The sequence below is a fragment of the Variovorax sp. HJSM1_2 genome (assembly GCF_049316285.1).
In the GTDB taxonomy this organism is placed as follows: domain Bacteria; phylum Pseudomonadota; class Gammaproteobacteria; order Burkholderiales; family Burkholderiaceae_C; genus Rhodoferax_B.
Genome location: NZ_JBMOXA010000002.1, coordinates 1 through 369,724, shown reverse-complemented (window position 1 = coordinate 369,724; position 369,724 = coordinate 1). Strand labels below are relative to the sequence as shown.

Annotated in this window: 324 protein-coding genes, 3 tRNA genes, 1 other RNA gene, 2 pseudogenes and 1 riboswitch; of the genes and pseudogenes, 155 read left to right on the top strand and 175 right to left on the bottom strand. The window is 61.9% G+C overall.

All coding sequences use genetic code 11. The features are described 5' to 3' along the window. The 7 genes and pseudogenes from ACFQ95_RS04165 to ACFQ95_RS04135 all read right to left on the bottom strand — a co-directional run. Positions 1-146: pseudogene (locus ACFQ95_RS04165) on the bottom strand (5-dehydro-4-deoxyglucarate dehydratase); the annotation flags it as partial. Between the two features lie 119 nt (positions 147-265). After that, on the bottom strand, positions 266-1,234 hold the full coding sequence (locus tag ACFQ95_RS04160; RefSeq protein WP_422829537.1) for a Bug family tripartite tricarboxylate transporter substrate binding protein: 969 nt from the start codon (positions 1,232-1,234) through the stop codon (positions 266-268). Between the two features lie 21 nt (positions 1,235-1,255). Further along, positions 1,256-2,545, bottom strand: a complete 1,290-nt coding sequence (locus ACFQ95_RS04155; RefSeq protein ID WP_422829536.1) for a TRAP transporter large permease — start codon at positions 2,543-2,545, stop codon at positions 1,256-1,258. A gap of 13 nt (positions 2,546-2,558) precedes the next feature. Next, positions 2,559-3,158 (bottom strand): TRAP transporter small permease, encoded by a 600-nt coding sequence (locus ACFQ95_RS04150; protein ID WP_422829535.1) that lies wholly within the window; start codon positions 3,156-3,158, stop codon positions 2,559-2,561. Positions 3,159-3,226: 68 nt separating this feature from the next. After that, positions 3,227-4,195 carry a TRAP transporter substrate-binding protein gene (locus tag ACFQ95_RS04145; RefSeq protein WP_422829534.1) on the bottom strand — a complete coding sequence of 323 codons (969 nt, stop codon included), beginning with the start codon at positions 4,193-4,195 and terminating at the stop codon, positions 3,227-3,229. A gap of 80 nt (positions 4,196-4,275) precedes the next feature. Beyond that, positions 4,276-5,184 carry an SMP-30/gluconolactonase/LRE family protein gene (locus ACFQ95_RS04140; RefSeq protein WP_422829533.1) on the bottom strand — a complete coding sequence of 303 codons (909 nt, stop codon included), beginning with the start codon at positions 5,182-5,184 and terminating at the stop codon, positions 4,276-4,278. Next, positions 5,181-5,990: an NAD-dependent epimerase/dehydratase family protein gene (locus tag ACFQ95_RS04135; protein WP_422829532.1), complete on the bottom strand. Its 810-nt coding sequence runs from the start codon at positions 5,988-5,990 to the stop codon at positions 5,181-5,183. Before ACFQ95_RS04135 ends, ACFQ95_RS04140 begins: the two co-directional genes overlap by 4 nt. Positions 5,991-6,511: 521 nt before the next feature. Here ACFQ95_RS04135 and ACFQ95_RS04130 point away from each other — a divergent pair. From ACFQ95_RS04130 to ACFQ95_RS04100, 7 genes are all read left to right on the top strand, one after another. Then, positions 6,512-7,498, top strand: coding sequence for a TRAP transporter substrate-binding protein (locus ACFQ95_RS04130; protein WP_422829531.1), 987 nt, complete (start codon positions 6,512-6,514; stop codon positions 7,496-7,498). A gap of 107 nt (positions 7,499-7,605) precedes the next feature. After that, the gene (locus tag ACFQ95_RS04125) at positions 7,606-8,088 is read left to right on the top strand and encodes a TRAP transporter small permease (protein WP_422829530.1); all 483 of its coding nucleotides are present in this window, start codon (positions 7,606-7,608) and stop codon (positions 8,086-8,088) included. A 2-nt stretch (positions 8,089-8,090) separates the two neighbouring features. Next, on the top strand, positions 8,091-9,443 hold the full coding sequence (locus ACFQ95_RS04120) for a TRAP transporter large permease (RefSeq protein WP_422829529.1): 1,353 nt from the start codon (positions 8,091-8,093) through the stop codon (positions 9,441-9,443). A gap of 325 nt (positions 9,444-9,768) precedes the next feature. Then, on the top strand, positions 9,769-10,497 hold the full coding sequence (locus tag ACFQ95_RS04115) for a FadR/GntR family transcriptional regulator (protein WP_422829560.1): 729 nt from the start codon (positions 9,769-9,771) through the stop codon (positions 10,495-10,497). Positions 10,498-10,809: 312 nt separating this feature from the next. After that, positions 10,810-11,574 carry an SDR family NAD(P)-dependent oxidoreductase gene (locus ACFQ95_RS04110; protein ID WP_422829528.1) on the top strand — a complete coding sequence of 255 codons (765 nt, stop codon included), beginning with the start codon at positions 10,810-10,812 and terminating at the stop codon, positions 11,572-11,574. A gap of 177 nt (positions 11,575-11,751) precedes the next feature. Further along, the gene (locus ACFQ95_RS04105) at positions 11,752-12,723 is read left to right on the top strand and encodes a Bug family tripartite tricarboxylate transporter substrate binding protein (protein ID WP_422829527.1); all 972 of its coding nucleotides are present in this window, start codon (positions 11,752-11,754) and stop codon (positions 12,721-12,723) included. A gap of 221 nt (positions 12,724-12,944) precedes the next feature. After that, positions 12,945-13,937: a Bug family tripartite tricarboxylate transporter substrate binding protein gene (locus ACFQ95_RS04100; RefSeq protein WP_422829526.1), complete on the top strand. Its 993-nt coding sequence runs from the start codon at positions 12,945-12,947 to the stop codon at positions 13,935-13,937. A gap of 81 nt (positions 13,938-14,018) precedes the next feature. On the opposite strand, the gene ACFQ95_RS04095 is transcribed toward ACFQ95_RS04100, so the two are convergent. After that, positions 14,019-15,320, bottom strand: coding sequence for a UDP-N-acetylglucosamine 1-carboxyvinyltransferase (locus ACFQ95_RS04095; RefSeq protein WP_422829525.1), 1,302 nt, complete (start codon positions 15,318-15,320; stop codon positions 14,019-14,021). A gap of 327 nt (positions 15,321-15,647) precedes the next feature. Here ACFQ95_RS04095 and ACFQ95_RS04090 point away from each other — a divergent pair, with 327 nt between their 5' ends. After that, complete coding sequence (locus ACFQ95_RS04090) at positions 15,648-16,862, top strand: mandelate racemase/muconate lactonizing enzyme family protein (RefSeq protein WP_422829524.1); 1,215 nt, start codon at positions 15,648-15,650, stop codon at positions 16,860-16,862. A gap of 69 nt (positions 16,863-16,931) precedes the next feature. After that, a complete protein-coding gene (locus ACFQ95_RS04085) occupies positions 16,932-17,630 on the top strand; it encodes an SOS response-associated peptidase (RefSeq protein ID WP_422829523.1) in 699 nt (232 codons plus the stop codon). Here the strand turns inward: ACFQ95_RS04085 and ACFQ95_RS04080 are convergent. After that, positions 17,627-18,517 (bottom strand): amidohydrolase family protein, encoded by an 891-nt coding sequence (locus ACFQ95_RS04080; RefSeq protein ID WP_422829522.1) that lies wholly within the window; start codon positions 18,515-18,517, stop codon positions 17,627-17,629. The two genes, ACFQ95_RS04085 and ACFQ95_RS04080, sit on opposite strands and share 4 nt — an antisense overlap. Positions 18,518-18,666: 149 nt before the next feature. On the opposite strand from ACFQ95_RS04080, the gene ACFQ95_RS04075 reads away from it, so the two are divergent. From ACFQ95_RS04075 to ACFQ95_RS04030, 10 genes are all read left to right on the top strand, one after another. Then, entirely contained in the window at positions 18,667-19,449 is a 783-nt protein-coding gene (locus ACFQ95_RS04075) for a crotonase/enoyl-CoA hydratase family protein (RefSeq protein ID WP_422829521.1), read from the top strand. Continuing rightward, positions 19,446-21,323: a feruloyl-CoA synthase gene (locus tag ACFQ95_RS04070; RefSeq protein WP_422829520.1), complete on the top strand. Its 1,878-nt coding sequence runs from the start codon at positions 19,446-19,448 to the stop codon at positions 21,321-21,323. Before ACFQ95_RS04075 ends, ACFQ95_RS04070 begins: the two co-directional genes overlap by 4 nt. Beyond that, complete coding sequence (locus ACFQ95_RS04065) at positions 21,320-21,724, top strand: nuclear transport factor 2 family protein (RefSeq protein ID WP_422829519.1); 405 nt, start codon at positions 21,320-21,322, stop codon at positions 21,722-21,724. Before ACFQ95_RS04070 ends, ACFQ95_RS04065 begins: the two co-directional genes overlap by 4 nt. A gap of 28 nt (positions 21,725-21,752) precedes the next feature. Then, complete coding sequence (locus tag ACFQ95_RS04060; protein ID WP_422829518.1) at positions 21,753-22,517, top strand: SDR family NAD(P)-dependent oxidoreductase; 765 nt, start codon at positions 21,753-21,755, stop codon at positions 22,515-22,517. Positions 22,518-22,709: 192 nt separating this feature from the next. Then, positions 22,710-23,855: a porin gene (locus ACFQ95_RS04055; RefSeq protein WP_422829517.1), complete on the top strand. Its 1,146-nt coding sequence runs from the start codon at positions 22,710-22,712 to the stop codon at positions 23,853-23,855. 78 nt (positions 23,856-23,933) lie between these two features. After that, complete coding sequence (locus ACFQ95_RS04050) at positions 23,934-24,923, top strand: Bug family tripartite tricarboxylate transporter substrate binding protein (RefSeq protein WP_422829516.1); 990 nt, start codon at positions 23,934-23,936, stop codon at positions 24,921-24,923. Positions 24,924-25,113: 190 nt separating this feature from the next. Further along, entirely contained in the window at positions 25,114-26,841 is a 1,728-nt protein-coding gene (locus tag ACFQ95_RS04045; RefSeq protein WP_422829515.1) for a tannase/feruloyl esterase family alpha/beta hydrolase, read from the top strand. A 34-nt stretch (positions 26,842-26,875) separates the two neighbouring features. After that, positions 26,876-28,600: an acyl-CoA dehydrogenase family protein gene (locus ACFQ95_RS04040; RefSeq protein ID WP_422829514.1), complete on the top strand. Its 1,725-nt coding sequence runs from the start codon at positions 26,876-26,878 to the stop codon at positions 28,598-28,600. A gap of 39 nt (positions 28,601-28,639) precedes the next feature. Then, positions 28,640-29,098 carry a MarR family winged helix-turn-helix transcriptional regulator gene (locus ACFQ95_RS04035; protein WP_422829513.1) on the top strand — a complete coding sequence of 153 codons (459 nt, stop codon included), beginning with the start codon at positions 28,640-28,642 and terminating at the stop codon, positions 29,096-29,098. A gap of 217 nt (positions 29,099-29,315) precedes the next feature. Then, on the top strand, positions 29,316-29,666 hold the full coding sequence (locus ACFQ95_RS04030; protein ID WP_422829512.1) for a winged helix-turn-helix transcriptional regulator: 351 nt from the start codon (positions 29,316-29,318) through the stop codon (positions 29,664-29,666). A gap of 64 nt (positions 29,667-29,730) precedes the next feature. Here ACFQ95_RS04030 and ACFQ95_RS04025 read toward each other — a convergent pair whose 3' ends face one another. Genes ACFQ95_RS04025 through ACFQ95_RS04005 form a run of 5 tightly spaced genes read right to left on the bottom strand, consistent with a single transcriptional unit; the run spans position 29,731 to position 33,786 of the window. Beyond that, the gene (locus ACFQ95_RS04025; RefSeq protein WP_422829511.1) at positions 29,731-30,417 is read right to left on the bottom strand and encodes a hypothetical protein; all 687 of its coding nucleotides are present in this window, start codon (positions 30,415-30,417) and stop codon (positions 29,731-29,733) included. Next, entirely contained in the window at positions 30,414-31,316 is a 903-nt protein-coding gene (locus ACFQ95_RS04020) for a fumarylacetoacetate hydrolase family protein (protein WP_422829510.1), read from the bottom strand. Before ACFQ95_RS04020 ends, ACFQ95_RS04025 begins: the two co-directional genes overlap by 4 nt. Further along, positions 31,313-32,134, bottom strand: a complete 822-nt coding sequence (locus tag ACFQ95_RS04015; protein WP_422829509.1) for a hydratase — start codon at positions 32,132-32,134, stop codon at positions 31,313-31,315. Before ACFQ95_RS04015 ends, ACFQ95_RS04020 begins: the two co-directional genes overlap by 4 nt. Continuing rightward, positions 32,131-32,934, bottom strand: a complete 804-nt coding sequence (locus tag ACFQ95_RS04010; RefSeq protein WP_422829508.1) for an ABC transporter ATP-binding protein — start codon at positions 32,932-32,934, stop codon at positions 32,131-32,133. Before ACFQ95_RS04010 ends, ACFQ95_RS04015 begins: the two co-directional genes overlap by 4 nt. 51 nt (positions 32,935-32,985) lie before the next feature. After that, entirely contained in the window at positions 32,986-33,786 is an 801-nt protein-coding gene (locus tag ACFQ95_RS04005) for an IclR family transcriptional regulator (protein ID WP_422829507.1), read from the bottom strand. 129 nt (positions 33,787-33,915) lie between these two features. Here ACFQ95_RS04005 and ACFQ95_RS04000 point away from each other — a divergent pair, with 129 nt between their 5' ends. The 10 genes from ACFQ95_RS04000 to ACFQ95_RS03955 all read left to right on the top strand — a co-directional run bounded on the left by ACFQ95_RS04000 (position 33,916) and on the right by ACFQ95_RS03955 (position 44,510). Then, the gene (locus tag ACFQ95_RS04000; protein WP_422829506.1) at positions 33,916-34,722 is read left to right on the top strand and encodes an ABC transporter permease; all 807 of its coding nucleotides are present in this window, start codon (positions 33,916-33,918) and stop codon (positions 34,720-34,722) included. Positions 34,723-34,783: 61 nt separating this feature from the next. Further along, positions 34,784-35,758, top strand: coding sequence for an ABC transporter substrate-binding protein (locus ACFQ95_RS03995; protein ID WP_422829505.1), 975 nt, complete (start codon positions 34,784-34,786; stop codon positions 35,756-35,758). A gap of 2 nt (positions 35,759-35,760) precedes the next feature. Beyond that, positions 35,761-36,528 carry an SDR family NAD(P)-dependent oxidoreductase gene (locus tag ACFQ95_RS03990; protein WP_422829504.1) on the top strand — a complete coding sequence of 256 codons (768 nt, stop codon included), beginning with the start codon at positions 35,761-35,763 and terminating at the stop codon, positions 36,526-36,528. Positions 36,529-36,535: 7 nt separating this feature from the next. Further along, on the top strand, positions 36,536-37,513 hold the full coding sequence (locus ACFQ95_RS03985; RefSeq protein WP_422829503.1) for an aldo/keto reductase: 978 nt from the start codon (positions 36,536-36,538) through the stop codon (positions 37,511-37,513). 184 nt (positions 37,514-37,697) lie between these two features. After that, on the top strand, positions 37,698-38,885 hold the full coding sequence (locus ACFQ95_RS03980) for a fumarylacetoacetate hydrolase family protein (protein ID WP_422829502.1): 1,188 nt from the start codon (positions 37,698-37,700) through the stop codon (positions 38,883-38,885). 133 nt (positions 38,886-39,018) lie between these two features. Further along, entirely contained in the window at positions 39,019-39,372 is a 354-nt protein-coding gene (locus ACFQ95_RS03975) for an FKBP-type peptidyl-prolyl cis-trans isomerase (RefSeq protein ID WP_422829501.1), read from the top strand. A gap of 185 nt (positions 39,373-39,557) precedes the next feature. After that, on the top strand, positions 39,558-40,115 hold the full coding sequence (grpE, locus tag ACFQ95_RS03970) for a nucleotide exchange factor GrpE (protein ID WP_422829500.1): 558 nt from the start codon (positions 39,558-39,560) through the stop codon (positions 40,113-40,115). A 131-nt stretch (positions 40,116-40,246) separates the two neighbouring features. After that, positions 40,247-42,202 carry a molecular chaperone DnaK gene (dnaK, locus tag ACFQ95_RS03965; RefSeq protein ID WP_422829499.1) on the top strand — a complete coding sequence of 652 codons (1,956 nt, stop codon included), beginning with the start codon at positions 40,247-40,249 and terminating at the stop codon, positions 42,200-42,202. 110 nt (positions 42,203-42,312) lie between these two features. Further along, a complete protein-coding gene (gene dnaJ / locus ACFQ95_RS03960; RefSeq protein WP_422829497.1) occupies positions 42,313-43,458 on the top strand; it encodes a molecular chaperone DnaJ in 1,146 nt (381 codons plus the stop codon). Between the two features lie 281 nt (positions 43,459-43,739). Then, a complete protein-coding gene (locus ACFQ95_RS03955; protein WP_422829496.1) occupies positions 43,740-44,510 on the top strand; it encodes an aldolase in 771 nt (256 codons plus the stop codon). A gap of 23 nt (positions 44,511-44,533) precedes the next feature. Here ACFQ95_RS03955 and ACFQ95_RS03950 read toward each other — a convergent pair whose 3' ends face one another. From ACFQ95_RS03950 to ACFQ95_RS03920, 7 genes are all read right to left on the bottom strand, one after another. Next, positions 44,534-45,850 carry an amidohydrolase family protein gene (locus ACFQ95_RS03950; RefSeq protein WP_422829495.1) on the bottom strand — a complete coding sequence of 439 codons (1,317 nt, stop codon included), beginning with the start codon at positions 45,848-45,850 and terminating at the stop codon, positions 44,534-44,536. 271 nt (positions 45,851-46,121) lie between these two features. Next, positions 46,122-47,255, bottom strand: coding sequence for a C45 family autoproteolytic acyltransferase/hydolase (locus tag ACFQ95_RS03945; protein WP_422829559.1), 1,134 nt, complete (start codon positions 47,253-47,255; stop codon positions 46,122-46,124). 101 nt (positions 47,256-47,356) lie between these two features. Continuing rightward, the gene (locus ACFQ95_RS03940) at positions 47,357-48,883 is read right to left on the bottom strand and encodes an ABC transporter substrate-binding protein (RefSeq protein ID WP_422829558.1); all 1,527 of its coding nucleotides are present in this window, start codon (positions 48,881-48,883) and stop codon (positions 47,357-47,359) included. Between the two features lie 96 nt (positions 48,884-48,979). Then, on the bottom strand, positions 48,980-50,653 hold the full coding sequence (locus tag ACFQ95_RS03935) for an ABC transporter ATP-binding protein (protein WP_422829494.1): 1,674 nt from the start codon (positions 50,651-50,653) through the stop codon (positions 48,980-48,982). Between the two features lie 29 nt (positions 50,654-50,682). Beyond that, entirely contained in the window at positions 50,683-51,504 is an 822-nt protein-coding gene (locus ACFQ95_RS03930) for an ABC transporter permease (RefSeq protein ID WP_422829493.1), read from the bottom strand. Next, positions 51,501-52,445, bottom strand: a complete 945-nt coding sequence (locus tag ACFQ95_RS03925; RefSeq protein WP_422829492.1) for an ABC transporter permease — start codon at positions 52,443-52,445, stop codon at positions 51,501-51,503. The genes ACFQ95_RS03930 and ACFQ95_RS03925 overlap by 4 nt, the downstream gene beginning before the upstream one ends. A gap of 38 nt (positions 52,446-52,483) precedes the next feature. Further along, positions 52,484-53,392: an alpha/beta hydrolase gene (locus tag ACFQ95_RS03920; RefSeq protein ID WP_422829491.1), complete on the bottom strand. Its 909-nt coding sequence runs from the start codon at positions 53,390-53,392 to the stop codon at positions 52,484-52,486. A 354-nt stretch (positions 53,393-53,746) separates the two neighbouring features. Here ACFQ95_RS03920 and ACFQ95_RS03915 point away from each other — a divergent pair, with 354 nt between their 5' ends. Further along, the gene (locus ACFQ95_RS03915) at positions 53,747-54,634 is read left to right on the top strand and encodes a LysR family transcriptional regulator (RefSeq protein ID WP_422829490.1); all 888 of its coding nucleotides are present in this window, start codon (positions 53,747-53,749) and stop codon (positions 54,632-54,634) included. A gap of 1 nt (position 54,635) precedes the next feature. Here ACFQ95_RS03915 and ACFQ95_RS03910 read toward each other — a convergent pair whose 3' ends face one another. Both ACFQ95_RS03910 and ACFQ95_RS03905 read right to left on the bottom strand, forming a co-directional pair. Further along, a complete protein-coding gene (locus tag ACFQ95_RS03910) occupies positions 54,636-54,845 on the bottom strand; it encodes a YbdD/YjiX family protein (protein ID WP_422829489.1) in 210 nt (69 codons plus the stop codon). Position 54,846: 1 nt separating this feature from the next. Further along, positions 54,847-56,919 (bottom strand): carbon starvation CstA family protein, encoded by a 2,073-nt coding sequence (locus ACFQ95_RS03905; protein ID WP_422829488.1) that lies wholly within the window; start codon positions 56,917-56,919, stop codon positions 54,847-54,849. A 177-nt stretch (positions 56,920-57,096) separates the two neighbouring features. On the opposite strand from ACFQ95_RS03905, the gene ACFQ95_RS03900 reads away from it, so the two are divergent. The 3 genes from ACFQ95_RS03900 to ACFQ95_RS03890 all read left to right on the top strand — a co-directional run bounded on the left by ACFQ95_RS03900 (position 57,097) and on the right by ACFQ95_RS03890 (position 59,930). Next, the gene (locus tag ACFQ95_RS03900; RefSeq protein WP_422829487.1) at positions 57,097-58,467 is read left to right on the top strand and encodes a cache domain-containing protein; all 1,371 of its coding nucleotides are present in this window, start codon (positions 57,097-57,099) and stop codon (positions 58,465-58,467) included. Next, positions 58,464-59,099: a response regulator gene (locus ACFQ95_RS03895; RefSeq protein WP_422829486.1), complete on the top strand. Its 636-nt coding sequence runs from the start codon at positions 58,464-58,466 to the stop codon at positions 59,097-59,099. Before ACFQ95_RS03900 ends, ACFQ95_RS03895 begins: the two co-directional genes overlap by 4 nt. Positions 59,100-59,165: 66 nt before the next feature. Further along, entirely contained in the window at positions 59,166-59,930 is a 765-nt protein-coding gene (locus ACFQ95_RS03890; RefSeq protein WP_422829485.1) for a 3-hydroxyacyl-CoA dehydrogenase, read from the top strand. A 75-nt stretch (positions 59,931-60,005) separates the two neighbouring features. Here the strand turns inward: ACFQ95_RS03890 and ACFQ95_RS03885 are convergent, their stop codons facing one another. Further along, positions 60,006-61,244 (bottom strand): MFS transporter, encoded by a 1,239-nt coding sequence (locus ACFQ95_RS03885; RefSeq protein ID WP_422829484.1) that lies wholly within the window; start codon positions 61,242-61,244, stop codon positions 60,006-60,008. A gap of 86 nt (positions 61,245-61,330) precedes the next feature. Here ACFQ95_RS03885 and ACFQ95_RS03880 point away from each other — a divergent pair, with 86 nt between their 5' ends. Beyond that, positions 61,331-61,915 carry a TetR/AcrR family transcriptional regulator gene (locus tag ACFQ95_RS03880; RefSeq protein ID WP_422829483.1) on the top strand — a complete coding sequence of 195 codons (585 nt, stop codon included), beginning with the start codon at positions 61,331-61,333 and terminating at the stop codon, positions 61,913-61,915. Positions 61,916-61,930: 15 nt separating this feature from the next. Here the strand turns inward: ACFQ95_RS03880 and ACFQ95_RS03875 are convergent, their stop codons facing one another. From ACFQ95_RS03875 to ACFQ95_RS03860, 4 genes are all read right to left on the bottom strand, one after another. Beyond that, complete coding sequence (locus ACFQ95_RS03875) at positions 61,931-62,836, bottom strand: dienelactone hydrolase family protein (protein WP_422829482.1); 906 nt, start codon at positions 62,834-62,836, stop codon at positions 61,931-61,933. Positions 62,837-62,974: 138 nt separating this feature from the next. Then, on the bottom strand, positions 62,975-63,403 hold the full coding sequence (locus ACFQ95_RS03870) for a GNAT family N-acetyltransferase (RefSeq protein WP_422829481.1): 429 nt from the start codon (positions 63,401-63,403) through the stop codon (positions 62,975-62,977). A 10-nt stretch (positions 63,404-63,413) separates the two neighbouring features. Then, positions 63,414-63,827, bottom strand: coding sequence for a hypothetical protein (locus ACFQ95_RS03865; protein WP_422829480.1), 414 nt, complete (start codon positions 63,825-63,827; stop codon positions 63,414-63,416). A 21-nt stretch (positions 63,828-63,848) separates the two neighbouring features. Further along, positions 63,849-64,466 carry a DUF1294 domain-containing protein gene (locus tag ACFQ95_RS03860; RefSeq protein WP_422829479.1) on the bottom strand — a complete coding sequence of 206 codons (618 nt, stop codon included), beginning with the start codon at positions 64,464-64,466 and terminating at the stop codon, positions 63,849-63,851. Between the two features lie 137 nt (positions 64,467-64,603). Between ACFQ95_RS03860 and ACFQ95_RS03855 the strand changes: the two genes are divergently transcribed. Then, positions 64,604-65,722, top strand: coding sequence for a DNA alkylation repair protein (locus ACFQ95_RS03855; RefSeq protein ID WP_422829478.1), 1,119 nt, complete (start codon positions 64,604-64,606; stop codon positions 65,720-65,722). A gap of 63 nt (positions 65,723-65,785) precedes the next feature. Here ACFQ95_RS03855 and ACFQ95_RS03850 read toward each other — a convergent pair whose 3' ends face one another. From ACFQ95_RS03850 to xdhC, 3 genes are all read right to left on the bottom strand, one after another. Next, positions 65,786-67,324 (bottom strand): methyl-accepting chemotaxis protein, encoded by a 1,539-nt coding sequence (locus ACFQ95_RS03850; RefSeq protein WP_422829477.1) that lies wholly within the window; start codon positions 67,322-67,324, stop codon positions 65,786-65,788. A gap of 91 nt (positions 67,325-67,415) precedes the next feature. After that, a complete protein-coding gene (locus ACFQ95_RS03845) occupies positions 67,416-68,624 on the bottom strand; it encodes a urate hydroxylase PuuD (RefSeq protein ID WP_422829476.1) in 1,209 nt (402 codons plus the stop codon). Positions 68,625-68,839: 215 nt separating this feature from the next. After that, entirely contained in the window at positions 68,840-69,661 is an 822-nt protein-coding gene (gene xdhC, locus ACFQ95_RS03840) for a xanthine dehydrogenase accessory protein XdhC (RefSeq protein ID WP_422829475.1), read from the bottom strand. Positions 69,662-69,790: 129 nt separating this feature from the next. On the opposite strand from xdhC, the gene ACFQ95_RS03835 reads away from it, so the two are divergent. Then, positions 69,791-70,342, top strand: a complete 552-nt coding sequence (locus ACFQ95_RS03835) for a hypothetical protein (RefSeq protein ID WP_422829474.1) — start codon at positions 69,791-69,793, stop codon at positions 70,340-70,342. A gap of 332 nt (positions 70,343-70,674) precedes the next feature. On the opposite strand, the gene ACFQ95_RS03830 is transcribed toward ACFQ95_RS03835, so the two are convergent. Continuing rightward, positions 70,675-71,661: a tripartite tricarboxylate transporter substrate binding protein gene (locus tag ACFQ95_RS03830; protein ID WP_422829473.1), complete on the bottom strand. Its 987-nt coding sequence runs from the start codon at positions 71,659-71,661 to the stop codon at positions 70,675-70,677. A 107-nt stretch (positions 71,662-71,768) separates the two neighbouring features. Beyond that, positions 71,769-72,119 (bottom strand): hydroxyisourate hydrolase, encoded by a 351-nt coding sequence (gene uraH, locus ACFQ95_RS03825; RefSeq protein ID WP_422829472.1) that lies wholly within the window; start codon positions 72,117-72,119, stop codon positions 71,769-71,771. 82 nt (positions 72,120-72,201) lie between these two features. On the opposite strand from uraH, the gene ACFQ95_RS03820 reads away from it, so the two are divergent. The 4 genes from ACFQ95_RS03820 (at position 72,202) to ACFQ95_RS03805 (ending at position 76,980) form a co-directional block, all read left to right on the top strand. After that, positions 72,202-72,882, top strand: coding sequence for a GntR family transcriptional regulator (locus ACFQ95_RS03820; protein WP_422829471.1), 681 nt, complete (start codon positions 72,202-72,204; stop codon positions 72,880-72,882). Between the two features lie 108 nt (positions 72,883-72,990). Further along, the gene (gene puuE, locus ACFQ95_RS03815) at positions 72,991-73,938 is read left to right on the top strand and encodes an allantoinase PuuE (RefSeq protein ID WP_422829470.1); all 948 of its coding nucleotides are present in this window, start codon (positions 72,991-72,993) and stop codon (positions 73,936-73,938) included. Positions 73,939-73,957: 19 nt separating this feature from the next. Beyond that, the gene (gene uraD, locus ACFQ95_RS03810) at positions 73,958-75,748 is read left to right on the top strand and encodes a 2-oxo-4-hydroxy-4-carboxy-5-ureidoimidazoline decarboxylase (protein ID WP_422829557.1); all 1,791 of its coding nucleotides are present in this window, start codon (positions 73,958-73,960) and stop codon (positions 75,746-75,748) included. Between the two features lie 8 nt (positions 75,749-75,756). Then, a complete protein-coding gene (locus ACFQ95_RS03805; protein ID WP_422829469.1) occupies positions 75,757-76,980 on the top strand; it encodes a M20 family metallopeptidase in 1,224 nt (407 codons plus the stop codon). Between the two features lie 197 nt (positions 76,981-77,177). Here ACFQ95_RS03805 and ACFQ95_RS03800 read toward each other — a convergent pair whose 3' ends face one another. From ACFQ95_RS03800 to ACFQ95_RS03775, 6 genes are all read right to left on the bottom strand, one after another. Next, positions 77,178-78,464 carry an OmpP1/FadL family transporter gene (locus ACFQ95_RS03800; RefSeq protein ID WP_422829468.1) on the bottom strand — a complete coding sequence of 429 codons (1,287 nt, stop codon included), beginning with the start codon at positions 78,462-78,464 and terminating at the stop codon, positions 77,178-77,180. 247 nt (positions 78,465-78,711) lie between these two features. After that, on the bottom strand, positions 78,712-79,995 hold the full coding sequence (gene guaD, locus ACFQ95_RS03795; protein WP_422829467.1) for a guanine deaminase: 1,284 nt from the start codon (positions 79,993-79,995) through the stop codon (positions 78,712-78,714). Between the two features lie 340 nt (positions 79,996-80,335). Then, on the bottom strand, positions 80,336-81,412 hold the full coding sequence (locus ACFQ95_RS03790) for a BMP family ABC transporter substrate-binding protein (RefSeq protein WP_422829556.1): 1,077 nt from the start codon (positions 81,410-81,412) through the stop codon (positions 80,336-80,338). Positions 81,413-81,694: 282 nt separating this feature from the next. Beyond that, on the bottom strand, positions 81,695-83,938 hold the full coding sequence (locus ACFQ95_RS03785; RefSeq protein WP_422829466.1) for a patatin-like phospholipase family protein: 2,244 nt from the start codon (positions 83,936-83,938) through the stop codon (positions 81,695-81,697). A 542-nt stretch (positions 83,939-84,480) separates the two neighbouring features. Beyond that, the gene (locus ACFQ95_RS03780) at positions 84,481-85,848 is read right to left on the bottom strand and encodes an HD-GYP domain-containing protein (RefSeq protein ID WP_422829465.1); all 1,368 of its coding nucleotides are present in this window, start codon (positions 85,846-85,848) and stop codon (positions 84,481-84,483) included. 182 nt (positions 85,849-86,030) lie between these two features. Then, positions 86,031-86,495, bottom strand: coding sequence for an Lrp/AsnC family transcriptional regulator (locus ACFQ95_RS03775; RefSeq protein WP_422829464.1), 465 nt, complete (start codon positions 86,493-86,495; stop codon positions 86,031-86,033). 130 nt (positions 86,496-86,625) lie between these two features. Between ACFQ95_RS03775 and ACFQ95_RS03770 the strand changes: the two genes are divergently transcribed. Then, complete coding sequence (locus ACFQ95_RS03770) at positions 86,626-87,255, top strand: LysE family translocator (protein WP_422829463.1); 630 nt, start codon at positions 86,626-86,628, stop codon at positions 87,253-87,255. Positions 87,256-87,298: 43 nt separating this feature from the next. On the opposite strand, the gene ACFQ95_RS03765 is transcribed toward ACFQ95_RS03770, so the two are convergent. From ACFQ95_RS03765 to ACFQ95_RS03745, 5 genes are all read right to left on the bottom strand, one after another. Then, positions 87,299-88,093: a hypothetical protein gene (locus tag ACFQ95_RS03765; protein WP_422829462.1), complete on the bottom strand. Its 795-nt coding sequence runs from the start codon at positions 88,091-88,093 to the stop codon at positions 87,299-87,301. 2 nt (positions 88,094-88,095) lie between these two features. After that, on the bottom strand, positions 88,096-97,596 hold the full coding sequence (locus ACFQ95_RS03760) for a hemagglutinin repeat-containing protein (RefSeq protein WP_422829460.1): 9,501 nt from the start codon (positions 97,594-97,596) through the stop codon (positions 88,096-88,098). A 94-nt stretch (positions 97,597-97,690) separates the two neighbouring features. Next, on the bottom strand, positions 97,691-99,481 hold the full coding sequence (locus ACFQ95_RS03755) for a ShlB/FhaC/HecB family hemolysin secretion/activation protein (RefSeq protein WP_422829459.1): 1,791 nt from the start codon (positions 99,479-99,481) through the stop codon (positions 97,691-97,693). 267 nt (positions 99,482-99,748) lie between these two features. Further along, positions 99,749-100,489, bottom strand: a complete 741-nt coding sequence (gene rlmB / locus ACFQ95_RS03750) for a 23S rRNA (guanosine(2251)-2'-O)-methyltransferase RlmB (protein WP_422829458.1) — start codon at positions 100,487-100,489, stop codon at positions 99,749-99,751. Between the two features lie 67 nt (positions 100,490-100,556). Continuing rightward, on the bottom strand, positions 100,557-101,243 hold the full coding sequence (locus ACFQ95_RS03745; protein WP_422829457.1) for an ABC transporter ATP-binding protein: 687 nt from the start codon (positions 101,241-101,243) through the stop codon (positions 100,557-100,559). Positions 101,244-101,258: 15 nt separating this feature from the next. Here ACFQ95_RS03745 and ACFQ95_RS03740 point away from each other — a divergent pair, with 15 nt between their 5' ends. Next, on the top strand, positions 101,259-101,924 hold the full coding sequence (locus tag ACFQ95_RS03740) for an arylesterase (protein WP_422829455.1): 666 nt from the start codon (positions 101,259-101,261) through the stop codon (positions 101,922-101,924). 72 nt (positions 101,925-101,996) lie between these two features. Here the strand turns inward: ACFQ95_RS03740 and ACFQ95_RS03735 are convergent, their stop codons facing one another. The 22 genes from ACFQ95_RS03735 to ACFQ95_RS03630 form a co-directional block, all read right to left on the bottom strand. Next, positions 101,997-102,170, bottom strand: coding sequence for a hypothetical protein (locus tag ACFQ95_RS03735; protein ID WP_422829454.1), 174 nt, complete (start codon positions 102,168-102,170; stop codon positions 101,997-101,999). Between the two features lie 224 nt (positions 102,171-102,394). Further along, positions 102,395-103,627 carry a PLP-dependent transferase gene (locus ACFQ95_RS03730; protein WP_422829453.1) on the bottom strand — a complete coding sequence of 411 codons (1,233 nt, stop codon included), beginning with the start codon at positions 103,625-103,627 and terminating at the stop codon, positions 102,395-102,397. Between the two features lie 127 nt (positions 103,628-103,754). After that, complete coding sequence (locus tag ACFQ95_RS03725) at positions 103,755-104,279, bottom strand: phosphoribosyltransferase (protein ID WP_422829452.1); 525 nt, start codon at positions 104,277-104,279, stop codon at positions 103,755-103,757. Positions 104,280-104,406: 127 nt separating this feature from the next. After that, the gene (locus tag ACFQ95_RS03720) at positions 104,407-105,750 is read right to left on the bottom strand and encodes an adenylosuccinate synthase (protein ID WP_422829451.1); all 1,344 of its coding nucleotides are present in this window, start codon (positions 105,748-105,750) and stop codon (positions 104,407-104,409) included. 14 nt (positions 105,751-105,764) lie between these two features. Next, entirely contained in the window at positions 105,765-106,913 is a 1,149-nt protein-coding gene (locus tag ACFQ95_RS03715) for an ATP phosphoribosyltransferase regulatory subunit (RefSeq protein ID WP_422829450.1), read from the bottom strand. 145 nt (positions 106,914-107,058) lie between these two features. After that, entirely contained in the window at positions 107,059-107,244 is a 186-nt protein-coding gene (locus ACFQ95_RS03710; RefSeq protein ID WP_422829449.1) for a DUF2065 family protein, read from the bottom strand. Positions 107,245-107,259: 15 nt separating this feature from the next. Beyond that, a complete protein-coding gene (gene hflC / locus ACFQ95_RS03705) occupies positions 107,260-108,156 on the bottom strand; it encodes a protease modulator HflC (protein WP_422829448.1) in 897 nt (298 codons plus the stop codon). A gap of 9 nt (positions 108,157-108,165) precedes the next feature. Continuing rightward, the gene (gene hflK, locus ACFQ95_RS03700; RefSeq protein ID WP_422829447.1) at positions 108,166-109,560 is read right to left on the bottom strand and encodes an FtsH protease activity modulator HflK; all 1,395 of its coding nucleotides are present in this window, start codon (positions 109,558-109,560) and stop codon (positions 108,166-108,168) included. A 23-nt stretch (positions 109,561-109,583) separates the two neighbouring features. Beyond that, the gene (gene hflX / locus ACFQ95_RS03695; RefSeq protein WP_422829446.1) at positions 109,584-110,762 is read right to left on the bottom strand and encodes a GTPase HflX; all 1,179 of its coding nucleotides are present in this window, start codon (positions 110,760-110,762) and stop codon (positions 109,584-109,586) included. An 80-nt stretch (positions 110,763-110,842) separates the two neighbouring features. After that, the gene (hfq, locus tag ACFQ95_RS03690; RefSeq protein WP_422829445.1) at positions 110,843-111,094 is read right to left on the bottom strand and encodes an RNA chaperone Hfq; all 252 of its coding nucleotides are present in this window, start codon (positions 111,092-111,094) and stop codon (positions 110,843-110,845) included. Positions 111,095-111,240: 146 nt separating this feature from the next. Further along, entirely contained in the window at positions 111,241-112,581 is a 1,341-nt protein-coding gene (gene der, locus ACFQ95_RS03685) for a ribosome biogenesis GTPase Der (RefSeq protein ID WP_422829444.1), read from the bottom strand. A gap of 18 nt (positions 112,582-112,599) precedes the next feature. Further along, positions 112,600-113,733: an outer membrane protein assembly factor BamB gene (gene bamB, locus ACFQ95_RS03680; RefSeq protein ID WP_422829443.1), complete on the bottom strand. Its 1,134-nt coding sequence runs from the start codon at positions 113,731-113,733 to the stop codon at positions 112,600-112,602. Beyond that, on the bottom strand, positions 113,733-114,407 hold the full coding sequence (locus ACFQ95_RS03675; protein ID WP_422829442.1) for a YfgM family protein: 675 nt from the start codon (positions 114,405-114,407) through the stop codon (positions 113,733-113,735). Before ACFQ95_RS03675 ends, bamB begins: the two co-directional genes overlap by 1 nt. A gap of 12 nt (positions 114,408-114,419) precedes the next feature. Next, positions 114,420-115,709: a histidine--tRNA ligase gene (gene hisS, locus ACFQ95_RS03670; protein ID WP_422829441.1), complete on the bottom strand. Its 1,290-nt coding sequence runs from the start codon at positions 115,707-115,709 to the stop codon at positions 114,420-114,422. A gap of 104 nt (positions 115,710-115,813) precedes the next feature. Then, complete coding sequence (gene ispG, locus ACFQ95_RS03665) at positions 115,814-117,097, bottom strand: flavodoxin-dependent (E)-4-hydroxy-3-methylbut-2-enyl-diphosphate synthase (protein ID WP_422829440.1); 1,284 nt, start codon at positions 117,095-117,097, stop codon at positions 115,814-115,816. Beyond that, positions 117,098-118,054 (bottom strand): helix-turn-helix domain-containing protein, encoded by a 957-nt coding sequence (locus ACFQ95_RS03660; protein ID WP_422829439.1) that lies wholly within the window; start codon positions 118,052-118,054, stop codon positions 117,098-117,100. It lies immediately after the preceding gene. After that, complete coding sequence (pilW, locus tag ACFQ95_RS03655) at positions 118,047-118,904, bottom strand: type IV pilus biogenesis/stability protein PilW (protein ID WP_422829438.1); 858 nt, start codon at positions 118,902-118,904, stop codon at positions 118,047-118,049. The genes ACFQ95_RS03660 and pilW overlap by 8 nt, the downstream gene beginning before the upstream one ends. Before the next feature lie 14 nt (positions 118,905-118,918). Further along, complete coding sequence (gene rlmN, locus ACFQ95_RS03650; RefSeq protein ID WP_422829437.1) at positions 118,919-120,067, bottom strand: 23S rRNA (adenine(2503)-C(2))-methyltransferase RlmN; 1,149 nt, start codon at positions 120,065-120,067, stop codon at positions 118,919-118,921. Positions 120,068-120,094: 27 nt separating this feature from the next. Beyond that, positions 120,095-120,520, bottom strand: a complete 426-nt coding sequence (gene ndk, locus ACFQ95_RS03645) for a nucleoside-diphosphate kinase (protein WP_422829436.1) — start codon at positions 120,518-120,520, stop codon at positions 120,095-120,097. Between the two features lie 180 nt (positions 120,521-120,700). After that, positions 120,701-122,131, bottom strand: coding sequence for a pseudouridine synthase (locus tag ACFQ95_RS03640; RefSeq protein WP_422829435.1), 1,431 nt, complete (start codon positions 122,129-122,131; stop codon positions 120,701-120,703). Further along, entirely contained in the window at positions 122,128-122,868 is a 741-nt protein-coding gene (gene scpB, locus ACFQ95_RS03635) for an SMC-Scp complex subunit ScpB (RefSeq protein ID WP_422829555.1), read from the bottom strand. The genes ACFQ95_RS03640 and scpB overlap by 4 nt, the downstream gene beginning before the upstream one ends. A gap of 140 nt (positions 122,869-123,008) precedes the next feature. Beyond that, a complete protein-coding gene (locus ACFQ95_RS03630; protein ID WP_422829554.1) occupies positions 123,009-124,022 on the bottom strand; it encodes an RluA family pseudouridine synthase in 1,014 nt (337 codons plus the stop codon). Between the two features lie 35 nt (positions 124,023-124,057). On the opposite strand from ACFQ95_RS03630, the gene ACFQ95_RS03625 reads away from it, so the two are divergent. After that, positions 124,058-124,867, top strand: coding sequence for an outer membrane protein assembly factor BamD (locus ACFQ95_RS03625; RefSeq protein ID WP_422829434.1), 810 nt, complete (start codon positions 124,058-124,060; stop codon positions 124,865-124,867). 53 nt (positions 124,868-124,920) lie between these two features. On the opposite strand, the gene ACFQ95_RS03620 is transcribed toward ACFQ95_RS03625, so the two are convergent. Both ACFQ95_RS03620 and ACFQ95_RS03615 read right to left on the bottom strand, forming a co-directional pair. After that, positions 124,921-127,116 carry an ATP-dependent DNA helicase gene (locus tag ACFQ95_RS03620; RefSeq protein WP_422829433.1) on the bottom strand — a complete coding sequence of 732 codons (2,196 nt, stop codon included), beginning with the start codon at positions 127,114-127,116 and terminating at the stop codon, positions 124,921-124,923. Further along, positions 127,116-127,319: a YdcH family protein gene (locus tag ACFQ95_RS03615; protein WP_422829432.1), complete on the bottom strand. Its 204-nt coding sequence runs from the start codon at positions 127,317-127,319 to the stop codon at positions 127,116-127,118. The genes ACFQ95_RS03620 and ACFQ95_RS03615 overlap by 1 nt, the downstream gene beginning before the upstream one ends. A gap of 196 nt (positions 127,320-127,515) precedes the next feature. On the opposite strand from ACFQ95_RS03615, the gene ACFQ95_RS03610 reads away from it, so the two are divergent. After that, the gene (locus ACFQ95_RS03610) at positions 127,516-128,271 is read left to right on the top strand and encodes a PP2C family protein-serine/threonine phosphatase (protein ID WP_422829431.1); all 756 of its coding nucleotides are present in this window, start codon (positions 127,516-127,518) and stop codon (positions 128,269-128,271) included. Positions 128,272-128,323: 52 nt separating this feature from the next. On the opposite strand, the gene ACFQ95_RS03605 is transcribed toward ACFQ95_RS03610, so the two are convergent. From ACFQ95_RS03605 to uvrB, 11 genes are all read right to left on the bottom strand, one after another. After that, complete coding sequence (locus ACFQ95_RS03605) at positions 128,324-128,842, bottom strand: GNAT family N-acetyltransferase (protein WP_422829430.1); 519 nt, start codon at positions 128,840-128,842, stop codon at positions 128,324-128,326. A 151-nt stretch (positions 128,843-128,993) separates the two neighbouring features. Next, positions 128,994-129,068: transfer RNA gene (locus tag ACFQ95_RS03600), tRNA-Val, on the bottom strand. Between the two features lie 26 nt (positions 129,069-129,094). Continuing rightward, positions 129,095-129,811, bottom strand: coding sequence for a DNA polymerase III subunit epsilon (dnaQ, locus tag ACFQ95_RS03595; RefSeq protein ID WP_422829429.1), 717 nt, complete (start codon positions 129,809-129,811; stop codon positions 129,095-129,097). 14 nt (positions 129,812-129,825) lie between these two features. After that, positions 129,826-130,164 (bottom strand): ISC system 2Fe-2S type ferredoxin, encoded by a 339-nt coding sequence (gene fdx, locus ACFQ95_RS03590; RefSeq protein ID WP_422829428.1) that lies wholly within the window; start codon positions 130,162-130,164, stop codon positions 129,826-129,828. 1 nt (position 130,165) lies between these two features. Then, complete coding sequence (gene hscA / locus ACFQ95_RS03585) at positions 130,166-132,022, bottom strand: Fe-S protein assembly chaperone HscA (RefSeq protein ID WP_422829427.1); 1,857 nt, start codon at positions 132,020-132,022, stop codon at positions 130,166-130,168. A gap of 44 nt (positions 132,023-132,066) precedes the next feature. Further along, a complete protein-coding gene (gene hscB, locus ACFQ95_RS03580; protein ID WP_422829426.1) occupies positions 132,067-132,597 on the bottom strand; it encodes a Fe-S protein assembly co-chaperone HscB in 531 nt (176 codons plus the stop codon). A 94-nt stretch (positions 132,598-132,691) separates the two neighbouring features. Beyond that, positions 132,692-133,015: an iron-sulfur cluster assembly protein IscA gene (iscA, locus tag ACFQ95_RS03575; RefSeq protein ID WP_422829425.1), complete on the bottom strand. Its 324-nt coding sequence runs from the start codon at positions 133,013-133,015 to the stop codon at positions 132,692-132,694. A 2-nt stretch (positions 133,016-133,017) separates the two neighbouring features. Further along, positions 133,018-133,443, bottom strand: coding sequence for a Fe-S cluster assembly scaffold IscU (gene iscU / locus ACFQ95_RS03570; RefSeq protein ID WP_422829424.1), 426 nt, complete (start codon positions 133,441-133,443; stop codon positions 133,018-133,020). A 94-nt stretch (positions 133,444-133,537) separates the two neighbouring features. Then, the gene (locus tag ACFQ95_RS03565) at positions 133,538-134,758 is read right to left on the bottom strand and encodes an IscS subfamily cysteine desulfurase (RefSeq protein WP_422829423.1); all 1,221 of its coding nucleotides are present in this window, start codon (positions 134,756-134,758) and stop codon (positions 133,538-133,540) included. Positions 134,759-134,966: 208 nt separating this feature from the next. Next, positions 134,967-135,503, bottom strand: coding sequence for a Fe-S cluster assembly transcriptional regulator IscR (gene iscR / locus ACFQ95_RS03560; protein ID WP_422829422.1), 537 nt, complete (start codon positions 135,501-135,503; stop codon positions 134,967-134,969). Between the two features lie 303 nt (positions 135,504-135,806). Further along, complete coding sequence (gene uvrB, locus ACFQ95_RS03555; protein ID WP_422829421.1) at positions 135,807-137,918, bottom strand: excinuclease ABC subunit UvrB; 2,112 nt, start codon at positions 137,916-137,918, stop codon at positions 135,807-135,809. 263 nt (positions 137,919-138,181) lie between these two features. Between uvrB and ACFQ95_RS03550 the strand changes: the two genes are divergently transcribed. Continuing rightward, positions 138,182-139,387: an amino acid aminotransferase gene (locus tag ACFQ95_RS03550; RefSeq protein WP_422829420.1), complete on the top strand. Its 1,206-nt coding sequence runs from the start codon at positions 138,182-138,184 to the stop codon at positions 139,385-139,387. 41 nt (positions 139,388-139,428) lie between these two features. Here ACFQ95_RS03550 and ACFQ95_RS03545 read toward each other — a convergent pair whose 3' ends face one another. Then, positions 139,429-139,692, bottom strand: coding sequence for a hypothetical protein (locus ACFQ95_RS03545; RefSeq protein ID WP_422829419.1), 264 nt, complete (start codon positions 139,690-139,692; stop codon positions 139,429-139,431). 50 nt (positions 139,693-139,742) lie between these two features. Between ACFQ95_RS03545 and ACFQ95_RS03540 the strand changes: the two genes are divergently transcribed. Both ACFQ95_RS03540 and rsxB read left to right on the top strand, forming a co-directional pair. Next, entirely contained in the window at positions 139,743-141,287 is a 1,545-nt protein-coding gene (locus ACFQ95_RS03540) for a polyhydroxyalkanoate depolymerase (RefSeq protein WP_422829418.1), read from the top strand. Between the two features lie 15 nt (positions 141,288-141,302). After that, complete coding sequence (gene rsxB / locus ACFQ95_RS03535) at positions 141,303-142,028, top strand: electron transport complex subunit RsxB (RefSeq protein WP_422829417.1); 726 nt, start codon at positions 141,303-141,305, stop codon at positions 142,026-142,028. Positions 142,029-142,037: 9 nt separating this feature from the next. Here rsxB and ACFQ95_RS03530 read toward each other — a convergent pair whose 3' ends face one another. After that, positions 142,038-143,555: a methyl-accepting chemotaxis protein gene (locus ACFQ95_RS03530; protein WP_422829416.1), complete on the bottom strand. Its 1,518-nt coding sequence runs from the start codon at positions 143,553-143,555 to the stop codon at positions 142,038-142,040. A gap of 196 nt (positions 143,556-143,751) precedes the next feature. On the opposite strand from ACFQ95_RS03530, the gene ACFQ95_RS03525 reads away from it, so the two are divergent. Continuing rightward, positions 143,752-144,294 (top strand): molybdopterin-dependent oxidoreductase, encoded by a 543-nt coding sequence (locus ACFQ95_RS03525; protein WP_422829415.1) that lies wholly within the window; start codon positions 143,752-143,754, stop codon positions 144,292-144,294. Positions 144,295-144,333: 39 nt separating this feature from the next. Next, positions 144,334-147,462, top strand: a complete 3,129-nt coding sequence (locus tag ACFQ95_RS03520; protein WP_422829414.1) for a response regulator — start codon at positions 144,334-144,336, stop codon at positions 147,460-147,462. On the opposite strand, the gene ACFQ95_RS03515 is transcribed toward ACFQ95_RS03520, so the two are convergent. Continuing rightward, positions 147,459-148,613 carry a citrate/2-methylcitrate synthase gene (locus ACFQ95_RS03515; protein WP_422829413.1) on the bottom strand — a complete coding sequence of 385 codons (1,155 nt, stop codon included), beginning with the start codon at positions 148,611-148,613 and terminating at the stop codon, positions 147,459-147,461. The genes ACFQ95_RS03520 and ACFQ95_RS03515 overlap by 4 nt on opposite strands. A gap of 110 nt (positions 148,614-148,723) precedes the next feature. On the opposite strand from ACFQ95_RS03515, the gene ACFQ95_RS03510 reads away from it, so the two are divergent. From ACFQ95_RS03510 to ACFQ95_RS03490, 5 genes are all read left to right on the top strand, one after another. Next, the gene (locus tag ACFQ95_RS03510; protein WP_422829412.1) at positions 148,724-149,677 is read left to right on the top strand and encodes a 2-hydroxyacid dehydrogenase; all 954 of its coding nucleotides are present in this window, start codon (positions 148,724-148,726) and stop codon (positions 149,675-149,677) included. Positions 149,678-149,747: 70 nt separating this feature from the next. Beyond that, on the top strand, positions 149,748-150,728 hold the full coding sequence (locus ACFQ95_RS03505) for a Bug family tripartite tricarboxylate transporter substrate binding protein (RefSeq protein WP_422829411.1): 981 nt from the start codon (positions 149,748-149,750) through the stop codon (positions 150,726-150,728). A 26-nt stretch (positions 150,729-150,754) separates the two neighbouring features. After that, positions 150,755-151,471: a fumarylacetoacetate hydrolase family protein gene (locus ACFQ95_RS03500; protein ID WP_422829553.1), complete on the top strand. Its 717-nt coding sequence runs from the start codon at positions 150,755-150,757 to the stop codon at positions 151,469-151,471. Then, a complete protein-coding gene (locus tag ACFQ95_RS03495) occupies positions 151,468-152,226 on the top strand; it encodes an SDR family oxidoreductase (RefSeq protein ID WP_422829410.1) in 759 nt (252 codons plus the stop codon). Before ACFQ95_RS03500 ends, ACFQ95_RS03495 begins: the two co-directional genes overlap by 4 nt. Before the next feature lie 85 nt (positions 152,227-152,311). Further along, entirely contained in the window at positions 152,312-153,295 is a 984-nt protein-coding gene (locus ACFQ95_RS03490; protein WP_422829409.1) for a Bug family tripartite tricarboxylate transporter substrate binding protein, read from the top strand. A gap of 2 nt (positions 153,296-153,297) precedes the next feature. Here the strand turns inward: ACFQ95_RS03490 and ACFQ95_RS03485 are convergent, their stop codons facing one another. From ACFQ95_RS03485 to ACFQ95_RS03470, 4 genes are read right to left on the bottom strand one after another with little or no spacing between them, the layout of a single operon-like run. Further along, positions 153,298-154,194 (bottom strand): polysaccharide deacetylase, encoded by an 897-nt coding sequence (locus tag ACFQ95_RS03485; RefSeq protein ID WP_422829408.1) that lies wholly within the window; start codon positions 154,192-154,194, stop codon positions 153,298-153,300. Next, entirely contained in the window at positions 154,191-154,883 is a 693-nt protein-coding gene (locus tag ACFQ95_RS03480) for an amino acid ABC transporter permease (RefSeq protein ID WP_422829407.1), read from the bottom strand. Before ACFQ95_RS03480 ends, ACFQ95_RS03485 begins: the two co-directional genes overlap by 4 nt. Before the next feature lies 1 nt (position 154,884). Then, positions 154,885-155,640, bottom strand: coding sequence for an amino acid ABC transporter ATP-binding protein (locus ACFQ95_RS03475; RefSeq protein WP_422829552.1), 756 nt, complete (start codon positions 155,638-155,640; stop codon positions 154,885-154,887). 53 nt (positions 155,641-155,693) lie between these two features. After that, positions 155,694-156,521 (bottom strand): transporter substrate-binding domain-containing protein, encoded by an 828-nt coding sequence (locus ACFQ95_RS03470; RefSeq protein ID WP_422829406.1) that lies wholly within the window; start codon positions 156,519-156,521, stop codon positions 155,694-155,696. 361 nt (positions 156,522-156,882) lie between these two features. Here ACFQ95_RS03470 and ACFQ95_RS03465 point away from each other — a divergent pair, with 361 nt between their 5' ends. Both ACFQ95_RS03465 and ACFQ95_RS03460 read left to right on the top strand, forming a co-directional pair. Beyond that, the gene (locus ACFQ95_RS03465) at positions 156,883-157,602 is read left to right on the top strand and encodes a GntR family transcriptional regulator (protein ID WP_422829405.1); all 720 of its coding nucleotides are present in this window, start codon (positions 156,883-156,885) and stop codon (positions 157,600-157,602) included. A gap of 25 nt (positions 157,603-157,627) precedes the next feature. After that, positions 157,628-158,377 carry an aspartate/glutamate racemase family protein gene (locus tag ACFQ95_RS03460; RefSeq protein ID WP_422829404.1) on the top strand — a complete coding sequence of 250 codons (750 nt, stop codon included), beginning with the start codon at positions 157,628-157,630 and terminating at the stop codon, positions 158,375-158,377. 6 nt (positions 158,378-158,383) lie between these two features. Here the strand turns inward: ACFQ95_RS03460 and ACFQ95_RS03455 are convergent, their stop codons facing one another. From ACFQ95_RS03455 to scpA, 6 genes are all read right to left on the bottom strand, one after another. After that, complete coding sequence (locus ACFQ95_RS03455) at positions 158,384-158,866, bottom strand: VOC family protein (protein ID WP_422829403.1); 483 nt, start codon at positions 158,864-158,866, stop codon at positions 158,384-158,386. A 72-nt stretch (positions 158,867-158,938) separates the two neighbouring features. Next, complete coding sequence (locus ACFQ95_RS03450) at positions 158,939-161,008, bottom strand: acetyl-CoA carboxylase biotin carboxylase subunit (RefSeq protein WP_422829402.1); 2,070 nt, start codon at positions 161,006-161,008, stop codon at positions 158,939-158,941. Between the two features lie 203 nt (positions 161,009-161,211). Then, positions 161,212-162,744 (bottom strand): acyl-CoA carboxylase subunit beta, encoded by a 1,533-nt coding sequence (locus tag ACFQ95_RS03445; RefSeq protein WP_422829401.1) that lies wholly within the window; start codon positions 162,742-162,744, stop codon positions 161,212-161,214. Between the two features lie 21 nt (positions 162,745-162,765). Next, entirely contained in the window at positions 162,766-163,776 is a 1,011-nt protein-coding gene (gene meaB / locus ACFQ95_RS03440) for a methylmalonyl Co-A mutase-associated GTPase MeaB (protein ID WP_422829551.1), read from the bottom strand. A gap of 20 nt (positions 163,777-163,796) precedes the next feature. After that, positions 163,797-164,204, bottom strand: coding sequence for a GNAT family N-acetyltransferase (locus ACFQ95_RS03435; protein WP_422829550.1), 408 nt, complete (start codon positions 164,202-164,204; stop codon positions 163,797-163,799). Positions 164,205-164,323: 119 nt separating this feature from the next. Next, positions 164,324-166,519: a methylmalonyl-CoA mutase gene (gene scpA / locus ACFQ95_RS03430; protein ID WP_422829400.1), complete on the bottom strand. Its 2,196-nt coding sequence runs from the start codon at positions 166,517-166,519 to the stop codon at positions 164,324-164,326. 85 nt (positions 166,520-166,604) lie between these two features. Between scpA and ACFQ95_RS03425 the strand changes: the two genes are divergently transcribed. Beyond that, positions 166,605-167,240 (top strand): GntR family transcriptional regulator, encoded by a 636-nt coding sequence (locus ACFQ95_RS03425; protein WP_422829399.1) that lies wholly within the window; start codon positions 166,605-166,607, stop codon positions 167,238-167,240. 84 nt (positions 167,241-167,324) lie between these two features. Here the strand turns inward: ACFQ95_RS03425 and dusA are convergent, their stop codons facing one another. Beyond that, positions 167,325-168,338, bottom strand: a complete 1,014-nt coding sequence (dusA, locus tag ACFQ95_RS03420; RefSeq protein ID WP_422829398.1) for a tRNA dihydrouridine(20/20a) synthase DusA — start codon at positions 168,336-168,338, stop codon at positions 167,325-167,327. A gap of 262 nt (positions 168,339-168,600) precedes the next feature. On the opposite strand from dusA, the gene ACFQ95_RS03415 reads away from it, so the two are divergent. Continuing rightward, on the top strand, positions 168,601-170,436 hold the full coding sequence (locus ACFQ95_RS03415; RefSeq protein ID WP_422829397.1) for a M14 family zinc carboxypeptidase: 1,836 nt from the start codon (positions 168,601-168,603) through the stop codon (positions 170,434-170,436). Between the two features lie 136 nt (positions 170,437-170,572). On the opposite strand, the gene ACFQ95_RS03410 is transcribed toward ACFQ95_RS03415, so the two are convergent. The 5 genes from ACFQ95_RS03410 to ACFQ95_RS03390 all read right to left on the bottom strand — a co-directional run bounded on the left by ACFQ95_RS03410 (position 170,573) and on the right by ACFQ95_RS03390 (position 178,241). After that, positions 170,573-171,244, bottom strand: a complete 672-nt coding sequence (locus tag ACFQ95_RS03410; RefSeq protein ID WP_422829396.1) for a hypothetical protein — start codon at positions 171,242-171,244, stop codon at positions 170,573-170,575. Continuing rightward, a complete protein-coding gene (gene zapE, locus ACFQ95_RS03405; protein ID WP_422829395.1) occupies positions 171,241-172,341 on the bottom strand; it encodes a cell division protein ZapE in 1,101 nt (366 codons plus the stop codon). Before zapE ends, ACFQ95_RS03410 begins: the two co-directional genes overlap by 4 nt. Before the next feature lie 77 nt (positions 172,342-172,418). Next, on the bottom strand, positions 172,419-173,837 hold the full coding sequence (lpdA, locus tag ACFQ95_RS03400; RefSeq protein ID WP_422829394.1) for a dihydrolipoyl dehydrogenase: 1,419 nt from the start codon (positions 173,835-173,837) through the stop codon (positions 172,419-172,421). A gap of 153 nt (positions 173,838-173,990) precedes the next feature. Continuing rightward, positions 173,991-175,250: a 2-oxoglutarate dehydrogenase complex dihydrolipoyllysine-residue succinyltransferase gene (gene odhB, locus ACFQ95_RS03395; protein WP_422829393.1), complete on the bottom strand. Its 1,260-nt coding sequence runs from the start codon at positions 175,248-175,250 to the stop codon at positions 173,991-173,993. 114 nt (positions 175,251-175,364) lie between these two features. Then, complete coding sequence (locus ACFQ95_RS03390; RefSeq protein WP_422829392.1) at positions 175,365-178,241, bottom strand: 2-oxoglutarate dehydrogenase E1 component; 2,877 nt, start codon at positions 178,239-178,241, stop codon at positions 175,365-175,367. A gap of 440 nt (positions 178,242-178,681) precedes the next feature. Here ACFQ95_RS03390 and ACFQ95_RS03385 point away from each other — a divergent pair, with 440 nt between their 5' ends. From ACFQ95_RS03385 to ACFQ95_RS03315, 15 genes are all read left to right on the top strand, one after another. After that, entirely contained in the window at positions 178,682-179,839 is a 1,158-nt protein-coding gene (locus tag ACFQ95_RS03385) for an alpha-hydroxy acid oxidase (RefSeq protein WP_422829391.1), read from the top strand. Positions 179,840-180,008: 169 nt separating this feature from the next. Continuing rightward, positions 180,009-180,941: an exopolyphosphatase gene (locus ACFQ95_RS03380; RefSeq protein ID WP_422829390.1), complete on the top strand. Its 933-nt coding sequence runs from the start codon at positions 180,009-180,011 to the stop codon at positions 180,939-180,941. Positions 180,942-181,206: 265 nt separating this feature from the next. Beyond that, entirely contained in the window at positions 181,207-182,406 is a 1,200-nt protein-coding gene (locus ACFQ95_RS03375) for an imelysin family protein (protein WP_422829389.1), read from the top strand. Positions 182,407-182,456: 50 nt separating this feature from the next. After that, entirely contained in the window at positions 182,457-183,920 is a 1,464-nt protein-coding gene (locus ACFQ95_RS03370) for a di-heme oxidoredictase family protein (RefSeq protein ID WP_422829549.1), read from the top strand. 17 nt (positions 183,921-183,937) lie between these two features. Next, the gene (locus ACFQ95_RS03365; protein ID WP_422829388.1) at positions 183,938-184,957 is read left to right on the top strand and encodes an imelysin family protein; all 1,020 of its coding nucleotides are present in this window, start codon (positions 183,938-183,940) and stop codon (positions 184,955-184,957) included. 4 nt (positions 184,958-184,961) lie between these two features. Next, on the top strand, positions 184,962-186,062 hold the full coding sequence (locus ACFQ95_RS03360; protein WP_422829387.1) for a DUF1513 domain-containing protein: 1,101 nt from the start codon (positions 184,962-184,964) through the stop codon (positions 186,060-186,062). Between the two features lie 196 nt (positions 186,063-186,258). Further along, the gene (locus ACFQ95_RS03355; protein ID WP_422829386.1) at positions 186,259-186,576 is read left to right on the top strand and encodes a (2Fe-2S)-binding protein; all 318 of its coding nucleotides are present in this window, start codon (positions 186,259-186,261) and stop codon (positions 186,574-186,576) included. Positions 186,577-186,747: 171 nt separating this feature from the next. After that, the gene (locus ACFQ95_RS03350; protein ID WP_422829385.1) at positions 186,748-187,461 is read left to right on the top strand and encodes an energy transducer TonB; all 714 of its coding nucleotides are present in this window, start codon (positions 186,748-186,750) and stop codon (positions 187,459-187,461) included. Between the two features lie 20 nt (positions 187,462-187,481). Then, positions 187,482-188,198: a MotA/TolQ/ExbB proton channel family protein gene (locus ACFQ95_RS03345; protein ID WP_422829384.1), complete on the top strand. Its 717-nt coding sequence runs from the start codon at positions 187,482-187,484 to the stop codon at positions 188,196-188,198. Position 188,199: 1 nt separating this feature from the next. Next, positions 188,200-188,616, top strand: a complete 417-nt coding sequence (locus tag ACFQ95_RS03340; protein WP_422829383.1) for an ExbD/TolR family protein — start codon at positions 188,200-188,202, stop codon at positions 188,614-188,616. 191 nt (positions 188,617-188,807) lie between these two features. Continuing rightward, complete coding sequence (locus tag ACFQ95_RS03335) at positions 188,808-189,596, top strand: energy-coupling factor ABC transporter ATP-binding protein (protein WP_422829382.1); 789 nt, start codon at positions 188,808-188,810, stop codon at positions 189,594-189,596. Beyond that, positions 189,596-190,189: a CbiQ family ECF transporter T component gene (locus tag ACFQ95_RS03330; protein WP_422829548.1), complete on the top strand. Its 594-nt coding sequence runs from the start codon at positions 189,596-189,598 to the stop codon at positions 190,187-190,189. The genes ACFQ95_RS03335 and ACFQ95_RS03330 overlap by 1 nt, the downstream gene beginning before the upstream one ends. Positions 190,190-190,281: 92 nt before the next feature. Then, a complete protein-coding gene (locus tag ACFQ95_RS03325; RefSeq protein WP_422829381.1) occupies positions 190,282-190,875 on the top strand; it encodes a biotin transporter BioY in 594 nt (197 codons plus the stop codon). Positions 190,876-190,879: 4 nt separating this feature from the next. Further along, complete coding sequence (locus tag ACFQ95_RS03320; RefSeq protein WP_422829380.1) at positions 190,880-192,367, top strand: AMP-binding protein; 1,488 nt, start codon at positions 190,880-190,882, stop codon at positions 192,365-192,367. Further along, positions 192,364-193,530 (top strand): beta-ketoacyl synthase N-terminal-like domain-containing protein, encoded by a 1,167-nt coding sequence (locus tag ACFQ95_RS03315; protein ID WP_422829379.1) that lies wholly within the window; start codon positions 192,364-192,366, stop codon positions 193,528-193,530. The genes ACFQ95_RS03320 and ACFQ95_RS03315 overlap by 4 nt, the downstream gene beginning before the upstream one ends. A gap of 13 nt (positions 193,531-193,543) precedes the next feature. On the opposite strand, the gene ACFQ95_RS03310 is transcribed toward ACFQ95_RS03315, so the two are convergent. Continuing rightward, positions 193,544-194,257: a nitroreductase gene (locus ACFQ95_RS03310; RefSeq protein WP_422829378.1), complete on the bottom strand. Its 714-nt coding sequence runs from the start codon at positions 194,255-194,257 to the stop codon at positions 193,544-193,546. Positions 194,258-194,470: 213 nt separating this feature from the next. On the opposite strand from ACFQ95_RS03310, the gene ACFQ95_RS03305 reads away from it, so the two are divergent. From ACFQ95_RS03305 to ACFQ95_RS03265, 9 genes are read left to right on the top strand one after another with little or no spacing between them, the layout of a single operon-like run. Continuing rightward, complete coding sequence (locus ACFQ95_RS03305) at positions 194,471-195,436, top strand: LysR family transcriptional regulator (RefSeq protein ID WP_422829377.1); 966 nt, start codon at positions 194,471-194,473, stop codon at positions 195,434-195,436. An 8-nt stretch (positions 195,437-195,444) separates the two neighbouring features. Continuing rightward, positions 195,445-196,923 (top strand): SidA/IucD/PvdA family monooxygenase, encoded by a 1,479-nt coding sequence (locus ACFQ95_RS03300; protein WP_422829376.1) that lies wholly within the window; start codon positions 195,445-195,447, stop codon positions 196,921-196,923. Beyond that, a complete protein-coding gene (locus ACFQ95_RS03295; protein ID WP_422829375.1) occupies positions 196,920-197,894 on the top strand; it encodes an ABC transporter permease in 975 nt (324 codons plus the stop codon). The genes ACFQ95_RS03300 and ACFQ95_RS03295 overlap by 4 nt, the downstream gene beginning before the upstream one ends. Further along, positions 197,891-198,808, top strand: coding sequence for an ABC transporter permease (locus tag ACFQ95_RS03290; protein WP_422829374.1), 918 nt, complete (start codon positions 197,891-197,893; stop codon positions 198,806-198,808). The genes ACFQ95_RS03295 and ACFQ95_RS03290 overlap by 4 nt, the downstream gene beginning before the upstream one ends. Beyond that, positions 198,805-199,821, top strand: a complete 1,017-nt coding sequence (locus ACFQ95_RS03285; protein ID WP_422829373.1) for an ABC transporter ATP-binding protein — start codon at positions 198,805-198,807, stop codon at positions 199,819-199,821. Before ACFQ95_RS03290 ends, ACFQ95_RS03285 begins: the two co-directional genes overlap by 4 nt. Beyond that, positions 199,818-200,840 carry an ABC transporter ATP-binding protein gene (locus ACFQ95_RS03280; RefSeq protein ID WP_422829372.1) on the top strand — a complete coding sequence of 341 codons (1,023 nt, stop codon included), beginning with the start codon at positions 199,818-199,820 and terminating at the stop codon, positions 200,838-200,840. The genes ACFQ95_RS03285 and ACFQ95_RS03280 overlap by 4 nt, the downstream gene beginning before the upstream one ends. 42 nt (positions 200,841-200,882) lie before the next feature. Then, positions 200,883-202,457 (top strand): ABC transporter substrate-binding protein, encoded by a 1,575-nt coding sequence (locus ACFQ95_RS03275; protein ID WP_422829371.1) that lies wholly within the window; start codon positions 200,883-200,885, stop codon positions 202,455-202,457. A 4-nt stretch (positions 202,458-202,461) separates the two neighbouring features. Next, on the top strand, positions 202,462-203,781 hold the full coding sequence (locus ACFQ95_RS03270; protein ID WP_422829370.1) for an acyl-CoA thioesterase/BAAT N-terminal domain-containing protein: 1,320 nt from the start codon (positions 202,462-202,464) through the stop codon (positions 203,779-203,781). A gap of 31 nt (positions 203,782-203,812) precedes the next feature. Then, positions 203,813-204,985, top strand: a complete 1,173-nt coding sequence (locus ACFQ95_RS03265) for a CMD domain-containing protein (RefSeq protein WP_422829369.1) — start codon at positions 203,813-203,815, stop codon at positions 204,983-204,985. A gap of 447 nt (positions 204,986-205,432) precedes the next feature. Here ACFQ95_RS03265 and ACFQ95_RS03260 read toward each other — a convergent pair whose 3' ends face one another. The 6 genes from ACFQ95_RS03260 to ompA form a co-directional block, all read right to left on the bottom strand. Next, positions 205,433-206,110, bottom strand: a complete 678-nt coding sequence (locus tag ACFQ95_RS03260; RefSeq protein WP_422829368.1) for an isochorismatase family protein — start codon at positions 206,108-206,110, stop codon at positions 205,433-205,435. Positions 206,111-206,150: 40 nt separating this feature from the next. Then, positions 206,151-207,428, bottom strand: coding sequence for a helix-turn-helix domain-containing protein (locus ACFQ95_RS03255; RefSeq protein WP_422829367.1), 1,278 nt, complete (start codon positions 207,426-207,428; stop codon positions 206,151-206,153). A 334-nt stretch (positions 207,429-207,762) separates the two neighbouring features. Continuing rightward, positions 207,763-208,151: a transfer-messenger RNA gene (ssrA, locus tag ACFQ95_RS03250) on the bottom strand. Positions 208,152-208,183: 32 nt separating this feature from the next. Further along, the gene (gene gph, locus ACFQ95_RS03245) at positions 208,184-208,846 is read right to left on the bottom strand and encodes a phosphoglycolate phosphatase (protein WP_422829366.1); all 663 of its coding nucleotides are present in this window, start codon (positions 208,844-208,846) and stop codon (positions 208,184-208,186) included. Positions 208,847-208,858: 12 nt separating this feature from the next. Next, positions 208,859-209,572, bottom strand: coding sequence for a bifunctional 2-polyprenyl-6-hydroxyphenol methylase/3-demethylubiquinol 3-O-methyltransferase UbiG (gene ubiG / locus ACFQ95_RS03240; RefSeq protein ID WP_422829547.1), 714 nt, complete (start codon positions 209,570-209,572; stop codon positions 208,859-208,861). A gap of 132 nt (positions 209,573-209,704) precedes the next feature. Beyond that, positions 209,705-210,376 carry an outer membrane protein OmpA gene (ompA, locus tag ACFQ95_RS03235; RefSeq protein WP_422829546.1) on the bottom strand — a complete coding sequence of 224 codons (672 nt, stop codon included), beginning with the start codon at positions 210,374-210,376 and terminating at the stop codon, positions 209,705-209,707. A 225-nt stretch (positions 210,377-210,601) separates the two neighbouring features. Between ompA and gyrA the strand changes: the two genes are divergently transcribed. The 11 genes from gyrA to rfaD all read left to right on the top strand — a co-directional run bounded on the left by gyrA (position 210,602) and on the right by rfaD (position 224,624). After that, positions 210,602-213,277, top strand: a complete 2,676-nt coding sequence (gyrA, locus tag ACFQ95_RS03230; RefSeq protein WP_422829365.1) for a DNA gyrase subunit A — start codon at positions 210,602-210,604, stop codon at positions 213,275-213,277. Between the two features lie 96 nt (positions 213,278-213,373). Beyond that, positions 213,374-214,492, top strand: coding sequence for a 3-phosphoserine/phosphohydroxythreonine transaminase (gene serC, locus ACFQ95_RS03225; protein WP_422829364.1), 1,119 nt, complete (start codon positions 213,374-213,376; stop codon positions 214,490-214,492). Positions 214,493-214,495: 3 nt separating this feature from the next. Beyond that, positions 214,496-215,614 (top strand): prephenate dehydratase, encoded by a 1,119-nt coding sequence (pheA, locus tag ACFQ95_RS03220; protein WP_422829363.1) that lies wholly within the window; start codon positions 214,496-214,498, stop codon positions 215,612-215,614. An 11-nt stretch (positions 215,615-215,625) separates the two neighbouring features. Next, entirely contained in the window at positions 215,626-216,504 is an 879-nt protein-coding gene (locus ACFQ95_RS03215) for a prephenate dehydrogenase (RefSeq protein ID WP_422829362.1), read from the top strand. Next, positions 216,504-218,519 (top strand): bifunctional 3-phosphoshikimate 1-carboxyvinyltransferase/cytidylate kinase, encoded by a 2,016-nt coding sequence (locus tag ACFQ95_RS03210; RefSeq protein WP_422829361.1) that lies wholly within the window; start codon positions 216,504-216,506, stop codon positions 218,517-218,519. The genes ACFQ95_RS03215 and ACFQ95_RS03210 overlap by 1 nt, the downstream gene beginning before the upstream one ends. 230 nt (positions 218,520-218,749) lie before the next feature. Continuing rightward, positions 218,750-220,435: a 30S ribosomal protein S1 gene (rpsA, locus tag ACFQ95_RS03205; RefSeq protein ID WP_422829360.1), complete on the top strand. Its 1,686-nt coding sequence runs from the start codon at positions 218,750-218,752 to the stop codon at positions 220,433-220,435. A 186-nt stretch (positions 220,436-220,621) separates the two neighbouring features. Then, on the top strand, positions 220,622-220,942 hold the full coding sequence (locus ACFQ95_RS03200; protein WP_422829359.1) for an integration host factor subunit beta: 321 nt from the start codon (positions 220,622-220,624) through the stop codon (positions 220,940-220,942). A 57-nt stretch (positions 220,943-220,999) separates the two neighbouring features. Then, positions 221,000-221,335 carry a LapA family protein gene (locus ACFQ95_RS03195; protein WP_422829358.1) on the top strand — a complete coding sequence of 112 codons (336 nt, stop codon included), beginning with the start codon at positions 221,000-221,002 and terminating at the stop codon, positions 221,333-221,335. Beyond that, positions 221,325-222,482, top strand: a complete 1,158-nt coding sequence (lapB, locus tag ACFQ95_RS03190) for a lipopolysaccharide assembly protein LapB (RefSeq protein ID WP_422829357.1) — start codon at positions 221,325-221,327, stop codon at positions 222,480-222,482. Before ACFQ95_RS03195 ends, lapB begins: the two co-directional genes overlap by 11 nt. Positions 222,483-222,577: 95 nt before the next feature. After that, positions 222,578-223,522 carry a D-glycero-beta-D-manno-heptose-7-phosphate kinase gene (gene rfaE1, locus ACFQ95_RS03185; RefSeq protein ID WP_422829356.1) on the top strand — a complete coding sequence of 315 codons (945 nt, stop codon included), beginning with the start codon at positions 222,578-222,580 and terminating at the stop codon, positions 223,520-223,522. Positions 223,523-223,607: 85 nt separating this feature from the next. Then, on the top strand, positions 223,608-224,624 hold the full coding sequence (gene rfaD, locus ACFQ95_RS03180) for an ADP-glyceromanno-heptose 6-epimerase (RefSeq protein ID WP_422829355.1): 1,017 nt from the start codon (positions 223,608-223,610) through the stop codon (positions 224,622-224,624). Positions 224,625-224,715: 91 nt separating this feature from the next. Here rfaD and ispH read toward each other — a convergent pair whose 3' ends face one another. Continuing rightward, complete coding sequence (gene ispH / locus ACFQ95_RS03175; RefSeq protein ID WP_422829354.1) at positions 224,716-225,702, bottom strand: 4-hydroxy-3-methylbut-2-enyl diphosphate reductase; 987 nt, start codon at positions 225,700-225,702, stop codon at positions 224,716-224,718. Beyond that, a complete protein-coding gene (locus tag ACFQ95_RS03170) occupies positions 225,699-226,163 on the bottom strand; it encodes an FKBP-type peptidyl-prolyl cis-trans isomerase (protein ID WP_422829353.1) in 465 nt (154 codons plus the stop codon). Before ACFQ95_RS03170 ends, ispH begins: the two co-directional genes overlap by 4 nt. 158 nt (positions 226,164-226,321) lie before the next feature. Here ACFQ95_RS03170 and radC point away from each other — a divergent pair, with 158 nt between their 5' ends. Further along, entirely contained in the window at positions 226,322-227,008 is a 687-nt protein-coding gene (gene radC, locus ACFQ95_RS03165; RefSeq protein ID WP_422829352.1) for a RadC family protein, read from the top strand. Between the two features lie 11 nt (positions 227,009-227,019). Next, positions 227,020-227,199: a hypothetical protein gene (locus tag ACFQ95_RS03160; RefSeq protein ID WP_422829351.1), complete on the top strand. Its 180-nt coding sequence runs from the start codon at positions 227,020-227,022 to the stop codon at positions 227,197-227,199. A gap of 63 nt (positions 227,200-227,262) precedes the next feature. Here ACFQ95_RS03160 and ACFQ95_RS03155 read toward each other — a convergent pair. The 3 genes and pseudogenes from ACFQ95_RS03155 to ACFQ95_RS03145 all read right to left on the bottom strand — a co-directional run. Then, a pseudogene (locus ACFQ95_RS03155) lies at positions 227,263-227,406 on the bottom strand (RbsD/FucU domain-containing protein); the annotation flags it as partial. Continuing rightward, entirely contained in the window at positions 227,403-228,377 is a 975-nt protein-coding gene (rbsK, locus tag ACFQ95_RS03150; protein WP_422829350.1) for a ribokinase, read from the bottom strand. The gene rbsK and the pseudogene ACFQ95_RS03155, both read right to left, overlap by 4 nt. Continuing rightward, positions 228,374-229,492: a LacI family DNA-binding transcriptional regulator gene (locus ACFQ95_RS03145; RefSeq protein WP_422829349.1), complete on the bottom strand. Its 1,119-nt coding sequence runs from the start codon at positions 229,490-229,492 to the stop codon at positions 228,374-228,376. The genes rbsK and ACFQ95_RS03145 overlap by 4 nt, the downstream gene beginning before the upstream one ends. Before the next feature lie 320 nt (positions 229,493-229,812). On the opposite strand from ACFQ95_RS03145, the gene ACFQ95_RS03140 reads away from it, so the two are divergent. After that, the gene (locus tag ACFQ95_RS03140; RefSeq protein WP_422829348.1) at positions 229,813-230,472 is read left to right on the top strand and encodes a Smr/MutS family protein; all 660 of its coding nucleotides are present in this window, start codon (positions 229,813-229,815) and stop codon (positions 230,470-230,472) included. A gap of 274 nt (positions 230,473-230,746) precedes the next feature. Here the strand turns inward: ACFQ95_RS03140 and ACFQ95_RS03135 are convergent, their stop codons facing one another. The 7 genes from ACFQ95_RS03135 to ACFQ95_RS03105 all read right to left on the bottom strand — a co-directional run bounded on the left by ACFQ95_RS03135 (position 230,747) and on the right by ACFQ95_RS03105 (position 239,951). Further along, positions 230,747-231,622 (bottom strand): DMT family transporter, encoded by an 876-nt coding sequence (locus ACFQ95_RS03135; RefSeq protein WP_422829347.1) that lies wholly within the window; start codon positions 231,620-231,622, stop codon positions 230,747-230,749. Further along, on the bottom strand, positions 231,615-232,430 hold the full coding sequence (locus ACFQ95_RS03130; RefSeq protein WP_422829346.1) for a DUF2182 domain-containing protein: 816 nt from the start codon (positions 232,428-232,430) through the stop codon (positions 231,615-231,617). Before ACFQ95_RS03130 ends, ACFQ95_RS03135 begins: the two co-directional genes overlap by 8 nt. A gap of 56 nt (positions 232,431-232,486) precedes the next feature. Next, complete coding sequence (locus ACFQ95_RS03125; RefSeq protein ID WP_422829345.1) at positions 232,487-233,089, bottom strand: DUF1326 domain-containing protein; 603 nt, start codon at positions 233,087-233,089, stop codon at positions 232,487-232,489. A 340-nt stretch (positions 233,090-233,429) separates the two neighbouring features. Beyond that, a complete protein-coding gene (locus ACFQ95_RS03120) occupies positions 233,430-235,415 on the bottom strand; it encodes an alkyl sulfatase dimerization domain-containing protein (RefSeq protein ID WP_422829343.1) in 1,986 nt (661 codons plus the stop codon). 512 nt (positions 235,416-235,927) lie between these two features. Then, positions 235,928-236,338, bottom strand: a complete 411-nt coding sequence (locus tag ACFQ95_RS03115) for a group II truncated hemoglobin (protein ID WP_422829342.1) — start codon at positions 236,336-236,338, stop codon at positions 235,928-235,930. A 92-nt stretch (positions 236,339-236,430) separates the two neighbouring features. Continuing rightward, entirely contained in the window at positions 236,431-238,950 is a 2,520-nt protein-coding gene (locus tag ACFQ95_RS03110; protein ID WP_422829341.1) for an ABC transporter permease, read from the bottom strand. A gap of 71 nt (positions 238,951-239,021) precedes the next feature. Then, positions 239,022-239,951, bottom strand: coding sequence for a DMT family transporter (locus ACFQ95_RS03105; RefSeq protein ID WP_422829340.1), 930 nt, complete (start codon positions 239,949-239,951; stop codon positions 239,022-239,024). 104 nt (positions 239,952-240,055) lie between these two features. Here ACFQ95_RS03105 and ACFQ95_RS03100 point away from each other — a divergent pair, with 104 nt between their 5' ends. The 3 genes from ACFQ95_RS03100 to ACFQ95_RS03090 all read left to right on the top strand — a co-directional run bounded on the left by ACFQ95_RS03100 (position 240,056) and on the right by ACFQ95_RS03090 (position 242,193). Then, positions 240,056-241,009, top strand: a complete 954-nt coding sequence (locus ACFQ95_RS03100; RefSeq protein WP_422829339.1) for a LysR family transcriptional regulator — start codon at positions 240,056-240,058, stop codon at positions 241,007-241,009. A gap of 27 nt (positions 241,010-241,036) precedes the next feature. Then, positions 241,037-241,423, top strand: coding sequence for a YkvA family protein (locus ACFQ95_RS03095; RefSeq protein ID WP_422829338.1), 387 nt, complete (start codon positions 241,037-241,039; stop codon positions 241,421-241,423). Between the two features lie 173 nt (positions 241,424-241,596). Further along, complete coding sequence (locus ACFQ95_RS03090; RefSeq protein ID WP_422829337.1) at positions 241,597-242,193, top strand: hypothetical protein; 597 nt, start codon at positions 241,597-241,599, stop codon at positions 242,191-242,193. A 20-nt stretch (positions 242,194-242,213) separates the two neighbouring features. Here ACFQ95_RS03090 and ACFQ95_RS03085 read toward each other — a convergent pair whose 3' ends face one another. Continuing rightward, on the bottom strand, positions 242,214-243,110 hold the full coding sequence (locus ACFQ95_RS03085) for a LysR substrate-binding domain-containing protein (RefSeq protein WP_422829336.1): 897 nt from the start codon (positions 243,108-243,110) through the stop codon (positions 242,214-242,216). 89 nt (positions 243,111-243,199) lie between these two features. Between ACFQ95_RS03085 and ACFQ95_RS03080 the strand changes: the two genes are divergently transcribed. Continuing rightward, a complete protein-coding gene (locus tag ACFQ95_RS03080; protein ID WP_422829335.1) occupies positions 243,200-244,417 on the top strand; it encodes a M20 aminoacylase family protein in 1,218 nt (405 codons plus the stop codon). Between the two features lie 2 nt (positions 244,418-244,419). Next, a complete protein-coding gene (locus ACFQ95_RS03075; protein WP_422829334.1) occupies positions 244,420-245,433 on the top strand; it encodes a tripartite tricarboxylate transporter substrate binding protein in 1,014 nt (337 codons plus the stop codon). Positions 245,434-245,451: 18 nt separating this feature from the next. Here the strand turns inward: ACFQ95_RS03075 and ACFQ95_RS03070 are convergent, their stop codons facing one another. After that, the gene (locus ACFQ95_RS03070; RefSeq protein WP_422829333.1) at positions 245,452-245,841 is read right to left on the bottom strand and encodes a hypothetical protein; all 390 of its coding nucleotides are present in this window, start codon (positions 245,839-245,841) and stop codon (positions 245,452-245,454) included. Between the two features lie 306 nt (positions 245,842-246,147). Here ACFQ95_RS03070 and ACFQ95_RS03065 point away from each other — a divergent pair, with 306 nt between their 5' ends. Next, on the top strand, positions 246,148-248,241 hold the full coding sequence (locus tag ACFQ95_RS03065; protein WP_422829332.1) for a beta strand repeat-containing protein: 2,094 nt from the start codon (positions 246,148-246,150) through the stop codon (positions 248,239-248,241). Between the two features lie 111 nt (positions 248,242-248,352). Here ACFQ95_RS03065 and ACFQ95_RS03060 read toward each other — a convergent pair whose 3' ends face one another. Next, positions 248,353-248,745, bottom strand: coding sequence for a hypothetical protein (locus ACFQ95_RS03060; RefSeq protein WP_422829331.1), 393 nt, complete (start codon positions 248,743-248,745; stop codon positions 248,353-248,355). Between the two features lie 107 nt (positions 248,746-248,852). On the opposite strand from ACFQ95_RS03060, the gene ACFQ95_RS03055 reads away from it, so the two are divergent. After that, complete coding sequence (locus ACFQ95_RS03055) at positions 248,853-249,062, top strand: hypothetical protein (RefSeq protein WP_422829330.1); 210 nt, start codon at positions 248,853-248,855, stop codon at positions 249,060-249,062. A 117-nt stretch (positions 249,063-249,179) separates the two neighbouring features. Here the strand turns inward: ACFQ95_RS03055 and ACFQ95_RS03050 are convergent, their stop codons facing one another. The 3 genes from ACFQ95_RS03050 to ACFQ95_RS03040 all read right to left on the bottom strand — a co-directional run bounded on the left by ACFQ95_RS03050 (position 249,180) and on the right by ACFQ95_RS03040 (position 251,907). Continuing rightward, a complete protein-coding gene (locus tag ACFQ95_RS03050; protein WP_422829329.1) occupies positions 249,180-249,758 on the bottom strand; it encodes a PEP-CTERM sorting domain-containing protein in 579 nt (192 codons plus the stop codon). A gap of 229 nt (positions 249,759-249,987) precedes the next feature. Beyond that, a complete protein-coding gene (locus ACFQ95_RS03045) occupies positions 249,988-250,839 on the bottom strand; it encodes a PEP-CTERM sorting domain-containing protein (RefSeq protein WP_422829328.1) in 852 nt (283 codons plus the stop codon). A 531-nt stretch (positions 250,840-251,370) separates the two neighbouring features. Beyond that, positions 251,371-251,907 (bottom strand): phospholipase D family protein, encoded by a 537-nt coding sequence (locus ACFQ95_RS03040; protein WP_422829327.1) that lies wholly within the window; start codon positions 251,905-251,907, stop codon positions 251,371-251,373. A gap of 332 nt (positions 251,908-252,239) precedes the next feature. Here ACFQ95_RS03040 and ACFQ95_RS03035 point away from each other — a divergent pair, with 332 nt between their 5' ends. Together ACFQ95_RS03035 and ACFQ95_RS03030 are read left to right on the top strand one after the other, a co-directional pair. After that, positions 252,240-253,184, top strand: a complete 945-nt coding sequence (locus ACFQ95_RS03035; RefSeq protein WP_422829326.1) for a DMT family transporter — start codon at positions 252,240-252,242, stop codon at positions 253,182-253,184. 127 nt (positions 253,185-253,311) lie between these two features. Next, positions 253,312-254,250 (top strand): SMP-30/gluconolactonase/LRE family protein, encoded by a 939-nt coding sequence (locus ACFQ95_RS03030; RefSeq protein WP_422829325.1) that lies wholly within the window; start codon positions 253,312-253,314, stop codon positions 254,248-254,250. Between the two features lie 79 nt (positions 254,251-254,329). Here ACFQ95_RS03030 and fdhD read toward each other — a convergent pair whose 3' ends face one another. The 4 genes from fdhD to ACFQ95_RS03010 form a co-directional block, all read right to left on the bottom strand. Continuing rightward, on the bottom strand, positions 254,330-255,175 hold the full coding sequence (gene fdhD, locus ACFQ95_RS03025) for a formate dehydrogenase accessory sulfurtransferase FdhD (protein WP_422829324.1): 846 nt from the start codon (positions 255,173-255,175) through the stop codon (positions 254,330-254,332). 2 nt (positions 255,176-255,177) lie between these two features. Then, entirely contained in the window at positions 255,178-255,495 is a 318-nt protein-coding gene (locus ACFQ95_RS03020; RefSeq protein ID WP_422829323.1) for a hypothetical protein, read from the bottom strand. Between the two features lie 9 nt (positions 255,496-255,504). Next, on the bottom strand, positions 255,505-257,928 hold the full coding sequence (locus ACFQ95_RS03015; protein WP_422829322.1) for an FdhF/YdeP family oxidoreductase: 2,424 nt from the start codon (positions 257,926-257,928) through the stop codon (positions 255,505-255,507). A gap of 132 nt (positions 257,929-258,060) precedes the next feature. Continuing rightward, complete coding sequence (locus ACFQ95_RS03010; RefSeq protein WP_422829321.1) at positions 258,061-259,710, bottom strand: OFA family MFS transporter; 1,650 nt, start codon at positions 259,708-259,710, stop codon at positions 258,061-258,063. A gap of 385 nt (positions 259,711-260,095) precedes the next feature. On the opposite strand from ACFQ95_RS03010, the gene ACFQ95_RS03005 reads away from it, so the two are divergent. After that, positions 260,096-261,256: a hypothetical protein gene (locus ACFQ95_RS03005; protein WP_422829320.1), complete on the top strand. Its 1,161-nt coding sequence runs from the start codon at positions 260,096-260,098 to the stop codon at positions 261,254-261,256. A 129-nt stretch (positions 261,257-261,385) separates the two neighbouring features. Further along, entirely contained in the window at positions 261,386-261,592 is a 207-nt protein-coding gene (locus tag ACFQ95_RS03000) for a hypothetical protein (RefSeq protein ID WP_422829319.1), read from the top strand. Positions 261,593-261,616: 24 nt separating this feature from the next. Here ACFQ95_RS03000 and ACFQ95_RS02995 read toward each other — a convergent pair whose 3' ends face one another. From ACFQ95_RS02995 to ACFQ95_RS02985, 3 genes are all read right to left on the bottom strand, one after another. Then, on the bottom strand, positions 261,617-262,588 hold the full coding sequence (locus ACFQ95_RS02995; protein WP_422829318.1) for a LysR family transcriptional regulator: 972 nt from the start codon (positions 262,586-262,588) through the stop codon (positions 261,617-261,619). A 20-nt stretch (positions 262,589-262,608) separates the two neighbouring features. After that, complete coding sequence (apbC, locus tag ACFQ95_RS02990; RefSeq protein ID WP_422829317.1) at positions 262,609-263,700, bottom strand: iron-sulfur cluster carrier protein ApbC; 1,092 nt, start codon at positions 263,698-263,700, stop codon at positions 262,609-262,611. Positions 263,701-263,853: 153 nt separating this feature from the next. After that, on the bottom strand, positions 263,854-264,039 hold the full coding sequence (locus ACFQ95_RS02985) for a hypothetical protein (protein WP_422829316.1): 186 nt from the start codon (positions 264,037-264,039) through the stop codon (positions 263,854-263,856). A gap of 369 nt (positions 264,040-264,408) precedes the next feature. Here ACFQ95_RS02985 and ACFQ95_RS02980 point away from each other — a divergent pair, with 369 nt between their 5' ends. Then, a complete protein-coding gene (locus ACFQ95_RS02980; protein ID WP_422829545.1) occupies positions 264,409-265,692 on the top strand; it encodes a patatin-like phospholipase family protein in 1,284 nt (427 codons plus the stop codon). Here ACFQ95_RS02980 and ACFQ95_RS02975 read toward each other — a convergent pair. Both ACFQ95_RS02975 and ACFQ95_RS02970 read right to left on the bottom strand, forming a co-directional pair. Next, positions 265,674-267,338 carry an acyl-CoA dehydrogenase family protein gene (locus ACFQ95_RS02975; RefSeq protein WP_422829315.1) on the bottom strand — a complete coding sequence of 555 codons (1,665 nt, stop codon included), beginning with the start codon at positions 267,336-267,338 and terminating at the stop codon, positions 265,674-265,676. The two genes, ACFQ95_RS02980 and ACFQ95_RS02975, sit on opposite strands and share 19 nt — an antisense overlap. Positions 267,339-267,466: 128 nt before the next feature. After that, a complete protein-coding gene (locus tag ACFQ95_RS02970; protein WP_422829314.1) occupies positions 267,467-267,658 on the bottom strand; it encodes a hypothetical protein in 192 nt (63 codons plus the stop codon). A 206-nt stretch (positions 267,659-267,864) separates the two neighbouring features. On the opposite strand from ACFQ95_RS02970, the gene metG reads away from it, so the two are divergent. Then, on the top strand, positions 267,865-269,931 hold the full coding sequence (metG, locus tag ACFQ95_RS02965; protein WP_422829313.1) for a methionine--tRNA ligase: 2,067 nt from the start codon (positions 267,865-267,867) through the stop codon (positions 269,929-269,931). A gap of 102 nt (positions 269,932-270,033) precedes the next feature. Here the strand turns inward: metG and ACFQ95_RS02960 are convergent, their stop codons facing one another. Next, entirely contained in the window at positions 270,034-270,936 is a 903-nt protein-coding gene (locus tag ACFQ95_RS02960) for a LysR family transcriptional regulator (protein WP_422829312.1), read from the bottom strand. Between the two features lie 118 nt (positions 270,937-271,054). Here ACFQ95_RS02960 and ACFQ95_RS02955 point away from each other — a divergent pair, with 118 nt between their 5' ends. Continuing rightward, complete coding sequence (locus ACFQ95_RS02955; RefSeq protein ID WP_422829311.1) at positions 271,055-272,152, top strand: mandelate racemase/muconate lactonizing enzyme family protein; 1,098 nt, start codon at positions 271,055-271,057, stop codon at positions 272,150-272,152. 48 nt (positions 272,153-272,200) lie between these two features. Then, positions 272,201-273,187: a Bug family tripartite tricarboxylate transporter substrate binding protein gene (locus tag ACFQ95_RS02950; RefSeq protein WP_422829310.1), complete on the top strand. Its 987-nt coding sequence runs from the start codon at positions 272,201-272,203 to the stop codon at positions 273,185-273,187. A 37-nt stretch (positions 273,188-273,224) separates the two neighbouring features. Here ACFQ95_RS02950 and ACFQ95_RS02945 read toward each other — a convergent pair whose 3' ends face one another. Beyond that, positions 273,225-273,710 carry an outer membrane protein assembly factor BamE gene (locus ACFQ95_RS02945; RefSeq protein ID WP_422829309.1) on the bottom strand — a complete coding sequence of 162 codons (486 nt, stop codon included), beginning with the start codon at positions 273,708-273,710 and terminating at the stop codon, positions 273,225-273,227. Between the two features lie 45 nt (positions 273,711-273,755). Here ACFQ95_RS02945 and ACFQ95_RS02940 point away from each other — a divergent pair, with 45 nt between their 5' ends. Both ACFQ95_RS02940 and ACFQ95_RS02935 read left to right on the top strand, forming a co-directional pair. Beyond that, positions 273,756-273,962, top strand: coding sequence for a DUF3460 family protein (locus tag ACFQ95_RS02940; protein ID WP_422829308.1), 207 nt, complete (start codon positions 273,756-273,758; stop codon positions 273,960-273,962). An 83-nt stretch (positions 273,963-274,045) separates the two neighbouring features. Beyond that, positions 274,046-274,912 (top strand): segregation and condensation protein A, encoded by an 867-nt coding sequence (locus ACFQ95_RS02935; protein ID WP_422829307.1) that lies wholly within the window; start codon positions 274,046-274,048, stop codon positions 274,910-274,912. Positions 274,913-274,922: 10 nt separating this feature from the next. Here ACFQ95_RS02935 and ACFQ95_RS02930 read toward each other — a convergent pair whose 3' ends face one another. The 8 genes from ACFQ95_RS02930 to cyoA form a co-directional block, all read right to left on the bottom strand. Next, positions 274,923-275,858, bottom strand: a complete 936-nt coding sequence (locus ACFQ95_RS02930) for a GNAT family N-acetyltransferase (RefSeq protein WP_422829306.1) — start codon at positions 275,856-275,858, stop codon at positions 274,923-274,925. Positions 275,859-276,053: 195 nt separating this feature from the next. Beyond that, a complete protein-coding gene (locus tag ACFQ95_RS02925) occupies positions 276,054-276,614 on the bottom strand; it encodes a response regulator transcription factor (RefSeq protein ID WP_422829305.1) in 561 nt (186 codons plus the stop codon). 10 nt (positions 276,615-276,624) lie between these two features. Continuing rightward, positions 276,625-277,968, bottom strand: coding sequence for an ATP-binding protein (locus ACFQ95_RS02920; protein WP_422829304.1), 1,344 nt, complete (start codon positions 277,966-277,968; stop codon positions 276,625-276,627). 11 nt (positions 277,969-277,979) lie between these two features. Continuing rightward, positions 277,980-278,813 (bottom strand): SURF1 family protein, encoded by an 834-nt coding sequence (locus ACFQ95_RS02915; RefSeq protein WP_422829303.1) that lies wholly within the window; start codon positions 278,811-278,813, stop codon positions 277,980-277,982. Between the two features lie 6 nt (positions 278,814-278,819). Next, positions 278,820-279,230 carry a cytochrome o ubiquinol oxidase subunit IV gene (gene cyoD, locus ACFQ95_RS02910; protein WP_422829302.1) on the bottom strand — a complete coding sequence of 137 codons (411 nt, stop codon included), beginning with the start codon at positions 279,228-279,230 and terminating at the stop codon, positions 278,820-278,822. Then, complete coding sequence (gene cyoC, locus ACFQ95_RS02905; RefSeq protein WP_422829301.1) at positions 279,227-279,883, bottom strand: cytochrome o ubiquinol oxidase subunit III; 657 nt, start codon at positions 279,881-279,883, stop codon at positions 279,227-279,229. The genes cyoD and cyoC overlap by 4 nt, the downstream gene beginning before the upstream one ends. A 1-nt stretch (position 279,884) precedes the next feature. Next, a complete protein-coding gene (gene cyoB / locus ACFQ95_RS02900; protein ID WP_422829300.1) occupies positions 279,885-281,888 on the bottom strand; it encodes a cytochrome o ubiquinol oxidase subunit I in 2,004 nt (667 codons plus the stop codon). A gap of 70 nt (positions 281,889-281,958) precedes the next feature. After that, the gene (gene cyoA, locus ACFQ95_RS02895) at positions 281,959-283,041 is read right to left on the bottom strand and encodes a ubiquinol oxidase subunit II (RefSeq protein ID WP_422829299.1); all 1,083 of its coding nucleotides are present in this window, start codon (positions 283,039-283,041) and stop codon (positions 281,959-281,961) included. A 194-nt stretch (positions 283,042-283,235) separates the two neighbouring features. On the opposite strand from cyoA, the gene ACFQ95_RS02890 reads away from it, so the two are divergent. Then, positions 283,236-284,573, top strand: coding sequence for an MFS transporter (locus ACFQ95_RS02890; protein WP_422829298.1), 1,338 nt, complete (start codon positions 283,236-283,238; stop codon positions 284,571-284,573). Positions 284,574-284,662: 89 nt separating this feature from the next. After that, positions 284,663-285,433, top strand: coding sequence for an exodeoxyribonuclease III (gene xth, locus ACFQ95_RS02885; protein ID WP_422829297.1), 771 nt, complete (start codon positions 284,663-284,665; stop codon positions 285,431-285,433). Positions 285,434-285,678: 245 nt separating this feature from the next. Here the strand turns inward: xth and ntrC are convergent, their stop codons facing one another. From ntrC to ACFQ95_RS02830, 11 genes are all read right to left on the bottom strand, one after another. Next, positions 285,679-287,244, bottom strand: a complete 1,566-nt coding sequence (gene ntrC / locus ACFQ95_RS02880; RefSeq protein WP_422829296.1) for a nitrogen regulation protein NR(I) — start codon at positions 287,242-287,244, stop codon at positions 285,679-285,681. A gap of 47 nt (positions 287,245-287,291) precedes the next feature. Then, positions 287,292-288,317, bottom strand: coding sequence for a nitrogen regulation protein NR(II) (gene glnL, locus ACFQ95_RS02875; RefSeq protein ID WP_422829544.1), 1,026 nt, complete (start codon positions 288,315-288,317; stop codon positions 287,292-287,294). 70 nt (positions 288,318-288,387) lie between these two features. Beyond that, positions 288,388-288,894 (bottom strand): hypothetical protein, encoded by a 507-nt coding sequence (locus ACFQ95_RS02870; protein ID WP_422829295.1) that lies wholly within the window; start codon positions 288,892-288,894, stop codon positions 288,388-288,390. A gap of 138 nt (positions 288,895-289,032) precedes the next feature. After that, complete coding sequence (glnA, locus tag ACFQ95_RS02865; protein ID WP_422829294.1) at positions 289,033-290,448, bottom strand: type I glutamate--ammonia ligase; 1,416 nt, start codon at positions 290,446-290,448, stop codon at positions 289,033-289,035. Between the two features lie 225 nt (positions 290,449-290,673). Next, positions 290,674-291,543, bottom strand: coding sequence for a competence/damage-inducible protein A (locus tag ACFQ95_RS02860; protein WP_422829293.1), 870 nt, complete (start codon positions 291,541-291,543; stop codon positions 290,674-290,676). Beyond that, positions 291,509-292,405 (bottom strand): EI24 domain-containing protein, encoded by an 897-nt coding sequence (locus ACFQ95_RS02855; protein ID WP_422829292.1) that lies wholly within the window; start codon positions 292,403-292,405, stop codon positions 291,509-291,511. The genes ACFQ95_RS02860 and ACFQ95_RS02855 overlap by 35 nt, the downstream gene beginning before the upstream one ends. A gap of 82 nt (positions 292,406-292,487) precedes the next feature. Then, the gene (locus ACFQ95_RS02850) at positions 292,488-293,456 is read right to left on the bottom strand and encodes a sterol desaturase family protein (RefSeq protein WP_422829291.1); all 969 of its coding nucleotides are present in this window, start codon (positions 293,454-293,456) and stop codon (positions 292,488-292,490) included. A gap of 24 nt (positions 293,457-293,480) precedes the next feature. After that, positions 293,481-294,323 carry a polysaccharide deacetylase family protein gene (locus ACFQ95_RS02845; protein WP_422829290.1) on the bottom strand — a complete coding sequence of 281 codons (843 nt, stop codon included), beginning with the start codon at positions 294,321-294,323 and terminating at the stop codon, positions 293,481-293,483. 7 nt (positions 294,324-294,330) lie between these two features. Then, positions 294,331-295,311: a cytochrome D1 domain-containing protein gene (locus tag ACFQ95_RS02840; RefSeq protein ID WP_422829543.1), complete on the bottom strand. Its 981-nt coding sequence runs from the start codon at positions 295,309-295,311 to the stop codon at positions 294,331-294,333. A 381-nt stretch (positions 295,312-295,692) separates the two neighbouring features. Beyond that, positions 295,693-296,508, bottom strand: a complete 816-nt coding sequence (locus tag ACFQ95_RS02835; RefSeq protein ID WP_422829289.1) for a substrate-binding domain-containing protein — start codon at positions 296,506-296,508, stop codon at positions 295,693-295,695. Positions 296,509-296,538: 30 nt separating this feature from the next. After that, a complete protein-coding gene (locus ACFQ95_RS02830; RefSeq protein WP_422829288.1) occupies positions 296,539-297,510 on the bottom strand; it encodes a Bug family tripartite tricarboxylate transporter substrate binding protein in 972 nt (323 codons plus the stop codon). A gap of 80 nt (positions 297,511-297,590) precedes the next feature. On the opposite strand from ACFQ95_RS02830, the gene ACFQ95_RS02825 reads away from it, so the two are divergent. From ACFQ95_RS02825 to ACFQ95_RS02810, 4 genes are all read left to right on the top strand, one after another. Continuing rightward, complete coding sequence (locus ACFQ95_RS02825) at positions 297,591-298,493, top strand: LysR family transcriptional regulator (RefSeq protein WP_422829287.1); 903 nt, start codon at positions 297,591-297,593, stop codon at positions 298,491-298,493. A 265-nt stretch (positions 298,494-298,758) separates the two neighbouring features. Beyond that, entirely contained in the window at positions 298,759-299,448 is a 690-nt protein-coding gene (locus ACFQ95_RS02820; RefSeq protein WP_422829286.1) for an aspartate/glutamate racemase family protein, read from the top strand. 49 nt (positions 299,449-299,497) lie between these two features. Next, on the top strand, positions 299,498-300,295 hold the full coding sequence (locus tag ACFQ95_RS02815) for a transporter substrate-binding domain-containing protein (protein ID WP_422829285.1): 798 nt from the start codon (positions 299,498-299,500) through the stop codon (positions 300,293-300,295). 22 nt (positions 300,296-300,317) lie between these two features. Next, the gene (locus ACFQ95_RS02810) at positions 300,318-300,971 is read left to right on the top strand and encodes an aspartate/glutamate racemase family protein (RefSeq protein ID WP_422829284.1); all 654 of its coding nucleotides are present in this window, start codon (positions 300,318-300,320) and stop codon (positions 300,969-300,971) included. Between the two features lie 15 nt (positions 300,972-300,986). Here ACFQ95_RS02810 and ACFQ95_RS02805 read toward each other — a convergent pair whose 3' ends face one another. Beyond that, entirely contained in the window at positions 300,987-301,847 is an 861-nt protein-coding gene (locus ACFQ95_RS02805; protein ID WP_422829283.1) for a MurR/RpiR family transcriptional regulator, read from the bottom strand. Between ACFQ95_RS02805 and ACFQ95_RS02800 the strand changes: the two genes are divergently transcribed. After that, positions 301,828-301,968 carry a hypothetical protein gene (locus ACFQ95_RS02800; RefSeq protein ID WP_422829282.1) on the top strand — a complete coding sequence of 47 codons (141 nt, stop codon included), beginning with the start codon at positions 301,828-301,830 and terminating at the stop codon, positions 301,966-301,968. The genes ACFQ95_RS02805 and ACFQ95_RS02800 overlap by 20 nt on opposite strands. A gap of 22 nt (positions 301,969-301,990) precedes the next feature. Here the strand turns inward: ACFQ95_RS02800 and ACFQ95_RS02795 are convergent, their stop codons facing one another. Beyond that, positions 301,991-302,734 (bottom strand): 16S rRNA pseudouridine(516) synthase, encoded by a 744-nt coding sequence (locus ACFQ95_RS02795; protein WP_422829281.1) that lies wholly within the window; start codon positions 302,732-302,734, stop codon positions 301,991-301,993. Between the two features lie 104 nt (positions 302,735-302,838). Between ACFQ95_RS02795 and ACFQ95_RS02790 the strand changes: the two genes are divergently transcribed. From ACFQ95_RS02790 to ACFQ95_RS02770, 5 genes are all read left to right on the top strand, one after another. After that, positions 302,839-303,354: a hypothetical protein gene (locus ACFQ95_RS02790; protein WP_422829280.1), complete on the top strand. Its 516-nt coding sequence runs from the start codon at positions 302,839-302,841 to the stop codon at positions 303,352-303,354. Between the two features lie 178 nt (positions 303,355-303,532). Then, entirely contained in the window at positions 303,533-305,065 is a 1,533-nt protein-coding gene (locus ACFQ95_RS02785) for a Do family serine endopeptidase (RefSeq protein WP_422829279.1), read from the top strand. Between the two features lie 400 nt (positions 305,066-305,465). Next, positions 305,466-311,486 (top strand): MG2 domain-containing protein, encoded by a 6,021-nt coding sequence (locus tag ACFQ95_RS02780; protein ID WP_422829278.1) that lies wholly within the window; start codon positions 305,466-305,468, stop codon positions 311,484-311,486. 127 nt (positions 311,487-311,613) lie between these two features. After that, positions 311,614-312,168: a GNAT family N-acetyltransferase gene (locus ACFQ95_RS02775; RefSeq protein ID WP_422829277.1), complete on the top strand. Its 555-nt coding sequence runs from the start codon at positions 311,614-311,616 to the stop codon at positions 312,166-312,168. A 65-nt stretch (positions 312,169-312,233) separates the two neighbouring features. Further along, a complete protein-coding gene (locus ACFQ95_RS02770) occupies positions 312,234-313,310 on the top strand; it encodes a LacI family DNA-binding transcriptional regulator (protein WP_422829276.1) in 1,077 nt (358 codons plus the stop codon). Between the two features lie 28 nt (positions 313,311-313,338). Here the strand turns inward: ACFQ95_RS02770 and ACFQ95_RS02765 are convergent, their stop codons facing one another. The 12 genes from ACFQ95_RS02765 to ACFQ95_RS02710 form a co-directional block, all read right to left on the bottom strand. Further along, positions 313,339-313,713: an energy transducer TonB gene (locus ACFQ95_RS02765; protein WP_422829275.1), complete on the bottom strand. Its 375-nt coding sequence runs from the start codon at positions 313,711-313,713 to the stop codon at positions 313,339-313,341. Positions 313,714-313,836: 123 nt separating this feature from the next. Continuing rightward, complete coding sequence (locus ACFQ95_RS02760; RefSeq protein ID WP_422829274.1) at positions 313,837-314,274, bottom strand: EamA family transporter; 438 nt, start codon at positions 314,272-314,274, stop codon at positions 313,837-313,839. A 58-nt stretch (positions 314,275-314,332) separates the two neighbouring features. Beyond that, a tRNA-His gene (locus ACFQ95_RS02755) sits at positions 314,333-314,408 on the bottom strand. A gap of 29 nt (positions 314,409-314,437) precedes the next feature. Next, complete coding sequence (locus tag ACFQ95_RS02750) at positions 314,438-316,369, bottom strand: SurA N-terminal domain-containing protein (protein WP_422829273.1); 1,932 nt, start codon at positions 316,367-316,369, stop codon at positions 314,438-314,440. Between the two features lie 258 nt (positions 316,370-316,627). Beyond that, positions 316,628-316,703, bottom strand: a tRNA-Val gene (locus ACFQ95_RS02745). 17 nt (positions 316,704-316,720) lie between these two features. Further along, a complete protein-coding gene (locus ACFQ95_RS02740; protein WP_422829542.1) occupies positions 316,721-316,993 on the bottom strand; it encodes an HU family DNA-binding protein in 273 nt (90 codons plus the stop codon). Between the two features lie 255 nt (positions 316,994-317,248). Beyond that, entirely contained in the window at positions 317,249-318,352 is a 1,104-nt protein-coding gene (locus ACFQ95_RS02735; RefSeq protein WP_422829272.1) for a tartrate dehydrogenase, read from the bottom strand. A gap of 54 nt (positions 318,353-318,406) precedes the next feature. After that, on the bottom strand, positions 318,407-318,973 hold the full coding sequence (pgsA, locus tag ACFQ95_RS02730) for a CDP-diacylglycerol--glycerol-3-phosphate 3-phosphatidyltransferase (protein WP_422829271.1): 567 nt from the start codon (positions 318,971-318,973) through the stop codon (positions 318,407-318,409). Positions 318,974-319,066: 93 nt separating this feature from the next. Next, positions 319,067-321,193 (bottom strand): excinuclease ABC subunit UvrC, encoded by a 2,127-nt coding sequence (gene uvrC / locus ACFQ95_RS02725; RefSeq protein WP_422829270.1) that lies wholly within the window; start codon positions 321,191-321,193, stop codon positions 319,067-319,069. A 121-nt stretch (positions 321,194-321,314) separates the two neighbouring features. Continuing rightward, positions 321,315-322,298, bottom strand: a complete 984-nt coding sequence (locus tag ACFQ95_RS02720; RefSeq protein WP_422829269.1) for a Bug family tripartite tricarboxylate transporter substrate binding protein — start codon at positions 322,296-322,298, stop codon at positions 321,315-321,317. Between the two features lie 47 nt (positions 322,299-322,345). Continuing rightward, a complete protein-coding gene (locus ACFQ95_RS02715) occupies positions 322,346-323,359 on the bottom strand; it encodes a hydroxymethylglutaryl-CoA lyase (protein ID WP_422829268.1) in 1,014 nt (337 codons plus the stop codon). Then, entirely contained in the window at positions 323,356-324,603 is a 1,248-nt protein-coding gene (locus ACFQ95_RS02710; protein WP_422829267.1) for a CaiB/BaiF CoA transferase family protein, read from the bottom strand. The genes ACFQ95_RS02715 and ACFQ95_RS02710 overlap by 4 nt, the downstream gene beginning before the upstream one ends. Positions 324,604-324,720: 117 nt before the next feature. Between ACFQ95_RS02710 and ACFQ95_RS02705 the strand changes: the two genes are divergently transcribed. The 5 genes from ACFQ95_RS02705 to efp all read left to right on the top strand — a co-directional run bounded on the left by ACFQ95_RS02705 (position 324,721) and on the right by efp (position 330,917). Then, complete coding sequence (locus ACFQ95_RS02705; protein WP_422829266.1) at positions 324,721-325,620, top strand: LysR family transcriptional regulator; 900 nt, start codon at positions 324,721-324,723, stop codon at positions 325,618-325,620. Between the two features lie 122 nt (positions 325,621-325,742). Beyond that, the gene (locus ACFQ95_RS02700) at positions 325,743-328,412 is read left to right on the top strand and encodes a sensor domain-containing protein (protein WP_422829265.1); all 2,670 of its coding nucleotides are present in this window, start codon (positions 325,743-325,745) and stop codon (positions 328,410-328,412) included. Between the two features lie 118 nt (positions 328,413-328,530). Beyond that, positions 328,531-329,049 (top strand): YgjP-like metallopeptidase domain-containing protein, encoded by a 519-nt coding sequence (locus ACFQ95_RS02695; RefSeq protein ID WP_422829264.1) that lies wholly within the window; start codon positions 328,531-328,533, stop codon positions 329,047-329,049. A 5-nt stretch (positions 329,050-329,054) separates the two neighbouring features. Then, on the top strand, positions 329,055-330,191 hold the full coding sequence (gene earP / locus ACFQ95_RS02690; RefSeq protein WP_422829263.1) for an elongation factor P maturation arginine rhamnosyltransferase EarP: 1,137 nt from the start codon (positions 329,055-329,057) through the stop codon (positions 330,189-330,191). Positions 330,192-330,362: 171 nt separating this feature from the next. After that, a complete protein-coding gene (gene efp / locus ACFQ95_RS02685) occupies positions 330,363-330,917 on the top strand; it encodes an elongation factor P (RefSeq protein ID WP_422829262.1) in 555 nt (184 codons plus the stop codon). Between the two features lie 123 nt (positions 330,918-331,040). On the opposite strand, the gene ACFQ95_RS02680 is transcribed toward efp, so the two are convergent. After that, the gene (locus tag ACFQ95_RS02680) at positions 331,041-331,721 is read right to left on the bottom strand and encodes a PEP-CTERM sorting domain-containing protein (RefSeq protein ID WP_422829261.1); all 681 of its coding nucleotides are present in this window, start codon (positions 331,719-331,721) and stop codon (positions 331,041-331,043) included. Between the two features lie 260 nt (positions 331,722-331,981). Here ACFQ95_RS02680 and ACFQ95_RS02675 point away from each other — a divergent pair, with 260 nt between their 5' ends. Next, positions 331,982-333,997, top strand: coding sequence for a 3'-5' exonuclease (locus tag ACFQ95_RS02675; RefSeq protein WP_422829260.1), 2,016 nt, complete (start codon positions 331,982-331,984; stop codon positions 333,995-333,997). A gap of 152 nt (positions 333,998-334,149) precedes the next feature. On the opposite strand, the gene ACFQ95_RS02670 is transcribed toward ACFQ95_RS02675, so the two are convergent. The 3 genes from ACFQ95_RS02670 to ACFQ95_RS02660 all read right to left on the bottom strand — a co-directional run bounded on the left by ACFQ95_RS02670 (position 334,150) and on the right by ACFQ95_RS02660 (position 341,688). Beyond that, a complete protein-coding gene (locus tag ACFQ95_RS02670) occupies positions 334,150-334,566 on the bottom strand; it encodes a GNAT family acetyltransferase (RefSeq protein WP_422829541.1) in 417 nt (138 codons plus the stop codon). A 38-nt stretch (positions 334,567-334,604) separates the two neighbouring features. Beyond that, complete coding sequence (locus ACFQ95_RS02665; protein WP_422829259.1) at positions 334,605-337,439, bottom strand: DUF349 domain-containing protein; 2,835 nt, start codon at positions 337,437-337,439, stop codon at positions 334,605-334,607. Positions 337,440-337,683: 244 nt separating this feature from the next. Beyond that, positions 337,684-341,688: a DUF748 domain-containing protein gene (locus tag ACFQ95_RS02660; protein WP_422829258.1), complete on the bottom strand. Its 4,005-nt coding sequence runs from the start codon at positions 341,686-341,688 to the stop codon at positions 337,684-337,686. A 948-nt stretch (positions 341,689-342,636) separates the two neighbouring features. Here ACFQ95_RS02660 and ACFQ95_RS02655 point away from each other — a divergent pair. From ACFQ95_RS02655 to ACFQ95_RS02625, 7 genes are all read left to right on the top strand, one after another. Then, positions 342,637-343,455 carry a lytic transglycosylase domain-containing protein gene (locus tag ACFQ95_RS02655; RefSeq protein ID WP_422829257.1) on the top strand — a complete coding sequence of 273 codons (819 nt, stop codon included), beginning with the start codon at positions 342,637-342,639 and terminating at the stop codon, positions 343,453-343,455. Between the two features lie 124 nt (positions 343,456-343,579). Continuing rightward, positions 343,580-343,749: riboswitch (ZMP/ZTP riboswitch) on the top strand. Between the two features lie 46 nt (positions 343,750-343,795). After that, the gene (glyA, locus tag ACFQ95_RS02650) at positions 343,796-345,040 is read left to right on the top strand and encodes a serine hydroxymethyltransferase (RefSeq protein WP_422829256.1); all 1,245 of its coding nucleotides are present in this window, start codon (positions 343,796-343,798) and stop codon (positions 345,038-345,040) included. A gap of 39 nt (positions 345,041-345,079) precedes the next feature. Then, positions 345,080-345,523 carry a transcriptional regulator NrdR gene (gene nrdR, locus ACFQ95_RS02645; protein ID WP_422829255.1) on the top strand — a complete coding sequence of 148 codons (444 nt, stop codon included), beginning with the start codon at positions 345,080-345,082 and terminating at the stop codon, positions 345,521-345,523. 134 nt (positions 345,524-345,657) lie between these two features. Then, on the top strand, positions 345,658-346,287 hold the full coding sequence (locus ACFQ95_RS02640) for a GspH/FimT family pseudopilin (RefSeq protein ID WP_422829254.1): 630 nt from the start codon (positions 345,658-345,660) through the stop codon (positions 346,285-346,287). A gap of 8 nt (positions 346,288-346,295) precedes the next feature. Next, a complete protein-coding gene (pilV, locus tag ACFQ95_RS02635; protein ID WP_422829253.1) occupies positions 346,296-346,946 on the top strand; it encodes a type IV pilus modification protein PilV in 651 nt (216 codons plus the stop codon). Then, on the top strand, positions 346,943-348,010 hold the full coding sequence (locus ACFQ95_RS02630; RefSeq protein ID WP_422829252.1) for a PilW family protein: 1,068 nt from the start codon (positions 346,943-346,945) through the stop codon (positions 348,008-348,010). Before pilV ends, ACFQ95_RS02630 begins: the two co-directional genes overlap by 4 nt. Before the next feature lie 8 nt (positions 348,011-348,018). Then, on the top strand, positions 348,019-348,729 hold the full coding sequence (locus ACFQ95_RS02625) for a pilus assembly PilX family protein (RefSeq protein ID WP_422829251.1): 711 nt from the start codon (positions 348,019-348,021) through the stop codon (positions 348,727-348,729). A gap of 335 nt (positions 348,730-349,064) precedes the next feature. Here the strand turns inward: ACFQ95_RS02625 and ACFQ95_RS02620 are convergent, their stop codons facing one another. Beyond that, positions 349,065-349,289 (bottom strand): hypothetical protein, encoded by a 225-nt coding sequence (locus ACFQ95_RS02620; RefSeq protein ID WP_422829250.1) that lies wholly within the window; start codon positions 349,287-349,289, stop codon positions 349,065-349,067. Between the two features lie 61 nt (positions 349,290-349,350). Between ACFQ95_RS02620 and ACFQ95_RS02615 the strand changes: the two genes are divergently transcribed. The 15 genes from ACFQ95_RS02615 to ACFQ95_RS02545 all read left to right on the top strand — a co-directional run bounded on the left by ACFQ95_RS02615 (position 349,351) and on the right by ACFQ95_RS02545 (position 364,557). Continuing rightward, positions 349,351-353,907 carry a pilus assembly protein gene (locus tag ACFQ95_RS02615; RefSeq protein WP_422829249.1) on the top strand — a complete coding sequence of 1,519 codons (4,557 nt, stop codon included), beginning with the start codon at positions 349,351-349,353 and terminating at the stop codon, positions 353,905-353,907. A 1-nt stretch (position 353,908) separates the two neighbouring features. Further along, complete coding sequence (locus ACFQ95_RS02610; protein WP_422829248.1) at positions 353,909-354,397, top strand: type IV pilin protein; 489 nt, start codon at positions 353,909-353,911, stop codon at positions 354,395-354,397. Between the two features lie 350 nt (positions 354,398-354,747). Continuing rightward, positions 354,748-355,071: a hypothetical protein gene (locus ACFQ95_RS02605; protein WP_422829247.1), complete on the top strand. Its 324-nt coding sequence runs from the start codon at positions 354,748-354,750 to the stop codon at positions 355,069-355,071. A gap of 93 nt (positions 355,072-355,164) precedes the next feature. Continuing rightward, positions 355,165-356,289, top strand: coding sequence for a bifunctional diaminohydroxyphosphoribosylaminopyrimidine deaminase/5-amino-6-(5-phosphoribosylamino)uracil reductase RibD (ribD, locus tag ACFQ95_RS02600; protein WP_422829540.1), 1,125 nt, complete (start codon positions 355,165-355,167; stop codon positions 356,287-356,289). An 82-nt stretch (positions 356,290-356,371) separates the two neighbouring features. Beyond that, entirely contained in the window at positions 356,372-357,025 is a 654-nt protein-coding gene (locus ACFQ95_RS02595) for a riboflavin synthase (protein ID WP_422829246.1), read from the top strand. Positions 357,026-357,050: 25 nt separating this feature from the next. Continuing rightward, positions 357,051-358,199: a bifunctional 3,4-dihydroxy-2-butanone-4-phosphate synthase/GTP cyclohydrolase II gene (gene ribBA / locus ACFQ95_RS02590; protein ID WP_422829245.1), complete on the top strand. Its 1,149-nt coding sequence runs from the start codon at positions 357,051-357,053 to the stop codon at positions 358,197-358,199. A 4-nt stretch (positions 358,200-358,203) separates the two neighbouring features. Further along, complete coding sequence (gene ribH, locus ACFQ95_RS02585; protein ID WP_422829244.1) at positions 358,204-358,680, top strand: 6,7-dimethyl-8-ribityllumazine synthase; 477 nt, start codon at positions 358,204-358,206, stop codon at positions 358,678-358,680. Next, entirely contained in the window at positions 358,677-359,231 is a 555-nt protein-coding gene (nusB, locus tag ACFQ95_RS02580) for a transcription antitermination factor NusB (protein WP_422829243.1), read from the top strand. The genes ribH and nusB overlap by 4 nt, the downstream gene beginning before the upstream one ends. A gap of 79 nt (positions 359,232-359,310) precedes the next feature. After that, positions 359,311-360,495, top strand: coding sequence for a pyridoxal phosphate-dependent aminotransferase (locus tag ACFQ95_RS02575; RefSeq protein ID WP_422829242.1), 1,185 nt, complete (start codon positions 359,311-359,313; stop codon positions 360,493-360,495). Positions 360,496-360,501: 6 nt separating this feature from the next. Continuing rightward, positions 360,502-360,948, top strand: a complete 447-nt coding sequence (gene ybgC / locus ACFQ95_RS02570) for a tol-pal system-associated acyl-CoA thioesterase (protein ID WP_422829241.1) — start codon at positions 360,502-360,504, stop codon at positions 360,946-360,948. Beyond that, complete coding sequence (gene tolQ, locus ACFQ95_RS02565) at positions 360,945-361,655, top strand: protein TolQ (RefSeq protein ID WP_422829240.1); 711 nt, start codon at positions 360,945-360,947, stop codon at positions 361,653-361,655. Before ybgC ends, tolQ begins: the two co-directional genes overlap by 4 nt. A gap of 26 nt (positions 361,656-361,681) precedes the next feature. Next, positions 361,682-362,104 (top strand): protein TolR, encoded by a 423-nt coding sequence (gene tolR / locus ACFQ95_RS02560; RefSeq protein ID WP_422829239.1) that lies wholly within the window; start codon positions 361,682-361,684, stop codon positions 362,102-362,104. 25 nt (positions 362,105-362,129) lie between these two features. Continuing rightward, positions 362,130-363,122 (top strand): cell envelope integrity protein TolA, encoded by a 993-nt coding sequence (tolA, locus tag ACFQ95_RS02555; protein WP_422829238.1) that lies wholly within the window; start codon positions 362,130-362,132, stop codon positions 363,120-363,122. Between the two features lie 117 nt (positions 363,123-363,239). Next, complete coding sequence (locus ACFQ95_RS02550; RefSeq protein WP_422829237.1) at positions 363,240-363,935, top strand: fumarylacetoacetate hydrolase family protein; 696 nt, start codon at positions 363,240-363,242, stop codon at positions 363,933-363,935. Between the two features lie 73 nt (positions 363,936-364,008). Continuing rightward, complete coding sequence (locus ACFQ95_RS02545; protein WP_422829236.1) at positions 364,009-364,557, top strand: NUDIX hydrolase; 549 nt, start codon at positions 364,009-364,011, stop codon at positions 364,555-364,557. A 7-nt stretch (positions 364,558-364,564) separates the two neighbouring features. On the opposite strand, the gene ACFQ95_RS02540 is transcribed toward ACFQ95_RS02545, so the two are convergent. Both ACFQ95_RS02540 and ACFQ95_RS02535 read right to left on the bottom strand, forming a co-directional pair. Next, complete coding sequence (locus tag ACFQ95_RS02540) at positions 364,565-365,146, bottom strand: lytic transglycosylase domain-containing protein (RefSeq protein ID WP_422829538.1); 582 nt, start codon at positions 365,144-365,146, stop codon at positions 364,565-364,567. A gap of 107 nt (positions 365,147-365,253) precedes the next feature. Further along, on the bottom strand, positions 365,254-367,011 hold the full coding sequence (locus ACFQ95_RS02535; RefSeq protein WP_422829235.1) for a proline--tRNA ligase: 1,758 nt from the start codon (positions 367,009-367,011) through the stop codon (positions 365,254-365,256). Positions 367,012-367,126: 115 nt separating this feature from the next. On the opposite strand from ACFQ95_RS02535, the gene ACFQ95_RS02530 reads away from it, so the two are divergent. Both ACFQ95_RS02530 and ACFQ95_RS02525 read left to right on the top strand, forming a co-directional pair. Continuing rightward, positions 367,127-367,789: an RNA pyrophosphohydrolase gene (locus ACFQ95_RS02530; protein WP_422829234.1), complete on the top strand. Its 663-nt coding sequence runs from the start codon at positions 367,127-367,129 to the stop codon at positions 367,787-367,789. Then, the gene (locus ACFQ95_RS02525; protein WP_422829233.1) at positions 367,776-368,345 is read left to right on the top strand and encodes a CNP1-like family protein; all 570 of its coding nucleotides are present in this window, start codon (positions 367,776-367,778) and stop codon (positions 368,343-368,345) included. Before ACFQ95_RS02530 ends, ACFQ95_RS02525 begins: the two co-directional genes overlap by 14 nt. A 78-nt stretch (positions 368,346-368,423) precedes the next feature. On the opposite strand, the gene proB is transcribed toward ACFQ95_RS02525, so the two are convergent. Next, the gene (gene proB / locus ACFQ95_RS02520) at positions 368,424-369,578 is read right to left on the bottom strand and encodes a glutamate 5-kinase (protein ID WP_422829232.1); all 1,155 of its coding nucleotides are present in this window, start codon (positions 369,576-369,578) and stop codon (positions 368,424-368,426) included. Positions 369,579-369,724: the final 146 nt, after the last annotated feature.

Genomic DNA, 369,724 nt, shown 5'->3' with positions numbered 1-369,724 from the left:
AACAGCGCCGAGGCGCCGTAGGGGGCCAGCCATTCCAGGCGGGCGGCGTACGACTTGGCGTTGAAGTTGCCTTGGGCATCGAAGTCGGTGACGGGGAACGACAACAGGCCGGAGCCCATGATTTTCTTGAGGTCTTGTGGGTTCATGCTCATGATGATCTACCTTGAAACAATGTATTGAACTGGAAGTTGAGGAATGCGGCGCCGTGGTCGGCGCCTGCCTTTTTGGTTATTTGCTTTAAGACAGTGTTTGCGGCCAGGCCGCATCAATCAAGCCGGATGTTGCCGTCCTTCACCACTTGGGCCCAACGAGTGCGTTCCTGGTTGAAGAACTGGTCTTGCTCGGTAGGCAACATCGTCACCACTTCAGCGCCCTGCCCGGTCAGGCGCGAGCGAATGTCGGGGCTGCGAATAATCTTGATCAGTTCGTTGTTGAGCCTGGTGATCACGGCCGCAGGCGTGCCATTGGGCGTCAACACCCCTTGCCAAGTGCCGGACTCAAAATTGGTCACACCTTGTTCTGCCAGCGTGGGCACATCGCCCACCAACGGCATGCGGGTTTTCTTCGAGATCGCCAACACCTTGAGCTTGCCGCTTTGCACGTGTGGCAAGGTCGCAAGCATGCCGTTCATCAGCACCTGGGTCTGGCCGCCGATGGTGTCGCCAATGGCTTGTACGCCGCCCTTGTAAGGCACGTAGATCCACTTGGCGCCACTGGCGCGCTCGACCGCCACACCGGCCAGATGCGGGGCGCTGCCCATGGCGGTGACGGCGAAGTTCAGATCCGATTTTTTGGAGTACGCCACCAACTCCTTGAAGTTGGACACGGGCACCGACGGATGCACCACCAGCATGTGCGGCGAGTAGGCCAGCATGGTCACGCCACGCAGGTCTTTGCTCGGGTCAAAAGCCAGCTTGGTGTAGACCGAAGGGCTGATGGCCAGCGCGCCCACGTCGCACAACAAAATGGTATGGCCGTCTGGTGCAGACTTGGCGACAAACTCCGCGCCCAGGTTGCCATTCGCACCGGGACGGTTTTCCACGATCACCGACTGCTTCAGCGCTTCAGACAGCGGTTGGCTGATGGAGCGCGCGATGATGTCCGACGAACCGCCTGGAGGGTACGGCACGATCAGCTTGATCGGCTTGTTGGGAAAGCTTTGGGCCATGGCAGGCAAGCCCACCGTAGCCAATGCGCCGGACGCCAGCAATACCGTTCTGCGATTCAATGTCATGTTTGTCTCCTGGTCTCGTGTTTACTTGAACACACTCGGCAGCCACAGCGAGAACGCTGGTACGTAGGTCACGAGCGCCAGACAAACCGTCAGCGCACCGTAGAAAGGCAGGATGGACTTCATCACCTGCCCCACCGATATCTCCCCAATGGCACAGCCGACGAACTGGGTCACCCCCACTGGCGGTGTGTTGAGTCCCAGGGCGCAGTTGATCAACATGACGATGCCGAACTGCACGGGATCCATGCCAAACTGTGCCGCGATAGGCAAGAAGATGGGCGTACAGATCAGAATCGTGGCGGCCATGTCCAAGAAGGTGCCCAGCACGAACAACAGCACGTTGATCATCAGGAAGATGACCCATGGCGTGGCCGAGACAGACGTCATCAGCGCGCCGGTTTTCTGCGGCACTTCATACAGCGCCATGAAATAACCGAAGGCCGAGGAGATACCGATCAGCAGCAGCACCACACCGGTGGTCTTGCAAGCCTTGGCGCAAGCCTTCAGGAAGTGTTGCCACGACAGCGAACGGTAAACCAGCACCGTCACCAGCAAGGCCCACAACACGGCCGTCGCAGCCGACTCGGTCGCGGTGAAAATGCCCGACAAGATGCCAGCCAGGATGATCACCACGATCAGCAGGCCAGGCAAAGCCGCCAGGAAAGCCTTGATCACGACCTTCCAGCCAGGGAAGGTGCCGTGCGTGGGGTAACCACGCTTCACCGCCACATAGTAGGCCGCCACCAGGTTGCAGATGGTGAGCAGCAGCGCAGGAATGACGCCAGCCAGGATCAGGCTGAACACGCTGACCGAGGCAATGCCGGTGGTGGCCAGTGCAAAGATGATCAGGTTGTGCGAGGTCGGCATCAGCGCCCCCACCAGTGCCGCGTGTGTGGTCACGTTGACCGCGTAATCGGCGTCGTAACCCTCTTTCTTCATCAGCGGGATCATCACTGAGCCCATGGCCGACACGTCGGCCAATGGAGAGCCGGCAACACCGCCGAACAAAGTACAGCCGATCACGTTGCTCATGCCCAGGCCGCCACGCACGTGGCCCACCAGGCTGTTGGCAAAACGCACGATGCGGTCGGCGATACCGCCGTAGAGCATCAGTTCACCGGCGAACACGAAAAACGGAATCGCCAGGAACGAGAACACCTGCATGCCGCCGACCATTTTCTGGAAGACGATGGCGGTGGGAATGCCCGAATAAAGCACGGTACAGACCGAGGCCAGACCGATGGAAAACGCCACCGGCACACCCAGCACCAGCAGAATCGCAAAACTCAACGAGAGAACGGTTAGTTCCATTTAATTCTTTCAGTCAATACCAGGATGGAACCACGTCCTCGTTGCGCAGCAGTGCGATGATGTGCTCGATGGAGAACATCACGATCAACACACCACAAATCACGAGCGACAGGTAATCAAGACCCGCAGGCAGACCCAGCATGGGATCGAGTTCGTCCCACTTCAGACGCGTCCAGAGCCAGCCGTTTTGCACCATGATGATGCCGAACACCACCACCAGCAGGTGGATCAGCACCTCCAGTTTCAAACGCATGTTTTCTGGCAGCAGGGACACCAGGGATTCCAGGCCGATGTGGCCGGCATCGCGCACGCCCACAGCCACGCCGAACGAGGTGACAAACAACACCAACTGCAGGGCCAGCGCTTCAGCCCAGGTCGGGGTGTCGTTGAAGATGTAGCGGCCGACCACCTGGGTCTGCACGCTGAGAATGATGCCGATCAGGCAGATGATCCCGAGGATCAGGCAGCTCTTGCTGAGAAAGCCGCACAGGCGCGCATAAAAATGCCGCGCAGGTGGACGTTCGTGTTCGGAGTCGAGACCGGGGGCGACGGAACTCACGGCCGCCGTGTTGGCCGCAGCCGTCGCCGAGGTCGATGTAGAGGATGCACTCATGGGGGTCCTAAAGAACGCGAGAAGCTCGGGCCAGCAACTGCCGGCCGGAGCTTCTCGCGGTCATGGGTTTACTTCGTGTCTTGAACGGCCTTCACCAGGCGTTGCAGGTCAGGCGTGGTGATGAACTTGGCGTACACCGGAGCCATGGCGTTCTTGAACGAAGCCTTGTCCACGTCGGTCACGATCTGCGCGCCGGCCTTGGTCACGATGGCCAAAGCCTTGGCTTCCTGCTCGTCCCACTTCTGGCGCTGGAAGGTCACGGATTCCTTGGCTGCAGCACGGAACATGGTTTGTTCGGCTGGCGACAGCTTGTCGAACACGGCCTTGGACATCACCAGCATTTCAGGCGCCATGGAGTGCTCGGTACGCGAGTACACCTTGACGGCTTCGTAGTGCTGGAAACCTTCGTACGAAGGGATGTTGTTTTCAGCGGCGTCGATCAGGCCGGTCTTCAGCGCGGTCAAGACTTCACCGGTAGGCATTGGCGTGGCGTTGGCACCCATGGCGCCGACCAGCGAAACCCACAGTTCAGACTGTTGCACACGGATCTTCAGACCCTTTGCATCGGCAATGGTGCGCACCGGCTTCTTGGCATAGATCGAACGCGCGCCGCTGTCGTAGAAAGCCAAGCCGACCAGACCCTGGCTCTCGCAACCCTTGAGGATTTCTTCGCCGATAGGACCGTCCAGGGTCTTGCGCATGTGGGCGATGGAGTCAAACAGGAAAGGCATGGTGGGCACCAGGCTCTTGGGGCAGATCGCGTTCAGCGAGCTGATGTTGACGCGGTTCAGATCGAGTGCGCCGATCTTGACCTGGTCCAGCGTTTCCTTTTCGGAGCCCAGAGCACTCTTGTTGAACACCTTGATCGTGTACTTGCCATTGCTTTGCTTGGACAGCACTTCGCTCATGTGCTTGACAGCTGCAACGGTGGGGTATTCGTCGCTGTTGTGCACATCGGCCGAGCGCAGTTCGACAGCCTGGGCGCTCACGCAAAGGCCAGCGATTGCAGCAGCAATAAGGCGATAAGAAAACTTCATGTTTGTCTCCTGTGAAGGATTGGTTAGAGAAAAGAAAAAACGCGACGCAAAACTACCGGGGAAAACGACTTCAAAAATGCTTACCTGGGGAAGCGAGAAAACAGTGGTTCGGGCAAGCCCCGCACACCTGGGTCCAGCGCAAACACCGCGCCGTTGAGTCCCGGCGTATCGGCGGCCACGGTGCCGGGCAGGATGGACGTGACATACAACACGTCAAGGTTTGGACCACCAAAGGCGCACATCGATGGTTTGGCCACCGGCACTTCGAGTGATTTCACCAGGCGGCCTTGCGGATCAAAGCGGTGTACCTTGCCGGCATCGTTGCCGCAGATCCAGTAATGGCCTTCTGCGTCCACGGCGGCGCCATCGGGGCGGCCAGGCAAGTTGGTCATGTCGACGAACTCACGCGGGTTGGCCAATTTGCCGTGTTCGGCATCAAACTCAAAAGCCCAGATACGCTGCACGCTGGGGTGCGAGTCGGACATGTAAGCGGTTTTGCCATCAGGACTGAAGGCCAGTCCGTTGGGCGTGATGATGTCCTGCACCTGGGCGGCGCTCAGGCCGTTTTCGTCCAGATAGTACAAGGCACCCAAGGCGGAGGCCTTGGACATGTCCATCACCATGGTGCTGATCCAGAAGCGCCCCTGCGCGTCGCAGCGGCCATCGTTAAAACGCATGCCTTCTGCGAGGTGCGTGATGGGTGCCAGCAGGTTCACGCGCACTTCGGGCGCAGCCAACAACTCAACAGCAAAAACGCCGGTCTCCATGGCGGCGACCACCACGCGGTTGCCGCCGTTGTCAGCCGTCAGGGCAATACAACCCACGCGCTCGGGCAGTGCCCAGCTTTGCACGGTGTCAGCAGCGGCATCCCAGCGGCGGATGAAGCGGCCTTCGATGTCAACCCAGAACAGCGCTTGGCCTGCTGGGTCCCACACCGGGCATTCACCCACACGGTCACGCGTATGGCCGATCACGGGCACTGCGCTCATGACTGGTAAGGGCCTTGCACCGTGAAACCACCGCCGTGCGTGGTGTGCGCGGGGTTGTTCAAATCAGGTGCGCTGGTTTGCGCGTAGATTTCTTCACGGAACTGATCCGAGCTGTCCTGCGGCACATAACCCACGTGTTTGGCGCGGCTGTTGTCCCACCAGGTGACGGCGTTGTTCGACATGCCAAAGATGATGCTGTGCTTGAGCACGGGCGTCGTCAGGCAGGCGGTGACCAGGCGATGCAAGTCGCCGTAGCTCAGCCAGGTGGCCAGCATGCGGCGGTCGCGCGGCTTGGGGAAGGACGAGCCGATGCGCACACACGCGGTCTCGATGCCATAACGCTCGAAGTAGAACTTGGACAGGTCTTCACCAAAAGCCTTGCTCAGGCCGTAGAAGCTGTCGGGGCGCGGAGGCGCGTCGGCATTAATGGTTTCGCCCTGGCTGTAGAAACCCACGACGTGGTTGGAGCTGGCAAACACAATACGCTTCACACCAAAGCGGCGCGCGGCCTCATACAGGTTGTACAGCCCCAGGATGTTGGCCTGCATGATGGGCAGGAACGGGCCATCGACCGAGATGCCACCCAGGTGCACGATGGCGTCCACGCCCTGCACCATCGCGTCCACGGCGGCCGCGTCAGCCAGGTCAGCCAGCATCACTTCTTCATTCGCGCCAGCAGGGCCGAAGTCAGCAATATCAGACAGGCGCAGCGTGTTGCAGTTCTGCTTGAGGCTTTCGCGCAGCACTTTGCCCAGACCACCGGCAGCACCGGTGAGCAAGATTTTTTCGTGCACTTTCAGGGTCATTTTTTACTTCTCTAGAGGGAATAAAGGATGGGCTGGACGGGCGCCGCCGGGCAAGAGGGCCTGTACATTTCCGGCCAACACATCAGTCGTACGTTGTCTGATGACTTGAAATTTTCAAGATTTGGCAGGGCTTTGTCAAGCGCTTTTTCTCCTGACATACCCTAGGAATGGATCTCAAATCGATCTTGGATCAAAGCGAAAAGCCAATCAGGACAGCAGGCAACTCAACTCGGTCGCTAGTTTCGCATCCCGTTGGGGACATCCTATTACGGGTAAACCCGTTGTCTTGCTTTGGCTTTAAGTTATAGGATGACTGATAAATGACAGTTTCTCGGTAAATCGCTACATGTTGATCACTCGCCCATTGCCTCAGGGCAACAGCGGCAAGCTTCTGCAACACCCCACCGACCCCTATCCGGCTTTTCCAAAGCCGTTCACCGGCGCAGCTATGGGCAATTAAAAACCGCACATCGCTGGCCATCCCTCGACGCTCAAACCTATATACAACAAGGAGCTCAACCATGCGTAAATTCAACCGCACCTTACTCAGCCTGATCGCGGCTGCAGCCGTCTGCGCCGTCAGCGGCCAGGTGTCTGCACGAACCTTCCGTTCGGCCGATGTCCACTCCAAGGACTTCCCCACCAATATGGCGGTGAAGTACATGGGCGAGGAACTCAACAAAGCCACCGGCGGCAAAGACACCATCAAGGTGTTTGGCGACAGCTCGCTGGGTTCTGAAAAGGACACCGTCGAACAGGTCAAGATCGGCGCCATCGACATGGTGCGCGTGAGCCTGGCCTCGTTCAACGGCATCGTGCCCGAGTCCATGGTGCCGTCGTTCCCGTTCATCTTCCGTGACCTGGCTCACTTCCGCAAAGCCATCTACGGCGCTGAAGGCGACAAGATCCTGGCCGCCTTCGACAAGGCGGGTTTTGTCGGCCTGGCCATGTACGAGAGTGGTTCGCGCTCCATGTACGCCAAGAAGCCGATCAAGACCGTGGCCGACATGAAGGGCCTGAAGATCCGCGTGCAGCCATCCGATCTGTCGGTGGCCATGGTCGCCGCCATGGGCGCCTCCCCCGCCCCCATGCCCATGGCCGAGGTCTACTCCGGCCTCAAGACCGGCCTGGTCGACGCCGCTGAAAACAACATCCCGTCCTACGAAGAAGCCAAGCACTACGAGTCCGCCGGCGTGTTCTCGGAAACCATGCACGTGATGACGCCAGAAGTGGTGGTGTTCTCCAAGAAGGTGTGGGACACGCTGACACCCGCCGAGCAAGCCGGCCTGCGCAAGTCGGCCAAGGCTTCGGTGGCCTACTACGTGACCCTGTGGGATGCCAAGGAAAAAGAAGCCAAGGCGGCCGTGCTCAAGGGCGGCGCGAAGATCGTTCCCGCAACGGAAATCGACAAGACCAGCTTCGTCAACGCCGAAAAGCCGGTCTGGGACAAATTTGCCAGCACGCCTGAACTGAAGTCGCTGGTGCAAGAGATCGTCAACGTCAAGTAAGCCGACGCACCGCAATTCAGCGCCGGACCGCTTGCCGCGATGCAGGGCTTTTGCCCCGCATCCGGCAGGCTGTCCGGCGTCGCGGTGCAACAGCAGAAAGCCATCCCATGGATCTCTTCAATTCAATCAACGAGCACCTGTCCAATTGGGTGCTGCGTGCGGCCAGCGCTTGCCTGGCGGCTTTGGGCATCGTGGTCATCTACGGCGTGATCATGCGTTACGCCTTTAATGACGCCCCACCCTACGTCGAACAAGTGGCATTGCTGCTGGTGATCTCGGTCGCCATGTTTGGTGCTGCTTCTGGCGTGCATGACGCGGGCCACATCGGCCTGGACTCGGTGGTCAAGCTGCTGCCCGAAAAGGCGCAGTTCCTGTGTCTGGTGGTGGTGCAACTGCTCACCATCTCGTTTGCCGTCATCTTGCTGTGGGGCTGTGAACACATGGCCACCTCGACACGCCACGACACCATTCCCACGCTGGGCATTTCCGAGGCCTGGCGCTACGTGCCGCCGATGATTGCGGGCGTTCTCATCATCCTGTTTTCAGTCAAGCACATGCTGGCACTGTTCACGAATAAAACCCAGGCCTGATCATGGAACTCGCTGTACTTTCCCTGAGCTTCGCGCTCTTTCTGGCACTTGGGGTGCCGGTGGCGTTTGCCATCGGCCTGAGTTGCCTGGCCACCTTTGCCGTGGAGGGCCTGCCCCTGGCCACCGCCATGCAGATGATGGTCTCCGGCATGAACGTGTTTTCCTTCCTGGCGATTCCGTTCTTCATCTTCTCGGGCGAACTGATGCTGCACGGCGGCATTGCCGACAAGATTCTCGACTTCGCACGCAGCATGGTCGGTCACATGAAGGGCGGGCTGGGCCTGGCCAACGTCATGGCCAGCACGCTGTTCGGCGGCGTCTCCGGCTCGCCGATTGCCGACACCTCGGCCATGGGCGGCGTGATGATTCCCATCATGAAGCGCGAAGGTTATAGCGCCGACTACGCCGTGAACGTGACCACCCACGCCTCGCTCACCGGCGCGCTGATGCCCACGTCGCACAACATGATCATCTACGCGTTTGCCGCGCAGGCGGCGGCCGGCACCATAGGCGGCGACGTGATCCGCGGCGTGTCCATCGGTGACCTGATGTTCGCCGGCCTGGTGCCGGTGTTCTGGATCATGGTGTGTATGTTGATCGCCGCCTACTGGCAAGCCGTGCGCAACGGTTTCCCCAAGCGCGCCGACGGCTCCTCCATGCTGGAACGTTTCCCCGGCTGGAAGGCCGTGCTGACCACCTTCATCGCCGCGATCCCGGGCCTGATGGTGATCGTGGTGATCCTGGGCTGCGTGATGGGTGGTGTCACCACCGCCACCGAAGCGGCGGCGATTGCGGTGGCGTATTCGCTGTTCCTCACGGCCGTGATCTACCGCACCATGAGCAAGGAAAAACTCGTCAAGTCGCTGAAGAAAGCCTCCAAGACCACAGGCGTGATCCTGCTGCTGATTGGTGTGTCCAACATGCTGCGCTGGCAAATGGCCTACCTGGAAATCCCGGAGGCAATTGAAAGCGCACTGATGCACGCCACACAAACGCCATGGCTGATGCTGCTGTACATCAACATCATCCAGATCTTCCTGGGCATCTTCCTGGACATGGCCGCGCACATCTTGATCACCACCCCGCTGTTCCTGCCGCTGGCCATGCAAATGGACGTGGGCCCGGTGCAGTTCGGCATGATGCTGCTGCTCAACTGCGCTCTGGGCCTGGTGCACCCGCCCGTGGGCACGGTGCAGTTTGTCGGCTGCGCCATCGGCGACATCTCGATTGGTGAGGCCACCAAAACCGCCTGGCCGTATTACCTGGCGATATGGATTGCGATCAACCTGGTGACCTATGTGCCGGCGTTCTCCACCTGGCTGCCGTCGCTGATCACCGGGCATCCGGTGCATTAGCCGCGCGCCCAGCCTGTCGCCTCAAACCCAGCAAGTCCCAGCCCGGCCCCCACACCTGCCGCCTGGGACTTTTTTTCACCGCCAGAGAATTCCAGCGTGAATCTTCGGCACAACAGCCTCTTACAAGATAGCCCCGCACAGGCTGGACTTTTACTTGGCCTTTGCTACAGTGAGCGCGTTACTGAGCACATCAGTCATACGTTGTCCGATAATAAAAACGAGTCCGACTCGCGACACATGCAAATCCCTGATGGAATCTAACACCCACATTTCACCACCCGGCGGCGTCGCTGCGCCCGCCGTGCCCGCTGGCGTTGACACGGGCATGCCACGCACACGCCGCGCACGCGGCCTGGTTTCCGAAGTTGTTGACAACCTGTCGGGCAGCATCCGCCAGGGCCAGTTGCAGCAAGGCGACAAACTGCCCACCGAAGCCGAAATCATGACCCGCTTCGACGTCAGTCGAACCGTGGTGCGCGAAGCCATCTCGCGCCTGCAGGCCTCTGGTCTTGTGGAGACGCGGCACGGCATTGGCACCTTTGTGATTGCGCCACCCGAATCCGGCAACTTCAAGATTGCGCCCGAAGACTTTGCCACCGTGGCCGATGTCATCGCGCTGCTGGAGTTGCGCATCAGCCTGGAAACCGAAGCTGCCGGCCTGGCCGCCCAGCGGCGTACTCCGGCCAATCTGGTGCAACTGGAAAACGCGTTGAAAGGCTTTCACGACGCCATCCAGAACGACCAGGACGCCGTGCCCTCCGACTTCCAGTTCCACATGGAAGTGGCCCGCTCCACCGGCAACCAGCACTTTGCCGACCTGATGACCTACCTGGGCACGATGATCATTCCGCGCACACGCGTGAACACCTTGCAAAACGCACCCGAGGGCCGTTTGCAATACCTGCTGCGTGTGCATGGCGAGCACGAAAACATCTACGCCGCGATCCGCCAGCAAGACTCCGAATCGGCCCGCGCGGCCATGCGCACCCATTTGTCGAACAGCCGCGAGCGCCTGCGCAAAAGCCAGCCGCCCGAGACCATGCTCAAGGGCTGACAACGCCATTCAGCGCGTACAAAAAACACAAGCGGCGCAGCCCTCTCGAAACGCCTGCCATTTCCCCAAAGCAGATCAAGCAGCGGGGGATGGCAGGCGTTTTATTTGTTGCAGCATTCACACGCTGAAGGCCCGGGAACCGGGTTTTCCCGAACCAGCAGCTAATGTCTTTAGTTGTACGATGACTTAACAGAATCGACACCCATATCTGCGCTGCTGCACGCCTTCGGCGTGTGTGGCTGTCATGTGGCCTGCACCCCGTGCAAGGCATTCTTTTGAATCTGCAAACCATCTCACCAGGGAAGAATCTTCATGGAAGACCTCAAAGGCAAAGTTGTACTCGTGACCGGCGCCAGCACTGGCATTGGCGCAGCCGTGGCCAAAGCCTTCGGCGCACGCGGCGCCAAGGTGGTGGTGCACTACAACCAGTCTGAAGCTGCCGCCAGCGCCGTGGCCGCCGATATCCAGGCCGCCGGTGGCGAAGCCGTGACCGTGCAAGCCGATGTGCGCGACAGCCAGGCCATCAAAACCGCCGTCGCCAAAAGCGTCCAAGCCTTCGGCCACATCGACATCCTCATCAACAACGCCGGTGGCCTGGTGCAGCGCGTGCCAATCGCCGAGATGAGCGACGCGTTGTTCGACGACATCCTGCACATCAACGCCCTGTCCGTGCTGGCCTTCTGCCGCGAAGTGGTGCCGCTGATGCGCGCACGCGGCCAGGGTGGCAACATCATCAACGTGACCTCGGTGGCCGCGCGCCACGGCGGCGGCCCCGGTGCTTACCTGTACGCCGGTGCTAAGGGTTTTGTGAGCACGGCCACGCGTGGCCTGGCCAAGGAACTGGTGGGCGACAAGATCCGCGTGAACGCGGTGGCGCCGGGCGTGATCGTCACGCCATTCCACGACCGCTACTCCACGCCGGCGATGCTGGAATCGTTCAAATCCTGTATTCCCATGGGCCGGCTGGGCGATGCCGACGAATGCACGGGCGCGTTCCTGTTCCTGGCGTCCGAAGTTTTGTCCAGCTACGTGACCGGACAGATCATTGAAGTCAACGGCGGCCAATACATGCCGTAACTTGTTGCACTCCCCAGGCTTCGCGCACTTCGTGTCGCTACGCCACCCCCTTGCAGGGGCGACACCGGTGGCCTGGCAAAGCCAGTTCCACGGTGTCCCCCCGCTACTGCAGAGCCCAGCTTAATAAGGGCTCGCTGACGAGAGTTTTTGTTCACCACTAACCGAGAGAGAGACATTTTGAAAGTTACCGCCCCCCGCCTTGCCGCAGTGTTTGCCGCTGCCGCCCTGAGCTTTGGTTTTGCCGCGCCAGCTTCGGCACAAAGCGACTACCCTAACCACCAGATCGAATTGCTCGTGCCCTACCAAGCCGGTGGTGGCACCGACGGTCTGGCACGTGCGTTTGCCGATGCCAGCCGCAAACACATCAACCAGCCCATCGTGGTGCTGAACAAGCCCGGCGCGGGCGGTGCCATTGGCTGGAGCGAGGTCATCAACTCCAAACCAGACGGCTACAAACTGGCCGTGTTGACGGTGGAGTTGCTGACGCTGCCGCACCTGGGCCTGGCCAAGTTCAAGTACGACGACTTCCAGCCAATCGCACAATTGAACTCCGATCCCGCCGCCATCACCGTCAAGGCCGATGCACCGTGGAACACGATTGAAGAGTTCATCGCCGCTGCGAAGAAGTCGCCTGAAACCGTGCGTGTGGGCAACTCGGGCAACGGCTCCATCTGGCATTTGGCTGCCGCTGCCTTGCAGGACAAGACCGGCACCAAGTTCAACCACATTCCCTACCAGGGCGCGGCACCTGCGGTGTTGTCGCTGCTGGGTGGCCATATCGAAGCCGTGGCGGTGAGCCCGGCCGAAGTCTGGACCCATGTGCAAAGCGGCAAGCTGAAGACGCTGGTGGTGATGGCCGACAAACGCCTCAAGGGTTATGAAAACGTGCCCACCGCCAAGGAACGCGGCATTGACCTGAGCATAGGCACCTGGCGCGGCCTGGGCGCACCGAAGAACACACCACCGGAAGTGATGGCCAAGCTGCGCGAGTTCACCGCAAAGACGGCGCAAGAGCCATCACTGCGCGAAGTCATGGACAAGCAAAACCTGGGCTTTGTCTACACCGACGGCGCCGCCTTCAAGGAAACGCTGGCCAAGGACAACGTCTACTTTGGCGACCTGATCAACAAACTCAACATCAAACCCTGATCTGTTGAACACCCCCAGGCTTCGCGCACTTTGTGTCGCTGCGCCAACCCCCTTGTAGGGGGCAACAGCTGCGGCCTGGCAAAGCCAGGGCCAAAGTGTTCCACGCGTGAAGACAGGGGTGATCTACACCGCAGCTAAAACTATTAAAACAGTAGCTGTTCCCGCAGATGCAACAGGCGTCTGCGGGCATTTTTTCTTATAGGCACCAGAGGAGATTTAGCATGCAACGCCGCACACTTATACACACCGCCGTCGCCACCTTGGCGGCCGCCGCCCTGCCGGTCTGGGCACAGGGCAACTGGCCCACGGGCAAGGCCATCACCTATCTGGTGCCGTTTCCCGCGGGTGGCACGACCGACGTGTTGGGCCGCTTGATCGCGCAGCAACTCGGCACCACGCTGGGCACCTCGGTGATCATCGACAACAAAGGTGGCGCGGGCGGCAGCGTGGGCTCGGAGATCGCGGCGCGTGCGGCCCCGGACGGCTACACCATGCTGGGCGGCACCATCAGCTCGCATGCCATCAACGTCAGCCTGTATCCGAAGATCGGCTACGACCCTATCAAATCGTTCTCCCCGGTCACCTTGATCGGCACCAACCCGGTGGTGCTGGTGGTGAACCAGAACAGCCCCTACAAGACCCTCAAGGACGTGGTGAATGCGGCCAAGGCCAAGGCGTCGTCAGGCGGCTTGTCGTCGGCCTCGGCCGGCACCGGCACCTCGCAGCATCTGGCGCTGGAACTGATGGCCTACAAGTCGGGCGTGAAGTTCACACACATTCCCTACAAAGGCAGCGGCCCGGCGATTCAGGACGTGATCGGCGGTCAGGTCGACATGATGTTCGACACCACCGTGGTGGCCGGCCCACACATACAGAGCGGCAAGCTGCGCGCCATTGCCGTGACCTCGGCCAAACGCCTGGCCTCCATGCCCGATGTGCCCACCGTGGCCGAGTCTGGAGTGCCCGGTTTGCAGGACTTTGAAGTGGTGTCGTGGCAGGCCATTTTTGTGCCGGCGAATACACCCGCACCCGTCATCGAGCGTCTGCACAAGGAAATCCGCACCATCCTGGCCAAGCCAGACATGCAGGAGAAGCTGAAGAACTTCGGCATGGAGCCGGCCGACCTGACACCCCCACAGATTGCCAGCTTCCAGAAGGCCGAAGTCGACAAGTGGGCGCAGGTGATCAAGGCGGCCAACATCAAGCCGGACTGAACACCACTGCCCCTAAATGCAAAACGCGCCCGAGGGCGCGTTTTTTACTGGAATTTACTGGGCCCCATCAGCCCGGCAACATCACTCTTCGCTGGTCCACTCCACATTCACACCCAGGCTGCGCAGGTTTTCCACAAAGTGCGGGTGAGCACGGCGAATCGGCGCGGCGTGGCGAATCTCGGAGCGCCCGTCTATGCTGGCGGCCACCATGAACAGCGCAATTGCCACGCGAATGATGTAGGGGCTCTCCACCACGGCGGGCGTCAGCTTGTGCCCGCCAAAGGTGACGATGCGGTGGGGGTCGGAGGCAAACACGTGGGCGCCAAATTTCGACAGCTCACCAGTCCAGCCCAAGGCGCCGTCGTACACCTTGTTCCAGAACATGGCGTTGCCCTCGGCACACACACCCAGGGCAATAAAAATGGGCAGCAGGTCGACCGGGAAATAAGGCCAGGGCGCGGCCTCCACCTTGGTCAGCACATTGCTGGTGAACGGGGTCTCGACCTTCAGCGGCCCGCTACGAATGGCACGCGACCAGCCGTCCTCGTGCACGATCTGCACGCCAAACTTGGCAAACGTGCGGTCGATCAGCGGAAAGTTCTCCGGCGCGCTGTTGCGCACCACCACATCACCGCCGGTGATCGCCCCCAGCGCCAGGAAGGTGGTGATCTCATGAAAGTCTTCGTCGAAACGGAATTCGCCGCCGCCGAGCTGGGCACCACCATGCACCGTGACACGCGAGGTGCCCATGCCATCTATGCGTGCGCCCATCATCACCATGAAGCGGCAGAACTCCTGCACGTGTGGTTCACACGCCGCATTGGTGAGGGTGGAGGTGCCATCGGCTGCGGCAGCACACAACACGAAGTTTTCGGTGGTCGTCACCGAAGCGTAGTCGAGCCAGTGATTGGTCGGGGTCAGACGGCCGGGTGTGCGCACGATCAGTGAACCATCGGCGCGCTCGACCTGGCTGCCAAAGCGGCGAAACACGTCGACGTGTGGGTCGATCTCGCGCACACCCAGGGTGCAGCCCTTCACGTTGTCTTCGAGCCGGGCCACGCCAAATCGCGCCAACAGCGGCGGCACCAGCATGATGGACGAGCGCATCTCCTCGGGCAGGCGGTGCTGCGCCGCATCAAATGTCGTGTTTTGGTGGTGCAACTCCAGCGTGCCGCTGGCGTGGTCCATGTGGACATGGCTACCCAGTGTGCGAAAGATCTCCAGGATCTTGCGTACGTCGGTGATGTCCGGCACGCCCAGCAGGCGCAGGGGCTCACGCGTGAGCAGCGTGGCACACAACACCGGCAACACGGCGTTTTTGTTGGCCGACGGCGTGATGCGACCGCGTAGCGGTGTACCGCCGTGAACGATGAGATTGGACATGTTGAAACCAGGGTGAACGGGGGGCTAGCGTGCGCATTTTTAGGCAACGCCAGGGGAAAAAATAGCCGCCATTGTCCGCCTTCTTGTGCGCTGCGCTGTAAGAGCCTGTTCAGATGAGCTGCCAGTTCGGCGCGGCAAGCTTGCGCGCCGTCTGGGGCGGTGCTGCGAAACCAGATGCGGCGTGAAGACAAACGGATTTTTTGATCAAAAAATTCAATTCAAAGAAAAATCATGTTAATTTATCGATTCATTTGATCAAATCCAAAGACACACCGCCATGCACCGTTCGCCACCAAGGCCGAGATTTGTGATCGGCGGCCAGCCCACATGACCGCCGTCAGCCGCCTTCCCCTGCCCCACCTGCGCTGCGCGACTCTGCACACCGCCCGTATCAGCCCGAAAACCATTTGGTGCTTTGTGCAGCTGTGCACCTACGACGGCCTGACCGGCGAAGCTGAGGCCACCCTCAACGGCCAGGAGGACGCACTGACGGCCACCGCAGCCCGGCTGTTCCCGGCACTGCTGCCAACAGCCAGGCCGCTGGAACCCTGGGCGCTGGCAGAAAAAGCGGCACCGGCCGATTTGCCGCAGGCGGCAATCATCAGTGCCATCGACCAGGCCTTGTGGTCGCTACACGCTCAGCGCCTGCAACAACCGTTGGCAAAAGTATTGGCGCAGCATGCGGCACAAGGGTTGGCGGCGACACCATCGGGCGCATCACCAAGCGCGCTACGCGAGCACATTCCGGTCTACGCCAACATCAACCGGCGCACGGTTTTGCGCAGCCCCCAGGGTTTTGCGCAGAGCGCCGCCACGGCACAGGCCGCCGGGTTCAACGCCTACAAACTGGCGCCGTTTGACGAAGTCAACACCAGCCTATGCGCCCAGGGCAACGGTGTGCAAGCCATGCAAGCCGGGCTGGCGCGCGTGGCCGCGGTGCGCGAGGTGGTGGGGCCGCAGGCGCGCCTCATGGTCGACTGCCATTGGCGCTTTGACGAGGCCACGGCGCGGCACCTCAACGACGCGGCGGCGGCACTTGGCGTGTATTGGGTCGAGTGCCCGCTACCCGAGGTGCCGGAGAACATTCCCGCCTTGACACGTCTGCGCACACAAGCCAACGCGCAAGGTGTGCGCCTTGCTGGCCTGGAAGAAAACATAGGCTGGGACAGCTTTCGCCCTTACTGCGAAGCCGGCGCCTACGACGTGGTGATGCCCGATGTGAAGTATGTCGGCGGCATGGCGGAGATGTTGCGCCTGGCGCAGCACTGCGCGGCGCTCGGCGTGCAGGTGTCGCCCCACAACCCTAGCGGGCCCATCTGCCATGCCGCCAGCTTGCATCTGGCCAGTGTGCTGCCGGCATTCGACATGCTGGAGATGCAATTTGACGAAAGCCCGCTGTTTCAAGCCTTGGTGACGCCGGCCTTCGCGCCGATTGAACACGGCCAGACCGTGCTGCCCAAGGGCCACGGCCTGGGCCTGCAGTTGCACTTGCCGCAACTGCAGATGCTCACAGAACGTGTGCCCTTGCGCTGGGAGGCCTGAGAGCCAGCAAATGGATGTTGACGTGAGCACATCGGCAGCGCGCGGCCCGGCGGCGGCTACCATGCCGGCATGAGCACCCATTACGAAACCATACAACGCGCCGAATCCTTTACCGAAGCCTTTCACGTGGCGCCGCCCGCCGCATTGGGTGCGCGCGACATGTGGCCGCGCAAGCCGGGGCTGTGTATACGCGCACGGCCCGCAGAGGCTGACGCACCCGAGGGCGCGACCATCACCCGCGAACTCATCCCGGCCCAATGGGGCCTGGTGCCGCACTGGGTCAAGTCCGCATCCGATGGCAAGCTGCGCGCCACCAAGCTGGTCAATGCCGTCGCCGAGACCGCCGCCAATTCGAAGAACTTTCGCGATGCCTGGCTGCAGAACCAGCGCTGCATCGTGCCCATGCAGGCCTTCTGGGTGGACGACTTGCGCAGCGGCAAGGCCGTGCCCACACGCATCTCGCGTGTCGACGGCAAACCCATGGCCGTGGCCGGCCTGTGGGCCAGTTGGAGCGGGCCCGAAGGCGAGCCGTTGTTGAGCTACACCCTGCTGACGGTCAACAGCAATAGCCACGCCTTGATGCGCCGCTACAAGCCTGCGGGTAACGACGGCTTCATGCCGGTCATCCTCAACGAAGGCGCGGTTGATGCCTGGCTCACGGTGCGCATAGAGAAGGCCAAGGAATTCATGCGCCAGTACCCGGCCAACTGGCTGACCGCGAATCCACTGGAAACCAAGGCGGACAAGATTCCCAAGGGTTTGTTTTAAACCGCCGCAGCGTTGGCAGCGGCCTTGTCCAGCCCCAGCAAACGCACGGCGTTGTCTTTCAAGATGCCGGGCATCACCTCGGGCTTGAAGCCCGCGTCTTCAAAGTCTTTCATCCAGCGGTCGGGCGTGATCAGCGGGAAGTCGCTGCCAAACAGGATGCGGTCTTTGAGCAGCGTGTTGGCATATTGCACCAGTTGCTTGGGAAAGTACTTCGGACTCCAACCCGACAAATCTATCCACACATTGGGCTTGTGTGTGGCCACGCTCAAGGCCTCGTCCTGCCACGGAAAACTGGGGTGCGCCATCACGATCTGCATGTCGGGGAAATCAATCGCCACATCGTCCAGATGCATGGGGTTGCTGTACTCCAGCCGCAGGCCGCCGCCACAACGCATGCCGCTGCCAATGCCGCTATGCCCGGTGTGGAAGATGGCTGGCAGCTTGTGCGCGTTGATCACCTCGTAAATCGGCCAGGCCATGCGGTCGTAAGGATGGTAGCCCTGCACCGTGGGGTGGAACTTGAAGCCGCGCACGCCGTGTTCGGTGATCAGCCGCTCGGCTTCACGTGCGCCCATCTTGCCCTTGTGCGGGTCTATGCTGCCAAAGGCGATCATCATGTCGCTGTTGTCACGCGCAGCTTCGGCGATTTCTTCGTTTGGAATGCGGCGCCGGCCTATCTGTGACTCGCTGTCCACCGTGAACATCACCAAGCCGATCTTGCGTTCGCGGTAATACGCAATCGTCTCGGGAATGGTGGGCCGGCGGCTCGATTTGAAATACTTGTCGGCGGCCCGGTCGTACTCTTCGGCGTAGTTGTCAAACGGGTTCCAGCAACCCACCTCGGCGTGGGTGTGGATATCAATCGCGACGAGATTCTTGTAGTCCATAAAGTCTCCTCAAACAAAACAGCGCACGGGCCAATCACCCGTGAAACAAGTTGGCGAACAGCACGGGATAACCCCAATAAAAAACTAAATTGCTCGCTTGAATTGATTATGTTCCATAACCATAATCCACACCAGAAAGAAACACACAGATGACCTCAACCGATCTCCATTTCGAACTCCACGGCGAAGAACAGGAAGTTGCCGTCGTGCGTTTGACGCGTGGCAAAAAGCGCAACGCATTAAACGACGGACTGATTCTGGCCCTGCGCGACCAGTTTGACCAATTCCCCGCCAGCGTGCGTGCGGCCGTGATCGACGGCGAAGGTGAACACTTCTGCGCCGGCCTCGATTTAAGCGAACTCAAGGAACGTGACGCCGGCCAGGGCCTGCACCACTCACGCATGTGGCACAGCGCCCTGGAACGCCTGCAGTTCGGCCCCGTGCCCGTGGTTGCGGCCTTGCACGGTGCGGTGGTCGGCGGCGGCCTGGAGCTGGCCAGCGCCTGCCACATTCGGGTGGCCGACGAAACCACGTTCTACGCCCTGCCCGAAGGCTCGCGCGGCATTTTTGTCGGCGGCGGTGGTTCCGTGCGCATCCCCAAACTGATTGGCGTGGCGCGCATGACCGACATGATGATGACCGGCCGCGTCTACAACGCCCAAGACGGCGAGCGCGCCGGTTTTGCGCAATACCTGGTGCCCACCGGCAGTGCGTTCGACAAGGCGCTGGAACTGGCCAAACGCATCGCCACCAATGCACCGCTGACCAACTATGCGCTGATGCACGCCCTGCCGCGCATCGCCGAGCAGCCGTCCGACCAGGGCCTGATGACCGAAGCCCTGATGGCCGCCATTGCCCAAAGCGCCCCCGAAGCCAAGGACCGTGTGCGTGCGTTTCTCGACGGCCGCGCCGCCAAGGTGAGCAAGTCATGAGCAACGCAGCCGGTCAGATCAAATACCGTCCGCTGACCTTCGGCGTGACACGCGGCGTGGTGCGCGAAGGTGCGCCCGGTGTGCGTTACCTACGGGCCGATGCCACGTTGCAGCCGTTTGTGGAACGCATGACCGACCGACTGCATCACTGGGCCGCCACACAACCCGACACCACCTTCATCGCCCGCCGCGAACGCCTGCTTGACGGCACCACCGGCGACTGGGTGCGCGTGAGCTACGCCCAGGCGCTGCAACACGCACGCAGCATCGCCCAGGCGCTGCTCGACCGCGGCCTGAGCGCCGAACGCCCCGTGGCCATCCTCAGCGAAAACAGCATAGAGCACGCGTTGATCGCGCTGGGCTGTCTGGTCGCCGGTGTGCCTTACTGCCCGGTCTCGCCGGCCTACTCCACCGTGAGCCAGGACTACGAGAAACTGCGCCACGTTTTTGGCGCGTTGACACCCGGCCTGGTGTTCGCCGCCGACGCAAAACGTTATGGCCGCGCCATCACACAAGCCGTGCCAGCCGATGCTGAAGTGGTGCTGGGCGAAGGGATGATCGATGGCCGCGCCACCACCACGCTTGATGCCTTGCTAAACACAGCCGCCAGCGCTGCGGTAGACGCCGCGATGGCCGCCACCGGCCCCGACACCATCACCAAGTTTTTGTTCACCTCGGGCTCGACCAAGCTGCCCAAGGCGGTGATCAACACTCACCGCATGTGGTGCGCCAACCAAGAGCAACTGCGCCACTGCATTCCGGCGCTGGGCGACGAGCCACCGGTGTTAATCGACTGGCTGCCGTGGAACCACACCTTTGGTGGCAACCACAACGTAGGCATCGTGCTCGACAACGGCGGCACACTCTACATCGACGACGGCAAACCCACACCCGCTGGCATGGCCGAGACCCTGCGCAACCTGCGCGAGATTGCGCCCACCGTGTACTTCAACGTGCCCACCGGTTTTGAAGCCATCGCCCAGGCGATGGAAACCGACGCCCAGTTGCGGCGCAATCTGCTGTCGCGTGTGAAGATGTTCTTCTACGCCGGTGCCGCCTTGGCCCAGCCGGTATGGGACAGCCTGCACCGCACACAAGAGGCCGAAGTGGGCGAACGCATCGTCATGGGCACCGGCCTGGGCATGACCGAATCCGGCCCGTTTGCGCTCTACATCACCGGCCCCGAAGTGCAGTCTGGCGATCTGGGTTTGCCCGCACCCGGCATAGAACTCAAGCTGGTCGACATCGACGGCAAAACCGAAGTGCGCTACCGCGGCCCCAACATCACGCCCGGTTATTGGCGCAACCCCGAAGCCACGGCAGAGGCGTTTGACGAAGAAGGTTTCTTCAGCACCGGCGACGCCGTGGGTTGGATAGACGAGCACAACATCCACCGTGGCCTGCGTTTTGACGGGCGTATTGCCGAAGACTTCAAACTCGCCACCGGCACCTTTGTCAGCGTGGGCCCGTTGCGCGCCAGGATCACCACCGCGGGCGCACCTTATGTGCAGGACGTGGTGCTCACCGGTCTCAACCTCAAGGAAGTGGGCGCACTGATTTTCCCCACACAAAAAGTGCGCACGCTGGCGGGCTTGGCGAAAGACGCAAGCCTGCGCGAAGTCCTAGACAGCGCACCCGTGCAAGCCTTCTTCCAAGAGTTGCTCAACACCCTTTCGGCCAGCAGCACAGGCAGCGCCAACCGCATTGCCCGCGCGCATCTGGAAAGTGATGCCCCGTCCATAGACAAGGGCGAGGTCACCGACAAAGGCTCGATCAACCAACGCGCCGTGCTGAAGCACCGCGATGCCACGGTGCAGGCGCTGCATGCCGACACCCTGCCCCATACGCTGAAACCGCAGAAAGCCGCCGCATGAGCACCGCCCAACTCGACACCGTGCGCCGCTACCTCAAAGCCTTGCATGCCAGCGACGTGCCTGCGTTGGTGGCCAGCTTCGCGCCCGATGGTGAGGTCATTTCGCCCTTCCTGGGCAGCATGCGCGCGAGTGACTTCTTCCCCAAGCTGGCGTCGGCCTCGTCGCGCAGCGTGATCACGCCCATCGACCTGTTTGCCAGCGTCGAGCCAGCCACCAATGGCACACGTGTGGCAGCCTACTTTCGCTACGACTGGACCTTGAAAGACGGCAAGCTTGTCACCTTCACCTGTGTCGATGTCTTCGACTTCAAGCCTGGCAGCGACCGCATCAGCCTGATGACCATCGTCTACGACACCCACCCGCTGCGCGAAGAAGTGGGCGACAAATACGCCAACGCTTAAAGCGGAAAGCCCCTAGGAGACAAACCCCATGCTGTTGAAAGACCAAGCCGCCATCGTCACCGGAGGCGCCTCCGGCCTAGGTGAAGCCACGGCGCGTGCGCTGGCGGCGGCCGGTGCCAAGGTGGCGCTGTTCGACCGCAACACCGAGCGCGCCCAGCTGGTGGCGCAGGAGATTGGCGGTGTCGCCTGCACCTGCGACATCACCGACACCGCCTCGGTGGAAGCCGCCATAGCGCGTGCCGCCGAGGCCCACGGCCCGGCACGCATCTTGATGAACGTGGCCGGCATAGGCTCGGCCAAACGCATCATCAACCGCGACGGCACCCCCGCAGCGCTGGAAGACTTTGCACGGGTGGTCAACGTCAACCTGATTGGCAGCTACAACATCAGCCGCTTGTTTGCGGCGGCCTGCGCCAAGCTGCCCGCACTGGAAGACGGCGCGCGCGGGGTGATGCTGTTCACCGCATCCGTGGCCGCATTCGACGGTCAGGTGGGCCAACAGGCCTACAGCGCTTCCAAGGGCGGCATTGTGGGCATGACCCTGCCGATGGCGCGTGATCTGGCGCAGCACGGCATCCGCGTCTGCACCATCGCTCCCGGCCTGTTTGCCACACCGCTGATGCAGGAGCTGCCCGAAGCGGTGCAGGAGTCGCTGGCCAAGTCGATTCCGTTTCCGCAGCGCCTGGGCAAGCCCGAAGAGTTTGCCGACCTGGCACTGCACATCGTGCAGAACGGCCACCTCAATGGCGAGGTGATACGCCTGGACGGCGCCCTGCGCATGGCGCCACGATGAACCGCCGCAGGGCCCCAGATGGGGCCATACGTTTTCCAATGCAGGCGGCCACCGCCGGCCTGCATGTCCCTAGTGCCCCCGCACATGTCGCGCCATTCGGCCGTCATCTACGTTAGAGCGAACCTCTGCAGCAACACCCGCCCGCAGCAGATTCGAACGACCACCACGCTAAAAAAAGAAGGATTCCTGGCAATGAGACATACCCGCATCGCAACCGCCGTGGCCGCATTGGCCATCTCCGCCGGCATGGCTGCCACCACTGCCCACGCACAAACCGCTTCTGGCGTCACCATGTACGGCATCGTCGACGTTGGTGTCGAGCACCTGAACCACGTGGCCAGCACCGGCGGCGGCAGCATCACACGCATGCCATCGACCACCAGCCTCCTGCCTTCGCGCTGGGGCCTGCGTGGCAGCGAAGACCTGGGCGGCGGCCTGAAAGCCAACTTCACCTTGGAAGCTGGCATTGCGCCCGACCAAGGTACCTCCAACCAGGGTGGCCGCGCCATGGGGCGCCAAAGCTGGGTGGGCATGAGCGGCAACTGGGGTGCGGTGAGCCTGGGCCGTCAATACTCGATGCTGTTCTGGTCCATGCTCGATGCCGATCTGATCGGCCCCGCCGTGTACGGCCTGGGCTCGCTCGATGCCTATATTCCGAATGCCCGGGTCGACAATTCGGTGGCCTACCGCGCCAACTTCGGCGGCTTGGCCGTGGGTGCGGGCTACAGCTTTGGCCGCGATGCGGTGAACGCCGGCCCCAGCCCCGCAGGAACCAACTGCGCCGGCGAAAGCGGTGCCGACAAACAGGCCTGCCGCCAATGGTCCTTGTACGCCAAGTACGACACCCCTGGCTGGGGTCTGGCCGTTGGTTATGACAGCCAAAATGGCCGCACAACCACATCGGCCACCGACCTGGTGTTTGGCGGCATGAACTCCAGCAGCAAACACGATGACCGCCTGTCCGTGGGTGCTTACGTCAAGCTGGCCAGCGTGAAGATCGGTGGTGGCCTGCTGCGGCGCGACAACGACGGTGATGCAGTGAAGCCACGCAGCGACCTGTGGTACCTGGGCGCCTCTTACCCCTTGACCGAAGCGCTGACCGTTGAAGGCCAATGGCTCAACCTGAGCTACAAAAACGTGTCGAACTACGACTCGAACATGCTGGTCGCCCGCGCCATCTACAACCTGTCGAAACGCACCGCCGTCTACACCCAGTTCGGCTTCATCAACAACGACAGCTTGGCCACGGTGTCGGTCAGCGGCGGCTCACCTGGCAGCAACACCACGCCCGGCGCTACCCAAACCGGTTTCAACGTGGGCATACGCCACGTGTTCTAAAAACCTTTGAAGTCTGCTGCAGCCGGGCCCAGACCCGGCGCAGCACAAACCACTTTCGAACAGCCCACAGGAGACAACATGACCACCCGCCGCCATTTCACCCAAAGCCTTGCCGGCATCGCCGCGCTCACGGCCCTGCACCCACTCTCCGCCCTGGCCCAAGGCCTGGCGCAAGTCAAAATTTTCTACGGCTTCCCACCGGGCAGCGCGGGTGACAGCGTGGCGCGCCGCGTGGGCGAAAAACTGGCCGGCACGGCCTACACCCCCAACCCCGCCGTGGTCGACAACCGGCCCGGCGCCGGTGGCCGGATTGCGCTTGAAGCGTTGAAGAGCGCGCCGGCCGATGGCTCGGTGCTGGCCCTGGCGCCGGTGTCGGCGATGTCGGTCTACCCCTATATCTACAAACAGCTGAGCTACAAGCCGGAAGACTTTGCACTGATTTCGATAGGCGCCGTCATGCACCACGGCCTGGCCGTAGGCCCCATGGTGCCGGCCTCGGTGAAAACGCTGAAGGACTTTCTGGACTGGGCCACCGCCAACCCAACTCTGGCCAATTACGGTTCGCCCGGCGCCGGCAGCATGCCACACCTGCTGGGCGCCTTGCTCGGCATTCGCAGCAAGGTGGAACTGAAACACGTGCCCTACCGCGGCACGGTGCCTGGCATCACCGACCTGGTGGCCGGCCAAATTGCAGCCACCATGAACCCATCGGGCGACTACCTCAGCTACGCCAAGGCCGGCAAGCTGCGGGTACTGGCCACGTCCGGGCCAAAACGCTCGCCCTACTATCCCGATGTGCCGACCTTTGCCGAACAAGGCTTCGCTGACCTGGTGGTCGAAGAATGGTTTGGCTTCTACGCACCGGCCAAGACGCCAGCAGCCGTGCAGGCCAGCGCCAATGCGGTGATCAACCAGGCGCTCAAAGACAAAAGCGTGCTCGACAGCCTGGCCATGGTGGGCTTGATTCCCGCCGGTTCTACCCAAGAAGAAATGGCGCGCTCGCAACACGCCGAGTACGAGCGCTGGGGGCCGCTGGTCAAGCAGATCGGTTTCTCGGCAGATTCTTAAAGCCTGACCTCGTTCGATGTGAGATGAGATGGGCGCGTGAGAGCGCCCAGGGGGAAGCTACGCCTGCAAAAGCCAGCCCCGCCCATCCTGCATCGATGCACCAGCGGCTTTGCGGTATTCCGGTGCATTCCGGGTGTTTTCGTGTTTTGTGCAAGTCAGTAGATCAAAAACCATTCGAGAGGAGTCAAACATGCACGTTCCCCACCACAGCGCTTCCACACGCTGGATCCTGGCCTCAGCCCTCGCCACGCCATTCCTGGCAGCGTGTGGCGGCGGCAGCGACGCGATCAGCTTGGTCGATGTGCCCTTGCCGCAACTCACGGCCGCCAGCGCTGCGGCGCTGCAGTCCTGCACCGACCTGGCGAGCAAATTCAGCTTCGCCAACACCACGGTCACGGCGACTGAAACCGTCGCCGCCGGCGGCCTCACCGTAGCCGGCAAACCGGTGCGTGCGCACTGCCGGGTCACCGGCAGGATGTTTGACCGCGTGGGCCCCGTCGATGGTGTGGCGTATGCGATTGGTTTTGAAATGCGCCTGCCCAACGACTGGAACGGCCGTTTCTTCTACCAGGCCAACGGTGGCACCGATGGCAGCGTGGTCACCGCCACCGGTGGCATCAATGGCGGCGCAGCACTCGACAATGCCTTGAACATGGGCTTTGCGGTGATCAGCTCGGATGCCGGCCACGGCCCCACCATAGGTTCGGCCTTCGGCATAGACCCGCAAGCGCGGCTCGACTACGGTTACCAGGCCGTGGGCAAACTCACGCCCATGGCCAAAGGCCTGATCCAAACCGCCTACGGCAAAGCGCCAGACCGCTCGTACATCGGCGGCTGCTCCAACGGCGGACGCCACGCCATGGTGGCCGCGTCGCGTTATGCAGCGCAGTACGACGGCTTTCTGGTGGGCAATCCGGGCTACCGCTTGCCGCTGGCGGCCATTGCCAACATCGCCGGGGTTCAGCAATACGCCAAGCTGGCGAGCACACCATCAGACCCAGCCACCGGCTTTACCACGGCCGAGCGCAGCCTGGTCAGCAAGGCCGTGCTGAACAAGTGTGATGCACTCGATGGCGCCACCGACGGCCTGGTACAAGACACTGGCGCCTGCCAGGCCGCCTTTAATCTGGAGCGCGATGTGCCCACCTGCTCCGGCGCGCGCGATGGCACTTGCCTGAGCAGCGCCCAGAAGACGGGAATCGCCGGCTTGTTCAGCGGCGCCACCACCTCGGCGGGTGCCAGGATCTACGCCAGCTTCCCGTATGACGCAGGGCTGAACACCGCAGGCTGGGCGAGCTGGAAGTTCAGCGCGCCGCTGACGCGCGACTCCGGCGCCGTGGCGCAGATCTGGAGTGTGCCGCCCACCCCTACGGCCAGCTTCAACGGCACAACGTTCGCGTTGACCGGCAACGTCGACAACATGCTCGCCGCCGTCAACACCACCAACACGCTCTACACCGAAAGCGCCATGGCGTTCATGCTGCCACCGAATCCGTCTGACCTGGGCATACTGCGCAACCGCGGTGCCAAAGTCATGCTGTACCACGGCACGGCCGACCCCATCTTCTCCAGCGACGACTCCACCGCCTGGTACGAAGTCCTGCGTGGCAAATACAGCGAAAACGCGGCCAACTTCGCCCGTTTTTACCGCGTCCCCGGCATGAACCACTGCAGCGGCGGCCCGGCCACCGACCAGTTCGACATGTTGACGCCGCTGGTCAACTGGGTTGAAAAAGGCCAGGCGCCCGATGCCGTTGTCGCCACCGCGCGTGGTGCCGGCAACGCCGCGAGTGTCAATAGCGATCTGCCCGCCGACTGGGCCGCCAACCGCAGCCGCCCACTATGCGCCTACCCCAAGGTGGCGCGCTACAGCGGCAGCGGCGACTTGAACAACGCGGCCAACTTCAGCTGCCAGTAAGCTGCCCTCAACTCTCACCCATTGGCCTATTCGTATGACCGCTTACCGCCCAAACCTTGCCGACATCCAGTTCATCCTGCACGAGGTGCTGCAGGCGCCGCGGCAATTGCAGGCCCTGCCCGCATTTGCCGACACCGACAGCAGCCTGTTGGCGCAGGTCTTGGATGAGGCGGGCAAGTTTGTGGCGGCCGAGGTGGCACCGTTGAGCCGAGTGGGTGACGAGGTGGGGTGCACATTCAAAGACGGGCGCGTGACCACGCCACCCGGGTTTCAAAAAGCCTATAGCGCCTTCTGCCAAGCCGGATGGCCCGCGCTGGCCTGCGACACCACGCATGGCGGCCAGGGCCTGCCCTGGGTGCTCGAAGGGGTGGTGTTTGAAATGCTCAGCGCCGCCAATCACGGCTGGACCATGGCCCCGGGCCTGTTGCACGGCGCCTACGAATGCCTCAAGCACCACGCAAGCGCCGAGCTCCAGGCGCGATATCTGGAAAAGGTCGCCACCGGCGAATGTTTGGCGACCATGTGCCTCACCGAACCCCAAGCCGGCAGCGACCTGGGACTGGTGCGCACCCGCGCCACGGTGCAGGCCGACGGTTCCTACGCCTTGCAAGGCACGAAGATTTTCATCTCGGGCGGTGAACACGATCTGACCGAGAACATCCTGCACCTGGTGCTCGCACGTTTGCCGGACGCCGCGCCCGGGCCCAAGGGCCTGTCGCTTTTCCTGGTGCCCAAACGATTGCCCGGCGGCCAACGCAATGCCGTGGTGTGTGAGCGCATAGAGGAAAAAATGGGCTTGCACGGCAGCCCCACCTGTGTGATGCGTTTTGACGAGGCCACCGGCTGGCTCGTCGGCCATGCTGGCGCTGGCCTCAACGCCATGTTTGTGATGATGAACGCGGCCCGTGTACACGTTGCACTGCAAGGCATAGGCCTGCTGGATGCCGCCTGGCAAAAGGCCCACGACTACGCACACGAACGCCGCCAGATGCGCGCCCCACGCGCCGAAGGCCTGCCCAAGGCCGGCGCCGAGCCCGACCTGATTGCCGAACACCCAGCGGTGCAAAACATCCTGCACACCCAGCGGGCCTGGATAGACGGCGGCCGCGTGCTCGCCTACCGCACTGGCGTGGAACTCGACATCGCCAAACACCACCCGGATGCCAAGCGCCGCGAGCAAGCCCAGAACTGGTGCAGCCTGGTCACGCCGGTGCTGAAGGCCAGTTGCACCGCGCAGGCTTTTGCCGGTGCCAGCGAATGCCTGCAGGTGTTCGGCGGCCACGGCTACGTGCGGGAATGGGGCATTGAGCAAATCGTGCGCGACGCACGGGTGCCGATGATCTACGAGGGCACGAACGAAATCCAGGCCATAGACCTGCTGCTGCGCAAGGTTCTGCCCGATGGCGGCGAGGCACTGGCGGCCCTGTGGCTGTCGCTGCGCAAAGATCTCGATGCCAGCCTGGCACTGGATGCCGAGGTCTTGCGCCGCATGGCCGAACTGCGTTACCTCGCCACACAAATCCACCTCGCCGCCGCGGGTGATGCGCGTTTGCCCTTTGTGGTGGCCGATGACTTTCTGCAAGTGGTGGCCCTGGTGCTGCTGGCCTGGGCCTGGACACAGATTGCCCACACGCCAGGCGCCGACACACCACGCTGGCAAGTGCCAGGCGTGGCGCTGCAGCAACGCATTCTGCCCACGCTGGAGATGCTGCTGCGCCGCATCCGCTTGCAACTTCCAGCGCCCAATCCGCTGGGCTGAGACCCGCCCAGGCTGCGATCGGACTGGCACAATCCACCGATGCACACAGATACCCAAGCAACGCCCCACGTTGAAACCGTAGACACCAGCTTTCTGGAAAGTCTGATGGGCTACAACACCCGCCGCGCGGCGCTCAGCATTGTTGAGTTGTTCATGCAGAAGATGGCGGTTTACGACCTACGTATCGTGGACTTTTCGGTGCTTTCGCTGATTGGCCACAACCCTGGCATCACTTCGCGCCAACTCTGTAGTGCGCTGAATATCCTGCCGCCCAACCTGGTGGGCATCATCGTCGGACTGGACAAGCGGGCCCTCATCACCCGCCTGCCCCATCCGCACGACGGTCGTGCCACCGGCCTGCACCTCGCCCCCGAAGGCAGTGAACTGCTGCGCCGTGCCGAGTCCACCGCTGCCGACCTGGAGCTCGAAGCCACCTCGCGCCTGAGCGTGGCCGAGCGCAAAACGCTGATTCGCCTTTTGCAGAAGATTTACCGCTGAACGGCTGTTGTGCGGCTTTTATGGCACCGTTTGGCGGCTACAACAGGTGATCCGCGCAACACTCGCTATGAAACTAGTAGCAAAACAAAATTTGCGATATAGTTGATCGCTCGTCTTGCCGCCACGCCAAAGGCTGGCCATGTTGAGGGCCCCGTTTCCATACGGCCCCCTCGGCCACAAGCCGCATAACCAATAAATGTCTCGAGGAGAGCCGATCATGAGTTCCAAGGAAAACGTTGCCATTCACCAGCTGCTGGCCTTGCTGGAATGCCGCTATGCGCTGCGCGTTCTGTGGTCGCTGCGTGATGGCCACGCGCAAACCTTCCGCCTGCTGCAAGACAGCGTGGGCGGCATCACCCCCAACACCCTGAACACCCGCATCAAAGAGCTGCGTGAAGCCGAGCTGCTGACCCACGGCTCCGACGGCTACAGCCTCACACCATCTGGCATGGACCTGCTCAAGCGTCTGAACGATTTGCAGGCCTTTGCCGGCAAGTGGGTGGCGGGCCGCGCCAAAAAGGCCGAAGCCGCAGCCGCCGAGCCCAGCAGCCCCAGCACCCCGGCCTGAACGCCCCCGCACCAGTAAAAAAGCGACCTACGGGTCGCTTTTTGCATGGGGCACATCAATACGCTCAGCCCGCCGCCCAAGGTGTTTTGCAGCGGGTGTATTCCAGTTGGTAGACCGACAGCTCGCTGTCGCCAGCGCCCGCCTGTGCCAGCGCGGCTTGCAAACCGGGCGTGATACCAGCCAGCGCGGTTGCATGGCTGCCCTCCACCAGCACCACCCAGGTCGGCACAAGTGTGGCGTTGGCGCGTGCCTTCTTCTCGGCAGTCAACACCTGGCTGCCTTCCACGTCGGCCAGGCACAGGTGTGCGCCCACGATGCCGGGCGCCTCCAGCAGCGCCGGTAATAGCTGCTGGCGCAACTGCCGCGCCACCGCTTCACGCAGCTCCGGCGCCACATCGAAGCGCAGTGTGGCGATGCTGCCGCCCTGGCCCACGCCGCCGGTAAAGTCCACACGACAGATGGAACGAGAGACGTCGCGGAACGCCGTCACCGACGCCTGCGTCCACGGCGTGGGGTGGTTCAGCCGGTTCAGGTAGTCCTGCCCGCCCACCACCTCGGGGCTTTGCGCCTCGTACAGGTTGAAATACTCGGGCGCACCCTGCAGCGCAACGTAGCGGCGGCCACGCAGAAAGCCGGGAATACCGGCGCGCTCGGGCATGTGCTCCCGGTTGTGCCACTCGTAGAAATTGGGCTTGGCCTCGGGCAGCAGGTTGTGCCAGATGGCCACCACGCCCAGGCCGGCCAGGCTCATGCCGCCTCCCCACGTGTATTCAGGACGCGGGCCGCCCAAGCCTGCCCCGCCGCATCGTCATAGGGCACGACTTCCTGGCGCTGCTCACCCAGGCCTTCAATGCCCAGCGTCATGACGTCGCCGTTGTTCAAGAAGATCGGCGGCTTGAAGCCAAAGCCCACGCCCGGCGGCGTGCCGGTGGGGATCACATCACCCGGCATCAGCGCCATGAAGCGGCTCAAATAGCTGACGATCACGTCCACACCAAAAATCATGGTGCGTGTGTTGCCGGTCTGGCGGCGCTGGCCGTTCACGTCCAGCCACATCGCCAGGTTCTGCACATCGGGCACTTCGTCACGCGTCAGCAGCCACGGGCCTATGGGGCAATGTGTGGGGTAGCTCTTGCCCTTGGTCCACTGGCCTTCAAACTCGGTCTGGAAAGCGCGCTCCGACACGTCGTTCACCAGGCAGTAACCGGCCACGTGTTTGAGCGCATCCGCCTGGCCGACATTCCAGGTCGGCTGGCCTATGACGATGCCCAGCTCCACCTCCCAGTCCAGCTTGACCGAACCCGGCGCGCGCAGCACCGCGTCATTCGGGCCGCTGAGCGCGCTGGTGTGTTTGTTGAACACGATGGGCTGGCCGGGAATGGGCGAGTTGGTCTCGGCCGCATGGTCCGAGTAGTTCAGGCCTATACACACCACGTTGTGCACCTGGCCGACACACGCCCCCAGGCGCACACCTTCGGGCACCAGCGGCAGCGACTGTGGATCGAGCGCGCGCAGCCGCGCCAGGCTCTCCGGGCCGAGCACGTTGCCCGCAATGTCGGCCACCTGGCCCGACAGATCGCGGATGCGGCCCTGTGTATCCATCAGCCCCGGCTTCTCGGCGCCTGGCGCCCCATAACGTAGCAATCTCATGTATTTGTCTCCTGTGGAATCGTGAACGAAAAATCAAATGCGTCTTGCGCCTCGTACTGCACCTGGATGCGGGTTTCGGCAGGCCAGGTTGGCACACCCGCCATGGAGCCGGTGATCACCACCTGCCCGGCTTGCAAGCCCAGGCCGTTCTCGCGCAAGAAGTTGGCCAGCCAATACAGGCCGGGTCGCGGCTCGCCATCGGCATTGCGCGCGGCGTGGCTTGTGTGTTGGCCGCCCACTGTGAAGGCCAGGTCGAAGGCGCGCCACGGCCGGTCATTGAACTTGGGCCCTAGCAGCAGGCCGGAGTTGAACAAGCCGTCGGCCAGCAGTTCGGGAAACGCCGCTTCGGCCGCAGCCTCGGCGTTGTAGCGCCCGCCCACCACCTCCAGCGCACAACAGGCGTGGCTGATCGCCGCATCCACCTCGGCAGGCGCATAAGGCTCGGCGCGTGGCGGCAGGTCGTGCGCCAGCACAAAGCCAATCTCCTGCTCGAAGCGGCAGCTTGACGCGCCCGCAGCCACGCCGTTGAGACTGATGGCCGGGCCATCCAGCGCCAAGCTTTGCACATCGCGGCGAAAGATAGGGCCGACCACCAGCTTGCCGGGCGCGGGCAGGCCACATTTCCAGCCGGCGATGGCATCCGGCCAAGCCTGGGTGACCAATTGCTGTACCTGCCAAGCCTGCATCAAGGTGCGCGGACGGCAGGCTTCAGGCAAGCGCCCGCCCAGGCTGCGTGTTTGGCGGCGTGCCAGCAAAAGTTGCGCGGCCTGCTGGGCCATGGCGGCAGACCAGTCATTGTCTTGGGGTTGGTTTGTCATGCTGCACGCGCCTTCACTTCTGCGACCACGTCACGCGACAACACACCCTTGCTGAAGAAGATCTCGTTGATCTCGTCGCAGGCATCGAAGAAGCGCTGGTCGCGCCGCGCCTCCAGGCCGCGTGCACGCGGCAGGTCTATCTTGAGTTCACGGTCTATCTTGCCGGGCCGGGCCGACATCACCAGCACGCGGTCGGCCAGCAGCACGGCCTCGTCCACGCTGTGGGTGATGAAGAGCACGGTCTTCTTGGTTGTCATCCAGAGTTTTTCCAGATCCAGCCGCACCTGCTCGCGCGTGAGCGCATCCAGCGCGCCGAAGGGCTCGTCCATCAGCAAAAGCGGCGGGTTGTGCAGCAAGGCGCGCGCAATCGACGCACGCTGGCGCATGCCGCCCGACAACTCGTGCGGGTAGCGGTCGGCAAAGTCCTGCAGGCCCACCTGCTCCAGCAACTGCATGGCGCGCTCTTTGTATTCGTTCACGTCGAGCCCGCGCATGTCGGCCTGGAACAACACGTTCTGCAAGGTGTTGCGCCACTCCAGCAGCACCGGGCTCTGGAACACGATGCCCACGTCGCTCACCGGGCCGGTGACCGGCTGGCCGTTGACCTCGATGCTGCCGCTGCTGACACCGTGCAGCCCGGCCACCAGCCGCATGAGGGTGGACTTGCCGCAGCCCGAAGGCCCCACAACGGCGATGAATTCACCCGGTTGCACCTGCAGGTCTATGCCCTGCAGCGCGGTGGTTTCAAGCCCCCCGCGCCGATAACGCTTGGTGACCTGTTGAATATTGATTCCCAGCACGTTTTGTCTCCTCTTTTTTCTGTCGATCTGAATATCTGTGTCTTGGGTGCGCTAGCTGGATGGCAAGCCCTCGCTGCGCGGCCAGACCATGCGCAAGGTCTGCACGGCCGCAGCCAGCTGGGCCTGGCACTCGGCGTACCGGTCTTCACTCAAACGCATACAGGGACCGGCAATGCTCATGGTGCCCACCACCTGGTCACTGGCGTTGCGCACCACCATCGCCAGCGCGCTGACACCGGGCTCGGCCTCTTCAACCGCCAGGCCGTAGCCACGCTCACGCGTTTGCTGCAGCGTCTCCAGCAATGCCGCCACGGTGCGCACCACGCGCGGCCCGCCCACAGGCGAGGTTGCCGCGTCCTGCGCAAAGCCCGCGCGCATGGCGTGCTGCAGCGCTTGTTCATCGGTCTGGCTGGCCAGCCAGGCTTTGCCGTTGGCCGTGGCGTGCAAGATGATGTCGCCCGACATCGACGGCTGGTACATCAGCCCAGGTGCGGCGCCTTGTGATGACGCAAACCAGCGCAGGCGGTCGCCGTCGACCACGGTCACACGCACCAGTTCTTTACATTGCCGCGCCACGCCGTCTATCACGGGCTGCACCAGGCCAGGCAAGCCGGTGCCATAAAGGTACTGCTGCCCCAGCAGCGACAGCTTCAGGCTGAGCCGGTAGCGCTCGGTCGTGGGCTGCTGCTCCACCCAACCCTGCTCGACCAGGTTGGCCAGCAGGCGGTGTGCAGGGCCGGCCTGCAGGTCCAGGCGCTGGGCGATATCGGACAGCCGCAGCCACTCGGGATGGGCCGCCAGCAGCTCCAGCGCCTCCAGGCAGCGGTCGAGTAATCCTTTGACAAGTCTCATTTTGTTGGAATTGTTTTTTTATTGGAATGACGTTACATTAACAAAACCGCAAGCTGCTGTCAAACAAACAAGACCACAGCGAACACAAAAACCGGGCGCCAAAGAGCGGCCCATCAAGACGGAGACAACATGAATTTGCGAATGTTTGGGCGCTACCAGCAGGCCGTGCGTCTGGTGTTGACCTTTGGCGGCTTTCTGCTGGTGTGGCAGTTGTTTTGCATGCTCACAGGCATCAAGCCTTACATCCTGCCGGCCCCCAGCCTGATCATCGTCAGCCTGATCCAAAAGTTTCCGCGCCTGGCCGAGGCCAGCTTCTACACCCTGCAGCCCATGGTGCTGGGTTATCTGGCAGCGGTGGTGCTGGGGGTGCTGATTGCACTCGGCATCGCCTTCTCGCGCACCCTGGAGCGCACGCTCTACCCGCTGCTGGTGTTTTTTCAGATCATTCCGAAGATCGCCGTGGCGCCGTTGTTCATCATCTGGTTTGGCTTTGGGCTGATGCCCAAGGTGCTGCTGGTGTTCCTGCTGTCGTTTTTTCCGGTGGTGGTCTCGGCGATCACCGCCTTCCGCTCGGTCGACGCCGACATCATGGACCTGGCGCGCTCCACCGGCGCTTCGCGCCTGCGCACCTTCTTCAAGATCCAGATCCCGCACGCGCTGCCCACACTGTTCACCGGCTTCAAGGTGGCGGCGGCGCTGTCCTCCACCGCCGCCGTGGTGGCCGAGTTCGTGGCCTCGGACAAGGGCCTGGGTTTTCTGCTGCTGGAGTACAACGGCGCGCTAGACACCACCATGACCTTTGCCACCATCATCGTGCTCAGTGTGCTGGGCCTGGCGCTCTACGGCCTGGTCGAGCTGATCGAAATGTTCACCATTCCGTGGCACATCTCGCGCCGCGAGCCGCAGGGCGTGGCGCCCGCCGGTGATGGGCACTGAGCATCTGTTTTCCTTCGTTCCTCGCTTCACTTTCCCAACAAAACCAACCGGAGACAAAAGTATGAAGAAGATCATGAAGACCGCCGCCCTGGCCGTGGCCTTGACACTAGGGGCCGGACACGCCATGGCGCAAGAGAAAGCCTCACTGCGCCTGAACTGGCTGCTCTACGGCTTCCACTCGTTTTTCCAACTGGGTGTGGACAAGGGCTTTTACAAGGAAGAAGGCATAGACCTGACGATTGGCGAAGGCCAGGGCTCGGGGCGCGCCATCCAGATCGTCGGCAGCAAGTCCGACACCTTCGGTCTTTCAGACGGCGGCAGCGTGATCGCCGGCGCCGCCAAGGGTGCGCCGGTACAAGCGGTGATGGGCATCATGAACAAGACGCCGTTCGCCATCATCTCGCGCGCCGACGCCAACATCAAAAGCGTGAAAGACCTGGAGGGCAAAACCGTTGCCGCCACCACCGGCGAGGCTGGGCTGTCCATCTTCCCTTCCATCGTCAGCGCCAACAAGCTGGACGCCAGCAAGATCAATTTTGTACGTGTGGACGGCAACGGCAAGCTTGTGGCCATGCTGGAAAAAAAGGTCGACGCCATGCTCGGCGGGCTGGAAAACCAGTCGCTGATATTGGCGCAGCGCGGCATGGCCGTGACCAACCTGGGTTATGCCGACATTGGCGCCAACACGCTGGGGCTGGTGATCTCGGCGCACACCGATACGCTGAAAGCCAACCCGGCGCTGGTGCAGAAGTTCATACGCGCGACGCAAAAGTCCATCGCCTACACCGAGAAGAATCCTGAGGAAGCGATTGCCGCGATCGCCAAAATCAAGCCCGATCTGGACAAGGACCTGGCGCTCAAGCAACTCAAGGTCGGCCTGACACTGCAACGCGCCGCCGGCGGCGAGAGCCAGCCGATTGGCTGGATGAACCCCGACGACTGGAGCCGCACCCTGAAGATGGCCCAGGACTACCAGGAACTCAAGACCGACCTGCCCGTCACCGCCTTCTATACCAACCAGTTGGTGGGCAAATAAACATGGGCGCAGCGCTGGTGTATGACTTCAAGGGCCGCGTCGCAGTGATCACCGGCGGCAGCGGCGGCCTGGGCCTGGCCATGGCCGAACGCCTGTGGGGCGCGGGTGCCAGCGTCGCGCTGTGGGATGCGCAGACCACCAACGCGGCGGCTCTGGCACAACGCCTGGGCCCGCGTGTGCTGCCGCTGCAGGTGGACGTGACGAGTGAAGAGTCGGTGGTGGCGGCGGCCCAGGCCACACGCGAGCACTTCGGCCACATCGACACACTGGTCAACAACGCCGGCATCCTGGGCCCGGTGGCCAACACCTGGGAGCACAGTCCGGCGCAGTTCCGCAAAGTGCTGGAGGTGAACCTGGTCGGCGCCTTTCTGTGCTGCCACGCCGTCATTCCGCTGATGCTGCAGAACCCGGCCTCGGCCTGGCGCGGGCGCATCGTCAACGTGTCGAGCATCCAGGCCAAGGAAGGCATGCCGCAGGCTGCCGCCTATGCGGCATCCAAGGCCGGACTGATAGCCCTGAGCAAAACATTGGGCAAGGAACTGGCGACCGAAGGCATTCTGGTCAACGCCATCACGCCCGCTGCCGTGATGACCGCCATGGCCGATGCACTGACCGATGAACGCCGCGACGCCATCCTGGCGCGTATTCCGATGCGCCGCTTCCTGACCGCCGAGGAGGTCGCCGACCAAGTGGCCTGGCTGTGCTCGGCCGAGTGCGCGTTTGCCACCGGCGCGGTGTTTGATCTGTCGGGCGGCCGCGCCACCTACTGATCATCTGATGCAAACCGTCGAAATCCAAGGGCTGCAAGGCCCGATCCAGGTGTCACGCCTCGTGCTTGGCACCGACTACTTCGGCTCGGGCGTGCCACGCGACGAGTCCTTCCGCATCTTGGACGCCTACGTCGCCGCCGGCGGCAACATGCTAGACACCGCGCGCTTCTATGCCGACTGGGTTCCCGGCGGCCATGGCGCCAGCGAACGCACGTTGGGCGAGTGGCTGCGCGAGCGCCCCGGCATGCGTGAGCGCGTGTTGATCGCCACCAAGGGCGGCCACCCACCGCTGCAGGACATGCACTGCAGTCGCCTGCATTTGGATGCAGTGCAGCGCGACCTGGATCTGAGCCTGCAAACCCTGGGTGTGGACAGCATCGATCTTTACTGGCTGCACCGCGACGACGAAAGCCAGCCCGTGGAACACATCATGGACATGCTCGCCGCCGTGGCCGCCACCGGCAAAGTGCGCGCGCTGGGTGTTTCCAACTGGCGCGCCCAGCGCATCCTGGCGGCCAACCGTTATGCCGAGCAGCATGGTCTGCCCAGGCTGTGCGCCAGCCAACTGCAGTGGAGTTTGGCGGTCTCCAGCGCCGAGGCACAGGAAGACGACACCCGTGTGGTGATGGACCAGGCCGAGTTGGCGTGTTACCAGCAACAGCAATTCCCGGTGATGGCCTATACCGCCCAGGCCAAGGGCTTTTTCTCGCGCCCGCTGCAAGGCCCGGGCGCCGCCAACGACAAATCACAGCGCTGGTTCACCAACCCGGTCAACCTGGCGCGGCGCGAACGGGTACAGCAACTGGCCCAGCGCAGCGGCCTCAGCCCCACCCAGATTGCGCTGGGCTATGTGCTGAGCCAGCCATTGCCGGCCATGGCCTTGATAGGCCCACGCCAGTTGCACCAGTTGCTCGACTCGCTGACCGCGGCCGAGGTGCTGCTGTCGCCGGCGGATATGCGCGCCCTCGTCGATGGCGATGCCTGAAGCCAAAGCATTGCCGCGCCGCTTCTGCGATTTACGGCCTGGGCGCGCGCGAAAGTCAGCATAATCAAAACACCGCTTAACGTTACCAAGCCTTCATGGCACATGAACCCGGCAACGCCACACTTCGGCATGAAGCGGCCATAGACCAACACAAACCTAACACCCAATAGGAACGAGACATTTCATGCAGCAACATTTGACGCTCTCCGCAGCACTTCCCGCCGACCACGCCCAGGCCTTGCTCATAGGCCGCATCTGGGTCGAGGGCACCGGCCCGGTGCTGGTACAAGTGCAGGCTGACGGCATTTACAGCCTGGAGCACATCGCCGCCACGGCCAGCCAACTGCTGGAACAGGCCAAGCCCGCCGCCCTGGTGCGTGCCCAGCCCGGCAAACGTATTGCCGACACCGCCGCCGTGCTGGCCAACTCGGCCGAAGAAGCACGCAACCCTGCCCTGCCCTGGTTCCTGGCGCCCAATGACCTGCAGGCCATCAAGGCCTCGGGTGTGACCTTTGTCGCCTCCATGCTGGAGCGTGTGATCGAAGAACAAGCGCGTGGCGACGCCGGCAAGGCCGAGTCGGTGCGCAAGGCCGTGGTGGCCGTGATCGGTGACAACCTGCGCAGCCTGGTGCCCGGCTCCAAGGAAGCCATGGCGCTCAAAGAAGTGCTGATCCAGCAAGGTGTGTGGTCGCAATACCTGGAAGTGGGCATTGGACCGGACGCCGAGATCTTCACCAAGTCGCCGGTGCTCAGCGCCGTGGGCATTGGCGCCGAAGTGGGCATCCATCCGGGCAGCGTGTGGAACAACCCCGAGCCCGAAATTGTCTTGGCCGTGAACAGCCGCGGCGAAGTACAAGGTGCGGCCTTGGGCAACGACGTCAATCTGCGCGACTTCGAAGGCCGCAGCGCGCTGCTGCTGGGCAAGGCCAAGGACAACAACGCCTCGTGTGCCATTGGTCCGTTCATCCGTTTGTTTGACGACAAGTTCAGCATCGACGACGTGCGCCGCTGCGACCTGGCCATGCGTGTCGATGGCCCGGCGATCGACGGCAAACCCGGCTTCACCATGCATGGCGCCAGCAGCCTGTCACAGATCAGCCGCGACCCGCTCGATCTGGTCAAACAGGCCAGCGGCGCCAACCACCAATACCCCGACGGTTTTATGCTGTTCCTGGGCACCATGTTTGCCCCCACACAAGACCGCCACGGCCCCGGCCAAGGCTTCACCCACGTGGTCGGCGACGTGGTGACGGTGACCACACCACAACTCGGCCAACTGGCCAACCGCGTCAACACCAGCGACAAGGTGAAGCCATGGACCTATGGCATCAGCGCCTTGATGCACGACTTGGCACGCCGAAAAGTCGTGTAAGTTGCTCTAAGCGTTTGATTTTGCTGAGATCAGCTTTGCTGCTGGCATAATTCAGCGGTTTTTTAGCCTGCTCTGCGCATCCACGGTGCGCAAGCAGCTACTGTTTTAATAGCAATCTCACCAAGGAATTCCGATGAACAGCACCGCATCCGGCCTGCAATACGAAGACAAAGTCGTCGGCGAAGGCGCCGAAGCCCGCAAGGGCCAGAACGTCAAGGTGCACTACACCGGCTGGCTCTACAACGACGGCGCACAAGGTGCCAAGTTCGACTCCAGCAAAGACCGCAACGATCCATTCGTGTTCTCGCTGGGCGCCGGCATGGTCATCAAGGGCTGGGACGAAGGTGTGGCCGGCATGAAGGTCGGCGGTTTCCGCACGCTGATCATCCCTGCGGCCCTGGGCTATGGCGCACGCGGCGCCGGCGGCGTGATCCCGCCAAACGCCACGCTGAAGTTCGACGTTGAATTGCTCGACGTCCAAGGCTAAAGTCCGCCTGCGTGCAGCATGCGGCTGCACACGTAAAACAGCCCCCAAACAGTCGTTTAGGGGCTGTTTTCTTGCCCAAACAGGGTAAATCGGCCAAAAAATCGCTCATCCAGCCCAAAGCCCTCTTGAAAACAAAGGCTTAGCCCAGAGGTATGGGCAGCGTTACAACTTTTCGACTCACAAGCATGTCTGAACCCACATCCAATCCTTATCACCAGCCCAATCCCAACGCCATCCCTGAAGAGGTCGAAAGCGGTTTGGCCTCCAGTGATGTGGAAGCTTTGGCCCAAGCGCAAGCCGAGTTGGCCGAGCTCAAAGCCAAAAGCGCCGATCTGGCCGACCAGTTCTTGCGTGCCAAGGCCGACGCCGAAAACGCGCGTCGCCGTGCCGAAGAAGAAGTTGCCAAAGCGCGCAAATTCAGCCTGGAAAGCTTTGCCGAAAGCCTGCTGCCCGTGGCCGACAGCCTGGAAGCCGGCCTGGCCATCCAGAACGGCACGGTGGAGCAGATCCGCGAAGGCGCCGAAGCCACGCTGCGCCAATTGAAGAGCGCACTCGAGCGCAACAAGGTTGTGCAAATCGACCCGCCCGCCGGCACCAAGTTCGACCCGCACCAGCACCAGGCCATCAGCATGGTGCCGTCCGAGCTGGACGCCAACACGGTGGTCACCGTGCTGCAAAAGGGCTACCTCATCGTCGACCGTGTGCTGCGCCCAGCCCTGGTGACGGTCAGCGCTCCCAAGTAAGAGCCAAAGAACTTAGATTTTTTGTGGAAAAACATTCGAAACGACTTGAAGTCCCAGAAGTTATCCACAAGTTAAGCACATAGGCTGAATTGTTCAGCCCCACAATTTTTCAAAAATTTCAGGAGTTAAAAATGGGAAGAATCATCGGTATTGACCTCGGCACCACCAACAGCTGTGTGTCCGTCATGGAAGGCAACACCTCGCGCGTCATCGAGAACTCCGAAGGCGCCCGCACCACCCCATCCATCGTGGCTTACCAGGAAGACGGTGAAGTGCTGGTCGGCGCCAGCGCCAAGCGCCAAGCCGTGACCAACCCCACGAACACGCTCTACGCCGTGAAGCGTTTGATCGGCCGCAAGTTCACCGAAAAAGAAGTCCAGAAGGACATCGACCTGATGCCTTACAAGATCGTCGCTGCCGACAATGGCGACGCCTGGGTGGAAGTGCGCGGCAACAAGATCTCGGCCCAGCAAGTCTCCGCCGACATTCTGCGCAAGATGAAGAAAACCGCCGAAGACTACCTCGGCGAACCCGTGACCGAAGCCGTGATCACGGTGCCGGCCTACTTCAACGACGCACAACGCCAAGCCACCAAGGACGCTGGCCGTATTGCCGGTCTGGAAGTCAAGCGCATCATCAACGAGCCTACCGCTGCGGCCCTGGCCTTCGGCCTGGACAAACAAGACAAGGCTGACCGCAAGATCGCCGTGTACGACCTGGGCGGCGGCACGTTCGACGTGTCCATCATCGAAATCGCCGACGTTGATGGCGAAAAGCAGTTCGAAGTGTTGTCCACCAACGGCGACACCTTCCTGGGCGGCGAAGACTTCGACCAACGCATCATCGACTACATCATCTCCGAGTTCAAGAAAGAACAAGGCGTTGACCTGAGCAAGGACGTGCTGGCCCTGCAGCGCCTGAAGGAAGCCGCTGAAAAGGCCAAGATCGAACTGTCGAACAGCGCAGCCACCGACATCAACCTGCCCTACGTGACGGCGGATGCCACCGGCCCCAAGCACTTGAACATCAAGCTCAGCCGCGCCAAGCTCGAAGCCCTGGTGGAAGAGCTGATCGAACGCACCATCGCCCCTTGCCGCACCGCCATCAAGGATGCCGGCGTGTCCGTGGCCGACATCCATGACGTGATCCTGGTCGGCGGCATGACCCGCATGCCCAAGGTGCAGGAAAAGGTGAAGGAATTCTTCGGCAAGGAACCACGCAAGGACGTGAACCCCGACGAAGCCGTGGCCGTGGGCGCCGCCATTCAAGGCCAGGTGTTGTCCGGCGACCGCAAGGACGTGTTGCTGCTCGACGTGACCCCGTTGTCGCTGGGCATCGAAACCCTGGGCGGCGTGATGACCAAGATGATCGCCAAGAACACGACCATCCCGACCAAGTTCGCCCAGACGTTCTCGACCGCTGACGACAACCAGCCTGCGGTGACCATCAAGGTGTTCCAGGGTGAGCGCGAAATCGCCACCACCAACAAGCTGTTGGGTGAGTTCAACCTCGAAGGCATTCCACCAGCAGCACGTGGCACGCCACAGATCGAAGTGTCGTTCGACATCGACGCCAACGGCATCTTGCACGTCGGCGCCAAGGACAAGGGCACTGGCAAGGAAAACAAGATCACCATCAAGGCGAACTCCGGTTTGTCGGAAGAAGAAATCCAGAAGATGGTGAAGGACGCGGAACTGAATGCCGCCGACGACAAGAAGAAGCTCGAACTGGTGCAGGCCCGTAACCAAGGCGAAGCCAGCGTGCACAGCGTGAAGAAGAACCTGACCGAATACGGCGACAAGCTCGAAGCCGGCGAGAAGGAAAAGATCGAAGCTGCGGTGAAGGACCTGGAAGAAGCCCTCAAGGGTGAAGACAAGACCGCCATCGAAGAAAAGACCAACGCGCTGATGACCGCCAGCCAAAAGCTGGGCGAAAAGATGTACGCCGACATGCAGGCCAAGCAAGGCGCTGAAGAAGCCGCTGCTGCGGGTGCCGCAGGTGGCTCGGCTGGTACGGAATCTGCATCGGCCAAGCCAGCCGACGACAACGTTGTGGACGCGGAAGTCAAGGAAGTGAAGAAGGGCTAAGGCCTGAGCAAACACTGGCTAAGGACTCGTCCCATGCTACGACGCGCCGCACTGGAATATTGCCCTAGTGCGGCGTTTGTGTTCATCACCTGCCCCTGAACTACAGCACCATGTCCAAGAGAGACTATTACGAGATCCTCGGCGTTCCCAAGAACGCGTCCGAGGAAGAAATGAAAAAGGCTTATCGCAAGCTTGCGATGAAGTACCACCCTGACCGCAACCAGGGTGATGCTGCCAAGGCTGCCGAAGAAAAGTTCAAGGACGCCAAAGAAGCCTACGAAATGTTGTCGGACCCGCAAAAACGCGCGGCCTACGACCAGTACGGCCACGCCGGTGTCGACCCGAATATGCGCGGCCCCGGCGGCGGCGGTGAAGGTTTTGGCGGTTTCGCCGAGGCCTTCGGCGACATCTTCGGCGACATGTTTGGCCAGCAAGGTGGTCGTGGCGGCGCGCGTGGTGGACGTCAGGTGTTCCGTGGCAACGACCTCAGCTACGCCATGGACATCACGCTGGAAGAAGCCGCACGTGGCAAGGAAGCGCAGATCCGCATCCCCAGCTGGGAAGCCTGTGACACCTGCCACGGCAGCGGCGCCAAGCCCGGCACCAGCGCCAAGACCTGCGGCACCTGCTCGGGTGCCGGCACGGTGCAGATGCGCCAGGGCTTCTTCAGTGTGCAGCAAACCTGCCCCACCTGCCGTGGTGCGGGCAAGATCATTCCCGACCCCTGCACGGTGTGCAGCGGCCAGGGCAAGATCAAGAAGCAAAAGACGCTGGAAGTGAAGATTCCTGCGGGCATAGACGACGGCATGCGCATCCGCTCGGTTGGCAACGGCGAGCCTGGCTCGAACGGCGGCCCCTCGGGTGACCTGTACATCGAGATCCGCCTGAAGAAACACGACATCTTCGAGCGCGACGGTGGCGACCTGCACTGCTCGGTGCCGGTGAGCTTCATCACCGCCGCCCTGGGTGGCGAGATCGAAGTGCCGACGCTGCAAGGCAAGGCCGCGATCGACATTCCCGAAGGCACGCAGGCCGGCAAGCAGTTCCGGCTGCGCGGCAAGGGTATCAAGGGTGTGCGCGACAGCTACCCTGGCGATCTGTATTGCCACATCTCGGTGGAAACGCCAGTCAAGCTCACCGAGCACCAGCGCAAGCTGATGCGTGAGCTTGAAGAGTCGCTGAAAAAAGGCGGCGGCAAACATTCACCGTCCGGCGAAAGCTGGACCGACCGCCTGCGCAATTTCTTCAGCGCCTGATGCACCTCTAACGCATCTCGTGCCAGCCGCAAACGCTGCAAGCACCCCAAAAGCCCGGTTCATGCCGGGCTTTTTTTATGCGCGCGATTTTGGAGGGCATGGCACCGGCGGTGCTACGGGCACACCCGGGGATGTGGTCTTGCACAACAGCCTGTACGATTTCAAGGATGGGCTCCCGCCGATTGGCGCACGCTACTTCGCCAAACTGCCGAGGTGGCGCGCCGACGGATGTATGGAGCCGTGTGCGCCCTTCCCACCAATGCCCACCAAGGACTCCTACGATGACGCAACAGCCTCCCCATCTCGACGGCGCCCAAGCCGAATACACCAGCCCCGCCGTGCGCCAACTGCGCGAAGACCTGGCCCTGGCCCTGCGTGCGGCGGCACACCACCAGTTGGAAGAAGGCGTCTGCAACCACTTCAGCGTGATGCTGCCCGGCGCCCAGAACCGCTACCTGATCAACCCGCGCGGCCTGCACTGGAGCGAAGTGGGCCCCGACGACATCGTGCTCATAGACGTACACGGCCAGGTACTGGCCGGCCGCCACCGCGTGGAACCCACGGCGCTGTTCATCCACGGTGCGCTGCACCGGCTGACCGGGCGCGCGGTGGTGCTGCACTGCCACATGCCTTATGCCACGGCGCTCACGCTCACCGTGGAACGCGCACTCGACCCCACGCTGAGCCAGAACGCCATGCGCTACATGGGCCGCATCGCCATTGATGCTGAATACAACGGCCTGGCGCTGGACGATGCCGAGGGTGAACGTATTGCCAGCAGCATGATGGGCGAAAACACCAACAAGGACATCGCCTTTCTGGCCAACCATGGCGTGATCGTCACCGGCCACACCATCGCCCATGCCTACGACGACCTCTACTACCTGGAGCGCGCCTGCCTGCACCAGGTCATTGCCCAGAGCACAGGCCGGCCGCTCAAACCCGTGGATGCCAAGCTGGCCGCCCACGTGGCGGCACAAATCCAGGGTGAGCGTGAGCAGTCCGACCTGTTCTTTGAAGCACTGCGCCGCCTGCTGCCAGCGCCGCTCTAAAGCAGCGCTGGCGCCGTGGCGGATCAGCGTGCGTAGGCCGCGGCCACATCACTCTTCATTTTGTCGAGTGCCGTCTTGGGGAAGTATTTGCCACGCAGCATCACACCCGAGATCTTTTCCAGGTTGGCGGCGCTGGCGATAGGGTTCGCGTCCAGCAGCACAAGGTCGGCATTTTTGCCCGCCTCCACCGTGCCCATGCTGGTTTCACGCTTCAAGAATTGCGCCGGGTTCAGCGTGGTGGTCTGCAGCACCTGCAGCGGCGTAAGGCCCGCTGCGGTCAGCTCGCGAAACTCTTGCAGCAAACTGAAACCGGCGATGAGCCAAACGCCGCCGACATCGGAGCCGGCCATGATCTTCACGCCGTTGTCCTGCATCAGCTTCAGGCTCTTTTTCTGCAGCCCGTAGAACTGCTGCAGCGTGGTCACGGCACTGGCGGGCAAGGTGGCGAACTGGTCGCCCAGCTTGTTCCAGCCGGCAATACGCGTCTTGTCGACGTAGGCCAGGTTCGCGTCGGCGCGGTAGAGCGCATCGTTGCCCCAGTCCTGGGTGCGCAAGCGGATCAGTGTGGGTGTTTGCCAGGTGTTGTTCTTCACAAAGGCCTGGTTCAGCGCCACACATTTGCTCTCGCTATAGGTGTCGAAGATGCGCTGGTAGAACTGGGCGTTCTGCGCGCCGTCATAAGCGCGCGGGTTGGCCACATAGTCGGCCGGAAACGGTGGCTTATAAGCTCCGGCCAAGGCCGCCGGGCGCAACGTGGCCTCTTCGGTCGAGCAATCCATCAGCAGTCCCCAGCCCGCGCCCAGGTGGTCTATCGAGGGCATGCCAGCATTGCTCGCGGCCAAGGCACTCAGCGCCGGGTTCAGGTGGGCTTCACCACCGTTGAAGATGACTTCGGGCGCGTCGAGCAGGCCAGCCGCCACATCGGCGTTGACCTTGGCGCCACGCGCCTTGTTGGCATCGGAGTCCGACTCTTCACGAAAACCGGTCACGCCATTGGCGATCAGCAGCGGAAAGTATGTAGGCATCAGGTCTGCAGTTTCGACCACGTGCGCGTGCATGTCGAGGTAGCCCGGCACGACAAACTTGCCTGTGCCATCGACCGCCTGCGCCGTGCCCGAGGTGTTCACCGGCAGGTTGGTGACCTGCACAATCTTCCCACCGTCGACAATCACCGACATGCCGGTAGAGAGTGCGCCGTCGCGCGTGTTCACCACCGTCACGTTCTTCAACACCGTGCCCTTGGCGACCTGCAAGCTGGCATCACTACCACCACCACAGGCGGCCAACACACTCAACATCAAGACCGACAGGCCGCCACAAAAGGGCTTGGAAATTCTCACGGGTTGTCTCCTCTTCATCGTTTTAGGGGAGATGGCGAACCGCCATCATCCGCATCCAGCCGGCATCACATGGGCTGGTCTGCGCGGCGATGGTAGGTGGCGGGGCTGAACCGGGATAGATGCTATTTTTTGCGATGCGATGTGTAATGGCTATCGCCTGACAACACTTGCACGCCCCAAAAACGAAGCGGGAGGTGCTACCGAATCGATAGCACCTCCCACTTGCACAAAGCCCGTTGCAGGCTTGTTTTTCTTAGACTGTGGAAAAGCTTCAGGCGGCGACCAACACCGGCTCGTCTTTCAGGCTATAACGCGTGAACACCTTGTGGATGGCTGGCAGCGGCGCGACTTCCATCTCGCCCACGGCCGGCTCCATGATGACCATGGCCACCGTGGCCGAGAGGTTGTCGTGGCTGCCCAAACGCGGCGGACGGCACACCGAATACGGCGCGCCAAAGTCGTCGAAGAACGCGGCCTTCAGGTCGGCACGGCCCAGCTTGTCTTTCTGGTTCAGCAGTTTGCGCACACGCCAGTCGCGGTAACGGCTGTCGGGTGACTGGCCCAGGCCCATGTCGACCAGCTTGCCCAGCGCGACCTCGCTGACCCAATGGTTGGCGTGCACGATCAGGCCGTCCTCGCCCGGGTAGATCGCAAACGACTCGTTGGTGGTGCATTCAAAGTCGATGCCAAAACCTTCGGCCATGCCCAGCATGATGTTGTTCGAGCATGACTTGGGTGTGGTGCCCACGGCCTTCATGGCCAGCGAGAAGATCTCCTGCTCCAGCACCTTGCGCCGTATCAGCGACAGCGGCACACCCAGTTGCGTGAAGTCGCGGTCCGACTCCAGGTAGTTGGCGGTGATGGACACACCGGCGCTGTTGAAGCCGCTGCGCGCCAGGCCACCGGCCTCGACAAAGGTCAGAAAGTCTGGCCCGTTGTCATTGCGCACACGCAGCACGATGGAGGTCTCGACACACTCTGCGCGCCAGTCCCAGTTCTGGCCGTGGATCAGGTTGCCGGTGGCCGAGCGCTCGGGCAAGATCAGCGCGCCAGTGCAGCCGTCGCCGGGTTCGCTGTCCACGGCTTCCACCTTCTCGGCACGCGCCTTGGCCAGCACTTCGGTGCGGGCGTTGATCATCACGATGTCTTCAAACGTGACGCCTGCGCCCTGCGCAATGCCGCGCATTTCTTCGACATAGTGCGGCGCAAAGTTCTCGATCTGCTTGGCGAAAAAGTCGATCAGGCGTTTGCGTGCCTGCTCGCTGTAGCCCAGGTGCACCAGCGTTTGACCGTAGAGGCGCACGCTGCCGTGCACACGTTCCTTGGCCTGTTGGCCATACAAAACGCCACGCTCAAACGGCGCGCCGGAAACGGAGATAAAAGGAAACTGTTGGATGTTGTTGATCATGGTGAGCCCCAGTTGGCTTTGAGTGAAGACATGCGGCGGCGCAGACCACACACTGGTGGTCTGCCTGGCCTGCAAATTCAGTGGCTAAGCGACAGCGCTTATTTGCTGCCGAGACGGGTACCCCAGAGAAAAGGCTTGCCTTCCCAGACGGTGAAGCCGCTGACACGCGTGCGCACGCCCCACGAGTCGGTCACGTTGTAGAGCACGATCAGCGGGGTCTTGGTGATCATCTGCGTGTGCAACTGGTCAAACAGGGCCTGGCGCTTTTTCGGGTCGGCTTCGACAAAGCTCTGGTCGATGAGCTTTTGCGCCACCGGGTCATCCCAGACCTTGCGCGGCTGCTTGGCTTTGACGCCGGAGAACTGCTCGTAACTCAGCGCCGGATCAAGGCGCGAGGAATAGGTGAACGAACTCATCTGGTAGTTGCCGCTGTTGTAGCGGTCCAGCTGTGTGGCCCATTCCAGCACTTCGATCTGCGCATTGATGCCCACGGCCTGCATCATGGCCTGGCTCAACACGGCCACCGAGAAGCTGGGCACGTGCGCACGTTTGTTGGCCTGGATGACGATAGCCTGGCCCTTGTAGCCCGCTTCCTGCAACAGCTTCTTGGCCTTGGCCGGGTTGTACTCGTAACCCTTTTTCTGGACAGCGCTGTAGAAGCCCGAGGTCTCCTGTATGGCCGAGTTGTTGACGTGGGCCAGGCCTTCGGACGATGCCGCCACGATCTGCTTCATGTCCAGCGAATAGGCAATCGCCTGGCGAATACGTTCGTCTTTCAGCACCGGGTCGTTGGTTTGCATCAGCAGCGTATTTTTGCCGGCGTCCACGGCACCCATCACCTTCACGGCGCGGTTGGCCTTGAGTTCCTGCACATCGGAAGACGTGATTTGTGTGGCATCGATGGCGCCCGATTGCAGCCCGGCCTTAGACGTGGACATGTCGGGCACGGTCAAGAACTTCACCTGCGCCACTTGTGGTGTCTTCAGGCCCAGGTAACCGTCGGCCTTGTTGCCGGGTGGCGATTGGTAGTCGGCAAAGGCGCTCATGGTGACAAACTCGCCACGTTTCCACTCATCGAACTTGAACGGGCCTGTGCCTATGGGTTTGTCCCAGCTGCCGTCTTCCTTCACGGATTTCTTGCTGATGACGGCGGCCATGGCGCAGTCGGTGCGGGCCAGCGTGTCGAGGAACACAGCCGAGGGTTTGTCGAGCTGCAGCACAAAGGTTTGGGCATCGGGTGCGGTGGCGTTGACCACCTTCACGCCCGAGCGGCCGTCAAACTCGGACAGGCAGCGCCAGTCGGTCTTAGGGTCCATGTAGCGCTTCCAGCTCCACAACACATCGGCCGAGGTCATGGGGTCGCCGTTATGGAACTTCACGCCGGTGCGCAGCTTGAAGGTGTAGGTCAGGCCGTCGGCGCTGGTGGTGTAGGAGCGCGCCAGCAAGGGGCCCACGGTGCCGTTCTCGTGGTAGCCCACCAGGCCTTCGACAATGTTGAGCACCACACCGTCGGTGGTGTTGTCGCGGTTCACGCCAGGATTGGTGGAGCGTATGTCCGCCGGTTGTGCGACCACGATTTGTGTAGGCTGTGGCTGCGCAGAAACGCTGCCACACAAGGCCATCATCGCCAATGCCACAGGCCTAGCGGTAAGGGATTTCAACGGGATAGAACGCATGACGGGTTTCCTTGAAAAAGATGGAAGGGTCGAAGTCGTAGAAATTCAGATCACAAGCGCGGATTCGCGAGGAGCTGTGGCGTCGGCATCGTCAAAGCGCCACTTGAGCTGCATGCCGCCACCGGGAACAGGCACCAGCGCCGGAATGGCCGAAAGCAGCTCGCGGGTATAGGCCTGCTGTGGTGCATCAAACACCGCATCACGCGGCCCCTGCTCGATGATGCGGCCGGCCTGCATCACCAGCACACGGTCGGCCACCTGCTCCACCACACCCAGGTCGTGGCTGATGAACAGGCAGGAGAAACCATGGCGGTCCTGCAGCTCGGCAAACAGTTCCAGCACTTGTGCGCGCACCGTCACATCGAGTGCCGACACCGGTTCATCGGCAATCACAAAAGCCGGATGGCGCACCAGCGCACGCGCAATGGCGACACGCTGGCGTTGGCCGCCAGACAACTCGTGTGCAAAACGTTCGGCAAAATTGCCGCCCAAGCCCACCTCTTGCAGCATCTTGGTCACGCGGGCACGTTTGTCGGCATTCGACATATCGTCCACCTGGCGCAGGCCCTCGCCCACCAGTTGGCCAATGGTCATGCGCGGGTTGAGCGACGAATACGGGTCCTGGAACACCATCTGGCAATTCAGCCGGTAGTCGCGCCAGCCCGGATCACGCTTGTGGATGGCGCCGCCACGGAAACGCACGTCGCCATCGGTGGGTGTGAGCAGTCCCGCAATCACCCGCCCCAGCGTGGTTTTGCCCGAACCCGAGCCGCCTACCACCGCGACGATTTCCCTGGGCTGTATGGCCAGGTCTATGCCGTGCAACACCCGTTTGCCAGGCGTTTTGCCAAACAGGCGGCGGTGGCCCGGGTAGTCGAACACCAGGCCGCGCACTTCCACCACCGGATGCGCCACGGGCAGCTTGCGCGCGGGCTGGCGGCGCGGAATCGCCTCCAGCAGTTTGCGTGTGTAGTCTTGTGTGGGGGCGGCCAGCAGCTCGGCCGTGCCACCGGCTTCGACCACCACACCGTGCTGCATGACGATCACACGCTCGGTGTAACGCGCCACCATGGGCAAGTCGTGGCTGATCAACAGCACCGCCGTGTTCTTTTCGCGCGTGAGTTGCACCAGCAGTTCCAGCACATCGCGCTGCACCACGGCGTCCAGCGCTGTGGTCGGCTCATCGGCGAGCAGCAGCGCGGGCTCGAGCAGCATCACCGACGCAATCATCATGCGCTGGCGCATGCCGCCAGAAAACTCGTGTGGCCAGGCGGCCAAGGCGGCTTTGGGATCGGTGATGCCCACACGTGTCAGCATCTGCAGCACACGTGTCTGGCGCTCTGCAGGACTCAGCTCGGGGCGGTGCAAGGCCAGGCCTTCGTCCAACTGACGGCCTATGGTCATGGAAGGGTTGAGCGAGGTCATGGGCTCCTGGAACACCATGCCTATGCGCGCACCCCGCAGTTCACGCAAACGTGCGGGTGTGACCGTCGAAAGGTCTTCACCCTCAAACAGAATGCGCCCGGCGGTGCGCACCAGCGGTGGCGGTGTCAGGCCCAGTATGGCGCGTGCGGCTTGGGTCTTGCCGCTTCCGGACTCACCCACGATGCCGACAAACTCGCCCGGCATGATGGTGAAGCTGACATCGCGCACAATCTCGCGACCTTGATGGCCTACCGCCAGGCTCAGGCCGGAAACCTCAACCAGGGGCGTTGACACTTGTAATGCTTTTGCAGGGATGGCCATATTCATTCCACACCCTTCATACGCGGGTCGAGCAGGTCGCGCACGGCGTCGCCCAGAAAGTTGATGCCCAGCAGCGTGAGCGCAATACACAAGCCGGGAAAGATAGACAGATACGCGGCCTGGTTCATGTAGGGACGTGCCGAGGCCAGCATATTGCCCCAGGTCGGTGCCGGTGGCGGCACACCCAGGCCGAGGAAGGACAGCGCGCTCTCCGACAAAATCACCCAGCCAAACATGGACGTGGCCAGCACCGTGAGCGGCGCCACGCAGTTGGGCAAGACATGGCGCACCATGGTGTAAAGCTCGGAGTTGCCCAACACCCGCGACGACTCGATGAACTCTTTTTCACGCAGCGACAACACCGTGCCACGCACGATGCGTGTCACCGATGGTGTGTAGGCCAGGCCCAGCGCCAGGATGATGCCGTATTGGTTGGCACCAAACACCGCCAGTAGCGCCAGCGCCAGCAGCAAGCCCGGGAAGGCCAGCAAGGCGTTGATGAAGGCCATGACGATGCGGTCGGTCCAGCCACGCACAAAGCCGGTGACCACACCAATGGCGCTGCCCACCGTCACCGCAAACAACACCGTGAGGCAGCTGATCCACAGGCTGTTGGAGGCGCCCGCCATCAGGCGCGACAACTCGTCGCGGCCAAACTCGTCCGTGCCCAGCCAGTAGGCGCCGCCCGGCGGCTTGAAACGTGCCGAGAAGTTAATCTGCAGCGGGGCATAAGGGGTCCAGAACAGGCCGACGATGGCGGCCAGCACAATGGTGCCCACCACCAACAGGCCAATCAGCGCTTGGGGAGAAAGTTTCTTCTTCATTCGGCCAGCACCCGTGGGTCAAAGAAGGGGTAGCAAAAGTCGATCAGCAAGTTGGTCAACACGTAGATCACCGCCACAAACAACAAACAACCCTGGATCACCGGGTAGTCGCGCGCAAAAATCGCGTCGACCAACAAGCGGCCCAGGCCGGGAATGGTGAACACCGTCTCGACCACCGCCACACCGCCCAGCAGATTGCCCAGCACCAGGCCAATCAACGTCCAGGTCGGGCCAAAGGCGTTGCGGAATGCGTGGCGCGTCATCACCGCAAATTCCGACAAACCTTTGGCGCGCGCGTGGGTGATGTAGTCCAGGCGCAGCACCTCCAGCGTGCTGGCCCGCGCCATGCGGATCAATACACCAATCTCATGCAGGAACAGCGTGAGGATGGGCATCACCAGATACAGCAGGCCGGACTTCCAGTCGTTCATCACCGACACATAACCCACCACCGGCAGCCATTCGAGCTTCAAGCCGAACAGCAGCAGCAACAGCAGGCCAAGCCAGAACGTCGGCAGCGACACCAGCAAGGTGGCAGCCCCCACCAACGCCAGGTCGGGCCAACGGTTTTGCCGCCAGGCGGCGATCATGCCGGCGGGCACGGCCACCAACGCCGCCATGAACACGGCCACCAGCACGATTTGCGCGCTGACCAGGAAGCGGCTCCACACCAGGTGCAGTACCGGCTCGCCCGTGGTGATGGACACCCCCAGGTCACCACGCAAGGCGTGACCTGACCAGATGCCAAACTGCACTGGCCAGCTTTGATCCAGCCCCAGGCGGGCGCGCAGCTCGGCCAGTCGCACCGGGTCGGCCAGATCGCCGAGCAGCAGTTGCGCCGGGTCACCAGGGATCAGGCGGATGAGAACAAAGACAGCGACCGCCACAATCAGCAGGGTCGGCAAAGCCATGATCAAACGGTTCAGGGCGAAACGAAACATGGTGTGGGGATTTGGTTGGGGTAGATGGAGCCGGCGGCTTAACGCGCCATGTGGGCCGCCCCCGCTCGCATGATGCGCAGCGTGGCCGCCAGGAAGTCCTGCACCTTGTCGCAGCAGGCCAGGCCGTTGTGTGGCACGTTGTCGACCAGGTCCATGGTAGCGGCCACACCATTGGCTGCAAACGATTGACGCAGCGTCTCCAGGCGCTCGGGGCGGGTGCGGCCGGCGTCGTTGGCGCCGGGCATGTAGAACTTGCCACCTTCCTGGTGGGTGATTTCCCAGGTTTCGATGTCGGCCTTGCCAACGATCAAATGCACCGGCAACTGGCGCAGCAGATCCAGGTTCAGCGGCTTGCCAAACTTCTGCTCGAAGTTGCGCACGCCCACCCACCAGTCTTGGTTCACATCCAGCAGCGTGACCGAACCCGGCGCACCAATCGACAAGGCCCACAGGCGCTCGGGGTGCAACAGGCCGAAGCGCTGCACAAACTGGCCACCACCCGAGTAGCCAAACAGCGCGAACTTGGAGAAGTCGCAGCCAAACTTCTCACCCACCTCGGCCACCATGTCGAGCAGGATGTCGTCGTAACGGATGTTGCCTTCACGCAGTTGCTTGAAGCCGTCGCGGTTGCCGTCGCCTTGTGGCCCCACGGGGAACAGCGGGCACAACACGATGCAGTCGTTCCACTTGGCGAATTCGGCAAACGCGTCGCGGTATTCGGTAAAGGCGCGGCCCGTGCCGTGCATCACCACCACCAGCTGGCGCGGGTGTTTTTCCAGGCCGGTGCTTGGCGGCGCATAAGTGCAGTAGGCAAAACGCGGGTCGCTGCGCGAGGCAAAAATGGTGCTGTGGCCCACGTCGTAGATGGCGGCCGCACGTTGGGCGCCAAAGGCAGGGTCTGCTTGTTCCGCTGGGTCAGCGATAGGGAGGTCTTGCAAGTGAGCCATTCAATGTCCGTCAGTAGGTGAAAGCCTGGGCAACGCTGAACAAGTCCCTCGTGCGCCGCGTTCCCTCGTTTTGGGCGAGCTGCTGCGTTGCAAATCCGCGCCATAGCTTGGGCTATGGCTGTGGCTGCATTGACGAGTCAGGCCTTGCATCTCATCCCAAACCGAGGGGCGCGCCATCACGAAGACTTATTCAGCGTCGCCCTAAGGTGGACACAAGCCCCTGAAAGGCGAGGCCTAACAGATTCAGATGTCAACCATTTGTCTGATGGAATTGTTCGTCAAAGATTCAAAAAGATATATCCATATTTTCTTTTAAGATACTAAAGGTCTTATTTAGTATTTAGAGGTTTCAGCATGAGCACCATTCGTTTTCTGCGCACCTTTCTGGCCGTGGCGCAAAGCGGCTCATTTGTCGAAGCCTCGGGCAGGGTGGCGCTGACCCAGGCGGCGGTGGGGCTGCAAATGCGGGCACTCGAGAACGAACTGAAAACCGCACTGTTCGCGCGCTCCGGGCGAGGTGTGGTGTTGTCCGAAGCTGGGCGCGCGTTGATTCCACACGCCGAAAAAATCATAGGCTGCTACGACGAGATGCGTGCCGGTTTGAACGACGAGAACGACATCGCCGGCACCGTCACCGTGGGCTGCATCGTCTCGGCCATGGGGCTGCTGTCGCGCACCATGCTGCAGTTGAAGCCCATCTACCCCAAGCTGAACGTGCGCCTGGTGATGCAGGAGTCGAGTGGCCTGGCGCAAAGTGTGAAAAACGGCAATGTCGACGCGGCCATCTTTGTGGAGGACTCGCAGCAAGAGTTACGCGGCCTGTTGTGGACGCCGCTGTACGTGGAGCCGCTGGCCATGATTGCCAGCTCACAGGTGGCCGGGCCGGGCAGCAACATCAAGGCGCTGCTGCGCGACCAGCCGTTTCTGCGTTTTGACCGGCGCACCGTGAGCGGTGTGCGCATAGAACAAACCCTGCGCAAGCTGGGCCAGGTGCCGCAGGACCTGCTGGAGCTCAGCGCCGTCTCAGCGATTGTCGAGTTGGTGCGGCAAAACGTGGGCGTGACGATTGTGCCGCTGCAAAAGGGCGCCGACTGGGAGAACGACAGCAGCCTGTGTGTGCTGCGTCTGCCGGGGCGCCCGGTGACGCGGCAAATCGGCATCCTGGAGCAGGTAGGCCGTGAGCACATCACGGCCATCATCCGCCGCCAGTTGATTGCCGTGTTGGCGGAAAAGCAGAGCTGACTCAGCAGCAGCGCCCTACCCGCCCACCTTTGCCGCCACCACCGTAGCGCGCTTCCTGGCGCTCGCGGAAAAACTCTTCGTAGCTCATCACCGGCGCATCCGGGTGCTGGCTACGCTGGTGGGCAGCGTAACTGTCGTAGTTCGGCATACCGACCATCAGCAGCGCGGTCTGGCCGAGGTAGCGGCCCATGGTGGTGAGTTGCTCCAGCATGTCAGACAGCCGTTGGCAATGGGCCAGAAGACTCCTGCACGGTAGGCGCGCTGCTGCGTCGCGCCACCAGGCAGGCACGGATGCCGAAGGCCACGATGCTGACCACCACAAACATGAAGAACAGACACAGGCCGGCGTCCAGATAGTCGTTGAAGATGATGCGCTGCATCTGGTCCAGCGACTTGGCCGGGGCCAGCAACTGGCCCTGCGCCAACGCCAGCTGGTATCTGTCCGCGTGCGCCAGGAAGCCGACCTTGGGGCTGGCATCAAACACCTTTAACCAACCGGCCGTCATGGTGCAGGCCAGCAGCCACAGCGTGGGCAGCAGCGTGACCCAGGCAAAACGCTCGCGCTTCATCTTGAACAACACCACCGTGCCCAGCACCAGGGCCACGCTGGCCAGCATCTGGTTGGAGATGCCAAACAACGGCCACAGTGTGTTGATGCCGCCCAGCGGATCCACCACACCCTGGTACAGGAAGTAGCCCCAGGCCGCGACACACAGGCCGGTGGCCAGGCCGTTGCTGACCCACGAATCCGTCTTCTTCAGTGATGACACAAAGGTGCCCAGCAAGTCCTGCAGCATGAAGCGGCCGGCGCGTGTGCCCGCGTCCACGGCGGTCAGGATGAACAGCGCTTCAAACAGAATGGCGAAGTGGTACCAGAAGCCCATCATGGCCTTGCCGCCCAGCATGTGCGAGAAGATTTGCGCCATGCCCACGGCCAGCGTAGGAGCACCACCGGCACGCGAGATGATGCTGGTTTCACCCACGTCCTTGGCGGTCTGGATCAACATGTCCGGCGTGACCACAAAGCCCCATTGCGAGATCACTTGCGCGGCGCTTTCGGCCGTGCTGCCCAGCACGGCGGCCGGGCTGTTCATGGCGAAGTAAACACCGGGCTCAATGATGGATGCGGCCACCAGCGCCATGATGGCGACAAACGACTCCACCAGCATGGCGCCATAACCGATGAAACGCGCATGGGTTTCGTTTTCCAGCAGCTTGGGTGTGGTGCCCGAGGAGATCAAGGCATGAAAGCCCGACACCGCGCCACACGCAATGGTGATGAACAGGAACGGGAACAAGCTGCCCGACCACACCGGCCCGCTGCCATCGACAAAACGCGTGATGGCCGGCATCTTCAAATCGGGCGCAATAAACACAATGCCTATGGCCAGCGCCAGGATGGCGCCTATCTTCAGAAAGGTCGACAAATAATCGCGCGGCGCCAGCAGCAGCCACACCGGCAGCACCGAGGCGATGAAGCCGTAGCCAATCAACATCCAGGTGAGTTGTTTGCCGTCAAACGTGAACAGCGGCGCCCAGGTTTCGCTGGCCGCCACCTGGCCGCCCACGACGATGGAAGCGATCAACAGCACCAGACCTATGACCGACACCTCGCCAATCTTGCCGGGCCGGATGTAACGCGTGTAGATGCCCATGAACAGCGCCAGCGGAATGGTGGCGCCCACGGTGAACGTGCCCCAAGGGCTGTCGGCCAAGGCCTTGACGACGATCAGCGCCAGCACCGCCAGGATGATCACCATGATCATGAAGGTGCCAAACAAGGCAATCACGCCGGGGATGGGCCCCAGCTCGGACTTGATCAGGTCGCCCAGCGAACGGCCATCGCGCCGCGTCGAGATGAACAGGATCAAGAAGTCCTGCACCGCACCCGCAAACACCACACCCGCCAGGATCCACAACATGCCCGGCAGATAACCCATCTGCGCCGCCAGCACCGGGCCGACCAGCGGGCCCGCACCGGCAATCGCCGCGAAGTGGTGGCCGAACAGCACGTATTTGTTGGTCGGCACATAGTCCAGGCCATCGTTGTGCCGCGTTGCCGGTGTGGCGCGTGCGGGGTTCAGCGAGACCACCTTGTCGGCAATGAACAGGCTGTAGTAGCGGTAGGCGATCAGGTAGACCGCCAGGGCCGCGACCACGATCCACAAGGCGTTGACGGTTTCGCCGCGGTGCAGAGCGATGGTGGCCAGGGCACCGGCGCCGGTGAGGGCGACCAGCGCCCACACGCCGTGGCGGGTGAGTTTTTGGGTGAGTGTGGTTTGCATGGTCTCTTCGTTTTTGGAGCTGAAGCTGCGGAACTTGCCGCCAGCCAGTGTCGAAGCCGCCGAGTCGGGCCGCATCTGTGTGCATGCAGGGGCCACCCCTGTGTGATTGCGTAATGGTTTTCCCTAGGCCTCTTTTGGAGGTGAGAAAATCGTCCCATGGGTGAACAAGGGTTGAGATTGCGTCTACGGTCTATGGTGTTGCTGCTGGCGGTGATGCCGCTGGTGCTGGCCATCGTGGCGGTGGTGTGGGTGGTGCGCCAGCAGTCGGACCAACTCGCCGAGGCGCAGATGGCGGCCATGCAGCCCATACTGCTGCAGGCGCGCAAGGACGAGCTGCAGCACTTCGTGCAGGTGGGGCGGCGCGCTCTGCTGCACTTGTATGAAAACAGCCGCCCAAGCGAAAAGGCCGGCCCCGACCCGGCGGCGCGGCGCGAGGCGCTGGAGCTGCTGCGGCGCATGGACTTCGGCAACGACAATTACTTCTTCGTCTACGACCTGCAGGGCAATAGCCTGATGCACCCACGCCTGGCCGAGCTCGAAGGCCGCAGCCAGTGGGAGCTGCGCGACAGCACCGGCGCGCCCATGATCCAGCAACTCATCCACCAGGCACAGGCGGGTGGCGGTTTTGTCGACTACATGTGGAACCGCCCATCTACCGGGCGTGAAGAACGCAAGCTCGGCTATGTGGAGCTGGTGCCCGAGTGGGGCTGGGTGATAGGCACCGGCCTGTACCTGGACCATCTGCAGGAAGCCCAGGTACTGATCACCCAGTCCACCGGCGTGGCGGTGCAGAAAACGCGCAACCAGATCCTGTTCATCGCCTCGGCCGCGTTGTTGCTGGTCGCGGCCGGTGGCCTGGCGCTGAACATTTATGAGCAGCGCGCCGCCGACAGCAAGCTGCGCGCCATGGCACAAAAGGTGGTGCATTCACAGGAAGACGAACGTTCACGCGTGGCGCGCGAGTTGCACGATGGCATCAGCCAACTGCTGCTGTCGGTGAAGTTTGTCTGTGAGTCGGCGCTGCTGCAAATCGAGCGCGGCAAACCCGAGGCCGCCCAGACCCTGAAACACGGCATTGGCCTGGTGCAAGGCGCCATGCGCGACGTGCGGCGTATCTCGCACAACCTGCGCCCCACCCTGCTGGACGATCTGGGCCTGGCCAGCGCGCTGGTGCAAACCGCCGATGAGTTCGGTGCACGCACCGGCGCGGCGGTCAAGACCCAGGTAGATGACTTGCCGCCCATGCCCGAAGCCGTGGCCACGGCCATGTTCCGCGTGGCACAGGAAGCCTTGGCCAATGTCGAAAAACACGCCGGCGCACAACATGTGTGGCTGCAGCTGCGGCATGGCGAGACCGGCCTGACCCTGCTGCTGGGCGACGACGGCCGGGGCTTCGACGTCGACGCCACGCTGCGCGAGGTGCGCGCCGGCCTGGGCCTGACCAATATGCGTGAACGCATCGAAATGCTGGGCGGGCGCTTCCAGATCGAGTCCGCCCCCGGCTCCACCCAACTCACCGTCTGGCTACCGCCTTCGGCACTCAAGTGACCACATCTTCACCCCCCATACGCCTGCTGATCGTTGACGACCACCCGGTCATGCGGCACAGCCTGATCAGCCTGCTGGCGGCCTTTGGCCTGCCCATAGAAGTCGTGGCCGAAGCGCGCAACGCCGAAGAAGCGCTGGACCGCGCCGAGCAAACCCAGCCCGACATCGTGCTCACCGACCTGCAGATGAAGCCCACCAGCGGCATAGAGCTGATACGCCAGTTGAGCCAGCGCCAGCCGCAGATCCGCTACGTGGTGTTCACGGCGTCCACACAGGAAGAACACATGCTGCAAGCCTTTGATGTGGGCGCACAGGGCTTTGTGGTGAAAGAGTCTGAAGCCGCAGAGTTGGTGCAGGCGATTGAAGCCGTGATGCGCGGCGCCACCCACTACCCTGCTGGCTTGAAGCGCGCACTTGACCGGCGCCAGTTGCAACCCACACTCACCACGCGTGAAGCCGAGGTGTTGGCGCTGGTGGCCCAAGGCCTGACCAGCAAAGAGATTGGCCGCGTGCTGGGTACAGACCCACGCACCGTGGACGCACACCGCGCCAACATCCGCCAGCGTTTTGGCCTAGACAGCAGCGCCGCCCTGCTGCGTTTTGCGCTGGAACACAACGCCAGCAAAAAATAGAACACACACTCTTGAGACATAATTGACGTTTACGTTAACGTCAACTAGAAAAGCCAAGGAGCAAACATGGACATCGCAGGAAAAGTTTTCATCGTCACCGGCGGCGCATCGGGCCTGGGTGAAGGCACGGCACGTATGCTGGCAGCCAACGGTGCCACCGTGGTGGTGGCCGACATGCAGGCCGACAAGGGCCAGGCCGTGGCCCGCGAACTCGGCGGCGCCAGCAGCTTTGTGCGCTGCGACGTGAGCCAGGAGGCCGACGGCCAGACCGTGGTGGCCAAGGCCCAATCGCTGGGCAAACTCATGGGCCTGGTGAATTGCGCAGGCATTGCCCCGGCTGAAAAAACCGTGGGCAAAAAAGGCGCACACGCCCTGGGTGTGTTCAGCAAAACCATCACCGTCAACCTGGTGGGCAGCTTCAACATGATCCGCCTGGCCGCAGAAGCCATGGAAAAGAACGAACCCGAAGCCACGGGTGAGCGCGGTGTATTGATCTCTACCGCATCTGTGGCGGCTTACGACGGCCAGATCGGCCAGGCCGCCTACAGCGCCTCCAAGGGCGGCATCGTTGGCATGACCCTGCCCATCGCGCGCGATCTGGCGCGCTCCGGCATCCGCAACATGACCATCGCCCCCGGCATCTTCGGCACCCCCATGTTGTTTGGCATGCCACAAGAAGTGCAAGACGCACTGGCTGCGGGTGTGCCCTTCCCTTCGCGCCTGGGCACACCGACCGACTACGCCAAGCTGGTCAAACACATCATCGAGAACGACATGCTCAATGGCGAAGTGATACGGCTGGACGGCGCGATTCGCCTGGCACCCCGCTGATCCAACACGGCGCAAGGTGCTAGCAAGCCGATAACACCTTGCGCAATCACCGCCTGCGCCAGCGGCCCACTTAACTCAAGAGTCTGCAATACCCTGTGCGGCCAGCCGCCGGTCTGCGCGCAGCATCAATACCAAGGCGATCAACGCCAGCGTGATCAGGCTCAGCCCAAAACCCAGGGCCGAAGCATGCAGGCCAAAGTAGCCCACGGCCAGCCCCGCCGCAATCGCGGGCAGGCTGAAGGCCAGATAACTCAAGACAAAAAAGCCGGCCATCAAGCCGCCACGCTCGGCCGCCGTGGCCAGCGTCACCAGGCTGCGCAGCTCGCCGTTGAACCCGGCCCCAAAACCGACACCCGCGACCATGGTGCCGAAGAAGAAAACGGCGCTCGAATGCCAGGCAACACCCGCCAGGGTGAATGCCAAGCCCAGGATCAAGGCCACCGTGCTGCCCACCACCGTGGGGCGCGGCGCGCGACTGCGCACCAACAGAATGGCCACCGCCGCCGGCAGCACCAGCGACGCAATAATGGCGCCGCCCACCACGGGCGCGTGGTGGTTGGTGACGATACGTGCCAGGCTGGGGCCTAACGAAAGGTAAAAACCGCCCAAGGCCCACAGGGCCGTATTCATGGGCAGCAACTGCCACAAGGTCTGCCGCGCCTGCGCCGGAATGGCGATGCGCGGGCGCAACGAGCGCCAGGCACCGGGGCGGCGCAGCACTGTCTCGGGCAAAAAGAAAGCGGCCACGGTCTGCAGCGCAAACAACACCAGCAGCAACTCAAACACCAGCGTGGTGGGCGCAGGCGCAAACTGCACCAGCACACTCGTGCCCAGTGCCCCCAAGGCCATGCCCACCATGGGCGCCACGGTGTTCACCAAGGCGCCACGTTCGCGGTCCAGGTCAATCAGGGCGGCGCTCAACACACTGGTGGCGATGCCGGTGGCCAGGCCCTGCAACAGCCGCGCAGCAAACAGCCAGGCCACGGAGCCGGCGTACAAAAACAAAAACGTCGAGGCGATCTCCAGCACCAGCGCCAACAGCACCACTTCGCGCCGGCCGCGGTAGTCCGACAAGGTGCCCAGCACCAGCAAAGAGGCCAGCAGCGCAAAGGCGTAACAGCCAAACACCAGCGTGAGCATCAGGGCCGAAAAACCCCAGGCCTCGCGGTACACGGCGTACAGCGGTGATGGCGCACTCGACGCGGCGAGAAAGCCGACCATGATGGACGCCAGCAGACACAGCGCCAGGGATGGCGGCAGCCGCCTAGAGTGCGTGGCGGCGGGTGATGGGGCAGCGGGCGTGGTGGTGGTCATCAAAGGGTCCAGTCGACATTAAAAGCAAATTTTTTGCTTTAGTCGATTACACCACTAAAGCATTTTTTTTGCTTTAACATCGCAAAATGAGCCCCAAAACCGTCCCTCGCCCCGGTGGCAGAAGTGCCCGCGTGCAAGCCGCCGTGCACCAAGCCAGCCGCGAACTGACCCAGGAAATAGGCCGTGCGGCGCTGACGGTGCCGCTGATCGCCGCGCGCGCCGGCGTCACCCCTTCCACCATCTACCGGCGCTGGGGCGACCTTGCCGAGTTGCTGGCCGACGTGGCACTCGACCGCATGCGCGCCGACACCGAGCCGGCAGACACCGGCACGGTTCTGGGCGACCTGGTGGCCTGGTCGGAACAGTATCTAGACGAGATGAGTTCCGAAATTGGCAAGGCCATGCTGCGCGATGTGCTGGCCGGCAGCAGCCAGGCCGAGATGCCCGTGCCCTGCCAATGCGCGGCCTACACGGCAAGCCAGATTGCCGTGATTCTGGAACGCGGTGTGGCGCGCGGCCAGGCCGTGCCCGAGGTGGACGCGGTGATGGACGGCGTGGTTGCCCCCATCATCTACCGCACGCTATTTGGCCCCTTTCAAACCAGCCACGCCCATGTACATGCGCTGGTGGACGCATGCATGAAGGGCGCGCAGGAAAAGGCCGTGGTTTAGCCTGCCCGCAGGCTATTAGGCGACGCCGTTTTTCTTGAACCAATCGAGCGCACGTTGCCAGCCGTCATCCGCCACTTCCTTGACGTAGCTTGGCCGGTAATCGGCATGGAAGGCGTGGCCAGCGTCGCGGAACACCACAATCTCCGAGGCTTTGGCATTCGGGTTGGTGGCGCTGGCAGCGGCCAAGGCAGCACGCATTTGCGCCACGGACTCCTGCGTAATGCCGGTGTCCTTGAAACCATACAAACCCAGCACCGGCGCCTTCAGGCTGGCGGCAATGTCCACCGGGTGCTTGGGTGTCAGTTCGCTGGGTGCGCCCACCAGCCGGCCATACCAGGCCACACCGGCTTTGACGTTGGCCTGTGCCGCATACAGCCAGGTGATGCGGCCGCCCCAGCAGAAGCCGGTGATGGCCACTTTGTTGGTATCTCCGCCGTTGGCCGCTGCCCACTTGACGCAGGCGTCCAGGTCGCCAATCACCTGGGCATCGGGCACCTTGGAGACGATCTCGGCCATCAGCTTGGGGATGTCGGTGTATTTGGTGGCGTCGCCCTGGCGCGCAAAAAGGTCGGGCGCAATCGCCAGGTAACCGGCCTTGGCGAAGCGGCGCGCGGTGTCGGCGATGTATTCATGCACACCAAAAATCTCCTGTATCACCAGCACCACGGGCAAGCCGGTTTTGCCAGCGGGAGCTGCCGTGTAGACCGGAACCTTGAAGCCATTGACCTCGATGGTGGTGGCGCCCGCGCGCAGGCCGTCGGCCGAGGTCTTGATCGCCGTTTGCGCTTGAATGGGCATCACCGATGCGGCATAACCCACACCCAGTGCGAGCTTGATGGCGGTGCGGCGGCTGGAGCCGGCCTCGGTGGTGGCGCCGGGGCGCAGAGAATCAAATTCGGCCTTGAGGTCTTCACGAAGCATGGCAATTTCCAGTCAAGTAGCGGTTGAACAGTTAGCGAAACGGATGATGAAACGGCAAACCAAAACATCTTCGCATAGCTCATCCACAGCGCCGCCGTTGGCGCAATTGGCTTAACGGATGTAAGGACAAAAAGCTTTTTACCGCGTTGGTATGTATGCGTTGGGGTTCAACACTTCCATCATGCGTGTGGGGTTGAGCAGCGGCTTGAAGCCAAACTGCTCATACAAGCCATGGGCATCTTTGGTCGCCAGCAAGAAGCGCCGCAAGCCTTGCAGCTCTGCATGCGCTTGGATGCTGGCCACCAAGCGTTTTGCCAAACCCTTGCCACGGTGCGCCTCCAGAATGTAGACATCGGCCAGATAGGCAAACGTCGTTTTATCGGTGATCACACGCGCAAAACCAACTTGCTCTGCGCCCAGATAAACGCCAAAGGTCAACGAGTGGTCGATGGCCTTCTGCACGGTGGCCAAGGGAATGCCCGGCGACCAATAGGTCTGGCTCAAGAACGCATGGATGGCGCCCACATCGAGCCGGGTCTTGTCGGAAGTGATTTCGTATTCGGTCATGGGTGGATCTCTAGGGGCTGACACGCACAAAAGCAGCCGCTGCGCGGAACTGGCCTGCAGCCTCGTCCAGCACCAACAACTTGCGGCCACGTTCGGCTGGCAGGTCGCCCTGCAGTTCGCCGTAAAGGCGTTCGATCTCGCGGACTTCCTCTAGCTGCGTGGCGAGCTCCTGCGCTTTGCTCGCACCGATCAAATCACCAATCGCCGCCTCCAACTGCTGCGCGTGGGCAAACAGTTCGGCGCACTGGCCGCCGGGGTATTCGTCGCGGCGCAATGAGGCGGCGGTCTCGTCGATGATCTGCGCCAGTGAGTCTATGAAATCCGCGACCTCCTTCTTGCGGTCTTTACGCGCCTTGGCCAACTCGGTGCGCAGGCCAAACAGCGCTTTGCCCACGCTCAACAAGGTGTCAACAATGATGCTCATAGAGGCTCCAATGAAGAAAGACTAAAGCTTGGCCAGCAAGACTTTTCCGTAAGGCGAGCAAAGCCAGACAAACGCTGCGGCGTTGAGCATGACCGTCGTCCAAAACGTCGAGCGAAACTCCGCTTTGCTCGACTTGTGGCGCAGCAGCTGCTGAGCCAGCAAGGCCCCGGGCCAGCCGCCGGCCAAAGCCAATAGATGCAGGTTGCTCTCTGGCGTGCGTCGTGCGCCACGCTGGGCAGCAGACTTGTCTAGCGCATACGCCAAAAACGTCATGATGCTGGCCACGCCGTACAGCGCGAACAAGATTGGCGGCACACGCCACCAAAACCCAAGCACCAGCACCAACAACACAAAAGCCGGAATTGCAAATAACGTGGCGGTTCCCCACTGCGCGGGCGATGCAGGGCGCGTGCTCTTTCTAGCCACCACCTGGCGCACCAAGGCCACGTTTTTTGCGCGCTTTTTGCCTTGTGGCCCCAGCTCTACTTCAAACCATACCCGCTGCTGCTCTTGCGGACGTGCCCCACGCAGATCAAACGCCTTGATGTGGACGAAGATTTCCTGTCCGCCCTGAGTCGGTTCGATGAAACCGAAACCTCGATCGTCGTGCCAGGTTTTGAGCGTGCCTTCAAAGCGCATGAAATGGGTGGTTCTAAGGGGGTAAATCTTTAAAAGACATGGGGCGATCAGAATGTTCTTACGGTCCCAAGCTGCACCGTGTGCATGATAGAGGCTTAGAATTTTTTAGCGCGAGAGATCGCCCTCTTTGCAACACCATGGCCACCGCCCTCAAAGACCAATACGGTCACGACGTTCCCAAGGCCATCGCCCGGATGATCGTCGCCGTTCACCCACGTTTTCCGGCAAAGGCTTTCGAGCAAGACGCGCTGACGGGCTACGACACCCTGGGCCTGATGCCACGCGGCCAGCACATTGCCAATGCCTTGCAGCGCCACTTGCCGGCCGATTACGCCACAGCCGTGCAGATCCTGCTGGACTCGGCCGACCAGCCACATGGCCGCGCCCCCGGCCTGTCGCTGGCGTCGTTTTTGTATTTGCCCCACACGCAGTTTGTGGCGACGTTTGGGTTAGGCCATTTTGAAGAGTCGATGGCGGCGCAGCACGCGTTGACACAGCGCTTCACGGCCGAGTTCAGCATACGGCCGTTTCTGCAGCAGCACCCTGAAGCCACGCTCAAGCGCCTGGCGCAATGGACGCAAGACCCGAGTGAACATGTGCGCCGCCTGGTGTCCGAAGGCAGCCGCCCGCGCCTGCCCTGGGCGGGCCGACTGCGCGTATTTCAAAAAGACCCAACACCGGTACTCGCGCTGCTGGACAAGTTAAAGGACGACCCGGCGTTATACGTGCGCCGCTCGGTTGCCAACAACCTGAACGACATTGGCAAAGACCACCCAGCAGTGCTGGAGCACACCGCACGCGCCTGGCTCAAGGGCGCCACGCCCGAGCGCCAATGGATAGTCCAGCATGCGCTGCGCTCGGCGGTAAAACGCGCCGAACCGGGCGCGCTGGCGGTGCTGGGCTTTGGCACGGCCGCCAGCGCACGTGTGGCCCAGGCCAGCATCAGCCCAGCACGGGCGGCGATTGGCGAGACGCTGCAGATCAGCTTCGACGTGACCAATACCGCCGCCACCCCACAACGTGTGCTGGTGGACTTTGCGATCCACTACATCAAGGCCAACGGCCAGGCGCGGCCCAAGGTGTTCAAGCTGAAGACGCTGGAGTTGCAGCCGCATGAAACCGTGCGTCTGGGCAAACGTGTGTCGCTGGCCGAGATGACCACGCGCAAACACTACCCCGGTAGCCACTGCGTGGAGGTGCTGCTGAACGGCCAGGCGCAGGCGCTGGGAAGCTTCGAGCTGCTGCCACAGGTTTAAGAAAAATCAGGCGCTTACGCTTAGCACATCAGCGCAAGCAGCTACAACAAGCGTAGCAAAAGACTAAGGCAGTTTGAACTGCCCCACCACCCGTTCCAACTCCGCCGCCTGCAGGCGCAGGCTCTCGGCGGCGGCGCTGCTCTGCTCTACCAGCGCGGCGTTTTGCTGGGTGACGTGGTCCAGGTTGGCCACCGCCTGGCCTACCTGGTCCAGGCCCGTGGTTTGCTCACCGCTGGCGGTGCTGATTTCATTGATCAACACACTCACACGCTGCACCTGGGCCACCAGATCACGCATGGACTGACCCGCATCACCCACCAGGGTGGTGCCCGATTCGATTTTGCCCACACTGTCGTGGATCAAGGTCTTGATCTCGCGTGCCGCATTGGCGCTGCGTTGCGCCAGCGCGCGCACCTCGCTCGCCACCACGGCAAAACCACGGCCCTGTTCACCCGCACGCGCGGCCTCCACCGCAGCGTTCAGTGCCAGGATGTTGGTCTGGAACGCGATGCCGTCGATCACGCCGATGATGTCAACGATTTTGTGTGAGCTGCTGGTGATGTCCTGCATGGTGGTGATCACACGCTCCATCACCGCCCCGCCCTGTGTCGCAGCGCTCGATGCGCTGACCGCCATGGCGCTGGCCTGGCGCGCCGTTTCAGCGTTCTGCCGCACCGTGGCGGTGAGTTGCTCCATCGAGGCCGCCGTTTCCTCCAGGCTGCTAGCCTGCTCTTCGGTGCGGTGGCTCAGGTCTACGCTGCCGGTGGCGATCTCGGAAGAGCCAGTGGCGATATTGGCGCAACTGTTGCGCACGGTGCTCACCAGTTGCAGCAGGCTGCCGTTCATGGCCTGCAGTGCCGCCAAAAGCCTGGCGGTCTCTCCGGTACCGCTGATGCGAATGTCGGAACGTAGGTCGCCCGACGCCACCGTGCTGGTGATGGCCACCGCGCGGTCCAGCGGGACCACAATGCTGCGGCTGGTGAACATACCGAGCAGCAGCAACAGCACCCCCGCCACGGCCACCGTGAGCAACATGGTGGTGCGCGCCATCGCGGCCACGGCCACGCTCTGCGCCTCAGACTCTTCTGCGTGTTGGGTGATGCGTTCGCCCAGCGCCTCCATCTCGTCTTCCAATGCCCCAAAGGCCTTGGTGAAGCTGGGCAATTGCGCCTCGGCGGCTGGAAGGTCGGTAAAAGCCAAACGCGCCACATCTGCCGCAGACTTGGTATAGGCATCGAGTTTGGGGCGGATCTTGGTGACGGCGGCGCTGACTTCATCGTTGATATGCAAGCCGTTCAGGGCTTCAATCGCCGCACGGAACTGCTTGGTGTGTTCGGCCAGCTCGGCTTCCACCACACTTTGCTGAGCCGTCTCTTTGCGCGTGCCCGCCAACATGGCGCTGAGCGCATCGCCGCGCAAGGCGTCGTGCATCATGTCGGCTTCCATGTGGCTTCTGGCCGCGTCGCCGCTGAGCTTCAAGTGGTGTGTGGACTCGGCCAGCCTGCCCGCGGTGAAGTAGCCTATGCCGCCGACCACCAGCACAAAGGCCAGCCCGGCCAAGCTGAAGGCCAGCATCTTGTGGCGGATGGAGAGGTTCAGCATGGCAAGCTCCTGGTGAGGGCAAGGCAACCATCAAAGATGCCTGCACTCTACACGTAAGCTTGCCCAGGCGGCACTGCGCCAACGACCCGGACTATTCCGTCTTCGCGCCGCCCTGGAACCACTGGCCGATCAAGGCGCGTTCGGCATCGGTGATGCCGGTGGCGTTGTTCAGCGGCATGGTCTTGGTCAACACCGCCTGCTGGTAGATTTGCGTGGCGTGTTGCTTCACCTGATCGGGGGAATCAAAGCGCACGTTTTTCATCTGCAGGTGGGCGCCGTGGCATTGGTAGCAGCGCTGCTCCAGCACTTTTTGCACTTCGGCATACCCTACTGCAGCAGGCGCTGCAGCGCTGGCCACCACTGGCGCTTGCGGCGCGGGTTGCATCCAGACGATGGTGCCGATGATCACCGCCACGCCGACCAAGGCATAAGCAATGGGGTGGCGATTGCGGCCGAGTTTATAGCCATGGCGCATCACGAAGAACTGGCGAATCGCCGCACCGGCCAACATCATCAACACCAGCACCAGCCAGTTTTGCGGGTGGCTGTAGGTGAAGCTGTAGTGGTTGCTCAGCATGGCAAACAACACCGGCAGCGTGAAATAGGTGTTGTGCACGCTGCGTTGTTTGCCACGCTGGCCGTGGATGGGATCAACCGGTTTGCCCTCTTCAATACACTTCACCATGGTGCGCTGGCCTGGGATGATCCAGAAGAACACGTTGGCGCTCATGGTGGTGGCGATCATCGCGCCCACCAGCAGAAAGGCCGCACGACCGGCAAACCAGTGGCAGGCCAGCCAGGACGCAAAACACACCAGCACAGCGACCAGGGCGCCCACGATGGCGTCGCCGTTTTTGCGTTTGCCAAACACCTGGCAGATGGTGTCGTAGAGCATCCAGAACACCACAAAAAACGACAGCGCCACCCCTATGGCCGCGCCCGGCGTCCAGTCCATCAGCGACTTGTCTATCAGGTAGCTACTGGCATTCCACAGGTAGGACACGGTGAACAGGCTGAAGCCCGTGAGCCAGGTGCTATAGCTTTCCCAGTAGAACCAATGCAGGTGTTTGGGCAACTGGGGCGGTGCACCAGCAAACTTGACCGGGTGGTAGAAACCACCGCCATGCAGCGCCCACAACTCGCCGCTGACACCTTGTTTTTTAAGATCTTCGTCGACGGGCGGCGTCAGGCTGCTGTCCAAAAAAACGAAGTAGAACGACGAGCCAACCCAGGCGATGGCTGTGATGACGTGAAGCCAGCGCAGCAGCAGGTTGGCCCAGTCGAGGTAGTAACTTTCCATATCTCAACCTTTAGGGCGCACCACATCTCGTGGGACTTGTGCGCCGGGCAACCTGCTCACCACCGCGGGCACTGTGAGCAGCATTCGGCCGCGACCAAAAGACCCGGTTAAGAGTCTTGCGCCGCTGCGGCCTGACTTTTTTGATGGGCTGATTCTATGCACAGAAACAAGAGCGGCGATCAGTGACAACAAAACCGTGGAACATCAGCCACGAATCATCCACGGTCGAGCAATAACTGTGCCGCCACCGCCACGGCGATCACCTCGGGTTCCTTGCCCGCAATGCCGGGCACCCCTATGGGGCAGGTCACCTGCGCCAGCTCTTCGGCGCTGAAGCCGCGCTGCAGCAGCCGGCTGCGGAAAGTGGCCCATTTGGTCTTGCTGCCGATCAGGCCAATAAACGGCAGGTCGGCGCGCGAGCGTTGGCGCAACAGGCAGGCGGCCACGATGTCCAGGTCTTCAGCGTGGCTGAAGCTCATGATCAGCACCTTGCTGCCGGGCTCCAGCGCGGGCACGGCGGCCTGCACGGGATCGGAATGTTCGCAGCGCGCGTAGCCGGGCGCGGTCTCGGGAAAAATGCCGTCGCGGCTGTCTATCCAGGTCAGCGCAAACGGCAATGGCGCCAGGACATGGGCCAAGGCGTGGCCCACATGGCCGCCGCCAAACAGCGCCACCGGGTGATGGTGCGGCATCAGACGACGGTGCAGCGCAGGCAGGTCGGCGGCCGTCACGGCTTCAAAGTGCAGTTGCACCACACCGCCGCAGCATTGGCCCAGGCTAGGGCCCAGGGCCATGCGTTCACGCTCCACCAGCGGCGGCGGGGTTTCGCCGCGTTGTTTGGCCTGCAGCCAGTCGCGGGCCATGGCCTCGCTTTTGAATTCGAGGTGGCCTCCGCCAATGGTGCCAACCAGGCCATCGGCAAACACCGCCATCCAGGTGCCCGCAGCACGCGGCACCGAGCCCTGGGTGGACTCAATGCTGACAAGCACCGCTGGCGCCGAAGCCAGGCGCGTCAAAAATAAGTCTGTGATGTGCACACGCGATTCCGAAATGCGCTGGTCTGCCCAGCCCTAAGAGCCTGTTCACGATCTAAAGTCGGCAGTATGCCTGCGGCGGGCACAATACACCGACCCCACGACTGCCAAAACGCCATCGCTTTTTCAGACATGCCAAAGACCACATTCCAGTTTCCCGCCTGGGTCCGTACCGCCACCCTGGCTGCCAGCGCCAGCCTTGCCGCCTTTTTGGCGGGCTGCACCGGCGGCCCTGGCCCGAGCCCATCCGCCCCTGTCAGCCCCGTCACACCCGCTGCACCCAGCAGCCCGACGGCACCTAGCGGCACCACGACACCCGGCCAGCCGTTGCCGCCGCCCGCGCCATCGGTGGCCACCACACCACGCGACTACCGCAAGGATGCGGCGCGCCACCTCTACGCACACAACGCCGACCGCATCTTCAAAGGCAAGCTGCCCGCGCACCTGTACGCCATTGGTGTGCTCGACATCAGCGTGGACGCACGCGGCCAGGTGACACGCCTGCAATGGTCGCGCGCGCCCAGCCACGCACCTGAAGTGGTGAAAGAAATTGAACGCACCGCCCGCGCCGCCGCGCCCTACCCCGTGCCCGCGCGCTTGGGCCGGGTGATCTACACCGATGTCTGGTTGTGGGACAAGAGCGGTCAGTTCCAGCTAGACACGCTGACCGAAGGCCAGCTCTGACAAGCTGCTGCAAAACTACTGCGGAGGTCATCTGCGGCCATCATCGATGCAAGGCGGTGCTCGGAATCCTCACGTACAGAAATACGTTCCGGGGCCTAGCCTCCGGGCGCCTTGCATCTGACCTTCCTCGCTACGTTTTTCAACAAGCTGTCTAGGTCATCACAAAAGAGCAGACTTAAATGGCGCCCCTTCTGGGCCATCCACACGGTCTGAGGCATCCCCAATCAAAAGCACCACAGAACTGGCTTCGCCAGGCTGTAGTTGCGCCCCCTGCAAGGGGGTTGGCGCAGCGACACGCAGTGCGCGAAGACTGGGGGTGTGCCTATCTCAGCTCAGTCGGTGATCTGAAGGTTCTGCGTGCGCACCACGTTGCGCCAGGCACGGTAGTCGGCCTCGATGAAGTGGCCCAGCAGCGCGGGGGAGCCTGGTGCGGCTTCCACGGCGTCGATCTTGAAACGCGCCGTCACCTCGGGCAAAACCACGGTTTTGTTGAGCGCGGCGTTTAATTGGTTGACGATGGCCGGTGGCGTGCCGGCAGGCGCCATCAGCGCAAAGTAGTTCACCACGTCCACGCCGGCCAGGCCGACTTCGGCCATGCTGGGCACATCCGGCAAGGCGCTGGAGCGTTTCGCGCTGGTCACGGCCAGCGGGCGCACACGGCCGTCCTTGATGAAGGGCAGCAGCGCCGGAATGGTGCCGGTGATGAGCTGGATGTTGCCGGCCAGCATGTCCATGGTGGCGGGTGCCACACCACGGTAAGGGATGTGTGTGATGAAGGTGCCGGTCTTGGACTTCAGCAATTCCAGCACCAGGTGGTTCACCCCGCCCGCGCCAGCCGAGCCGTAATTCAGCGCGCCGGGCTTTTCCTTGGCCTGGCGCACCAGGCCCTTGATGTCTTTGATGGAAGTCGCGCTACTGGTGGCCCACACCAGCGGGCCGCTGGCGATCATGCCCACAGGGGTGAACTGGCGCAGCGGGTCGTAGTTGGCGCTGGGCAGTGCAGCGGCAACGGTGGTGAACGGCGAGGCCACCAGCAGCAAGGTGTAGCCGTCGGGCGCGGCCTGGGCCACAGCCTGTGTGCCGATGGCGCCAGACGCGCCGGCGCGGTTGTCCACCACAAAGGTGGCACCCATGACTTCACCCAGCTTCTGCGCCATGAAACGCGCCATGGCGTCGGTGCCAGCGCCCGGCGCAAACGGCACGATGATCTTGATGGGGCGCTCGGGAAAGTTTTGCGCAGCCGCCTTGGTTGCTACAAAACCCGAAGCAGTCACCGCTGCCATGGCAAGCGCCAAGCGCCGATTTGGTTGTGAGTTCATGAAACGAAGAAGTAAAGCTGGGAGAACGAGTGGACGGTCTGGCAGGCGCTATCGTGCGACACGGGCGTGACCGTTTTATGACACCGACAGCACGACCAGCTACGCCATCAACTGCCGCGGTAGGTCGAATAGCTCCACGGACTGACCAGCAAGGGCACGTGATAGTGCTGGTCGACAGCGGCCACACCAAAGTCCAGACTCACCTTGTTGAGAAAGTTGGGCTCGGGCAGCGTCACACCACGGCCGCGAAAATAAGCCGCCACATCGAACACTAGGCGGTAGGTGCCCTTCTTCAGGGAGTTGTTGTCGTACAGCGGCGCATCGGTGCGGCCATCTGCATTGAGTACAAAGCGTTTGACCAGATTGGTATTTTCACCATCGGTGGTGTACAGCTCAACGGCCATGCCAACGGCCGGACCGCCGTGCATGGTATCCAAAACATGTGTGCTCAGTCCCATTCAAATCCTTGACGAAAAATAGTAACATTCGGCGAAACAAATTTGTATACAGTGCTAGTAGATTGGATTATCATCCCCTTCCATGGACTCATTCACCCCCACTTCCACTAACACCAACACCATCGTCGACGCCTTGACCAAGGCGATTGTCGAACATCGGCTGCACCCCGGCACCAAACTCGCGGAACAAAAACTGGCCGACCACTTCGGCGTCTCGCGCACGCTGGTACGCCAGGCTCTTTTTCAATTGTCGCAAAACCGTTTGATCCGCCTGGAGCCCGCGCGCGGTGCTTTTGTCGCCGCCCCTACGGTGGCCGAAGCACGCCAGGTGTTCGCCGTGCGCCGCATGCTGGAAGCCGAGATGACACGCGCCTTTGTGCGTGAAGCCACGCCCGGCCGCATCAAGGCCTTGAAAGACCACCTGGTGCAGGAAAAGTCGGCGCTCAAGGACAAAGACGCATTGGGCCGCTCGGAAGTGCAGGCCGACTTCCATGTGCGCATGGCGCAACTGCTGGAGAACGAAGTGCTGGTGCAGATGATGGTGGAGCTGCTCTCGCGCTGCTCACTCATCACCCTGATGTACCAGACCGAAAGCGCGCAGGAAATCGGCGCCGAAGAACATGACGACATCGTCAAGGCCATCGCCGCCAAGGACGAAGCCCGCGCCGTGCAACTGATGGAAGAGCATCTGCGCAAGATCGAGTCCAGCCTGACCTTCGACCGCAAGGTGCCGAGCAACGACATCGCCATGGCCTTGGCCTGATCTGTGCTTGCGGATGACTGACCGCTGATTCGCAAGTTCACTTTTCATTCACTCTCTTCAGGGACCTGGATCGACGGCTCAACCTTCGCTCCCGGTCCCCATTCATTTATGCCTGATGCAACTCCTACTTATGACCGCGACCTCAAGGGTTACGGCCGCGACGTGCCGCACGCCCAATGGCCCAACCAGGCGCGCATTGCGGTGCAGTTTGTCCTCAACTACGAAGAAGGCGGTGAAAACTGCGTGCTGCACGGCGACCCGACTTCCGAGACCTTTCTCTCCGAGCTGATCAACGCCCAGGCCTTCCCCGACCGGCACATGACCATAGAGTCGATGTACGAATACGGCTCGCGTGCCGGCGTGTGGCGCATCCTGCGTGAGTTCGAGCGCCGCAACTTGCCGCTCACGGTGTTTGGTGTGTCGATGGCGCTGCAGCGCTATCCTGAACTGGTCAAGGCATTCACCGAACTTGGCCACGAGATCGCCTGCCATGGCTGGCGCTGGATCCACTACCAGAACCTGCCCGAATCCGTGGAGCGCGAGCACATGGAGATCGGCCACAACATCATCAAAGAGCTGACCGGCGGCCAATGGCCCAAGGGCTGGTACACCGGCCGCGACAGTCCGAACACACGCCGCCTGCTGGTCGACAAAGGTGGCTACAGCTATGACAGCGACAACTACGGCGACGACCTGCCCTTCTGGCAGGAAGTCACCAAGAGCGACGGCAGCAAGGCCCCGCATCTGGTCATCCCGTATTCGCTGGACACCAACGACATGCGTTTTGTGCAGGTGCAGGGCTTCCACAATGGCGACCAGTTCCTCACCTACCTGAAAGACACCTTCGACGTCTTGTACGCCGAAGGCGACACCGCACCAAAGATGATGAGCATAGGCATGCACTGCCGCGTGTTGGGCAAGCCCGGCCGCTTTGGCGCACTGCAGAAGTTTCTGGACTACGTGCAGAGCCACGAGAAAGTCTGGATCTGCCGCCGCATCGACGTGGCCGAGCACTGGCACAAGGTGCACCCGTATCAAGCCAAGCCAGGCGTATAAACAAGCCATGAGCACACGCATACCCTTGACGCTGGAGCAGCTCAACAACGCCCCGCTGGCCCAGGCCTCGCAGTGGTTGAACGGACTGTACGAACACTCGCCGTGGATTGCCGAGCAGGCCTTGGCCGCGCGGCCTTTCCAGTCGCTGGCGCATTTCAAGCACCAGATGGTGCAGGTGCTGGCCCAGGCCGACACCGCCGCCAAGCTGGCGCTGATCCGCGCCCACCCCGAGTTGGCCGGCAAGGCCATGCAGGTCAACAGCCTCACGGCCGAGTCGACCAACGAGCAGACCAAGGCCGGCCTGACCGCCTGCACGCCCGAAGAGTTGGCACACATCCAAAAGCTCAATACCGAATACGCTGCCAAGTTCGGCTTTCCGTTCATCCTGGCCGTGCGCGGCCCGCGTGGACAGGGCCTGGCCAAGCGCGAGATCCTCGACACCTTTGCGCGCCGCCTGCTGAACCATCCCGACTTCGAGCTGAATGAAGCCCTGCGCAACATCCACCGCATCGCCGAAATCCGCCTCAACGATTTGTTCGCTTATGAACCCACGCTGGGCAACCTAGTCTGGGACTGGCAAGAACGTTTAAGCGTGCACAGCGACCCCGGCTTTGCCGAGAAGGGCCAGCTCACCGTCACCTACCTGACCGATGCGCACCGCGCCTGCGCCGCGCAGATCGCGGCCGACATGCGCGCCTGCGGCTTCGACACGGTAGAGATCGACGCCGTGGGCAACGTGGTCGGCCGCTACCTGGGCGCCGCCGAGTCCGCGCCCTATCTGCTGACCGGCAGCCACTATGACACCGTGCGCAACGGCGGCAAATACGACGGCCGCCTGGGCATTTATGTGCCCATGGCCTGTGTGCAGCAACTCGCCGGGGCGGGCCAACGCCTGCCCTACGGCCTGGAAGTGGTGGCTTTTGCGGAAGAAGAAGGCCAGCGCTACAAGGCCACTTTTCTCGGCTCGGGCGCCCTCATTGGCGACTTCAAACCCGAGTGGCTCGACCAGAAAGACGCCGACGGCATCAGCATGCGTGAAGCCATGCAGCACGCCGGCCACCCCGGCACGCTGGAAGGCATAGCCGCACTGCAGCGCGACGTAAAGCGCTACCTGGGTTTTGTTGAAGTGCACATCGAACAAGGCCCGGTGCTGAATGAGCTGAACCTGCCCCTAGGCATCGTCACCTCCATCAACGGCAGCGCACGTTATCTGTGTGAAGTCATGGGCACGGCCAGCCACGCCGGTACCACACCGATGAACCGCCGCCGTGACGCGGCCAATGCAGTCGCCGAGCTGGCGCTGTACATCGAGCAGCGCGCGGCTCTTGATGGCGACTCGGTGGGCACCATCGGCATCCTGAACATCCCCGGCGGCTCCATCAACGTGGTGCCGGGCCGCTGTGTGTTCAGCCTGGACATGCGTGCGCCCAACAACGAACAGCGCGATGCGCTGGTGAGCGATGTGCTGGCGCAACTGGCCGCCATTTGTGAACGCCGTGGCGTGCGCTACAACACCGAGCTGACCGAACTGGCCTCGGCCGCGCCCAGCGCCCCGGCCTGGCAACAACGTTGGGAAGATGCGGTCACGGCACTCGGTGTGCCGCTGTACCGCCTGCCCAGCGGCGCCGGTCATGACGCCATGAAGCTGCACAAGGTCATGCCACAAGCTATGCTGTTTGTGCGTGGCCTGAATTCCGGCATCAGCCACAACCCGCTGGAGAGCAGCACCAACGACGACATACAACTCGCCGTGGATGCCTTCCAACAACTCATGCAATCGCTGGCCACTTCCATGCCAGCAGGCAACTGAACTTTCCCATGACTGATTACGACAAACTCGACGCCTGGATCGACGCCCACTTCGACGAACAGGTCAGCTTCCTGCAGCAACTGGTGCGTGTGCCCACCGACACGCCGCCTGGCAACAATACGCCACACGCCGAACGCACCGCCGAGTTGCTGGCGGGCTTTGGTTTTGAGGCCGAAAAATTCGCCGTTCCTGACGCCGAAGTCAAAGCCGTGGGCATGGAAAGTGTGACCAATCTGATCGTGCGCCGCCACTACGGCCCCGGCCGTGTGGTCGCCTTGAACGCCCACGGCGACGTGGTGCCGCCAGGCGAGGGCTGGACACACCCGCCCTACGGCGCCGACATTGCCGACGGCAAGATGTATGGCCGCGCCACCGCGGTCAGCAAGTCAGACTTTTCCAGCTTCACCTTTGCGGTGCGTGCGCTTGAATCGCTGGGTGCCAAGCTGGGCGGCGGCGTGGAACTGCACTTCACCTATGACGAAGAGTTTGGCGGCGAGGTTGGCCCCGGCTGGCTGCTGAAGAACAAACACACCAAGCCCGACCTGATGATTGCCGCCGGTTTCTCCTACCAGGTGGTGACGGCGCACAACGGCTGCCTGCAAATGGAAGTCACGGTGCACGGCAAGATGGCACACGCTGCCATACCCGACACCGGCGTGGACGCACTGCAAGGCGCGGTGCACATACTCAACGCCCTGTACGCGCAAAACACGCTGTACAAGAAGGTGACGTCGGCGGTGGAAGGCATCAACCACCCCTACCTGAATGTGGGCCTGATCCAGGGCGGCACCAATACCAATGTGGTGCCCGGCACGGTCAGCTTCAAGCTCGACCGGCGCATGATCCCCGAAGAAAACCCGACCGAGGTCGAAGCCAACATCCGCGACGTGATCAGCAAAGCCGCCGCCGAGGTGCCCGGCATCAGCATCGACATCAAGCGCTTGCTGCTGGCCCGTTCAATGAAGCCGCTGCCGGGCAACCAGCCGCTGGTGGAAGCCATCCAAAAACACGGCGAGCAACTGTTCGGCGAGCCGATTCCGGCCATGGGCACACCGCTCTACACCGACGTGCGCCTGTACGCCGAAGCCGGCATTCCCGGCGTGATCTACGGTGCCGGCCCGCGCACCGTGCTCGAATCCCACGCCAAACGCGCCGACGAACGCCTGGAACTGGAAGACCTGCGCCGCGCCACCAAGGTGATCGCGCGCACGCTGCGCGACCTGCTGGCATAACCCGGCCGCACACAGACAAAAGCCCTGAACCGTTCACACGGTTCAGGGCTTTTTTTTATCCAAGCGCGGATGCGTCCGCGCGACGGATCACACGGTTTTGCATTCAGCCGGATAACGAGGCGGGAAGCCGAAGACAGTGCTGTAGCACGGCGAGGCAAACCAACGAAGTGATACGGATGAAGGCAAAGCCGTGCCGGTCAGAAGCTTTGTGAGTACTGCAGACCCATGACCAAACCGCTGTCCTTGTAGGTGCCGTTCACAGCGCCACGGCCAGCAGCGGCCTGGTTGTTGCGGATCTCGGCGTCCTTCAGGTACAGGTAGGCGATGCCGAAGTCCAGCGTGGAGGTTTGGCTCAGCTTCCACTGCGCGCCGGTGGACAACCAGATGCGGTTGTTGTCCGGCAGCGAGGTCAGGCGGGTGGTCGCGCCCTTGACCGGGGTCTGGTCATAGGCGATGCCGTACTTGAACTTCCAGGTGTCGTTGTACTGGTAGTTGGCACCCAGGGCTACGCGCCAGGTGTCGCGGAATTCCGTGTCCAGCGTTTGGGCCACGGTGCCGGCAGCGGCGCCCGAGGTGCGCACGATGTCGATCTTGGGAATGCTGCTCCAGCCAGTCCAGGACACGTCGCCCAGCAATTCCCAGCTTGGGTTGAGCTTGTGCGCCACGCTGGCGATGAAGGTGTCGGGCAGCGTCACATCGGCCTTGACATTGGCCGCAACGGCGGCGTTCACCGCGGCCGAGGCGCTACCACCGGCCAAGGTGCCGGTTGCGTCGTATTTGATCTTGGAGCGGTAGGACAGACCCAGCTTGGTCGCGGGTGCGAGCTTGAACAGCGCACCAACGTTCCAGCCCCAGGCGTTGTCGTCCAGGCCCAAGGCCAGCGGTGTGGCGCCCGGCAGGCCAGGCGGCACGGTAGGCACAACGGCCAGTTGGCGCGTGTAATCGGCCGTGAGACGTTGCCAGTTCAGGCCAAAGCCCAGCGACACCATGTCGTTGGCCTTCCAGGCAATCGACGGGTTGATGTTGTAGGTCTTGACGTCGAACTTGTTCGACTGGGCGCTGCCGGTCCAGGGCGCGTCATATTCGGTCTTGGAGCCGAACGGTGCACCAAAGCCGATGCCAGCGTACAGCCCGTCCTGCAGTTTCCACGACAGATAGCCGTTGGGCGCTACGCCCCAGTGGCCAGCATCACCACCCGAGCCTGCGGTAGCCAGCGTGCCAACCGAAGAACCCTGGTTCTGGAACTTGAAGCTGGGCTTGATGGCGGTGGCGCCAATCGAGAACTCACGGTCTTTGAGCTCGGTCATGCCGGCCGGGTTGAAGTAAATGGTGCTGGCGTTCTCGGCCACGGCGGCAGAACCGGCATAGGCGTTGCCGATGCCGCTGGCGTTCTGCTCCAGCAATTGGAAGCCGGCAGCGCCTGCGCTGCCCGCAAAAAGTGCGGCAATCAGCGCCGATAGATGCTTGATGTTGTAGGTATTCATCGTGTCTCCAGAGTCAGTAGATAGATCTGTTGATGTTGCAACAGCCCTTTGACACTGTATCAACGAAGTGAAGACACAAAGCGCCAACAGCCGCGCCGAGCGTCACCTAGGTAACAGGGCTGAGGGCCGCCTGCCCCGAAAACACTGCCTGAACGAGTGTTTTTGCGGGTGCACTGGTATGGCCCCAGCCAGGACACGGATTTTGAACTGGCGCCCAGGCGGCCCAGCGGCGCCAGGCCCGCGGCGCTTAGCCAGCCTGCGAAATCACCGTGCGTTCGACCAGGCGGTCGTCGCCCAGCACAATCATCGCAAACAGCAACTCATCGAGCGAATTCGCCAGGCTGGTCTTGCGTGCCAACAGCGGCGTAGCCTGTGGATTGAGCACCACAAAGTCGGCCTCGCAGCCCTTTTGCAAGTTGCCCACCACGCCGTCCAAACCCAGCGCGGCGGCGGCACCGGCCGTGTGTTGCCACCACAGCTGTTGCGGCGACAGCGACAGGCCGGTTTTGGTCTGGCCTTCACGGCCCACGTAGTAGGCGGCCAGCATGGTGTGGAACGGGCTGAAGCTGGTGCCGCCGCCGACGTCACTGGCCAGGCCGTAGCCAAAACCAACGCGGTCGGCACCGGCGTAGTCGAAGAAGCCGCTGCCCAGGAACAAATTGCTGGTGGGGCTGATGGCGGCCACGGTGCCGGTGTCGCGCATCAGCGCACGGTCGTCGTCGTCGAAGTGGATGCAATGTGCGTAGACGGCGCGCGGGCGCATCAGGCCGAAGTCGTTGTAGGTGGCGAGGTAGCTGCGCGAATCAGGAAACAGCTCACGCGCCCAGGCGATTTCACCCAGGTTTTCGGCCACGTGTGACTGTATCCAGACATCTGAATATTTGGCCGCCAATTCACCGGCACCACGCAGCTGCGCGGCTGTGCTGGTGGGCGCAAAACGCGGCGTGATGGCGTAGCCCAGGCGGTCCACGCCATGCCAGCGCTTGATTAGCGCCTCGGTGTCGACCAGGCTTTGCTCGGTCTGGTCGCGCACACCGTCGGGCGAGTGGCGGTCTTGCAGCACCTTGCCGGTGATCAGGCGCATCTGCTGGCGCTGCGCCTCGGTGAACAAGGCATCAACCGAAGTCGGGTGGCTGGTGGCGAAGGTGAGCGAGGTGGTGACACCGTTGCGCAACAGCTCCGCTACAAAAAACTGAGCTACTTCCGCAGCGTAGTCGGGCGCGGAGAACCTGCTTTCATGTGGAAAAGTGTAGTTCTCCAGCCACGGCAACAAACCATCGGCCGGGGCGCCGATCACATCGGTCTGCGGGTAGTGGATGTGCATGTCGACAAAGCCCGGCGCAAGTATGCGGCCGGGCAAATGCTCGATGTTCAGGCCCGCATAGTCGGGCGCGAGTTGGGCATAGGCGCCGACGGCGCGCACCACCTGGCGGCCTTGCGCGTCGGGACCGACGACCAGCAGGCCGTCTTCATCGTACTGGGCACGGTGTTGCTCGTCGAAGCGGAGGATAGAGGCGCGGTAGGCTTTCATGGGTAGGGCCTGTTCACACTATGGATGCAAGTGCGAACGTAGTTAGAAAAGCGCCAATCAAGGCGCGGGGTGACGGCCAGGCGTCCGCCTGGCCTAGACCTGCAATGCGGAGTGGCGGTTTTCTAACCACGTTCCCTCCGGGTTGCAGCCCAAAAGACCAGCCGCAGCGTTGCAAAGCCTTGCCGGGGTTCACCCCGGCCGCGTTTTGCGCCTCGCCTCTGGCCCTTTGGACAGCAACGCATCTTGTATCCATAGTGTGAACAGGCCCTAGCTTAAGCAATAGATGGGCCGAGCGGGATACCGATCGGCCCATAAAGGTTATGGCGTGACCGCCAAGAAATCAGGGTGATAACTTGCCCACCACGCCCTCAACCAGCCAGTTCATCTGCAGGATGTCGGCATCTGCCAGCGTCGAACCGGGCGCCACCACCTGCTTGCCACTGTTGTCGTGTATGCCGTTGGCACCGGCCTTGAACGGGTGCAGTTTGCCGCTGGCAATGTCCTGTTGGCGCGCCAGCACTTCCTTCTGCACGGCGGGCGGCACTTTGCTGCCGAAATCGCCCACGCGGATCATGCCCTGCTTGACGCCGCCCCAGACGTTGCCACTCTTCCAGCTGCCGTCCAGCACGGCGCGCGCGCGCTGGGTGTAGTAGCCGCCCCACTCGTGCGTCACGGCGACCAACTGCGCATCGGGCGCCACGTTGCGCATGTCGGAGTGGTAGGCCACGGCAAACTTGCCACGCTCTTGCGCGGCCACCATCACGGCGTTGGTGGCGGTGTGCAGCGTGACCACGTCGGCATCCTGGTTGAACAGTGTCATCGCGGCTTCACGCTCGCGTGCCGGGTCGAACCAGGCGTTGAGCCAGATCACCTTGACCTGCGCCTTGGGGTCCACCGAACGCATGCCCAGGGTGAACGCGTTCAAGCCCTGCAGCACTTCGGGGATGGGGAAGCCGGCCACATAACCCGCCACATGGCTTTTGCTCATGCGCCCTGCCGCCACACCCGCGAGGTAACGACCTTCGTAATAACGCGCGTTGGCGGTGGCCACGTTGGGCGCGGTTTTATAACCGGTGATGGACTCGAACTTCACGTCCGGAAATTCCTTGGCCACCTTCAGCGTGGGTTCCATGTAGCCAAAGCTGGGCGTGAAGATTAGCTTGTTGCCCTGCTGCGCCAGATCACGGATCACACGCTCGGCGTCCGGCCCTTCGGCCACGTTTTCCACGTAGGTGGTCTTGACCTTGTCGCCCAGCGCACGTTGCAACTCCTGGCGGCCCAGGTCGTGCTGGTGCACCCAGCCGGCATTGCCCAGCGGCGCCACGTAGACGAAGGCCACCTTTAAAGGCTCAGCCGTTTTGGATGCTGTGGGTGTTTGTGCAAACGCTGGAGCGAAGCAAAGGGTTGCCGCCAGCATGGCGACAAGCTTGCGGCGCGGGGTTGCGAGGGAGTGGACGCTGGCACACACATCTTGCGGACGTGCGGGTGCTCCACTGCGTATTTTTGAAGTGACGCTCTTCATGCTTAACCTTTGAAAAAAACACGTCCGGCATGTTTGAACGGGACGTTCAACTCAGCCGGACGGAGGGGTGCTGCCTAAGAGCCGGCTCCCAATCGATTCGGAAGCGGCTCAAAAAGCCAGGGCACATATTGTCCCACGATGTGTTTTTCAGTGCGTCGCCAAGGACTTAACAAGGACTTACCAAGGTTGCCCCAAGTAGAAATACAGGGCCTGGCGCTTGCCATCCGCCCGGCCATAGGCGAGGTACATGGGCCCCAGGGGCGTGTCAAACGCCACGTAAACCGACGAACCGAAGCGGTTCTGCGTACGGCCAGAGCCGCTGAGGTTTTCACCAATGCGCCCGGTCTCCAGGGAAACACCGGCATAGGCACCGTCCAGAAAGCCGGCTTTGGCCAAACGGTAGTTGTAGACCACGCGGCCCAGCACGTATTCGTCGCCCGCCAACTCACCCGTTTTGTAGCCCGACAGGCGTTGAAACCCGCCCAGGTACGAAGCCTCGTGCGGCGGCAGGGGATCCGCTCCCGAAGCCCCTACTCCCGCCACTGCGAACTGGAACACGTGTGGGCCAACGCTGTAGGCCGTGCGCAGCGAAGCCGAGAGCTTGTTATAGCTGTAGGTGGCGCCAAACGTAGGCCGCGAGTTGAACAGATCCAGGTTCAGCAGGTAACCATCCTGCGGAAAGGGCAAGTTGTCCAGCGTGTCTATCTTCAAGCGCAGGCGCACACCACCCGTGGCCGCATTGGCGTTGCTCAGTTCACCCACCGGCACCGAGCTGGTGTCGTTGTGGAACGACGCATGCCCCTTTTCCGCACCCAGTCGCACCTCGCCCGCATTGCCCAGTTGCAAGCCCAGATCGGCGCCAAACTTGCTCTGGCCGAGGCGGAAGCTCGCCACTCGCAAGCTGGCGTCGTTGTACAAATCGATAGGCTGACGCCCGGTCTGTGCGTAGGCCGCCACAAAGTAACGCTGGCTGGCACTCAGCGGCTGGTACCACTCGGTACGCAGGTAATCCTCGTGGCCAATCTGCAAGTCGTTGCGCCATTCACCACCCAGACTGTTCAGCCAGGTCGAGCGCTGCGTGGCCAACAGGTTGAAAAAGGAGTTGCCCTGAAAATCGGACGACAGGCCCAGGCCAAAACGCAGGTAGTTCGGCCCCCAGGATTTTTCGGTCACACTCGCCGTCAGCACATAACCCTCGCCGGGTTCATTGGCAAACGTGTAGCTCACCGCCTCGAAGTCGCCACGCCCATAGAGGCGGCGCATATCTTCATCCGCGGCGGCGGCGTCAAACTTCTGGCCGGGTCGGATCTGCATCGTTTCGGCAATCGTCTCCGGATCCACGCGCTTGGTGCCGTCCACACGCACCACGTCAATGCGCTGGCCCACAGGCATTTGTGCGGCATTGCGCGAAGCGATCAACCCCGCATAGGCTTGCTCGGGCATCTGATAACGCGCCAGGGCCGCGTGTGCTTCGTTTGCCGCCTGTTCACCGGCGCGCGCGGCCTCTGGCAGATGGTCAAAATCGCTGCTGCTGATATCGCTGAGTTCAGGCGTGATGAGCACATCGCGCGGCGTCAGTTCGCGCAGCGAGTCGGCGACGTTGGTGGCCGTCAGGATACGCAGCAACTGGTCCGAAGCCGACAGCAGTGAGGTGATCTCCTTCTTGCTCAGCAAGGGTGTGCCGATGTTCACGGCAATGATCACTTCGGCGCCCATGCTGCGCGCCACGTCCACCGGCAGATTGCGCCGCACGCCACCATCCACCAGCAAACGGCCATCCAATTCGACCGGGCTGATCACCGCTGGAATGGCCATGCTGGCGCGCACCGCCTGGGCCAGGCTGCCGTGGTCCAGCACCACCATCTCAGACGTGGCCAGATCTGTGGCCACCGCGCGAAACGGAATGGGCAGGCGATCAAAATGGGTGTCTTGCTGGCGCGCCGTCAGCCGGCGCAACACCGCCTCCAACGCCACACCGGCCACGGCGCCCTTGGGCAAGGACATACCGCCGGCGCTGATGCCTATTTCCGGGCCCACATAGTTGAGGGCGTCGTCGTTCTTGCGCTGCGGTGGCACGGCTTCGCGCACCACGTCCCGGAACAGCAGCGCCGTGCTGAGCGTGCGCATCTCTTTTTCGATGTCGGCCAGGGGCATGCCTGTGGCATAAGCCGCGCCCACGATAGAGCCCGCGCTGGCCCCGACGATCATGTCTATGGGCACATGCAACTCTTCCAATACCTTGAGCACCCCGATGTGTGCGCCGCCGCGCGCCCCGCCGCCGGAAAGCACCAGGGCGATCTTGGGGCGCGATGGCGCAGGCGCAGCAACAGCGGCCGCCGGGTCAGGCTGGGCAGACTGAGCAAAAGCGCCAGCAGCCGTGGCCCCCAACAGGCACAGCGCCAACAAGAAACGAATAGGCATGGCTAAACCGAAAGTTTGAACGGCATCCGGGATGCCCAGGCGGGACCGCCTCCCAGCGCCCCGTATTTATGCTTCAAATATACCGCTGCGAGGTCATTTGCAGCCCACGCTGTTACATCGAATGCAGTGATATTGGCACTCAGCGCGATGCCATAGGGCGCCGCCCGAGCAGCCGCGGGTCGGCCTCATGGTCGGCCGCGCCCCAGGTGCGCGTTGGCTGATAGGCCCTGTCACGGAGAAACTGCCGGATGGCACGGGTGGACGCCGCGTCCAATGTGGCAAAAGGCTGGTCCAGGCAAGCGAGCATCGCGCCACGCGCAAGAAGCGCCTAGCAAGTGCAGCAGGCGGCTCCTGCCCGCACCTTCATCGCCGGTGACGCCAACCCATACGGCGGGCAAGGGCAAGGGCCAAACATCGGGGGAAGAATTCAAGCCCGGCTTCATCTTGCCAACGGCTGCAAGCGGCAGAAGCGGCCGTGCGCCGGTTGGCAAACATGCCACAAAGGCCACAAAGGCTGAAGCGCAAATCGCCTCAACGAGGCTTCACCAGGGTTCAGTCTGCGTCGCCAGGACCTTGCACAGGGCCTCGAAACACTCACGGTCAAGCGCCGTATCCACGATCTCGGACATCATCCTCAGCGTCTTGACGACTGGCACCGCGCCGCGATAGGGCCGGTCGGCCGAAATGGCGTCGAAGATGTCCGCCGTGGTGATGATCCGTGTCTCTAGCGAAATTTCCGCACCCGAAAGTCCCTTGGGGTAGCCCGTACCGTCCAGGCGTTCGTGGTGTGCGGCGGCCATCTGTGCCAGTTCGCGGAAGGCGCCGATGCGCGACAGAATGGCCTCGGTATGTTGCGCGTGCGCCTGCATCACCGACCATTCGTCTTGCTCCAGCTTGGCGGGTTTGTCGAGCAAGGAATTGCTGACGCCGAGCTTGCCCACATCGTGCAACAGCGCACCACGGCGCAGCCAGCGGCGGCGCGCGTCGGGCAAACCGAGTTCAATGGCGATGGCATCCACGTAACGGGCCACACGGGCGCTGTGGCCACTGGTAAAGGGACTCTTGCTGTCGACCACCTGGCCAAAGGCTTCGGCAATGTCATCAAGATAGTCATCGTCGAGCACCACGTGGCCACGCGCGGGCTCCATGGCGAAAACGCGGGCCTCGACTTCGGGCGACGCCAACACTCTCCAAAAGCCTGGATCGGCCGCCACGCGTTCAAAGATCGTCACCAGTTGCGGATCAAACCAACCGCCCGAGCGGCTGCGCACCTCGCGCAGCGCAGCCTCTGCATCGCCGGTGGTGTGGAAGACGTCAATCACCTGCGACAGCAACGCAATGCGCGCGTACAGCGGAATCGCGTTGCCCTGCAGCCTTGCCGGGCGCCCCGATCCATCCCAGTGCTCGTCCAGACTGCCCACGCCCTCGGCCACCGCCTCGCCAAAGCGCAGTTGCCGAGCGATGGCAGCACCGCGTGTGCACCGGGTCTGGATCAGCTCATCCGCGATCTCTGGGCCATTGCGCATGATGTTCATGATGCTGCGCAGGCGCTCGGAGAGCCCGGCCTTCAAACCCGTATGCGTGAAGACGAACTTGAGCATTTGCGGCAGGCTGTCGCCGACCTGCTTGAAGTCGCGTTTGAAGCTGAGGTCGTCGGTGAGGTACAGCTCGCAGATGCGCGCAGCGTTGCTGCTGCAGCCCAGATCCTTGAGCAGCAAGGTGTAGTAGAGGTCGCGCAGTTGCATCTCGTCGAGGCCAAGTTGCAGGCCCACATGCATGCCGATCCAGCACACGCGCACACAGTGGCCCTTGGGCTGCCCCTCGGTAATGTCCAGGGCATGGCTCAGCGAACCGATCAGCTCAGACAGTTCCAGGTGCTGGACTGCGGGTTGTGCCCCCACATGAGGCATGGCAAAGCTGGCTGACAACGGCGGCGCGCTGCTGCACGTTGGCTTTGGCGCATCGCAGACAAAGGGACTCTCGAGCAAATCACTTGTATTCGTATCGTTAGATGCCACGGCGTACCTTTGTTGTTGCTGTGTTCAAAAGCGCCATGGTGGGGCCAAAGGCTCGATGAAATGTGACTCAACTGTCAACTTGTTGCAAGGCCTGCCGGCACGGGCGGCTGCAACGCCCGCCCCGGAATCGGCGACGACATGACAATCGACGTGCGCGTCTCGCCCAAGTGGTTGATACCGGCCAGAAAGCTCTCCAGATGGGCAATGTCACGCGCCACCACTTTCATCAAGAACGAATCCTGGCCGGTGACGTGGTGGCACTCCAGTACTTCGGGGCGCTCTTGCAGCAGCGCGATGAGGCGCGCCTTTTCGGGCTGCAAGGTGGTAATGCCAACGATGGCCATCAAGCCGTAACCCACCATGGCCGGCGGCACCACGGCCCGGTAGCCCGCAATCACCCCACTCTCTTCCAGCCGCTTGAGCCGCTCGGACACCGCAGGTACCGACAGTGCCACACGTGCGGCCAGCTCGGTAAGGGAGATGCGTGCGTCTTGCTGCAGAACCTGCAAAATTTTCCAGGACTTGCGATCAACTTCCATTTTTTAGGCCAAGAGTCAAAAGCTCAGTAAATAAACAAAGCAGATTCTCATTATTCAGAAAAATCGGCATTCACCAAAAGAGTTTTGCAGAGCATCCTCAAGCCCTCCCAGTTCCTAATTTCTGCTTGTCATGGATACCCCGTTGTTCTTCAAAGCCGCGCTGATTGGCCTGTCCATCGCCGCCCCAGTCGGCCCTATCGGCCTGCTGTGTATTCAGCGCACCCTGGCACGTGGGCGACGCATTGGCTTTGTGAGCGGACTGGGCGCCGCAACCGCCGATGCCGCCTATGGCGCGCTGGGGATTTTCGGTATCTCGGCGCTGACAGCTACCTTTGTCGCCTTGCGTCTACCACTGGCCTTGTTGGGTGCGCTGTTTCTGGCATGGATGGGCATGCAGATACTGCGCAGCCCGGCCCCCTCTCAAGCGGCTCAAGCGGGTGACATCCGCGAAGGCGGTGCAGCCTTCAAAGCCTATGCCTCGGTGTTGCTGCTCACGCTCACCAACCCCATGACCATCCTGTCGTTCAGCGCCATTTTTGCCACGCTGAGTGCGGGGGCGGCAACCACAACATCGCCGCTGTGGATGGTGTTGGGGGTGTTTTTGGGTTCAGCCATTTGGTGGCTGGGCCTGAGCCTGGTGGTGGCCGCTCTGCGCCACCGCATTAAGGCGCGCAGCATGGTGCGCATCAACCAAATAGCAGGCTTGGTGCTGCTGGGCTTTGCGGTGAGTCAGTTGGCATCGCTGTGGATCAACCGATGAACTTTGCGGTTCGCGCAGACCACGGCAACACATCAGGCCAGCATCAGGGCGCTAGCGGCTCCACCTGAACCGACGCCACCAAATGCATCAACGTCTCGTGAACCGCGCGCTGCGCCTCGGGATATTTCAATGATTCCTGGTTTGCGCCCATCTCAATCGCCAGCGTGTAGCCGGTGTCGCCCAAGGGGATCAACCAGTTCTCGAAAGGACCACCCACTCTGCCAGGCTCTTTCGGGCGCAATTGATCCTCGGGCAGCGCCTGCACCATCCAGGTCTTTGACTGCACCACTCGCGTGCTCCAGCCAGCTTCCGGGTACTGCTCGCTGAACACCGCCTGCAGTTCTGGCAAGCTCCGCCTTTGCAAACGCAATCGTAGGAAATGGCTCGAACGGTCCCAGTACTCGAAACAAATAGGTCGCCATCCAATCTCCCGGATCTGGCCTAACGTTTCTTTTTCTCTGCTGACCTCCGTGACGCTGCGAACGTATCGACTGAAGTTATACGGGCCAATCTTGGAGTCAAAGCGCTGCCACGTTTTGTCGTCTTGTTCGTAGATATCTCGAACCGAGAAAAACCAGCTTGAATGTCCCGAAACACCACCGACCTGCTCTACTGATCGATAACTGCATCCGGTGGTACGCAACCACTGGTGAGTAACTTGGTATCGTTCTAACAACTTGTATTGATATGTTTTATAGAGGCCAGTCAACGGGGCATCCATCGCCCCCGGAACGGCGTAACGATCGTCGTTTCGCTTAATCGCTTGTTCAACAGACCCACAACCTCCAATAATCACTAAACCTGTGAGGCTCAAAATTCGAAGTATTTGATCGCACATAGTCACTCCCTTTTGCCCCATTCGCTGACCACCAATTTGCCACCAACATAGCGAATCAGCTTTGCATTGCCCTCGGGTGTACCCTGAGGCCCCTGGGGCATAGGGCTTTCGACTTGGGTGCAATTTTTAGCCCCAGAACCGTAGCAACTATGCATGCTGTTGTTGGTTTCGTAGACCTGCCACAAGTCCTGAACAGTCCACGCCCCCGGATTGCCGCCTGAAAATATCGATGTAGAAACTGGATCATTGCTGAAATAGCTATACGTAATTGCCTCTCTATTGCGAGTACTCCCCTGTACAGCCGCTGCTTTGTTGAAGTATTGATTAGCATCGGCCGCTCCGCCCACCCCACGAACACTCATTTCTGGATTAACGTAAGGAACAACACCGCTATCAGACCGATTCCCAAGGATGGTGAACGCAGCCTCCTGGATCAGAGTTCCCCGACTGTGACCAAGCGAATGTGTAGCGACGCCCTCACGACTGCGTAACAGATCGGCATAGAGTTCTGCACCATCGGTATAACCCAGAAAATTGGCCAAGCCATAGTCGGCAGATGCGACCACCTTTTCATAAGCTACACCTATCAGTTCGGAAAGCGTGTTGCTTGCCGGGGCAATGTGCATGAGGTAAATGGCATCGGGCTTTTGACCCGTGACCTCATCGGCTAGCGTATTCTGATACGCCAGTTCCGCTCCTCTTTTTTCGTCGTTCAGAATGCCATTTACAGCAATGATGGAACCTGCGGCCGCTTTCGCAATTTCCTCTTTGCTAACCTCTGAGCGGATCAGCAACTCCGGATTTTGAGAGCAGTCCGTTTGTGGGCACTGCACTTTGATGATCTTCGGCGGCTGCTCAAAACGAGACCGATAAGCTTCGTCAGTGAACGCCACAACGGCCTTGACTGCAGCCCTCTTAATGGACTGCTCTGCCTCCAACTTACTCTGCAAAGAATCAACGTTCTGACGGCCTGCCGCCTGATGAGCAGATTGAGCGTCGCGATTCAAACCATCGACCGTTGCCTTGACGTCCCTCCCCGTCGCCGCGACCTGACCGACAGCATCCTTGACGATCACGTCGCCTCCACTCACAACAGCGCGCGTACGTCCTTGTGACGATTCATGTGCTGAATCGTTGCCGACTGCATTCCCCAAAATGGCCTTAGATACGGCGTATTTGCCACGGGACAGTAAATCGCTGCTCAGTGATAAGCCGCTGCTACTGGCGTTGGTATTGGATCTATTTTGTAAATCACGGGTAGTCAAAGTCCCAGTCGTCAAACGATTCGTGCCCTCTTCGACTGCTGTTTGCGCACTGGTAATAGCCCCCCCCTTGAGGTCGGTATTGCCAGCCACATTTACATCAAACCCACCATCACCTGCTCTGATCCCACTCTGCTCCACCACAGACGCATAGTCGCTATTAACCTTGCTCTTGCTCGCGCTGAATGACCCGCCGCCTCCGGCGCCGATGGTCACGCTGGCACTGACGTTTTGTTGTTTGCTGGCAAATTGGCTGGTGTCTTGCAGGCTTTCGATACTGAGGTTGCCACCGATGTCGGCCTTGATCTTTGGGGCGGCAACCACGGCGCCCAGCAGCGTGGTGTCGCCACCAGACTTGAGATTGACCTGATTGCCCGCCACGATGTGGCTATTGGTGTGCGTGACGTCGCGCCCGTCTGCACTACCCCTCCCAGCGCTGGCCGCAACGGTGACACCAAAGCCGCTGGTACCCAAGCTCACGCCTAAGCTGCCTGAACTGCTTTGGTTGCTGCTGGTTTGCTCCGCTGTGTTTTGTGCCGCTAGTAAATTGATCTGGTCGTCGGCCTGGAGCGTCAGTTCCCTGCCCGCTTGAATGTTCGAGCCACGCACCAACAGGTCGGAGTCTGCGCCGGCGCCGGTAGCGCGGATGGACACATTGCCACCCGCTTTCACCGATGAGCCACGTGCGCTATCGGCGTGGTTCTTTTGTTGGCTCTGACTTTGGCTGCTGCCCACGCTGATGCTGACATTGAGCCCTCCCACCTTTTCCGCAGCCGTGGCATCTCGAGTTTGCTCGACACCATTGGCGTTCTTCACCACATTGCCTTTGTCATCACGTACCAGCATCTGCCCGGATTTGCCGTCTGCCGTTGTGAAGCCCTGGCCGGCTTTCACCGCATCGTATGCGTCCTTACCCGCCAAGGCAGCAACACCACCGGCCAAAGCCTGCATGCGAGCATTGCTGGTTTTACCGCTCGCTTGCGCCATGTTTTGTATGGTTTGTAGCGAACTTACTACTGGGCTACTCAGCGCCACCGTCAAGCCGCTTTGTTTGAACTTTTGCTCAAACTGGCTGCTCTCGGTTTCACGTGCTTCAACAATGTCAACCTTGCGCGCCAGGATGTTGATATCGCCTTGTGGTGCGACTACATCACTGCCAACTTGCCGGTAGGTTTCGCCCGCCAGTATGCGAACATGCCCGTCAACGCTGCCCACCGTGCTGGCCACCGCCATGGTGCGCGTGCTGCTTTGGTTGGTGCTGTGCTCTTGTTTGCCTACGGTGAAACCCACACCGCCGCTACTCAGAAGGCCACTCTTCTTGACCTCCTTGAAGTGACTCTCGCGCAAAGTGTTTTCAGCCGCTTCAACCGAGATGTTGCGCCCGGCGGCCAAATCAGTACCTGCGTCGCTGGCCACACTGCTACCGCGTACCTGGATGTCCCGCCCCGCGGACACCACGACCTCACCACCCGACAGACTGGCACCGACGGCAGTGGTTTGCATCTCATGGTCATGAGTGGTGGTAGCTTTTTTGCTGAAGGCTCTGCGACTGGTGCCGTGACTGTAGTCCTCGGACTCTCGGCGTGCGTCCATGGTGTCCAGGCGCACGTCTCGACCAGCACTTACCTGTAACGTACTATTTGTACCGGTAGCAGCGTTGACGCCGCTGGTGGCATTGGACGCGATGACATTGACGTCTTGCCCGGCCACCAGTTGCAAAGTCCCGCCGGCCTGCACATCCGCACTATGCACCTGCGTCGCACTGCGGGTTTGGAAGAAGCTGCTGCCCCTCGGGTCGTTGCGCTGGTCGCTGGTTTGGCTGGTGGTGACGGCTGACAGCGTCAGGTCGCGCCGGGCTTGCAAGCGGGCATCACCTCCGGCTTGAACCTGCGTGGCTTGGAATTGGACATCACGGCCGGCTTGGAGTCGCAGGTCTCCACCGGTGCTAAGTTGCCCCGCTTGCACCTGCTCGGTACTGCGTTGCAGACTGGATGCCCCCACGCTGGCTTGGTTTCGGCTACCGGTGGTGAGTGCTCCAAAACGGATGTCGCGCCCCGCGTTGATGGTGGCAGAACCATCCGAGTGCATCTGACCTGCAGTGTCCAGCACATCACGGCCAGCCAACACCAACAGTTGCGTACCGGCCTGGATACGGGCGGTGTTGGACAAGCTGTTGTGGCTGCCCGTGCCTTGCACCTTGCCATCGTTTTGCGTCCACCCCTGGGTTTGGCTGAGCGTGGTGTTGTGGATGTCTCCACCGGCGACCAGGCCCAACGCTGCGGCACGCAGCAAGCCACCTTCGTTGGCAATATCGTTTGTTGCGACCAACATCGCGCGCTGCGTATTGGCTCCGCCAAAGCTGCCTCCGCGGTTCACGATCGAGTCCCCTTCGATCTGCAAATCGCCACCCGTGATCAAGGCCCCATTCGGCCGCACTGCATTCGCGCCCACTTGCGCCAAATACAGCTTGGGTGCCAGCACTTGCTGCACACTGCCATCCGCGAGCGTCACACTCTGCTCCTCCATCCAGACGATGTCACTGGTGAGTTGCGCAATTTGAGCGGCGCTCAGGGTCACGCCGACCCGCAAGCCGAAGGCTTTCGCGGCCGTGGTGCCAGCGGTCAGCAATGCGGCATAGGCCGCGTCATCGCCGGCAGCACCGGCCAGTAGGCGCAGCCCCGTGAGTTGCGCCATTTGCTCCTGCACCAGGCGCTGTTCATAAAATCCGTCGCCCAGGCGTTTTTGACTATGCGCTGGGTCCAGTCCAAGTTGACTCAACAGATAGTCACTGCTCAGCCACTGGCGGTACTCGGCGAACAGCGGGCGGGTCTCAAAGAGTACCGGGCTGGACAACGATGGGGCCTCTTTATAGAGCCCGCTGGTGAGCGGCTGTCCGGTAGAGGCTGGATCAGTAAAGCCACCCTGCGCTACCGTACCCGTGCGAGCTTGAACGCCGTTTGCATAGGCGGCCGTTTGGCCTTTTAGGTCCCCCAGTGCGCCAGACGCGCCCGGGACACCGCCGGAGCTCAACTGCACATTCCTGGTGATATTGACCGCAGTTCCCGCGCTGGTGTCCACGTTGCGTATGGCACCTGCCTGGATGTTGACGCTGCGGGCACCAGACAAGGTGCCGCTGACGCTGCCGATCTCTTCGGAGATGTCTGGCCTGGTATAGGCCAGCCGCACGCCATCGGCATACACACGTGTGCCGTCGAACTGGTAGCGCCGATAAAGCGTGGTCGCTTGGTTGGTCAGCGTGGCATTGTTGCTGCCACTCAGTTGTAGATCGCCACCCGCCATGATCTCACTGTAGCGGTTGTCCAGCGACTGACTGAAGCTGATACGCATGTTGCCGCCAGCCACGATGCGTCCGGCTGCACCTGCGCCCGGCGCCAACTGGTCCTCAACTGCTGAAGTATGGGCTTCGCGTCTAAGCTCATACAACCAATCATGCGGGCCACGCACGTCTTGAGTGTCCCGTATCAATATGCTGGAGGGATCGGTAAACCCAGGCTGGGTCACCAAGCGCACGCACTGCAGGGCGCAATTGCCGTAACCATTGTCAAAAGCGGGGGCGGCCGCATCCCACTGCCTCACGTGCTCTTCGCCCTGCCAAACACCGCCGGTAAACCCTGGCACCTGGTCCGGATTGGCAGCCCCATCCTGACGCGCTAGATAATAGAGCACACGCGTGCCCTCACCGAGCAACAACCGCTCCCTATGACCGTACGCACCGTCGTAGCCACCACGCGCACTTGAAAACGCGGTGTCGTTTGCATGGGTACGGATCACTGCACGCCCGACGGTGTAGCCATCGGGCGTCACCAAGGTGCTGTGGGAAATGATGTCGTCTGGGTTGAGGTAGTAAATCTCATAGGCGGTGAAATTGGTACTTCGCGGCGCATAGCGGCGTTGGTTTGGCTCATCGGTATGCCACCAACTTGGCATACCCAAGGTGCGCTGTTCATCCAAGGTCTTGACCTGCTGAATCTGCACACCCGGCCGCTCGTTGACAAGTGCGCTCACCGCCATGTCTATATGGTTCGCAGCCTCAATGCTGGCCGATCGGTTCAACACCGAAGACACGGCCGTTGTGAACTGCCCATCTGCGCCCCTGGCCTCACTGCCCGCAATCTGCAGACTGCCTGCGCTGTAGAGCGTGGCGCCATCGGAGTTCGACAAACTGTCGCGTACCCACAATGCCAGGTTCTCTGTGGCACCTATCAGCGCTTGTGCACCACTATTGTTCAAGGTGCCGGCACGCACGCGCACCTGAGCACCGGTGACAGCCCCCGCACCACTGTTCTCCACAACGCCTGCATCTAATGAGACCGTGCGACCGGTAATTTCACCCTGGTTGCGGATGACACCGGTTGCCGTCAGCGCTACCTCAGCGGCCTGCATCAGACCGCCCTGCGCATTGGAAATGTCCGCCGCTTTCGCTTGCAACGACCGCACAGCCTCCAGAACGCCTGTAGCCGTGTTGTGCAGTTCACCGTCCATACTCAGCCGCAAATCACGGCCGGCGTGCAAAGTGCCGTCGTTTCGATAAGCGCCAGTCAGGGTGAGTGCAAGGTCACGATCGCTGGTGATGGTGCCGGCCTGGTTGGACAACGCCCCGCTACGGATGTCCACATCACCTCCCGAACCTTGCGTCGTAGCCAACAGGCCGCCGTCGTTGAGCACACTGCGCACGGCGACACGCAACGGTCCCGCCGCGCCAATATGTCCGGCCATGTTGTCCAACACAGCGTCCGGGGCTGCATACTCCAACCCCGCCGCACTGGTGATCTGGCCGCGATTCGTCAGCTTGTCTGGTACAGATAAGGTCATCGCATCGCCCGCGGCCAAGCTAGCACCGGCGCCATTGGTCAAAGTAGCGGCCTGAATCCGCACCTTCCCGTTGCCGGCTATGAATCCCGTACGGCTGTCAGCGGCCGCAACTGTGGAGCCACTGTTGGCATTCACAATACGGCTCGCCGCGAGCATGGTGTGCCCGTTGCCGACATTGGCGACACGTCCGTCTGTGTTGTCTATCTCGCTCGCTTGCAGGACCAAGCCGTCAGTGGAAGAAGGCACAGATGCACTGGCGACCTCAATCGCCCCGAGCACGTTGGTGATGGCACCCGGTGTTTGCAGATTCAACTGTCGACCCGCACGCAGCACACCGCCGTCATTGCTGAGTCCTTGCTGGCCATTCACGGACAAGGTTCCGTCGGCATATATACGACCGCCTTGATTGGAGAGTTGTCCAAGGCTGATGTTAAGACTACCGCCTTGCCCGCCGACAATAGTGCCTTGCATGTTGTCCAGCAGACCCGTTATGGCAACGCGTGCAATCCCGTCACCGGTTTGCGACACCTGCCCCTGACGATTCACCAACGTGGCAGCTTGCAGATCGAGTTGTCGAGCGACCACGCTGCCGCCCTCTTGCGTAAAGCCTTCTTGGGCGCGGATTTGCAGCGCGCCATTGGATTGCAACTGGCCGCCCGCACCACGGTAACGCTCCACATCCAGGCGCATCTGCCCATCGCCAGCATGCAAGATATGCCCCTGGGTGTTGTCCACCTGCGCGGCACGCAGCATCATCGTTGTGCCATTGCTAGCGATCGTGCCGCCATCATTGACCAAGGCAGAGGTGGCTCCAATACTTGTAGCTTGGGTGCCGGTTTGTTGGATCACACCGCCTGCGTTTTGGATGCTGCCCGCACCAAGCGTTATCTGCACAGCATTCAGCGTGGCATTGCGGTGGTCGAACTGTTCTGAGACATCGGCACTTACAGCGCCATTGCTCACAATTTGGCCCCCGGCCCCGGAAAACCTGTTGGCGCGCATCCGCAAATCGCCGGTTCCGGCATGCTGCACCACACCACCGGAATTGGATATATCTGTTGCCTGCAAGGCAAGTGATTGGGCATTGCTCACAATCCGGCCGCCTGCGTTGTCCAGCGCGCCACTGACTGTAAGGTTGGTGGCCGCATCGCCGGTCTGTATGATTTTTCCTCCCGCCGTGTTATGCAGATTGGCTACCTGCAAGTCCAACTGCCCAGCGCTCAAGACCCCACCTTGGTTCACCAAGGATTGGTTGAATGCGCTCTTTGCCTGAACCGACAAGCCGCCCTCAGTGGCAACTGTGGCGCGGCTGGTGTTGACGTCGCCTTGGGTGGCGATCAGCGCAACGGCAGCCCCAATGGTTTGGCCACCCGCAAGATCGATATTGCGCCCCTGAAGCGATACCGCGCCGGCGGCGATCTGCATTCCCGCCGAACGTAAAACACCATGGGTCTGTGCCGTCAAATTCCCGGCCTGTGATTCAACGCTTTGCGCGCGCTGGCCGTGCACGTCGATGCCAGCGCCCAAAACGCCCTTTGATCCCTGCACCAAGCGGTCAGCCACGAATGTGGTATTGCGCTGGGCCGTCATCGCACCATCGTTGAGGACAACACCTGCAGCGGAGATGTGCAGATCGCGGCCAGCGCGCAATGAGCCGTCTTCGGTGTTCTTGAGCGCACCGGTTCGCAGTTGCAGATCATCCCTGGCGGTGATCACACCGGCTACATTCTGCACATCACCCGACGCGGCAATTGACACACTGCCTGCTCGCAATACGCCCTTGAGGTTGTCAAACTGTTGGACTTGCGCCGCGAATGCCTGCGCCACATCGAGACGCCCCGCCACATTGCGGTAGCTGTCCCCTTGAACAGACAGCGTCTGCGCCCGCAACTGCCCTGCTGTGTTGTCCAAGGCCCCTACACTTATTTCAACCGGACCAGCAACAAGCATTCGGCCAGCGTCGTTGCGAATGGCGCCTGCGGCCATCAAGGTGCCAGCCGTCGGCGTTGTCACGCTAACTGAGCCACCGTTAGAGGCCGAGTCGGGACTCGTATTTGTATCCGACGCGGTCGGCGTTACGGGTGTTGCGGATGTCGTGCCAACGGGAAGGTTGTCAATGGCGCTATTGCTACCGGCATTCGCCCAACCCACAACACCACCTTGGGTGTTGCTCAAGCGCTGTGCACTCAGCTTCAAACCAGCAGAACTGGTTTGTTGGATGGTGCCACCCCGGTTGTCGAAATCACCAGCCGTACTGGCCAAGGCCACACGCGCGCCCTCGATCAAACCGCTGTTGCGCAAATCCCCCACGGTGGAGACTTGCACCTCTGCACGGCTTTGCAACTGACCACTGTTATCGACCGATTGTGCTTGCAGACGCGAGTTGCCAGCCGACTGGATGCTGCCGCTGTTTTGCACCAAGCCCTCAGTTGTGATCATCAGCTCACCGGCGCCCAGCAGGGGGCGCTCAGGATTGGCTGTCGCTTGCAGCACGCCGGCATTGCGTACACCCAAACCGGCCTCGGTTCCGACCATGAAGATCTTCTGCGCGTACATGCCCCCTACAGCGCTCACGTCCAAAGCGTAGGCCGGAGCCCCCCTAGTGGCTGAACTGGTTGCGGCTGGCGTGATCTGCTGGCCATCGGCGCTGATATTGTTGCCGCCTGTGAGCAGCCAAAAATCATTGGCCCAGATACTCGCATTCACCTCTACGGCACGCGCCAGAATGGCGGCGAAATCCGTACCCCTCGCGTCGAGCCCGTCACCCAAAATTTGAACATTGCCACCACGCACCAAGTACTGCGCAATTCCGCCTTGAGCATTGAGTTGTACTTCGCCTGTGGTCAGGGTTGCACGGCTGGTGTTGATGAAACTGCCTCCATTGACTTGAATGCCCGCGGGGTTGGCAATCACGACCTCGCTACGCGGTCCGGCCACCTCTACGGCGCCGTGCAGCAAGCTGGGTGCGCTGCTGCGCACCTCGTTCAGAATCACCCGCGCGGAGCCATGGGCCAACCAAGGATTGCCTTGCACCCAACCGCCCAATTGGGTTTGGGTATTGCCACGGCTGTTGTTCAGGATGACGCCTTGGCGCTGAACATCAAACCGGCTGTACACATTGCGCGAAACACCAGCAGCACTGGGCGTCTGTATGTTTACCAGGGGCACGCCATTCGGCGCATTCAGAACCGTGGCGCGCAACTGGCCGACCACATCCGGGTTGGCAATAATCTGCGCCCGCGCGCAGGGCGCCAGCAAGCCAGAGAAAAGGAGACCCACCGCCACAACGGATGCGGCAGGTGCCCCGCTGCGTGAGCGCCCCTTGCCGACACTACTCGCGGTTTCTTGCACGACCATGCGCAGGCCGCGCGCAGCATTCCAAATCACACGAAAAAGGTTGTGGTTCATGATGATTTCCTGATGAAGAAATGAGGGCCGCGCACAGGGCCTTTTGGGGCAAGCACATCCCCATACGCCGGTGGGCGCAAACAAGCGTTGGTGGTTAGAAGCTGAAGTTCAAGCTAAAGCCAAAGGTCGTACTGGCGGTGGTGTAGCCGGGCGGCTTTCGCAAGGGGGTACCGACAAAGATGTCATAGCCCATACCGCCGGCGTTGCCGCGCAGTCCCAGCAGCGCGCCCGCCAAATGCTGGCCGCTCAGCTGCCGCGCCATGCGACCACCGACCGCGCCGATGTCCACGCCGAGATAGGCCTCAACGGCAACTGCCGTTGGCAAGCTAGGCAGGGACCAGCCCAGGTCATTGCGCAGCCACCAGCCGCGATCTCCCAAAAGGCTGGTTTCCCCGTCGAAGCCGCGCACGCTATACCGCCCGCCAATCGCAAAACCGTCCTGAGGACTGAGTGGCGTGTGATTCCATTGAGCGCGCCATTGGCCGGTGTAGCGCATGTGTTGGGCCGCCAATTTGAAAGGCACATTCACGCGGGCATCTGCTGTCCACAACTGGTAGCGCGCAGTGCCCTCGTCAAAAAGTTGTTCGGGGGCCGGTAGCGCGCCAAAGGCACCTGTGCCGCGGCGGTGAGCACCGTTGAGTTCGACGGTGGCATCTCCGAGAAACATACGCTGGCCGAGTCCAAGCTCCCAGCCGCTCACCGTACGGCGCTGGACTTCGATTTCGGTGTCGTCGATGTAGTTGTTGGATGCGCGGCGAAAACCTCGCACATAGGCCGTGGTTTTGTGATGCTGATCGCGGTAGAGCAGGCGCTCGAGTTTGACCTCGGCCTGGCGCGTCTGCCCGGAGAACACGTACTGCTGGCTTGCACCAGCCACTGTTTGGTGGTACTCGTTCTGGCTCGCCGTCGCTCCCAACAGCCAGTTGCCGAAAGGCATGTCGTAATGCACGGTGACGGCCTGCGTGCCCCGCCCGCCAGGGTTCCAAATGTCATGGCTCAGGTTCAGATACGCCAAGTCGTTGCGCTGGAGCGGGCCATCCCAGGACAGCGTGATGCCAGCCTGGGTTTTGCCGGTATTGCGGGTACCGCTGTCATCCAAACTCAGGTTGACGCGCAACGGGAACTTTTGGCGGTAACGCACCACCAGATCGCTGTCACCAGCGCTGGCGCCGGGTGCTTGCGAAGGTTCGATTTGGATGTCGGCGTCGGCAGTGGGCAAACGCTTGAGATTTTCCAGCCCCTGCTCCACATCACGCAGATTCAGCAGATCGCCAGCTTGCATCGGCAAAGCATGGCGCAAGCTATCTGGCAAACCTTCCACCGCCGACGTGCGCGGTGCACTTGCAGCACTCGCAGCACTTTCACCGTCGACGAATCGAATCGCCGCAATGCGTCCCGGCACCAGCGTCAGGCGCAAGATGCCCGACCGTAAATCCTGAGGTGCAGTCAACACGCGTGTGGTGATCCAGCCGCGTGCAATCAGCGCCTGCTGCAGACGCGCCAACACGACATTGACACCTTGGGTGCCCAGGCATCGACCTTGGGGTTTGTCCTCAATGGCTTGACCCGACAGATTGGCGTACCGCGCCTCAACCAGCAGCCACGAAAACTCTGAAGCCCGCGGTCCATCGAGTGCTAGCGTCTCGATGTCAAAACATGGCGTCTCGTCGACCGGGAGAAGCCCAACTGCAGGCGCTGTTACCGTGGGCAGGGTCGCATGGACCGATCGCTCCTGTTTTTCGCGCAGCGCCCTTTGTCTCTCTTGCTGCCGTTGCTCTTCGACAAACGGCTGGACCGAAGCTGCAGTCTGCGCCAGTGCACCGAAGATGCCACAGCACCACAGCGCGATGGAGAGCACCGGTCTTACATGTCTGCTGTGATCCATTTACTTCTCCAAGGATGTAACCCTGGAGAAATTATTGAATACACATTTAATTTTAATTACTCAATTGTTCACAAAAAATAATAAGTTGATCCGTCAAAAATAAGAATACAAAACTGCATTCAATTAAATCAGGAACAAATTGGCATTTCGAGAAACGCTTCTTGCACTGACGCGCTACTGCATCAGGAGGAGCCAGCAAAAGCCCAACGCACTAGCTTGGCGCCAAGTAAGACACGCGGAGGAGCACTCCGCGCTTTAGACACCGCGCTACACCACCGTACGTTGCCGCAGCGCCTCGTACAGGCAGACGCCGCTGGCCACCGACACGTTCAGGCTGGACACCGCGCCCTGCATGGGAATGCCCACCAGCTCGTCGCAGGTCCTGCGCGTGAGTTGGCGCATGCCGTCACCTTCGGCGCCCAGCACCAGGGCCACGGGCACTTTCAGGTCAACCTGGTAAATGGTCTTGGGCGTGTCATCGCTGGTGCCAATGCACCAGATGTTTCGCTCTTTCAACTCGCCCAGCGTGCGCGCCAGGTTGGTCACCATGAAGTACGGCACGGTTTCGGCCGCACCACTGGCCACCTTGGCGACTGTGGCGTTGATGCCAGCCGCATGGTCTTTCGGGGCGATGACCGCGTGGGCGCCAGCACCATCGGCCACGCGCAGGCAGGCGCCGAGGTTGTGCGGGTCGGTCACACCGTCAAGCACCAGCAGCAAGGGCGGGCCGCTGATGCTGTCGAGCAGGTCGTCAAGCGAGTTCTGCTGCGGCAGCGGCTCCACGCGTGCGGCCACGCCCTGGTGGCCGTGGCTGCCGCAGAGCTTGGCGATGCGGTCGCTGTCGCCTTCGATCAGGCGCACACCGGCTTCGGTGGCCTTCTCCAGGAACTGGCGCATACGCGCGTCGCGCCGGGTGGGCTCGTAGTAGATTTCGATGACAGATTTGGGCTTGGTTTTCAAACGCACGCCCACGGCATGGAAGCCGAACAGAACTTTGGGGGAAGACATGGGTGCTGATTATCCCCGCTGTACAGATTGCTGGGTTGGCCGCATTCAATCTGCGCTGAAGCGAAGCTTAAACAGCCGCCAGACGCCCGGCTTCAATCGTGATGCGGCGTGTACATCGCTCGGCGATGCTGCGGTCATGCGTCACCAATACCAGCGTGGTGCCGAGCTCGCGGTTCAGGTCGAACATCAGTTGCATCACGGTCTCGCCGGTGGCGAAGTCGAGGCTGCCGGTGGGCTCGTCGGCCAGCAGCACGGCCGGCTGCACCACGAAGGCACGGGCCAGGGCCACGCGTTGTTGCTCACCGCCAGAGAGCACCTTGGGGTAGTGGCTCAGGCGTGCGCCCAGGCCTACACGCTGCAGCATTTCGGTGGCGGCCTTGCGCGAGTCTTTGCGGCCAGCCAGTTCGAGCGGCAGCATGACGTTTTCGATCGCCGTGAGGTTGGCCATGAGTTGGAAGCTCTGGAACACAAAACCCATCTTCTGCGCCCGTACCGCCGCACGCTGGTCTTCGTTCATGCCAAAGAGGTTTTGCCCAGCCAGCAGCACCGTGCCTTGTGTAGGGGTATCCAAGCCAGCGATGATGGACAGCAGCGTGCTTTTGCCAGAACCCGAAGCCCCCACGATGGCTGCGGTTTCGCGTGCGGCGAGCGAAAAATGAACATCGCGCAAAATGTCCAAAGTCCCGGTTGAGTCCGTCACCGATTTGGAAACGTGTTGCACCTCGATGATGGCTGGGCTGGGTGATGTAGACATTGAAAGGCTTTGGTTTTGAAACGAAGACACTTTATCGCGGCGGCTAGCTCCGGCCTGTTTCTGGGGGTATCCCACGCACAAACCAAGGCGGTGGCTGCCACCACCAAGCCTGCGCCTGCGGGTCAAAAAACAATTCTGGTGGTGGGCGACAGCCTGAGCGCGGAATACGGCTTGAAGCGCGGTAGCGGCTGGGTCGCTTTATTGGAGCAGCGCATCGCGGCCGAAAAGATCAATGCCGTGGTGCACAACGCCAGCATCAGCGGCGACACCACTTCGGGTGGCCGCGCGCGCCTGCCTAATTTGTTAGCGACGGTAAAGCCTACACATGTGGTGATAGAGCTGGGCGGCAACGACGCCCTGCGCGGCCTGCCACTGCAGATGACCGAAACCAACTTGAAGGAAATGACGGCTGCGGCGCAAAAGGCCGGGGCCAAGGTACTGCTGGTCGGCATGCAGATCCCGCCGAATTACGGGGCCGACTATGGGCGTCAGTTCAGCGCCGCGTTTGAGAAAGTGGCCAAGGCGCAGAATGCCGCGCTGGTGCCGTTTTTGCTGAAGGGCGTGGCCGATGGGCCGGACGCCGCCAGCCTGTTCCAGGCCGACCGCATCCACCCCACCGAAGCCGCGCACCCCACGATGCTGAACAACGTCTGGCCCACGCTACGCAAGCTGCTGGCGTAACACTCAGACAAAAAAGCCAAGCCTCGAAAGTAAGGCCAGGATGGCTGCGCCCAAAGCGCAGCCTCAGCAAGGTCAAGGCTGCGCAGGCGGCTGGTCCTGGCCGGGCTCCTGTTCGTCTGTGTGATCGGCAGGTGAACCGTCAGGGTTGGTCTTACGCTCGGCCTTGGCCTTCAGCTTCTCCTCTTTCTTCTTTTTCTTGGCCAGCTCTTTCTGGCGTTTCTCGTATCCGTAGTTGGGTGTAGCCAAGGTGTTTCTCTTTCATAAAAAAATGGATTCGCCAGCCGCTAGCGGCCACCACCCTATCATCGGGCTTTGTGACCACCTCGCGGCCTTCGCTAGGCGAAGAATTGACGATTAGAGACCGGACACGTCGCCAGAGTAGCGCATCACGCCACGGCTGCCAACAGGGGCCCGAGCGTGTCCAGCAAAAAGTCCTTGCGGGCGCCGGTCGGCGCCCCAGGGCAAAAGAATCAGGAATGCAGTTTTTGCAGCGCTTGCTGCAGGTCGGCCTGCAGGTCGGCCGCCGACTCCAGGCCAGCCGAAAACCGCACCAGTGTGCCTTTGGCCAGCCAGGCCGGCCAGGTGGTGCGCATCTCGGCCAATTCGTAGGGCACGACCAGGCTCATGGGACCGCCCCAGCTGTAGCCAATTTTGAAAAGCTTGAGCGCGTCGCAGAACGCATCAACCTGCGCCGAGGTATGCCTCGGGTCGATCAGCACGCTGAACAGGCCAGCGGCGTTGCCTGGGCCGGCCGCAGCAACGTCGTCCACACCGCGGGCGCAGAGTGTTTTCCAGTGGGCGTGGCCAGGCGAGTTGGGCAACGCCGGGTGCAGCACCTGCACAAACTCGGGCTGCTGCAGCGCCCAATGCGCCAGCTTGCGCGCGGTGGCGTCGTGCGCCTGGTAACGCAATGCGATGCTGGGCAGCGAGCGCAGCACAAACTCCACGTCGTTCACACCCACGCCAATGCCCAGGCGCATGTGCGCCAGCTTCAGCCGCATGTGCAAGCCAGCGTCACGCGTGATGATGCTGCCCATCAACACGTCGCCACCGCCGCTGGGGTATTTGGTGAGGGCATGCACGGAAATGTCGACACCCAGGGTCTCGCCGCTGCCGGGCAGCAGGTCAAACGGCTGGAACGCCAGGCCGGCGCCCCAGGTGTTGTCGAGTGCGTTGGTCACGCCGCGCGATTTGCACACACGCACCAGCGCTGGCAGGTCGGGGAATTCGAGCGTGACGGAGCCCGCAGCCTCCAACCAGACGAGGCGGGTTTTGTCGCTGATCTTGGCGGCCAGATCGGCCGGATCCATGGGGTTGTAGTACAGCGTGGTGATGCCCCAATGGCGCAATTCACCTTCGGACAAGGTCTTGTTCGGGCCGTAGGCGTTGTCGGGGATCAGCAGTTCGTCGCCGGTGTGCAGCAATCCAAGCGAGACGATGGCGATGGCCGCCAAGCCGCTGGGTGCCAACAGGCATTGTGTGCCGCCCTCAAGGGCGCACAGGCGCTCTTCGAGGATAAAGCTGGTAGGAGTGCCGTGCAGGCCGTAGGTGTAGCCTGATTTGTCTTTCCACTCGCGCTCGCGCATGGCGGCCACGTTGGGGAAGATGACCGTGGAGGCCTTGAACACGCCCGGCTGCGGGGCGGCAAAGCTGTCCGGCGGGGTGTAGGGGTGGTGGATGAGTTCGGTCGAAATGCTGGCCATGGTCTAACACGTTGAATGACGTCAAACAGGCACTGCATGTGCGGCTTGGAACCGACCGCAACACCCTCCTCCACCTTTTGTGGGCCCGGCGCGATCAAACGGCGCCGGGTCGGTTGGGGTCAACCGATCAAAGTTTCCACTTTTCCAGCAGTTGCGCTGGGCGCAGGGCATCGTAGCCTTCAAAAGGCTGGTGGATCCACGGATTGGTGGGCAAAAATTCGACCGAGTAGTCGGGCGTGAAGGTCGACACACCCTTGGTCCAGATCACCGCGCTGCGCAACTCGCTGATGGGCGGGTAGTTGGTCTTGAGCTGGTTGATCACGGCGTTGAGCGTGACGCCGGTGTCGGCCAGGTCGTCCACCAGCAGCACCTTGCCCGCAATCTCGCCCTTGGGCGTGGTGATGAAGCGCGCGATGTCGAGCGAACCTTGGCGCATGCCGGCCTCGGCACGGTAGGAGCTGGTCGACATGATGGCCAAAGGTTTGTCGAAAATGCGCGAGAGGATGTCGCCAGGACGCAAGCCACCACGTGCCAAGCACAGGATGTTGTCGAACTCCCAACCCGACTGGTGCACCTTGAGCGCCAGTTTTTCAATGAGGTTGTGGTATTCGTCGTAGCTCACATACAAGTGTTTGCCGTCTTCGGTCAGCATGGCTGGGCCTTATCTTTCGCGGGGATGGATTAAAAGCCGCTGCACACACCGGCCCGGATCACTCCCAAATTGAGAGCTGTCTCCGTAGCATTGGCGTGCATCAGAAGCATGTTTTCTTTAAGCTGAATCAAGCAGCCTGGTAAGGGTGCTGCATCATGATGGTGTGGTCGCGGTCTGGGCTGGTGGAGACCATGGCGATTGGCACGCCGGTCACTTCTTCTATGCGCTCCAGGTAACGACGCGCATTTTGCGGCAGTTTGGCGTACTCGGTCACACCCACGGTGGAGTCGGTCCAGCCGGCGATGGTTTCATACACCGGTTCGCAACGCGCAATGTCGTCCGCACCCATGGGCAGGATGTCAATCAGTTCACCATCGAGTTTGTAGCCGGTGCACAGCTTGAGTTCATCCAGGCCGTCGAGCACGTCGAGCTTGGTGATACACAGGCCGGTCAAACCGTTGACTTGTGCGCTGCGCTTGAGCAGGGCCGCATCGAACCAGCCGCAACGGCGGCTACGGCCGGTGGTCACGCCCTTCTCGGCGCCCACCGTGCTCATGTGGTAGCCGGGGGTGCCTGGCTTTTCCCATTCGAGTTCGGTGGGGAACGGGCCGCCACCCACGCGGGTGCAGTAGGCCTTGGTGATGCCCAACACATAGTGCAGCAAGCTTGGGCCCACGCCAGAACCGGCGGCGGCGTTGCCGGCCACGCAGTTGCTGGACGTCACATACGGGTAGGTGCCGTGGTCCACGTCGAGCAGCGTGCCTTGTGCGCCTTCGAACAGCAGGTTGGCGCCGGCCTTGTGGGCTTCGTTGAGTTCACGCGAAACGTCGGCCATCATGGGTTTGAGCAACTCGGCGTGGCGCATGGCCTCCGAATAGACGGTGTCGAAGTCTATGGGCGACGCGTGCAGGAACTGCGTCAGCACGAAGTTGTGCAGGTCCAGCAGTTCGCGCAGCTTGGTGGCGAAGCGCTCGGGGTACTTCAAGTCCTGCACACGCAGGGCGCGGCGCGCAATCTTGTCTTCGTAGGCTGGGCCAATGCCACGGCCGGTGGTGCCGATTTTCTCGGTGCCGCACTTTTCACGGGCTTGTTCGCGGGCGATGTCCACGGCGGCGTGGAACGGCAGGATCAATGGGCAGGCTTCGCTGATGCGCAGGCGCGAACGCACTTCGACACCGGCCTTTTCCAGGCCTTCGATTTCTTCAAACAGCTTGGCCGCCGACAACACCACACCGTTGCCGATGTAGCACTTCACGCCGGGGCGCATGATGCCGCTGGGGATCAAGTGCAAGGCGGTCTTGACGCCGTTGATCACCAGCGTATGGCCGGCGTTGTGGCCGCCCTGGAAGCGCACCACGCCTTGCGCGGACTCGGTCAGCCAGTCGACCAGCTTGCCCTTGCCTTCATCGCCCCATTGGGTGCCCACGACGACGACGTTGCGGCCAGGAACCAGTTTGTTGGAAGTATTCATGATGTCTAGAGTTCTCAAATAACTTGCACAGTCCATTGGCCAGCCGCTTGCAGGAGCACGCGGTCGCAATGGAATTCGTCGATTTCACTTTCGTGGCCTGGCAACACGCAGACCACGGTTTCGCCGCTACGGCGCAGTTCGGCGATGGCCGCGCGCAGTTCGACTGCGTCACCCCATGGCGCACGAATGGCCGCGCGCAGCGGGCGCGGGCCCACGGCAGCAACCAGTTGCTTGATGTCCAGGCTGAAGCCCACGGCCGGGCGGTTGCGCCCAAACACGGCCCCCACCTCGTCGTAACGGCCACCACGCAACAATGCATCACCCGCGCCTTCGGCGTAGACCGCGAAACGCGCGCCGCTGTAGTAGGCGTAACCGCGTTGATCGGCCAGATCGTAGCCCACGGTCACGCCGCTGAGCTGTTCACCCAGGCGCTGCAGATCAGCCAGAGCGGCGCGGATTTGTGGATGGTCGGGCAGCAGCTTGCGCGCCTCGGCCAACACACTCACGTCGCCGTACAGGCGCACCAAAGCCTGCAGGCCCTGGCGCACGGCCGCGGGGAAATCAACCGAGATCTCGGCCAGAGTGCTGGCATCTTTGGCCGCCAGGGCGGCATTCAACTGGGCCAGCACAGGTGCGGACAGCGTCAGGCCGTCCAACAGGCCGCGCACGATACGGGCATCGCCCATGTCGACACGCATGCCTTGCACCTTGGCCGCACGCAGGCAGTCAAGTGCCAGCTGCAGAATTTCCTGGTCGGCTTCCAGGCCGGCATGACCATAGATCTCTGCACCGAATTGCAGCGGTTCACGTGTGGCTTGGGGACGGTCCGGGCGCGCATGCAGCACCGGGCCACAGTAGCAAAGACGTGCCACACCCTGGCGGTTGAGCAAGTGGGCGTCGATACGGGCCACCTGGGGCGTGGAGTCGGCACGCAGGCCGAGCATACGGCCCGAAAGCTGATCAACCAGCTTGAAGGTTTGCAAATCCAGCGCCTCGCCAGTCCCGGTCAACAGGGATTCGAGGTGCTCCAGCAGCGGAGGCATGACAAGCTCATAGCCATAACCACGTGCGGTGTCGAGCAGCTCGCGACGCAGTTCTTCGATGTGACGGGCCTCGGACGGCAGTACATCGGCAATGTGATCCGGCAGGACCCAAGCGGACATGGAATTTCGGGAGACTGTTAAAAACGAGATTGTACCGAGCTTGGCGAACCCCGCTGTTTTGGGGGCTTAGAACGCGTTCAGGCCATGCCGGTGGCGACATGAAACTGGGCCCAGCAGGGCCCAGTTTCTAGGGGATTTTAGAGCTTCAGGACGAGAGCCAAAGCACCAGCAAACCGATCAACACACTGGCGCAACCAAAGAAACGAATCTGCCCGTTATGCAACTGCAGCAGTTGCTCAAACATATTGCGCCAGCGCTGCGGGGCCACCAGCGGCAGCAGCCCCTCCAGCACCAAGAGCAAACCTAGCGCGGACAGAAAGGTTTCAAGCAAGATTTCAGCGACAGCTTACTTGCCAGATGGCGCGCCAGTGTTGCCACGCAAGTTCTTGAAGAACTCGGACGACGAATCGACCACAACAACATCACTCTTCTTGTTGAACGTCGCCTTGTAGGCGTCTAGGCTGCGGTAGAACTGCGCAAACTGCGCGTCGCGGCCAAAGGCATCGGCATACAGGCGCGAAGCTTCGGCGTCGCCCTCACCCTTGATCTTTTGCGCGTCGCGGTAGGCGTTGGCAATGGTCACTTCGCGTTGACGATCGGCATCGGCGCGGATTTTTTCTCCCTCGGCAGCGCCAGTGGAACGCAATTCGTTGGCCACGCGTTTGCGTTCGGCCTCCATACGGCGGTAGACCGATTCGGTGATCGACTCCACATAGTCGACACGCGTGATCCGCACGTCGACCACGTCCACACCCCAAGGCTTGGCGCCACCACGCACAGCCTCCAGCACTTCGCGCTTCACATCTGCCATCAGCGCTTCACGCTTGGTGGACAACAGGTCGCGCACGGTGCGGCGGTTGATTTCTTCCTGGAACGCGTTGCGCACCACACGGTTCAACTGGTTGGCACCGGCTTGTTCGTCCAGGCCGACGTTACGGATGTATTCGGACGGCTCGGTGACGCGCCAGCGCACATACCAGTCGATCACCACACGTTGCTTTTCAGCAGTCAACATGGGTTCGGCATCGGTGCTGTCCAGCGTCAACAAGCGCTTGTCGAGGTAGGTGACGTTCTGGAACGGCGGCGGCAACTTGAAGTTCAAACCGGGTTCGGTAATCACCTCTTTAATTTGCCCCAGGGCATAGACAACGCCGAACTGGCGTTGGTCGACCACAAACAGGGTGGAACTCAACAGTGCCAGCAGCACCAACAGGGAAGATGCAATAAAACCAATTCGATTCACAGAATTCTCCTAGCGCACATCGCGGTCACGCGAACGGGCGTTGTCACGCACACGCGCATCGTTGCTAATCGCTGGCAAGGCGCTTGCCGGCACAGCCGCAGGTTGACTCGACGCCGAGCCGTCCACGGTGGCGGCTGCGCCCTGCTGCGCCGATTGCTGCATGATTTTGTCTAGCGGCAAATACAGCAGATTCGAGCCTTGACGCGAATCCACCAGCACCTTTGTGACGTTGGTATAGACCTGCTGCATGGCGTCGACATACATGCGGTCTCGCGTGACCTGTGGCGCCTTCTGGTACTCGGCCAGCACCGAGCGGAAGCGCTGGCTGTCACCCTCGGCCTGGGCCACGATACGCGCCTTGTAGGCTGCTGCCTCTTCCTTCAAACGTGCGGCGGAACCCACGGCACGCGGAATCACGTCGTTGGCGTAGGCCTCGGCTTCGTTCTTGGCGCGTTCGCGCTCCTGACCGGCCTTGAGCACATCGTCGAATGCGGCCTGCACCTGCTCGGGCGGGCGCACACCACTTTGCTGCAGATTGATGCCAACCACTTCCACACCGACCTTGTAGCGATCGAGTATGGTTTGCATCAGAGTGCGCACACGCGGGGCGATCTGGTCGCGCTCTTCGGCCAGAGCCGAGTCCATGCGCATCTTGCCAACCACTTCACGCACGGCGGTTTCAGCGGCTTGCACCACCGCACCGGTCGGGTCTTTGCTCTCGAACAGGTAAGCACGAGCGTCGTTCAGGCGGTACTGCACAGCGAAGCGGATTTCGACGATGTTTTCGTCTTCGGTCAGCATGGCCGAGTCGCGCAGGCCGGTGGCCTTGATGATGGAATCGCGGCCCACATCGACGGAACGGATCTGCGTCACAAACACCAGCTCGTGGCGCTGGATCGGGTATGGCAGGCGCCAGTTGAAGCCCGCGCCTACCGTGGAGTTGTACTTGCCGAATTGCGTGATCACGGCCTGCTGGCCTTCTTGCACGATGAAGAAGCCGGTACCCAGCCAGATCAACACCAGTACGCCACCGATCAATCCCAAGCCTACGCCGGTGCTCTTCATGTCGGGCTGGTAATTACCGCCTCCGCCACCACCGGTGTTGCCACCACCCGCACCACGTGTACCGCCAAACAAACCACCCAGTTTGCGGTTGAAATCACGCCAGAGTTCTTCCAGATCTGGGGGGCCTTGGTTGGGCCTGTTGCCGCCGTTGCCGTTTTGGCCACTTTGACGCGGCGGCTGGTTGCGTGGGGGCTCGGGACGGCGATCACCATCGTTGCCATCGCCGTCTTGGCTGGACTTGTCGTCACCTCGCCCCCAACGGGGATCGTTCAGGTTGAACATGCCTCGAATCCGTCCGGCGAGAACGTCCAGGCTGAAGGGCCGCAGATGGAGGTTCATTCGTTCAAGTCTCTTGGTTAGCATTATTCGATTGTGCCCAAACGGACATCGGCCTCAATGATTTCAGGGGATTCATTCAGTGCAGCTTTGGCCATTTCGGCCAATTGCAATCGTAGCGCCGGTAAACCAGTGCCTTTTTGTGCGCTGACAAAAATGCGCGGCACCTGCAGGCCATCGACTTCCATGGTGTCCTGCAGTTGGAGCGGCTGACGCTCTGCATCCATCATGTCGAGCTTGTTGAAGACCAGCAGTTGCGGCACATCGGCGGCGCCGATTTCGCGCAGCACATTCTGGACCTCAGCCATCTGCTCGGGGAAATTGGGATTGGACGCATCAACCACGTGCAGCAGCAGATCGGCATCGGCTGCTTCCTGCAGCGTGGCACGGAACGCATCGATCAAGCCGTGTGGCAAGTCGCGGATAAAACCCACGGTGTCGGACAGGGAAACCGAACGCCCGGCCTCGCCCAGGTACAGCTGGCGCGTGGTGGTGTCGAGCGTGGCGAACAATTGGTCAGCGGCATATGCCCGCGCTTTCACCAAGGCGTTGAACAGCGTGGACTTGCCCGCGTTGGTATAGCCTACCAGTGAGATGGTGTAGGTGTCGCGCCGGTTGCGTTGACGCCGCTGGGTACTGCGCTGGCGCACGACCTTCTGCAAACGCTCCTTGGTGCGCTTGATGGACTCACCCAGCATGCGCCTATCCAGCTCAATCTGCTTTTCACCCGGACCGCCGCGCATGCCGATGCCGCCGCTTTGCCGCTCCAAGTGCGACCAGCGGCGCACGAGGCGCGTGGTGAGGTATTGCAGGCGAGCCAACTCCACTTGCAACTTGCCTTCGTGGCTACGGGCGCGCTGGGCAAAAATGGTCAGGATCAGCAGTGTGCGGTCGTTGACCGGCAACTCCATGTGCCGCTCCAGATTGCGCTGCTGCGCAGGACTCAGGCTCTGGTCAAACAAAACTTCGGTAGCGCCATGCATTTGCGCCAGAAGTTTGATTTCGTCTGCTTTGCCACTGCCAATAAAAAGTGCCGCGTCAGGTGCGCGGCGTTTGCAAGTGATGCGGGCTGCCACTTGCATGCCTGCGGTCTGGGCCAGAAGGCCCAATTCCTCAAGCTCCTGGTCAAAATGGGGCAGGCCCAGATCAACACCGACCAAAATGGCAAGTGTTTGATGCTGAGCCGGCGAATCGATAGAACTCAAGTCAGCGGTGCGCTCGTAATGTGAGAAAACTGGAATCGAACACCCCCGGCCGTTGGCTTGGCGCCGAGGGTTGAACGGGATCAGTTGGCTGCGTCTGCTGCGCCTTCTTCAGCCGCAGTGAAATTCACGGCGCGGCCTGGAACAATGGTCGAGATGGCGTGTTTGTACACCATCTGCGTCACTGTGTTGCGCAACAGCACAACGTATTGATCAAAAGACTCAATTTGGCCCTGGAGCTTGATGCCGTTGACGAGGTAAATCGACACTGGCACATGCTCGCGACGCAGGGTATTGAGAAATGGGTCTTGTAAAAGCTGCCCTTTGTTGCTCACGATATTCTCCGTGTTTAAGAAATGATTAGAGAGGACTAGACATTACCACAGCGTTATCGAAACATACCGCACTGCAACAATGTCCACATGATATTTATTGAGACTGTATCGCAACAACAGCTGCAGCCCCAAGCCAGGCCGAGCGCTTACTTTTCTTTATCGGCGTAAGGATTGGCCGAGGTTTTCATTTCGATGCGCAAGGGTGTGCCCACCAAATTGAACTCCTTACGGAAGCGCCCTTCCAGGAAGCGCTTGTAGGCCTCGGTCACGTGCTCCAGCGAATTGCCGTGGATCACGATCACCGGCGGGTTCATGCCGCCCTGGTGCGCGTAGCGCAGCTTGGGACGGTACATGCCGGTCTTCTTCGGGGTCTGAAACTGCACGGCTTCCAGCAACAGCCGCGTCAGCACCGGTGTCGACATCTTGCACATGGCCGCCTTGTGCGCCTGCAGGATCGACGTCCACAACGGGCCCAAGCCCTGGCGCTTGTGAGCCGAGATGAAATGCAGCGAGGCAAACTTCAAAAAGCCCAGACGGGTTTCGATCGAGCGCTGCACCAATTCGCGCTGGTAGCTGTCGACCGCATCCCATTTGTTGATGGCCAGCACCACGGCGCGGCCACTTTCCAGGATATAGCCAGCGATGTGGGCGTCCTGGTCGGTGACACCTTGCGTGGCATCGATCAAGAGCAGCACCACGTTGCAGGTTTCAATCGCCTGCAGCGTCTTCACCACCGAGAACTTCTCGATCGCTTCAAACACCTTGCCACGGCGACGCAGGCCGGCCGTGTCTATCAGTTCAAACTTGTGGCCGTTGCGCTCAAAAGGCACGGTGATGGCGTCCCGCGTGGTACCGGGCATGTCGAAGGCCACCAGGCGTTCTTCACCCAGCCACACGTTGATCAGCGTGGACTTGCCGACGTTCGGCCGCCCAGCCACGGCCAGGCGCGTGACATTGGTGTCGACGGTGTCGTCCTCGTCTTCGGGCTCCTGCAATTGCAGCGCATCAAAGGCTTTTTCGAGCAGACTGCGCATGCCTTGGCCGTGGGCGGCTGAAACCGGCATCACTTCGCCCAGGCCCAACTCGTAGAAGTCAGACAGCTGGTGGCCTTCGGTCATGCCTTCGGCTTTGTTGGCCACCAACAAGGTGGGCTTGCCCAAGCGGCGCAGATAGTTGCCGATGTCGTGGTCCTGCGCGGAGAGACCGCCGCGCGCATCCACCACAAAAATCACCACATCGGCCTCGGCCACGGCTTGGCGCGTTTGCTTGGCCATCTCTTTGTAGATGCCGCTGCTCGCGTCGGGCTCGAAGCCCCCGGTGTCGATGACGATGTATTCGTGTTTGCCCTGACGGCCGTTGCCGTAATGGCGGTCGCGCGTCAGACCGGCGAAGTCGGCGACGATGGCGTCGCGTGATTTCGTCAGGCGGTTAAAAAGCGTGGACTTGCCGACGTTGGGGCGACCGACCAAGGCCAATACTGGTTTCATGAAAATTGTTCCGCCGGGTTATTCCGGCTGGAAGCCATAAATGCTGCCTTTGCGCGTCACCACCACCACGGTGTTGCCGGCCAAGACAGGTGCTGTTTCGATGGCAGAGCCATCGGTCGAAATGCGGTTCAGCGCAGAGCCATCTTCCCGCGACATGAAGTGCACCAAGCCGGTGTTGTCGCCGACCACCACGGTGCGGCCAATGGCCAACGGGGCACTCAGACCACGGTAACGCAGGCGGTCGATGGACCAGTCGCGCTCGCCATTGCTGCGCTTGAACGCCACCACCTGGCCGTCGTTCTCAACGCTGAAGACGCTTGTGTCGTTGCCCGACACACCGGTGGCGCCCACCGAAGGCTTGCTCCATTGCAGCATACCGTTGACGGCGTTCACGCAGCCCAGGGAAGACTGGAACGCGCGCACACACACCACATCGCCCACGCGGTTCGCCGGGCCGACCAGATCCACCAGACGCTCCACGTCGTTGGTACCACGAGAAGTAGCCACCAATGCATCCCAGCGGGTGCTGCCGTTGAGCGGATTCATGCCAACCAGGCGCCCGGACTGGCCCACGACCAGCGTATCGCCAACCGGCAACAACACGCCGCCTTGCTGCAATATGAGTGGTTCGCCGGGGCGCTGCTGCGCCCAGAGGCGCTGCCCGGTGGCTCCATCGAAGGCACTGACCGAACGGTCTGCAGCCAACAGGAACACACGTCCGCCAGCGACCAGCGGGGCGGTATACGCCAAAGCATCGGTCTTCTTGCGCCACAGTTCGCGACCGGACTCAAAGGCGATCAGCTCATTGTTTTGCGTTACCACCGCAGCGGTTTTGCCGTCGCTGCCGACACCGGCAGCCAGCTTGGCACCAACCGACACGCGCCAAAGTTGCGCCCCGGTCGTGCCGTCCAACGCGGTCAAGGTGCCATCGGTGCTGGCCAGGGTGAGGGTATTGCCCTGCACATTAACCGTCAACGGGAAGCCCACCTCGCCCACCTTGGCGGTCCAGGCCTGGCGCACACCCATCAAGGCCACATTGGCCGGCAGGTCGGCCGGTTTGGGCTTGTTACCGCTGGCACAGGCCGCCAAAAACGCCACCAGGCCTATCGTGGCCAGCCCGCGTGCAACTTGTTTCAGATGCAGTTTCGGCATTACTTCTTCACCTCCACCGAAACCACGGGTACACGCGGGTCAACGCCCAGCGCGTTTAGCTTGACCTCGACCAGGCGGCGGTAGTCGTCTGTGTCTTGCATGCCTTCGTAGGCCTTTTTATAAGCGGCGACGGCTTCCGCGGTTTTACCCTGGGCCGAGAGCAGGTCGCCCTGGCGGTCGGCCACCAGTGGGGCGTACTGCGCAGGCACGGACTCAGCTAACACCTTGGCGGCTTCGTCATAGGCCTTGGATTGGATCAGCACACCCGCCAGGCGCAAACGCGCTACAGCCTTGTAACCGTCGTCAGAGGCTTTTTCACTCACCCAGGTGAGCGCCGCCTTGGCGGCATCGGCATTGCCTTTTTCAAACATCACCTTGCCCGTGACCAAACCAGCCTGGCCAGCAAACGCGGTGCTGCCAAACTTGTCTTTCATGTCACCAAAGGCACGCTCCAGCTTGGCCGTGTCGCCAGCACCAGCGGCACGGGCCACTTCGTCATAGAGCGCAGCGGCTTGGGCAGATTGCTTGCGTTCCCAGTAGTTGTAGAAATTCCAGCTGGCATAACCCGCCATCGCCACGATCAAGATCCAGGTGATGAGGTTGCCGTATTGCTTCCAGAAGTGCTTGAGTTGGTCAAGCTGCTCTTGTTCTTCAAGGTCGAGATGAGTTGCCATGGGTGTCCAAAGTCAAGCGGCTGATTGTAGGGTCTGCAACCATTGGTCGATATTGGCCAGTGGTTCAGTGCGTTGGGCGCCTGTGCCGTCGCGCAGCGACTTCACCGTCACCTCACCGCGCGCCAGCTCGTCAGCACCAAAAATCAAGGCGAAGAGTGCACCACTGGCGTCGGCTTTTTTGAACTGCGATTTGAAACTGCCCAGACCGTCGGCCGTGGAGGCATGCATCTGGGCACGCACACCGGCGGCACGCAGTTGCTGCAAGGTACGCAACACCACAGGCATGGCAGCCGCATCCGGCACCACGGCGTAAACCTCGGGCACGGGATTGGGCAAGTCCGTGCCCTGCTCTTTCAGCAGTTCCAACACCCGCTCGACGCCTATCGCCCAGCCCACGGCAGGGGCGGCCTTGCCGCCGATTTGTGCAATCAGGTCGTCGTAACGGCCACCTGCACATACCGTGCCTTGCGAGCCCAGGCGGTCGGTGACGAACTCGAACACCGTCAGGTTGTAATAGTCCAGCCCGCGCACCAAACGCGGATTGATGGTGTAGCTGATGCCGTTGGCGTCCAACATGGCGCGCAGCGCATTGAAGTGCGCCAGCGAAGCCTCCCCCAGGAAATCCATCAGCTTGGGCGCGGACTCCACCACTTCTTTCATGGCGGGGTTTTTCGTGTCCAGAATACGCAGCGGGTTGCTGTGCAGGCGGCGCTTGCCGTCTTCGTCGAGCTTGTCAGCGTGTTGCTCAAAATGCTTGATCAGTTCGACGCGGTGCGCGGCGCGCTCGGCCGGTTGGCCCAGGCTGTTGAGTTCCAGGCGCACGTCAGTCAAACCTATGGCTTTCCACAAGGATGTGGCCAGCAAGATCAGCTCGGCGTCGACCTCTGGACCGGCAAAACCCAGCGCTTCGGCACCGATCTGGTGGAACTGGCGGTAGCGGCCGCGCTGGGGCCGCTCGTGGCGGAACATAGGGCCTATGTACCAAAGCCGCTTGCCACCGTCGTACAGCAGCGAATGTTCGGTCACGGCACGCACCACACTGGCGGTGTTTTCCGGGCGCAAGGTCAGGCGTTCACCGTTGAGCTTGTCTTCAAAGGAATACATCTCCTTCTCGACGATATCGGTCACCTCGCCAATGCCGCGCACAAACAGCGCCGTGTGTTCGACGATGGGCGTGCGGATGTTGCGGTAGGCAAAACGCGCCATGGTTTCGCGCACCAGCCCTTCCAGCCATTCCCATCGCGCCGATTCGGCCGGGAGGATGTCGTTCATGCCTTTGACGGCACTGAGTTTTTCAGCCATTTATTCGCTATCCAAATCGCAGCTACTCACGCACTATCCACGTGCGCAAAAGCCATTTCTACTCAAAAAATTGAAACATCGCCAGCGGGCTGGCGCCACACCTGTCAGCCGGCTTGATCAGCCACCGCCACGGCATGGCCGTAACGCTTCTGGATGTAGTTCTCGACGATGACGCGGAATTCCTGGGCAATGTTGTCGCCGCGCAGGGTAACGCTTTTTTCGCCATCGATGTAAACCGGTGCCGCCGGCGCCTCACCCGTCCCGGGCAGGCTGATGCCGATGTCGGCGTGTTTGCTCTCCCCCGGGCCGTTGACGATGCAGCCCATCACGGCCACCTTCATCTTCTCTACACCCGGGTACTGTTCGCGCCAGACCGGCATTTGCGCGCGCAGAAAGTCGTCGATCTGTTTGGTCAGCTCCTGGAAGGTGGTGCTGGTGGTGCGGCCACAGCCAGGGCAAGCCGTGACGCTGGGCACAAAACTGCGCAAACCAAGTGACTGCAGAATTTCCGAGGCGATGACCACCTCTTGTGTACGCGCCTCGCCCGGCTGGGGCGTGAGCGAAACACGAATGGTGTCGCCAATACCGTCCTGCAGCAACACGGCCAAGGCAGCAGCCGACGCCACCGTGCCCTTGGTGCCCATGCCGGCTTCGGTCAAGCCCAAGTGCAGCGCATAGCGGCAGCGCTCGCTCAGCGCGCGGTACACGGCGATCAAATCCTGCACACCACTGACCTTGCACGACAAGATGATCTGGTTGGCTGCCAAGCCGATTTCTTCGGCGCGTTTGGCCGATTCAATCGCCGAGGTGATCAGCGCCTGGTACATCACCGACTTGGCATCCCAGGGCTGGGCGCGGCGGCTGTTTTCGTCCATCAGGCTGGCGAGCAACTCCTGGTCCAGGCTGCCCCAGTTCACGCCAATGCGCACGGCCTTGTCCCAGCGGATGGCGGCCTCGATCATTTGTGAGAACTGGCGGTCGCGTTTGTCACCCTTGCCGACGTTGCCTGGGTTGATGCGGTACTTGGACAAGGCTTCGGCACACGCCGGCACTTCGGTCAGCAGGCGGTGGCCGTTGTAGTGGAAGTCACCGACCAGGGGCACATCGATGCCCATGCGGTCGAGTTGGTCGCGTATGTGTGGCACGGCGGCCGCGGCTTCGGGCGTATTCACCGTCAGACGCACCATCTCCGAGCCGGCCAGCGCCAGTTCTTTCACCTGGATGGCCGTGCCGATCACGTCCACCGTGTCGGTATTGGTCATCGACTGCACACGCACCGGCGCGTCACCGCCCACGGTCACCAAACGCTGACCCCAACGCACCTGGGCCTGCAGCGTTTTACGCGCAGGCGGTGTGATGGGGGCAATAGGGGTATTCAGATCATCCAATTACTTCACCTCGAATCGAGCCACGTTGGTGCGCGCGATGGGGGCCAGATCAAACGCTTGTCCACGCACCTGGACTTGCACGGCATCGGCCGCACCCACCACCACAGCCAGCGGCGCAGCGCCTGCAGCGTGCACGGTTTCACCGGCCTGCAATGTGCGGTTGATGGCGACCACACCCGCCGCATCGGTGACACGCACCCAGGCAGGCGCCTTCGCGCTGATCGTCAACATTTCGCCCCCAGCGGGAACGGCAGGGGCTGCGGCACCCGCCACTGCAGCGGAAGCAGCCGCAGATGGCGCCAGCGCTGCCGAAGCGGCCGGTATCGGCGCAACGGCAGCCGGCGGGGGTAGCAAAGCCGGCACACTGACAGCGGCGGGCGGCTCGGCAACACCCGCAGCACTGGCAGCCGCAGCCGGCGTGACTTCCAGCGTGTTCGACGGCGCGGGCTCACTGGCCGTGGCACTGACCTCTGCATCCTCGCCTTGCAACTGCGGCACAAGCCATAAGGCCGCAGCGCCGATGACCAGCAACAGCACGATCAGGCCCGCAGGATTGCTCAACAAACGACGCAAGGCCGACGGGCCCGTGCCGCCCACGTCGGCCGGACGGAAGGTGGCCTGGACGGCCGGTGGCGTCACGGCCATTGCAGCAGGCGTCTTGCGCGGCAACAAGGCCAAGACCGGCGCGGCATCAACCTTTAGAACCCGACAAATGCTGGACGCCAGGCCGCGCGCAAACACCACATCCAGGAGCTCGCTCAAGCGCCCCGCCTCTAGCGACTCCAAGGTGTGCACCTGCACCTTGAGGGTCACCGCCAAAGCCTCCAGATGCACGCCGGCCGCTTCTCGCGCCTGGCGCAACAGAAAACCCGCCTGCTCGGCTGAGGCCTCAGCCGACTGAGCCGCCCCTGTTGGGCCCACCTCACCATTCGCCGCCAGAACCTCCGGCTCACTCATCAAATGCTCCTCGCGCATAACTGGCCGCCTCTGCCGACTGACCAAAACGTTTCTTTAACTGATCGCCCAACTGGGCCATGGCGTCGCGATTCTCCATCTGCCGCTCCACCTTGATGCCCAGCCACAGAGACTCGGCATTCGCCAGCTCTGAATTATTCAAACGTCGAATATAAAACTGCGCTCGCACCAGGTCGCCGCGCCGGTACAACAGCGCCGCCAGGTTATAGCCCGTAATGGGGTTGCCGGCATTCAACTCATAGGACTTGGCGAGATTGCGCTCGGCCTCGGCATATTGGCCAGCACTTTGCTGGCACAGGCCCAAGGCCATAAAGGTTTTGGCGCGGTCGCCGTAGGCCGGGTTGGCCAGCGCCTGGTTGAAGGCTTGTGCCGCCTCGGAGTAACGACTTTGCTGGCAGAGAAACCAACCGTAGTTGTGCAGCGTATTGGCGTCGCGCGGATTCAGCGCCACAGCGCGGCGGAAGCTATCCTCGGCCAGGCGCGGGTCGTTCATGCGCATGTAGACCAGGCCACGCAGGTTATACGCCTCGGGGAAAGTAGGGTCTATGACCAAAGCCTGCTTGAGCTCATCAAGCGCCACGGTGGTCTGACCATTCTCGAAATAGCCTACCGCCAACTGCAAGCGCACCCGGGCTCGCTTGCGCGAGGCCGGCTCGTCGGACGCTGTGACAACATCGGTACCGGCGCTTTCACTCACCGAAGGCGTAGCGATCGCAGAAGTGCCCGACCCAGCCGTGCTGCCGCTTGCGGCACACCCCGTCAAACCTGTCAGCGCCACCGCGGCGAAAGCCGCCCCCAAAATCCAGGAAAAGATGTCACTCCGGTCCGACATCGGTATACGCATCCTTAAGTCTCCTTGTTCGCAACGGCCTCGACGGGGGTTTGCTTCAGCATGATGGTGCGCTGCTGCGCCATACGGTCAGCCACGCGGGTACGGTCTTTTACGTCACCCGCGAGTTGGCCGCAAGCAGCATCAATATCATCTCCCCGTGTTTTACGCACCGTGGTGATGATGCCGGCGTCGGCCAGCATGCGGGCAAAAGCCGTCACACGGGCTTGCGGCGAGCGGATCAAACCGGACGCGGGGAACGGGTTGAATGGAATCAGGTTGAACTTGCACCACACACCCGCACGCCGGTGCTGCTGCACCAGGGCGATCAATTGCTCGGCGTGTTCTGGCTGGTCGTTCACGCCATCCAACATGCAATATTCAAAGGTGATGAAGTCGCGCGGCGCGTGCTCCAGATATCGATTGCAGGAGTCGAGCAGCTCGGCCAGCGGGTATTTTTTATTTAGCGGAACCAGGTTGTCGCGCAGCGCATCGTTGGGCGCATGCAACGAAACCGCCAGGGCCACGGGGCATTCCAGCGCCAGGCGATCAATCATCGGCACCACACCCGAGGTGGACACCGTGACGCGGCGACGCGACAGGCCGTAGCCGTGGTCGTCCAGCATGGTGCGCAAAGCGGGCACCAGGGCGGAGAAATTCTGCAGAGGTTCACCCATACCCATCATCACCACATTGGAGATGACGCGCTCAGAAGTACCCAGGTGTTTGCGCAGGAAATGCTCGGCATGCCAGAGCTGCGCAATGATTTCGCCCGTGGTCAGATTGCGGCTGAAGCCCTGGTGCCCGGTGGAGCAAAAACGGCAACCCACGGCACAACCAGCCTGCGACGAAATACAAAGTGTTCCGCGGTCGTCTTCGGGAATAAACACCGTTTCAACGGCGTTGCCATCACCCACATCGAACAACCATTTGATGGTGCCATCAGTCGACTCATGCCGGCTGACGACGGGCAAACCCTCGATACGCGCACTGGTGCCGAGCTTGCCGCGAAAACTTTTGGCCAGATCACTCATCTGGTCAAAGTCGGACGCACCGCGCTGGTGGATCCAACGGAACAACTGGGTGGCGCGGAAACGCTTCTCCCCCAGCCGCTCACAAAGTGCGGCCAATCCTTCGAGATCGAGGTCGAGCAGGTTGGCCGTCATGGCATACGCAGGCGATAAGGCCTGGTATTAACGCGAGAAAACGTTCAAACCGGCGAAGAAGAAAGCGATTTCTTGTGCGGCGGTTTCGGCGGCGTCAGAGCCGTGCACGGCGTTGGCGTCGATGCTGTCAGCGAAGTCAGCGCGGATGGTGCCGGCGGCTGCCTTCTTGGGATCGGTGGCGCCCATCAGGTCACGGTTCTTCAGGATGGCGTTTTCGCCTTCCAGGGCCTGGATCATCACCGGGCCGGAGACCATGAAGTCCACCAGATCCTTGAAGAAAGGACGCTCTTTGTGCACAGCGTAGAAAGCTTCGGCTTCGCCGCGCGACAGGTGGGCCATGCGAGCAGCCACGACCTTCAGGCCAGCAGCTTCAAAGCGTGCATAGATTTGGCCAATCACGTTCTTGGCAACTGCGTCGGGCTTGATGATGGAGAGGGTACGTTCGATGGCCATGGTTTTAATCCTGAGCTAGAGTTTTATTGAATTTTTGCCAATACAGCAAAGCCCAGTAGTTTAACCGGACAAGGCTACACCACTGTGGCAATGCACATGAGAAACACCAACGCAATAGGGGAAAGCCGCTGGTTTGCCCAAGTTGGGCCAGGCCTTTGGCGGCCTTACACCGCCTAGGGTTTAACGACCGCGGTTACCGCCGCCACCGCCTCGACGGGGGCCGCCGCCACCACCGGAGCCACCGCCACCCGAGCCACGTCGACCACCCGGGCCACCTTGGCGCTGCCGCGTGAAGCTGTCGGCACCGATGTAGCCAAAGGCCGTCTTCATGGGATCGGGCTGGCCGCCACCGCCGCTCGCAGCGCCACCCTGACGATCAGCCTGCCGACCACCCTGGCCACTCTTGCGGCGCTGGCCATCACCACGCCCGCCCAAGCCACTGGTGACCAATGGATTCGGCTGCGCAGGACCGTTTGGCCGCGATGGGCCGGGGCCTGAGCCACGGCCACCACGCGGGCGCTTGCGCGCTGGCGCACGGCCATCGGGCGCACGCTCAGCGCCTCCATTGCCGCCACCCTGGCCACGAGGACCGCGGCCAGCAGCAGGATTTTCATCGCCGCGCGCAGCCGCAGCGGCACGCTGGCCCACACCCACGGCTTTTTGCAAAGCCTGGATGTCACGCTCGTCCAATTCCATCCAGGCGCCGCGTTTCAAGCCTCGCGGAAGCAACATGGCGCCGTAGCGGATGCGGATCAGACGGCTGACAGCATGGCCCACGGCCTCCATCATGCGGCGCACTTCGCGGTTGCGGCCTTCGGAAATGGTGACGCGGTACCAGCAGTTGGAGCCTTCGCCGCCACCGTCTTCTATGCTGCCGAACTGGGCCATGCCGTCTTCGAGCTGCACGCCGTCCAGCAAGCGTTGTTTTTCATCCTTGCTGAGTGCCCCCAGCACACGCACAGCGTATTCACGCTCCAGGCCAAAACGCGGGTGCATCAGGTTGTTGGCGAGTTCACCCGAGCTGGTGAACAACAACAAACCTTCGGTATTCAAGTCCAGACGACCGACCGACTGCCACTTGCCCTGGTGCAACTTGGGCAATTTGCGGAAAACGGTGGGCCGGTTCTGCGGATCGTCGTGGCTCACCACTTCACCAGCAGGCTTGTGATAAGCGATGACACGCGGCGGCGGCGGATCGATGCGCACCCGAATCGCCTTGCCGTTGATCTTCACCTGGTCGCCGAATTGCACGCGCTGACCGATGTGGGCCGGCTCGTTGTTCACCGAAATACGTCCTTCGGTGATGAGTTGCTCCATCTCCAGCCGAGAACCCAGGCCCGCCTGGGCCAACACCTTGTGCAGCTTGGGCGACTCCACCTGTGGCGCCAGCACCCGCTTGGGTGGCGCAACCGCCTCGGGGCTTTCCTCGTCCGCATCGAACTGACCAGAGATCACATCCTCAAAACGGTTGCCGGAAGCATCACGTCGCGCCGGCTTGGCGGCTTCGACGCCCTCGACAGGCGCCACTGCCGCCGACGCGGCTTGGCTCAAAATTTCAGGCTGGCCTTCAGGCGGCACAGATGGCGTTTCGCCAGGGGTCGTGTCATTCATAATTTATCTTCTTCAGGGGGAGTTTCCTCCCGTACGACTTCTTCTGGAGAATCGGACGCTGCAGCCTGCGCTGCATCTGCCCCCATCTCCTGCGGCTTTGGTCCATCTTCCATCACCACATCCACCAACTCGGCCCCGGCCACGCTCGGCGGCTCCACATCAATGGGCAAATCGGCCTGCGGATCCTCCGCGTGCCCCAGGCTGGCCAGCAGCATCTCACGCTGCACCGGGTCATCGGACACCGGCAACTGGTCGAGCGACGCCAGACCCAGGTCATCCAGAAACTGCCGCGTTGTCGCAAACAGCGAAGGCCGGCCTACGGTTTCGCGGTGGCCAATCACCTCGATCCAGCCTCGGTCTTCCAGCGATTTGATGATCAGCGAGCTGATCGTCACGCCGCGAATTTCTTCCATATCGCCGCGCGTGACAGGCTGCCGATAAGCAATGATCGCCAGGGTCTCCAGCGTCGCACGGCTATAACGCGGCGGTTTTTCCGGGTGCAGACGGTCCAGGTATTCGCGCATTTCCGGGCGGCTTTGGAAGCGCCAGCCCGAAGCCACACTCACCAATTCCACGCCTCTCAGCGCCCAGTCGTTTTGCAGCTCCAGCAACAAGGCCTTAACGGTGTCGCTGCCCAACTCATCTTGAAACAAAACCCGCATTTCGCGAACGGGTAACGGCTGCGGAGAACAAATCAGCGCAGCTTCGAGGACACGCTTGGCCTCTGCCGTATTCATGGTGTAGCTATTTTGGGAACGCGCACACAGTGTGCAAAATTCGGAAGCGTGGATTGCGTTGCGCCGGCGGGCCATAGGCCCTCAATGCAACCGGGGTGACAACCAGTCGGAGGCCAGGCACCGCGTAGCCGCCATGGGTATCAGCCCGCATTGTAGCTGGATCGGACACCCCAGGCCTCCAGCGCAGCCAGGATGTCGGCCGGGGGTGGCGCATTGAAGCTCAGCGCCTCACCGGTCATGGGGTGCACAAACGACAGCCGCGTCGCATGCAGCGCCTGCCGCGCCAGCCCTGCGGCCGGGGCGCCGCCATACAAGGCATCGCCCACCAAGGGGTGGCCAATGGCCGCCATGTGCACGCGTATTTGATGGGTTCGCCCGGTGTGCAGGGCGCAATGCACCCAGCAGCCCTTTTCAGCGTTCTGCAGCAATGTGAAATCAGTGCGTGCCGGCTTGCCCGCCTGAGAGCCCAGATCCACCGTTGCCATGCGCAAACGGTTGCGCGGATCGCGGCCAATCGCAAATTCCACTCGGCGCGCAGCCGCCCCCTGCCAGGGCTTGTGCGCCAAAGCCAAATACTGGCGGCTCACGTTGCGTGCGGCAATCAAGGCCACCAGCGCATCCATGGTGGCCCGCGTCTTGGCCACAACCGTCAGGCCGCTGGTGTCCTTATCCAGCCGGTGCACGATGCCGGCCCGGGGCACCGTAGAGACCGTGGGGTCGCGCCCTAGCAGGGCATTGAGCAAGGTTCCGCTCCAGTTGCCCGGAGCGGGGTGCACCACCAGACCCGCCGGTTTGTTGACCACCAGCAGATGTGTATCCTCAAACACCACGTCCAAGGGAATGTTTTCCGGCTTGAAGGCCTGGCTTTGCTGCGTGGGACGCAGCAGAATCTGCCCGGCGTCGCCCGCGCGCACCTTGTGCGAGGCCTTGGTCAGGGTCGCGCCCTGCAATTGCACTGCGCCGGCTTCAATCAATTGCTGCAGGTAACTGCGCGAAAACTCGGGGATCAGCTCCACCAGGGCGCGATCCAGGCGCTGCCCGTGCAATGCTGCGCCTATGGCGATGGGACGAACCTCCGCTGCATCCAGGCCCTCACCAACGGTATCGGTGTCGGCCGTTTCGGTAGCGTCTTCGTCAAGAGGGTCCGTCGATATAATCAATTTGCTTAGATTCAAGAAAGATACGTGTGTTGCAGCGTTCCAAATTATCGGTGTTCCCAGCCCTGCTTCTGACAGGCTCGGCGCTTTGGCTGTCTGGTTGCTCCACAACCACGTCAGAAGATGCGACGGCCAACTGGAGCCCCAACAAGATCTACGCCGAAGCGCGCGACGAGGCAAACTCTGGCGCCTACGAAAAAGCCATTCCGCTTTTTGAGAAGCTGGAAGGCCGCGCGGCGGGCACTCCGTTGGCACAGCAAGCCCAGCTGGAGAAGGCCTACGCGTATTACAAGAGCGGCGAACAAGCCCAGGCCATCTCAACGCTGGATCGTTTCCTCAAACTGCACCCCGCCAGTCCAGCGCTCGACTATGCCCTGTACTTGAAGGGCCTGGTGAACTTCAACGAAAACCTGGGCATGTTCTCCTCGATCACGCGCCAGGACTTGTCCGAGCGCGACCAGAAGTCGGCCAAGGAATCGTTTGAGGCATTCAAGGAATTGTCCACCCGCTTCCCCGAATCACGCTACACCCCCGACGCACAAGCGCGCATGACCTACATTGTCAATGCGCTGGCCCAGTACGAAGTGCACGTTGCCCGGTACTACTACTCCCGTGGCGCTTATGCGGCCGCCGTGAACCGTGCACAAACGGCCTTGACCGACTACCGCGATGCCCCGTCGCTGGAAGAGGCGCTTTATATCGTGGTGCGCTCCTACGACGCCTTGGGCCTGCCCACATTGCGCGACGATGCACAACGTGTGCTCGAGAAGAACTATCCCAACAGCCCTTTCCTGAGCAGCGGCTTCAAAGGCAAAGACACCCGTTGGTGGCAGTTCTGGTAAGTTGATCCCATCAAGCGCCGCTAATGACTTGTTCAAACCGGCGTTTTTTATGGCTAGGCGTCATCGCCACCCAAGCCACTCCAGTCTTCAGCCTGCATGGGCGCCCCGCTCGGCGCGTCACCGCTCGATGTGTGCGCGCGTTCCCGCCGCGTATTCAGCGCCTCTAGCGCGGCCGCAAAAGCCTCTGGGGTTTTCAGCAAGGGCATGGGCGGCAGCGCCGCCCTGAGTTTGCGGCCATAACCCTTTTCCACCAGCCGTGCATCGCAGACCACCAGCACACCATGGTCGGATTCGCGGCGGATCAAGCGCCCCGCACCCTGCTTCAGCGCCACCGCTGCTTCTGGCACAAAGTAGTCCATGAAGGGTTTGCGGCCCTGACTTTCCAGATGCCGCGCCCGCGCGGCCACCAAAGGATCACCCGGCGGCGGAAACGGCAGTTTGTCTATCACCACCAACTCCAGAGCATCGCCGGGCACGTCCATACCCTCCCAAAACGAGGCCGAGGCCACCATCACACAGCCCGGCCGGCCATCTGCGCCCCCCAGACGAAAACGCTCGACCAGTTGCCGCTTTGGCAATTCACCCTGTACCAGCACCATTGTTTCGGCCGCACCAGCAAGCTGGTCGGCTGTTAAACGCTCGCGCAACGCCTTGCCTATCACTTGCAGAGCCCGAAGTGTGGTGGTCAAAACCAGGGTTCGCCCACCCAACTGCTGCGCGGCGTCTGCCGCCACCTGGGCGACCGCCGCACTATGCGCGGGGTCGGCAGGCTGCGGCAGGTCAAGCGGCACATACAAGGCGGCCTGGTGGGCATAGTCAAACGGGCTGTCGACCTTGAGCTGCTGTGCACCTTCAAGCCCACACGACTCGGTAAACCAGCTCAGATCCTTGCCCACACCCAGTGTTGCCGAAGTGAACACCAGCGCCTTGTGCTGCACCCGGTCCTCGGCGGGTTCCGCGGGCGGCACATCCGAAAAACCTTCGCCGCCATTTTCGGCTTCGTCTGTTGCACTCACGCCATTCGCAGGCGTTGGCAAGCCGAGCAAGCGCGAACGCAGGGCCTGCGCAATATCCAGTGGCGCCTCCACCAGGCGCACCTGGCCAGCACCCGCATCCAGCCAGCGCACCACCGCGCCCGGGCTGGCCAGCATGAAGCGCTCCAGCCGCTGACTGGCCTGCGCCGTGCGCTCAAGCAGTCGCGTGAACTCCGGCCCGAGTTCGCACACTGGCTGCAAAGCACTCGCCAGTTTGTCTAGCGCTGCCTGCAACTTGCGCAGTGTTGCGAGCCACGCGTCGGGGTCAACCCCCTCGGGGGCGGACTCCTGCCACTGCGCGCGTGCCACTCCCGCAGCAATAGGCGCCGCAACCCAGCGCAGTTCGGTACAGGCATCCTCCAGCGCGGCGGCCAGAAACGCCCAATCAGCCAGACCGGCGGCAGCTTGCTGCCCGGTTGACAACACATCGCTTGCCAAGCTCTGGATTTGCCCCGTACTCAGTTGCGCCCCCAGAAACTGAACGCCGGTTTCCTGCAACTGGTGCGCTTCGTCAAAAATGGCCACCCGCACCGACGGCAAAAGCTCGGCCACACCCGACTCCCGCACCGCCAGGTCTGCAAACATCAGGTGATGGTTCACCACCACCACGTCGGCCGCCATGGCTTCACGGCGCGCCTGGTTGACATGGCATTTCTGGGCTTGCGGGCACTGGCTGCCAAGGCAGTTTTCTCGCGTGGAGGTGACGAGTGGGATTTGCGGTGAACGCTCATCCAAACCGGGCAACTCGGCCAGATCGCCGGTGCGCGTGACCTTTACCCATTCTTCAATGCGCGCCAGCGTGCGCAGCGCTGAGGCATCGGAGATATCGGTATCCCAGCGTGCACGCTCCAAGCGGTAGTGGCAGACGTAGCTGCTGCGGCCCTTGAGCTGGGCCGTGCGCACCGGCAGGTTCAAGGCTTTCAGCAGTTCCGGCAGGTCGCGCCCATAAAGTTGATCTTGCAAGGCCTTGGTCGCGGTGGACAACAGCGCGCGCTCACCGCTGAGCAATACCGGCACCAGGTAAGCATAGGTTTTGCCGACACCCGTGCCGGCCTCGACCACCAACGTACCACCATGTTCTATGGTCTGCCGAATCGCCTCGGCCATGGCCAATTGGCCCGGACGCGGCAGATATGCGGGCGCCGCGCGTGACAACACACCGCCGGCAGCAAACACCGCCTCGATTGCTGCAGCCGTGGAAGCCTGCGCCGCCATCAGGCCGGCTCTTTGGGGTCAAGCTCTCTGAGCAGGCGCGCAATTTGATCGCGCAGCGCCAGACGCCGCTTCTTCAGTCGGCGCAGCATCAATTCGTCCAGGGGTGCCTGCTCGGCGATGCGGTCGATCATTGCGTCAAGATCGGCGTGCTCCATGCGCAGCTCAATCAGTTGACGTTCGGGGGAATGTAGATTCGAATCCAAAATAGCGTTCTGCGGCGGTATCCACCGCCATGTGGTTCGCTTGATAATACGTGTTTAAGAACCTGTTTGCGATCTCCGTCGGCCGCGCGGATACCGCAAACACGTTCCAAGCGCTTTGTGCCCCGCATTTCGCCTGGAAAGTCCTTGCGCGGCAAGTCCATCATTTACGCAAGCACCATCACCCGAGTGCACCACCATGACTAATGGCTACAGAATTACAGCGGCGACGGGCATCCACCGCGGTGACCGCGAATACCAGCAGGACCAGGTTGTTTTGCTGAGCCATGCGCGTGTACAAGGCTGCGTGTTGGGCGTGGTGGCCGACGGCATGGGCGGTCGCAGCGGCGGACGCAAGGCCTCCGACCAGGTGATGATGACCGCGCGGCAGATCTTCGAACGCTACGACCCCGCCAGCGACGACGCCACCACCACCCTGCGGTCGCTGGTGTCGGAAGCGCACCTGGTCATCAAGCTCACGGCCATTTCCACCGAAGAAGAACCGCACAGCACCGTCGCAGCCTTTATTCTCAACCCGGGTGGTGACTGCCATTGGGCACACGCCGGCGACTCGCGCATTTACCACTTCCACCGTGGTCGGTTGGTACGCCGCACGCTAGACCACTCCTATGTGCAGACACTGGTGAACCGCGGCGAGATCACAGCCGAAGAAGCCAACAACCACCCCGACGCCAACATTCTGCTGGGCTGCCTGGGCACCGAGGCCGAACCCACCGTGGATTCACACCGCATTCCACACCTCGGCCCCGGCGACGTGCTGCTGGCTTGCAGCGATGGTGTCTGGCACTACTTCACCGATGCGGAACTCGGGGCCGTGCTGGACTCCATGACGCCGCGCGAAGCCTCAGAGTTTTTGATCGACAAAGCCCGCCGACGCGCAGGCGGCGGTGGCGACAACCTGTCGCTGGCAATTCTGAATCTGCAGGCGTTGTAACAACGCATTGACGCATTCAACACCGGTTGAATGGCTTTTTCGGCGACACCTTTTAGCGCAGCCACCTTTGCATCATTTGTGCGTGGCCCATTTGCGGGTCGAGCTGGTAACTTGCAAAACCCATGCGTTCGTATAAACGCATGGCCTTGGCGTTGCCCTGCAGCACCTCCAGCGTGAGCTTGCAGGCACCGCGCTCGCGGGCGATGCCCTCGACAAATGCCAGCAGCGCAGCCCCCACGCCCAGCCCCCGGTGGCCGGGCATCACGGCCAGATCGTGCACATTGACCAAGGGCTTGCAGGCAAAGGTCGAAAAACCTTCGAAGCAGTTGGCCAGGCCCACAGCCTCAGACCCCTGCTGCGTCCCGGCAAAGGCCAGCACACTGAAGGCAAACGGCCGCGCAGCGAGCGCGGGCACCAGTTGTTCGCGCGCATGGGCCGGCAAGGCATGGCCTCCGCCCATGGGGTCCTGGGCATAGGCGTCGAGCATGGTGACAACCGCTTTTGCGTCGTCTGGATCTGCGTAGTTGGCCAGACGGACATGAACGGTCGACGCCAAGGAAGAATGCAGCATAGGCAGCCAATGAAATGGATGAAAACGGGCAAAGCCTAGCTTACGCTGGCTCGGCACACCAGGCTGCTGGCAACACCGAAAAAATGCAGACGAAAAAATGCTGGCGAAAAAAAACCAGCATCTTCATGCTGGTTTTTTTGATCCGAAGATCTGGTGGGCGGTGGAGGCTTCGAACCTCCGACCCCTGCCGTGTGAAGGCAGTGCTCTACCCCTGAGCTAACCGCCCTGATTCGTCATCAGGTAAGCCTCGAATTATACAACAGTTTTTTCAATATTTCGCCACAACGTCTTTCCGCCGCTAGATTTATCAATTTGTTTGAGTAAATCCTGGTGCTCGGTATCTTCCTGCTCGTTGGCCAACAGCACCGGCAAGTCAAAACCGCTGAGGTCCAGGCGCGGGGTTTCACCGCCCTCGTCTTGGTCTTCAGCGCCTACATCGATCAACAACGCGTCCTGGCCACGCGTCATGTTGATGTAGACGTCGGCCAGCAACTCCGCATCCAGCAGCGCACCGTGCAGCGTACGCCCCGAGTTGTCGACCTCCAGGCGGTCGCACAGTGCATCCAGGGAGTTGCGTTTGCCGGGGAACATCTCCTTGGCCATGGCCAGGGAGTCGGTGACGCTGCCCACCACTTCGCTCAACGGGCCCCGGCCCATCAACTCCAGCTCCTTGTTCAAGAAGCCAACGTCGAACTGCGCGTTGTGGATGATGATTTCGGCACCGGCCAGATAGTCCATCAGCTCATCGGCCACGACCTCGAACTTGGGCTTGTCGCGCAAGAACTCGTTGCTGATGCCGTGCACCCGTAACGCGTCTTCGTGGCTGTCGCGCCCGGGATTCAGGTAGAAGTGTTTGTTGTTGCCGGTGAGCTTGCGGTGCAGCAACTCGACGCAACCGATTTCAATGATGCGGTCGCCAGTGGCAGCCGAGAGGCCGGTGGTTTCGGTGTCGAGAACGATTTGGCGCATGGTCGGGCGAACGCTCAGTGGTTTTCTTTGGCGTGGTTGATGGTGTACTTGGGGATCTCTATCGTCACGTCTTGCTGTGCCAGAAACGCCTGGCAGCTCAAGCGGCTCTGCGGCTCCAGGCCCCAGGCGCGGTCCAGCAGGTCTTCTTCATTTTCGTCGAGTTCACCCAGCGAGTTGAAGCCTTCGCGCACCACCACATGGCAGGTGGTGCAGGCGCAGCTCATGTCGCAGGCATGTTCGATCTTGATGTCGTTGTCCAGCAGGGCCTCGCAGATCGAGGTTCCCGCCGGCGCGGTGATCTGGGCACCTGCGGGGCAGAGTTCGGCGTGGGGCAGTATTTTGATGACGGGCATGTCAGAGGTTCTCTATGTTCTGGCCGGACAGGGCTTGTTGGATACCACGGTTCATGCGCATGGCGGCAAAGGCTTCCGTGCCTTTGGCCACGCGGTCGGTGGCGGCTTCAACGCCCTTGGCGTCGGCTTCGGTTTTGGCCACTTCCAAGGCGGCGAGCAAGGTGTCGATTTCGGCGCGCTGTTCGGCACTCAACAAATCGGCATCTGCCGCCAGCGCGCTGCGTGTGGCCAGCAGCATGCGATCGGCGTCGACACGCGCCTCCACCAGCGCGCGCGCCTGCATGTCCTGCGCGGCGGTGGAAAAACTGTCTTGCAACATGCGGGCGATTTGCTCGTCGCTCAAACCGTAGGACGGCTTGACGTCGATCTGCGCTTCCACGCCGCTGAGTTGTTCACGTGCACCGACGTTGAGCAGGCCATCGGCATCAACCGTGAAGGTGACGCGGATGCGCGCAGCACCTGCCGCCATCGGCGGAATGCCACGCAGCTCGAAACGCGCCAGGCTGCGGCAGTCGGCCACCAGGTCGCGCTCACCCTGCACCACGTGCAAGGCCAGCGCGGTCTGGCCGTCCTGGTAGGTGGTGAAGTCCTGCGCCATGGCAGTAGGAATGGTTTGGTTGCGCGGCACGATGCGCTCGACCAGCCCCCCCATGGTCTCGATGCCAAGCGACAAGGGAATCACATCGAGCAGCAGCAAATCGTCGGCACCCGCATTGCCGGCCAATTGGTTGGCCTGGATGGCGGCGCCCAGCGCCACCACCTCGTCCGGATTCAGGTTGGTCAACGGCGCCTGGCCGAAGAACTTGGCCACGGCCTCGCGCACCTGCGGCATGCGGGTGGAGCCACCCACCATCACGGCGCCCTGCACTTCCTGCACGTTCAGGCCGGCGTCGCGCAGGGCCTTGCGCACAGCGGTCATGGTGCGGGCGGTTAATGCCGAGGTGGCCGCATCAAAGTCCGCACGGTTGACGTCAAATTGCAGCGTGGCGCTTGCCAGATCAGCGACAAACGCTACCGAATCAGTAGCAGACAGCGCCTCTTTGCAGGCGCGAGCGGCGGCCAGCAGCACGACCTTGTCAGAGGCGCTGGTGACGGCGGTGCCGGTTTGGGTCGCCACCCAATCGGCCAGGGCGCGGTCGTAGTCGTCACCGCCCAGGGCCGAGTCGCCACCGGTAGCCACCACCTCGAACACACCTTGGGTGAGCCGCAGAATCGAAATATCGAACGTGCCGCCACCCAGGTCGTAGACGGCGTAGACACCTTCGCTGGCGTTGTCCAGGCCGTAGGCGATGGCGGCAGCCGTGGGCTCGTTGATCAGGCGCAGCACATTGATGCTGGCGAGTTGCGCGGCGTCCTTGGTGGCTTGGCGCTGCGCATCATCAAAATACGCGGGCACGGTGATCACGGCGCCGAACAAGTCGTCGTTGAAGCTGTCTTCGGCGCGGAAGCGCAACGTGGCCAGAATTTCGGCGCTGACTTCTACCGGCGACTTTTCGCCGTGCGCGGTTTCCAGACCGACCATGCCGGGCTTGTCGATAAACCGGTATGGCAGCTTTTCGCGCTGGGCGATATCGCCCAGCCCACGGCCCATGAAACGCTTGACCGAGGCGATGGTGTTTTCCGGGTCGGTGGCTTGCGCCGCCAAAGCGTCCCAGCCGATTTGGCGCTTATCACCAGGCAGATAACGCACCACGCTGGGCAGGATCACGCGGCCTTGCGCGTCGGGCAGGCATTCGGCCACGCCATTGCGCATGGCGGCCACCAGCGAATGGGTGGTGCCCAGGTCAATGCCCACGGCGATGCGGCGCTGGTGCGGATCAGGCGCCTGGCCGGGTTCGGAAATTTGGAGTAGCGCCATGGAGGTGGTTCAGAATCGTTGTGCAAAACGCAGGCTGCGTAGTTTCACTGGCCTGCGGCATCGAGCGAGGCGTCGATGCGGTCTTCAATATCGGCTGCGAAGCGCTGGATGAACATCAGCGCACGCACCTGTTGGGCGGCGGCGGTGTAGTCGTGAGCGTCGTCTAGCAGACTGGCGCATTGTGCCAGCGCGGCTTGGCGCGCTTCGGCGACTTCGCCCTGCAAGCGCGTCAACTCTAGGGCGGTGTTGGCGTCTTCCAGGTCTTCGCGCCACTGCATCTGCTGCATCAGAAATGCGCCGGGCATGGCGGTGTTGTTTTCCGCCTGTATGGGCGCACCGCCCAGCTCACACAGGTAGGCGGCGCGTTTGAGCGGGTCTTTCAGGCGTTGCCAGGCTTCGTTGATGCGCACCGACCACTGCATCGCCATACGCTGTGCGGCACCGGCCTGGGCGGCAAAACGGTCGGGGTGGGCTTCGCGCTGCAGCGCCTTCCAGCGCACGGCCATCTCGGCCGGGTCCTGGGCGAAGCGCCGCGGCAAGTCAAACAGTTCGAAGTCGTCGGATTGGAGATTCATAGTGACCTAGCCCTGAGCTACACAGCAGCCTGCAAGAAAAAACCGCCGGTACGGTTGCACGGGCGGTTTTGGGGGAGACGCCACGTTTGAGACATCAAACGCGGAAACTTTCTCCGCAGCCGCATTTGTCGCGCTCGTTGGGGTTTTCGAACTTGAAGCCCTCGTTCAGGCCTTCGCGCACAAAGTCGAGCTTGGTGCCGTCGATGTATGCCAGGCTCTTAGGGTCTACCAACACCTTCACACCGTGCTCTTCAAACACGATGTCTTCAGGCGCCATCTCGTCCACGTATTCCAGCTTGTAAGCCAAGCCCGAGCAGCCCGTGGTTTTGACACCCAGGCGCACGCCGTAGCCCTTGCCACGTTTGGCGAGGTAACGGTTGACGTGACGGGCAGCAGCCTCCGTGAGCGTGACAGCCATGTTCAGTGCACCGCAGCAGCCACTGCAGCCGCTGGGGTGGAGGCGGCAGCGTGTTTTTGTTTGTAGTCGTTGACGGCGGCCTTGATCGCGTCTTCGGCCAGGATGGAGCAGTGCACCTTCACGGGTGGCAACGCCAGTTCTTCGGCGATCTGGCTGTTCTTCAGCGCAGCCGCTTCGTCCAGCGTCTTGCCCTTGACCCATTCGGTCACCAGCGACGACGAAGCAATCGCCGAGCCGCAACCGTAGGTCTTGAAGCGTGCGTCTTCGATCACGCCGGTTTGCGGGTTCACCTTGATCTGCAGCTTCATCACGTCGCCACAAGCCGGCGCGCCGACCATGCCGGTGCCTACGCTGTCATCGCCCTTTTCAAAGGAGCCGACGTTGCGTGGATTTTCGTAGTGGTCTACTACTTTTTCAGAATAAGCCATTTCAGTTACCTCTTCATCTTCCGGCGCGGCGCCACACGGCCCCGCGAGCCTGATTCAAAAAACCGTTGTCTCTATGTTGGTCAGCGCAGGCTGATCAATGCGCCGTCCATTGGATGGTGCTGATGTCGATGCCATCTTTGTACATTTCCCACAGCGGGCTCAGGTCGCGCAGCTTGGCCACGTTGAGCTTGATGGTTTCCACCGCATAGTCGATATCGGCTTCGGTGGTCCAGCGGCCAATGGTCATGCGCAAGCTGCTGTGCGCCAACTCGTCGCTGCGGCCCAGGGCGCGCAGCACATAGCTCGGTTCCAGACTGGCCGACGTGCAGGCCGAACCGCTGGACACGGCCAAACCCTTGATGCCCATGATCAACGACTCGCCTTCAACATAGTTGAAGCTGATGTTCAGGTTGTGCGGCACACGCTTTTCCAGGTGGCCATTGACGAACACTTGTTCGATGTCTTTCAGGCCATTCAGCATGCGGTCGTGCAACGCCTGGATGCGCACGTTTTCGACGGCCATTTCTTCTTTGGCAATGCGGTAGGCCTCGCCCATGCCGACGATCTGGTGCGTAGGCAACGTGCCCGAACGCATGCCACGCTCGTGGCCACCACCGTGCATTTGCGCTTCAATGCGGATGCGCGGCTTGCGGCGCACAAACAAGGCGCCAATGCCTTTGGGTCCGTAGGTCTTGTGCGAGGTCAGGCTCATCAGGTCGACCGGCATCTTCGAGATGTCGAACGCCACACGACCAGTGGCCTGGGCGGCGTCGACGTGGAAGACCACACCCTTTTCGCGGCAGACGGCACCAATGGCTTCGATGTCCTGGATGACGCCAATTTCGTTGTTGACATACATCACACTGGCCAGGATGGTGTCCGGGCGGATGGCCGCCTTGAACACGTCCAAGTTGACTAGGCCGTCTTCCTGTACGTCGAGGTAGGTCACCTCAAAGCCCTGACGTTCCAGTTCGCGGCAGGTGTCGAGCACAGCCTTGTGTTCGGTCTTCACCGTGATGATGTGTTTGCCCTTGCTCTTGTAGAACTGGGCAGCACCCTTGAGTGCCAGGTTGTTGGACTCGGTCGCACCCGAAGTCCAGACAATTTCACGCGGGTCGGCGCCGATCAAGGCTGCGACGTGTTCGCGCGCCTTTTCAACCGCAGCTTCCGCTTCCCAACCCCACGCGTGGCTACGCGATGCTGGATTGCCAAAATGCTCCCGCAGCCAAGGAATCATGGCATCCACCACCCGCTCGTCGCAGGGGTTGGTGGCGCTGTAGTCCATGTAAATCGGGAAGTGTGGGGTCATGTCCATTGGCTAGCTCTCGATGAAGGCTGGCTTGAATCCTGCCTTGTCACCCGACGTGGGGCACAAGGCTAGTGCGCAGGGCCGGGTGATACGTTGAAACGCGTTAAAACTATTAACTCAAAAATACTGTGTCGAAAAGTAGTGTCCGGATTTCACAAAAACCTTGCAGGGTTCATGTCTTGTCCGCAGCACCCCTCTTCGCTCTTTTTGTCGCTTAGGACTTCGCGAAAGCGTTGCCCAGCGCGAACACCGAATTCGGCGCATTCACGCGGATAGGCTTGACCACCGGCATGCTGGAAATGGCACGCTTGATCATAGGCTTGGTCTCCACTTGCACACCCTTGGCGAGTTGCTCGTCCACCAGCTTTTGCAGGCTGACGGAGTCAAGGAACTCGACCATGCGCGTGTTCAGCGAAGCCCACAGTTCGTGCGTCATGCAACGACCGGCTTCGCCCATGCAGTTTTCCTTGCCGCCGCATTGCGTGGCATCGATCGGCTCGTCTACCGAGACAATGATGTCGGCCACGGTGATGTCGGCCGCTTTGCGTCCGAGGGTGTAGCCGCCGCCGGGGCCACGGGTGGACTCGACCAGGTCATGACGGCGCAATTTACCGAACAACTGCTCGAGGTAAGACAGCGAAATCTGCTGACGCTGGCTGATGGCCGCCAGGGTGACGGGGCCGTTGTTCTGACGCAAGGCCAGATCAATCATGGCGGTGACCGCAAAACGGCCTTTGGTGGTGAGTCGCATCGCAAGCTCCTTCTAGTGCGCGTAAACCTAGCGTTGATGGCCCGCACCGCCCCATCGGAATGGCGTGCAATGCGGGGCGAGATCCTCTCTGATCAGCGGCCACCTCTTGGGGTGGCGCCAAGCCCTCAACTTCCGGCTACCTGTTGTTGGTCCAATTCTAGCACAATCCCCATCGAATTAGTCGGGTAATCGGCAAACCATCCGAACTTACCCTTAGGGTCAAGCCCTCAGACTTGGGCAAATGTCCTCGCCACGCCACTGCAAATGGCAACCAGAAATGGGAGACCTGGCGTTAGACGATGGTTAGACGTTGTCGGTTCCCGGCGCACCGAAGGCACGGGTTTTGAGAACATGCAGCTGGTCGCGCACCTGCGCCGCCTTCTCGAATTCGAGATTGCGCGCGTGCTCCAGCATGCGTTTCTCCAGGTTCTTGATTTCACGGGCGATGTCTTTCTCGCTCATGTCTTCCACCTTGGCGCGCTGGATCGCGTCCTGCGCCAGCTTCTCGGCTTCACGGCCCGATTTCTCGCTGTACACGCCGTCGATCAGGTCTTTCACCTGCTTGACGATGCTGCGCGGCGTGATGCCCATGCGGCTGTTGTGATCGATTTGCTTGGCGCGGCGCCGCTGGGTTTCGTCAATCGCCTTGCGCATCGAATCGGTCACCTTGTCGGCATACAAGATGGCCCGGCCATTGAGGTTGCGCGCGGCGCGGCCTATGGTCTGGATGAGCGAGCGCTCGGAGCGCAGAAAGCCTTCCTTGTCGGCATCCAGAATCGCCACCAGCGACACCTCGGGAATATCCAAACCCTCGCGCAACAGGTTGATGCCCACCAGCACATCAAACGCCCCCAGGCGCAGGTCGCGCAGGATTTCGACACGCTCCACGGTGTCCACGTCGCTGTGCAGGTAACGCACCTTCACACCGTTGTCGGTCAGGTAGTCGGTCAACTGTTCGGCCATGCGTTTGGTCAGCGTGGTGATGAAAACGCGCTCGTCCTTCTCCACACGGATGCGGATTTCTTGCAGCACGTCGTCCACCTGGTGCGTGGCCGGGCGCACCTCCACTTCGGGGTCGACCAGCCCGGTCGGCCGCACCAGTTGCTCGACCACCTGGCCGGTATGCTTTTTCTCCCAATCCGCAGGCGTGGCCGACACAAACACCACTTGGCGCATCTTGGTCTCGAACTCTTCGAACTTGAGCGGCCGGTTGTCGAGCGCGCTGGGCAGGCGAAAGCCATATTCCACCAGCGTGGTCTTGCGCGCACGGTCGCCGTTGTACATGCCGCCAAACTGGCCTATGAGAATGTGGCTCTCGTCCAAGAACATCAGCGCGTCTTTGGGCAGGTAGTCGGTCAAGGTCGAAGGCGGCTCGCCAGGTGCGGCACCGCTCAAGTGGCGGGTGTAGTTTTCAATGCCCTTGCAGTGGCCAATCTCGGTGAGCATTTCCAGGTCGAAGCGTGTGCGCTGCTCCAGCCGCTGCGCTTCCACCAGCTTGCCCTGCCCCACCAGCTCTTTCAGCCGGTCGCTGAGCTCCATCTTGATGGTTTCTACCGCCGCCAAAACCTTGTCGCGCGGCGTGACGTAATGGCTGCTGGGGTAGACCGTGAAGCGCGGGATCTTTTGCTTGATGCGCCCGGTGAGCGGGTCAAACAGTTGCAGCGTTTCGATCTCGTCGTCGAACAGCTCGATGCGGATGGCCAGCTCGGAATGCTCGGCCGGAAAAATGTCTATGGTGTCGCCGCGCACGCGAAACTTGCCACGGCCAAAATCAGTGTCGTTGCGCTGGTATTGCATGCGGATCAACTGCGCAATCACATCGCGCTGGCCTATCTTGTCGCCGGTGCGCAGCGTCATCACCATACGGTGGTAACTCTCGGGCTCGCCAATGCCGTAGATGGCCGACACGGTGGCCACAATCACCACATCGCGCCGTTCGATGATGCTCTTGGTGCATGAGAGGCGCATCTGCTCGATGTGTTCGTTGATCGCCGAGTCCTTCTCGATGAACAGGTCGCGCTGCGGCACGTAGGCCTCGGGCTGGTAGTAGTCGTAGTAGCTGACGAAATACTCGACCGCGTTCTTGGGGAAGAACTCGCGGAACTCACTGTAGAGCTGCGCCGCCAGCGTCTTGTTCGGCGCGAACACAATCGCCGGCCGCCCCAACCGTGCAATGGTATTGGCCATGGTGTAGGTTTTGCCCGAGCCCGTCACCCCCAGCAGGGTTTGAAACACCTCACCATCGTTCACCCCCTCCACCAGCTTGTCTATCGCCTCGGGCTGGTCGCCCGCCGGAGGATAAGGCTGGTAAAGCTCGAAAGGCGAGCCCTCATAAGTGACGAACACGCCCTGGGAAGGGGCATCGTTGGCGGCGACGTCGGTTTCGGGCAATGGGGCTTTTTTGGGTGCGGGCATGGTGGGGCGAAGCTCTGGTTGATCTCTCGTTAGGTCCCATGTGGGGCGTCTGGCCAGGCTCTACAAGCCTGGCGAATCGACCACGACACTGTATATTAATACAGATCAATACAAGTCAACCAGCTTGACCCTACCCGCGTTGCCAGGGAGGCCGGGCAAAGGCCTGCAACGGCTCGGCTAAAATTTCTGGCTGCCTGCATCCTGCCCCTGCGGCTCGCGTGCACCAGCATTCACTTCACACGACCAACCGCTTAGGACTCCTCATGTCTTTGTTCACCGCCGTCGAAATGGCGCCCCGCGACCCGATTCTGGGACTCAACGAACAATTTGCCGCTGACACTAACCCAGACAAAGTCAACCTGGGCGTGGGCGTGTATTTCGACGACAACGGCAAACTGCCGCTGCTGGACTGCGTGCGCGCCGCTGAAAAGGCCATGCTGGAAAAACCCACACCGCGCGGCTACCTGCCAATCGACGGCATCGTGGCGTACGACAACGCCGTCAAGGCGCTGGTGTTTGGCGCTGACTCCGAGCCCGTCGCCTCCGGCCGCGTGGCCACCGTGCAAGCCGTGGGCGGCACCGGCGGCCTGAAGGTGGGCGCCGACTTCCTGAAGAAGGTCAACCCCAACGCCAAAGTGTTGATTTCCGACCCTAGCTGGGAAAACCACCGCGCGCTGTTCACCAACGCCGGTTTTGTGGTCGAAAACTACGCTTATTACGACGCGGCCAAGCGCGGCGTGAACTTTGACGGCATGTTGGCAAGTCTGACGGCCAGCGAAGCCGGCACCATCGTGGTTCTGCACGCCTGCTGCCATAACCCTACCGGCTATGACATCACGGCCGACCAGTGGGACCAGGTGATCGCCGTTGTCAAGGCGAAGAACCTCACACCTTTCCTCGACATGGCCTACCAAGGTTTTGGCCACGGCATCACCGAAGACGGCGCGGTCATCGCCAAGTTTGTCGCCTCCGGCCTGCAGTTCTTTGTGTCGACCTCGTTCTCCAAGAGCTTCAGCCTTTACGGCGAGCGCGTCGGCGCGCTGTCGGTGCTGTGTGCTGACAAGGACGAAGCCGCCCGCGTGTTGAGCCAGTTGAAGATCGCCATCCGCACCAACTACTCCAACCCACCTATCCACGGCGGTGCGGTGGTGGCGGCCGTGCTCGGCAACCCCGAATTGCGCGCGCTGTGGGAGAAGGAGCTGGGCGAGATGCGCGTGCGCATCAAACAAATGCGCCAAGCACTGGTCGACGGCTTGAAGGCCGCTGGTGTGCAACGCGACATGAGCTTCATCACCACGCAGATCGGCATGTTCAGTTATTCCGGCCTGACCAAGGACCAGATGGTGCGCCTGCGCGCCGAGTTTGGCGTCTACGGCACCGACACCGGCCGCATGTGTGTGGCCGCGCTGAACAGCAAGAACATCGGTCATGTGTGCGCGTCTATCGCCAAGGTCTTGGAAACCAGCTGATCGTTCACGGGTTCACCCCAAAGGCCTGTCCGGGACTCCGGTCAGGCCTTTTTTGCGCCGTCGCCTTGAAAGAAGAAGCGCTTTTGAGAACCGTTGGCGGCAAAAGCGTCGCGCAAGACAACAACACGTCGCAGCGGCACGATAGACGGCAAAGCGGAGTTCAGGCCAAGCCTGAACCACAGACGCCCGGCTATTTGCGCAAATTTGCACGAATTGAAGTCAGCACTGTTTAACGCAATGGCACAGAACGCACGAAACCCGTGCACCATGCATCGTCTTGGTAATAGCCACAGCACAGACATCATCTGCAACTGCTATATTGCACCGCAACATTCCACTGCCTAGCGCACTCCCCATGCTGTACCAAATCTACGAAAACCAACGCGCCCTGATGGAACCATTTGCAGACTTTGCATTGGCCGCTTCCAAGTTGTACAGCAGTGCCGCTGCGCCGCTGGGCAAGAACAGCCTGACCAATCGCATCTCTGCTGGTTACGACCTGCTCTACCGTTTGGGCAAAGACTACGAAAAACCAGAATTCGGCCTGAAGACCGTAGAGGTCGATGGCGTCGACGTGACCATTCAGGAACGTGTGGAAATCGACAAGCCATTCTGCGAACTACGCCGTTTCAAGCGCTTCACCGACAACGTCAAAACGCTGTCCAACATCAAGGGCCAGGCCGCGGTGCTGATTGTGGCGCCGCTCTCCGGCCATTACGCCACGCTGCTGCGCGACACTGTGAAGTCCATGCTGAAGGACCACAAGGTCTACATCACCGATTGGAAAAACGCGCGCTTGGTGCCTTTGTCGGATGGTGAATTCCACCTCGACGATTACGTCAACTATGTGCAGGAATTCATTCGCCATATCCAGGCCGCTTACGGCCATTGCCACGTCATCAGCGTGTGTCAGCCCACCGTACCGGTGTTGGCGGCTGTGTCGCTGATGGCTTCGCGCGGTGAAACACTGCCCTTGTCAATGACCATGATGGGCGGCCCGATCGATGCACGCAAGTCGCCCACTGCGGTCAACAACCTGGCCATGAACAAGAGCTACGAGTGGTTTGAGAACAATGTGATCTACCGCGTGCCAGCCAATTTCCCTGGCGCGGGCCGCCGCGTCTACCCAGGTTTCCTGCAGCACACCGGTTTTGTCGCCATGAACCCGGAACACCACGCCAAGAGTCACTACGACTATTTCAAGGACTTGCTCAAGGGTGACGACGTCAGCGCCGAAGTGCACCGCAAGTTCTACGACGAGTACAACGCCGTGCTCGACATGGACGCCGACTACTACCTGGAGACCATCGCCACCGTTTTCCAGGACTTCAAGCTGGTCAACGGCACCTGGCAAGTCAAGGGTGTCGATGGCAAATCTGAACTGGTGCGCCCGCAAGACATCACAAACTGTGCGCTGCTCACCGTGGAAGGTGAACTGGATGACATCTCGGGCTCCGGCCAAACCCAAGCGGCACATGATCTGTGCACCCAGATTCCGGCCGACCAACAGCAGCATTTCGAGGTCAAAGGTGCTGGTCACTACGGCATTTTCAGCGGCCGCCGCTGGCGCGAAATCGTTTACCCCAAGGTGAAAGACTTCATCCGTTCTTATTCGCCCCAAGCGGCAACGGCTGCGGCCACCGACCCAACCAGCGGCCCAGAGGCTGCAGCAGCGGTAGCCGCTGCTGCGCCCGGCGCCGCCAGGGCCACCAAACCGGCTCGCGGCAAAAAAGTGGCAGCCGCACCACAACAAGAAGCCTTGGCGCTGGAAACCCCTCAGCGCGCCCAAGCCGCAGGCGCCAAGCCTGCGGAAACCGCCAAACCAGCCGCGCGCGCACCACGTGCAAGGGCCGCAGCAACACCGGCTAAAAGCGCCGCACGCAAAACGCCCAAGGCTTGAGTGGCTGGAGACCACGTGACAGAGCTTTTGGTGGAATCCTCCGCAACCTCGGTTGCGGCCCTGGCGGCGCGCATAGACCAAGCGCTGCCGCAAACCCAATGCACACGTTGCGGCTATCCAGACTGCAGCGCTTATGCACACGCGGTCGCCGCCGGTGAGGCCAACATCAACCAGTGCCCGCCCGGTGGTGCTGAGGGCGTCACACGCCTGGCGCGTATCACCGGCCGGCCCATATTGCCGCTCGACCCCAGCCATGGCCTGGAGCAGGCGCGTGTGCTCGCCGTCATAGACGAAGACTGGTGCATTGGCTGCACGCTGTGTATCAAGGCCTGCCCCACCGATGCCATCCTCGGCAGCAATAAATTCATGCACACGGTGATTGCGCCGCACTGCACCGGCTGCGAGCTGTGTGTGCCGGTGTGCCCGGTCGATTGCATCAGCCTGGAAAATGTCACGGGAACACTTACCGGCTGGGCAGCATGGTCGGCGGCCGAGGCCGAGAAGGCGCGCCAGCGCTACAGCCTGCACCAGAAGCGCCTGCCGGCAGCAGCCCCTGCAGAGACGGTGCCAACTGTCAGAGACGTTGTTGCGCCGACCGAAGTACCCGCCGAAATGTCCGCTGCGACCAGCGCCGCATCAAAGCCATCTGTGACGTCCACACCAGCGCCCGCCGTAGACCCCAAACGCGCCGCCATTGAGGCCGCCATGGCCCGCGCCCGCGCGCGCCGCTCAGGCGTCTAGACAACTCCGCTAGGCTGCGCGTGCGGCCAGTGATTTGTAGACCCCGCAGCCCAGGTAAACGTCATCCACCTTGGCGACAAAGGACATTTTTGTTTGCACCGCTCCGCTGGCGGGATTGGTGATGTCGTATTCCACCCAACCCGGGGCCTGCTCGCATTGCGCGACGATGGCTTCGAGCAAACGGGCGCCATCAATCCCAGGAATGTCTTGCACACGGGTACCTACTTTGGCCGGGTTGCCGCCGAACGCCTGGTAATGGCCCTGCTCATCCAGCGCGAAGACATACATATCGCGGTCGTGGAAACCGCCGTTGGGTTTGGTGATTTGCTGCAGGAATGCATGGCGCGAGCTCACGGCGCGCTGCTGCAGTGCACGCTGCACCAGCGCGCCTGCCTCTTCGGCAGTCCCTTGCTGCAAAGTGAACTTGGCCACCGCTTGCGACAGTGTGGAAGCACGTCCTTCCAGGCGCACGGCCTGCTCCACGGCACGCTCCACCATTTGTGCATTGCTTTGGGTGATTTGATCGAGATGCCGCACGGCGGTGGTGATTTCGCTTAAACCGGCACTTTGCTCGGCACTCGACGTGGAAATCTGGTTCATGTTGGCGGCCACATCGCGTATGCCGGTGGCCATGCCGTGGATGTTTTCGCCGGCGGCTCGAATCAAAGCTGCGCCGGTTTCCACCTGGCCGGCGGAGGTTTTGATCAATGCGCCAATTTCGCGCGCCGAAGCGCCCGAACGTTGCGCCAGCATCCGCACCTCAGACGCCACCACCGCAAAACCTCGGCCCTGCTCGCCGGCACGCGCGGCTTCGACGGCCGCGTTGAGTGCCAGAATGTTCGTCTGGAACGCAATGCTGTCGATCACGCCGACGATTTCCCCCATGCGCCGAGCACTGTCCTGAATCGCCTCGACAGCGGCCATCGCCCGCGTCATGGCGCCGGCGCTGGCCTCGGCGGCCTGGCGTACCTCTTCAGCACGTCGATCGGCCGACACCGCTGTCGTAGCGTTTTGCTGCACCGTGGAGGCGAGTTGTTCGACACTGGCGGCCGTCTGCTCCAGGTTCGCCGCCTGCTGTTCGGTGCGATCGGATAAATCTCGATTGCCGGTTGCCAAACTCGTGCCCGCATGCGCCACCAAGGCCGCATTGCTGCGGATATCGGCCACCATGCCCGAGAGTGTGAGCACCATGCGGTCGAGCAGGCGCGCCATATCGGCCAGTTCGTCCTGGCCATGAGCCGCCGCGCTAGCGCGTAAATTGCCTTGTGTGGCCTCATGCATGACGGCGCTTAAACCACGAAAATCGGCGGCAAAGCTTGCGTAAAAAGACCACAGAAGGTACAAGATCAGGCCAGCAACCAGCCCGAGTACCGAGTGCCCCACAGCTTGGTTTTCGACCAGCGTCGGCAACCCTATGGCGCAGCCCAGTTGAACTACTACGCCCAATGCCAAAACCATGAATTTGCCACGCAGCCGCATCCGACGCATCCACCAGCGTCCAGGCGAAAAGCCCCCCGTTCCATGCATGCACTTGTCTCCTCTTGTCGTTTTTAACGATGGTTTTTTGCATCAGCCACCTGTGGCACATTGTGGCATGCAACAATTTGTGTCAATGACAGCTACGAGACAGCGGCCCGCCCCTGGCAGCCTTCTTCCTTGCCTGGGTGGCAGTGCCGCGCCAAACCTCGCCGCCTTGTCCCGTTGGTTTACAGGAGTCAAGACCATGCGCAGCATCGACCTCTTTGCCCCCCGTTTCAAGCGCGCCACACATGCCATTCTTGCCACTGTGGCCGGTTTGTTCCTGCTCGGCGCGGCCACCGCCGCCCAGGCACTGGACAAGCCCGCCGGTCGCGTGGTGCTCACCATCCAAGGTGACGTGCGTAGCCCCAACCAGGGCGACCGTGCCACTTTTGACATGGCCATGCTGGAGAAACTGCCGCAACGCACCTTCACCGTGCAAACGCCTTGGTATCCCACGCCCGTCACCTTCACCGGCCCGCTGCTGCGCGACATCTTGTCGGCCGCTGGCGCCAATGGCAGCAAGATCGTGGCCGAAGCACTGAATGACTACAAGACCGACATTCCGCTGAACGACGCTGTACGCTACGACGTGATCGTGGCCCGGTTGATGAACGAAAAACCCATGCCCGTGCGCGAAAAAGGCCCGTTGTTCATCGTCTATCCATTCGACAGTTCTCCAGAACTACGCGCCGAGATCTACTACAACCGCTCGGCCTGGCAGTTGAAGTCGCTCACCGTACGCTAGCCGTCGCCCCCAGGTCCTCGAAAGGCATTCCTCCGGTCCATGCGAAAGACCATCAGCAAGTACCTGCTCCGCTTCATCGTGGCTGGGCTGCTATTGGTTTATGCGGCCATAGGCATCAGCCAGTACCGGCAAATCCAGACCCTGGACGACGTCATGCGGCTGGGCGACGTCAACGCCCTGTGGGCACTGGTACAACTCGACATGGAAGTCCAGCGCCTGGACAGCGCCTTGGCCGACTACCAAACCGACCCCACGGCGGCACGCCTGGGGGACACACAACTGCGCTACGACATCTTTGTCAGCCGCATAGGCACAGTGGAGCAAGGCACGCCAAAACGCATGATGGGCGCGCAACCCTCGTATCACGCCACGCTTGATCAACTGCACCGCCTGGTGCAAAAGGGTGACCGGCTGCTGGCACCGGTCACCAGCCTGCAGCGTGCGGGCGAGCAATTGGTGGAACTGCGCCGGGAACTGCATGAAGTGCGCGAGCCGGTGCACGACCTCACCACCCTGTCGGTGCAAGTGGCCTCCAGCGTCGCCGACCAGCGCGCGCGTGCGGTGCAGGCACAGATCATCCAGGCCGCAGGGCTGATGATCTTCCTGGCCATATTCACCATGCTGCTGGCCTGGGCCATGGTGCGCGAGTTTCGTAAACGCGAGGCCGCCAAGGCCAGCGCCATCGTCGCCCAGAACCAACTGGTGCAGCAACTCAAACGCAGCGAAGAGCAACTTGAGGCGCGTGTGGAAGAGCGCACCCATGCGCTGCAAACCGCCGTGGAAGCTCTGCGCGACAACGAGGCCGAGCTGCTGCTGGCCCGCGCCAAGGCGGAAGACGCTTCACACATGAAGTCCCGCTTCCTGGCCAATATGAGCCACGAAATCCGCACCCCCATGAATGCCATCATCGGCATGAGCCATCTGGTGATGTCCACCACGCTGAATCCACAGCAACGCGATTACGTGAGCAAGATTCAGCGCGCCTGCCAACATCTTCTGGGGCTGATCAACGACATACTGGACTTCAGCAAAATCGAGGCCGACCGCTTGCAGCTTGAAGTGATCGACTTCGAATTGCGCAGTGTGCTCGACCACGTGGCCGACCTGATTCGCGAGAAGTGCCAGCAAAAAGGACTGGAACTGATTTTCGACATAGACCCAGGCCTGCCGCAGCATCTGCGCGGCGATCCCCTGCGGCTGGGCCAGATCCTGCTCAACTACGCCAACAACGCCGTCAAGTTCACCGAGCAAGGCGAAATTCTGATCAGCGCATCGGCCATCAAAACAGAGAAGGAACAGGTCACCGTACGCTTTGAAGTGCGCGACACCGGCATAGGCCTCAGCCCCGAACAGCAAACCGGGCTGTTCCAGTCGTTCCAGCAGGCCGACACCTCCACCACCCGCAAATACGGCGGGACCGGCCTGGGCCTGGCGATCGCCAAAAAACTCGCTGCGCTGATGGGTGGCGACGTCGGACTGACCAGCACCGAAGGCGCTGGCAGCACTTTCTGGTTCACCGCCAAACTGGCACCCGGCAGGTCCAGCGTGGACGACGCCCCGCAGGCCCCCGCAGGCCTGCACAATGGCCGCGTGCTGGTGGCCGACGACAGCGATGCCGCGCGCCGTGTACTCGTGTCCATGCTGCGCCAGTGGGGGCTAGAGGTCACCGAAGCGGCATCGGGCAACGAAGCCCTCGCCCAGGCGCAAAAAGCCGAGACCGAGAACCGCGCCTTCGTGCTGGCTTTTATCGACAGCCAGATGCCCGGCCTCGATAGTACGCAGACCGCCTCAGGCCTGGCGCGCCTGGCGCACCCGCCGCGCACCGTCCTGCTCACACAGCATCCGCTGGAAATGATTCCGGCCAGCGTGGCCCAGCGGTTGGCCAAACCGGTACGCCCCGTGCAGTTGCTGCAAACCATAGCGGCGAGCAACGGCGATGGTGTGCGACTCAGCACCGGCCCCGTGCCCATGCAGCCAGGCAGCATCACCGGCCTGGACATCAGCCGACTACGCGGCGCGCGCATTCTGCTGGTAGACGACAACGAACTGAACCAGCAGGTGGGACGTGAACTGCTAGAAGCCGCCGCCCTGCACGTAGACGTTGCCGTCAACGGGCAGGACGCCTTGGACCACCTCGCCCAGGCTTACTACGACCTGGTACTGATGGACATGCAAATGCCGGTGATGGATGGTCTGACCGCCACACGCCGCATCCGCGAAAACGCCGACTGGGCCCATCTGCCAGTGCTCGCCCTGACCGCCAACACCATGCGTGGCGACCGCGAGCGCTGCCTCGCCGCAGGCATGAACAGCCACATCGCCAAACCCATAGAACCCGATGATTTTTTTGGACAACTGCTGCGTTGGTTGCCCGACGTGCGCACCAAGCAAGACGCTGTGCGGACCACAGCTGCAGCCCATGACACGGCGGCACACCCGGCGATCTGGGCGAGCGCAGACGACGGCGCGCGCGGAGCCGATGCGCCGACCGGACAACGCCCGGCTCCGCTTGCTGCACGTACCGTAGAAGACCAAGCGGCCTTGATCGACCGATTGCAGCGTATCCCGGAGCTTGACACCAAAGCCGGCCAGCGCCGTGTATTGAACCGGCCAGAACTCTACGAATCACTGCTGCGCAAATTCATTGTGAGTCAGGGCGCCGCAGTGGAGCGCACCCGCGCGCTGCTGCGCGAAGAGCAGTTTCTGGATGCAGAGCGGGCCATCCACACACTCAAAAGCACCGCCGCGACGATTGGCGCAGATGCGTTGGCCTCGCTGGCAGCGTCAACCGAGTTGGCATTGCGTGCAGCCAACCGCCTGCCACCCCAAACGCTGGAAGACACCCTGCTGCAACCACTCGATATCCAGTTGCAAGATCTGGTCGCCGCCCTCGGCCGCGCCCTGCCGCCACTGCCCCAAGCGGCCGCATCTGACAACAGCGCGTCCACCTCAGGCGAGGCTGACGATGCGGCCTTCCAACACGCCGTCACACGCCTGGAGAGGCTGCTCTCGGAAGACGACGCTGAAGCCCTGGATCTGTTTGCCGACGCCGACGCCTTGTTTCGCCAGCATCTCGGCGCGCACTACTTCGAGATGGCGCGACATCTGCAGGCCTATCGCCTGGCAGATGCACTCACGACGCTGCGCAACGCCGCTGTGCACAGTTAAGCCAACACCCCCTGCGGTGGCAAGCCGACATAACGACCACGCGGACGGATCACCTGGGCCACACCCAGTTGCTCCAGGCTGTGCGCCAGCAAGCCCACGCTGCGTGCCGTGGCGAACAAACCAAAAGCAGCGTCTGCCGGCAATTTGTGATGCGCCACCAGCGCCGCCAGGGCAACGTCGATATTCGGTTGCAGGCCCGTCAAAGCCGCCACCTTCTGAATGAAGCGCGCAATCACTTGCGGCGGCTCAAACAAAGCCAGCAAAGCCGCTGCACGCGGATCGCCATCGGGATAGATGTGGTGGCCGAACCCGGCCAGCGGCAAACCGGTGGACAGGTAATGGGCCAGCACCGCGTCTTCACCCAAGCGCTCGACCTCGCTGAACAAGGCTTGGACCCGCCCTGACGCATCCCCATGCAAGGGGCCGGAAAGTGTGGTCAAACCGGCCAGCAGACAGGCCGGCAGCGATGCCCCGGTGGATGCTGCGATGCGCGCCACAAACGCCGAACTGGTCAATTCATGGTCCACCAGCAGCACCATGGCCGTGCGCAGCAAATCGGCCACCGGCGCGGTCTGCTTCCAGCCTTTGGCGAAGCGCAGATGCAGCGGCTGCTGTCCTGGCTTGGCGCCAAACGCGTTCGCCAGCGCCCCCACCAAGGCCTGGCCCTCGGCGTGCAGCACACGCGTCAAACGTCCGCGCGTGGAATGACTGCTGGCGGCCAGGCCGCCAAGCAAGGTGAACGCCGAGGCACGCCCCGGTTTCTCCAGCGGACCCGTGAGCGCGCAGCAAAAGTCGACGGCTTGCTCGCCGGCCCACAACAGCTGCGCCACCTCTTCCAGGCTGGCCGAGCGCGCCAGGCTCACCGCGTCCTGGCCGCGGTAATAGGGGCGGCCACGCGAGAAGGTGGTGAGTGCGGTCGGGATGCTGGGCTCGGCGCCAAACAGCGTATTGGTCGCCAGGGTCTCGTGTTTGCGGCCGGCCTGCTTGCGCTTGGCCAGGCCGGCCACGTCTTCCGTGCGGTACAGGCTGCGGCGCGAATCGGCGGGGTCGGGCATCACTTCGAGCTTGCCGCGACTCACATACGCATACACCGTTTGGGGCTGCACCCCGAGGCGGCGGCAGGCCTCGTCCATTGATATCCAGGAAGCCATAACACTGGTAAAAAAATTTATACATTGATTTTATACATCAATATTGCCTTATGAATCAATGATTGACAAACTACCTTCACCTTTGAATCTGACAGCGCTCACCACCCGACATGAAACCCCAGGTCCTGCAACTCAACCCCATCCTGATCCCCGAGGTCAACACCAAGCTCGCCGCGCGCTACACGGTGCACAAATACTTTGAAATGACCAAGCCGGACGCCTGGCTCAAAACACACGGCGCTGCCATCGACGCCGTCATCACCGGCGGCCACACCGGCATCTCCAATGCCATGCTGGCGCAGTTGCCAGTTGTGAAGGTGGTGGCCGTCAACGGTGTTGGCACCGATGCCGTGGACTTGGCCTATTGCCGCAGCCGTGGCCTGCCGGTCACGGCGACCCTGGGCGCCCTCACCGAGGATGTGGCCGATCTGGCCATAGGCCTGTTGATCGCCGCCTGCCGCAACCTGTGTGCGGGCGACCGCTTCGTGCGCGACGGCCTGTGGGAGAAGTTTCCCCAGCCCAGCGCAATTCCGCTCGCCCGCCGCTTCAGCGGCATGCGCATAGGCATCGTCGGCATGGGCCGCGTAGGCCGCGCTGTGGCCACCCGGGCCGAGGCCTTTGGCTGCCGCATCAGCTACACCGACCTGCGCGCCATGCATGACGTGCCCTACCGCTTTGTGCCGCAACTGCTGGAGCTGGCGCAAGACGCCGATGCCCTGGTGTTGTGTGCCGCTGCCGACAAGGCCGAAGGCATCATCAACGCGGCCGTGCTCGAAGCCCTGGGTCCGCGTGGCTTTCTGGTCAACGTGGCGCGTGGCCGACTGGTCAACGAGGCCGACCTCACGGCGGCACTCAGCGCGGGCCGCATCGCCGGCGCGGGGCTGGATGTGTTTGTCGACGAACCCCGCGTGCCCCTGGCGCTGCGCCAGTCCGATGCCGTGACGCTGCAGGCCCACCGCGCCAGCGCCACCTGGGAAACGCGCACCGCCATGGCCGAAATGGTGCTGGAGAGCCTGGCCCAGGCACTGGCCGGCGAACGCCCCAGCATGAGCCTGACCACATGAGACGCTGAGCCCAGCGGCCGCAGCACAGGCCCCAGCCCAAGACTTCACCAGAAAAAACAGGAGACAAAAAATGATCAACCGCCGCATCGCCATCAGCGTGGCAGCAGCCCTGGCCCTGGGGGCTCTGCCCCAGGCGCCCGCCCTTGCCCAAAGCTACCCGGCCCGGCCGGTCACCCTGGTGGTGCCGTTTCCACCCGGCGGTGGCACCGATACCGGCGGCCGCATCATTGCCGAGCAGCTCGGCAAGCGCTGGAACCAGACCGTGATCATCGACAACAAGGGCGGCGCCGCCGGCATGATTGGCGCCGACATCGTGGCCAAGGCCAAGCCAGACGGCTACACCCTGCTGCTGGGCAACATCGGCACCCAGGCCATCAACCCATCGCTCTACGCCAAGCTGCCCTACGACGCCGACAAGGCTTTTGCCCCGATCTCGCTGATCGCCGAGCTGCCCCTGGCCATGATGGTCAATCCCGCCGTGCCAGCCAAGAGCGTCGCGGAGTTCATCACCCTGGCCAAGGCGCAACCGGGCAAGCTGACCTACAGCAGCGCAGGGGCCGGTGGTGCACCGCATCTCGCGGCCGAGATGTTCAAGGACCAGACCAACACCTTCATCCTGCACGTGCCCTACCGCGGCGGGGGCCCGGCCATCGCCGACCTGCTCGCAGGCCATGTGCAGTTGTCGTTCATGACCGTGCTCGAAGCCTCGGGCCACATCAAGGCCGGCAAGCTGCGCGCCCTGGCCGTGACCGGCGACAAACGCGTGCCGGCGTTTGCCGATCTGCCCACACTGTCGGAAAGCGCGCTGCCCGGGTTCAACGCGATCTCGTGGCTGGGCCTGCTGGCGCCCGCCGGCACACCACAGGACATACTGGACAAGATTTCCAGCGACATTCGTGCCATCCTGGCCGACGAAAGCGTGCGCGCGCGCCTGGCGTCCTTGGGCGGTGTGCCGCGCGCCACCACGCCGCCTGAATTTGCCAAGCTGATCGCCGACGACAAGGCCCGCTATGCGCAAATCATCCGCAGCCGCAAGATCAGCATCGAATGAACACCAGCCACATCACCGGTGCCGCCATGCCCGCATTCGCGCTTTTGCCGGCCATGCTGACTACCCTGGCAGTGGCGGGCAGCGCCGCCGTTTTCCCGGTCAACCGGGTGTTCTGCATAGGCCGCAACTACCGCTGGAGCCAGGACGAGGCCGCACCGACAGAAATGCCTGCCTGGTTCATGAAACCCGCCAACGCCGTGGTGCCGGCACACGGCGGCCTGCCCTACCCGCCGGGCACGGCAGACTTCTGCCACGAGATCGAGCTGGTGGTGGCGATTGGCCGGGGCGGCAGCGATATCGCCGCCACACAGGTGGAGGCCGGGCACATCTGGGCTTATGCCGCCGGCCTGGACCTGACGCGGCGCGACCTGCAGCAGCAGGCCAAACGCGCCGGCGGGCCGTGGGAGCCGGCCAAGGCCTTTGACCATTCGGCCCCATGTACAGCGCTGGTGCCAGCCGCCGTTAGCGGCCATCCGAAAACCGGCGCCCTGTGGCTGGCCGTCAACGGCGTGGAGCGCCAACGCGCCGACCTGTCCGATCTATTGTGGTCGGTGCCCGAGTTGGTGGCCATGTTGTCGCGCTCGGTGACGCTACAGCCCGGCGACCTGATTTTCACCGGCACGCCCGCCGGTGTAGGCCCGCTGCAGCCCGGCGATGTGCTCACGGCCGGCATCGCAGGCATCGGACAGCTCACCATGACCGTCACCCCAACCCATTCACCCCTCTCAGGAGAAATCGCTTGAACCCCACCTCCAAAATTGCCTTGGTCACCGGCGCCGGCAGCGGCATAGGCCGGGCCGTCGCCCTGGGTCTGCTCAGCGACGGCTGGACCGTGGTGCTGGCCGGTCGCCGTGTCGAGCCCTTGCAGGCGCTGGCAGCCCAGGCCGAGTCACAGGGTCAGGCCGCGCTGGCCGTGGCCACCGACGTGACTCAGCCCGAAAGCGTGCAAGCCTTGTTCGACAGCATAGAACAACACTTCGGCCGGCTCGATCTGCTGTTCAACAACGCCGGTGTCAACGCACCGGCCATGCCTATGGACGAACTGCCGCTGGAGAAGTGGTTCAGCGTGCTCAACACCAACGTGACCGGTGTGTTCCTGTGTGCGCGCGCCGCCTTTGGCCTGATGCGCCGCCAGTCACCGCAAGGCGGGCGCATCATCAACAACGGCTCGATCTCGGCCCACACACCACGCCCGTTCACGGCCCCCTATACCGCCAGCAAACACGCGGTATCGGGCATCACCAAAAGCCTGGCACTCGACGGCCGGGCCTACAACATCGTGGCCAGCCAGATCGACATTGGCAACGCCTTGACCGAGTTGTCCGAACGCATGACACGCGGCGTGCTGCAGGCCAACGGCAGCACTGCCGCCGAGCCCATGATGGATGCCCAACACGTGGCTGATGCGGTGCGCCACATCGCCGCCATGCCGCTCAGCGCCAACGTATTGAACATGACCGTGATGGCCAGCCATATGCCCTTTGTGGGACGCGGCTAGCCCGTCAAATAAAACCAGACACACAGCACCACACCACAAGCGCCGCCAAGAGCGCATGGTTTCACCCACCCCAACGGAGACAAAAATGCAATTCACCACCTTACTCAAGACCTTGACCACGGCCACCGCCCTGGCCACCCTCAGCGCCGTGCCAATGCTTGCCTCGGCACAGGCCTATCCCACACGCCCCATCAAAATCATCGTGCCCGCGCCACCCGGTGGCGCCATCGACATCATTGCGCGTGTGGTGGGCGACAAACTCGGCGCGTCTTTGGGCCAGGCCGTGATCGTAGACAACCGCCCTGGCGCGTCCAACAACCTGGGCACCGATGTGCTGGCCAAGTCGCCGGCCGATGGCTACACCATTGGCATCGTCGGCGGCAGCCACAACATCAACAAGTTTTTGTTCAAGAACCTGGGGTGGGATCCCGAGAAAAGTTTCGAGCCCATCGTCTACACCCACGAAGTGCCGCTGGTGTTTGCCATGTACCCACAAATCCCCGCCAAAAACCTGCCCGAGTTCATTGCCTGGACCAAGGCCCACCCGAACGATGCCAAGGTGGCCACCTCGGGCCGTGGCAGCGCGCAAGAAATGGCGGCTGAAATGTTCCGTATCGCCAGCGGCGCGCCCATGCTGTTGGTGCCCTACAAAGGCTCGGCTGCCGCCCACCCGGACCTGCTAGCCGGGCGCACCGCGCTCTACATCGACACCATCAGTGCCATCCAATCACAGGTAAAGGCTGGCAACGTGCGCGCCATCGCGGTGTCTACCCGCAAACGCGCGGCCCAGTTGCCCGATGTGCCTACCGCAGACGAACAAGGCTTGAAGGGTTTTGACGCCAACACCAACGGTGGCTTCCTGGCACCCGCAGGCACACCGCCCGCCATCATTGCCAAGCTGAACGCCGAGATCAACGCAGCACTCAAGCTGCCCGATGTGCGCACCAAGCTCGAAGCCGCCGGCATTGAAATCCAGGGCGGCACACCGCAGGAATACGCCGCAGTCATCAAGTCCGACCTCGCCAAATGGGGCAAGGTGGTGAAAGAGGCAGGGATTCCGCTGGAATGAGTTCAACGCTTGGCGTCACCCGCCACAGCCTGGTAAATGGCGCCAGGCTGCGTGAACCACACCGCATCGCTGTGCGCCTGCATGTGCTCGAAAAACCGAGTGAGCTGGCGCAAACGAAACGGCGCACCCGAGATGAACGAGTGCAGCACCACACTCATCACCAGCGGCTTTTCTTGCGACGCCTCCAGCAGTTCATCAAACTCGTCGATCAACATGTCGGCAAACTCCGCTGCACCGACTTGGCGGCCGATGATGGAGGTGCTGTCGTTCAGTTCCAGCGCATAGGGCATGGCCAGCAGCGGCGCTGATCTGGTGTTGAGCCACACCGGCACGTCGTCCAGCCGCATGTCCATCACAAAGCGGTAACCGCATTCGCCCAACAGATCCAGCGTGTGCGGCGTTTGTGTGAGCCAGGGGCTGGACCATCCCATGGGCGCTTGCCCTTCTTGCGCGGCGATGCGGGCGGCCACCTGCGCCAGGTAGGCTTGCTCTTGCGCCGGGTCCATGCCCTCCAGCGAATCAGAGTTGGCGATGCCATGGCCAATGAACTCAGCCTTCAACTCGCGCGCCAACACCATCAACTGCGGGGCCGACGCGTACACCGCCGTGTTCAGCAGCACCGTGGGGGGAACACCAAAACGCACCAACCGCTGCAGCAAACGCATGGCACCCACGCGGTTGCCGTAGTCGCGCCAACTGGTGTTGACCATGTCGGGCGCGGCCACGCCGGGCATCAGGTCTTCGGTCTTGCCGTGGCCAAAGGCGTATTCCTCCACCCCCACAGCCACATACACCGCCAAGCGTTTGCCACCGGGCCAGGCGGCGCCGGGGGACGCGGTGGCAGAAGCCGCGTCATACCGGCCATGTATGTTCAGCGCCTTCACAGTCGGCGCCGTCATACGCCCACATCCATCAAGGTGCGGCGCGCCTCAGAGCGGGCGCCCGAGCCCTTGCGTTGCTCCAGCCAGCGCACCAGGTTCGACAGGCTGAGGTTGATGGCCAGATAGAACAGCGCCACCACGGTGTAGATTTCCAGCGGCGCAAACGTGACCGACACCGCAATCTGCCCCGAGCGCAGCAGCTCGGCGATGGAGATGGTGGAGATCAACGAGGTCGACTTCACCAGGCTGATCATCTCGTTGGCCAGCGGTGGCAGCACCAGCGTGGCGGCCTGGGGCAACTCAATGCGCCACAGCGTTTGCCGGTAGCTCATGCCCAGCGAACGCGCCGCCTGCACATGGGCGCGCGGCACCGCCTCAAAGCCGGCGCGAAAGATCTCGGCCAGGTAAGCCCCTGCGTTGATGCCCAGGCCCAGAATACCCGCCGTGCCGGCCGACATCTTGATGCCCAGCGGCGGCAGCGCGTAATACAAAATGAACAACTGCAACAGCAGCGGCGTGCCACGAATGAAGTCCACATACACACGCACCAGCCAGTGCAAGAAGCGCAGGCGCGACAAACCCAGCACGGCCGCACACACACCAATCACCAGGCCCAAAGCCAGCCCGCCCAAGGTATAGAGCACGGTGACCCACAGGCCGTGCAGCAGGTCAGGCATGTAGGTGAGGATCAGTTGAAGATCAAACATGTCAAAGCACCCTGGATAAGAAGGCCTGCGCGCGCTCGTGGCGCGGGGCCGAGAAAAACTGTTCTGGCGGGGCCTCTTCCATCACCACACCTTCGTCCATGAAGACCACGCGGTCGGCCACTTCGCGGGCGAACGACATTTCGTGCGTGACCAACACCATGGTCATGCCGTCAAACGCCAGGCCCTTGATCACGTCTAGCACGTCGCGCACGGTTTCCGGGTCCAGCGCCGAGGTCACCTCGTCGAGCAACAACACCTTGGGCTGCATGGCCAGGGAACGCGCAATCGCCACGCGTTGCTGCTGGCCGCCAGACAAGGTCATGGGCATGGCATCCTGCTTGGCCAACAGGCCCACGCGGTCGAGCAGCTTGCGGGCGGTTTCCACCGCAGCGTCACGCTGGGCGCCGCGCACCAGCATAGGCGCCTCGATGATGTTTTGCAGCACCGTCTTGTGTGGCCACAGGTTGAACTGCTGAAACACCATGCCGATCTCGGCGCGCTGGCGGTTCATGTCGGCCTCGGGGCGGCGCTGCAGCTTGCCGCCCTTGCCTTGCACATAACCCAGGCGCTCGCCATCGACAAACACTTCGCCGGAAGTGGGCGCCTCCAGAAAGTTCAGGCAGCGCAGCACCGTGCTCTTACCCGAGCCACTGGGGCCAATCAGCGTGACCACTTCACTCGCGGCCACATCGAGGTTGATGCCTTTGAGGATCTCGTGTTCGCCATAACGCTTGGTGAGTTGCCGCACCGACACCATCGGCCTTGCCGCGCTGGGAACAACGGCGGCCAATGCGCTTGCAGGGTTCTGGCTCATGGCTGCATCCAGCTATCAGGCAGCGCGGCGGTTGGCGCACCCAGCCACTTCTTTTGCACAGCGGCGAGCGTGCCATCGGCCTTGGCATCCATCAAAATCTTGTTGACGGCGGCCAGCAACGCGGTGTCTTCCTTGCGGATCGCCACGCCGAAATACGACTTGTCGCCCAGGCCATCGATGATCTTGAAGGCACCTGGCTTTTGCACCATGTAGCCGCCCATGATGGGGCGCGGCAACATCACGGCATCGATGTTCTTGTTGGTCATTTCGACAAACATCGATGGAAAGTCGTCATAGGTTTTCACCGTGGGGGCGGCCAGGTTCTTGGCGGCCATCTTGGCGGCAAAACCCTTGGCAAAGTCCACCGTATTGGTGCCCAGCAGCACACCAATGGTTTTGCCCGCCAGGTCGTCCGGCGACTTGATGGCAGCGTTGCCCGCCGTGGCGGCCGCCACCAGCGAAGCGTCGCCATAGGGGGTGGAGAAGTTAACTCGCTCGGCACGCGCCTTGGTGGCCGTCATGCCACTCATGATCATGTCAAAGCGTTTGCTCAGCAGCGCCGGAATGATGCCGGGCCAAGGCGTCTCCACCATCTCAAGCTTGACGCCGAGCTTTTGGGCAATCAGCGCGTTCAGGTCTGCATCTTGGCCGACGATCTTGCCGCCCGGCTCGGACGAGATGATGGCGCCCGCGCCACCGGCTTCAACGCCCACCGTCAAGGTGCCGCGCTGACGCACGTCGTCCAAAGTATCAGCGTGCGCCGCAAAGGCGAAGCAAAGACAAAAGCTTGCCAAGGTTTTCAGAAGTGGGGGGCGTGCATTCATGGTCAGGATTCCGATAGGTTGAACAAAGTGCCCACCGGCCACAGCGCGGGGGCGTTTGTCACGCCGCATTTGGTATGCAATTTCATGACACATGCCATTCCAGCAGATTCCATGCCAAGTCAAATCAACATTGAATTCCATAAATTCACAAATTGCATGCGATTTTTTTGCATTCTTGTGGTGCCATTTCAGGCATGGCGTGAGCGCGTATGGTGCGGATGGCCCAGGGCTGGTGCGTGGCGAAACAACACCTTAATTTTTTCCGAAAGCGCCGTTTTTTCGCTCCAGAGGGAGCAAGTCCTGCGTCTTTGGCATGTCAAAAATTGCCGATATAGTATGCAATTTAAGCAAGCCATACCCCATGCTTCCCGTTGCCGAACCACCCCGTCGCCGCGTCCAAAAAACCTCTGCTGCGCCAGCGCTCAGCACCGACCAAATCTACGAACGCATTCGCACGGCCATCCTGGAACACCGCCTGGTGCCGGGCACCCAGTTGGTGGAGGACAAGCTGGCCAGCATCTTTGAAGTGAGCCGCACCAAGGTGCGCGAAGCCACCGTCCGGCTGGTGCATGACCGCATTGCCACCAATATTCCGAACCGTGGCGCCTTCATTGCGAGCCCCACACCGCAAGAGGCGCGCGACGTCTTCACCGCGCGCCGGTTGATCGAGCCCGGCCTGGTGCGCATCACCACGGAAAAAGCCACGCCCCGGCATATCACCGCGTTGCGCGCGCACGTGGCGCGCGAGGCAAAAGCACGCGCCAGCGGCAACGCCACCAGCCTGCTGCTGCTCACCGGCGAGTTCCACCTGCTGCTGGCCGAAGTGGCTGGCAACGGCGTGCTGGAGCGCACGCTGCGCGAGCTGGAGTCGCTGACCTGCCTGTGCATGATCTTGTACGACGCGCCGGGCTCACCGAGTTGCGCACCCGATGAACACGACCGACTGCTCGACGCCATCGAAGCCCGCGACGCCAACCGCGCCGCCAAGCTGATGCTGCATCACCTGGAACACATCGAGGCAGGCCTGGATCTTGCGCCCCGGCAAGAGGCCGAGCTGTCGCTCGAATCGGCGTTTCGCTGAACAAACTTTGCAAGCAAAGAAACCCATGCGCATCCTCGTCCTCAACGCCAACACTTCCAGCTTCGTGACCGACAAGGTCGCGGCAGCGGCGCGTGACGCTGCCAGCGCCGGCACCGAGATCGTGCCCGTCACTGGCGACTTTGGCGCGCGCATCATCGCCACGCGTACCGAGCTGGCCATTGCGGCGCATGCCACGGTCGAGCTGCTGGCCACATACGCAGCGGGTTGTGATGCAGTGGTGATAGCAGTGTCTTACGATGTGGCGCTGAGTGCCGCACGCGAGATGCTGCCGATTCCCGTGGTCGGCATCACCGAAGCCGCTTTGCTCACCGCCTGCATGTTGGGCGGGCGCATCGGTGTGCTGGTGTGGGGCCAGCGCGTGTTGCCGGTGTACCAGGAGTTGGTGACAGGCTACGGTCTCAACTCGCGCATCGCCGGTTGGCGCGCCGTGGAAAGCAATGCGCCCTACGCGGCTGGTGACCAAAGCGAAGCCGATGCCCTGGCCATCGCGGCCGCGCGAGACCTGATCGAACGCGATGGCGCCGAGGTCATCGTGCTCACCGGCGCGGTGATGGCCGGTGTACCGCAACGCTTGCAGCCCCACCTCGACGTGCCCGTGCTCGACGGTGTGAGTTGCGCCGTACGCCAAGCCGAGTTGCTGGTGCGGCAGCGCCCCACCAAGGCACGCACCGGCAGTTATGCCGCGCCCGGCCCGCGCGAAACCGTAGGCTTGTCGCCTGCGCTTCAGGCGTTTTTCGCAGGCCGCGCGGGCTAGCTCAAACTACCCCAGCGCCGCAATCACCTCGGGCGGTGCCTGCACCAATTCAATCAACACACCTTCGCCGGCAATCGGAAACTGCTCGTTGCTCTTGGGGTGCAGGAAACAAATGTCGTAGCCAGCAGCGCCCGGGCGAATGCCGCCAGGGGCGAAACGCACGCCTTGCGCGCTAAGCCATTCCACCGCCACGGGCAGGTTGTCTATCCACAGGCCCACGTGGTTCAGGGGTGTGGTGTGCACCGCTGGTTTTTTTTCCGGGTCTATGGGTTGCATCAGGTCGACCTCGACCTTGTAGGGGCCACGGCCTATGGCGCAGATGTCTTCATCCACGTTCTCACGTTCGCTGACGAAGGTACCCGTGACCTCCAGACCCAGCATGTCGACCCACAGGGTTTGCAGGCGTTTCTTGTCGGGCCCGCCGATGGCGATTTGCTGAATGCCAAGCACCTTGAATGGACGCTGCGCATTTTGTGTGGGGGTCGTCATACGGGCACTCCTTGCATCTTGCCAATCTTCAGCCACAAGCCAGTCAACAACGGTTGAACCATGGCCATCGCTTCACTCGAACTCAACGATGGGCTGGTCCACACTCAGCGATTCACCCTTGCCGGCCAGCACCTTGGCGACCACGCCGTCGGCGGTGGCAAACAAAACGTTCTCCATCTTCATGGCCTCAATCACCGCCACACGTTCACCGGCTTGCACCTTCTGGCCGGGCTGCACGGCCACGTCCACCAACAAGCCAGGCATGGGTGACAACACAAAGCGGCTCATGTCAGGCGGTGCCTTGTAGGGCATCAAGGCCTGCAACTCGGCCATGCGTGGCGACAACACCAGCGCATCGAGTTGCGTGCCGTTGTGCGCCACCCGCATGGCCAGCGGGTTGCGCAGCACGGCACCGGTGCCGCTGTTGCCACCGCGCTCGATCTGCGCGGTAAAAGGCTGCTCGTCACAAAAGCCCTGAATGCGTATCGCGCTGAGCCGCGATTTGCTGCTGAAGTGATAGCTGTGGCCACGGACCAGCACAGTGCTGGCGCCCGATTTTTCATCGAACTCGCTGATCTTCACCGGGTGCTGTACGTTCTTGCCTCCGGCGCCCAGCGCCACCACCACAAAGTCCTCACCCACCGCCACCTCATGCCCGGCCATCTGGCCGCTGATGCCGGTGGCGCGGTCACGGTAGCGGCGATGCACAAACGCCGCCAGCGCCACCAGAAAGTCGGGATTGGGGTGCGGCACATCTTCGGCATGGAAACCGGCGGCGTAGTTCTCGGCAATAAAGCCGGTGTTGAAGTCGCCAGCAACAAACCTGGGATGCGCCAGCAGCGCCGCCTGGAAAGGGATGTTGCTGCTCACGCCACGGATCACAAAGCCGTTCAGCGCCTCGCGCATCTTGGCAATGGCCTCGGCTCGGTCGCGTCCATGCACGATAAGCTTGGCGATCATGGAGTCGTAGAACATCGGGATCTCGCCACCATCCTGCACGCCGGTATCGACACGCACACCCTGCAACGCGGCAGTGTCGGACGCCCACATGGTTTGCGCCGGCGGCTGAAAGCGCACCAGCCGGCCGGTGCTCGGCAGAAAGTTGCGAAACGGATCTTCGGCGTTGATGCGGCACTCTATGGCCCAGCCGTCGCGCTTCACCTCGGCTTGTGTGAGCGGCAGCTTTTCACCAGCGGCCACGCGGATCATCAGCTCCACCAGATCCAGCCCGGTGATGCACTCCGTCACCGGGTGCTCCACCTGCAGGCGGGTGTTCATTTCCAGGAAGTAGAAGCTCTGGTCCTTGCCCACCACAAACTCCACCGTGCCCGCGCTTTGGTACTTCACCGCCTTGGCCAGGGCCACGGCCTGCTCGCCCATGGCCTTGCGTGTGGCCTCGCTGATGAAGGGCGACGGCGCCTCTTCAATCACCTTCTGGTGGCGGCGCTGGATGGAGCATTCACGCTCGTTCAGGTAGAGCACGTTGCCGTGGCTGTCACCCAGCAGCTGGATTTCGATGTGGCGCGGCTCTTCGACAAATTTCTCGATGAACACACGATCGTCGCCAAAGCTGTTGCGTGCTTCGTTGCGGCACGAGGTGAAGCCTTCAAAGGCCTCCTTGTCGTTGAACGCCACGCGCAGGCCCTTGCCACCACCACCGGCGCTGGCCTTGATCATCACCGGGTAACCAATGCCCTTGGCGATTTCCACCGCGCGCTCGGCGCTGTCGATGGCATCGTTCACGCCGGGGATGCAGTTCACCCCCGCGGCGCCGGCGAGCTTCTTGGACTCGATCTTGTCGCCCATGGCGGCAATCGAATAATGCTTGGGGCCGATGAACACAATGCCCTCTTCTTCCACCCGCTTGGCAAACTCGGCGTTCTCGCTCAGGAAGCCGTAGCCCGGGTGCACCGCCTGTGCCCCCGTGGCCTTGCAGGCGGCGATGATCTTGTCGGCCAACAAATAACTTTCGCGGCTGGGCGCGGGGCCTATGGGCACAGCTTCATCGGCCAGCTCCACGTGACGCGCTTCCTTGTCGGCATCGGAATACACCGCCACGGTGGCAATGCCCATTTTCTTGGCCGTGGTGATGACGCGGCAGGCGATCTCGCCACGGTTGGCAATCAGGATTTTTTTAAACATGAAAGAGTCCTTCGATGCCGTCATCGGCAATCAAAAACAAGTTGGACATGATGCTCTGTAGGCGGGTGCTCACCGATCGCTGCAGGCATGCCCGCGCCTCGCTGGGATGCAGCGGAACTGGCTTTGCCAGGCCGCCAGCATCGCCCCCTGCAAGGGGGTAGGCGAAGCGACACGCAGTGCGCGCAGACTGGGGGTGTGCCATCTCACAGCGGTATGTTGCCGTGTTTGCGCCACGGGTTTTCCAGCTTCTTCTCGCGCAGCATCACCAGGCTGCGGCAGATGCGTTTGCGCGTTTCGTGCGGCAGGATCACGTCGTCGATGTAGCCGCGTGCGCCGGCGACAAACGGGTTGGCGAAGCGGGCCTTGTATTCGGCTTCTTTGGCCGCGAGTTTGGCGGGGTCACCCTTGTCTTCGCGGAAGATGATTTCCACGGCCCCCTTGGCGCCCATCACCGCAATCTCGGCGTGTGGCCAGGCAAAGTTGACGTCGCCGCGCAGGTGTTTGGACGCCATCACGTCGTAGGCGCCGCCATAGGCTTTGCGTGTAATGACCGTGATCTTGGGCACCGTGCATTCAGCGTAGGCATAAAGCAGCTTGGCGCCGTGTTTGATGATGCCGCCGTATTCCTGGCTGGTGCCGGGCATGAAGCCGGGCACGTCGACAAAGGTGATCACCGGGATGTTGAACGCATCACAGAAGCGCACAAAACGCGCGGCCTTGATGCTGCTCTTGATGTCCAGGCAACCGGCCAGCACCAGGGGTTGGTTGGCGACGATGCCCACGGTCTGGCCTTCCATGCGTGCGAAGCCGATCAGGATGTTTTTCGCGTATTCGGGCTGCAGTTCAAAGAACTCGGCATCGTCCACCGTCTTGGCGATCAACTCGCGCATGTCGTAGGGTTTGTTGGCGTTGTCGGGCACCAGCGTGTCCAGGCTCATGTCCATGCGGTCGGCCGGATCGTTGCTCGGGCGCACCGGGGCTTTTTCGCGGTTGTTGAGTGGCAGGTAGTTGTACAACCGGCGCAGCATCAGCAGCGCTTCGACGTCGTTCTCGAACGCCATGTCGGCGACACCGCTGCGTGTGGTGTGGGTGATGGCGCCGCCCAGCTCTTCGGCCGTGACTTCTTCGTGCGTCACGGTCTTCACCACTTCGGGGCCGGTGACAAACATGTAGCTGCTGTCCTTGACCATGAAGATGAAGTCGGTCATGGCGGGTGAATACACCGCGCCGCCGGCGCACGGGCCCATGATCATGCTGATCTGCGGCACCACACCACTGGCCATCACATTGCGCTGGAACACGTCGGCATAACCGCCTAGCGAGGCCACACCCTCCTGGATGCGCGCGCCACCAGAATCGTTCAAACCTATGACCGGCGCGCCCACCTTCATGGCCTGGTCCATCACCTTGCAGATCTTCTCGGCGTGCGCCTCCGACAGCGCGCCGCCAAACACCGTGAAGTCCTGGCTGAAGACAAACACCAGGCGGCCGTTGATCATGCCGTAGCCGGTGACCACACCGTCGCCGGGGATCTTTTGCTCTTCCATGCCGAAGTCGGTGCAGCGGTGCTCGACAAACATGTCCCACTCTTCAAACGTGCCTTCGTCCAGCAGCAGCTCCAGGCGTTCACGTGCTGTGAGCTTGCCTTTTTTGTGCTGCGCCGCAATGCGTTTTTCGCCGCCACCCAAGCGTGCAGCGGCGCGCTTCTTTTCTAGTTGTTCAAGAATTTCTTGCATGCGATATCCCCATCAAAAAAATTAGGTCGGTGCGGCGGGTGTAGTGGCGAGCGCCAACAAGCGGCGCGCGGCGGTGGAGGCTGGCAAGCTGCCATCGAGCACTTGCTGCTGCAGCAGGGGCAACTGCGCACACACACCGGGGTGGGCGCGAAAAGCCTGTTTGAGCCCGGCTTCGATGCGCTCCCACATCCAGGTTTGCGCCTGGCGCTGGCGCTTGGTGCCGAATTGCTGATTGGCCGTCTGCAGCCGTTGAAACTCTTGCACTGCAGACCAGAAAGTGGCCACACCCTGGCCCAGCAGGGCGCTGAGTTGCAGCACCTGTGGGTGCCAGAATAAAGCGTCGTTTTGTGCCTGGTGTTGATGGTGGCCGTGCGAGCCAAACAGACGCAAGGCCGAGGTGATCTGCGCCTGTGCACGGGTCGCGGCGTCGGCGTCAAGGTCGGCCTTGTTGATCACCACCAGGTCGGCCAGTTCCATGACACCTTTCTTGATCGCCTGCAGGTCGTCGCCTGCGTTGGGCAATTGCATCAACACAAACATGTCGGTCATGTTGGCCACCGCCGTTTCCGATTGGCCCACACCCACGGTCTCCACCACCACTACGTCATAACCAGCGGCTTCACACACCAGCATGGCTTCGCGGGTTTTCTCCGCCACGCCGCCCAGCGTACCACTCGAGGGGCTGGGCCGTATATACGCCTTTTCCTGCACAGAGAGTTGCTCCATGCGTGTTTTGTCGCCCAGGATGGAGCCACCCGAAACAGTGCTGGAAGGGTCTATGGTGAGCACCGCCACGCGGTGGCCTTTTTCGATCAGATAAAGGCCCAGCGCTTCAATAAAAGTCGACTTGCCCACGCCAGGCACACCGCTGATGCCCAGACGCAATGCGCGCCCGGTGTGCGGCAACAACGCGGCCAGCAAGGCATCACCTTGCAGACGGTGGTCGGCGCGGGTGGATTCCAGCAGCGTGATGGCTTTGGCAATGGCGCGGCGTTGCGCCATGCCGGTAGAGGCCAACACCGCTTGCTGCATGGCGGCCACGACGTCGTTGCTCAAGGCTTGGTCTCCACCGCTTGCCAGCGGTAGTGCACGTCCACCCCCTCTTCACCTTCCAGCACAAAGCCGTGGCGTAGATAAAAGCGGTTGGCGTCGCTGAGTTTCAGTGCAGTGAGTTTGATGCCCAGGCCGCGTGCCCGCGCCTGTTCTTGCGCCCAATGCAGCACCCAGGCGCCTATACCCTGGCCATGAAAACCGTGGCGCAGATAAAGGTGGTCCAGCCGCAGCGTGTCGCGGCCCTCTGGCTTCAGAGTGACGAAGCCAATGCGCTCGCCATCCCACACGATGTGCTGCATGTAGGCTGGCACAAAACCCTGGGTGAGACGCTCGCGCGCACGGTTGAAATCAAAGCGTCCAACACGCTCCAGGCTAGGGCGCATGGCGTCAATGCGCAGCGCCAGCATGGCGTCGAAGTCGCTGTCGACCACGGCCTCGAAACGCAGGCGCTGGTTAAGCCGCTGGTTCACGCGCTGGTTCACTGGCTCGGAAAGAAGATCCACCGTCACCGTGGCACTCTTGAGGCTCAGGCGCTCACGGCCGCGCGGATCTGCTCCAGCACATCCTTGGCGCTGGCCGGGATAGGTGTGCCCGGGCCGTAAATGCCTTTGACACCGGCCTCATACAGCATCTCGTAGTCACCACGCGGGATCACGCCGCCGACAAAGACGATGATGTCGTCCGCGCCCTGCTTCTTCAGCTCTTCGATGATGGCCGGCACGAGAGTCTTATGGCCGGCTGCCAGCGTGGAGACGCCGACCGCGTGCACGTCGTTCTCTATCGCCTGGCGCGCGCACTCTTCGGGGGTTTGGAACAGCGGCCCCATGTCGACGTCAAAGCCCAGGTCGGCAAAGGCCGTGGCCACCACTTTGGCGCCACGGTCGTGGCCGTCCTGGCCGAGTTTGCTGATCATCACGCGCGGGCGGCGGCCCTGCTCCTCGGCGAAGGCATTGATCTCGACCTTGAGCGCGTCCCAGCCTTCGGCCGAGTCATAGGCTGCGGCATAGACGCCGGTGACCTTTTGCGTATCGGCACGGTGGCGGCCGAATGATTTCTCCAACGCATCCGACACTTCACCCACGGTGGCGCGCAGACGCATGGCGGCAATGCTCAGCGCCAGCAGGTTGCCTTCGCCCGATTCGCCAGCGGCGGTGAGGGCGTCCAACGCGGCTTGCACCTTGGTATTGTCGCGTGTGGCACGCACTTGCTGCAGGCGCGCCACCTGTTGTTCACGCACCTTGACGTTGTCTATGGACAGGCTGTCGATCGCGTCCTCGGTCTTCAGCTTGTATTTGTTGACGCCGACAATCACGTCTTTGCCCGAGTCTATGCGCGCTTGTTTCTCGGCGGCAGCGGCCTCGATCTTCAGCTTGGCCCAGCCGCTGTCGACCGCACGTGTCATGCCACCCAGGGCGTCGACTTCTTCGATGATTTTCCATGCCGCATCGGCCATGTCTTGCGTCAGCTTTTCCATCATGTAGCTGCCGGCCCAGGGGTCGACCACGTTGGTGATGTGGGTCTCTTCCTGGATGATGAGTTGGGTGTTGCGCGCAATACGCGCGCTGAACTCGGTGGGCAAGGCGATGGCCTCATCCAGCGCGTTGGTGTGCAGGCTTTGTGTGCCGCCAAATACCGCCGCCATGGCCTCTATGGTGGTGCGCACCACGTTGTTGTACGGGTCTTGCTCGGTCAGGCTCCAGCCACTGGTCTGGCAGTGGGTGCGCAGCATCAGGCTCTTGGGCTTCTTGGCGTCAAAACCCTTCATGATGCGGCACCACAGCAGGCGTGCGGCACGCATCTTGGCCACTTCCAGATAGAAGTTCATGCCAATGGCCCAAAAGAAGCTCAGCCGCCCGGCGAATTCGTCCACATCCATGCCTTTGGCGATGGCGGTCTTGACGTACTCCTTGCCGTCGGCCAGGGTGAAGGCCAGCTCCAGCGCCTGGTTGGCGCCGGCTTCCTGCATGTGGTAGCCCGAGATGCTGATCGAGTTGAACTTGGGCATGTTCTGCGCCGTGTACTCGATGATGTCGCCGATGATGCGCATACTGGGCTCGGGCGGAAAGATGTAGGTGTTGCGCACCATGAACTCTTTCAGAATGTCGTTCTGAATGGTGCCGCTCAACTGGTCTTGCGCCACGCCCTGCTCTTCGGCGGCGATCACGTAGCCGGCCAGCACGGGCAGCACGGCACCGTTCATGGTCATGGACACACTCACCTTGTCGAGCGGGATCTGGTCGAAGAGGATCTTCATGTCTTCAACCGAGTCGATGGCCACACCGGCCTTGCCCACGTCGCCGGTCACACGCGGGTGGTCGCTGTCGTAGCCACGGTGCGTGGCCAGGTCAAACGCCACACTCACGCCCTGCCCGCCGGCGGCCAGCGCCTTGCGGTAGAAGGCGTTGGATTCTTCGGCGGTCGAGAAACCGGCGTATTGGCGAATGGTCCAGGGCCGCACCGCGTACATGGTGGCTTGCGGGCCGCGGATGTAGGGCTCGAAGCCGGGCAATGTGTTGGTGTGCTGCAGCCCGGCCAGGTCTTCAGCGGTGTAGAGCGGCTTGACGGTGATGCCGTCTGGCGTGACCCAATTCAGCGCTTCCACCGCACCGCCGGGCGCAGACTTGGCGGCCGCTTTGGTCCAGGCAGCCAGATCTGCGGCAGCGAACTCAGGCGTAGATGACACGGCAGGCCGAGAGGAATCTTGGGTCGAATCTTTAGACATGGCTGAGCACTTTTTTGGCGTGAGTTGAAGTCTACCGCATCCATAATTATGAATGCAAAATAAAAAATTAACCTAGAATTCGGTTATGCCTTCCCTCAACCTCACGCCTCGCCCCCTCTACGAAGAAGTCGCGGAGCGTCTGCGCCAGCGCATTTTTCAGCGCGACCTGGCGCCTGGCAGCTGGATCGATGAGCTGAAGATTGCCGAAGAGTATGGCATCAGCCGCACACCATTGCGAGAGGCGCTGAAGGTGCTGGCGGCCGAGGGTTTGATCACCATGAAGGTGCGCCGCGGCGCCTACGTGACCGAAGTTTCCGAGCGCGATCTGCGCGAGGTCTATCACCTGCTGAGCCTGCTGGAAAGCGACGCCGCCGCCGTGGTGGCCGAGCGCGCCAGCGACACGCAGCTGGCCGAATTACAAGCCCTGCACACCGAGCTGGAGGCGGCGGTGGACGACCAGGTGCAGTTCTTCGCCGTGAACGAGCAATTCCATATGCGCCTATTGGAAATTGCCGACAACCGCTGGACCAACCAGATGGTGGCAGACCTGCGCAAGGTGATGAAGCTGAACCGGCACAACTCGCTATTCAAGTCCGGGCGCATCCACGAGTCGCTGATGGAGCACCGTAGTGTGATGGATGCACTGCTGCGGCGCGACGCAGAGGCAACTCTGCAACGTATGCGCGCACATTTTGCGAATGGGCTGGAGGCGGCGGTTTAGCCCGCAGCCCCAACCAAGCAGATTCAAAATAGATAGCTGCTTGCGCTTATGCAAAAAGAGCAAAAGGCCTTTTTCTCTTAATTCCTAAGCCGCAACGGCTTGCGCTGCGTCGGCATCGCGCCGCAGTGTGAGTTGCGCCAAACGCATCACGTCACGCGCCGGCATGGCCTTGAGTTTGTGGTCGCTCCACACCTGGCGCCAACGACGCGCACCCGGCTGGCCGTGGCGCAGGCCCAGCATGTGGCGCGCGATGTTGCCCCAGGGCGTGCCGTGCTCGACGGCCATGCGTTCCATGTAGTCGACCATTTGCAGCTCCACGGCATCACGGTCCAGCGTCTGCGCCGGGGCGCCGAAGAACTGCTCGTCCCAATCGGCCATGAGCCAGGGGTTGTGGTAGGCCTCGCGGCCTATCATCACCCCGTCCACCTGGGTCAAATGCGCGGCGATGTCGGCATTGGTGTTGATGCCGCCATTGATGGCGATGCACAGGCCGGGAAAGTCTTTCTTCAACTGCGCCACCAGCGCGTAACGCAGCGGTGGAATCTCGCGGTTCTCCTTCGGGCTCAAGCCTTTGAGCCAGGCGTTGCGTGCATGCACGATGAAGGTGTTGCAGCCCGCCTCGGCCACGGTGCCGACAAAGTCGCGCACAAATTCGTAGCTCTCGGTTTTGTCAATACCGATGCGGTGCTTCACGGTGACTGGCACATCCACCACATCAACCATGGCCTTGACACAGTCGGCCACCAGTTGCGGCTCGGCCATCAGGCAGGCGCCAAACGCGCCACGCTGCACACGCTCACTGGGGCAGCCACAGTTGATGTTGACCTCGTCGTAACCCCACTCCTGGCCCAACTGGGCACACTTGGCCAGGTCCGCCGGCTCGCTGCCGCCGAGCTGCAACGCCAGCGGATGCTCCTGCTCGTTGTAGCGCAGATGGCGTGGCACGTCGCCATGGATCAGCGCGCCCGTGGTCACCATCTCGGTATAGAGCAAGGTGTGGCGCGTGATCAGGCGGTGCATGTACCGACAATGGGCGTCGGTCCAGTCCATCATGGGTGCCACGCTGAGGCGGTTGGAGGGAAGGTTTTCAGCTTGCATACGGGTGAGATCAGGGAGACGCGGCAGTCGGTGCCACGCCCAAAAACAGGGGTTATTTTCGCAGCTTGCTCTTTTTCCCGCCAAAACATCGTCTTATTCCTTTGTGCCTGGCCATGCGAGTCGGCTTGGGCAGCCCATTTTTGGCATTTTTCAGACGCCCACAAAAGCCGTCGAACATGGTCAATGAGAGCGGTAACATCACCGCTTCAAGCCCTATGGCCTCAGGCCACGGCGTAGCGCAGCTTAAGGACGACGAGCCCGTATGAACCACCACACCTTCGCCCAGCCCCACAACGCCGAAAACGCGCCGCAGGCCACCTGGCGCCTGCACAGAACAGCTGCTGCGCTGGCCGTGGTCGCACTGCTGGCGGCCTGTGCATCAAAGCCGCTGCCTGAATGGAAGCCCTACCCCGGCACGGCCGCTCCAACGACGGCACCGAGATCCACCCCAGCGCCTGCCTCGGTCAGCGTTGCGCCCACCGCGGCACCGGTAGAAACCGCCGTTTCGGTGCCCGTGCCCACACCAGGCCAAGGCGACGGAGCGGCTGCCGCCCCACCCTATAACGCTGCCGTGGCCGCACGCTTCCCGGCACCGCCCCTGGCTTACGCCACACCCGGCCTGGCGGCCGACCGCAGCAGCTTCACCACCAATGCCGAAGTGTCGACCTGGCTGCACCAGCTTTCCGCCAGCGTGCCGGCTGGTTCTACAACCAAGGCAGTGGTATTGCCCCTGGGCACATCACAAGCCGGTGTGCTGCTGGAAGGCCTGCTGCTGACACGCGGCGCCGGCTCGGACCCGGCGACGGTGCTCGCGACCCAGCGCCCCACCGTGCTGTTGATCGGCCAGCAACACGGCAATGAACCCGCAGGCAGCGAAGCGCTGCTGGTATTGGCGCGTGAACTGTCACAAGGCCTGCTGGAGCCGCTACTGGACCGTATCAATGTCATCGTGGTGCCGCGCGCCAACCCTGATGGCGCAGCCGCCAATGTGCGGGTCACGGCCAACGGTGTCGACCTGAACCGCGACCACCTGCTTCTGACCACGCCCGAAGCCCGCGCGCTCGCCAAGCTCAGCCGCGACTACCAACCGATTGTGGTGGTCGATGCCCATGAATACACGGTGGTCGGACGCTTCGTCGAGAAGTTTGGTGCCATCCAGAAATACGACGCACTGCTGCAATACGCGATGACGCCCAACCTGCCCGAGTTCCTGCCACGGGCCTCAGAAGAATGGTTTCGCCGCCCGGTACTCACCGCATTGCAAAACCAGAACCTCACGCAGGAGTGGTACTACACCACCTCGACCGACCTGGCCGACAAACGTGTCTCCATGGGCGGCAGCCAGCCAGACACCGGGCGCAACGTCAACGGCTTGAAGAATGCGGTGAGCCTGTTGATCGAAACCCGGGGTGTAGGCATTGGCCGCACCCATATCCAACGCCGCGTGCACACCCAGGTGACGGCCATCACCAGTGTGCTGCAAAGCGCAGCGGCCCGCGCCGACGAGCTGAACAAGCTGCGGCCGTACATGGAACGCGAAATCAGCTCCAAAGCCTGTAACGCGCCCGTGATCGTCGAAGCCGCGCCCACCAGCACCACCTACAACCTGACCATGCTGGACCCCGAAACCGGTGCCGACAAGGTGGTCAACGTGGCCTGGAATTCATCGCAGAACCTGCGCACCGTGAAGTCACGGGTGCGGCCCTGCGGCTATTGGTTGTCGCCGAGTTCCACCACCGCTGTGGAACGCCTGCGTTTGCTGGGATTGGAGGTGCAGCGCATCACCGAATCCAGTTCGCTGCTGGTCGACAACTACCAGGAACAAAGCCGCACCCAGGCCGTGCGCGAAGATGTGCGCGGCAGTGTCGCGGGTGGTGGCGACGTGACGCGGGTGGAAGTCAGCCTGGGCAGCGGCCTGATCGATGTACCCGCTGGCAGCTACTACGTGCCAGTCAACCAGGCGTGGGGCAACCTGGCGGTGGCCGCACTTGAGCCCGATACCCAGAACAGCTACTTTGCCAACCACGTGCTGGATGTGTTGAGCAGCGCCGCACGTGTGATGACCGTGCCCACACTGAAGCTGGAACCCGTGCCTTAAAACGTGTTTACGATCTCTGTGGGGCCGCCTCAGGGAGATCGTCACCACGTTCTGACACCGAAGCCAAGGCCAAAACAAAAGCCGCGTAGCCCCTTCACAAGGGCTGACGCGGCTTTTGCCTATGGAAGACCAATTCTCAGGGCGGCGAGGCTGGCAAGGGCTTGGCTTGTTTGTTCGGATCACGTTCGGCGTTTTTCCGCTCAATCTCGGCCTTGTGCGCGGCGGCGTCTTTTTGTTTTTGCTCGTAACGTGCGCGCTCTTCGGCTTCTTGCGCCGAGCGGTCCACCACGGCGGGCGCTTGGCGAGTATGTGGTGGAGTGGGCTTGGGTGGCTGGCGTGGCGCCTGTTCGCCGCGTGGGCTGCCCTGTGGGCTCAGCGGTGCATTTGGCTGCCGCGCGGCTTTGTCTGCGGCTTTGCGCTCGGTGTCGGCACGGCGCTCTGCCGCCTCCAGTTCACGCTGGCGCAATTGCTCGGCCTGCAGCTGTGCGCGGCGCTGGCGCTTGGCATCGTTCAAGGCCACCTCTTCTTTGCGCAGCGCGTCCAGCTTGATGCGCCGGTCAGCACGCAATGCCTCGCGGCATGGCGTCACGGCGAACTTCTGGAAACAGGCTTTGTCCTCCTCGGCGTAACGCGCATTCAGGGTCCGACGTTCGTTATTGATACGGTCCAGCGCCACTTGTGTAGTGGCATCCTCGGCCGCCACAGAGGCTTCGAGGTCCTGTAGCGGCGTGGCATGCGCAGGCACGGTCAGCAGCAAAGTGGCCGCTGTAACGAGTGGAGAGATCAGACGTTTCAGGCTAAGGTTCATGTGAGGCTGGTGTCCACTTCCCGCCGGCCCAGCGCGAGAAACTCTTTGGATTGCATTTCTGTCAGCCGCGAAACGGTACGCGGAAATTCGTGCGCCAACGGGCCGGAGACATAAAGATCTTCTGGCGGCACGGCAGCAGAGAGTATGAACTTAACGCGCCTGTCGTACAAAACGTCGACCAGCCAGGTGAAGCGCCGCGCCTCGGAGGCCATGCGCACCGACATTTGCGGCACATCGCTGAGCATCACGGTGTGGAACTGCGTGGCAATTTCCAGATAGTCGTTTTGCGAGCGTGGCCCGCCACACAGGGTTTTGAAGTCAAACCACACCACACCACCGGCCTTGCGGCGTGCGCTGATGGTGCGCGCTTCGATGTGCAGGTTCGGGTCTTCTTCATCGTGTTGCTCGGCCAGGTGGGTGAAGGTTTGCTCCATGCTGGCATCGGCTTCGGGGCCTAGCGGCGTGTGGTACAGCTGCACGTTTTCCAGCGTGCGGCGACGGTAGTCGGTGCCGTTGTCCACGTTGATGACTTCGAGCTTCTCGTTCAGCAGCGCAATCGCCGGCAGAATGCGGTCGCGGTGCAGGCCGTCGGGGTACAACTCGTCGGGCCGGAAGTTGGAGGTGGTGACAAAACCCACGCCGTTGGCGAACAGCGAATCCAGCAACCGGTGCAGGATCATCGCGTCGGTGATGTCGGCCACGTGGAATTCGTCGAAACAAATCAGCTTGTAGCGCTTGGCAATACGTTCGCCCAACACGTCCAGCGGGTTTTGTGTGCCCTGCAGGTCCACCAGTTCGCGGTGCACTTCGCGCATGAACTCGTGGAAGTGCAAACGCGTCTTGCGCTTCAAAGGCACGGCGTTGAAGAAGCAGTCCATCAAAAAGCTCTTGCCACGCCCTACGCCGCCGTACATGTAGACGCCGCGCGGAATCTCCGGGTGGTTGATCAGCTTCTTGAAGCTGTTGGAGCGCTTTTCCTTGTAGGCTGCCCATTCGGCGGCGCAGCGCTCCAATGCTTCCACAGCGCGCATCTGCGCGGGGTCGGCGGTAAAACCGCGTTCAACCAACTCTGCCTGATAGGCTTCTTTAACGCTCACGCCGGCCCCCAATACTACAAAAAAAATAGCTTGTGACGCAGACCAGGCCTGCGTGACAAGCTACTTACACCTCAAGCTCAGAAATTGAGCGTACGCTTCTCAACCGCCAGGGCGGCTTCCTTGGTGGCTTCGCTCAGCGATGGATGTGCGTGGCAAATGCGCGCAATGTCTTCGCTGCTGGCACGGAACTCCATGGCCACCACACATTCGGCAATCAGTTCGCTGGCCATGGGGCCAACGATGTGCACACCGAGGATTTCGTCCGTCGTGGCATCGGCCAACATCTTCACCATGCCGGTGGTGTCGCCCAAGGCACGTGCACGGCCGTTGGCCAGGAACGGGAAGGTACCAGCCTTGTAGGCGCGACCCGCTTGCTTCAATTGCTGCTCGGTCTGGCCGACCCAGGCGATTTCCGGGTTGGTGTAGATCACCCAGGGAATGGTGTTGAAGTTGACGTGACCGTGTTGACCCGCGATACGCTCGGCCACGGCCACACCCTCTTCTTCAGCCTTGTGTGCCAGCATAGGGCCACGCACCACGTCGCCAATCGCCCACACGCCGGGCAGGTTGGTCTTGCATTCGTCGTCGACCACAATGGCGCCGCGCTCGTCGAGCTGCAGGCCAACCGCTTCGACATTCAGGCCAATGGTGTTGGGCACGCGGCCGATGGAAACGATGAGCTTGTCCACGTCCAGGCTTTGGGCTTCGCCCTTGGCGTTGGTGTAGGCCACGCTCACGCCCTTCTTGCCACTCTTGATGTCGCCGATCTTCACGCCCAGCTCGATCTTCAGACCTTGCTTGTCAAAAGCCTTCTTGGCTTCCTTGGCGATTTGCTCGTCCACTGCACCCAGGAAAGTCGGCAGACCTTCGAGCACCGTGACTTCAGCACCCAGACGGCGCCACACCGAACCCATTTCCAGGCCGATGACACCAGCGCCAATCAGGCCCAGCTTCTTGGGCACCGCGCCGACGCGCAGCGCGCCGTCGTTGGAGAGAATATTTTCTTCGTCGAACGGCGTGCCGGGCAAGGCGCGTGCATTGGAGCCGGTGGCCACGATCACTTGCTTGGCGGTCAGCTCTTCTTCACCCACGGTGAGTTGGTAAGCGCCATTGGCCACACCCTTGAATGCACCACGTCCATGGAAGAACGTGATCTTGTTCTTCTTGAACAGGTACAGGATACCGTCGTTGTTTTGCTTCACAACGGTGTCCTTGCGCGCCAGCATCTTGGCCACATCCAGGCTCAGGCCCTTGACCTCAATGCCGTGGTCGGCAAAGTGGTGGTTGGCTTGTTCGTAATGTTCCGACGACTGCAGCAGCGCCTTCGATGGGATGCAACCCACGTTGGTGCAAGTGCCGCCAGGTGCGGGGCCGCCCTTGGCATTCTTCCACTCGTCGATACAGGCCACGCTGAAACCCAGCTGGGCCGAGCGAATCGCCGCAATATAACCACCAGGGCCGCCACCGATGACGACCACATCAAATTGTTTACTCATGAATTCTTCCCTTCAGTTTCTCTAGCTAACCCATCGCGACATACGTGCCGGCTTTTCACCAGAACACCGCAGAACTGGCTTTGCCAGGCTGCTGGTGTTGCCCCCTGCAAGGGGGCGGGCGTTGCGACACGCAGTGCGCGAAGACTGGGGGTGTTAAATATCAAACAGCAGGCGGGTTGGGTCTTCCAAGGCTTCCTTCATGGCGACCAGGCCCAACACGGCTTCGCGGCCGTCGATGATGCGGTGGTCGTAAGACATGGCCAGGTAGTTCATAGGACGGATCACGATCTGACCGTTTTCCACAACCGCGCGGTCCTTCGTGGCGTGCACGCCCAGAATGGCCGACTGTGGTGGGTTGATGATAGGCGTGGACAACATGGAGCCGAAGGTGCCGCCGTTGGAGATGGAGAACGTACCACCGGTCATTTCTTCAATGCCCAGCTTGCCGTCCTTGGCCTTTTGGCCGAACTCGGCGATCTTCTTCTCGATGTCGGCAAAGCTCATTTGGTCGGCGTTGCGCAGAATTGGCACCACCAAGCCGCGTGGCGAACCCACAGCAATACCGATGTCGAAGAAGCCGTGGTAGACGATGTCATTGCCGTCCACGCTGGCGTTCAGCACGGGGTACTTCTTCAGGGCGTGCACTGCCGCCTTGACGAAGAAGCTCATGAAGCCGATCTTCACGCCGTGTTCTTTGGTGAACGCGTCCTGGAACTTCTTGCGCAGGTCCATCACCGGCGCCATGTTCACTTCGTTGAACGTGGTCAGGATGGCGTTGGTCGATTGCGATTGCAGCAGACGCTCGGCCACACGTGCACGCAGGCGGCTCATGGGCACGCGTTGTTCTGGGCGGTCACCCAGGTTCAGGCCGGCAGGAGCCGACACTTGTGGCAAGGCCTTGGTCGGCACGCCGGTGGGGATGGAAGACGTTGCAGCAGGTGCGGTCACACCAGCGGCCACGGCGCCGAGCACGTCGCCCTTGGTCACGCGGCCATCTTTGCCGGAACCGGCGACCGAGCCAGCGGCCAGGTTGTTGTCGGCCATCAGCTTGGCGGCGGCAGGCATGGCCACACCGGCCATGCTGGTGCTGGCGGCGGCGGCAGGGGCTGCTGCTGCAGCGGCCGGTGCAGCGGCGGCGGGGGCTGCGGCAGGTGCAGCGGCGCCAGCCTTGCCTTCGGTGTCGATGCGCGCGATCAGTTGTTCAGCGGCGACGGTGGCGCCATCCGCCTGGATGATTTCGGTGATCACACCGGCCGAGGGTGCCGGCACTTCGAGCACCACCTTGTCGGTTTCGATCTCGATCAGGATTTCGTCCACAGCGACGGCTTCCCCAACTTTTTTCTTCCAGTTGAGCATGGTGGCTTCCGCCACGGATTCGGACAGTTGGGGGACTTTGACGTCTACGATAGCCATTTAAATTTCTCCAATTTCTTCTATGTGGGGCTGCCACGCGGGGCACAGCAAAACGTTGCCGCGTGCACAGGCGGGACAGCGCTTCACCTGAGGCGCTGTCCCGAGTTCATGGGGTTACTTGGTCAACACAAAACCTTTGAGCTTGCCAAACGCGCCTTCGACCAGAGCCTTTTGTTGCTCTTGGTGCAGGTGCGAGTAGCCAGCGGCAGGCGAAGCGGAAGCGGCGCGGCCGGAATAACCCAGCTTTTGGCCGTCGGCCATGTTCTCGTGCAGGTAGTGCTGTACGAAGAACCAGGCGCCTTGGTTTTGCGGCTCGTCCTGGCACCACACCACATCGGTGGCATTGGGGAAGCGGCGCAACTCGGTGGCAAAAGCCTTGTGCGGGAACGGATAGAGCTGTTCCACGCGCAGGATGGCCACGTCGTCCAGTTCTTTCTCGGCACGCTTCTTCACCAGGTCGTAGTAGACCTTGCCCGAGCAGGCGATGACGCGCTTGACCTTGTCGGCCTTCTTCAGCACGTCTTCGTTGTTCTCAGGAATCACGGTCTGGAAGCTGCCCTTGGTGAACTCAGACAACGGCGACGCTGCATCCTTGGCACGCAGCAGCGACTTGGGTGTCATGATGATCAGCGGCTTGCGCAGGTTGCGCACCATTTGGCGACGCAGCAAGTGGAAGATCTGGCTGGCCGTGGTGGGCTGCACCACTTGCATATTGGTGTCGGCGCTCAGTTGCATGAAGCGCTCCAGGCGGGCCGAGCTGTGCTCTGGGCCTTGGCCTTCGTAGCCGTGCGGCAGCATCAGCGTGATGCCGTTGACACGGCCCCACTTGACTTCACCGGAGGCGATGAACTGGTCGATCACCACTTGCGCGCCGTTGGCGAAGTCGCCGAACTGGGCTTCCCAGATGACGAAGGTGTTCGGGTCGTTCGATGCGTAGCCGTATTCAAACGCCAGCACCGCTTCTTCCGACAGGATGGAGTCGATGACGGTGAACGGGGCCTGGTTTTCCGTGACGTTCTGCAAGGGCGTGTAGGTGCCTTCGTCGAACTTTTCGCGGTTTTGGTCGTGAATCACGGCGTGGCGGTGCGTGAACGTGCCACGGCCGCAATCTTCACCCGACAGACGCACGGGGTAGCCGCTGGCCACCAGCGAGGCAAACGCCATGTGTTCGCCCATGCCCCAGTCCACAGGGATCTCGCCACGGCCCATGGCAGCGCGGTCGTCGTACACCTTCTTCACCAGTTGGTGCGGCGTGACCGATGCGGGGATGGTGGTGATACGTTCGGCCAGGCGCTTCCATTCGGTCAACGGAATGGCGGTGTCGCCAGCGTCGGTCCATTTCTTGCCCAGATAAGGCGACCAGTCCACAGCAAAGGTGCTCTTGAAATTGGTCAACACCGGGTCGATGGTGTTCTTGCCGGCGTCGAGTGCGGCGCGCGTGGCCTTGACCATGTCGTCACCCAGCGTTTCACCAAAGCCTTGTGCCGCCAGCTTGTCGGCGTACAGGCGGCGCGTGCCGGGGTGCTTGGCAATCTTCTTGTACATCAGCGGCTGGGTCAGCGCTGGTGTGTCTTGCTCGTTGTGGCCCAACTTGCGGAAGCAGATGATGTCCACCACCACGTCCTTGTGGAATTCCATGCGGTATTCCAGGGCGAGCTGGGTGGCCAGCACCACGGCTTCAGCGTCATCACCGTTGACGTGCAGCACAGGGGCTTCGATCATCTTCACCACGTCCGAGCAGTACAGCGTGGAACGGCTGTCGCGTGGATCGCTGGTGGTGAAACCGATCTGGTTGTTGATGACGATGTGCACCGTACCGCCGGTGTAGTAACCGCGCGTTTCGGCCAGCGCCAGGGTTTCCATCACCACGCCTTGGCCGGCAAAGGCCGCGTCGCCGTGCACCAGCACCGGCAGCACTTGTTTACCCTTGGGGTCGCCACGGCGGTCCATGCGTGCACGCACCGAACCTTCAACCACGGGGTTGACGATTTCCAGGTGGGACGGGTTGAACGCCAGCGACAAGTGCACCGGGCCACCAGGGGTGGAGACGTCGGAGCTGAAACCTTGGTGGTACTTCACGTCGCCGGAAGGCAGGTCTTCAGGCGCGGTGTGGTCGAACTCGGCAAACAGGTCGGCGGGCAGCTTGCCCAGGCCATTGACCAGCACGTTCAGACGGCCACGGTGGGCCATGCCGATGACGATTTCTTGCACGCCCTTCTCGCCGCCCATCTGGATCAGCTCGTCGATCGAAGCGATGAAGCTTTCGCCGCCTTCGAGCGAGAAACGCTTTTGGCCCACGTACTTGGTGTGCAGGAAGCGCTCCAGGCCTTCGGCCGCGGTCAGGCGATCCAGAATGCGCAGCTTCTTTTCTTTGGACAGCTTGGGCGTGCTGCGCACGCTTTCCAGCTTTTGTTGCCACCAGCGCTTCATGTTCTGGTCGCTGATGTACATGTATTCGGCGCCTATGGTGCCGCAATACGTTTCGCGCAAGGCGTTGATCAGATCGCGCAAAGACATGGTGTCTTTGCCGAAGAATGTGTTGCTGGTATTGAAGACGGTTTCCTGGTCAGCGTCGGTAAAGCCGTAGAACGAGGCTTCGAGCTCAGGAATGTTTTCGCGCTCGGTGCGCTTCAGCGGGTCGAGGTCAGCCCAACGCACACCAACGTTGCGGTAAGCGGCGATCAACTGTTGAACGGCGGTGCGCTTGCGACCGAGTTCGGAGTCGGCGCTGGCGACGACTACTTTGGTTTGGCCTTGTTTGGCGCGCTCGGCAAAGGCGTTCACAACCGGCAGGTGTGGCACGTCTTTGGCATTGGTGCCATCGACGGCGGGCACGTTCTGCAAAGCGTCGAAGTATTCGCGCCAGTTGTCCGGGACGCTACCTGGGTTGCTCAGATAGTTTTCGTAAAGCTCTTCGACATAGGGCGCGTTGCCCCCGAAGAGATAGGTATTGCCCGAGTAGGCACGGTAAACCGAAGTAGTTTCACTCATATTCCGCTGACCTCCGTTTCCCTCTGGGAAACATTAGCTGGTTAAAGCTTGTGATTAATTAACCTTCCGCGACACGGCTGGACCGATTTGCGGATGCGACTGTGGCAGGAAGGGCCTAGTACTCCGGCATTATCCCCCGAATGCGCAAACCTATCGTGAATTTTTAAAACAGCCTGGTGAACGACTCAAACGACATGCAAGCGTTTCCGCGATCAGCCCGCGAATACGCGCCAACACACCAAAACAGCCACTTAAAGCACAACAAGCGCTTGCAACACGCACAACCCCGGCGCTGCCAGCAACGCCACCCAAAGCATCAACATCGACCCGGAAGCCCCGCGTCGGGTGATTTGACATGAGCAAATTTCCGCGACCGCCAAAATATCTTCAAACACATTCAGCTACAAATTTGCTAGCATCGTTGACCGGAGGAGAAGCCAGTGACCGTCATCACCAATATTGAAGATCTGCGCGTGCTCGCGCAAAAACGTGTGCCCCGCATGTTCTACGACTACGCCGATTCGGGCGCGTGGACCGAGAGCACCTACCGCGCCAACACATCCGACTTCGCTGCCATCAAGCTGCGCCAGCGCGTCGCCGTGAACATGGAGGGCCGCAGCACGGCCACCACCATGATAGGCCAGCCAACCGCCATGCCGGTGGCCATTGCGCCCACCGGCCTCACCGGCATGCAGCATGCCGATGGCGAGATTCTGGCGGCGCGTGCGGCCAAGGCGTTTGGCATTCCGTTCACGCTCTCCACCATGAGCATCTGCTCGATTGAAGACGTCGCCCAACACGCCGGGCCAGGCTTTTGGTTCCAGCTGTATGTGATGCGCGACCGGGGCTTCATAGAACGCCTGATCGAGCGCGCCAAGGTGGCCGGTTGCAGCGCGCTGGTGCTGACACTAGACCTGCAAATCCTCGGCCAGCGCCACAAGGACATCAAGAATGGCCTGACCGCGCCACCCAAGCTCACCATTCCCAACATCATCAACCTGGCCACCAAGCCGCGTTGGTGCCTGGGCATGCTGGGCACACAACGCCGCCAGTTTGGCAACATCGTCGGCCATGTGAGCGGTGTGGAAAACATGGGTTCCTTGTCTGAGTGGACCGCCAAGCAATTCGACCCCGGGCTGAACTGGGGCGACGTGGAGTGGATCAAGAAACTGTGGGGCGGCAAGCTCATCGTCAAAGGCATTCAAGACGTGGAAGACGCCAGGCTGGCCGCTGACTCGGGCGCCGATGCACTCATCGTCTCCAACCATGGCGGACGCCAACTGGATGGCGCGGAGTCGAGCATCCACGCGCTGCCGGCGATTGTCGACGCCGTCGGCAAGCGCATCGAAGTGCATATGGACGGTGGCATACGCTCGGGACAGGACGTGCTCAAGGCCACGGCCCTGGGCGCCAAGGGCACCTATATCGGCCGCTCCATGCTGTATGGCCTGGGCGCCATGGGTGAGGCCGGCGTGACCAAGGCACTGCAAATCATCCACAAGGAACTGGACATCACCATGGCCTTCTGCGGCCACACCAAGATTGGCACGGTGGACAAGAGCATCTTGTTGCCAGGCCAATACCCAGGCTCGCCCTGAGAAGCTATTCCCAGGCGCCAGGCGGCCAACGTCGCCTATAGGGCACGCTAGATGTAATTGTGATGACGAGTCATATTGCAACGGCAAAATTGTCGTTACAGTGCAAACTCACTTACTACTTTCCCCGCATGGACCCGCGCCAGGCGCTTTTTTGAAAGGAATGGCATCCATGAGTGCTGAAAAATTCAGACTGGTCACACGCAGCGATTTCGACGGCCTGGTGTGCGCGGTGCTGCTCAACGAGCTGGACATGATCGACGAGATCAAGTTCGTCCACCCCAAGGACATGCAGGACGGCAAGATCGAGATCACCGACCGCGACATCACCACCAACCTGCCCTACGTGGCCGGTGCACACATGGCGTTTGACCACCATTTGTCGGAAACCCTGCGCAACCGCAGCGGCCTGGCCAACCACGTGATCGACGCCAACGCCCCCTCGGCGGCACGTGTGGTGTACGAGTACTACGGCGGCGCCAAGGCTTTTCCACGCATCACGCAAGAAATGATGGACGCGGTGGACAAGGCCGATTCGGCCCAATACTCGCGCGACGAAATCCTCAACCCCTCGGGCTGGACGCTGCTGAACTACCTGATGGATGCGCGTACCGGCCTGGGCCGCTTCCGCGAATTCCGCATCAGCAACTACGCGCTGATGATGGACCTGATCAAGGCCTGCGCCACACTGAGCATAGACGGAATACTGGCACTGCCGGATGTGAAGGAACGCGTCGACATCTACATGGAGCACGCCGAACAGGCCAAGGCGCAAATCATGCGCTGCGCCACCGTGCACAACCGCTTGGTGGTGCTCGATCTGCGCAACGAAGAAACCGTCTGGGCCACCAACCGCTTCATGATTTACGCACTGTTCCCGCAGGTGAAGATCTCCATCCACGTGATCTGGGGCGTGCAACGCAAGAACACGGTGTTCGCCACCGGCAAATCCATACTCGACCGCAGCAGCAAAACCAATGTAGGTGAACTGATGCTGCAATACGGCGGTGGTGGCCACCATGCGGCCGGCACCTGCCAGGTGGACAATGACCAGGCCACCACGGTGCTGCGCGAGTTGATCGCCAAGATCAATATGGACGGCTAAGCACCACATCCAAGGTTTAGCCCCATCAAACGGCCTGCTCAGCAGGCCGTTTTGCTTGACACATTGGCGGCAAAAACCATGGTCGCCACCGGAACATTATCAAGAATCACTCTCATTTGACTCTAGAATGACGGAGGCTATCCGGTAGAGCCTGTTCGAGAGTTGTTTGACGGATGCCTCTCGAACAGGCTCTTATTCCTCCATCATCTCGGGCCCCCTGCATGCGAGGGCGGCCGTCAATGTCTTCTACGACAAGGAGTTCTCCGTGAAATCTCTGCTGCTCAGCGCCGCCATCCTGGCCGCTTTCTCCGTGCAAGCGCAAACCACCGCCCCCGCCGCCAAGCCTGCAGCCACCGCTGCAGCGACTGGCGCGGTGACCGCCTCCCAAGTTTCCGCGCACTACGCAGCCTTGGTTTACGCCAACTACGAAGACACCCTGGCCGCGGCCAAAGCCCTGGATACCACCCTGGCCGAGTTCCTGAAAGCGCCTAGCGCCGAAGGCCTGAACAAAGCCCGCAAGGCCTGGCTGGATGCGCGCGAGTTCTACGGCCAGACCGAAGCCTTCCGCTTCTACGCCGGCCCTATAGACGACAAAAACGGCCCCGAGGGCCGCATCAATGCCTGGCCCATGGACGAAGCCTATGTCGACTACGTGAAAGACAAACCCAAGGCCGGCATCATCAACAACCCCAAGGTGAAGATCACCAAGAAGGGTTTGACCGCGCTGAACGAGCGTGATGGCGAAGAAAACATCGCCACCGGCTGGCACGCCATCGAGTTCCTGCTCTGGGGCCAGGACCTTTCCGACACCGGCCCGGGCAACCGCTCGTTTGAAGACTTTGTCGACGGCAAGGTGGCCAACGCCGACCGCCGCCGCACCTATCTGAAGATCGTCTCCGAGTTGCTGGTCGACGACCTGACCTACATCACCAAGGCCTGGGCCCCCAACGCCAAGAACTACCGCGCCAAGTTTGAAAAATCAGGCAACGACGCACTGCGCCGCATGCTGGTGGGCGTGGGTTCGCTGTCGCGCGGTGAACTGGCTGGTGAACGCATAGAAGTGGCCCTGGCCTCGCAAGACCAGGAAGACGAACACTCGTGTTTCTCGGACAACACCCACCGCGACATCGTGGCCAATGCCCAGGGCATTGCCAACGTCTGGCTCGGCAGCTACAAACGCGCCGATGGCAGCACACTGCAGGGCCCATCGCTGCGCGACCTGGTGGCCGCCAAAGACGCCGCCGTGGCCGAAAAGACCAGCAAGGACATCGCCGCCAGCGTGAAAGCCGCCGAAAGCATTCAACCGCCGTTTGACCGCGAGATCATCGGCGGCGCCGATGCCCCGGGCCGCAAGCGTGTGCAGGCGGTGGCCGATGCGCTCAAGCTGCAAAGCACCGACTTCGTGAACGCGGCGCGTGCCATTGGCATCAGCAAGCTCACGCTGGTGGATCCCTCTAAGGAATAAGAATGCGTTTTCTGAACATTGGTCGGACCGGCTTCAAGCTGTCCGCACTGATGCTCGTGTTGACTTTGGCAGCGGCGAGCGGCGGTGGTAATGGGTTAGTGAATTCGGCTTCGGCCACCGCGGCAAGTGCTGCCAGCGCAGATCCAGCAGAAGAAAAACCGGGTGGCGACACCACGGTTTTTGAAGAAGGCCTGAACGCCTTTTCCTTCCCTGCGGCCAATTCCGACGAGGCGGCGCGCACCGAGTTTGTCATTGGCAACTCGTTCTTCCGGCGCAACTGGGTGGAGGCGCCGTCGTCCACCAAGGCACGCGACGGCCTGGGCCCGCACTTCATCGCGCGCGCCTGTGCCGGCTGCCACGTACAGGATGGCCGCGGCGCGCCGCACAACCCCGAAGCGCTGCGCAACGGCCTGGTGACGCAGCAGCCGATTGCACTGCTGTTCCGCCTGTCGGTGATGGGGCCGGACGGCAAACCCATCAACGAGCCCACCTACGGCGAGCAGTTTGCGAATTCGGCCACGCAAGGCGTCAAGCCCGAAGGCAAGGTCCGCATCCAGTACACCGAAGTGCCCGGCAAGTTTGCCGACGGCACAGCCTACAGCCTGCGCAAGCCGGCGTATTCGTTCACCCACCTGGGCTACGGCCCCATGGCCAAGGGCACCATGGTGAGCCCGCGGATTGCGCCGCAGGTCATAGGCATGGGTTTGCTGGAAGCCATTCCCGAAGCCGAAATCCGCCGCAATGCCGCGGACCAGGCACAGCGCGGCGACGCCATTCGCGGCATGGCCAACGAGGTGTTCGACGTCTACGCCAACCGCACGGTCATAGGCCGTTTTGGCTGGAAGGCCAACGTCGGCTCGGTGGCGCACCAGACGGCGGGTGCATTCCACGGCGACATGGGCATCACCTCGGAACACTTCGCCCATGAAGACTGCACCCCCAAACAAACCGACTGCATCGCCGCGCCACGCGGCACCAGCGGCCAACGTGTCGCCGCCACCGAGGGCGCAGCGGGCAAGATGGTCGAGCCGGTGGAAATCGACAACGAGACGCTGAAAAAAGTCATCGCCTACACCGCCACCCTGGCCGTGCCGGCGCGGCGCAACTTCAACGATCTGGACGTGCGCCGCGGCCAGGCCTTGTTCGCCCAGGCGCAATGCGCGGTTTGCCATCGCCCGAGCTACACCACGGGTGACTCACGCTTCCCGGCGCTGCGCAAGCAGAAGATCACGCCCTACACCGACCTGCTGGTGCACGACATGGGTGCCGGCCTGGCCGACAACCGGCCCGACGGCAAGGCCAACGGCCGCCAGTGGCGCACGCCGCCGCTGTGGGGCATTGGCCTGATACAGGACGTGAACGACCACACTTTCCTGTTGCACGACGGCCGCGCACGCAACACCATGGAAGCGATTCTGTGGCACGGCGGCGAAGCCGAAGCCGCGCGCAAGGAGGTGCTGCAAATGAGCAAGGCCGACCGCGACGCGCTGGTGAAGTTCGTCAACTCTCTTTGACCTGTAATGGGCGCACTATGCACATCCATAGACGACACTTTGCAGCCCTGGCGGCCATCAGCCTGACACCCGTCACCTGGGCCCAGGTACAGAAGCGCCCGGCTTACGACCCCAAGCTGGCCTCACCCTTTCTGTACCCGGCGGAGTTTTTGCGCGACGCGCTGACGCTGGAGTTTGTGCCTGCGGCCAAGGCCTTCGTCGCCTCAAGCAAGGCCTTGCAAACCCAACTGGCCAGCGGCTGCGCACCCGTGGCCGCCGCACGCGAGCGCTGGGTCGCCGCACTGCTGGACTGGGAACGCCTGTCGGCCGTGGCCATAGGCCCGTTGATCGAACGCCGCTCGGGCCGCACCGTGGACTTCTGGCCGACACGGCCCAACCTGATCAAAGCCGCAATTGAAAAAGCGCCGGCCGACGTCAAGGCGCTGGAGCGCGTAGGCGCTCCCGCCAAGGGCCTGCCGGCGCTCGAATGGATCTTGTGGCAACCCCAGCAGAGCGAAGCCGCCTGCAGCTATGCCGCGTTGATCGCCGAAGAATGCGCCCTTGAAGCCGCGGCCATCCTGCAAGGTTTTGAAGCCATGCTGGCCCGCAGCTGGAGCAACGCCGACGCCCAATTGGTCATCAACGACTGGGTCGGCCAGTTGGTGGGTGGCTTCGAGCAACTGCGCTGGAAAAAAATCGGCAAACCGGCGCACGGCGGCCGCAAGGACGACTGGCCACGCGCCACCAGCGGCCAGACCCGCGCCACTTTGCAAGCCACCTGGGACGGATTGGAGAACTTCGTCCTCGGCCCCGTCACCGGCGAAACCCAGGGCAGTCTGATGGGCCAGTTGCGCGGCCAGGGTTTCCAGGACGTGGCCGACAAACTGGCGGCCTTGATGGTCACCACCGCCAGCGCCGTGCAACAGGCCGACCCGGCCAAACCCAAGACGGTAGAGACCGCCGTGAAGGCCCTGGCCAGAACCAAATCGGTGGTGGAAGACGAGGCCGCCGCGTCCATGAAGATCATGGTCGGCTTCTCAGACGCTGACGGAGATTAGCCCCATGTTCATCGACCGCCGCACCTGGCTGCGCAGCGCCATGGCACTGGCCGTGGCCACACAAATGCCCGCCCGGGCGCGCAGCTTGAGCCGCCCCGCCCTGCTGACCGCCTGGGTGGCCGACGACCAGGCCATGGCCGGCCTGTGGCACACCGATGGTCGGCTGCAAGGTGTGGAGCTGCCGAATCGCGCCCACGAAGTGCTGGCCATGCCCGGTGCGCTGGGCCAACAAGGCATGGCGCTGGCCGTGGGTCGCCGACCCGGTGAATACCTGCTGCGCTTTGATGCGCGCCGCGCCAAAACCTTGCAGTGGCACGACATGGAGATGGACCGCTTGCTGTGCGGCCACGCCGCGTTCTCGCCAGACGGCCAGACGCTCTACACGCCCGAATTTGACGCCGCCAGCGGCGACGGCCTGATCGTCGAACGTGACGCCATGACGCTGCGCAAACGCCGCGAATACGCCAGCGGCGGCCTGGGCCCTCACGCCATGCTGGTCGAACCCAACGGCAACCTGCTGGTGACCAACGGTGGTTTGCTGATACTGCCCGAGACCGGGCGGCGCAAACTCAACCGTGAACACATGACGTCGAACGTTGCACGCTTGGACGGTAAAACCGGCCGGGTGCTCGACACCTGGACCGTGGCCGACCCGTTCCTGAGCCTGCGCCACATTGCGCGCACGCCTGATGGCCGCATCGCCATTGCCTCGCAGGCCGAACATCTGGATGACGCGGCGCGCAACGCCGCGCCGATTCTGTCCTTGCTCGACACCCATGGCCTGACTTCCGTCGCCCTGCCCGCGGGTTTGAAACTTGGCGGTTATGCGGGCGACATTGCCTATGTGCCCGACGCATCCGGTCCATCCGGTCGTTATGTGCTGAGCGCCACACGCGCCGGCCAGTTGGCGTGGTGGTCTACCGAGGGCCAATGGTTGGGGCAACAAGCCCTGCCCAAAGCCAGCGCGATTGCGGTGGTCGATGCCGCGCAGTGGCTGGCCAGCGGTGACAAGGGTGCGATACACGGCAGCCTGGCGGCGGCACCGCTTGATGCCCACGCCTCGGGCCTGCGCTGGGATAACCATGCGGTGCTCGTGGGGGTTTAAGGTTTTGATGCTATCTTTTAGATAGCTTTTCACACATATACAGCAAGTGCTGGCGGCATTTTTCGCTTGAATCTTTTGAGCCACCATGCGAGACCCGCTAATACAAGTCCCTGCTCTTGGCCAATAGGCATTGCAAATGCGATGAATTCGTATTTATAATCGAGCCACCTTATCTGACTGTGACCCGCCTAGCATCATGATCGTCTGTGTTTGCCGAAGAGTGTCTGACCGCGAAATCGCGCGCCATGCGCGTGCAGGTATGGGTTTCGACGATATCCAATTTGAGTTGGGTGTGGCCACCCAATGCGGCCAGTGTGAAGACTGTGCCCGCGACGTCATCGCCCAGTGCAATAGCGTGGCGCCGGTCGCGGCCTTGCACAACGATGCGGATGCCAGCACACACGGCCATCACTGCCACAGCTCAACACAAGCATCTGCTGCCCCCGTGCTGCTACAAGGGGCCATCTCCACCAGCCGGGTATGGGCCTCTTCTCCACAGTTTGTGGCAGTCTGATCCTGGTGGTGGGATCGATTTGCTGGATCTTCCGGGCGTCGTTTTCGCGCCCCGGCTCCTGCCCTCCCGCCCCGCAGAAATCTTCTTGAACTTGGTTGGCAGTGCCAACCGCCTCCCCTAAAGTGACGGTTGCCAGAGCCCCAGCCCGCCGCCACATCACTCCTGTCCATCATGTCCACATCAGTGCCCAGCGCGCCCTATGCAGCATCGCCCTATGCTGCGCCTCCCCGTTACAGCCGCAATACCGTCATCATCGGTGGTGTCGTGGCCTTCCACGTGCTGGGGCTATGGGCCCTGCAAAGCGGCCTGCTGCACCGCGCGGTGGAAATCATTGTGCCGGTGCAAATCCTGAGCGAGTTCATAGAGCCGCCGGCGCCCAAGGTCAAACCGCCACCACCCGCACCACCTACACCGGAGAAGAAGGTGCCGGTCAAAACCAAGGCCCCGGTGGCGCCGCCAGCGCCCAAGCCGCTCGCCATCAACGACCCCACACCGGCCCCCAACGCCCCCACCGGCGTGACGCAGCCGCAGCCACCCGCGCCGCCTGTGGCCGCGCCCGTTGCCGAAGCCGCACCACCACCGGCGCCCCCCGCGCCGCCAAGGATAGTGCAGCCGTCCAGCGACGCCGAGCACCTGGACAACCCCAAACCCAACTACCCCAGCATCAGCAAGCGCCTGGGCGAACAAGGCAAGGTGATCATCAAGGTATTCATTGGTGTCGACGGCAACGTGCAGCAGTCAGAGATTTTCCGTTCCAGCGGCTACGACCGGCTGGACCAGGAAGCGCTCAAAGCCGTACAAAAGTGGCGCTTCGTGCCGGGCAAACGCAATGGCGTACCTGAAGCGATGTGGTTCAACCAGCCAGTCAACTTTCAACTTCAGTAATTTCAATCAGGGAGTATTTAATGGAATCGCAATTTGGCATTGTCAATGTCTGGACGCAGGGCGACTTCGTCACCAAGGGTGTGGCGGTGCTGCTGCTGGCCATGTCGCTGGTGTCGTGGATCGTCATCATCATCAAGGCGCTGGACGTGATGAAGTTCAAGAAGTTCGCCCGTTCCTCGGCCGACTTCTGGCACAGCGAAGACTTCGCCATCGGCCTGAAGAAACTGGGCAATGACCCGACCAACCCCTTCCTGCAAACCGCATTGGAAGGCCGTGAAGCCACGGCCCACCACCGCAACACCAAGGCGCACCTGCATGATGCGCTGGACGTGAGCGACTGGGTCACGCGTTGCCTGCGCAACAGCATCGACGCCTTCACCGCGCGTGCCCAAGCCGGCCTGGCGATTCTGGCCTCGGTGGGCTCCACCGCGCCGTTCATTGGTTTGTTCGGCACGGTTTGGGGCATTTACCACGCACTGCTGGCGATTGGCCTGTCGGGCCAGGCGTCCATCGACAAGGTGGCCGGCCCCATCGGCGAATCGCTGATCATGACGGCGCTGGGCTTGGCCGTGGCCATTCCCGCGGTGCTGGGCTACAACGCGCTGGTGCGTGGCAACAAGTCGGTGCTGATCGCACTCAATAGCTTTGCCCACGACCTGCACGCCTACTTTGTGACCGGCGCCCGTGTGCAATCTTCTGGCGCGGACAATGTGGTGCCGATGAAGAAGGGAGCCTGAAATGGCTTTTGGTACCCAGGACGAACCCGATGAGGTGATGAACGAGATCAACATGACGCCGCTGGTCGACGTGATGTTGGTGCTGTTGATCATCTTCATCATCACCATTCCGGTGATGAAACACTCCGTCAACATCGACCTGCCACGCGCCACCACGCAAGCGCAGGACGTGAAGCCCGAAACCATTTTGTTGAGCGTGGACGCCGCCGGCGACTACTTCTGGAACGCCAACAAAATCGCCGAAGCCGACCTCGAGCCCATGCTCAAGGCCGAGGCCGCGAAGGAACCTCAGCCCGAGTTGCACATCCGTGGCGACAAGGCCGTGCGTTACGAACGCGTAGCCCAAGCCATGGCGGCCGCGCAAGCCTCGGGCGTGCGCAAGATAGGCTTTATCACCGAACCCAAGGCGGTGAACTAAGCTGACGCACTTGAGCGCCCCCAGAACTGGCGGCGCTCAAGGCGCTCAGGGCTCTCTTTGGCAGCCCAATTCCTGTTTGCACAGCGGCTTGAACACCCTGCCATATTGAACGAAGCAGCCGCCGTTTCGGCCCCTAGCGCGGTTCTGCGTACAGTCTCGGTGACAATCACCGATCCACTTCGTTCCAGCCCGTGTCCATCGCTTCTCCATTGCCCCCACACTCCAGCCTCGCTCTGCATGGCGTCACCCTGCGCAAGGGTGCGTCGCTCATATTCGAGCAACTGTCTCTGCAACTGAGCGAACGCCGCATCGGCCTGATCGGCGACAACGGCGCGGGCAAGAGCAGCCTGATGCGCCTGCTGTGCGGCCTGGACCAGCCTCAGGCTGGTTCGGTTCTGCTGGACGGCCAGGCCCTGGGTGCGGGCGGCCAGCGTCCCATGCCGGGCCAGGCCCGGGCTGTGGGCATGATGTTTCAGAACCCGGACGACCAGATCGTGTTTCCCACGGTCGCCGAAGAACTCGCACTCAGCCTGTCCGCGCAGGGCCTGGGACGCACCGAAGCACGCAGCAGGGTGCTGGGGTTTCTCGCAGAACGCGGTTTGTCGGCCTGGGCGGATCGCGCGATCAGCAGCCTGAGCCAGGGCCAGCGCCAGCAGGTGTGCTGGCTGGCCCTGGGCATCGCCGGGCATAACGTCCTGCTGCTGGATGAACCTTATGCCAGCCTGGACCTGCCGGGGCAGGCGCTGCTGCGGTCGCAGATTGCGGCCAGCACGGCACAGGTGCTGCTGTCCACCCATGCGCTGGAACATGTGCGCAGTTTTGAACGCGTGATCTGGCTGGAGCGCGGCCGCGTGCGCCTTGACGGGCCTGGCGCCGACGTCTGTGCAGCCTACGAGGCCGATGTTGTGATGCGTATTGCCGGGGCCGGCTTGTCCGCCTGGGCCAGCGGTTTGGGCGGCGCACACGAGAGCCCGGCGTGATAGGCAGCCTCTACAGCGAACGCCAGACCTGGCTGCACCGGCTGCCGGCCGGGGCCAAGCTGGCTGCGCTGGCACTGCTCACTACCCTGTTGTTCTGGTTGCAGGACCTGCGCTGGCTGGCGGGCGTGGCACTGGCTTGTACCGCCTGCTGGCTGTCTATGGGCCGTGCCGCCATGGGGGCGCGCCGGCCCGTGGTGGCGGCCCTGGTCGCGAGTGGCTTGATCATCGGTTTTCACGCCGCGCTGGGCCAGCCCAGCGTGGGGGTGGCCAGCGGGCTGCGCCTGCTGGGCGCCTGCTGTCTGGGAGCCTGCCTGACCCTGAGCACACGCTTCCAGGATCTGCTGAGCATTTTCGAGCGCCTGCTGCGGCCGCTGCGGCGTTTTGGTGTCGACAGCGATCGCCTGGCCTTGATGCTCGCGTTGATGCTGCGCTTTGCGGAGCACTTCTTCGTGCAATGGCAACGGCTGGACGAGGCTTACCGCTTGCGCACCGGCAAATCTGGCGGGATTAAAATCCTGGCTCCGTTGTGCATTCAGATGCTGTTGGCGGCCCGTCGTGTGGCCGATGCGCTGGAAGCACGGCTGGGACGTTGAAGCGCGGACCATCGTCTATCGCAACGGCCCTACATCGTCACCCTGCGCGGCCGCCAAGGCCCGCACCATTGCCCATCAAGGACCCTCTCGTTATGCCTGCCAACGCTTCCTCAACCCCCAACTTTCGCGCGCTGACGCAGGTATCGCTGTTCGCTGCATTGCTGGCCGTGTTTGGCCTGATTCCCAAGATCGACCTGCCGCTGGGTGTGCCGATCACCGTGCAGACCCTGGGCGTGATGCTGGCCGGCTGCCTTTTGGGCCCCAAACGTGCGCTGCAGGCGATGCTGCTGTTCCTGTTGGCGGTGGTGCTGGGCCTGCCGCTGCTGTCCGGCGGCCGTGGCGGCATAGGCGTGTTTTTCTCGCCCACCGTTGGCTACCTCGTGGCCTGGCCGCTGGGCGCCCTGGTGACCGGCTGGCTGATGGGCCATTTGCCGGCCTCCACGCCGCGCCGCGCCGCTGGCAGTGCCTTCCTGTCCTCGGCCATCGGCGGCCTGCTGGTGGTGCATGCCCTGGGGGTGGTCGGGCTGGTGGTGATGGCCAAGCTCAGCTGGATGCAGGCCCTGGTCGGCACACTGGCCTTCGTGCCGGGCGACCTCATCAAATGTGGCATCTGCGCCGTGGTGGTGCACACCGTGGCGCGTGGCCTGCCGGACTGGCAACTGGGTGGGCGCAGCAACATCGGTTGAGGCCATGACCGGCACCTTGCCGCCGTGTGACGACCTGGTCCATGGCACGCTGGCCCGCCTGGCGCGTGAACACCCCGATCGCATCGCCATCACCGAGAACACCTCGGCCGGCAGCACGAGCATCAGCTTTGCACAGCTGCATGCCGCCGTCACACAAAGGGCCGGGGAACTGGCCGACCATCACGCGCCGGCCATTGTCTTCGTTGACCTCAACGGGCCGGTCACGGCGCGCCTCACCGACTTTCTAGGCATTGCCAGCAGTGGCCGCGCGGCGGCCGTCGCCGACCCCGACTGGGCCCCCGGCCTGCGTGCGTCAATGGCGCAAGCACTGGCCGGTCCGCCCAGCGACCGGCACAGCGCCCGGCCGGACAACGATTTCTACATCGGCTTCACCTCGGGCAGCACCGGCACACCCAAGGGCTTTATGCGTGACCATCGCTCCTGGGCCGAGAGTTTTCGCGTCTGCCTGCAGGCGTTTGGCGCGGCCGCCGCCGGCCGCCTCCTAGCACCGGGCGGCGTGTCGCACTCACTGTTTCTCTTCGGCATGTTGCTGGGTGTGTGGAGCGGCGCAGGCGTGGTGGTGCAGCCGCGTTTTTCTGCGGCGCGCGCGCTGGACACACTCGCACGCGGCGACACGCCCAGCCTGGTCGCCGTCCCCAGTCAATTGGTCATGATGATTGAGCATGCGCGCAGGCGCGCGCTGCCGCCCATGGACGGTGTTCAGCTCGTGATGATCAGCGGCGCACGCTGGATGCGCCAGCGCACACCAGAGCTGCGCGCGCTGTTTCCGCAAGCCCGCATCGTCGAGTTCTACGGTGCCTCCGAGACCAGCTTCATCGCCTGGATGGAGGCGGACGAACACGCGCCTGCCAATGCCGTGGGCCAGCCTTTCCCCGGGGTCGAGATCGACATCCGCCAGCGCCAGGGTGGCATGGCAGACGAACAAAGCGGTCTGATCTTCGTCCGCAGCAAGATGCTGTTCTCGCGCTACGTCGGCGCCGAAATCGACCCCACCGCCGCGCTGCGCGAAGACGCTGGCTGGCTTTCGGTGCGCGACATGGGTTACCTCGACGCAGCCGGACGGCTGCGCCTGACCGGACGGCAGAACCGCATGATTGTGACCGCCGGCAAAAACCTGTTCCCCGAGGAAATCGAGGCCTGCCTCATGGCCCACCCCGGTGTGGCCGCCGCGTCGGTGCAGGGACTACCCGATGCGGTACGCGGACTGCAGGTGGTGGCCTGGGTGCAGCCGGTGGCCACGGCCCAGGCTGGCGCCCATGGCCAGGCCACGGACGATGTACTGCCTGGCTGCTCGGCCCAGGCACTCGCGACGTGGTGCCGCGAAAGGCTGGAGCCGTTCAAAGTGCCGCGCCAGTTCCATGTGTGCCAGGACTGGCCGTTGACACCCGGCGGCAAGACCGACCACCCGGCCTTGATGCAGCGGCTGTTGGAAGAACAAACGCTTCCCCCGCCAGCCGGCATGCAGACATGAGCACCCCTGCCATCCTCTTCGCGGCTTGGGCGCGCAGTGCCGTTGTTGCCCACGGCGGTGGCTTCCGCAGCCTGCAAGCCCACGACATCGCCGCTCCGGTGCTGCAGGCGGTGTTGGCACGTGCCGGCGTGGCGCCGGCTGCGGTCGATGCCGTGGTGCTGGGCAACGCGCTGGGTGCGGGTGGCAACCCGGCCCGCATGGCGGCGTTCGCGGCCGGCCTGCCGGATGGCTGCGCGACCTTTTCCGTGGACACCCAATGCTGCGCCGGACTCGACGCCGTTGCACTTGGCATCGGCCTGATACGCTCCGGCCAGGCCGAGGTGGTGCTCGCCGGCGGGGTAGAAGCCTGGAGCCGCTCGCCCATTCGCCAAGTGCGCCCCCTGCATCCCGGCGAGGCGGCCGTCCCCTTCGAGCGCCCGCCGTTCTGCCCCGACCCTTCACGCGATCCCGATCTGCTGGCCTCGGCCGCCGAACATGCGGCGCGCACGGCTGTGACACGCCAGGCGCAAGACGCTTACGCGCTCGCCAGCCACGCCGCTGCGCTATTGCATGCGGCCGTGCTGTCGCATGAAATCGTGCCCATCGCCGGTATGGCGGGCGACAGTTATCCACGCGCCATGCCAGCCGTGCGTGCCGCGCGTTTGCCGGTACTGCTGAGCGCCGGGCCGGATGCAAGCTGCGGCTTGAGCACGCTGGCGATCTCGCCCAAGGCCGACGGTGCCGCAGCCGTGCTGCTGATGAGCGCGGCTGCAGCCTCGCGCCTGGGTGTAGGCGCCAGCGGGCCACGGCTTGCCTGGCGCGCACACAGCTCGCTCGGCGGCGACCCCAGCATGCCTTTGCTGGCCGCAGGCCTGGCGGCGCAGGCCGTGTTGCAGAAGGCCGGAGTGCGCGACGCGCGTGCGCTGGCCTGTATTGAACTGCACGATGCCTTTGCGGTACAGGGTCTGGATTTTTGCCGCTCGCTGGGGCTCACGCCTTCACAGATCAACCGCTGTGGTGGCGGCATTGCGCGCGGCCATCCCATAGGCGCCTCGGGCGCCATCGCGCTGGTGCGCGTGCTGGCCGATCTGGCCAGAGACGGCAGCCGCCACGACCTGGGCATGGCCGCCATTGCCGGCGCGGGCGGCCTGGGCAGTGCGACGCTGGTCGAGCGGCTGGGTTAAAACGGCAAGCGACTTAGTCGCCGCCTAACACCTGGAAGTAGTCTTCCTCGGCACAACGCACGGTTTCACAACCATTCGCCGGTGCCAACGGGTCGGCCCGGCCAATGGCCACGCCGCAGACCACCGCCTGCTGCGCGTCCAACCCCAAGGTCTCGCGGATGAGCCGGGGAAACGAGGCCATGGCGCCTATGGCGCAACTGTCCAGGCCCTCCGCCCGTGCGGCCAGCATCAGGCCGTAAAGCGCCATGCCCAGGTCCATATAGCCGCCCGGGCCGAAGTCGCGGTCTATGGTGACGATGATGGCCACGGGCGCATCGAAGAAGCGGTAATTGCGCTCAAACTGCGCCGCGCGTCCCGCCGCATCACCACGTGCCACACCCAGCGCGCCATAAAGCGCCTGCGCCGAAGCGGCCTGCCGCTTGCGCAAGCCCATGGGCAAGGGTTCAGGAAAATATGCGTAATCCTCGGCTTCCTGCCCGTCACGCCGCCAGGCCTCGACCAAGGCGTCGGACAGCCGCTGCCGCAGCCCCCCCTGCACCGCCCAGAAGCGTCCCGGCTGCAGGTTTGCGCCGCTAGGCGCACGCCGCGCCGCCACCATCATGCGGCTGAGCACATCGGGGGCGACCGCCTCGGGCAAAAAGCCGCGTACGGAGCGCCGCGATGCAAGCCACAAGGCAAAAGCCTCGGAAGCGCTATCGGAGGGGGTGTCGGAAGATGGAGAGAACATGAAAAACAGTGCCGCTGGCCAGAAGCCCAGCGACCAAAGTCTATATCAACTCGGCGCCCTTGGAGCTGCTGGCCAAGGGCGCCGGCTGGGCGCCACGCCCTGGCATTCACCCAAGCGCATATCTGCAAGCCCACATATAAGCTCATCCCTTTTTAGTATTTGCCATTGACATACTTAATGCGTCATCATTCTCTTTTTGAATGATTTGAACGCATGGAACTCCGCCAACTCGAAGCCTTTGCCGCCGTCATGTCGACGGGCAGCATCACGGGTGCGGCGAAGTTGTTGGCGCGCTCACAACCGGCCATCACGCGGCTGGTGCAGGAGCTGGAGGCCGAAATCGGCTATGCGCTGTTTGCGCGCAACGGCCCGCGCGTCACCCCCACCGATCAGGGTTTCCTGTTGCACGAAGAGGCCGAGCGTGCCCTCAGCGGCCTGCGCCGCATCCATGAGCGTGCGGTGGAGATCGCGCGCGGTGATGCCCAGCCATTGTTGCTGGCCGCCACCTCGGCCCTATCGGTAGGGCTGTTGCCCTTGGCCTTGAAACGTGTGGAACAAAACACCGGCCCCAGCCCGATTCAACTGCGCACCGCCTCGCCCGAACACGTGGTGCACGCCGTGCTCAGCGGTGCCGTGCAACTGGGCGCCAGCAGCCTGCCGCTGGAACACAAGGGTTTGCAAATGCACTGGATAGGCGAAGTCGGCTGCGTGGCCATGCTGCCGCAAGACGATGCACTCGCCGCACTGAGCACCGTGCCCCTGGCCGCGCTGGCGCAGCGCCGCCTGATCACCATGAGCAATCCCTTCCGTCTGCGCCACCGGCTCGACGCGGTGCTGGCCGAGGCCGGCCGCGCACCGGGCCGGCACCACGCCTTGATCGAAACCAACTCGTCCATCAATGCCCAAGCCCTGGTACGTGCCGGCCTGGGCGTGGCGGTGCTGGAGCCGTTGACAGCCATAGGCGCGTCCAGCGACGGCCTGGTGATACGCCCCATCGACACCCATATCCCGTTTTTCTTCGGCGTGATCACACCGCAATCGCGGCCACTGACCACGCCGGTGCGCGCACTGGTCGAGGCACTGCTGCACACCGCTGCAACCCTGCCCGGCTTTGTGCAGCACGACGTGGCCGAGCACGCCACGCTGCTGCAGAGCGCGCAAGCCCCCTTAGCAAAGTAAGTTCAGCCATGTCATCCCACCCCACCCCTTACACCTCCGGCCTGGCCGCCCTGGAGGCCCGCCTGCGGCAAGACTTCTCCTGGCTGGGCCTGCCCGGCAAAAGCTGGGTGCCCACGCGCACAGCGGCCGGCCAGGAGGTGCTGGACACCGCCATCGTCGGCGGCGGCATGGCCGGTCTGGCGCTGGCCGCAGCACTCAAACACCTGGGCGTGCAGGCCCGCATCTTCGACCGCGCGCCCACCGGCTTTGAAGGCCCCTGGGCCACCACCGCACGCATGGAAACCCTGCGTTCGCCCAAAGAGCTGACCGGCCCCGCGCTCGGCTTTGGTGCCCTGACCTTCCGCGCCTGGTTTGAAGCGCAGTTCGGCCTTGCGGCCTGGGCCGCACTCGACAAAATCCCGCGCCTGCAATGGGCCGAATATCTGCGCTGGTACCGCCAGGTGCTGGAACTTGACGTGCAAAACCAGCAGCGTGTGCTGGCCGTGACGCCGCGCGCCGACGGCCTGGTGCAGCTCGATCTGGCCGACGACACCCAGGCCAGCCGCATCTACACTGTGCTGGCGCGCCACGCCGTGCTGGCCACCGGCCGCGACGGCCTGGGCGGCCCCTGGGTGCCCGACTGGGCACATGGCCTGCCGCGCGATCGTTGGGGGCATTCGGCGGACCTCTGGGATGCCAAGGCCTTGGCCGGAAAACGCGTTGCCGTGATCGGCGGCGGCGCCTCGGCCATGGACAGCGCCGCCACCGCGCTGGAGGCCGGGGCGACACGTGTAGACCTGCTGGTGCGCCGCACCGAGCTGCCGCGCATCAACAAAGGCAAAGGCGCCGGCAGCCCCGGCATCGCCCAAGGCTTCTGGGCCCTGCCCGACGACTGGAAATGGCGCCTGCGCCACTACATCAACGTGCAGCAAGTACCGCCGCCGCATGGCAGCACACTGCGTGTCTCGCGTTTTGCCAACGCACACTTCCACATCGGCACACCGGTGTCGGGCGCGGTGCTGCGGGACGACGGCGCACTGCGGCTCGACACCGCCAAGGGCCCGCTCGCCAGCGACTTCGTGATCTTCTGCACCGGCTTCCGCCTCGACTGGAGCCTGCGCCCCGAGTTCGCAGGCTTCGCCCGCGCCGTGCGTTTGTGGCAAGACCGCTACCAGGCGCTCCCCGGCCAGGAAGATGCCGAACTGGCCCAGTCGCCCGACCTCGGGCCGCTGTTCGAATTCCAGGAAAAAACACCCGGCACCTGCCCCGGCCTGGAGCGCATCCATTGCTTCTGCTACCCCTCCGCCCTGTCGCACGGCGCGGTGGCTGGCGACATTCCGCAAATCAGCGACGGCGCCAAACGCCTGGCCCAAGGCCTGGCTGGCCAACTGTTCAGCGAAGACATCGCCACGCACTTCGCGTCAATGGAAAACTACGCCGAGCCGGAACTGTTTGGCGACGAGTGGACACCCGCTCAGTTCCCCGCGTACGAAGGTGAACCTAAATGATCGGCTGGCTGTTACGCCGCATCGCGCAGGCCGCCTTGGTGGTCGCGCTGATGACGGTGATTGTCTTCGTGGGCCTGCACGCCATCGGCAACCCGGTGGACATCCTGATCGGCGACGACATGAACCAGCAAGAGCGGCTGGAAGCCATCGCCCGCCTGGGGCTGGACCAACCCTTGTGGCGGCAGTACCTGGCTTTTGTGGAAGGCGCGGTACAAGGCAACCTGGGCAAGAGTTTTGTCTACCAGGAAGACGCCATCAAGCTGATCTTGCACCGCCTGCCCGCCACCATGGAGCTGGCCGTGGGCGCGTTGATCCTGGCCATCGTCATCGGTGTGCCGCTGGGTTTGTTTGCCGGCATGAAGCCGGATCATCCGATCTCCAAGGCCTTGATGGCATTCAGCATCGTCGGCTTTTCGCTGCCCGCATTCTGGGTGGCGCTGATGTTCATCATGGTGTTCAGCGTGCAGCTCGGTTGGTTGCCCGCCAGCGGCCGTGGTGAAACGCGTGAGCTGTTCGGCATTGCTTGGTCATGGCTCACGTGGGACGGTCTGCAGCACCTGCTGCTGCCCGCATTCAACCTCGCGCTGTTCAAGATCTCGCTGGTGCTGCGCCTGACGCGCGCCGGGGTGCGCGAAGTGCTGCCGCAAGACTTCGTGAAATTTGCGCGCGCCAAGGGCCTGACCAACACCCGCGTGGTCATCATGCACGTGCTGCGCAACACGCTGATCCCACTGGTCACCGTGCTGGGGCTGGAACTTGGCGCCACCATTGCCTATGCCGTGGTGACCGAGTCCATCTTCGCCTGGCCCGGCGCCGGCAAGCTGATTCTGGACAGCATCAACTCGCTGGACCGCCCCGTGGTCGTGGCCTATCTGATGGTGGTGGTGGTGATCTTCGTCACGCTGAACCTGGTGGTGGACCTGCTCTACAAGTTACTCGATCCACGTGTGCGACTGGAAGCAGCACGATGAACCAAACAACAAATATCCCACGCAAGAAAACTTTCGACGAACACTCCATCTGGTGGCGTGTGGCCGCAGATTTTCTGCATTCACGCGTTGCTGTGGGTGGCCTGATTGTCCTGGGCCTGGTGGTGCTGGCGGCGATTGCCGCACCCTGGATCACGCCGCAAAACCCCTATGACCTGATGCAGCTCGACGTGCTAGACGCACGCCTCACACCCGGCACGCCCAGCAGCTCGGCCGGCTACACCTACTGGCTGGGCACCGACGGCCAGGGCCGCGATTTGTACTCGGCCATCATCTATGGCCTGCGCATCAGCCTGCTGGTAGGCATTGGCTCGGCGGCCATCGCGGCGGTACTGGGCACACTGGTGGGTTTGCTCGCCGCCTATGCCGGTGGCAAGGTGGATGCGGTGCTGATGCGCCTGGTCGACCTGCTGCTGTCCTTCCCCACCATCCTGATGGCGCTGATGATCCTGGCCTACGTGGGCAAGGGTGTGGGCAATGTGGTGCTCACCCTGGTGCTGCTGGAATGGGCCTACTACGCACGCACCGCACGTGGCCAGGCGCTGGTGGAAACCAACCGCGAATATGTCGAGGCCGCGCGCGGCCAGGGCATTCCGCGCTGGCGCATTCTCACCGGCCACATCCTGCCCAACTGCCTGCCGCCGTTGCTGGTGATCGGTGCGCTGCAGGTGGCGCGCGCCATCACGCTGGAGGCGACGCTGTCGTTCCTCGGCCTGGGCGTGCCCATCACCGAGCCCTCGCTAGGGTTGTTGATCTCCAACGGCTACCAATACCTGCTGTCCAACGAATACTGGATCAGCTTCTTCCCCGGCGTGGCGCTGCTCGCCACCATCGTGGCGATCAATCTGGTCGGTGACCAGTTGCGCGACGTGCTCAATCCGAGACTGCAGAAATGAACACCGAAGTCCCCACACTTGAAGTGCGCGAACTTCAAACGCAGTTCCATACCCGCGCGGGCACGCTGCCCGTGGTCAACGGGGTGTCGTTCACACTCGGCCGCGGCAAGGTGCTGGGCCTGGTGGGTGAATCGGGCTCGGGTAAATCGGTCACCGGTTTTTCCATCATGGGCCTGGTCGACCCACCGGGCCGTGTGGACGGCGGCGAGGTTTTGTTCCAGGGCCAGGACCTCACCAAGCTACAAGCCAGCGAACGGCGCGCGCTGCGTGGCAACCGCATCGCCATGATCTTTCAAGACCCCATGGCCACGCTGAACCCGGTGCTGCGCATAGACACCCAAATGATGGAAGCCGTACACGCGCACCGCAAGGTGTCGAAAGCCGAGGCACGTGAGCAGGCCGCGCAGGCGCTGGCGCGCATGGGCATTCCCAGCCCGGACGACCGGCTGCGCGCCTACCCGCACCAGCTCTCGGGCGGCATGCGCCAACGTGTGGCCATCGCCATTGCGCTGCTGCATGGCCCGGACCTGATCATTGCCGATGAACCAACTACCGCACTCGACGTGACCATACAGGCGCAGATCCTCGCGGAGATGCAGAAGCTGGTGCGCGAGACCGGCATGGCGCTGATCTGGATCAGCCACGACCTGTCCGTGGTCGCCGGCCTGGCCGATGAGATCGCCGTGATGTATGCCGGCCGCATCGTCGAACACGGCAGCGTGGACGATGTGCTGGATCACCCGCAACACCCCTATACCCAAGGCCTGATCGGCAGCCTGCCGAGTGCCAATCGCAAGAGCAAACAACGCGGCGCGCGCCTGCAGCAGATTCCCGGCATGGCGCCGAATCTGCTGCACATGCCGCCCGGTTGCGCCTTTGCGCCGCGCTGCGCGCGCGCCAGCAGCGCCTGCCAAACCATGCCCGAGATGAGCCGCCCGCGCACCGACACACCCAGCCATTTGGCCCGCTGCTTCCACCCCGGCACACCGATGTTGATGGAGGCCGCAGCATGAGTGCGCTGATGGACAAAGACATACCGCTGGTCGACCTGCGCGGCGTGAGCAAACGCTTTGGTGCCCAGGCGGAACCGGGCTCGGTTGGCCGCGTGTTGCGCCGCGTGGGCATCACCAAGGCACCCGTGGTGACACACGCTGTGGATGGTGTAGACCTGACCGTGCGCCCCGGTGAAGTGGTGGGCCTGGTCGGCGAATCGGGCTGCGGCAAATCAACCTTGGGGCGCATCGCCGCCGGCCTGTTGTCGCCCACCGAGGGCGAGGTACATGTGAACGGCGCCGCCCTGCAAAGCCTGAACGCCGAGCAACGCCTGGCCGCGCGGCTGCGTGTGCAAATGGTGTTCCAGGACCCGTTCTCCAGCCTGAACCCACGCCTGCGTGTGTCGCGCATCGTCGGTGAAGCCGCACGTCTGCATGGCTTGACCGATGCAGCCGGTGAAGACGATTACGTCTGCGCGCAGCTGCAACGCGCCGGGCTAGACCCGGCCCTGCGCCACCGCTACCCGCACCAGTTCAGCGGCGGGCAACGCCAGCGCATTGGCATTGCGCGTGCACTGGCCGTGCAGCCGGCCATGCTGGTCAGCGACGAAGCCGTGGCCGCGCTAGACGTGTCCATCCAGGCGCAGATCCTGAACCTGTTCATGGACTTGCGCGACCAGTTGGGCCTGGCCTACTTGTTCATCAGCCACGACCTGGGCGTTGTGGAGCACCTGTGTGACCGCGTCGCCGTGATGTACCTGGGCCGCGTGGTGGAAAGTGCGCCGGTGGAAGAACTTTTCGCCCGCCCGAATCACCCCTACACCCAGGCGCTGCTGGCCGAGATTCCGCGCTTCGAGTCGCGCCGCACACGCTTCAACACCATTCGCGGCGAGATCCCCAGCCCGATCAACCCGCCCAGCGGCTGCCACTTCCATCCACGATGTCCGCAGGCCATGCCGCGCTGCAGCGTCGAGGCGCCCAAGCTGCGCGGCATCGCCGTACACCACCAAAGCGCGTGCCATCTCAATGACACGCCGTGAACAAACCGAACCATTTCCACTGAACTTTTCAAAGGACCTTCCATGAACCATCGCAAGTTGTCCCTCCTCGCCGCCGCCCTGCTGGCCGCCGGTGCTGCCTCGGCACAAACCAGCACGCTGAACATCGGCTTTGCTGATCCGATTTCGTCGGTAGACCCACAACTCAACAACCACGCCGGCGACCGTTCGCTGGCGCTGCATTTCTGGGATTCGCTGGTCAACTCGCGCGACGGCGGCAAGCTTGAACCCGGCCTGGCCGCGAGCTGGAAAACGCTGGACGACAAGACCTGGGAATTCAAGCTGCGCAGCGACATCAAGTGGCAAGACGGCACGCCGTTCACGGCCGATGACATCGTCTACTCGTTCAACCGCGCACGCAACGTGCCGGGCACCGTGGCCTCGTATTCCGGCGCGCTGCGCACGGTGGAATCAACCACCGCCAAGGATGCACAAACCGTCATCATCAAGACCAACACACCCAACCCGATGTTGCCGCTGGAGATCGCCTCCATCTACATCGTGAGCAAACATATTGGTGAGAAGTCCAAGACCGAGGACTACAACTCGGGCAAGGCCGTGATCGGCACCGGCCCCTACAAGTTCATCTCGTACACACCGGGCGATCGTACCGTGTTCGAGCGCAACCCCAGCTACTACGGCCCCAAGCCCGTGTGGGACAAGGTCAACTACCGCTTCATCAACAACGGCGCCGCACGCACGGCCGCGCTGCTGGCCGGCGATGTGGATGTGATCGACAAGGTGGCCGTGACCGATGTGGAAAAACTCAAGAAGACACCCTCGGTCAGCGTCTACACCTACCCCGGCCTGCGTGTGCTGCTGCTGCAACCGAGCTTCCGCCCCGGCCCGAATGAGTTCATCACCGACAACGCGGGCAAGCCGCTGGAGAAGAACCCGCTGCAGGAAGTGAAGGTGCGCCAGGCTTTGTCGATTGCCATCAACCGCAAGGCCATCGTCGACCGCATCCTGCAAGGCACGGTGACCGAGGCCAACCAGTGGATGCCCAAGGGCAGCTTTGGCTACAACCCTGATGTGAAAGACATTCCGTACAACGTCGAACAAGCCAAGAAGCTGCTGGCCGAAGCCGGCTATCCACAAGGCTTCCAGATCAGCATCCACGTGCCCGGCGACCGCTATCCGCAAGCGCCTGAAACGGTGCAGGCCGTGGCGCAGTTCTGGACGCGCATCGGCGTGAAGACCAAGGTGGAAGTGGTGCCATGGTCGGTGTATTCGAGCCGCGCCACCAAGAACGAATTTGCCGTGAGCGTAATCGCCTGGGGCAACGGCACGGGTGAAGCCGGCTACGGCCTGCTGCAGACCCTGGCCACCAGCGACGCCAAGCGTGGCCGCGGTTCCAACAACTGGGGTCGCTACAGCAACGAAGACGTGGACAAGGCGCTGGACGCCGCCACGGTGGAGTTCGATGCCAAGCGCCGCGAAGCCATCTTCCGCCACTCCGCCAAACTGGTCACCGACGATGTGGGCCACATCCCGCTGTACCACTACCAAAACATCTGGGCCGCGAAGAAGGGCCTGAAGGTTGTGCCGTTGCTGAGCGACCGCACGACCTCGCTGCAAGTCAGCCGCGTGGGCAAATAAACCCATGACCGCCCAGCTCACGGCCACACCGGCCGACGCACTCATAGACGTGCCACGGCACATCAGCGTGCAAGGCCTGGCGCCTGGCGAGGTGGTCACGCTGCATAGCCGCACCGTGCGTGGGCCGGGCGTGGTGTGGCGATCCTCCGCGCGCTTTGCCGCCGATACTGCGGGCCAGGTAGACCTGCAGCGTGATGCGCCACTCTCTGGCAGCTACAGCGGCGTCTCGCCCATGGGCCTGGTGTGGTCGCAAGCGCCCGAGACGGAAGGCGCGCCACGCGAGGTTTTCGGTGCCGAGCCGGCTGCGGCGTTGACGGTCGAAGTCACCGCAGAGCGTGGCGACAAGACAGTACTGCAAACGCAGTTTGTGCAACGCCTGGCCAACGTTGGTGTGACGCGACGCGAAGTGCGCGAGCGTGGTTTGGTGGGCACGCTGTTTTTGCCCGCCGGACCGGGCCCACACCCAGCGGTGCTGATCCTCAACGGCTCGGGCGGCGGCATCAACGAACCGCGTGCGGCGCTGTACGCATCACACGGCTATGCGGCTTTGGCGTTGGGCTACTTCAAGGCACCGGGCTTGTCGGATTACATCTCCAACACGCGGCTCGAAATCTTTGAGACCGCGTTGCAGTGGATGCACGAGACGCTGAAACCCGCGAATGGTTTTGTGGCGCTCAGCGGCCAGTCGCGCGGCGGCGAACTGGTGCTGTTGCTCGGCTCGCTGTTCCCGCATCTTGTGTCGGCGGTGATCGGCTACGTACCCTCGGCCGTGGTGAACTGCGCGCAGAACGCCTGTGACCCGGCGATCGGCCGCGAAGGCCCGGCCTGGTTGTACCGCGACCAGCCGATTCCCGATGTCTGGCAAAACAACCGCAGCGCCACCTGGGCGCCATGGGACGATGGCCCACAACCGCGTCGCCACACGCTGGCCTTGTTGACCTCGCTGCAAGACCCCGAGGCCGTGGAGCGTGCACGTATCCGTGTGGAAAACATTCGCGGGCCGGTGCTGCTGCTGTCGGCCAGCGACGACGGTTCGTGGCCGTCCAGCCTGTACAGCCGCATGGTCACCGAGCGGCTGGCGCAGTTCAAACATCCACACGCCGTGCAGCACCTCGACTACGAGGGCGGCGGCCATTCCATCGTGTTCCCCTATGTGCCGACCACACAACTGGTCTACGCCCACCCGGTCTCCAGGCGGCAGAGCACCACGGGCGGCAGCCCGCCGGTGAACGCCCATGCCGATGAAAACTCGTGGGCCGGCGTGCTACGTTTTCTAGAGCTGGCGACACAAGCGCAGAAAGCGCAACAAGCCCCAAAAGCTTGAATCCATTTACCACCCAACAACAGACATCACCATGACCACACCCACCACCACCGACCTGGTCGACAGCCTGGTGCCATTGGCCGCACAAAGCCCCGTCTGGGCCGTGCGCCAGCAACGCGACAAAGTTGTGGCCGCCACACAAGGCAGTTACAACGCCATTTTTGACCCGGCCTTGAGCGGCCCGTCGCCGGCCGAGCGCCTGCTGTCGGCACACCTCATCGCACGGCTGGCTGGCAGCACCGCGCTGCAGGCACACTACGCGGCGGCCCTGCGCGCTTTGCCTGCCCTCACGGCTTCACAAAGCGCCGCACTTGAAGGCGCAGCCATAAACAGCCTGAGCGCAGACCCGCGCCTGCAAGCCATACTGCGCTTCACCCAGACCCTGGCGGAACGCCCGGTTGAAGGCGACAAAGAAGCCTTGCTGAAGCTGCCCGCCGCCGGCCTGGCCACACCCGAAGTCGTAGCGCTGGCGCAATTGATCGCCTTCGTGTCGTACCAGTTGCGCGTGGTCGCCGGCTTGCAAGCGATTACCGAACTCGGTGACGACCTGCACGCCACACCAGCCCCCGTGGCGGACGATGCAGCAGCGCCTTTTATCCACCCCGCCAACCTGCCCAAGCCGGGTGAACCCATACGTATCAACGGCTACACCAGCGAAACCCTGGAATGGCAATCGTGGCTGCCGGTGGTGGCGCTGGAACAGGCCACACCCGAGCAGATCGCCGTGCTGGAAGCCAGCCACCCCAAGGCCAAGACCTCGGACTACTACCGCGTACTGGTGCACCAGCCGCGTATTCTGGAAGAACGTGCCATCGTCTTCAACGCCATCATGTACGCACCGGGCGGCTTGTCGCGCGCCGAGCGTGAACTGGCCAGCGCCGTGGTGTCGCGTGTCAACGGTTGTGTGTATTGCGCCTCGGTGCACGCGCAGCGCTTCGAGCAACTCACCAAACGCAACGACACCATCGTGCAGGTGTTCACCGAACCACAGGGCGCAGGCACCGATACACGCGAGCGTGCCATCGTGCAACTGTCGATCGACCTGACACTGCGCCCCGCCACCTTTGGTGCGGCACAGTTGCAGGCCGTGCGTGCAGCCGGCCTGTCGAACCTGGAAGTGCTCGACGTGATCCACGCCGTGGCCATTTTTGCCTGGGCGAATCGCTTGATGCTGAACCTGGGCGAGCCGGTTTACGCGAGCTGAAAGTGATGCCTGGCAGAGCCAGGTCTGTACACAAAAATAAGCTCATTTTTATTTTGTGTTAAACTCGCGCCTCTTCGAAACGCCAAGGCCTCTTTCGAAGCGCCTGGCCAGGCAAAGCCGAATCTCACGGCGGCACGTCGAACAAGTGCTTTTTACGACGATAAAAACAAAAAAAGCACCTGCACAAGAGTGTCCGTAAACGTGGGTCGCGTAAGAGCCCACGGCCAATTTTCGAATGCCCGCCTAGCGCGGGCATTTTTACGGCTGTTCGAGCTAAACGCTGAACAAAGCCATGGCGCTCAAGCATTCGGTCGGGCTCGTCATGAATGACCTCGCCAAACAAGAGCCAATGACTTGCTTTTTCGCTATGCAGACGGTGTTGACAAGGCCCGAATTAAGATCACGGTCCTTGTCTCGATATGGGCACTATGCCGCTCCCAGCTCAAGTTATGCCTGCAATCGCTGAACAACCGTATCGGAGTCCATCACGTCACCAAACTGCTGGATGAATGTCTCCAGCGTTGCAAGATGCTCTTCGTCAGAAAGAGCGGCGCAGCAATCGGAGACCATGATGGTCTGAAAATCCATCATCATCGCGTCACGGGCGGTGCTCTCGCAGCATACGTTTGTCTTGGTTCCAGCAATCAGTATGGTGTTAATGCCAAGGCTGCGAAGCACGCGTTCGAGTGAAGACGAACCAGGCGTTAAAGCGCTGTAGCGGTTCTTGACGATGGTCAGGTCTTCGGGACTGCAATCAAGTTCATGCCAGACCGACTGCTTGCCCGGCGTCACACTGACCCTATGGTCTGAGCGTTTCTTGTTCGACACGACGTTGTTGAAAAACAGTTCCCAATCACTCTTGTCACCAATGTATTGATTGGCATGAAGAACCCACACCACCGGAACCCCCATCTCCCGCAAGCGCCGCGTGAGCGCATTAACAGGCTTGACGATCTCTCTTGCGCTTGCAACTTCGGCGGGTGAGCCAGGTTCGCAAAAAGTGCTCTGCATATCGATCACCACAAGGGCTGTGGATTTGGGATCGAGCCGCTCAAACCAGTGGAACTTGCCCCTGCGGGCCATCACTCGCTCAGCAATATGGCTGCGAATCTGGACGTCATGCATAAAACCCCCTTTGGTGAAACGAAAGAAAAAGCCGCTGCGACTAGAAAGAGAGACCGTCTGAAAAAACCCAAAGCACGGTTGTTGGTCCGCCATGTGTGTTCACCCAGGAATGCGGCATGGTGGACTTGAATTGCAAACACTCTCTGGCGGACAAGTCGACCGTTTTCACGCCGCTTTCTGTGTCGAAACGGAACCGCATGGCGCCTTCCATCACAAAGCAAAGTTCATCTCCAGCGTGCACCATGTGCTCCTGACCGGAATGAGCGCCGGGGTTCAATACACCGAGCCGCGCTTCCAGAACATTGGCATAAAACGATCCATTCAGATCTTCCAGAGCGAAGCCAAACTCGGGGTACGGCATCGAGTTCCGATCGCCAGCGCGTACCGTGCAGCGTTTCTGTGGCCGATGGCGGTAGCCTCCCGCCAGGAAAGCGAGGTTGGCCTCCAGAGCCTCAGCCAGCCGAATGGCTTGCACAAGGCTGGGGCGGGCCTGGCTGTTTTCAATCTTGCTGATGGTGCTAGCCGACACACCACTCCTGGCTGCCAGCTCTGAAAGACTGGTTTTCCTGGAGGTGCGCAGCGTCTTGATTCGCTGCCCCACGGGCGTGTTGTCAGGCCTGTCGCTTGCGTCGGGGCTGAGGCCTTCCCGCAGCATTTCACGCTCTCGCGTGTCCACGCAGCACAGCAGTTCCACATCGCTCAACCCCAGATTCTTCACTTCCACGCCATCCGGCATACAGAGGTGCAGCGAGTCCCCAGAATGAAGCGTCAGGCTCTCTCCATCTGCAAACATGACTCGCAATGTGCCTTTCAACACAAAAGCGAACAAGGCGCCCACCGCCACATCACTGGCAATCATTTCCGAGGCGCCAACTCGAATGAAGACAACCCTGCTCTGCAGGTGTGCTGCCGCAAGCGCACCCGTCAGATCAACTGTATTGCTGGGGCACGCTGGCAAGGCGATATGCGAGAACGCCTGCGCCCTGCTCTCGCGACGCGGCAGGCCAACGAGGTGTTCAAGAGGTTCATCAAGCCCGTGACACAGCGCCAACGCCGTGGCCAGTCCTGTACTCGACGTTCCCACCTCTATGCGTTGCAGCGCTGGCACGCTTACACCGCTGAGCCCAGCCAATCGCTTCATCGACAAGCCTTTGGATTCACGCAATTGACGCAAACGGGCACCAATGACTTCTAGCTCTTCCACACCAGAGAAAAGCTTGGTGGCCGGGTCCGGTGCAGAAATCGCACTCGTCGGCAAAACGTTTGCAGAGTCTGTGCCGGCAAGAATATTGCGAGAGGAGTTCAACGCCTTGACCATCACACGATTGTGGCACGAATTTCCAATAAGATAACTTTTATATCTTTATTGAAAATTCTCAGTGCTTCAGTTGTCCTCGCCAGACCAGGCACCGCAGCTCCACCACACTCGCTGGTGCGCGAACAAGTCCAGGGAACAGGTTTAACCCAGGCACCTATCAGCAAGTCGGGGAGTCCGCAAAAGCATCAACACCAGGCAGACGAACGCGCGCCGTATGCTGCTGGATTTTTGGAGCCCCCCGGGCGGGATAGGGACCAGACAGCATGCCTGCCATGGATGACACAAAGAAAAAGGCCGTTTGCTGGACTTCAGCAAACGGCCTTGGAGGGTGTGGTGGTGGAGCTGGGGGGATTTGAACCCCCGTCCGCAAGCCTTCTTCGAACAGTTCTACATGTGTAGCCGTCTGATTTAAGTCTCGCCTTTTACATCGCGCAGTGGCACGCTATGCAAAACGCCAGCAACCTATTTTCTCGACCTGCCCTAAGTTACCCAAGGCAAGCCCAGCCAAATAAGATTACCCCGCAGCCTGGACTGCAACACCTTGCGGCGTTGCAACCCTTGCCCAGCCTATTGGCTTGCTGTTGCGAGGCTCACGCGCAATTAAGCGGCGAGTGCGAAACGTTCGTCGTTTGCAGTTAGGATTTTTCTGCTGTTTAACGAGGTGACAGAACCTCGACATGCCCTGCTGCGCGTCCGAACCCACGTCGAAACCAGTGCAGCCCCAAGCCGTCTATTTTAGGTCACTTTGGCCAAGTTCAAGGGCGCAATGCCTTCAGCAACTCTGCCGGAGACGATATCGTCAAATCGGCGCCCCAACCGGCAGGCCCTGCACCGCTGCCAAGGTAGCCATAAGCGGCTGCCACAGTGCCGACATTGGCAGCGCGACCTGCCACGATGTCGCGCTCGTCGTCGCCCACATAGATACATTGGGCGGGCGCAACACCCATGCGCCGCATGGCCTCCAGCAATGGCTCGGGGTGCGGTTTGGCATGCGGCGTGGTGTCACCACAGACCAGAGTGCCAGATGTGCTGAACAGCGGCATGGCCTTGGTGAGGGGAATGGAGAACCGCTCAGCCTTGTTGGTGACCACACCCCAGCGCAGGCCGCGTGCGGCCAATTGCTGCAGCAAATCGGCCACGCCATCAAAAACGGTCGTACGGGCGGTTAAATCGGATTCGTAATTGCGAAAGAACTCTTCACGCATGGCCGGGAAGTCCGCATGCTCGGGCGTCATGCCAAACGCCAGGCCCAACATGCCACGCGCACCCGCACCAGCCATAGGCCGATAGTGATCGAGTGGCAGTGACGGCATGCCACGGTCGGTGCGCATTTTGTCGACGGCGGCCCCTAGATCAGGGGCACTGTCGATCAAGGTGCCATCCAGATCGAATAACACCACTTCTGCGTTTTTGAACATCTCAACTTTCGGTTAAATCTTGCGCGTGGCAATCATGTAGTTCACGCTGGTGTTGGCGCTGAGCCAGTAGCGCTTGGTCAATGGGTTGTATTCCAGGCCGCTGGTTTGCTGCAGGTTCAGCCCGGCGTTGCGCGCATAACGTGCCAATTCGCTGGGGCGAATCATCTTGTCGTATTCGTGTGTGCCACGAGGAATCATGTTGAGCAAGTACTCGGCGCCGACGATGGCCGACATAAACGAGCGTAGGTTGCGGTTGATGGTGGAAAAGAACACCCATCCACCCGGCTTGACCAAGTCAGCGCAGGCTTGCACCACAGAAGCCGGGTCGGGCACGTGCTCCAGCATTTCCATGCAAGTGACAATGTCAAATGAGGCCGGTTGCGCAGCCGCGAGTTGTTCCGCACTGATTTCACGGTACTCGATGTTCGGGGTTCCAGCCTCAAGGGCATGCAGGCGCGCCACCTTCAACGCTTTTGTTGAAAGGTCGACTCCGGTCACAAAAGCGCCTTTGCGCGCCATGGAGTCCGAAAGAATGCCGCCGCCACAGCCAATATCCAGGACTTTACGTTGTTCCAGCGGGGCCAAGGCATTGATCCACTCCAAGCGCAGTGGATTGATTTGATGCAATGGCCGAAATTCACTATCTGGATCCCACCATCGATAGGCTAATTCGGAAAACTTAGCCAATTCGGCCGGATCCGCGTTCAGTGTCGGTATATCTGTCATAAACACCTCGCCCAACAAATGCCGGGCGTCAATTTAATACCAAAATAAAAAAACCCCGCCAGCGATACGCTTGCGGGGCTCTTTTGATGCCAGACCTGATACAGGTCCGGCATATTTCGACCAGTAAACGAATTACTGAGCGCGGGTACCAACCACTTCGATTTCCACGCGACGGTTCTTCGCACGGCCTTCGGCGGTCTTGTTGTCAGCAACAGGTTGCTTCTCGCCCTTGCCTTCGGTGTACACGCGGTTCTTTTCAATGCCCTTGGACACCAAGTAAGCCTTCACGGCTTCGGAACGGCGAACCGACAGCTTCTGGTTGTATGCATCGCTACCAACAGAGTCGGTGTGGCCAACGGCGATGATGACTTCCAGGTTGATGCCCTTGATCTTGCTGGTCAGGTCGTCCAACTTGGCCTTGCCTTCTGGCTTGAGGACAGACTTGTCGAAGTCGAAGAATGCGTCAGCAGCGTAGGTCACCTTGGTTGCGGCAACCACAGGAGCTGCTGGAGCTGCTGCTGGTGCTGCGGCTGCTGGTGCAGGAGCTGCAGGAGCCACAACTGCGGCAGGAGCTGGTTTCACCAAAGCGCCATCGCAACCTTCGGCAGCCGTAGCAGGCGTCCAGTTGGCATCGCGCCAGCACAGTTCATTGGTACCGTTCTTCCAAACCAATTCGCCGGTGCCATTTTGCCAGTTGTCGATCGTAGGGCCACCGTCAGCAGCGACAACACGTGTTTGCGCGCCTGCGGCCGTCACCAACGCTGCGGAGGCAAACAGCATCGCCACTTTATTCAATTTCTTCATGGTTCTCCTCTTGGGGAAAAAGGTGCAGCTGCGCTGCGAAACAGGACGCTCACAATGACCACCACCATGAGCGTTCAGTGAATTGTGCCACACACAAATCTGAAACCAGGGGTCAACAACGCTCCAGTTGTAGGACGCAAGCCGATTTGCCTAGATGTGTTGCTCGTGCACGACAACGGGTTGATCGTAAAATGAATCTATTCGCCGCTTCACTCAGAAAACTTCATGACTCAGTTCGCAAAAGAAACCCTGCCCATTAGTCTTGAAGAGGAAATGCGGCGCAGTTATTTAGATTACGCCATGAGCGTGATCGTAGGCCGCGCCCTTCCCGACGCCCGTGATGGTCTGAAACCTGTGCACCGCCGCGTGTTGTACGCGATGCACGAGCTGAATAACGACTGGAACCGCCCCTATAAAAAGTCTGCCCGTATCGTGGGCGACGTGATTGGTAAATACCACCCGCACGGAGACAGTGCGGTGTATGAAACCATCGTGCGTATGGCGCAAGACTTTTCCTTGCGCCATATGCTGGTCGACGGTCAAGGCAACTTCGGCTCGGTGGACGGCGACAACGCCGCCGCCATGCGGTATACCGAAATCCGCATGTCCAAGATCGCCCACGAGTTGCTGGCCGACCTGGACAAGGAAACCGTCGACTTCGGCCCCAACTACGACGGCAGTGAACAAGAGCCGCACGTCATGCCGGCGCGCTTCCCGAACCTGCTGGTCAACGGCTCATCGGGCATTGCGGTGGGCATGGCGACCAACATTCCTCCACACAACTTGAACGAAGTGGTGGATGCGTGTTTGCACCTATTGCGACACCCAGAAGCGACGATCGACGAGCTGATGGAGATCATCCCTGCGCCGGACTTTCCCACGGCCGGCATCATCTACGGCATCAACGGGGTGCGCGACGGCTACCGCACCGGCCGCGGCAAGGTGGTGATGCGTGCGCGCTGCCACTTTGAAGACATAGACAAGGGCCAGCGCCAGGCCATCATCGTTGACGAGTTGCCCTACCAGGTCAATAAAAAGACGCTGCAGGAGCGCATGGCCGAGTTGGTGCACGAGAAGAAGATAGAAGGCATCAGCCACATCCAGGATGAGTCCGACAAGTCGGGCATGCGCCTGGTGATCGAGCTCAAGCGTGGTGAAGTGCCCGAGGTGGTGCTGAACAATTTGTACAAGCAAACCCAGCTGCAAGACACTTTCGGCATGAACATGGTGGCGCTGGTCAACGGCCAGCCAAAGCTGTGCAATTTGCGCGATTTGCTCTCCGTGTTCCTGGAGCACCGCCGCGAAGTCGTCACGCGCCGCACCATCTTCAACCTGCGCAAGGCCCGTGAACGCGGCCACGTGCTGGAAGGCCTGGCCGTTGCGCTGGCCAATATTGACGACTTCATCGCCATCATCCGTGGCGCCCCCACCCCGCCGGTGGCCAAATCCGAACTGATGGCGCGCCGCTGGGACAGCAAGCTGGTGCGCGAAATGCTCACCCGCACCCGCGCCGACGGCGGCGTGATCAATGCCGATGACTACCGCCCAGACGGCCTGGAAAAAGACTTTGGCATGGGCGCTGATGGTCTGTACCGCCTGTCTGACACCCAAGCGCAAGAAATTCTGCAGATGCGTCTGCAACGTCTGACGGGGCTGGAGCAAGACAAAATCGTCGCCGAGTACAAGCAGGTGATGGCTGAAATCGAAGACTTGCTCGACATTCTGGCCAAGCCAGAGCGTGTCGCCATCATCATTGGCGAAGAACTCACCGCCATCCGCGAAGAGTTCGGCCAATCGAAGATCGGCGCGCGCCGCAGCGTGGTCGAACACAGCTCGTTCGACCTCAGCACCGAAGACCTGATCACCCCGACCGACATGGTGGTCACCTTGTCGCACAGCGGCTACATCAAGAGCCAGCCGCTATCCGAATACCGGGCGCAAAAGCGCGGCGGACGCGGCAAACAAGCCACGGCGACCAAGGACGACGATTGGGTGGACCAACTCTTCATCGCCAACACCCACGACTACCTGTTGTGCTTCTCCAACCGCGGCCGCTTGTATTGGCTCAAGGTCTGGGAAGTGCCGCAGGGCTCGCGCGGTTCACGTGGCCGCCCCATCGTCAACATGTTCCCGCTGCAAGAAGGCGAGAAGATCAACGTGGTGCTGGCACTCACCGGCGACAAACGCACCTTCCCGGCCGACCAATATGTGTTCATGGCGACCAGCATGGGCACCGTGAAAAAGACCGCACTCGACGAATTCAGCAACCCGCGCAAGGCCGGCATCATTGCCGTGGGCCTGGACGAAGGCGATTTCCTGATCGGCGCCTCGCTGACCGATGGTGAACACGACGTGATGTTGTTCAGCGATGGCGGCAAGGCCGTGCGTTTTGACGAAAACGATGTACGCCCCATGGGCCGCAACGCACGTGGTGTGCGCGGCATGACGCTGGAAGACGGCCAAGGCGTGATCGCCATGCTGGTGGCCGAAGACGAGCAACAAAGCGTGCTCACCGCCACCGAAAACGGCTACGGCAAACGCACCAACATCAACGAATACACGCGCCACGGCCGTGGCACCAAGGGCATGATCGCCATCCAGCAAAGCGAACGCAACGGCAAGGTGGTGGCCGCCACGCTGGTGCACGCCGACGACGAGATCATGCTGATCACCGACAAGGGTGTGCTGGTGCGCACCCGCGTGGGCGAAATCCGCGAAATGGGCCGCGCCACGCAAGGCGTCACGCTGATCGGTCTGGACGAAGGTTCCAAGCTCAGTGGCCTGCAGCGCATCGTGGAAAACGACGCCAACGACAACGGCGCTGGCGCAGGTGAATCTGGCGAGTCGGGTGAGCCAAGCGAAGGTGGTGATGCCGGCGAAGCCAGCGCACCGGACGCATAAGCCCTCCCCCTCGTCGTCTTGCCAAGACGCTAGCACTTCAATAGCACCCTACGCTTTTCCATAAAGCGTAGGGAACCGTTTTTACCCATAGACACTATGCAGCGCCCCTACAACTTCTCCGCCGGCCCCGCCGCCATCCCGCAACAGGTTCTGGAGCAGGCCGCTGCAGAAATGCTGAACTGGCACGGCAGCGGCATGAGCGTGATGGAGATGAGCCACCGCGGCAAAGAATTCATCTCTATCTACGAGCAGGCCGAGGCCGATATCCGCGAACTGCTGGCGGTTCCCGCCAACTTCAAGATTCTGTTCATGCAGGGCGGCGGCCTGGCTGAAAACGCCATCGTGCCGCTGAACCTGAGCCGTGGCGGCACGGCCGACTTTGTCGTGACCGGCAGCTGGAGCCAGAAGTCGCAGAAAGAGGCGCAGAAGTACTGCACGGTCAACATTGCGGCCAACAATGCCGGCTTAAACGGCAAGCCCGGCCACACCAGCCTGCCCGACGCCAGCACTTGGCAACTGAGCCGCAACGCCAGCTACATACACATCTGCACCAACGAGACCATAGACGGCGTGGAATTCCACACCCTGCCCGACCTCAAGGCCCTGGGCAGCGACACCCCGCTGGTGATCGACTTCTCCTCACACGTGGCCTCGCGCCCCGTGGACTGGAGTCGTGTCGGCGTGGCCTTTGGCGGCGCGCAAAAGAACCTGGGCCCGGCCGGCGTCACGCTGGTGGTGGTGCGCGAAGACCTGCTCGGCCACGCGCTTGCCGTGTGCCCCAGCGCCTTCAACTACAAGACCGTGGCCGACAACGAGTCGATGTTCAATACGCCACCCACCTACGCGATCTACATCGCCGGGTTGACGTTTAAGTGGCTGAAGCAGCAAACCGCCGGCGCCCTCACCGGCATCGCCGCCATGGAACAACACAACATCGCCAAGGCCGAGCTGCTGTACCGCGCCATCGACGCCTCGCAGTTCTACGTCAACAAGGTCGACGTGAACTGCCGCTCGCGCATGAACGTGCCCTTCTTCCTGCGCGACGAGTCGCGCAATGATGCCTTCCTGGCCGGCGCCAAAGCGCGCGGGCTGCTGCAGCTCAAGGGCCACAAGTCGGTGGGCGGCATGCGCGCCAGCATCTACAACGCCATGCCCATAGCAGGTGTGCAGGCCTTGGTGAACTACATGCAAGAATTCGAAAAAGAGCAGGCTTGACCCATGCACGCAGACCAATCGCATAGCCCTGAGGGCACCCCTCCCGCAACCCTGGCCGACCTGCGTGTGCAGATCGACAGCATAGACCAGCAACTGCTGTCGCTGCTGAACCGCCGCGCCAACGTGGCCGAACAAGTCGGTGAAATCAAGAAGCGCGAGGGCTCGCCCTTCTTCCGCCCCGACCGTGTGGCCCAGGTCATTCAGAAGATCCAGGACGGCAACACCGGCCCGCTGAAGGGCCAGCACGTCGCCACCATCTGGCGCGAAATCATGTCCGCCTGCCTGGCACTCGAATCGCCGCAGCGCGTGGCCGTGCTTGGCCCACCGGGCACCTTCACCGAGCAAGCCGCACTCGACTACTTCGGCAGTGCGGTGGAATTCGTCTACTGCGCCAATTTCGACGAAGTGTTCCATGCCACCGCCTCCGGTGCATCGCAATACGGCGTGGTGGGTGTGGAGAACTCGACCGAGGGTGTGGTCACGCGTTCGCTAGACCTGTTCCTGCATTCACCGGTGCACGTGGTCGGCGAAGTCAGCCTGCTGGTGCGCCACCACCTGCTGCGCAAAGACAACTCGCTCGATGGCATTGAAGTCGTCGCAGCCCATCCACAAGCCCTGGCACAGTGCCAGTCCTGGCTGAGCCAGCATCTGCCGAACGCCGAGCGCCGCCCGGTGTCGAGCAACGCCGAAGGCGCGCGCCTGGCATCTGAAAACCCCACATGGGCTGGCATCGCCAGCGAACGCGCCGCAACCTTGTTCGGCCTGAACATCATAGGCCACGCCATCCAGGACGACGCCTACAACCGCACCCGCTTCGCCGTCATCTGCCTGCCGCAAACGCTGAGCACACCAGACGCCACCGGCCGCGATTGCACCAGCCTGGTCGTGTCTGTGCCGAACAAACCCGGCGCCATGCACGATCTGCTGCTGCCGCTGAAGCGCCACGGCGTGTCGATGACGCGTTTCGAGTCGCGGCCCGCGCGCACCGGCCAATGGGACTATTTCTTCTACATCGACCTGGACGGCCACCCCAGCCAGCCGCACATTGCAGAGGCCTTGAAAGAACTGCGCGAGATCTGCGCGTTCTACAAGGTCATAGGCACCTACCCGCTGAGCGCCTGAAAGAACCCGCCATGTTTGAACAACTTGGCCTGATCGGCTGTGGCTTGATGGGCGGCTCGTTTGCGCTGGCGCTCAAACGCGCAGGCTTGGTAAAACGCGTGGTGGGTTACAGCAAGTCACCCTCCACCACCGCCCAGGCACGACAGCTTGGTGTGATCGACATCGAAGCGCCGTCAGCCCTGCTGGCCGTGGCCGGTGCCGACATCGTGCTGCTGGCCGTGCCCGTGGCCGCGACCGAAGCCACCTTCAAGTCGATCAAACACCTGATCACGCCGAACACACTGGTGATGGACGTGGGCTCCACCAAGCGCGACGTGGTCGACGCCGCGCGCCGCGCATTGCGCGAGCAGGTCGGCTCGTTTGTGCCGGCCCACCCCATCACGGGCAAAGAGGTGTCCGGGGTAGAGCATGCCGTCGCCGACCTGTACACCGGCAAACACGTGATCTTGACGCCGATAGAGCGCACCCAGCCCGAGCAGGTGCGCCGCGCCACCGAGGTCTGGAGCGCGCTGCAGTGCCACGTGATGACCATGACGCCCGAGTCGCACGACGCCGCCTTTGCCGCCGTGAGCCACCTGCCGCACCTCATCGCCTTTGCCATGATGCACAGCATGCTGACGCAGCCCCAGGGCGAGGAATACCTGAAGCTCGCCGGCCCCGGTTTTCGCGACTTCACGCGCATTGCCGCCAGCGACCCGCGTATGTGGCGCGATGTGTTGCTGGCCAACAAAGAAGAAGTGCTGGCCCAGTCGCAGGCGTTTCGGCGCACGCTGCAGGCCATGGAGCACATGATTGAAAACCAGAACGGCGACGCGCTGGAAGGCCTGATCACCCAGGCCAGCGATGCTCGCACCGACTGGCGCATGGTCTCGTTCAAGCCGCAAAAATAATGTTCAGCAACGCCTTCCTAGACCTCCCCCCTCTGCACAGCGCCGATGGCAGCGTGCTGCTGCCGGGCTCCAAAAGCATTTCCAACCGCGTCTTGCTGCTGGCCGCTCTGAGCGCCGGCACCACCACCATCCACGATCTGCTGGACTCGGACGACACCCAGGTCATGCTGGCCGCGCTGCGCCAATTGGGCTGCACCATCCAACAGAACGGCAGCAGCCTGACGATTGAAGGGCTCAACGGCCAGCTCAAGGTCACGCAGGCCGACCTGTTCATGGGCAATGCCGGCACCGCCATCCGCCCACTCACCGCCGCACTCGCCGTACTCGGCGGCCACTTCACGCTGCATGGTGTGCCACGTATGCACGAGCGGCCGATTGGCGACCTGGTGGATGCGTTGCGCCAGCTTGGTTGCCTGGTGGCCTACACCGGCAATCCCGGTTACCCGCCGCTGCAAATCGGCGGCCAGGGCGCAGCCCCACGCCTGCAACTCGACGCACCTATCCGTGTGCGTGGCGATGTGTCCAGCCAGTTCCTCACCGCGCTGCTGATGGCGCTGCCACTGGTCGCCCAACAAGATGTGACGATTGAGGTGGTGGGTGAACTCATATCCAAACCGTACATCGAGATCACGCTCAACCTGCTGGCACGCTTTGGCATACAGGTGCGGCGCGAAGGCTGGCAACGTTTCATCATTCCGGCCGGCAGCCGCTACCAGTCGCCGGGCGAAATCCATGTCGAAGCCGACGCCTCATCCGCTAGCTATTTCATAGCACTTGGCGCTATAGGTGCGGGCAAAACAGGCCAAAAGGTTCGCATCGAAGGGGTAGGTGAAGCGTCCATCCAGGGGGATATTCGTTTTATTGAAGCCGCGCGCGCCATGGGCGCCGAAATCCAGGGTGGCCCGAACTGGCTGGAAGTCCGGCGTGGCGCCTGGCCGCTGAAGGCGCTGGACCTCGATTGCAACCACATCCCCGATGCGGCCATGACCCTGGCCGTGATGGCGCTTTACGCCGACGGCCCGAGCACGCTGCGCAACATCGCCAGCTGGCGCGTCAAGGAAACCGACCGCATCGCCGCCATGGCCACCGAGCTGCGCAAGCTCGGCGCCACGGTGGAAGAAGGCGCCGACTACATCACCGTGCAGCCGCTGCCCGACGCCGCACAGTGGCGCGCGGCCAGCATCCACACTTACGACGACCATCGCGTCGCCATGTGTTTTTCGCTTGCGGCCTTCAACCCCGCCGGTCTGCCGGTGCGTATCGAAGACCCGAAATGCGTCGCCAAGACCTTCCCGGACTACTTCGAGTCGCTGCTGTCGCTGTGCCACACCGCAACCGCCAACATTCCGGTGATTTGTGTCGACGGCCCCACCGCCTCGGGCAAGGGCACGGTCGCCGTGGCCGTGGCCGCACGCCTGGGCTACCACTTCCTGGACTCTGGCGCCATGTACCGCGTCACCGCGCTGGCCGCGCTACGCCGTGGCTTGCTCATAGACGCGGCGCATGAAGCCGAGATCGCCGCCATGGCGCAAACGCTTCCCGTGCGTTTCATCCAGGGCAAGGTGTTGCTCGATGGCGACGATGTGAGCGAACAAATCCGCACCGAAGAAGCGGGTATGAACGCCTCCAAGGTGTCGGCTCTGCCCTCGGTGCGTGTGGCCCTGGTGGCCCTGCAACACAGCTTTCGCCGTCTGCCGGGCCTGGTGGCCGACGGGCGCGACATGGGTACGGTGATCTTCCCCGACGCCCCCTTGAAGGTCTACCTCACGGCCAGCGCCGCCTGCCGTGCGGAGCGCCGGCATAAGCAGTTGATTTCAAAGGGGATTTCAACTACAATCGACAGTCTTCGCGCCGACCTTGAGGCACGCGACGCACGGGATTCATCCCGCGCGGTCTCGCCCCTCAAGCCAGCGCAGGACGCTTTACCGCTCGACAACTCCGAAATTTCGATCACGCAATCGGTCGATCAGGTGTTGGCGTGGTGGCAAAGCCGGCAACCGTTCAAGGCCTCGTAAGAAGCCGCGGCGGGTGCCAACACCGCAGCAGCCTGTGTTGCTGCGGGTCACCAAAGGTCCACGTTTCACCTCAATGCTGCCGGCCGCAAGCGCTGCCTTCGCACCCATTGGTGACGCGTGGTTTTTTAACTCGTAACCCCTGCGGCTCATCACCGCAATACCGCCACGACAGTCTTAGAAACGGGCGCAGTTCCGCTCCCGTAAACCTGCTACGTGGTTTAGGAAAATCAATGTCTGAATCTTTTGCCGACCTATTCGCCGAATCGGAACAACGTACTGAAACCCGCGTGGGTGAAGTCGTTACCGCTGAAGTCGTCCGTATCGAACACAACTTCGTGGTCGTCAACGCTGGTCTGAAGTCCGAAGCTTACGTTCCACTGGAAGAGTTCAAGTCCGACAAGGGCGAAGTTGAAGTCCAGGTTGGCGAATTCATCTCGGTGGCCATCGTTGCCATCGAAAACGGCTACGGCGACACCATCGTCAGCCGCGACACCGCCAAGCGTCTGGCTTCGTGGATGTCTCTGGAAAAGTCCCTGGAATCCGGCGAATTCGTTACCGGCACCACCAGCGGCAAGGTCAAGGGCGGTCTGACCGTTCTGGTCAACGGCATCCGCGCATTCCTGCCCGGTTCGCTGATCGACACCCGCCCCATCAAGGACTTGTCTCCCTACGAGAACAAGACCATGGAATTCAAGGTCATCAAGCTGGATCGCAAGCGCAACAACGTGGTGCTGAGCCGCCGCGCTGTGGTGGAAGCCTCCATGGGCGAAGAACGCGCCAAGCTGATGGAAACCCTGAAAGAAGGTTCCGTGGTGCAAGGCGTGGTCAAGAACATCACCGAATACGGTGCGTTCGTTGACCTGGGCGGTATCGACGGCCTGTTGCACATCACCGACATGGCATGGCGCCGCGTCCGTCACCCAAGCGAAGTGGTGACGGCTGGCCAAGAAATCACCGCCAAGATCCTGAAGTTCGACACCGAGAAGAACCGTGTCTCGCTGGGTCTGAAGCAAATGGGCGACGACCCATGGATGGGTGTTTCGCGCCGCTACCCACAAAGCACCCGCCTGTTCGGCAAGGTCACGAACATCGCCGACTACGGTGCATTCGTGGAACTCGAACCAGGCATCGAAGGTCTGGTGCACGTGTCCGAAATGGACTGGACCAACAAGAACATCGCTCCCGCCAAGCTGGTCACGCTGGGTGAAGAAGTCGAAGTCATGGTTCTGGACATCGACGAAGACAAGCGCCGCATCAGCCTGGGCATGAAGCAATGCAAGGCCAACCCATGGCAAGAATTCGCGCAAGACACCAAGCGTGGCGACCGCGTCAAGGGCCCGATCAAGTCGATCACCGACTTCGGCGTGTTCGTTGGCCTGGCTGCCGGCATCGACGGCCTGGTGCACTTGTCCGACCTGTCGTGGAACGAACCCGGCGAAGCCGCTGTTCGCAACTACAAGAAGGGTCAAGAAGTTGAAGCCATCGTTTTGGCCGTTGACGTCGACCGCGAACGTATCAGCCTGGGCATCAAGCAACTCGACAGCGATCCTTTCACGACCTTCGTGACCGTGAACGACAAGGGCCAAACGGTGACCGGCAAGGTCAAGACCGTTGACGCCCGTGGCGCTGAAATCGACCTCGGCGAAGACATCATCGGCTACCTGCGTGCTTCGGAAATCTCGCGCGACCGCGTGGAAGATGCCCGTAACGTGCTGAAGGAAGGCGACGAAGTCACCGCCGTGGTGGTGAACGTGGACCGCAAGACGCGCAACATCCAACTGTCCATCAAGGCCAAGGATGCAGCGGATCAAGGCGAAGCCATGGCCGCTCTGAGCCAAGCTTCTGCCCGCGAAAACGCCGGCACCACCAGCCTGGGCGCCCTGCTGCGCGCCAAGCTGGACAACAACAATAACTAAGCACTAGTTAATTGTTGATTGGTTAGGCACAGGCCAACTCGACTTGCGAGGCAAGCGGGTTGGCCTGTTTAACTTAAGAACCTGTTCAATATCCTTTCGGGAATCACGCAAGTACGTCAAACCGCGCCCCTCGGCGTTGCGCACCCCAAAAAGATATTGAACAGGTCTAACGACTGCACAAGAACAATGACCCGATCTGACCTCGTTGAAGAACTCGCGGCCCGTTTCAGCCAGCTCACCCACCGTGACGCTGAATACGCCGTCAAGACCATACTGGATGCCGTCAGCGAGGCCCTGGTCCGTGGGCACCGCATTGAGATCCGTGGCTTCGGCAGTTTCTCCGTGACCCGCCGCCCGCCGCGTATGGGACGCAACCCGCGTAGCGGTGAAAGCGTGGCCATCCCCGAGAAACGCGTACCGCACTTCAAGCCGGGCAAAGCCTTGCGTGAAGCGGTAGATGAACGCAACGAAGATCTCAACGAAAAGCCCGTCGCACGACGCGCTTAAGGATGCGGGTTTGAGCGATTCGATTCGCTAGAATGATCCTCACGAAAGAGGACCAGAATGAAAAACCTGATATGGCTGCTCAAGTGGGTACTTAGGGCGGCCATTTTTTTTACCCTTTTCGCTTTTGCGCTGAACAACCAGCAAGACGCTGCCGTGCACTTCTTTTTTGGCACGCAGTGGCGCGCACCCATGGTGCTGCTGATCTTGAGCGCGTTTGCCGCCGGCCTGGCCGTGGGTGTGCTGGGCATGGTGCCGCGCTGGTGGAAACACCGCGTGGCCGCCAGGAAGGCACAGCCGCTGGTCGCCGCTCCAGCACCCGCCGCCCCCAAGGAAGCGCCCACCTATACCAACACGGCCTCTGAGCCGCTCAGCGAACCGCCTCATGGAATTTGACCTCAGTTGGCTGCTGCTTGGCCTGCCGCTTGCATTTGTGCTGGGCTGGCTGGCCTCACGCTTTGACCTGCGCCAACTGCGGCTGGAAAACCGCCAGGCCCCCAAGGCGTACTTCAAGGGCCTGAACTTCCTGCTCAACGAGCAGCAAGACAAGGCCATCGATGCCTTCATCGAAGCCGTGCAGAAGGACCCCGACACCTCCGAGCTGCACTTCGCCCTGGGCAATCTGTTCCGCCGCCGTGGCGAATACGAACGTGCTGTGCGTGTGCACGAGCACCTGTTGTCACGCGGTGACCTGAGCGTCGACGACCGGCATCGCGCGCAACACGCACTGGCACTCGATTTTCTGAAGGCCGGCCTGCTGGATCGTGCCGAAGCCGCATTGCAAAAGCTCGAAGGCAGCCGCTTCGAAGAACAAAGCCGACTGGCCCTTTTATCGATCTACGAACGTTCGCGCGACTGGCCACACGCTGCGGCAATTGCCAAGAAACTCGAAGCCTCGGCGCAGGGCACGTTCAGCGGCCGCATGGCGCATTACCTGTGTGAAGAAGCCGCCACGCTGCAGGCCGCCGGTCAACCGGCTGAAGCCCAACAACGGCTTGAGCAAGCCATCGCCATCGCACCCCAATCACCGCGCCCGCGCTTCGACCTGGCGCATCTGTTCAACAAGACCGGGCGACCACAAGAAGCCTTTGACACCTTGCTGACCATTGCCCAGGCCGCGCCCAATGCCATGCCGCTGGCCGCCAAAATGCTGGCCAACACTGGGCAGCAGGTCAACCGCCAAGCCGAAGCGCTGAGCGTCCTGGAAGCCAGCTACCAGCAGTTTCCTTCACTCGATGTGCTCGAGGCGATTGTGTCTATGGCGGGGGACACGCCAGCAGAGATCAAGTCTGCGCGCCTGCGCTACGCCCAGCACCTGGACCACGAAAAATCACTGGTCGCCGCCGCGCGCTGGATTGCCGGCGAAACCCTGCAGCACGAAGAATTCCACCCCCAGGTGCAACGCGCCCTGGACCACGCCACCAAGCCGCTCACGCGTTACCGCTGTGCCGCTTGTGGCTTTGAAGCCAAGCAACACTTCTGGCAATGCCCCGGCTGCCAGGCCTGGGACAGCTACCCGGCAAGACGCGTCGAAGAACTGTAATCGCGCGAAACACCACGCGCCAGTCGAAACCGATTGCGTGGCGTTTTTTCTAGAATGAACCGTTGCCGACTTTGTCTCGGCAGTGAAGAAAAAAGATGACAAACCTCTCCGCACTCTCCCGCGCCCAACTCGCCACAGCCCAGGTGCTGGTGGTGGGCGACGCCATGCTCGACCGCTACTGGTACGGCGCGGTCGATCGCATCAGCCCCGAAGCGCCGGTGCCGGTAGTGCGCGTCACGCGCGAAGAAGAGCGGATTGGGGCCTCGGCCAACGTCGCTTACAACGTGGTCACGCTCGGTGCCCAGGCATCGCTGCTGACCGTCGTGGGTGAAGACGAAGCCAGCCACAAACTCGAAGCCCTGGTGGCCAAGACCGGCATCAAACCACACTTCGGGCGTGATGCGGAGCTCAAAACCACGGTCAAGCTACGCGTCATCGGCCGCCAGCAACAACTGCTGCGCATGGATTTTGAAAACACGCCCAAGAGCGAAATCCTGGCCTCGCAATCGGCCCAATTCGCCACGTTATTGCCCAAACACGACGCGGTGCTGTTTTCCGACTACGGCAAGGGTGGCCTGGCGCACGTGCAAGACATGATCACCCTGGCGCGCAGCCAGAACAAAATCGTGCTCATCGACCCCAAGGGCTCCGACTACTCCCGCTACCGCGGCGCCAGCGTGCTGACCCCCAACCGCGCCGAGTTGCAGCACGTCATCGGCGACTGGACCAGCGAAGAAGACCTGCGCACCAAGGCCCATGCCTTGCGTGAGCACCTGGCGCTCGACGCCCTGCTGCTCACACGCAGCGAAGAAGGCATGACGCTGTTTGACGCCGCAGGCGAGCTCCACGTCAGTGCCCAGGCGCGCGAGGTGTTCGACGTGACCGGCGCCGGCGACACCGTGATCGCCACCTTGGCCGCGCTGTGCGCCGCCGGCCTGTCGTTGCGCGACGCCATGCCCCCGGCCAACCGCGCGGGCGGCATTGTGGTCGGCAAATTCGGCACCGCCACCGTCAGCTACGACGAACTGTTTAATGGCTAACCCCCAGTCTTCGCGCACTTCGTGTCGCTTCGCCAACCCCCTCGCCAAGCACTAAGCTCTTTTCTTGCTGAAAAAGGATACGACCATGACCCGTATTGTTGTGACCGGCGCCGCCGGCTTCATCGGCAGCAACATCATCCGTGGCCTGAATACACGCGGCATCAGCGACATCATCGCGGTGGACGACCTCACCCAGGGCGACAAATTCCGCAACCTGGTGGACCTGCAGATCGCTGACTATGTGGATCTGGACGTGTTCTACCCGCGCTTCGCCCAAGGCCACTACGGCAAGGTGGAAGCCGTGTTCCATGAAGGTGCTTGCAGCGACACCATGGAGCACAACGGCAAATACATGATGGACAACAACTACACCTTGTCGTGTGGCCTGTTCCAGTCGTGCCAGCAACAAGGCACACGCCTGCTGTACGCCTCTTCTGCGGCCACCTACGGCGGCTCGGACAAGTTCATCGAGCAGCCCAGATACGAGCAGCCACTCAACGTCTACGGCTACTCCAAGCTGCTGTTCGACCAACGCATGCGCCTCGAATGCGGCAGCGACTTCAGCCGCATCGCCCAGCGCAACATGGCGCAGGTAGTGGGCTTTCGCTACTTCAACGTCTACGGTCCGCGCGAGCAACACAAGGGCCGCATGGCCAGTGTGGCTTTCCACCAGTTCAACCAGTTCAAGGCCGATGGCAAGGTCAAGCTGTTTGGTGAATACGGCGGTTACCCCGCCGGTGGCCAGATGCGCGACTTCGTGTTTGTCGACGACGTGGTGGCCGTCAACCTGTGGTTCTACGACAACCCTAGCCAATCCGGCGTGTTCAACCTCGGCACCGGCCGCGCCCAGCCGTTCAACGACATTGCCCACGCCGTGGTCAACACGCTGCGTGCGCAAGACAAGCTGCCCGCACTAAGCCTGCACGATGCGGTGAAGCAAGGTTTGATCGAATACATCGCCTTCCCCGACGCGCTGCGCGGCAAGTACCAGAGCTACACACAAGCCGATTTGACGGCCCTGCGCGCCACCGGTTGCGATCACCAGTTTGCGGATGTGAGCAGCGGTGTGAGCCAGTACGTTCAGCGCCTGTTGCAGGCCTGACCCAGCTTCAACGCCAACCGGCGCTTGCTATTTAAACAATAGCTATTGCCGCTAGCTGCATAGGCGCTAGCGGCATTTTTTCTTCTAGCTTTTAAATCGAAGCGCCGTCAGCCGGCAAGCCCGTGCCGTCCAAACGCAAACCCTTGGGTAACGGGAACTTGGTGGTTTCCTGAATACCGTCCATCTTGCGCACCGACACCGCGCCCAGTGCCTTGATGCGGTCTATCACCTGCTTCACCAGCACCTCGGGCGCCGAGGCACCAGCCGTCAAACCGACGCGGATCTTGCCTTCAAACCATGCGGCTTGCAGTTCTTCCGCGCTGTCGACCATGTAGCTCTCAGTGCCCAGCTTCTGCGCCAGTTCGCGCAGGCGGTTGCTGTTCGAGCTGGTGGGGCTGCCGACCACGATGACGATGTCCACCTGCGGGCTCATCACCTTGATGGCGTCTTGCCGGTTCTGCGTGGCATAACAGATGTCCTGCATCTTTGGCGCGCGGATATTCGGGAAACGTGCACGCACGGCGGCAGAAATTTCGGCCGCGTCGTCCACACTCAGCGTGGTTTGTGTGACCACCGCCAGGCGCTCGGTCTGGCCGGGCTGCACCTTGGCCACATCGGCCACGTCTTCCACCAGGTGGATGCCGCTGTCGAGCTGGCCCATGGTGCCCTCGACCTCGGGATGGCCCTTGTGGCCAATCATGATGAACTCGAAGCCTTCCTTGTGCAGTTTGGCCACTTCCACATGCACCTTGGTGACCAGCGGGCAGGTGGCGTCAAAGATCTGGAAGCCACGTGCACGCGCTTCGTCTTGCACCGCCTTGCTCACGCCGTGGGCTGAAAACACCAGCGTCGCACCCGGCGGCACGTCCGACAGTTCTTCGATGAAGATCGCGCCCTTGTCCTTCAGGTCGTTGACCACATAGGTGTTGTGCACGATCTCGTGGCGCACATAGATGGGCCGGCCAAACTTGGCCAGCGCACGCTCCACGATTTCAATGGCGCGGTCGACCCCGGCACAAAAGCCACGCGGCTCGGCCAGGATGATTTCTTCTGGGCCCAAGGCCTTCACGTCGCTCATAACACCCCAATCAATTGCACTTCAAACGTCACCGGCTGGTCGGCCAGCGGGTGGTTGAAGTCGAACAACACGGCGTCCGGGCTGTCGGCATTGCCCACTTGCTGCACCGCACCGGCGTATTGGCCCAGGCCGTCGGGCGTGGGGAACTGCACCACGTCGCCGACGTTGTATTTTTCGTCCGGGTCGCCCAGTTGGTTCAGCAGCTTGCGCGCCACCCACTGCACCATGTCGGCCTTGCGTTCGCCAAAAGCCTCGCCCGCCGGAATCTCGAACGTGGCGCGTGTGCCCTCTTCCAGGCCCAGCAGGCGCTGCTCAACCGCAGGCGACAGCTCACCCGTGCCCAGCGACAAGGTGGCGGGTTTGCCTTCAAACGTGTTGATGATGTCGCCACCGGGCCCTGCCAAGCGGTAGTGCAGGGTCAGGAATGAGCTGGGTTGGACAAGCGTGGGTGTGGACGACATAAAACTCTCGAAGGCCGTGGCGCAGCACGGCGGTTATCAATAAACTGCCCTCTATTGTAGAAAGCCGGGGCGCGCGCCGCACCCTCGGTGGCAAATCACCTTTCAGGCTATCCCAAAGTCTTGTCACCAGCGGCTTCCCGTCCTAAACGGAGCCGCCCATGCCCCTCAAAGACCTGCCCGCCGACGCCCGCCCCCGCGAAAAGCTGCTCGCACGCGGCCCGGGCGCGCTGAGCGATGCCGAACTGCTGGCCCTGCTGCTGCGCACCGGCCTGGCCGGCAAGGGTGTGCTGCAACTGGCGCAGGAACTCCTAGACCCGCCGCCCGGGGGTTTTGGCGGCATGGCCGGCCTGCTGCATGCCACGGTGGACGATCTGCGCCGCGTCAAGGGCCTGGGCCCGGCCAAACGCGCCGAACTGGTGGCCGTGCTGGAACTCGCGCGCCGCGCCATGGCCGAGCAACTACGCGAGCGTCAGGTCTTCGACAGCCCCGACGCCGTCGGCTACTACCTGCAACTACACCTCTCCAACCGCCCCTACGAAGTGTTTGCCGTGCTGTTTTTGGATGCGCAGCACCGCTTGTTGGGGCTGGAGGAGTTGTTCAGGGGCACGCTCACGCAAACCAGCGTTTACCCACGCGAAGTGGTGCTGCGTGCCCTGCACCACCATGCGGCGGCCGTGATCCTGGCGCACAACCACCCCAGCGGCAGCGTCAAACCCTCACCCGCCGACGAAACCCTGACCCGCAGCCTGCGCGCGGCTTTGGCCCTGGTGGATGTACGGGTGCTGGACCATGTCATCGTGGGCGCGGGACAAAGCTTTTCCATGGCCGAGGCCGGCTTGCTTTGATAATGCAGGGCATGAAAGTCAATTCCCTACAAGACCTGGCCAAGCTGCAGAAAACCATTGCCGACAAAGCCGCCGAGCAAGCCAAAGAAAAGGCCGCAGCTGAAGTCGCCAAGCGGCAAAAAGACGCGGACAAAAGTCTGTTCACGCGTGCAGCCGGTGCGGTGCAGCCGCTGCCTTCGGGCCGTAAGTAGCCATACAGGCCCGCCAGATAAGCCTGGCTAGCTCACTTTTTTGTGGCCAGCCCAAAAACTCAAAACACCACGCATCACGGCCAGGTCGATACGCTGCGGCCCGGGCGGAATCGGCAGGCCCGCGTCGCCAATCACCAGGCAGTCGCCATGCCCCAGCGAGGCGATTAATTGCGAAAGCTCGGCGTGCAGCAGCGTGGTGCGTTTCACAACACCGTCCAGTCCGGGGGCATGGGGCTGCGCAGCACGGCGTCGCGGCGGGGAATGGACGGCTGGGCGCCGGGCTGCTGCACACACAAAGCGGCGGCGCGAATGCCCAGGCGCACGGCCTCGTCCAGAGACTGGCCTTCACCCAAGGCCGTGGCCAGCGCGCCCAGAAAGGTGTCGCCGGCAGCGGTGGTGTCCACCGCCCGCACCTTCAGCGCGGGGTGATAACTGGCGCCGCCCTGGGCCACGGCCACCGCGCCGTGTGCGCCCAGCGTGATCACCACACGCGCCACCCCTTTGGCGCGCAAGGCCTGCCCCGCCACCAGCGCCTCTTGGGGGGTGTTCACCGTGTGGCCACTCAAATCCTTGGCTTCGATTTCGTTGACCACCAGCGTGTCGATCAAGGGCCACAAGGGCTGGTCAATGGCTTGCACCGGCGAGGGGTTGAGCAACACCTTGCAGCCCGCTGCATGCGCGACACGAATCGCTTTGGCAACTTGTGGCAGCGGCACTTCAAACTGCGCCACCATGAAGGCCGCGCCATTGAGCTGCTGGCGCAAGGCCGCCTCGTCAACTTCAAACCGGCCATTGGCACCGGGGTTGAGCACGATGCGGTTCTGGCCGTTGTCCTCCACCAGGATCAGCGCCACACCCGTGGCCTCGGCCGTGACGGTACGTAAGGTGCCGGTGTCGATGCCGTCTTGCTGCAGCGCCTGGCGCAGCGCCGAGCCGTAGGCGTCGTCGCCCACACAGCCGAGCATCTGCACTTGCGCGCCCTGGCGTGCGCAGCTCACGGCCTGGTTGGCGCCTTTGCCGCCGGGTATGGTGGCCATCGAATGCCCGGTCAGGGTTTCACCGGCTTCCGGTACATGCGGCACGCGTGCCACCAGGTCCATGTTGAGGCTGCCCAGCACCACGATGCGCGGCGCGGGAATTGAAGAAGTTGAGGAAGCGGCGTTCACGGCGAGTGTCATTCTGAAATAACGGGCATGGTCGCCCGGGTGGCAGAGATGGAAGAGATGGAAGAGATGGAAGAGATGGAAGAGGACGAAGCGGCGGCAGCCGATGCAACACGTTGCGGCGTATGGCTGGCGGTGGAGGCGCGCACACACAACTCTGGCTGCAGCACCACCTTGCAGGGTTCACGGCGTTGGCCGCTCACACGCTCCAGCAGCATGTCGACCGCCAAGCCGCCGATTTGTGTTTTGGGCTGCGCCACGGTGGTGAGCGCGGGGCTGGTGTAGGACGACAGTTCAATATCGTCAAAGCCCACGATGGACAGTTCATCGGGCACAGCCACACCGGTTTCATGCGCGGCACGCAGCGCGCCAATCGCCATCAAGTCGTTGCACACAAACACCGCCGAGGGCCGGTCTGGCGTGCGCAGAATGGCGTGCATGGCCTCATAACCGCCCTGGCTGGTAAAGCCGCCGCGCCACAGCAGTTCATCGGCACGCAGCACCACGCCGCGCTCGGCCAGCGCCAGGCGCCAGCCCTCGATGCGCTGCTCGCTCGACATCACGCCCAGCGGCCCGCCAATACAGGCGATACGCTGGTGCCCCAGCGATAACAAGTGGCGCCCGGCAAGCAAACCACCCTGCATGTGGGCGGTCGCTACCAGGTCGCAAGTGGGCTCGGCAATTTCGCGGTCGACCAGCACGGTGGGAATACGCAGGCCTTGTAATTGGCTCGCCAGCGAATGGTCGTCCACGGTGCCGGTGCTGACCACAATCAGCCCATCTATGCGCCGCTCGGCCAGCACCTGCAGGTAGACACTTTGGCGGCCGGGTTCATCATCGGTATTGCACAACACCAGCGTGTAGCCGGCGCTGAAACAGCGGTCCTCCACCGCGCGCACAATCTCGGCAAAGTAGGGGTTGGAGCTATTCGGGATCAGCATGCCCAGCGTGGCCGAGCTGTTGCTCTTCAAGCTGCGCGCCATGGCGTTGGGCACGTAGCCCAGCGCACGAATCGCCTGCTCCACCCGCTCGCGCCCCTCGGCACTCACCACGCGGGAGTTGTTGATCACGTGCGACACCGTGGTCACCGAAACCCCGGCCCGTTGCGCTACGTCTTTGATGGTGGCCATGCTTTATCTCTTGCGTCCTCATTTGTCTTGCGCCAAAGAGGGCCTTGCCACAGCAGCCGCCAACAACATCCACGCGGCAGTGCTTTGCAGGCTACGGCGGGTGAACTTCATGGCGAATGTCTCTTGGAAGATTGTTTTTTGAAGAACGCCGGTGGCTGTCCGAGCTTGGATGATATGCGCCGCAAACGTTTGCGCAAACGTTTGCGCACTAGGGATAACCCCGGGAAACTTGTAAAAACCTGTTTTTGCGTTTTGCCGTCCTGAATGCCCGGGCACTGGCAAATCGGTGAGAATGAAACACGCCGTGTTCCCGACGCCCAATGCCAGCCGCCACCTCGCCCGCCATGAAAGTCCACTCGCTCCAAGACCTGGGCCAGATCCAGAAAGCCCTGGCCCAAGCCGCTGCGGCCGAGGCGGCGGTGCGGGCAGCGCGTCTGGAATTGCAGCGCCGCCTGGAGGCCGAAAAACATTTGTTTGCGCGCGCCGTGGGTGCCGTCCAACCCCTGCCCGACCAACGCAAGGCCATCATCAAGCGCGCACCACCAAAGCCCGTGCCCACCCAGTTGGAACTCGACGAACAAGCCGTGCTGGTCGAAGCCATCAGCGACGGCTTTGACGCCAGCAGCCTGCTCGACACCGACGACGCCCTGAGCTACCGCCGCCCCGGCATAGGCCCCGACGTGCCGCGCCGCCTGCGCAGCGGCGAGTGGAGCATACAGCGCCAGATCGACCTACACGGCCTGCGCAGCGATGACGCGCGCGACGCCCTCTCCGGCTTCATCCGCGAAGCCTACCGCCATGGCATCCGTTGTGTACGCGTGGTGCACGGCAAGGGCTTAGGTTCCCCCGGCAAAACGCCGGTGCTGAAAACCAAGGTGCGCCACTGGCTGGTGCAAAAAAAGGAAGTGATCGCCTTTGTGCAAGCCCGCCCGGCGCATGGCGGGGCCGGGGCTTTGATCGTGTTGCTGAGTGCGTCCTAAGGGCTGCGGGACGATCAGCTTGCCGCCGTTGGCAAGCTTAGGATAGGTACTCGCTCGTATTGCCCCAAAGCGCCCTACCCGTGGCGGTGTGTTCCGAGACTCACAAGTGTCAGCCAATACAAGCGGTCGTACGCCGGGGCATACGGACCCTTGGGGGTTCGCCACTTCGCACGCAGCACCAGTTCAAACCAGTCTCGGCCGAAATGGCGTGCAAGCGATCGACTTTGCCAACCCGCGTGATCGGGGACAAGGTGCGCCAGATTCACACAGAACGCTACGGACGCGGCTTCTGCGCCCTGCTGGTCAGCACCAGCGCAATGCCGCCAAGGATCGCCGCGGAAGCAGCAGCCAGGCGCGGCGTAATTGCTTCCGAAAGGAACAACATGCCGCCGAATGCGGCAATCAGTGGCACCGACAACTGCACCGTGGAGGCTCGCATGGCAGAAAGCTTGCGCAGCGCGGCATACCAGATGGCATAACCTATGCCCGATGTGAGGGCGCCAGAGGCAACGGCCAGGCAGGCCCCAGCCGCATCCGCGTGTACATTGGCTGCGCAAAGCAGGCTCAGCACGAGGGCAAATGGCACGGCCCGCACAAAGTTGCCCGCCGTGGCAGCCAGCGGGTCGGCCACGCCGCGACCGCGCAGCGAGTACACGCCCCAGGCCACGCCGGCGACCGCCATCGACGCGGCACCTAAGAGCGGCGGCGCAGCCACGCCCGGCGACAACAGGTAGACCAACCCCGCAACGGCCAGGGCGAGACCGGCCCACGCAACAGGGCTAAACCTCTCACCCGAGCGCAGGCCTACGCTGAACATCGTCAACTGCACTGCGCCGAACAGAATCAACGCGCCGGTCCCGGCGGACAAGGCGAGATAGGCGAAGGAGAAAAACGCGACATAGGCAAACAGCATGCTCGCAGCGAGCCAGTCGGCAGGGACAGGCGCGGAACGTTGCGATCTGAGCCGCACGATGACGGCGAGCGTGATCGCTCCGGAAACCAGCCGTATGCTGCCGAAGCTGGTCGGATCAATGCCTGTTTGATGTAATGCGAGCCGGCACAACAATGAATTGGCGGCGAAGGCGAGCATCGCCACTGCGGTGAGGGCGAACGTCTGCCAGGTCGGCAAGCCAGAGCGCGCTTCAGACATGGGTCACCGCCAGAATGACGGCCCAGGACAGCAGCGCGATACCGAGCGGCGTGCTCAGATGCCGGCCCCAGCGAACGTTCTTTTCGATCGCCATCACGGCCGCAAGCAGCAGCATCCAGCCCAGGCTGCCGGTGCCAAGCGCGAACATCAACAACATCAGCGCCCAGCAGCAGCCAACGCAGAACAGGCCGTGGTGAGCACCCAGCGCGAACGCGTGCCGCGCTTGATGCCCACCATGCCAGTGCTCGATCACGAAACTCAAAGGCGTTCGGCACTTTTCCAGACAGCGATACTTAAGACTGCTGAACTGGAAGGCGCCGGCCAAGGCAATGGTGGCGACACCTATCATCCAGCCATGCCAGGCCAATAGGGGTACCCTGGCGAGCAGCGACAGCATCGCCCAGTGAAGCGCATGTGCCAGCAACCCGAAGGCCCCCCACACCGTCATATAGCCCAGGCCGAGCAGCAAAAGCAGATACCCATGGTCTGGGCGCCCCACCGTCAAGCGGTCGAAGGCGTTGAACAGCGGTAAGGTCGTGGGCAGCATCATGGCCGCCGTCATGAGTATCCAGGCCACGGCGTAGAGCGCCATGGGCACGACCACGTCACCGGCCGGAACAACACTGCACAGAAACGCCGCCGGTCCCGACTTCGTCCAGTCACCGTGCTCGAGATAACGCCCGTAGGGGCTGCGCGTCCACGTCCACAACGCCACCCAGGCCAGCCCGACCAGTGCGGCCAGGACCGGCAAGAACACGCGCTGGTGACGGGGGGCGCTGGTCAGCGCCGGGCCTGCCCTAGGGGTCATGGGAAACCTCCGCGCTTATGCGCTGCGGTGATTCGCCTTGGGTACGATCAGGCGGCTTATGCGTCGAAGACGAAGGTGCTCTGCAGGGCGTTGTGGTTCTTGATGTCGAGCTGGATGCCGAGGTCGGCGTTCTTCGACCGATAGCTCGGCGCCTTGCCAACAAACACCGGCGCCCCGGGCACCGTCGAGAACACGGTGTCGGAGAGCGTGGTCAGCCCCCCCATCGCACCACGATAGGGCTCGAGTTCGGCGAAGTAGTTTTTGCCGATCTCCAGCAAGCCCTTGCCCTCCTCGACCGTGAAGCGGATCGGCGCCCGCTCCACAGACACCACTTCGCCGATCAGCTTGGCGAGATCGGCGACCGGCCCGCCGGCCTGGCCGGTGTAGACCTTCAGCAGGGCCTCTTCCTGTGCCTTGGAGGCCTGGTCGTCGACATAGATCGCGGCCCTCCAATTGCCTTTCAGGATATTGCCAGGCACATGGGCCACGGCCGCAATGGTGTTGCCGCTCACGTCAACCCCATCGACCGTTCCCTTGTCTATGCGCCAGGCGACGATGGTGTCGCAGGTGCCGTTGTCCGGGTCTTCGCCAATCCAGCAGGGACACAGGACGTTGCAGTTACAAACTTCGAGCAGGCGACCTTCCAGGTGATAGCTCATACCAACCTCCTTCGGAGCCACACGAACACAAACTTGTCGTCTTGGCTCGCGGCGGCAAGGGAAAATCGATTCTCCGCCGCGTGGTGAGCACCGTCAAGTTCGATGACATGCGAGGCGCGAGGTCGTTGAGTCTTTCAATCTGGAAGTCGAAAGGGTTTTCGACCCAGGCCACGGGCAATACCATCGACAGACGGCTTTTTAGTCGGTAAGTGTGAGCAGACATTCATGTGAGCCCCACCAGATGGGTGAGCAGAAAAAATAAGCCCTGCAGACACCTCTTGGTGAAATGCAGGGCTTGGGGGCTGGAAAACAGCCCGTCCGTACTCAACTCAAACTGGCGTCAGGGTTCAGCAATGGTGAACCAGAAGTCGAACTTGTCGAGCAGTCCCAACATCTCCTGGAACTTGGCCCGCTCGCCATCAAACTTGACCTTGCCGCTGGCGGGCACGTCGTCCATTTTCAGTTTGCCCAATGCGATGTCGTTCAAAGTAACGCGGTCTAGCGTCAAGGTCGCGTCTGGCTTATCCAGCTTGCGGTCTTTTGTTGCGGTCATCACGCTGTTCTTCACCGTCAATGAAAAGTTTTCCTTGGTGTCAGGGAAGACCAGATTGAACCCATAGTTCTTTCCATCGGCCTTGGGACCGTTCAAGTGAATGGCCAAGAAGTCGAGGAACATCTGTGTCGTCATGCCGGCAATGATGTCGGGCGAAGATGTGTTCGGCGTGGCCGCTTTCTGTACCCCATCACGCAGTTCCTTGGCCGCACTCAAGTAGAAATTGCGGGCCGGGCCAGACTCAGCCTGATAGCCCAATTGTTCCAAGGCGTCTGCTTCGATCGCTCGGGCCTGCTGGTTGCGTGGGTCGGCAAACACTACCTTGTTCGCCACGGAAGCCGACCAACGGAAGTCACCCTTGTTAAAGGCTTCCTGCGCGGTCTGAATCATCTTGTCGACGCCCACCATGTCCACATACTTCTTGGCCTCCACCGCAGGTGGGTAAGGGTCAAAGTTGGACGGATTCGCATCCCACCAGCCCAGATATAGCTGGTAGGTGGCGCGAACGTTGTGCTTCAGGTCACCGTAGTAACCACGGCTGAAAAACTCCTTGGCCAGCGAGTCGGGCAGCACAAACTGATCGGCAATCTCGTGCATGGTGAGACCTTGGTTGGCCATGCGCAGGGTTTGGTCGTTGATGTATTTGTAGAGGTCGCGTTGCTTTTCCAAATGCTGCGCTACGCGCTCATTTCCCCACTGCGGCCAATGGTGGCTACCGAAGGAAACTACCGCGTCCTTGCCCCACAGGCCAATGGTTTCGTCGAGGTACTTCGCCCACTTTTCTGCGCTACGCACCTTGGCACCACGCAGCGTCAGGATGTTGTGCAGCGTGTGGTTCGCGTCCTCGGCCAGGTCAATGGCCTTGAACTTGGGAAAGTAGAACAGCATCTCGGCCGGGGCTTCCGTGCCCGGGGCCATCTGGAACACGACCTCGATGCCGTCAATGGTCATCTTTTCACCCGTCTTCTTGATGAGATGGCTGGGCTCGAACAGCGTGATGGTGCCCGCAGCCGTGGTGATACCCAAGCCGCCACCAACGTTGCCGCGCGGGTTCTTCGGCAGCAGATTACCGTACATGTACGAGGCGCGACGGCTCATCACGTTGCCAGCGAAGACGTTTTCGCTCACGGCTTCTTCCATGAAGTGCTCTGGCGCAATGACGGGCACCTTGCCCGCCTTCACGTCTTTTTCATCGACGATGGCGCGCAGGCCGGCGAAGTGGTCGACGTGGCTGTGCGTGAAGATGACGCCAGTCACAGGAAGCTTTTCGACTTTCTCATTGACCAGGTCGAGAGCAACCTTGGCGGTCTCTACCGACGTCAGCGGGTCAATCACAATCCAACCGGTGTTGCCTCGCACGAAGGTGATGTTGGCAAGGTCGATATTGCGCACCTGGTAGATGCCGTCCACCACCTTGAAGAGGCCGCGTATACCTAGCAGTTGCGATTGGCGCCAGAGGCTGGGGTTGACCGTCGCGGGTGCGTCACCCGCTTGCTTCAGAAAATCATACTGACCGAGGTCGATGACGCTGTTGCCCGCTGCACCTTTGATGACGGGGTTGGGAATATCAGAGATGAAGCCGCGCTTCGAATCTTCGAAATCTTGCTGGTTGGTAAATGGGAGATAGCTTTTCAGCTTGTCATTCGCTGCCCGCGTTGCGGGAGCTGCATCCTTTGGCCCTTGGGCCGTCGGGGAAGTCGGCGGCGATGAAGCACATCCCGCCAGGGCGACGGCAAATGCAATGGTGGAAAGTAATCGAGCCATCGGCTTCATGCAAATCCTCCTACAGGCGTTGAAAAACAGGGTGCAAAGAGAGCACATCCCATCCTCTATCGCGGTGAATTTGGTTTTGTTTTAGCCGCGAAACCTACCTGCTATTGGGTGCAGGTTTGCGCTGTGCTCGTTGATCGTGTATTCAGCGGGAGCTTGAAGAAAATGTTGTGAATGAACAGACAACGATTGGGTTTATACCGGATTGCTCTTCCCGATGGTATGAATACATACGGCAATCGTAATGAGTTGTTTCACGTGTGCCAACCTGTCATAGTGAAACCGCGGCTTGCAAATAGGCCAACTGCTGATGTGGGCTGTAATAGATGACAGGTCTACAAGCTTCTTTTGTAGAAGCGGTCAGGCACGGGGTTGTCGGCCAGGCGTCATAAATGCCTGCCTAAATCTGTGACGGCTTGCGGAGGGCTGGTACTTACGCTTGAGGCTCATCGCACCCATTCGTGCCAAACCACCTGAGGGACAAACGAAGGGCCCGGCCTGATCGGCAGTACACACTACACACCCTTGTTGCGCATCCAGTCCGCCGTCTGGAAAAAGCTTTGCTTCAGGCGTGAACGCAGCGCTTCGGGCACATCGGTTTCGCCCATGGCCTGATCCATACACGCCACCCACTGGTCACGCTCTTTGATGCCTATGGCAAACGGCATGTGGCGCATACGCAGGCGTGGGTGGCCAAACTGGTCGGTGTAATACGAGGGGCCGCCCATCCAGCCACACAAGAACCAGAACAAACGCTGACGTGCGTTGTCCAGGGCCGGACCGTGCGCGGCGCGCAGGTCGCTGTAGCCGGGCTCCAGGTCCATCAGGTCGTAGAAGCGCTCGACCAAAGCCTTGACACGTTCTTCGCCGCCTATCCATTCGAAAGGCGTGGTCTGGGCGGTGGGGCTGGGTTCTTCGATGTCCATGGGGGTTCAATACAAAAAACGGCTCTGGCGCACAAAAGGTGTGCGCGAGCAGCTATGTATTTTAAAGTTTAGACACCAGGCTCAATCCGCCGCTAGTCCGCTGCATTACGCAGCGTCTGCACCACCGGCCGCTGCAGCACTTCACGCAGCCCCCACCAGCCCGCCAGCAGCGCCAGCACGGCGCCCGCCAGAGCACCGGCCAGAGGCACCCAGGGCGCTGCACCCCAGCTGAAGTCGAACACGTAGCGCGCCAGCCCCCAGCCCACGGCCATGGCGGCCAGGCTGGCCAGGAAGCCGGCGAGCACACCCACACCAGCCAGCTCGGCACGTTGCACCTGGCGCAGCAGCACACTTGGGGCGCCCAGCGCGCGCATGATGGCGAACTCGCGCGCGCGCTCTTCGCGCGTGGCGGTCACGGCGGCAAACAGCACTACCAGGCCAGCGGCCAGGGTGAAGCCAAACAAGAATTCAACCGCACGTATCACCTGGTCGAGCACACGTTGCACCTGCGCCAGCGCCGTGCTCAGGTCCACATTGGTGACGTTGGGGAAGCTGCGCACCAGTTGGTTGTCAAAGCCGCGCTGCTCGGGCGCACGGTAGGCCGTCATGTAGGTCACGGGCACATCGGGCAGTGCACTCACCGGGAACATGACAAAGAAGTTGGCGTGCATGGAGCCCCAGTCGACCTTGCGCAGCGAGGTGATGCGGCCTTCGCTGATAAGCCCACCAATGTCGAAACGCAGCGTGTCGCCGAGCTTCAGGCCCAGCGTTTTGGCGATGCCCTCTTCCACGCTCAGTGCGTCTTTTTCTTCGGGTTTCCAAACGCCGCCGACCAGCAGGTTGTGCTCGGGTTTTTCAGCGGCATTCGACAGATTGAACTCGCGGTCGACCAGGCGCTTGGCGCGGTCGTCGGTGTAGTTGTCGGGTGATGTGGCCTGGCCGTTGATCGCCACCAGGCGGCCACGGAACATGGGGTACCAGTCGTAGCGCTGCACACCCGCATCGCGCAGCGTCTTTTGGAACGGCGCGTTTTGCTCGGGCATGATGTTGATGACAAAGCGATTCGGTGCATCGGCCGGCGTGGCCTTGCGCCAGCTGTCTATCAGGTCGGTGCGCAGCATCACCAGCAGCAGCAGGGCCAGCATGCCCACGGCCAGCGCGCTGACCTGCACCACGGCATAGGCCGGGCGCGCCGAAATCTGCCGCGTGGCCAGCACCAGCCAACGCGGTGCGGTGGCTTCGTTCACGCTCACACGCAACAGCTTCACAGCCACCCAGCTCAGGCCCGCAAACACCAACACGGCCCCGGCAAATCCACCAACGGCGATCAAGCCCAGCTGGATGTCGCTGCTGGCGGCCAGCAACAAGGCGGCAAAGCCCGCCACACCTGCGCCCATGGCCAGCGCCGATGCGGGCTTGAGGCCACCCAGGTCGCGGCGGATCACACGCAGCGGCGGCACACTCGCCAGTTGCAGCACCGGCGGCAAACCAAACGCGCCTAGCAACAACAAGCCCACACCAATGCCAAAACCCACGGGCCACAAGGTGGCGGCGGGCAAGGTCGCATCGACCAGCCCGGCCAGCAGTGCCACAAAGGCATAGTGCACGGCAAAACCCAGCGCCACACCCAAGGCGCTGGCAAACAAACCCACCAGCGCAAACTCAAACGTGTAGGCACTGGCGATGGTGCGCTGGCTCTGGCCCAGCACACGCAGCATGGCGCAGTCGTCCAGGTGTTTGGCCGCAAAGCCGCGTGCGGCCAGGGCCACGGCCACGGCGCTCAGCAGGGCCGACAGCAAGGCCACCAGGCTCAGGAACTTGTTGGCACGCTCCAGCGTCTGGCGCATTTCGGGGCGGCCGCTTTCCAGCGACTCCAAACGCATGCCGTGTACATCGGGCTTGGCCACTTCGGCCGTGGCCCAACTGCTGTAGCGCTGCACCGGTTGGTCGGCCCCGGCCACGGCCAGGCGGTAGGTGAGACGGCTGGCGGGCTGCACCAACTGGGTCGCGGCCAGGTCGCTCTGGTTGATCATCACGCGCGGCGCAAAACTCATGAAGCCGCTGCCGCGGTCAGGCTCGATGACGATGATGCGGGCCACGCGGAATTGCGAGTCGCCCAGCAGCAGGGTGTCGCCCATCTTGAGGCCTAGGGTTTCGAGCAAGGGCGCATCAACCCAGGCCTCACCGGCGGCGGGCACGTCGCGTGTGGGCGCCGCAGCCGCATCGGGCGTATCGGCCACGCGCAGCGAACCACGCAGCGGGTAACCCGGCGACACCACCTTCAACGCCACCAGCTTGGCGGCCCCGCCCAGCGCCTCGGGCGCGCGGCCCATGGTGGGGAAGGTGGCGGTTTGCATGGTTTGCAAACCCAGGCTTTGCGCCTGCGCGGTGAACGATTCTGGCGGCGGGTTGTCGCTCACCAGCACCACGTCGCCACCCAGCAGTTGGCGCGCGTCGCGCTGCAGGCCCCCTTGCAGCCGGTCGGCAAAAAAGCCCACCGCGCTGAGCGCCGCAACGGCCAGGGTCACGGCCACGATCAACAGGCGTAATTCACCGGAGCGCAGGTCACGCCACAGGGTGCGCCAGCCCAGGCGCCAAAAAGAGGTTTGCATGGGGACGTACGTTAGCGTAATCCCGCAGGCAAGCCCAACTCAAATTGCAAGACCCTAGAACGTGTCTGCGTTCACGCCGTTTTACGCACGCAGGCCAACACGGCAATGGCCGACACCGCAAACCCAGCCACCGCCAGCAGCGACAAACGTTCGCCCAGCAGCGCAAACCCCATCAGTGCCGAGACACCGGGAATCAGATAGAACAAACTCGCCACCTGCCCTGCCTGGCCACGCCGCACCATCACAAACAGCAGGCTGAACGCACCAATCGAGTTGACCAGGCCCAGCCACAACATGGCAAACAGCAACTCGCCATGCCAGTGCACGGTGAAACCTTCGGCCGGGCCGGCCAGCGCGGCAGCGGCCAGCGTGGCGACCGCCATTTGCACAAACGCGCCGCTGCGCAAGTCCATGCCGGCGCAGAAACGTTTTTGGTACAGCGTGCCGGCCACCAAACCCAGCAGGCCCAACAAGGTAACGGCCACGGCCAGCAGGCTGACGCCGCTGCCAGCACCCTTGCTGGCCACCACCAGGGCCACGCCCAAGACGCCACCCGCCAAGCCCAGCATTTGCCAGCGCCCCACACGTTCGCCCAGCAAAAAGTGCCCGCCCAGTGCGGTGGCCAGCGGCATCATGCCGATCAGCAAGCCGGCCACACCGGCCGACACGCCCAGCCGCATGCCGTAATACACGCCCGAAAAATGCAGCGCCTGCATCAGCAGCCCCACCACCGCCAGGTGCCCCCAGGCGCGCGCGGTGTTGGGCCAAGGCGCACGGCTCAGCCAGGACACCAGGCCCAGCACCAGCGCCGCCAAGCCAAAACGCAGCACCAGCAAAGTGAACGGCCCCACATGCGGCAGCGCCAGCTTGCCAGCCACATAACCCGAACTCCACAGCAGGATGAAGGTCAGCGGCAGGCTGGCACCGGCAAACTTTTGCAGCCATGGTGCCAGCGGCGCAGCACTCGCAAAGGTGGGCGGGCAATGGGTTGACGTGGTCATGGTGACTCCTCAGAACAAGCCTCCACTGTAAAAACTAGTATTCAAGGACACAATCCACCAAAATGGCGCATCAGAGTTTCCAAAAATAGAACGAAAGCCATCACATGGGCCGACTGGAAGACCTCAGCACCTTCACCCGCGTGATCGAAGCGCGCAGCCTCTCGGGCGCCGCGCGGCGCCTGGGCAGCACCAAGTCGGCGGTCAGCAAGCAGGTCAACCGCCTCGAAGAACAGTTGGGCACGCGGCTGCTGCACCGCACCACACGCAGCGTCAGCCCCACGGACGACGGGCGCCGGGTCTACGAGCGCGCCCAACGCATGCTCGAGGAAGCGCAGGCGCTGGAGGCCGAGGTCGCCGGAGGTTTGGCCCTGCCCCAGGGCACGCTGCGGCTCAGCACCTCCACCGCTTTTGGCAACGCACAGTTCACCGCACTGATGGCCGCCTTCTGCGCGCGCCACCCGCAACTGCATGTGGTGGTGGGCTTGAACGACCGCTACGTAGAGCTGGCCGAAGAAGGTTTTGACGTGGTGCTACGCCTCACCTCCAGCCCCAGCCCTGGCCTGGTGGCGCGCCGGTTGGCGCCCATCCACTACCGGCTGTGTGCCGCACCGGCCTACCTGGCACAACACGGCACACCCAGCACCTTGGACGATCTCACGCGCCAGCGCTGCCTCACCTTCGGCTACACCCACACACCGGCGCAATGGCGTTTTCGCAGCCGCGCCACGGGCGCCGAAGAAGTGGTCGACGTGCAGTCCGCGTTACGTTTTGAAAGCGGCCTCACCGTCAACAGCAGCGAAGCCCTGCGTGTGGCCGCGCTCGCCGGCATGGGCCTGGCGGTGCTGCCCACCTACGCCGCCGGGGCCGACATCCGCGCCGGGCGTTTGCTCAGCCTGCTCGAAGACTGGCAACCCGTGGGCCGCCCGGCCGATGCCGACACGCTGTACGCGGTCTACCTGCCAAGCCGCTTCCCTAGCCCCAAGGTGCGGGCACTGATTGATTTCATGCTGGAGATGATGGGCGAGGTGCCGCCGTGGGATAGAGCGGAAAATGCGTGAAGTCTCCCTTTATCCATCGCCAGCACAGTGAACATCAGCCATTCCTTGAAAGCCTGGGCCAAGGGTATCAAACGTGATGGCGTGACACTGTGGTTTGCAGGCCAGCACCCCCAAACACCCTGGTATGCCAAGGCCCTGGGCATGTTTGTCGTGGCCTATGCATTAAGCCCGATAGACCTGATTCCGGACTTCATTCCCGTGCTGGGCTATGTGGACGACGTTTTGCTGCTGCCCGGCCTGATCTGGTTGACCATCAAACTATTGCCGCCGGAAGTGCTAGCAGCATCACGCGCGCAGGCCGACGCCTGGATGTTGGCCAAGGGCGCCAAGCCAAGCAGTTGGATAGGAGCGTTTGTCATCGTTGCACTGTGGCTTGGCGCAGGTGCTGCAGCATGGTGGTGGCTGACATCGTGACCCGAGAAGGTTCACCAAGCGTCATATCACCGCGCCCCCCTCGGCGCTTCTCTGCTGTGTTGCCGCCGTGCTGCCGTGGGATCGGCCGGGGACCGATTTAGCATTGACAAACCATTACGGGCTGCTATGTTGCCAACTCACTGGTTTGGACCCACCGCCAACGCCCCTCACACATGGACGTCACACCCGCCGTTGATCCCGCCGTTTTCTCGCACATCCGCGTGGTACTCAGCATGGTGGTGAGCTTGGGTATCGCCCGCCTGCTGTCTGGCGCCGCCAGGTTTGTGCAGCACCCCAAACGGCAACGCGCTTACGGCGTGCACCTGCTGTGGGCGTTGTCGCTGTTGCTGTCGATGCTGCACTTCTGGTGGTGGGAATTTTCTCTTTCGTATCTGCCGGTCTGGCGTTTTGAGACCTATGTGTTTGTGGTGGCTTATGCGGCGCTGTACTTTCTGCTGTGTGCCATTCTCTTTCCCGACGACCTCGCTGAATACGACGGCTACAAGGACTATTTCATGTCGCGCCGCGGCTGGTTCTTCGGGCTGCTGGCCAGCACCTATGTGGTTGACCTGGTGGACACCTGGATCAAGGGCGCGGAACATTTTGCGGCCAGGGGCACGGAATACCCTATACGCAATGCCGTCTGCGTGCTGCTGTGTTTGCTGGCCGCACGCACGGCCAACGCGCACTTCCATCTGGTGTTTGTGGTGCTGAGTCTGGCCTACCAGATCTCATGGATCTTGCGGCTCTACGACGTGATCGGCATCTGATACACACAGCCTCGCACGGCTTACCCATTCGACTTGAAATGCCGCACAAACAACGCCGCCAACGGCTTGGCCGCGCTGCTCAACGGCACGCCGCGCAGTTGGATCAGCCCCATCGCCATGGGCGGCGGCAGCGGCCGCACGCGGAAGCGTTGCACGCCGGCGCTGTAGGTTTTGTCGTTCAACAAGGCCTCGGGGCAGAAGCCCACCATGTCGGTGCGGCGCATCATCTCGGCCATCAGCATGGGTGAGGCGCAGTTGACGATTTTTTTGGGCACGGCCAATCCTTTCTCGCGCAGCCAGCTCACCAGTGTTTCGCTCTGGCTGCCGGCAGAGAAGTTCATCACCCAGGTGGCGTCCTTCAACCCCTCCCACGTGCGCACATGGGCCAGCGGGTGGCCACGGCGGCCGGCGGGCAAAGCCGTGACTTCGGTCAAGGCTTCGAACACCAATTCGTAGGGCAGATCGGCGGGATCGGCAATGGCGACCGCAAAGTCCAGGCGGCCTTCGAGCAACGCAGGTATCAGGCTGCTCAAGAAGCCCTCACTCAGCGACAACTGCGCATCGGGCTGCAAACGCTCGAACGCCTTCCAGACCTTGGGCAATGCATCGATGGCCACCAGCGGCGTGGTGGCCACCGCCACACGCGCACCCGAACCGCCACGGATCAGCCGCACCTCTTCGCGCGCCTTGTCGAGCACCGACAAGGCCAGGCGTGCGTGCGACAACACCACCTTGCCCGCAGGCGTGAACTCTATGCCCTTGTAGCTGCGCATCAGCAGCTCGGCGCCCACGTCTTCCTCCAGCTCACGCAATGATTTGGTGAGTGCACTTTGGCTCAAGAACATGGCGCGCGCCGCCGCACGGATGGAGCCGCTTTCGGCCACCTGGATGAAGGCCTTGATTTGATGGTTTTTCATGAAGCGTCAACGAAGGTGAATCTTTTAAGTCGTCACCCCAGAAAAGATACAGGCTTCTGGAGTTCATGCCAAGCGCCTATATTTTTTGCATGCACACCGAGCTTTCCAAAACCATAAACATCGAGGCCATGACGCAATGGCGTCATACCATCCACCGCCAACCCGAACTCGGTTTTGAAGAAGTTCAAACCAGTGCATTGGTGGCGCGTTGCCTGCGTGACTGGGGTTATGCCGTGACCACCGGCCTGGCCGAAACCGGCCTGGTCGCCACCCTGGTGTTTGGCGACGGCCAAGGCCCGCGCCTGGGCCTGCGCGCCGAGATGGACGCTCTGCCCATCCAGGAAGCCACCGGCCTGCCCTGGGCCAGCGAGGTGCCCGGCAAGATGCACGGCTGCGGCCACGATGGCCACACCACCATGCTGCTGGGAGCGGCCCAGGCCTTGGCCAAATTGCATGGCGAGGGCGTGGATTGGAACGGCACACTGCACCTGATCTTCCAACCCGCCGAAGAGTTGGGCGGCGCCGGTGGTGCGCAGCGCATGATCGACGAAGGGCTGTTCAAGCGCTTTGAGTGCGATGCGGTGTTTGCCATGCACAACCTGCCCGGTGCACCCGCTGGCAAGTTCTTCTTTCGTGAAGGGCCGTTCATGGCCTCTTCCGACCGCGTCACCCTTACCTTCCACGGCCGGGGCGGCCATGGCGCGATGCCGCATCTAGCCGCCGACCCCACCGTGGCGGCGGCCGCCACCGTGATGGCCTTGCAAAGCATAGTGGCACGCAATGTAGACCCGCTGGCCTCGGCCGTGTTGACGGTGGGCCGGCTGCAGGCGGGCGTGACCTACAACGTGATCCCCGAAACCGCAGAGCTGGAGCTGAGCGTGCGTGCACTCACCCCCGAGGTGCGCGAGCTGCTGGAGCAGCGCATTCGTGCCGTCGCGTTTGGCCAAGCGCAAAGTTTTGGCCTGCAATGCCAGGTGGACTACGAGCACGGCTACCCTGTGCTGGTTAATACCTCGGCCGAAACGCAACTCGCACTCGGCGTGGCCCAGGCGCTGTTTGGCAATGCGCAGGTGACGGCCGGCGCAGAACCGCTGTGTGCCAGCGAAGACTTCGCCTACATGCTGCGGCAGCGCCCCGGCAGTTATCTGTTCATTGGCAACGGCGACAACGGGCACAGCCACGGCCAGCCCTGCGGCGCCTGCAGCGTGCACAACCCCAGCTACGACTTCAACGACCACAACCTCGGGCCCGGCGCCTTGTTCTGGGTGGCGTTGGCGCAAAAGTTTTTTACTACCCCCAGGAGTTGAGCATGCCTATTTCCCTTCACGCCGCGCGCCGCCGCGCCCTAGCCCTGGCCGCGCTGGCCAGCACCCTCACGTTGACATTTGGCGTAGGCTCGGCACTGGCCGCAGACCCCTACCCCTCGCGCCTGGTGACGCTGCTCGTGCCCTACCCCGCCGGCGGTTTGTCGGATGCGATTGCGCGCGCCTTGAACGTGCCGCTGGGCCGCGCCCTGGGCCAGCAGGTGATCGTCGACAACCTGGGCGGCGTGAGTGGTGCACTGGCCGCACAGAAGGTGCTGAATGCCCCGGCCGATGGTTATCTGGTGTTCCTGGGTTCACCCAATGAATTGATCCTGGCGCCACTGGCCAACCTGGCCGTGAAGCTCAAGGCCGAAGACTTCCGCATGATCAGCCAGGTCACCGTGAACCCGCTGATGCTGGTGGCACGCCCGGGCCTGCCGGTGCAGTCCACCGACGAACTCGTCGCCTACGCCAAGGCGCAGGGCAGCAAAGGCTTGTCTTATGGCAGCGTGGGTGTGGGCTCGATGTACCACCTGTTGACCGAAAGCATGGCGCAACAAACCAACATCCAGGTGACCCATGTGCCCTACAAAGGCATGGCGCCGCTGGTGCAGGACATGGGCGGCAACAACGTGGACTTTGCCATCCTGCCATATGCCACCAGCTTTCGCGGACTGCAAGACCAAGGCCGGCTGAAGATGGTGGGTTGGCTGGGCGGCACGCGCAGCAAGCTAGACCCGGCCATACCCGCCATGGGTGAAGGCCAAAACTTGAAGAGCTTCAACCACGCCACCTGGGCCGGCCTGATGGTGAGCAAAGGCACGCCAGAAGAGATTGTGCTGCGCTTGAACAAAGCCTTGACCGAAGTGCTGCAAGACCCGGAGGTGCGCAAGCAGTTGAGCGCCATAGGCTCGGAAGTGGCACGCCCGCAGTCGCTGGACGAGGCGGACAAACTGCTCAAGGAAGACAGCGTCAAGTTCCGCGCCATGGCCAAAAGCATCAACCTGCAGCCGCAGTAAAGCTGAAGGCGGGCTCCCTCAATGCGCCTGGGATTGCTCGCTTATCAGCTTAGCAATTTTCGAATCCGCGCCCACCGGTTCTATCAGCAGCACCTGCTGCCGGTTGATGATCATGCGGTCGGGCGCGTGTGCTTCGCCGCCGCGCTTAATCAGCACGTTGGCGATCTCCTTGGTGTCGGGGTTTTGCCGCGACTGGATGTAGAACACATCGCGCAGCACGGTGTAGTTGCCATCCAGCGATTCAATGTGGCCAAAGAAGGCCTGGCCGTTGACCAAGGCCACCGTGTGATAACCCGCTGACAGCGCGGGCGTGTTGTGGGACCGCAGGCCCTGGTAGGCGATCACGCTGAGCGCCGCAGCGATGGCGAGACTGGCCGCCGTGGCCAGCGCTGCTAGAGGTTTTTGCATAAAAAGAGAACTGAAGAAAAAGCGCTGCGGACGCAACGCAAACCCGCGAGCGTAGCAAGTCCGGCCCACCCGCTCTTGGCCCCGGCGGTGCAGTTGACAGCGCTGCCGGGGCATAACCCACCTTCACAGGCTTGTCATATTTCGCAAGCCAAATCGCGCCGCCTTGAGCCACACGCAAGCCCTGCCTGGAACTTCAAGATGCACAGGCATGCGGCTACCGCGCCCAGCGGCAGGCCCTGTTTTTTCACACCCTGCCTCTCGATCATTGAGATTGGGATGGCGCTTATTTGAAGCGAAATCTGTCCCATGTCGGCATCTATCTCCAAGCTCTCTTCTGCTTCAGCCATCCACACTCGCGGGCGCAAAGTCGTGGCAAGAAGCCTGTTTGCCATCGCCTGTTTGCCACTGGGCATCAGCACCGCCTACGCCGGTCCGTTCACCATCATGGGCACCAGCACCGGCGCCCAAACACTGGGTAGCGGTGCGGGACAGACCGGCAGCATCTCCGACACCGGCTCCTTGCTTGTGTCCGGCTCTACGGTCGCGGTCACCATCACCGGTGCCAACGCCACGCTGGACAACCAGGGCACGATTTCGCAGACCGGCACCGGCCGCGTGGTACGCGACAACACCGGCGTGAGCAACCTCGTCATCAATAACGGCAGCAGCACCAACAACAAGGCGGTGATGAAAGCCGCCGACGCCGACGTGGTGCAGATGGCCAAGCCAAACGCCAGCGTGACACTGAACAACTATGGCCAGATGACCTCGTTCAACGCCTCGGGTGGCGGCGCCCAGGTGGTCGATTTCAACGCCATTGCTTCCGGCAGCAACATCGTCAACAACTTCGCCACCGGCGTGATGACGGCTTACGAGGCCGATGCTGTGCGCCCTGGTGTGAATGGTGAGGTCAACAACGCGGGCAGGATCCAGTCCATCACCACCACCGGCAGCAGCAGCGACGGTGTGGACCTGCAAGCCAACACCGGCATCAAGGTGAACAACACCGGCTCGGGTGTGATAGACGGTGCACGCCACGGCATCACCGGCGGGCCTGAAAGCGATTTAAATTTTGACGTCACCATCAACAATGCCACCAATGCGGTGATCCGTGGCAGCAACGGCTCGGGCATCAACCTCGACGGCTTCGGTGCCAAGCAGACCGCCACCATCGTCAACCACGGCAGCATCATAGGCAACGGCGTGACCGGCGATGGTGACGGCGTTGACATTGACGGTGTGGCCAACATCACCAACACCGGCATCATCCGTTCGACCAATGCCGTGAGTGCACCAGCGGCGGGCAAGGCATTCAGCGAAGGTATTTCGCTGGGCGGCGGCACCATCGTCAACTCCGGCACCATCGAAGGTTTGGTGGCGGCGGGCAACACCAATGCGGTGGGCCGTGGCATCACACTCGCAGGCAACGACATCACCAGCGGCCCCTTGGCGGGCACGCGTGAAGGCATCTACGCCAACGCCACCATCACCAACCAGGCAGGCGGTTTGATCCGTGGCGACAGCGACTCGGCCATCGTGGTGGTGGGCGCGGCCAACGCATACACCGTCACCATCAACAACAACGCCGGAGCCACGCTGCTGGGCGGCGGCACGGTCAATGCAGCCGTCAAGACCGGTGCGAACAACGACACCATCACCAACGCCGGCACCATCAACGGCAGCAGCAGCGGCCTGGCCATAGACATGGGTGCGGGCAACAACAGCCTGTACATCAGCGGCGGGCAAGCGTCCGTCCTCGGCAACATCAACGGCGGCGTGGGTGGCAGCAACAAGATGGTGATAAGCCCAGGTGCGGGCAACAGCTTTGCCTACGCCGGTGCCATCTCCAACTTCGGCAACGTCGAAGTGTTAAGCGGCAAGGTGACATTGTCCGGTGTCAGCACCTACAGCGGCACCACCACCATCAGCGGCGGCACGCTGGTGCTTGACGGCGTGAACCGCTTGTCCGCCGACAGCGGGCTGGTCATGAATGGCGGCGCCTTGCAGTTGATCGACGCCAGTGGCGTGGACGGCCAGACCTTCGCCAGCCTCTCGCTGCTGGACGACTCGATTTTTGACCTGGGTGAGGCTTCGCTGACCTTCGCCGGACTAGGCGACATCGTCTCGGGCAAAACGCTGTCGGTTTTGAACTTTCTCGGCGACGACGCCTGGGACTACGCCTTCCGCTTCCTGGGCGACCTGTCGGGCAACGCCGACTTCCTGGAGCTGATCAACAACACCTTCATCAACGGCGCCAAAGCCAGCTACTCGTTTGATGGTGCCTACACCGACGTGCTGCTGGTGGCGCAGGTGCCGGAGCCAGGTTCACTGGTGTTGATGCTGCTGGCCCTGGCCGCGATGGTGGCCGTGGCACACCGTCGGCAATGGACAAAACGCTAAGCCTGCGTAGTGTGGCGGGGGAATTTTCGGCAAGTCCCCATCATCAGCCATGACTGGCTCTATAAGCTCAGGCTCAACCGTGAGGTAGCTAAAGCTCCGGCTTTGGTGGCCTCACTTGTCCTTGCCATGGCCTTTGCCATGCCCCTTACCGTGGCCCTTATCTTTATCGCCCTGGTGACCATCGTCATGCTGGCTGTAGCGTTGCTGATACCAATCCTCACGCACAAAGTAGACCGGTACGCCGCAGGCGTTGTACTGGCGGCAATGTTTATCCCAATGTTTTTGGTGACCAGGCGGGATACGCATGTAGACCGGCTGCGGGCGTACGGGCGCGCGTTGCACCCAAACGGGCTCCGCCAAAACCACGGGCGGAGGTGAAGTGTTGCCGAGGTCGATGCGGCCATAAAAGCCCGGCTGACCGACCTGCACGGATACGCTGACATCCGCTGCGTGTGCAGCACCTGCCAGCAGAACGACACCTAACAAGGGGAGCACATTTTTCATGGTGGGCCTCGTTTTCTAAAGTAGACACTGAGTTGACAGTTGCGTAACGTTTCTCCGTCCCTTTGGGCCGACCATTGGTGCACGAAAAGCAAAAACGAGGGGACGCCATGACATCTATCGACAAGAACAAATGTGACCTGTTGGAGGGCACATCCGCCAGCGGCACCATCATGTGGTCGAACTTCATTGGCTTAAGCCAGGAAACACCGAAGCGTCGCAGCCTGGCCAGCGACAGGCAAACGGTCTTGCTCATCGCAGGCGCCACCACATGTGGCTTTGTTTTTGTGAGTGCTGTATTGTTTTTTGCGCTGCTGTAGCTTTTGTCGAAAGCCACCAGTCGGCAAACGGCGGCCCCAACAAGACAAGATGCAGAAAGGTGTCACTCCGCATGACACCACAACAGCTTTTTGTACGCTAAACAGCGTTTGGTAGTTCTACTGTCGGCAAAACTTACGCTTGCGTGTGAATGCAAGCCCTGCCAATCCCAAACCCATCAAGGCGAATGAACCAGGCTCAGGCAGTTCCGCAACCCGCATCGAGGACACCGTGCCCAACCCATACAGATTGGCGTGCGACAAAGACTGCTTTCCCGACACGGACCATGTCCCAGAAAGCGTGCCGTCAACAAACGCAAACACCGCCCAGTCAGGGTCTAGCTGCCCCTCTCCCACCTTGAAACCGATGGCAAGGTTGTCGAAGACGTTGTAGGCCGCAGAGTTGATACTGAAGGTGCCACTCGTGCCCCCTACACCCGTAATCGTCAACCATCCTTCATAGAGATTTCCGGCCGCGTCGGATTTGTCGGCCAGCACCCAACCCGGATGGCTGGTCTGGAACGCGTCGTTGTTGCCGTTGATATTGCCCGCGCCCACTTGCAAGCAGCCCGCCACAGTGGTGGCATTGACGGTGAAGTCCCGCACACCCGCTGTACACGCGTCGGAAGTCACTGTGTTCGCCATGGCGCCTTGAGTGAACACGGCCAAACAAGACAGAAGAAATGCGGATGTTTTCATGCGGGCAATCACGTAGAGATGTTTTGGATACGCATCGGGTCAAGATGCAGACCATTCGATTTGAGCGAAAAGTGCGCAGTTCCGCGGTGATATTTTTCACTTTTGTGGCCATTGATTCCGCAACACGGGTAAATCACTACGGCGTTTATGAGGCGTAGAGTGAAAAGCCGCGACCCACGTTAAAAAGCCCGCACTTCGGCGGGCTTTGGGGTCAAGGGCGAGGGAGGGCCTAGGCTCTGCGCTTTTGCACCAAGGCGAGGCCGACCAAGCCAAGCGAGAGCAACAGCAGCGAACCAGGCTCTGGCAGCAGTTGGGGCGGCGTGCCGACCGGGTCACGTGCCCACACCGAGATATGCGAGAAATTCTGCGCATTATTGTTATTGGGGTTCTGGAAGTCGTCTGTATTCCATTCGCCGGTGAAAGAGTATGGCGTGGTGAAGTTAAAGCCAGGAAGGCCCGAGGACAATAGATTGAAGTCAAAGTCATAGACCGCAAACCGGTCGCTGGCCTTGATGACAAACGCCAGGTGGTCAAACGCATTACGGCCCAGCACGGCTTGCACTTGGTCGATGATGTCGAGCGAGGTTTCCAAAGACCAGGTGCCCTGGGTGCAGTCACCCACACAGTTCATCTTGACGTTCAGGATGTCGGCGATGTTGAGCGGCTTGTCATGCGCATCCATGACAAAAGAGCTACCGGTGCCACGTTCTGTTTTGCCCAAGTAGATCCAGCCCGGGTCGGTGTAGCTGCCGTTGTTGTCGAGGTCGAGCATGGGGGACGGCGCCGATGGGTTGTTGAACCAGGTAGGGCTCAGCACCCCCGCCTGCCCATTCAGCAGGCCGTCGCCCAGTTGGCCAATGTTGGGGTTGGGATTGTTGAATGGGTTGCCCGAGTCGTTGCCGCTGTAGAGGCCTACACAACGGGTCGCATTCTGGTTGCCGGAATAGATGGTGCCAACCCCATTCAACGGGCTGACCTCAATCGTCTTGATGGAGAAAGAGTCGACGCTGCACGGCATGGAGGGCAGCAGTGCGGGCAATGTTGGGCCCGCTGATGCGGTGGAGGGGAGCAAGCCGGTCAAGGCTGCAAGAGGAATGACGCACCGGAGTGCTTTGAGGAAGTTCATCGCGGCCACCTTGTCTCGTGGGTTTTGGTAATGACTCAAGGCATAAACCGGGCCACAGCAGCAAAAATTTTTCAACTCATTGATTTCAAAAGAATTTCATTGGAGCGCTCGTGAGCCCAAAAACGCAGCTGTAAAAATTCCTGGCACTGTACGCAAAATTGGCACCCGTGCTAATGGCGAAGCGTTCTCATTGCTATCAAGTTTTGCGTGATTTGGCACGCCTAAACACAGCTTGGCGTCTACCTGTTTGCGCTGCGCAACTCGCCACCAGAGCGCTGCAGCTGGCCGCTTAGAACCTGGCCATTTCTTGACCAGACCAAACCAAGCCCGTGCCACTGCTGGAGAGTGTCGGCCCTGCAGCCAATGACGCTGCCAGCATCACCCGACAAGGCCATGCGCCGCCTGGGTGCGTCTCCCTCGCCGCAAAAACGCCACCACGGTAGGGGCCAATCTGCAGGCGGCGGTCGACGTCAGTTGTGGGTTACATCAGCGCCCAGGCCCCGTCACGGCATAGGGCTTGCCGAGATCCCAGCGCGACTGCCAGTGCGCCACATACTGGCGCGCAACATCCGGCATGTCGCGAATGACCACCACGTTCTCGGAGTTAAGCTTCTCGGCCGACGCTGCGAAATTGAACGACCCCGTCTCGACCGTGCTGCCGTCCACGATGATCACCTTGTCGTGGTGAATGTGGAAATGGTCGTTGGTGCGCAGCGCCACACCATTGCGCGTCACGAAGTCCATGGCGGCCCGACTGGTTTTGCCTCGGTTGCGTTTTTTGTCGACAACGATGCGCACCTCGACACCACGCTTCTGGGCATCGACCAGTGCCTGCACGATGTCCGGCGCCTGAAAGGCGTAGGCCAGCATCTGAATGCTTTGCTGGGCGCTGCCAATCGTTTCCAAGACCAGCTTTTGCGCCGAGCCTTCAGGCGAAAAACCAACTTGAACACTGGGTTCGGCAGGGGCCAGAAATGGCACGCTGAGCAGCGCCGCCAAAGCGATGCATCGAAATGTGAACATGATTTAAACCCTAGCTTTTTCAACCTGGCCCGCAGTCTTGCACAGAAGATTCCAGGCCACGTCGTTCGCGCGCAAAACTGGGCTAGACCACACGGCTTACGCGAGAGCCTGACAAGCGACGCCAGTCTCCCAGTGCCGTGGTGCGGTATCGTTGCGCACCTAAAATGTTATCGATAACCAATATAACCCGTTCGAGACATCTCTCTGGGCGCCCTTGGGGCCCCAGCAGGTCTTTCTGACCACGACACGCTTCTTTCGGCTCCTTATCTTTCGCTCGGTCACGCATGCCCATGATGGCGCACGGCAATACCCGGGCTTTCCACCACAAAGCCATGTCCAAACTCGCCTCTTCGGCTTTTCTCACAGATCGCAAGATCGTCTTCCTGCTCGCCACCTTCTGCTGTTTTTTGTGGGGTAGCTCGTACCCGGCGATCAAGGGCGGTTACGCGCTCTTCAGCATCGCGCCGCACGACATTCCCTCCAAACTGGTGTTTGCGGGCTGGCGCTTCGTGCTGGCAGGCTTGGCGCTGCTGGCCTATGCTGGCATCAGTGGCAAGTTGAAAGGTGGCGTGCCGGGCCGTGTACTCGCGCGGTTTGCACTGCTGGGCTTGAGCCAAACCACGCTGCAGTACGCCATTTTTTACGTCGGCCTGGCCTATGCCACCGGCACCAAAAGCTCCATCATGAACGCCACCGGCACGTTCTTCAGCGTGCTGCTGGCGCACTACATCTACCACAACGATCGGCTGACCTACCCCAAGATCGTCGGCTGCCTGGTCGGCTTTCTGGGCGTGATGGTGGTCAATCTGGGTTCCGGCGCGGGTGGCCTGCTGGCCTGGGACTTCACGCTCCTGGGCGAGGGCTTTGTGGTGCTGGCGGCGTTCATCCTGGCGGCGGCCAGCATCTACGGCAAGCGTGTTTCGCAAGGGGTGGATCCGTTTGTCATGACGGGTTACCAGTTGGTATTTGGTGGATCGGCACTGCTCGCCATTGGTTATGCGCTGGGCGGCAAGATCGACAACTTCACCGTCGCCTCGGCGTCGCTGCTGGCCTACCTGGTGCTGCTGTCGGCGCTGTCGATTTCCATCTGGAGCCTGCTGCTCAAATACAACCGCGTCAGCACCATCACCGCCTTCAACTTCCTGGTGCCGGTGTTCGGTGTTGCGCTGTCTGCGGTGTTTCTGAACGAACCCATCTTCAAGCTCAGCAATGGCATCGCGCTGGTGCTGGTCAGCCTGGGGATCTGGCTTGTGACCAAGGCGCCGCGCAACAGCTGACGCACAAGCCGCCGACTCCCCGCCGTTTTAGCCGCATCGACGGACATTGCATGGCGGGCCATCCCGGCTGCGCTCAAGGGCTGGTCCGGGCATACTGGGCGCTTCGTTTTTGTTCAGAGCATCCACCATGTGGCAACCCAGCCAAACCTACCCTGACCCGGCCATCGAAGTGCTGGACCCGCGCTTTCGCAAGTACCACATCGTGCCCAGCGCCATCGAGCGGCTGGCGCATGGCTGCCGCTGGGCTGAGGGGCCGGTGTGGTTTGGTGATGGACGTTATGTGTTGTGGAGCGACATTCCCAACAACCGCGTGCTGAAGTGGGAAGAAGCTAACGGCGCGGTGAGCGAGTTTCGCAAGCCCTCGGGCTACGCCAACGGCAACACCCGCGACCGGCAAGGCCGCCTGGTCACCTGTGAACACGGCGAGCGCCGCGTGGTGCGCACCGAATACGACGGCACCCAAACCGTGCTGATGGACCGCTTTGAGGGCAAGCGGCTGAACTCACCCAACGACGTGGTGGTGAAGTCCGATGGCTCGGTGTGGTTCACCGACCCGCCCTTCGGCATACTGGGCCACTACGAAGGCAGCCCGGCGACCCCGGAGTTGCCTACCAACGTCTACCGCCTGGACCCAGCCACGGGCCAGGCCACGGTGGTCACCAGCGCCGTGGTGCGCCCCAACGGCCTGTGTTTTTCGCCCGACGAACGCCGCCTGTACGTGGTGGAGTCGGGCACCGTGCCGCGCCGCATCCGAGTGTTCGAACTCAGCGAAGACGGCACACAACTCACGCGCGACGAAGTATTTTTTGATGGCGACCCAAACGCCACACCCGACGGCTTTCGCTGCGACGTGGACGGCAACCTGTGGGCCGGCTGGGGCCTGAGCCCAGAGCACAACGGCGTGCGTATCTTCGCGCCAGACGGCACGGCCATAGGCCACATCCACCTGCCCGAGCGCTGCGCCAATGTGTGTTTTGGCGGCGTGGCGCGCAACCGGCTGTTCATGGCCGCTGGCCAATCGCTGTATGCCTTGTATGTGAACACCCAGGGTGCACCGGGCGGCTAGGCAAGGCCAAACTTGCAGCGCCACCGAGCGGCGGCGCTGCGTGCTTGTACTTTTGGGCGCGGCATTTGAAACACGACGCTTATGCCGTGTAGCGCACCGCCCGTGTCCCACGGCACAAACCCCACAGCCGGATCTGCGCCTGCTGCGCGATTTGCACCGCCAACGCCGTGGGCGCCGACACCGTCGCCAAGGCCCCGATGCCCATGCGCGCACACTTGCGCACCAGCTCGTAACTGGCGCGGCTGGACATGACCACAAAGCCCGGTTCACCCAAGCGTTTCTGTTCGGCCAGTTGGCCTATGAGTTTGTCTAGCGCGTTGTGGCGGCCCACGTCTTCCATCAGCATCAGCAGCTCGCCACCAGGTGATGCCCAGCCTGCGGCGTGCAACGAGCCGGCCTCTGCATTCAGACGCTGCAAGGGCTGCATGCCGTTGACGGCTTTGAGCACACTTGCCACATCCAATTGGTCTAGCCAGGGCTGGCGTGCCACACGCTCGGGCAGCAAGTCCAAGGCCTGCAAGCTGTCTATGCCACACACACCACAGCCAGTACGGCCGGCGAGTGCGCGGCGCTTTTCTTTCAAACGCGCAAAACACGCGGCCGAGATTTCCAACTGCACTTCGCAGCTGGCTGCATCTGCGGCAGTGAACACGTCGATGCCACGGCAATCGGCCATGCTGTCGATCAAGCCTTCGCTCAATGCAAAGCCAAGTGCGAAGGCGGAAAGGTCTTGTGGCGTGGCCATCATCACGGCGTGTGAGATGCCGTTGAACACCAGCGCGATGGGCACTTCGGCGGCGATGCTGTCGTCGCGCGTGAGGCCTGTAGCGCCATTGGCGAACACCTCTACCGGCGCGGCGACCAAGGGTGGCGGCAGCGGTGTGTCGTCACACGTAGTAGCTGGGTCGGATGCGTTCTGCTGCATGTTCATTCACCGGTTTCAGCCGACCACAAAACCCACTGCGCACGGCCCGCATCCGTCAGGTGTGCAATCCAGCGTTCATCGAGCTGCTCCACCCGCACCCAGGCCGGGCCGGGCTGGCCACCGATGGACGCGGCGCTCAACAGGTGCAGGCGCCGCAACAGCACACTCACACCCAAGCCCAGGGCTTTGCCCATGCGTGGCAGGGATACACCTTTGGGGCCAGGCGTTTCGTTCAGCACTTCCAGAATGGCGTGCGACAAGACGTCATTGGCCCAGTCGGGCAAAGGTGTGGGAAGGGCTGGTTGTGCCGATAAATCCATACGCGCAGTTTACGCGTGGGTCTTTGCCATCTCTACCGTTCGGGTCGTCGCCCCGGAGCCCACTTCCCCATGCGGCACCAACACCACCGGAATCGACTTCGATGTCGGTGTTCCCGCATTCAAGGCCACCGACGACAGCGGCACCAGCGGATTCGTCTCTGGGTAATACGCCGCGAGGTTGCCGCGCGGAATGTCGTAAGCCACGAGTTTGAACTTGTCGGCACGCCGAACATTGTTTGCCCCCACGCTCGGCACTTCGTGTCCTCGCTGCCCCCCAAGGGGGCGCTCGCCGGCTTGGGGCTGCCCGGCGCTCGGCTCGGGCCCATCGCTCCACACGGTGAGGATGTCGACCCAGTCGCCGTCTTTCATGCCCAGATGTTTGATGTCCTTGGCATTGATGAAGACCACACGGCGTTGGCCGAACACCCCACGGTAGCGGTCGTCCATGCCGTAGATGGTGGTGTTGTACTGGTCGTGTGAACGTGTGGTCAGCAGCGTGAAAACAGTGGTGTCCAGACCGCGTGCACGCGCTTGATGTGACGGCGTATCCAGTGGCACGGCGTGCACTTCAAACTGCGCCTTCTTGCTGGCGGTGTTCCACACGCGTTCGCTGGCGGTGTTGCGCAGGCGAAAGCCGCCGGGCTTGGCGACCTTGGCATTGAAGTCCTTGAAGTCGTCGAACACGGCTGCAATCTTGTCGCGGATGCGGCTGTAGTCTTCTATCAGCCACAGCCATGGCGTCTGGCTACGCGCACCAATGGTGGCAGCGGCCAGGCGCGCCACGATGGCGGGTTCGGACAACAGGCTCTCGGACGCGGGCGGGTTGATGCCCACCGACATGTGCACCATGCTCATCGAATCTTCCACCGTCACGCCCTGCGTGCCGCCGGCCTGCATGTCGATCTCGGTGCGGCCCAGGCAGGGCAGAATCAGCGCGGCCCGTCCGTGCACCACGTGGCTGCGGTTGAGCTTGGTGGTGACGTGCACCGTCAGATCACACTTCTGCAGCGCGCGCCAGGTCACATAGGTGTCGGGTGTGGCGGCGGCGAAGTTGCCGCCCAGCGCGAAGAACACCTTGCCCTTGCCATCCAACATGGCCTGAATGGCTTCCACCGTGTCCACACCGTTGGCGCGCGGCGCCTTGAAGCTGAAGACCTTTTCCAGGCGATCCAGCAGCGCTGCGGGCGGCTTCTCCCAGATGCCCATGGTGCGGTCGCCCTGCACGTTGCTGTGGCCGCGCACCGGACAGGCGCCTGCACCTTCGCGGCCCAGGTTGCCACGCAGCATCAGCAGGTTGACGATCATCTGTATCGTGCCCACGGCGTGCATGTGCTGGGTGATGCCCATGCCCCAGCAGGCGATCACACGTTTGGCCTTGCGGTAGACCTCGGCGGCGGCGCGGATCTGCTCTTCGCTCAGGCCCGACTCTTGTTCCAGCAGCGGCCAGGACTCGGCCAAAACTTCGGCCTGCAGCGCAGCAAAACCAACCGTGTGTTCTTGAATGAACGCGTGGTCGAGCACGTTCTCACCGGCGGCTTCCAGCTCCAGCAGGTGTTTCATCATGCCCTTGACCGCTGCCAGGTCACCACCCACACGCAGTTGGAAGTAATGTGTGCTGATGGGCGTGGAACCCATGGTGGCCATTTCAAACTTATCTTGCGGGTCGGCAAAACGTTCCAGCCCACGCTCGCGCAACGGGTTGAAGCTGACAATCTGCGTGCCACGTTTGTGCGCCTCGCGCAGTTCACCCAACATGCGCGGGTGGTTGGTGCCGGGGTTCTGGCCAAAGATGAAGATGGCGTCGGCGTGCTCGAAATCTTCTAGCGTCACCGTGCCCTTGCCCACGCCGATCTGCGGGCGCATGCCACTGCCGCTGGGCTCATGGCACATGTTCGAGCAATCGGGGAAGTTGTTGGTGCCGTATTCGCGCACAAACAACTGGTACAAAAATGCGGCCTCGTTGCTGGCCCGGCCCGAGGTGTAGAAGATGGCTTCGTTCGGGTCGGCCAAGGCGTTGAGGTGTTGCGCCACCAGCGCAAACGCGTCGTCCCAGCTGATGGGCAGGTAGTGGTCGCTGGCCGCGTCATAAACCATGGGCTCGGTGAGACGGCCCTGGTCTTCGAGCCAGTAGTCGCTTTGCTCGGCCAGCGAGCTGACGCTGTGCTCGGCAAAAAAAGCACGCCCCACGCGGTTGGCGGTGGCCTCTGCGGCCACGGCCTTGACGCCGTTTTCGCAGAATTCAAAAGTCGAAGCGTGGTTGCGGTCAGGCCAGGCACAGCCGGGGCAGTCAAAGCCATCGGGCTGATTGGCCGAGAGCAAGGTCTTTGCGCCCTTGACCGCAATATGCTGCTTCATCAGGGTTTTGGAGACACTGCGCAGCGCACCCCAGCCACCGGCCGGGCCGGTGTAGAACTCAATTTTCTGTTCGCTCATCGCAGGTCTCCTAAACAATTCATTGTTCTTTTCCATTTCCGGGTCAGCCGTGAATACGAGGACCACGCACCAACATGACAGGCATAAGGCGAGCGTTGGTAGGCACAGTGCACGGTTGACCCGGGCATGGCATCAGTGGAAGAACTTGGCCGTGGCCACCAGGGTGCGGTAAATGCCCCAGGCCAGCGGAATACACACGGCCAACCACGCCAAACCAACGGTCAGGCTGCTGGTCTGCTCAGTGCCCGCCGCACCAGAACCGGCCCCCACCTCGGCGGCCTGCGCCTTCTCGTGTGCCAGGCGTTTTTCCACGGCCAGTTCCTCGTCACTCATGAAGTGTTTGTCGGCGATTGGGCGCACCAGCAGGTTGGCGATCAGGCCAATGACCAGCATGCCCACCAGGATGTACATGGTCTGGTTATAGACCTGTTCACGCGGCAAGCCAAGGCCGAGTTGGTACTCACGCATGTAGTTCACCACCACCGGGCCCAAGATGCCAGCGGTAGCCCAGGCGGTCAGCAGGCGGCCGTGGATGGCGCCAACAAACTGCGTGCCGAACAAGTCTGCCAGGTAGGCCGGAATGGTGGCAAAACCACCGCCGTACATGCTCAGGATGATGCAGAACGCCCCCACAAACAGCAGCTTGCTGCCGGCGCTGGCGGAGGACGGAATGCTGGCGTACAGCAGGCCGCCCAATACAAAGAACACCACATAGGTCATCTTGCGGCCGAGCTTGTCGGACAGGCTGGCCCAGAAGAAGCGGCCGCCGATGTTGAACAGCGACAGCAGCGCGGTAAAACCGCCGGCCACCGTGGCGATGGCCGCCAGTTGCGTCTTGTCGAGTTCGGTGAACTTGGCCGGAATATTGATCAGCGCACCGCCGAACACTTCCTGCAGCATGGGCGAGGACATGCCGATCACACCGATGCCGGCGCTCACGTTCATACACAACACGGTCCACAGCAGCCAGAACTGGGGAATGCCCCAGACCTTCTTCACGTGCACGTGGCGCTGGGTGATCATGGTGTTGGCCTTGGCCGGCGGTGGCGTCCAGCCTTCAGGCTTCCAGCCGGTAGGCGGCACGCGGTAACCCAGGGCGCCGCCCATCATGAAGACGAAATAAACAACCGCCATCACCACGAAGGTCTGCATCACGCCCACGTCGGTAGGGGTGGCAAAGGCTTTCATCAGGTCCACGGCCAGGGGCGAACCAATCATGGCACCACCACCAAAACCCATGATGGCCATGCCGGTGGCCATGCCACGGCGGTCCGGGAACCACTTGATCAGTGTGGATACGGGCGAGATGTAGCCCAGCCCCAGGCCTATGCCACCAATCACACCCGAGCCCAGAATCATCAACCAGAACTGGTGCAGGTGAATGCCCAGTGCCGACAGCAACATGCCGCCGCACCAGCACACGGCCGACACCACACCGGCCTTGCGTGGACCGGCACGTTCCAGCCAGCCGCCCCAGAGCGCGGCCGAGGAGCCCAGCAACACAAAGAACAGCGTGTACATCCAGCCCAGCGTGGCCACGCGCCAGTCGCAGCCGCTGGCAAACAACTCGGCGAAGAAACTCATTTCCTTGGCGCAGGTTTGTGCGCCTGTGCCTGCGGTCTGCAGGGCTTTGGACAAAGGCAGCCAGAACACCGAGAAGCCATAGGCCATACCGATGCACAAGTGAATGGCCAATGCGGCTGGCGGCACCAGCCAGCGGTTGAAACCGGGTCCCGCAATGATGCGTTCTTTTTCCAGGAAACCTGGCGTTGGGTCTGACATGAAGTGTCCTCTTCCTTTTTGGATGTTGTGGCACGCCCGTGACCGGCCTCTCTTGTGCCATGGGTGGTCGCGGGCGGCGGCGAGTGTCGCGGCATGATTTTGATGCGTCAAATTGCTTCAACGCATCGTGCGATTCAAAAAATGAATGTGGACCCGCGCCGCAGCCCTGCATCCGCGCCTTGAAAAGTTCACAAACACGCCACAACCGCCCGGCACCGAAGGCGCAAGATGGCCTCAGCCGCGCTCGGATCACACGCCCACAGCGTCCGTTCAAGCGTGTGATGGCGTCCCTCGAGGATGCTTTTTCGCCCCCGTTGTTCACCCCATAGAGCTTGCCTTACGTCGCGCCCAGCCCCTTCAACTCCAGCATCACCGCCACACCACCATGAAAACAGCCGCACTCGTACTGGCCAGCCTGGCCTTTCTGGGGTCAAACGCCTACGCCGAAAAACTGGTACCCGACAGTCCTGCCGAGCATTACGAGGGGAGCATGCGCTTTTCGATCTTCAAACCCTGCAATGGCGCCGGCTCTCTGTGTAGCGCCCAGGTCCTGGCGGAGGGTCTTATCGAGCTCGATAGCGCGGCAAAGCTGGATCGCTTCCTGCAAACGGCCAGGACGCAGAGTGATGCATCCAACACCTTGCCGCCCTTTCCCAAGATTTCATTCGACAGTGCGGGCGGCAGCATGACCGGCGCCCTGCAACTGGGCCGCTACCTGCGCGCCCACAAGCTCAACACCAACCTCGAATCTGACTACACCCGCACCAGCATCGACCAACTGGACCGCGCGGAAACCTTTGTCTCGAACGCGCGCTGCAACACCGCCTGTGTATTCGCCTTCGCCGGAGGGGTGTCCCGCAGCGTGGACGTCGAATCCAAGATGGGTCTGCAGCAGATTCCCAGAATTCCGGTGAAAAACGTGGTTGGTGGCCCCATCACACCTTCCGCATCGGAGCTTGCCATCTACCTGCGCGACATGGGTGTGCGGCCCGAACTGCTGAACCTGGCCGCGTTGGCCGCGCCGGGCAGCATGGTCTGGTTTTCCGAATCACAACTGGCCCAGACACGCCTGGACAACTCGCAACCCTATGCCAGCCCCTGGGCCCTGATCGACTCGGGCACCGGCAGCCCCGTGGCCAGCGTGCGCCAGGAAATCAGCAACGCGCAGAACGTGAGCCTGATGCTGGGCTACCACGAGGGGCAGTTCATGGTGATCACCTCTACCGAATTGAACCGCACGCTGCTCGACGACGCCCGTATCCAGCTCTTTCCAGTGGGTGGCAAACCGCAGATCTCGCTGCGCACCGAACAACAGGCGATACCGGTGATGCCGACACGCATGTGGACACGCAACGACAGCAACGCCAATGCGGTCTTTGTCGCCGTGGGCACCATCAGCGAGAACGAGGCCCGCCTGCTGTCTTCGGCGCGGACCTTGAGGCTGGAGGACGAACTGCCGCCCCACATGACCGACCTGTCGGGCACGGTGGACCTGAGCACGGAAAACCTCCAGCAAACCCTGGCGTTGTTACTGCGTTCCAAATAAGGCATGAAGGCGAGCGACAGCGTGGCGGCACACGGCTCATCTGAGGCGAGTTCACATTCGCGCCATGCTTGCCAGAGCCCCTCTTTCGACAATGCGCTCATCAGGTCTGAAGACCGCTAGGAGCACACCATGACTGACCGTTTCGCGCCCCTACTCCGCCGTGTTGCGTTGTCGTTTCATCAGTCCGACGAAACTTCGTGGCTGCAGGAAACACAGGACATGTACCGCGCCAACGCCGTGAGCCTTCACCAGGACAGTGAAGAGATGCTCGCGCTGCTGCTGAACGCCGTGTTGATGTGTGGCATGGGCATGCTGATGTACGCGCTGTGTGCTTGATGGAGCGGCGCCACACCAGATCTTTCAACGGTGGGGGCTTTCACGCGCCAATGACCCCGCATGTGTGGCACGCTGCACATGCCATTCGGGCGACTCCAGCAGCGCCAGCGCGGCCTCCAGGGCGCGCGAAACACGCACCCCGGCCTGGGTCATGAAGCCAATCGGCGTGAGAATCTGCGGCGCGACCAGGGGCAGCGCCTCCAGCTCGGGGTTGCTGGCCACGGCGCCCACCATGGCGCCGGGCAACACACTGCACATATGCCCCTCCAACACCGCCAGCGCCAGCGTGAGAACCGAGTTGGTTTCGATCGCAGGCACGACCTCGCACCCGGCATCGGCAAACGCCTGGTCAATGATGGTGCGGTTGTGCATGTCGGGCGTCAGCAGGCACAGCGCACGCTCGGCCGCTTCGGCCCAACTGATGGGGGCACCAAAGGCCAGTGCGCTGCGGCCCCGGTCCTGCGCCGCCGACTCGGCGCGGCGCAGCAGGTAATAGTGTTCGGTGTATTGCGGCCAGGCCGTGAATGGCACGCTGCGCAAATGCATGCGTTCGGTATAACCCAGGCCCAGATCCACCGAGAGGTTTTCCAAGCCGGCTTCCAGGTCATGTGAACTCATGGACATGACCACGGGCCGCAAACCCGGGTGCTGGCGGTGCAGCATGGCCGCAAACAGTGATAACACCGGCACCGCAGTAGGCACTGCGGCCATGCGCAAGCAGCCCGTCAAATGGCCCGCGCCGTGGCTCAGTTCCTGCCGCAGCAGCTCGTGCTCCTGCAGCATGCGCTGGGCCGTGCGCAGCACTTGTTCCCCTTCGTGCGTGAGTCCCGCGTAGGTACGCCCGCGCTTGACGATGACCACGCCAAAATCCGCTTCAAGCGCACGTATGGCATTCGATAGCGCGGGCTGGGTGATATGGCAAGCCTGCGCCGCACGGCCAAAATGCTGGTGCTCGTGTAAAGCCACCAGATATCGCATGGGTGCGAGCAGGTTCATCGGCTGGACTGCCTACGGCATCAGGTGTTTTTGCTGATGGAGATCGTCGGGAACTTGTTTGAATAGTCTTTGTTCTTGCCCGCAATCGCCACCGCCACCTGGCGCGCCATGGCTTTGTACAGGCCGGCGATTTCGCCATCGGGTTCCGCCACCACGGTGGGACGTCCGGTGTCGGCCTGCAGGCGGATGTTGATGTTCAGCGGCAGCGCGCCCAGGTAGGGCATGCCGTACTCGGCGGCCATCTTCTTGCCACCATCGGCACCAAAGATATGTTCCGCATGGCCACATTGGCTGCAGATGTGCACGGCCATGTTTTCCACAATGCCCAGAATCGGCACGCCCACCTTCTCGAACATCTTGATGCCCTTCTTCGCATCCAGCAGCGCGATGTCCTGGGGGGTGGTGACCACCACCGCACCGGTCATGGGCACACGTTGGCTTAACGTGAGCTGGATGTCGCCGGTGCCGGGTGGCATGTCGACGATCAGGTAGTCCAGGTCTTTCCAGTTGGTTTGGCGCAGCAGTTGCTCCAGCGCCTGGGTGGCCATGGGGCCGCGCCAGATCATGGCCTGGTCGGGCTCGACCAGAAAACCGATGGACATCACCTGCACGCCGTGGTTCAGCAGCGGCTCCATGATCTTGCCGTCCAGGCTTTCGGGCTTGCCGTTGATGCCCATCATCATGGGCTGGCTCGGGCCATAAATATCGGCGTCCAGCAGGCCTACACGCGCACCTTCGGCCGCCAGGGCCAGGGCTAGGTTGGCAGCGGTGGTGCTTTTGCCCACGCCTCCCTTGCCCGAGGCCACGGCCACGATGTTCTTCACACCGGGCAGGAGTTGCACGCCGCGCTGCACCGCATGCGGCACCACTTCGCTGCGCACGTTGACGGTGATGGCGGTGCCGGGGGCCGCGGCTTGCACGGCGGCTGTCACGCTTTGCTGCAGCGCCGGGATAAGGCTTTTGGCGGGGTAACCCAACTCGATGTCGACCACGACCGCCTCGGCTTCCACACGCACGCCGCGTATGGCTTTGGCAGACACCAGGTCCTGGCCGGTTTGGGGATCCACAACGCCAGCAAGGGCGGTGCGTACGAGTTGTTCTGTGACGGGCATGCGGGGTTCTCCTGAAGGCCCCGTAGTCTAGCGAAGAGGGTTCGACCTCTCTGGCCGCCGGGCTTTCAGGATTTGCCGCCCCGAGAAACTACAAAATCAATAGCTACTTACGCATACCAATATTGCGCAAGAAGCTAATTTCATGCTGTTTTTTCAAACGTCGCGCGTCAGTTGCAATACCGTGGGCTCAATCTCTATCTCTTGCGCCGGCACCGGGCGCTCCATGTCCTTCAGGCAGACATATAAAAGTGATTTGCGGATCAGCACATGGCTGATGGTGGCGTCTTTGCCGTTGTAGCGCACCACGGCGCCTCTTCTATAAAGGGGGATACGGATCATGTGTTTCTACTCCTAGCGCGCCGGTCATCACGACGCACACAGGCTTGCCTTCAAGGGATGTTGCCAACCGCTTTTGCAGCGCCAATCGGCGCGCAACTGTCTGTCTCATTTTTTTGGTAAACATCGCCTGGCCCGCGCTGCCATTCTGGCCAGCAAGGCCTACAGGTCAGGACTACGATGTTGATGAGCCAATTATCGCCAATGCACCCCCTACAAGTACAGGCGTGGCGACATTCCTGATACAAATTGATAACAATTTCTGCGATAAATCACAGGTAGGAAATTCAGGCGCCCCGGTCAGCCCCGACCGCAACAGGAGACCTCTTGCAACAACCGCCCAGCATCCAGCCCGCCGCCCCGTACAAAGTCCTGTCTGCCGCCGACCTGCCGGCGGTACCGCCCGCGGAAGTCTGCGCACTGCAAAACACCGGCCTGCTGCTCACCGGCGGCGGCGCGCGCGCGGCCTACCAGGTGGGTGTACTCGAAGCCCTGGCCGACATACGCGCCGCTGCCGGCCAGCGCCACGGGCCCAACCCCTTCCCCATCATCACCGGCACCTCGGCCGGGGCCATCAACGCGGCCGCGCTGGCCGGTGGCGCCGACGACTTTGACCAAGCCGTGCGCCGCATCGCCGCCATCTGGCGGAACTTTCGCGCCGAGCAGGTCTACCGCACCGAATCCCTGGGTGTGGTGCGCAGCGGCGCGAGCTGGCTGACCTTGCTGTCGCTGGGCTGGATGATCAACAAATGGCGCCGGGTATCACCGCGCTCCTTGCTCGACAACAGCCCGCTGCGTGCACTGCTGGAGACCATGGTGCCGTTGCAGCGTATTCCCGACCTGGTGGCGCAAGGCCATCTGCGCGCGCTGGCCATCACGGCCTCAAGCTATAGCTCGGGCGAACATGTGACCTTCTTCCAGGGTGTGCCCGACCTGCGCGGCTGGACACGTTCGCAACGTTTTGGCATGCCGCACGAAATCACCATAGACCATTTGCTGGCCTCGTCCGCGATTCCCTTCGTGTTTCCGGCCATGCCACTGACGATGGCGCAGCACACAGAATATTTTGGCGACGGCTCCATGCGCCAGTCGGCGCCCATCGCCCCGGCGATTCACTTTGGCGCGCAGCGCATTCTGGTCGTGGGTGCGGGGCGCATGCATGAACCCAAGGGCGAAGCCCCGACCATGGGCAGCGACATCTACCCCAGCATGGCGCAGATTGCCGGCCACGCCTTGTCCAACATCTTTCTGGATGCACTCTCGGTGGACGTGGAGCGGGTGCAGCGTGTCAACCGCACACTGCAGCTGATTCCGCGCGAAGCCCGCGAAAAGGCCAACTTGCGGCCCATAGAGCTGCTGATCATCTCGCCCTCGGAACGCGTCGATGTGGTCGCCGCGCGCCATATCAAACGCCTGCCCCCCACGGTGCGCGCCATGCTCGGCGGCATGGGCGTGTCGTCACGCGTGGAAGACGCGCGTGGCGCGGCCCTCGCCAGCTACCTGTTGTTTGAAGCCGAATACACCCAGGAGCTGATGACCATGGGTTATGCCGACACCTGCCGCCAAAGTGCCGAGGTATGTGCGTTTTTTGGCTGGCCCGATACCCGCCTGCACGCCCCGGAGCCAGCCCAGGCGACTCAAGCGGCGGCCGGATAAGCCCGCGCCAGCAAGGCCGCCACGTCCACGCCGGCCGGATCGAGAGCGCCCGCGACGCGCCCCCAGCCAGTGGAGCCCAGGCGCGTGTGGATGAAGGCATCGGCCACCGCCACTGGCGCCGTCTGGCGCAGCAAGCCCGCTTGCAGCAGCAGCACCAGGCGCTGGCAGAACAGGCGGCCCTGGCCCTCCAACTGCTCGGGGGCCGTGCCCAACATCTGGCGCAAAGCCTGAGCCTCGGCCAGCACCAGGGCATCGCCTGGGGTCGCATCCACGGCCTGGGCCATCAGCGCCAGCGCGGCCTCGGGGTCACGCGCCACGGCACGCATCACATCCAGGCACATGACATTGCCCGAGCCCTCCCAAATGGAGTTCACCGGCGCCTCACGGTACAGCCGCGCCATCGGGCCATCTTCCACATAACCATTGCCACCAAAGGTTTCCATGGCCTCGCCGGTCAACTCCACGGCGCGCTTGCAGACCCAGAACTTGGCGGCGGGGGTGACGATGCGTTTCCAGGCTTGCTGCAGCGGGTCGTCGGCATGCTCGAAGGCTTGCGCCAGGCGCATGCTCAGCGCCAGCGCGGCTTCGCTTTCCAAAGCCAGGTCGGCCAATACGGCGCGCATCAGCGGCTGCTCGGCCAACACCTTGCCAAAAGCCTGGCGCTGACGGGTATAGGCCAGGGCCTGCACCAGGGCCTGGCGGATGAACGAGGCGCTGCTAACCACACACGACAAGCGGGTGAAGTTAGCCATCTCGATGATGGTGGGGATGCCGCGCCCCTCTTCGCCCATAAGCACGCCCCAGGCGTCCAGAAACTCCACCTCGCTGCTGGAATTGCTCTTGTTGCCAAGCTTGTTTTTCAGCCGCTGGATCTGCACCGCGTTTTTGCTGCCATCGGGCCGCCAGCGCGGCACGAAAAAACACGACGGCCCGCCGTCCGCCGTGCGTGCCACCACCAGGTGTGCATCACACATGGGCGCCGAGAAAAACCATTTATGGCCACGGATCAGATACGGCGCGCCACGCCCGCCCGCGCCCACCGGCGTGGCAGTGGTGGTGTTGGCGCGCACGTCGGAGCCGCCTTGTTTTTCGGTCATGCCCATGCCGATGTAGATTGATGCCTTTTGCGCCAGAGGCACATCACGCGGGTCGTACAACGGGCTCAACAACTTGTCGCCGAGCTGCGCCCATAGCGCCGGTTCACGCTGCAGCAGCGGAATGCTGGCCCAGGTCATGGTGGCCGGGCACATGGAACCCGATTCGACCTGGCTGTGCAGATAAATCGCGGCGATGTTGGCCGCCCAGCGCCCGGGGCGCGTATCGGCGAAGGCCTGCGACACCCAGCCACCTTGGCGAAAGCCCGCCATCAGCGTATGCCAAGCGGGGTGAAACTCCACCTGGTCGATGCGCCGGCCACGCGCATCAAAGTTATGCAGCACCGGCACGATGCGGTTGGCCTCGTCGGCATGCTGAAAGCTCTGGGCACAGCCGACCTCGGCGCCAAAGTGGCTCAGCGCTGACAAGGCCCAGCCGGCCCCGGCGGCGGCTACGGCCTGCTGCAGGGCCGCGTCTGTGCTGAACAGGTTGTAGCCGGTGAGTGCGTCAAACTGGTTGAAGACCTGGTGTGTGGTCCACGGTGTATCCATCTTGCTTCCTTGAAGGCACTGGAGCTTTCAAGTCTAGAAAGAATGCGCAAGACGGGTACACGGGTTGACGCTATACACGGCGCCCCAGCTGCCACATCCGAGACACCGATACCGCTACAGGGCCAGACTTACCACTCGCCCACTTCACGCACACGCTGCGCCAGATCGACCTCTTGCGCCTGAAAGGCCTCTTGCGCCAACGTCGCGCCATCCCAGGCCCGCTGCGGCAAGGCGGCTGCGGCCTCTGGGCTCATGAAGCGCGCTTGCGAGACGTTGACAAACATTTGCTGCAGTGTGCTGCTGAAGTTTTGCGTGAACATATGGCCTCCTTAGATGTCACCAGAGGTTACCGACGCAGCAGCGGCGCCCCTGTAGGAAAAAGACGCATGCGGATGAAGGCGGCACCCACACGCCAGCGCCTCCTTGGCCTGGCCTTCCCCACAGCCATGCCCCCGCGCCACTAGGCCAGTCCTGGCCCGACTAAAATGATAGGTTCCCCTCAAGTTCAGTCGAAAGCCCGCTGCCCATGCCACGCCAACTCTTCGTCACCACCGCACTGCCCTACGCCAATGGCAACTTCCACATCGGCCACATCATGGAATACATCCAGGCCGACATCTGGGTGCGGTTCCAACGAATGCAGGGCAACGCGGTGAACTTCGTCGGGGCGGACGACGCCCACGGCGCACCGATCATGATCGCCGCTGAAAAAGCCGGTAAGACGCCGCAGCAGTTCGTGGCCGACATTGCCGCGGGCCGCAAGCCCTACCTCGACGGCTTCCACATCGCCTTCGACAACTGGAGCAACACCGACAGCCCGGAAAACCACGCGCTGTCGCAACAGATCTACCGCGACCTCAAGGCTGCAGGCTTCATTGAGACACGCACCATCGAACAGTTCTTCGACCCCGAGAAGAACATGTTCCTGCCCGACCGCTTCATCAAGGGTGAATGCCCGCGCTGCCACGCCAAGGACCAATACGGTGACAACTGCGAGGTCTGCAGCTCGGTCTACGCCCCTACCGACCTGATCAACCCTTTCTCGGCCCTGTCTGGCGCCAAGCCGGTGCTCAAATCATCGGAGCACTTCTTCTTCAAGCTGTCCGACCCGCGCTGCGTGGAATTCCTGACCGAATGGACACAAAACGGCGTGCACGTGCAGCCCGAGGTGGCCGGCAAGATCAAGGAATGGTTTGGCACCCGCACCAACCCCGATGGCAGCACCAGCGAAGGCCTGGGCGACTGGGACATTAGCCGCGATGCGCCCTACTTCGGCATCGAAATCCCCGACGCGCCGGGCAAATACTTCTACGTCTGGCTCGACGCGCCCGTGGGCTACCTGGCCTCGTTGAAGAACCTGCTGGAAAAGCGTGGCGAAAGCTATGACGCCTACATGGCCAACCCCGATCTGGAGCAGTACCACTTCATCGGCAAGGACATCATCACTTTCCACACCTTGTTCTGGCCCGCCATGCTGAAGTTCAGCGGCCGCAAGACACCAGACAAGATCTGCGTGCACGGTTTCCTGACGGTGAACAACGGCGAGAAGATGAGCAAGAGCCGTGGCACCGGCCTGGATCCGCTCAAGTACCTGAGCCTGGGCATGAACCCAGAATGGCTGCGCTACTACCTGGCCGCCAAGCTCAATGGCCGCAATGAAGACATCGACTTCACGGCCGACGACTTTATGAAACGCGTCAACAGCGATCTGATTGGCAAGTTCGTCAACATCGCCTCGCGTGCGGCTGGCTTCATCGCCAAGCGCTTTGAAGGCAAGCTGGGCACGGCCTCGGCCGATGGCGCCGAGTTGCTGAACACCATCCGTGCACAAAGCGAAGGCATTGCCAAATCGTTCGAAGCCCGCGACACCGCACGCGCCCTGCGCGAGACCATGTTGTTGACCGACCGCGTGAACGAATACGTCGACGCCAACAAGCCCTGGGAACTGGCCAAGCAAGAAGGCCAGGACGCGCGCCTGCAAGACGTGTGCAGCACCTGCATCGAAGCCTTCCGCCTGCTGACCATCTACCTCAAGCCGGTGCTGCCCGCGCTGGCAACACAGGTTGAGGCCTTCTTAAACGTCGCACCAATGCAGTCCAGCGACGCGCAAACCCTGCTCGGCGCCGGCCACGTGATCGGCGACTACAAACATCTGATGCAACGTGTAGACATCAAGCAGCTCGACGCGCTGTTTGAAGCACCCGCCGCACCAGAACCCGAAAAGCTGTTGCCCGGCGGCGAAGAAATCGCCCCCACCATCACCATAGACGACTTCGCCAAGATCGACCTGCGCATCGCGCTGATCGTGGCCTGCGAAGCCGTGGAGGGCTCGACCAAGCTGCTGCGCCTGACGCTGGACGCCGGTGAAGGCAAAACCCGCAATGTGTTCAGCGGCATCGCCAGCGCCTACAAGCCCGAGCAACTGGTGGGCAAACACACGGTGCTGGTGGCCAACCTGGCGCCACGCAAGATGAAGTTTGGCGTGAGCGAAGGCATGGTGCTGGCCGCCAGCCACGGCGATGAAAAAGCCAACCCCGGCATTTACGTGCTGGAGCCTTTGCCCGGAGCCATGCCGGGCATGCGCGTGCGTTGATCCAGCACTAATCCAACGCTGCTCAGGCAGAATGAAAAAAGAGGCCTTTGTGGCCTCTTTTTTCGTTGTGGGCATACAAGCCGCGTTGCGCGCAGAAACCGTTCAAAGCGAATGCGCCAGGCCGGCCACACATTGCCGCAGGGCATCGCGCAAACATAGGCTCGCCCCCTCCAGAGGCCGATCTTTGGGCGCCACGATGGCCAGCTCGGAATCCTTCATCGTCAGCAGCGGCTTGGCGACCAAGCCCATGCGTTGTGCATAGTGCGCGCCCAGCGATTCGACGATGGCCACTCCCAGTTGCTGCCCGGCGAGTTCACACGCGGTAAAGGACTGCGACACCTCCATCAGCGGCCGGTACTCCAAGCCACTTTGCACAATCGCCTGCTGCGTCGCCAAGCCTGCGGGAAGTGCAGGAGACAAGGCAATCAAACCCAGCTGCGTGACTTCGTCCAACGTGACCTGTTTCACCTTTGCGCGCGGATGTGCGGGATGAAAGACCGCGAACAAACTAACGGCAGCCAGTTGCTCCTTGAAGACCCGCTCATTGGTGGCGGACGAGCCAATCACGATGCCCAGATCGATCCTATGGTCCACGGCCATCTCCAGTATCTCCAGTGCAGAACCGGCACGCACCGCGAAGGTGATCGCGGGATATGCCTTGCGCACACTCACAAGCGCTTGCGGCAGCAGCATTGAAGAGGCCACGGCAACTGCACCGACCGTGAGCCTGGCCGTTGCGCCCTTTCGGATGTCGCTGGCCAGACGGTCCACCGCCTCCATGCCAGACAAAGCGTTCAACACCTCGGGGATCATCGATCGCCCCTGGCTGGTCAGCTGAAGCCGGCGTTGGTCCCGGCTAAATAGCGCAAAACCCAGGCGTGTCTCCATGTCGCGCAAGAGCGCGCTGGCCGCAGGCTGCGTCATGTGAATCGACGCTGCGGCGGCCGTCACGGTGCCTTGTTGATACATGGCACGCAACAGCGAGAGTTCCCGTCGACTCAGCATATGGAATTTGTATGAAAACAGTGTTTTTATCTATTTGACCATATTGCTTCGGCTCACGAAGATCGGGGCGATTCAGTCCACACGCGCCCCTACTCAACCTGCCTCTCGCTACTCACCCATGAGCGCCAACACCATAGCCTCCGTCACGTGTATTCCCATGCGACTCCCCTTCCATCACTGGAGCAAGCCCCCGTTGTTTGCCGGCAGGCCGCGCGACAAGCTGGACAGCGCCTTGGTGCGAGTGCAGACAGAAGACGGCACCGTCGCCTGGGGCGAGTCTTACTGTGTCGAGCCACGCGCCCTGCAAGCCATCTTCGAGACCTTGATTGCGCCCCTGGCCTGCGGCAAGAACGCCGACGACCCGAGCCTGCTACCCAGCATGCAACGTGTGCTGCACAACCTTGGGCGCTCGGGCCCGGTGGTGCATGCTTTGGCCGGCTTGGACATTGCGCTTTGGGACCTCTTGGCCAAGCGCGAAAAGCTGCCGTTGTACCAATTGCTCGGTGGCAAACAACGCGACCGCATTCGGGTCTACGCCTCGCTGCTTCAATACTACGCCGACGCCGACTTGCTGCAGCGGGTGAGCCAGCGCGCGTTGAGCGAGGGCTACACCGAGATCAAGCTCCACGAGCGCACAGCAGAAGCCGTGGCGGCCGTGCGCCAAGCCGTGGGCCCCGATGTGCCGGTGATGGTGGACACCAACTGCGCCTGGCTGCCAGATGAAGCCGAGGCCGCCATCAGCGCCATGTTGCCCTTCAACCCCTTGTGGATTGAAGAGCCGATTTGGATGCCGGAAAACGACCAGGCGCTGGCTGCTTTGAAGCAGCGGGTGCCCGTGCCCCTGGCGGTTGGCGAGAACGCGAGTTGTGCCTTGGCGCTCAAACGCATGGTCGAGAACGAGACGGTTCAATACGTTCAGCCCAGCGTGATCAAGCTGGGGCTGACGGCGGCGCTGGACATCTCTCGTGCCTGCGAAGGGAGCCGCGTGACGTGTGCTCCACAGGTCGCCTTCTTTGGCCCCGGTTTCCTCGCCAGCATGCATCTGATCGCCGCGCAACAGACCGAGGTTTCGCTAGAGCGCCTGTACGTCGAACTGGCCCACGTGCCGTATGGCCAATCCGTTCCCATCGAGCGCGGTTGGCTGCAAATACCCGACACACCCGGGCTCGGCGCCGAGCCAGAAGTCGAACTGGTGCAAGGCCGATTCACTCAGTGATCGCTCAGTGATTCCAAAACATTCATAACCCTTCAGGAGACAAACACCATGCAACACAGCCGACGAAACTTCATCCACTACTGCACGGGTCTTGCCGTGAGCGGTGTGGCGCCGTGGGCACTGGCCAATGCCGGCCAGTATCCCGACAAGACGATTCGCATCATCATCCCCTACCCCGCAGGAGCCGCCACGGACAACCTGGGCCGACTCGCCGGGCAAGCCTTGCAACAGGCGCTGGGGCAATCCGCCATTGCCGACAACAAAGGCGGCGGCGGCACCACCATAGGCACACGTGAGCTGGCACGTTCAGCACCTGATGGCTACACCTTGGGCATGGTGGACAGCAGCTTCACCATCAACCCCGGTCTGCTCGGCGCACGCCTGGCCTACGACACACAAAAAGACTTCACCCCGATCTGCCTCATCGCCACGGCGCAGTTCGTCTTGGTGACGCACCCTTCCGTCGGCGCCAAAGACCTGGCGGGCTTTCTGGCAAAGGCCAAGGCAGAACCCGGTGCGCTGGCCTACGGCTCTGCAGGCATTGGCAGTGGCCCACATCTGGCAGGCGAACAGTTGGCGCAGCAGGCCGGCCTGCAGGTCACGCACATCCCCTACAAAGGCGGCGGCACGGTGATCACCGACCTGCTGGGGGGCCAGGTGCAATTTGGCTTTGCCACCGTGCCGACCCTGGCCGAGCACATCAAGGCGGGCAAGTTGAAGGCGCTTGCCGTCACCGGCCCCAAGCGCTCACCACTGCTTGCTGATGTGCCGACTTTTGCTGAAGCTGGCCTTGCGGGTGTGGACACCATGCCGTTGTTTGGTCTGGTCGCGCCCAAGGGCGTACCCGCTGCCGTCGTCGAGAAAATCAGCAGCGTGTTGAGAACATCGATTCGCCAGGGCGAGATGCAGGCCAAGCTCAAATCCATGGGTTTCGAGCCTATAGGCAGCACGCCGCAGGAGTTCTCTCAACGCATCACCGAGGAAATTGCGAAGTGGACGGAGGTGATTCGCAAAGGCAAGATTCAGCCAGAGTAGCGCTGCTGGCCTACGACGCAGCCCTTAACCGCAGCCCTTAACTCTTGAGGGTAGCCGGGTCCACGGCGGAGCCGCTGCGCACCACCTTTTGGTCGCCGTTTAACACCACGGTGAACAGCATGGCCGCGCCGTGTTCGTCTTGCCAACGCCAGTCCCACTCGGTTTCGTTGCGCAGCTTGAACGGCGTCACTTTGGCCGGTTTGCCCAGCAGCTTGCGCAGGTCTTCCATGGCCATGCCGGGTTGCACCTGAGCAAAGTAACGCGGCCCAAGCACTTGGCGCAGCGCGGCCATCTTGCCGTCCGGGCCTATGGTGATCATGTAGTTCTTCTGGCCCGCGGGTTGGCGGTTGTATTCAAATACCCGGCCTTCGGGTGAATCCCAGACGTTTTCGGGCTGGCCAAAACGCGCCACCACATCGGCCTCGGTGGCCACGCCCTCTTCCAGTTCCTGTATGCGCTGGTTGTCGCAAGCGCCCAACGACAACAGAAAAGCCAAAATACCCATGCGGATTGCCCTCGTCATCTTTTGACCCCCGTAAAATGGCGCGATTCAAAGAGGTTCAAGTTTATGTCGATCTTTCGTCGCCCCGATTACAAGTCCGAAGCCACCCTGTTCATCCAGGACCTCAAGGCCGCCAAGCCTGAACTGGAAGCACAACAACTCGCCGGTCGCGCCCTGCTGTGGGACAAAAAGGTCGATCGCGCGGCCTGGAGCGAATACCGCGAAGCCGAAGTGGCGCAAAAGCCCTACGTATACCAAACCAACGCCGATTGATTTGTCCGCTGATGATCTTCAGCATCAAACTGGCATCCTGAGCTTGCTGCCATTGCGACAGCAGCTCCGTATTCAATAGCAAAATGAGCAACGCAGCGGAAGCTTCCGCCGAGCACGGCCTGCCGGCCGCCGCCACGGCAGCGGACAGCCTGATGCCGCACGTGATCGACCAGGTGGCGTTGGCACGGCTGTATGGCGAGCCGCTGTTTGCCATGCCGCAAGACCTGTACATCCCGCCGGATGCGCTGGAGGTGTTTCTCGAAGCCTTCGAGGGGCCGCTGGACTTGCTGCTCTACCTGATCCGCAAGCAGAACTTCAACATCCTCGACATCCCCATGGCCGGGCTCACGCGGCAATACCTCAGCTACGTGGACGAGATCCGCAGCCGCAACCTGGAACTCGCGGCCGAGTACCTGCTGATGGCGGCCATGCTGATCGAGATCAAGTCGCGTATGTTGCTGCCGCCGAAACCTTCGGCCGACGGTGAAGAGGCCGAAGATCCGCGTGCCGAGCTGGTGCGCCGCTTGCTCGAATACGAGGAGATGAAGCTCGCCTCGACCCGGCTCAACGCGTTGCCGCAATACGGGCGCGACTTTCTGAAGGCCCAGGTCTACATAGAGCAATCGCTGCAACCACGTTTTCCGGATGTCGCCCTGGTCGACCTGCAGGAAGCCTGGCGCGACATCCTGAAGCGTGCCACGCTGGTGCAACACCACAAGATCAGCCGCGAAGAACTCTCGGTGCGCGAGCACATGAGCCAGGTGCTCAAGCGCCTGCAAGGGCGCAAGTTTGTCGAGTTTGAAGAACTCTTCGACCCCGCACGTGGCATGGCGGTGCTGGTGGTGACCTTCATCGCGCTGCTAGAACTCGGCAAGGAAACGCTGATCGAGATCATCCAGGCCGAAGCCTTTGCGCCGATCTACGTGCGGCTGGCCTACTCGCCGGTTTAAGCCTCTACGCTCAGCCCAGGAAGTGCTTGCGGTAACGCGCAGGCAGGTCGCCAATGCGCATCAGCATGGGCAGGTCGGCGGTATTGAAGTCTGGGTCCCAGGCGGGCGCGCCCAGCACCTTGGCGCCCAGGCGCAAGTAGCCTTTGATCAACGCGGGCGGCTCTATGTCTAGGCTGCTGTCGAGTTGCTCCACCGGCAGCGGCAGGCGTGGCAGGACGTGGTGCTCGATCGGCGCCAGGTGGGTTTCGCGCAACTGCCGCCAGATGCTGGCCGCCGCATCGCCGCTGACCACACCGTTGTGCAGCATGGGAATGCTGGCACAACCGACCATGGTGTCGAGTTGGTTGCGCACCATGAAGTCGGCCAGCGCGCCCCACAGCGCCATGATCACGCCGCCCTGGCGGTAGTCTGGGTGCACACAGCTGCGGCCCAGTTCCACCATGCGGTTGCGCAGGCTGCGCAGGCGCACCAGATCGAACTCGGTGTCGCTGTAGGTGCTGCCGACACGGCGCGCCTGCACCGGCGTGAGCACGCGGTAGGTTCCCACAACGGCATGGGTTTCAGCGTCGCGCACGATCAGGTGTTCGCAGAAGTCGTCGAACAAATCAACGTCGTGGCCGGGCACGCTGGTCGACAGGCGTGCACCCATCTCGTCCGCAAACACGCTGTAGCGCAAACGCTGGGCTTGGCGCACCTCATCGTGGTGCTGCGCCCAGCTCACCTTGATGCCGTGGCGCTGCGCCTGGGTTTCGGCTTCGGCCTTGCGGCTGATGGGCGCCACGATGGGCTGCGTTGGTGGCTGAATCATGGGTTGCATAAGCGCCGGAATTTGCGGGCGTGTGGGTGGGACGGTTGTGCTGTGCAGGCTGGGACGCATGGCGCGGCGCAGCAGCGAGGCCGGCGTGATGCTGGCCAGAGAGAAGGTCGGAATGGGCAGCTCGTTCATGGTCGGCTCCATACACGTTGGTGTGCGTTGTTGGAATTTTTCCGGATGCAGGACACCCGGCGCTGCCACGAGTCTGGCAAGCCTGCATGACATCAAGATGTGGGTTTTATGAAGCAAACGTGACAACCGCACTCGGCCGCACGCGGGCCCAGCCGGTTACTTCACGTGTTCACTGCACGCGCTGGCTTCAGGCGCTTACTTGACGCGCTGCTTTTCCAGCTTGCGCGCCAGCGTGCGCCGGTGCATGCCGAGGCGACGCGCGGTCTCGGAGATGTTGAAATCGGTTTCCGCCAGGGTTTGGTGGATACGCTCCCATTCCAGCGTCTTGATGGAGCTGGCGCGGTTTGTCAGCTCGACCTCGGTGTTGCCGGTCACGGCGCCAAAAGCGGCCTCGATGTCGTCGGTGTTCGAGGGCTTGGCCAGGTAATGGCAGGCGCCCAGCTTCACCGCCTCTACCGCAGTGGCAATACTCGCGTAACCGGTCAGCACCACGATCAGCATTTCTTGCGCGTGCAGGTGCAGCATCTGCACACAAGCCAGGCCCGAGGCTTCACCGTTGAGCTTCAGGTCGACCACGGCAAAACCCGGCGTGTGCTGTTGCAGCAAACGTGTCACCTCTTCCAGGCTGGAGGCGTGCAGCACACGGTAGCCGCGGCGTTCAAACGAACGTTGCAGGGTACGCGCAAAAGCCGCGTCGTCTTCGACGATCAGCAACAGGCGCTCTTCGGCAGCTTCCACAGAAACGGGGATGGGCATTGTCATGGCCTCAATTGTCGGTGATCGTGATAGCCCGCAACGGCAACGTGACCACCACCGATGCGCCACCCAAGGGCCGGTTCAGCGCCTGCACCTTGCCCCCCAGCGTGCGCACCACATTCACCACCAGGAATAGTCCCAGGCCGGCGCCAGGCCGACCTTTGCTCGACTGGTAGGGCTTGCCAAGCTGCTTGATCATGTCGGCAGAAAAGCCACGCCCCTGGTCGGACACGGTGAGCTGCAAGTCGTCGCCAATATGCTCGGCTTCCAGGCTGACCCATTGGGGCGACGCTTCCTGGGCGTTGTCCAGCAGGTTGTAGAGCATCTGCTGGAACACCGAGTCCGCCACCATGGGCAGGTCTTCACCAAAGTAGTTGCGGTAGACCAGTGTGATGGCCGGGCGCGTGGTGCGCCATTCGTCCACCAGGTCGTCGAGAAAGGTGGCGATGGTGGTGGCCTCGGACGATTCGCCACGCGCCTCGCCCAGCGACAACAGGATGCCACTGACAATGGACTTGCAGCGCTGCAGCTGGATCTGCATCTCGCTGATTTCCTGCAGCAGCTCGGGCTCTTCGGTGAACGGCGCCATGTGTTGCCAGTCGCCCAGAATCACCGACAAGGTGGCCAGCGGTGTCCCCAGTTCGTGCGCCGCGCCAGAGGCCAGCAAGCCCATGCGCACGATGTTGTCCTCTTCGGCGGTGCGTTGGCGCAGGTCGGCCAGATGCTGGTCACGCTCGCGCAGGTTGCGGTTGATACGTGTGATGAAGGTCACCAGCAGCGCCGCATTCAAGGTAAAACACACCAGCATGCCCTGGATGTAGGGGCTGAAGATGCCGCCCTCGAAACCATGGCCTGGCGGCAAGATCAGCGGGCGTGACACCAGCGCCAGCCCCACCAGACAGCCGCTGGTGATGGCCACAATCGTCCAGGTCGACCAGGGCTTGAGCAGCACCGCGCCCAGGATCACCTGCAGCAGGTAGAGGTAGACAAACGGGTTGGTGACACCGCCGCTGAGGTAAAGCTGCGCCGTGAGGATGGCCACATCCACCAGCAGCGCAAAAAACAGCTCCTGGTTGCTCACCCGGCGATGTGTGCGCCAGCGCATGAAGCTGGCGAAGTTGAACACCAGCAGGCAGCCCAGCACCGCAAACATCGCATCCAGCGGCAGCTGTATGCCGTACACATAGTGCACGGCGTTGATGGTCATCACCTGCCCGGCGGCGGCCATCCAGCGCAGCTCTATGAGCTGCAACATGTTTTTGTGGCCGGTTTCGTTGTCCAGACCGGCCACGGCGGCCGGAGCGGGCTGTGATGCGGGTTCGGCCTCGGGAGTTTGCGCGCGGACGTCCAACATGCCAGTCATTGTCACCTGGCGGGCGTTGGCGCCGGGCTGCCGCGTTGACGGCGCTCATGGCGCACAACCAAGACCGTGGCGCCCACCACCATCAAAGCCAGGCCAAACCAGGTCAGTGCATAAATGAGGTGGTTGTTCTTGAAGCTGATCACGGTGAGTCCGGCCACCGGCCACTGCGGCACCGCCAGCCCGCGTGGCGCTGCAGAGTCGGCATCGGCATCGACAAAATAAGGCGCCAGGTTTTGCAGCTGGCGCGCGGCGCCAATCGCCGCCACATCGCGTGAATACCAAAGGTCGGCCGCCGCATCGTTATGGCGCAAGAAGCCACCACCCGGCTCGGTGAAACGCAGCAAGCCGTTCAGCGTCACCAGGCCGGCCACTTCAGGCACTTGCCGCGCGGCACGCGCGCGTGCCGATGGTGGCACAAAGCCACGGTTCACCAACACCGTACTGCCATCGGCCAGCTGCATGGGGGTGATGACCCAGAAGCCGCTGCCCAACTCGGTCACGGCCTGCACCAGCGCTTCACGCTCGTATAAAAACATGCCTTGCAGGCGCACATGGCGGTACTCGTCATTGGCCACCGAAAGTGTGGGCCATTGCGCAACGGCGGGCGCCGGTACGGCCGCCGCATGTACACGCCGGTCAACCCGTTCGATCAGGTCGAGCTTCCAGGCACGGCGCTGTACCTGCCAAAGGCCCAGCGACATAAAACCGGCAAAAAGCGCCAGGGCCAGCAGCGCCAGTACGATGCGTACCCATGGCGCACGAGGAGCCCTCGAAAGGGCTCCTTTTTCTGCTTCAGAGCCAGCGGCTGCGGCCGCTGGCGGTGTGGCCTTGACCAATGTCGGTTAAGGCATGTTGCGCATTTCGTGCGCGGACACCGGCATCATGTTGGTGTTGAGGTGGAACATCACCCACAACGAGCCGGCCATCGTGATCACCACCAGCACCACGGTGAAGATCAGCGCCAACATGTTCCAGCCGCCCTCGGACTTGGTGTTCATGTGCAGGAAGTAAATCATGTGCACCACGATCTGCACTGCCGCAAACGCCAGCACCACCAGCGCGGTACGGCCTGAACTGCCGAGCACGTTGTTCATCACCAGCCAGAACGGAATGGCGGTGAGGATGATGGACAGCACAAAACCAATGGCATAACCCTTGAAGGTGCTGTGGCTTTCGCCACCATCGTGGTGGTCGTCATGGTGGTCACCATGGTCGCCATGGCCGTGCGAAGAATGTTCGTTGTGTGCGCTCATGGCAGCACTCCCATCAGGTAGACAAAGGTAAACACACCAATCCAGACCACGTCCAAGAAGTGCCAGAACATCGACAGGCACAGCAGGCGGCGCTTGTTGGCGCCAGTCAGGCCGTGTTTGCCAACCTGGAACATCAACACCACCAGCCAGATCACACCGAAGGTGACGTGCAAGCCGTGGGTGCCCACCAGCGCGAAGAACGAGGACAGGAATGCGCTGCGTTGCGGGCCGGCGCCTTCATGGATCAAATGCATGAACTCAAACATTTCCAGGCTCAGAAAGCCCAGGCCAAACAAGCCGGTGATGCCCAGCCAGATCAGCGTGGCCTTGACGTTTTTCTTCTGCATCTCCAGGATGGCGAAGCCATAGGTGATGGAAGACAGCAGCAGCATCGCGGTGTTGGCCGCCACCAGTGGTAGGTCGAACAGATCGGCGCCCGAGGGGCCGGCGGCGTAGCTGCGGCCAAGCACGCCATAACAGGCGAAGAGCACAGCGAAGATCAGACAGTCGCTCATCAGGTAGAGCCAGAACCCCAACAGGGTGCCGTTCTCCGGATGGTGCTCGGTGGTCTGGTAATAACGCTCGCTATTGGTTGCAGCAGCGGCTGCGGTCGCGGGAGCGCCCACGGCGCTGGAGTAGGTGGTAGCAGTCATATCAGGCAAGCTTGGCCAACAGGCGGGTGCGTTCACCTTCCACACGCACGACTTCGTCGGCGGAGATGTGGTAATCGCGCTTGTAGTTAAACGTGTGAATGATGGCGGCGGCGATCAGCACAAAGAAGCTCACGCCAGCCAGCAACCACATCTGCCAGATCATGGCAAAACCAAACACCGCGCTCAGGCCGGCCAGGATGAGGCCGGCACCGGTGTTCTTGGGCATGTGGATAGGGATGAAGCCTGCCGTGGGTCGCACAAAACCATGCTGCTTCATGTCCCACCAGGCGTCGTTGTCGTGCACACGTGGCGTGAAGGCGAAGTTGTAGGCCGGTGGTGGCGACGAGGTCGACCATTCCAGCGTGCGGCCATTCCATGGATCACCAGTGTGGTCACGCAACTCTTCACGCTTCATGAAGCTCACCACCAGCTGGATCAGGAAGCAGCCAATGCCCAGGGCAATCAGCACCGCACCGAAAGCAGCGATCTGGAACCAGATCTGCAGCGAGGCGTCTTCAAAGTGGTTGACACGACGGGTCACGCCCATCAGGCCCAGCACATACAGCGGCGTGAAGGCAAACCAGAAGCCCACCAGCCAGAACCAGAAGGACATCTTGCCCCAGAACGCGTCGAGCTTGAAGCCGAAGGCCTTGGGGAACCAGAAGTTGATGCCGGCAAAGGCACCGAACACCACGCCGCCAATGATCACGTTATGGAAGTGGGCGATCAGGAACAGGCTGTTGTGCAGCACGAAGTCGGCAGGTGGCACGGCCAGCAACACGCCTGTCATACCACCGATGGTGAAGGTCACCATGAAGCCAATCGTCCACATCATGGGCACGTCATAGGTGATGCGGCCACGGTACATGGTGAACAACCAGTTGAAGATCTTCGCCCCGGTGGGGATGGAGATGATCATGGTGGTGATACCAAAGAACGCATTCACGCTGGCACCGGAGCCCATGGTGAAGAAGTGGTGCAACCACACGATGTAAGACAGGATGGTGATCACCACCGTGGCGTACACCATGGAGGTGTAGCCGAACAGGCGCTTGCGCGAGAAGGTGGAGACGATTTCCGAGAAGATGCCGAACACTGGCAAGACCAGGATGTACACCTCAGGGTGACCCCAGATCCAGATCAGGTTGACGTACATCATGGCGTTGCCGCCGAAGTCGTTGGTGAAGAAGTTGGTGCCCACGTAGCGGTCCAGCGACAACAGCGCCAGCACGGCCGTCAGCACCGGGAAAGCGGCCACGATCAGCACGTTGGTGCACAGCGAGGTCCAGGTGAACACCGGCATCTTCATCAGCGTCATGCCGGGCGCGCGCATCTTCACGATGGTGGCGATCAGGTTGACCCCCGAGAGCAGTGTGCCCACCCCCGCAATCTGCAGCGACCAGATGTAGTAATCCACCCCCACGTCCGGACTGTGCAAGATGCCCGACAGCGGCGGATATGCGAGCCAGCCGGTCTTGGCGAATTCACCAACGAACAACGACGCCATCACCAGTGCGGCGCCGCTGGCGGTCATCCAGAAGCTGAAGTTGTTCAGGAACGGGAAAGCCACGTCGCGGGCGCCGATTTGCAACGGCACGACGAAGTTCATGAAGCCCGTCACAAACGGCATGGCCACGAAGAAGATCATGATCACGCCGTGAGCGGTGAACACCTGGTCATAGTGGTGCGGTGGCAGGAAGCCGGCATTGTCGCCAAAGGCGATGGCCTGTTGCGCACGCATCATCAAAGCGTCGGCAAAACCACGCAGCAGCATCACGATCCCGAGGATCATGTACATGATGCCGATCTTTTTGTGGTCAATGCTGGTGAACCACTCGCGCCACAGGTAGCCCCACAGCTTGAAGTAGGTGATGGCACCAATCAGCGCAGCCCCGCCCAGCAGCACACCAATGAAGGTGACGATGAGGATGGGCTCATGGAAAGGAATGGCGTCCCACGAGAGGCGGCCAAAAATGAGCTTGGTAAGGTCTAGGTTGTCGAACATCGTGGGTGCTGACGTCAAAAGTAATGCGCCGACAAGGTCGGCGCGGAATCGAAAGAAGTGTGCGCAGGCATTACATGCGCTGCGTCGTCACGGGTGCAGCAGAAACCGCGCCGGTGGGGTTGTCGACAGTGCACATGGCACCCACATAGTTCTTCACGGGAGCATCGGTGATGCCCAGACGTTCGCGGGTCGCCGCGTCCAACGTCGCCACATTAAACGTGCCGGGCTTGCCCTGGCCACCTTCCATGTCTATGGCCATCATTTCACGCATACACATGCGGTTGGCTTCGACACAGCGGTTCAGAATGGCTTCGTACAGGCCGTCGGCCACGGTGGCATAGTGCTGCACCGGGTTGCGTTCGCTGGGTTGCTCCAGCTTCAGGTAGTCGTCTCGGCTCAAGGCCACACCGCTGCCCTTGGCTTTTTGCACCCAGGCTTCGAAGTCGTCGTGGCCCAAGCCATGGAAGCGGAAACGCATGCCGGAAAAGCCGGCTCCGCTGTAGTTGGCCGAAAAGCCTTCAAAGTTGCCCGGCTTGTTGATCACCGCATGCAGCTTGGTTTCCATGCCCGGCATGGCGTAAATCTGCCCTGCGAGTGCCGGAATGTAGAACGAGTTCATCACCGAGGAGGCCGTGATCTTGAACTGGATCGGGCGATCGACAGGCGCGGCCACCTCATTGATGGTCGCAATGCCTTGCTCGGGGTACAAGAATAGCCATTTCCAGTCGAGCGCCACCACTTCCACCACCAAAGGCTTGACATCGGCGGGAATGGGCCGCTGGGCGTCAATACGGTCCAGCGGACGGTAAGGGTCCAGCTTGTGGGTGCTGATCCAGGTCAAGGCGCCCAGCGCAATAATGATCAGCAGGGGTGCGGCCCAGATGATCAATTCCAGTTGTGTAGAGTGATCCCAGTCGGGAGAGTACTCAGCCTCGGCTGCGGCGTTGGATTTACGATACCGCCAGGCAAACCACAGCGTCAAAAAGATGACGGGCACAATGATCAGCAGCATCAGCACGGTGGAGATGATGATCAGATCTCGTTGCTGTGCTGCCACATCACCGGAAGGATTCATCACCACGGCATTGCAGCCAGCCAGCAAAGCGACCAGGGGCAGCACTAGCAGTCCGCGTAAGTTCTTTAGGAATTGCATGCAGACTCAAAAATAAAGCGTGACAGGAGATGGGCGGTAATCTACTCTTAACTCAGCTTTAAGGCGAGTGGACGTTTTGTCCTAGTGTCCAGGCATTAGTGCAATAGGCAACACCCCTGATAGCGGAAAAAAGCGTAATTCAATAGAAAACAAGTCATGGCAAGCCATGTCAAGTGCAAAGGGAGACGTTATTTATGACCAGCATTACGCAAACCCCCGCAGCTCCACTGCCCACAGGAGTGCAAATCGGCCATGCCACAGGTGACCACGATGACATCAACGTCTCTCCCGGCGACATCGCCGTGGGTGTGGTGATAGGCCGCGCATCCGAATATTTTGACTTTTTTGTCTACGGCATCGCTTCGGTGCTGGTGTTTCCGTCCCTGTTCTTCCCTTTCGAGCCCCGACTGCAGGGCATCTTGTTTTCCTTCGTGGTGTTTTCGTTCGCGTTTATCGCGCGCCCCATAGGCTCCATCGCCTTTATGGCGATACAGCGGCACTGGAGCCGCGAAACCAAGCTGACCATCGCCCTCTTTCTGCTGGGCACATCCACGGTTTGCATCGCCTTCTTGCCGGGTTACGCCAGCATGGGGGTCTCGGCCATCGTGCTGCTATCCGTGCTGCGGTTCGTGCAAGGCATAGCGCTGGGCGGATCGTGGGACGGCATGCCGTCGCTGCTGGCCCTGCATGCACCTGAAGAAAAGCGCGGCTGGTACGCCATGCTCGGCCAACTCGGCGCACCGATTGGCTTTGTGCTGGCGGCCGGCATGTTTGCCTATCTTTATGGCAGCCTGGAGACCATTGATTTTCTGAGCTGGGGCTGGCGTTATGCCTTCTTCGTCGCCTTTGCGGTCAACGTGGTGGCGCTGTTTGCGCGGTTGCGCCTGGTCATGACCAACGAGTTTGAACACATGCTGGCCGAGCGTGAACTGGTGCCCACACCGGTGACCGACCTGCTGCGCGACCAGGGCAGCAATGTGCTGATTGGCGCCTTTGCCCCCTTGGCCAGCTATGCGCTGTTTCACCTGGTGACGGTGTTCCCGCTGTCGTGGATCCTGTTGTATTCGGATCAATCGATCAGCGGATTTCTGATGGTGCAGATTGTCGGTGGCGTCTTGGCCGGCATTGCCATCGTGATCTCCGGCCTGATTGCCGACCGCTTTGGCCGGCGCCACGCGCTGGCCTATCTGGCCATTGCCATTGCCGTCTTCAGCGGCTTTGCCCCCACCCTGCTGGACGGCGGCAAACTCGGTCAGGACGTGTTCATCCTGATAGGCTTCATTCTGCTGGGCTTGTCCTACGGCCAAGCCACGGGTGCCGTGACCGCCAACTTCACATCCAAGTACCGCTACACCGGCGCCGCCCTGACCTCCGACCTGGCCTGGCTCATTGGCGCAGCTTTCGCGCCGCTGGTGGCGCTTGGTTTGTCGGCCCACTTTGGTTTGGGTTATGTGAGCTTGTATCTGTTGTCTGGTGCCGTTGGCACACTGGCGGCACTGGCCATGAACCGCCACCTGGGCAAACGCGAGTAAGCCGTTCGGTTAAACGCCACAACAAAGGGGACTTCGAGTCCCCTTTTTTGTGCCTGAAAATGGCGTACTTTCAATTTCACAAACAGCCCATGAAATTCGCCACCTGGAACGTCAACTCCCTCAGCGTGCGCCTGCCGCAAGTGATCGATTGGCTGGCCGCCAACCCGGTGGATGTGCTGGCCCTGCAAGAAACCAAACTGACGGACGACAAGTTCCCCGCTGCTGCGCTGGCCGAAGCCGGCTACCAGGCCCAATGGTTTGGCCAGAAAACCTATAACGGTGTAGCCCTGCTCACCCGCGCCCCGGTGACCGACGTGGTGCGCAACATCCCGGGTTTTGACGATGAACTGGCACGTGTGATCACCGGCACCACGGCCGATGGCGTGCGTGTCATCGGCGCCTACTTCCCCAACGGCCAGGCACCGGGCACGGAGAAGTTTGAATACAAGATGTATTGGCTCCGCGCCCTGCGCGACTGGGTCAAGGCCGAGATGGCGCAACACCCCAAACTGGTATTGATGGGCGACTACAACATCACGTTCGACGACGCCGATGTGTGGGACCCGGTGCTGCTCAAGGACACCATACATTGCACGGAAGAAGAGCGCTACCACCTGCGCGCACTGATAGCCCTGGGCTTGCACGACGCACACCGGCTGTTCCCGCAGCCCGAAAAAAGCTTTTCGTGGTGGGACTACCGCGACTTTGGCTTCCGCCGCAACCGCGGCCTGCGCATCGACCACATTCTGGTCAGCGAGGCGCTCAAAGCCCAGGCGTCGGCTTGCCTGATCGACAAGCTGCCACGCAAAAACGAACGCCCCAGCGACCACACGCCCGTGGTGCTGACGCTGGCGGTTTAAATCCACAGGATCACAACAACGGCCAAGCAAGCGGCAAGGCACTGAGCTCGAGGAGTCGCAGGCGCTGCAGAAGCGCGGGTTCGGGCAACCCACAGCTTCCCAGAGCCCCGCTGCGACCTTGAGGCCACACATTCAGCGTCATCCGCGGCTGCCGCAATGCTGAGTAAAACCATAGCTACTCAGGCATATGCAGCAAGCCTGAATAGCGCTTTTCCTTCACGCCATCGACAACGCCCTAGCGACTGCTACTCCAGGCCGAGTTCCTGGATCTTGCGCGTGATGGTGTTGCGCCCTATACCCAGTTTTTGCGCCGCCTCGATGCGCCGGCCACGGGTGTTGTGCAGCGCCGTGAGAATCAGCTTGGACTCGAAACGACGCGACAACACGTCCCACACATCATTGCGGTCGGTGCCCAGCAGCTCCAGGGCTTCGGCCTCCAGGCCGGCCTCCCAGCTGGTCGATACCGCGCCAACTGCAGGCACAGCCACGGCGTGCAACGTGGCCACTCGTTCGGCCAATACATCGGCGCCAACCAGGCCCTCAGCCTCGGGGGCGGCCGACGAGAAAGCATCCGAGCCCACGCCGCTCAGCACTGCTGGCGACGATGGCACATGGCCCAGGCGGGCATTGCTGGCCAGGATATCGGGCGTGCCCGTCACCTCAGGCGGCAAATCCTTGCCTTCAATCACTTGCGCCGGCGCCATCACGGTGAGCCAGTGGCAGACGTTTTCCAGTTGGCGCACATTGCCCGGAAAGCTGAACTGCTGCAGCTGCGCCAGCGCAGCGTCGGAAATACGCTTGGGTTCCACACCCAACTGCTTGGCGCTTTGCTGCAGGAAGTGGCGCGTGAGCATGGGCACGTCTTCCGTGCGCTCGCGCAGCGCGGGCAGGCGCAGACGGATCACATTCAGACGGTGGAACAAGTCTTCGCGGAACACGCCGTCCTTGACACGCTGCTCCAGGTTCTGGTGGGTAGCGGCGATCACACGCACTTGCGCCTTGACGGCGTTGTGCCCGCCGACGCGGTAAAAGTGGCCGTCGCTCAGCACCCGCAGCAAACGCGTTTGCAGGTCGAACGGCATGTCGCCGATTTCGTCCAGAAACAGCGTGCCACCATCGGCCTGTTCAAACCGGCCACGGCGCATGGTTTGTGCGCCGGTAAAGGCGCCGCGTTCATGGCCGAAGAGTTCGGATTCGAGCAGGTCTTTGGGAATGGCCGCGGTGTTGATGGCGACGAACGGGCCGTTGGCACGCGGCGAATGTTTGTGCAGCGCACGCGCCACCAGTTCCTTGCCCGAGCCGGATTCGCCGGTGATCATCACCGTGACATTGCTCTGGCTCAAGCGGCCTATGGCACGGAACACGTCCTGCATGGCGGGCGCCTGGCCCAGCATTTCGGGCGCGGCAGCCATGCGTTCTTCGGCCACCTCTTCGCGCTGGCTCTCTTCCACCGCACGGCGAATCAACTCCACCGCCTTGGGCAGGTCGAATGGTTTCGGCAGATATTCAAAGGCGCCGCCCTGGAACGCGGAAACCGCGCTGTCCAGGTCGGAGAACGCCGTCATGATGATCACCGGCAGGCCGGGATGCATTTCCTTCACCTGGCTCAACAGGTCGAGTCCGGAGCCGCCGGGCATGCGAATGTCGCTGACCAGGATTTGTGGGCCGTCTTCGTCGGTGGCCGTCTCTAGTGCCTGCAGCACCTCGCGTGGATTGGTAAAGCTGCGCGTGGGCAGGTCTTCGCGCAAAAGCGCTTTCTCCAGCACGAAACGGATGGACTGGTCGTCATCTACTATCCAGATCGGTTTCATGTGTTTTGTCACCTCGGGTCGTACCGCCCCGTTGGTCTGAAGACTAACTAAGGCAGTGGTATCAATATCTTGAAGTCCGTGCGGCCAGGAACACTTTCACATTCGATCAAACCGTGGTGCTGCTGCACAAAAGTCTGAGCCAGGGTGAGACCTAGTCCAGAGCCTCCCTCTCTACCCGACACCAGCGGATAGAAAATACGGTCCTTGATCGACTGCGGTACTCCTGGACCGTTGTCGATGACATGCAATTCCAGTGCCAAGCGGTAGCGCTGTTTGCCAAACGTCACCTGGCGCGCAATACGCGTGCGAAAAACGATCTCACCGTCACCGGCTTCAATGCGGTCCACCAAGGCCTGGGCGGCGTTGTGTGTGATGTTGAGCACCGCCTGTATGAGCTGCTCGCGGTCGCCGCGAAACTCGGGCACCGAAATGTCGTAGTCGCGCACCACCTTCAGGCCACGCGGAAACTCCGCCAGGATGAGTGAACGCACACGCTCACACACCTCATGGATGTTGACATCGCCCACCACGTGCGGGCGGCGGTGTGGCGCAAGCAGTCGGTCGACCAGGCTTTGCAGGCGATCCGCCTCGTGGATGATGACCTGGGTGTACTCTATGAGTTCGCGCGACTCGATCTCCATCTCAAGCAACTGCGCTGCACCACGAATGCCACCCAGCGGGTTTTTGATCTCGTGCGCGAGGTTGCGGATCAACTCCTTGTTGGCCTGCGCCTGGTCGATGAGGCGCTCTTCGCGGTCTTGTTTGGCCTGCTGCTCTTGCGGCAGCAACTCCACCACCACCTGGCCCGGCAGCTCGGTTTGCGCCAGGATCACATGCACGGGCATGGGCTCCTGGTTCAGACGCTTGAGCCAGGCGTCGTAACGCAGGGCGGCAAATTCGTTGCTGCCGGCACCTTCCAAGGCGTTCTGCAACAGGTGGGGTTCGGTAAAGCAGTCCTGAAACTGCGTGCCTTCGATGGTGCGACGCGACAGGCCCAGCATGTCTTCCAGAGCCGCATTGGCGAACAGCACAACACCATCACTTTGCAGCACGGCCACCAGCGTGGCCAACATGTCAAAGGACTGAAAACGCGCGTGGGGTTGGTCGGTTTTATTCAACAAATTTACCGGTGAAGAACGGGGCTCAGCGTGACGAAGGAAGCCGCGACAGCTCGCGCTGCAGGCTGGCGATTTCGGCGTCGGCGCGGTCTATGGAGGCCTTGAGTTCAGCCACGCGATCCAAGTATTTTTGGTAGTTGCGGGTTTCGGGGCCCAGCTTGTCGGGCTCGCCGTTGTTGTATTCCTTGAGCAGATCACCGCGCCGCGTCTCGGCCTTTTTCAGCTCGGACTCCAGAATCATGCGTGCATCGGAATCGCGTGCGCGCTGGTCGGCGTTGTCGACCCGCTGGCCGGCACTGGGGGCCCGCACCGGCGCCGGGCTCGCCGCGCTGCCGCCGCTGGTGCGCGGCGTCTGGATGACGGTGACGTTGCCACCTTCGACCAACTTGCAGCCGCGGGCTTGCGCATCCTTGGCGTCTTTGACGGCGTTGGTGTATTCGTTGCCACAACGGTAGACGCTGGCCTGCGCCAACACCGGCAGAGCCGAAACAGAAAGGGCTAAACCCAGGAACGCAACAACAACAGGTTTCATGCTTGTAAAAACACCAGGGATGCCTACCAACTGAAAAGCAGAACGCTAGAAAGCAGCACCTCAATAAAAAAGGACGGCGGGCGCCGTCCTTTTGAGATCACCACTACAGCCAGAAGTTGCAGCGGTAAGCAGGTGCCATTACAGCGAATAATACATGTCGAATTCGACTGGATGGGTGGCCATGCGGAAACGCGTGACTTCTTGCATCTTCAGTTCGATGTAGGCGTCGATGTAGGAATCGGTAAACACGCCGCCCTTGGTCAAGAACGCACGGTCCTTGTCCAGGTTTTCCAGGGCCTGGTCCAGGCTGTGGCAAACCGTTGGGATCAGCTTGTCTTCTTCGGGTGGCAGATGGTACAGGTCCTTGCTGGCGGCTTCGCCAGGATGGATCTTGTTTTCCACGCCGTCCAGACCAGCCATCAGCAGAGCCGAGAAGCCCAGGTATGGGTTCATCAGTGGATCTGGGAAACGTGCTTCCACGCGACGGCCCTTGGGGTTCGCCACAAAAGGAATACGGATCGAGGCCGAGCGGTTCTTGGCCGAGTAAGCCAGTTTCACAGGGGCTTCAAAACCGGGGACCAGGCGCTTGTAGCTGTTGGTGCCGGGGTTGGTGATGGCGTTCAAGGCACGAGCGTGCTTGATGATGCCGCCGATGTAGTACAGAGCGAACTCGGACAGGCCAGCGTAGCCGTCGCCTGCGAACAGGTTCTTGCCGTCTTTCCAGACCGACTGGTGCACGTGCATGCCGGAACCGTTGTCGCCCACGATGGGCTTGGGCATGAAGGTCGCGGTCTTGCCGTAGGCGTGGGCCACGTTCTGGATCACGTACTTTTGCAGTTGCACCCAGTCAGCGCGCTGGATCAGCGTGCTGAACTTCGTGCCCAATTCCATTTGGCCGGCGTTGGCCACTTCGTGGTGGTGCACTTCAACCGGAATGCCCAGGCTTTCCAGGATCAGACACATTTCCGAGCGCATGTCTTGGAAGCTGTCGACTGGTGGCACTGGGAAGTAGCCGCCCTTGACGGCAGGACGGTGACCCGTGTTGCCGTGTTCGAATTCTTTGCCTGTGTTCCAAGCAGCTTCTTCGGATTCGATCTTGACGAAGCAGCCGGACATGTCGTTTTGCCAACGCACGCCGTCAAAAACGAAGAATTCTGGTTCTGGTCCGAAGTAAGCGGTATCGCCCAGGCCGGAAGCCTTCATGTAGGCTTCGGCGCGCTTGGCCAGGGAACGTGGATCGCGCTCGTAGGCCTTGCCGTCGGCAGGATCGATCACGTCGCAGGTCAGGATCATCGTCGTTTCTTCGAAGAAAGGATCGATGTTGGCGGTGTTGGGGTCGGGCATCAATTGCATGTCCGAAGCTTCAATGCCCTTCCAGCCAGCGATGGAAGAACCGTCGAAAGCGTGGCCGGAAGAGAATTTGTCTTCGTCGAAATGCGAGACCGGCACCGTCACGTGCTGTTCCTTACCGCGGGTATCGGTGAAGCGGAAGTCAACAAACTTGACTTCGCTTTCCTTCACCATCTTCATCACATCAGCGACGGTCTTTGCCATCAAAATCTCCTGGTTGGGGGGTTGCGAAAATTAAACCACGGTGCCTAGGATGCAGTTTTTATGCCAAACCGGTGCACCGCGAACTGCGACAAACTTCGGCCAATACCGACGAATTTGCCGCTATTTGCCATCACATGAGGGCCCCACTGCGGGTCATCCCTCGTGTCAGGGTTTGATTTGCACATTTTTGGTGCAAATCGTCAAATAAATCCATCTTGGTGCATTTTAGGTGCGCACCAATTCAGGGCCAAGTTTGACGTCGAATCGGGACAGTCCTTCCAGTAGCGCGGGGTAGGCCGCAGCCACCACCTCGGGCGGCCCTTTGACGCCCAACTCGATGTGCCGCCCATGCTGCGGGTGGTCCACGCTGGGCAGGCTGAATACTTTTGCCAGCGGATGGTTTTGTTCAATCGATTCCATCAGCGGTGTGAGTGTGGCTTCCATGCCGCCAAACACCACGATGGATTTTTCGATCCAGGCATCACGCACAAACAGCGCCGGGTAATACTGGTCAAGCACCCAGGCCATCATCGGCCAGGCCATCACCGGAAACCCCGGCACAAAGTGCACGTGGCCAACGCTGAAGCCCGGAATCTTGTTGTAGGGATTGGGAATGATGCGCGCACCCTGCGGAAACACCCCCATGTTGAGCCGGTGTACGTTGTCGGCACGCTCGGGCTCGAAAGCTACGCCCTGCTCTGCTGCCGTGTCGCGCATACGCTCGGTGATCAAGGCTTTGGCTTCAGGGTGCAGTTCCAGCGGGCGCTGCAAAGCCTTGGCCGCACATTGGCGGGTGTGGTCGTCAGGCGTGGCACCAATGCCGCCGGTGGAGAACACCACGTCGCCCGAGGCAAAGGCGCGCGCCAGCGTGGCCGTGATGCGCTCGGGCGCGTCACCCACGTATTCGGCGTAGTCGAGATGCAGCCCACGCTCGCCCAGCAACTCTATGGTCTTGGGCAGGTGTTTATCGGCACGTTTACCAGAGAGGATTTCGTCGCCGACGATGATCAAACCGAACTTGGGTGGCCGCGCAAAACCAGGCGCGGACTCTTCCGTGGTTTCAGTTGTTCTGGGGGTCTGATAGTCCGTTGGCATGGGATAGCGGCGGCAAGCCGCCTATTGAATCGTTTGAAGTGTTGTTGAGGTTGACGCTACGCGCCGGGTCCTGCAAGCGCATGGCCTGCAGCGCCGCCAACACATAGTGGGCGTACCACAGCGCGGAAAACGCAAACACCAAGGTGTAGATCCAGATCGCCATCGGGGCGAGGATCACGAAAGCCGCGGCAAACAAGGCCCCGGACACCCACAGCAGGCTGGGCGCGGCGCCGAGATAACCACTGATGACCCCCATCAGCAGCAGCGCACCGGTGTGGCGCTTGAGCAGCGCCAGGCGCTCGGGACGGCTGGCGTGTTCGGCCAGGACGTCATAAGTCATGACGCGGTAGGTCAACCAACCCCAGATCAACGGCGGCAAGATCAGAATCAAGGGTGGCACCAACCACAACGGCACCGAAACAATCAGCGCCACCAGCGCAATCAGCGTGGAACTCAGCGACCACCACACGCTGCCCAGAAAAGTGCCGCCACGCTTTTTTTCCAGCAGCGGAAAACGCCGCTCGGCCACCAGGCGCACCATGGCCGGCGCCATCATGATGGACACCACCAGCACCGAAAAGATGACGATCAGCGGCGTGACCGTGAAGATGACGATCAGCGGCGCCAGGCTGACCTTCAGCGCGCCAAGGCCCATGCCTTCCAGCCAGGCCCAAAGCTTGGTGGTCCATTCCGCCGAATCGAGCAGGCTGCGCACCTGGTCGAGCGACATGTCCCAGAAAAAGTAACCCAGCGCCGTCGACAAGGCCACCATGAACACCAGCGGCAACAGCGACAACGCAATCACGCGCGGGTGCAGGCAATAACCAGCCGCGCGCCAAAAAGAGTCGAGGAACAAACGCATGGCGCGAGCATAACCCGAGCCGTATGAAACCGTGATGGCTGGTCAAACAGCTTTACCGGGTTTGCCTTGGGGCGCGTGGCGTTCAGCCGCGCCCGAACAGCCGCGCCAGCCCCAGCCACTGCTGGCGCCAGAAGCCTTCGCCGTAGTCGCGTACACCGCCTGGCCCGGGCTCGACCTGGTCGCGGATGCCGGTGGGATCAAATCGCAGCTCGAAGTTGGCGGTGCGAAACAACATGTCCCACCAGGGCAGCAACACACCGAAGTTGTGGCCGCCCAGCGTGCTCGCACCAGCCGATTCGTGGCCTATGCCTATGCTGTGGTGCAAGCGGTGAAAGCGCGGGCTCACCCACAAACGCTCGCCTATGCGGCCAAACCACACGCGTAGATTGGCGTGGTGCAGGTTTTCGCTGAGCTGGGTCAGCGCCACCAGCGCAATGAACTGCCCCGGCCCGACCCCCACCAACTGGGCCACCACCACCACGATGAGGTCGTGGATGACGTCGTCCAGCAGGTGGTTGCGGCTGTCGCTCCACATGGTCATCTGGCGCTGCGAATGGTGCAAGGCATGCAGCGACCACCACCAATTGAAGTGATGCTGGCCACGGTGGATCAGGTACTCCAGCAGGTCAAACGCCAGCAGATAAATGATGAAGCTGACCCAGGCGGTGTCGCTCACCCCGGGCCAGATGCCATCGAGGTGAAAGGTGCTCAGGCCGCTCAAGCGCAGCCAGCCGAAGATGTCGTCCATCATGGGCTCCAGCGTCAGGAACAAAGCCACACGGAACAAACCCAGGCGGTGCACCACGGTGTAGAGCATGTCGATGCGGATGGCGCGGCGGTCGGTCACCGGCTCCACCGGGCGCCAGCGCTGCAGCGGCCCGATCACCGCCAGCAACACGGCGATCTGCAGCAGCCCCACCAGCAACCAGCCGGTGCCGGTGAAGGCGTCCTCCACCCAGCCGCCCAGACCCACGCCATACACCAGTGGCTGCACCACGGTTTCAAACAACCATTGCTGCGCCAGCGCAAACCCATCCGTCAACGTGTCCATGATTTGATTGTCCGGCAGGACTGGTTACTTTGTTTTGACGGGGGTCACTGCCACCACAGGATGCGCTTTGATCCAGGCGCTGTAAGCCGGGTGCTCACGCAAGGTGGCAAAACAGAAGCCTCGTTCTTTCAGGCCAACGATCAGCGGCTCCAGCACCGCCGGTGCCCATGGGTCTTTGCGCGACCAGATGCCCAGGTGCGCCAGCAGGATGTCCCCGGAGCGGATGTCGCGCAGCGCCTTTTGCAGCAGCGCCGCATTCGGGTAAGCCTCGCTTGGCAGCTCATCACCCAGGAACCCCGCCGGAGCCCAGCCCACATGCGCGTAACCGCAAGACTTGGCAGCAGCCAGCAATTGCGGCGAGGTTTTGCCCCCCGGCGCACGGAACAGCGGCAGCGGCGGCTGGCCTGTCATGTCTTGCAGGCGTTTTTCAGAGCGGCCGATTTCTGCGCAATATTGTTCGGCGCTCCAGACCTGTTCACGGCCCTCGTCGGGCCCGGCGGAAGAGCGCATCTTGAAGCGCACCGGGTCGCCCTTCTGAGCCGCTTTCACGTCGCCGCGCCAATACACATGGTCAAACGTGTGGGATGCAAACGCATGGCCTTCGGCAGCACGTGCCTTCCACCACGGCGCCCAGTCCTTGCCCAGACTGCCGTCGCCGGTCTGGGTGCGTTCGTTGGCACCGAAGAAGGTGACCTTGACCTGCTGGCGGTTCAACACTTCGGCCACCAGCGGCGCAATGGCCATGTGACCGGTGTCAAACGTCAGGTAAACCGGCTTCTCGCAGGCATCAGAGGCAAAAGCGGCTCCGGCGCTGATGGATAGTGCCCAAGCAGCTATATTTACCGTAGCACGCAAGACACTTCTCATACACAACTCAACGGGGTGTGTGGTCCAGCGTCCAGACGCCGTGCGGCGATTTGCCGACCTTCACCTGGCGCTCCACCTGGCGCGTCTCGGTGTTGATCACGGTGAGCTTTTTCGCCCAGCGCGAGGTCACAAAAATGTACTTGCCATCGGCCGACACATCCATACAGTCCGGGCCACCCGGCGCGGGGTAGTTGGCCACCACCTGCAAGCTCTGCAGGTCTATCTTGCTGATGGTGTTGGCCACGCGATTGCTCACAAAAACGTGGCGTTTGTCGCCGGCCGCACGAAACGCGTGGGCGCCACGGCCGGTGGGAATCACACGCACACGCTGCGGTGTTGCGCCGGAAACGTCGTACACCTCGACCGCGTCGCTGCCGGTCAAGCCGATCAGCAGCTGTTTGTCGTCCGCCGTGCCAAACACGTCGGCCGGCATGGCGCCGGTGGGCGTGCGCCACTTGATGGTCTGGGTGGCGATGTCGATGGCGACCAGCTCATCGCTGTCCTGCATGGTCGAATAAATGGTGCTGCTCTTGCTGTCTATCCACAAATGGCTTGGCGTTTTGCCCGTGCCCACACGTTTCACCAGCTTGATGTTTTCACCATCCCACTGGTAAATATCGATGTGGTTCAAGCGGTTGGCGGCGGTGACGAACCACTTCATGTCGGGCGAGAAGCGCAACTGGTAGGGGTCGACGATGCCACGCACCGTGCGCTGCACCTGGGCGGTACGCGGGTCGATGAAGGTCAGCGAGTCGGCCAGGGCGTTGGCGATCACCAGCGACTTTTCATCGGGCGTGAGGTACAGGTGATGCGGTTCCTTGCCGGTGGGGATACGCGCGGTCTCGGTCCAGGTTTTGGGGTCGATCACGCTGACGTCGGCGTCGAGCGAGTTGAGCACAAACAGCGGATGTGTGAGCTTGGTTTCCGCAGCGGCGGCCGGGAACGCATACAACACGGTGGCGCAAGCCACGCTGACCATTTTGGCCATCAATCGAACGGAAAACTTCACGCGGAACACCAGGGTTGGAGACAAACATCAAGTGTAGCCGCGCCAACCCGGGCCGGGATGTAAGAGCCTGTTCATACTCTATTGAGGGCCGCGTCGAGGTGCAATCGGGATGAGTTGGCTGTCAGAGACCGCAGCATGGGCTCTCTGCCCATGCAAGGGCTTTGGCGGGCAAATCGCCCGATTTCACCTCAACCCGCAGGGCAAATGGTCTTTCGGGCGAGCTGCGTCGTTGCCAAACCAGCCAAGGCACTAGCCTTGGCTTGGGTTTGACGCCTCGCATCTCATCCCGAACCACCATTTGCGCGGCCCCCAATAGAGTATGAACAGGCTCTAACAACTTTTGGCCTGATTTGAGGCTGATCAAGGAGCCACGGCCACCGGGTCCATTCCGGTACGGCGCACCGTGGCCGCCGCTGCGGGCGAGGCCAGGTAGCGAATCAGATGCCGCGCCGCCTCGGGCTGCTTGGCGCCGACCATCACGCCGGCCGAGAAAAAGATGGTCTGCTGCACCTCCTGTGGCAAGGGGCCGACAAAATCGAGGTTTTTGAAGGGCAGCAACTCACTCACCTGCTGGAAGCCGATTTCCGCATCACCCCGCTCCACCACCGTGCCCACACGTTCGCTGAAGATCTTCTTCGCCTTGTCTTTCACCTGCTCGGCCACGCCCAGGCGCTGGAACAGCTCGGTCGACAAATAGGTGCCGCTGGCGCTGGCCGAATAGGCGATGGACTTGGCGTCCAGCAAGGTCTGGCGCAGTGCCGCCACGGTGCTGATGTCGGGCTTGGGTGTGCCCTTGCGCACCGACATGCCAATGATGGAACGCGCCAGGTCCACCCGGCTGCCCGGCTCGACCTTGCCTTGCTTGATCAGATCATCCAGCGCTGAATCGGCCAGGATCACGATGTCGAACTGTTCACCACGCGCCAGGCGGCTGGGAATCGAGTCGGGCGCGTTGCCTATGGACGCGCCGTACGCCGTCGTCACCTTGTGTTGGCTCGCCTGTTCATAAAGCGGCACCAACTGCTGGTAGGCCGCCGTGAAACCGCCAGAACTGATGACGTTGAGATCGGCCGCCGTGCTGGCGTGGTGGATACACAGCAGCAAGCTGGCGGCCAGCAGCACGCGCCGCGACACTTTCCGCAGAGTGCGTTGAACGGATGTTTGAATGAAGCTCATGTTTTGTCTCCTTTTGTTGTTCTAGAAAGCTCAGTCTTCCTTCATGTCCGCCGCTTTGGCGATGGCCCCCAGGCGCGTTTTCTCGCCGGCCAGAAACTTCACAAAATCGTCACGTGTGCCGCCCACCGGATCAATGCCTTGCGGAATCAAGCGCGCGCGCAACTCGGGCGACTTCAGCGCGGCATCCACCGCGCGGTTCATCTTGTCCAGGATCTCCACCGGCGTGCCGCGCGGCGCAAAAACACCAGACCAGTGGCCAATGAACACATTCGCAAAACCCTGCTCTTGCGCCGTGGGCAAATCGGGCAGCGCGGCGATGCGGCGGTTCCAGGTCGAGGCAATGGCGCGCAGCTTGCCGCCCTTGATCTGCGGCAACACCACCACGCTGGCCTCGGAGGTGGCGTCGACCTGTTTGCCGATGACCGCAACCATGCCTTCGGAACCACTCTTGTAGGGCACAACCTGCAGCTTGGCGCCCGACTTGGACTTCAGCATCTCGGCCACAAAATGCGGCGTGCTGCCGGTGCCCGCGGTGGAGAAGTTCAGTCCCGGCCCGGTCTTGGACGCGGCGACAAAACCCTTTAAGTCCTTGATGGGTGAATCCACCGGCACCACGATCACCGACGGGCTCACCGCCATCATCGCCACCGGCACCAGGTCGTCTTCCTTGTAGGGCATCTTCGGGCGGATCATGGCGTTGGTCACCACCCCCGCAGCCGGCGTCAGAAACGTGTAGCCATCGGGTGCGGCCTTGGCGACGATGTCGGCGCCCAGCACCGAGCCCGCGCCCGGCTTGTTCTCCACAATGATGGGCTGGCCGAGTTGTTTGGATGCAGCCTCGGCCACGGCGCGTGCCACCAGATCGTTGGCACCACCGGGGCCAAAGGGCACCACAAATTTGATGGGTTTGGTGGGCCAGGTGTCAGCCATCGCCGTGATGCTGGAAAGTGCAGCGGTGCCCAGAACCATGGCCGCAGCCAGGCGGGAAAGTGTTGTTTTCATCTTGTCTCCGTTCGAATAGGTGCCGCATCGTAGGCAAAGCGTTACCCTCTGTATATTGCAACTTTGTGATCGATTGATGCATGGCACAAATCAATTTCGGACTGGAAGATTTACAGGCTTTTGTCGCCGTGGCCGACAAGTCAAGCTTTCGCGCGGCCGCCGAAGTGCTGTGCATTTCGCAGCCCGCCTTGAGCCGGCGCATCGACAAACTGGAAAGCGCACTGGGCGCGCGCCTGTTCGACCGCACCACACGCCAGGTGTCGCTGACCAACCTGGGACGGCCGTTTCTGGAACAAGCCCGCAACACACTCGACGGCCTGGAAAACGCCGTGCTGCGCCTGTCCGACAACGCCCAGCAACGCCGTGGCCTGATCACCGTGGCCTGTGTGCCTTCGGTCGCGCACCATTGGTTGCCGGACGTGCTGCAGCGCTTTGCGGCCCAATACCCCAGCGTGCGCCTGCGGGTGATCGATGAAAGCGCCAACACCGCGCTGGCCAGCGTGTTGTCCGGCGAAGCCGACTTCGGCCTGAACTTTGTCGGGGCCCAGGAGCCCGACATCGACTTCGAGGCTGTGGCGCCCGAAACCTATGTGCTGGTGCTGCCGCGCAGCCACCGCTGGGCCAAACGCCGCAGCGTGCGCTGGGCCGAACTGGCCGACGAAAAAATGGTGGCCGTGTCGCGCCAAAGCGGCAACCGCCTGCTGCTGGACAACGCCCTCGCCCATCTGGCCCAACGCCCCGTGGCGTTTTACGAGGCCAACCACGTCACCGGCGCCATTGGCTTGGTGGAAGCCGGTCTGGGCGTGGCGGCCCTGCCCAGCCTGGCGCTCTCAAGCAGCCACCCCACGCTCAAAGGCGTGGCCTTGGTCGAGCCCGAAGTGCAGCGCATGCTGGGGCTGATCAAACGCAAAGACCGGCCCCTGCAGCCGCTGGCCGCGACCTTGTACGGCATGCTGCAAACGCCTACACGCGGCAAACCTTAGTCCGCCCCAGGCCAGGGCGCGGCGACCCAAAAACAGACGGTTCAAGCCCGGCCACGGTGCATCCAAGCCCGGCACACCGCGTGGCAAGAGCGCGCAAAAGTGGGCCAACGACTAGCCTTTTCAGCGAGGCTTTCTCCTCTGAAAACGCCTCCAAAACCAGTCACTAACCAAACACCACCTGCAGATCTGGCACGCTTATCGCTTGGCGCATGTTGATGAAAATAATTTTTCTATTTTTCAGTTAAGAAATTTAATTAACCAAACCGTGACCCCAGAATCCATGCCTGCGCTGCGCCAAATCCTGCTGCTCAACCCCAACACGTCGGCCGCCACCACCGAGATGATGGTGGCCGTGGCACGTGCTGCGCTGCCTGCAGACTGCTGTGTCGCGGGCGCCACGGCCACCCGGGGTGTGCCCATGATCGTCACGCCCGCTGAGTTGGAGGCCTCTGAAGAACAAGTGCACAGACTGTGGCACAGCGCTGGCGCTGATTGGGACGGCGTCATCGTCAGCTGTTTTGGCGACCCCGGCGTGCAGGCCCTGGAAGAAAAAATCGCCCGGCCCGTGGTGGGCATTTGCGCCGCCGCCATGCTGGAAGCGGCACACAACGGCCGGCGCTTCGGCATCGCCACCACCACCCCCGACCTGCAGCACGTGATCCACGGCCATGCCCATCGCTTGGGCTTTGCCGCGCAGTACAGCGGCATCCGTGTCACGGCGGGCGAGCCACACGCCTTGGTGCAAGACCACAAACGTTTGCACCAAGCCATGGCCCAAGCGATTCAAGCCTGTATAGACGAAGACGCTGCCGAAGCCGTGATCATCGGCGGCGGGCCGCTAGGGCGCATCGCCCAGGCGCTGCAAGCCGACTTTGCCGTGCCCTTGATCTCACCGATTGCCGCCGCCGCACGCCAGTTGCAAGCCCGCACAGCGGCCGCGGCAATCGCCGCCTGATTTCCCTTCCCTCGCCCACACCCACCCCGCAACCTCAAGGAGTTTCGCCATGACCACCCGCCGCACCACTCTCCGTACGACCCTCGGCTTCGCCGCCCTCGCCCTCTTTGCCGCCACCAGCGCGCAGGCGCAAAACAAGCTCGACGAAATCACCAAGACCAAGAAGGTGCGCATCGCCATTCCCACCGACTACGCGCCCTACGGTTTTGTCGGCACCGACCTCAAGCCCCAGGGCCTGGACATCGACATGGCCAACTACGTAGCCGGCAAACTCGGCGCCACGCTGGAGCTCGTGCCCGTGGTCAGCGCCAACCGTGTGCCCTACCTGCAAACACAAAAGGCCGACATCGTCATCTCCACGCTGGGCAAGACACCCGAGCGCGAACAGGTGGTTGATTTCACCCACTCGTACTCGCCGTTTTTCCAGGCGGTGTTTGCGCCCAAGGCCATGAACATCAAGAGTTATGCCGATCTGGATGGCAAGTCGATCTCGGTCACGCGTGGCGCCATGGCCGACACCGAACTCGCCAAGCAGATTTCGCCCAAGGTGGAAGTGCGCCGCTTTGAAGACCACGTGGGCACCGTCTCGGCATTTGTCAGCGGCCAGGTGCAGACCATTGCCACCAGCGCGGCCGAAGGCGGCGTGATCATGCAGCAGAACCCCAAGCTGAACATGGAATACAAGCTGCTGCTGAAGGAAAGCCCCAACTACATGGGTGTGAACAAGGGCGAAGTGGCGCTGAAGAACCGCTTGAACGAGATCATTTTGGAAGCCAAGAAGAACGGCGAGATCGACAAGCTGTCGAACAAGTGGCTGGGCCGCGCGGCGGGTGATCTGCCACTCTGATTTTGCGCACTATGCTTAGGCGATGCCCAAGATCCTGCTGCTCAACCCGAATACCAATGCCGCCACCACACAGATGATGGCGGACATTGCGCAGTCGTGCCTGCCACCTGGCTTCACGGTCACCGGCATCAGCGCGCAGGCGGGCGTGAGCATGATCATCAACGAGGCCGAGATGCGCGCTGCCGCGCTGGAGGTTGAACGCAGCTGGCTGCACGCCGGCATGGCGTGGGACGGCGTCATCATCAGCGCCTTTGGCGACCCGGGCATTGAGCAGGTGCGCGCCACCGCCAAGGTGCCGGTGGTGGGCATTTGTGAAGCCTCGCTGCTCGACGGTGCCGCCAACGGCAGACGCTTTGGTGTGGCCACCGTGACACCGGCGCTGGCAGACCTGATCCAGACGCACATCGTGCGTTTGAACCTGGGGCCGCACTACACCGGCATTCGCCTCACCGACGAAGAGCCCCGCGCCCTGGCCGCAGACCCGGCCAAACTTTTACAAGCGCTGACCCGCGCCGCGCAACGCTGCCTGGAAGACGATGGCGCGGATGCGGTGGTGATTGGCGGCGGCCCGCTGGGACAGGCCGCCATGCAAATCCAGACGCAGCTGCAAGCGCCCATCATTGCGCCCATTCCCTCGGCGGTGCGCCGCTTGCTGGCGGCCTGCACACCCCGCTGAAGCGCACTCACAAGCTCATTCGCGCAGTTCGCTCAAGCCATCGTGCAGGGTTTCGATGCTCGCCATGCGACGCCGCCCTTTGGTGCCCGCATGGTGCATCACACGCGTGGCCAGCAGGTGGCACAGCAGCATCACCGACACATGGTTGTCCAACGGCCCCGGGGCCTGGGTGTGGCAGCGCAATAACCACTCGGCCGGCACCGCAGTTTTGGAGAAGTGATCGGTGATGTAGACCACGCGTGCGCCCGCCTGAGCCGCCGTGGTCGCAAACTTGGCGGCCATGGGCAGGCTACGCCTCAGCGCAAACACCAGCACCAGGTCCGTCTTGCCCAGGTCCACGGCATATTCGCCCAGCGTTTCTCCGGGCCCGGGAATCAACTGTGTGCGTGGCAACATCTGCACCAGTTGCCAACGCAGATACGCCGCCAGATTGCGGTTGCTGCGGTAACCCAGGAACCACACATGGCCTGCGGACACCATGGCCAGCGCAATTTCGTCTATCAGCTCTGCCGGGATATGGTTGAAGGTGGCGACGATGTTGTCCTGTGCCTGCACGATGTGTGAGGCCACCGAGCCCTCCACCCCTTTGCTGCCGGGCGCCGACAGGAACAGCGGCGAGCCGCTGTTGCGCTCCTCGCGCGCCTGGCGCCGGGCGTCTTCGTAGTTTTCGTAACCCAGCCGCTGGATGAACCGCGTCACCGTGGCGTTCGACACCCCAACCAACTGCGCCAGCTCGGAGGCGGTGTACGTCGCCAGATCGCCCGGGTAGTCCAACACAAACTCGCCCAGTTTGCGCTCGGTGGGAGAAAGGCTGTTGAGCGTTTGGCGCACGTGCCCGACAAAAGAACCATTCGGTTTGCTTGACAACTCTTGCATCCCTTCTGAAAGCCAGGAAAAAGGCAATGGGCTGGAGACAGCCTACCGCAGCATCCACCGTACGGTGAACGACTTAGACGCGGCGCTGGAAACACTGCGCTCGGCCATGGGCGACACCTGAAACACGAAGAAAGCTTAAAAGCTCAGGGCTTGAGCTTGGCCAGATCATCCGCGCTGAGCCAACGCCACTGGCCCGGCAGCAAGTCCTCGGGCAACCCCAATGCGCCAATTCTCGAACGGTGCAGACCTTCCACGCGGTTGCCCACGGCGGCCAGCATACGCTTGACCTGGTGGTACTTGCCGGCCGTCAGGGTCAGGCTCAGGTGGTGACTGCTCACGACCTCGCAGGCGGCAGCGGCCACGGGCTTGGGGTCGTCGTCCAGCACCACACCGGCCAGCAGGCGGCTCACCTGCTTGTCGTCCAAGGGGTGTTTGGTGGTCACCTCATAGACCTTGGGCACGTGTTTCTTGGGTGAACTCATGCGGTGTATGAACTGGCCATCGTCGCTCAGCAGCAGCAGGCCGGTGGTGTCCTGATCCAGCCGCCCTACCGCCTGCACACCTTGCACCGCGCTTTTCTGCGGGCGTTGGCGCAGCGGTGCGGGCAGCAGGGTGTAAATGCTCGGATAGGTCGACGGCTTTTGCGAACACTCGGTCCCGGCGGGTTTGTGCAGCATGACGTAGCCCAGCCGGTGGTAGGCCCAGTCCACACCTTGCACCCGGAAACGCAGGCCTTCCTCATCAAAATCCATAGCTGATTCCGTTATCAGCACGGGCGCTTCATCTTGTTTTGCGGTGTAAACCTCGACCAGGCCTTGCTGCACCAGCCCGGCGCAGACCCGGCGCGTACCAAAACCTTGGGAATAAAGAATGTCTTGCAATTGCATGCGCCGAGTATCGCAAACACACATCGCGCCGACGCCAAAAGCGGGCATTTATCACACGTGCAAACAGCACAAACCGTTACAAACACCCCATCAGGGGAAAACACATGCGCGAAATAGTCACGACTCTTGTGGTCTCGGGTGCCGCCTTTATGCTGTGGCGGGCCTACCGGTCACACCACGACAGCCATCAGTTCCAAGCCCTTCCAGCCCACCCAGCGGGCGACAACCTGCTACAGAACCGCCACTATTTCACCTGGCCTTCGCTAGGCAAATTCGACTTTGCCGTGGCTAATGCCGACGCCCATCAAGCGGCCCTGCGCCGCGCGATCGAACAACTGCCGGCCAAGCCCAGCCCCAGCGGCGCCCTGTTATGCCAAGCCGAACTACATGCCGGGCCGGGCGAGAAGCCACGCCATATCTACCACCCGGTAGAAGTCTGGATTCACGGTGAACGTGTCGCGCAACTGAGTGTGGGTGACGCCAGCCGCTTCCAGCGCCGCCTGGCTTTTGAAGGCCGCGTGGGTGAAGTTTCAGTGTGTGACGCCATCATCGTGGCCAGCGCACAAGGCGGTCGCACGGTGTTTGAAGTCCGGCTTGATTTGAAAGAATTCAGGCACTAGAACACTTGTTCAAGCTTCCTCGTTAAGCCGGGTTCAGCAGCACACTGACCCGGTTTTTTTTCGTCCCCACGGCACCGTCCTCCCGCCTGAGCAGAGCACCCAGAGTTTAAGAATCGTCTAAGCCAGCCCTTGCATAGTGGAGCCATTCCAAACCCGCTCAACCCAAGGAGTAGTTAGCATGAACACGGTATCCCTCAAGAACACCAAGATGGTTCTCGCCCTGGTGGCCGCAGGTGTGATTGGCGGCGCCAGCGTGGCCGCCATCGAAGCGGTGCCGCGTACGGCACACGCGGCCGTGACCGCCACAACCGGGCCTGCGGCAGCCAATGCCAATGCCAATGCCGCCCCTATAGGCTCGATTGCGCCACCTGACTTTTCGCAGATCACGGCGCAGTACGGCCCGGCCGTGGTCAACATCAGCGTGACCGGCACCACCAAGGCGTCCGACGAAGACCAGGGCCAGACCGCGCAGCGCGGGCAACGCGAAGACCCGTTTGGCAACGACCCATTCTTTGAGTTTTTCCGCCGCTTCCAAGGTCAGCAACCAGGCCAAGGGGGCCGCGGTGGCCAAGAACGCGAAACACCGGTACGTGGCCAAGGCTCGGGCTTCATCGTTGATGCCAACGGCATCATCCTGACCAACGCCCACGTGGTGAAAGGTGCCAAAGAGGTCACGGTGAAACTCACCGACAGGCGAGAGTTTGCCGCCAAGGTGCTGGGCTCCGACCCCAAGACCGACATTGCGGTGCTGAAGATAGACGCGAAAAACCTGCCCGTGGTGAACATTGGCAACCCTAGCATCCTGCGTTCCGGCGAATGGGTGCTGGCCATAGGCTCGCCGTTTGGTTTTGAGAACACCGTGACCGCCGGTGTGGTCAGCGCCAAGGGCCGCTCGCTGCCCGACGACAGCGCCGTGCCCTTCATCCAGACCGACGTGGCCGTGAACCCCGGCAACTCGGGCGGCCCGCTGTTCAACGGCCGCGGCGAGGTGATAGGCATCAACTCACAAATCTACAGCCGCACGGGCGGCTACCAAGGCGTGTCGTTCGCCATTCCGATCGACCTGGCGACACGCATCAAGGACCAGATCGTGGCGCACGGCAAAGTGGAGCACGCACGTCTGGGTGTGGCAGTGCAGGACGTGAACCAGGCGCTGGCCGATTCCTTCAAGCTTGACCGCCCCGAGGGCGCCCTGGTGGCCTCTGTCGACAAGGGTGGCCCGGCCGAAAAGGCCGGACTGCAGCCCGGCGATGTGATCCGCAAGGTGAACGGCCAGCCGGTGATATCCTCCGGTGACTTGCCGCAGTCCATCAGCTTGGCCAGCCCTGGTGACAAGATCGCACTGGACGTGTGGCGCAAAGGCAGCGAGCAGCAACTCCAGGTGCAACTCGGCAGCACCAACGACAAGGCGACCCAGGTCGCGGCGAACAGCCCCGACGCATCACAAGGCCGCATAGGCCTGGCCCTGCGCCCACTGCAACCCGATGAACTGCGCCAAGTGGGTGCCCCCGGCGGCCTGCTGATCGAAGACGTGGCCGGTGCTGCGGCCAGTGCAGGCGTCGCGCAAGGCGACGTGTTGTTGGCGGTGAACGGCACACCGGTGAAGTCGGTTGAGCAAGTACGTGCAGCGGTGGCCAAGTCCGACAAGTCCGTGGCCCTGCTGATCCAACGCGACGGCGACAAGATTTTTGTGCCCGTGAAGCTCGGTTAATCCTCGTCAGTTGACATGTGACAACGGCCGTTGTCACATTCCTGCGACGTCGTGTGCTGAAAATGACCACAGCTTCTGCCATCACCCTAAACTGGTTGCGCGAAGTCAGCTTTTTTACCGCCATCAAACTCTGCACAGGAGCATTGGATGCCACGACGTCAGCCGAGCCAGACCGTACCGCCACGCGCCCCTCGACTTTGCCTTGAACAGCGACTCATACAACAGCAATTGCAATGCACCCCGGCCCAGGCGGTCTACCAACTCAAGCTGCTGCTGCCCATACGAAACACCCGACACTGACCCACACCGGGAACACAGCGGCCTGAAAAGGCCTTAAGCACGGCCTAAACCGGGGCTCCATAGGCTACCCTTGCGGGTTCCTTCCTTGGAGAGCCACCGCATGCCGTTTCTCGTTCGACTAAGCCTTGCCACCCTGGTCCTGAGCGCCAGTGCCGCCCAAGCGCTGCAGATCACCAGCGTCTCACCCCAAGGCGAAGTTGCACGCATTCGGCAGGTGGTGGTGAAGTTCGACGAGGACGCGGTGAAGTTTGGCGACCCGGGCGCGCCGGCCCCCGCCACTCTGCGTTGCAGCGATGCCGTCACCAGCGAAGGCCATGGCCGCTGGAGCAGTTCGCGTGAATGGCTGTTCGACTTCAAGGCCGACCTGCCGCCCGGCGTGCGCTGCACCGTGCAGCCGAATGCAAGCCTCAAATCGCCCGCTGGTGCAGCCCTCAAAAGCGCCAGCAGCTACACCTTCAATAGCGGCGGGCCGTTTGTGCAACGTATACGCCCGGGCACCTACAACCGCATAGACGAGCAGCAATACTTCATACTGCAATTCAACGGCGCCGCCACACGTGAAAGCGTGCTCGCCAGCAGCGCGTGCAAGCTCGACGGTGTGGGTGAACGTATGCCCGTGCGCGCGGTGGATGAGGCCGAACGCAACACCCTGCTCAAAGCCCAGGGGCTGGAGAAAGCCGCTGCCGCCGAGCCGCTGCGCTACGCCGTGCTGGCCTGCACCCGCCGCTTGACGGCCGGGGCCGAGATGGAGTTGCTGGTAGGTGGCGGCTTGGCTACACCCTCGGGCGTGGTCAACAAGGTCGGGCAGAAGTTTGGCTTCACCGTGCGCGAGGCGTTCACCGCCAGCTTCAGTTGCGAACGCGAAAACGCCCAGGCCGCGTGTTTGCCCATCCGTCCCATGCGCCTGCAGTTGAGCGCATCCATCACCCGCGCCCAGGCCAGCAAAATCAAGCTCGCATCGAGCAAAGGTGATGTGGCCGCCACCATCGAAGACGAAGAAGGCAGCCCGCCACAAGAGCAGGTGAACCGCGTGGTGTTCAAGGCGCCCTTCAGCGAACAAACGGCTTATAGCCTGGTGTTGCCCAGCGGCCTGAAAGACGTGGACGGCCGTGCGCTGGAAAACGCCGACAGCTTTCCGCTCAAGGTTGGCACCGGCGCCATGCCGCCGCTGGCCAAGTTTGCCGCCGCACCGTTTGGTGTGGTCGAACTTTTGGCCCAGGCGCCCGACCCGGCCATGCTGCCCGTCACACTGCGCAACGTCGAGGCCGACCTCAAGCTGCAGCAACGCACCTCCGCAGGTCAAGTGGGCCAAGTCGCCGACCTGCGCCCGCAGACCGATGCCGACATCATCGCCTGGTACCGCCGTGTGCAGCGCTACAACAACAGCGAGATCTCGCGCAAACAAGCCGCCGCCGACAGCAAAGTCCCGCTGCCCAAACCCATAGACGACCGCAGCAAGAACTGGGTGCAGACGCGTATGGTCTCGCTGCTCGACGGCCAGCCCGGCGTGAAGCTGCTGAACCTGCCTACACCGAGTGCACAAGACCTGCGCCCGTTTGAAGTCGTCGGCATTCCGCTCAGCGCCGGTTTCCATGTGCTGGAAATCCAGTCGCAGCGCCTGGGTGAGGCGCTGTTGGACGAGCAGTACGGCGCCCAACGCAAGATGGTGGTGCGTACCTCCACGCTGGTGACCAACCTGGGTGTGCACTTCAAGCTTGGGCGCAGCAACGCCATGGCCTGGGTCACCACGCTGGACAAAGGCCAGTCCGTGGCCGGCGCCAAAGTACAGGTGTCGAGTTGTGATGGCCAGGTGCTGGCCACGGCGCAAACCAATACACAGGGCCTGGCCGAGTTCAAGGACTTGTCGCCCGAGCCGCCCCGTTGCAAGCCGCTGGCCAATACGTCCAGCGACGACTACGACTACCAGACGCCGGCCTACTTCGTCAGCGCCCGTGCACGCGATGCCAAGGGCGTGGACGACATGGCCTTTGTCTGGAGCGACTGGAACCGTGGTGTGGAACCCTGGCGCTTCAACGTGCCCACCAGCCGCGAGGCCGTGCCCGACGAACGGGCCCACACCATACTCGATCGGCCGTTGTTGCGCGCCGGCGAAACCGTGCAAATGAAACACCTGCTGCGCAACGAGACCGGCACCGGCTTTGGTTTGCCCGCCGAAGACCGCTGGCCCAACAAACTGCTCATCACCCACGTGGGCAGCGGCCAGCAGTTCAGCCAGGCATTGGAATGGCGCAAGACGGCCACCGGCGGCTTGAGCGCGGTCAACAGTTTTGCCGTGCCCGTGGCGGCCAAACTGGGCCAATACGAGGTGATGTTGCAGGGCCGTGGCGGCACCCAAAGCACCAGCAACTTCCGCGTCGAAGAGTTCCGCCTGCCGGTGCTCGAAGGCCGCTTGAACCCGCAGCAGAAAGAAGCCCTGGTGCGCCCGGCCGAGGTGCCGGTACAGGTGCAGATCAACTACGTCTCGGGTGGCGCTGCGGCCAACCTGCCGGTGCGGGTGTCGGCCCTGGTGCGCAACAAAGACCTGCAGTTTGCCGATTTTGACGACTTCAGCTTTGCCGCGCCGCGCCGCACGGCCAACCCGAATGTGGCAACGTCCAGCGACGAAGACAACGAATCTGAAAACAGCAGTGGCCCACGTGTCATCGCCAACAAGCTGGCCGTCACCCTCGACCGGCAAGGTGCCGGCCAAGTGCGCGTTGGGCCCCTGCCCGACGACGTGCGCAACAATCCACAGCCGCAAGAGCTGCAGTTGGAGGCCAACTTTGCCGACCCGAACGGCGAGGTGCAAACCCTGCGCCACACCACCACACTGTGGCCGGCTGCCGTCATCGCCGGCATCAAGACCGAGGGCTGGGTCAGCCTGTCCGGCAAGGGTGACCAGAAGGTCGCGTTCCAGGCCCTGGCGCTAGACCTGGCGGGCAAGCCCAAAGCCGGAGTGGCCATCAGCGTGCAAGCGCAGGCGCGCATCGTCAACAGCAGCCGCAAACGCATGGTGGGCGGTTTCTACGCCTACGACAACCAAACCGAAGTCAAAGACCTGGGCAGCGTGTGCAGCGGCACCAGCGATGCCCATGGCCTGCTGCAGTGCAACGCCGCCATCAGCAGCACCGGCGAGGTGGAGTTGATCGTCACCGCCAAAGACGCGCAGGGCCTGACCAGCCAGGCTGCGGGCTCGGTCTACATCACGCGCCAAGGCGAGTTATGGTTTGGCAGTGAAAACCACGACCGCATGACGCTGCTGCCCGAGCAGAAAAACTACCAGCCGGGCGACACCGCGCGCATCCAGGTGCGCATGCCGTTCCGCTTTGCCACCGCCCTGGTCGCCGTGGAGCGCGAAGGCATTCTGGAAACCCAGGTGGTGCAGCTCAACGGCCAGGACCCCACGGTCAACCTGAAGATCAAGGACAGCTGGGGGCCCAACGTCTACGTGAGTGTGCTGGCCCTGCGCGGCCGCCTGCGCGAAGTGCCGTGGTACAGCTTCTTCACCTGGGGCTTCAAGGCGCCGCGTGAATGGTGGAACGCGTTTTGGGTCGAGGGCCGCGAATACGTCGCACCCACCACCTTGGTCGATTTAAGCAAGCCCGCGTTCCGCCTGGGCATGGCCGAACTGCGCATAGGCACCAAGGCACACCAGTTGGATGTGAAAGTCACCACCGACCAGCCCAGCTACCCGGTACGCGGCCAGGCACGTGTGACCATACAGGTCAACAAGCCCGACGGCCAACCCGCCGCCAACGCCGAAGTGGCGCTGGCCGCCGTAGACCAGGCCCTGCTGGAGCTGATGCCCAACACCAGTTGGAACCTGCTCGACGCCATGCTGCAACGCCGCGCCTGGGGTGTGGAGACCGCCACCGCACAGATGGAAATTGTCGGCCGCCGGCACTATGGCCGCAAAGCCGTGCCCGCTGGCGGCGGCGGTGGCCGCAGCCCGACACGCGAGCTGCTCGACACCCTGCTGTTGTGGAACCCCGCGCTCAAGCTCGATGCCAAGGGCCAGGCCCAGGTCACCGTAACGCTGAACGATGCACTCACCGCGTTCAAGATCGTTGCCGTGGCCGACTTTGGCACCGGCTTGTTTGGCACCGGCCAGGCCAGCATCCAAACACGGCAAGACCTGCAAATCATCAGCGGCCTGCCGCCACTTGTGCGCGAGGACGACCAGTTCCGCGCGCAGCTCACGCTGCGCAACACCACCGAAAAAGCCATGAAGGTGGAAGTCACGCCGCGCGCCACCGGCCTCACACTCAACCCACAAACGCTGGACATCCCCGCTGGAGAAAGCCGTGAGCTGGCCTGGAACGTCACCGCCCCCGCGCCGCTGGGCCAGATCCGCACCGAGGCGTTGTTGTGGGAGATCGAAGCGCGCGACACCTTGGGCAGCGCACGCGACGCACTCAAGGCCAGCCAACGCATCGTGCCCGCCGTGCCGCTGGCGGTGCAGCAGGCCACGCTGGTGCAACTGGATGGGTCCTTCACCCTGCCCGTGGCGCCACCGCCCGATGCCCTGCCCGGCCGTGGCGGCTTGAAGATGTCCTTGCAACCCAAGCTGGCCGAAGGCCTGCCCGGTGTGCGCGACTGGTTTGCCAACTACCCCTACAGTTGCCTGGAGCAAAGCGCCAGCAAGGCTATTGGCCTGCGCGACGCCACGCGCTGGCGCGCGCTGCTGGCGCAACTGCCGTCTTACCTGGATAGCGACGGCCTGGCCAATTACTTCCCGCCACGCGACGGCGAAGCCAACCGGGGCAGCGACACCCTCACAGCCTACCTGCTGGCGGCCGCGCACGAAGCGGCCGGCCTTGACCCCACGCTGGCCCTTCCCGATGAAGCCCGTGCCGCCATGGAACGTGGCCTGCTGGCGTTTGTTGAAGGGCGTATCCAGCGCGACTTCTGGAGCCCGCGCAAAGACCTGGACCTGCGCAAACTCGCCGCATTGGAAGCCTTGTCGCGCTACGGCAAGGCCGAGGCGCGTATGTTGGGCAGCATCACCATCGCGCCCAACCAGTGGCCCACCAGCGCCGTGCTCGACTGGTACAACCTGCTGCGCCGCGTGAGCGACATTCCGCAACGCGCGCAACGCCAGGCCGAAGCCACACAAATCATCAAGGCGCGGCTGTCGTACCAAGGCACCAAGCTGGTCTTCAGCACCGAGCGTGACGACTACCTGTGGTGGCTGATGAGCAGCGGTGACGTCAACACCGCGCGCTTGATTCTTGCCACGCTGGACGACCCGGCCTGGAAAGAAGACATGGGCCGCCTGGCCAACGGCTTCCTCGCGCGCCAGCAAAACGGCGCCTGGCACACCACCACCGCCAACCTGTGGGGTGGTTTGGCACTGGAAAAGTTCTCCAAGGTGTTTGAAGCCACACCCGTGACCGGCAGCACCAGCGCAAGCCTGGGCGCGCGCAGCGCAACTGTGGATTGGGCCAAGGTGCAACGCATCACCACGGCCGATGCAACCGGTGCCGCGCACCAGACCGCGCTGTTTGGCGCGCCCGTCACGCCCGGCAATCTGCGCAACAACAGCATGTTCTTGCCATGGCCAAACGCGGAGGAAGCCAAAACCAACGCCCCGTTGACGCTGCAGCACCAAGGCAGCGGCAAACCCTGGCTCACGCTGCAGTCCATCGCCGCCGTGCCGCGCAGCGCGCCGTTTTTTGCGGGCTACCAAATCAAGAAAACCATCACCCCGGTGGAGCAAGCCAACAAGAACCTGCCCGCCGGCCAATACAGCCGTGGCGACGTGTTGCGTGTGGAGCTTGAAATCAACGCCAGCAGCGACATGACCTGGGTGGTGGTGGGCGACCCCGTGCCCGGCGGCGCCACACTGCTGGGCAGCGGCTTGGGCCGCGACAGCCAGATCGCCACCCAGGGGCAAAAGCCCGCCAGCGGCGCCGGTTGGCTGGCGTTTGAAGAACGCAGCTTCGAAGCCTACCGCGCGTACTATGAATACCTGCCGCGTGGCGTCGCCAAGCTGAGCTACACCGTGCGCCTGAACAACGCCGGCAGCTTTGCCTTGCCGCCCACCCGGGTGGAGGCGATGTACGCGCCGGAGATGTTTGGCGAGGCACCGAATGCCAGGGTGGTGGTGCAAACGCCCTGAGGTATCCCCTAGGTGGAAACTGTCTCCAACGCGCACCAAAGCTGCGGAGACAGCTACCCTATCCATAGCATTCGACTCATAATCCATGCGATAGCCGAACACCCGTAGCAAACCCTTGAAGCACTCCATGCCCTCGTCACCCACCGCCGTTCTGCTCACGCCCGACCACGCCGAGGCCTATCGCGCGCTGATGCTCACGGCCTATACCCAACACCCCGAGGCCTTTACCACCAGCACCGAAGAGCGCGCCTCGCTGCCCTTGAGCTTCTGGCAAAAGCGGCTGGAGAGCGGTGGCCAGGACGGCGCGGCCGAGACGGTGTTCGGCTGTTTTGTAGCTGGGCAATTGGCCGGTGTGGCGGGCCTGTCGGTGGCGGCGCGCCTCAAGGCGCGGCACAAGGCCACGCTGTTCGGCATGTATGTGGCCCCGGCCTACCGCCAACTGGGCTTGGGTCAGGCGCTGGTGGCCGAGGTGCTGGCGCATGCCAGGTCGCGCCCCAGCCTGCGCCTGGTGCAACTCACCGTGACCGAAGGCAATACCGCAGCCCTTGCGCTGTACCAGCGCCATGGTTTTGTGTCGTTCGGCGTGGAACCCTTGGCCGTGGCCGTGCACAACGGCTTTGTCGCCAAAATCCACATGTGGTGTGATCTGCGCGGCGATACTGCCGCCACACCAATGCCCTAAGCATCCAACTTCGCCCTGCACTTCAGAACAATAAAGCGCCTGCGCTGCAACCCACACGCTCTTTCATGGCCACCCGCAAATCCACCAGCCCTGCCAACCCCACCACCGCGTCTGCTGCAGCTAAAGCCGCCGCAGACAAGCCACGCAGCCGCACCGGCAGCGTGACCGTGGTAGACGTAGCGCGCCTCGCCGGCGTCTCGGCCATGACGGTCTCGCGCGCCATCAACAAACCCGATGGTGTGCCCCCGGCCACTCTAGCCAAGGTGCAAGACGCGGTGCGCAAAACCGGCTACGTACCGAATCTATTGGCGGGCGGCTTGCGTTCACAAAAAAGCCGCCTGGTGGCGGCGCTGGTGCCCACCCTCACCAGCCCGGTGTTTGGCGAAACCGTGCAAGCCCTCACCGCCGCACTCGACGCACGCGGCTACCAGTTGATGCTGGGCCAAACCGGCTACGAAAAATCGCGCGAAGACGACCTGCTGGGCGCCATCATCGGCCGCCGGCCCGACGGCATTGTGCTCACCGGCGTGGAACACTCCGCGCAAACCCGCCAGCGGCTGCTGGCCGCACGCATCCCGGTGGTCGAAATGTGGGATCTGAGCCCGTCGCCCATCGACATGCTGGTGGGCTTCTCGCATGAAGCCGTGGCCGCCGCGGTCGGCCAATACCTGCTGCAGCGCGGCCAGCGCAACATCGGTGTCATTGGTGGTGCCGATGACCGTGCCGTGCGCCGCAGCAATGCTTTTGTGGCCGCCGCTTTGGCACTTGGCCTGCCGCGCCCAGCGGTGTTCACCACCGCTGCCCCCACCACACTGGCCAGCGGCCGCCAAGGCCTGCAAACACTGCTGGCCGAGCGCCCGGCCCTGGATGCCGTGTTTTGCAGTTCCGACCTGCAAGCCCTGGGTGTTTTGACCGAAGCGCAGGCCAGCGGCATCGCCGTGCCAGAGCAGATCGCCGTGATCGGTTTTGGTGACCTGGCTTTCTCGCGCGACCTGCACCCGGCGCTGACCACCGTGCGCATAGACGGCACCCGCATAGGCCGCGAAGCCGCACGTTGCCTGGTCGATCAGGTCGAGGGCATAGAAGTCACCGAGCGGGTGATCGACGTCGGATTCAGCATCGTCGAGCGGGCGAGCAGTTAACCAGTTTCAGCGCGCTCCGCACCGCCCATCACTTCAGGTGCATGGGCGCCAGCACGGTCACGGCCACCGGCTGGCCATCGACCAGATAGGGCTGAAACCGGGCGCTCAGGGCCGCCTGCAGAACCCCCTGGTCCAACTCGCTGCGGCCGCTGCTCTTCAGCAGCACCACACGCTGGGTCACACCCTTTTCGTCGACCTGCATGCGCAGCACCGTGGTACCTGAAGGCGAACCTTTATTGGTTTTGTAGTTCACCGAAAGCTGCAGCGGCTGCGTGAAACGCATATCGTCAATGCTGACCTGCGTGGCCGGCCACTCCCGCGTTGAACTGCTGGCGCAGGCCTGTAAAACGGCCAAGGCCGCAACACCCAGCGCACGCGCGCAGATAGACGAGAACCGCGTCATCACTCTCCCCTTTTTGGTTGTGCAAGAGCCCCAAATGCCTATGTCCACCGAGGCCCACTCATATCCGGCTTGAATTATTGCGTGGGCTCGAAGCCAACGACCAGACCGGCCTGAATTTCGCTGCTACTTGAAGGCCAACACCAGGACACCCGTGGCCACCAGCCCAATGCCAAACCACTCGCGCAACGACGGACGCTCACCCAAAAAAGCCACGGCAAAAATCGCCACCAGCACCAGGCTGAATTTGTCCACCGGTGCCACCTTGGAGGCCTCGCCCATCTGCAGTGCGCGAAAGTAGCAAACCCACGAGGCGCCCGTGGCCAGCGCAGACAGCGAAAGAAAGACCCAGGTCTTGATGGACAAAACGCGCGGGTCGCTCCATTTGCCGGCGTACCACACAAACGCTGCCAAGATGAAGACGATGATGGCGGTACGGATCAGCGTCGCGAAATCAGAATCCACGCCCTGGATGCCGATCTTCGCAAAAATGGCGGTGAGCGCTGCAAAACAGGCCGACAGTGCAGCCCAGAAGAACCAGCCATTCCATGGTGCGGACAGCATAAGAACAAACTCCCAAAAGCAAAAAGCCCGCTATGGTTATAGCGGGCTTTTACTTATCTGGGGTGGCTGATGGGGCTCGAACCCACGACAACAGGAATCACAATCCTGGACTCTACCAACTGAGCTACAGCCACCGTAGCTCGCTATTATAGCGCGAAACTTGTCATTTGCCGACGTCTGCTGCGGAAATAGCGTTTGGCTGTGGCAAATTGATTTTGACCTTGAAACGCGCCTTCAATTGCTCGTAATAGGCCTTGGCTTCACCGCTGGCCCAGGCGCGGGTGTATTGTTCGCGGCCTTGCTGCATCATGGCCTCGTTGGCGGCGGTGCGTGGCACCAGTTTGTTCACCTTGACGATGGCGTAGCCCGTGGTGCCCAGGTCAACACCGGTCCAACCAGGCAAGGCGTTGGGGCTGACCTGCAGCGCGGCCTGGATGATTTGCGGCGCTTGTTGCTGCACGTCATCACGTGACACCACCACAGCCGGGGCCAACGCGGAACCAGCCTCGGCCGGATTTTGCTTCCAGCTTGCGAGCTTGGCTTCGCCTTCCTTCTTCGCCATGGCGGCGGCGCTCTCGGCGATCAGCATTTCACGCACACGCGCCTTGACTTCGGCAAACGGCACCGCATGGGCCGGGGTGTATTCGACGATACGGCCAGCAGCCAATTGGTTCGGGCCGATTTCCACCGCTTCGGTGTTGCGCTTTTTCTCGACTGAATCGGCCGAGAACAACGCATCCAGGAACTTGGCGCTGGCCAATGGGCCCTTGGCGCCGTCTACCGGTTGGCGTCCCAGGGTGGCGGTTTGCACGCTGAGCTTCAAACGCTCTGCGACTGGCTTGAGGCTGTCGGATTGTTCGTAAACCCCGTTGGTAAAGGTTTCTGCGGTTTCCGCAAACTTGCGCGCCGCCTGCTCCGTCTTCAATTCGGCTTCCAGTTCTGGACGCATCTCTTCAAAACTACGCACCTTGGGTTCGCGCACATCGGTGAGCTTGATGATGTGGAAACCGAAGTCGGTCGTCACCACATCGCTGATCTCGCCAACCTTCATGCCAAACACGGCGTCTTCCACCGGCTTGACCATGGCGCCGCGGCTGAAGAAGTCCAGGTCACCGCCTTTTTCAGCAGAGCCCGGGTCTTCGGAATTCTTCTTGGCAACATCAGCAAAGCTTGCGGGTGCTTTTTTCACTTGCGCCAGCAGGGCTTCAGCCTTTTGCTTGGCCTTTTCGCGGTCGGCGCTGGACATGCTCTTGGGCGCGGCGATCAGGATGTGGCTGGCACGCCGCTCGGCCTTGCCGGCGAGTTTCGTGGCGTTTTGTTCGTAATAGGTTTTGAGATCGGCTTCGTTGAGGACTATGCTTTTCTTCACGCTGTCGGTATCGAGCACCAGATACTCAATCGTGGCTTTCTCAGGCGCCTGGAACAACGCAGAGCGCTCCTTGTACCAGGCTTCGAGTTCCGCATCCGTCGGGTTGATCTTGGCGACGAAGCTGCTGGCCTTGATGGTGGCCACCTGGATCTCGCGTTTTTGCAGGAAAGCATCCAGCGTGGTGTCAGCCACGGCGGACGGTGCAAAAGCCGTTGCGGCGACACCGGCCACCACTTGGCGTGCCGACAAATCGGCGCGGATGCGGGCCTCGAACATTTCGGGTGTCATGCCCTGGCTGCCAACCAATTGGCGGTAACGCTCGACATCCAGTGAACCGTCGGGTTTGCGCAACGCGGCAATGCTCGGGTCGGCTTCAAGGGCACGCGCCAACTGTGCATCGGAGGCGACCAAGTGCGACTTGGCCGAGGCCGCAGCCAGCACACGTTCACGCACCATGTTTTCCAGCGTGGCGTAGCGGGCTTCAGCACTGTCGAGCAGCTTGGGATCGATGTTCGGTGTGGAGGCCAGCACCCGCTGCACTTCGTTGCGGTGTGCTGCATCGAGTTCAACCTGCTTGATGTCATGGCCGTCAACGGTGGCGACCACCGCGCCACCTTCGTTCATCTTGTTATAGCCATCAACGCCAAACAAGATAAACGAGGGAATGATCAAGACGAACAGCAAGCCCATCATGATTTTGGTGTGCTTGCGAATGAAATCGAACATGAAGAAAACTCTCTGTAAAACAAAAAGGCGAACCATGTGTTCGCCTTTGCCAGGACGCACTATTCGTCGCGTTACCCGCGTGTGAAGAAGGCTCTCCAGCGGCGCGAGCGCACATTATCCACCATCCTCAGAAGCCTCTCATACGGCCTTGCGCCATGCAGGGAAACCCCTCTGCACGAGCCATAGCCCTGCCTAGGCCAGGCCTCAAATGAAAAAAGGGTTTGGACGAATCCAAACCCTTTTCTGCTTTCTATCTCGTGGTGGGTGCTGACGGGGTCGAACCGCCGACCTACGCCTTGTAAGGGCGCCGCTCTACCGACTGAGCTAAGCACCCCACCTGAAACAGGTGTCTCAGTTCAAAGCATCTTTCAATGCTTTGCCTGGACGAAACTTTGGCACCTTGGCTGCCTTGATCTTGATCGCAGCACCGGTACGCGGATTGCGACCGGCACGTGCGGCACGTTTACCAACTGCGAAGGTGCCGAATCCTACCAGAGAAACCGTGCCGCCTTTTTTCAGCGTGGTTTTTACTGCACCAATCGTGGATTCCAGGGCGCGGGTAGCCGCGGCCTTGGAGATGTCAGCGTGCTTGGCAATGTGGTCAATCAGTTCCGTTTTGTTCACAAGGAATCCCTCACTCAAATTTAGCTCAGACGAATCGTCGGAAGTATGCCCCGGTCCAATCTTTCTGCAGCGCACAGCAAGACTCGAACCCTGGGCATGTAACTCTGCAGCGCCGCTGCGCTTGCCATTAAAACCATGGGTCACGCGGGTGTCAATCGGCAAAACCGTCTCTACGCAGCGTGGACGCGGATTCTAAGCCGATTTTTTACGCGTCTCGATGCACTGCATGCATTTTTACGTCGCCGACAAGACGCGTTACAACAGCGCCGCAATCGCCCGGCCCACATCCGAAGTGCTGGCGCTACCACCTATGTCTGGCGTGCGCGGTGCATCCCCTTTGGCCGCCAAAACAGTTTCTATGGCGGACAACACAGCATCGTGTGCTTCTTTGTAACCAAGGAATTCCAGCATCATCGCGCCACACCAAATCTGCCCGATGGGGTTGGCAATGCCACGCCCGGCAATGTCCGGCGCCGAGCCATGCACAGGCTCGAAAAGCGACGGGAACTTGCCCGTCGGATTCAGGTTGGCACTGGGCGCAATGCCAATGGTGCCGGTGCATGCCGGGCCCAGGTCGCTCAAGATGTCGCCAAACAAATTGCTGGCCACCACCACGTCGAAGAAGTCGGGCCGCTGCACAAAATGCGCGGTCAGGATGTCGATGTGAAACTTGTCTACGTTGATGCCTGGGTAGGCTTTGGCCATCTCGGCCACACGTTCGTCCCAATAGGGCATGGTGATCGCAATGCCGTTGGATTTGGTGGCGCTGGTGAGATGTTTTTTGGGGCGCGACTGGGCCAGCTCAAAAGCAAACTTCAGCACGCGGTCGCAGCCGACGCGCGACATGATGGATTCCTGCATCACGATCTCTCGCTCGGTGCCGGCGTACATGCGGCCACCCACGCTGGAATACTCGCCCTCGGTGTTTTCGCGCACGATGTACATGTCGATCTCGCCCGGCGCGCGCGGGCTGCCATCGCGCCGCACCACGGGGGCGATGATGCCGGGCATCAAGCGTGCGGGACGCAGGTTGACATATTGGTCGAACTCGCGGCGAAACAGCAGCAGCGAACCCCAGAGCGAGACGTGATCGGCGATTTTCTCGGGCCAGCCCACGGCACCGAAGTAGATGGCATCGTGTCCGCCGATCTGCTCCTTCCAGTCGTCGGGCAACATCTGGCCGTGGCGCTCGTAGTAGTCCCAGCTGGAGAAGTCGAAATGGTCGAACTGCAGCGGAATGTTGAACCGGCGCGCCGCCGCTTCCATCACCCGAATGCCCTCGGGCATGACCTCTTTACCGATGCCGTCGCCGGCGATCACGGCAATCTTCTTCACCATACTGGTTTGCTCCTTTGTCATGAAATATTTTTCGTACGAGGTCCAAACGCAGCGGGCGACACGCCGTTGCGTAGGCTACTTCACCCGGGCGCGAATCTCCGGCAAGGCTTTTTGCAGGTAGTAGACCATCGACCAGACGGTTAATACCGCCGAGATCCAGATCAGCCAGGTGCCCCATACATGGGTGTTGATCACACCCAGGAACAGGCCGTCGTACAACAGGAAGGGAATGGCCACCATCTGTGCCGTGGTCTTGAGCTTGCCCACCATGTGCACGGCAACGCTCTTGGAGGCGCCGATCTGCGCCATCCACTCACGCAAGGCCGAGATGGCGATTTCGCGGCCGATGATGATCAGCGCCACAAACACATCGGCGCGTTGCAGGTGCACCAGCACCAGCACGCTGGCACAGACGAGAAACTTGTCGGCCACAGGGTCGAGGAAGGCACCGAACGACGAGGTCTGGTTCAGCTTGCGCGCGAGAAAACCGTCCAGCCAGTCGGTGGCGGCAAACACAATAAACATGATGGTGGCCACCATGTTGCGGTTGTGTTCGCTGATGGGCAGGTAAAACACCCCCACAAGCAAAGGGATCGCGACAATGCGCGTCCAGGTCATGATGGTGGGCGTGGTCCAAAACATGCACTGATTGTGGCATGCCGCAGCACCAGCTCAGGGCGCGGCCATAGGTTCACCTACATAAGACTCGGACACCCGGCACAGCGGGACGCTCCATCAGCGCAGCGCGCGGTAAATCTCTTCGGCCAAGGACTGCGAAATGCCGTCCACACGCGCCAGATCGTCCACACTCGCGTCAGCCACCCCGCGCACGCCGCCAAACCGCTGCAGCAGGCTGGCGCGTTTCTTAGGCCCTACACCCGGAATGTCTTCGAGCTTGCTGCCGCCCACGCGCACCTTGGCACGCGCCGCACGCATGCCGGTGATGGCAAATCGGTGCGCCTCGTCGCGGATTTGCGCCACCAGCATCAGGGCCGCAGAGTCACGCGCCAGCGTGGCTTTGTGCCGGCCGTCGGCAAACACCAGTTCTTCCAGGCCGACCTTGCGGCCCTCGCCCTTCTCCACACCCACAATCAGGCCCAGGTCTAGCCCAAGCGAGGCGAACACCTCGCGCGCCATCGACACCTGGCCTTTGCCGCCATCGACCAGCACCAGATCGGGCATACGCGCCTGCACCGGAGGCGGTGCCGGTGCGGCTGGTGTGGCTGGTGCCGATGGCTCGGTCGCGGCGAGGTCGGGGGCCGCGCCGGCCGTGGGCTCGACCACTTCCGGCACATCGGCCACCATCTCGGCCACCACCTCGGGCGCCACCTCGGGCGCCACCTCGGGCGCCACCACGTCGCCCTCGGCCACCTTGGCAAATTTGCTGTAGCGCCGCGTCAGCACCTGGCGCATGGCGGCGTAATCGTCGCCGCCGGTGATGCCTTCGATTTTGTAGCGCCGGTATTCGCTGTTTTGCATCTTGTGGTGGTGGAACACCACACACGAGGCCTGTGTGGCTTCACCCGCCGTGTGCGAGATGTCGAAACACTCCACACGAAACTCTTCCAGCACATCGGGCGCCAAGTCCAGTGCTTCGACCAAGGCCCGTGTGCGGGCCTGCTGCGAGCCTTCTTCGGCCAGCAAGCGGGCCAACTGCAGGCCGGCGTTTTTCTGCGCCATCTCCAGCCACTGGCGGCGCTGTTCGCGCGGGTTGTGCACCGCCGTCAAGCGCACACCGGTTTGCGCCGACAGCGCATCGAGCAGCGGTTTGCCCACGGCTTCGCTGGTGATCAAGGTGGGCGGAATCGGCACATCGATGTAGTGCTGCGCCATGAAGGCCTCCAGCACCTGCAGTTCGGGCGAGGCGGCGGCCAGCGCAGCCAGGTCGGTGTCGTCGTCGTCCAGGTTGGCCAGGCGCAGCGCGGTGGCGTCTTCCACGTGGGTCGGAAAATACGCGCGGTCACCCAGGTGCCGCCCGCCACGCACCATCGCCAGGTTGACACAGGCACGTCCGCCCTGCACCCGCACGGCCAGTACGTCCACGTCTTTGTCGGACACGTTGTCCACCGACTGCTGGTGCAACACGGTAGACAGGGCCTGCATCTGGTTGCGCAGATCGGCCGCCTGCTCGAATTCGAGCTTGTCGGCATGCGCCATCATGCGGCCCTCCAGCGACTTCAGCACGGACTGGGTTTCGCCATCGAGAAACTGTTCGGCGTGGTAGACGTCTTGGGCGTAATCGGCCTGGCTCACCAGGTTCACACACGGGCCCGAGCAACGTTTGATCTGGTAGAGCAAACACGGCCGTGTGCGGTTGGCAAACACCGTATCTTCACAGGTGCGCAGGCGAAACACCTTCTGCAGCAACTGGATCGATTCCTTGACCGCCCAGGCGCTGGGGAAAGGCCCGAAGTAACGGTGCTTCTTCTCCACCGCGCCACGGTAATAGGCCATACGCGGATACCAGTTGGCGGACGGTGGGCCATCGCTGGGAGCGGCACTTTTGCCGGCTGGCACGGCGGTGATCTTTAAATAGGGATAGCTTTTGTCGTCGCGAAACAGGATGTTGTAGCGCGGGTTCAAAGCCTTGATGAGGTTGTTTTCCAGCAGCAAGGCCTCGGCCTCGGAACGCACCACCGTGGTTTCCATGCGCACGATCTTGCCCACCATGTGGCCTATGCGTGTGCCGCCGTGGTCGCGCTGGAAGTAGGTGCTGACGCGCTTCTTCAGGTTCTTTGCCTTGCCCACGTAGAGCACGGCGTCGTCGGCATCGAAATAACGGTACACACCTGGCAACGCCGGCAAGGCGGCGACCAGGTTGAGCAATTCTTCAGAGTGCACGGAAGGTGGGAGGCTGGACATGGGGGTATTGTGACTGCGCTGAAGTCCCCTTATGCAGCAACCGAAAACCTCAAAAAATGAATAGCTGCTCACGCATATCCAGCCTGCGTGAACAGCCATTTCATTGAAAGACGCATTCTGCTTAGTCGGCCTCGATGCGTGCGCTCTTCACCACGCCCGCCCAGCGCACCAGGTCGCTCTTCACCTTGTCGCCCAGTTGTTGCGGGTTCTGGTAATCGGCCGTGGCGCCCTGCTCCAGTGCCTTTTGCTTGAACGCCGGGGTGTTGACCACCTGGCTGATGTCGGCCGTGAGTTTGTCTATCACCGGCTTGGGCACATTCGCCGGGGCAAACAGCGCAAACCAGGAAGCCGCATCCACGCCGGGGAAGCCGGCCTCGGCGGTGGTGGGCACATCTGGCAGGCTGGGCAAACGTGTCTTGCTGGTGACGGCAATCACGCGCAACTTGCCCGACTGGATGTGCGGCATAAAAGGCGGCGCCGTGCCAAAGGTCAGATCGACCTGGCCACCAAGCAAGTCCTGCAGCGCCGGGCCCGTGCCCTTGTAAGGCACGTGCACCATCTGAACACCGGCCTGCTGTTCCAGCATGGCGCCCGTGACGTGCTGCAGCGAGCCGTTGCCGGAAGACGCGTAGTTCAGCTTGCCCGGGTGCGCCTTGGCGTAGGCCACCAACTCGGCCATGTTCTTGATCGGCAGATCGGCGCGCAACACGATGATCTGCGGCGCCGACAACACATTCGCCACGGGCTGGAAGTCTTTCTGTTCCCACGGCGATGCTGTCTTGCTCACCAGCGGCGAGATCACGTGGTAGCCCGAGTACTGCATCAGCAGCGTGTAGCCATCGGCCTCGGCACGTTTCACCGCGATGGCGGCGATGTTGCCGTTGCCACCGGCGCGGTTGTCCACCACCACCGACTGGCCAACCGCTGGCCCCAGCGCCTGGGCCAACATGCGGCCCGCCAGGTCGGTGGTGCCGCCGGCGGCGGCGGGCACGATCATGGTGACGGTGCGGCTGGGGTAGGCGGTTTGCGCGGAGGCGCTGCCGAAAAGGCCACCGGCCAGCGCGGTCAGCAGCAAGGTATTGAATTGTTTGCGGGTGGTTTTCATCTTGGTCTCCAGGTTTTGTTTTTAGAAATCGCGTTGTCAAATAAAAATCAGGTTGCGCCTTGTGCAGCATCTCGGGCCAGTGCCCTGGCGCGTATCGCCTCGAAGTCGGCCGGCACGGCGTGCAAATCCAGCCGTCGCCCGGCCTTGACGATCTGGCTCGGAATGTCGTGGCCAATCAAGCCTGGCAGGCGCTGCGCAGCGGCCAGCAGCAAGGGCTCGTCAATGCCTGTGGCGTAACCCATCAGCGCCAGCGCGTGCACCACTTCTTCGGTGCACACATTGCCGGTGGCGCCGGGCGCGTAGGGGCAGCCGCCCAGGCCGCCCAGTGAACTGTCGAACCGCTCGGCCCCGGCGTCGATCGCGGCCAGCACATTCGCCAAACCCATGCCGCGGGTGTTGTGGAAGTGCAGCGTCACCTCGGTTTGCGGCCAGCGCGCACGGAAGGCAGCGGTAAGCGCCGCCACCTGCGGCGGGTAAGCCATGCCGGTGGTGTCGCACAGGGTGACACCTTGCACGCCCAGGGCGATAAAACGCGCGGCCCAGTCCAGCACCACCTCGGTGGGCACATCACCCTCCATGGGGCAGCCAAAGCTGCACGACAGCGAGATGTTGAGCGACGGGCCGTTGGCGCTCGCCTGCGCCAGTTTCACCACCTCGGCCAACGCAGCAAACGACTGTGCACGTGTCATGCGCAGGTTCGCCAGGTTGTGGGTTTCGCTGCACGACATCACCAGGTTGAACTCGTCGGTGTGGGCATCGATGGCGCGTTCGGCGCCGCGCACATTGGGCACCAGCGCGCTGTACACCACGCCGGGGCGGCGGTCGATTTCACGCAGCACGGTCTCGGCATCACGCAGCGCCGGAATGGCGGTGGGCGAGACAAACGCCGTGACTTCGATCTTGGACAAACCGGCCGCAGACAAGGCATTCACCAACGCGATTTTTTCTTCGGTGGGCACAAACATGGCTTCCATCTGCAGCCCGTCGCGTGTGCCGACCTCCTGCAGGTAGATACGGCGGCCCGCGCCTTGCCAGATGTTGTTTGCAGCCGGGGTATTCATGCTTTCTCCTTGGCACCGGCGACCACGCCACGGGCGTGTAATGCGGCGATTTGTTCATCGGTCAAGCCAATCTCGCGCAACACCGCGTCGGTGTCGTCGCCCAGCCCAGGCGCACTGCTGCGTATGCTGCCCGGTGTGGCCGAGAGCTTGGGCACAATGCCCGGCACTTCCAGCGTGTAGCCGTCGCGCGTGGTCTGCGGCAGCAGCATGTCGCGGGCACGGTAATGCGGGTCTTCGGCAATGTCTTTGGCTGTAAAAACGCGGCCAGCGGGCACACCCACGGCGGCCAGGGTTTCCAGCACCACGCTGATCTGGCGTGTGGCGGTCCAGGTGCCAATCGCGGCGTCGATCTCGGCCACGCGTGCCACGCGGCCGGCGTTGTTCGCCAGGTCGGGGGCAGCGGCCAAATCGGCGCGGCCGATGGCGCTCATCAGGCGTTTAAAAATGCTGTCGCCATTGCCGGCCACCAGCACCCAGCCATCCTGGCAGTGGTAGGCGTTGGACGGCGCAATACCGGTGAGCGCGCTGCCCGCGGGCTCGCGCACCGCGCCAAATGCGCTGTACTCGGGTACCAGGCTTTCCATCACGTTGAACACGGCTTCGTGCAGCGCCACGTCTATCACCTGGCCTTGGCCGCCGTTGACCTTGCGATGGTGCAACGCGGCCAGCACACCGATGGCGCCGTGCAAGGCGGCCAGCGTGTCGCCAATCGACACGCCTACACGCACCGGCACACGCCCGGGCTCGCCCGTCAGATGGCGCAGGCCGCCCATGGCTTCACCAATCACCCCAAAGCCTGGCAGATCACGGTAAGGGCCGGTCTGGCCGTAGCCCGAGATACGCAGCATCACCAGGCCGGGGTTCAGGGCCGAGAGTTCTTCCCAGCCCATGCCCCAGGATTCGAGTGTGCCGGGGCGAAAGTTCTCTATCAGCACATCGGCCTCGGCAATCAGCTTGCGCGCAATGTCCTGGCCTTCTTTCTGGCGCAGGTCCAGCGCCACCGAGCGTTTGTTGCGCGACTGCACCTGCCACCACACCGAGGTGCCCTCTTTGAGCATGCGCCAGTTGCGCAGCGGGTCGCCGCTGCCAGGCGCTTCTATCTTCACCACGTCGGCGCCAAACTCGCCCAGCGTCTTGCCGCAGAACGGGCCGGCGATGAGTTGGCCCATCTCGACCACACGCACACCTTGCAATGCGGCGGCACTCGCTGTTGCCGTGGCTTTTGTCTTGTTGTATGTGGACATACTTGTCTCCTGAAACCGCTTTTCCGCGATCATCGCTTGTGCCCCGGCCGCCGTAAAACGCTGATGCGCGAAGTTGCCATCGCAAAACGGCATGGCAAACGGAATACGATAGCCGCCATGAAACTCGACCCCGTGTCCCTGCGCCTGTTTGTTGCCGTGATGGAAGAAAACACCATCGCCCGCGCCAGTGCGCGCGAACACATTGCCCCGTCTGCGGCGAGCCGTCGTTTGTCCGAGCTGGAGTCGGCCCTGAAGGTAGAGCTGTTCACGCGCAGCAACAAAGGGGTAGAGCCCACGGCTGCGGCCTTCGCCCTGCTGAACCTGGCGCGCGGCGTGCTCAACGATCTGGACGGCATTGCCAGCCAGATGCGCGACTACGGCTCGGGCGCACGCGGGCATGTGCGCATCGTCGCCAACATCTCGGCCATCACGCAGTTTCTGCCACGCCAGATCCAGAGCTTTCTGGCGCTGCACCCGCAGGTAGACGTGCGGCTGCAGGAGCAGATCAGCACCGCCATCGCCCATTCGGTGGCCGAAAACGCCGCCGACGTGGGCATACTGAACGCCGGCAACTACGGCGAGAAGGTCACCCTGCTGCCCTACCGCAGCGACGAGCTGGCGCTGGTGGTGCCGGTGGGCCACACACTTGCGCGGCGCAAATCGGTCAGGTTGACCGACGCACTGGCCTATGACTTTGTCGGCATGCACCCCGGCAGCGCCATCAACAACGTGCTGACGCGCGCGGCCGCCGAGGCCGGCCTGCCGCTGAAGCTGCGCATTCAGGTCACCAGTTACGACGCTCTGTGCCTGATGGTGGTGGCGGGACTGGGCGTTGGTGTGCTGCCGCGTGGCAGCGCGGCCTTGTACAGCGCGCTGGCCATCCGCACCGTGCCACTGGCCGAACCCTGGGCCGTGCGGCAACTGGCGTTGTGTGTGCGGTCCGAAGAATCCCTGTCCAGCGTGACACGCTTGCTGGTGGATCACCTGCGCGACAACACCCCGCCACCGCCCCGGTAGACCAACACCAGCCACCTAGGACGCCACCGCATGGCGCAGCCGAAGCAAACCATGCAGAATGACAAACACTGGTTGTAGTTTCCTGGCCGCCCGCGCTCCCACGACGAGGAGTTTGAAAACGTATGTCCTCCCGGCAAAGCAAGTTCCTGAATTTGCGCATATCGCCATGGGTCGGCGCTTTGCTCTACCTCACCATTGCGGGCTTCTGGATTGCCGGCGGCGACTTCTGGCTGGACCACGTCTCCGACGTCAACGATCCGCGACACAACTGGCTGCATGCCGTTGTCGACACGTCTTTCCTGACGGTCACCACGCTGCTGGTCTGGTGGATGTTGCGCCGCGCCAGCGCGGTGTGGCGCTCGCAGCATCAAAGTGCGGTGCAGTTGCAGCAACTGGTCGAGTCCATCCCCGACCACGTGTTCATCAAAGACCCGCAAGGTCGTTTTGTGCAGTGCAATGTGCCGGTAGAGAGCCTGCTTGGCGCCAAGATCGAAGACATCATAGGCCACACCGACGACGACTTTGTGCCCGCTGAGCTGGCCGCCAGCTTTCGCGCCATGGACCGGCAGGTGATGGCCCAGCGCACCCCCGTGCGCTTTGAGGAATGGGTGCGCAACCACCGAGGCGACGAGGTGCTACTGGAGACCACCAAGGCGCCGCTGTTCGACACCAATGGCGACATCTTTGGCGTGCTGGGCGTGGCGCGTGACATCACCGCCAGCCACCACGCGGCGGAGAAACTGCGCGACAGCGAAGCACGCCTGCGCGCCATTGTCGAAGCCCTGCCCGATCGCCTGTTCCTGGTCGACCAAAACGACTGCTTTGCCGCAGTGTGGGCGCCGGACGAAAGCCTGCTGTCGCGCCCGCCGCAGCAGTGGATTGGCCTGGATGTGTCGGCCATGCTGCCGACCGACATGCTGCGACGCGCGCGCACCGCGCTGGTGGACGCCCGGCATGGCCAGCCGTGCCAGGTGTTCACCGAATCCTTCGTCACACAAACCGGCACCCGCTGGTTTGATTTACGCGTGGTGGGCGCGGGCAATGGCCAGGTATTGGTGCTGGCACGCGACATCACCGACGACCAGCGCACACAGGAAAACCTGCGCGTGGTGGGCACGGTGCTCAGCAGCACCCAAGAGGGCGTGATGATCATCGGTATCGACGGCCTGATCCGCAAGGTCAATCAGGCGTTCACACAGCTCATGGGCTACAGCGAGGCCGAAGTGGTGGGCCGTTCACCCGCCCTGTTGCGCACGCCACACCACCACTCCCCCGCGTATTTTGAAGAGATGCGCAGCATCGTCGACAGCACCGGCTCGTGGCGCGGCGAGATCTGGCACCGGCGCAAGGATGGCACGGTGTTCCCGGCCACGGTGTCTATGGACACGGTCTACGACACCCAGGGTGAGGCAACGCATAACGTGGCGGTGATCACCGACACCTCGCGGCTCAAGGCCTCGGAGGCGGAACTCGCCCACCTGGCCCATCACGACCCGCTCACCGAGTTACCCAACCGGCTGCTGTTCTTCAGCCGGCTGGAACACGCCTTGAAAGACGCCAGCCGCGCCAACACCCATTGCGCGGTTCTGGTGCTCGACCTGGACCGTTTCAAAGACGTCAACGACAGCTACGGCCACGCCGCCGGCGACGAGTTGCTGCAGCACGTCGCCCAACGGCTGCAGTCGCGCCTGCGCCGCGCCGACACCTTGGCCCGGCTGGGCGGCGACGAGTTTGCGCTGCTGATGGACGACCTGCCCCACCCCAACGACGCGGCGCGCCTGGCCGGCGAGCTGATCGCAGCACTCACCGAGCCCTGCCACCTGAGTGTGGGCGCCGAAGTCAGCGCCGGTGCCAGCGTGGGCATCTGCCTGTTTCCGCAACATGGCCAGACCCCCCAGGCACTGCTGCAGGGGGCCGATGCGGCCATGTACCGCGCCAAGGCCGATGGCCGTGGCCTGTATGTGTTCTACAGCGACGACATGACCCACGCCGCACGCGAACGCCTGAGCCTGGAATCGCGTCTGCGCCGCGCCTTGGCAGAGGGTCAGTTCTGCCTGCATTACCAACCCCAGGTCGACATTGCCACCGGCCGCATCGTCGGCGCCGAAGCCTTGGTGCGCTGGCACGAACCGGTGGAAGGCCTGATCCCGCCAGCACGCTTTATTCCGGTGGCCGAAGCCACTGGCCTGATCCGCGAACTCGGTGCCTGGGTGCTCGAAGAAGCCTGCCGCCAGGGCCAGCTCTGGCGCGCCGCCGGCCTGCCGCCGTTGCGCATCGCCGTCAATGTATCGCCGCGCCAGTTCCGCCATGTCGATCTGGCCACACAGGTCACACAAGTGCTGCAACACACGGGATTCCCGGCAGAGTGGCTGGAGTTGGAACTCACCGAGAGCGCGCTGATGGAGCGCGAAGCCGAGGCCCTGGAGACGCTGCAACGCCTGCGCGCCCTGGGCATAGGCCTGGCGATAGACGACTTTGGCACCGGCTATTCCTCGCTGGCCTACCTCAAGCGGTTTCCGCTGGATGTGCTGAAGATAGACCGTGGCTTCATCGCCGACATCCCCAACCAGGCCGATGACATGGCCATCGCCTCGGCCATCATCGCCATGGGCCACAGCCTGGGCATTCTGGTGCTCGCCGAGGGCGTGGAGACACCCGAGCAACTCGCCTTCCTGAGCGGCCGGGGCTGCAACCTCTACCAGGGCTATCTGCGCAGCCGCCCGGTGCCGGCCGAGGAGTTCGCCCGTCTGCTGACCCAACCGGTGGCGACCGACTTCACGTTCATGATCTGAGGTGCGCACCTAGCCTGGCGCGGCAGGGATGGGCAACCTGACCCGGAAAAGACATTGAACGGGTTCTGAGGTTATCCCGTCCCTGGGACAATCGGGGCTTGCGCTTCATTCCCTTGCCATGCTCCCGCCACTCAAATACCTCGCCGCCTACCCGTCGCATGTGACGGACCAGGTGCAACACCTGCTCAGCCAAAACAAGCTGGGCGACCTGCTGCTGCGCAAATACCCGCGCCAGCATGGCGTGCGCACCGACAAGGCGCTGTACGACTACGTGCAAGACCTCAAGAACGAGTACCTGCGCGGCGCCGGGCCGGTGCACAAGGTGGCGTTCGACAGCAAGCTGCACGTCATCCACCACGCCCTGGGCACCCACACCACGGTGGCACGGGTGCAGGGCAACAAGCTCAAAGCCAAACACGAAATCCGCGTGGCCACCTTGTTCAAGGAAGTGCCCGAAGCGTTTTTGCGCATGATCACCGTGCACGAACTGGCGCACCTCAAGGAGCGCGGGCACGACAAGGCCTTCTACCAACTCTGCACCCACATGGAGCCGGACTACCACCAGTTGGAGTTCGACGTGCGCCTGTACCTGACGCAGGTGGAAGCCGCTGGCAAACTGAGCTGGCCGGAGAATTAAGCACGATGCTGTGGGACATCTTCTGCAAAGTGATAGACAACTTCGGCGACATCGGCGTGTGCTGGCGCCTCAGCGCCGACCTGGCCGCACGTGGCGAACAAGTGCGCTTGTGGGTGGATGATCCCAGCGCCTTGGCATGGATGGCGCCACAGGGCTGCGCTGGCGTCAGCGTGTTGACCTGGCGCACACCCATGTGTACCGAAGATCTGAAGGACTTACCGCCAAGCCAGGTCTGGGTCGAAGCCTTTGGTTGTGAAATTGCTCCTGAATTCGTAGCGTTTTTCGCAACTCCACAAGGCGCAGAAGCCGAAAAAGCCACAAAACCTGCGTGGATCAATCTGGAGTACCTGTCGGCCGAAAGTTACGTCGAACGTTGCCATGCCCTGCCCTCGCCCATCTTGCGTGGCCCGGCGGCGGGTTGGACCAAATGGTTTTTCTACCCCGGCTTCACCGCACACACAGGCGGCTTGCTGCGCGAACCCGATCTGCTGCAACGCCAGGCGGCGTTCGACCGCCAGGCCTGGTTGGCCGAGTTGTGGCCGCAGTGCCGGCCCGATTCGGCACCTGCTCCCGACAACGCCCAACTTGTCTCGCTGTTTTGTTATGAACCGCCCGCACTGCTCGAGCTGCTGTGGCAACTGGACTGTGGCGCGCTGCCCACCCACCTCTTGGTGACCGCCGGCCGCGCCAGCCACGCCGTGCACCAAGCACTTTCAAGTCAAAAATGGCTGGAGCGCCCACTGCACATGCGCGGTCAGCTATCGATTTCATATCTTCCGCGCCTGACGCAGCGCGACTTTGACCATTTGTTATGGGCTTGCGACCTGAACTTCGTACGCGGCGAAGACTCGCTGGTGCGCGCCCTGTGGGCGGGCAAACCATTCGTCTGGCACATCTACCCGCAGCCCGAAGACGACGCCCACCACGCCAAGCTCGAAGCGTTTTTGGCAACGGTGCAGGCCCCCGAATCGCTGCGCCAATGGCACCGCGTGTGGAACGACGCCACCCCGGGCGCACCCTTGCCGGGATTGGTGCAAAACCAGGCCTCCTGGGCCCCGGCCGCTACAAAAGCGCGCGCCGAAGCCCTACCGCTGACCGACCTAACCGGCCAGCTTATTCATTTCGTGCAAGAAAAACGATAAAATTCAAGGCTTTGCGAAAACCGCCCGCCGCCCGCCCCAGCCCTGTGTTGAGAGTTAGCGCCGAGCCCGCCGACATATTGGCCTGTGTTCGCACCGAGTTTTGCTTTCCTCACCGCCGCGTACATGCCTCGAAACAGAAGCGTCGCACGGCCCAAACCCTAGAAAACAGCTATGAAAATCGCTCAAGAAATCCGCGCCGGCAACGTCATCATGCACGGCAAGGACCCCATGGTCGTCCTGAAGACCGAATACAGCCGCGGCGGCCGCAACTCTGCCACCGTGCGTATGAAGCTCAAGAGCCTGATCGCCAACTTCAACACCGAAGTGGTGTTCAAGGCCGATGACAAGATGGAACAAATCGTTCTGGACAAGAAAGAGTGCACCTACTCCTACTTCGCCGAACCCATGTACATCTGCATGGACACCGAATACAACCAGTACGAAGTCGAAGCCGAAAACATGGGCGACGCACTGAACTACCTGGAAGACGGCATGGAACTCGAAGTCGTGTTCTACGACGGCAAGGCCATCTCGGTTGAACTGCCCACCAGCGTGCAGCGCGAAATCACCTGGACCGAACCCGCCGTCAAGGGCGACACGTCCGGCAAGGTGCTCAAGCCCGCCAAGATCGCCACCGGCTTTGAATTCGGCGTGCCAATCTTCGTTGCCCAAGGCGACAAGGTTGAAATCGACACCCGCACCGGCGAATACCGCAAGCGCGTCTAATCCCCTAGGCCGCCGTCTTCGGCAGTCGCAAAAAAAGCTCCTACCCAGGAGCTTTTTTTATGTGCATCTAAAGGCTGAGCACGGCCACTGCTTTGTTGTGCCGCCTCGTTCTGGATCAAACCTTCATTGCTGCGCCTGCTGGCGGCGGCGGCCTCCCACCCAAGCCATGCCAAGCAAGGCCGTCAACATCAAGGCCAGGCCCGCGGGCTCCGGCACATTGTTGACCAGGCGGGCCGTCGAGGTGTGGAACAGTGTGATGTTGTCCAAGGAGCTGCCGTAGGAATCCGACGTGCCGGTGGCGAAGAACGAGAGCAGCGAGGTGGCGCTGTCTGCCACAAAGCTGGTTTCGTAATAGTGCCAATCGTTGTCTGAAGTGGCGTTATAGGCCAGCACAGGCGCCAGGCCAGACAGCGAACCCAGGGACCAGCCCAAACCATTGCTCGCCACTGAAACATAGCTGCGGTTGGAATAATAAAAGCCAAGCGTATAAGCGTCGCCGACAATGGTGTTGATGCTCTGGCTGATGCTGCTGTTGGCGCTGACGTCCAGTTCCGCAAAAACCGAACCGCTTTGGGCCGTGCCCGCCACGTTGTTGCGCAGCTCAAGACCATTTCGGCCCAGCGTCCAACCAGAGATGCCGCCAAAGCTCTGCGTGTATTGAGACGCTGCAGGCTTGGCCGCCGATCCTGGCGTGAAGATTTCAAAACTGCCGTTTTGCACCAGATTCACCGGTGCGGCAAAAGCCACAGTGGAGATGCTGACGGTGGACAGAGCAAGACCCAAGGCGAGCAAATGACGATTCATGGCAAGGTTTGTAAAAGAAGGTGACGCAGGTGAGTGACACATGCGGTAAATGGACGATGCGTGGTGTGCCGGGATTGTTTAACAACAAGTTACAACGCGATATGCAGTAGTTCACGCGAACCACACCGTCTGCCGGGCAAAGTTCACGAATGGCTGCGCAAATTGAAGGCTTAGCCGACACTGCAGCCTCGCCGGCGTGACCGAATTCCGCCGCCCTTGCCCCTGAGATCCGCCCCTGCCCCAACCCCAAGCACACATTTATGTCCGACAAATCAGTGGCCCAGTTCAGCCCCAAGGCCATCACCCCCACAGCCGAGCAACTGGCCGTACAGGTCAGCCCGGCACGTGTGGCCATCGTGGAGGCCAACGCCGGCGCCAGCAAAACCACCGTGCTGGCTTTGCGCATGGCCGAAGCCTGGACACGCGGCACACGCGCGGAAAACATCTTCGCGTTGACCTACACCGAGGCAGCCGTGCTGGCCCTGAAGAACGCGCTGAAAAAGATCGGTGTGCCGGTGCCCGTCATCCAGGCGCTGCGCATACAGACCTTCGAGGCGTTCTGCACCCAGGTGCTGCGCGAGCTGGAGGGTGAAGCGGTGCCGCTCTACACCGAAACCGAGCCCTTCAGCCCTTGGCTTTGGCGCGCGGTGCAGGCCGTGGCCGACGCGCCGAACGAGCGCTGGCCAGATGAGCTGGTGATACCCACGCTGGGCGACCACGGCCTGACCGACGTCTTCCTGCAGCAAAGCGAAATTCTCAAGGGCACGCTGCGCGACGTGCTGGAGCGCGACGAACAAGCCGTCAGCCCCGACTACGCCGCCGCCATAGGCTGCGAATACACGCTGCTCAAGATCTACCTGGAGGTGGAACGCCTGCGCCGCGCCAATCCGGAGCGCCCGGCCTACCGTGGTCCGCACGACGCCACCTACGACCTCGCCCGGCTGCTGCTGGACGACGACCCGGTCACGCACACACCGGCCTGGCCCACACGCACCCGTGTGTTGATGGTCGACGAGATGCACGACATGAACCAGGCCATGTTCACCGTGCTGTTGCGCCTGCTGCAGAGCAACCACTGCTTCTTCTGCGGCGTGGGCGACGTCGACCAGGTGATCCACACCGCTGCCGGTGCCGATGCGCGTTTCATGCGCACCGAATTGGCCGCACATGCGCTGCAAGCCGGCCACGTGACCAAGGTGTATCCGCTGGCGCACAGCTTCCGCTTCAGTTCGGCCCTGGCGCGTGTGGCGGGCAAGCTGGCGGACAAAGCCTACAGTTCGCTGGCACCACACAGCACACGGCTGACCCAGGGCGTCTACACCAGCGCAGCGGATTGCGCCGACCAGGTGGTACTGGCCGCGCAGCAATGGAAAAGCGCGCCCGCGACAGCCAAGTCCAGGATGGACAACTTCGCCGTGCTGCTGCGCCATGCACACCAGTCGGTGCAGATCGAGAACGCACTCATTGAAGCCGACATTGCCTACACCACGCGTGGTTTTGAAAGCTATGTGTTGCGTCCCGAGGTGCTGTTTCTGCGCGGGCTGTTCGCCGTGGCCACCGATGACTTGAAAAGCATCACCGTCGAACAGACACGGGCCAAGATCATGCGCGCGCTGGTGTTCTTTGCCGAGTCGCGCATCGAAGTCGAAGGGCGCGAACATGAAGCACAACAAGACCTGCTGCACGACGCCGTGCGCGCCGTGACGGAAGCGCCGACCTTTCTCAAATCGTTCTTCGACAACCAGGTGTTGCGCAACGCACCAGCCGCCACGCGCCAGCGCCTGCAGCGGGCGCTGCAGGTGATACAGGAGCACAACGGCCCCAAGCTGCTGCAGGCGGTTTTGCAGGCGCTGCAAATCCACAGGTTGATGAACCAGGTGTTGACCTCGCAGCAGCGGCGCGACGAGGCCGAGCTCAACCTGCACTGGCTGGCCCAGGCGACCGAACGTTTTGACAGCCCGGCGCAGTTCTTCCGTCACCTGAACAATATCGAACAGCGCCAGCAGGCCCGCAGCAGCGCCAGCCATGGCAAACCAGCGCCCAAAGCCGCCCCCGCCGATGCCTTGCTGCTGGCCAGCATCAGCAGCGTCAAGGGCCTGGAGTTCGATGCGGTACTGCTGCCGTATCTGGCGCAGGGCGAATTCCCGGCGGCGCGCGCCGAGCCGCGTGAGGAGCGCAATACCTTTTACGTCGGCATGACGCGCGCCCGGCACCAGTTGCTGCTGCTGGCCCATGCCGAGCGGCCGAGCGAATTTGTGCGCCATCTGCCGGCATAAGCTCTGGGCTTGCTGGCGGCGTTGATGGCACGGGTCGCCTGCCCCGGGTTGACGTCCGCCCTGGCGATGCCGTTCGATCCGGGACGGCCGGTCGGTGCCGCTGCGGGCACTGATTTCGGCAGCGCCTCAGAGGCGCGTTGACCAACCCACACTCAGTCTGGAATCAGGCGTTTGCCCAGGCTGGCACTGGCATCGGCTGTAAAGCCGAGTTTTTCGTAGAACGAAATCACACCCACATTGGTGTTGCGCACCTGCAGGTTGATCTTGGGGCAGCCCATGGCAAGCAACAGGCGCTCGACTTCGGCCACCAGACGCCGCCCCAGCGCCAGACGCTGCGCACCAGGGGCCACAGCTAGGTAGTACAGCCAGCCACGATGGCCGTCGTACCCAGCCATCGCCGTGCCGACGATGCCGGCTGCGTTTTCGGCCACCAGAAACAACTCCGGCTGCACCAGCAACTTACGCGCAATGTCTTTGTGCGGGTCGTTCCATGGGCGTACCAAATCGCAGGCGCGCCACAGGGCGACCACCGCGCTTTCGTCTGCGGGTTGGTAGACCCGCAGCGTCACGTCGGCGAGCGAGGCCGTTACCAAGCCGGGGCTTGCCGTCACTTGCGCAGCAGCACTTTCAGCGCGTTCTGCAAACGACGCGCAGCCGCGTCATCGGCAGCGCCCGCCAGCACGTTGGCGGCGTCTTGCCCCCAGGTTTGCGCCGGTGCCGGGTCGTTGCGGCGCGTGAGCATTTGCAGTTGCAGCATGCGGCGTTCAGACAGGTGCTCGGCCGGCGTGGGGACTTCAGCGGCCATTTCCAGACGTAACAGCGATTGGGCGGCATCACCCTTGGGTGCCGTTTGGCCCAGCGCCTGGCTCCAGGCCTGGCGCGTGGCGGGGGTCATACGCGAGCCAAGTTCTTGCACGCTAGGCACCAGCGCCGCATCGCGCTTTTCCCAGGCGGTCAGCAGTTGCGTCAAGGCTTCACCGTGGGCTTGCGCGGCCAGCTTCTTCAATGCCAGTTGTGCATGCTCAACCGCTTCGCGCTGCGCGCGGAAAGCGGCGTCGCCCAGGCGTGGGCCGCGGTCTTCGAACGCCGGGCGGTCACCGAAGCGGCCACCATCACGTGCTGGGCGTGTATCACGTCCGTCGCGTCCATCACGGCGCGGCTCGAACTTGTTTTCGCCAGGACGTGTTGCACCACGTGGGCCGTCTTTACGCTCGCCAAATTTGCCACCACGGCCAGCGGGCGCGGGTTCGGCCTTCTTCATGCCGGGACGGTCGTCGCCGCGCATGGCCACCACGGGCTTGCGGGCCACCGTCTTGGGGGCTTCGGCCGGTGCTGCCTCTGCTGCTTCTGCTGCGTTTTCAGTAGCAGCTTGCGCAGATTCGGCGGGCGCAGCTGCGGCATTTTCCTCAGAGGCTTCGGCTGCATCCGCCACGGGGGCCGCGGCCTTCGCTTCGGCCTGGGCCGACGCTTGCGCTTCGGCATCGGCCTTGTCGGCTTGTGCCGCCGCCTGGGCTTGGGCCTGGCCACGCAGCGCGGCTTCCAGGCTGGCCATGGCGGTGCGGATCTTGGCCGCGTCGCCGGTGGCGTTGGCCGCTTCCAGAGCCTTGGCGGCTTCGAGCACCACGCGGTCGTGTTCGCTCATGGCGCTGGCGGCTTTTTCGCGCTCCTGGGTCTTGCGGTTAAACGCGTCGTCTATAGGCTTGCGGAAAGCATCCCACAGCTTTTGTTCGTGTTTACGCTCCATGGGCACGCCTTGTGCTTCGGCCTGCCAGCGGTGTTGCAGCGCCTTGACGGCGTCGATGCGCAGCATAGGCGCGGCGCCCAGCAGCTTGGCCTCTTCGATCATGGCCTGGCGGCGTTCCACGCTTTGCTTCTGAACGGCTTCGAGCGGCGCAGCCGCTTGGCTGATGGCTTGTTTCCACTGCGTTTGCATTTCAGCAAACGCCTTCTCGCCCAGATGTCCGGCATTGCGCCAGCGTTCGCTGAACTGGTGCAACACGCGGTTGAAGCCCTTCCAGTCACCATCCTTGGCGGTGGTGTTGTCGGCGGCCCAGGCCTGCACTTCTTCGATCAGCGCCAGGCGCTGCGCCTTGTGTTCGGCGGACTCGGCCTTGACCTTTTCCAGCCAGGCTTCAACCACTTTGTGGGCTTGGTTGCAGGCTTCGTCAAAGCGCTTCCAGAGGGCGTGGTTGGGCACGCCGCCCTGGTCGGTTTGTTTCCACTGCTCACGCATCTGGCGCAGGGTGTCCTGCATCTTGCGGCCACCCAGGGCATGGCCTTCAGGGCGCTTGAGCAAGCCCTCGGCCTTGATCAGCAGTTCTTCGCGCAGTTGGTCTGCGCGCCAGCGTTGCCAGCCTTCGAGTTCGCCGGCCGCCGCAAGTGCAGTTTGGGCCGCGGTGCTGAGTTTGTCGTCCACCAGACGGCTGTGCTCTTTCAGTGCATTGCGCAAGGACGCGGCGGCCCCGGCGCTGGCCTTGCCGTGGCCTTCTTTGACTTCCTGTTCCACCTTGGCCAGCGCGTCCTGCACCGCCTTGTTGGCGGCTTCGCGCGCAGCCGGGTCTACCGGCGCACGCGCAGCCTGCGCCGGCTGCGCCGCCTTGGCACGGGCCTCGGCTTCGGTGGGCAGGCCACGCGCGGCACGCAGCTCGTCGGCCCACATCGCCACTTGCGGCAAGGGTGCAGCAGCGTCGTCGGCAGCGGTCACGGTCTGCGCAATCGCGGCCTGGAACGCATCCCACACCACCAATAGCTGCGACTTCGAGGCATCGAGCATGGTGGGGAACTTGTTGTCTACGCTGCTCCAGTTACCATCTGCGGCGAGCGAAGCGGCTTGTTCCTGCCAATGCGCCACATCCGCGCCCAGCAGTTCGAGCGCGGCCTGGGCATCGCGCCAAGGCTTGGTCGACAACACCTCGATGCGCTGGGCCATCAACACGGCGGCTTCACGTTGCACCTGCACGCGGTGTTGCAGGTCTTCAATGCCCTTGATGCGGTCGGCCAGTTGTACCTTGAGTGTGGCGAGTGGCTCCTTGCTCAGCGGCGCGCCAGCCTTGGCGGCATCACGCTGCCAGGCCATGGCATCGGCCACGTTCAGGCGCGGTAGCTCCAGCAGCGTGGTGGCCTTGCGCGCCCAATCCGCGGCCAGGCCTTCCTGGCCCTTGGCACGCTTGAGTTCGTCGAGTTTTTCGCGCAAGGGCTTGGCCGCGCCACGGTCGCGCCCGCTGAGGTCCTGAAAAACCTGCTGGATCTGCTCGGGCGTGGGGTTGGTGAGCAACCAGTCGCGGATGCGCTGTGCGCGCTCGCCAGCCGTTTGGGCGGAGAAAGCACCACCGGTCAAGGCGTCCAGTGGGTGCGGCTCTTGGGATTTAGTGGGAGTGGTCACAGCAGTTTGGCTCTCGGGGCTGTTGGCGGGCGTGGATTTGGAGGCGGAAAAACCGAACATGCAATCAATCGTTGGAGAGCGCCCGCTCAATGGGGCAGGCGCGCAGGCATCAAAAAAGGGAATCCATCATGAATAACGCGGATGGCCACCTTGGACCATCAGCCCGTTCCTGACGACATGGCATACAGGTGGGGGCAAGCGCGCTATTTTCGCTGTTTTTTCGCGGGGCTGATTCAAATCCCCTTGGATGGTGCAGCGGCAACCTGCCGCAGGTGCACCATCAGCGAGCAGCAGCTACTGTACATCAGGGCGCAGCCAGCGACAGGTTCGCCCGGGGTGTCCACTTTTCATCCGCTTTGACAAGCTTGGGTGCCCCCAGAAACAGCCTATCGGTGGACAGCTTCTGCGCCGCCAGATAGTCGCGCACGGCGACACCGCGCTGCGTGGCGAGTTCGTGCATGGCCTGATCGGGAATACGCATATTGGCCAGCAGCAACGCTTCCATTTCGGGCACCGGCAGGTCTTTGGCCAGGCCAATGGCATTGCGCGGCTTGGGGAAGTCGGCACGTTTGTAGAGCGCCTTGACCAGCTCGGGGTACTCGGCATCGCTGATCTGGATGTCTGAGGCGTCTGCGCGACCTCCGGGCGTGCTGGCCGCCGCACCGGAACCCGACGCGTTAGCGTCGGCCATGCCCGCACGGCGCTTCTCGGCGCGCATGCGGCGCAACAGGCGCTCGCGTTTATAGGATTCCAGTTCGACGGCTTCGCTGGCCTCGCCCACCACGGTGAGCTTCAGTGCGGGTTTGCTTTCCAGCGCCTTGACCACCTTGTTCAGGTTTTCTTCGGCCGCAGGCGTCAGGTCATCGCTACCAGCCGTGAACACCACGGTGCTCAGTTCGTCGCTGCCGCTGCCACCGCTGAAAGCTTTGCCCAAGGCGCTGAACGGCGCGGCGACGGCTTTGACAATGATGTTGCCCAGGATCTTGAAGATGATGGGCACGATGCTGAACTGCGGGTCGTTGAGCGAGCCGCTGATGGGCAGGTTCAAGTCGATCACACCGTTGGAATCGGACAGCAAAGCCGTCGCCAGCTTCACCGGCAGGCTGGTCGGCGCCCCGGGCACGGCTTCGCCAAAGGTCAACTGATTGAGCACGATGCTGTTTTCAGCGGTGAGCAAACCGTCGGGCTTGATGTTGTAGTGCACGTCCACCGAGAGTTTGCCGCGCTCTATGCCATGGCCCACATACTTAATAGAGTATGGCGACAGCGGCGGCAGCTCCAGATCTTTGACCTTGGCGTTGATATCCAGTGCCAGCGGCTTGGCCAGCGGGTTGAGTTTGCCCTGTATGTCCAGCGAGGCCGTGCCTTCGGCCTTGCCACGCAATTCAAGATCGGCCAGTTGCGGCATGCCCTGCACCGGCACCGATGAGAAAGCGCTGAGCTTGCCGGCCAGTTCACTCAGATCAGCAGAGTAATTGGGCTTGATGAAGAAGTCGGAGAACGCCACCCGGCCATTGACCAGGGTGATGGGGCCGAAGTTGATGACCGGGTCCAGCGGATGCGGGGCTTTGGCCACAACCGGTGTCGAAGCCGCTGCGGTCGCTGGCTTGGCCGCCGCTGTGGCTGGCGCAGCCGAGGTGGCTGCGGCATCGGCCTCGGATGATTTCACCAGATCCTGCAAGTTCAAACGGCCGTTTTCGTTCAGGATGATGCGTGCATAAAAATCGTCCAGCGCGGTTTCCTTGACAACCGCCACCGGCGCCTTGCCGGGGCTCAAGGCCACGTCGACGCCGCGTAGATTCAAGACCTTCCAGCTCAGCAGTTCACGCCCGCGGCGGGCGTTGCTGGAAGCCACGGCGGCGGCCAATTGGGGCGACTCGGCGGCGGCCGCGCTGGGGGCCGCAGGCGTGGTCACCTGCGTTGTACCGTTGGCGCGGAAGTCTTCCACCGTCAGGTTGCCGCCGACTTTGGCCGCGAGCCCGTCCCGCGCCATCGAGACATCGACCTGGCCCTTGAAACTGGTGTCAGCACGCACGAAGCGAACATTCATCAGGTGCGCGACATACGGGTCAGCCACCTGCAACGGCAGGTGCGCCATGTCGACCTGCCCTTTGACGCTCAAGGGTTCGGTTCCCGCCGCACCTTGAAACAGCAACCGGCCCGGCTCGGTATTGCCAGCACGCACTTTCAGCGACAGCGTCACCGGCGATGGTTTTTTGCCGCCCAGAACAAAGCTTTTGGCATCGGCCTTGATTTCCGACAGGTCGACCTGCACCGGCTGGCTGGCCCCATTGTCGACAAAAGCCACTGCCCCGCCTTCCACCAGAAGGCTGTCCACATTCACAGCCCAGCGTGCGGCCCCGGATTCCGCCACCTCCGTCACCGCCTCCACCACGGCGGCGGCCATGGGTGCGTTGTCTTTGAAGCTGCCCTGGGTCGCGCGCATCCAGTGCTCGAACATCCAGGTTTGGTCGGCCGCACGCTCGACACGTGCACGCGGCGTGTTCACGGCCACCCGTTCAATGCTCACCTTGTGGGTGTCGACGCCAATCGAGGCGTTGGTGATCAGCAAAGTCTGCACACTCGCCAATTCATTCGCCAACGCCCCCTTCTTGCCCGCCGTGCGCGTCCCTTTACCGGAAGCCGCAGAAGTGTCGACCAGGCTCAGTTGGTCCAACTGCATCTGACGCGCATGGATCTGCAGCCGGCTGGGCGCATCCCAGGCCACATCCAGGTCAGCGCTGAGTTGCCCTGAAACCGCAGGCACGACGAATACATCCACATAACGCGCGCCTAGCGCCAGAGGCAAAGCGCTGAGCTTGACGTTGACTTTGGCCATTTTGTCGGTGGCCGTGCCTTCGAACGTGATCGGCCCCTTGGCCACTGGCGCGGGCACACCCGCAAGTCTTCGCGCGGCAGGCGCCGCTGTCTGGCCCTGACTTGGGCGCTCGCCCACCGCTTCGACCGAAGCCGTCCCGCTGAAGGCCACCGGGTTGGCGACCGGCCAGGTCACGGCAGATACATCCAGCGCCACATCGTGTGCCAAGTGTTTAACCACACCACCACGCAGGCTGGCGCTATGGTCTTCCCAGCGCATCTGGCCGTCTTTGACACTGGCTTTGGCCAAGGCAACACGCCATTCTGCGGTGGCTTCACCAGGCGCAGGAGAGAGCTGAGGATTGGCATCTTTTGCGGCACTGGCGGCCTTGGATGCTGCGGAGGCAGCTCCTTTTTCAGGAGTCTTCTGGGCTTTTTTGGCTGACTGGCCAGAGTGCGCTGCGTCCGGGGAGCTCGAGCCCTCCAGCAGATTGATCTCACCTTTGGCATCACGCACCAGCTCCAACTCGGGCGCTGTGACTTCAATCGACGCCAGCTTCACCAGCTTCTCCAGCGGGCGGACCTCGTCGAGCACCACTTTCACACCGTCAAAAGCAAGCGCCTGTCGCCCTTGTATGTCGTTGACCTTGAAGTTCTGCGCCTCCAGCTCACCGGTCAGCTTCAGACTAGCCGCAGGCAGTTGCTCAAAATGCAGCTGCAGCTTGGCCTGCACCACACCTGCCTGTAGCTTCAGCGGCAGGTCTTTCGGTAGATAACCCAGATAAGGCGCCAAATCAAAGTTGCTCAATTGCAGCTTTGCATCGGTCTTGCGCGAGTCGGCAAATGGCGTGGATTCAGCCGTTGTCTCGAACTTGCTGCCGTTGAACAGCAGCGACAGATGCGGCAAGACCTTCACCTCCAGCCGGGAGTCAAAGTTGCTCAAGAATGGCAAGCCCAACTGCAAGTCGCGCACCGTGTGCGCCTTGCCCACGGGTTGGTCATCAAAGTCCAAGCTACCGCCTTTGACTTCGACGTTGTAGACCGCAAACTGCAGCGGTTTGCCAGAGGGTTTGTCGGACGGTGCCGTCAAGCGCGCCAGCACATCGTCAAAGTCATACCCGCCATCGGCAAGGCGCGTGACCCGAATTTTCGGCTCGTCCACCGCCACCGCGCGCACCACCGGCGCCAGGCGCACCAGTGATTGCAAGGATGCATCTATATAGAGGCGTTTGATTTCGACCTGGGGCGGCGCACCAGCGACGGCCCCCGCAATCGCAATGTCACCCAGGGCCAACTCCAGCGACCACGGCTTGAAGTCGACGCTGCCTATGCTCAGCGCGCGCCCGAGTTGCTCGCTGCCAATACGCTGCGCCTGGCTCTTCAGAATCGGTGGCACCGCCAGCCAACCCACCACCAGCAGCACGACGAAGGCCAATAAAGCCCATAAAAGGCGACGCAGCCACGGGCGGTTTTGAGCGTTTACGAGTTTCATAGAGTCGATTGTTTTTATGCTGTGGACAAGCATAAAGCACACGTCCGCAAGCCATGGCGTTTCGTTAGGAAATAGCCACTTTGGCGCGTCAAACAACGACCCGAAAATGTAAAAGCCCGGCCGGCTGGTGTAACACCTGCCGTCCGGGCTTGGCGACTGAACTAATGTCCGTGTCACCTGGGTTCGCAACAGGGAGAGTGATGTCCCTCGTTGCGGCGGAGGCAATAGATTGCCTCCATAGGAGACCGGGGCTGCTTCGCGTCATCGTCGCTGAGTGTCAGATGACAACTGGCTCCTACCGGTTGATGCCTGCTGCTGCAGACGTCTTCACTCTAATCAATACACCGGGTGAATTCAAATGTACTTTTCAATCGTTGCCAATGCCGTCATTGGCACGCTTGGATTGACAAGGCAGATGCATGGCTTCACCGCCGAATGATCGCAAATTTTTCGCCAAACAAACCATCCCAATGGATGGGGCAGGCACATGGACGCAGCGGCAAATGTACGTAAAGTTACATTTGCAATAAAAATATCTGTAGAAATATCCAGTAGTCCTCAGCCCCATACCGTTTGCTGCATTTTTGCTAGCGGCAACACGCACGTACACATGCGCATCCTGTGCACCATTTAAATCGGCAAGCCCATCGGGCTACACCAAAGAGCGTGTTTTTTCACGGAAAAAACACCTCTTAATTCTTTTTTAAACATAAAAATAATAATCCATATTCTTGACCGTGTATTTAAACACCCCATAGAATCCGCCCGTTCCTGGAAAGCCAGTGAAGATCGACGCCTCTGGCCAACCCCGGCCAATTCAAATCGCTGCCCAGAACGAAGGCACAGCACGATTTCTGAGGGCGCCCCAAACCAATCGGCGTGGCCAAGACGACCAGACTGAAGAATTCCGTCCCCGTCGTCATTCGCCCACGCGAGATGAGGAGTGTTATGACTGCATTGCAGAAGTTGAGCCAGGGAGTCCGGACCTTTGCGTCCGACATCCTCCAAGGCTTTTTTGAAATTACCCACAATGGATTCGCCCTACTCGGCTTGGTGGTGGCGTTTGCTGCCATCACCGTGACGGCGCGCCCTGATCTGCGTGAAGTTGGCGAAGCACAGCTGATGAGCTGGCTGCAAGAGCGTCGCATCGAAGTGATGGGCATGCAAGGCGTGCAAGTCGAAAACGATGCCGTCGACCGCGCCACGGCGTCGAATCCCAAGGACCTGCCCAAACAGCAGGCGGCTGTAGCCTACTGGCTCAGCAAAAAGTACCGCGTGGCCCCTGAGCCCGTGAGTGCCCTGGTGTCCGAAGCTTATGAAATCGGCCGCTCCGTGAAACTCGACCCGACCTTGATCCTGGCGGTGATGGCCATTGAATCGGGCTTTAACCCGTTCGCGCAGAGCCCCGTGGGTGCGCAAGGCCTGATGCAGGTCATGACCAAGGTGCACACCGACAAATACGAAAACTTCGGTGGCCAGTTTGCTGCCTTTGACCCCCTGACCAACCTGCGGGTAGGCGTCAAGGTGCTGCAGGAGTGCATTGCCCGCGCCGGCTCCGTCGAAGGCGGTCTTCGCTACTACGTGGGTGCAGCCAACCTGACGGACGACGGTGGTTATGCCAACAAGGTTTTGGCAGAACACCAACGCCTGCTGCAAGTCGTGGGTGGCCGCGCCACGCCGTTTGTGGTGCCACGTACCATACCGGTGATGACCCCGATCAAGCCGCAGGCTGAGGCCAGCGAAGAAAAGGTTGCCGGTCTGTACTGAACTGCAAGCTCTGCACTGGTTGTGCCCCGCTTGACCATGCCGCTCTTTGGAGCGGCATTTTCATTGCGCTCTCCCCCAGCGATCAACACTTGCTTTCCTCGGCTATACAGGCCTCGGCTACACTAGGGCGGTACGCAACTGGCGATAGGCATGGCGCTGCAAAGTGCCCATGTTGACGTGGACCACCGTAGCAGCTTCATTTTCACGCTGCTGTCTCCGGGCAACCACTGGGAAGCGTGCCACCAAGGCTTAGGCTTAGGCTTGGGTGTTCAGCCGTTCGCCTGGGCAGCACTTGTCTCGGACAAGTAATCACCCGTATGCAATTTCTGCAAGGACTGCCATGTACGACCGCAATATCCTGATCGAGCAAACCGATCCCGAAATCTTTCGCGCCATCCAGCAAGAGCATGCGCGCCAAGAACATCACATCGAACTGATCGCCAGCGAAAACTACGCCTCGCCCGCCGTCATGGCCGCGCAAGGCTCGCAACTCACCAATAAGTACGCCGAGGGCTACCCAGGCAAGCGTTATTACGGCGGCTGCGAGTACGTCGATGTGGCCGAACAACTGGCCATCGACCGCGTGAAGGTCATTTTTGGCGCTGACGCCGCCAACGTGCAGCCCCATTGCGGCGCGTCGGCCAACGAAGCTGTCTTTCTGGCCTTCCTGAAGCCAGGCGACACCATCATGGGCATGAGCCTGGCCGAAGGCGGTCACCTGACGCACGGCATGCCTTTGAACATGAGCGGCAAGTGGTTCAACGTCGTGTCCTACGGCCTCAACGCCAAGGAAGAGATCGACTACGACGCCATGGAAGCCAAGGCACGCGAACACAAGCCGAAGTTGATCGTGGCCGGTGCCAGCGCCTACTCTCTGGGCATTGACTTCGAACGTTTTGCCAAGGTCGCCAAAGAAATCGGCGCCATCTTCATGGTCGACATGGCCCACTACGCCGGCCTGATCGCCGCTGGCCTCTACCCCAACCCGGTGCCATACGCTGACGTGGTCACCTCCACCACCCACAAGAGCCTGCGCGGCCCACGTGGCGGCATCATCTTGATGAAGTCGCAACACGAAAAAGCCATCAACAGCGCCATTTTCCCCGGCCTGCAAGGCGGCCCACTGATGCACGTCATCGCCGCCAAGGCCGTGGCCTTCAAGGAAGCGCTGCAGCCTGAGTTCAAGCTGTACCAGCAGCAAGTGCTGAAGAACGCCCAGATCATCGCCGACACGCTGACCCAGCGTGGCCTGCGCATCGTGAGCGGCCGCACCGAAAGCCACGTCATGCTGGTCGACCTGCGCGCAAAGGGCATCACCGGCAAGGAAGCCGAAGCCGTGCTGGGCCAAGCCCATATGACGATCAACAAGAACGCCATCCCGAACGACCCGGAAAAACCAATGGTCACCAGCGGCGTGCGCGTGGGCACCCCAGCCATGACCACCCGTGGCTTCAAGGACGAAGAAGCGCGTTTGACGGCCAACCTGATCGCCGACGTGCTGGACAACCCACGCGACGAAGCCAACATCGCCGCCGTGCGTGCCAAGGTCAACGCCTTGACCGCCCGCTTCCCGGTCTACCGCTGATTTGCGCGTCGCACTCTTGACCCGCCGAGCCCAGAAGCCATGAAGTGCCCCTTCTGTGGCCACGCAGAGACGCAGGTTGTCGAAACCCGGGAGTCCGAAGACGGCGACCTGATTCGACGCCGGCGCCGCTGCGGCTCGTGTGAGCAGCGTTTCACCACCTACGAGCGCGCAGAAGTGGCCATGCCCAGCGTGGTCAAGAAAAACGGCAGCCGCATGGACTTTGACGCCAGCAAGCTCCAGGCGTCCATGCGGCTGGCCTTGCGCAAGCGCCCGGTCGCTGTTGAGCAGGTGGATGCAGCCCTGGAACGCATCGAGCGCAAGCTGCTGGTCAGCGGTGCCAAGGAAATCACCACCGCCAAACTGGGTGAGTTGGTGATGCGCGAGCTGAAAAAACTCGACAAAGTGGCCTACGTGCGTTTTGCGTCGGTTTACCGCAGTTTTGAAGACGTGGATGAATTCAGCCGGTTGATTCAGGATATCTAGCCGGCAAAGGTTTGCATCAGAGCACCGCAGGCCAACCCCGGTAGAGGATGCCGTCGCCGCCGCGACTGGCCAAGCGGTCTTCCCAACCAGATCAGCGGCCACAGTTTGCTGCTGCGCAAATGCAGAATAAGGGCATGATTCGCCCCACCACGCCTGCCAGCCGGCTTTGCCGCAACCGACATTCCGGCTTTACCTTGCTGGAAGTATTGGTCACGGTTGCCATCGCCGGCATTCTGGCTGCGCTGGCGGCGCCTTCATTGCGCGATTTTGTGGCGCGCAACAAGATGTCTTCCATTGGAAATGAGTTCACCGGCAGCGTGTTGCGTGCTCGTAATGAAGCGGTCAGCAGGAACACCTGCGTCACCATGTGCTTAAGCACCACAGTCAACGATACTGGTACCGGCAGCAGCGGCCCTCGATGCGCAACGACCGGCCAAGACTGGCAGGTGGGGTGGATCGCTTTCCTAAACCCATCTTGTTCAAGTGCTAGCAACAATCCTGATGCGGATAAGCCGGAAAACTTACTGTTTGTTCGCCAGCCCGTGGCCGGTGAGTACTACTTGAATGCCCTATCGAACACCCGCAAGATCCAGTTCAACAACCGAGGGTTGAACGGTTTGGGAAGTGCCGAGGAGTTCGACCTTGTTTATCAATCGGTTAACCATCCCTGGACACAAAAGTACGGTTTCAATATTTGCCTCAACAAAATGGGGCGAACTCGAACCATATCCGACGCGTCCACTTGCGGCAGCGACTCGAATTGAAAGTCACCATGCGAAAAGCCCCCGCACGAAAACTTGCCCGAGGTTTCACCTTGATCGAGATTCTGGTCGCTATCGTCGTATTGTCGATCGGCCTGCTTGGGATCGCCGGCCTGCAATTAGCGACCACCAAGTACAAGATCAACTCTTGGTCCCGCTCCTCAAACGCCTCGCTGTTCGCCGATTTTTCGGACCGTGTTCGCATGAATCCCAGCCAAGCTGGTCGCAACTACATCACGGGCGCAGACAGCACCTCAGCCTACATCCTCAACAGCGATTGGGCCACCCAACAGGCCGCGACCGATGCTTCACTGACCATCACCCCGAACTGCGAAACCGACTCGTCCGTCACCAGTTGCACACCGCAGCAGCGTGCAGCCTATGACATGGGGGCCTGGCGCCTACGCGTGCGTAATGCACTGCCGCAAGGTGCGGCCCTGGTAGAAGGCAATCGCAGCGATGGCATCACCGTCACATTGATGTGGTTTGACAAAGAAAACACCGATTCTCAACGCCGCATCAATGATGGCACCGCAGTCAATCTGGTCGCGGTTACTACATGCACGAGTCAGCAAACCGGCCTAGCTAGGCAAACCTGCTGCCCCGCCACCGCGTCTGCTCCGGCAGGTGTGCGCTGCGCCCGCTTCTCCTTCGTACCATGAAGCACATGCGCCCCAACCGTGTACATCAGCGTGGCGTCACGATGGTGGAGTTATTGGTCACCATGGTGATCACCCTCTTTTTGGTCACGGCCGCAGCTTACGTTTACCTGGGCACTCGAGATACTCAACGTGCGGTGGAACGAAACAGTGCCAACCAGGAAACCGGGGTGTATGCGCTCGAATTCCTGGGACGAGATATTGCGAATGCTGGCTTTTACCCCACCGTAGCTCCCCCTATTTCGGCAAACTTTCCCAAAATGCGGCGCATTGATGGATATCCACCGGGTCAAGGCATTCCTGTTAGAAACACAGATTGGATTTCCCCCAGCAGCGGAGACAACGCCTATATCACCGGCATTTTTGGTTGCGATGGCGCCAAATTCAATGTCGCGACGGGTACCTGTGGCACCACCTCTTCCACAGCACCCGACTCTCTTGTGATTAACTACTTCTCGAGTGACACCATGGACAGCGCCGTGGTGGGCACGCGGCGAGACTGCAACGGAGCAGATGCCGGCAATGACGCCAGCAATGCCATTCGCAAACTCAACGATGGAACACCTGCCACCGCCGTCAATGCCAATCTTCCGCCACAACTTCCGCTATTCGTGTCAAACCGATATGCAATCGACTCCACCTCCGCCGAGGTTGAAGGGCAAGATGTCCAGACCAAGAGTCTTCAGTGTTCAGGAAATGGCAACACGAATGGCTACCAACCCCTGTTGCTAGGTGTTGAGGACATGCAATTGACTTATGGGATCTACAACAGCGCACTCACTCGAGCCCCCGACCGTTTCTACACCGCTACAGAGATCCAGAGCCTGCAAGCGCTCAACGTCAACGGAATCTCAATTAGCCCGTGGGGCAGAGTTGTCGCAGTACGTGTTTGTCTGATGACCAAAAGTGTCGGCGCGGCTCCGAAGATTGCAGATAAAAGCTCTGCTTTGCGCAAATACATCGACTGCAAAGACCAGGAACAAACGCAAAGCGCAAACGACACATCTTTACGCAAACGATTCGTACAGGTCTTTGCGGTGCAGAACAACATCAACCAATCCTATTAGGGCTCACCATGCCCCAAAGCATCCAGCTCCGCCGTCCCGTTGCTGTGTCATCTGATCAGCAGAAGGGAGTGGCGCTCATCGTCGTTCTATTGTTTTTACTGGCCATCACGGGACTGACCATCTGGGCAGCACGCCAATCCATGTTTGGCGAAGGCATAGCGCGGAATCAACTTGACCAAGAAGTTGCATATCAAGCCGCCGAATCTGCGCTACGGGACGCCGAACGCGACCTCATGCAGATCACCCCCAGCATATTGACCGGGGCCTCTTGCACCCGCAACCGCTCGCGCCCGCCAATCGTTTCGGACTTCACCGAGAACTGCCCGCTCGGCTTGTGCAGGAGAGAGGACGGCACTTACGCCATATCGAACTGGAGTACCGCTGTAGAGGGCTCCTCCACCGCATCTGAACCCTGGTGGCCGGTCAGCAAGGGCGGAGCATGGAACAACAGTTTTGACAACAAACCGAATCGTACTGGCAGCGCCATTGATACCGGGCATTGCAGTTTCAATGGTGCCATTCCTCTGGGTACGTTCACCGGGGTAGCCGCCATACCAGGCGTAGCGCAACAGCCCGAATACATCATTGAACATTTTGTCCGCGCCAGCAACGTCACCTACCAACCCACTGCGGTATATCGCGTGACCGCACGCGGATTTGGTTACTCCATGCGCACCCAGGTCGTCCTTCAGACCTTCTTCGCTCCGCTTCAGGAGTAAACCGTTGACGGGCCTGCATTGCCTCTAAGGATCTACCCCATGAAAACCTTTACGACACCATTCAAGCATCTTTGGGTGTTCAGCGTAGCCCTTTTATCCTTACAGCACCTACAGGCGACCCCCGTCGATGTTTCAACACCCAAACAGGCGGTACCACCCAACATTGTGACCACTTCGAATCGGCCCATGATGATGTTGGCGGCCACCAAGGATCACTCACTGTTTGGCCCCATCTATACGGACTTTGAAGACCTTGATGGGGATGGCGTCATCGACACCACCTTCAAGCCGTCATTCAAATACTACGGGTACTTCGACCCCACGAAGTGCTATGCCTACAGCACGAGCGATGCACGATTCAATCCTGCCGTCAACGCAAACAGCCGAACTGTAACAACAACCAGCGTCACCACAACCACGTCCAGCGGAACCAGCACGTCCACAACGGTCACGACTTCCACCACCGAAGGGAGCACCGGAACAGTCAGCACGACAACCGCCCCCAGTAGCTCAAGCACATCCAGCACTGGAACCGCCGGGACCACCACCACGTCGTCCACGGTTTACTCTTGCCCAAGCTCGCAATCGTACTGGAGCGGAAACTTCCTCAACTGGTCATCCATGACGCGCTTGGACGTTGTGCGGAAGATGCTGTATGGCGGTAAACGCCGTACTGACACGACAACTAGCGGCACGGGAACCACCGTACTTGAGCGTGCACAGCTCACATTCGACGCACACGCGTTCGTCAAGTTTTATCGCGGTACGGACATCCGGGACTACACCCCCTTCAGTACCACCGACCTGATCAAGACCACGGGAGCCAACGCCGGGGTTTATGCAGGCTTGAGTATTTGCAACCTGGGATCGGAGGACAGCTATACATCAAGCTCCAACGCGCCCATCATGCGCATGGTCAAGGGAAATGTCAGGTTCTGGTCTACGGTTGAAGTCCGTCTGTGCCAATGGCGCGAGGATTACGGCCTCGGTACCTTTGGCCCGAAGCTCGCGCGCTACTATCAAGACGCCAACAAGGGGGGCGGAAGCATCGCGCATGAAATCACTATTCCGAGCCGTACCACCGACGGGGCCACCTATGGGGGCATCGGGCCTGAACTCACCGTCAGAGTCAAGGTTTGCGACCCATCTTTGCTAGGCGAAGAGCGCTGCCAGGCCTTCCCCAGCAACTCCGTCACCAACTACAAGCCGTATGGCTTGTTCCAGGAATTTGGTTACTCCACCACGGGTGGAGCTGCCCGCGCCGAATTCGCCGTGATTACCGGCAGTTATGACCTGAACTACACCGCCGGCGCACTTCGCAAAAATATGGGCGACTTCGCCGATGAAATCAATCCGAGCACGGGTGTTTTTTGTCATAGTGCCAGCTCCGGCTGTTCCAGCGCCTTGGCATCACCGGACGGACGCAGTACGGGTGTGGGTGCCATCAAAGCTTTCGACGCCATCGTTCTTTATGGCCGCTCAAATGGCGGCTACGGTAGCTCTGGCACCCCGAGCGGTGTTGCAGAGGGCAGTTTGCCCGCGTGGGGCAATCCGATCGGTGAAATGCTGGTGCAAGCCCTGCAGTATTACGCTTACAACGGCACGACTCCAACCCCAACCAATCCCAGCAGCACCAGTAGGGATGGCAACGTAGGTGCACCCGTTACCGCATGGCGTGACCCGCTGTCCAACAGCAACACGACCCGAAACTCCCTTTACGGAAATTCCGTATGCCGCCCTTTGAACGTCTTGCTGATGTCCAACAGCGCGCTCAGTTTCGATGGCCAAGCCGCCACCCCTTTTGGTACATTGCCGACCGGGCCCAGCATCACGACATATACCAATCGAGTCGGCACGGCAGAGAACTTTGACAACACCCTACGCTCAGTCGGCTCGGTTACCGGCGGTTATGGGACCTCATGTTCGGCTAAAACCATCAGTACCCTGGATCAGGTCTCGGGCATCTGCCCTGAAGCGCCAGCCATGGGGGGAACCTACCAGGTCGCAGGTGCGGCCCTGTACGGAAACACCAACAAAATCCGCACGGTGACCAATCCGCCGAGCGATTTGGCGGCCACTAAAGATGTTCTGAAGGTCAAGACCTTGGCGGCCTCGCTTACCGGGGGAGCACCGCGCATTGATATCCCTGTACCTGGCACCTCGCGTTACGTTTACATCACACCGGAAAGCGTGCAAAACGGTGGCGCCATCAGTGCACCGCTGACCTTTGCCTCTGTCAGCTCCAGTGCCACCCATGGTGCGTTCATCGTGACATGGAACGACGTTTTGATGGGCGGCGACTACGACATGGACATCACTGGCTTCATCCGTTACGACTTGGTGGACCGCGACGGCGTGTCCAACGCCAGTGGTCCTTACATCAAGGTCACAACCGACATCCCAGGAGTCTGCGGCGGCGCGGCAGGCACCCATGGCTTCAGTATTATTGGTGTGACAGATGACACCGGCGCTAGCAAGAACGGGCGTTATCTGACCCATCAGCACTCAGGCAGCAGTGGCACCGCTTATGCGACCTTGTCGGGTATGCCTGCTTCAAGCGAATACCTATGCGGTGACTCCACTTACCGCAACCGGACGATTCGCATTGGCACCACAGACAAGCTGTTCCAAAACACCGTCTGTGCCGTCACCGGCGACGGCAGTACAGGTGATTCCAACATCCCCAACTTGGCAAACTACTGTTCGGTCAAAAACGAAGACTATCCCGTCTCCACGACCTTTAAGATGGTGGGTGAAACCGATGCCCTGTTGAAAGATCCGCTCTACTACGCTGCCAAATACGGAGATTTTGACTCCAGCACCAAGAACGCCGATGGCTCCTATACCGAGGTCTCCATGCCTAGCAGCACAGACAGCTGGGACAAGGTCAAAGCCGATGGTTCTCCCGGGGCCGACGGTGTTCCTGACGGGTACTTTCTGGCACGCCGCCCCGACCTGCTGGAACAGCAACTGCGTAAAGCACTCGACAGTCTGGCCAAGAACTCCAATTCGGCACCAGCATCATCTTCACGACAGCTCACCACGGATGGCTACAAGTACGTAGCCAAGTTCGACTCCACAACCATTTCGGGCAATGTCGAAGCCTACAAAGTGGACTCCACGGGTGAATACAAAAGCGTTCCAGAATGGCGAGCGGGCCAGTTGCTCAGAACCCTCGCCAACAGCACAGCCGGCAGCACTGCGGGCGCTGGCGATTCGCGCAACATCATCACCAACTATGGCAACCGCGGCACGGGCGTGACTGCTGGGGTCCCTTTCCGCTGGGCCTCACTGCCAGAGGCCTACAAGACACAGATGACCGACAACAGCACCAATCGGCTGACGGCTGCCAACGCGACGGTAGTGCTGAACTACCTGCGTGGCGATCAATCCAAGGAAGCAGCTTCGACAGGTTTACGCGAACGCTCAGACAACCTGCTTGGCCCCGTCATCAATGCCACGCCGTGGGTGCAATCACCACCCGCGGCCTTCTATGCTGAGGCGCTCTTCCCTGGTTATCGCTCATACGTAGACAATAACAAGACACGCAGCAAGCTCCTGTGGGTATCCGCCAACGATGGCATGCTGCATGCGTTCAACGCGACTTCTGGCGCTGAAGTCCTGGCCTACGTACCCGGCCCGCTGGCCAACCGCTTGGCCGAGATCCCCATGCAGCGAGGTTCCGTTGGACGCACCCGTTTGGACGGTGCCAACTTCACACGGGACTCGAGCGAAACATTACCTGACGGCAACGTATGGGCTTATGTGGATGGAAGCCCATTCACTGCCGACGTCCAGCTCCCTGGTTCTGGCAGCACTCAAGGCGCATGGAAAACCTACGCGTTCAGCTCGCTGGGCCGCGGCGGCAAGGCGTTTTTCGCCTTGGACGTGACTACAGCCTCCGCCGTCGCATCCGCTGAAGCCGGCACCAACCCCAACGACATTTTCAGGTGGCAGTTCACTTCCGACGACGACAACGACCTGGGCTACAACGTCAATGACGTTTCCATCAACGTCAACTCAGGCCAGGCCAACCCCATCGTCAAGTTGAACAATGGCCGCTTCGCCGTGCTGCTCAACAATGGCTACAAATCAACGAACGGCAAGGCCGTTCTCTATCTGCTCTACGTCGACGGGCCCAATGCCTCCGGTACTTGGGTGAGTGGCACCAACTTTGTCAAGATTGTGGCGGACGTAGGCACTGGCAACGGGCTGTCGCCACCAACCTGGATTGACCTCGACAACAACGGCACCGCCGACGTGGTGTACGCCGGTGACCTCAAGGGCAATATGTGGAAGTTCGACCTCAGCAGTACAGATTCGACAAACTGGGCCGTGGCCTATAAGTCGGGGGGAGCCAATCTGCCGCTGTTCAAGGCCCGTGCCGGCGACGCCGGTACTGGTGATGGGCTGCCCATCACTACGGCCCCCGAGTTCGCTTACCCAGCCTTCGATGGCCTGATCATCACCTTTGCCACAGGCAATGCCTTCGAGACTGGCGACTTTCCCAAAGCATCGGTGACGCAACGCATGTATGGCATCTGGGACCGGCCGGGCTTTGGCACCGGAACAGGTGGACGCACCCTGCCAACCAGCCTTTCCACGCTGGTGTCCCGCAGCTACCAAAGACTCTCCAGCGGCTTGGTGGTCCTGACCGGCACAAACGATGCAATCGACTGGCTTAACAAGGATGGCTGGTACTTCAACCTCCCGGGTAGCTCCGAGATGGTTTTATCCGATCCTGATTTGAGTGCCGGGGTATTGACGTTTACCGCCGTACGCCCAAAGACCGACCAGAACAACTGCAACAACACACCTGACGTGACGCTTTACACCATTGACCCCATCTCCGGTAAAAGTGAACGTAACAGCCAGGGGGAGACCACCGTTGGCTCATCCAAGATACTCGTGTCTGGCACGAGCATCAGCGACCAAAAGGTCGTGGTGGTGAACGATAGAACCAGCAAGCCCTACACCAGGCAATCCTGCGCGGCAGGCTCGGCCGGCTGCACCTGCACGACCAGTAACGGCGTGACCACATGCACCAAGGACACCCCGGCCTGCGCGGACGACCAATATGCAAAAAAGGTCGTAGGCGAAAGCACTGGCGTGACACTTTGCTACAACCCCAACTCTCGCGTGCAATGGCGTGAAATCCCGGGACTTAGGACCTATTGAGATGATGCGAAAAATTCAACGAACACAACAAGGCTTCACACTCATTGAAGTCATGATCACCGTGGTGGTGGTGGCCATCTTGGCCGCGATTGCCTATCCGAGCTATACCGAGCAGGTTGCCAAAGGACGGCGTGCCGAAGCGCAAGCGACCTTGCTGGCCGGTCAGCAATGGATGGAGCGCTTCTACACGGAGAACTACCGCTACGACAAAAATAGCGCGGATACCGCGGTTACCGACTCCAGCCAGTTCCCCGCGCGCTTCAGCCAGTCGCCACCCGACACCACTCAAGCCAAGCTCTACGCCCTGGAAGTGAGTGCCCCCACGAGAGATAGTTACACCATCACCGCGACACGCTCCGCAAGTGGCGCGATGAGGCAAGACCGCTGCGGTGACTTTAGCGTTAATCACCTGGGGCGTCGCTCAATCGCCAACTATTCAACCAAAGCCGGCGCCAGCTTCAACGAAGCCATGGCTTACTGCTGGAAGTAATTGCGCTGCAGCAAAAGCAGGTTGGCATGCGCCGCTCGACGCGATTCAGCGTAGTTGCGGGACTGGTACTGGCAGCGCACGGGGGTGTCCTGTATTGGAGTTGGCCCAGAACCACCACGCGTGTATTGCCGACAGTGCTTTACATCACCGCCAGCATTGACACAGACAAGACCGTTTCCGTAGTCGCAAGACCCGCAGCGCCACTTGCGTCCGAACAGACTGTACCGACCGAACCCGCCAGGGTTGAAAAAGTCTCACCTATGCACAGACCGGTGAAAGAGCCCCACCAGGAGCCTCTTTCCGCAACCGCCTTACCAACTTCGCCACCTCAGACCGGCCCATCACAGCCATTGGCAGAAGCCGCCAGCGCCCCTCCGGTCCTCGACGGCTATTTCTCATTCGACGAGGTTGATCGCCCCGCCAAACCGCTCGGTGATTGGCTCGTTCACCCCGAAACTCTTCCCCGGCTGAGCAGCGTACGGGCCGAAATCTGGGTTTGGATCTCAGCCACCGGTCAAATCGACCGCTGGGAACTCGCCCCGGATGCGCAGCCGCGCGATCTCTTGATGCGCGCGCTCTCGGAGTTCGATCTGACGCAACTCCGGCCCGCCATGCGTAACAATCTGGCCGTTCCCAACTTTCGCCGTATTGAAATCGTCATTAGCCGTGATTGATGGCCTGCGGCAAGACCGATTCCACATGAGGTTAGCTTGAGTTCATCTCCCGATTCACTTCGCCCGCCCACGCTCAACAGCATCCACCACGGCATGGCCCTGGCCCTCGCCCAAGCCGAGCAAGCCAGCCGCATTGCCTCGCCCAACCCTGGAGTCGGCTGTGTGCTGATCAGCCCGCAGGGCGACATCATCGGCAGCGGCCACACCCAACAGGTCGGTGGCCCGCACGCCGAAATCATGGCGCTGCGCGATGCCGCGGCCCAGGGGCACGACGTACGCGGCGCCACGGCCTATGTCACCCTCGAGCCCTGCGCCCACCACGGCCGCACCGGACCCTGCTGTGATGCGCTGGTGGCCGCTGGCATTGGCCGCGTGGTCGCCGCGCTGCCAGACCCCAATCCGCTGGTGGGCGGCCAGGGTTTTGCACGGCTGCGTGCGGCTGGCGTAGAAGTGGAAGTTGGCCCTGGCGCGGCCCAAGCCTGGGCGCAGAACATCGGTTTCTTCAGCCGCATGCTGCGCAAAACGCCTTGGGTGCGGATGAAGGCCGCGACCTCGCTGGATGGCCAAACCGCGCTTGCCAACGGCGCCAGCCAATGGATTACCAGCGAAGCCGCACGTACCGACGGCCATGCCTGGCGCGCACGCGCCTCGGCCATCTTGACCGGCATAGGCACGGTGCTGGAAGACAACCCGCGGCTGGACGTGCGTTTGGTGGATACACCACGCCAGCCCCATCTCGTGGTGGTGGACAGTAGACTTGAAACACCGGTGGACGCTGCACTTTTCATAGCTGGTCGCACCACATACATCTACACCACAAGCCAAAATAATGCCAAGGTTTCGGCAATACAAGCCAAGGGCGCCACGGTGGTCCACATGCCAGGCAGGCAAGCCGGCAGCGAGCAAAAAGTCGATCTGGCGGCCATGCTGTGCGATCTGGCTCAGCGCGAGATCAACGAATTGCATGTGGAAGCAGGCCACAAACTCAATGGTTCGCTGCTGCGCGAAGGGCTGGTCGATGAAATTCTGCTGTACCTCGCGCCCAAGCTGCTGGGCCAAGGCCTGGGCATGAGCAACCTCGGGCCCTACACATCACTGGAGCAAGGCATGGCGCTTGAATTCAAGTCGGTGGAGCGCGTCGGGCCGGACATCCGCATCCTCGCCCAACCGCCGGGCCGTGACCGATTCGGCGCGCTGCCCGTCGCGCTGGAGACCTGATTCGCGCATGATTTGAGGGCCATCCATCCGGACATTGCGCTTTTGCGGCACAAGCTCACGTAAACCCTGCGAAAATAGCGCGATGTTCACCGGAATCATCACCGGCGTGGGGCGCATCGTCGCCGTGCACGACCTGGGTAGCTCTTCTTCGTTCGGCAAGCGTCTCACCATCGAGACCCCGGCCGGGTATCTTGACGACGTGGGCCTGGGGGACAGCATTGCCCTCAATGGCGCCTGCATGACGGCAACGTCGCTGGACCTGGCGCAGCGCCGGTTCACCATCGACATCTCCGCCGAATCCCTAGACAAAACCACCAGCCTCGACGCCCCTGGCCCAGTCAATCTGGAAAAAGCCCTGCGCGCGCACGACCGCCTGGGCGGCCACATTGTTTCGGGCCATGTGGACGGCATTGGCAGCGTGAGCCACTTTGCCCAGGTGGGCGAAAGCTGGCTGCTGACCATTCTGGCGCCGCTGAGCCTGGCCAAGTACCTGGCCTACAAAGGCTCCATCACCGTCAACGGCGTCAGCCTCACGGTGAACAAGGCGATCGACGTGGACGGCGGCTGCGAAGTCCACATCAACCTGATTCCGCACACGGTAGAAAACACCGCCCTGGGCGCGCTGCGCGAGGGTGGCCAGGTCAACCTCGAGATCGACCTGATCGCGCGCTATGTGGAGCGCATGCTCCAGGCCAGCCCTGCCACGGCCGCGCTCAAACCCTTGCCGCCCGTTTAATCTAGATTCGCCGAAAGCTCTCCGCATGTCCACCTCCCTCCCCGCTGGCCTGACCCCAGCCGGCATCTCTCCCGTCGAAGACATCGTGGCCGACATGCGCGCCGGGCGCATGGTCATCCTGGTGGACGAAGAAGACCGTGAAAACGAAGGTGACCTGGTGCTGGCGTCTGACCATGTCACACCCGAAGCCATTAACTTCATGGCGCGTTACGCACGTGGCCTGATCTGCCTCACGCTGTCGCGCGAAATGTGCGAACGCCTGCAACTGCCGCCCATGGTGGCGCGCAACGGCGCCAAACACGCCACCGCCTTTACGGTGTCGATTGAAGCCGCAGAAGGCGTGACCACCGGCATCTCCGCCGCCGACCGCTCGCGCACCGTACAAGCCGCAGTGGCCGCCAACGCCACCGCCGCCGACCTGGTGCAACCCGGCCACATCTTCCCGCTGCAAGCGGTGGATGGTGGCGTGCTGATGCGCGCCGGCCATACCGAAGCCGGTTGCGACCTGGCGGTGATGGCTGGCTGCAGCCCCTCGTCCGTCATCTGCGAAGTGATGAACGACGACGGCACCATGGCCCGCCTGCCGGACCTGCAAATCTTCGCCGCGCAACACGGCCTGAAGATAGGCACCATTGCCGACCTGATCGAGTACCGCAGCCGCAACGATTCGCTGGTCAAGAAGGTTGGCTGCCGCCCGATTCAAACCGCCTTTGGCGCCTTCACCGCCCACGCCTTCCGCGACACCCCCAGCGGCGAATTACACCTGGCGCTGGTCATGGGTGAATGGTCAGCCGAAGCCGTGGTCGATGTACGCGTGCACGAACCGCTGTCGGTGATCGACCTGCTGGAAGTCAACAGCCCCATGCATTCATGGAGCCTGGACGCCAGCCTGCGCCACATCGCCTCCGAAGGCAAAGGTGTGGCCGTGCTGCTGAACTGCGGCGAAAGCGCCAGCGAGTTGCTGTCTCAATTCGAAGGCACAGCCCGCCCGGCCCAGGCGCCCGAGCGTGGCCGCATGGACCTGCGCACCTACGGCGTGGGCGCACAGATTCTGCGCGAATGCGGCGTGACACGCATGCGCCTGCTTGGCCAACCGCGCCGCATGCCCAGCATGACCGGCTACGGGCTGGAGACCGTGGGCTACCTCGCCAAACAAAACACTACGAAGGAATAACAATATGTTTGGTGCCAACCAAGGCCACTACGACCCACAAGCCCCCGAGATGGATGGGCAAAAGCTGCGCATAGGCATTGTGCAGGCGCGCTTCAACGCCGACATCACCAATGCTTTGGCCGCCGCCTGCAAGGCCGAGTTGGCAGAGCTTGGTGTGCAACAGAAAAACGTGGTGCACGTGCAAGTCCCCGGTGCACTCGAAGTGCCGGTGGCCCTGCAAGCCATGGCAGAGCAGGAGCAGTTTGACGCATTGATTGCGCTGGGCTGCATCATCCGCGGCGAAACCTACCACTTTGAACTGGTGGCCAACGAGTCGGGCGCCAGCGTCAGCCGCATCGGGCTGGACTACCAGATGCCCATCGCCAATGCGATCCTGACCACCGAAAACCTTGAACAAGCCGTGGCCCGCCAAACCGACAAAGGCCGCGACGCCGCGCGTGTGGCCGTCGAAATGGCCAACCTGATGGAACAACTGCGATGAGCGATATCCCTGAAAACGCAAGCCCCTCGGCCGACAAGCCAGCCCGCCAATCGCGCGCCGGCCTGACCAGCACCGGTGCACGCAAAGCCTCCGCCAAGTCCGAGCGCAGCCGCGCCCGTGAGTTTGCGCTGCAGGCGCTTTACCAGCACCTGGTGGGCCGCAACACGCCTGCTGCCATCGACGCGTTCACACGCGACCTGGCGGGCTTTCACAAGGCCGACTCGGCGCATTACGACGCGCTGCTGCATGGCTGCATTGCACAAGCCGAAGAGTTGGACACACTCATCACGCCGCTGCTCGACCGCCCCATGGCCGAGATCTCGCCGATTGAACACGGCGTGATGTGGATTGGCGCCTACGAGTTGCAACACTGCCTGGACGTGCCATGGCGTGTGGTGCTGAACGAATGTATTGAGATGGCCAAGGAGTTTGGCGGCACCGACGGCCACAAGTATGTGAACGGCATCCTCAATGGTCTGGCGCAAAAGCTACGCACGACCGAGATCGCCGCCGAGCAGGCCAAGGGCCAAGGCGGCAAGCCGCGCGGCTGACCCTGCCGCTGGGCGCCAAGGCGTGGCCTGCCGCAGGCCACGCTGACTTTTCACTTCTCCAGATCCATTGTTGTTGTCCATGCAGATTTCTCGCCGCGCCGAAGCCATTGAACCGTTTTATGTGATGGAGGTGGCCAAGGCCGCATCCACCTTGGCCCAAGAGGTGGCGCACAGCGACCAGCCGATGATCTTCCTGAACATTGGCGAACCCGACTTCACCGCCCCACCCCTGGTGCAAGAAGCCGCGCAACGCTGCATCAGCGCTGGCAGCACGCAGTACACCCAGGCGCTGGGCCTGCCGGCGCTGCGCGAGCACATCAGCCAGTGGTACCGCAGCCGCTTCGGCCTGGAAGTGCCGGCCAGCCGCATCGTGGTCACGGCCGGGGCCTCGGCTGCCTTGCAGTTGGCCTGCCTGGCGCTGTTCAACCCCGGCGACGAAGTGTTGATGCCTGACCCCAGCTACCCCTGCAACCGCCACTTTGTGAGCGCTGCAGAAGGCAAGGCGGTGTTGATCCCCACCACGGCGGCCGAGCGTTACCAGCTCAGCGCCGAGAAGGTGGCTGCGGCCTGGAGCGACAAGACCCGTGCCGTGCTGCTGGCGTCACCGTCCAACCCCACCGGCACCTCCATCCACCCCGACGCACTGCGGCAAATCATCGACGTGGTGCGCAGCCGTGGCGGCGTGACCTTGATCGACGAGATCTACCTGGGCCTGAGCTACGACGAGACCTTCGGCCACAGCGCGCTGGGCCTGGACGACAACGTCATCAGCGTCAACAGCTTCAGCAAATACTTCAACATGACCGGCTGGCGCCTGGGTTGGCTGGTGGTGCCCGAGGCACTGGTGCCGGTGATTGAGCGCATGGCGCAAAACCTGTTCATCTGCCCCAGCACGGTGTCGCAATACGCGGCACTGGCGTGTTTTGAGCCGGCCTCGCTGGCCGAATACGAACGCCGTCGCGCCGAATTCAAGGCGCGCCGCGACTACTTTGTGCCCGCCCTGCGCGAGCTGGGGTTTGACATTCCGGTCGAGGCCGATGGTGCGTTCTACGTCTGGGCCGACTGCAGCAAACTCTGCCAAAAGCTGGGCATCAAAGACAGCTGGGACTTTGCGTTTGAGGTGATGCACCGCGCCCACCTGGCCATCACGCCAGGACGCGATTTCGGCACAGCTGAGACGGCCAACTTCGTGCGTTTCTCGTTTGCCAATTCCCTCGAACAATTGCAGACCTCGGTGGCACGGCTGCGTGCCATGCTCGGCTAAAGCCGCATGAGCCAAGACCACAGCACGGCCTCGCTTTCCGCCTTCCGCTGGCCCGTTCGCGTGTATTGGGAAGACACGGACGCGGGCGGCATTGTGTTTTATGCCAACTACCTGAAGTTCATGGAGCGCGCACGCACCGAGTGGCTGCGCCAGGCCGGCATTGCGCAAAGCACGCTGAAAGAACAAAGCGGCTGCATGTTTGTGGTCAGCGCCACCAACGTGCAATACCATCGCCCAGCCCGATTGGATGATGAACTTATCATTACAGCTGCCATGGAACAAACTGGCCGCGCCTCGATCTCAATTGCTCAGGAAGTGTTGCTGGTCAACGGCGCAGACCGCGCCCAGGCCCCGCAATTGTTGTGCGCCGGCCAGATCCGCCTCGGCTGGGTACATGCCGAAACCTTCAAACCCATGCGTATTCCGTCCTCCATCTTAGAAGTCCTGAAATGAGCCAAGACCTGTCCATCCTGACGCTGGTAATGAATGCCAGCATCGTCGTGCAAGCGGTGATGCTGCTGCTGGTGTGTGTATCCGTGGCCAGTTGGGCGGCGATCTTCCGCAAGCTGTTTGCGCTCAAGCGTGTACATGCCTTGAACGAAGAATTCGAGCGCGACTTCTGGTCGGGCAACAGCCTGAACGACCTGTACGCCAGCGCCGCCCAGAACGCCAAAAGCGCCGGTCCCATGGAGCGCATTTTTGCCAGCGGCATGCGCGAATACCAAAAGCTGCGTGAACGCCGCATCATCGACCCAGGCACCTTGATGGACGGCGCGCGCCGCGCCATGCGCGCCAGCTTCCAGCGCGAGATGGATGTGGTCGAGTCCAACCTGTCGTTCCTGGCCTCGGTGGGTTCGGTGTCGCCTTACGTGGGCCTGTTCGGCACGGTATGGGGCATCATGCACGCGTTCACCGGGCTGGCCAGCATGGCACAGGTCACGTTGTCCACCGTGGCGCCGGGCATTGCCGAAGCCTTGGTGGCCACGGCCATCGGCCTGTTCTCGGCCATTCCGGCCGTGGTGGCCTACAACCGCTTTGCACGCGACATCGACCGCACCGCCATCCGCCTGGAAACCTTCATCGAAGAGTTCTCCAACATCTTGCAGCGCAACGTGTCGGCACAAGCCTCGCAGCCAGGTCAATCGACCCCGGGCCGCTAAGTCAGGTCGGACAAAGGAGCCTCACCATGCCAGGAACGATTTCCCGGGGACGCGGCCGGCGCACCATCAACGAGATCAACATGGTGCCCTTCATCGACGTGATGCTGGTGCTGTTGATCATCTTTATGGTCACGGCCCCATTGGTCACACCCAGCCTGATCGACCTGCCCAGCGTGGGCAAGGCCGGCAAGCAGCCGGACCGCGTGATCCAGATCGTCATCAACAAAAACGACACGCTGGAGCTGAGCAACAACGGCAAGACCAGCCAGCTCAACGCGCGCGACGTGGCCGCTGAAGTGAAGAAGGCGCAAGGCGACGAGCCGAACACACCGGTGGTCATCAGCGCCGACCGCAACGTCAAGTACGAGTCGGTGGTGAAGATCATGGACACCTTGCAGCGCAACGGCGTGCAGCGCGTGGGCCTGTCGGTTCAGTTGGCTGGTAAATAAAAAGTCGTTCACAAGCCTTTTTGACATGCAGGCCACCCAAGACGCCGTCGACTTCACTCCACCACGCCCCAAGGCCAATCTACGTGCCTTGGGCCTGGCGATCTTCGCCCATTTGTTGTTGCTGGCCGCATTGACCTGGGGTGTGCATTGGAAGTCGAACGACACCCCGGCGGTGGAAGCGGAGATCTGGTCCTCCGTCACCCAGCAGGCCGCACCCCGCGCGGTGGAAGAGCCGGTGAAGCCGGTGGAGCCACCACCACAGCCCCAGCCCGAACCTACGCCACCGCCGCCACCCCGTGTGGAACCCAAGGTAGAACCGCCACCGGCGCCCAAGGTGAACGATGCCGACATCGCGCTGGAACGCGATAAAAAACGCAAAGAGATCGAGAAGCAGAAAGAGCTGGAAGAACAGCGCCAGGAACTCGCCAAACAAAAAGAGCAAGAGCGCCTGAAGAAAATCGCCGCCGACAAAAAGCGCGAAGAACAAAAGCGCAAGGAAGAGGAAGAAGACCGCAAAGAGAAAGCCGAGGCCGACGCCAAACGCAAGAAGGCCGAAGCCGATGCCAAGCGCAAGGCAGAAGCCGCGCAAGAGCAAAAGGACAAGGCCCAGGCCGACGCCAAGGCCAAGGAACAAGCGCAAGCGCGCCAGGCCGAAGCCCTGCGCCAGGAGAACCTGAAGCGCATGCAAGGCCTGGCTGGTGCCTCGGGTGGTGCCAATGCCACCGGCACGGCGTTGAAGTCTTCGGGGCCGTCAAGCAGCTATGGCGGACGAGTCGCCGCCAAGGTGAAGCCCAACATCGTGTTCCCGGACGACATCGCGGGCAACCCGGCTGCTGAAGTCGAAGTACGTGCTGCGCCAGATGGCACCATCACCGGCAAACGCCTGACAAAATCGAGCGGCTCCAAAGCCTGGGACGACGCGGTGCTGCGCGCCATCGACAAGACTGAAACCCTGCCACGTGATACGGATGGCCGCGTGCCGCCCATCATCATCATCACCTTCACACCAAAGGATTGATGCAGAGCGGGTGGAGGCCTGCAAAGCCTCGCCTGCCGTGGCACACTTGTCGCTCTTTGTGACCATCGCGGGTGCGCCTGATCACGGCCCGCTTTTTATTCGCCTCGAAAGGTTTCCATGAGCTACGTTTTCGCTGCCCCTCCTGTGGTTTCGGTGCCGGTTGTCGGCCAGAGCGCGCAGTTCCCCGTGCGCCACATCTATTGCGTGGGCCGCAACTACGAAGATCACGCCAAGGAAATGGGCTTCACCGGCCGCGAGCCGCCGTTCTTCTTCATGAAGCCGGCTGACGCCATCGTGGTCGTGCCAGCAGGCGAAACCGGCAGCGTGCACTACCCCAGCCTGACCAAGAACCTGCACCACGAGATCGAACTCGTGGTGGCCATTGGCAAGGGCGGCAAAAACATCGCCGCTGCCGACGCAGCACAACACATCTTCGGCTACGCCGTGGGCCTGGACATGACGCGCCGCGACCTGCAAAACGACATGAAGAAACAAGGCCGCCCCTGGTGCATAGGCAAGGCCTTTGACGAGTCGGCGCCCATAGGCCCCATCACCCCGGCAGCCCAGGCGATGGGCGTGGAACAAGCCGAAATCTATCTGCAGGTGAACGGCCAGGACCGTCAGCGCAGCCACGTGTCCAAGCTGATCTGGAACATTGGCGAAACCATTGCCCACCTCTCGGCCGCCTGGGAGTTGCAGCCCGGCGACCTGATCTACTCGGGCACGCCTGAAGGCGTGGGTGCCGTGGTCGCGGGAGACGTGCTGCTCGGTGGCGTCGCCGGTTTGGGTGAGTTGTCGATCAAGATCGTCTAACCACTCAACGCCAAAACATGGGGCCTGGCGTTCACGCTGCAGGCCCTATTTTTTTGCCCGTACACTGCTGACCATGATGTTTCGCCCCCCCATCAAACACTGCCGCAATTGCGGCCAAGCCGTTGCCTACTGCGTGCCTGACGATGGCGACACCAAAGAGCGCGCGGTCTGCCCGGCCTGCGGCACGGTGCACTACGAAAACCCGCTCAATGTAGTGGGCACGGTGCCCTTTCTGGGTGACAAGGTGCTGCTGTGCAAGCGCAACATAGAACCGCGCTTTGGCAAGTGGACGCTGCCGGCAGGCTTTATGGAGCTGGGCGAAACCACCGACCAGGGGGCCGCGCGCGAGACCGATGAAGAGGCCGGCGCCCACATCGAGATGGGTCAACTGTTCAGCATCATCAGCGTGATCCCGGTGGGCCAAGTGCATCTGTTTTATCTGGCGCGGCTATTGGACGGTGAGTTCAATCCGGGCTTTGAGACGATTGAAGCCAAGCTGTTCAGCGAGGACGAGATTCCGTGGGAAGAGATCGCCTTTCGCACCGTCAAGCTGACGCTGGAACACTATTTTGCCGACCGCCGCACGGGCAAGTTCACGCTGCACCACGGCGAGATCAAATAACGCCAGCTTAGACCCCAGCAAACACCCAGCGCGAGCGCGCGCCGAGCACCGCGTCTGGGTACGGTGCCTTGCCGCGCGAGCCGTTGTAGCGCCCCAGCGCCATGAACAGGTCACCGTTTTCACGGTCTAGGTAGTGGCGCAGGATCACACAGCCAAAGCGCAGATTGGTTTGCATGTGGAACAACTGGTTGGCATCACCATCGGCCAGTACACGCGTCCAGAACGGCATGACCTGGGTGTAGCCACGCGCCCCTACCGAGCTGATGGCGTGCTGGCGGAAGTTGCTCTCCACCTGGATCAAGCCGAGCAGCAGCGAGGGCTCTATGCCGGCACGCTTGCTCTCGTACCACACGGTGCCCAGAAACTCCTTGCGCACCGACCATTCGGATTTTTTGGGCCGCAGGCGATCACTCATGGCGCCGAGCCAGCGCAGGTACTGCAGCCTGGACTCGAAGTTGTTGAAATGCGGCTCGGGCGGCGCGCCGTTCGCCACAGCCGCGCGCAAGGCCGTGCGCACGGAATCAGCGAGCGGCTCCTCGAGTTGGCCACCGGCTCTGGCTTGCTGCGAAATCAGGAGCTGCCCCAGCATGCCAGTCGTGCCTAGCAAGGCCTTTCTTCTTGAAAATCCTGGCCTATGCAGCACGACACACACACCCGCTGGAACAACTTCTCTTGGCGCTAAAGCAAACTTGCCGGTCACTGGGCGGCAGCGGGCTGCAGCTTGGCCATGACGTGTCCAAAGATGTCAGCCGCAGCGACCTTCACCACTTCGGTTTCGCGGCGCTGCAGGTACTCCACCTGGCCTTCTTTGAGGCCACGGTCGGACAAGGTCACGCGATGCGGCACACCTATCAGTTCCCAGTCGGCAAACATGGCGCCGGGACGCTCGCCACGGTCGTCCAGGATCACGTCCACACCAGCCGCCAACAGTTCGGCGTAGAGCTTTTCGGCGGCGGCCTTCACTTCGGGGCTGCGCTCCGGGCTGATGGGGCACACCGCCACGGTGAACGGCGCCAGTGCGTCGGGCCAGATGATGCCGCGTGCGTCGTGGTTTTGCTCGATGGCAGCGGCCGGCAAACGCGTGATGCCTATGCCGTAGCAACCCATTTCCATGAACTGGGGCTTGCCATTCACGTCCAGGAAGGTGGCGTTCATGGCCTTGCTGTATTTGGTGCCGAGGTAGAACACGTGACCGACTTCGATGCCGCGCTCGATCGCCAGCACACCCTTGCCGTCGGGCGACAGGTCGCCGGCGACGATGTTGCGCAGGTCGGCCACCAGGGTGGGCTCGGGCAGGTCACGGCCCCAGTTCACGCCGGTCATGTGGAAGTCGGCCTCGTTGGCGCCGCAGATCCAGTCGCTCATCACGGCGACTTCGCGGTCGACCACCAGCTTCACTGGTTGCAGCAGGTTCAGCGGGCCCAGGTAGCCGGGCTTGCAGCCGAAGTGGCTTTCGATTTCAGGCAAGGTGGCAAAGCGGAAACCCACGTCCAGGCCCGGCACTTTACCGGCCTTGATTTCGTTCATGTCGTGGTCGCCGCGCAGCAGCAGCAGCCAGACCTGGCTCTTGACCACGGCACCGGCTTCATCCAGCTCGTCGGTGGCGAGCACCAGCGACTTGACGGTCTTTTGCAGTGGCACGTTCAGCAACTCGGCCACGTCGGCACAGGTGGCACGGCCGGGCGTGGCGGTTTTGGCCAAAGCTTCGGTCGCGGCGCCGCGTGGGGCTTGCGGCGCCAGGGCCTCGGCCTTTTCCAGGTTGGCGGCGTATTCGCTGGTGGGACAGTAGACGATGGCGTCTTCACCTGTGGCAGCGATCACCTGGAATTCTTCACTCAGGTCACCACCGATGGCGCCGCTGTCGGCGGCCACGGCGCGGTATTGCAGGCCGAAGCGGTCGAAGATGCGGCGGTAAGCCTGCGCCATCACCTGGTAGCTTTCCTTGGCCGAGACTTGGTCGCGGTCGAAGCTGTAGGCGTCCTTCATGATGAACTCACGGCCACGCATCAAGCCAAAACGTGGACGGCGTTCGTCGCGGAACTTGGTCTGGATCTGGTAGAAGTTCTTCGGCAGCTGTTTGTAGCTGCGCACTTCCTGGCGCGCGATGTCGGTCACCACTTCTTCGCTGGTGGGTTGCACCACGAAGTCGCGGTCGTGACGGTCTTTGATGCGCAGCAACTCCGGGCCCATCTTGTCGAAGCGGCCGGTCTCCTGCCAGTACTCAGCGGGCTGAATCACCGGCATGGACAGCTCGACCGCACCGGCGCGGTTCATCTCCTCGCGCACGATGGCTTCAACCTTGCGCACCACACGCAGGCCCATGGGCATATAGGTATAGATGCCGGCACCCAGCTTCTTGATCATGCCAGCACGTGTCATGAGCTGATGGCTCACCACTTCTGCATCGGCGGGGGCTTCCTTGAGCGTGGAAATGAGGAACTGGGAGGCTTTCATCGGTCGATTCTGAAGATGTACGGGAGGAGAGAGGGAAAGTCAGGACTGGTCCAAAGCTTGATGCACGCCAAACGCTGTGCATAATGGACTCAGTTTAAAAATTTGGGGTTTGATTATGCTTGACCGAGAAGGCTTTAGGCCTAACGTCGGCATCATCTTGCTCAACCAGAGAAATCAGGTGTTTTGGGGTAAGCGTATTCGCACCCACTCCTGGCAGTTTCCGCAAGGTGGTATTGACCGGGGCGAGTCGCCGGAGCAGGCCATGTTCCGGGAACTGCATGAAGAAGTGGGGTTACATCCGGAGCATGTCCGCGTTGTTGCCCGCACCCGCGACTGGTTGCGCTACGAGGTGCCTGATCGGTTCATCCGCCGCGACGCGCGCGGACATTACAAAGGCCAGAAGCAAATCTGGTATCTGCTGCAACTGGTCGGTCACGACTGGGATCTGAACCTGCGCGCCACCAATCACCCAGAGTTCGACGCCTGGCGTTGGAACGACTATTGGGTGCCGCTGGACGTGGTGGTCGAGTTCAAACGTGGTGTGTACGAAATGGCCCTCACTGAGTTGGCCCGTTATCTGCCACGCCATGATTCACGCAATCGTTACCTGCGCAGCAGCATGCGCACGCGCGAGGGTCATGCTGAATCAGAATCCGATTTTGCCCCCCTGCCCGTACCCAGCGTGCACATGGAACTGCCCCCGGGCGCCACTTTCGAGCCCGATCCTCAACAGGCCTTACGCCAGGAAGCCAGTGAAAAACGCCATGCCTCGTCTTAGTTTGCAGCGTCAGAAGTTGGGGGGGAAGATGGGGTATTCGGGCAAACGGGCCATCTGGAACACAGCCAGCCTGATCGGGCTCACCGCACTGCTGACCGCAGCTGCGGCTGTGGCGCAAGTCACCCCAGCCGAAGACCCGGACTGGAAAGAATCGGAAGTACCACCGCCGCCTGCCTTCGATGCCAAAAAGCTGATCCGCATCGACATGGACCGTGTGGTGGAGTTGCGCTACGGCGTAGACCCAGCTTCCATCACCATCAACAATGAAGGTGTGACCCGCTACGTCATGACCACCACCAACGCTGAAGGCATGGTCGCGGCCATGTACGAAGGCCTGCGTTGTGCCACAGGTGAAGTCAAAGTCTATGGCCGCTACAACGAAGGGAAATGGCGAGCCACACCCAACCCCGAGTGGCGTACATTGTTTGGCAACCCTGCCGTGCGGCATTCGCTGGCCTTTGCGCGCCAGGGCGCATGCAGCGGCACGGCACCGCCCAACACGGTGGCAGATCTGGTACGTAACCTGAAGAGCCCGCGCTCCGACTTGCCGCGCTGACGCTACACCTGCGGGGAAGAACTCTGCACAATAAAAATGCGGCCAAACGGCCGCTTTTTTATGGCTGGGTGCAAAGCCTCAACGGCTCAACACCAGATTGTCACGGTGGATCATTTCGGGCTCGGCCGCGTAGCCCAGCAAGGCTTCAAACTCTGATGATGGCTTGCGGCAAATCAGTCGGGCTTCGCTGGACGAGTAGTTCGCCAAGCCACGCGCCAACTCCAGGCCTTGCGGGTCGCGCACGGCAATCACTTCGCCGCGCGAGAAGTCGCCGTCCACGCTGAGCATGCCAATCGGCAGCAGGCTTTTGCCACCGTCACGCACCTTCTCGGCGGCGCCGGCATCAACCACCACGGCGCCACGCATTTGCAGGTGGTCGGCCATCCACTGTTTGCGCGCTTGCTGCTTTTGCGTTTGCGCCACCAGCAGCGTGCCAATCGCCTCTCCAGCCACCAAACGCAGCAAGGCGTCGGGCTCACGGCCCCAAGCGATCACGGTCGATGCACCCGAGCCCGCGGCGCGTTTGCCGGCCAGGATCTTCGTGATCATGCCGCCACGGCCCAGCGAGCTGCCGGCGCCACCGGCCATCACTTCCAGGGCCGGGTCGCCGGCCTTGGCTTCGGTCACAAACTGCGCGCTCGGGTCTTTGCGTGGATCGGCAGTGAACAAGCCCTTCTGATCCGTCAAGATCACCAGGGCATCGGCCTCCACCAGGTTCGCCACCAGGGCCCCCAAGGTGTCGTTGTCGCCAAACTTGATTTCGTCGGTGACCACGGTGTCGTTCTCGTTGATCACCGGGATCACGCCATGCTGCAACAGCGTCAGCAGCGTGGACCGGGCGTTGAGGTAGCGTTCGCGGTCGGCCAAGTCGGCGTGTGTCAGCAGCACCTGGGCGCTGCCCAGGCCGTTTTCACGCAGCTTGGTTTCGTACATCTGTGCCAAACCCATCTGGCCAACCGCCGCCGCTGCCTGCAGTTTGGGCACTTCGCTGGGGCGGGTGGCCCAGCCCAGGCGTTTCATGCCCTCGGCAATGGCACCACTCGACACCATAATGACTTCGCAGCCAGGCGTGCCGTCGGCCTTGACGCGGGTCAAGGCGGCAAGTTGGCGACACCATTCACCAATCGCCGTTTCGTCCAATCCACGGCCTTCGTTGGTGACCAGGCTGGAGCCGACCTTGACCACAATGCGCCGTGCATCACGCAAAACAGTCGATGCAGATTTCACACTCATTTATGCCTCTGAAGCCCACCGCTCATGCGGAAATAGCTCTTTAATTTATAGCACTCAAGAATCCGCTTGTGGCATGAACCGTGGATCAACTTCCACGTGAACCTGCTCCGCATCGTGCTCGGCACGGATGTGTTTGTAGACCGCCT

Coding starts and splice junctions, on each gene's coding strand:
- ACFQ95_RS04160 (WP_422829537.1), bottom strand. CDS start 1,234: ATGACATTGAATCGCAGAACGGTATTGCTGGCGTCCGGCGCATTGGCT.
- ACFQ95_RS04155 (WP_422829536.1), bottom strand. CDS start 2,545: ATGGAACTAACCGTTCTCTCGTTGAGTTTTGCGATTCTGCTGGTGCTG.
- ACFQ95_RS04150 (WP_422829535.1), bottom strand. CDS start 3,158: ATGAGTGCATCCTCTACATCGACCTCGGCGACGGCTGCGGCCAACACG.
- ACFQ95_RS04145 (WP_422829534.1), bottom strand. CDS start 4,195: ATGAAGTTTTCTTATCGCCTTATTGCTGCTGCAATCGCTGGCCTTTGC.
- ACFQ95_RS04140 (WP_422829533.1), bottom strand. CDS start 5,184: ATGAGCGCAGTGCCCGTGATCGGCCATACGCGTGACCGTGTGGGTGAA.
- ACFQ95_RS04135 (WP_422829532.1), bottom strand. CDS start 5,990: ATGACCCTGAAAGTGCACGAAAAAATCTTGCTCACCGGTGCTGCCGGT.
- ACFQ95_RS04130 (WP_422829531.1), top strand. CDS start 6,512: ATGCGTAAATTCAACCGCACCTTACTCAGCCTGATCGCGGCTGCAGCC.
- ACFQ95_RS04125 (WP_422829530.1), top strand. CDS start 7,606: ATGGATCTCTTCAATTCAATCAACGAGCACCTGTCCAATTGGGTGCTG.
- ACFQ95_RS04120 (WP_422829529.1), top strand. CDS start 8,091: ATGGAACTCGCTGTACTTTCCCTGAGCTTCGCGCTCTTTCTGGCACTT.
- ACFQ95_RS04115 (WP_422829560.1), top strand. CDS start 9,769: ATGCCACGCACACGCCGCGCACGCGGCCTGGTTTCCGAAGTTGTTGAC.
- ACFQ95_RS04110 (WP_422829528.1), top strand. CDS start 10,810: ATGGAAGACCTCAAAGGCAAAGTTGTACTCGTGACCGGCGCCAGCACT.
- ACFQ95_RS04100 (WP_422829526.1), top strand. CDS start 12,945: ATGCAACGCCGCACACTTATACACACCGCCGTCGCCACCTTGGCGGCC.
- ACFQ95_RS04095 (WP_422829525.1), bottom strand. CDS start 15,320: ATGTCCAATCTCATCGTTCACGGCGGTACACCGCTACGCGGTCGCATC.
- ACFQ95_RS04090 (WP_422829524.1), top strand. CDS start 15,648: ATGACCGCCGTCAGCCGCCTTCCCCTGCCCCACCTGCGCTGCGCGACT.
- ACFQ95_RS04085 (WP_422829523.1), top strand. CDS start 16,932: ATGAGCACCCATTACGAAACCATACAACGCGCCGAATCCTTTACCGAA.
- ACFQ95_RS04080 (WP_422829522.1), bottom strand. CDS start 18,517: ATGGACTACAAGAATCTCGTCGCGATTGATATCCACACCCACGCCGAG.
- ACFQ95_RS04075 (WP_422829521.1), top strand. CDS start 18,667: ATGACCTCAACCGATCTCCATTTCGAACTCCACGGCGAAGAACAGGAA.
- ACFQ95_RS04070 (WP_422829520.1), top strand. CDS start 19,446: ATGAGCAACGCAGCCGGTCAGATCAAATACCGTCCGCTGACCTTCGGC.
- ACFQ95_RS04065 (WP_422829519.1), top strand. CDS start 21,320: ATGAGCACCGCCCAACTCGACACCGTGCGCCGCTACCTCAAAGCCTTG.
- ACFQ95_RS04060 (WP_422829518.1), top strand. CDS start 21,753: ATGCTGTTGAAAGACCAAGCCGCCATCGTCACCGGAGGCGCCTCCGGC.
- ACFQ95_RS04055 (WP_422829517.1), top strand. CDS start 22,710: ATGAGACATACCCGCATCGCAACCGCCGTGGCCGCATTGGCCATCTCC.
- ACFQ95_RS04050 (WP_422829516.1), top strand. CDS start 23,934: ATGACCACCCGCCGCCATTTCACCCAAAGCCTTGCCGGCATCGCCGCG.
- ACFQ95_RS04045 (WP_422829515.1), top strand. CDS start 25,114: ATGCACGTTCCCCACCACAGCGCTTCCACACGCTGGATCCTGGCCTCA.
- ACFQ95_RS04040 (WP_422829514.1), top strand. CDS start 26,876: ATGACCGCTTACCGCCCAAACCTTGCCGACATCCAGTTCATCCTGCAC.
- ACFQ95_RS04035 (WP_422829513.1), top strand. CDS start 28,640: ATGCACACAGATACCCAAGCAACGCCCCACGTTGAAACCGTAGACACC.
- ACFQ95_RS04030 (WP_422829512.1), top strand. CDS start 29,316: ATGAGTTCCAAGGAAAACGTTGCCATTCACCAGCTGCTGGCCTTGCTG.
- ACFQ95_RS04025 (WP_422829511.1), bottom strand. CDS start 30,417: ATGAGCCTGGCCGGCCTGGGCGTGGTGGCCATCTGGCACAACCTGCTG.
- ACFQ95_RS04020 (WP_422829510.1), bottom strand. CDS start 31,316: ATGAGATTGCTACGTTATGGGGCGCCAGGCGCCGAGAAGCCGGGGCTG.
- ACFQ95_RS04015 (WP_422829509.1), bottom strand. CDS start 32,134: ATGACAAACCAACCCCAAGACAATGACTGGTCTGCCGCCATGGCCCAG.
- ACFQ95_RS04005 (WP_422829507.1), bottom strand. CDS start 33,786: ATGAGACTTGTCAAAGGATTACTCGACCGCTGCCTGGAGGCGCTGGAG.
- ACFQ95_RS04000 (WP_422829506.1), top strand. CDS start 33,916: ATGAATTTGCGAATGTTTGGGCGCTACCAGCAGGCCGTGCGTCTGGTG.
- ACFQ95_RS03995 (WP_422829505.1), top strand. CDS start 34,784: ATGAAGAAGATCATGAAGACCGCCGCCCTGGCCGTGGCCTTGACACTA.
- ACFQ95_RS03990 (WP_422829504.1), top strand. CDS start 35,761: ATGGGCGCAGCGCTGGTGTATGACTTCAAGGGCCGCGTCGCAGTGATC.
- ACFQ95_RS03985 (WP_422829503.1), top strand. CDS start 36,536: ATGCAAACCGTCGAAATCCAAGGGCTGCAAGGCCCGATCCAGGTGTCA.
- ACFQ95_RS03980 (WP_422829502.1), top strand. CDS start 37,698: ATGCAGCAACATTTGACGCTCTCCGCAGCACTTCCCGCCGACCACGCC.
- ACFQ95_RS03975 (WP_422829501.1), top strand. CDS start 39,019: ATGAACAGCACCGCATCCGGCCTGCAATACGAAGACAAAGTCGTCGGC.
- grpE (WP_422829500.1), top strand. CDS start 39,558: ATGTCTGAACCCACATCCAATCCTTATCACCAGCCCAATCCCAACGCC.
- dnaK (WP_422829499.1), top strand. CDS start 40,247: ATGGGAAGAATCATCGGTATTGACCTCGGCACCACCAACAGCTGTGTG.
- dnaJ (WP_422829497.1), top strand. CDS start 42,313: ATGTCCAAGAGAGACTATTACGAGATCCTCGGCGTTCCCAAGAACGCG.
- ACFQ95_RS03955 (WP_422829496.1), top strand. CDS start 43,740: ATGACGCAACAGCCTCCCCATCTCGACGGCGCCCAAGCCGAATACACC.
- ACFQ95_RS03940 (WP_422829558.1), bottom strand. CDS start 48,883: ATGATGGCCTTGTGTGGCAGCGTTTCTGCGCAGCCACAGCCTACACAA.
- ACFQ95_RS03930 (WP_422829493.1), bottom strand. CDS start 51,504: ATGAAGAAGAAACTTTCTCCCCAAGCGCTGATTGGCCTGTTGGTGGTG.
- ACFQ95_RS03925 (WP_422829492.1), bottom strand. CDS start 52,445: ATGTTTCGTTTCGCCCTGAACCGTTTGATCATGGCTTTGCCGACCCTG.
- ACFQ95_RS03920 (WP_422829491.1), bottom strand. CDS start 53,392: ATGGCTCACTTGCAAGACCTCCCTATCGCTGACCCAGCGGAACAAGCA.
- ACFQ95_RS03915 (WP_422829490.1), top strand. CDS start 53,747: ATGAGCACCATTCGTTTTCTGCGCACCTTTCTGGCCGTGGCGCAAAGC.
- ACFQ95_RS03910 (WP_422829489.1), bottom strand. CDS start 54,845: ATGCTGGAGCAACTCACCACCATGGGCCGCTACCTCGGCCAGACCGCG.
- ACFQ95_RS03905 (WP_422829488.1), bottom strand. CDS start 56,919: ATGCAAACCACACTCACCCAAAAACTCACCCGCCACGGCGTGTGGGCG.
- ACFQ95_RS03890 (WP_422829485.1), top strand. CDS start 59,166: ATGGACATCGCAGGAAAAGTTTTCATCGTCACCGGCGGCGCATCGGGC.
- ACFQ95_RS03885 (WP_422829484.1), bottom strand. CDS start 61,244: ATGACCACCACCACGCCCGCTGCCCCATCACCCGCCGCCACGCACTCT.
- ACFQ95_RS03880 (WP_422829483.1), top strand. CDS start 61,331: ATGAGCCCCAAAACCGTCCCTCGCCCCGGTGGCAGAAGTGCCCGCGTG.
- ACFQ95_RS03875 (WP_422829482.1), bottom strand. CDS start 62,836: ATGCTTCGTGAAGACCTCAAGGCCGAATTTGATTCTCTGCGCCCCGGC.
- ACFQ95_RS03870 (WP_422829481.1), bottom strand. CDS start 63,403: ATGACCGAATACGAAATCACTTCCGACAAGACCCGGCTCGATGTGGGC.
- ACFQ95_RS03865 (WP_422829480.1), bottom strand. CDS start 63,827: ATGAGCATCATTGTTGACACCTTGTTGAGCGTGGGCAAAGCGCTGTTT.
- ACFQ95_RS03860 (WP_422829479.1), bottom strand. CDS start 64,466: ATGCGCTTTGAAGGCACGCTCAAAACCTGGCACGACGATCGAGGTTTC.
- ACFQ95_RS03855 (WP_422829478.1), top strand. CDS start 64,604: ATGGCCACCGCCCTCAAAGACCAATACGGTCACGACGTTCCCAAGGCC.
- ACFQ95_RS03850 (WP_422829477.1), bottom strand. CDS start 67,324: ATGCTGAACCTCTCCATCCGCCACAAGATGCTGGCCTTCAGCTTGGCC.
- ACFQ95_RS03845 (WP_422829476.1), bottom strand. CDS start 68,624: ATGGAAAGTTACTACCTCGACTGGGCCAACCTGCTGCTGCGCTGGCTT.
- ACFQ95_RS03835 (WP_422829474.1), top strand. CDS start 69,791: ATGCCAAAGACCACATTCCAGTTTCCCGCCTGGGTCCGTACCGCCACC.
- ACFQ95_RS03830 (WP_422829473.1), bottom strand. CDS start 71,661: ATGAACTCACAACCAAATCGGCGCTTGGCGCTTGCCATGGCAGCGGTG.
- uraH (WP_422829472.1), bottom strand. CDS start 72,119: ATGGGACTGAGCACACATGTTTTGGATACCATGCACGGCGGTCCGGCC.
- ACFQ95_RS03820 (WP_422829471.1), top strand. CDS start 72,202: ATGGACTCATTCACCCCCACTTCCACTAACACCAACACCATCGTCGAC.
- puuE (WP_422829470.1), top strand. CDS start 72,991: ATGCCTGATGCAACTCCTACTTATGACCGCGACCTCAAGGGTTACGGC.
- ACFQ95_RS03805 (WP_422829469.1), top strand. CDS start 75,757: ATGACTGATTACGACAAACTCGACGCCTGGATCGACGCCCACTTCGAC.
- ACFQ95_RS03800 (WP_422829468.1), bottom strand. CDS start 78,464: ATGAATACCTACAACATCAAGCATCTATCGGCGCTGATTGCCGCACTT.
- guaD (WP_422829467.1), bottom strand. CDS start 79,995: ATGAAAGCCTACCGCGCCTCTATCCTCCGCTTCGACGAGCAACACCGT.
- ACFQ95_RS03790 (WP_422829556.1), bottom strand. CDS start 81,412: ATGCTGGCGGCAACCCTTTGCTTCGCTCCAGCGTTTGCACAAACACCC.
- ACFQ95_RS03785 (WP_422829466.1), bottom strand. CDS start 83,938: ATGCCTATTCGTTTCTTGTTGGCGCTGTGCCTGTTGGGGGCCACGGCT.
- ACFQ95_RS03780 (WP_422829465.1), bottom strand. CDS start 85,848: ATGCCTCATGTGGGGGCACAACCCGCAGTCCAGCACCTGGAACTGTCT.
- ACFQ95_RS03775 (WP_422829464.1), bottom strand. CDS start 86,495: ATGGAAGTTGATCGCAAGTCCTGGAAAATTTTGCAGGTTCTGCAGCAA.
- ACFQ95_RS03770 (WP_422829463.1), top strand. CDS start 86,626: ATGGATACCCCGTTGTTCTTCAAAGCCGCGCTGATTGGCCTGTCCATC.
- ACFQ95_RS03765 (WP_422829462.1), bottom strand. CDS start 88,093: ATGTGCGATCAAATACTTCGAATTTTGAGCCTCACAGGTTTAGTGATT.
- ACFQ95_RS03760 (WP_422829460.1), bottom strand. CDS start 97,596: ATGAACCACAACCTTTTTCGTGTGATTTGGAATGCTGCGCGCGGCCTG.
- ACFQ95_RS03755 (WP_422829459.1), bottom strand. CDS start 99,481: ATGGATCACAGCAGACATGTAAGACCGGTGCTCTCCATCGCGCTGTGG.
- rlmB (WP_422829458.1), bottom strand. CDS start 100,489: ATGTCTTCCCCCAAAGTTCTGTTCGGCTTCCATGCCGTGGGCGTGCGT.
- ACFQ95_RS03745 (WP_422829457.1), bottom strand. CDS start 101,243: ATGTCTACATCACCCAGCCCAGCCATCATCGAGGTGCAACACGTTTCC.
- ACFQ95_RS03730 (WP_422829453.1), bottom strand. CDS start 103,627: ATGGCCAGCATTTCGACCGAACTCATCCACCACCCCTACACCCCGCCG.
- ACFQ95_RS03725 (WP_422829452.1), bottom strand. CDS start 104,279: ATGCTGACCGAAGACGGCAAACACTTGTATGTGAGCTACGACGAATAC.
- ACFQ95_RS03720 (WP_422829451.1), bottom strand. CDS start 105,750: ATGAATACTTCCAACAAACTGGTTCCTGGCCGCAACGTCGTCGTCGTG.
- ACFQ95_RS03715 (WP_422829450.1), bottom strand. CDS start 106,913: ATGTCCGCTTGGGTCCTGCCGGATCACATTGCCGATGTACTGCCGTCC.
- hflK (WP_422829447.1), bottom strand. CDS start 109,560: ATGAACCTCCATCTGCGGCCCTTCAGCCTGGACGTTCTCGCCGGACGG.
- der (WP_422829444.1), bottom strand. CDS start 112,581: ATGAAACCAGTATTGGCCTTGGTCGGTCGCCCCAACGTCGGCAAGTCC.
- bamB (WP_422829443.1), bottom strand. CDS start 113,733: ATGCCGAAACTGCATCTGAAACAAGTTGCACGCGGGCTGGCCACGATA.
- ACFQ95_RS03675 (WP_422829442.1), bottom strand. CDS start 114,407: ATGGCAACTCATCTCGACCTTGAAGAACAAGAGCAGCTTGACCAACTC.
- hisS (WP_422829441.1), bottom strand. CDS start 115,709: ATGGCTGAAAAACTCAGTGCCGTCAAAGGCATGAACGACATCCTCCCG.
- ACFQ95_RS03660 (WP_422829439.1), bottom strand. CDS start 118,054: ATGAGTGAGCCGGAGGTTCTGGCGGCGAATGGTGAGGTGGGCCCAACA.
- pilW (WP_422829438.1), bottom strand. CDS start 118,904: ATGTCGGACCGGAGTGACATCTTTTCCTGGATTTTGGGGGCGGCTTTC.
- rlmN (WP_422829437.1), bottom strand. CDS start 120,067: ATGACGGCCAACCTGCTCGACCTCGATCTCGAAGGATTGGCCGCACTT.
- ndk (WP_422829436.1), bottom strand. CDS start 120,520: ATGGCCATCGAACGTACCCTCTCCATCATCAAGCCCGACGCAGTTGCC.
- ACFQ95_RS03640 (WP_422829435.1), bottom strand. CDS start 122,131: ATGAATGACACGACCCCTGGCGAAACGCCATCTGTGCCGCCTGAAGGC.
- scpB (WP_422829555.1), bottom strand. CDS start 122,868: ATGAATACGGCAGAGGCCAAGCGTGTCCTCGAAGCTGCGCTGATTTGT.
- ACFQ95_RS03620 (WP_422829433.1), bottom strand. CDS start 127,116: ATGGCGGCGCAGGCTTCCACGGCTGCAGCAATCGAGGCGGTGTTTGCT.
- ACFQ95_RS03610 (WP_422829431.1), top strand. CDS start 127,516: ATGACTAATGGCTACAGAATTACAGCGGCGACGGGCATCCACCGCGGT.
- ACFQ95_RS03605 (WP_422829430.1), bottom strand. CDS start 128,842: ATGCTGCATTCTTCCTTGGCGTCGACCGTTCATGTCCGTCTGGCCAAC.
- dnaQ (WP_422829429.1), bottom strand. CDS start 129,811: ATGCGCCAAATCGTTCTCGACACCGAAACCACCGGCCTCTCGGCTGCC.
- fdx (WP_422829428.1), bottom strand. CDS start 130,164: ATGCCCGTCATCAAAATACTGCCCCACGCCGAACTCTGCCCCGCAGGT.
- hscA (WP_422829427.1), bottom strand. CDS start 132,022: ATGGCGCTACTCCAAATTTCCGAACCCGGCCAGGCGCCTGATCCGCAC.
- hscB (WP_422829426.1), bottom strand. CDS start 132,597: ATGAATCTCCAATCCGACGACTTCGAACTGTTTGACTTGCCGCGGCGC.
- iscA (WP_422829425.1), bottom strand. CDS start 133,015: ATGGCTGTCACGCTCACGGAGGCTGCTGCCCGTCACGTCAACCGTTAC.
- iscU (WP_422829424.1), bottom strand. CDS start 133,443: ATGGCTTATTCTGAAAAAGTAGTAGACCACTACGAAAATCCACGCAAC.
- ACFQ95_RS03565 (WP_422829423.1), bottom strand. CDS start 134,758: ATGGACATGACCCCACACTTCCCGATTTACATGGACTACAGCGCCACC.
- iscR (WP_422829422.1), bottom strand. CDS start 135,503: ATGCGACTCACCACCAAAGGCCGTTTTGCGGTCACCGCCATGATTGAT.
- uvrB (WP_422829421.1), bottom strand. CDS start 137,918: ATGCCCGCACCCAAAAAAGCCCCATTGCCCGAAACCGACGTCGCCGCC.
- ACFQ95_RS03550 (WP_422829420.1), top strand. CDS start 138,182: ATGTCTTTGTTCACCGCCGTCGAAATGGCGCCCCGCGACCCGATTCTG.
- ACFQ95_RS03545 (WP_422829419.1), bottom strand. CDS start 139,692: ATGATGTCTGTGCTGTGGCTATTACCAAGACGATGCATGGTGCACGGG.
- ACFQ95_RS03540 (WP_422829418.1), top strand. CDS start 139,743: ATGCTGTACCAAATCTACGAAAACCAACGCGCCCTGATGGAACCATTT.
- ACFQ95_RS03530 (WP_422829416.1), bottom strand. CDS start 143,555: ATGCATGGAACGGGGGGCTTTTCGCCTGGACGCTGGTGGATGCGTCGG.
- ACFQ95_RS03525 (WP_422829415.1), top strand. CDS start 143,752: ATGCGCAGCATCGACCTCTTTGCCCCCCGTTTCAAGCGCGCCACACAT.
- ACFQ95_RS03520 (WP_422829414.1), top strand. CDS start 144,334: ATGCGAAAGACCATCAGCAAGTACCTGCTCCGCTTCATCGTGGCTGGG.
- ACFQ95_RS03515 (WP_422829413.1), bottom strand. CDS start 148,613: ATGGCTTCCTGGATATCAATGGACGAGGCCTGCCGCCGCCTCGGGGTG.
- ACFQ95_RS03510 (WP_422829412.1), top strand. CDS start 148,724: ATGAAACCCCAGGTCCTGCAACTCAACCCCATCCTGATCCCCGAGGTC.
- ACFQ95_RS03505 (WP_422829411.1), top strand. CDS start 149,748: ATGATCAACCGCCGCATCGCCATCAGCGTGGCAGCAGCCCTGGCCCTG.
- ACFQ95_RS03500 (WP_422829553.1), top strand. CDS start 150,755: ATGCCCGCATTCGCGCTTTTGCCGGCCATGCTGACTACCCTGGCAGTG.
- ACFQ95_RS03490 (WP_422829409.1), top strand. CDS start 152,312: ATGCAATTCACCACCTTACTCAAGACCTTGACCACGGCCACCGCCCTG.
- ACFQ95_RS03485 (WP_422829408.1), bottom strand. CDS start 154,194: ATGACGGCGCCGACTGTGAAGGCGCTGAACATACATGGCCGGTATGAC.
- ACFQ95_RS03480 (WP_422829407.1), bottom strand. CDS start 154,883: ATGTTTGATCTTCAACTGATCCTCACCTACATGCCTGACCTGCTGCAC.
- ACFQ95_RS03475 (WP_422829552.1), bottom strand. CDS start 155,640: ATGGTGTCGGTGCGGCAACTCACCAAGCGTTATGGCGAACACGAGATC.
- ACFQ95_RS03470 (WP_422829406.1), bottom strand. CDS start 156,521: ATGAATGCACGCCCCCCACTTCTGAAAACCTTGGCAAGCTTTTGTCTT.
- ACFQ95_RS03465 (WP_422829405.1), top strand. CDS start 156,883: ATGCTTCCCGTTGCCGAACCACCCCGTCGCCGCGTCCAAAAAACCTCT.
- ACFQ95_RS03460 (WP_422829404.1), top strand. CDS start 157,628: ATGCGCATCCTCGTCCTCAACGCCAACACTTCCAGCTTCGTGACCGAC.
- ACFQ95_RS03455 (WP_422829403.1), bottom strand. CDS start 158,866: ATGACGACCCCCACACAAAATGCGCAGCGTCCATTCAAGGTGCTTGGC.
- ACFQ95_RS03450 (WP_422829402.1), bottom strand. CDS start 161,008: ATGTTTAAAAAAATCCTGATTGCCAACCGTGGCGAGATCGCCTGCCGC.
- ACFQ95_RS03445 (WP_422829401.1), bottom strand. CDS start 162,744: ATGCAAGAAATTCTTGAACAACTAGAAAAGAAGCGCGCCGCTGCACGC.
- meaB (WP_422829551.1), bottom strand. CDS start 163,776: ATGCAGCAAGCGGTGTTGGCCTCTACCGGCATGGCGCAACGCCGCGCC.
- ACFQ95_RS03435 (WP_422829550.1), bottom strand. CDS start 164,204: ATGCTGGCGCTGCGCATTGACGCCATGCGCCCTAGCCTGGAGCGTGTT.
- scpA (WP_422829400.1), bottom strand. CDS start 166,519: ATGTCTAAAGATTCGACCCAAGATTCCTCTCGGCCTGCCGTGTCATCT.
- ACFQ95_RS03425 (WP_422829399.1), top strand. CDS start 166,605: ATGCCTTCCCTCAACCTCACGCCTCGCCCCCTCTACGAAGAAGTCGCG.
- dusA (WP_422829398.1), bottom strand. CDS start 168,338: ATGCAAGCTGAAAACCTTCCCTCCAACCGCCTCAGCGTGGCACCCATG.
- ACFQ95_RS03415 (WP_422829397.1), top strand. CDS start 168,601: ATGAACCACCACACCTTCGCCCAGCCCCACAACGCCGAAAACGCGCCG.
- ACFQ95_RS03410 (WP_422829396.1), bottom strand. CDS start 171,244: ATGAACCTTAGCCTGAAACGTCTGATCTCTCCACTCGTTACAGCGGCC.
- lpdA (WP_422829394.1), bottom strand. CDS start 173,837: ATGAGTAAACAATTTGATGTGGTCGTCATCGGTGGCGGCCCTGGTGGT.
- odhB (WP_422829393.1), bottom strand. CDS start 175,250: ATGGCTATCGTAGACGTCAAAGTCCCCCAACTGTCCGAATCCGTGGCG.
- ACFQ95_RS03390 (WP_422829392.1), bottom strand. CDS start 178,241: ATGAGTGAAACTACTTCGGTTTACCGTGCCTACTCGGGCAATACCTAT.
- ACFQ95_RS03380 (WP_422829390.1), top strand. CDS start 180,009: ATGAGTGCTGAAAAATTCAGACTGGTCACACGCAGCGATTTCGACGGC.
- ACFQ95_RS03370 (WP_422829549.1), top strand. CDS start 182,457: ATGCTCGTGTTGACTTTGGCAGCGGCGAGCGGCGGTGGTAATGGGTTA.
- ACFQ95_RS03365 (WP_422829388.1), top strand. CDS start 183,938: ATGCACATCCATAGACGACACTTTGCAGCCCTGGCGGCCATCAGCCTG.
- ACFQ95_RS03360 (WP_422829387.1), top strand. CDS start 184,962: ATGTTCATCGACCGCCGCACCTGGCTGCGCAGCGCCATGGCACTGGCC.
- ACFQ95_RS03355 (WP_422829386.1), top strand. CDS start 186,259: ATGATCGTCTGTGTTTGCCGAAGAGTGTCTGACCGCGAAATCGCGCGC.
- ACFQ95_RS03350 (WP_422829385.1), top strand. CDS start 186,748: ATGTCCACATCAGTGCCCAGCGCGCCCTATGCAGCATCGCCCTATGCT.
- ACFQ95_RS03345 (WP_422829384.1), top strand. CDS start 187,482: ATGGAATCGCAATTTGGCATTGTCAATGTCTGGACGCAGGGCGACTTC.
- ACFQ95_RS03340 (WP_422829383.1), top strand. CDS start 188,200: ATGGCTTTTGGTACCCAGGACGAACCCGATGAGGTGATGAACGAGATC.
- ACFQ95_RS03325 (WP_422829381.1), top strand. CDS start 190,282: ATGCCTGCCAACGCTTCCTCAACCCCCAACTTTCGCGCGCTGACGCAG.
- ACFQ95_RS03320 (WP_422829380.1), top strand. CDS start 190,880: ATGACCGGCACCTTGCCGCCGTGTGACGACCTGGTCCATGGCACGCTG.
- ACFQ95_RS03315 (WP_422829379.1), top strand. CDS start 192,364: ATGAGCACCCCTGCCATCCTCTTCGCGGCTTGGGCGCGCAGTGCCGTT.
- ACFQ95_RS03310 (WP_422829378.1), bottom strand. CDS start 194,257: ATGTTCTCTCCATCTTCCGACACCCCCTCCGATAGCGCTTCCGAGGCT.
- ACFQ95_RS03305 (WP_422829377.1), top strand. CDS start 194,471: ATGGAACTCCGCCAACTCGAAGCCTTTGCCGCCGTCATGTCGACGGGC.
- ACFQ95_RS03300 (WP_422829376.1), top strand. CDS start 195,445: ATGTCATCCCACCCCACCCCTTACACCTCCGGCCTGGCCGCCCTGGAG.
- ACFQ95_RS03295 (WP_422829375.1), top strand. CDS start 196,920: ATGATCGGCTGGCTGTTACGCCGCATCGCGCAGGCCGCCTTGGTGGTC.
- ACFQ95_RS03290 (WP_422829374.1), top strand. CDS start 197,891: ATGAACCAAACAACAAATATCCCACGCAAGAAAACTTTCGACGAACAC.
- ACFQ95_RS03285 (WP_422829373.1), top strand. CDS start 198,805: ATGAACACCGAAGTCCCCACACTTGAAGTGCGCGAACTTCAAACGCAG.
- ACFQ95_RS03280 (WP_422829372.1), top strand. CDS start 199,818: ATGAGTGCGCTGATGGACAAAGACATACCGCTGGTCGACCTGCGCGGC.
- ACFQ95_RS03275 (WP_422829371.1), top strand. CDS start 200,883: ATGAACCATCGCAAGTTGTCCCTCCTCGCCGCCGCCCTGCTGGCCGCC.
- ACFQ95_RS03270 (WP_422829370.1), top strand. CDS start 202,462: ATGACCGCCCAGCTCACGGCCACACCGGCCGACGCACTCATAGACGTG.
- ACFQ95_RS03265 (WP_422829369.1), top strand. CDS start 203,813: ATGACCACACCCACCACCACCGACCTGGTCGACAGCCTGGTGCCATTG.
- ACFQ95_RS03260 (WP_422829368.1), bottom strand. CDS start 206,110: ATGCATGACGTCCAGATTCGCAGCCATATTGCTGAGCGAGTGATGGCC.
- ACFQ95_RS03255 (WP_422829367.1), bottom strand. CDS start 207,428: ATGGTCAAGGCGTTGAACTCCTCTCGCAATATTCTTGCCGGCACAGAC.
- gph (WP_422829366.1), bottom strand. CDS start 208,846: ATGTTCAAAAACGCAGAAGTGGTGTTATTCGATCTGGATGGCACCTTG.
- ubiG (WP_422829547.1), bottom strand. CDS start 209,572: ATGACAGATATACCGACACTGAACGCGGATCCGGCCGAATTGGCTAAG.
- ompA (WP_422829546.1), bottom strand. CDS start 210,376: ATGAAGAAATTGAATAAAGTGGCGATGCTGTTTGCCTCCGCAGCGTTG.
- gyrA (WP_422829365.1), top strand. CDS start 210,602: ATGACTCAGTTCGCAAAAGAAACCCTGCCCATTAGTCTTGAAGAGGAA.
- serC (WP_422829364.1), top strand. CDS start 213,374: ATGCAGCGCCCCTACAACTTCTCCGCCGGCCCCGCCGCCATCCCGCAA.
- pheA (WP_422829363.1), top strand. CDS start 214,496: ATGCACGCAGACCAATCGCATAGCCCTGAGGGCACCCCTCCCGCAACC.
- ACFQ95_RS03215 (WP_422829362.1), top strand. CDS start 215,626: ATGTTTGAACAACTTGGCCTGATCGGCTGTGGCTTGATGGGCGGCTCG.
- ACFQ95_RS03210 (WP_422829361.1), top strand. CDS start 216,504: ATGTTCAGCAACGCCTTCCTAGACCTCCCCCCTCTGCACAGCGCCGAT.
- rpsA (WP_422829360.1), top strand. CDS start 218,750: ATGTCTGAATCTTTTGCCGACCTATTCGCCGAATCGGAACAACGTACT.
- ACFQ95_RS03200 (WP_422829359.1), top strand. CDS start 220,622: ATGACCCGATCTGACCTCGTTGAAGAACTCGCGGCCCGTTTCAGCCAG.
- ACFQ95_RS03195 (WP_422829358.1), top strand. CDS start 221,000: ATGAAAAACCTGATATGGCTGCTCAAGTGGGTACTTAGGGCGGCCATT.
- lapB (WP_422829357.1), top strand. CDS start 221,325: ATGGAATTTGACCTCAGTTGGCTGCTGCTTGGCCTGCCGCTTGCATTT.
- rfaE1 (WP_422829356.1), top strand. CDS start 222,578: ATGACAAACCTCTCCGCACTCTCCCGCGCCCAACTCGCCACAGCCCAG.
- rfaD (WP_422829355.1), top strand. CDS start 223,608: ATGACCCGTATTGTTGTGACCGGCGCCGCCGGCTTCATCGGCAGCAAC.
- ispH (WP_422829354.1), bottom strand. CDS start 225,702: ATGAGCGACGTGAAGGCCTTGGGCCCAGAAGAAATCATCCTGGCCGAG.
- ACFQ95_RS03170 (WP_422829353.1), bottom strand. CDS start 226,163: ATGTCGTCCACACCCACGCTTGTCCAACCCAGCTCATTCCTGACCCTG.
- radC (WP_422829352.1), top strand. CDS start 226,322: ATGCCCCTCAAAGACCTGCCCGCCGACGCCCGCCCCCGCGAAAAGCTG.
- ACFQ95_RS03160 (WP_422829351.1), top strand. CDS start 227,020: ATGAAAGTCAATTCCCTACAAGACCTGGCCAAGCTGCAGAAAACCATT.
- rbsK (WP_422829350.1), bottom strand. CDS start 228,377: ATGACACTCGCCGTGAACGCCGCTTCCTCAACTTCTTCAATTCCCGCG.
- ACFQ95_RS03145 (WP_422829349.1), bottom strand. CDS start 229,492: ATGGCCACCATCAAAGACGTAGCGCAACGGGCCGGGGTTTCGGTGACC.
- ACFQ95_RS03140 (WP_422829348.1), top strand. CDS start 229,813: ATGCCAGCCGCCACCTCGCCCGCCATGAAAGTCCACTCGCTCCAAGAC.
- ACFQ95_RS03135 (WP_422829347.1), bottom strand. CDS start 231,622: ATGTCTGAAGCGCGCTCTGGCTTGCCGACCTGGCAGACGTTCGCCCTC.
- ACFQ95_RS03130 (WP_422829346.1), bottom strand. CDS start 232,430: ATGACCCCTAGGGCAGGCCCGGCGCTGACCAGCGCCCCCCGTCACCAG.
- ACFQ95_RS03125 (WP_422829345.1), bottom strand. CDS start 233,089: ATGAGCTATCACCTGGAAGGTCGCCTGCTCGAAGTTTGTAACTGCAAC.
- ACFQ95_RS03120 (WP_422829343.1), bottom strand. CDS start 235,415: ATGAAGCCGATGGCTCGATTACTTTCCACCATTGCATTTGCCGTCGCC.
- ACFQ95_RS03115 (WP_422829342.1), bottom strand. CDS start 236,338: ATGGACATCGAAGAACCCAGCCCCACCGCCCAGACCACGCCTTTCGAA.
- ACFQ95_RS03110 (WP_422829341.1), bottom strand. CDS start 238,950: ATGCAAACCTCTTTTTGGCGCCTGGGCTGGCGCACCCTGTGGCGTGAC.
- ACFQ95_RS03105 (WP_422829340.1), bottom strand. CDS start 239,951: ATGACCACGTCAACCCATTGCCCGCCCACCTTTGCGAGTGCTGCGCCG.
- ACFQ95_RS03100 (WP_422829339.1), top strand. CDS start 240,056: ATGGGCCGACTGGAAGACCTCAGCACCTTCACCCGCGTGATCGAAGCG.
- ACFQ95_RS03090 (WP_422829337.1), top strand. CDS start 241,597: ATGGACGTCACACCCGCCGTTGATCCCGCCGTTTTCTCGCACATCCGC.
- ACFQ95_RS03085 (WP_422829336.1), bottom strand. CDS start 243,110: ATGAAAAACCATCAAATCAAGGCCTTCATCCAGGTGGCCGAAAGCGGC.
- ACFQ95_RS03080 (WP_422829335.1), top strand. CDS start 243,200: ATGCACACCGAGCTTTCCAAAACCATAAACATCGAGGCCATGACGCAA.
- ACFQ95_RS03075 (WP_422829334.1), top strand. CDS start 244,420: ATGCCTATTTCCCTTCACGCCGCGCGCCGCCGCGCCCTAGCCCTGGCC.
- ACFQ95_RS03070 (WP_422829333.1), bottom strand. CDS start 245,841: ATGCAAAAACCTCTAGCAGCGCTGGCCACGGCGGCCAGTCTCGCCATC.
- ACFQ95_RS03065 (WP_422829332.1), top strand. CDS start 246,148: ATGTCGGCATCTATCTCCAAGCTCTCTTCTGCTTCAGCCATCCACACT.
- ACFQ95_RS03060 (WP_422829331.1), bottom strand. CDS start 248,745: ATGAAAAATGTGCTCCCCTTGTTAGGTGTCGTTCTGCTGGCAGGTGCT.
- ACFQ95_RS03055 (WP_422829330.1), top strand. CDS start 248,853: ATGACATCTATCGACAAGAACAAATGTGACCTGTTGGAGGGCACATCC.
- ACFQ95_RS03050 (WP_422829329.1), bottom strand. CDS start 249,758: ATGAAAACATCCGCATTTCTTCTGTCTTGTTTGGCCGTGTTCACTCAA.
- ACFQ95_RS03040 (WP_422829327.1), bottom strand. CDS start 251,907: ATGTTCACATTTCGATGCATCGCTTTGGCGGCGCTGCTCAGCGTGCCA.
- ACFQ95_RS03035 (WP_422829326.1), top strand. CDS start 252,240: ATGTCCAAACTCGCCTCTTCGGCTTTTCTCACAGATCGCAAGATCGTC.
- ACFQ95_RS03030 (WP_422829325.1), top strand. CDS start 253,312: ATGTGGCAACCCAGCCAAACCTACCCTGACCCGGCCATCGAAGTGCTG.
- fdhD (WP_422829324.1), bottom strand. CDS start 255,175: ATGCAGCAGAACGCATCCGACCCAGCTACTACGTGTGACGACACACCG.
- ACFQ95_RS03020 (WP_422829323.1), bottom strand. CDS start 255,495: ATGGATTTATCGGCACAACCAGCCCTTCCCACACCTTTGCCCGACTGG.
- ACFQ95_RS03015 (WP_422829322.1), bottom strand. CDS start 257,928: ATGAGCGAACAGAAAATTGAGTTCTACACCGGCCCGGCCGGTGGCTGG.
- ACFQ95_RS03010 (WP_422829321.1), bottom strand. CDS start 259,710: ATGTCAGACCCAACGCCAGGTTTCCTGGAAAAAGAACGCATCATTGCG.
- ACFQ95_RS03005 (WP_422829320.1), top strand. CDS start 260,096: ATGAAAACAGCCGCACTCGTACTGGCCAGCCTGGCCTTTCTGGGGTCA.
- ACFQ95_RS03000 (WP_422829319.1), top strand. CDS start 261,386: ATGACTGACCGTTTCGCGCCCCTACTCCGCCGTGTTGCGTTGTCGTTT.
- ACFQ95_RS02995 (WP_422829318.1), bottom strand. CDS start 262,588: ATGAACCTGCTCGCACCCATGCGATATCTGGTGGCTTTACACGAGCAC.
- apbC (WP_422829317.1), bottom strand. CDS start 263,700: ATGCCCGTCACAGAACAACTCGTACGCACCGCCCTTGCTGGCGTTGTG.
- ACFQ95_RS02985 (WP_422829316.1), bottom strand. CDS start 264,039: ATGATCCGTATCCCCCTTTATAGAAGAGGCGCCGTGGTGCGCTACAAC.
- ACFQ95_RS02975 (WP_422829315.1), bottom strand. CDS start 267,338: ATGGATACACCGTGGACCACACACCAGGTCTTCAACCAGTTTGACGCA.
- ACFQ95_RS02970 (WP_422829314.1), bottom strand. CDS start 267,658: ATGTTCACGCAAAACTTCAGCAGCACACTGCAGCAAATGTTTGTCAAC.
- metG (WP_422829313.1), top strand. CDS start 267,865: ATGCCACGCCAACTCTTCGTCACCACCGCACTGCCCTACGCCAATGGC.
- ACFQ95_RS02960 (WP_422829312.1), bottom strand. CDS start 270,936: ATGCTGAGTCGACGGGAACTCTCGCTGTTGCGTGCCATGTATCAACAA.
- ACFQ95_RS02955 (WP_422829311.1), top strand. CDS start 271,055: ATGAGCGCCAACACCATAGCCTCCGTCACGTGTATTCCCATGCGACTC.
- ACFQ95_RS02950 (WP_422829310.1), top strand. CDS start 272,201: ATGCAACACAGCCGACGAAACTTCATCCACTACTGCACGGGTCTTGCC.
- ACFQ95_RS02945 (WP_422829309.1), bottom strand. CDS start 273,710: ATGACGAGGGCAATCCGCATGGGTATTTTGGCTTTTCTGTTGTCGTTG.
- ACFQ95_RS02940 (WP_422829308.1), top strand. CDS start 273,756: ATGTCGATCTTTCGTCGCCCCGATTACAAGTCCGAAGCCACCCTGTTC.
- ACFQ95_RS02935 (WP_422829307.1), top strand. CDS start 274,046: ATGAGCAACGCAGCGGAAGCTTCCGCCGAGCACGGCCTGCCGGCCGCC.
- ACFQ95_RS02930 (WP_422829306.1), bottom strand. CDS start 275,858: ATGAACGAGCTGCCCATTCCGACCTTCTCTCTGGCCAGCATCACGCCG.
- ACFQ95_RS02925 (WP_422829305.1), bottom strand. CDS start 276,614: ATGCCCATCCCCGTTTCTGTGGAAGCTGCCGAAGAGCGCCTGTTGCTG.
- ACFQ95_RS02920 (WP_422829304.1), bottom strand. CDS start 277,968: ATGTTGGACGTCCGCGCGCAAACTCCCGAGGCCGAACCCGCATCACAG.
- cyoD (WP_422829302.1), bottom strand. CDS start 279,230: ATGAGCGCACACAACGAACATTCTTCGCACGGCCATGGCGACCATGGT.
- cyoC (WP_422829301.1), bottom strand. CDS start 279,883: ATGACTGCTACCACCTACTCCAGCGCCGTGGGCGCTCCCGCGACCGCA.
- cyoB (WP_422829300.1), bottom strand. CDS start 281,888: ATGTTCGACAACCTAGACCTTACCAAGCTCATTTTTGGCCGCCTCTCG.
- cyoA (WP_422829299.1), bottom strand. CDS start 283,041: ATGCAATTCCTAAAGAACTTACGCGGACTGCTAGTGCTGCCCCTGGTC.
- ACFQ95_RS02890 (WP_422829298.1), top strand. CDS start 283,236: ATGACCAGCATTACGCAAACCCCCGCAGCTCCACTGCCCACAGGAGTG.
- xth (WP_422829297.1), top strand. CDS start 284,663: ATGAAATTCGCCACCTGGAACGTCAACTCCCTCAGCGTGCGCCTGCCG.
- ntrC (WP_422829296.1), bottom strand. CDS start 287,244: ATGAAACCGATCTGGATAGTAGATGACGACCAGTCCATCCGTTTCGTG.
- glnL (WP_422829544.1), bottom strand. CDS start 288,317: ATGTTGGCCACGCTGGTGGCCGTGCTGCAAAGTGATGGTGTTGTGCTG.
- ACFQ95_RS02870 (WP_422829295.1), bottom strand. CDS start 288,894: ATGAAACCTGTTGTTGTTGCGTTCCTGGGTTTAGCCCTTTCTGTTTCG.
- glnA (WP_422829294.1), bottom strand. CDS start 290,448: ATGGCAAAGACCGTCGCTGATGTGATGAAGATGGTGAAGGAAAGCGAA.
- ACFQ95_RS02860 (WP_422829293.1), bottom strand. CDS start 291,543: ATGCCAACGGACTATCAGACCCCCAGAACAACTGAAACCACGGAAGAG.
- ACFQ95_RS02855 (WP_422829292.1), bottom strand. CDS start 292,405: ATGCGTTTGTTCCTCGACTCTTTTTGGCGCGCGGCTGGTTATTGCCTG.
- ACFQ95_RS02850 (WP_422829291.1), bottom strand. CDS start 293,456: ATGGACACGTTGACGGATGGGTTTGCGCTGGCGCAGCAATGGTTGTTT.
- ACFQ95_RS02845 (WP_422829290.1), bottom strand. CDS start 294,323: ATGAGAAGTGTCTTGCGTGCTACGGTAAATATAGCTGCTTGGGCACTA.
- ACFQ95_RS02840 (WP_422829543.1), bottom strand. CDS start 295,311: ATGGCCAAAATGGTCAGCGTGGCTTGCGCCACCGTGTTGTATGCGTTC.
- ACFQ95_RS02835 (WP_422829289.1), bottom strand. CDS start 296,508: ATGAGCTTCATTCAAACATCCGTTCAACGCACTCTGCGGAAAGTGTCG.
- ACFQ95_RS02830 (WP_422829288.1), bottom strand. CDS start 297,510: ATGAAAACAACACTTTCCCGCCTGGCTGCGGCCATGGTTCTGGGCACC.
- ACFQ95_RS02825 (WP_422829287.1), top strand. CDS start 297,591: ATGGCACAAATCAATTTCGGACTGGAAGATTTACAGGCTTTTGTCGCC.
- ACFQ95_RS02815 (WP_422829285.1), top strand. CDS start 299,498: ATGACCACCCGCCGCACCACTCTCCGTACGACCCTCGGCTTCGCCGCC.
- ACFQ95_RS02810 (WP_422829284.1), top strand. CDS start 300,318: ATGCCCAAGATCCTGCTGCTCAACCCGAATACCAATGCCGCCACCACA.
- ACFQ95_RS02805 (WP_422829283.1), bottom strand. CDS start 301,847: ATGCAAGAGTTGTCAAGCAAACCGAATGGTTCTTTTGTCGGGCACGTG.
- ACFQ95_RS02795 (WP_422829281.1), bottom strand. CDS start 302,734: ATGCAATTGCAAGACATTCTTTATTCCCAAGGTTTTGGTACGCGCCGG.
- ACFQ95_RS02790 (WP_422829280.1), top strand. CDS start 302,839: ATGCGCGAAATAGTCACGACTCTTGTGGTCTCGGGTGCCGCCTTTATG.
- ACFQ95_RS02785 (WP_422829279.1), top strand. CDS start 303,533: ATGAACACGGTATCCCTCAAGAACACCAAGATGGTTCTCGCCCTGGTG.
- ACFQ95_RS02780 (WP_422829278.1), top strand. CDS start 305,466: ATGCCGTTTCTCGTTCGACTAAGCCTTGCCACCCTGGTCCTGAGCGCC.
- ACFQ95_RS02775 (WP_422829277.1), top strand. CDS start 311,614: ATGCCCTCGTCACCCACCGCCGTTCTGCTCACGCCCGACCACGCCGAG.
- ACFQ95_RS02770 (WP_422829276.1), top strand. CDS start 312,234: ATGGCCACCCGCAAATCCACCAGCCCTGCCAACCCCACCACCGCGTCT.
- ACFQ95_RS02765 (WP_422829275.1), bottom strand. CDS start 313,713: ATGACGCGGTTCTCGTCTATCTGCGCGCGTGCGCTGGGTGTTGCGGCC.
- ACFQ95_RS02760 (WP_422829274.1), bottom strand. CDS start 314,274: ATGCTGTCCGCACCATGGAATGGCTGGTTCTTCTGGGCTGCACTGTCG.
- ACFQ95_RS02750 (WP_422829273.1), bottom strand. CDS start 316,369: ATGTTCGATTTCATTCGCAAGCACACCAAAATCATGATGGGCTTGCTG.
- ACFQ95_RS02735 (WP_422829272.1), bottom strand. CDS start 318,352: ATGACAAAGGAGCAAACCAGTATGGTGAAGAAGATTGCCGTGATCGCC.
- pgsA (WP_422829271.1), bottom strand. CDS start 318,973: ATGTTTTGGACCACGCCCACCATCATGACCTGGACGCGCATTGTCGCG.
- uvrC (WP_422829270.1), bottom strand. CDS start 321,193: ATGTCCAGCCTCCCACCTTCCGTGCACTCTGAAGAATTGCTCAACCTG.
- ACFQ95_RS02720 (WP_422829269.1), bottom strand. CDS start 322,298: ATGAAAACCACCCGCAAACAATTCAATACCTTGCTGCTGACCGCGCTG.
- ACFQ95_RS02715 (WP_422829268.1), bottom strand. CDS start 323,359: ATGAATACCCCGGCTGCAAACAACATCTGGCAAGGCGCGGGCCGCCGT.
- ACFQ95_RS02710 (WP_422829267.1), bottom strand. CDS start 324,603: ATGTCCACATACAACAAGACAAAAGCCACGGCAACAGCGAGTGCCGCC.
- ACFQ95_RS02705 (WP_422829266.1), top strand. CDS start 324,721: ATGAAACTCGACCCCGTGTCCCTGCGCCTGTTTGTTGCCGTGATGGAA.
- ACFQ95_RS02700 (WP_422829265.1), top strand. CDS start 325,743: ATGTCCTCCCGGCAAAGCAAGTTCCTGAATTTGCGCATATCGCCATGG.
- ACFQ95_RS02695 (WP_422829264.1), top strand. CDS start 328,531: ATGCTCCCGCCACTCAAATACCTCGCCGCCTACCCGTCGCATGTGACG.
- earP (WP_422829263.1), top strand. CDS start 329,055: ATGCTGTGGGACATCTTCTGCAAAGTGATAGACAACTTCGGCGACATC.
- efp (WP_422829262.1), top strand. CDS start 330,363: ATGAAAATCGCTCAAGAAATCCGCGCCGGCAACGTCATCATGCACGGC.
- ACFQ95_RS02680 (WP_422829261.1), bottom strand. CDS start 331,721: ATGAATCGTCATTTGCTCGCCTTGGGTCTTGCTCTGTCCACCGTCAGC.
- ACFQ95_RS02675 (WP_422829260.1), top strand. CDS start 331,982: ATGTCCGACAAATCAGTGGCCCAGTTCAGCCCCAAGGCCATCACCCCC.
- ACFQ95_RS02665 (WP_422829259.1), bottom strand. CDS start 337,439: ATGTTCGGTTTTTCCGCCTCCAAATCCACGCCCGCCAACAGCCCCGAG.
- ACFQ95_RS02660 (WP_422829258.1), bottom strand. CDS start 341,688: ATGAAACTCGTAAACGCTCAAAACCGCCCGTGGCTGCGTCGCCTTTTA.
- ACFQ95_RS02655 (WP_422829257.1), top strand. CDS start 342,637: ATGACTGCATTGCAGAAGTTGAGCCAGGGAGTCCGGACCTTTGCGTCC.
- glyA (WP_422829256.1), top strand. CDS start 343,796: ATGTACGACCGCAATATCCTGATCGAGCAAACCGATCCCGAAATCTTT.
- nrdR (WP_422829255.1), top strand. CDS start 345,080: ATGAAGTGCCCCTTCTGTGGCCACGCAGAGACGCAGGTTGTCGAAACC.
- ACFQ95_RS02640 (WP_422829254.1), top strand. CDS start 345,658: ATGATTCGCCCCACCACGCCTGCCAGCCGGCTTTGCCGCAACCGACAT.
- pilV (WP_422829253.1), top strand. CDS start 346,296: ATGCGAAAAGCCCCCGCACGAAAACTTGCCCGAGGTTTCACCTTGATC.
- ACFQ95_RS02630 (WP_422829252.1), top strand. CDS start 346,943: ATGAAGCACATGCGCCCCAACCGTGTACATCAGCGTGGCGTCACGATG.
- ACFQ95_RS02625 (WP_422829251.1), top strand. CDS start 348,019: ATGCCCCAAAGCATCCAGCTCCGCCGTCCCGTTGCTGTGTCATCTGAT.
- ACFQ95_RS02615 (WP_422829249.1), top strand. CDS start 349,351: ATGACGCGCTTGGACGTTGTGCGGAAGATGCTGTATGGCGGTAAACGC.
- ACFQ95_RS02610 (WP_422829248.1), top strand. CDS start 353,909: ATGATGCGAAAAATTCAACGAACACAACAAGGCTTCACACTCATTGAA.
- ribD (WP_422829540.1), top strand. CDS start 355,165: ATGGCCCTGGCCCTCGCCCAAGCCGAGCAAGCCAGCCGCATTGCCTCG.
- ACFQ95_RS02595 (WP_422829246.1), top strand. CDS start 356,372: ATGTTCACCGGAATCATCACCGGCGTGGGGCGCATCGTCGCCGTGCAC.
- ribBA (WP_422829245.1), top strand. CDS start 357,051: ATGTCCACCTCCCTCCCCGCTGGCCTGACCCCAGCCGGCATCTCTCCC.
- ribH (WP_422829244.1), top strand. CDS start 358,204: ATGTTTGGTGCCAACCAAGGCCACTACGACCCACAAGCCCCCGAGATG.
- nusB (WP_422829243.1), top strand. CDS start 358,677: ATGAGCGATATCCCTGAAAACGCAAGCCCCTCGGCCGACAAGCCAGCC.
- ACFQ95_RS02575 (WP_422829242.1), top strand. CDS start 359,311: ATGCAGATTTCTCGCCGCGCCGAAGCCATTGAACCGTTTTATGTGATG.
- ybgC (WP_422829241.1), top strand. CDS start 360,502: ATGAGCCAAGACCACAGCACGGCCTCGCTTTCCGCCTTCCGCTGGCCC.
- tolQ (WP_422829240.1), top strand. CDS start 360,945: ATGAGCCAAGACCTGTCCATCCTGACGCTGGTAATGAATGCCAGCATC.
- tolR (WP_422829239.1), top strand. CDS start 361,682: ATGCCAGGAACGATTTCCCGGGGACGCGGCCGGCGCACCATCAACGAG.
- tolA (WP_422829238.1), top strand. CDS start 362,130: ATGCAGGCCACCCAAGACGCCGTCGACTTCACTCCACCACGCCCCAAG.
- ACFQ95_RS02550 (WP_422829237.1), top strand. CDS start 363,240: ATGAGCTACGTTTTCGCTGCCCCTCCTGTGGTTTCGGTGCCGGTTGTC.
- ACFQ95_RS02545 (WP_422829236.1), top strand. CDS start 364,009: ATGATGTTTCGCCCCCCCATCAAACACTGCCGCAATTGCGGCCAAGCC.
- ACFQ95_RS02540 (WP_422829538.1), bottom strand. CDS start 365,146: ATGCTGGGGCAGCTCCTGATTTCGCAGCAAGCCAGAGCCGGTGGCCAA.
- ACFQ95_RS02535 (WP_422829235.1), bottom strand. CDS start 367,011: ATGAAAGCCTCCCAGTTCCTCATTTCCACGCTCAAGGAAGCCCCCGCC.
- ACFQ95_RS02530 (WP_422829234.1), top strand. CDS start 367,127: ATGCTTGACCGAGAAGGCTTTAGGCCTAACGTCGGCATCATCTTGCTC.
- ACFQ95_RS02525 (WP_422829233.1), top strand. CDS start 367,776: ATGCCTCGTCTTAGTTTGCAGCGTCAGAAGTTGGGGGGGAAGATGGGG.
- proB (WP_422829232.1), bottom strand. CDS start 369,578: ATGAGTGTGAAATCTGCATCGACTGTTTTGCGTGATGCACGGCGCATT.